General features: G+C 75.1%; 325 protein-coding genes, 22 pseudogenes and 3 riboswitches (2 of these 350 running past the window's edge). Of the genes and pseudogenes, 128 read left to right on the forward strand and 219 right to left on the reverse strand.

The window, feature by feature from the left end; all coding sequences use genetic code 11:
- Together ABUL08_RS10665 and ABUL08_RS10670 are read right to left on the reverse strand one after the other, a co-directional pair.
- On the reverse strand, positions 1–1130 hold the 5' portion of the coding sequence (locus tag ABUL08_RS10665) for a DUF4012 domain-containing protein (RefSeq protein ID WP_350936990.1). It extends 598 nt beyond the left edge of the window; 1130 of the gene's 1728 nt are visible here — the first part of the coding sequence; the start codon lies at positions 1128–1130; its stop codon lies beyond the left edge, outside the window.
- Between the two features lie 158 nt (positions 1131–1288).
- Complete coding sequence (locus ABUL08_RS10670) at positions 1289–2542, reverse strand: glycosyltransferase family 4 protein (protein ID WP_350936992.1); 1254 nt, start codon at positions 2540–2542, stop codon at positions 1289–1291.
- A 144-nt stretch (positions 2543–2686) separates the two neighbouring features.
- On the opposite strand from ABUL08_RS10670, the gene ABUL08_RS10675 reads away from it, so the two are divergent.
- Positions 2687–3241: an arsenate reductase/protein-tyrosine-phosphatase family protein gene (locus ABUL08_RS10675; protein ID WP_350936993.1), complete on the forward strand. Its 555-nt coding sequence runs from the start codon at positions 2687–2689 to the stop codon at positions 3239–3241.
- On the opposite strand, the gene ABUL08_RS10680 is transcribed toward ABUL08_RS10675, so the two are convergent.
- Positions 3222–4679 carry a tyrosine-protein kinase domain-containing protein gene (locus tag ABUL08_RS10680; RefSeq protein WP_350936996.1) on the reverse strand — a complete coding sequence of 486 codons (1458 nt, stop codon included), beginning with the start codon at positions 4677–4679 and terminating at the stop codon, positions 3222–3224. The two genes, ABUL08_RS10675 and ABUL08_RS10680, sit on opposite strands and share 20 nt — an antisense overlap.
- 186 nt (positions 4680–4865) lie before the next feature.
- Here ABUL08_RS10680 and ABUL08_RS10685 point away from each other — a divergent pair, with 186 nt between their 5' ends.
- Both ABUL08_RS10685 and nhaA read left to right on the forward strand, forming a co-directional pair.
- Positions 4866–6713 carry a polysaccharide biosynthesis protein gene (locus ABUL08_RS10685; RefSeq protein ID WP_350936998.1) on the forward strand — a complete coding sequence of 616 codons (1848 nt, stop codon included), beginning with the start codon at positions 4866–4868 and terminating at the stop codon, positions 6711–6713.
- Between the two features lie 164 nt (positions 6714–6877).
- Positions 6878–8190, forward strand: a pseudogene (gene nhaA, locus ABUL08_RS10690) (Na+/H+ antiporter NhaA); the annotation flags it as partial.
- Between the two features lie 47 nt (positions 8191–8237).
- Here nhaA and ABUL08_RS10695 read toward each other — a convergent pair.
- From ABUL08_RS10695 to ABUL08_RS10740, 10 genes are all read right to left on the reverse strand, one after another.
- Positions 8238–8441, reverse strand: coding sequence for a hypothetical protein (locus tag ABUL08_RS10695; protein WP_350937001.1), 204 nt, complete (start codon positions 8439–8441; stop codon positions 8238–8240).
- On the reverse strand, positions 8438–8770 hold the full coding sequence (locus ABUL08_RS10700; protein WP_350937004.1) for a hypothetical protein: 333 nt from the start codon (positions 8768–8770) through the stop codon (positions 8438–8440). The genes ABUL08_RS10695 and ABUL08_RS10700 overlap by 4 nt, the downstream gene beginning before the upstream one ends.
- On the reverse strand, positions 8767–9135 hold the full coding sequence (locus ABUL08_RS10705; protein ID WP_350937006.1) for a DUF1622 domain-containing protein: 369 nt from the start codon (positions 9133–9135) through the stop codon (positions 8767–8769). Before ABUL08_RS10705 ends, ABUL08_RS10700 begins: the two co-directional genes overlap by 4 nt.
- Before the next feature lie 60 nt (positions 9136–9195).
- The gene (locus ABUL08_RS10710) at positions 9196–9783 is read right to left on the reverse strand and encodes a TMEM165/GDT1 family protein (RefSeq protein ID WP_350937008.1); all 588 of its coding nucleotides are present in this window, start codon (positions 9781–9783) and stop codon (positions 9196–9198) included.
- 241 nt (positions 9784–10024) lie between these two features.
- Complete coding sequence (egtD, locus tag ABUL08_RS10715) at positions 10025–10990, reverse strand: L-histidine N(alpha)-methyltransferase (protein WP_350937009.1); 966 nt, start codon at positions 10988–10990, stop codon at positions 10025–10027.
- Positions 10991–11036: 46 nt separating this feature from the next.
- The gene (gene egtC, locus ABUL08_RS10720) at positions 11037–11786 is read right to left on the reverse strand and encodes an ergothioneine biosynthesis protein EgtC (protein ID WP_350937011.1); all 750 of its coding nucleotides are present in this window, start codon (positions 11784–11786) and stop codon (positions 11037–11039) included.
- The gene (gene egtB / locus ABUL08_RS10725; RefSeq protein ID WP_350937014.1) at positions 11786–13132 is read right to left on the reverse strand and encodes an ergothioneine biosynthesis protein EgtB; all 1347 of its coding nucleotides are present in this window, start codon (positions 13130–13132) and stop codon (positions 11786–11788) included. The genes egtC and egtB overlap by 1 nt, the downstream gene beginning before the upstream one ends.
- A complete protein-coding gene (gene egtA / locus ABUL08_RS10730) occupies positions 13129–14364 on the reverse strand; it encodes an ergothioneine biosynthesis glutamate--cysteine ligase EgtA (protein ID WP_350937015.1) in 1236 nt (411 codons plus the stop codon). Before egtA ends, egtB begins: the two co-directional genes overlap by 4 nt.
- Before the next feature lie 153 nt (positions 14365–14517).
- Positions 14518–15306 carry a hypothetical protein gene (locus ABUL08_RS10735; protein WP_350937016.1) on the reverse strand — a complete coding sequence of 263 codons (789 nt, stop codon included), beginning with the start codon at positions 15304–15306 and terminating at the stop codon, positions 14518–14520.
- A gap of 16 nt (positions 15307–15322) precedes the next feature.
- Entirely contained in the window at positions 15323–15964 is a 642-nt protein-coding gene (locus tag ABUL08_RS10740) for an RNA polymerase sigma factor (protein WP_350937018.1), read from the reverse strand.
- Between the two features lie 522 nt (positions 15965–16486).
- Between ABUL08_RS10740 and ABUL08_RS10745 the strand changes: the two genes are divergently transcribed.
- A complete protein-coding gene (locus ABUL08_RS10745; protein WP_350937019.1) occupies positions 16487–17893 on the forward strand; it encodes a serine/threonine-protein kinase in 1407 nt (468 codons plus the stop codon).
- 129 nt (positions 17894–18022) lie between these two features.
- Here ABUL08_RS10745 and ABUL08_RS10750 read toward each other — a convergent pair whose 3' ends face one another.
- From ABUL08_RS10750 to ABUL08_RS10775, 6 genes are all read right to left on the reverse strand, one after another.
- The gene (locus tag ABUL08_RS10750) at positions 18023–18502 is read right to left on the reverse strand and encodes a DUF1203 domain-containing protein (RefSeq protein ID WP_350937021.1); all 480 of its coding nucleotides are present in this window, start codon (positions 18500–18502) and stop codon (positions 18023–18025) included.
- Positions 18503–18585: 83 nt separating this feature from the next.
- On the reverse strand, positions 18586–19410 hold the full coding sequence (locus tag ABUL08_RS10755; RefSeq protein ID WP_350937023.1) for a MerR family transcriptional regulator: 825 nt from the start codon (positions 19408–19410) through the stop codon (positions 18586–18588).
- Positions 19411–19474: 64 nt separating this feature from the next.
- The gene (locus ABUL08_RS10760) at positions 19475–21076 is read right to left on the reverse strand and encodes an asparagine synthetase B family protein (protein ID WP_350937025.1); all 1602 of its coding nucleotides are present in this window, start codon (positions 21074–21076) and stop codon (positions 19475–19477) included.
- Between the two features lie 2 nt (positions 21077–21078).
- The gene (locus tag ABUL08_RS10765; protein ID WP_350937026.1) at positions 21079–22035 is read right to left on the reverse strand and encodes a hypothetical protein; all 957 of its coding nucleotides are present in this window, start codon (positions 22033–22035) and stop codon (positions 21079–21081) included.
- A gap of 108 nt (positions 22036–22143) precedes the next feature.
- Positions 22144–22947 (reverse strand): isocitrate lyase/PEP mutase family protein, encoded by an 804-nt coding sequence (locus ABUL08_RS10770; RefSeq protein WP_350937027.1) that lies wholly within the window; start codon positions 22945–22947, stop codon positions 22144–22146.
- 195 nt (positions 22948–23142) lie between these two features.
- Positions 23143–23886 (reverse strand): ArsR/SmtB family transcription factor, encoded by a 744-nt coding sequence (locus ABUL08_RS10775; RefSeq protein ID WP_350937029.1) that lies wholly within the window; start codon positions 23884–23886, stop codon positions 23143–23145.
- 131 nt (positions 23887–24017) lie between these two features.
- Between ABUL08_RS10775 and ABUL08_RS10780 the strand changes: the two genes are divergently transcribed.
- Positions 24018–26237, forward strand: a complete 2220-nt coding sequence (locus ABUL08_RS10780; protein ID WP_350937031.1) for a family 43 glycosylhydrolase — start codon at positions 24018–24020, stop codon at positions 26235–26237.
- Here the strand turns inward: ABUL08_RS10780 and ABUL08_RS10785 are convergent.
- A complete protein-coding gene (locus tag ABUL08_RS10785) occupies positions 26228–26836 on the reverse strand; it encodes a 2'-5' RNA ligase family protein (protein WP_350937034.1) in 609 nt (202 codons plus the stop codon). The genes ABUL08_RS10780 and ABUL08_RS10785 overlap by 10 nt on opposite strands.
- A 165-nt stretch (positions 26837–27001) precedes the next feature.
- Between ABUL08_RS10785 and ABUL08_RS10790 the strand changes: the two genes are divergently transcribed.
- Complete coding sequence (locus ABUL08_RS10790) at positions 27002–28729, forward strand: DEAD/DEAH box helicase (RefSeq protein ID WP_350937036.1); 1728 nt, start codon at positions 27002–27004, stop codon at positions 28727–28729.
- 76 nt (positions 28730–28805) lie between these two features.
- On the opposite strand, the gene lon is transcribed toward ABUL08_RS10790, so the two are convergent.
- Positions 28806–31136, reverse strand: a complete 2331-nt coding sequence (lon, locus tag ABUL08_RS10795) for an endopeptidase La (protein ID WP_350937037.1) — start codon at positions 31134–31136, stop codon at positions 28806–28808.
- 234 nt (positions 31137–31370) lie between these two features.
- Here lon and ABUL08_RS10800 point away from each other — a divergent pair, with 234 nt between their 5' ends.
- A complete protein-coding gene (locus ABUL08_RS10800; protein WP_350937039.1) occupies positions 31371–31718 on the forward strand; it encodes a histone-like nucleoid-structuring protein Lsr2 in 348 nt (115 codons plus the stop codon).
- 213 nt (positions 31719–31931) lie between these two features.
- Here the strand turns inward: ABUL08_RS10800 and ABUL08_RS10805 are convergent, their stop codons facing one another.
- Together ABUL08_RS10805 and ABUL08_RS10810 are read right to left on the reverse strand one after the other, a co-directional pair.
- Positions 31932–33209, reverse strand: a complete 1278-nt coding sequence (locus ABUL08_RS10805; protein ID WP_350937041.1) for a hypothetical protein — start codon at positions 33207–33209, stop codon at positions 31932–31934.
- A 337-nt stretch (positions 33210–33546) separates the two neighbouring features.
- Complete coding sequence (locus ABUL08_RS10810) at positions 33547–34413, reverse strand: DUF2726 domain-containing protein (RefSeq protein WP_350937043.1); 867 nt, start codon at positions 34411–34413, stop codon at positions 33547–33549.
- A 158-nt stretch (positions 34414–34571) separates the two neighbouring features.
- On the opposite strand from ABUL08_RS10810, the gene ABUL08_RS10815 reads away from it, so the two are divergent.
- On the forward strand, positions 34572–35666 hold the full coding sequence (locus ABUL08_RS10815; protein WP_350937044.1) for a DICT sensory domain-containing protein: 1095 nt from the start codon (positions 34572–34574) through the stop codon (positions 35664–35666).
- On the opposite strand, the gene ABUL08_RS10820 is transcribed toward ABUL08_RS10815, so the two are convergent.
- Together ABUL08_RS10820 and ABUL08_RS10825 are read right to left on the reverse strand one after the other, a co-directional pair.
- Entirely contained in the window at positions 35667–36530 is an 864-nt protein-coding gene (locus tag ABUL08_RS10820) for a phytanoyl-CoA dioxygenase family protein (protein WP_350937046.1), read from the reverse strand. It lies immediately after the preceding gene.
- 79 nt (positions 36531–36609) lie between these two features.
- A complete protein-coding gene (locus ABUL08_RS10825; protein WP_377522126.1) occupies positions 36610–37269 on the reverse strand; it encodes a nitroreductase family protein in 660 nt (219 codons plus the stop codon).
- A 96-nt stretch (positions 37270–37365) separates the two neighbouring features.
- Between ABUL08_RS10825 and ABUL08_RS10830 the strand changes: the two genes are divergently transcribed.
- Together ABUL08_RS10830 and ABUL08_RS10835 are read left to right on the forward strand one after the other, a co-directional pair.
- Entirely contained in the window at positions 37366–38082 is a 717-nt protein-coding gene (locus ABUL08_RS10830; RefSeq protein ID WP_350937049.1) for a helical backbone metal receptor, read from the forward strand.
- Positions 38083–38185: 103 nt separating this feature from the next.
- Positions 38186–38662 (forward strand): universal stress protein, encoded by a 477-nt coding sequence (locus tag ABUL08_RS10835; protein ID WP_350937051.1) that lies wholly within the window; start codon positions 38186–38188, stop codon positions 38660–38662.
- 203 nt (positions 38663–38865) lie between these two features.
- On the opposite strand, the gene ABUL08_RS10840 is transcribed toward ABUL08_RS10835, so the two are convergent.
- Positions 38866–39564 (reverse strand): CBS domain-containing protein, encoded by a 699-nt coding sequence (locus tag ABUL08_RS10840; RefSeq protein ID WP_350937053.1) that lies wholly within the window; start codon positions 39562–39564, stop codon positions 38866–38868.
- Between the two features lie 218 nt (positions 39565–39782).
- On the opposite strand from ABUL08_RS10840, the gene ABUL08_RS10845 reads away from it, so the two are divergent.
- Together ABUL08_RS10845 and ABUL08_RS10850 are read left to right on the forward strand one after the other, a co-directional pair.
- Complete coding sequence (locus ABUL08_RS10845) at positions 39783–40358, forward strand: hypothetical protein (protein WP_377522124.1); 576 nt, start codon at positions 39783–39785, stop codon at positions 40356–40358.
- 172 nt (positions 40359–40530) lie between these two features.
- Positions 40531–40899 carry an FKBP-type peptidyl-prolyl cis-trans isomerase gene (locus tag ABUL08_RS10850; protein ID WP_242799405.1) on the forward strand — a complete coding sequence of 123 codons (369 nt, stop codon included), beginning with the start codon at positions 40531–40533 and terminating at the stop codon, positions 40897–40899.
- A gap of 57 nt (positions 40900–40956) precedes the next feature.
- Here ABUL08_RS10850 and ABUL08_RS10855 read toward each other — a convergent pair whose 3' ends face one another.
- The 3 genes from ABUL08_RS10855 to ABUL08_RS10865 all read right to left on the reverse strand — a co-directional run bounded on the left by ABUL08_RS10855 (position 40957) and on the right by ABUL08_RS10865 (position 43183).
- On the reverse strand, positions 40957–41313 hold the full coding sequence (locus tag ABUL08_RS10855; RefSeq protein ID WP_350937055.1) for an STAS domain-containing protein: 357 nt from the start codon (positions 41311–41313) through the stop codon (positions 40957–40959).
- 101 nt (positions 41314–41414) lie between these two features.
- Complete coding sequence (locus tag ABUL08_RS10860) at positions 41415–42071, reverse strand: response regulator transcription factor (RefSeq protein WP_350937058.1); 657 nt, start codon at positions 42069–42071, stop codon at positions 41415–41417.
- The gene (locus ABUL08_RS10865; RefSeq protein ID WP_350937060.1) at positions 42068–43183 is read right to left on the reverse strand and encodes a sensor histidine kinase; all 1116 of its coding nucleotides are present in this window, start codon (positions 43181–43183) and stop codon (positions 42068–42070) included. The genes ABUL08_RS10860 and ABUL08_RS10865 overlap by 4 nt, the downstream gene beginning before the upstream one ends.
- 117 nt (positions 43184–43300) lie before the next feature.
- On the opposite strand from ABUL08_RS10865, the gene ABUL08_RS10870 reads away from it, so the two are divergent.
- From ABUL08_RS10870 to ABUL08_RS10880, 3 genes are read left to right on the forward strand one after another with little or no spacing between them, the layout of a single operon-like run.
- On the forward strand, positions 43301–44206 hold the full coding sequence (locus tag ABUL08_RS10870; RefSeq protein ID WP_350937062.1) for an ABC transporter ATP-binding protein: 906 nt from the start codon (positions 43301–43303) through the stop codon (positions 44204–44206).
- Positions 44203–45216 carry an ABC transporter permease subunit gene (locus ABUL08_RS10875; RefSeq protein ID WP_350937064.1) on the forward strand — a complete coding sequence of 338 codons (1014 nt, stop codon included), beginning with the start codon at positions 44203–44205 and terminating at the stop codon, positions 45214–45216. The genes ABUL08_RS10870 and ABUL08_RS10875 overlap by 4 nt, the downstream gene beginning before the upstream one ends.
- Before the next feature lie 56 nt (positions 45217–45272).
- Positions 45273–46292: an SMP-30/gluconolactonase/LRE family protein gene (locus ABUL08_RS10880; protein WP_350937066.1), complete on the forward strand. Its 1020-nt coding sequence runs from the start codon at positions 45273–45275 to the stop codon at positions 46290–46292.
- A gap of 52 nt (positions 46293–46344) precedes the next feature.
- On the opposite strand, the gene ABUL08_RS10885 is transcribed toward ABUL08_RS10880, so the two are convergent.
- The 5 genes from ABUL08_RS10885 to pdhA form a co-directional block, all read right to left on the reverse strand.
- Positions 46345–47604, reverse strand: coding sequence for a L,D-transpeptidase (locus ABUL08_RS10885; RefSeq protein ID WP_377522122.1), 1260 nt, complete (start codon positions 47602–47604; stop codon positions 46345–46347).
- A gap of 224 nt (positions 47605–47828) precedes the next feature.
- Positions 47829–49493, reverse strand: coding sequence for a right-handed parallel beta-helix repeat-containing protein (locus tag ABUL08_RS10890; protein ID WP_350937070.1), 1665 nt, complete (start codon positions 49491–49493; stop codon positions 47829–47831).
- A 93-nt stretch (positions 49494–49586) separates the two neighbouring features.
- Positions 49587–50960, reverse strand: coding sequence for a dihydrolipoamide acetyltransferase family protein (locus ABUL08_RS10895; protein WP_350937072.1), 1374 nt, complete (start codon positions 50958–50960; stop codon positions 49587–49589).
- A gap of 76 nt (positions 50961–51036) precedes the next feature.
- Positions 51037–52041: an alpha-ketoacid dehydrogenase subunit beta gene (locus ABUL08_RS10900; protein WP_350937073.1), complete on the reverse strand. Its 1005-nt coding sequence runs from the start codon at positions 52039–52041 to the stop codon at positions 51037–51039.
- Entirely contained in the window at positions 52041–53246 is a 1206-nt protein-coding gene (gene pdhA, locus ABUL08_RS10905; protein ID WP_350938576.1) for a pyruvate dehydrogenase (acetyl-transferring) E1 component subunit alpha, read from the reverse strand. The genes ABUL08_RS10900 and pdhA overlap by 1 nt, the downstream gene beginning before the upstream one ends.
- 72 nt (positions 53247–53318) lie before the next feature.
- On the opposite strand from pdhA, the gene ABUL08_RS10910 reads away from it, so the two are divergent.
- Positions 53319–53825 carry an Lrp/AsnC family transcriptional regulator gene (locus ABUL08_RS10910; protein ID WP_350937075.1) on the forward strand — a complete coding sequence of 169 codons (507 nt, stop codon included), beginning with the start codon at positions 53319–53321 and terminating at the stop codon, positions 53823–53825.
- A gap of 4 nt (positions 53826–53829) precedes the next feature.
- Here ABUL08_RS10910 and ABUL08_RS10915 read toward each other — a convergent pair whose 3' ends face one another.
- Positions 53830–54813, reverse strand: coding sequence for a DNA polymerase domain-containing protein (locus ABUL08_RS10915; protein ID WP_350938578.1), 984 nt, complete (start codon positions 54811–54813; stop codon positions 53830–53832).
- A gap of 111 nt (positions 54814–54924) precedes the next feature.
- Between ABUL08_RS10915 and ABUL08_RS10920 the strand changes: the two genes are divergently transcribed.
- Both ABUL08_RS10920 and ABUL08_RS10925 read left to right on the forward strand, forming a co-directional pair.
- Positions 54925–55317 (forward strand): hypothetical protein, encoded by a 393-nt coding sequence (locus ABUL08_RS10920; RefSeq protein ID WP_350937078.1) that lies wholly within the window; start codon positions 54925–54927, stop codon positions 55315–55317.
- A complete protein-coding gene (locus tag ABUL08_RS10925) occupies positions 55314–57953 on the forward strand; it encodes a tetratricopeptide repeat protein (protein ID WP_350937079.1) in 2640 nt (879 codons plus the stop codon). Before ABUL08_RS10920 ends, ABUL08_RS10925 begins: the two co-directional genes overlap by 4 nt.
- A 66-nt stretch (positions 57954–58019) precedes the next feature.
- On the opposite strand, the gene ABUL08_RS10930 is transcribed toward ABUL08_RS10925, so the two are convergent.
- Complete coding sequence (locus ABUL08_RS10930; protein WP_350938579.1) at positions 58020–58247, reverse strand: hypothetical protein; 228 nt, start codon at positions 58245–58247, stop codon at positions 58020–58022.
- A gap of 127 nt (positions 58248–58374) precedes the next feature.
- Between ABUL08_RS10930 and ABUL08_RS10935 the strand changes: the two genes are divergently transcribed.
- The 4 genes from ABUL08_RS10935 to ABUL08_RS10950 all read left to right on the forward strand — a co-directional run bounded on the left by ABUL08_RS10935 (position 58375) and on the right by ABUL08_RS10950 (position 62204).
- On the forward strand, positions 58375–59106 hold the full coding sequence (locus ABUL08_RS10935) for a histidine phosphatase family protein (RefSeq protein ID WP_350937080.1): 732 nt from the start codon (positions 58375–58377) through the stop codon (positions 59104–59106).
- Positions 59090–59956 (forward strand): NAD(P)H-hydrate dehydratase, encoded by an 867-nt coding sequence (locus ABUL08_RS10940; RefSeq protein ID WP_350937082.1) that lies wholly within the window; start codon positions 59090–59092, stop codon positions 59954–59956. Before ABUL08_RS10935 ends, ABUL08_RS10940 begins: the two co-directional genes overlap by 17 nt.
- A 147-nt stretch (positions 59957–60103) precedes the next feature.
- The gene (locus tag ABUL08_RS10945; RefSeq protein ID WP_350937083.1) at positions 60104–61588 is read left to right on the forward strand and encodes a S8 family peptidase; all 1485 of its coding nucleotides are present in this window, start codon (positions 60104–60106) and stop codon (positions 61586–61588) included.
- Positions 61589–61703: 115 nt separating this feature from the next.
- Complete coding sequence (locus tag ABUL08_RS10950; RefSeq protein ID WP_350937086.1) at positions 61704–62204, forward strand: hemerythrin domain-containing protein; 501 nt, start codon at positions 61704–61706, stop codon at positions 62202–62204.
- 49 nt (positions 62205–62253) lie between these two features.
- Here the strand turns inward: ABUL08_RS10950 and ABUL08_RS10955 are convergent, their stop codons facing one another.
- Positions 62254–63120: a metallophosphoesterase family protein gene (locus ABUL08_RS10955; RefSeq protein ID WP_350937088.1), complete on the reverse strand. Its 867-nt coding sequence runs from the start codon at positions 63118–63120 to the stop codon at positions 62254–62256.
- Between the two features lie 84 nt (positions 63121–63204).
- Positions 63205–64011 (reverse strand): SDR family NAD(P)-dependent oxidoreductase, encoded by an 807-nt coding sequence (locus ABUL08_RS10960; protein ID WP_350937089.1) that lies wholly within the window; start codon positions 64009–64011, stop codon positions 63205–63207.
- A gap of 160 nt (positions 64012–64171) precedes the next feature.
- A riboswitch (ZMP/ZTP riboswitch) is annotated at positions 64172–64261 on the forward strand.
- A gap of 22 nt (positions 64262–64283) precedes the next feature.
- On the opposite strand from ABUL08_RS10960, the gene ABUL08_RS10965 reads away from it, so the two are divergent.
- Positions 64284–65705: a glycine hydroxymethyltransferase gene (locus ABUL08_RS10965; protein ID WP_350937091.1), complete on the forward strand. Its 1422-nt coding sequence runs from the start codon at positions 64284–64286 to the stop codon at positions 65703–65705.
- A 174-nt stretch (positions 65706–65879) separates the two neighbouring features.
- On the opposite strand, the gene ABUL08_RS10970 is transcribed toward ABUL08_RS10965, so the two are convergent.
- The 7 genes from ABUL08_RS10970 to ABUL08_RS11000 all read right to left on the reverse strand — a co-directional run bounded on the left by ABUL08_RS10970 (position 65880) and on the right by ABUL08_RS11000 (position 73869).
- Entirely contained in the window at positions 65880–67526 is a 1647-nt protein-coding gene (locus ABUL08_RS10970; protein ID WP_350937093.1) for a ribulokinase, read from the reverse strand.
- Between the two features lie 55 nt (positions 67527–67581).
- Positions 67582–67836 carry a hypothetical protein gene (locus ABUL08_RS10975; protein WP_350937096.1) on the reverse strand — a complete coding sequence of 85 codons (255 nt, stop codon included), beginning with the start codon at positions 67834–67836 and terminating at the stop codon, positions 67582–67584.
- A gap of 68 nt (positions 67837–67904) precedes the next feature.
- Positions 67905–69272 carry an aminotransferase-like domain-containing protein gene (locus ABUL08_RS10980; RefSeq protein ID WP_377522118.1) on the reverse strand — a complete coding sequence of 456 codons (1368 nt, stop codon included), beginning with the start codon at positions 69270–69272 and terminating at the stop codon, positions 67905–67907.
- Positions 69221–70324 carry an alpha-hydroxy acid oxidase gene (locus tag ABUL08_RS10985; protein ID WP_350937099.1) on the reverse strand — a complete coding sequence of 368 codons (1104 nt, stop codon included), beginning with the start codon at positions 70322–70324 and terminating at the stop codon, positions 69221–69223. The genes ABUL08_RS10980 and ABUL08_RS10985 overlap by 52 nt, the downstream gene beginning before the upstream one ends.
- Positions 70317–71294, reverse strand: coding sequence for an alpha/beta hydrolase (locus ABUL08_RS10990; RefSeq protein WP_350937101.1), 978 nt, complete (start codon positions 71292–71294; stop codon positions 70317–70319). Before ABUL08_RS10990 ends, ABUL08_RS10985 begins: the two co-directional genes overlap by 8 nt.
- A gap of 9 nt (positions 71295–71303) precedes the next feature.
- A complete protein-coding gene (locus tag ABUL08_RS10995) occupies positions 71304–72521 on the reverse strand; it encodes a cytochrome P450 (RefSeq protein WP_350937103.1) in 1218 nt (405 codons plus the stop codon).
- Positions 72522–72588: 67 nt separating this feature from the next.
- Positions 72589–73869, reverse strand: coding sequence for an SGNH/GDSL hydrolase family protein (locus ABUL08_RS11000; RefSeq protein ID WP_350938581.1), 1281 nt, complete (start codon positions 73867–73869; stop codon positions 72589–72591).
- A gap of 357 nt (positions 73870–74226) precedes the next feature.
- Here ABUL08_RS11000 and ABUL08_RS11005 point away from each other — a divergent pair, with 357 nt between their 5' ends.
- From ABUL08_RS11005 to ABUL08_RS11015, 3 genes are read left to right on the forward strand one after another with little or no spacing between them, the layout of a single operon-like run.
- Positions 74227–75816: an AMP-binding protein gene (locus ABUL08_RS11005; RefSeq protein ID WP_350937105.1), complete on the forward strand. Its 1590-nt coding sequence runs from the start codon at positions 74227–74229 to the stop codon at positions 75814–75816.
- Positions 75813–77036, forward strand: a complete 1224-nt coding sequence (locus ABUL08_RS11010; RefSeq protein WP_350937107.1) for an MFS transporter — start codon at positions 75813–75815, stop codon at positions 77034–77036. The genes ABUL08_RS11005 and ABUL08_RS11010 overlap by 4 nt, the downstream gene beginning before the upstream one ends.
- A gap of 33 nt (positions 77037–77069) precedes the next feature.
- Entirely contained in the window at positions 77070–77549 is a 480-nt protein-coding gene (locus ABUL08_RS11015) for a nucleotidyltransferase domain-containing protein (RefSeq protein ID WP_350937109.1), read from the forward strand.
- A 37-nt stretch (positions 77550–77586) separates the two neighbouring features.
- Here ABUL08_RS11015 and ABUL08_RS11020 read toward each other — a convergent pair whose 3' ends face one another.
- Positions 77587–78087 carry a TIGR00725 family protein gene (locus ABUL08_RS11020; RefSeq protein ID WP_350937110.1) on the reverse strand — a complete coding sequence of 167 codons (501 nt, stop codon included), beginning with the start codon at positions 78085–78087 and terminating at the stop codon, positions 77587–77589.
- Between the two features lie 114 nt (positions 78088–78201).
- On the opposite strand from ABUL08_RS11020, the gene ABUL08_RS11025 reads away from it, so the two are divergent.
- Positions 78202–78942: an SGNH/GDSL hydrolase family protein gene (locus ABUL08_RS11025; RefSeq protein ID WP_350937112.1), complete on the forward strand. Its 741-nt coding sequence runs from the start codon at positions 78202–78204 to the stop codon at positions 78940–78942.
- Positions 78943–79015: 73 nt separating this feature from the next.
- On the opposite strand, the gene ABUL08_RS11030 is transcribed toward ABUL08_RS11025, so the two are convergent.
- The 13 genes from ABUL08_RS11030 to ABUL08_RS11090 form a co-directional block, all read right to left on the reverse strand.
- On the reverse strand, positions 79016–79771 hold the full coding sequence (locus ABUL08_RS11030; protein WP_350937114.1) for an inositol monophosphatase family protein: 756 nt from the start codon (positions 79769–79771) through the stop codon (positions 79016–79018).
- 124 nt (positions 79772–79895) lie between these two features.
- The gene (locus ABUL08_RS11035; RefSeq protein ID WP_350937115.1) at positions 79896–81245 is read right to left on the reverse strand and encodes an ATP-grasp domain-containing protein; all 1350 of its coding nucleotides are present in this window, start codon (positions 81243–81245) and stop codon (positions 79896–79898) included.
- A gap of 3 nt (positions 81246–81248) precedes the next feature.
- Positions 81249–82214, reverse strand: a complete 966-nt coding sequence (locus ABUL08_RS11040) for an alpha-ketoacid dehydrogenase subunit beta (protein WP_350937116.1) — start codon at positions 82212–82214, stop codon at positions 81249–81251.
- Positions 82214–83182 (reverse strand): thiamine pyrophosphate-dependent dehydrogenase E1 component subunit alpha, encoded by a 969-nt coding sequence (locus ABUL08_RS11045; RefSeq protein ID WP_350937117.1) that lies wholly within the window; start codon positions 83180–83182, stop codon positions 82214–82216. Before ABUL08_RS11045 ends, ABUL08_RS11040 begins: the two co-directional genes overlap by 1 nt.
- Positions 83179–83976 (reverse strand): DUF3050 domain-containing protein, encoded by a 798-nt coding sequence (locus tag ABUL08_RS11050; protein ID WP_350937119.1) that lies wholly within the window; start codon positions 83974–83976, stop codon positions 83179–83181. The genes ABUL08_RS11045 and ABUL08_RS11050 overlap by 4 nt, the downstream gene beginning before the upstream one ends.
- A gap of 1 nt (position 83977) precedes the next feature.
- A complete protein-coding gene (locus ABUL08_RS11055) occupies positions 83978–84901 on the reverse strand; it encodes a phytanoyl-CoA dioxygenase family protein (protein WP_350937121.1) in 924 nt (307 codons plus the stop codon).
- On the reverse strand, positions 84898–86046 hold the full coding sequence (hppD, locus tag ABUL08_RS11060; RefSeq protein ID WP_350937123.1) for a 4-hydroxyphenylpyruvate dioxygenase: 1149 nt from the start codon (positions 86044–86046) through the stop codon (positions 84898–84900). The genes ABUL08_RS11055 and hppD overlap by 4 nt, the downstream gene beginning before the upstream one ends.
- A 61-nt stretch (positions 86047–86107) precedes the next feature.
- Complete coding sequence (locus ABUL08_RS11065; protein ID WP_350937125.1) at positions 86108–87421, reverse strand: beta-ketoacyl-[acyl-carrier-protein] synthase family protein; 1314 nt, start codon at positions 87419–87421, stop codon at positions 86108–86110.
- Positions 87418–89034 (reverse strand): class I adenylate-forming enzyme family protein, encoded by a 1617-nt coding sequence (locus tag ABUL08_RS11070; RefSeq protein WP_350937127.1) that lies wholly within the window; start codon positions 89032–89034, stop codon positions 87418–87420. Before ABUL08_RS11070 ends, ABUL08_RS11065 begins: the two co-directional genes overlap by 4 nt.
- Positions 89031–89546 carry a beta-ketoacyl synthase chain length factor gene (locus ABUL08_RS11075; RefSeq protein WP_350937129.1) on the reverse strand — a complete coding sequence of 172 codons (516 nt, stop codon included), beginning with the start codon at positions 89544–89546 and terminating at the stop codon, positions 89031–89033. The genes ABUL08_RS11070 and ABUL08_RS11075 overlap by 4 nt, the downstream gene beginning before the upstream one ends.
- Positions 89543–90658, reverse strand: a complete 1116-nt coding sequence (locus ABUL08_RS11080; RefSeq protein ID WP_350937131.1) for a beta-ketoacyl-[acyl-carrier-protein] synthase family protein — start codon at positions 90656–90658, stop codon at positions 89543–89545. Before ABUL08_RS11080 ends, ABUL08_RS11075 begins: the two co-directional genes overlap by 4 nt.
- A complete protein-coding gene (locus tag ABUL08_RS11085; RefSeq protein ID WP_350937133.1) occupies positions 90651–90896 on the reverse strand; it encodes an acyl carrier protein in 246 nt (81 codons plus the stop codon). Before ABUL08_RS11085 ends, ABUL08_RS11080 begins: the two co-directional genes overlap by 8 nt.
- The gene (locus tag ABUL08_RS11090; RefSeq protein ID WP_350937135.1) at positions 90896–91162 is read right to left on the reverse strand and encodes a phosphopantetheine-binding protein; all 267 of its coding nucleotides are present in this window, start codon (positions 91160–91162) and stop codon (positions 90896–90898) included. The genes ABUL08_RS11085 and ABUL08_RS11090 overlap by 1 nt, the downstream gene beginning before the upstream one ends.
- Before the next feature lie 17 nt (positions 91163–91179).
- On the opposite strand from ABUL08_RS11090, the gene ABUL08_RS11095 reads away from it, so the two are divergent.
- The gene (locus tag ABUL08_RS11095; protein WP_350937137.1) at positions 91180–91800 is read left to right on the forward strand and encodes a 4'-phosphopantetheinyl transferase family protein; all 621 of its coding nucleotides are present in this window, start codon (positions 91180–91182) and stop codon (positions 91798–91800) included.
- A gap of 41 nt (positions 91801–91841) precedes the next feature.
- Here the strand turns inward: ABUL08_RS11095 and ABUL08_RS11100 are convergent, their stop codons facing one another.
- From ABUL08_RS11100 to ABUL08_RS11140, 9 genes are all read right to left on the reverse strand, one after another.
- Positions 91842–93188: a class I adenylate-forming enzyme family protein gene (locus ABUL08_RS11100; protein WP_377522110.1), complete on the reverse strand. Its 1347-nt coding sequence runs from the start codon at positions 93186–93188 to the stop codon at positions 91842–91844.
- A 351-nt stretch (positions 93189–93539) separates the two neighbouring features.
- Positions 93540–94781 carry a beta-ketoacyl synthase N-terminal-like domain-containing protein gene (locus tag ABUL08_RS11105; RefSeq protein WP_350937141.1) on the reverse strand — a complete coding sequence of 414 codons (1242 nt, stop codon included), beginning with the start codon at positions 94779–94781 and terminating at the stop codon, positions 93540–93542.
- The gene (locus ABUL08_RS11110) at positions 94778–96046 is read right to left on the reverse strand and encodes a beta-ketoacyl-[acyl-carrier-protein] synthase family protein (protein WP_350937143.1); all 1269 of its coding nucleotides are present in this window, start codon (positions 96044–96046) and stop codon (positions 94778–94780) included. The genes ABUL08_RS11105 and ABUL08_RS11110 overlap by 4 nt, the downstream gene beginning before the upstream one ends.
- Entirely contained in the window at positions 96043–96447 is a 405-nt protein-coding gene (locus tag ABUL08_RS11115) for a cupin domain-containing protein (protein ID WP_350937145.1), read from the reverse strand. The genes ABUL08_RS11110 and ABUL08_RS11115 overlap by 4 nt, the downstream gene beginning before the upstream one ends.
- Positions 96444–97235: an SRPBCC family protein gene (locus ABUL08_RS11120; protein ID WP_350937147.1), complete on the reverse strand. Its 792-nt coding sequence runs from the start codon at positions 97233–97235 to the stop codon at positions 96444–96446. The genes ABUL08_RS11115 and ABUL08_RS11120 overlap by 4 nt, the downstream gene beginning before the upstream one ends.
- Entirely contained in the window at positions 97232–98719 is a 1488-nt protein-coding gene (locus ABUL08_RS11125) for an acetyl-CoA carboxylase biotin carboxylase subunit (RefSeq protein ID WP_350937149.1), read from the reverse strand. Before ABUL08_RS11125 ends, ABUL08_RS11120 begins: the two co-directional genes overlap by 4 nt.
- Before the next feature lie 4 nt (positions 98720–98723).
- Entirely contained in the window at positions 98724–99200 is a 477-nt protein-coding gene (accB, locus tag ABUL08_RS11130) for an acetyl-CoA carboxylase biotin carboxyl carrier protein (RefSeq protein ID WP_350937151.1), read from the reverse strand.
- Positions 99197–100912: an acetyl-CoA carboxylase carboxyltransferase subunit alpha gene (locus ABUL08_RS11135; protein WP_350937154.1), complete on the reverse strand. Its 1716-nt coding sequence runs from the start codon at positions 100910–100912 to the stop codon at positions 99197–99199. The genes accB and ABUL08_RS11135 overlap by 4 nt, the downstream gene beginning before the upstream one ends.
- Complete coding sequence (locus tag ABUL08_RS11140) at positions 100909–101241, reverse strand: TcmI family type II polyketide cyclase (protein ID WP_350937156.1); 333 nt, start codon at positions 101239–101241, stop codon at positions 100909–100911. Before ABUL08_RS11140 ends, ABUL08_RS11135 begins: the two co-directional genes overlap by 4 nt.
- A gap of 416 nt (positions 101242–101657) precedes the next feature.
- On the opposite strand from ABUL08_RS11140, the gene ABUL08_RS11145 reads away from it, so the two are divergent.
- From ABUL08_RS11145 to ABUL08_RS11165, 5 genes are all read left to right on the forward strand, one after another.
- Positions 101658–102479, forward strand: a complete 822-nt coding sequence (locus tag ABUL08_RS11145; RefSeq protein WP_350937157.1) for an AfsR/SARP family transcriptional regulator — start codon at positions 101658–101660, stop codon at positions 102477–102479.
- A gap of 93 nt (positions 102480–102572) precedes the next feature.
- On the forward strand, positions 102573–102920 hold the full coding sequence (locus ABUL08_RS11150) for a TcmI family type II polyketide cyclase (protein ID WP_350937159.1): 348 nt from the start codon (positions 102573–102575) through the stop codon (positions 102918–102920).
- A gap of 255 nt (positions 102921–103175) precedes the next feature.
- On the forward strand, positions 103176–104153 hold the full coding sequence (locus ABUL08_RS11155; RefSeq protein ID WP_350937161.1) for a hypothetical protein: 978 nt from the start codon (positions 103176–103178) through the stop codon (positions 104151–104153).
- Positions 104154–104410: 257 nt separating this feature from the next.
- Positions 104411–105610: a low temperature requirement protein A gene (locus tag ABUL08_RS11160; RefSeq protein WP_350937162.1), complete on the forward strand. Its 1200-nt coding sequence runs from the start codon at positions 104411–104413 to the stop codon at positions 105608–105610.
- A gap of 112 nt (positions 105611–105722) precedes the next feature.
- Positions 105723–105929 (forward strand): hypothetical protein, encoded by a 207-nt coding sequence (locus ABUL08_RS11165; RefSeq protein WP_350937163.1) that lies wholly within the window; start codon positions 105723–105725, stop codon positions 105927–105929.
- Between the two features lie 236 nt (positions 105930–106165).
- On the opposite strand, the gene ABUL08_RS11170 is transcribed toward ABUL08_RS11165, so the two are convergent.
- The 4 genes from ABUL08_RS11170 to ABUL08_RS11185 all read right to left on the reverse strand — a co-directional run bounded on the left by ABUL08_RS11170 (position 106166) and on the right by ABUL08_RS11185 (position 112794).
- On the reverse strand, positions 106166–108271 hold the full coding sequence (locus tag ABUL08_RS11170) for an APC family permease (RefSeq protein WP_350937166.1): 2106 nt from the start codon (positions 108269–108271) through the stop codon (positions 106166–106168).
- Between the two features lie 123 nt (positions 108272–108394).
- Entirely contained in the window at positions 108395–108823 is a 429-nt protein-coding gene (locus ABUL08_RS11175; RefSeq protein WP_350937168.1) for a hypothetical protein, read from the reverse strand.
- Positions 108824–108962: 139 nt separating this feature from the next.
- On the reverse strand, positions 108963–109733 hold the full coding sequence (locus ABUL08_RS11180; protein WP_350937170.1) for a DUF5995 family protein: 771 nt from the start codon (positions 109731–109733) through the stop codon (positions 108963–108965).
- 118 nt (positions 109734–109851) lie between these two features.
- On the reverse strand, positions 109852–112794 hold the full coding sequence (locus ABUL08_RS11185) for a helix-turn-helix transcriptional regulator (RefSeq protein WP_350937172.1): 2943 nt from the start codon (positions 112792–112794) through the stop codon (positions 109852–109854).
- A gap of 187 nt (positions 112795–112981) precedes the next feature.
- Between ABUL08_RS11185 and ABUL08_RS11190 the strand changes: the two genes are divergently transcribed.
- Positions 112982–115282, forward strand: a complete 2301-nt coding sequence (locus ABUL08_RS11190; RefSeq protein ID WP_350937175.1) for an adenylate/guanylate cyclase domain-containing protein — start codon at positions 112982–112984, stop codon at positions 115280–115282.
- A complete protein-coding gene (locus ABUL08_RS11195; protein ID WP_350937177.1) occupies positions 115279–115407 on the forward strand; it encodes a hypothetical protein in 129 nt (42 codons plus the stop codon). The genes ABUL08_RS11190 and ABUL08_RS11195 overlap by 4 nt, the downstream gene beginning before the upstream one ends.
- Positions 115408–115474: 67 nt before the next feature.
- On the opposite strand, the gene ABUL08_RS11200 is transcribed toward ABUL08_RS11195, so the two are convergent.
- From ABUL08_RS11200 to paaK, 3 genes are read right to left on the reverse strand one after another with little or no spacing between them, the layout of a single operon-like run.
- Positions 115475–116041: a dienelactone hydrolase family protein gene (locus tag ABUL08_RS11200; RefSeq protein ID WP_350937179.1), complete on the reverse strand. Its 567-nt coding sequence runs from the start codon at positions 116039–116041 to the stop codon at positions 115475–115477.
- A 54-nt stretch (positions 116042–116095) separates the two neighbouring features.
- Positions 116096–116509 carry a hydroxyphenylacetyl-CoA thioesterase PaaI gene (gene paaI, locus ABUL08_RS11205; protein ID WP_350937181.1) on the reverse strand — a complete coding sequence of 138 codons (414 nt, stop codon included), beginning with the start codon at positions 116507–116509 and terminating at the stop codon, positions 116096–116098.
- A 1-nt stretch (position 116510) separates the two neighbouring features.
- On the reverse strand, positions 116511–117818 hold the full coding sequence (gene paaK, locus ABUL08_RS11210) for a phenylacetate--CoA ligase PaaK (protein WP_350937183.1): 1308 nt from the start codon (positions 117816–117818) through the stop codon (positions 116511–116513).
- 180 nt (positions 117819–117998) lie between these two features.
- Between paaK and ABUL08_RS11215 the strand changes: the two genes are divergently transcribed.
- Positions 117999–119060, forward strand: coding sequence for a hypothetical protein (locus ABUL08_RS11215; RefSeq protein ID WP_350937184.1), 1062 nt, complete (start codon positions 117999–118001; stop codon positions 119058–119060).
- A gap of 27 nt (positions 119061–119087) precedes the next feature.
- On the opposite strand, the gene ABUL08_RS11220 is transcribed toward ABUL08_RS11215, so the two are convergent.
- Entirely contained in the window at positions 119088–119537 is a 450-nt protein-coding gene (locus ABUL08_RS11220; protein ID WP_350937186.1) for a MarR family winged helix-turn-helix transcriptional regulator, read from the reverse strand.
- 148 nt (positions 119538–119685) lie between these two features.
- On the opposite strand from ABUL08_RS11220, the gene ABUL08_RS11225 reads away from it, so the two are divergent.
- From ABUL08_RS11225 to crcB, 3 genes are all read left to right on the forward strand, one after another.
- Positions 119686–120912 carry an MFS transporter gene (locus ABUL08_RS11225; protein ID WP_350937189.1) on the forward strand — a complete coding sequence of 409 codons (1227 nt, stop codon included), beginning with the start codon at positions 119686–119688 and terminating at the stop codon, positions 120910–120912.
- 150 nt (positions 120913–121062) lie between these two features.
- The gene (locus ABUL08_RS11230; protein ID WP_350937191.1) at positions 121063–121563 is read left to right on the forward strand and encodes a FluC/FEX family fluoride channel; all 501 of its coding nucleotides are present in this window, start codon (positions 121063–121065) and stop codon (positions 121561–121563) included.
- Positions 121560–121922, forward strand: a complete 363-nt coding sequence (crcB, locus tag ABUL08_RS11235; protein ID WP_350937193.1) for a fluoride efflux transporter CrcB — start codon at positions 121560–121562, stop codon at positions 121920–121922. The genes ABUL08_RS11230 and crcB overlap by 4 nt, the downstream gene beginning before the upstream one ends.
- A gap of 1 nt (position 121923) precedes the next feature.
- On the opposite strand, the gene cobA is transcribed toward crcB, so the two are convergent.
- The 16 genes and pseudogenes from cobA to ABUL08_RS11315 all read right to left on the reverse strand — a co-directional run bounded on the left by cobA (position 121924) and on the right by ABUL08_RS11315 (position 142161).
- Positions 121924–123567, reverse strand: a complete 1644-nt coding sequence (cobA, locus tag ABUL08_RS11240; RefSeq protein ID WP_350937195.1) for a uroporphyrinogen-III C-methyltransferase — start codon at positions 123565–123567, stop codon at positions 121924–121926.
- The gene (locus ABUL08_RS11245) at positions 123564–124154 is read right to left on the reverse strand and encodes a precorrin-8X methylmutase (RefSeq protein ID WP_350937197.1); all 591 of its coding nucleotides are present in this window, start codon (positions 124152–124154) and stop codon (positions 123564–123566) included. The genes cobA and ABUL08_RS11245 overlap by 4 nt, the downstream gene beginning before the upstream one ends.
- Positions 124151–125233: a HoxN/HupN/NixA family nickel/cobalt transporter gene (locus tag ABUL08_RS11250; RefSeq protein WP_350937199.1), complete on the reverse strand. Its 1083-nt coding sequence runs from the start codon at positions 125231–125233 to the stop codon at positions 124151–124153. The genes ABUL08_RS11245 and ABUL08_RS11250 overlap by 4 nt, the downstream gene beginning before the upstream one ends.
- Before the next feature lie 17 nt (positions 125234–125250).
- Positions 125251–125418: pseudogene (locus tag ABUL08_RS11255) on the reverse strand (4Fe-4S binding protein); the annotation flags it as partial.
- Positions 125406–127142 carry a precorrin-3B C(17)-methyltransferase gene (cobJ, locus tag ABUL08_RS11260; RefSeq protein WP_350938583.1) on the reverse strand — a complete coding sequence of 579 codons (1737 nt, stop codon included), beginning with the start codon at positions 127140–127142 and terminating at the stop codon, positions 125406–125408. The pseudogene ABUL08_RS11255 and the gene cobJ, both read right to left, overlap by 13 nt.
- A gap of 104 nt (positions 127143–127246) precedes the next feature.
- Positions 127247–128662, reverse strand: coding sequence for a precorrin-6y C5,15-methyltransferase (decarboxylating) subunit CbiE (cbiE, locus tag ABUL08_RS11265; RefSeq protein WP_377522100.1), 1416 nt, complete (start codon positions 128660–128662; stop codon positions 127247–127249).
- 230 nt (positions 128663–128892) lie between these two features.
- The gene (locus ABUL08_RS11270) at positions 128893–130044 is read right to left on the reverse strand and encodes a cobalt-precorrin-5B (C(1))-methyltransferase (RefSeq protein WP_350937202.1); all 1152 of its coding nucleotides are present in this window, start codon (positions 130042–130044) and stop codon (positions 128893–128895) included.
- Positions 130041–130886 carry a precorrin-4 C(11)-methyltransferase gene (gene cobM / locus ABUL08_RS11275; RefSeq protein WP_350937204.1) on the reverse strand — a complete coding sequence of 282 codons (846 nt, stop codon included), beginning with the start codon at positions 130884–130886 and terminating at the stop codon, positions 130041–130043. The genes ABUL08_RS11270 and cobM overlap by 4 nt, the downstream gene beginning before the upstream one ends.
- Positions 130883–131671 (reverse strand): precorrin-2 C(20)-methyltransferase, encoded by a 789-nt coding sequence (gene cobI / locus ABUL08_RS11280; RefSeq protein WP_350937205.1) that lies wholly within the window; start codon positions 131669–131671, stop codon positions 130883–130885. The genes cobM and cobI overlap by 4 nt, the downstream gene beginning before the upstream one ends.
- Complete coding sequence (locus tag ABUL08_RS11285) at positions 131668–133053, reverse strand: cobyrinate a,c-diamide synthase (protein ID WP_350937207.1); 1386 nt, start codon at positions 133051–133053, stop codon at positions 131668–131670. Before ABUL08_RS11285 ends, cobI begins: the two co-directional genes overlap by 4 nt.
- On the reverse strand, positions 133050–133661 hold the full coding sequence (gene cobO, locus ABUL08_RS11290; RefSeq protein WP_350937210.1) for a cob(I)yrinic acid a,c-diamide adenosyltransferase: 612 nt from the start codon (positions 133659–133661) through the stop codon (positions 133050–133052). The genes ABUL08_RS11285 and cobO overlap by 4 nt, the downstream gene beginning before the upstream one ends.
- Positions 133661–135948: pseudogene (locus tag ABUL08_RS11295) on the reverse strand (putative cobaltochelatase). The gene cobO and the pseudogene ABUL08_RS11295 overlap by 1 nt, the downstream one beginning before the upstream one ends.
- Entirely contained in the window at positions 135945–139619 is a 3675-nt protein-coding gene (gene cobN, locus ABUL08_RS11300) for a cobaltochelatase subunit CobN (protein ID WP_350937211.1), read from the reverse strand. Before cobN ends, ABUL08_RS11295 begins: the two are co-directional and overlap by 4 nt.
- Positions 139620–139752: 133 nt before the next feature.
- Positions 139753–139926: a hypothetical protein gene (locus ABUL08_RS11305; protein WP_350937212.1), complete on the reverse strand. Its 174-nt coding sequence runs from the start codon at positions 139924–139926 to the stop codon at positions 139753–139755.
- Between the two features lie 26 nt (positions 139927–139952).
- Positions 139953–140129: riboswitch (cobalamin riboswitch) on the reverse strand.
- A gap of 375 nt (positions 140130–140504) precedes the next feature.
- Positions 140505–140837, reverse strand: a complete 333-nt coding sequence (locus tag ABUL08_RS11310; RefSeq protein ID WP_350937215.1) for a hypothetical protein — start codon at positions 140835–140837, stop codon at positions 140505–140507.
- 94 nt (positions 140838–140931) lie between these two features.
- Positions 140932–142161, reverse strand: coding sequence for an MFS transporter (locus ABUL08_RS11315; RefSeq protein WP_350937217.1), 1230 nt, complete (start codon positions 142159–142161; stop codon positions 140932–140934).
- A 169-nt stretch (positions 142162–142330) separates the two neighbouring features.
- Here ABUL08_RS11315 and ABUL08_RS11320 point away from each other — a divergent pair, with 169 nt between their 5' ends.
- Positions 142331–143041, forward strand: a complete 711-nt coding sequence (locus ABUL08_RS11320; RefSeq protein WP_350937219.1) for an alpha/beta hydrolase — start codon at positions 142331–142333, stop codon at positions 143039–143041.
- Here ABUL08_RS11320 and ABUL08_RS11325 read toward each other — a convergent pair.
- The 3 genes from ABUL08_RS11325 to ABUL08_RS11335 form a co-directional block, all read right to left on the reverse strand.
- Positions 143028–144146 carry an FUSC family protein gene (locus tag ABUL08_RS11325; protein WP_350937220.1) on the reverse strand — a complete coding sequence of 373 codons (1119 nt, stop codon included), beginning with the start codon at positions 144144–144146 and terminating at the stop codon, positions 143028–143030. The genes ABUL08_RS11320 and ABUL08_RS11325 overlap by 14 nt on opposite strands.
- Before the next feature lie 110 nt (positions 144147–144256).
- Positions 144257–144397, reverse strand: a complete 141-nt coding sequence (locus ABUL08_RS11330) for a hypothetical protein (protein WP_350937222.1) — start codon at positions 144395–144397, stop codon at positions 144257–144259.
- 135 nt (positions 144398–144532) lie between these two features.
- Entirely contained in the window at positions 144533–144955 is a 423-nt protein-coding gene (locus ABUL08_RS11335; protein ID WP_350937224.1) for an NUDIX domain-containing protein, read from the reverse strand.
- On the opposite strand from ABUL08_RS11335, the gene ABUL08_RS11340 reads away from it, so the two are divergent.
- Positions 144950–145108 (forward strand): hypothetical protein, encoded by a 159-nt coding sequence (locus ABUL08_RS11340; protein ID WP_350937226.1) that lies wholly within the window; start codon positions 144950–144952, stop codon positions 145106–145108. The two genes, ABUL08_RS11335 and ABUL08_RS11340, sit on opposite strands and share 6 nt — an antisense overlap.
- A gap of 9 nt (positions 145109–145117) precedes the next feature.
- Here ABUL08_RS11340 and ABUL08_RS11345 read toward each other — a convergent pair whose 3' ends face one another.
- Positions 145118–146110: an adenosine deaminase family protein gene (locus tag ABUL08_RS11345; protein WP_350937228.1), complete on the reverse strand. Its 993-nt coding sequence runs from the start codon at positions 146108–146110 to the stop codon at positions 145118–145120.
- 253 nt (positions 146111–146363) lie between these two features.
- Here ABUL08_RS11345 and ABUL08_RS11350 point away from each other — a divergent pair, with 253 nt between their 5' ends.
- From ABUL08_RS11350 to ABUL08_RS11425, 16 genes are all read left to right on the forward strand, one after another.
- On the forward strand, positions 146364–147158 hold the full coding sequence (locus ABUL08_RS11350; protein ID WP_350937230.1) for an LppM family (lipo)protein: 795 nt from the start codon (positions 146364–146366) through the stop codon (positions 147156–147158).
- Between the two features lie 85 nt (positions 147159–147243).
- Positions 147244–147588 carry a hypothetical protein gene (locus tag ABUL08_RS11355; protein WP_350937232.1) on the forward strand — a complete coding sequence of 115 codons (345 nt, stop codon included), beginning with the start codon at positions 147244–147246 and terminating at the stop codon, positions 147586–147588.
- Between the two features lie 11 nt (positions 147589–147599).
- Positions 147600–148208, forward strand: a complete 609-nt coding sequence (locus tag ABUL08_RS11360) for a glycine zipper family protein (protein ID WP_350937234.1) — start codon at positions 147600–147602, stop codon at positions 148206–148208.
- Positions 148205–148891 carry a carboxypeptidase regulatory-like domain-containing protein gene (locus tag ABUL08_RS11365; protein WP_350937236.1) on the forward strand — a complete coding sequence of 229 codons (687 nt, stop codon included), beginning with the start codon at positions 148205–148207 and terminating at the stop codon, positions 148889–148891. The genes ABUL08_RS11360 and ABUL08_RS11365 overlap by 4 nt, the downstream gene beginning before the upstream one ends.
- 34 nt (positions 148892–148925) lie before the next feature.
- Positions 148926–150161, forward strand: a complete 1236-nt coding sequence (locus ABUL08_RS11370; RefSeq protein WP_350937238.1) for a phage tail sheath family protein — start codon at positions 148926–148928, stop codon at positions 150159–150161.
- Between the two features lies 1 nt (position 150162).
- Positions 150163–150645, forward strand: coding sequence for a phage tail protein (locus ABUL08_RS11375; RefSeq protein WP_350937240.1), 483 nt, complete (start codon positions 150163–150165; stop codon positions 150643–150645).
- 1186 nt (positions 150646–151831) lie between these two features.
- Entirely contained in the window at positions 151832–152116 is a 285-nt protein-coding gene (locus ABUL08_RS11380; RefSeq protein WP_350937242.1) for a hypothetical protein, read from the forward strand.
- Positions 152116–152859: a CIS tube protein gene (locus tag ABUL08_RS11385; RefSeq protein WP_350937243.1), complete on the forward strand. Its 744-nt coding sequence runs from the start codon at positions 152116–152118 to the stop codon at positions 152857–152859. The genes ABUL08_RS11380 and ABUL08_RS11385 overlap by 1 nt, the downstream gene beginning before the upstream one ends.
- The gene (locus ABUL08_RS11390) at positions 152856–154439 is read left to right on the forward strand and encodes a contractile injection system protein, VgrG/Pvc8 family (RefSeq protein WP_350937245.1); all 1584 of its coding nucleotides are present in this window, start codon (positions 152856–152858) and stop codon (positions 154437–154439) included. Before ABUL08_RS11385 ends, ABUL08_RS11390 begins: the two co-directional genes overlap by 4 nt.
- Positions 154439–154777: a hypothetical protein gene (locus ABUL08_RS11395; protein WP_350937247.1), complete on the forward strand. Its 339-nt coding sequence runs from the start codon at positions 154439–154441 to the stop codon at positions 154775–154777. Before ABUL08_RS11390 ends, ABUL08_RS11395 begins: the two co-directional genes overlap by 1 nt.
- On the forward strand, positions 154774–155205 hold the full coding sequence (locus ABUL08_RS11400; RefSeq protein ID WP_350937249.1) for a GPW/gp25 family protein: 432 nt from the start codon (positions 154774–154776) through the stop codon (positions 155203–155205). Before ABUL08_RS11395 ends, ABUL08_RS11400 begins: the two co-directional genes overlap by 4 nt.
- A complete protein-coding gene (locus tag ABUL08_RS11405; protein WP_350937251.1) occupies positions 155202–157808 on the forward strand; it encodes a putative baseplate assembly protein in 2607 nt (868 codons plus the stop codon). Before ABUL08_RS11400 ends, ABUL08_RS11405 begins: the two co-directional genes overlap by 4 nt.
- Complete coding sequence (locus ABUL08_RS11410) at positions 157789–158418, forward strand: phage tail protein (protein ID WP_350937253.1); 630 nt, start codon at positions 157789–157791, stop codon at positions 158416–158418. Before ABUL08_RS11405 ends, ABUL08_RS11410 begins: the two co-directional genes overlap by 20 nt.
- Positions 158415–159338, forward strand: coding sequence for a carbohydrate-binding protein (locus tag ABUL08_RS11415; protein ID WP_350937255.1), 924 nt, complete (start codon positions 158415–158417; stop codon positions 159336–159338). Before ABUL08_RS11410 ends, ABUL08_RS11415 begins: the two co-directional genes overlap by 4 nt.
- Complete coding sequence (locus ABUL08_RS11420) at positions 159335–159802, forward strand: hypothetical protein (RefSeq protein ID WP_350937257.1); 468 nt, start codon at positions 159335–159337, stop codon at positions 159800–159802. Before ABUL08_RS11415 ends, ABUL08_RS11420 begins: the two co-directional genes overlap by 4 nt.
- 21 nt (positions 159803–159823) lie before the next feature.
- Positions 159824–160579 (forward strand): hypothetical protein, encoded by a 756-nt coding sequence (locus ABUL08_RS11425; protein ID WP_350937259.1) that lies wholly within the window; start codon positions 159824–159826, stop codon positions 160577–160579.
- A gap of 155 nt (positions 160580–160734) precedes the next feature.
- Here the strand turns inward: ABUL08_RS11425 and ABUL08_RS11430 are convergent, their stop codons facing one another.
- Positions 160735–161373 (reverse strand): DedA family protein, encoded by a 639-nt coding sequence (locus tag ABUL08_RS11430; RefSeq protein WP_350937261.1) that lies wholly within the window; start codon positions 161371–161373, stop codon positions 160735–160737.
- Positions 161374–161504: 131 nt separating this feature from the next.
- Between ABUL08_RS11430 and ABUL08_RS11435 the strand changes: the two genes are divergently transcribed.
- Together ABUL08_RS11435 and ABUL08_RS11440 are read left to right on the forward strand one after the other, a co-directional pair.
- Positions 161505–165668, forward strand: coding sequence for a SpoIIE family protein phosphatase (locus tag ABUL08_RS11435; RefSeq protein WP_350937263.1), 4164 nt, complete (start codon positions 161505–161507; stop codon positions 165666–165668).
- Positions 165669–165755: 87 nt separating this feature from the next.
- Complete coding sequence (locus ABUL08_RS11440; RefSeq protein ID WP_350937266.1) at positions 165756–166475, forward strand: HD domain-containing protein; 720 nt, start codon at positions 165756–165758, stop codon at positions 166473–166475.
- Here ABUL08_RS11440 and ABUL08_RS11445 read toward each other — a convergent pair.
- The 3 genes from ABUL08_RS11445 to ABUL08_RS11455 all read right to left on the reverse strand — a co-directional run bounded on the left by ABUL08_RS11445 (position 166447) and on the right by ABUL08_RS11455 (position 168842).
- A complete protein-coding gene (locus tag ABUL08_RS11445) occupies positions 166447–166902 on the reverse strand; it encodes a barstar family protein (protein ID WP_350937268.1) in 456 nt (151 codons plus the stop codon). The two genes, ABUL08_RS11440 and ABUL08_RS11445, sit on opposite strands and share 29 nt — an antisense overlap.
- 56 nt (positions 166903–166958) lie before the next feature.
- Positions 166959–167330, reverse strand: a complete 372-nt coding sequence (locus ABUL08_RS11450; RefSeq protein ID WP_350938584.1) for a ribonuclease domain-containing protein — start codon at positions 167328–167330, stop codon at positions 166959–166961.
- 267 nt (positions 167331–167597) lie between these two features.
- Entirely contained in the window at positions 167598–168842 is a 1245-nt protein-coding gene (locus tag ABUL08_RS11455) for a cellulose-binding domain-containing protein (RefSeq protein WP_350937270.1), read from the reverse strand.
- A gap of 331 nt (positions 168843–169173) precedes the next feature.
- Between ABUL08_RS11455 and ABUL08_RS11460 the strand changes: the two genes are divergently transcribed.
- A complete protein-coding gene (locus ABUL08_RS11460; protein WP_350937272.1) occupies positions 169174–169950 on the forward strand; it encodes a hypothetical protein in 777 nt (258 codons plus the stop codon).
- A gap of 85 nt (positions 169951–170035) precedes the next feature.
- The gene (locus ABUL08_RS11465) at positions 170036–172792 is read left to right on the forward strand and encodes an AAA domain-containing protein (RefSeq protein WP_350937274.1); all 2757 of its coding nucleotides are present in this window, start codon (positions 170036–170038) and stop codon (positions 172790–172792) included.
- Positions 172793–172797: 5 nt separating this feature from the next.
- Here ABUL08_RS11465 and ABUL08_RS11470 read toward each other — a convergent pair whose 3' ends face one another.
- From ABUL08_RS11470 to ABUL08_RS11480, 3 genes are all read right to left on the reverse strand, one after another.
- Positions 172798–174021 (reverse strand): LCP family protein, encoded by a 1224-nt coding sequence (locus ABUL08_RS11470; protein ID WP_350937276.1) that lies wholly within the window; start codon positions 174019–174021, stop codon positions 172798–172800.
- A 186-nt stretch (positions 174022–174207) separates the two neighbouring features.
- A complete protein-coding gene (gene acpA, locus ABUL08_RS11475; protein WP_350937278.1) occupies positions 174208–176040 on the reverse strand; it encodes an acid phosphatase in 1833 nt (610 codons plus the stop codon).
- A gap of 154 nt (positions 176041–176194) precedes the next feature.
- Positions 176195–176434, reverse strand: a complete 240-nt coding sequence (locus ABUL08_RS11480; RefSeq protein ID WP_350937279.1) for a winged helix-turn-helix domain-containing protein — start codon at positions 176432–176434, stop codon at positions 176195–176197.
- Between the two features lie 306 nt (positions 176435–176740).
- Here ABUL08_RS11480 and ABUL08_RS11485 point away from each other — a divergent pair, with 306 nt between their 5' ends.
- The 3 genes from ABUL08_RS11485 to ABUL08_RS11495 all read left to right on the forward strand — a co-directional run bounded on the left by ABUL08_RS11485 (position 176741) and on the right by ABUL08_RS11495 (position 178005).
- Positions 176741–177013: a DivIVA domain-containing protein gene (locus tag ABUL08_RS11485; RefSeq protein ID WP_350937282.1), complete on the forward strand. Its 273-nt coding sequence runs from the start codon at positions 176741–176743 to the stop codon at positions 177011–177013.
- A 2-nt stretch (positions 177014–177015) separates the two neighbouring features.
- On the forward strand, positions 177016–177285 hold the full coding sequence (locus ABUL08_RS11490; RefSeq protein WP_350937284.1) for a hypothetical protein: 270 nt from the start codon (positions 177016–177018) through the stop codon (positions 177283–177285).
- A gap of 96 nt (positions 177286–177381) precedes the next feature.
- Complete coding sequence (locus tag ABUL08_RS11495) at positions 177382–178005, forward strand: dihydrofolate reductase family protein (RefSeq protein ID WP_350937285.1); 624 nt, start codon at positions 177382–177384, stop codon at positions 178003–178005.
- A 43-nt stretch (positions 178006–178048) separates the two neighbouring features.
- On the opposite strand, the gene ABUL08_RS11500 is transcribed toward ABUL08_RS11495, so the two are convergent.
- The 3 genes from ABUL08_RS11500 to ABUL08_RS11510 all read right to left on the reverse strand — a co-directional run bounded on the left by ABUL08_RS11500 (position 178049) and on the right by ABUL08_RS11510 (position 181915).
- On the reverse strand, positions 178049–179311 hold the full coding sequence (locus ABUL08_RS11500) for a PP2C family protein-serine/threonine phosphatase (protein ID WP_350937287.1): 1263 nt from the start codon (positions 179309–179311) through the stop codon (positions 178049–178051).
- Between the two features lie 73 nt (positions 179312–179384).
- Entirely contained in the window at positions 179385–180068 is a 684-nt protein-coding gene (locus tag ABUL08_RS11505) for a VOC family protein (RefSeq protein WP_350937289.1), read from the reverse strand.
- 53 nt (positions 180069–180121) lie between these two features.
- On the reverse strand, positions 180122–181915 hold the full coding sequence (locus tag ABUL08_RS11510; protein WP_350937290.1) for an ABC transporter ATP-binding protein: 1794 nt from the start codon (positions 181913–181915) through the stop codon (positions 180122–180124).
- Between the two features lie 81 nt (positions 181916–181996).
- Here ABUL08_RS11510 and ABUL08_RS11515 point away from each other — a divergent pair, with 81 nt between their 5' ends.
- Positions 181997–182413, forward strand: a complete 417-nt coding sequence (locus tag ABUL08_RS11515) for a MarR family winged helix-turn-helix transcriptional regulator (RefSeq protein WP_350937292.1) — start codon at positions 181997–181999, stop codon at positions 182411–182413.
- 78 nt (positions 182414–182491) lie between these two features.
- Here ABUL08_RS11515 and ABUL08_RS11520 read toward each other — a convergent pair whose 3' ends face one another.
- The 3 genes from ABUL08_RS11520 to ABUL08_RS11530 form a co-directional block, all read right to left on the reverse strand.
- Positions 182492–183553 (reverse strand): endonuclease domain-containing protein, encoded by a 1062-nt coding sequence (locus ABUL08_RS11520; RefSeq protein WP_350937294.1) that lies wholly within the window; start codon positions 183551–183553, stop codon positions 182492–182494.
- Positions 183554–183769: 216 nt separating this feature from the next.
- Positions 183770–185293, reverse strand: coding sequence for a long-chain-fatty-acid--CoA ligase (locus tag ABUL08_RS11525; RefSeq protein WP_350937296.1), 1524 nt, complete (start codon positions 185291–185293; stop codon positions 183770–183772).
- Between the two features lie 43 nt (positions 185294–185336).
- Entirely contained in the window at positions 185337–186089 is a 753-nt protein-coding gene (locus tag ABUL08_RS11530) for an SDR family NAD(P)-dependent oxidoreductase (protein WP_350938586.1), read from the reverse strand.
- A 120-nt stretch (positions 186090–186209) separates the two neighbouring features.
- On the opposite strand from ABUL08_RS11530, the gene ABUL08_RS11535 reads away from it, so the two are divergent.
- Both ABUL08_RS11535 and ABUL08_RS11540 read left to right on the forward strand, forming a co-directional pair.
- Positions 186210–187424 carry an acyl-CoA dehydrogenase family protein gene (locus tag ABUL08_RS11535; RefSeq protein ID WP_350937298.1) on the forward strand — a complete coding sequence of 405 codons (1215 nt, stop codon included), beginning with the start codon at positions 186210–186212 and terminating at the stop codon, positions 187422–187424.
- A complete protein-coding gene (locus ABUL08_RS11540; protein ID WP_350937301.1) occupies positions 187421–188044 on the forward strand; it encodes a TetR/AcrR family transcriptional regulator in 624 nt (207 codons plus the stop codon). Before ABUL08_RS11535 ends, ABUL08_RS11540 begins: the two co-directional genes overlap by 4 nt.
- A 6-nt stretch (positions 188045–188050) precedes the next feature.
- Here the strand turns inward: ABUL08_RS11540 and ABUL08_RS11545 are convergent, their stop codons facing one another.
- A complete protein-coding gene (locus ABUL08_RS11545) occupies positions 188051–189283 on the reverse strand; it encodes an RNA polymerase sigma factor (protein WP_350937303.1) in 1233 nt (410 codons plus the stop codon).
- Between the two features lie 4 nt (positions 189284–189287).
- The gene (locus ABUL08_RS11550; RefSeq protein WP_350937305.1) at positions 189288–189638 is read right to left on the reverse strand and encodes a YciI family protein; all 351 of its coding nucleotides are present in this window, start codon (positions 189636–189638) and stop codon (positions 189288–189290) included.
- A gap of 217 nt (positions 189639–189855) precedes the next feature.
- Between ABUL08_RS11550 and ABUL08_RS11555 the strand changes: the two genes are divergently transcribed.
- The 4 genes from ABUL08_RS11555 to ABUL08_RS11570 all read left to right on the forward strand — a co-directional run bounded on the left by ABUL08_RS11555 (position 189856) and on the right by ABUL08_RS11570 (position 192587).
- Complete coding sequence (locus ABUL08_RS11555; protein ID WP_350937308.1) at positions 189856–190602, forward strand: lysozyme; 747 nt, start codon at positions 189856–189858, stop codon at positions 190600–190602.
- A 59-nt stretch (positions 190603–190661) separates the two neighbouring features.
- The gene (locus tag ABUL08_RS11560; protein ID WP_350937310.1) at positions 190662–191333 is read left to right on the forward strand and encodes a peptidoglycan recognition protein family protein; all 672 of its coding nucleotides are present in this window, start codon (positions 190662–190664) and stop codon (positions 191331–191333) included.
- Positions 191334–191583: 250 nt separating this feature from the next.
- A complete protein-coding gene (locus ABUL08_RS11565; RefSeq protein ID WP_350937311.1) occupies positions 191584–191949 on the forward strand; it encodes an ArsR/SmtB family transcription factor in 366 nt (121 codons plus the stop codon).
- Positions 191946–192587: an SRPBCC family protein gene (locus ABUL08_RS11570; protein WP_350937313.1), complete on the forward strand. Its 642-nt coding sequence runs from the start codon at positions 191946–191948 to the stop codon at positions 192585–192587. The genes ABUL08_RS11565 and ABUL08_RS11570 overlap by 4 nt, the downstream gene beginning before the upstream one ends.
- Positions 192588–192689: 102 nt before the next feature.
- Here ABUL08_RS11570 and ABUL08_RS11575 read toward each other — a convergent pair whose 3' ends face one another.
- Entirely contained in the window at positions 192690–193577 is an 888-nt protein-coding gene (locus tag ABUL08_RS11575) for an acetyltransferase (protein ID WP_350937315.1), read from the reverse strand.
- A 200-nt stretch (positions 193578–193777) separates the two neighbouring features.
- Between ABUL08_RS11575 and ABUL08_RS11580 the strand changes: the two genes are divergently transcribed.
- Positions 193778–194107, forward strand: coding sequence for an NUDIX hydrolase (locus tag ABUL08_RS11580; protein ID WP_350937317.1), 330 nt, complete (start codon positions 193778–193780; stop codon positions 194105–194107).
- A 6-nt stretch (positions 194108–194113) separates the two neighbouring features.
- Here ABUL08_RS11580 and ABUL08_RS11585 read toward each other — a convergent pair.
- A pseudogene (locus ABUL08_RS11585) lies at positions 194114–194509 on the reverse strand (LLM class flavin-dependent oxidoreductase); the annotation flags it as partial.
- Positions 194510–194783: 274 nt separating this feature from the next.
- On the opposite strand from ABUL08_RS11585, the gene ABUL08_RS11590 reads away from it, so the two are divergent.
- The 6 genes from ABUL08_RS11590 (at position 194784) to ABUL08_RS11615 (ending at position 200728) form a co-directional block, all read left to right on the forward strand.
- A complete protein-coding gene (locus tag ABUL08_RS11590) occupies positions 194784–195767 on the forward strand; it encodes an aliphatic sulfonate ABC transporter substrate-binding protein (protein ID WP_350937319.1) in 984 nt (327 codons plus the stop codon).
- Positions 195764–196597 carry an ABC transporter permease gene (locus ABUL08_RS11595; RefSeq protein ID WP_350937321.1) on the forward strand — a complete coding sequence of 278 codons (834 nt, stop codon included), beginning with the start codon at positions 195764–195766 and terminating at the stop codon, positions 196595–196597. The genes ABUL08_RS11590 and ABUL08_RS11595 overlap by 4 nt, the downstream gene beginning before the upstream one ends.
- The gene (locus ABUL08_RS11600; protein ID WP_350937322.1) at positions 196570–197292 is read left to right on the forward strand and encodes an ABC transporter ATP-binding protein; all 723 of its coding nucleotides are present in this window, start codon (positions 196570–196572) and stop codon (positions 197290–197292) included. The genes ABUL08_RS11595 and ABUL08_RS11600 overlap by 28 nt, the downstream gene beginning before the upstream one ends.
- Positions 197293–197307: 15 nt before the next feature.
- Positions 197308–198714, forward strand: coding sequence for a selenium-binding family protein (locus ABUL08_RS11605; RefSeq protein WP_350937325.1), 1407 nt, complete (start codon positions 197308–197310; stop codon positions 198712–198714).
- Positions 198711–199349 carry a hypothetical protein gene (locus tag ABUL08_RS11610; RefSeq protein WP_350937327.1) on the forward strand — a complete coding sequence of 213 codons (639 nt, stop codon included), beginning with the start codon at positions 198711–198713 and terminating at the stop codon, positions 199347–199349. The genes ABUL08_RS11605 and ABUL08_RS11610 overlap by 4 nt, the downstream gene beginning before the upstream one ends.
- A gap of 68 nt (positions 199350–199417) precedes the next feature.
- Positions 199418–200728 (forward strand): molybdopterin-dependent oxidoreductase, encoded by a 1311-nt coding sequence (locus ABUL08_RS11615; RefSeq protein ID WP_350937329.1) that lies wholly within the window; start codon positions 199418–199420, stop codon positions 200726–200728.
- Between the two features lie 6 nt (positions 200729–200734).
- Here ABUL08_RS11615 and ABUL08_RS11620 read toward each other — a convergent pair whose 3' ends face one another.
- Both ABUL08_RS11620 and ABUL08_RS11625 read right to left on the reverse strand, forming a co-directional pair.
- The gene (locus ABUL08_RS11620) at positions 200735–201274 is read right to left on the reverse strand and encodes an RNA 2'-phosphotransferase (protein ID WP_350937331.1); all 540 of its coding nucleotides are present in this window, start codon (positions 201272–201274) and stop codon (positions 200735–200737) included.
- 63 nt (positions 201275–201337) lie between these two features.
- Positions 201338–202426, reverse strand: coding sequence for an aldo/keto reductase (locus tag ABUL08_RS11625; RefSeq protein ID WP_350937333.1), 1089 nt, complete (start codon positions 202424–202426; stop codon positions 201338–201340).
- A gap of 119 nt (positions 202427–202545) precedes the next feature.
- Between ABUL08_RS11625 and ABUL08_RS11630 the strand changes: the two genes are divergently transcribed.
- Positions 202546–203727, forward strand: coding sequence for an MFS transporter (locus ABUL08_RS11630; protein ID WP_350937334.1), 1182 nt, complete (start codon positions 202546–202548; stop codon positions 203725–203727).
- Positions 203728–203746: 19 nt separating this feature from the next.
- Here the strand turns inward: ABUL08_RS11630 and ABUL08_RS11635 are convergent, their stop codons facing one another.
- Entirely contained in the window at positions 203747–205708 is a 1962-nt protein-coding gene (locus ABUL08_RS11635; RefSeq protein WP_350937336.1) for an ABC transporter ATP-binding protein, read from the reverse strand.
- A 241-nt stretch (positions 205709–205949) separates the two neighbouring features.
- Here ABUL08_RS11635 and pgi point away from each other — a divergent pair, with 241 nt between their 5' ends.
- Positions 205950–207584, forward strand: coding sequence for a glucose-6-phosphate isomerase (pgi, locus tag ABUL08_RS11640; protein WP_350938587.1), 1635 nt, complete (start codon positions 205950–205952; stop codon positions 207582–207584).
- A gap of 70 nt (positions 207585–207654) precedes the next feature.
- Here pgi and ABUL08_RS11645 read toward each other — a convergent pair whose 3' ends face one another.
- The 8 genes from ABUL08_RS11645 to ABUL08_RS11680 all read right to left on the reverse strand — a co-directional run bounded on the left by ABUL08_RS11645 (position 207655) and on the right by ABUL08_RS11680 (position 215350).
- Complete coding sequence (locus ABUL08_RS11645; RefSeq protein ID WP_350937338.1) at positions 207655–208707, reverse strand: hypothetical protein; 1053 nt, start codon at positions 208705–208707, stop codon at positions 207655–207657.
- Complete coding sequence (locus ABUL08_RS11650; RefSeq protein WP_350937340.1) at positions 208614–209729, reverse strand: transporter substrate-binding domain-containing protein; 1116 nt, start codon at positions 209727–209729, stop codon at positions 208614–208616. Before ABUL08_RS11650 ends, ABUL08_RS11645 begins: the two co-directional genes overlap by 94 nt.
- Positions 209730–209822: 93 nt before the next feature.
- Positions 209823–210233 carry a type II toxin-antitoxin system Phd/YefM family antitoxin gene (locus tag ABUL08_RS11655; protein ID WP_350937342.1) on the reverse strand — a complete coding sequence of 137 codons (411 nt, stop codon included), beginning with the start codon at positions 210231–210233 and terminating at the stop codon, positions 209823–209825.
- A 57-nt stretch (positions 210234–210290) separates the two neighbouring features.
- The gene (locus ABUL08_RS11660; protein WP_350937345.1) at positions 210291–210833 is read right to left on the reverse strand and encodes a GNAT family N-acetyltransferase; all 543 of its coding nucleotides are present in this window, start codon (positions 210831–210833) and stop codon (positions 210291–210293) included.
- 326 nt (positions 210834–211159) lie between these two features.
- Positions 211160–212881 carry an acyl-CoA dehydrogenase family protein gene (locus ABUL08_RS11665; RefSeq protein ID WP_350937347.1) on the reverse strand — a complete coding sequence of 574 codons (1722 nt, stop codon included), beginning with the start codon at positions 212879–212881 and terminating at the stop codon, positions 211160–211162.
- Positions 212878–213453, reverse strand: a complete 576-nt coding sequence (locus ABUL08_RS11670; RefSeq protein WP_350937348.1) for a PadR family transcriptional regulator — start codon at positions 213451–213453, stop codon at positions 212878–212880. Before ABUL08_RS11670 ends, ABUL08_RS11665 begins: the two co-directional genes overlap by 4 nt.
- A gap of 105 nt (positions 213454–213558) precedes the next feature.
- A complete protein-coding gene (locus tag ABUL08_RS11675) occupies positions 213559–214014 on the reverse strand; it encodes a DUF4383 domain-containing protein (RefSeq protein WP_350937349.1) in 456 nt (151 codons plus the stop codon).
- A gap of 127 nt (positions 214015–214141) precedes the next feature.
- A complete protein-coding gene (locus ABUL08_RS11680) occupies positions 214142–215350 on the reverse strand; it encodes a hypothetical protein (RefSeq protein ID WP_350937351.1) in 1209 nt (402 codons plus the stop codon).
- 270 nt (positions 215351–215620) lie between these two features.
- On the opposite strand from ABUL08_RS11680, the gene ABUL08_RS11685 reads away from it, so the two are divergent.
- The 6 genes from ABUL08_RS11685 (at position 215621) to ABUL08_RS11710 (ending at position 221300) form a co-directional block, all read left to right on the forward strand.
- On the forward strand, positions 215621–217174 hold the full coding sequence (locus ABUL08_RS11685) for an NAD(P)/FAD-dependent oxidoreductase (RefSeq protein WP_350937353.1): 1554 nt from the start codon (positions 215621–215623) through the stop codon (positions 217172–217174).
- A gap of 82 nt (positions 217175–217256) precedes the next feature.
- Positions 217257–217368: riboswitch (SAM riboswitch) on the forward strand.
- A 32-nt stretch (positions 217369–217400) separates the two neighbouring features.
- On the forward strand, positions 217401–217526 hold the full coding sequence (locus ABUL08_RS11690; RefSeq protein WP_350937354.1) for a putative leader peptide: 126 nt from the start codon (positions 217401–217403) through the stop codon (positions 217524–217526).
- Positions 217527–217634: 108 nt separating this feature from the next.
- A complete protein-coding gene (locus ABUL08_RS11695; protein WP_350937356.1) occupies positions 217635–218498 on the forward strand; it encodes an ABC transporter substrate-binding protein in 864 nt (287 codons plus the stop codon).
- 46 nt (positions 218499–218544) lie between these two features.
- Positions 218545–219315 (forward strand): amino acid ABC transporter permease, encoded by a 771-nt coding sequence (locus ABUL08_RS11700; protein WP_350937358.1) that lies wholly within the window; start codon positions 218545–218547, stop codon positions 219313–219315.
- Positions 219312–220052: an amino acid ABC transporter ATP-binding protein gene (locus tag ABUL08_RS11705; RefSeq protein ID WP_350937360.1), complete on the forward strand. Its 741-nt coding sequence runs from the start codon at positions 219312–219314 to the stop codon at positions 220050–220052. Before ABUL08_RS11700 ends, ABUL08_RS11705 begins: the two co-directional genes overlap by 4 nt.
- Before the next feature lie 141 nt (positions 220053–220193).
- On the forward strand, positions 220194–221300 hold the full coding sequence (locus ABUL08_RS11710; protein ID WP_350937363.1) for an FUSC family protein: 1107 nt from the start codon (positions 220194–220196) through the stop codon (positions 221298–221300).
- A gap of 6 nt (positions 221301–221306) precedes the next feature.
- On the opposite strand, the gene ABUL08_RS11715 is transcribed toward ABUL08_RS11710, so the two are convergent.
- The 7 genes from ABUL08_RS11715 to ABUL08_RS11745 form a co-directional block, all read right to left on the reverse strand.
- The gene (locus ABUL08_RS11715; protein WP_350937365.1) at positions 221307–222023 is read right to left on the reverse strand and encodes a RibD family protein; all 717 of its coding nucleotides are present in this window, start codon (positions 222021–222023) and stop codon (positions 221307–221309) included.
- Positions 222020–222667 carry a GTP cyclohydrolase II gene (locus ABUL08_RS11720; RefSeq protein WP_350937367.1) on the reverse strand — a complete coding sequence of 216 codons (648 nt, stop codon included), beginning with the start codon at positions 222665–222667 and terminating at the stop codon, positions 222020–222022. The genes ABUL08_RS11715 and ABUL08_RS11720 overlap by 4 nt, the downstream gene beginning before the upstream one ends.
- A 69-nt stretch (positions 222668–222736) precedes the next feature.
- On the reverse strand, positions 222737–223645 hold the full coding sequence (locus ABUL08_RS11725; protein WP_350938589.1) for a lysylphosphatidylglycerol synthase transmembrane domain-containing protein: 909 nt from the start codon (positions 223643–223645) through the stop codon (positions 222737–222739).
- A 131-nt stretch (positions 223646–223776) separates the two neighbouring features.
- A complete protein-coding gene (locus ABUL08_RS11730) occupies positions 223777–224589 on the reverse strand; it encodes a class I SAM-dependent methyltransferase (RefSeq protein ID WP_350937370.1) in 813 nt (270 codons plus the stop codon).
- Positions 224586–225623: a glycosyltransferase family 4 protein gene (locus tag ABUL08_RS11735; RefSeq protein ID WP_350937372.1), complete on the reverse strand. Its 1038-nt coding sequence runs from the start codon at positions 225621–225623 to the stop codon at positions 224586–224588. The genes ABUL08_RS11730 and ABUL08_RS11735 overlap by 4 nt, the downstream gene beginning before the upstream one ends.
- Before the next feature lie 3 nt (positions 225624–225626).
- The gene (locus tag ABUL08_RS11740) at positions 225627–226025 is read right to left on the reverse strand and encodes a 6-pyruvoyl trahydropterin synthase family protein (RefSeq protein WP_350937374.1); all 399 of its coding nucleotides are present in this window, start codon (positions 226023–226025) and stop codon (positions 225627–225629) included.
- Between the two features lie 3 nt (positions 226026–226028).
- On the reverse strand, positions 226029–227006 hold the full coding sequence (locus tag ABUL08_RS11745; RefSeq protein WP_350937375.1) for a zinc-dependent alcohol dehydrogenase: 978 nt from the start codon (positions 227004–227006) through the stop codon (positions 226029–226031).
- 92 nt (positions 227007–227098) lie between these two features.
- Between ABUL08_RS11745 and ABUL08_RS30610 the strand changes: the two are divergent.
- Both ABUL08_RS30610 and ABUL08_RS11750 read left to right on the forward strand, forming a co-directional pair.
- Positions 227099–227809: pseudogene (locus ABUL08_RS30610) on the forward strand (CDP-alcohol phosphatidyltransferase family protein); the annotation flags it as partial.
- 210 nt (positions 227810–228019) lie between these two features.
- A pseudogene (locus ABUL08_RS11750) lies at positions 228020–229705 on the forward strand (sulfatase-like hydrolase/transferase); the annotation flags it as partial.
- 25 nt (positions 229706–229730) lie between these two features.
- Here the strand turns inward: ABUL08_RS11750 and ABUL08_RS11755 are convergent.
- The 7 genes from ABUL08_RS11755 to ABUL08_RS11785 form a co-directional block, all read right to left on the reverse strand.
- Positions 229731–230021 carry a hypothetical protein gene (locus ABUL08_RS11755; RefSeq protein WP_350937376.1) on the reverse strand — a complete coding sequence of 97 codons (291 nt, stop codon included), beginning with the start codon at positions 230019–230021 and terminating at the stop codon, positions 229731–229733.
- A 97-nt stretch (positions 230022–230118) separates the two neighbouring features.
- Positions 230119–231225, reverse strand: coding sequence for an ABC transporter ATP-binding protein (locus ABUL08_RS11760; RefSeq protein WP_350938591.1), 1107 nt, complete (start codon positions 231223–231225; stop codon positions 230119–230121).
- Positions 231207–232028, reverse strand: coding sequence for an ABC transporter permease (locus ABUL08_RS11765; RefSeq protein WP_350937379.1), 822 nt, complete (start codon positions 232026–232028; stop codon positions 231207–231209). Before ABUL08_RS11765 ends, ABUL08_RS11760 begins: the two co-directional genes overlap by 19 nt.
- The gene (gene modA / locus ABUL08_RS11770; protein WP_350937381.1) at positions 232029–232808 is read right to left on the reverse strand and encodes a molybdate ABC transporter substrate-binding protein; all 780 of its coding nucleotides are present in this window, start codon (positions 232806–232808) and stop codon (positions 232029–232031) included.
- Complete coding sequence (locus ABUL08_RS11775; RefSeq protein ID WP_350937384.1) at positions 232805–233209, reverse strand: TOBE domain-containing protein; 405 nt, start codon at positions 233207–233209, stop codon at positions 232805–232807. The genes modA and ABUL08_RS11775 overlap by 4 nt, the downstream gene beginning before the upstream one ends.
- A gap of 86 nt (positions 233210–233295) precedes the next feature.
- Positions 233296–233682 (reverse strand): (2Fe-2S) ferredoxin domain-containing protein, encoded by a 387-nt coding sequence (locus ABUL08_RS11780; protein WP_377522079.1) that lies wholly within the window; start codon positions 233680–233682, stop codon positions 233296–233298.
- The gene (locus tag ABUL08_RS11785) at positions 233679–235652 is read right to left on the reverse strand and encodes a heavy metal translocating P-type ATPase (RefSeq protein ID WP_377522077.1); all 1974 of its coding nucleotides are present in this window, start codon (positions 235650–235652) and stop codon (positions 233679–233681) included. The genes ABUL08_RS11780 and ABUL08_RS11785 overlap by 4 nt, the downstream gene beginning before the upstream one ends.
- An 82-nt stretch (positions 235653–235734) precedes the next feature.
- Between ABUL08_RS11785 and ABUL08_RS11790 the strand changes: the two genes are divergently transcribed.
- The gene (locus ABUL08_RS11790) at positions 235735–236121 is read left to right on the forward strand and encodes an ArsR/SmtB family transcription factor (RefSeq protein WP_350937385.1); all 387 of its coding nucleotides are present in this window, start codon (positions 235735–235737) and stop codon (positions 236119–236121) included.
- Positions 236122–236242: 121 nt separating this feature from the next.
- Positions 236243–237748, forward strand: a complete 1506-nt coding sequence (locus ABUL08_RS11795; protein ID WP_350937386.1) for a multicopper oxidase family protein — start codon at positions 236243–236245, stop codon at positions 237746–237748.
- Between the two features lie 69 nt (positions 237749–237817).
- On the opposite strand, the gene ABUL08_RS11800 is transcribed toward ABUL08_RS11795, so the two are convergent.
- The 13 genes from ABUL08_RS11800 to ABUL08_RS11860 form a co-directional block, all read right to left on the reverse strand.
- Complete coding sequence (locus ABUL08_RS11800; RefSeq protein ID WP_350937388.1) at positions 237818–238567, reverse strand: glycosyltransferase family 2 protein; 750 nt, start codon at positions 238565–238567, stop codon at positions 237818–237820.
- A 119-nt stretch (positions 238568–238686) separates the two neighbouring features.
- Positions 238687–239415, reverse strand: a complete 729-nt coding sequence (locus tag ABUL08_RS11805; RefSeq protein WP_350937390.1) for a YdcF family protein — start codon at positions 239413–239415, stop codon at positions 238687–238689.
- A gap of 104 nt (positions 239416–239519) precedes the next feature.
- Complete coding sequence (locus ABUL08_RS11810) at positions 239520–240020, reverse strand: hypothetical protein (RefSeq protein ID WP_350937392.1); 501 nt, start codon at positions 240018–240020, stop codon at positions 239520–239522.
- Positions 240021–240034: 14 nt separating this feature from the next.
- On the reverse strand, positions 240035–240901 hold the full coding sequence (locus ABUL08_RS11815) for a hypothetical protein (protein WP_350937393.1): 867 nt from the start codon (positions 240899–240901) through the stop codon (positions 240035–240037).
- Positions 240898–242154, reverse strand: coding sequence for an MCE family protein (locus tag ABUL08_RS11820; protein ID WP_350937395.1), 1257 nt, complete (start codon positions 242152–242154; stop codon positions 240898–240900). Before ABUL08_RS11820 ends, ABUL08_RS11815 begins: the two co-directional genes overlap by 4 nt.
- Complete coding sequence (locus ABUL08_RS11825; protein ID WP_350937397.1) at positions 242151–243563, reverse strand: MCE family protein; 1413 nt, start codon at positions 243561–243563, stop codon at positions 242151–242153. The genes ABUL08_RS11820 and ABUL08_RS11825 overlap by 4 nt, the downstream gene beginning before the upstream one ends.
- A complete protein-coding gene (locus ABUL08_RS11830) occupies positions 243560–244801 on the reverse strand; it encodes an MCE family protein (RefSeq protein WP_350937398.1) in 1242 nt (413 codons plus the stop codon). The genes ABUL08_RS11825 and ABUL08_RS11830 overlap by 4 nt, the downstream gene beginning before the upstream one ends.
- A complete protein-coding gene (locus ABUL08_RS11835) occupies positions 244801–245784 on the reverse strand; it encodes an MCE family protein (protein ID WP_350937401.1) in 984 nt (327 codons plus the stop codon). Before ABUL08_RS11835 ends, ABUL08_RS11830 begins: the two co-directional genes overlap by 1 nt.
- Entirely contained in the window at positions 245781–246818 is a 1038-nt protein-coding gene (locus tag ABUL08_RS11840; RefSeq protein ID WP_350937403.1) for an MCE family protein, read from the reverse strand. Before ABUL08_RS11840 ends, ABUL08_RS11835 begins: the two co-directional genes overlap by 4 nt.
- On the reverse strand, positions 246815–248098 hold the full coding sequence (locus ABUL08_RS11845) for an MCE family protein (protein WP_350937404.1): 1284 nt from the start codon (positions 248096–248098) through the stop codon (positions 246815–246817). The genes ABUL08_RS11840 and ABUL08_RS11845 overlap by 4 nt, the downstream gene beginning before the upstream one ends.
- 2 nt (positions 248099–248100) lie before the next feature.
- Positions 248101–248904 (reverse strand): MlaE family ABC transporter permease, encoded by an 804-nt coding sequence (locus ABUL08_RS11850; protein WP_350937406.1) that lies wholly within the window; start codon positions 248902–248904, stop codon positions 248101–248103.
- A gap of 1 nt (position 248905) precedes the next feature.
- Positions 248906–249676, reverse strand: a complete 771-nt coding sequence (locus ABUL08_RS11855; protein ID WP_350937408.1) for an MlaE family ABC transporter permease — start codon at positions 249674–249676, stop codon at positions 248906–248908.
- On the reverse strand, positions 249673–250698 hold the full coding sequence (locus tag ABUL08_RS11860) for an ABC transporter ATP-binding protein (protein WP_350937409.1): 1026 nt from the start codon (positions 250696–250698) through the stop codon (positions 249673–249675). Before ABUL08_RS11860 ends, ABUL08_RS11855 begins: the two co-directional genes overlap by 4 nt.
- A 161-nt stretch (positions 250699–250859) precedes the next feature.
- On the opposite strand from ABUL08_RS11860, the gene shbA reads away from it, so the two are divergent.
- From shbA to ABUL08_RS11895, 7 genes are all read left to right on the forward strand, one after another.
- Positions 250860–251438, forward strand: coding sequence for an RNA polymerase sigma factor ShbA (gene shbA, locus ABUL08_RS11865; RefSeq protein WP_350937412.1), 579 nt, complete (start codon positions 250860–250862; stop codon positions 251436–251438).
- Positions 251435–252436 (forward strand): anti-sigma-D factor RsdA, encoded by a 1002-nt coding sequence (locus ABUL08_RS11870; RefSeq protein WP_350937414.1) that lies wholly within the window; start codon positions 251435–251437, stop codon positions 252434–252436. Before shbA ends, ABUL08_RS11870 begins: the two co-directional genes overlap by 4 nt.
- Before the next feature lie 311 nt (positions 252437–252747).
- Entirely contained in the window at positions 252748–253962 is a 1215-nt protein-coding gene (locus ABUL08_RS11875; protein WP_350937416.1) for a sensor histidine kinase, read from the forward strand.
- Complete coding sequence (locus ABUL08_RS11880) at positions 253959–254423, forward strand: roadblock/LC7 domain-containing protein (RefSeq protein WP_350937418.1); 465 nt, start codon at positions 253959–253961, stop codon at positions 254421–254423. Before ABUL08_RS11875 ends, ABUL08_RS11880 begins: the two co-directional genes overlap by 4 nt.
- A 29-nt stretch (positions 254424–254452) precedes the next feature.
- On the forward strand, positions 254453–254797 hold the full coding sequence (locus ABUL08_RS11885) for a DUF742 domain-containing protein (RefSeq protein ID WP_350937421.1): 345 nt from the start codon (positions 254453–254455) through the stop codon (positions 254795–254797).
- A complete protein-coding gene (locus ABUL08_RS11890; RefSeq protein ID WP_350937422.1) occupies positions 254775–255386 on the forward strand; it encodes a GTP-binding protein in 612 nt (203 codons plus the stop codon). Before ABUL08_RS11885 ends, ABUL08_RS11890 begins: the two co-directional genes overlap by 23 nt.
- A 13-nt stretch (positions 255387–255399) precedes the next feature.
- Positions 255400–256641 carry a styrene monooxygenase/indole monooxygenase family protein gene (locus tag ABUL08_RS11895; RefSeq protein ID WP_350937424.1) on the forward strand — a complete coding sequence of 414 codons (1242 nt, stop codon included), beginning with the start codon at positions 255400–255402 and terminating at the stop codon, positions 256639–256641.
- Positions 256642–256709: 68 nt separating this feature from the next.
- On the opposite strand, the gene ABUL08_RS11900 is transcribed toward ABUL08_RS11895, so the two are convergent.
- Complete coding sequence (locus ABUL08_RS11900; protein WP_350937425.1) at positions 256710–257417, reverse strand: VOC family protein; 708 nt, start codon at positions 257415–257417, stop codon at positions 256710–256712.
- Positions 257418–257442: 25 nt separating this feature from the next.
- Positions 257443–259446 carry a putative bifunctional diguanylate cyclase/phosphodiesterase gene (locus tag ABUL08_RS11905; RefSeq protein ID WP_350937428.1) on the reverse strand — a complete coding sequence of 668 codons (2004 nt, stop codon included), beginning with the start codon at positions 259444–259446 and terminating at the stop codon, positions 257443–257445.
- Positions 259447–259688: 242 nt separating this feature from the next.
- Here ABUL08_RS11905 and ABUL08_RS11910 point away from each other — a divergent pair, with 242 nt between their 5' ends.
- Together ABUL08_RS11910 and ABUL08_RS11915 are read left to right on the forward strand one after the other, a co-directional pair.
- Positions 259689–260705: an SPFH domain-containing protein gene (locus ABUL08_RS11910; RefSeq protein WP_350937430.1), complete on the forward strand. Its 1017-nt coding sequence runs from the start codon at positions 259689–259691 to the stop codon at positions 260703–260705.
- A gap of 13 nt (positions 260706–260718) precedes the next feature.
- Entirely contained in the window at positions 260719–261045 is a 327-nt protein-coding gene (locus ABUL08_RS11915; RefSeq protein ID WP_350937432.1) for a hypothetical protein, read from the forward strand.
- Between the two features lie 48 nt (positions 261046–261093).
- Here ABUL08_RS11915 and ABUL08_RS11920 read toward each other — a convergent pair whose 3' ends face one another.
- The 4 genes from ABUL08_RS11920 to ABUL08_RS11935 are packed head-to-tail and all read right to left on the reverse strand — an operon-like array spanning position 261094 to position 265658.
- Entirely contained in the window at positions 261094–261768 is a 675-nt protein-coding gene (locus ABUL08_RS11920) for a TcmI family type II polyketide cyclase (protein ID WP_350937434.1), read from the reverse strand.
- Positions 261769–261817: 49 nt separating this feature from the next.
- A complete protein-coding gene (locus ABUL08_RS11925) occupies positions 261818–263044 on the reverse strand; it encodes a cytochrome P450 family protein (protein ID WP_350937437.1) in 1227 nt (408 codons plus the stop codon).
- The gene (locus tag ABUL08_RS11930; protein ID WP_350937439.1) at positions 263041–263361 is read right to left on the reverse strand and encodes a putative quinol monooxygenase; all 321 of its coding nucleotides are present in this window, start codon (positions 263359–263361) and stop codon (positions 263041–263043) included. The genes ABUL08_RS11925 and ABUL08_RS11930 overlap by 4 nt, the downstream gene beginning before the upstream one ends.
- Positions 263358–265658, reverse strand: coding sequence for an FAD-dependent oxidoreductase (locus ABUL08_RS11935; RefSeq protein ID WP_350937441.1), 2301 nt, complete (start codon positions 265656–265658; stop codon positions 263358–263360). Before ABUL08_RS11935 ends, ABUL08_RS11930 begins: the two co-directional genes overlap by 4 nt.
- A gap of 152 nt (positions 265659–265810) precedes the next feature.
- Here ABUL08_RS11935 and ABUL08_RS11940 point away from each other — a divergent pair, with 152 nt between their 5' ends.
- Complete coding sequence (locus tag ABUL08_RS11940; RefSeq protein WP_350937443.1) at positions 265811–266290, forward strand: hypothetical protein; 480 nt, start codon at positions 265811–265813, stop codon at positions 266288–266290.
- Positions 266291–266347: 57 nt separating this feature from the next.
- On the opposite strand, the gene ABUL08_RS11945 is transcribed toward ABUL08_RS11940, so the two are convergent.
- The 4 genes from ABUL08_RS11945 to ABUL08_RS11960 are packed head-to-tail and all read right to left on the reverse strand — an operon-like array spanning position 266348 to position 281415.
- The gene (locus ABUL08_RS11945) at positions 266348–268030 is read right to left on the reverse strand and encodes a fatty acyl-AMP ligase (RefSeq protein WP_350937445.1); all 1683 of its coding nucleotides are present in this window, start codon (positions 268028–268030) and stop codon (positions 266348–266350) included.
- Entirely contained in the window at positions 268027–268236 is a 210-nt protein-coding gene (locus ABUL08_RS11950; protein WP_350937447.1) for an MbtH family protein, read from the reverse strand. Before ABUL08_RS11950 ends, ABUL08_RS11945 begins: the two co-directional genes overlap by 4 nt.
- A 2-nt stretch (positions 268237–268238) precedes the next feature.
- Positions 268239–268982: a thioesterase II family protein gene (locus tag ABUL08_RS11955; RefSeq protein ID WP_350937450.1), complete on the reverse strand. Its 744-nt coding sequence runs from the start codon at positions 268980–268982 to the stop codon at positions 268239–268241.
- Positions 268975–281415, reverse strand: a complete 12441-nt coding sequence (locus ABUL08_RS11960) for a non-ribosomal peptide synthetase/type I polyketide synthase (RefSeq protein ID WP_350937452.1) — start codon at positions 281413–281415, stop codon at positions 268975–268977. Before ABUL08_RS11960 ends, ABUL08_RS11955 begins: the two co-directional genes overlap by 8 nt.
- Positions 281416–281597: 182 nt before the next feature.
- Between ABUL08_RS11960 and ABUL08_RS11965 the strand changes: the two genes are divergently transcribed.
- The 4 genes from ABUL08_RS11965 to ABUL08_RS11980 are packed head-to-tail and all read left to right on the forward strand — an operon-like array spanning position 281598 to position 293721.
- Positions 281598–284078 (forward strand): non-ribosomal peptide synthetase, encoded by a 2481-nt coding sequence (locus tag ABUL08_RS11965; protein ID WP_350937454.1) that lies wholly within the window; start codon positions 281598–281600, stop codon positions 284076–284078.
- Entirely contained in the window at positions 284068–291678 is a 7611-nt protein-coding gene (locus ABUL08_RS11970) for an amino acid adenylation domain-containing protein (RefSeq protein ID WP_350937456.1), read from the forward strand. Before ABUL08_RS11965 ends, ABUL08_RS11970 begins: the two co-directional genes overlap by 11 nt.
- A gap of 1 nt (position 291679) precedes the next feature.
- Positions 291680–293002: an MFS transporter gene (locus ABUL08_RS11975; RefSeq protein WP_350937459.1), complete on the forward strand. Its 1323-nt coding sequence runs from the start codon at positions 291680–291682 to the stop codon at positions 293000–293002.
- Positions 293003–293007: 5 nt separating this feature from the next.
- Entirely contained in the window at positions 293008–293721 is a 714-nt protein-coding gene (locus tag ABUL08_RS11980) for an aspartate/glutamate racemase family protein (RefSeq protein ID WP_350937460.1), read from the forward strand.
- A 46-nt stretch (positions 293722–293767) separates the two neighbouring features.
- Here ABUL08_RS11980 and ABUL08_RS11985 read toward each other — a convergent pair whose 3' ends face one another.
- Together ABUL08_RS11985 and ABUL08_RS11990 are read right to left on the reverse strand one after the other, a co-directional pair.
- Entirely contained in the window at positions 293768–294424 is a 657-nt protein-coding gene (locus tag ABUL08_RS11985) for a 4'-phosphopantetheinyl transferase family protein (RefSeq protein WP_350937462.1), read from the reverse strand.
- Positions 294421–295275: a metallophosphoesterase family protein gene (locus ABUL08_RS11990; protein ID WP_350937465.1), complete on the reverse strand. Its 855-nt coding sequence runs from the start codon at positions 295273–295275 to the stop codon at positions 294421–294423. Before ABUL08_RS11990 ends, ABUL08_RS11985 begins: the two co-directional genes overlap by 4 nt.
- Positions 295276–295454: 179 nt before the next feature.
- Between ABUL08_RS11990 and ABUL08_RS11995 the strand changes: the two genes are divergently transcribed.
- Positions 295455–295868, forward strand: a complete 414-nt coding sequence (locus tag ABUL08_RS11995; protein ID WP_350937467.1) for a cold-shock protein — start codon at positions 295455–295457, stop codon at positions 295866–295868.
- A gap of 58 nt (positions 295869–295926) precedes the next feature.
- Here the strand turns inward: ABUL08_RS11995 and ABUL08_RS12000 are convergent, their stop codons facing one another.
- A complete protein-coding gene (locus tag ABUL08_RS12000) occupies positions 295927–297129 on the reverse strand; it encodes a macrolide family glycosyltransferase (RefSeq protein ID WP_350937469.1) in 1203 nt (400 codons plus the stop codon).
- Between the two features lie 183 nt (positions 297130–297312).
- On the opposite strand from ABUL08_RS12000, the gene ABUL08_RS12005 reads away from it, so the two are divergent.
- Genes ABUL08_RS12005 through ABUL08_RS12020 form a run of 4 tightly spaced genes read left to right on the forward strand, consistent with a single transcriptional unit; the run spans position 297313 to position 301130 of the window.
- A complete protein-coding gene (locus ABUL08_RS12005) occupies positions 297313–297984 on the forward strand; it encodes a hypothetical protein (RefSeq protein ID WP_350937470.1) in 672 nt (223 codons plus the stop codon).
- Positions 297981–298856: a 1,4-dihydroxy-6-naphthoate synthase gene (locus ABUL08_RS12010; RefSeq protein ID WP_350937472.1), complete on the forward strand. Its 876-nt coding sequence runs from the start codon at positions 297981–297983 to the stop codon at positions 298854–298856. The genes ABUL08_RS12005 and ABUL08_RS12010 overlap by 4 nt, the downstream gene beginning before the upstream one ends.
- A gap of 46 nt (positions 298857–298902) precedes the next feature.
- Positions 298903–300216, forward strand: a complete 1314-nt coding sequence (locus ABUL08_RS12015) for a PIG-L deacetylase family protein (RefSeq protein WP_350937474.1) — start codon at positions 298903–298905, stop codon at positions 300214–300216.
- On the forward strand, positions 300213–301130 hold the full coding sequence (locus ABUL08_RS12020; RefSeq protein WP_350937476.1) for a methionyl-tRNA formyltransferase: 918 nt from the start codon (positions 300213–300215) through the stop codon (positions 301128–301130). Before ABUL08_RS12015 ends, ABUL08_RS12020 begins: the two co-directional genes overlap by 4 nt.
- Positions 301131–301309: 179 nt before the next feature.
- Here ABUL08_RS12020 and ABUL08_RS12025 read toward each other — a convergent pair whose 3' ends face one another.
- The 5 genes from ABUL08_RS12025 to ABUL08_RS12045 are packed head-to-tail and all read right to left on the reverse strand — an operon-like array spanning position 301310 to position 306128.
- Entirely contained in the window at positions 301310–301492 is a 183-nt protein-coding gene (locus ABUL08_RS12025; RefSeq protein ID WP_350937477.1) for a hypothetical protein, read from the reverse strand.
- Positions 301493–301532: 40 nt separating this feature from the next.
- Positions 301533–302789 carry a macrolide family glycosyltransferase gene (locus tag ABUL08_RS12030; RefSeq protein ID WP_350937479.1) on the reverse strand — a complete coding sequence of 419 codons (1257 nt, stop codon included), beginning with the start codon at positions 302787–302789 and terminating at the stop codon, positions 301533–301535.
- Positions 302776–303807 carry a Gfo/Idh/MocA family protein gene (locus ABUL08_RS12035; protein WP_350937481.1) on the reverse strand — a complete coding sequence of 344 codons (1032 nt, stop codon included), beginning with the start codon at positions 303805–303807 and terminating at the stop codon, positions 302776–302778. Before ABUL08_RS12035 ends, ABUL08_RS12030 begins: the two co-directional genes overlap by 14 nt.
- A complete protein-coding gene (gene rfbH, locus ABUL08_RS12040) occupies positions 303800–305113 on the reverse strand; it encodes a lipopolysaccharide biosynthesis protein RfbH (protein ID WP_350937483.1) in 1314 nt (437 codons plus the stop codon). Before rfbH ends, ABUL08_RS12035 begins: the two co-directional genes overlap by 8 nt.
- Positions 305106–306128 (reverse strand): NAD-dependent epimerase/dehydratase family protein, encoded by a 1023-nt coding sequence (locus ABUL08_RS12045; RefSeq protein ID WP_350937484.1) that lies wholly within the window; start codon positions 306126–306128, stop codon positions 305106–305108. The genes rfbH and ABUL08_RS12045 overlap by 8 nt, the downstream gene beginning before the upstream one ends.
- A 222-nt stretch (positions 306129–306350) precedes the next feature.
- Here ABUL08_RS12045 and ABUL08_RS12050 point away from each other — a divergent pair, with 222 nt between their 5' ends.
- A complete protein-coding gene (locus ABUL08_RS12050; RefSeq protein ID WP_350937486.1) occupies positions 306351–307616 on the forward strand; it encodes an activator-dependent family glycosyltransferase in 1266 nt (421 codons plus the stop codon).
- A 4-nt stretch (positions 307617–307620) separates the two neighbouring features.
- Here the strand turns inward: ABUL08_RS12050 and ABUL08_RS12055 are convergent, their stop codons facing one another.
- The gene (locus ABUL08_RS12055) at positions 307621–308271 is read right to left on the reverse strand and encodes a response regulator transcription factor (RefSeq protein WP_350937488.1); all 651 of its coding nucleotides are present in this window, start codon (positions 308269–308271) and stop codon (positions 307621–307623) included.
- A complete protein-coding gene (locus ABUL08_RS12060; protein ID WP_350937490.1) occupies positions 308268–309470 on the reverse strand; it encodes a sensor histidine kinase in 1203 nt (400 codons plus the stop codon). The genes ABUL08_RS12055 and ABUL08_RS12060 overlap by 4 nt, the downstream gene beginning before the upstream one ends.
- A 167-nt stretch (positions 309471–309637) precedes the next feature.
- Between ABUL08_RS12060 and ABUL08_RS12065 the strand changes: the two genes are divergently transcribed.
- From ABUL08_RS12065 to ABUL08_RS12075, 3 genes are read left to right on the forward strand one after another with little or no spacing between them, the layout of a single operon-like run.
- Complete coding sequence (locus tag ABUL08_RS12065; protein WP_350937491.1) at positions 309638–310153, forward strand: YceI family protein; 516 nt, start codon at positions 309638–309640, stop codon at positions 310151–310153.
- A 27-nt stretch (positions 310154–310180) separates the two neighbouring features.
- On the forward strand, positions 310181–311119 hold the full coding sequence (locus ABUL08_RS12070) for an ABC transporter ATP-binding protein (RefSeq protein WP_350937493.1): 939 nt from the start codon (positions 310181–310183) through the stop codon (positions 311117–311119).
- Positions 311116–311910 (forward strand): ABC transporter permease, encoded by a 795-nt coding sequence (locus tag ABUL08_RS12075; protein ID WP_350937495.1) that lies wholly within the window; start codon positions 311116–311118, stop codon positions 311908–311910. The genes ABUL08_RS12070 and ABUL08_RS12075 overlap by 4 nt, the downstream gene beginning before the upstream one ends.
- Before the next feature lie 54 nt (positions 311911–311964).
- On the opposite strand, the gene ABUL08_RS30615 is transcribed toward ABUL08_RS12075, so the two are convergent.
- The 23 genes and pseudogenes from ABUL08_RS30615 to ABUL08_RS12115 all read right to left on the reverse strand — a co-directional run bounded on the left by ABUL08_RS30615 (position 311965) and on the right by ABUL08_RS12115 (position 409289).
- Positions 311965–312861 carry an alpha/beta fold hydrolase gene (locus ABUL08_RS30615; RefSeq protein ID WP_458329396.1) on the reverse strand — a complete coding sequence of 299 codons (897 nt, stop codon included), beginning with the start codon at positions 312859–312861 and terminating at the stop codon, positions 311965–311967.
- Positions 312859–313338 (reverse strand): annotated as a pseudogene (locus tag ABUL08_RS30620) (beta-ketoacyl reductase); the annotation flags it as partial. The pseudogene ABUL08_RS30620 and the gene ABUL08_RS30615, both read right to left, overlap by 3 nt.
- An 18-nt stretch (positions 313339–313356) precedes the next feature.
- Positions 313357–313962, reverse strand: a pseudogene (locus ABUL08_RS30625) (SDR family NAD(P)-dependent oxidoreductase); the annotation flags it as partial.
- A pseudogene (locus ABUL08_RS30630) lies at positions 313945–314460 on the reverse strand (SpnB-like Rossmann fold domain-containing protein); the annotation flags it as partial. The pseudogenes ABUL08_RS30630 and ABUL08_RS30625, both read right to left, overlap by 18 nt.
- Before the next feature lie 42 nt (positions 314461–314502).
- A pseudogene (locus ABUL08_RS30635) lies at positions 314503–315021 on the reverse strand (polyketide synthase dehydratase domain-containing protein); the annotation flags it as partial.
- A pseudogene (locus tag ABUL08_RS30640) lies at positions 315022–320319 on the reverse strand (type I polyketide synthase); the annotation flags it as partial.
- Positions 320314–323466, reverse strand: a pseudogene (locus tag ABUL08_RS30645) (type I polyketide synthase); the annotation flags it as partial. The pseudogenes ABUL08_RS30640 and ABUL08_RS30645, both read right to left, overlap by 6 nt.
- Positions 323432–333139: a type I polyketide synthase gene (locus tag ABUL08_RS12085; RefSeq protein ID WP_350937500.1), complete on the reverse strand. Its 9708-nt coding sequence runs from the start codon at positions 333137–333139 to the stop codon at positions 323432–323434. The pseudogene ABUL08_RS30645 and the gene ABUL08_RS12085, both read right to left, overlap by 35 nt.
- Positions 333136–357129, reverse strand: coding sequence for a type I polyketide synthase (locus ABUL08_RS12090; protein WP_350937502.1), 23994 nt, complete (start codon positions 357127–357129; stop codon positions 333136–333138). Before ABUL08_RS12090 ends, ABUL08_RS12085 begins: the two co-directional genes overlap by 4 nt.
- Before the next feature lie 57 nt (positions 357130–357186).
- A complete protein-coding gene (locus ABUL08_RS12095; RefSeq protein ID WP_377522141.1) occupies positions 357187–371013 on the reverse strand; it encodes a type I polyketide synthase in 13827 nt (4608 codons plus the stop codon).
- Positions 371010–380921 (reverse strand): type I polyketide synthase, encoded by a 9912-nt coding sequence (locus ABUL08_RS12100; RefSeq protein WP_350937506.1) that lies wholly within the window; start codon positions 380919–380921, stop codon positions 371010–371012. The genes ABUL08_RS12095 and ABUL08_RS12100 overlap by 4 nt, the downstream gene beginning before the upstream one ends.
- 62 nt (positions 380922–380983) lie before the next feature.
- Entirely contained in the window at positions 380984–381748 is a 765-nt protein-coding gene (locus ABUL08_RS30650; protein WP_458329397.1) for a phosphopantetheine-binding protein, read from the reverse strand.
- A gap of 24 nt (positions 381749–381772) precedes the next feature.
- Positions 381773–382876, reverse strand: a pseudogene (locus tag ABUL08_RS30655) (beta-ketoacyl reductase); the annotation flags it as partial.
- Positions 382877–382933: 57 nt separating this feature from the next.
- Positions 382934–383443 (reverse strand): annotated as a pseudogene (locus ABUL08_RS30660) (polyketide synthase dehydratase domain-containing protein); the annotation flags it as partial.
- Positions 383444–383911: pseudogene (locus ABUL08_RS30665) on the reverse strand (polyketide synthase dehydratase domain-containing protein); the annotation flags it as partial.
- A pseudogene (locus ABUL08_RS30670) lies at positions 383897–384916 on the reverse strand (acyltransferase domain-containing protein); the annotation flags it as partial. The pseudogenes ABUL08_RS30670 and ABUL08_RS30665, both read right to left, overlap by 15 nt.
- Positions 384914–385318: pseudogene (locus ABUL08_RS30675) on the reverse strand (ketoacyl-synthetase C-terminal extension domain-containing protein); the annotation flags it as partial. The pseudogenes ABUL08_RS30675 and ABUL08_RS30670, both read right to left, overlap by 3 nt.
- Positions 385310–385708 (reverse strand): annotated as a pseudogene (locus ABUL08_RS30680) (beta-ketoacyl [acyl carrier protein] synthase domain-containing protein); the annotation flags it as partial. The pseudogenes ABUL08_RS30675 and ABUL08_RS30680, both read right to left, overlap by 9 nt.
- Positions 385685–386419: pseudogene (locus ABUL08_RS30685) on the reverse strand (beta-ketoacyl synthase N-terminal-like domain-containing protein); the annotation flags it as partial. The pseudogenes ABUL08_RS30680 and ABUL08_RS30685, both read right to left, overlap by 24 nt.
- 75 nt (positions 386420–386494) lie before the next feature.
- Positions 386495–391045 (reverse strand): annotated as a pseudogene (locus ABUL08_RS30690) (type I polyketide synthase); the annotation flags it as partial.
- A pseudogene (locus tag ABUL08_RS30695) lies at positions 391043–395683 on the reverse strand (type I polyketide synthase); the annotation flags it as partial. The pseudogenes ABUL08_RS30695 and ABUL08_RS30690, both read right to left, overlap by 3 nt.
- 38 nt (positions 395684–395721) lie before the next feature.
- Entirely contained in the window at positions 395722–407856 is a 12135-nt protein-coding gene (locus ABUL08_RS12110) for a type I polyketide synthase (RefSeq protein ID WP_350937509.1), read from the reverse strand.
- 56 nt (positions 407857–407912) lie between these two features.
- Positions 407913–409289 carry an NDP-hexose 2,3-dehydratase family protein gene (locus ABUL08_RS12115; RefSeq protein ID WP_350937511.1) on the reverse strand — a complete coding sequence of 459 codons (1377 nt, stop codon included), beginning with the start codon at positions 409287–409289 and terminating at the stop codon, positions 407913–407915.
- A gap of 256 nt (positions 409290–409545) precedes the next feature.
- On the opposite strand from ABUL08_RS12115, the gene ABUL08_RS12120 reads away from it, so the two are divergent.
- The 6 genes from ABUL08_RS12120 (at position 409546) to ABUL08_RS12145 (ending at position 415212) form a co-directional block, all read left to right on the forward strand.
- A complete protein-coding gene (locus ABUL08_RS12120; RefSeq protein ID WP_350937514.1) occupies positions 409546–410301 on the forward strand; it encodes a thioesterase II family protein in 756 nt (251 codons plus the stop codon).
- 70 nt (positions 410302–410371) lie between these two features.
- The gene (locus ABUL08_RS12125; protein ID WP_350937516.1) at positions 410372–411598 is read left to right on the forward strand and encodes a macrolide family glycosyltransferase; all 1227 of its coding nucleotides are present in this window, start codon (positions 410372–410374) and stop codon (positions 411596–411598) included.
- Positions 411598–412596 (forward strand): ATP-binding cassette domain-containing protein, encoded by a 999-nt coding sequence (locus ABUL08_RS12130; RefSeq protein WP_350937518.1) that lies wholly within the window; start codon positions 411598–411600, stop codon positions 412594–412596. Before ABUL08_RS12125 ends, ABUL08_RS12130 begins: the two co-directional genes overlap by 1 nt.
- The gene (locus ABUL08_RS12135; RefSeq protein WP_350937520.1) at positions 412593–413396 is read left to right on the forward strand and encodes an ABC transporter permease; all 804 of its coding nucleotides are present in this window, start codon (positions 412593–412595) and stop codon (positions 413394–413396) included. The genes ABUL08_RS12130 and ABUL08_RS12135 overlap by 4 nt, the downstream gene beginning before the upstream one ends.
- A gap of 98 nt (positions 413397–413494) precedes the next feature.
- Positions 413495–414715 (forward strand): aminotransferase class I/II-fold pyridoxal phosphate-dependent enzyme, encoded by a 1221-nt coding sequence (locus ABUL08_RS12140; protein ID WP_350937522.1) that lies wholly within the window; start codon positions 413495–413497, stop codon positions 414713–414715.
- 65 nt (positions 414716–414780) lie between these two features.
- Complete coding sequence (locus ABUL08_RS12145; protein WP_350937524.1) at positions 414781–415212, forward strand: sugar 3,4-ketoisomerase; 432 nt, start codon at positions 414781–414783, stop codon at positions 415210–415212.
- On the opposite strand, the gene ABUL08_RS12150 is transcribed toward ABUL08_RS12145, so the two are convergent.
- A complete protein-coding gene (locus ABUL08_RS12150) occupies positions 415185–416408 on the reverse strand; it encodes an alpha/beta hydrolase (RefSeq protein ID WP_350937526.1) in 1224 nt (407 codons plus the stop codon). The two genes, ABUL08_RS12145 and ABUL08_RS12150, sit on opposite strands and share 28 nt — an antisense overlap.
- Positions 416409–416566: 158 nt before the next feature.
- Between ABUL08_RS12150 and ABUL08_RS12155 the strand changes: the two genes are divergently transcribed.
- Positions 416567–417514 carry an acyltransferase domain-containing protein gene (locus tag ABUL08_RS12155; protein WP_350937528.1) on the forward strand — a complete coding sequence of 316 codons (948 nt, stop codon included), beginning with the start codon at positions 416567–416569 and terminating at the stop codon, positions 417512–417514.
- A gap of 110 nt (positions 417515–417624) precedes the next feature.
- Here ABUL08_RS12155 and ABUL08_RS12160 read toward each other — a convergent pair.
- Together ABUL08_RS12160 and ABUL08_RS12165 are read right to left on the reverse strand one after the other, a co-directional pair.
- Positions 417625–426651, reverse strand: a pseudogene (locus ABUL08_RS12160) (SDR family NAD(P)-dependent oxidoreductase); the annotation flags it as partial.
- A gap of 97 nt (positions 426652–426748) precedes the next feature.
- Positions 426749–427834 carry a hypothetical protein gene (locus ABUL08_RS12165; RefSeq protein ID WP_350937533.1) on the reverse strand — a complete coding sequence of 362 codons (1086 nt, stop codon included), beginning with the start codon at positions 427832–427834 and terminating at the stop codon, positions 426749–426751.
- A gap of 136 nt (positions 427835–427970) precedes the next feature.
- Between ABUL08_RS12165 and ABUL08_RS12170 the strand changes: the two genes are divergently transcribed.
- The 5 genes from ABUL08_RS12170 to ABUL08_RS12190 all read left to right on the forward strand — a co-directional run bounded on the left by ABUL08_RS12170 (position 427971) and on the right by ABUL08_RS12190 (position 433494).
- The gene (locus ABUL08_RS12170; RefSeq protein ID WP_350937536.1) at positions 427971–429236 is read left to right on the forward strand and encodes a macrolide family glycosyltransferase; all 1266 of its coding nucleotides are present in this window, start codon (positions 427971–427973) and stop codon (positions 429234–429236) included.
- On the forward strand, positions 429233–430450 hold the full coding sequence (locus ABUL08_RS12175) for a macrolide family glycosyltransferase (protein ID WP_350937537.1): 1218 nt from the start codon (positions 429233–429235) through the stop codon (positions 430448–430450). The genes ABUL08_RS12170 and ABUL08_RS12175 overlap by 4 nt, the downstream gene beginning before the upstream one ends.
- Positions 430447–431652: a macrolide family glycosyltransferase gene (locus ABUL08_RS12180; RefSeq protein WP_350937539.1), complete on the forward strand. Its 1206-nt coding sequence runs from the start codon at positions 430447–430449 to the stop codon at positions 431650–431652. The genes ABUL08_RS12175 and ABUL08_RS12180 overlap by 4 nt, the downstream gene beginning before the upstream one ends.
- The gene (locus ABUL08_RS12185) at positions 431649–432962 is read left to right on the forward strand and encodes a cytochrome P450 (RefSeq protein WP_350937541.1); all 1314 of its coding nucleotides are present in this window, start codon (positions 431649–431651) and stop codon (positions 432960–432962) included. Before ABUL08_RS12180 ends, ABUL08_RS12185 begins: the two co-directional genes overlap by 4 nt.
- A 73-nt stretch (positions 432963–433035) precedes the next feature.
- On the forward strand, positions 433036–433494 hold the full coding sequence (locus ABUL08_RS12190; RefSeq protein WP_350937543.1) for a hypothetical protein: 459 nt from the start codon (positions 433036–433038) through the stop codon (positions 433492–433494).
- A gap of 51 nt (positions 433495–433545) precedes the next feature.
- Here the strand turns inward: ABUL08_RS12190 and ABUL08_RS12195 are convergent, their stop codons facing one another.
- The 5 genes from ABUL08_RS12195 to ABUL08_RS12215 all read right to left on the reverse strand — a co-directional run bounded on the left by ABUL08_RS12195 (position 433546) and on the right by ABUL08_RS12215 (position 440048).
- A complete protein-coding gene (locus ABUL08_RS12195) occupies positions 433546–434895 on the reverse strand; it encodes an aminotransferase family protein (RefSeq protein WP_350937545.1) in 1350 nt (449 codons plus the stop codon).
- Positions 434896–434968: 73 nt separating this feature from the next.
- Positions 434969–435964: a 3-oxoacyl-ACP synthase III family protein gene (locus tag ABUL08_RS12200; RefSeq protein WP_350937546.1), complete on the reverse strand. Its 996-nt coding sequence runs from the start codon at positions 435962–435964 to the stop codon at positions 434969–434971.
- Positions 435961–436614 (reverse strand): SRPBCC family protein, encoded by a 654-nt coding sequence (locus ABUL08_RS12205; RefSeq protein ID WP_350937548.1) that lies wholly within the window; start codon positions 436612–436614, stop codon positions 435961–435963. The genes ABUL08_RS12200 and ABUL08_RS12205 overlap by 4 nt, the downstream gene beginning before the upstream one ends.
- Positions 436586–438328: a thiamine pyrophosphate-binding protein gene (locus ABUL08_RS12210; protein WP_350937550.1), complete on the reverse strand. Its 1743-nt coding sequence runs from the start codon at positions 438326–438328 to the stop codon at positions 436586–436588. The genes ABUL08_RS12205 and ABUL08_RS12210 overlap by 29 nt, the downstream gene beginning before the upstream one ends.
- 79 nt (positions 438329–438407) lie before the next feature.
- Complete coding sequence (locus ABUL08_RS12215; protein ID WP_350937552.1) at positions 438408–440048, reverse strand: beta-N-acetylhexosaminidase; 1641 nt, start codon at positions 440046–440048, stop codon at positions 438408–438410.
- A 232-nt stretch (positions 440049–440280) separates the two neighbouring features.
- Here ABUL08_RS12215 and rfbA point away from each other — a divergent pair, with 232 nt between their 5' ends.
- Positions 440281–441162 (forward strand): glucose-1-phosphate thymidylyltransferase RfbA, encoded by an 882-nt coding sequence (gene rfbA, locus ABUL08_RS12220; RefSeq protein WP_350937554.1) that lies wholly within the window; start codon positions 440281–440283, stop codon positions 441160–441162.
- A 184-nt stretch (positions 441163–441346) separates the two neighbouring features.
- Here the strand turns inward: rfbA and rfbB are convergent, their stop codons facing one another.
- The 6 genes from rfbB to ABUL08_RS12250 all read right to left on the reverse strand — a co-directional run bounded on the left by rfbB (position 441347) and on the right by ABUL08_RS12250 (position 447132).
- Entirely contained in the window at positions 441347–442300 is a 954-nt protein-coding gene (rfbB, locus tag ABUL08_RS12225) for a dTDP-glucose 4,6-dehydratase (protein ID WP_350937556.1), read from the reverse strand.
- Entirely contained in the window at positions 442297–443511 is a 1215-nt protein-coding gene (gene mqnC / locus ABUL08_RS12230) for a cyclic dehypoxanthinyl futalosine synthase (RefSeq protein ID WP_350937557.1), read from the reverse strand. Before mqnC ends, rfbB begins: the two co-directional genes overlap by 4 nt.
- Before the next feature lie 18 nt (positions 443512–443529).
- Positions 443530–444420 (reverse strand): menaquinone biosynthetic enzyme MqnA/MqnD family protein, encoded by an 891-nt coding sequence (locus ABUL08_RS12235; protein ID WP_377522138.1) that lies wholly within the window; start codon positions 444418–444420, stop codon positions 443530–443532.
- A gap of 50 nt (positions 444421–444470) precedes the next feature.
- Entirely contained in the window at positions 444471–444764 is a 294-nt protein-coding gene (locus ABUL08_RS12240; protein WP_350937560.1) for a ferredoxin, read from the reverse strand.
- Positions 444765–444808: 44 nt separating this feature from the next.
- Positions 444809–445975: an aminofutalosine synthase MqnE gene (gene mqnE, locus ABUL08_RS12245; protein WP_350937562.1), complete on the reverse strand. Its 1167-nt coding sequence runs from the start codon at positions 445973–445975 to the stop codon at positions 444809–444811.
- Positions 445976–446061: 86 nt separating this feature from the next.
- Positions 446062–447132, reverse strand: coding sequence for a hypothetical protein (locus ABUL08_RS12250; protein ID WP_350937564.1), 1071 nt, complete (start codon positions 447130–447132; stop codon positions 446062–446064).
- Between the two features lie 224 nt (positions 447133–447356).
- Here ABUL08_RS12250 and ABUL08_RS12255 point away from each other — a divergent pair, with 224 nt between their 5' ends.
- Positions 447357–447779 carry a DUF6069 family protein gene (locus ABUL08_RS12255; protein ID WP_350937566.1) on the forward strand — a complete coding sequence of 141 codons (423 nt, stop codon included), beginning with the start codon at positions 447357–447359 and terminating at the stop codon, positions 447777–447779.
- Between the two features lie 117 nt (positions 447780–447896).
- Positions 447897–448379: a hypothetical protein gene (locus ABUL08_RS12260; protein WP_350937568.1), complete on the forward strand. Its 483-nt coding sequence runs from the start codon at positions 447897–447899 to the stop codon at positions 448377–448379.
- 53 nt (positions 448380–448432) lie between these two features.
- On the opposite strand, the gene ABUL08_RS12265 is transcribed toward ABUL08_RS12260, so the two are convergent.
- From ABUL08_RS12265 to ABUL08_RS12315, 11 genes are all read right to left on the reverse strand, one after another.
- Complete coding sequence (locus ABUL08_RS12265) at positions 448433–449839, reverse strand: acyl-CoA carboxylase subunit beta (RefSeq protein ID WP_350937570.1); 1407 nt, start codon at positions 449837–449839, stop codon at positions 448433–448435.
- Between the two features lie 209 nt (positions 449840–450048).
- Positions 450049–450483, reverse strand: a complete 435-nt coding sequence (locus ABUL08_RS12270) for an SRPBCC domain-containing protein (RefSeq protein WP_350937572.1) — start codon at positions 450481–450483, stop codon at positions 450049–450051.
- Between the two features lie 73 nt (positions 450484–450556).
- On the reverse strand, positions 450557–451807 hold the full coding sequence (locus ABUL08_RS12275; RefSeq protein ID WP_350937574.1) for an FAD-dependent oxidoreductase: 1251 nt from the start codon (positions 451805–451807) through the stop codon (positions 450557–450559).
- Positions 451804–452568, reverse strand: a complete 765-nt coding sequence (locus ABUL08_RS12280; RefSeq protein WP_350937576.1) for a 4'-phosphopantetheinyl transferase family protein — start codon at positions 452566–452568, stop codon at positions 451804–451806. Before ABUL08_RS12280 ends, ABUL08_RS12275 begins: the two co-directional genes overlap by 4 nt.
- Positions 452543–453352 carry a 2-oxo acid dehydrogenase subunit E2 gene (locus tag ABUL08_RS12285; RefSeq protein ID WP_350937578.1) on the reverse strand — a complete coding sequence of 270 codons (810 nt, stop codon included), beginning with the start codon at positions 453350–453352 and terminating at the stop codon, positions 452543–452545. Before ABUL08_RS12285 ends, ABUL08_RS12280 begins: the two co-directional genes overlap by 26 nt.
- On the reverse strand, positions 453345–453575 hold the full coding sequence (locus ABUL08_RS12290) for an acyl carrier protein (RefSeq protein WP_350937579.1): 231 nt from the start codon (positions 453573–453575) through the stop codon (positions 453345–453347). Before ABUL08_RS12290 ends, ABUL08_RS12285 begins: the two co-directional genes overlap by 8 nt.
- Positions 453572–455476, reverse strand: a complete 1905-nt coding sequence (locus ABUL08_RS12295) for an HAD-IIIC family phosphatase (protein WP_350937582.1) — start codon at positions 455474–455476, stop codon at positions 453572–453574. The genes ABUL08_RS12290 and ABUL08_RS12295 overlap by 4 nt, the downstream gene beginning before the upstream one ends.
- Positions 455473–456495 carry a 3-oxoacyl-ACP synthase III family protein gene (locus ABUL08_RS12300; protein WP_350937584.1) on the reverse strand — a complete coding sequence of 341 codons (1023 nt, stop codon included), beginning with the start codon at positions 456493–456495 and terminating at the stop codon, positions 455473–455475. The genes ABUL08_RS12295 and ABUL08_RS12300 overlap by 4 nt, the downstream gene beginning before the upstream one ends.
- On the reverse strand, positions 456488–459445 hold the full coding sequence (locus tag ABUL08_RS12305; protein ID WP_350937587.1) for a type I polyketide synthase: 2958 nt from the start codon (positions 459443–459445) through the stop codon (positions 456488–456490). The genes ABUL08_RS12300 and ABUL08_RS12305 overlap by 8 nt, the downstream gene beginning before the upstream one ends.
- On the reverse strand, positions 459442–459714 hold the full coding sequence (locus ABUL08_RS12310) for an acyl carrier protein (protein WP_350937589.1): 273 nt from the start codon (positions 459712–459714) through the stop codon (positions 459442–459444). Before ABUL08_RS12310 ends, ABUL08_RS12305 begins: the two co-directional genes overlap by 4 nt.
- A 44-nt stretch (positions 459715–459758) precedes the next feature.
- Positions 459759–461373, reverse strand: partial view of an acyl-CoA dehydrogenase gene (locus tag ABUL08_RS12315; protein WP_350937591.1) — the 3' portion only. 83 nt of this gene lie beyond the right edge of the window; 1615 of the gene's 1698 nt are visible here — the last part of the coding sequence; its start codon lies beyond the right edge, outside the window; the stop codon is at positions 459759–459761.

Genomic DNA, 461373 nt, shown 5'->3' on the forward strand with positions numbered 1-461373 from the left:
AGAACCCGCGCGTCCACCCGTTTGGTGAGGAAGGCGTCGAAGACGGCAGAGGCAGCGGAGGCGAAGTAGCCGTCCTGGGCGGACTGGTCCAGGTCCCGGTAGGCATCGCTGAGCAGGGTGCGGACCACCGTCTCGGCGGTCAACGGCGCACCACCCGCGACGGGCACCGGTCCGGTCGCCCTGAGCAGGTACGACAGCACCACCGGATCCACCGCCAGCACCCCGTCCGCGGCGACGCCGGTCCGCCGCCGGACCATCTCCCGGTAGAGGGCGGCGGCCGTCGGGAACTGCGGGCCGAGGTTGACGTCGGCGGGATACATGCCGGGCAGGTCCGTCCAGAGCCGCCGGAGCTCCGGCTCGACCCGCAACGGCGGGTCGGCCCGGTGCAACGAGGCGCTGCTGCCCTGCTCACCGAGGCTGACCCGGCCGTTCTCGGCGCGGATCACCGCATAGGCACCGAACATGCCGCCGGTCGCGCGCAGCTCGGCGGGATTCTGCGACACCAGCAGGTAGCGCCGGGGTCCGTCGGCGCCGAGCAGCGGCGGCATCACCCGGGCGGCCTGGGCGGCGGCACCGGTCAGGTCGGCGAGCCGGTCGATCTCCGCGCGCAGGGCGGAGAGCGCGTCGCGGATCTGGGCGACGAGGTTCCCGGTGGGCACCGCCGCCAACCTGCTCCGCGTGTCGCGTACGGCGCGGTCGGCCCCGGCGAGTTCGCCGGAGGCGGTACGCAGCCGGCCCAGGTCGAGCCGCCCCTGCCGGGGCACCAGGGTGGACAGGTCGACCCGCAGGAGGGCCGGGAACGCCTGCCGCGACAGGTCGTCGATGGCGCTGGCGATCAGGTGCACGGTCGCCAGGTCGTCACCGGCGTACGGGGTCCGCTGGCCGAGCCACCAGCCCGGGTCGGTGGTCGCGTCCCGGGCGGAGCGGGCCTGCTCCTGCAGCGCCGCCAGGGTCCGCTGGGCCCGGGCGGTGTCACCTCCGACGACGTCGGCGCTGAGCTGCTGGGCCAGGCCGGCCGCGTTGAGCAGGTGGGCCCGGGCCTGCCAGCCGCGGAACGCGACCCAGCCGCCGCCGAGCAGCAGCAGCGAGACGACGACCAGGCCGGACAGCAGCGCACGGCGAACCCGCACTCTGCTGCGGCGCCGCGACCGCCTCCGTCGACGTCGCGACTCACCGCTCTCGGTCACCGCACTCCTCACTCCGGAAAAACGGACAAAAATGCCCATTGACCGTTTTCTAGCATGAAATCTCGACCAGATGCGTCGTTTCACGTTATTCAGGCGTGGAATCACTTTTGCGAACTCCGCGCCACCGGTCCCCCGGTCCGGGCGGCGCCGGCCGCGACCTCGTAGAGCATCTGTTCGATCTGGTCGACGCCGGCCCGCAGGGACATCTCCCGCAGGTAGGCGTCGCGCCCCCGCTGTCCCATCTCCGCCCGGGCCGCCGCCGGGATCGCCGAGGCCAGCCACAGCCGATCGGCCAACGCGGCCCAGTCCTCCGGAGGGCAGGACAGCCCGGCCCGGGCGCGCTCGACCAGCGCCACCGTGTCACCGGCGGCGGACGCGACCACCGGCGAGGCGCAGGCCAGGGCGGCCTGGAGCTTGCCGGGCACCGTGCCCCGCAGCTCCGGCAGGTCCCGGAGCATCACCAGCTGATAGTCGGCCGCCGCGTAGAGCTGCGGCATGTCGGCCGGCGACCGCCGTTCCACGAAGCGCACGTTCTCCGCCCGCAGCTCGGCGGCGAGCCCCCGCACCCGCCGCTCCTGCGCGCCCGAGCCGACCAGCACGAGGTCCAGTCGGTCCTCCAGCGCCGCCGCCGCGCGGACCGCGGTCTCCAGCCCCTGCCGCATCCCGATCGTCCCGGCGTGCATCACCACGCACCGGCCGTCCCGGCGGACCAGCCGGCGGGCGGCGGCACCCGGCCGCGCCGGGTGGAAGATCCGCTCGTCGGTCCAGTTCAGCACCACCCGCACCCGGCGCGGGTCGGCGCCGCCGTCGACCACCAGCCCGCGCATCGACGGTGCGCTGACCGCGATGCCGTCGACCTCCCGGTAGAGCCGGCGCAGGGTCGCGCCCAGCCGGCCCGACCAGCCGCGCGGATCGCCGTCGCCGACCGCGCTCTCCTCCGACCAGACGTCCTGCACGTGCAGCACCGTCGGCACCCGACCGAGCAGCCGCAGCAGGCCCGCACTGGCGAAGGTGAGCGGCGGCAGCTGGAAGACGTACAGCGCGTCGACGTCGCGCAGATAGCGGCGGCCGGCCAGCGCCACGCTGCCGGCGAAGGAGAGCCAGCTCGCCATCCGGGCACCGGTCGAGCCGTCACCTCCCGCGTAGCGGGGCACCCGGCGGACGGTCAGCCGCTCGCTGCGCGTCTGGTGTCGCCAGCGCTGCCGCCAACCCGGATAGACCTGGCCGCCCGGATAGTCCGGGAAGCCGGTGAGGACGCGTACCTCGTGGCCCCGGGCGGCCAGCTCCTCGGCCAGGCTGCCGGGGATGAAGGCCGGCTCCGGCGGGAAGTGGTAGGAGAGAATCCCGATCTTCATGACCGGCCTCCCGGCGCGGCATGCGGCCGGCCGGGCCCGGCCGCCCCGTACGATGCCGGCACCCCCTCCGCGTCCGGCCGCGACCGCCGGCATGCCGCCGCCACGGGCGTCCGTCCCGCGGTCGCGCCGACGAGAGGGATCCAGATGGACGCCGGGGTGCTCTTCGTGTGCCACGCCAACATGTGCCGGTCGCCGATGGCCGAGTTCATCGCCCGCCGGCTCCTCGCCGACCATTCGGTCCCCGTGGCCAGCGCCGGCACCAACGCGCTCGACGGTCGGCCGATGCACCCGTACGCGGCGGAGGTGGCGGCCGGGACGGGCGCCGACCCGACCGGCTTCCGCACCCGCGAGCTGCGGCCGGAGCACCTGACCGGCGCGACCCTGGTGCTCACCGCGACCCGGCGGCAGCGGTCGCACTGCACGGCGTTGGCCCCGACCGTGCTGCACCGGACCTTCACCGTGCGCCAGTTCGGCCGGCTCGCCGCGGCGGCCGAGGCCCCGAAGGACCACGACGGCGCCGTGCTGCGCGCCGCGGTCGAGGCGGCGGCCCGGGCCCGGGGGCGGCTGCAACCCGCCCCCGGGGAGGCGGACGACCTGCGCGACCCGATCGGCGGTTCGCCGGCGGACTTCCGGCGCTGCGCCGAGGAGATCGAGCGGTCGATCGGAGCCCTGGTCGCGCTCATCGCGGCAGCCGGCTGAGTTCCCGGGTCCGGTCGTCGCCGTCGTTCGCGGCGGCGCCGTGCCGGGCCGCACGGGCCCGATCGGCGGGTACGGCGGCCGGCGCCGCCGGCACCGTGACGCGGTAGCTCTCGTACTGGTAGGCGTCCGCCTTCGGCACCTTGGCCATGTTCAGCACGCAGCCGAGCAGCCGCACCGAGACCGAGTGCAGCGACCGGGCCGCCGCGGCCACCTGGCTGCGCGAGGTACGACCCTGCTGGGTGACCAGGAGCGCACCGTCGGCCTGCACGGCGACCACCACCCCGTCGGTGACGGCCAGCAGCGGCGCGGTGTCGATGATGACGATGTCCGCGGACTCCCGCAGGGCGAGCAGCAGGTCCGCCATGGCCTTGGAGCCCAGCAGCTCGCTCGGGTTGGGCGGGGCCGCGCCGCTGGGCAGCACCAGCAGGGACTTGTCCCCCCACCGCTGCACCACGTCACCGACCTGGACGTCGCCGACCAGCACGTCGGTGAGGCCGACGCCACCGTCGAGGCCGAGGTATTCGGCGACCTTGGGACGGCGCAGGTCGGCGTCGATGAGCAGCACCCGCCAGCCCGCCTCGGCCAGCGCGATGGCCACGTTGCAGGAGAGCGTCGTCTTCCCCTCGCCCTGCAGGGCGCTGGTGACGGCGATGACCCGGGCCGGCTCGTGCACGTCCACGAAGCGCAGGTTGGTGCGCAGCTTGCGGACCGCCTCGGCGCGTACCGAGTTGGCCGCCTCGCCGACGATGAGCGGGGCGGACCGGGCGCCGGACTCGAAGGGGATCTCGCCGAGCAGCGGACTGCCGGTGACCCGTTGCAGGGCGGCGGCGTCGCGCATCCGGACGTCGGCCAGCCCGCGCAGCACCGCCAGGGCCATGCCGAGCAGCAGGCCGAGCAGGCCACCGACGACGAGGTTCCGCGCCGGCTGCGGGGACACCGGGCTGGAGCTGACCCTGGGTCCGCTGACCACCTCCAGCTTGATCGGCGCGGACTTGGCGTCCGGCGGGGTCTCCACCTTCTGCACGAGTTCCACGAACTTCGCCGAGAGCGTCTCGGTGGTCTTCAGTGCCCGGTTCTGGTCGGTGTCGGTGAACGTCGCCCGCAGCAGGACCGTGCCGGCCTCGGTGGAGGTGCTGACCCGGCCCTGGACCTGGTCGGCGGTGAGGCCGAGCGGGCTCTCGGCCACCACGCTCTGCGCCAGCCGATCGCTGGTCAGCAGGTCGGCGTAGGACTTCACCCGCTGCTGGAGGAAGAGGCCGCCCTGGTAGGCGTCGGTGACGCCCTGGCTGGGGGTGGTCACGAAGAAGGTCACCGAGGCGACGTAGCGGGGTGGCGTGCGCACCGTGACGAGCGCCGCCGTACCGAGCCCGGCCATGAGGGTGATCAGCACGATCCACCAGTGGCGGCGGATCAGGCGTAGGTAGCCGCGAACATCCATCACATCCCCCGTCCCGCCAGGTCAGCTAGCCGGTGAAACTGCACGAAATCCCCCTATGGGCACAAACGACGTGTAAGTATCTAAACCGCTCAAACATCGCGGGGAGCGACTCACAGAATGTAGACCATCCAAACTGTGCATACAGTGCCAATCCTCCCATTACCGGATCGGATGCAGGGGACAACCATGGACCGCACTGTCACCGCCGCCAGACCCGTCCGCGACCGGATCGCCCGCCGAGCGGCCGTCCTGTCTCTGTTAACGCTGGACAGCGCCGCGTGGTGCGGCGGATTTCTCACCGCGGCGTGGACCCGCTACGAATTCGACCTCACCGCCGCCCAGGTCGGGCGCGTTCTGGTCGGCGCGCTGGCCTGCGCGGCCCTTCACACCGCCGTCTTCGTGCTGCGCTCCCGGGTGCACGGGCGACACGCCGTCGGCAGCGCCGGAGAACTTCGCGAGGTGGCCGGCAGCGCCGCGGTGGTCACCCTCGCCGCCCTGGTCGTTCTCCTGCCGATGCCGCAGCGACCGGTGCCGGCCAGCACGCCGGTGGTCGGCACCGCGGTCGCCCTGGTCCTGATGGCCACCGCCCGGGCCACCTGGCGGTGGCGGCGGGAGCGGCACCGCCGACCGGTTCCGACCGCCGAGCGGACCCTCGTGTACGGCGTGGACGCCGCCAGCGAACGGCTCGTCCGGGCGCTGCTCGGGGACCCGACCAGCCGCTACCTTCCGGTGGGACTGCTCGACGACAACCCCGACAACCGCCGGCTGCGCGTCGAGGGGGTCCGCGTGCTGGGCGGCCGGGACCGGATCGACGAGGCGCTGCGGCGCACCCAGGCCCGTACGGTCATCTTCTCGATGAGCGGCTCGGACGCCGAGCTGATGCGCGACGTGCGGGGCCGCACGCTCCAGGCCGGCGCCACCTTCAAGGTCCTCCCGCCGGTACGCGAGCTGCTGGACCGCCCGGTCACCGTGACCGACGTCCGGGACGTGCAGATCACCGACCTGCTCGGCCGGGCGCAGCGGGTGGCCGAGCTGGCCATGGAGCGCAACAAGCTCGCCGGCCGCCGGGTCCTGGTCACCGGGGCGGGCGGTTCGATCGGCTCGGAGCTGTGCCGGCAGATCGCCCGCTGCGAGCCGGGCGAGCTGATGATGCTGGACCGGGACGAGTCGGCGCTGCACTCCCTGCAGATGTCACTGCACGGTCGGGCGCTGCTGGACGGACCGGACCTGATCCTGGCCGACATCCGCGACGCCGAGGCGATCGCCCGGATCGTCGCCGACCGGCAGCCGGACATCGTCTTCCACGCCGCCGCGCTCAAGCACCTGACCATGCTCCAACGGCACCCCGGCGAGGCGATCAAGACCAACATCTGGGGCACCCTGAACGTCCTGGAGGCGTGCGGGGACGTGACGGAGTTCGTCAACATCTCCACCGACAAGGCCGCCAACCCGATCAGTGTGCTCGGCTACTCGAAGCGGATCACCGAACGGCTGACCGCCCACCACGCCGCGCAGCACGGCGGGGCGTACCTCAGCGTCCGCTTCGGCAACGTGCTCAGCAGCCGTGGCTCGGTGCTGACCGCGTTCCAGGCGCAGCTCGAGGCCGGCGTGCCGATCACGGTCACCCACCCCGACGTCACCCGGTACTTCATGACCGTCCAGGAGGCGGTGCACCTGGTGCTCCAGGCGGCGACGATCGGCCGCGGCGGCGAGGCCCTGGTGCTCGACATGGGCGAGCCGGTCCGGATCGCGGACGTCGCCCGCCGGCTCGCCGCCGACGCCGCCACCCCGGCCGAGATCGTCTTCACCGGCCTGCGCCCCGGCGAGAAGCTGCACGAACACCTCTTCGGCGCCGACGAGACCGACAGCCGGCCGCTGCACCCGCTCATCTCGCACGTCCGGGTGCCCGAACTCGACCCGCGTGAGGTGCGGGGACTCGACCCGTACGCCGACCCGGACGAGCTGGTCAAGCGCATGGCGGCCCTCTGCACCAGCACCACCGCCCCGCTCACCCCGGTGCCGGCGCCCCGCTGAGCTGCGGCGGTGGGCCGGGCCGGGTCACCCGGCCCGGCCCACCGCCACCGGTGCCCGACGGCCGCGGGCCGGATAGGGTCGGAGACGGTGTGCCGGGAAGTCTGGTCGGCGGTTGGCTCCCCCCTGCCCCGACCCCGAGGTGAACCGCGTGACCCTTCCCACCCCGAACCCCGACCAGCGGCACCGCACGGACCGGCTCTTCTCCCGCCGGTCCTGGCCCGAGGCGCGGTTCCTGGCCGACGTGCTGCGGACCGAGACGGTGGGCGGTGGACTGCTGCTGTTCGGCGCCGTCGTGGCCCTGCTCTGGGCCAACTCGCCGTGGCGGTCCTCGTACGCCGAACTGGGCCGCTGGGTGCCGTGGCCCGGCGGGTCCGCGCTGCACCTCGACCTCAGCCTGGCCGCGTGGGCCGCCGACGGCCTGCTGGCGATCTTCTTCTTCGTGGTCGGGCTGGAACTCAAACGCGAGTTCGTCGCCGGCGACCTGCGCGACCCGCGTCGCGCGGCGCTGCCGGTGGTGGCCGCGCTGGGCGGCATGCTGCTGCCCGCCCTCTGCTACGTCGCGGTCGTCATGGCGACCGGCGGGACGGGACTGCGCGGCTGGGCCATCCCCACCGCCACCGACATCGCCTTCGCCCTGGCGGTGCTGGCGGTCGTCGGCTCCCACCTGCCGGCCGGAATGCGGGCCTTCCTGCTCACCCTGGCCGTGGTCGACGACCTCTTCGCGATCACCATCATCGCGGTCTTCTACACCGCGGAGTTCCACCCGCTGCCGCTGCTCGGCGCCCTCGTGCCGATCGGGCTGTTCGCCCTGCTGGTGCAGCGGCGGCTCCTCTGGTCGTGGGCGCTCATCCCGCTCGGCGTCGCCGCGTGGGCGCTGGTGCACGCGTCCGGCGTGCACGCCACGGTGGCCGGGGTGCTGCTCGGCTTCACCGTGCCGGTGCTGCCGTCCCGGGGCGGCGGGCCGGGCCTGGCGGAGCGGCTGGAGCACCGGTGGCGGCCCCTGTCGGCCGGCTTCGCGGTGCCCGTCTTCGCGTTCTTCGCCGCCGGTGTGTCGCTGGTCGGCACCGACCTGGCCGAGGTGCTCACCGACCCGCTGGTGCTCGCCGTGGTGGCCGGGCTGGTGCTCGGCAAGACCATCGGGGTCTTCGGGTCGACCTTCCTGCTGGCCCGGTTCACCCGCGCCGAACTGGACGAGGAGATCGGCTGGGCCGACCTGTTCGGGGTGGCGCTGCTGGCCGGCATCGGCTTCACCGTGTCGCTGCTGATCGGCGAGCTGGCCTTCGGCGCCGGCAGTACGGCCGACGAGCGGGTCAAGGCGGCGGTGCTGCTCGGCTCGGTGACCGCCGCCGTCCTCGCCTCGGTGGTGCTGCGCCGGCGCAACGCGGTCTACCGGCGGATCGCCGAACGGGAGAGCCGCGACGCCGACGGGGACGGCGTGCCCGACGTCTACCAGGAGCGTCCCGCGCCCGAGGCCTGATCCGGACGGACGGACCGTCCGGGCCGACCCGGACGGTCCCTCCCCGTTCACCGCCGACGGTCGGCCGCCCGCTCCTCGTCGGTCTCCTCGGTCTCCTCCAGCGCGTCGGCGAACGGCTCGGTCAGGTCGTCGCCCGGCACCGCGACCTCCTCGGCGAGATCCTGCTCGTCGGGGCGCCCGCCGGGCGGCGGCTCGGGCGCGGTGGCGCCACCGGCGAAGCCGTACTCGTTGGGCTCGTCGTGCCTGCTCATGAGCATGTCCTCCGGTCGTGGTCAGGTTCGCCTCTCGTCGCCCACGCTAAGCGGTGATCGTCTCCCCCGCAGCGCGGCGGGGATCTTCGCACCGGGGCGGGCAACCCGGCGGCCAGCGTCGCCCAGAGGACCTGCCGCAGGGCGACCACGGCCGCCGCCGCGCCCAGCGCCGACCAGCTGCGGGCCAGGGAGAGATGCAGCAGGCCGGCGGCGACCAGCAGGTCCAGCAGCACCCGCAGCGCGACCCGCCAGGCACCGGTGGTGGCCAGCGTGCTGAGGCCGGCGAGGAAGGCCAGCGCGGTGGTCAGGTCCACCAGCGCGGTGGTCACCGCGGTGGCCGGTCGGTGGTCTCGACCCGACGTTCCCCCTGGACCTGCTGCTGCTCCTGGACGATCTCCCGGCGGAGGAAGAAGTTGAGCGCGGTCCGGATGGTGGCGATCGCGGCGAGCTGACCGATCTGGGCGAAGGTCGGCGACACCGCGGTACGCAGGATGTCCGCGGCGAGCTGGAACTCCAGACCGAGGGTGAGGAACCGGCCGAGGGAGAGCCGGATCGGCGTGAACAGGGCGGCGCTGCGCTGCCGCAGTCCGACGACCACGAAGCGCAGCGCCGCCCAGACCGCGCCGACGAAGATGACCAGCGCGCCGGCGACCTCCACCACGGCGACCAGGATCTGGTCGCCGTGGCGAAGCACCTCCGACCACCGCACCCCGGGGCGTTACCCGTCCTCGGCGGCGGTAGTCGGCGGGCCGGCTCAGCGCAGCTGACCGACCGCCTCGAAGATCAGCCAGAGGCCGCAGATGGCGAAGAGCACGGCGGCGCCGTAGCGGATCGTCTTCTCCGGCAGGTGCCGGCCGAGCAGCCGGCCGACCAGGATCGCCAGCGCGTCGGCGGCGACCATGCCGAGCGTCGAGCCGAGCCAGGTGCCGAACCAGCCGTACTTGGTGGCCAGGGTGATGGTGGCGAGCATCGTCTTGTCACCCAGCTCGGCGAGGAAGAACGCGACGCCGACCGCGACGATCGCCGACTTGCCGGTCTTCTCGGCCTTGCGCTTCTCCTCCTCGGTGAGCTTGTCCCCGCGCAGGGTCCAGGCGCCGAAGACGAGGAACGCCAGACCGGCGATCAGCGAGATCCAGCCGGTGGGCAGGGTGGCGCCGAGGCCGTAGCCGATGCCCACCGAGACCAGGTGCACGATCGCGGTGGCCACGGTGATGCCGATCAGCACCGGCACGGGCTTGAAGCGCGTGGCGAACGTCAGCGCCATGAGCTGGGACTTGTCGCCCAGCTCGGCGACGAAGATGACGCCGAAGCTGATCACCAGCGCGACGAGGAAACCGTCCATGAGAACCTTCCCGATCAAGCCGGGAGGAGGTACGGGGGCGCCCTCGACCCGGCTGCGACAGCCTGAGTCGAAGGTCTCGCCCGCCCCGGGGACCGGGGCCGCGTGGCCGGGTGCGGAACGCACCAGTATGTCGACCACGACATTGGGGGCTACTCCCCTTCGCGCCACCCAGCCTAGTCGACCGCCGGGTGCGGGGCCGCCGCGGGTGCACAGGCTCACCCGCGGCGGGCCCCCGGGTGGCTCAGTCGGCCCGGGCCAGCGTCACGCCGAAGAGACCGTCGGGATCCGTCCAGAACTCCTCGGTGGTGAACCCGGCGGCGGCCAACTCGGCGGCGATCCCCGCCGGCCGGAACTTCGCCGAGATCTCCGTCCGCAGCTCCTCCCCGGCGGCGAAGTCGACGGTCAGGTCCAGCACGCGTACCCGCATCGGCCGCTCGGCGCGCAGCCGCATCTCGATCCACTCGTGCGCCGGGTCCCAGAGCGCCACGTGGCGGAAGGACTCCGGGTCGAAGTCCGCGTCCAGCTCGCGGTTGATCACCCGCAGCACGTTCCGGTTGAACTCGGCGGTCACCCCGGCCGCGTCGTCGTACGCCGGGACCGTCACCGCCGGGTCCTTGACCAGGTCGGTGCCGATCAGCAGCCAGTCCCCCGCCTCCAGGGCCGCGCGCATGGCGGTGAGGAAGTCGGCCCGCTCGGCCGGCGGCAGGTTGCCGATCGTGCCGCCGAGGAACACCACCAGCCGCCGACCGCCGGTCGGCAGCCGGTCGAGCTGCCGGGTGAAGTCGCCGACGATGCCGCGGACCCGCAGACCGGGATAGTCGCCTGCGATCTGCTCGGTGGACTGGCGCAGCGCGCTGACCGACACGTCCAACGGTACGAAGGTGCCCAGCCCGCCGCGCCGGGTGAAGGCGTCCAGCAGCAGCCGGGTCTTCTCCGACGAGCCGGACCCCAGCTCGATCAGCGTCTTCGCCCCGGTCAGCTCGGCGATCCGGTCGGCCCGGTCGGCCAGCACCGCCCGCTCGGCGCGGGTCGGGTAGTACTCCGGCAGCCGGGTGATCTCCTCGAACAGCTCGCTGCCCCGGGCGTCGTAGAACCACTTCGGTGGCAGCCACTTCGGCTCGGCGGTCAGCCCGACCCGTACGTCCTCCCGCAGGCCGCGGTCGAGGTCCTGCTCCTCCAGGTAGATCTCCAGAGGCTCCGCGCTCATCAGGTGTCCCTTCTCTAGCCGACCATCCCTGTCCACCTGCCCGGTGTCACCCGGCCGGGAGGGCGCGGGTGCGCACCCCGGCGGCGGTGGCCACCACCAGCTGCCCGTCCGGCACCGCGTGCCAGCCGGGGTCGTCGTCGAGAGGTTCCGAGGCGAGGGTCACCGACTCCCCCGTGGTGCGTACCGACAGCGCGTGCCCGGCGACCGTCGCCACCACCTGCCGCCCGTCGGTCAGCAGCAGGTTCAGCCGGGAACCGGGTGCGGCCGCCGCCACCGCCGAGACGGTCGCCGCGAGGGCCTCGACCGGATCCTCGCCGGCCCGCAGCCGGTGCCGCACCAGCGCCCAGAGCAGCGCCGCGTCGGTCGGCGCGTCCAGCGTGAGCAGGTCCCGTACCGGCAGGTCGGCGGCGAGCGGCACCACCGCGTCGGGCCAGCCCCGGACCACCCCGTTGTGGCTGAACAGCCAGCGCCCCTCGGCGAACGGGGCGGCGGCGCTCTCCTGCACCGGCATCCCGACGGTGGCCGAGCGGACCGCCGCCAGCACCGCGCCCGCCACGGTCACCGCCGCCAGCTCCGGCAGGGTGGTGTCGCCCCACATCGGCTGCGCCCGCCGGTAGCGGACCGGGTCGGCGTCGGCGGCCGGATACCAGCCGACACCGAAGCCGTCCGCGTTGATCGTGCCGCCGCCGCGCATGTCGCGCGGGGCCCACGACTGCCGCAGCAGCGCGTGCGGCGGGTCGTAGAGCAGGGTCCGCAGCCCGACCGGCGGGCCGAGGTACGCCAGGTGCCGACACATCAGGCGGCACGCCCCGCGTGGCGTTCGTCGGTGGTGGCGTCCCGGGCGCAGCGGAAGCCGCTGAAGATCTGCCGCCGGATCGGGTAGTCCCAGTTACGGAAGGTGCCCCGGCAGGCGGCGCGGTCGGTGCCGAACGAGCCGCCGCGCAGCACCCGGTAGTCGTCGCCGAAGAAGACCTCGGAGTATTCGCGGTAGGGGAAGGCGGCGAAGCCCGGGTGACCACGGAAGGTCGTCGACGTCCACTCCCAGACGTCGCCGATCAGCTGGTGCACGCCGAGCGGCGAGGCCCCCGCCGGATACGCCCCGACCGGCGCCGGCCACAGGTGCCGCTGCCCCAGGTTGGCGTGCTCCGGGGTCGGGTCCTCGTCCCCCCACGGCCAGCGGCGGGACCGGCCGGTCGCCGGGTCCCAGCGGGCCGCCTTCTCCCACTCCGCCTCGGTGGGCAGCCGCCTGCCGGCCCACGCCGCGTACGCCGCCGCCTCGTGGAAGCAGACGTGCACCACCGGCTCGTCGTCACGGACCGGGGACCACCGGCCGAACCGCTGGTACGCCCAGCCGTCGCCGTCCCGACGCCAGTGCATCGGCGCGGTCAGGCCGGCGTCGAGGCGGTGCCGCCACCCCGCCTCGCTCCACCAGCGCGGCTCGTCGTAACCGCCCTCGGCGATGAACCGCCGGTACGCCCCGTTGGTCACGGGTGCGGCGTCGATGACGTACGCGGGCAGGTCGACGGTGTGCGCGGGACGCTCGTTGTCCAGCGCCCACGGGTCGGTGGAGGTGCCCATGGTGAACGGGCCCGCCGGCACCAGCACCTCGTCGGCGACCCGGGCACGCGGCTCCGGCGGTGGCGGCGCGTGCAGGACGGGCGCGCCGGAGCGCAGCTGGTGGGTGGCGAGCATGGTCTCGTCGTGCTGCTGCTCGTGCTGCACGATCATGCCGAAGGCGAACCCGTCGGCGACCAGGTCACGGTCGGTGAAGCGGATGCCGTCCAGCAGGTCGTACACCTTGTCCCGGACGCAGGCGACGTAGGCGCGTGCCTCGGCGGGCGGCAGCAGCGGCAGCGACGGGCGGTCCTTGCGGGGCTGCTTGAACGCGTCGTACAGGTCGTCGATGTCGCGGCGGACCGGGTCGCGCCCACCCACGTCCCGGACCAGCCACAGCTCCTCCTGGTTGCCGACGTGGGCGAGGTCCCAGACCAGCGGGGACATCAGCGGCGAGTGCTGCCGCACCAGGTCGGCGTCGTCGACGGCCTCGGTGAGCAGGGCCGTGCGGTCCCGGGTCCGGGTCAGCTCCGCCGCGATGCGGTCGCGCAGCTGCGCCTCCGTGCCGGGCTCCTCGATGGTGGTCACCGTTGTCCCCTTCCCGCGGCGGCCCGGGACCGCCGGATTCCTCGGCTCGTCTCGTCGTGGATGCCGGGCGGCAGCTCCAGCCGCGGCAGGGCCCCCAGGGCCAGGTCGAGCAGGTCGGACGCCGCCGCGGCGAGCGGCCGGTCACCGAGGCCGTACCGGGCGGCCGTGTGCCAGCGGTCGGCCACCGGTGCGGCGACGGTCAGCGCGTCCCGGGTGACGCCCGGGTCGGCGAGCAGCGCGGAGAGCACCGCCAGCGGCACCGTCCACTCCCCGTCGGGCTGGGTGTCCAGGTAACGGAGTTCCAGGTAGCCCCGGGGCCGCACCGGCGGGAAGAGCGTGCTGACGTGGTATTCCAGGTCGTCGGTGGTGGGTGGTCGGGGCAGCGCGCCGGCGATCCAGTCGGCGAAGGTGATCCCCGGCGGCGGTGTCCAGTCGGCACCGTCACCGCGCAGGCAGAGCAGGGGCGCGGCCAGGACGTACGCCGTCCAGGCGGCGACCGGGTCCGCGTCGGGCCGGGTCGGCGACCAGACCGGCCGGGTGCGGGCGGGGTCGATGGCCAGCCAGGCCGCCATCCGCGCCGACGCCCATCCGGTACGGCGGCCGGCGTGCCGGTCGGCGGTGGCGAACGCTGCGAGCAGCGGCGGCCCCACCGCGTGCACCGCGGCCCAGCGCTCGGCGAGCCGGTCGGGCTCACCGGCGTCCAGGCAGACCTGGAGGCCGGCGGTGCTGTACATCATGGTCCGGCCGGCCGGTCCGCGTCGGTCGAAGACGCAGCGCATGGCCTGGTAACGCGGGGTCTGGACGACCGGGGCCGGAGGCCGCCACGGGTCGATGCCGGTGCGGCCGAGGATCAGGCCGGCTGCCGCCAGGACGGCGCTCAGCTCGGCGATGTCGGCCTGCGTGGCCTGGATCAGCGCGCCGACCGAGGTGCGTGGCGCGGTGGAGATCTCCACCTGTCCGCCCGGCTCGACGGTGACGCTGCCGCCGTGCCGCAGCCGCCGGGCGGGGCTCGTGCTGTCGATGGTGCGGGGGCTGTACGGCCCCAGCGCGGCCCGCAGCCGCTCCCGGTCGACCGGGCGGGCGGGGTCCGTCGCGTCGTGTACGGTCCATTCCAGCTCGACGCCGGTGTGCGTCGGTGGGCCGGTCTTGAAGCAGATCCGCGCGATGTGCCCCGCCGCGGCGGCCTCCTCACGCAGGACGGCAGCCCGGTCCAGCTCCGGCGACATCACCACCAGACGGCTCCCTTCCCCGCGCGGTTCCCCACCGCTGGGCCGTCCGCGCCGCCACCCACCGTCCGTGGCCGGGGCGTCCGCGGTCCCACCATCTTCTGTCTAGCAGATGAAATCCGCGCGCCTTCACATTTGAAACTTTGTCCCGGTCGGGGGTCAGCCCGTCCGCCCGGTGCCGGTCCGGTGGGTCGGGGCGGCCGGGCTCGGCACGGCCGTCGGCCCGGGCGACCGGGTGTTCCTGGCGTCGGGTGAGGGCTTGGGCGAGGCCGCCGGCACCAGCCGCAGGCAGTACGCCTCGATCCGGTCGGCGCCGCCGGCGGCGGTCACCAGGTCGGCGTAGGCCGGCGTCTTCAGCGCCTTCGCGCGCTGCGCGGCCGGCTTGGCCTGGTACGACCGGCACAGCCCGGTCAGCTGGGTGACGCCGGCCGGCCGGTCGGGACGACCGGTGGCGCCGCCGGGAGCGTCGCCGGGCGTGGCGCCGGTCGGGGTGGGCGCCACGGAAGGAGTCGCGCCGCCCTCGGTGGGGGTGCCACTCCCGCTGTGCGACGGCGAACCGTCGACACCGGGGCCGGAGCTGGCCGGGGTCGCCGGTGCCGGCGGGGTGGCCGGTTGTTCCGGCCGGTCGAGGCTGACCGTGGCGAAGGCGATGCCGGCGGTGGCGGTGGCGGCGAGCCCGGCCACCCAGGCGACGGCGCCGATCCGTACCCCGTGCCGGCGGGGCGCGCGGGCCGGTGCGGGTGCCGGGTGCGCCCGGGCCGCCCGGAACGCGGCGAGGGCCTGCTCCTCCCCGGAGAGTTCACCCGGGTTGGCGGGGGCGGCGGCAGCGGCGAGCAGCCGGACGAGCGGGTCGGCGTCCCGGGTGGGGGGACGGCCGTCCCGGATCCCGTCCAGCAGACGCTCGGACTCCGCCCGGTCGGCGGACCCGGCGGACCGGCGAAACCTCATCCAGATTCCCCTCACGTCATCCGTCCGCCGGCTCGGCGTGCGGCGCGTTCGGCGCCGAGGTGCCCCGACCGGTACGGGGGCGCGGTGGGGTGGCGCCCCCGGCCCGGCCCGACGGTTGGCTGATGTCGGAACGTTCCAGCATGGCGGCGAGCCGACGCAGCCCCCGGTGCGCGGCGGTGCGCACGGCTCCGGGCCGCTTGCCGAGCACCCGCCCGGCGGTCTCCGCGTCGAGCCCGATGACCGCGCGCAGCAGGACCGCCTCGGCCTCGCGGGGCGGCAGGGTGGCGATCAGCGCCAGCGCCGACTCGGTGCCGATCGTCTCGCCGGCCCGCTCGGCGGTGTCCGCGTCCCCGGCCAGTTCGCTGAGCGCCTGGACGGGCACCGGCAGGGACGGACGGCGACGCTGCCGGCGCAGGTGGTCCATCGCCCGGTTCCGCGCGATCGTCACCGTCCAGGCCCGGAACTCGCCGCCGGTGAAGCTGGGCAGGTCACGGGAGATCTGCAACCAGGTCTCCGAGGCGACGTCCTCGGCGTCCGCCCCGACCAGGGCGGTGAGATAACGCAGCAGGCCCGGCTGGAGGCTGCGGTAGAGGACACGGAAGGCCTGCTCGTCGCCGGCCTGCGCCGCGGCGACGAGCTCGCTCAGCTCACCGGTCATGGACCCGCCGTTCCCGCCGTCGAAGGTTCTGCGGCCCGGCCCACGCCGGGGCCGGCACACCGGACCTCCACCCGCACCATCAGCCCCCCGCTGACCCGATCACGCCCGACGCCGGGGCGCATCAGGCGCTCGGACACCTGCCGCGAAGTACGGCCGTCGGCGGACATACCGTACCGGCGCCATGGGCTGGGCCGGAGCCGGGCTAACGCTAGGAGTGGTCCGGGGGGGTGGGCAAGACGCCGTTCGGACCGGCAAGAGTGAGAAATGTCTAACACCGGACACGGCGCGCCGGCGTAACGCGGCCGGGGGGTCTGGCGCTGCGTGGCCCGTCGGGGACCGGGAGGGACCGGACGGACGAAGCGTTCCACGCTCATACCTGGCTCATCGTACCCGGGCCGTCACCCTCAGCCGTTCGGCGGCGAGCCGGGTGACCGTTCGGCCGGACGGGGCAGAGCCGACCGCCGTCCGGGTGGAGGGAGATCGCCGGAAATACTTCGCGGCCGCACTGGGTACGGTATTGGGGTGTTGTCATCGGAGGTCCTCCTCAGCGGTCGGTACCGCCTGGACGAACGTGTCGCCACCGGCGGCATGGGCGACGTCTGGCGTGCCACGGACCAGGTCCTCGGCCGTCAGGTCGCGGTGAAGGTCCTGCTGCCGGCGCTGGTGTCCGACCCTGACTTCATCGCCCGGTTCCGCGCCGAGGCGCGGATCATGGCGTCCCTGCGGAACCCGGGCATCGTCCAGGTGTTCGACAGCGGCGAGGACGAGCTGCCCGACGGCAGCCACGCCGACTACCTGGTGATGGAGTTCGTCGAGGGTGAGCCGCTCTCCCGGCGGATCGAGGCCGCGGGCCAGCTCGACGTCGCCGAGACCATGTCAGTCGTGGCACAGGTGGCCCAGGCCCTGCACGCGGCGCACGCCCGGGGCATCGTCCACCGCGACGTCAAGCCGAGCAACCTGCTGGTGCAGGAGGACGGCACCGTGGTGCTGGTCGACTTCGGGGTGGCTCGGTCGACCAATGTGACGAGCATCACCAGCGCGAACGCGGTGCCCGGCACCGCCCTCTACATGGCCCCCGAGCAGGCGGCCGGTCGTCCCGTCTCCGGGGCGACCGACATTTACGCCCTCGGCGCGGTCGCCTACTGCTGCCTCACCGGCGGGCCGCCCTTCACCGGCGACAACCCGCTCCAGGTCGCCGTGCGGCACCTGGACGACGAACCGCCGGAGCTGCCGCACGACATCCCCGAGCCGGTCCGCGCCCTGGTCGCCCGCGCCCTCGCCAAGGACCCGGCCGACCGCTTCGCCACCGGCGCGGCGATGGCCGACGCGGCCCGGGCCACCGTCGGCGAGTCGCCGACGGCGATGGTGCCGATGAGCCTGCGCCGCCCGAACGGCGGCGCCGCCATGGCGGGCACCACCCGCGACGACCTGGCCGTCGCACCGGCGGCGACGGTCGCGCCGGCCAGCCGGCGCGGACGCCGCGGCACCCTGGTCGGCGCGCTCGCGGCGGTGCTGGTGGCGCTGACCGCGCTCGGCGCCGCGCTCGCCACCACCGGTGCCGCCGAGGCCCCGGCGACCACCGTCGAGACCACCAGGCCCGCGGTGGCACCGAGCAACAAGCCCGGCGAGGCGCCGGCCGCGACCGAGGCCGCGCCCCCCACCGACCAGAACGGGCGCACCTACCGGCCGAGCCAGCCGGGCAACCGACCCTCCGCGTCCGCCTCCGTGACGCCGAGCCCGGTCCCGAGCGCGACGGCCGCCGACCCGGTGCCGTCGAGCAGCCCGTCCACGACGACGCCCGCCAACCCGGTGCCGACCACCCAGAGCACCCCGCCGGACCCGGTGCCGACCACCCAGAGCACCCCGCCCGACCCGCCGCCGACGACGGAGAGCACCCCGCCGAATCCGCCGCCGGCCGGCACCACCTGAGTCGAACGGCACTGCGCTCCGGTCCCCCCGCGGGGGACCGGAGCGCAGTCGTCCTCCCGGCATTCCACCGGAACGCGCAGACCTGAGCCGGTGACCGGACCCGTGACGGGACCGGGCCGCCGGAAGGGTTCAGCCGGTGGGCCGCTCGACGGTGAACATGAAGCAGCCGTACACCACGTTGCGGCTGTGCAGCCGCCACACGGCCGGGTCCGCGAAGAGTTCGGCGATGACCGCCTCCGGGTCGGTCCCGTCGTGCAGCCGGCCGCCGTGGATGCGGCCCCGCCGGTCGTACGCCCGCAGCACCTGGGGCCGTCCCCGCCAGCCGGTCGGACAACGGTCCGTACGGTCCGGACCGGGACAGTCGGCGTCGTGCGCGAAGATCGGCCCGACCTCCCGGTACGGCCCGGCCGGCAGCGGTGGGGCGTAGCCGAAGAGCAGCAGCGGCTCGCCCGGCACGGCGTCCCGCAGGCAGCAGCGCAGCGGCTCCCCGCCCTCGGCGGTCGTGCGTTCGACCGGTTGGCCGGCGACGTCGTGGCCGGTGCGCCGCACCTCGGCCAGCACGTCGGACGGCAGCGCACCGATCCGGTACGTGGGATGTGTGGTCGTCATCGGCCCAGCCTGGCCGGTGGTGGCCCCGGATGCTGGCGGCGATCGGACGTGGCGCTGCCGGCGAGGCGGCCGACCGGCGCGGGTCAGCGGCGGGAGACCGCGATCTGGAGTTCGGTCACGCCCTTCTCCGGCTCGTCGGGGCAGTAGTCGAGATAGACCTCGCGGGCGTAGCCGTCGGCGCGGTACCCGTTCTCCTCGATCCACCGGGCGAGGACCTGCATGCTCCGGTCCACCTCGTCCATCGACCCGTGATGCACGACGGTCGCCGCGGCCGGGACCGCCGGCAGGTCGACGACGGCGACGTCGCGCGCCGCCGACGGGTCCACGGCGACGGTGACCCCGGCGTGCACGACCACCGCGTCCCCGTCGCCCGTCGGCTCGTACCGGGCAATGGTCGGCCCGGCGGGCGGAACGTGGGCGTTCGCCAGCCGGCGGAACAGCTCCGGGTAGAGCGGCTGGATCACCGGGCTGATGTCCGGTGCGTCGTAACCGGCGGCCACGGCCGTCAGCTCCGCGACCCGGACCGGTGCGATCTCCTTGAGTACGACATCCTCGGTGGTCATCCGACCCTCCGTCTCGATCATGCGGAGTCTCGCCTCGATCCCGGCCAGCCGGGCGGTGTCCGCCGCGACCCGCGCGGCCAACTCGGCGCGGCGCAGTCGCAGCATGCCGCGCAGCTCGCCGACGTCGACCGCGTCGTCGACGACGGCCCGCACCTGCTCCAGGGTGAGCCCCAGCTCCTTGAGGGCGATCACCCGGTTGAGCCGGCGCAGCTGGTCGGCCCGGTAGTACCGGTAGCCGGTGAACGGGTCGACGGCGGCCGGGGGCAGCAGCCCGATGCCGTCGTAGTGACGCAGCATCCGGACCGACACCCGGCCGAGCCTGGCGAATTCTCCGATGGTGAACATGGCCCCCTCACGCTCGCCCCTGACACGGTGTCAGAGTCAAGCGGCCGGAACCACACCCCGCCCCTCAGCGCGCCGGGGCGCGTCGGCCGGCCCGCGGCCCGACCAGCCGGCGGACGACCGGAGCGGCGTTCCACCGGGCCGCGCCGACCAGGTCCCGGGCGTGCTCCAGCACGGTGTAGTCGGGGCGGGCCAGCCCGTCGGCGATCGCCCGGTCCAGGTCGTTGCCGCAGCGGGTGAGCACGCTGTCGAAGTCCCGGCGGACCGGTTCCAGCAGGTCGTAGCCGAAGGAGCGGTGGATCCGGGCGAAGAGCGGCTTGTAGAGCCGGGCCCGCTCGTGCAACCCCGAGGAGTACGACATCGGGTTCTTCGGCCGGCGCAGGACGTAGTCGGGCAGCACGTCGGCGAAGGCCCGTCGGACGATCCACTTCTCCTGCCCGTCGCGCATCTTCAACGCCAGCGGCAGCCGCATGGCCAGCTCCACCACGCTCAGGTCGAGGAACGGCACCCGGGCCTCCACCCCGTGGTCCATGCTGGCCCGGTCCACCCGCTGCAACTCCGTACGACAGAGGTTGCGGATCTTGTGGAGGAAGAGCCGGCGGGACCGCTCGGGCCCGACCTCGTGGTACATCGGGTAGCCGCCGAAGAGCTCGTCCGAGCCGTCGCCGGTGAGGACGACCTTGACCCCCAGCTCGCGCAGCCGCCGGAAGATCGGCACGGAGACCACGGCGTTGATGATGTCGCCGTACTCGGTCAGCTCGGAGATCCGGATCGCCTCCCGCACGTCGGCCAGCCGGACGTCGCGCGGGCGCAGCTCCACCACCTCGTGCGGCACCCCGAGGTCGGCGGCGAGCCGCCGCGCGTACGCCACGTCCGGGCTCTCCGGCACGCCGACGGTGATCGCCACGCAGTCCGGGTGCATCTGCTGCACGTGCAGCAGGGCGAGCGAGCTGTCCAGCCCGCCGGAGAGCACCACCCCCACCGGCAGGTCGGTGTCCACCCGCATCCGGATGCTGTCGGTGAGGGCGGCGCGGACGAGCAGGGCGGCCTCGTCCGGGTCGTCGATGACCGGCAGCCCCGCGCCGAGCGTGAGCAGGTCGACGTGCGGGCGCAGCCGGACCGGGCCGTCCGGATCGGCCCAGCCGTGGTGCCCGGGCGGCACCTCGCTGATCGGCGCCCCGTGCCCGACCAGCGCCTTCACCTCGGAGGCGAGGTGCAGGCAGCCGGGGCTGCGGGACCAGTAGAGCGGCTTGACCCCGAGCGGGTCACGGGCCAGGTAGGCCCGGCCGGTGGCCCGCTCGACCACGGCGAAGGCGTACTCGCCGCGCAGCCGGCGCACCGCGTCCTCACCCCAGATCAGGTACGCGGCGAGCACCACCTCGGTGTCGCTGGTGCTGCGGAAGGCGTACCCGAGCCGCGTCAGCTCCGCGCGCAGCTCATGGTGGTTGAAGACCTCGCCGTTGTAGCAGAGCAGGTGCCGCTCGTCGGCCGACACCCACGGCTGCACCGCCCGGTCCCGGTCCACGATCCGCAGCCGCCGCACCCCGGCGAGCAGGCCGTTCTCCTGCCGGGTCTCGGTCACCTCACCCCGGGGGGCGAGCACGGCCAGCATCCGGCGGAAGGTGGCCGGGTCCGCCTCCGGGCCGATGCTCAACGCGATCCCGCACATTCTCAGATCCCCATCTCGGCCTCGTACGCCCGGCGCAGGCGGCGCCGCGCGGCGGGGGCCAGGCAGATGTGCCACGCCTGCCCCTCGTCCACCACGTTGATCTCACCGGCGGCCTGCCGGTCGAGCAGCAGCCGGGCCAGCGTCTCCCGGGCCCCGAAGCGGGCGAACCAGGCCATCTCCAGGTCGGCCGCCCAGCCGAGGCAGTGTCCGCTGGGCACCATGGCGGCGTAGCCGAGGCGGCGCAGCCGGTACTGGTGCTCGGCGCTGCGGACCAGGCTGGTCACCCAGAGCGGCGGCGTGCCGCGCGGGGCGGCCAGGGCGAACTCGCGGCCGAGGTCGTTGAGGAGCGCGACGACCTCCCGGCGGGCCCGGCGGAACATCAGCCCGGCGGTGCGCGGCGTGGCGTCCGGCAGGACCCGGCGACGCACCGCGCGCCAGCCCCGGTGCAGGACGCCGGTCGGCTGCTCCAGATAGCGGAAGCGGAGCAGGTCACGGCGGCGCAGCCACTCCAGGTCGACCAGGTCGGTGCTGCCGTTGACCTGCGCATCGGTGGCGAAGGTGGGGACGTCCCGCCACCACATCACGTCGATCCGGGAGAGCAGGTAGATCCGGACCAGGGCGGTCAGGTCGGCGGCCGAGCTGCGCGCGTTGGGCTGGTAGCGGGCCACCTCCAGCAGCAGCGTCTCCCGGGCACCGACGAAACCCTGCGGGGTGGCGTCCAGGACGGCGGCGATCGCCGGTTCCCGCAGCCGCTGGTCCAGCAGCACCTGCCGGGCCCGGGTGGACGGCGCGTCGGCCAGCGCACCGACCTCGACCAGCAGCTCGGTCACCGCCGCCCGGTACGCCGCCGGGTCGGGTTCCGGCGGCCGACTGCCGGCGGTGGGCAGGCGGCGGGCGGGGGCGGCGGGCGCGACCGCGGGCCCCGGCTGCTGGCCTGGGCTTCGGCTGGGTACTCGCATGGTCGGCCCCCTCTCCGGGCAGGACACGGCGTGCTGAACCTGAAACACACCGTAAGCACCAGGACGGGCTGATCCCTGAACAATCCTCCTATCTCCCTCGAAGGAGCCTCAACGGGCGCGGCTGACCCCGAACCACCCGCTCCACTCCTGCACCCGCGCGTACGACGGCACGGTCACCGGGCCGGCGTCCCGGCCGCTCCGGAGGGCGTCGGCGACGTCGAGCGCCGCGCCGAGAGCGGCCCGGAACAGCAGGGATCCCGTACTTACCCGGGCCACCCCGAGGCGACCCAGTTCGCGCAGCCCCGGCCCGCCCGACCGGTGGAGCACGTTCAGCGGCACACCGGCCTCGGCGACCAGCAGCCCGAGCGTGTCGTCCGGGGCGGCGGGCACGAAGACGCCGTCCGCCCCCGCCGCCCGGTACGCCCGCACCCGGCCCACCGCCTCCGCCAGCGGCTCGGGCACCCCCAGCCACCAGGCATCCGTGCGCGCGTTGACGAAGAGCCCCGGCACGGCCGCCCGGACGGCGGCGATCTTCGCGACGGTCCGCCCGACCGGCTCCAGGGTGCCGTCGGGCCGGCCGTCCTCCAGGTTGATCCCGACCACGCCGAGCGCGGCCAGCTCGGCGACGTACTCCGCCACGGCGGACGGCTCGTCGGCGAAGCCGCCCTCCACGTCCACGGTGAGCAGCACCGGCAGCGGCCGGAGCCGGTGCGCCAGGGCCAGGTTCTCCGCCCGGGTGGCCGCCGCGCCGTCCGGCTTGCCGGCACTCGCGGCCACCCCGAGGCTGGTGGTGCCGATCGCCGGGTGGCCCTGCCCGGCCAGCGCGGCGGCGGAGGCGTCCCACGCGTTGGGCAGCAGCAGTGGGACGTCGGCGTGGTGCAGGGCGTGGAACGCGGCGTACCGGTCGCTCATCGGGTGCCCGTCCCGGTCGGCGTGGGGACGTGCGGTCCCGGGGCGGGCGGGGCGAGCATCGGCCGACTCATGACCCGACGCTATGTCGCCGACCCTTCGGCCCCCGCCGAACCGTCCCGAGGGGGTGCCGCCCCACCGGGTCGGCACCGCCACGTCGCGGACCCGAAGTGATCACGCAAAGGCCCCGGCGGCGGGTCAGGCGCGGGCCGGACCGGTGTCGCGGGTCGGGGTGGGGGCGAGGACGGCCGGGTCGAGCGCCAGGGCGGCGGCGAGGGCGGGGCCGCCCGCCGGGCTCAGGCGGACGGCGCGGCCGGTGCCCCGGACCGTCCAGCCGAGGTCGAGGAAGCGACGGCAGAGCGCCGCCCCGAGCGCGCCGGCCAGGTGGGGGCGGCGCTCGGTCCAGTCGAGACAGTCGCGGACCAGTGGTCGCCGGGCCGCGCGCAGCGGTGCGACGGGAACGCCGATGCCGGCCAGCCACTCCACGCCGGCCGGGGTGAGCGCGAGGCCACCCGCCCGGTCCAGCAGCCCCCGGTCGAGCAGCGCGTCGTGCAGCAGCACGCCGAGCCGCCCGGCCAGGTGGTCGTAGCAGGTGCGGGCGTACGCGAGGGCGGCGCCGGCCGACACGGCGCGCAACGTGGCCGGTGGCGTCGGCGGGGCGGGGGCGTGCCCGGCGAGGTCCTCGATGAGCTGGGCCACGGCGGGACCGGCCAGGCGGACGTAGCGGTGCCGGCCCTGGCGTTGTTCGACCAGCAGCCCGCCGTGGACCAGCCGGGTGAGGTGGTCGCTCGCGGTGGACGGGGCCACCCCGGCGGCGCGGGCCAGCTCGCCGGCCGTCCAGGCCCGACCGTCGAGCAGGGCCAGGCAGAAGCTGGCCCGGGTGCCGTCGGCCAGCAGGGCGGCGAGGCTCGCCAGGGCGGGGCCGTCGGCACTCGTGGTCATGGCCCCATGCTGGCACGGGAACGGTTCGGCGTGGACCGACTGGTGCCGCTGCTCTTTACAACGTTGTATCCAACGTTGTAGAACGATGGGCACCGCAGTGACCTCTGTCGACACCACCTGAGGCAGGTCTGATGGGACATCTCCACCGCGGCGGCGTGCTCGCCGCCGTACTCGGCCTGGCGCTGGCCACGACGGCGTCCGCGCCGGCCGTCGCCGGCTCCGGCCCCGACCGCTACCGCAATCCGATCTCCGCCGACTTCGCCGACACCTTCGCCGACCCCGTCGTGGTGCGCGGCGACGACGGCCTCTGGTACGCCTACGGCACCTCCGACCCGCTCCGCGAGGGCGAGAAGCAGGCCCACCGCGTCCCCACCGCCCGCTCGACCGACCTGGTCCACTGGACGTACGTCGGTGACGCCTTCACCGCCGACCAGCGTCCCAGCTGGGCCGCCCCCGGCGCGGCCTTCTGGGCGCCCGACGTGCGCCGGGTCGGCGACCACTGGGTCATGTACGTGACCGTCACCGACACGAACGTCTCCGCCGACACCTTCGACACCGCCATCGGGGCGGCCACCGCGCCCTCCCCCACCGGCCCCTGGACCTTCGCGGACCAGCCCGTCGTCGCCCCCCGACCCGGTGGCGGTGGCGGCTACCTGTGGACCATCGACCCGAGTCAGTTCACCGACGTCGACGGCCGCAACTACCTCTACTTCGGCAGCTACTACGGCGGCATCTCGGTCACCGAGCTCTCCGCCGACGGGCTGCACGCGGTCGGCACGCCGAACCTGGTCGCCGTCGACAACAAGTTCGAGGGCAGCTACGTGCTGCGCCACGACGGCTGGTACTACCTCTTCGCCTCCACCGCGAACTGCTGCGCCGGCCCGGCCACCGGATATTCCGTCCACGTCGGACGGTCCCGCAGCCCGCGCGGCCCGTTCGTGGACCGGGACGGGCTGCGTCTGAACGCCTCCCGGGCCGGCGGCACCCCGGTGCTCACCCAGAACGGGAACCGCTGGATCGGCACCGGCCACAACGGCTTCCTGACCGACCTGTCGGGCCAGGACTGGATCGTCTACCACGCGATCGACCGGGCCGACCCGTACCTCGACGAGCCGTTCGGGATCAACGAGCGGCCGATGCTGATCGACCGGCTGGACTGGATCGGCGGCTGGCCGACCGTGAACGCCGGCGCCGGCCCCTCCGAGGGGTCCCGGCCGGCGCCGGTGACCACCGCCCGACTCGACGAACGCTTCACCGGCACGGCTCTGGCCGGCTGGCGGACCGGCGGCGGGACCTGGCAGGTCACCGACGGCGCGCTGACCGGCACCGGCGCGCTGACCAGTCGTACCTCCGTCGGCGGGGACGTGCGCGCGGAGGCCGACCTGCGGCTGACCGGGGCGGACGCGGCCGGGCTGCGGCTCGGCCGGGTGGACGTCCGGGTCGAGGGCCACCGGCTGGTGGCCCGCGAGGCCGGCGGGGCGACGGCTTCCGTCGCGCTGCCCGCCGGGGTCGACCTGGCCGACCGGCACAACCTGGCCGTGGAGGTCCGCGGCCGGCAGCTCGTCGCCGAGCTGAGCCCGGCCCGCCTCGGCGACCAGCTCGCCGTGGTGACGCTGCGGCTGACCCACCCGACCGCCGGCCCGCTGACCCTGCTCGCCGCGGGTGGCCCGGCCACCTTCGACAACGTCAGCGCGACCCGGCTCTACCGGCCGGCCCGGCAGGCGGTGGCGGCACCGCGCGTCGGCCCGCTGCTGTCCGGCTGGTCCGACGAGTTCGACGACGGGCTCGACCCGGCGTGGCGGTGGGTCCGGCAGAACCCGGACGCCACGGTGCGCGACGGCGCGCTGCGCTGGCCGGTGGAGGGCAGCGACCTGACCGGCACCGGGAACACCGCCGGGGTGCTGCTGCGCGACGCCCCGACCGGCGACTACGTGGCGGAGACCAAGGTGACCCTCGACCTGGGTGAGGAGACCGTCCGCAACTTCCAGCAGGCCGGCATGATCGCGTACGTGGACGACGACCGGTTCGCCCGGCTGACCCAGGTGGCGATCTGGAACACCCGGCAGGTCGAGTACGGCTACGAGCTGCCCTTCGCCGGCCAGCCGGTGTACGGCGGGAACATCGTCGGCACCCCCGCCACCACCACCTGGCTGCGGCTGGCCCACCACGTCGACCCGGCCACCGGGGAGCACGAGTTCCGGGCGGGTTCGAGCCGGGACGGCACGCACTGGACGTGGGGCGGGGTGTGGACCTTCCCGGCCGACACCACGCCCCGGATCGGGCTGGTCGCGCACGGCGGCGCCAACCCGCCGGTCACCGCCGAGTTCGACTACCTGCGGTTCTACCGCTGACCCCGCACGCCGGGGCCGTCCACCTCCTGGTGGGCGGCCCCGGTGCCGTTGGTGACCGGGTCCGCTCCCCCGCCGGGTCCCACCGGCACGCGGGTGAGGGCGTCGACCGCGCGACGGTCACCGTCATAGCTGCGGGCGGCCACGAAGACACCGGTGGGCCGCTCCGTGCCGGCCACCGCCCGGGCCCGCCGCCGGTCCGCGTCCCGGAACCGCAGCGCCAGGCTCAGGTGCGGGACCCAGCGGCCCGGCAGGTGCCACGGGTGCTGCCCCGGCGCGTCGGCCAGCACGTCCCAGACCGCGGCGTGCAGCGCGATCAGCTCCGGTACGGGACGCACCAGCCAGACGAGCGGGGCGCTGCCGTCGAGCACCTCGATCCGGTCGAGGCGGGCCGGCACGGGCAGCGCGGCGTCACAGAGGTCGGCGAGGCGCTCCTGCGCGCCGGGCGGGAACTCGTCGACCGCCGCGAGGGTCAGGTGCGGCCGGTTGGTGGGGTGCGTGTTGCGGGCGAGGCTGGGCAGCCCGGCGTCGGCCAACCGCGACCACGCCGCCCGTACGGTGTCCTCCAGCGGCGGCGAGCAGAGCAGTTCGACCGTACGCACGCCCGTCAGGCTAGTCGCCGGTCGACGGGCCGGTCGCCCGGCGCGGGAAATCGGGCGACGTCACGACCGGGATGCGGGGCCCGCCGTCGTCGGCGGAGCGTGTCCTGGCCGACGGTTGTGCCGGTCGCCGCGACGGGCCGTGGGGGGTGATGGAAAGCTTGCCGCATGAGTTCCGCACCAACACCGACCGATCCCACCCCCGCCACCGACCTCGACGAGGCGACCGCCTTCGCCGATCTCGGGCTGCGCGCCGAGTTGCTCGGCGCGCTCTCCGCCCTCGGTTACGAGGAGCCGACCCCGATCCAGCGGGAGGCGATCCCGCTGCTGCTGGCCGGCCGGGACCTGTTGGGGCAGGCGGCCACCGGTACGGGCAAGACCGCCGCGTTCGCCCTGCCGCTGCTGCAGCGGATGCCGGACCAGCGCAGCGGCGGCGACCCGGTGTCGCTGGTGCTGGTGCCCACCCGCGAGCTGGCCGTGCAGGTCTCCGAGGCGTTCCACCGCTACGGCAAGGACCTGGGCACCCGGGTCCTGCCGATCTACGGCGGTCAGCCGATCGGCCGGCAGCTGCGCGCCCTGGACCTGGGTGTGGACGTGGTGGTGGCCACCCCGGGCCGCGCCCTGGACCACATCGCCCGGGGCACCCTGCGGCTGGGTTCGGTGGCGACGGTGGTGCTGGACGAGGCCGACGAGATGCTCGACATGGGCTTCGCCGAGGACATCGAGGCGATCCTGGAGCACGCCCCGCAGGACCGTCAGACGGTGCTCTTCTCGGCGACCATGCCGTCGCGGATCGACGGGCTGGCCCGCAAGCACCTGACCGACCCGCAGCGGATCCAGATCGAGCGCGAGCAGACGGTGGCCGGTGAGGCGCCCCGGGTGCGGCAGAGCGCGTACATCGTGGCGCGGGCGCACAAGCCGGCGGCGCTGGGCCGGGTGCTGGACGTCGAGTCCCCCACCGCGGCGATCGTCTTCTGCCGCAGCCGGGAGGAGGTCGACCGGCTCACCGAGACGATGAACGGCCGCGGCTACCGGGCCGAGGCGCTGCACGGCGGGATGAGCCAGGAGCAGCGGGACCGGGTGATGGGCCGGCTGCGCTCGGGCACCGCCGACCTGCTGGTGGCGACCGACGTGGCGGCCCGGGGGCTGGACGTCGAGCAGCTCAGCCACGTCGTCAACTACGACGTGCCGTCGGCGCCGGAGTCGTACGTGCACCGGATCGGTCGGGTGGGCCGGGCTGGTCGGGAGGGCGTGGCGATCACCCTCGCCGAGCCGCGCGAGCACCGGATGCTCAAGACCATCGAGCGGGTCACCGGGCAGCGGATCGCCATCGACAAGATCCCGACGGTGGCCGACCTGCGGACCCGGCGGCTGGAGCTGACCCAGGCCGCGCTGCGGGAGAGCCTGCTGGAGGACGACCTCGACCCGTTCCGGGTGATCGTGGAGTCGCTCTCGGACGAGTTCGACATGATGGAGGTGGCGCTCGCCGCGGTGAAGCTGGCCCACGAGGCCGCGCTGCCGGGCTCCGCCGACGAGCAGGAGGAGGAGATCCCGCAGGTCGCGGTCCGTCCGCAGCGGGAGACCCGCCCCGGGTACGACAGCCGTGGCGGCGACCGCCGGGGCGGTGGCCGGCCCCGGGTGGGCGGCAACACCACCCAGGTGTTCATCGGGCTGGGCCGGCGGGCCGGGGTGCGCCCGCAGGACCTGGTCGGGGCGATCACCGGGGAGACCGGCATCAACGGCCGGGACATCGGCTCGATCGAGATCGCGGACCGGTTCTCGCTGGTGGAGGTGCCCGTGGGCGTCGCCGACGAGGTGATCCAGGGGCTGCGCGGCAGCACCATCAAGGGCCGCAAGGCCACCGTCCGCCGGGACCGCGGCGGCGAGGGCCGCTGACGCCCCGCCGGCCCGCGCGCCCGTCTCCGGGTACGCGGGCCGGCGGCAGGCCCTTGTTCAGCGGCCCTTCCTCGCCTCAGGCGGCGGTGAGGGTCGGGCCGGTGAGGGTGTCGGCGTCGGCCGGGCGCAGCGCCAGGGCGAGCACGTCGGCGACGTCGGCGAGGGTGTGGATGGTCAGCGCCTCGCGTACCTCGGTGGGCAGGTCGTCCAGGTCCGGCTCGTTGCGGGCCGGGATGATCACCTCGGTGAGGCCGGCCCGGTGCGCGGCGAGCAGCTTCTGCTTCACCCCGCCGATGGGCAGCACCCGACCGGAGAGGGTCACCTCGCCGGTCATCCCGAACTCGGGACGGACCGGTCGGCCGGTCACCAGCGACGCCAGCGCGGTGACCATGGTGATGCCGGCGCTGGGGCCGTCCTTGGGCACCGCGCCCGCCGGGAAGTGCACGTGGATCCGGCGTCCGGCGAGGGCGTTCGGGTCGATGCCGAGGCGCCGCCCGTTCGACCGCAGGTACGACAGCGCGATCTGCGCGGACTCCTTCATCACGTCGCCGAGCTGGCCGGTGAGGGTCAGCCCCGGCTCGCCCTCCATGCTGGTCGCCTCGATGAAGAGCACGTCCCCGCCGGCGCCGGTGACCGCCAGGCCGGTGGCCACGCCGGGCACCGCCGTCCGCTCGGCCGACTCCGGGGTGAACTTCGGCCGACCCAGGTAGCGGGCCAGGGTGTCGGTGTCGACCCGGACCGGTGCCGGGTCGGACGCCAGCGCCACGGCGACCTTGCGCAGGATCTTCGCCAGGGCGCGTTCGAGCTGCCGGACACCGGCCTCCCGGGTGTACTCCCCCGCGATCCGCGCCAGCGCCCCGTCGGTGACGGTGACCTCGTCGGCGGTCAGCCCGGCCCGCTCCCGCTGCCGGGGCAGCAGGTGGTCGCGGGCGATGGCCACCTTCTCGTCCTCGGTGTAGCCGTCCAGGGTGACCAGCTCCATCCGGTCCAGCAGCGGGCCGGGGATGGTCTCCACCACGTTGGCGGTGGCCAGGAAGAGCACGTCGGACAGGTCGAGGTCGACCTCCAGGTAGTGGTCCCGGAAGGTGTGGTTCTGCGCCGGGTCGAGCACCTCGAGCAGGGCGGCGGCCGGGTCACCGGCGTAGCCGACGCCGAGCTTGTCGACCTCGTCGAGGAGCACGACCGGGTTCATCGAGCCGGCCTCGCGCAGGGCGCGGACGATCCGGCCGGGCAGCGCGCCGACGTAGGTGCGCCGGTGGCCCCGGATCTCGGCCTCGTCCCGGACGCCGCCGAGGGAGACCCGGACGAAGGTGCGGCCCAGCGCCCGGGCGACGGACTCGCCGAGGCTGGTCTTGCCGACGCCGGGGGGCCCGGCGAGGGCGAGCACGGCGCCGGAGCCGCGACCGCCGACCACGCCGAGGTTGCGCTCGGCGCGCCGGTTGCGTACCGCCAGGTATTCCAGGATGCGGTCCTTCACGTCGGACAGACCGGCGTGGTCGGCGTCGAGCACCGCGCGGGCCGCGCCGAGGTCGGTGTTGTCCTCGGTACGCGTGCTCCACGGCATCTCCAGCACCGTGTCGAGCCAGGTCCGGATCCAGCCGGCCTCCGGGGAGGCGTCGCTGGCCCGTTCGAGCTTGCCGACCTCGCGCAGGGCGGCCTCGCGGACCTTCTCCGGCAGGTCGGCGCCCTCAACCCGGCTGCGGTAGTCGGCGGAGCCGTCCGGCTCGTCCTCGCCGAGCTCCTTGCGGATGGCGGCGAGCTGCTGACGGAGCAGGAACTCCCGCTGGGACTTCTCCAGTCCCTCGCGGACATCGGTGTTGATCCGCTCGGTGACCTCCTGCTCGGCGAGGTGGTCCTTCACCCAGCCGACGAGGAGTTCCAGCCGGGCGGTGACGTCCGGCGCGGTGAGCAGTTCGGTCTTCTGCGCCAGGCTGAGCCAGGGCGCGTAGCCGGCCGCGTCGGCCAGCTCGGAGAGGTCGGTCATCCGCTCCATGGCGTCGATGACCTGCCAGGCGCCGCGCTGCTGGAGGACCGAGGTCATCAGCGCGCGGTACTCGCGGGCGAGTTCCCGGGCCCGACCGGCCGGGGCGGGCTCGTCGAGTTCGGTCGCCTCGACCCAGAGGGCGGCGCCGGGCCCGGGGACGCCGGAGCCGATCCGGGCCCGGGACAGGCCACGGACCACGGCGGCCGGCTCGCCGTCGGGCAGCCGGCCGACCTTCTCGATGGTGGCGACCGTGCCGACGGAGCCGTACTCGCCGTCGATGCGGGGGACGGCGAGAAGCTGCTTGTCGCCGGTGGCGCGGGCCGCGTCTACCGCGGCCTGCGTGGTCGGGTCGAGGGTCACCGGGATGACCATCCCGGGCAGCAGGACGGCGTCGGTCAGCGGAAGTACCGGAAGAGTTGCCATCGAACACCTGCCATCACGTTGAGTTGAGCGTGTCAGGCTCAAGTTCCGGCGCGCTCCGCTTGTTCCACGGTGTGACCCAGGCAACATCATGGGCCGGAACCGATGCGTGACGACGATTCGCGGGAGGCGATAAAGACGACCCGCCGAATGGCGAACGGCCGGTATTCTTGCGATTCGGTCGCGGCATACGTCAAACTCTTGGTCACACCCCGCCCGACACAGGGAGTAATGGCGATGGCAAGGAAAGTAATCACCGTCCTGACCGACGACCTCGACGGCGGAAAGGCTGATCGGACCGTCGAGTTCAGCCTGGACGGCGTGGCGTACACCATCGACGTCTCCGACGAGAACGCGGGGGTTCTGCGCAAGGCCCTGGATCCGTACATCAGCGCTGGCAGGCGGATCGGCCGTGGGCCGGTCGAGCCGACCCGCGCGACCCGCCGGCCCGGGCGTCCGGCCTCCCCCGGAATGGACCGGGAGCAGAACCGGGCCATCCGCGAATGGGCCACCAAGAACGGGTACGAGATTTCCGAGCGGGGCCGCATCCCGGTCTCCGTGGTGGAGGCGTACAAGAACCGCTGAGACCGTCGACATCACGATCGGACACACCGGGGTCACGCTGAGAAATCGGCGGGGCCCCGGTCCCTATTTCCGTCGTTCACCATTTCCGGCCGCCCCGGGTGGCGTCCGGCGCGACGCCCGTCAGCCGGCCGTCCCACCGGTGGGCCGTACGCGAACGGCCGGAGCCGCCCGGGACGATTCCCCGGGCGGCTCCGGCCGTCGGTCGCTCGTGCGTCAGTTCACCCGGATGCGCACCACGTCGAAGGCGGGGGTCTGGTTCGCCCGCTCCATCATCGGGATGCGGTGCGAGCCGTCACCGGCCCAGACCGCGCACTGCGCGAGCCCGGACTCCGGCAGGCCGGGGATCTGGATGGTCACGTCGTCCGGCTGGGCACCGCCCCGACCGTCCTCGGTGGCCACGAAGAACGCCGGCACGTCCTGCGGGTTCGGGGGCTGCCGCGTGCTGCCCAGCATCCGGCAGGCCGTGTGGAAGTGTCCGCGTACCAGGCCCTGGTCGTTGAGCAGGGAGCTCTCCAGGTAGTAGCCGCCCTGACCGGCGGCGAGGAAGCGGTCCCGGACCAGGTTCCGCGTGGTCACCCGCAGGTTGAACGGCTGGTTGCGCCCCACCTGGTCGGGGAACTGCGTGATCAGCAGCGACGGGTTGTTCGCCGCCGCGCCGACCTCACCGAAAGCGGTGCTCACACAACGGTTGCCGGCCTGGAAACCGTCGTGCGGCTGGAGCTTGCTGTTGCCGCAGTCCTTGGCGAGCACACCCAGCCCGTTGCCGTTGTTCTGACCACCGTTGTTCTGGCCGCCGTTGTTCCCACCGTTGTTGTTGCCGCCGTTCTGGCCGCCGTTCTGGCCGCCGTTGTTGTTGCCGCCGGCATTCTGACCGGCGTCGGCGAGGGCGCACGCGGCGAACTGGTCGAGGCCCTGCGGCTTCTGCGCCACCCGGCCGATCGCGGTGGCGATCCGGTTCAGCGTCGCGGTCCGCTTGTCGGCCAGCGGACGGAGGATCGCGTTGTTGATGAAGTCCTGCCCGTTACGGCTGCCGTCGGCGGCGAGCCGCCGGTTCGCCTCGGCGATCTGACTGTCCAGCAGGGCCAGGTTGCGGTCGACCTCGTTGCGGGCCTGGTCCGGGATCTGCGGCAGCTTGCCCTTGACGTCCGGGCAGGCCACGGTGGGTGCGGCGGCGTTCGCGCCACCCCCGCCCGCCTTGACCGCCTGGCACTCGGCGACGGACATCTGGCCGTCCCCCCAGTGGTTGCGCACCCAGCGGCCGTTCTGCCAGGTCCGGGTGGTGCTGCCCCGGCCGCTCGGCGAGGTCGCGCCGGGGCTGGGCGCCAGGCACGAGGCCGAGGCGGTGCGGGTGTACGTCCGCCGGTCCTGAGCCGACGAGATCTGGGTCACGGCGACGATTCCGCCGAAGACGGCGAGCGTGCCGACAACGGCCAGCAGTCGCTTGCTCCGCGCGTTACCGGATGACCGGCGCGCCCGTGTGGACCTGCGCATCGAATTGCTCTCCTTCTCGATCCGGTAGTTGACTCGTGACCCGGGCGAACCGACGGAATTCTCCGGTGAGGATCACTGCGACGTTCCGGTTGCACGTCGATGGTCGGCGATGCCCTTTCCGCACCGTCGCCCGCGCCTGCGGGCGCGGTAGGGAAGATCTCGTCCATTCCCGCTTAGGTACGGAACCGCGACGACGAAGGTTCAACCCCGGACCGGGGCAATTCGAGAAGGATTCGGCCGACCCGCCGGCCGGCCGTCGCCGGGCCGCTCAGCCGGGCCTGGCCGGGCCGCTCAGCCGGCCGTCCCGGCGCCGCTCAGCGGGCCGTGATCCGGCGGCTTAGTCGGCGCAGAGGTGCGCAAAGCCGAAGCCCTGCGCCAACTCGTCGGCGCGGGCCGCGAGCAGTCGGATGTCGCGGCGGAGCTGATCGCGGTCCACCAGGTCGGGCGCGGCGGCGTCGAGGTCGCGCAGCCGCTCCCCGACCGCCACGGCGGCCAGGTCCTCGGCGAGCCGGGCCGGGTCGACCCCGCAGGAGAAGCCCTGCTCCCGGAGCCGGACCCGCTCCACCAGGCAGCGTCCCGGCCGCACCTCGACCCAGCTCCAGCCCTCGGCCGGGCCGTCCGTCCAGCGCACGTGCAGGCCCCGGACGATCGGGTCGGCGAGCCGCCGCTCCACGTACGCCTCGACGGCGGCGGTGCGGGACAGCGCCCCGAGGTCGTTGACGTGGCCGCTGCGCCCGTCGGGCAGCCGGCCGAGGATGTCCCGGAAGTCCACCGAGTCGTCGCCGTCCGGGCCGCCCCCGGCGGCGTAGTGGCGCGCGTCGATGACGTACTCGACGAGGCGGCGACCGTGGTCGGCGGCCCGCAGCGTCGGCGACTCGACGCGCAGCACCGGCAGACCGACCGCGGCGCAGACGGCGCTGGTCATCCGGTCGGCGCGCTGCTGGGCGGAGCCGGCCACGGTCGGCGGGGCGAACTCGACGGCGAAGGACGGCCGGCCGCTGTCGGCGGCGCAGACCACCTGGTCGAAGCCCTGCCGCAGGGCGGTGCTCCACTGGTTGCCGGTGATGCCCGGCGGACGGCCCTGCACCAGGTCGCCGAGCCGTCGGGCGGCGTGCACGGCCTGGCCACGCCGGTGCAGCAGCGGCGCGCCCCCGGCCGTGATCGGCCGCAGCCAGGAGACGTCCGTGCTGCCGGTGCTCGTCATCTTCGCCAGATCCATCCGTCGGTCGACCGGCCCGAGTCTAGGACGCGGATCTGCGGGGACGGCTCGCCGGTCCGGCCGGACGACGGTTACCGGTGGGACACCGGAACGCCACCCCGGGACCGGTGCGGCCGGGCGACGGGACCTCTAGGCTCGACCGGGTGCACAGCGGACCGACTCCGGAACGGTTGACCAAGCGCAGTCTCGTCGCCGTCTCCCACGCCATCGAACGGGCCGCCCTGGCCACCGCGGAGGACGGCCCACTGGTGGTGATCGCCCTCTTTCAGCGGATGCCCTACTTCACCCGGGAACGCGCCGTCTACGAGCGGATCGCGGCGAGCGGTGCGATGAGCGTGGTGGGGGTGGTCGGCCCGACACCGCCGGAGCTGCCCGCCGGGTCGTACGGGGTCGTCCTGGACGAGTCGGAGGAGCTGGCCCGGGAGTGGAGCGTCATCGCGCTGACCCCACGGTTCGGCGCGACGCTGGTGGCGTACGACCGGGGTGAGGTGGCGCCCGCGGTCACCCTGGAGGCCGGGCGGCTCTTCGACGGCCGGTGGGGCTTCCGGCGCGACGAGGCGCTGCACGAGGTGCTCCGGTTGCGCGGGCAGCTCGCCGACCGGCTCCCCCCGGCCGCGCACGCGACGCTGGACGAGGTGGTCGCCCGGGTCCGGGACCTCCCGTCCACGCCCGGCGAGTCCCGCGCCGAGGCGGCGATCCGGATGATGGCCGACCGCGCCGAGCGGGCGGCCCGCCGTGCCGCGCCCCGACCGGAGCCGGCCGACGGGCTGCTGGACGAGCCGGCGCTGGGCCGCTGGACCGGCGCGGTGACCGCCTCGGGCACCCTGCCGGTGGCCCTGGTCGGCATCCGGGTGGGCGAGCCGGCCGGCGCGCCGGAGCGGTTCGGCCGGCGCAGCGCCGCCCGGGAGAACCAGGCGGTGCTGGGGGCGATCACCGGCGTGCTGCGCCCGGTCGACCGCGCGGTACGCCTGGCCGAGGACGAATTCCTGCTGAACCTGCCGGCGCTGACCGAGCCGGAGGCGCTGGAGGTGGCGGGCCGGGTGCACGCCGCGCTGGCGGGGCTGGCCCAGTCGTACCCGTTCGTCAGCTACCGGGTGCACGCGGCGGTCACGGTGACGACCCGCCGGCCGTTGCCGGTGGCCGAGGTGCGGCACGCGGTGGAGTGGGCGGCGCGGGAGGGCGTCCCGATGGCCACCCTCGCCCCGGAGACCGCCGCCGCCCCGGTCGGCGCGGGCTGATCACTCCGCGCCCATCACCAGCCCCTCGATGGTGTGCTTCTGCGTGATCGGCACGAGGGTGTCGACCACCGGGCAGCGCAGGTGCGCCCGGACCAGCTCCGGCAGGCGCTCCCAGTAGCCCCGGGTCACCGCCATGTCGTGGTGGGCGGCGTTGCCGGCGCCGGGTGCGTCGACGCCGAGGACCAGCACCGGCCGGGCCTGGGTGGAGACGTTCGGGGTGCCCCGGTGGACGGTGAGCGCCGAGCGCGCCGAGATGTCGCCGCGTCGCGGGTACTTCTTCACGGCCCGGGACTGGAAGCGGGGGTAGCGGTCCTTCGGCGGGAACATCTCGTGGTCGAAGTCGCGCCCGTCGTCCCACTGGGTGCCGGGGGCGATCTCGAAGGGGCCCATCTCCTCGACGGTGTCCACGGTGGTCAGGTTGAACGCCAGCGAGGTGAGCCGGCGTTCCCGGCGGGTCTGCTCCGGCATCGGGAAGTCGCGGTGCCACGGCTGCATGGCCGCGCCGGGGAAGGGGATGTCGAAGCCCAGCTCGACGATCTCATAGTCGGGGCCGAGGACCGCGCGGCACACCGACACCACCCAGGGGTGGGTGACCAGGTCGACGAAGCCGCGCAGCTGTTCGGGGTGGATCTCCACGTACCAGCGTTGCGGGCCACGTCCGACCGCGCCGTCGGGCCGGGAGCGGGCCTCGTGGAACGCGACGTCGACGTCCTCGGCGACCCGTCGCACCCAGTCCACGTCGAACGCGCCCCGGCAGGCGGTGATGCCGTCGCGGTAGAGGTCGCCGAGGGCCTCGACCGGGGTCTCGTCCTCCGGGCCGGAGGCGGTGGGGTGGTCGGTGGCCGGAACGGCGGGCGGGGTCATCGGGCCTCCTCGTCAGGCGGACGAGCCGAGTATTACAACGTTGTAGACCCCTCGCAAGGGTCACCGCGTCCCGCGCCGCTCAGCGCCAGACGACCACCTCGGAGAGGGGCTTGCGGCTGATCGCCGGCACCGTCGCCCCCTCGGCCGGGTAGCCGACCGGGATGATCAGGTTGCCGCGCTCCTCGGCCGGCCGGTCCAGCAGCTCGTTGAGGAAGCGCATCGGGCTGGGCGTGTGGGTCAGGGTGGCCAGTCCGGCCCGGTGCAGCGCGGCCAGCAGGAAGCCCACCGAGATGCCGACCGACTCCTTCACGTAGTAGGGGCGCGGCGTGCGGGGGCCCCGGTGCACCTCGAAGACGACGATCACCGCGGGCGCCTCCTCCAGGGAGGGCTTGCTGGCGTCCGTGCCGAGCGGCGCCAACGCGGCCAGCCACTCCTCCGGCGCCCGGCGCTCGTAGAAGACCCGCTCCTCGGCCTCGGCGGCGGCCCGCAGCCGCCGCTTGAGCGTCGGATCGGTGACCACCACGAACCGCCACGGCTGGACGTTCGCGCCGCTGGGCGCGGCCCCGGCCGCCCGCAGTGCCTCCTCCAGCACGCCCGGCGGGACCGGACGGTCACTGAACTCCCGTACGGTCCGCCGCGACGCCAGGCAGTCGGCGAAGTCGCGGACCCGGCTCAGCGCCTCGTCCGGCGGCACGCCGTAGTCGGGTACGGGCAGGGCGGGGGCGGGTTCGGCAGACACCCTGCCCATTCTGGGACCGGCGGGCGGTCCCGGCCACCGGACTTACCCCGGTCGATGCGGCATGATCGGCCGGGACCGGGACGAAGGAGGTACGCCGTGCGGGTGGTGTCGCTGGTGCCGTCGCTGACCGAGGCGGTCGCGCTGACCCGGCCCGAGGTGCTGGTCGGGGCCACCGACTGGTGCACCCATCCCGACGGGCTCGACGTCGACCGGGTGGGCGGCACCAAGTACCCGGACCTGGACCGGGTGCTCGCCCTCCGGCCCGACCTGGTGCTGCTCAACGAGGAGGAGAACCGCCGCGCCGACGCCGACGCGCTGGTCGCGGCCGGGGTGCCGGTCCGGGTCACCTTCCCGCGTACGGTGCCCGGCGCCCTGACCGAGCTGGGCGACCTGGTGACCGCGCTCGGTGTCACCACCGCACCGGACTGGCTGGTGGCCGCCCGTCGCGCCTGGGCGGACCCGCCCCGCCCGGCGACGCCCCGACGGGCGGTGGTGCCGGTGTGGCGCCGCCCCTGGGTGGTGCTCGGCGGGAACACCTTCGCCGGCGACGTGCTGCGCCGGCTCGGCGTGGTCAACGCGTACGCCGACGACGCCGAGCGCTATCCCCGCCCCACCCTGGACGAGGTGCGCGCCCGCGACCCGGAGCTGGTGGTGCTGCCGGACGAGCCGTACCGGTTCACCGCCGACGACGGGCCGGAGTCCTTCCCCGGCGTGCCGTACGCGCTGGTCTCCGGCCGCCACCTGACCTGGTACGGCCCCAGCCTCGCCGAGGCCGCCGCGCTCCTCACCGACCAGCTCGCCGGGGCACGCTGACCCCACCGGACAGGGCTTACGGCCCGGCCGTGGCGGGCCCTTCGCGCCTGCCCTCCCCCGCCGACGTCGGCTGGACTACGGGGAGGAGGAGAGGAGAGCGGCGATGGAGACCAATCGACTGATCGTGGTGGGTGTGGACGGCTCCGACGGTGGCCGGCGGGCGCTGGACTGGGCGGTCGACGAGGCGGTGTCCCGGGGCGGCGCGGTCCAGGTCGTGGTGGCCTGGCGGTGGGACCGGATCGAGGTCGGCCCGATGACCCAGGCGACCGGCCCGGTGGACGAACAGGAGCGCGCCCGGACGCTGCTCGACGACGAGATCCGCGGGGTGCTGCTGCGCAGGGGACCGGGCTGCTCGGTGGCCGGCGAGATCGCCGAGGGCCCGGCGGCGGACGTGCTCACCGCCGCCGCCCGGACCGCCGACCTCCTGGTCCTCGGCAGTCACGGGCACAACCGGCTGCGGCACACCGTGCTCGGCTCGGTCAGCGAGGAGTGCGTTCGCAAGGCGAGCTGCCCGGTGGTGGTGATCCCGGTCCCGGCTCCCACCACCAGTGCCGTGCACGAGCCGGCGCTGCGCGGCTGACGACCCCCGTCGAGGGGCGGCCACCCGGAAAGAACCGGGGACCGCCCCTCGACGGCGTCCGGGACCCTACGACCCCGGATCCGATCCGGACGGGCCTGGCGAGACCGACGGTCAGGGAGACGACGGCCATGTGACACGCGGCGGGACAGGCGGCGGCGGGCCCCGCCGCGCAGCCGCGTGGCGGGGCCCGTCGGGACCGGTGATCAGGCGACCGGGGTGACCCGGCCCGGGTCCACCTCGACCAGGGTGGTGTCGTCCACGTCGTACCCGATGGTGCTGTGCACCTGGACCACGCCGCTGACCTGCGCGGCGAGCTTCCCGGCCAGCTCGACGGCGGTCCGCCGGTCGAGTCGGCCGTCCAGGGTGACCGCGCCGTCGCGGACCTGGACGGTGACCAGGCCGTCCCGGACGGCGAGCACCCGGCGCAGCACCTCCTGCACCACGTCCTCGCGGATCTCGGCGTCGCTGCGCAGGTGCACCCGGAGCAGGTCGCTGCGGGTGACGATGCCGACCAGCCGGCCGAGGTCGTCCAGCACGGGCAGCCGCTTGACGTCCTCACGGTCCATCATCCGGGCCGCCGCCGGCAGCGACGCCTCCGGGTACGTGGTCACCGCCGGGGCGGTCATCAGGTCCCCGGCCAGCAGCGCGTCCGCCTTCTCCCGCGCGGTACGCCGACGCCGCCCCTCGAACACCCGCCGCTCCTCCGGGTGACCGGCGCGTTCGATCTTGTGCAGGAGATCCGCCTCGGACACCACGCCCAGCACCCGGCGGAAGCCGTCGATCACCGGCACGGCGCTGATGCCCCGCCGGATCAGCACGTCGACGATCTGCCGGTACGGGGTCTCCTCCCCCACCGTCGCGACGTCCCTGGTCATCACGTCGCCCACCTGCCACGTCCTCATCACGGCCTCCTCGTCGGGTGTTCCCCCACCGCGACCGTAGGTCCGGGCCGGCGCCGCCGGTCAGAGCCGGTCGGCAGGCCCGGGAAGGCCCTCCGGACCGGGCCGGAAGGGGTCCAAGGTCCCGGCCTCCAGCGGCCCGGTCGGCCCTGTCCGCGACGCCGCCGTGGAGGTGGAATGAATGTGCCACCGGAAAGCGCGGTGCGAGGACAGGAAGGGACGTGGACACCATGACCGCGACAGTCGAGCGGATCACCGCCAACACCAACGCTCCGGCGGCCGGCGTCACCCGCGACGTCGAGACCACCGGCCAGCAGGCCACCCGGTACGTCTTCGCCGGACTCCGGATCGCGCTGGGCTGGACGTTCCTCTGGGCCTTCCTGGACAAGATGTTCGGCCTCGGCCACGAGACCGCCGCGAAGAACGCCTGGATCAACGGGGGCAGCCCCACCAAGGGCTTCCTCACCTTCGGCGCCGCCGGCCCGTTCAAGGGCTTCTACAACGGCATCGCCGGAGCGGCCTGGGCGGACTGGCTGTTCATGATCGGCCTCCTGGCCATCGGCACCGCCCTGATCCTGGGCATCGGCCTCCGGGTCGCCGCGGTCGCCGGCGGGCTGCTGCTGGTCATGATGTGGACGGTCGTGCTGCCCCCCGCGAACAACCCCTTCATGGACGACCACCTGATCTACGCGGGTCTGCTGGCCGCACTGGCCCTGGTCGGCGCCGGCAACACCCTCGGCCTCGGCCGGGTCTGGGCGAAGCTCCCCCTCGTCCAGCGGCTCACCTGGCTCAGGTGATGGATCAGGCACCACCCACCGGGCGGGCGTCACCTCGGGTGACGCCCGCCGCTTCGTACGCCCACCGTCCCCGCCGGCTCGCCCGGTGGGGACTGACGCGGATAGGTCGACCACTATCGGGCAGGATCGACGGGGAACGGATCCATCACCGACCGAGTCAGGAGACCTCCGCATGGACAAGCCCGAGGTAGGCCCGATCGAGGGCGCACCCCCCGCCGACCTCGTCATCGAGGACATCACCGTCGGCGCGGGCCCCGAGGCGCAGCCGGGCCAGCTGGCCAGCGTGCACTACGTCGGGGTGGCCCACTCGACCGGCCGCGAGTTCGACGCGTCGTGGAACCGGGGCGAGAGCTTCGAGTTCCCGCTCGGCGGCGGCCAGGTCATCGCCGGCTGGGACCAGGGCGTGGTCGGCATGAAGGTCGGCGGTCGCCGTCGGCTCACCATCCCGCCGCACCTGGGCTACGGCAGCCGGGGCGCCGGCGGCGTGATCAAGCCGAACGAGACGCTGGTCTTCGTCGTGGACCTGCTCGGCGTCCGCTGACCGGCACGATCCTCGCGGGGCCGTCGGCGCTCGCCGGCGGCCCCGCGCCGGGCCCGGTCAGACCGCCACCAGGACCGGCTTGCCCGCCGAGGCGCTCTGCCGGACCGGCAGCACCCGGTGCAGGCCGGTGGCGCGCAACACCCGCTCCACCACCGGGTCCGGGTCGACCAGGACCAGCTCGCCGCCCCGGGCGCGGACCCGCAGGTGCGCCGCGACCAGCGCCCGCACCCCGGCCGCGGAGAGCACCTGCACGCCGGAGAGATCCAGCCGCAGCGTCGGCCGCGCCGGGGCCGCCCAGAGCGCGGCGCGCAACGACCCGACCGTGGCGATGTCGATCTCACCGAACGCCCGGACGTCCACCACGTGGTCGTCGATGGTGATCTCCACGCGAAACCGGTCACTGCGCTGTCCCATGCCGACGAACCTATCCGTCGGCACCGACAGTTCCGTCCCGCCGGGACACCGGATCCGGGAAGGTCCCGGGTCCGACCCCGACGCGCTCGGGGTTCACCCTCTCAGGCACCGTCGACGACCCGGTTCTCCCAGGCCCACGCGGCGATCTCCACCCGGTTGCGGAGACCGAGCTTGGTCTGGATGCCGGAGAGGTGACTCTTCACCGTGCTGAGCGAGATGAACAGCTCGGCGGCGATCTCCTGGTTGGTGCGGCCCCGGGCGAGGGCCCGGACCACCTCGGTCTCCCGGCGGGACAACGCCTCGACGAGCCGGTGGCCGGGCGGCGTACCGGCGGGGGTCAGGTGGCGCAGCAGCCGCAGGGTGATCGACGGCGACACCAGCGCGTCGCCGTTGTCGGCCGCCCGGACCGCCTCCACCAGCAGGGCCGGGCCGGCGTCCTTGAGGATGAAGCCGACCGCCCCGCCGCGCAGCGCGCCGTAGACGTACTCGTCGAGGTCGAAGGTGGTCACCACGATCACCCGCAGCGGGTCGACCACGCCCGGACCGGCGAGCGCCCGGGTGACCTGGAGGCCGTCCAGCCGGGGCATCCGGATGTCCACCAGGCAGACGTCCGGGCGCAGCCGCCGGGCCTGGGCGACCGCGTCGACGCCGTCGGACGCCTCCGCCACCACCGTGATGTCCGGCTGGTCCTCCAGGATCAGCCGCAGGCCACCCCGCACCATGGCCTGGTCGTCGGCGAGCAGCACCCGGATCGTCACCGGCGCTCCCCGCACGGCACGCTCGCCAGCACCGACCAGCCGCCGTCCGGTCCCGGACCGGCCGACAGCGTGCCACCCAGGGTCTCGACCCGCTCCCGCATCCCGACCAGACCGTAGCCGGCGCGGCGGGGGTGGCGGGCCGGTGCGGGCGGCGCGTCGTCCCGCACCTCGACGGTGACCGTACCGGCCCGCTCGGCGACGACGACGTCGACGGCGGTGGCGTGCGGGGCGTGCCGGGCCACGTTGGTCAGCGCCTCCCGCACGACCCGGTGCACCGTGCCGGACACCTCCGGCGGCCACGACGCGGTCCGCCCGGGCGCGCTGAGCCGTACCGTCACGCCGGGGCGGTGGAAGCGCGCCACCAGCGTCGCGAGTTCTTCGCCGCCGACCGGGACCGGGGCGGCGTCGTCGGTGTCGCGGAGCAGGCCGACCACCCGGCGCATCGCGGTGAGCGCGTCGGAGCCGGCGGCCTCGATGCCGGCCAGGGACTGCCGCACCTGCTCGGGCCGCCGGTCGGCGACCAGCCCGGCGCCCTGCGCCTGCACCACGATGCCGGTGACGTGGTGGGCCACCACGTCGTGCAGCTCCCGGGCCAGCTCCAGCCGCTCGTCCCGGCGGACCCGGTCGGTGGTGGCCCGGCGCCGCGCGTCGAGGGTCCGACGGGCGCCGCCGGCCGTGACGGCGGCCAGCCAGGTCGTGGCGTTCAGCTCGGTCACCGCCGTCAGCCCGGCCGACAGCCCGGCGCCGACGACGACGGCGAGGCCGCCCAGGGCCACCGCGCCGGCCCAGCGCACCGGCAGCCGACCGACCGCCGCGCCCACCAGGACGGCCAGGCCCAGCGCCGCGGCGGGGCCCGGCTCGTGCGGCAGCCCGGCGACCTCGGCGACCGGCACGGCGGCCCCCGCGACCGCCAGGCCGGCCACCGCCGTCCACCCCCGGTGCCGCCGCCGGGCCAGCGCCAGCAGGCAGACCACCGCGCCGACCGCGCCACCGAACCACCAGTACGTCCCACCCCAGCTCGCCGCGATCGCGGCGGACTGCACGGCGAGCGTGCCGGCGAACGCCGCACCGAGCGCCACGTCGGCGGCCAGCCGCCCGTCCGGAGTCCTCATGCCGCCCAGGCTAGGGAATCCCGGCGCGGCGCGAACCGGTCAAAAGTACGGTCGCGGCGGCCGGGAACCGTTCCCCGGACCGATGGCCCGGACGCCGAGGCAGCCGAGGCTCGGACCATGACTCAGGAATCCTCCCCACCGGCGCTGCACGCCGAGGGACTCACCAGGCGGTACGGCAGCCGGCTCGCCCTGGCGGACTGCGACCTGCGCATCCCCCGGGGCCGGGTGGTCGGCCTGGTCGGCCCGAACGGCGCCGGCAAGTCCACCCTGCTGCAACTGGCCTGCGGGCTGATCACCCCCACCGCCGGCACCCTGCGGGTGCTCGGCGACCGGCCCGGCGCGGACGCCGCCCACCTGGCCCGGGTCGGGTTCGTCGCCCAGGACACCCCGGTGTACGCGGCGCTGACCGTGGCCGACCACCTGCGGATGGGTGCCCGGCTCAACCCGTCCTGGGACCCGGACCTGGCGCGGCGACGGGTGGCCCAGGTGGGGCTGCCCCCGGCGCAGCGCGCGGGCCGGCTCTCCGGCGGGCAACGCGCCCAGCTCGCCCTGACGATCGCCGCCGCGAAACGCCCGGAGCTGCTGATCCTCGACGAGCCGGCCGCCGCGCTCGACCCGCTGGCCCGGGACGGGTTCCTGCGCAACCTGATGGAGTTCGTCGACGAGCTGGGCGCCACCGCCGTGCTCTCCTCCCACCTGCTCGGCGACGTGGAACGGGTCTGCGACCACCTGGTCGTGCTCGCCGCCGGCCGGGTCCAGCTCGCCGGGGACGTCGCCGACCTGCTGGCCCGCCACCGTCGGCTGGTCGCCCCGCGCGGCGCGCTCGACCGGCTCGGCGTCACCCCCGTCCACGTCGCGTCCGCCGACGGGTACGACCACGCGGTGGTCCGCACCGCGGACGGCCCACCGCCGCCGGAGTGGACCGTCGAGCCGGTACGCCTCGAGGAGCTGGTGCTGGCGTACCTGGGTCGTGCGACGGACGGGTCCGCCGGGGCGGTCGAGCGGGCGGAGGCGCACCGGTGACCTGGTTGAGCTGGCGACAGTTCCGCGCCCAGGCCCTCGTCGGCGTCGCCGCGCTGGCCGTCCTCGCGGGATACCTGCTGCACCTGGGTGTCGGCATCCGCGACGCCGAGCAGACGTACCGGGCGCGGTGCCGGGCCGGCGGCGACTGCGCCCGAGCCCTCGCCGAGTTCCAGGCCGGGCACCAGAACACCCTGCTGCTGCTCGCCGCGCTGCTCGCGCTCGTCCCCGCCCTGATCGGCGTGTTCTGGGGCGCGCCGCTGGTGGCCCGCGAGCTGGAGGCCGGCACCCACCGGCTGGTGTGGAACCAGAGCGTCACGCGTCGGCGGTGGCTCACCGTCAAGCTGCTGGTCGTCGGGGTGGCCGGCGCGGCGGCCACCGGGCTGGCCAGCCTCCTGCTCACCTGGGCCGCCGGGCCGGTCGACCGGGTCGCCGACGACCGGTTCAGCACCCTGGTCTTCGGCGCGCGGAACGTCGCGCCGGTCGCGTACGGGGTCCTCGCGGTCACCCTCGGCGTGGTCGTCGGGCTGCTGGTACGCCGTACCGTGCCGGCGATGGCGCTGACCGTGCTCGCGTTCGCCGTGGTGCAGTTCGTGCTGCCGAACCTGGTCCGGCCGCACCTGATGCCGCCGGTCACCGTCGACCGCCCGATGACCGCCGAGGCGATCAACGAGGCGCGCGGGCTGGGCGACATCACCGGCGCTCCGGTGGTGAAGGGCCTGACCGTGCCGCACGCCTGGGTCAGCGACGTCAGCGAGCTGCGCACCGCCGACGGTCGGCCGCTCGCCACGGACCGCTTCGACCACTGCTTCCTCGATCCGCCGAGGACCGGTGCCACCGGCACGTTCGGCGACACCGCGCAGTGCCTGGGCGCGCTCGACCTGCACGTACGGATGTCGTACCAGCCGAACGAGCGGTACTGGGCGTTCCAGTGGCGGGAGTCGGCGCTCTGTCTGGCGATCAGCGCGCTGCTCGCGGCGTTCGGGCTGTGGCGGATCCGCCGGGTCACCTGAGGCCCGACACGCCCTCGGGTGGTGCCCGGGGAGCTGCCGGGGGCGAGAATGGGCGGATGGTCGTCCCCCGGCAGCGCCCGCCCCGCCTCATCCGCCCCGTCCGCGAGCCCGCCACCGTCCCACCGCCGCTGGACGGGGTGTGGGCGGCCACCGACGTCCGGCTCGACCGGGCCGACGTGCTGCCGCTGCCCGACGGGGCGCACGGCCCCGAGGACGTGCTCATCGACCCGGACGGCCGGGTGGTCACCGGCGACGAGGACGGCCGGCTGTGGTGGTGGCCGGCGGACGCCCCGGCGGGCACCCGACCCACCCTGCTCGCCGAGACCGGCGGCCGGCCGCTCGGCATCGAGCTGGATCCGGTCGACGGCGCGCTGGTGGTCTGCGACGCGTACCGGGGGTTGCTGCGGGTCACCCCGGACGGGGCGGTGCGGGAGCTGACCGGCAGCGCCCCGCCGGTGCACTTCGCCGACAACGCCGCGGTGGCCCGGGACGGCACGATCTATTTCACCGACTCGTCCGACCGGTTCCCGCTGTCGCACTGGAAGCGGGACCTGCTGGAGCACCGGCCCAACGGCCGGGTGCTGGCGTACGACCGGCGCAGTGGGCGGACCGAGGTGGTGGTGAGCGGGCTCTACTTCCCCAACGGGGTGGCGCTGACCCCGGACGAGTCGGCGCTGATGCTGGTGGAGACGGCCACCCACCGGCTGCTGCGGGTCGGGCTGCCGGACGCCGAGGTGACCGTGCTGACGGACCTGCCGGCGTACCCGGACAACGTGGCGCCGGTGGGCGACGGGACGTACTGGATCGCGCTGCCGAGCCCGCGGCTGCCGATCGTGGAGAAGCTGCTGCCGCACCCCCGGGTGCGGCAGCTGGTGGCCCTGCTGCCCGACGCGGTGCAGCCGCAGCCCCGCCGGTACGGCCTGGTCGCGCTGGTCGACGGCGACGGGCGGGTGCTGCGCACACTGCACGGGCCGGGTGGCGCGTACTCGATGATCACCGGGGTCCGGCAGCACGGTGACCAGCTCTGGTTGGGCAGCCTCACCGCGACCGGGGTGGCCCGGGTGGGCCTGAACTGAGCGACCGGCCCGCCGGATCGGCGGGCCGGTCGGTCGTTCCTCCCCTGGTTGCTCAGCCGCCGCTGGCCGACGGTGCCGGTGCCGGCGAGGAGCCGCCGGCCACCGCGCCGGGATGCGGCGTGGCGCTGTGCGTGGGCTGGAGCCCCGCCGGGACGGGCAGCGCGCTGCCCTTGACGAACTCGTCCCAGCTGGTGTTCCAGGCGGTCCAGCCGTTGCCCGGCGTCAGCGGCACCTCGGTGCCGCGGACGGTCACCAGGTCGCCGACCTTGGTGATGCCCATCAGCCAGTCCGCCGCGGTGGCGGAGACGTTGGCGCAGCCGTGCGAGGTGTTGGTGTAGCCCTGCTCCCCCTCGGACCACGGCGCCGAGTGGATGAACTCGCCACCCCAGGTGAGCCGCTGGGCGTCGTCCACGTCGACCACGTAACCGCCGTTCGGGTCGTTCCGGGTGTCGAAGGTGGTCCGGTCGAACTTCTCCATGATCACCATCTTGCCGCTGGAGCTGGGCGTGCTCGGCTTGCCGAGACTGACCGGGATCTTCTTGAGCAGCTTGCCGTCCTGGAAGACCGACATCTGCTTGGTGGCGTTGTCGATGTCGATGCTGACCTGCCGGCCGATCCTCGACACGGCGGTCCGGTCGGCGTCACCGACGGCGTCCTTGCCGATCGGCAGCCCCTCCAGTCCGGCCCGTACGCTGATCTTCGTGCCCGGCTTCCAGAAGTCGGGCGCCCGGTAGTAGACCTGACTGCCGTCCTCCAGCCACGACCAGGTCCCCGGCTGCGGCGGATCCGTCTTCACGAACAATCGTCGCTGCACGTCCGCCCTGGCCTCTTTCGGAATTGCCGGGTCGAACGCGACGGTCACCGGCATCGCCGTCCCGAACGTCTGATTGTCGGTGAAATAGAGGACGCTCGTGACGGCCGGTTTGGTGGATTTCGCCATCGTGGTGAACGTCGTCTTCTGCGTGCTGGTCCGCCCGGAATCGCCGGCGACGGTCACCTCCGCCGTGTACGTCCGCGAATTCTGCAACGGCCGGTTCGGCACCCAGCCGGACCCGTCCGGGCGTGGCTCGGCCGGCACCGGCACGCCCTTGTCGTCGGTGAGCCGGACGGCCGTTACCTTCCCGCCGGTCACCCTGGTCCCCACCTCGGCGCTGACCGGCACGTCGCGGGACCGGTCGGCCGGTGTCAGGGCGACCGAGGGCGCCGCGGCCGCCTTCGCGTGACCCGACGTCGCCGCGCCCGACTTCTGGTCGGCGGTGCATCCGCCGAGGGCCAATGGTGTGGCTGCGATGGTTACCGCCAATAGCGTCAATCGCCGCCTCAGGTCCATATTGCGCACCCCATTTCCTTCCCCGTTGGTTCATATTCTGTCCGGCGGCGACGAAGGCGTTGCTTATTCGGAAAAATTGGCCGGACCGCGCGGCAGCGTTTTCGGCGGGGACGTACAGGAATGGCATTCCCGGGGGCCGGACGGGTATCGCGTCACGGCTGACACCCCCTGCGCCGGACGCACCGGACCGGCCCCCGACGCCCGGTTCAGTCGCCGTGGTTGCGGTCCCACCGGCCGCCGATCGGCGGGGTGTCCAGCCGGACCGCCGCGACGGCGTTGCCGGCGAGGTCGTTGTCCTCGATCCGGCAGTCCGCGCAGCTGCCCCGGCCGGTGATCCAGAGGCCGTGGGTCTGGGTGGGCGGATCCTGGCTGTCCCAGACCCGGTTCCCCCGGATGCTCGCCGAGTCGATCGGGGCGTCGACGGTGATGCCGGCCCGGGTACGCGGCGCGTCGGGCAACTCGTACGGCGTGCCCGGCGGCGGCACGTCGCCGCTCCACGCGGTGACCGCGCCGGGCCGCACCGGCGCGAGGGTCAGCTCGTCGGCGTCGTTCGCCGCCACCACCGCGATCCGGTGCCCGACCCGGAGCACCTTGCCCCGGTGCTCGTCGTGCCCCCAGTCCGCCTGCCGGTCGACCACCCGCCGCTCGCTGTACCGCACCGACTCCCCACCGCCCGCGGCGGCCGGCGCGCACTGCCGACCGTTGCCCCGGATCCGGTTGTTCACCACCATGGCGTCGACCATCGGCCGGTCGATCCGGATCGCGTCCAGGCTGTTGCCGTAGAAGTCGTTGCTCTCGATGACGATCTCCCGGGCGACCTCCGTCTCGTCGCCGCCGAGGCTGCGCTGGTGGTAGCCGTGCCGGCCGTTGCCGCTGATCCGGTTGCCCCGGATGGTGTACGGGCCGGGCGTGTTGCCGATGCTGACGCCGTCGCGCACGTTGCCGTCGATGACGCAGTCGGCGAGCAGGCCACCGCGGCCGGCCGTGCCGGTGGTGCCCTTCGCCGAGACGTGGAAGCCCGCCTCCAGGTTGCCGGTCATCGTGCAGGCGGAGACGATCAGCCCGTTGGCGCCCCAGTCGGAGATGCCGAACCGGTTGCCCTGGGCGTGGCAGCCGATCACCCGGATGCCCCTGGGGCGCAGCGCGCCCTCCCGCTGCAGCTCGAAGAAGATGCCGTTGGTGGCGTTGCCGACGGCCGAACAGTTGATCACGTTGAGGCGCTCGACGCTCCCCCAGCCGCCGATCCCGACGCCGATCCCGGCCCCGCCCAGCTCGGTGCCGTTGTCCAGCCGTCCGCAGCCGGCCACCAGCACCCCGTCGATCAGGCTGTCCTGGAGGAAGTCGCAGCCCAGGCCGGTGGCGGCGGTGTGGTGGATGTAGAGGTTGCGGAACACGCCCCGCACCACGTACTGCAGGCCCAGCCCCTTGGCGAGCGGGTTGTAGTCGACCGAGGCGACCCCGGAGCCGTCGATCTCGAAGTCGGCGAAAGTGCAGTACTCCAGGAAGCGGTCGGGGCCCGCGCCGTGCAGCGCCTCGGTGTAGAAGGCCAACGGGGTCGGGTCGGCCCGGTTGCCGGCGTTGCTGAGCAGGAACCGGGTGGCCCCGGGACCGGCGCCGACCAGCGAGACCCCGGTCCGCCACACCGTGCCGGCGTCCCGGATCGAGTAGACGCCGGGCGGGCAGTAGATCACCCGGGCCCGGCCGTCGGCCGCGTACGCGTCCCCGAGCCGGTCCACCAGCGCGGCGAAGGCGGGCTGGTCGTTGGTGGTCCCGTCGCCGGTCAGACCGTGGTCCCGGGCGTCGCAGAGCAGCGGGGCACCGGCGACGGGCTCCTCCCGTATCCCGGCGGTGGGCAGCTGCGGGTAGACCATCCGTACCTCCCCCTCGGCGGCCCGGGTGCATTCCCGGTCGGCGCGGGGAGAAACGGGGAGCGGCCCGACCCCGGGTGGGGCCGGGCCGCCCGGTCAGACGTTCGCGATCAGCAGCGCGGGCTGCTCGACGCAGTCGGCGACGTGGCGCAGGAAGCCGCCGGCCACCCCGCCGTCGCAGACCCGGTGGTCGAAGGTGAGGCTGAGCTGGGTGACCTTGCGGACGGCGAGCTGCCCGTCCACCACCCACGGCTTGTCCACGATCCGCCCCACCCCGAGCAGCGCCGCCTCGGGGTGGTTGATGATCGGGGTGGAGCCGTCCACCCCGAAGACGCCGTAGTTGTTGAGGGTGAAGGTGCCGCCGGTCAGCCGCGCCGGCGGCAGGGTGCCGCCCCGCGCGGCGGCGGTCGTCTCCGCGAGGGCCGCGGCCAGCTCCCGGGTGGTGAGCCGCTGGGCGTCGCGCAGCACCGGGACGACCAGGCCCCGGTCGGTCTGCGCGGCGATGCCCAGGTGCACCCCGGCGGACTGGACGATCCGCTGCCCCTCAGTGTCGACCCGGGCGTTGAGCTGCGGATATCTCCGCAGCCCGCTGAGGCAGATCCGGGCCAGCAGGGCCAGGATGCTCACCGGGGCGTCGGGGGTGGCGGCGTTGATCGCGGCCCGGGTCGCCAGCAGCCCGGTGGCGTCCACGTCGACCCAGATGGTCACCTCGGGGATCTCCCGCCGGCTGCGGGAGAGCTTGTCGGCGATGGCCTTGCGGATGCCGGTGAGCGGGATGACGACGTCACCGTCGGCGGCGAGGCCGACGTGCGCGGCCGGGGCGTCCGGCACGGCCGCGAGCGCGGGTGCGGAGGTGGCCTGGGCGGCCTCCACGTCGGCCCGGCGGATCACGCCACCGGGTCCGGTACCGCGCAGGGCGGCGAGGTCGACGCCGTGTTCCTTCGCCAACCGGCGGACGATCGGCGAGATGACCAGCGGGGCCGACCGACCGGCGTCGACCGGCTCGGCCGCGGCCTGCTCGGCGACGGGGGCCGGGGCAGGGGGCGCCGCCGGGGTCGACGGCGCCGCCGGGGGCTCCGGGGCGAGGGCGAGGCGCGGCCTGCGCCGCCGCCGACCGCCGCCGCCGTGGCCGGTGCCGTACCCGATGAGGACGTTGCCGGAGCCGGCCCGCTCCTCCTCGCGGTAGGTGGCGTGCGGGTCGTCGCCCGTCCCGCCGTCCAGCGGCGCGATGGTGATCAGTGGCTGGCCGACCGGGCGCACCTCACCGGCCGCGCCGTGCAGCGCGACGACCCGACCGGCGTACGGGCAGGGCACGTCGACGACGGCCTTGGCGGTCTCCACCTCGACGACCGACTGGTCCACGGTGACCACGTCGCCGACGGCGACCCGCCACTCGACGATCTCCGCCTCGCTCAGCCCCTCCCCCAGGTCCGGCAGGAGGAAGACCCGGGTGCCCGTCGTGGTGGTCACGCCGATCCCTCCCTTCGGTCGGCACCGGCATGAGCCGTCAGCGGGCTGTGCCTGATGATTCGCTCGCTACGCTCGCTCATGCCGCCACCCACCGGGTGTCGGGCTGGTCGTCCCACTGGAGCCGGGCCACGGTGTCCAGCACCCGGTCCACCGAGGGCAGGTGGGTGTGCTCCAGCATCGGCGCCGGGTAGGGGATGTCCAGGCCGGCGACCCGCAGCACCGGGGCGTGCAGGGCGTGGAAGCAGCGCTCCTGCACCCGGGCGGCGATCTCCGCGCCGACGCCGGCGAAGCCCTGCGCCTCCTGGATCACCACGCACCGGCCGGTCTTGCGTACCGAGGCGGTGACGGTGGCGTCGTCGAACGGCACGATGGTCCGCACGTCCACCACCTCCAGGTCCCAGCCCTCCTCGCGGGCGGCCTCGGCGGCCTCCAGCGCGACCGGCACCGCCGGCCCGTACGCGACCAGGGTGGCGTCGGTGCCGGCCCGGCGCACGACGGCCTTCCCGAACGGCGCGGTCCGCGCCGGCAGCTCCGCCTCGCCGCTGGCGAAGTAGAGCTTCTTCGGCTCCATGAACACGACCGGGTCCGGGTCGTCGATCGCCTCCCGCAGCAGCGAGTACGCGTCCTGCACGGTCGCCGGCGTGACCACCTTCAGGCCCGGGGTGTGCGCGTAGTACGCCTCGGACGAGTCGCAGTGGTGCTCGACGCCGCCGATGCCGCCCGCATAGGGCACCCGGATGACGATCGGCACGCTGAGCGCGCCCCGGGTGCGGTTGCGCAGCTTCGCCACGTGCGAGGCGATCTGCTCGAACGCCGGGTACGCGAACGCGTCGAACTGCATCTCCACCACCGGGCGCAGCCCGGACATGGCGAGCCCGACGGCGAAACCGACGATGCCGGCCTCGGCGAGCGGGGTGTCGAAGCAGCGCTTGTCGCCGAAGCGGGCCTGGAGGCCATCGGTGATCCGGAAGACGCCGCCGAGCTGCCCGACGTCCTCGCCGAAGACGAGCACCCGCTCGTCGTCGAGCATCGCGTCGGCGAGCGCGGCGTTGAGCGCCTTCGCCATGGTCATGGTGGCCATCAGGCGTCCCCTTCCTCGTCGTGCCCGGCGGCCAGCTCGGCCCGGACCTGGTCCCGCTGTTCGACCAGCTGCGGGGTCGGCTTGGCGTACACGTGGTCGAAGAGGCTGAGCGGGTCGACCGTGGGCTGGGCGTTCATCCGCTCGCGCAGGTCCGCCGCGTACGCCTCGGCCTCCTCGGCGATGGCGGCGACGGCGGCGTCGTCGAGCTCGCCCCGCGCCCGCAGGTAGGTCTCCAGCCGGGCGATCGGGTCACGGTCGCGCCACGCCTCGACCTCCTCGGCGTCCCGGTAGCGACTCTGGTCGTCGGCGTTGGTGTGCGCCTCCATCCGGTAGGTGTGCGCCTCCACCAGGTACGGGCCCTTGCCGGCGCGGGCGTGCGCGACGGCGCGGGTGAGCACCGCCAGGACGGCGACCGGGTCGTTGCCGTCGACCTGCTCGCTGGGCACGCCGTAGCCGACGCCCTTGTAGGCCAGGCTCGGCGCGGCGGTCTGCCGGGACAGCGGGACGCTGATCGCGTACTTGTTGTTCTGCACGAAGTAGACGACGGGGGCCTTGAAGACGGCGGCGAAGTTGACGCCCTCGTGGAAGTCGCCCTCGCTGGTGGCGCCGTCGCCGATGAAGGCCAGCGCCACGGTGTCCCGCCCCTGGTGGGACTCGCCGTACGCGAGCCCCGCGGCGTGCACGCACTGGGTCGCCAGCGGGGTGCACTGCGGTGCGGTGTGCACCCGGGCCGCGTCGTACCCGCAGTGCCAGTCGCCGCGCAGCAGGGTGAGCACCTCGACCGGGTCGATGCCCCGGGCGGTCAGCGCCATCGACTCGCGGTAGGTGGGGAAGACCCAGTCGGTGTCGCGCACGGCGAGCACCCCGCCGACCTGGCAGGCCTCCTGGCCGCGGGAGGACGGATAGACGGCGAGCCGGCCCTGCTTGGTCAACGCGGTGGCCTGGACGTCGAAGCGGCGGCCGACGACCATCCGCCGGTACATCTCGCGCAGCGCCTCGACGGGCGGCTCGGGGTAGTCGTCGCGGGGCGGCAGCGGGGTGCCGTCGGGGTCGAGCAGTCGGACCGGTTCGGTCGTCGGCAGCAGGCCGGCCGTCGGGTCGGGGGCGGCCGGGGTGGCCGGCGGGCGGGTGCGCGGGGATGCCCTGCGGACCGCCTGGGGTGTGGTCGTCACGGCGGGGACCTCCTGGACGTGTGGTGGCCCTATGCTCCTGCTGTTGGATGATTGACTCAAGATCCACGATGAACGTGGGACGAATGGCATCCGGAGGGGCGACTCATGAGCCAGGAGACCGGCACCACACCGGGCCCGGCGGACGGGACGGGACGTTCGGCCGGCCCCCTGGACGAGGTGGACCGGCGGATCCTCGACGAACTGGTCCGCGACGGCCGGCTCTCCATCCGTACCCTCGCCGAACGGGTCCACGTATCCCGGACCAACGCGTACGCCCGGGTGGAGCGGCTGCTGCGGGACGGGGTGGTCACCGGGTTCCGCGCCCAGGTCGCGCCGGAGCAGGCCGGGCTGGGCACGTCGGCGTACATCGCCCTGACCATCCAGCAGAACACCTGGCGGGAGGTCTCGGCGGAGCTGGCCCGGGTGCGCTACATCGAACACGTGGCGCTGCTCAGCGGCGAGCACGACGTGCTCGCCCTGGTCCGGGCGCCCGACAACGCCACCCTGCGGGACGTCGTGCTGGACCGGGTGCAGGGCATCGCCGGGGTGCTCTCCACCCGCAGCTGGCTGGTCTTCGAGGAGTTCGACGGCACCCGGAGCCCCTGGCAGTGACGCGTCACCGCTCCGGCGGGGCCTCCAGGCCCTCCCGGTCGGCCAGCTCCAGCAGCGGCTCCAGCGAGAAGCGGCGCTCGTCGAGGCCGGCGTGCGGGTCGCCGTGCGCGGCGAACCGGGCCGGCATGCTCACCACGTCGAAGTCCTCCGGCCGGGCGTCGTCCAGCTCCGCCCAGGTCAGCGGCGCGGAGACCAGCGCGCGAGGCGTGGGGCGGATCGAGTACGCCGAGGTCATCGTGTGGTCCCGGGCCATCTGGTTGTAGTCCACGAACACCGGCCGGTCCCGCTGCTCCCGCCACCAGGTGGTGGTGACCAGCTCCGGCAGCCGGCGCTCCATCTCACGGCCCAGCGCCAGCACCGCCCGCCGGCACTCCCCGAAGCTCCACCGCGGCTCGATGGAGAGATAGACGTGGATGCCCCGGCCACCGGTGGTCTTCGGGTGACCGACCATCCCCAGCTCCGCCAGGAACGCCCGCACCTCCCGGGCGACCGGCACCACCTGGGCGAAGTCGACGCCGGGCATCGGGTCGAGGTCGATGCGGAGCTGGTCGGGGTGCTCGACGTCGGTCTTGGACACCGGCCACGGGTGAAAGCGCAACGTGCCGAGGTTGGCCGCCCAGGCCACCACCGCCAGCTCGCTGGGGGCCACCTCGTCGGCGGTCCGGCCGCTGGGGAAGGTGAGGTGCGCCGTCTGCACCCAGTCGGGCGCGCCGGCGGGGAGGCGCTTCTGATAGAAGGCGTCGCCGCGGTTGGTCTGCCGGGTGGCGATCTTCGCGCCCTCGAAGACGCCACGCGGCCAGCGTTCCAGCATCGTCGGGCGGTCCCGCAGGGCGCGCAGGATGCCGTCGCCGACCGAGAGGAAATAGCTGACCACGTCCAGCTTGGTCAGGCCCAGCTCGGGAAAGTAGGGCTTGTCGGGGCTGGAGACGCGGACCAGCCGCTCCCCCACCCGGATCTCCTCGGCCGCCGTGGTCGCCACGCCCCACACCGTACGACGACGACCGCCGTCCCGGCCTCGGGAATCGCTGGACACCCGCGCCCGTCACGCCGCCGCCCCTGGAGGTGTCCACCGATGGCGGTCACCGTCAATAATGGAGCGATGACCAAGAGTCGCGCACGGATCGCCGGACCGGTGACCACCGTCGCGGGTGCGCTGGCGTTGGCCGCCACCAGCGCCTTCTTCATCGTGATCGGCCTGGACGAAGCCGCCAGGTGGGCCGGCCCGCTCGGCGTCCTCATCGGTGTGGCGGCGCTCGCCCTCGCCGGCTACAGCGCGGTCCTGACCCGCAGATCCGTTCCCGCCGCGGGCACCGGCGATCCCCCCACCGCTGACGGCACGACCCACTCCGGCGACGGCACCGTGACCAACACCATCAGTGGCGGCACCTTCCTCGGCGGGGGACCGATCCAGGGGCGGGACATCACCATCGCCCCCTCCGCCGGACGGCACAAGGGTGGCGAGGGAACGCCGGGGCGGGGTGAGCCGGCATGACCGACACGCCGGGCGTGGTGAACACGATCGAGAACGGCATCTTCTTCGGCTACGTGGTCCAGGGCCGGGACGTCACGGTGGTCCTGCCACCGACCGTCGAGCCGGCTCTGCAAGGGCTGCCGGGCGCCGACTCGGCCTTCACCGGCCGCGACGACGACGTCGACGAGCTACTGCGGAGCCTGGCCCCCGGCGGAAACGGCAGCGCCGCGGTCGCCGGGCTGGCCGGGGTCGGCAAGACCGAACTGGCCGTGCAGACCGCCCACCGGGCAGTGGCCGCCGGCTGGTTCCCCGGCGGGGTGCTCTTCATCGACATGTTCGGCTACGACCCGCAGCGACGCCGAACCGCCGGTGCTGCCCTGACCCACCTGCTGGGCGCCCTCGGACTGCCCGGCGAGCACATTCCCGCCGACGACGAGGACCGTAGCCGACTGTTCCGCAGCGTGCTGGCCGCCTTCGGCGCGCAGCGCCGGCGGATCCTGCTGATCATCGACAACGCCGCCACCGAGGAACAGGTACGCCCACTCCTGCCCGGCGACGGGATCACCGCCACGCTGGTCACCTCCCGGCACACCCTGAACGTCGATGCCCGGCTGCACGATCTGGACGTCCTGGACATCGACACGTCGGTGCGACTGCTGGCCGGCGTCCTGCGCACCCGCCGCGCCGACGACCCCCGCGCCTCGGCCGCCCTGGACCGGGAGCACGGGTGCCGCGCGGACGCGGAGGCGATCGCCGAGTGGTGCGGAGGGCTGCCACTGGCCCTCCAGATCGCCGCGGCCCTGCTCGCGGAGTTCCCGAGCCGACCCCTGTCGTCCCTGGCCGACGACCTCCGGGACGCGCACACCCGGCTGGACCGGCTGACCCGCGCCGACAGCGTCCGTGCCGTGTTCGACCTGTCGTACCGGCAACTGACCGACGAGCAGGCGCGCATGCTCCGGTTGCTCTCGGTCAACCCCGGCCCGGACGTGAGCACCGACGCGGCCGCCTGCCTGGCCGACACCGATCGGTACCGGGCCGGGACGCTGCTGCAGGACCTGGCCCGGGCCCACCTCGTCGACACCGGGCCGGTCTGGGGACGATGGCGACTGCACGACCTGGTCCGCCTCTACGCCGAGGGGCAGGCGGACGCCGACAAAGCCGTCGACACGGCCCGCGCTCGCCTGTTCACCCACTACGTCATGACCACCCACGTCGCCGTCGGGCACCTGCAGCCGCCCTCCGCCGTGGCGGCCTACCGGTTCCCGCTGCCCGCAGGCGCCGCGGCCTGGATCGAGACCGCCTACGCCGCCCGCGGGCAGGTGCAGCCGCTGCCCGTCACCGTCCGGTTCGCCACCCGCACGGAGGCCCTGGCCTGGTTGGAGGCCGAGCGGCCCAACCTGGTCGCGGCCTGCACCAGCGCGGCCCGGCACGGACAGGACCTGTCCGGCGTCGCACTGGCCTCCCTCCTGCCGGATTACCTGATCTTCCGGCGGCACCTCGCCGACCTGATCACGGTCACCACCGCCGCCCGGGCCATCTCCCAGCGGGTCGGCGACCGGCACGGCGAAGGCATGGCGCTGAGCCACCTCGGCGTCGCCCTGAACGAGGCGGGGCGGTCAGCGGAGGCGGTCGTCGCCCACACCCGGGCCGTGGAGCTGATCAGGGCGACCGGTGGCCCACTCGACGAGGGCATCGCGCTGAACAACCTCGGCCTGGCCCTGCGCGGGGCGGGACGCGTGGACGAGGCGATCACCGCCCACGAGCGGTCAGTCGCGATCCACCGCGGGACCGGCAACCGGCACGACGAGGGCACCGCACAGAGCAACCTCGGCCTGGCCCTGCTGCTCGCGGGACGGTCCGACGAGGCCGTCACCGCCCACACCCGCGCCGTCGATCTCCTCCGGGAGACCGACGACCGGCACAGCGAAGGCGTGGCCCTGGACAATCTCGGCGCGGCCCTGCGCGCCGCGGGCCGGACCGAGGAGGCCGTCACCGCCCACACCAGAGCCATCGACCTCCTCCGCGAGACCGACGACCAGCACAGCGAGGGCCGAGCGCTCCACCGCCTCGGCGTGGCCCTGTGCGCCGCCGGGCGGACCGAGGAGGGCATCACCGCCCACTCCCGGGCCGCCGACATCTTCAGGGAGCACGACGACCCGCACGACGAGGGCACCGCGCTGACGGCTCTCGGCACGGCCCTGCGCGCGGCGGGACGGGCCGACGAGGCCGTCACCGCCCACACCCGGGCCGTCGCCGTCTATCGCCGGGCCGGTGAACGCCACGACGAGGGCCGGGCGACGCACAACCTCGGCGTGGCGTTGCACGCGGCGCAACGGTTCGAGGAGGCGATCGACGCCCACACCCGGGCCGGCGAGATCTACCGGGAGACCGGTGACCGGTACCGCGAAGGGAGGGCGCTGATCAATCTCTCGTCGACCCTGATCGAGGAGGGTCGCCACGACGAGGCCCGGCGCCGCTGCGGAGCGGCGCTCGAGGCGTTCGGCGCGCCCGCGCCGGTGGCACAGCGACTCCTCGACGATCTCCCCCTGCACGCGATCCTGTTTCCGCCCGTGCCGCCGGAGATGCGCGAGGTGGTCGGTTTCGTCCTCCTGCGCCTCAAGATGGCCGGCACCGGGGCCGACAGCGGCGGGGAGTGAGCGCTCCCTCGACGGGACGGGCGTGGGCCGGGTGGGCGTGCCGCCCACCCGGCCCGCGCGTACGGCTCAGCCCTGGCGCTGCATGCGCTCCATGAGCATCTTTTTGCCCTGGTCACCGGCCTTGCGGTTGTTCTCCTGGATCTTGCGGAACCAGGTGGCCAGCTCACTGTCGCCGTTGCGCTCGGCGTCGGCGATGTAGGTGTCCATCCGGTAGATGTGTTCCAGCGAGAGCTGGATCGCGTGGATCAGGTCGTAGTCCTTGTCCTTGACCGGGCTCACCTGCTCCTTGACCATCGTGGCCACGGCACACCTCCCCATGTGTCGGTGGAGCACCGCGCTTACCCGCCTGCGTCCGGGTCACGCCCGGATGGGCCCGGCGGGGCACGGTTACCCGAGGGACACCCCGGGTACCGAGGGGCGCATGGCGGAACTGGCGACCCTGTGGATCGTGCGACACGGCGAGAGCACGGCGAACGTGGCGGCGAGCGCGGCGGAGGCGTCCGGCGCCGAGCTGATCGAGCTGAGCCACCGGGACGCCGACGTGCCGCTCTCGACCACCGGGCAGGAGCAGGCCCGGGCCACCGGCCGCTGGCTGGCCGGCCTGCCGCCGCAGCGCCGCCCGGACGTGGCGGTGGTGTCGCCGTACCTGCGGGCGGTGCAGACGGCCGAGCTGGCCCTGGCCGGCACCGACATCCCGGTCAGCCGGGACGAGCGGCTGCGCGACCGGGAACTGGGCATCCTCGACGGCCTGACCGGCCACGGGGTACGCCACCGCTTCCCCGCCGAGGCGGACCGCCGGGACCGGCTGGGCAAGTTCTACTACCGGCCGCCGGGCGGCGAGTCGTGGACCGACGTGGCGCTGCGGCTGCGTACCCTCCTCGGCGACCTGCGCCGCGACCACGCCGACCGGCGGGTGCTGCTGTTCGGCCACGACGCCCTGGTCTTCCTGCTCCGCTACCTGGTGGAAGGGCTCACCGAGGCGGAGCTGATGGCGCTGACCCGGCAGCAGGTGATCGCCAACTGTTCGGTCACCTGCTGGTCGGCGGACGCCGACGGCCGGCTGCGCCCGGACGGGTTCAACGACGTGGCCCACCTGCACCAGCAGGGCGCGCGGCCCACCAGGGAGGACGAGGTCCATGCCGAACCGGTCTGACACCCGGGTCATCACCCCGGCCCTGCTGCGGGACTGGGCACTGCCGGTGCCCACCGGCGGCAAGGAGAACCGGGGCACCGTGCTGGTCGTCGGCGGCTCCCGGTTCACCCCGGGGGCGGTCCTGCTGGCCGGGGTCGCCGCGCTGCGCGCCGGCGCGGGCGTGCTGCAACTGGCCGCCGCCGAGTCGACCGCCGCCGCGCTGAGCATCCAGGTGCCCGAGGCGTTGGTGGTGGGCCTGCCGGAGACCCGCGACGGCGCGGTGCGCGGGTCGGGTGAGCTGCTCACCGGCCTGGTGGCCGACGCGGACGTGGTCACCGTCGGCCCCGGCCTCAACGACATCGACACCACCCGGGAGCTGCTGGACCTGGTGCTGGACGCGGCCGGGCCGGAGACGTCGCTGGTGCTCGACGCGTACGCCCTGGGCGCCCTGAGCCACGCCCCGGACCTGCTGGTCGGCTCGGGTCGGCCGGTGGTGCTGACCCCCAACCTGACCGAGGCGCGTCACCTGCTCGACCGCGACCTCGGCGACGACCTGGACGCCGAGGCCGCCGAGCTGGCCCGCCGCTACGACGCGGTGGTCTCGCTGTACGGCCACATCGCCACCTCGGACGGGCAGGGCTGGCGGGAGGAGAGCGGCGACGCCGGGCTCGGCACCTCCGGCAGCGGTGACGTCCGCGCCGGGCTGCTGGCCGGGCTGCTCTCCCGGGGCGCCGAGCCGGCGCAGGCGGCGTGCTGGGCCGCGTTCGCCCACGCGGTCAGCGGGCAACGCCTGGTCCCGCAGTACGGCCGGATCGGCTTCCTGGCCCGTGAGCTGCTCGACGAGATACCCCATACGTTGGCCACCGTCTGACGGTTGTTGTTCATCCGTTCGGGTGTGTGTAACACCACACCACCTCCCTACGCTGAACCATCGGAAGCGGGCAGCCTGCCCGTTTCCCGCCGGACCGCTCCCCGCCAGGGAGTGCGACCCGGCTGGAACGGCCCCCTGGGAGTCTGTGTGAAGAACCTCCGTCGCAAGACACTGGCCGCCGCGTCCGCCGTGACGCTCGGCGTCGGTCTCGCCGTCACCGGCGGGCTGGCACCGGCGGTGGCCGCCGGACCGGACACCACGTTCCTGGTCCTCGCCCCGCAGGGCGCCAACACCGACAAGGCGGTGGCCCGCGTGGCGGCCGCCAAGGGCACCGTGGTGGCCAGCTACGACCAGATCGGCGTGCTCGTCGTCCGGTCGACCAACCCGGACTTCGCCACGCAGGTGGCGGGCGCGGGCGTCGACTCGGTCGCGTCCACCGCCGGCCTGGGCACCGCCCTCGACGAGGGCGAGACGCTCGAGGTCTCCGCGGCCGACGTCGCCAACGCCACCGGCGACCCGACCAAGGAACCGCTCTACGGCCAGCAGTGGGACATGAACATGATCCACGTCCCGCAGGCCCACGCGGTGACCACCGGCAGCTCCAACGTCGTCGTCGGCGTGCTGGACAGCGGCATCTCCAGCAGCCACCCCGACCTGGCGACCCAGATCGCCAAGGACAAGTCCACGTCCTGCATCGGCGGTGTCACCGACACCACCGAGGCGGCGTGGAACCCGACCACCAGCGACCACGGCACCCACGTGGCCGGCACCATCGCCGCCGCCATCAACGGCGTCGGCGTGACCGGCATCGCGCCGGGCGTCAAGGTCGCCGCCGTCAAGGTGGTCAACGACGACGGCTACATCTACCCGGAGGCCGCGGTCTGCGGGTTCATGTGGGCCGCCACGCACGGCATGCAGGTGACCAACAACAGCTACTACATCGACCCGTGGGAGCTGAACTGCCGCAACGACGCCCGCCAGCGTCCGGTGTGGCAGGCCGTGCAGCGCGCCATCCGTTACTCGAACAGCCGGGGCGTGCTCAACGTGGCGTCCGCCGGCAACTCGAACTACGACCTGGCGCACAAGATCACCGACACCGGCAGCCCGGACAACGGGACTCCGGAGACGCGGGAGAACCTCACCAACGCCTGCATGGACCTCCCCGCGGAGGCTCCGGGCGTGGTGACCGTCTCGGCGGTCGGCCCGACCGGCGCGAAGAGCTACTACTCCTCGTACGGCCAGGGCGTCATCGACGTGACGGCGCCGGGTGGCGACACCCGGTTCCGGACGCAGGGCGTCAAGTCGACGCTCACCGACGGCATCCTGTCGACGACCTTCAACACCACCACCCGGACCAACGGGTGGGGCTACAAGCAGGGCACCTCGATGTCCGGCCCGCACGCCACCGGCGTCGCGGCGCTGGCGTTGTCGGCGCACCCGGGGCTGACCCCGGGCCAGCTGGCGTCGTTCCTGGAGCGTACGTCGGTGGCGCAGTCCTGCCCGGAGGGCGTCTACAACCCGGTGCCGCTGAGCCCGGCCGGCCCGACGGCCTACAACGCGACCTGCTCCGGCGGCGAGCGTAACGGCTTCTACGGCGCCGGCATCGTCGACGCGTACAACGTGGTGAAGTAGCAGGACCGTACGACCAGTGGTGGGGCCCGGCGCGTCTGTCGCCGGGTCCCACCCGTTTTTCCAGCTCACGCGCGGGGTAGGGGGAGACCGACCAGCCACGTTCTAGGAGGTACCGGTGTCCACCGACGCGATCGTCCTGCTCAAAGAGGACCACAAGGAGATGCGCCGCCTGTTCCGCGAGTTCCAGCAGGCGCAGGAGGGCCCGGCGCAGCGGAAGCAGGAGCTGGTGACGCAGATCCTGGCGGCCCTGACGGTGCACACCTACCTCGAGAACGAGGTGATGTACCCGGAGATCCGCAAGCTCCTGCCCGACCTGGAGGACGACATCCTCGAGTCGTACGAGGAGCACCACGTGGCCGACCTGCTCTGCGCCGAACTGGCCGCCATGGACGCCTCCGACGAACGCTTCGTCGCCAAGACCACGGTGCTGATCGAGAACGTCGAGCACCACGTCGAGGAGGAGGAGCAGGAGTGGTTCCCCAAGGTGCGGGAGGCGCTCGGCCGCAACCAGCTCCAGGAGATCGGCCAGAAGATGATCGAGCTGCGCCCGAGCGCGCCGCGTACGGTCGACGACCCGAAGGCCCGCAAGAGCCAGCTCGACGCCGCCACCGCCTGACCGGCGCGACCGTTCCGGGGCCCGACCGCCGGTCGGGCCCCGTTCGCCGTCACCAGGCCGTCGGCGGGATCCCCTCCGGCTCGGGCAGGATCCGCCGCAGGATGCCCGGCGGCCTGGACCGCTGCTTCCACTCGCGCGGGTAGCCCACCGACACCTCCTCGAAGCGGACCCCGTCGTGCCAGGTGGTGCGCGGCACGTGCAGGTGCCCGTAGACCATCGCGACGGCGTCGAACCGGCGGTGCCAGTCCGCGGTGGCCTCCGTGCCGCACCACTGCGCGAAGATCGGATAGCGCAGGATCCGGGTCGGCTCGCGGACCAACGGATAGTGGTTGACCAGCACCGTCGGCAGCGCCGGGTCGCGGGCGGCGAGCCGGGCCGCCGTCGTCGCCACCCGGTCCGCGCACCACGCGGTCCGACTGGGGTACGGATCGGGGTGCAGCAGCGCCTCGTCGGTGCAGACGATCCCGGTCCGGTACGCCTCGGCCAGCGCCTCCTCCGGAGTGTCCAGCCCCTCCGGGCGCCAACTGTGGTCGTAGAGCAGGAACAGCGGCGCCACCAGTGCCGGACCGCCCGGTCCCCGCCACACCGGGTACGGGTCCTCCGGCGTCACCACCCCCAGCCGGCGGCACACCTCGACCAGGTGCTGGTAGCGCGCGACGCCGCGCAGCTGCACCGGGTCGGCGGTCGGCGTCCACAGCTCATGGTTGCCGGGCGCCCAGACCACCCGGGCGAACCGGGCGGCCAGCAGGCCGAGGGCCCACTCGACGTGGGCCACCGTCTCGCCGACGTCGCCGGCCACCAGCAGCCAGTCGCGGGGCGACCGTGGTCGCAGCCCCTCGACGACCGCGCGGTTCTCGGCGTGCCCGACGTGCAGGTCGCTGATGGCGAGCAGTTCCCCGTCGTCCCCCTGGTCCATTCAGAAGATCCTATGGCAGCGGCCCCCGTCGCGGCCACGCGCGACGGGGGCCGGAGCACTCCCAGAGTGCGGCGTCGGGGCGGCTCAGTCGCCGGAGCCCGGCTCGGCCATCCTGCGGTGCTGCTCCGCCTTGAGCTTGTCCGGCACGAGCTTCCCGGCGACGGTCTGCACCTTGTTGAGGAAGGAGCCGGCGGTGACCGTCTGGTCGCCCTTCATCAGCGCCGCGAAGCCCTGCTCGGCGACCGTCCGCGGGTCGTCCTTCTTCCCGGCGCCGACCCGGGTGTCGGTCATCTCGGCCCGGTCGAAGAACCCGGTGTCGGTCGGGCCGGGCATCAGCGCGGTCACCGTGACCCCGGTGTCCTTGAGCTCGTTGCGCAGCGCCTCCGCGAAGGACTGCACGAAGGACTTCGACGCGTTGTAGACCGCCTGGAACGGGCCCGGCATGGTGGAGGCGATGGACGAGGTGAACAGCACCCGCCCCTCGCCCCGCGCCACCATCGGCGGCAGCAGCCGCTTGGCCAGGTGCACCGTCGAGCGCACGTTCAGGTCGACGATGTTCAGCTCGTCGCGCAGGTCGGTGCCGCCGACGAACTCCCCGCCGGCGCCCCGGCCCGCGTTGAGCGCCAGCGCGTCGACCGGGCGGCCGGTCGCCAGCACCGCCGCCGCGAACTCCTCCACGCCGTCGGGCGTGGCCAGGTCGGCGCGGACCGGACGCACCTCGGGGCCGTTGTCCCGGCGCAGGTTGTCGGCCGCCGCGGTGATGCCCTCGTCCTCGGCGGTGATCACCAGGTCGTACCCGTGTTCGGCGAACTGCCCGGCCAGCTCGTACCCGATGCCGCTGGACGCGCCGGTCACCACCGCGAGCGGTCGGCCCGTGGAAGCTGTGCTCATCGTCGTGTCTCCTCTCCCCGGGGCCGGCGTTCGCCGTTGTGGTGGGTGCGACGGCCCCTGCGGGTGGTTTGCCCAGCCCGGACCGGCCCAACCACCGATCCGCGACCCGCCGGACGGGGTGGAGGTGCGCCGGGCCGTCCCCGGCGGACCCGGTAGGATCGGCGCGGGCCGTGACTGGCGCGTGAAGATGGACAACCATCGGGAAGCGGTCCCGTCATGAGGACGCACGCCGAGCGCCTGGGCCTTCCGTACGTCACCAGGAGGTCGCACGCATGTCGTCGCTGAACGCCGAATCCACCGCCTTCCGCAGCGCGCTGGAGGTGATCCGCGCCGTCGAGCCGCGGGTGGCCGACGCCATCGGCGCGGAGCTGGCCGACCAGCGCGAGTCGCTGAAGCTCATCGCCAGCGAGAACTACGCCTCCCCCGCCACCCTGCTGGCGATGGGCAACTGGTTCAGCGACAAGTACGCCGAGGGCACCGTGGGCCGCCGCTTCTACGCCGGCTGCCAGAACGTGGACACCGTCGAGGCGCTCGCCGCCGAGCACGCCCGGGAACTCTTCGGCGCCTCGCACGCGTACGTGCAGCCGCACTCCGGCATCGACGCCAACCTGGTCGCGTTCTGGGCGATCCTGGCCGACCGGGTCGAGGCCCCGGCGCTGAAGAAGGCGCAGGCCCGCCAGGTCAACGACCTCACCGAGGCGGACTGGTTCGCGCTGCGCCGGGAGCTGGGCGACCAGCGGATGCTCGGCATGTCGCTGGACGCCGGCGGCCACCTCACCCACGGCTTTCGGCCGAACATCTCCGGCAAGATGTTCGACCAGCGCAGTTACGGCACCGACCCGACCACCGGCCTGATCGACTACGACAAGGTCGCCGCGGCGGCGCGCGAGTTCAAGCCGCTGATCCTGGTCGCCGGCTACTCGGCGTACCCCCGGAAGGTGAACTTCCGGATCATGCGGGAGATCGCCGATGAGGTCGGCGCGACCTTCATGGTCGACATGGCGCACTTCGCCGGCCTGGTCGCGGGCAAGGTCTTCACCGGCGACTTCGACCCGGTGCCGCACGCGCACATCGTCACCACCACCACCCACAAGTCGCTGCGCGGCCCGCGCGGCGGCATGGTGCTCTGCGGCCCGGAGCTGGCCGACCAGGTCGACCGGGGCTGCCCGATGGTGCTCGGCGGCCCGCTGCCGCACGTGATGGCCGCCAAGGCCGTCGCGCTGGCCGAGGCGCGCCGCCCCGACTTCGCCGACTACGCCCAGCGGATCGTCGACAACGCCCAGGCGCTCGCCGAGGGGCTGACCCGGCGGGGCGCGAAGCTGGTCACCGGCGGCACCGACAACCACCTGGTGCTCATCGACGTCTCCGGCTACGGCCTCACCGGCCGGCAGGCCGAGCAGGCGCTGCTGGACTCCGGCATCGTCACCAACCGCAACGCGGTCCCGCAGGACCCGAACGGCGCCTGGTACACCTCGGGCGTCCGGATCGGCACCCCGGCGCTGACCAGCCGTGGTCTCGGCACCGCCGAGATGGACCAGACCGCCGAGCTGATCCACACCGTGCTCAGCCAGACCACCGCCGGCGAGTCCAAGGCGAAGTACGTCCTCGACCCGGCCCTGGCCGAGACGGTGAGCAAGCAGGCCAGCGACCTGCTGACCGGCTTCCCCCTCTACCCGGCCGTCGACCTCGGCTGACCCATCCCGTCCCACCCGACGCCCCGCCCGGCCCCGGCCCGGCGGGGCGTCGGCGTCCGCCCGCTCCTCCCCCGCCCCATGATCGCGCTCGAACCAGGAAGTAGTGGGGTCGGACGGGCTCGGATGCCACTCGATCCGGGATCGAGCGCGATCTTGAGGCCGGAGAGGGGCGGGTCAGGGGGTGACGCGGGCGCGCAGGGCGTGCAGGCGGTGCAGGACGTCGGTGCCGCCGCGGCCGAAGTGGTCGTGCAGGGCGCGGTATTCGGCGTACAGGTCGTCGTAGGCCGCGGCGCGGGCCGGATCGGGGTACCAGGTCTCGCGGTGCGGGGCACCCATCACGTCGGACGCCGACTCCACGTCCGGGTACGCCCCGGCGGCCACCGCCGCGTGGATGGCCGCGCCCCGCGCCGCCGGGTGGTCGGTGTCGAGCACGTGCAGCGGCCGGCGCAGCACGTCGGCGTAGCAGCGCAGCAGCAGCCGGTTGCCGGTCAGTCCCCCGGCGGCGGTCAGCTCGTCGACCGGCACCCCGGCCGCGGTGAACGCCTCGACGACGGTCCGCGCGCCGAACGCGGTCGCCTCCAGCAGCGCGCGCCAGATCTCCTCGGGGCGGGTGGCCAGGGTGAGGCCGACCAGCACCCCGCTCAGTTCGTGGTCCATCAGCACCGACCGGTTGCCGCTGTGCCAGTCCAGCGCGAGCAGTCCGTGCCCGCCCACCGGCTGGTCGGCGGCGAGCGCGTCGAGCAGCTCGTACGCGGACACGCCCCGACGGTGGGCCTCCTGCGCGTACGAGGCGGGCAGGACCCGGTCGACGTACCAGGCGAAGATGTCGCCGACGCCGCTCTGCCCGGCCTCGTAGCCCCAGCGGCCGGCGGTGACGCCGTCCCGGACCACCCCGCAGATGCCCGGCACCTCGTGGCAGTCGTCGGAGTTCATGATCAGGCAGGTGGAGGTGCCGAGCACGGCGAGCATCCGGCCGGGGCGTACCGCCCGGGCGGCCGCCGCGGTGACGTGCGCGTCGATGGCGCCGACGGCGACCGCGGTGCCCACGGGCAGACCCGTCCACCGGGCGGCGGCGTCGGTCAGGCCGCCGGACCGGGCGGCGGGTGCCGCGACCGGTCCGTCGACCTTCGCCAGCAGCTCGGGCAGCCGGGGGTGCAGCGCGGCGAGGAAGTCGGGGGCCGGATGGCGGCCGTCCTGCCGGAGTCCCTTGAACCCGGCGGCGGAGGCGTTGCGGGTCTCCCGGCCGCAGAGCTGCCACACCAGCCAGTCCGCGGTCTCGATCCACCGGTCGGCGCGGTCGAACACCTCCGGGTCCTCGGTCAGCACGGCGAGGGCCTTGGCGAGCTGCCACTCGGCGGAGACCCGGCCGCCGTACCGGGCGAGCCAGGGTTCGCCGCGGTCCCGGGCGAGGGCGTTGATCCGGTCGGCGTGCGCCTGGTCGGCGTGGTGCTTCCAGAGCTTCGGCCAGGCGTGCGGTCGGCCCCGCAGCGCGGGCAGCTCGGCCAGCGGGGTGCCGTCGGCGAGGGTGGGCAGCACGGTGCACGAGGTGGCGTCGAGTCCGATGCCGATCACGTCGGCCGGATCGATCCCGGCGGCCCGGACGGCGGCGGGCACGGCGCTGCGCAGCACCTCGCGATGGTCGGCCGGGTCCTGCAACGCCCACTGCGGGGGCAGCGGCGGCCCGTCCGGCAACCGCTGCGTGAGCACCCCGTGCCGGTACGGGTGGACCGCCGCGCCGCGCTCGGTGCCGTCGGCGACGTCGACCACCACGGCGCGGCCGGAGAGGGTGCCGAGGTCCACCCCGACGACGTACCGGCTCACGGGCCCTCCCCTGGTCGGCCGGCCATTCGCCGGCGCTGGGAGGAACGCTAGCCGGTCAGGCCTTGAGCGGACGCTTGAGGTGGTAGCGGTGCACCTCGGTGCTGCCCTGCACGTTGTTCACGTCCTCGGCGGCGGAGACGAGTTCCCAGCCGTCCCGACCGGCCCGGTTGAGGTGGGCGATCGCGGTGTCGGCGTACGCGGTGATGTCGGTGCGCGACCCGTCCGGGCCGTACCAGACGAACGACACGTGGAAATTGCGGCCCTGCCCCTGATAACGACGGACCAGCAACGCGTACTCCCAGGCAACCATCGGTCCATTATCTACGGTCCGATGCGGAGCGGGAACACGGGTGGTGGCGGAACGGCGACACTACGGTGTCAGGCCGGTGCGGCCCGGGCGGCGAGTTCGGCGGTGAGCAGCGCGGCGAGCCGGTCCAGTCCGAGATCGATCTGCGCCGGGGTGACCGCGCTGACCGAGAGCCGCAGCGCGGGGACCGGCGCCCCGTCGGCATAGAAGTGCGCCATCGGGGTCCAGAGCACGCCGTGTTCGCGGGCCGACCGGTGCAGCAGCGCGTCGTCGACGCCGAACGGCACGGTGACCACCACGAAGAACCCGCCGGCCGGCACGTTCCAGCGCACCGGGCCGCCGGCCGGGAAGCGCCGGGCCAGCCCGTCGACCAGGTGCCGCAGGTTGCGGGCGTACGCGGCCCGTTCCCGTCGGTTGGCCGCGACCAGGGAGCAGTCGTGCGCCAGCAGCGCGCCACCGATCACGGCCTGCGCGATCGGCGAGGTGTTCACCGTGACCATGCTCTTGATCTTCGCGAGCTGGTCGGCGAGCGGGCCGACACCGCCGTCGGAGCCGGCCACCCGCTGGTCGGCGACCACATAGCCGACCCGGGCCCCGGGGAGCACCGTCTTGGCGAACGAGCCGAGATAGATCACCCGCCGTCGGGTGTCCAGGGCCTTCAGGGTGGGCAGCCGGTCGGCGTCCCCGGCCGGGAAGAGCCCGTACGGATTGTCCTCGATCAGCAGCAACTCCTCCTCGGCGGCGAGGTCGAGCAGCCGCCGGCGCCGGTCGAGGTCCATGCTGACGCCGGACGGGTTCGCGAAGTCGGGCATCAGGTAGCAGGCGCGGGGGCGCAGCCCCTCGGCGCGGGCCCGACGCAGCTGGTCGCGCAGGTCGGTCAGGTCGATCCCGGCCGGGCCGTCGGTCACGGGCCACACCGGAAGGTCGACCAGGCGGGCCGCGCCGGTGAGACCGACGTACGTGGGGGTGACCGCGAGGAGCACGTCCCGTGGCCCGGCGCGCAGCGCCCGCAGCACCAGGAACATCGCCTCCTGGCAGCCGACGGTGACCACGATGCTCTCCGGGTCGACCGTGAGCCGCTCGTCGACGACGAGGTGGCGGGCGATCAGGTGGTGCACGATGCCCTTGGTGCGGCCGTACTGGAGCAGGGTCCGCCGGATCTGGTCCGGGCTCTGCCCGAGGTCGTCGGCGAGGTGCCGGCGGAACGTCTCCAGGTGGCGGTGCACCGCGTCGACGGAGAAGAACTCCTCGTACGGCCGGCCGGCGGCGAACGACACCGCGTCCGGGTACTGCTGCGCCACCTCGTTGAGGAAGTTCATCGAGTTCAGCGCCGGATCGTCGACGGCCGGGTGCAGGGCCGCCACGTCCAGGTCCACCGCTGCCACGCTCACCCTCCGATCCGGGTGCGCAGCTCGCGGGCGGCGGCCGGGTCGACGCAACCGGCCAGCGTGAGCGCGTCGCGCAGTTCGGCGGCGAGCAACGCCAGCGCGGCGTCGGCCCCGGCCCGGCCACCGACGGCGAGCGCCCAGAGCATCGGCCGGCCGACCAGCACGCCGCTCGCGCCGAGCGCCAGCGCGCGCAGCACGTCCAGGCCGCCGCGCACCCCGCTGTCCAGCAGCACCTCGCACCGATCCCCCACCGCGGCCACCACCTCGGGCAGCATGTCGGCGCTGCCCGGGGCGCCGTCGAGCTGCCGGCCGCCGTGGTTGGAGACGATCACACCGGCCGCCCCGACCTCGGCCGCCAGGACCGCGTCGCGCGGGTCGAGGATGCCCTTGACCAGCAGCGGCAGTCGGGTACGCCCGCGCAGCCACTCCAGGTCGGCCCAGCTCAGCGTCGGCGTGAACACCGCACCGATGTGCGCGGCGACGGCGGACACCCCGGGGACGCCCTGGTGGGCGAGGTCGTCCCGCCCGCCGGGCAGGTTGGCCGCGGTGACGTGCGGCGGCAGGGCGAAGCCGTTGCGCAGGTCGCGCCAGCGCCGGGCGAGCACCGGCACGTCGACGGTGACCACCAGCGCGGTGCAGCCAGCCGCCTCGGCGCGGTCCACCAGCTCGGTCACCATCCCCCGGTCGCGCAGCCAGTAGAGCTGGAACCACAGCTCTGCGCCGACCGCGGCGACCTCCTCGATCGGGGTGCTGCTCAGGGTGCTCGACACGTACGGCACGCCCGCCGCGCGGGCCGCCGCCGCCAGCTCCCGCTCGCCGTCCGGGTGGACCAGCTTCTGGTACGCCATCGGCGCGACCGCCACCGGCATGGCCTGCGTCCGGCCGAGCAGCGGCGCGTCGGTGCGGGGCGCCTCGACGCCGGTCAGCACCCGGGGCAGCACGGCGATCCGGTCGAGGGCGGCCCGGTTGGCGGCCAGCGTGGTCTCGGTCCCGCTGCCGCCCTCGACCCAGTCCCACACCTGCGGCGGCACCACCGCCCGCGCCGCCTCGGCGAAGTCGGTCAGGCTCACCGGCACGAAGGAGCAGTTCGTCCGGTCAGCCATCGGAGGCACCGGTCGCCCCGGCCGGGGACGGCACCGGGGCCGGCCCGAACCGGTCGTGCAGGAAGGCCGCCACCTGCTCCTGGGCGCGGCGGCCGGCGTCGAAGACCCCCGGCATGGCGAAGAAGCCGTGGATCATGCCGGGGTAGCGGGTGAGCGCGGTGGGCACGCCCGCGTCGCGCAGCCGGTCGGCGTACCGCTCGCCCTCGTCGCGCAGCGGATCGTGCTCGGCGGTGATCACCAGGGCGGGCGGCAGCCCGGAGAGGTCCTCGGCGAGCAGCGGCGAGGCCAGCGGGTGGGCGGCGTCCCCGGCGTCGGCCAGGTAGTGCGCCCGGTACCAGGCGACCGAGTGCCGGTTGAACAGCGCCGGGTCCTCGTCGTCGGCCGGGGCCGGACCGGGCCGCTGGTCGGTGTTCGGATAGACCAGCACCTGGGCGGCGAGCCGGGGCCCGCCGTCGGCGCGGGCCAGCAGGGTGACCGCCGCGGCCAGGTTGCCGCCCGCGCTGTCGCCGGCCACCGCCAGCCGGTCCGGGTCGGCACCGACCTCGTCGGCGTGCGCCGCGACCCACCGCAGGGCCGCGTGGCAGTCCTGGACGGCGGCCGGGAAGGGGTGCTCCGGGGCCAGCCGGTAGCCGACGGTGACCACCTGGCAGGGCGTCGCGTTGGCCAGCCGGCGGCAGATCCCGTCGGCCGTCTCCACGCTGCCGAGCGTCCAGCCACCGCCGAAGAAGTAGAGCAGGGTGGGCAGCGGTCCGTCGCCCGCCGGCCGGTGCACCCGCACCGGCAGCGGCCCGCCCGGGCCGGGGACGTGCGTGTCGCGTACCTCGTGCACCGGCTCGGGATCGCCGCCGCCGGCGCGGATCGCGGCGAGGTCCGCGGCGCGGGCCTCGGCCAGGGTCTGCCGGTAGAGCGGTAGGGTGCCGGCGGCCGCGCGCGCGGCCCGGTACGCGACCACCTGCGGGTCGAGGGCCATGCCGGTCTCCTAACTGCCGGTGGCGACGAAGAGCTTGTCGATGCCGCGCAGGAAGAGGCTGCCGCTGTAGGTCGGCTCCTGGGTCACGGCGAGGCCGGGGAACCGGGCGAAGAGCCGCGGCAGGGCCAGCCGGCCCTCCAGCCGGGACACCGCCGAGCCGAGGCAGAAGTGCAGTCCCACCCCGAACGCGAGCGACGGCGGCCCGTCCCGGCGCGGGTCGAAGCGGTCCGGGTCGGGGAACCGGGCCGGGTCGCGGTTCGCCCCGCCGATCAGCAGCAGCACGTTCTCGTCCCGGGCGACCGGCACGCCGGCCAGCTCGGTGTCCCGGGGCGCGGACCGGGCCAGGAAGTGCACCGGGCTGGCCATCCGCAGCACCTCGTCCACGCAGCCGCGGGCCAGCGCGTCGTCGCCGGGCAGCGCCGCGACGGTGTCCGGGTGGGCGAGCAGCAGCGGCAGGCCGTTGCTGAACATGTAGACGGTGGTCACGAAGCTCGCGTTGAACAGCACGATCAGGTTGCTGATCAGCTCGTCCTCGGTCAGCTCGACACCGCCGCCGTCCAGCGCCTCCACCAGCCCGCTGATCAGGTCCTCGCCGGGCCGGCGACGCCGCTGGGCGATCAGGTCGCGGTAGTAGTCGCGCAGCTCCTCGGCGGCCCGGTTGGCCCGGGCCAGCCGCTCCGGGGTCTTGCCGGCGACGTCCATGTACTCGTCGATCCAGTCGACCCGCTGCCGGTACCAGGCCAGGTCCGCCTCCGGCAGGCCGATGAACTCGGCCATCACCAGCGCCGGGACGGGGTACGCGAAGTCCGCCACGAAGTCGACCTCCGCGCCGCCGGCACCCGCGTCGGCCATCCGGTCCAGCATCGCGTCGACCACCCGCACGATCACCGGCTCCAGGGCGCTGAGCCGGCGCGGCGTGAAGGTCCTGGCGAACACCGCCCGCATCCGGGTGTGGTCCGGCGGGTTGACGAACATCATCGAGGTGAGGAAGGTGCGCAGGATCTCCTGCTCCTGCCAGCCCGGTGGCATCCCCTTGTACCAGCCGGGGTCGCGCAGCACCTGGTCGACCAGGTCGTACCCGACGGCGACGGCGGAGACGGTGGAGTGCTCGGCGCGGGCCGGTACGGCGCTGACCGGCCCGTGCCGGTGCAGCGCCGCGTACCAGGGATAGGGGTCCTGCCGACCGGCCTCGCTGTACAGCCCGGTCAGGATCTCGTCGACGTCCACGGCGGTCGTACCTCCCCAGGAATTCGGCGGTGGGGGCGGCGGGGATCACCCGCCGCCCCCACCGGTGTCACAGACCGAGCAGGCGCAGGGGTACGGCGTCCGCCATCGCCTGGTTGCCGGTGTCGTTCGGGTGGATGTGGTCACCCGAGTCGTACGCCGGGAGCAGCCGGCTGGGCTGCGCCGGGTCGCGCAGCACCGCGTCGAAGTCGAGCACGCCGTCGAACTCCTGCCCGCCCGGACCGCGCAGCCAGGTGTTGACCGCCTGCCGGGTGGCGTCCTTCTCCGGCGTCCACACCCCGGGACCGCCGTTGCCCTCGTACGGGGTGATGGTGCCGACCAGGCTGGTCAGGCCGCGCTCCTTCGCCTGCTGGTTGAGCTGCCGCAGGGCGGCGATGATGCTCTCCGCGGAGTCACCGTTCATCCAGATGTCGTTGATGCCGAGGTGGGTGATCAGGGTCCGCACGCCGGTCTGCGGGAAGACGTCCTCGTTGAGCCGGGCGAGGGCGTTCGGGCCCAGCTCGTTGTAGCCGGGGAAGCCACCCGCGCCGGGCTCCGGGCCCTCGTGGTTGAGCCGGTTGCCGGCGAGGCTCATGTTCAGCACGCCGGGGGTGCGGACCTCGGGGCGGGCGTCGGCGAGCCGGGCGGCGAGCAGGTCCGGCCAGCGCTTGTTGGCGTTGACGGTGCTGCCGTTGCCGTCGGCGATCGAGTCGCCGTAGACGACGACCGCGCCGGGGCTGAGCCGGCGTTCCACGTCGATGCCGGAGAGGAACATCCAGCAGCAGTTCGGCTTGATGGTGAAGCCGGCGCCGTCCGCCGCGGTGGTCAGGTCGTTGGCGCCGATGAAGGTGGTGGCCCGGGACTGGCCGTGGAAGGAGACCGGGCCGGTCAGCACCGGGAAGTGCAGGGTGACCAGCAGGTCCTCCTGCTCGTTGACGGGCAGGTCCAGCGGGTCGCTCAGCAGCTCGGCGCCCTTGTTGATGGTGGCCGAGGTGGCGCCGCCGAAGGTCAGCTCGCGCAGGGAGGCCGGGTCGATGTCCGAGCGGTCGTCGGGGGTGGCGGTGTTCGGTCGGGCGATGGTGGCGTGGCCGACCTTGACGGCCTGCTCGCCGTAGAGGTTGGTCAGCCGGACCCGGAGCCGGTCGCCGCCGACGGAGGTGTGCACGGTCATCCGGATGCTCTGGTTGTTGAGGCCGGTGTTGGTGAGGCCGACGGTGTTGCCGCGAGTCACCGCCGCCGCCCAGCTGCCCGCCCACTCGCTCCGCCCGTGCCGGGCGCTGTCGCTGTCGGTGTCGGCGCTCGCCACGACCGCCGGCGTACCGACGATCAGCAGGGTGGCGGCGGAAGCTATGACGTGCCATCTCTTCGGGGTCGACATTGAACCTCCATCGTTGGCAGCCCGGGGTGCGGTCCACTGCCTGCACCGGCCGGGCGATGGTCCGAAAGCTAGCGGCCGCTGCTGACAGGCGTCAATCAACCTGATCGACATGGTCAAATGTCCACGGGGCGCGGCCGGACGCCGTTCGGCTCTGTCGGCCGCCGGGCGGCCCCGCCTAGGCTCGCAGTCGGCGGCGGTGCGGTCGCCGACCCGCGCACCGGCCGTCGCGTCCTGGCCGTGACCTGCCCGGACGCCGCTCGCGGCCGGTCGGCGCGGCACGCCCCACCGGGCCCGCGCGAACGGCCGCCGACCCGCGATGGGGGCTGTGCGATGAGCGAGGAGTCCGCCCGACCGACGTCCTACGTGCACGAGGCGCTGGAGCTGTTCGCCGGGTTCGGCGAGCGCGAGGCGCTGGTCGGCGACGGCCGACGGTTGACCTACGCCGACGTCGCCGCCGAGGTGCGCGCCCTGGCCGCCGCGCTCACCCGGCGCGGCGTCCGCCCCGGCGCCGCCGTGCTGGTGATGCTCGGCAACACCGTCGAGGGGCCGCTGCTGCAACTCGCCACGCACCTGCTGGGCTGCCGGACGATGTGGATCGCGCCGGTCACCTCCCGCCGTGAGATCGACGAGTTCGTCGCGCTCGCCCGCCCCGACGTCTTCGTCCACGACGCGCGGGCCGCCGACGGGCTCGGCGCGCAACTCGCCGCCGGGCTGCCCGGCGTACCGGTCCTCTGCCTGGGCGCGGGCGGGGCCGGCCCGGACCTGACCGCGCCGGCCGGGGATCCGGTGGCGCTGCCGACCGGGGTGCCCGCGCCGGAGTCGTTCCTGCAGACCAGCGGCACCACCGGCACGCCGAAGCTGGTGCACCACCGGGAGAGCTTCTACCGCCAGGTGCTGGCTTTGGCGGCCGACTTCCGCGGTGCCGGCCTGCCGCTGCTGCGGCACCTGTCGCACTCGCCGATGTGGCTGGCCAGCGGGCAGATCACCACCCTGTTCAACCTCTTCACCGGCGGGGTGCTCTTCCTGCGCGACCGGTGGGATCCGGCGGCGTTCATCGCCACCGTCGACGCCGAACGGCTCACCTCCACCTTCGTCACCCCGCCGATGCTCTACGAGGTCCTCGACCATCCGGACCTGCCCGGCGCGGACTTCTCCGCGATGTTCATGTTCAACGTGGGCGCCGGGCCCGCCGCGCCCGCCCGGCTGCGCCAGGCGATCGCCCGCTTCGGCCCGGTCCTGCGGATCGTGTACGGCCTCAGCGAGGCGGTGGTGATCTGCGCCCTGCCGGGGCTGACCGAGGACCCGGCGCATCCGGAGCGGCTGCGCTCCTGCGGCCGGCCGTACGGGGACGTGGCGGTGCAGATCCGCGACGCCGACCGGCGGGTGCTGCCACCCGGCGTCGACGGCGAGGTCTGGGTCCGCACGAAACTCAGCTTCGCCGGCTACCACGGCCGACCCGAGCTGACCGCCGAGACGCTGGTCGACGGCTGGGTCCGCACCCGCGACATCGGCCACCTCGACGCCGACGGCTACCTCTACCTCGTCGACCGCCTGCAGGACCGGATCCTCACCCGGCAGAAGAGCTGGCCGATCTATTCGCGCCCGATCGAGGACGCGCTCGCCACCCACCCCGAGGTCCGGGCGGCGGCGGTGATCGGCGTGCCGGACCCGGTCGCCGGTGAGCTGCCGCACGCGTACGTGGTGCGGGCGCCGGGGGCGACGGTGACCGGCGACGACCTGATCGGGCTGGTCGTCCGGGAGCTGAGCGACACCTGGGCACCCGGCGCGGTGGAGTTCGTCGACGCGCTGCCGCTGAACCGTTCGGCCAAGGTGGACAAGCGCGCCCTGCGCGCCCGGTACGCGGCCGACCATCCACAGGACGCCGACACCGTCCCCACGGCCAGCGGCGGCCGGGTGTGACCGCGCGCCGGGAGCTGTACACCCTGGTCGGCGCGGACCTGATCTCCAACCTGGGCACCCGCATCTCGGTGGTGGCGATCCCCTGGCTGGTGCTGGAGACCACCGGCAGCCCCACCCGGATGGGCCTCGTCGCGGCGGCGGAGACGCTGCCGTACATGCTCTCCTCCGCCCTGGCCACGCCGTGGGCGGACCGGTTCGGGGTGCGCCGCACCTCGGTCGTGGCGGACGCGGCGAGCGCGGCGGCGATGGCGCTGGTGGCGCTGGCACCCTGGCTCGGCTTCGGGACGTTGCTGGCGCTGGTCGCCGTCGCGGGCGGGCTGCGCGGCATCGGCGACCGGGTCAAGCACGTGCTGTTCAAGCCAGCCGCCGAGCGGGCCGGGGTGCCGCTGATCCGGCTCACCTCCGCCTACGACGGACTGACCCGGGGCATGACGCTGTTCGGGGCGGTGCTGGGCGGTCTGCTCATCGACTGGGTGGGGGTGACCCGGGCGATCTGGATCGACGCGGGCACCTTCGCGGTCTGCGCGCTGCTGGTCGGCGTACTCGTGCGTCCGCCGGCCCCGGCGGTGCCGGCGGCCCGGGAGGGTTACCTGCGCGCCCTGCGCGGCGGCTTCGCCCACCTGCGCACCGACCGGCCGCTGCTGACCATGCTGGTGGTGGTGTCGGCGTCCAACATGTTCGCCAACGCCAGCGTGGCGGTGTGGATCCCGCTCTGGGTGGCCCGGGTCCTCGGCGACCCGGCGGGGTTCGGCCTGCTGCTCGGGGTCTTCGCCGGTGGGGCCCTCGCGGGCAACCTGGTCTTCACGGTGGCCGGTACGCGGCTGCCCCGCCGGCTCACCTTCGCGCTGGGGGTGGCGCTCAGCGGCACGCCCCGGCTGCTCGCCCTCGCCCTCAGCGACCGGTTGGTGGTGGTGCTCACCGTGACGTTCCTGTCCGGGGTGGCGATCTCGGTGGTGAACCCGCTGCTCGGCGCGGCGCTCTACGAGCGGGTGCCGGAGGCGTTGCAGACCCGGGTGCTCGGCATCGCCGGCTCGGTGGCGTTCCTCGGCCTGCCGGTGGGGGCGCTGCTCGGCGGCTGGTCGGTGGCCCTGCTCGGGCTGACCCCGGCGCTGCTGGTGATGTCGGTGGCCTGCCTGGTGCTCACCGTGGCGCCGCTGCTGGCCGCCCGCTCGCGGGTCGACCGACCGGCGCCCGGACCCGCGGTCTCCTCACCCGTGTGACGGGTCGACCGGCCGGTCTGTCACGATCGCCGGATGAACGCGGATCAGGTGACCGCGCTGCTGGCCGAGTTCGACGGGCTGCCGGTCTGGGTGGCCGGCGGTTGGGCGGTGGACGCGATCGTGGGGCGGCAGACCCGCCCGCACGGTGACCTCGACCTCGCCGTCGACGCCGTCGGCCTGCCGGAGTTGCTCGCGCTGCTCGACCGGCTGGGCTTCGTGACCACCGTCGACTGGCTGCCGGTCCGCGCCGAACTGACCGCGCCGGACGGGCGCAAGGTCGACATCCACCCGGTGGAGTTCCGCCCCGACGGCAGCGGGGTCCAGTCCGGGCTGGACGGGGTCACCTTCGCGTACGCGGCGGACGGCTTCGCCGAGGGGATGATCGACGGCCACCCGGTGCCCTGTCTGGCGGTGCCCCAGCAACTGCGCTTCCGGGAGGGCTACCCGCCGCGCGACGTCGACCACCACGACATCGCCCTGCTGCGCGCGGTTCCCGGAGCCGACTCCGCCTGACAACGGTTCGCCGTCGGCGCCCGATACCCGGAGACGATCACCGGTCGTCGGCCGGGCTCTGGGTGTCGTCGCCCGGCGGTGCCAGCGCGGCGCGGACCGCCTCGTCCGGATCGGCGACGTGCCGCAGGCCCGGTACGGGACGGCCGGCGTCGTCGAGGATCCGCCAGCCGCCGAGCACCACCACCGGGATGTCGCCCCGGCGCATGGCGAGGGCCAGCTCGCTGAGCGTCCCCCAGGAGCCGCCCACGGCGATCACCGCGTCGGCGCTCCACACCAGGATCGCGTTGCGCGCCTGGCCCATGTTCGTCACCACCGACGCGGAGACCTCGGCCGGTCCGGGCTCGGTGCCGTCGTCGGGGCGTACCGCGATCACCAGGCCGCCCCGGGACCGCGCACCGGCCGCCACGGCGGCCATCACCCCACCCCCACCTCCGCACAGCACGGTCACCCCCCGCTCGGCCAGCAACTCCCCCACCCGCCGCCCGAACGCCAGCTCCCTCTCCCCGGCCTCCCCCGGCCCACACACGGCAACCTGCATCCCCCCATTCCCTCCGTCGATCATGGAGTTGGCGGCGCGACACGCCGGGCGGGGTGCCGCCAACTCCATGATCGACGCGGAAAGGAGGCGGGGAGGGTGGGGTAGCGTGCGGGGGTGGGATCGACGTTGACCGAAGCGACGGATCCGTACTGCCTGCGGGACGGGGAGAGCGGTGAGCTGCTGCGGGGGCACCCGTGGCGGCGTTTCGTGGTGCTGGGCGACAGCGTGGCCGAGGGGATGTGCGAGCCGGTCGACGGCTATCCCGACGTGCAGTGGGCCGACCGGATCGCCGCCGAGCTGACGGCGGTACGGCCCGGACTGGCGTACCTGAACCTGGGGGTGCGGGGGCTGCGGGCGCACGAGGTGCGGGCGACGCAGCTGGCGCCCGCGCTGGCGTTCGGGCCGGACCTGGCGCTGGTGGTCTGCGGCGGCAACGACGCCTTCCGCCCCGGCTTCGACCCCGACGCGGTCGACGCCGAGCTGACCGCGATCATCACTCCGCTCCAGGCGGCCGGTGCGGACGTCGTCACCGTCGGCATGTTCGACGTGTCGCGGAGCCCCGCCGTGCCGGCCCCGCTGCGGGCCGCCCTCGGCGAACGGATGCGTACCCTCTCGGCGCACACGGCCCGGCTCGCGGCGCGACTCGGCACCCTGCACGTGCACCTCACCGACCACCCGGTGGGCGCCGATCCGTCGCTGTACAGCAGCGACGGGCGGCACGGCAGCGCCCGCAGCGACGCCATCGCCACCGCCGAGACCCTCCGCCGCCTGGCCACCCACGGTCGTCCCCGCCCCACCCCCGCGCCGCGCGTCGCCGACCCCGAGGAGCAGGACTCCCCGACGCCAACTCCTTGACCGACGCCGCCCGGAGCCGGTGGCCAGCTCCGCGCGACCGGCGTCCCGGAGCAGCGCGGCCCGGCTTCCGCAGTCAGGTGTGGAGCGGGTACCCCAGCGCCGCGAGCAGCTCACCGTGCAGGTGGGCGTTGGAGTAGAGACCACCGCCCTGGTCGCCGGAGCGTCCGCCGGTCGGGTCGGTGAAGCGGCCGCCGGCCTCCTCGACCAGCAGGATCCAGGGCGCGTGATCCCAGACGTGGTAGCGCTCGACCAGGAACGCATCGATCTCGCCCCGGACCAGCTCGACCAGCGGGAGCGGGGTCGCCGGTGCGCGGCCCACACCCGGCGGCAGGCAGCCCCTGCGGGCGTCGCCCAGGACGTCGACCCGGGCGTCGGCCACGGTGGACGTGGTGCTGACCGCCAGGCGCCGTGACTCGGCCCCCACGCCCGGCCAGGGCGACTCGAAGGATCCGCCACCCAGGGTCGCCCACCAGCGGCGGCCCAGTGCGGGAGCGGTGACGACCGCGAGTTCGGTGCGCCCGGCGACCTCCAGCGCGACGTGGACCCGCCAGTTCGGGTCGCCCCGGCTGAAGAACTTAGTGCCGTCGACCGGGTCGATGATCCAGACCCGGTCGGACGTACCGAGCCGACCGAACTCCTCGCCGAGAAGGGCATCCTCCGGCCTCGCCGCGGACAACCGCTCGCGGAGCAGCCGCTCGACCGCCCGATCGGCCTCGGTGACCGGCGTCCCGTCGGCCTTCAACGTCACCGACACACCCGCCGTGAAGTGGGCGAGCGCCAACTCCGCCGCCAGATCCGACACCTCGAACGCCAGCCCCAGCTCCCCCACCCACCCACGCTACCAACCCCCACCCCCGCCCCGATGATCAAGAGGTTCTGGTCGGCCGACCGGCGTGTCCCTGACGCAAACCTCTTGATCACGGGAGCGGGGGGCGGGGGCGGGGGCGGGGGGGTCAGGGGGTGAGGAGGATGCCGGTGAGGAGGACGCCGCGGGCGAGGTTGAGGACCTCGTCGCAGCCGGGGTAGCCGACCCGGGCGAGGGCGCCGGAGCCGGTCCGGTCGAACAGGTACGGGGCCAGGCTGTACGGCACCTCGGCGGTGACGGTCTCCCCCGTCTCGATCCGGACGAAGTCCATCGGCACCCGGTCGGCGTGGTGGTAGCGCTGGAGGATGTTGCCGCCCGCGTCGATGGCGGCGCGGACGCCGTCCTCCCAGGCGACCGCGCTCAGCTCCCGGCCGATCAGCACCCCGTGCCCGGCGGAGCCACCGGCCGGCTTCGCCACCAGGTCCGCCTGGTCGGCGAGCGCCCGGTCGAGCTGGTCGGCGGTGAGCGCGACGGTGTGCGGGACGTACCGGCGGACCAGCGTCCGGTCGGCCTCGGAGAGCTGGTCGAGGTCGGCCCAGAGCCAGGCGTAGTTGAGCTTGTTGCCGAGCAGCCAGGCGGCGGCGCTGACGAACATCGGCAGGGTGCCCGCGGCCAGGGCGGCGGCCACCGCGTCCAGGCCGGCGCTGGGGGTGACCCGGTTGGGCACGAAGAGCCGGAACAGCGCGTCGACGGGTGCCCCGCGGACCACGAGGCGCTGCCCGGCGTCCACGCCTGCGTCGGCGATGCCGGCGATGACCAGGTCGATGCCGAAGTGCTTGGCCCGGTCGGCGAGCGGGTCGAGGATCCGGAGGAACGTCTCCGGGTCCTCCAGGCCGGGATAGTCGGCGTCGAGGTCCATCAGCAGCGCCACCCGGGCGCCGTCGGCCAGGCCCAGGGTGTCCCGGATCGCCACGAACCGCTGGTCCAGCAGGGACGGCGCGGGCCGGACCCGGTCCAGCAGGCCCTGCTCGCGGTAGAGGTCGGCGTAGCGGTGGATCACCGTGTCGGCGTCGAACGCGCCGCCGAGGCTGCTGTCGATGTTGTACTCGACGATGCACGGCACCCCGTCCGACAGCAGCACGTCCGGCCGGAACGCGGCGAGCAGCCCGTCGTGCAGCGGCTCGTCCTCGTCGAGCAGCCGGGTCTCCCCCTCCGGCACGTCCAGCAGCCGGCGCAGCTGCCCGGCCGTGGCGGCCCGCCGTCGGCACGCCTCCAGGATCAGCTGGGCGATCCGGTCGCAGACCTCGTTGAGTTCACGGAACGCGTCGGCGCCGACCACCGGGGGCCGGGCCAGCCGCCACTGCCGGTTGTACGTCGCCCGGCCGTGGAAGATCTGCTCCCAGGCCGCGGCGCCGCTGGCCACCATCGCCGTACGGGTCGATTCGGGCAGGTCGCTCCACGGCTGTCCGGCGGGCGGCCACGCGTAGTTCGGGTCCATCGGTCATCCGTCCTTCATGGTCAGTTGGATGGCGGCGCGCAGCTGCTCCCGGCCGGGTTGCACGGCCCGGTCGAGGGCGGGCGCGAAGGGCAGCACGGCCCCGTCGGGGCGGGTGACCCGGCGCGGCGGCGCGGCCAGCCGGACCCGCTCCACCACGCACGCGATGATCTCGGCGGCGATGCCGCAGGACCGGTTGGAGTCGTCCACCACCACCAGTCGGCCGGTCCGGGACACCGACCCGACCAGCCCGTCCCGGTCGAGCGGATAGAGGGTGCGCGGGTCGAACACCTCCACGGAGACCTGGTCGGCCAGCTCGTCGGCGACGGCGAGCGCGTCGTGCACCAGGTGCCCGACGGCGACCACCGTCACGTCCGCGCCGGGGCGGCGCACCACACCCCGGCCCAGCGGCACCGGGTCGAGGTCGGACACGTCGGCGCGCAGGTCCAGCGCGCCGGCCGGTGCGAAGACCACCACCGGGTCGTCGCAGCGGATCGCCGACACCAGCAGCCCGTACGCGTCGGCGACGGTGGCCGGCACCACGGTGGTCACCCCGACGTGCGCGAAGAGGCTGTACGGGTGGTCGGAGTGCTGCCCCGCCCACCCCGTACGCGAGCCGGAGCCGGGCACCAGGTAGGTGACCGGCACGGCGCACTGCCCGCCCGTCATCAGCGGGAACTTGTGCGCGTGGTTGACGATCTGCTCGAAGACCAGGAAGAGCAGCGACGGGATCTGGAACTCGATGACCGGCCGCAGCCCGGCCAGGGCCGCCCCGGTGGCGAAGCTGGTGAACGCCTGCTCCGACAGCGGGGTGTCGATCACCCGGTCCGGCCCGAACCGCTTCAGCAGGCCGGAGGTGACGTTCGAGGCGGCCACCCGGATGTCCTCACCGAGCAGGAAGACCGCGTCGTCGCGGGTCAGCTCGTCGGCGAGCGCGCGGGTGAGCGCCCGACGGTAGGAGAGCCGGGGCATCAGCCACCTCCGGTCCGGGCGACCAGCCCGCTGGCGTACAGGTGGTCCAGCGCGCCGGCCGGATCGGGGTCGGGGCTGGCCAGGGCGAACTCGACGGCCGCGGCGAGGGTGGCCTCGACCTCCGCGTCCACGGCCGCCCGGTCGGCCGTCGACAGCCGGGCGCCCTGGATCTCCACCGGGTCGCGGGCCCGACCGGCGGCCACCTCGTCGGGCGGCCGGTAGTCGAGGCGTACGACGTGTTCGAAGGTGTGGTGGGCGTCGAAGCGGTAGGTGCGGGCCTCGACCAGCTCGGGGCCGCCGCCGGCGCGCATCCGCGCGACGGCGGCGGCGGTGGCCGCGCGTACGGTCTCCGGGTCCTGCCCGTCCACGACGGTGGCCGGCATGCCGAACGCCTCGGCGCGGCCGGTGATGGTGCCGGCGACCGCGCCCGCGACGGGCATGGTGGTGGCGTAGCCGTTGTTCTCGCAGACGAACAGCACCGGCACCCGCCAGAGCGCGGCCAGGTTGAACGCCTCCAGCAGCATGCCCTCGTTGACCGCGCCGTCGCCGAAGAAGCTCGCCCCCACCACGTCGTCGCCGCGGCGGCGGCGCGCCCACACCGCCCCGGTGAGGATCGCGCCGCCGGCCCCGACGATGGCGTTCGCGCCGAGCACCCCGACACCGAGGTCGGCGGCGTGCATCGACCCGCCCCGACCCCGGTTCAGGCCGGTGGACCGACCGCAGAGTTCGGCGAGCATCCGGGCCGGGTCGGCGCCCTTGGCCAGCACGTGCCCGTGCCCGCGGTGGGTGCCGGTGACCAGGTCGTCGGCGCGCAGCGCCGCGCAGACCCCGGCCGCGATCCCCTCCTGACCGAGGTACGGGTGGATGCCGCCGACGATCGTCCCGGCGTGCACCAGGTCGATGGCCCGCTCCTCGAACCGGCGGATCAGCCGTACCGTGCGGTAGAGCCCGACCGGGTCGGCGCTCACGCCGGTCGGCCCTCCTTGATCGCGGCGAGGATGTCGTCCCAGAGCTTCGCCCGGGCGGTGAGCGCCTCGTTGACCGTGTCGGCGCACTCCTGCCACCTGGCGTCGTCGTCGCCGCAGAGGTCGGCGAGCATCTGCATGGCCATCGGGGTGTGCTGCTCGCCGTCCACCTCGATGTGCCGCTCCAGGTAGTCGACGAAGGTGTTCAGCCGGCGGCTGCGGTCGTTGACGGCGACGACCTGGGTGAACATCTCGGGGATCAGGTCCTCCCGGCCGAACGCGAAGGCCGCCGCCTGGCAGTGCACCGGGGTCTGCTCGATGATCCGCCAGGTGGTGCCGGCGAACGCCGCCGACGGGGCGGGCACGCCCGCCTCGGTCAGCGCCTCGCTGACCGGCCGTCCGGCCCGCAGCAGCTCCACCAGCCGGTCGACGGCGGTGGTGTCCGCGCCGGCCTCCCGCATGCCCCGCACGTACAGCTCGAAGTGGCTGATGTAGCCGTCGCCCAGCTCGTCGCTCTCCTCCACCATGACGATGTCGTTGATCAGGCGGCGGCTGCCGGTCGGGCCGGTCGGGATCCACGGCACCGTGACGCAGGTGAGCTGGCGTTGCAGCGACGTCAGCAGCGACATGAAGTCCCAGACCGCGAAGACGTGGTGCTCCATGAAGGTGACCAGCGCCTCGTGGGTGTCGAGGTGGGCGTAGAGGGGGTGCCGGACGACGGCGTCGCGGCGCGCGGTGACCGCCTGCTCCAGCCGTTCGATGCCCGGGTGCGTGCCGCCCCAGTCGTACCGTGACATGTCAGCCTCCCTGCTGGGCGCGGTCGCGCCAGATGACCGGGCAGAATTCGGGGTCCGCGTAGTCCGGCCGCCCGTCGGGGGTGCGGCGGACCAGCACGTCGTGGTTGTACGCGGCGAGCGTGCCGTCGGAGAGCGGATACTCCCGCCAGGCGTTGCCGCCGTCCTGCAGGTGCAGCGAGATCGCCTGCCGGGGGCGGTCACTGAGGTTCGGGCCGCTGCCGTGGTAGGTGCGGCAGTGGTGGAAGCTGACGTGTCCCTTGGGGATCACGACGGGCACCTTGCGGATCACCGCGCCGTTGTACGCGGCGTTCTCGGCGAGCATCTCCTCGAGCTGGTCGCGGTCGCGCTCGGCGAAGTGCCGCACCACGGTGTCGTCCGCGCCGATCTCCTGCCACCGGTGCGAGCCGTCGACCATGGTGATGGTGCCCATCTCCTCGCCGCAGTCGTGGAACGGGATGAACGCGGTGAGCATCCGTTCCGACGACGACGACGCCCAGTAGTGCTTGTCGAAGTGCCACGGCACGATGTTCGACGGCTCACCGGAGATCGGCGGTTTGTAGATCAGAGTGGACTGGAAGATCCGGATCTCGTCGGCCTGCGCCAGCCGGGCGGCGACCGCGCCGAGCAGCGGTTTGCGCAGGATCAGGCCGAGCCCGTCGTGCTCGTGGTGCACGTAGTCGTTGTGCCGCTGCACCGGGCCCTTCGACGGGTCCCAGTAGGCCAGCTTCGGCGGCCGGACCGGCAGCGTCCGGTCCCGCTCCCCGGCGTAGTAGCGGTCGGCCGCGGCGGTCAGCGCGTCGATCTCGTCGTCGGTGAAGAGCTTCTCCGACAGGTACCAGCCGTGCTCGGCGTAGTGCCGCACGTCGGCCGCGGAGGGCAGCAGGGCCTCCTCCTCGGCGGTCAGGGCGGGTTCGGTCGTGGTCATGCCGCCACCTCTCGGCTCGTCGCCGCCACGGCGGGTCGCGCCGCGACGGGGGGTGTGGTGGTGCCCGCCGCGACGCGGGAGGTCGTCCCCGTCGCGGTCAGCTCGCGTTCCTTGGCCTCGTAGAGCGCCTTGATGTTGCCGTTGCCGAAGCTGCGCGCCCCGCGCCGCTCGATGAGTTCGAGGAAGAGGGTGCGGCGCACGTGCATCGACTCGGTGAAGATCTGCAGCAGCTGCCCGCCGTGGTCGGAGTCGACCAGGACGCCCAGCTCCCGCAGCCGGGCGAGCGGCGCGTCGACCGGCCCGACCCGCTGCTCCAGGTCGTCGTAGTAGCTGCCCGGGGTGCCGGCGAAGCGGACGCCCCGGGCGGCGAGCGCGCCGACGGCGGTGATGATGTCGTCGGTGCGCAGCGCCAGGTGCTGCACCCCGGCCCCGGCGTGCCACCGCAGGAAGTCCTCGATGTGGCCGGGCTGCCGGCTGGTGTCCGGCTCCAGCAGCACCAGGGTGACCCGCCCCGACGGGCTCTGCACCGCCGTGGACGTCATCGCCTGCCCGGCCACCTCGATGTGCTCGGTGAAGATCTGCGCGAAGCCGAAGACCCGTTCGTAGTGCGCGACCGTCCCGGCCAGCTGCCCGGGTGGCACGCAGACCGCGAGGTGGTCGATCTCGGCGAGCAGGCCGTCGTCCGGCCCGGCCGGCAGCGTCTCGATCGCCCCGGGCAGGAAGTCGGCCCGGTCACCGTGCCGCTCGACGAGCCGGTGCCGCACGTCGCCGACGCCGCCGACCTCGGCGGTCACCACCTCGGCGTCCGCACCGGTCCAGGTGCGCGGCGGGCTCAGCGCGGTCGCGCCCCGGGCGACGAGCTCGGCGTACGCCCCGGCGGCGTCGTCGACCTCCAGCGCCACCACCGCGATGCCGTCGCCGTGCCGTTGCACGTACGTCGACGCCGGGTGGTCGGCGGTCAGCCCGGAGGTGAGCAGCATCCGGATGTCGGCCCGGGCCAGCAGCAGCGACCGCTGGTCGGCCAGCCCGGTCTCGGGTCCCCCCTGGCCGCGCAGCGGGAAACCGACGGCGGTGCCGAAGTAGAAGGCCGCCTGCCGGGCGTCCCCCACGTGCAGTTCGAGGTGGTCTATACCGGTGATCTCCATTGATCCAGCCCTTCCCGTTCCCCCCGTGATCGATGTCCGGGCGCGCGGCGCCCGGGTGGAATCACTCCGGCTGCCCGGTGGCCGGTCGGCGCGGTGACGACCGCTCCGGCTCGGCGCGTCCGTCGCCGCGCCGCGACCCGGGGCGGTCGCCGGCGACCCGGCGCAGCAGCAGGCTGACGTTCTGGCCGCCGAAGCCGAACGAGTTGCTCAGCGCGTGCTCGGCGGCGGTGACCCGGGGCGTCGTCCGGACGTGGTCGGCCGGGCAGTCCGGGTCGGGGTCGTCGAGGTGGTACGTCGGCGGCAGCACCCCCCGGCCGAGCGCGAGCGCGGTGACGGCGGCCTCCAGCACCCCCGACGCGCCCAGCAGGTGCCCGGTGAGCGCCTTGGTCGAGCTGACCGGCACCCCGCCCACCCCGAAGACCTGCCCGAGGGCGGTGGTCTCGGCGATGTCGCCGAGCCGGGTGCCGGTGCCGTGCGCGTTGACGTAGCCGACGTCCCCCGCCGTCACTCCCCCGCCCGCCAGGGCCCGGCGCATGCTCTCGGCCGCTCCCGTCCCGTCCGGCCGGGGCGCCGTCGGGTGGTACGCGTCGGTGGTCACCCCGTAGCCGGCGACCTCGGCGTAGCCGGTGACCCCCCGGGCGGCGGCGTGCCCGGCCCGCTCCAGCACCAGCAGCGCCGCCCCCTCGGCGAGCACGAAACCGTTGCGCCGCTTGTCGAACGGGCGGCTCGCCTGCGTCGGGTCGGCCCAGCCCCGGGCGAGCGCGCGGGCGTTGCCGAACGTGTCGGCGAAGGTCGGGAAGAGCGGCGCCTCGCTCGCCCCGCAGACCACCACGTCGGCCTCGCCGGTCCGGATCAGGCGTACCGCGTCGGCGACCGACTGCGCGCCGGACGCGCACGCCGTGCCCACCGCCGAGCTGTAGCCACGGATGCCGTGGGCGATCGCGATCCGCGCCGACGGCATGTTCGGCAGGATCCCGGTGAGCAGGTAGGGGCTGACCGCGGCGCGTCCCCGGGCGGCCCGGGCAAGCACCTGCGTCTCCAGGGTGGACATGCCGCCGACCCCGCCGACGATCACCCCGATCCGGCCGGGGTCGACGTCCCGCCCCACCTCGATGCCCGCGTCGGCGAGCGCCTCGGCGGCGGTGAGCAGGGCCAGCAGCACCACCCGGTCGAGCACCTTCGTCTCCGGGCCGGACGCGACCTGGCGCGGGTCGATCTCCGGCAGCACCCCGGCCACCTCCAGCGCCTCCCGCGCGGGGTGCCCCTCCGGTGGCCGGGCCAGCCCGGACCGGCCACCGGTCAGCGCGGCGAAGGTCGCCTCCACCCCCCGTCCCGCCGGGGTGAACAGGCCCATCCCGGTGATGACGGCGGTCACGACGACCGCTCGCTCAGGTGGCGCTCGCGCAGCGCCACCTTGCGGACCTTGCCGGTCACGGTGACCGGGATGTCGTCCGCCCGGACCGGCACCACCCGGCGCAGGGTCGCCCCGACGTCCGGGCCGAGCGCGGCCCGGACCGGTTCGGTCCGGTCGACGGCCGGGTCCGCCCCGGCGGCGAGTTCCAGCAGCACGTCGGTGACCACCCCGGCGGCTTCCTTGACGATCACCACGGTGCAGTCGGTGACCTCGGGGCAGGCGGCCAGGATCCGCTCCTCGGACAGGGCGGTGAAGAAGCGTTTCCCGTCGCCCGCGTCGACGGAGTCCACCGCCCGGTCCAGGTGGTAGAAGCGGCCGTCGTCGTCGGTGCGGACCAGGTCGCCGGTGAGGTACCAGCCGCGCAGCCGGGACCGCCAGGTGGTCACCGAGTCGTTCCAGTAGCCCCGGAACAGCGACGGGGAGTCGACGCCGAGCCAGCCGACCCGGCCGGGCGGCAGCTCGTCGCCGTGCTCGTCGAGCACCGCCACCTTCGCGAACCGGTAGGGGCGGCCGACGCAGCGGCCGTACCGGTCGGTGTCGACGGTGTGGGTGAGGTGGAACATCGAGTGCCCCATCTCGCTGGACCCCAGCCCGTCGATGAAGACCGAGCCGGGCACCCGGGTCACCCCGTCGCGGGTCACCACGTCGCGGGAGCCGACCCGCACCAGGCGGCGGATGTGCGGCTCGTGCGAGGCGTCCCCGGTGTTGAACCACAGCCGCACCGACCCCAGGTCGTACGCGGACAGGTCGAACCGGGCCAGTTCCGCCCAGGTCACCGAGAAGCCGAACACCCCGTCGGGCCGCCAGCGCTGGATCGCGTCGAGCACCCGCTCGCCGCCCTGGTCGGACAGGAGGAACATCTCGGCCCGGTTGCCCAGCGCCTGGTTGACCATCAGCACGGTGGCGGTGTGCGGGGCGGGCAGCGCGTTGAGGATCCGGTGGGTGCCCTGCGCCTGCGGCATGGTGAGCAGGTGCCGGGTGGCGGCGAAGAGGCTGGCGTGCGAGTGCAGCACCGCCTTCGGCACCCCGGTGGTGCCGGAGGTGTGGGTGATGACGATCGGGTCCTCGTCGTGGTGCCGGTGGTGGGCGGGGGCGGCGGCCGGGTCCCCGGTGCCCGCGTCGGCGGGCCGGCCCAGCAGCGGGGCGCCCAGGTCATGCCCGGCCAGCAGCTCGGTGTGCGCGGCGTCGGCGAGCACCCCGGCGGGGCGCAGCCGACGGATGTACTCGGCGGCGATCTCCGGACGCAGCCTGCCGTTCATCAGCGCCGGGATCGCGCCCAGCCGGGCCAGCGCCAGGAAGGACAGCACCATGTCGGCGGCGGCGGTGGCCCAGACCGCCACCGGGTCGCGCGGCCGTACGCCCCGGTCGTGCAGCCAGGCGGCCCGGGCGGCGACCCGCTCGTCGAGCTGCCCCAGGGTCAGTGGCTGCTCGGCCGGGTGGCCGTCGACCGCCGTGTCGAAGGTGAGCCCCGGTCCGTCCGGGTCGGCGCCGTGCGCCAGCACCCGGGCCAGCACGTTGCCGGCGCCCAGTTCGGTGTCGGCGGCGAGCGCGCCGCGCAGTCCCTTCGTCCTCATTGACGGGTTCCTCCCCCCAGCAGCACCGCGACCGCCCCGGTGGGCGTGCCGTCGGGTGCCTCCTCGACGTGCACCAGCAACACCTCGTCGGCGTCGCCGTCGTAGCGCAGCAGTTCCGCCTCGGCCACGCCGTCGGCCCACGGGTCGCCCGTCGGGCTGAGGCAGACCACCGGACCGTCCAGTCCCCAGCGCGCCGCGACGTGCCCGGCCACGCTGTTCGGCACCGACTGGAAGAAGAACAGCGGCCCGACCCGCCCCCCGGCGGCCACCGTGGACCGGACGTGCGCCGCGCTGACCCGGTCCCCGCCGGCGCTGACCAGCACCACCGCCGTCCGGGCCGGTTCCCCGTGGCGCTGCCCCAGGCAGCGATCGGCGACCGCCACGACCAGGGGCGCGAACGCCGAGTGCACGAAGCCCGGCACCCCCGGCGGTACGCCGTCGCCCTCCTGCGGCCACCGCGCCTCGGCGAGCACCCGCAGCCCGACCGCCGTCCGGCCGGGGTCGGCGGTCATCGGGCACCGACCAGCAGCGCGGTGTTCGCGCCACCGAAGGCGGCGTTCAGGCTGAGGGCGTACGGGGTGGCGGCGGGGCGGGGCGCGTCGGTGATCACGTCGAGCCGGCAGGTCTCGTCGGGGCCCAGGAAGCCGGCGTTGACGGGCAGTTTCCCGTGCCGCAGCGCCTGCACGGTGACCACCAGTTCGAGCAGGCCGGAGGCCTCCAGCGCATGCCCGTGCAGCGCCTTGGTGGAGCTGACCGGGACGCGGTCGGCGAGGTCGCCGAGGGCCAGCCGCAGGGCTGCCGCCTCCGACGCGTCGCTGAACGGCGTACCGGTGGCGTTGGCGTTGACGTAGCCGACCGCCTCGCCCGGCAGGCCGGCCCGGCCCAGCGCGGCCCGCACCGCCCGGGCCAGCCCCCGCCCCTGCGGGTCGGGCTGACACGGGTGGTACGCGTCCCCGGCCCGCCCCCAGCCGTGCACCGCGGCCAGGGGCTCGGCACCCCGGCGACGGGCCGCGTCGGCGGACTCCAGCACCACCGCGGCCACCCCGTCGCCGAGCAGCAGGCCCCGCCGTCCGACGCTGAACGGGCGGACCGCGCCGTCGGTGGCGAGCGCCCGCCCGGCGTCGAAGAGCGCGTACTGGTCCGGCTCGACCAGGTAGCCGGCGGCCACCACGACCCGGGTGAGGTCGCCGCGCCCGATCAGGGCGGCCGCGTCGGCCACCGCCGTGCTCGCCGAGACGCAGGCGGTGGTGTAGACCCGGGTCGGTCCGCCGATCCCGCAGCGGCGGGCCAGGTGACCGGCGAGCGCCGGCACCTCCGGCCCACCGTCGCAGGTGGGACCGCCGTGGGCGGCCAGCAGCAGCGCCGACTCCGCCCGCCGGGCCGGGTCCAGACCGGCCGCCCGGCAGACCCGGTCGACCGCGTCGGTCAGCTCGTCGGCGAGGGTGCCGACCGCCGGCAGGGTGGCCGCCACCGTCACCCGGCGGCCGGTGGTGTCGAAGCGCCGTACCGGCCCGAACGCCGGGGTGCCGGCGAGCACCCCGGCGAGCTGCGCGTCGGCGCCCCTGCCGAGGGCGCTGAGCGCGTGGATGCCGGTGACCGGTACGGGCTGCCCCCGCTCAACCATCTGCGGGGGCGGTCAGCGCCGCGTGGAACACCGCGAGCGCGTCGTCGACGGTGCGGATGCCGGCCAGCTGGTCGTCGGTGAGGTCCAGCTGCCGGTCGTGGCGTTGCTCGACCAGGTGCACCAGCCAGGCCAGCTCCATCGAGCCGATCCGGTCGGGCACCTGGTCGACGGGTTTCGCGGTCAGTTCGGCGAGCATGCTCACCAGGTCAGCTCGCCCCAGGCCGGGCCGACCGTCCATCAGGGCTGGTCGCTCGTGGCCCCGGTGACCCGGTCGGCCACCATGGTGGTGAACTCGCCGACCGTCATCAGCGCCAGCTTCTCCGACTCGTCGTCGGCGAACTTCAGGCCGTACCGGTCCTCGACGCGGACCGAGAGGTCGGCGAGGGCGAGTGACTCCAGGTCGACGCCGGAGGGGCCGAGGGTGGTGTCGTCGTCGATGTCGTCGACGTCGTAGTTCATGTCGGCGAGTTGCGCTATGACGAAGGTGCGGACCTCGTCTCGCATGGCGTTAACCTCTTTCCGTGGTCCAGCTGGCGGTGCCCGGTCGGGACACCGTGTACGTGTGGGTGGGCCGTACCGCCGGTGACCAGCGGGTGCTGGTGGGGCGGCTGCTGCAGCGCGCGGGTGGCACCCTGCTCGGCCGGACGGAAACGCGGATCGACGTGAGCCGGGAGCCCGGCGGGCGCCCGGTGGTGCGGGCCGACGACGGCCGGGCACTGCCGGTCAGCGTCAGCCATGTCGACGGGGTGGTCGTGGTGGCCGCCCGGACGGGCGGCCCGGTCGGGGTGGACGTCGAGCCGCGTCGGTCGCTGCCCGCGTTGGCGCTGGCCCGCCGCTGGTACCACCCGGACGAGGTGGCCTGGCTGGGCGACCGCCCGCCGCGCGGGCGGGACGAGGACTTCCTGCGGCTGTGGACCGCCAAGGAGGCGGTCGGGAAGGCGCTCGGGTCGGGGCTGCGCGGGCAGGGGCTGCGCCGCCCGATGCCCCGGCCGGAGGTCGGGCCGCTGCGCCCGGTGCCCGGCTGCCCCGGTGTGCGGGTCGGCCATCCACCGCTCGGCGGCGAGCTGGATCCCGGGCGCGGGCTGGTGCTGGCGGTGGCGGTCGTCGGGGCGGCCGGACCGGTCCGGGTCGTCCTCGCCTAGCGGGCCGGTCGCCGTCGGTACGGCGTGCCGCAGCGGGCCGGTCACGACGCCGCGTCCCGCAGCGCCGTGGCGGAGCGGACCAGCTTGCCGGTGGTGGTGCGCGGCAGCCGGTCGAGCAGGCGCAGCGTACGCGGCCGCTTGTAGCCGGCCAGCCGCTCGGCGAGCAGGGCGTCCAGCGCCTCCTCGGTGAGCGGCCCGTCGGGCTGCACGTACGCGGTGATGCCGTCGTCCCAGACCACCACCGCGGCGCCCACCCCGGGCAGCTCGGCGACGGTGGTCTCCACCTCGGTCAGGTCGACCTTCAGGCCGCCCACCGACACCTGCGAGTCGAGCCGGCCGGCGACGGTGACCAGGCCGGTCTCCGGGTCGACGGAGCCGGCGTCGCGGGTGTGCAGCCAGCCGTCGGCCCAGCGGGTCGGGTCGCTGAGCCCGACGTACGGCGACGCGGGACAGCTCACGAGCAGCTCGCCGCCGGACGCCCGGACCTCGATGCCGGGGGCCGGGGCGATGGCCGGGCGGTGCCGCCCCGACAGGTCGGTGCCGATGACGCCGACCTCGGTCATCCCGTACATGTTGCCGAGCGGGACGCCGTAGCGGTCGGTGAAGGCGCGGGCCACCGCGGCCGGAACCAGCTCGCCGCCGGTCGTCATCCGGCGCAGCTGCGGCAGCGGGCCGGCGGGGCGGGTGGAGGTGAGCAGACCGATGTGGAACGGCACGCCGAGCACGGTGGCCGGGGTGTCCTGGGCGGCGATCGCGGCGAGGATCGCGTCGCCGCCGAGCCGCTGCGGCGGCACCAGCTCGACGCCGGCGTGCAGGCCGTAGAGCAGGCCGCCGACCAGGCCGAGCACGTGCACCATCGACGGCAGCAGGATGATCCGCTCGCCGGGTCGGGCCACCCCGTCGATGCGGGTGTAGCGGTGCACCTCGGCGACCAGGTCCGCGGCGGTCCGACCGATCACCTTGGACGGGCCGGTGGAGCCGGAGCTGAGCTGGATCACCGCGTGTCCGCTGACGGCGGGCCGGTCGGCGTACGGGGTGACGCCGTCGGTGACGTCCACGAAGATCCGGAGCGCGCCACCGCCGGTGCGGACCGGGGCGACCACCACCTGCGGGGTCAGCCGACGCAGCGCCCGGTCCACCTCGTGGTCGGTGAGCCGGTGGTCGAGCAGGATCGCCTGCGCCCCGATCCGCCAGGTGGCGAGCAGGTTCACCACGTACGCCAGCGACGGCGGCAGCCGCAGCGCGGCGGCTCCCCCGGGCCGCAGCCCGGCCGCGGCGAGCCGGTCCTGCGCCGCGTCGACGAGCCGGCGCAGGGTGCCCCGGTCGACCGGTTCGGGCAGCCGCAGACACACGTCGGCCGGTCGGCCGGCCAGCAGGATGTCGTTCACCCAGCCCACGTCTGTCGCCGCAGGATCTTCCGTCGTTGGTTGACTGCTCACCACGCCCACCGCCCAGGCTGAAAGTGGGCGAAATACGCCCAACAGGTGCGCTCTCCGGGGTGCTGCGGGAACAGTACGACAGCCCTTCCAGCCATTGCTAGATGCAAATGGCTAGATCAAAAAGAGCGCCCGGACGGATTGCCGACCCTCGATCGGCCAGGCAGTATCAGACCCGCGTACGCCCGCCGCCCGCCACCCCGCCCGTGCTGCGCACTTTCACGGAAAGAGTGGCCATTCCGCGGGGAATGGCCACTCTTTCCGTGAAACAGGGCGCTTTTCTGGGGTCGGCGGCGGGCGGGGTCAGGGGGTGGGTGGGGGGGCGGCGCCGCGCAGGACGAGGGCGCTGTTGAAGCCGTCGAAACCGCGGGCGCCGATGAGGACGACGCGGGTGCGGGGGCGGCGGGGTTCGCGCAGGAAGTCCAGTTCGCAGCCCTCGGCGGGCTGCTCCGGGCCGGCCGAGGCGGGCAGCAGGTCGTGCCGGAAGGCGAGCAGCGCCGTCGCCACGTCCACCGCCGAGCCGCCCTGGTGCGCACGCCCGGTCAGCGGCTTCTGCGTGGTCACCGGCGGCGGCCGGTGACCGAACACCGACCGCAGCGCCGCCGCTTCGGCGCGGTCGTGCGCCGGCACCCCCAGCGCGTCGGGGAAGACCACGTCCACGTCGTGCGGTCGCACGCCCGCCCGGTCCAGGGCCAGCCGCAGCGCCCGCGCGTAGTGCGTCGGGTCCGGCTCCACGTCCGGCTCGGTGGGTGCGGCGTCGTGGGTGGCCGCCCAACCGGTCACCTCGCCGTAGATGCGCGCCCCCCGGGCCAGCGCGTGCCCCAACTCCTCCACCACGAAGACCGCGCCGCCCTCCGCCGGGACGTACCCGGCGGCCGCGACATCGAACGGCCGGTAGGCCCGCTCCGGGTCGGCCACGTCACTGAGCAGCCCGGAGCGGAGCTGACAGGCCAACGCGTACGGGCTGAGCGGGCACTCGGTCGCGCCGGCGATCACCACCGGGGTGCCCCGGCGGATCGTCCGTACCGCGTGCGCCAGGCTGTCCAGCCCACCGGCCGACTCGGCGTCCAGCACCCCGCACGGCCCCTTGAACTGGTGGCGGATGGAGAGCTGCCCGACGCTGGCCGCATAGAACCAGGCGATCGACTGGTACGCCCCGACGGTCCGGGTCGCCCCGCCCCAGAGCCGTTGCAGCTCCCGCTGCCCGAACAGGTTCCCCCCCGACGAGCTGGCCAGGGTGACCGCCCAGTCGTACGGGTCGGGGGCCTGCTCGGGCAGGCCGGCGTCGGCCAGCGCCATCCGGGTGGCGGCGAAGCCGAGGTGCGTCCACCGGTCGGTCTGCACGAGCTGCCGGGAGTCGGCGTACCGGGTGGGGTCGAAGTCCGGGACCTCGCCGCCGATCCGGGTCGGGTAGCCGGCCGGGTCGAACAGGGTGATCGGCCCGGTGCGCCGGGTGCCGGCGAGGACCGTCGCCCAGTGCGCGTCGGCGCCGACGCCGCTCGGCGCCACCACCCCCACCCCGGTCACCACCGCCCGCGCGGTCATGCGACAGCCGCCAGTCGACGGAAGATCATCGCGGACTGGAAACCGCCGAAGCCGCTGCCCACCGAGAGGGCCACGTCCACCGGCACCTCGCGCGCCTCGTTGGGCACGTAGTCCAGGTCGCACTCGGGGTCGCGGGTGCTCCAGTTGGCGGTCGGCGGGACCACGCCGTACTCGATGGCGAGCGCGCAGGCGGCCATCTCGATCGACCCGATGGCGCCCAGCGAGTGGCCGACCATCGACTTGATCGAGCTGATCGGCACCCGGTACGCGGCCGGCCCGAGCGCCCGCTTGAACGCCGCCGTCTCGTGCCGGTCGTTCTGCCGGGTGCCGGAGCCGTGCGCGCTGATGTACGACACGTCGCCCGGCGCGATCCGCGCCTGCCGCATCGCGTCGGAGATGGCCAGCGCCATCTCCACCCCGTCGGGGCGCAGCCCGGTCATGTGGAACCCGTTGCTGCGGCTGGCGTAGCCGGCCAGCTCGCAGTAGACGTGGGCGCCGCGCCGGCGGGCGTGCTCGGCCTCCTCCAGCACCAGCACCGCCGCCCCCTCGGCGAGGACGAACCCGTGCCGGTCGGCGTCGAACGGCCGGGAGGCGTGCTCCGGGTCGTCGTTGTCCGGGCTGGTCGCCTGGATCGCGTCGAAGGAGGCGACGGTGACCGGCGAGATCGGCGAGTCGGCGGCCCCGGCGAGCAGCACGTCCGCCTCGCCGTCGGCGATGAGCTGGTGGGCGTACCCGATGGCGTCGATGCCGGAGGTGCAGCCGGTGGAGACCACCTGGGCCGGGCCGTGCAGGCCGTGCCGGCGGGCCACCTCCGCGGCCAGGCTGCTCGGCACGAGCGCCTGGTACAGGAACGGCCCACCGCGGGTGTGGTCGACCAGCCAGCGGCTGCCCGCGTCGCTGACCCGCACGTACTCCTGCTCCAGGGCCATGGTGCCGCCGACGGCGGTGCCGAGCACCACCCCGGCGCGGTCCCGCGCGGCGTCGGTGAGGGTCAGTCCACTGTCGGCGAGCGCCTCGGTCGAGCAGGCGAGGGCGAACTGCACGTACCGGTCGGCGCGCTGCCGTTCCGCGAGGGTGATGCCGGCGGCGTCCGGGTCGAAGTCGCACTCGGCGGCGATCCGGGACCGGAACGGCGACGGGTCGAAGAAGCTGATCCGCCGGGTGGCCGTCCGCCCCTCGGTGATGGTCTTCCAGAACCGGTCCCGGGTGGCGCCGCCGGGCGCGACGACGCCGATGCCGGTGACCACGGTCCGTCGGCCGGTCACGACGGTCCCCGCTGCTGCGCCACCTCGGTGTCGACGTGGCCGAGTTCCGGGCGGGGCGCGAGCGGACCCAGGTGGAACACCACCTCGGCCGGCTCGTCGCCGGTGTTGCGCAGCCGGTGCCGGACGTCCTTCGGCACGAAGAGCGCCTGGCCGGCGGCCAGCGGCACCGGCTCGTCGTCGAGGTCCACGGTGATCGCGCCCCGGGCGACGTAGAGGAACTCCTCGCTGTACGGGTGGTAGTGCTCGGCGATCCGCTCCCCGGGCGCCAGCGCGGCCACCCCCATGAAGCCGGAGGTGCTGCCGACGGTGCGGGGGCCGAGCAGCACCCGCAGCTCGCCGCCGCGCCGCCGGTCGGCGGGTACGTCCCGGACGGCCACCGGCGCGGTGGTGGTCTCGCTCATTCCTGGCCTCCGGTGGGCTCGTCGGCGGACCGGCGCGGGGTGGGCGCGGCCGACGCGGTGGGGGTCGACGTGGTGGCGGCCGGTTCGCCGGCCTCGCGGGCGCGCCGTTCGACGCGTTCCTTGATCACGGCGAGCTGCACCTTGCTGTTGGTGTTGATCCGCGCGGTCATCCCGGCGTTGTCGACCGGGGCGTCGGGCTTCATCGCGAAGTCCTGCACCCAGCTCATCCGGGTCCCGCCGGGCACCTCGTCGTAGCGCCAGTAGATCTTCATGTACGCGAACGGCCCGGTCTCCACCCGGTGCGCGCGCACCTCGCGGGTGGCGGGGTCGGCGGTGCGTTCGCTGACCCAGCTCCAGGCCGTCCCGTTCTCGTCGGGGTGCATGGTGAGCCGGAACCGCACGGTGTCGCCGGTGCGCTCCAGGATCTCCACGACGGCGTACTCGGTGAACAGGTCGGGCCACCGGGCGACGTCGTTGGTGACGTCCCAGACGAACGCCAGCGGGGCGTCGATGACGATCTCGTTCTCGGTGTGCCCGGGCGGGTCGGCGCGGCGGGCCACCAGGTCGGCGACGCCGGCGATGCTGAGCTGCCCGGACTGCTCGGGGATCGTGACCCGCCACCGGTCGGCGACCACCGCGGAGAGTTCCAGCAGAGCCAGCGAGTCCATGCCCAGCTCCTCCAGGCTGGCGGCCGGGGTGCGGGCGGCGGCGTCGGGGTCCAGGCCGCAGTGCGCCACCAGGATGTCGGTGATCTCCGCGGTGAGCGGTCGGTCGTGCGTGACGGTCATCGGGTCCTCCTTGCGGGTGGGCCGGGCGGGTCGGCGGTGACGGGTTCCTGGTCGGTCGCGCCGCGCGCCGCGGGCACCCCGTCGACGGAGGCCGGGCCGTCGGCGCCGGCCGGGCCGTCGACGGACGTCGGGGTACGGGCGGCGAGCAGCCGGTCGACCAGGGCGGTGGTGTGGCGGGCCTTGCGGAAGGCGGGGTCGTCGAGCACCCGCCGGACGAACGGGATGGTGGTCCGCATGCCGGGGCCGGCGATCTCGAACTCGCCGAGCGCCCGGTCCAGCCGGTGCAGGGCCGAGTCCCGGTCCGGCGCCCAGACCGCCACCTTGGCCAGCAGCGAGTCGTAGTGCGGGCTGACCAGGTAGCCGGGGTGGCCGTGGGTGTCCACCCGGGTGAAGGGGCCGCCGGGCGGCCGGAACCGCTCCAGCCGACCGGGGGTGGGGACGAAGTCCCGCTCCGGGTCCTCGACGTTGACCCGGCACTCCACCGACACCCCGCGCGGTCGGATCTCCTCCTGCCGCATCCGCAGCGGCACCCCGGCGGCGACGTGCAGCTGCTCGTGCACCAGGTCGATCCCGGTGATCATCTCGGTGACCGGGTGCTCCACCTGGATCCGGCAGTTGATCTCCAGGAAGTGGCAGCGTTCCGCCTCGTCGACCAGGAACTCCACCGTGCCGGCGCCGGTGAAGCCGACCGACAGGGCGCCGCGCAGCGCGGACTGCGCCAGGTTGTCCAGGGTGGCCGCGGAGAGGCCGGGCGCCGGCGCCTCCTCGATCAGCTTCTGGTGGCGGCGCTGCACCGAACAGTCCCGGGTGCCCAGGTGCACCCCGTTGCCGTGGTTGTCGCAGAGCACCTGCACCTCGACGTGCCGGGCGTCGGTCAGGTAGCGCTCCACGTACACCCGGTCGTCGCCGAAGGCGATCTGGGCGGCGGCCCGGGTCCGGGTGTACGCCCGCGGCAGCTCCGCGGCGGAGCGGACCACGGTCATCCCGCGCCCGCCCCCACCCGCGGCGGCCTTCACGATCACCGGGTAGCCGACCTCGGTGGCGACCGCCAGCGCCTCGGCGACCGTCGGCAGGGTCCGTACGCTGCCCGGCGGCAGCGGCAGCCCGGCCCGGCTCAGCAGCGCCCGGGCGGTGGACTTGTCGGCCAGCGCCGACATCACCTGCGGCGGCGGCCCGACGAAGACCAGCCCGTTCTCCGCGCAGATCTCCGCGAAGTCGGCGTCCTCGGAGAGGAAGCCGTAGCCGGGGTGGACCGCCTCCGCCCCGGTCTGCCGGGCCGCCTCGACGATCGCCGCCGCGTTGAGGTAGCTCTGTCGGCTGGCCGCCGGTCCGATCCGGACGGTCTCGTCCGCCAGCCGCACCGGCAGCGAGTTCGCGTCGGCGCTGGAGTGCACCACCACCGTACGGATGCCCAGCTCCCGGCAGGCCCGCAGCACGCGCAGCGCGATCTCGCCCCGGTTGGCGATGAGCAGCTTGCCGAACATCGGCTCACCGCCCGCCGTCGGTGGCCGGCGCCAGGGCCAGCAGCGGCTGGTCGTACTCGACGGGCTTGCCGTCCTCGACCAGGATCTCCAGCACCCGGCCGGCCCGGTCGGCGATCACCTCGTTCATCAGCTTCATCGCCTCGACGATGCCGATCACCTGACCGGCGCGGACCAGGTCACCGACGGCGACGAACGGCGTCGCGCCCGGCTCCGGGCAGCGGTAGAAGGTGCCGACCACCGGCGACCGCACCGCCAGCCGGTCCGCCTCGACGGTCGGCTCCTCGACCGCCACCGGCTCCGGGTCGGTCAGCGGCGCCGGGGCGGGAGCGGTCTGCTCCGGACCGTGCCACTCCACCTCCAGGACGGTCTCGCCACTGCGCAACCGGACCCGGCGGACCGGGCCGGCCAGCTCGTCGACCAGCTTGCGGGCCTGCCGGCGCAGCCCCTCCAGAACCGCTTCGGGCCCCTGCGCGGCGCTCATCGGGAGACCACCTGAGCCGGTCGGGCCGCACCGTAGCGGCGGAACCGTTGCCGGCGACGGCGGACCAGGGTGGCCGGCGGCACGTCCAGCAGCGGAGCCAGGTTCGCGCTCAGCGCGGCGCGCAGCAGGTCGGCCGCGGTCGACGGGTCGTGGTGCGCGGCGGGCGCCGGTTCCGGCACCACCTCGTCGACCACCCCCAGCCGGCACAGGTCCGGCGCGGTGAGCCGCAACGCGCGGGCCGCCTGCGGCGCGGCCGAGCTGTCCGGCCAGAGGATCGCCGCGCACCCCTCCGGGCTGATCACCGAATAGACGGCGTGCTCCAGCATCAGCACCCGGTCGGCGACGGCCATGGCCAGCGCGCCGCCGCTGCCGCCCTCGCCGGTGACCACCGCGACGACCGGCGTGGGCAGCACGCTCAGCGCGAGGATGTTCTCCGCGATGGCCGCCGCCTGCCCCTGCTCCTCGGCGTCCACCCCCGGGTCCGCCCCCGGCGTGTCCACCAGGGTCACCACCGGCAGGCCCAGCCGGGCGGCCAGCCGCATCAGCCGCAGCGCCTTGCGGTGCCCGGCCGGACTGGCCATGCCGAAGTTGCGGGCCACCAGCTCGGCGGTGGTGTGCCCCTTCTGGTGGCCGATCACCATGACCGGCCGGCCGTCGAGGCGGGCCACGCCGCCGACCACCGCCGGGCAGTCCGCGCCCAGCCGGTCGCCGTGCAGCTCCACGAAGCCGTCGAAGGCGGTGTCCAGGTAGTCCAGGGTGGTCGGCCGGCCCGGGTGCCGGGCCGTGCGTACCGTCTGCCAGGCGTCCCGGTCGGGCGCGGCCTGCGCCGCGGGCGGCGTGGCGCGCGGCGGCTCCGGCCGCGGTGGCGGCTCCTGCCGGGGTACGGGTGCCCGCCGGGCCACCGGACGACCGGCCCCGGCGGCGGCCAGCAGCGCCGTCAACCGGCCGCGCAGGGCGTGCCGGGGCACCACCAGGTCGACCTGCCCGTGCCGCAGCAGGAACTCGGCGGTCTGGAAGCCCTCCGGCAACGTGGCGCCGGTGACCTGCCGGATCACCCGGGGGCCGGCGAAGCCCAGCCGGGCGCCGCTCTCGGCGAGCACCACGTCGGTGTTGGTGGCGAAGGACGCGGCCACCCCGCCGTACGTCGGGTCGGTGATCACGCTGACCGTGAGCAGGCCCGCCTCGCGCAGCCCGGCGACGGCCTGGCTCACCGTGGCCATCTGCATCAGCGACAGCGCCCCCTCCTGCATCCGGGCGCCGCCGGAGGCGGTGACCAGCACCAGCGGGATCTCCTCGGCGAGGGCCCGCTCCGCGGTACGGGTGATCAGCTCACCGACCACCGAGCCGAGGCTGCCGCCGAGGAAGCGGAAGTCCATCACCGCCAGCGCGACCGGGTGCCCGCCGATCCGGGCGGTGCCGCAGAGCACCGCCTCCGCCAGACCGGTCGCCGCCCGCGCCGCGGTGAGCCGCCGCGGGTACGGCAGGGCGTCCACGAAGCCGATCGGGTCCACCTCGACCGGATGGTCCGGCAGGGCGGTGAACGAGTCCGGGTCGACCAGCTGCGCCACCCGTTCCGGCGCGTCGAGCCGGGCGTGCGAGCCGCACTCGGGGCAGACGTCCAGGTTGCGCCGCAGGCGCTTGCGGTACAGCAGCGACGCGCAGCCGGCGCACCGCGACCAGAGTTGCTCCTCGCGGGGCGCGGTGGTGGTCACGACCGCCGCCCGGGCGCGTCGAAGCGGTAGAAGCAGTGCGCCATCGCGTCCCGCGGGGAGCGCCACTCCGGCAGGTACGGCGTGATGTACGGCCGCAGCCGCGCGCTGACCCGCTCGAACTCGGGATGCCGGCGGACGTTCTCCACCGCGCCCTCCCCCGGCAGCTCCGTCTCCAACAGGTGGACGTACAGATCCCCGAGCCGGTAGAGCGAGCGGTGCCGGACGCCGGCGAGGCGCGGCAGTTCCGTCGCGTCGGACTCGGCGAAGATCTCGGCCACCTGGTCCTCGGCGGTCGGCACCACCTTCGCGACGATGAGCGAACGGTCCATGAACGAGCCTCCCCTGTGACGGCGGTGTGCACCCGGTCCGGCCGGACGACTGGGCACACGGTGCTCGCGCGGGCGTCACCGGGGCGTCACCCGGGACCGCCGAACCCGACCGGAATCTGGTGACGGTGTGTTGACGCAACCTGTGCCGCAGCTATGCGGCACCTGTCCGCGACCGTCGCTTGTCGACACTTTCTCGCAGTTCAGCGCGCTGATCGGTGAGCACTGCGGAAGGTCACAATGTCGACGCGGCCGTTGACTGAGCGTAACCGGGATTGATAATCTCGGCCCACTGAGCCCGGTGGCCGGGCCGGACGACGGCACCGCGGCGGAACGACCGGAGACACTGGCGTCACGGGCAGTCGCGCCGGGCAACGAGGGACAGTCGGGACGAGGGTTCCGGCGCAGGGGGTGCGCCCGTGACCGGTCATTCGAGGACACCGACGGCGGGGCGGCCGTCCGCACCGCAGGTGTCGCTGCACCTGCTGGGCGGTTTCCGGCTGACGCACGACGAGACCCCGGTGGTGGTGCCCCGGGGACTGCAACGCGTCATCGCGCTGATCGGCCTGCGGCCGGGCGCCACCCGCAGCCACCTGGCCGGCCTGCTCTGGCCCGAGACCTCCGAGGACCGGGCGCTGTCGTCGCTGCGGACCGCGCTGTGGCGGCTGCGCCAGGACCCGTACTGCCCGCTGGTCACCGACGGCGACACCGTACGGCTGGGCCCCCGCGTCACGGTCGACGTCGACGAGCTGGTGCACACCGCCGCCCGGGTGCGCACCGGAGACGTCCCCGACACCGCCGGTGTCGCCCTCGCCGCCGGCCGCCACGACCTCCTCCCCGGCTGGTACGACGACTGGGTGCTGCTGGAACGCGAACGGCTGCGGCAGCTGCGGCTGCACATGCTGGAACAGCTCGCCGGCAACCACCTCGCCGCCGGCCGGCACGGGGAGGCCCTGGAGGCGGCGCTGGAGGCGATGGCCGCCGAACCGCTGCGCGAGACCCCGCACCGGCTGGTGGTGCGGATCCACCTCGCCGAGGGCAACGCCTTCGAGGCCGTGCACGCCTTCTACGTCTATCGGGACCTGCTGCTGCGGGAGCTACGCCTGGAGCCCTCCCCGGCGATGTGCGCGCTGCTCGACGAGACCCTCGCCCCGATCCGGCACGCCACCCGACCGACCGCGGCCCCCCGACGGCCGGCGCAGACGCCTCCGGCGGCGTCACGGGCCCGACCGCAGGCGTGACGGGGAGATGACAGCGCCGCCCGCATCGTGGTCCCACACGGTGTCCGACACCCCTCGGTGGGTCCCGCGGCACCACCGGCGAGAGGGGTCCCGATGAGTCGTCTGTTGATCGTCAGCCGGATCGTGCCAGGCGCGGAGGGGCGGGTGGCGCAGATCTTCGCCGAGTCCGACGCCACCGAGCTGCCCGGTCTGACCGGCATCCGGCACCGGTCGCTGTACTGCCTGCACGACCTGTGCGTCCACCTGATGGAGACCACGGACGTCGACCCCGACGCGGTGGCCGGGGCACGCAACCACCCGCTGTACCGCCAGGTCAACGAACGCCTCTCGGCGCACACCTCGCCGTACCTGCCGACCTGGCACTCCCCCCGGGACGCCGTCGCCGGCTGCTTCTACACGTGGGACGCGGCGAACGTGTCCTCGCCCGGCGCGATCCGCTGACGGCGGCGGCCGGCAACCCGACCGGCGTCCCGGGCCCCGGCGGCACCGGGCCCGGGACGCCCCCTTCGTCCGGTACGGACACCCGGCCGCCCGCCGTCGTCGCACGCTCGGTCATCCCACCACCACCCCCCGGCACCGGCCCGTCCCAGCAGCGGCGCGAGCTGCCGACCTCCCTGTCGTCCCCGGCGTACGTGTGGCAAGCTGCGGCGAGTTTTCTCGCGACTTCTGTTCACGTACATACAAGGGAGGTTTGCCGTGCCGTCGACTTTCGGACAATGGCTGATCGTGATCCTGGCCCTGCTGGTGGGTCTGCTGGGCGGGTGGCTGCTGGCCTCCCGCCGGCCGGCCGCCCGCCCCGAGCCCATCGTGGAGGGTGACCCCGTCGCCGGCGTCGAGGACCTGCCCACGCCGGCCACCGCCGTCGTCGACCAGGCGCACCCGGTCGCCGTCGTGGACGAGACGCCCGCGCCGGCCGCCGTCACCGACGAGTCGACCCCCGTCGGGTACGACGCTCCCCCGGCCGCCGCCACCCTCGCCGCCAACGCCACCCCGCTCCCCACCGCCGACGAGCCGGCCGCCGCCGAGCCGGTCCACGCCGCCGAGCCCGTCGCCGCCGAGCCCGTCCACGCCGAGGAGCCCGTCGCCGCCGAGCCCGTCCACGTCGACCAGCCGGTCGCCGCCGAGCCCGTTCACGCCGCCGAGCCGGCCGCCGCCGAACCGGTCCACGTCGAGGAGCCGGCCGCGCCCGTCCACGTCGAGGAGCCCGTCGCCGCCGAGCCGGTCCACGCCGCCGAGCCGGCCGCCGCCGAGCCCCTCCACGTCGAGGAGCCGGTCGTGGCGGCCGCGTCGGAGGTCGAGGAGACCGGCACGCCGGCCGTCGTCCCGGCACCCCGGGCCGCCGTGGAGGACACCCTCACGCCGGTCGCGCCGGAGCCCACCGCTCCCGCCGCGCCCAACGGCGCGGTCACCGTGAACGGCAGCGAGGCCGCCGACGACTTCCGGCGCATCCAGGGCATCGGGCCGAAGCTGGCCGCCGCGCTCCAGGCCGCCGGCATCCGCACGTACCGCCAGCTCGGCGACCTGGACGAGGGGGCGCTGCGGGAGACCGTCCGCGCCGCCGGCCTGCGCGCCGCCGCCAGCCTCGCCACCTGGCCGCAGCAGGCCCGGGTGCTCGCCGGCGCCCGCGCCGAGGCCGACCAGATCCTCCCGGCCGGGGTCAGCGAGGACGCCTGAGTCGGTGCCGCCACGACGTGGCGGCACCGACTCGCACGATCATGCTCGATCAGTGACGTAGTGGCCTCCCGAATGCGGGGAGGCCACTACTTCCTGGATCGAGCGTGATCGTGCCCCCAGCGGGCGCACGCGGCGGACCGGCGGCGGGGATTTGGACTTATAGTCCGGAACCGGACACGAGGCCCGACGGTGATCGCTACCGTCGGTGAGGGGCCGCACGGGCCCGCCGCGTCGATCCGCCACCGCAGGAGCAGCTCGTGCCCTTCGCAACGCCGGAGCCGCCCGCCGGTCGGCCACCCGTGCGTGACCCGGAGTCACCCCGGCGGGTGACCCTGCTCGAGCTCTTCTTCGACCTGGTCTACGTGGTCGCGCTCGCCCTCATCTCCCGGGGGCTGGTCACCGAGGTGACCTGGGACCGGGCCTTCCAGTCGCTGCTCATGCTGATGGCGATCTGGTGGACCTGGGCGATCACCACCGTGGTCACCGACATGTACGACCCGCAGCGCCCCGAGATCAAGCTGCTGATCGCCCTGGTGATGTTCGGCGCGCTGCTGATGACCACCGCCATCCCGGAGGCGTTCGGCAACCGGGGGCTGGTCTTCGCCGGCACGTACGTGGCGATCCACCTGGGGCGTGGCCTGTTCCTCATCCCGACGGTGCGCCACCACCCGCAGGCCCAGCGGCGCGCGGCGCGGGTCTTCGCCTGGTTCGCGGTCTCGGCGGTGCCCTGGCTGGTCGGCGGGGTCGTGCACGGTTCCGCCCGGGAGTGGCTCTGGGCGTCGGCGCTGGCCATCGACTACCTCGGCTTCCGGCTCGCCTATCCGGTGCCCGGCCTCGGCGTGGTGCCGGCGCAGCAGCGGGACGTGACCGCCGAGCACCTCTCCGAGCGCTACCAGCAGTTCTTCATCATCGCCCTGGGCGACGCCATCCTGGTCACCGGCACCATGTTCAGCCTCAGCCACTCGGAGCTGGAGAACATCGTCGCCTTCGCCACCGCGTTCGTCAGCACCCTGCTGCTGTGGCGCATCTACGTGCACAAGTCCGGGGAGCTGCTGCCGCACGCCATCTCCCGGTCGCGGCAGCCGAGCCGGTTCCTGCTCACCGCCCCGTACACCCATCTGCTGATGGTGGCCGGGGTGGTCACCACCGCCGCCGGCTTCGACCTGGTGCTGCACGAGCCGGCCGGGCGGACCCCGCCGGCCTGGGCGGCGGTCATCCTGGGTGGGCCGGCACTCTTCCTGGTCGGCCGGTGCTGCTTCGAGTACGAGGTGTTCAGCCGGGTCTCGGTGTCCCGCCCCGGCGGCCTGCTGGCCCTGCTCACCATCGCTCCCGGCGCACTCTTCCTGCCGCCGCTGTTCGCGGCGCTCGGGACGATGCTGGTGCTGGCGGGCGTGGCGGTCGCGGATCATCTGCGCAGCCGGGGCCGGCCGCCGGAGGACCCGTCCCCGCCGCACTGAGCCAGTCGTGCCGGGAAGGGTCCGACTGACCGGTACCGATCATCGTTAGCCGTTCATCGCGATTGGGTACATGGCCTCCACCTCGATCCACCACGACCCCCGGAGGCACATCATGCGCGGCACCTCGATTCTCGGCGTCATCGTCGTCATCTGGCTGATCATCGGCGCCATCGCCGCCGGCCAGCGGGGCTACTACGGCAACGACCAGACCAACTGCGCCGAGGCCGGCACGATTCTGGTCACGATCGTCGCCGGACCGCTGAACTACATCGGCGCCAACCCGAAGATCGACTGCAAGCTCCCGGAGCCCTCGAAGTAGGACCGGTTCTGCTCCGCCCGGCCCGCGCCCCGCTCCCCCGCGGCGCGGGCCTTCTGCTGTCCTCGCGACCCCCCTCACCACCTGCAGGCCGTCCTAGGAGGCTGGGTTACAGGGAACGGCCCACGGGCCGCACGATCGTGCTCGATCCAGGAAGTAGTGGGGTCGGAGGGCGTCCGAGGCCACTCGATCCGGGATCGAGCACGATCATGGCGGTCGGCGGACAGCGAGGGGGACCGTCAGCCGCCGACGTGGATGCCGGGGCGGCGGGAGGGGTCGGGCTCGGACTTGCGGATGATCTCGCGGACCACCGGCGGGGTGTCGCCCCGGCCGAGGATCAGATAGCGCAGCAGGTGGGCGATCGGGTTGCCCTCGGACCACTCGAAGTGGGCGTGCGGGCGTACCCCGGTGGCGTCGCGGAGGGCGAGCAGGATCGCGGCGATGGCGTTCGGGGCGGCCGGGCTGCTGGCCCGCAGGATGCGGTAGCCGCCCACCTCCACGCCGTGCACCCGCAGCACCTGGCTGAACTGCGACGGGTCCGTCACGTCGATCTCCAGGAAGAGCACGTCGGCGGCGCCCGGCACCGGGTTCATCCCCCGCTGCGCCCGCTCCTTGACCCGGTACTCCTTGACCGAGCCGCTCTGCCGCTTGTTGGCGATCAGGTGCAGCCGGCCGTCGTGGGCCAGCGAGTCGGCGATGAAGCGCCGGGCCGCCTCGTCGAACTCGATCCGCTCGGCCCGCAGCTCGGTGGTCCGGGTGACCCGGGAGATCAGCGAGACGGCGATGATGCCGGCGATGAAGAGCGCGGAGATGGCGATGCCGTCCGGCTTCTCGATCACGTTCTCGGCGAGGGCGTAGAGCAGCACGGCGGTCAGCACCGTGAAGCCGATCCCGGCGAACACGTGCTGGGCCCGGTACGCCGCGATGGTCACCGCGATCGCCCCGGAGACCATCATCGCCAGGATCCCGGTGGCGTACGCGCCGGCCTGGGCGTTGACGTCGGCGCGGAAGGCCACGGTGATGGCGATGCTGATCACCGTGTAGACGAGGACCACCGGGCGGACCGCCCGGCCCCACTCCGGCGCCATGCCGTACGACGGCAGGTAGCGGGGCACGATGTTGATCAGGCCGGCCATCGCCGAGGCACCGGCGAACCAGAGGATCAGCACGCTGCTGATGTCGTAGACGGTGCCGAACGCCTCGCCCAGGTGCTCGTGCGCCAGCCAGGCCAACGCCCGCCCGCTGGCCGCGCCGCCCGGCGCGAACTCCTTCGGCGGGATCAGCACGGTGGTGACGAAGGTCGTGGCGATCAGGTACACCGACATGATCAGCGCGGCGGCGGTCAGCAGCCGGCGGGTGTTGCGGATCCGGGCGTCCAGCCGGGCCTGCGGGTCGGCGCCCTCCCCCTTGACCAGCGGCATCATGCTCACCCCGGTCTCGAAGCCGGAGAGCCCCAGGACCAGCAGCGGGAACGCCAGCACGGCCGGACCGGCCAGGTCGGTGAAGCCCGTCCCCGACGCGGTCAGCCGGGACGTCCAGTCCGCCAGCACGCCCGGGTCGGCGGCGATCTCGGCCAGCCCGACGACCACGATGACCGCGTTGAGCAGGAGGAAGACCACCACCAGCGGGATGGCGACCTGGACCGCCTCGCTGAACCCCAGCAGGAAGACGCCACCGAGGATGAGCAGCAGCACCACCGTCACGACCACCGCCGCCGTGGTGCCGTGCGGGAACGAGGACGGCAGGTAGGGGTTCTCCAGCAGGTGGACGGTGGCGTCGGCGGCGGAGAGGGTGATCGTGATGATCCACGAGGTGGCCACGAAGCCGAGCAGGACCAGCACGAAGAGCTTGCCGCGCCAGAACGGCAGCAGCCGCTCCAGCATCGCCACCGAGCCCTGCCCGTGCGGGCTCTCCCGGGCCACCCGCCGGTACATGGGCAGCATGCCGAAGAGCGTCAGCGCCACGATGAGCAGGGTGGCCAGCGGCGAGAGTGCCCCGGCCGCGACCGCCGCGATGGCCGGCAGGTAGGACAGCGTGGAGAAGTAGTCCACCCCGGTCAGGCACATCACCTGCCACCAGGGGTGGGACCTGGCCTCGGTCTCGCGGGTCTCCGGGCCGACCGGCTGCACCCGGTGCTGGAACAGCCACCGGGTCAGCCCGCTGGCGGGCTCGGGCGGCCGGACCGGGCTCTCCACGCACTCGGGGACGCCGGCCGGGCCGCCCCGGGAGCGCCCGGCCCGTTCCGGGTCCCGCGCCGCCCGCAGTGCCCGACCGGGACCGGACGGGGCGTGGTTGCGCCGCCCCTGGGTCCGTCGCGGTGGTGTCCCGTCCTGCCCGTCCGCCATCTGCATCCTTCCGGTTCTGCCCCGACCGTAGGCGGTACCCACGGCGTCGCCCGTCGGAACCGGTCAAGCCGGAAAGATCATCGGAGCGCGTGGGGAGCGTAACTCCGCGGGCCGCGACCGGGGTCAGCCGGCCGGCGGGAGGCGCAGCGCCCGGAGCAGACCGTCCGGGTCGGCGACGGTCACCGTGGCCGCGGGGTGGCGCAGCCACCGCCCGGGGGCCAGGGCGGGCACCGGGTCGGCGAAGCGCAGGCAGACGCCGGCCGTGGTGCCGGTGCCGAAGGTGACCCCGCCGTCGGCCAGGGAGAGGTGCGGACCGACCGCACGCCACCAGCGGTACGGTCCACCGGCCTGCGCCCCGATGAGGTTGTCGCGTGCGGTGCGCAGCCGCCACGGGCCGAACCGGATGGTCAGCGTGTCGGCGTCCAACTCGACCCCGGTCGTCTCCGGTCGGACCCCGAGCAGCGCCAGCGGCAGCCGGAACGGCGGGTCGAAGCGGAAGCCGAACCGGCCCGACGGGTGGGCCGGCACCCGGCCCGCAGCGCTGCTCGCCATGCCGGGGCGTACCCGGTGGGGGCCGGCCGACACACCGCTGAGGCGCTCCGACCGGTCGGGCCGGTCGGGCCGGAGGTGCCGGACGACGACGTCCCCGCGTCCCGCCGGGTCGGCGGAACGCGGGGACCCCCCGTCCCGGCTACTGCAGGAAGGCCCCGAGGGGCGAGAGCAGCAGCCGACCGAGCCGCGCGGCGTTCTCGTCCAGCCGCGTCCGCTCACACTCGCGGGCCTCCGGGTCGTGCCGGCAGCGCCAGATCTTCTGCGCGTTGCGCCAGGCCACGTTCCGGGTGTACTCGACCAGTTCGCCCTGGTACCAGTCGTCGATGTCGCCGTTCACCATGTCGATCATGAGCTGCCAGTGATCCAGGTAGCCCCGGCGCAGCTCGGGGATCCGCTCGGCGAAGATCTTGTTGATCTCCAGGTAGTCGCGGTGCTGGTCGCTGTCGTCGACCGGCTCGGACTCCAGGCTGTCGAACGTGGTGACCAGCGCGAACGGCAGGTCGAAGTTGATGTGCGCGTTGACCCCGGCGGCGGCCGAGGGCAGCGGCCGGGCGTCCGGGCCACGCAGCCGGTGGAAGAGGCAGGACCACGCCTTCGGGGTGCTCGGGCTCGACTCGGTCCAGAACCGCATCGCGTCGAAGTAGCGGGCGGCGAACTCCACGTCGAGCCGGGCCAGGAAGACCGGGTCGGCGAACCGGTCGTCGTACAGGCCGTCCAGGACGGTGCTGGTGATGACCAGATAGAGCTTGTTGAAGTCCGCGAGGGGACAGCTCGCCTCCAGCGGAGGGATCCGGACCAGCAGGTCCTGGAGCTTGGTGAGGTGGTCCACCACCGCCGGCACGTCCGCCGGGTGGTCGGCGAGCAGCCCGACGATGTCCTGGTGCACGGGACCCCAGACAGGTTCGGTCATCGCTCCTCCACTGTGTCCGGGGTGGACGGCACACCACCGGTGACGCAGGAGAGCCTGCCATCCAGCCACCGGCCGCCGGATCAGTAGAACGACGTATTCGGAACCGTCCGACGTACGTCTAGTCCGGCCGGTTGCGCAGGAAGATCGCGCTGGCCTGCACCCGGGTGCGGACCTGGAGCTTGTCGAAGATGTGCGACACGTGCACGCCGATGGTCCGTTCGCTGATGAACAGCCGCTGACCGATCTCCTTGTTGGTCAGCCCCTCGGCCACCGCGGCGAGCACCTCCCGTTCCCGGGCGGTGAGCACGGCCAGCTCGTCGACGGTCGGCTCCACCACCGCCGCCGCGGCCCGCGTCCGCACCGGCGCCGGGTCGCCCGGCCGCTCCTGCAACGCCACCCGGGCCCGGCCCGCCAGGGTACGGATCTCGCTGCTCAGGGGCGCCGCGCCCAGCCCCTGCGCCATCTCGTGCGCCTGCCGCAGCAGCTTTCCCGCCGTCGCCACCCGGCTGCGCCGGGCCAGCAGCGCCTCGGCCTGCCGCAGCCGCGAGTACGCCGCCGGGTACGGGTGCTGACGCCGGTCCCACTCCGCCGCCGAACGGGCCCACAGCTCCGGGTCACCCCGACCGTCGAGCCGGCTCACCTCGGCCTCGCAGAGCACCAGGAAGCCGTCCACGATGTACCGCACCGGCCGGGCCGCGTGCTCACTCTTGCGGCGCACCCGGTCGACCACCTCGCGCAGTCGGCGTACCGCCTGCTCGTCCACGGCGACGGTGCGGCTGGCGTGCGCCTCCGCCTCGGCGCGCAGCCCGTGCCAGGCCAGGGTGGCCAGCACGATGACGTCGTCGGAGCGGCTCTCGGTAAGCCCCCGCTGGACGGCCTGCCGGGCCACGTCGTGCCGCCCCTCCCACATGGCCAGGCCGGCCCGCAGGATCAGCATCGGCAGCACGTGCCGGGCACCCCCGCCGGCCAGCATCGTGGCCACCGCCTCCAGGTCCCGGTCGGAGGCCTCGATGTCGCCGTACCCGACGGAGAGCCGGCAGCGGGCCAGCAGCAGCTCCACCGCGTCCGCCCCGGACGGGCGGTGCCGCAGCGCCGCCGCGACCACCTTCTCCGCCTCGGCCCACTGCCCCACCCGGAACAGCCCGTTGGTGGCGATCGCCAGCAGCCGGGTCTCCCAGGTGCGGCCCAGCCCCAGCTCGGCGACCCGCTCCGCGCCCCGGCGGGCGACCACCACCCCCTCCTCCAGGATGTTCAGCGGCCCGGTCAGCAGCTCCGCCAGGTGCAGGTACGCGCACGCCACGTCCTCCGGCCGGCCGGAGCGCTCGGCGGTCTCCAGGGCCTGCCGCATCACCGCCAGCCCGGCCTCCGGATCCTCCAGGTACGCCTCGCTGAACCCGAGCGCGGCGCTGGCCAGCACCACCTCCGAGGTGGAGCCCTCGACCTCGGCGGCCAGCTCCAGCGCCTCCCGGGCACGCCGGCCGGCGTCGGCGTACCGGCCGAGGTGCAGCAGCAGTTCGGCCAGGTGCGCGGCGGCGGTGGCCCGCTCCCGGGGCGTGCAGTCGGCGGCCTCCAGCGCGCGCCGGTACTCCGCCTCGGCGGGGGCTGACCGGCCGGCGGCGGCGAGATAGCGGGCCCGCCGGATGTGCAGGGCGCAGGGCGGCGGACCGGCCGCGTCCCCGGCCAGCTCCTCCAGCAGGGCCAGCGCCCGGGCGTGCTCACCGCAGTGGTGTGCCGCCTCGGCGGCGTGCTCCAGCAACTCGGCACGGTCCACCGCACGGTCGGGCCGGTCGGCGTCCGGCGGGCCGCCCGTCGGCGCGGCGACCAGCTGCAACGCGGCCGACCAGTGCCGGTGCGCCTCGGCGTACCCGTGCAGTCGCTCGGCCTCGCGCGCGGCGGCCATGGCGGCCGGCAGCGCCCGGGCCGGCTCCCCCGCCAACCGCCAGTGGTGGGCCAGCCGGGCCTGGTGCAGCTCCGCCGGGGCCGTGGTCAGCGCCTCGGCGTAGCGCCGGTGCAGGGCCGCGCGCTCGGCCGGCAGCAGCTCGTACGGGAGCACCTCGGCGACCAGCCGGTGCCGCAGCCGGTAACCGTCGTCGGCGCCGACCAGCAGGCGGTGCGCCACCGCCGCCCGGACCGCCTCGATCAGCTCGTCCTCGGGCAGCCGGACCACCTGCCCGAGCAGCCAGTGCCCGACCGGCTCGACGCCGGCCGCGACGGCGTGCACCACGGCGTGCGCGTGCTCCGGCAGCGCGTCCACCCGGGCCAGGAAGATCTCCCGCAGCGTGTCGGAGAGGCCGTCGCGCCCGTCGCGCAGGTCCCGGGCCAGCTCCTCCACCACGAACGGGTTGCCGCCGCTGCGCTGCCACACCTGGTCCGCCGCCTCCGCCGACAGCGGCGCGCCGACGATCGCGGCGGCGAGCCGGTCGGTGCCGGCGCGGTCCAGCGGCGTCAGGTCGAGCACCTGGACCGACCGCAGCCGGCGCAGCTCGGTGAGCACCCGGCGCAGCGGGTGGGCGCCCTGCAACGACTCGGCGCGGATCGCCGCCAGCACGGAGACGTGCAGGTCGCCCAGGCCCGCCAGGAGATAGAGCAGCAGTTGGCGGGTGCTCCGGTCGACCCACTGCAGGTCGTCCAGGACGAGCACCAGGGGCCGCCCGCCGGCGATCACGTGCAGCCCGCGGGAGACCCGTTCCAGCAGCGCGCCCGCGCCGTCCGGGCCGGGGGTCCCCTCGGTGAACACCTGCAACAGACCGCGGACCGCCGAGGAGGTGCGGGCCTGCGCGGCGGTCAGCTCGGCGTCGAAGCGGCGCAGCGCCTGCAGCAGCGGGTGCAGCGGGGAGGCGTCGCCGATGTCGAGGCAGGAACCGGTGAGCACCAGGGCGCCCGCGCCGCGCAGCTCGACGGCGACCTCCCGCAGCAGCCGGGTCTTGCCCACGCCGCTCTCGCCGGTGAGGAAGACCGCCGCGGTGTGCCCGGGCCCGAGGTCGTCCAGCAGCGCCGAACGGAGCTTCGTGAGCTGGTCGGCGCGGCCGACGAGCGGCGTGCTGTCCACATCGCTGGCCATGGCACGCAGCCTAATCACAGGTTCCCCGGGTGTTCTACGGGCTCAGGGCCCCTGTGGTACTCCTCGCGTCGACTTTGCGACTAAAGGTTGCGGCTGCTCGACATACGTCGTCCTACCGATCCCCCGACGACCCGGTGGTGAAAGTCTCCGGAGGTCGTCAGGCGTACGGGGGAAAGGGGCGGGGCCAATGTCCACGATCGTCACCGGGGCGGAACTCGTCACCTCGGCCCACTGGCCGGTACCGGAGGAGCGGCGCACCGTCACCGTGCTCTTCGCCGACATCGTCGGCTCCACCGGACTGGTGGAGCGGCTCGACCCCGAGGACGTCCGGGCGTTGCAGCGGGCGTACTTCGGCGCGGTGGCGGGGGTGCTGCGCCGGTGGAACGGGGTGGTGGAGAAGTACATCGGCGACGCGGTGGTGGCCCTGTTCGGGGCGGGCGGCTCGGACGGCTTCGACGCGTACCGGGCGGTGCGGGCGGGGCTGGAGATCCAGCGGGCCGTCGACCGGCGGATGCCCACCGGCACCCGGCTGCGGGTGCGGGTCGGCGTCGCCACCGGAGAGGCGCTGGTGGACGTCGCCGGCATCCGCGACGGTGGGCACGGCGCGGCCAGCGGCGCGGTGCTCACCACCGCCGCCCGCCTCCAGGAGTACGCCCCGCCCGGCGCCGTGGTGGTCTGCCCGGCCACCCGCCGGGCCACCGCCGGCCTGGTGGAACAGCGCCCCCTCGCCTCGATGACGCTGACCGGCAAGGCCCAGCCGCTGGACGTCTGGCGGGTCACCGGCGCGGCCCGGCCACGCCCCGCCCGGCACCACGGCCCGCTGGTCGGCCGCCGCCGCGAGCTCTCCACCGCCGGCGACGAGATCCTCCGGGCCGTGCGCGAGCGGCTGCCCCGCTGGGTGTCGCTGGTCGGGCCGGCCGGCAGCGGCCGCAGCCGCCTGCTGCACGAACTGGTCCGGGCGGTGCCGACGGTGGACGGCAGTCCGGTCCGCTGGTGCGTCACGCACTGCCCGCCGTACCCGGAGGGGCAGCTGGCGCCGCTGGCGGAGATGGTCCGCGGTTTCGCCGGCCTGCGCGCCACCGACCCGGCCGCGACCGTCCGCGGGCGGCTCGCCGCGGCGCTGGACGGGCTGGTCCCGGCGCAGCGGGCGGCGGCGGTGTCGGCGCTGGCCAACCTGCTCGCCGCCCCGGACGACGACACCGCCGCCCGGCTCGGCGCGCAGGTGTGGCGCCGGGTCCTGCTGGAGCTGGCCGCCACGCAGCCGGTGGTGGTCGCGGTGGACGACCTGGACCGGGCGACGCCCGCGCTGAACCGCTTCCTGCACGGTCTCTTCGCGGCGGCCGGCGAGCGACGGTTGCCGCTGGCGGTCGTCGCCACCCACGGACCGGGTCGGGCGGACGTGCTGCCCGGCGCCGCCGGCCGGTCCCGGCGGGTGCCGCTGCCGCCGCTGCGGGCCGTCGACACCGGACGGCTGCTGCGCCACCTGCTGGAGCGGGCCGGTCGCCCCGCCGCGCTGGCCGCGACGCTGCTGCCGCTGGTCGGCGGGAACCCCGGCGTGGCGGCGGCGTACGTCGCCGCCCGGGACGGGCACCGCCCGACCGACGCGGTGCCCGAGCCGGTACGCCGGGCCGTCGACGCCCGGTTGGACCGGCTCGACGGGGTGTCGCGGGCGGTGCTGATGGCTGCCGCCAGCCTCGACGGGGACGTCACCGCCGCGACGGTCGAGCGGCTGCTCGGGTGGGCTCCCGGCCGGGCCGGCGCGGTCCTGCGCGGGCTGGTCGCCGAGGGGCTGCTGCGGCCCACCCCGGCCGGTGGTCACCGGATCGCCGAGCCGACGGTGGCCCGGGTGGCCCGCGACCGGCTCCCCCGCGCGGTGCGCGACGAGTACGCCCGCCGATCCGCGTCGACCGACACCCGTCCGGGCGTCGCGGGCGGGGAGATCGGGCCCGGCCCGGCGACGGGACCGATGCCGCGCGGCGTCGACACCACCGGCTCGGCTGTTCCGGGCGGGCCGGTGTCCGGACCCGTCGGTCGGGGTGCGGCGCGACCGGCGACGGTCACCACACCGACCGGCCGGACGACCCACCACCGCCGGCCGGCGCGGCACGTCGCCGTACCCGGCGGCGGCATCCGGGCGCGTTCACTGACCGGCCCGGTCGGTGCGGGACGAACAGGTACCGCCACCGGCCACGACGACAGCCGCCGACCGGACGGCTCCGACGACACGCTCCGCGTCGTCGGCCCCGGCGACCTCCCGCGCACCCCGCCCGCACCCGGATTCGTCCTGTCACCCGTGCCGACCGACCCGGGCGGCAGCCTCCGACCGCTCCCGGCGACCCGCTCCGCCGGCCCGCGGGGACGGCCGCCGGCACCACCCGGGCCACCCGGTCGGGACCGGTCACGGCCACCGGCAGGTTCCCGGCGGCGTCCGGGTCCGGGTCAGGTGACGGCACTCCACACCGGACGGCGGACGCCCTCCGGCCGGTGACCACCGGGACGGGGTCCACCCACCGGTCGACCTCGCGAACAGCCGGCGGCCCCACCGACCGGTGGGGAGGCGGGCACACCGCCGCCGACGACCGCCGGTCCGGCCTGCTGCGCGCCGCCGCCTGAACCCGGGAGCCGGGCGGGCCCGAGGTCGGCGACGACCCGCCGGGTGCGCCGGACGGCCGGCCGGACCTCAGCGGCCGGCGAGGAAGGCCCGCACCCGTTCCCAGGCCAGCTCGGCGGACGCCCGGTCGTGGTCGGGCAGATCGGGATCGGTGAAGAGGTGACCGGGCCCCGGATAGCGGAACACCGACAGCTCGGCGCCGGCCCCGGACATCGCCCGCTGCCACTCGTCGACCTCGTGCGGCGGCTCGTACTCGTCGGGGTCGGCGAGGTGCAGCTGCACCGGCAGCCCCGGCCGCACCGCCTCCGGCGCGCCACCGGTGCCGTGCAGGAGCAGCAGCGCCGCCGCCTCGGGCCGCTCGGCGAGCAGCGCCCCGGCCACCCCGGCGCCGAGCGAGAACCCGGCCAGGACGGTGTCGGCCGGCAGGTCCCGCACCGCGGTCCGGGCCCGGTCGAGGACGGCGTCCCGGCCCACCTCGGCGAGCAGGGAGAAACCCTCCTCGACGGTGTCGACCGGCGGCAGCCCGTACAGGTCGGGGGTGACCACCTGGTGGCCGGCGGCCCGCAGCCGGTCGGCGGCGGCCCACACGGCGGGACGCAGCCCGTAGACCGAGTGGAAGAGCACGATCTGTCCCATCGGGACATCGTGCCGCAGACCGGCCGCGGACCGGGGCCGCCGGGCCGCAGCGGTTCAGTCGGCGCGGGACGCCAGGGTCCGGCTGCGGCCCCGGAACTCGGCGACCACCTCGTCGTCCCGCCACACCGTGACGTCGTAGATGCCGCTGCGGCCGTAGCGGGTGCGTTCGGTGGCGCGGGCCTCCAGCAGGTCACCCTCGCGTACCGGGCGGAGGAAGCTGATCTCGCCGCCGGCGGCCACCGTCGCCGGGCCGTGGCTGTTGCAGGCCAGCGCGAAGGCGGTGTCGGCCAGCAGGAAGACGAACCCGCCGTGCCCGATGGCGTGGCCGTTGAGCATCGCCGGGGTGACCCGCATCCGGGCCACCGCCGCCCCGTCGCCGGCCGAGACCAGCTCGATGCCGAGGCCCTTCGACGCCACGTCGGCGTCGAACATGTCGTACGCCGCGTTGCGGCCGCCCTGCTGCGTCATGTCAGCGGCCCCGCCGCTGGTCGACGATCCGGCGCATCTTGCCCATCGACCGCTCCACCCCGTCCGGCTCGATCACCCGCACCGCGACACTGACGCCGATGGTGTTCTTCACCTGCTCCACCAGCGTCGCGCCGGCCCGCTCGGCCTCGTCGGCGGCCACCCCGGCGCGGCGCTCCACGTTGACCGTGAGGGTGTCCAGCCGGCCCTGCCGGTCCAGTACGCACTGGAAGTGCGGCGACAGCGCGGGCAGCCGCAGGATCAGCTCCTCGATCTGGGTCGGGAAGACGTTCACCCCCCGTACGATCATCATGTCGTCGGTCCGGCCGGTGATCTTCTCGATCCGGCGCATCGGGCGGGCGGTGCCCGGCAGCAGCCGGGTCAGGTCCCGGGTGCGGTAGCGGACCACCGGCATCGCCTCCCGGGTCAGCGAGGTCAGCACCAGCTCGCCCCGCTCGCCGTCCGGCAGCACCGCGCCGGTGACCGGGTCGATGATCTCCGGGAAGAAGTGGTCCTCCCACAGGTGCGGACCGTCCTTGGTCTCGACGCACTCGACGGCCACCCCGGGACCCATCAGCTCCGACAGGCCGTAGATGTCCACCGCGTGGATGTCGAGGCGCTGCTCGATCTCGCGGCGCATGTCCTCGGTCCACGGCTCGGCGCCGAAGATGCCCACCTTCAGGCTGGTGCGCCGCGGGTCGACGCCCTGGCGTTCCAGCTCGTCCACGATGGCCAGCAGATAGCTCGGGGTCACCATGACGACGTCCGGCTCGAAGTCGCGGATCAGCAGCGCCTGCCGTTCGGTCATGCCACCGGAGACCGGGATGACCGTGCAGCCCAGCTCCTCGGCGCCGTAGTGCGCGCCGAGCCCGCCGGTGAAGAGACCGTAGCCGTACGCCACGTGCACCCGGTCGCCCGGACGACCACCGGCGGCACGGATCGACCGGGCCATCAGCCGCGCCCAGGTGTCCAGGTCGTTCCGGGTGTAGCCGACCACGGTGGGCCGGCCGGTGGTGCCGGACGAGGCGTGCAGCCGGGCGACCCGCTCCCGCGGCACGGCGAGCATGCCGAACGGGTAGTTCTCGCGCAGGTCGGCCTTGCCGGTGAACGGGAAGCGGGCCAGGTCGGCCAGCTCCCGACAGTCGTCCGGGTGCACCCCGGCGGCGGCGAAGGCCTGCCGGTAGTGCGGCACGTTGTCGTACGCGTGCCGCAGCGACCGGCGCAGCCGGTCCAGTTGCAGCGCCCGCAGCTCGTCGACGCCGGCCCGTTCGACGGGTTCCAGCTCCTCCGGACGAGGGGTGCGGTCCTGCACGGTGACCTCCTGCGTGACGCGTCCGGCGACGCGGCCACGGCGCCGGGAGATGCTGCGTACCGTACGCGCTGCACCGGTCGTCCGGCCAGGTCACGGGCCTGGGCAGAGGCCGCCGTCGATGCTCACGCAGCGGCACGGCAGAATGCCGGAGAGTTGCCGAGGCACGGGAGGCTGCGGAGCATGACGCGTACCGGGACCACGCGGACGGTGCCGGCCGACGGGCGGGCGGAACGGGCGGCGGTGCCCCCGGCGAGCCGGCGGGACGACCTGATCGCCGTGCTGCTGGGAGCCTGCCTGATCGGTGGCGCCCTCTCCGACGGCTGGGCGCACACCAACATCCTGGACACCATCGAGGGCTTCTTCACCCCGTGGCACGGGCTGCTCTACGCCGGCTTCACCGCCACCGCGGCCTGGACATTCTGGCTGGCGTACCAGCGCCGGGACAGGGCACCGCACTGGTGGCGGGACGGCTGGCCGGCCGGCTACCGGGTGGGTGCGCTCGGCGTCGTGGTCTTCTTCGCCGGCGGGCTGGCGGACCTGGTCTGGCACGAGACGCTCGGCGTCGAGGTGGGGCTGAACGCCGGATTCAGCCCCAGCCACCTGCTGATCGACACCGGCGCGGTGCTCCTGCTGACCAGCCCGCTGCGCTCCTGGTGGGCCAGCGGCGAGGGCGGGCTCCGGTCGGTGACCGGGGTGGCGTCGATGACGCTCGGGGCGATGGCGACGACGATCCTGCTCAGCCACTCGACGGCGTTCCTGACCGCCGCGCCGACCCACCCGATCGGCGCCGCCGGCGCCCAGCAGCCGGCGATCCTCGGCGTCGACGCGTACCTCGTCACCACGGTGGCCCTCGGCGCGCCGTTCCTGCTGCTGCACCGGCGGCGGGCGACCCTCGGCGCCGCCGCCGCGATCGTCGCCGGGCCCGCGCTGTTCATCATGGTGATGTACGAGTTCCCCGGCGCGCAGCCGGTCGCCGCGCTGACCGCCGTCCTCGGCGCGTTCGTCGCGGACCTGGTGCTGACCCGGCTCGACGCGGTACGCGGCGCCGACGCCCCACTGCGGCTGCCGCTGGCCGGCGCGGTCTTCGCCGCCTGCGTCTGGGGCGGTCACCTGCTCGGCCTGGCGCTGACCGACGGGATCCGGTGGACGCCGGAGGTGTGGACCGGGATCATCACGCTCACCGCGTTCGAGGGCGCGCTGCTCGGCGGCCTGGCCGCCCGCCCGACCCCGACCGCCGGCTAGGCCCCCGCCGGTGCCCGCCGACCGAGGTCAACGGCCGGCGGGCAGGCGGTGCAGGGCGTCCACCAGCGGTGCCAGCTCGGGGGTGCGTTCGGCCTCGGCGAGCGCGTCGGCGAGCACCCTGTCGTGGGTCGGCCGGGCCCGGGCCAACAGCTCGGAGCCGGCTGGGGTGAGCTCGGTGTAGATGCCGCGCCGGTCGTCCGCGCAGAGGATCCGGGTGAGCAGTCCGCGTTCCTCCAGCCGGGTGACGAGCCGGGTGGTGGCGCTGCCGGAGAGCGCGGCGGCGCGGGCCAGCTGGCGCATCCGCATGTGCCAGCCGTCCTGCCGGGACAGGGCGTCGAGCACCGTGTATTCCACGACGGAGAGCTGGTGCTCGGCCTGAAGGGCACGCTCCAGGGACGTCTCGATCAGCCCGTGCATCGCGGCGAGCGTGCGCCAACCCTGGGCGCGGATCTCCACCGCGTCGTCCCCGATGCCCATCTCCGCCCGCCTTCCGCTGTGACCTGCGTCCCCCAGGCTAGCACGCTTGCGCCGATAGAAAGCGCGTGCAACTATTTTGGTTGTCTACGCGGGTAGTTGCACACGCCTCTCATCGCCGCACCTCTCCCGACCCCACGAAGGAAACGTCATGTCCCAGCGCACCAGCGCCCTGCCCGGCGGCCTGCTCGCCCTCGCGATCGGGGCGTTCGGCATCGGCCTCACCGAATTCGTGATCATGGGACTGCTCCCCCAGGTCGCGGCGGACTTCGCGGTCAGCGAGCCGGTCGCCGGGTGGCTCATCTCCGGCTATGCGCTCAGCGTCGCCGTCGGCGGGGTCGCACTCACCGCCGCGGTGACCCGGCTGCGCCGCAAACACGTCCTGCTGGCCCTGATGGTGCTCTTCGTCATCGGCAACCTCCTCTCCGCCGTCGCCGGGACGTACGCGGTGATGCTGGCCGGACGGATCGTCGCCGCCCTCTGCCACGGGGCCTTCTTCGGCATCGGCGCGGTGGTGGCCGCCGGTCTGGTCGCTCCCGCCCGACGGGCCGGCGCGATCGCGATGATGTTCGCCGGCCTGACCACCGCCAACGTGCTCGGCGTGCCCTTCGGCACCTTCCTCGGCCAGCACTTCGGCTGGCGCTCCACCTTCTGGGCGATCACCGGCATCGGCGTGCTCGCCCTGGCCGGCCTGGCCCTGCTGGTGCCCGGCCGTGGACCGGCCACCGACGTCCCGCCGGCCGGCGGACTCCGCCGGGAGCTGCGCGCCTTCACCCACCCGCAGGTCTGGTTCTCCCTGCTCGTGACGGTCCTCGGCTTCGGCGGCATGTTCGGCGCGTTCACCTACATCGCGTACACCCTCACCGAGGTGAGCGGCTTCGCGACCGCGACCGTGCCGTGGCTGCTGGTCCTCTTCGGGGTGGGGCTCTTCGTCGGCAACCTGGCCGGCGGACGGGCCGCCGACGCCGCGCTGTCGCGCACGCTGGTCACCGTGCTCGCGGTGCTCACCATGGTCCTGGTCGGCTTCGCGCTGACCGCCGGGAATCCGGCCCTGACCGTCGGGTCGCTGCTGCTGATGGGGGCCTTCGGCTTCGCCACCGTGCCGCCGCTGCAGATGCGGATCATGAAGTACGCCCACGAGGCGCCCACCCTGGCCTCCGGCGCCAACATCGCCGCCTTCAACCTGGGCAACGCCCTGGGCGCCTGGATCGGTGGGCTCACCATCAGCGCGGGTCTCGGCTTCACCGCACCCATCTGGGCCGGGGCCGCCCTCACCCTGGCCGGCCTCGGTGTGCTCCTGGTGGCCGAGCGGCGGGCGAGGCGGGCCGTTCCCCGCCGCCCGCTGGCCACCGCCGACCTGGTCGACGCCGCGGCCTGAGGCCCCGGCCGGTCAGCCGGCCCGGGCGTCACCGCGTTCCGGCGTCGTCCGGCCCCGGAGATATGATCGTCCGGAAACCGGCGGTGGGGCCCGCCGTCCCGGCCCACGCCGGGAGAACCGCGACAGCGTCGCCAACGGTCCCTGCCAGTGATGCCCGTCCTGGTGGGAGGCACCGTGTCCCCAGAGCCCCGGATCGACCCCGACGTCGACCTGCGGGTACCCGCCGACCGGGGTGAGCTGACCGCCCACCCCGCGGCGGTGCTCGGCGCGATCGCCGCCGGCGGGGTGCTCGGCGCGCTGGCCCGGGCCGGCGCGCAGACCGCGTACCCGCACCCGCCGGGCGGCTTCGCCTGGGCCACCTTCGGGGTCAACCTCACCGGCTGTCTGCTGATCGGCGTGCTGATGGCGGTGATCAGCGCCCGGCCCACCGGCCCGCTGGTCCGGCCCTTCCTCGGCGTCGGGGTGCTGGGCGGCTTCACCACCTTCTCCACGTACGTGGTGGACGTGCAGAAGGCGGTGGCGGCCGGGGCGGCGGGCACCGCGCTGGCCTACCTGGCGGCCACCCTGGTCGGCGCGCTGGTCGCGGTCTGGGTCGGCGACGCCGCGACGACCCGGCTGCTGGCCCGGCGCAGCGGTGGGCAGGCCCGGTGACCGTCCTGCTGGTCGCGCTCGGGGCGGCGCTCGGCGCGCCGCTGCGCTACCTCACCGACCGGGCCGTCCAGGCCCGGCACGACTCGCCCTTCCCGTGGGGCACGCTCACCGTCAACGTGGTCGGGTCGATGCTGCTCGGCGCGGTCGTCGCGCTTCCGGCCGCCCCCGCGGTGACCGCGCTGGTCGGCACCGGCTTCTGCGGGGCGCTGACCACCTGGTCCACGCTCAGCTACGAGACGCTGCGGCTGACCCGGCAGGGCGCCCGCTTCCACGCCCTGGCCAACGCGCTGGCCAGCGTGGTGGCCGGGCTGGGCGCGGCCTCGCTCGGTTTCGCCGTCGCCCACGCCCTGACCGGCTGATTCACCCGGCGGGGGCGCGCAGCGCCACCACCGGCCCGAGCACGAAGACGGCCGGTGGGCGTACCCGCTCCCGGGCGGTCAGCGCGCCGACCTCGTCGAGCCGACCGGTCAGGGTCCGCTGACCGGCGTGGCCGGCGTCCTGCACCACCAGCACCGGGGACCCCGGGTCACGGCCGTGCGCGACCAGCACCGCCGCGATCTGGTCGATGGTGTCGACCGCCATCAGCAGCACCACGGTCCCCCGGGCGCGGGCCAGCGCCGGCCAGTCCACCAGCGAGTCGGGGTGGTCCGGCGGCAGGTGACCGGAGACCACCGTGACGTCGTGGGCGACGCCCCGGTGGGTGACCGGCACGCCGGCCATCCCCGGCGCGGCGACCGCGCTGCTCACCCCGGGCACCAGCACCGTCGGCACCCCGGCCGCCGCGCAGGCCTGCACCTCCTCGTGGCCACGACCGAAGACGTACGGGTCGCCGCCCTTGAGCCGGACCACCCGGCGGCCGGCGCGGGCGTGGGTCACCAGGGCGTCGTTGATGGTGTCCTGCCCGACCGACGGGCCGCGCGGCACCTTCGCCGCGTCCACCACCAGCACGTCGGGGCGCAGCCCGGCGAGCAGGCCGGCCGGGGCGAGCCGGTCGGCCACCACCACGTCCGCGGCGTCCAGCAGCGCCTTCCCGCGTACGGTGATCAGGTCGTCGGGGCCGGGCCCGCCGCCGACGATGGCGACCTGACCGGGACGCAGCGCCGGCTCGTGGTGATGGTCGTGATGGTGATGGCCGTGGCCGTGCGCGGGGTCGTCGGGGTGGTGGTGCGGGGTCTGCGGCCGCCCCACCTTGTCGGCGAACCCGGGCAGCGCCACCCGGTAGGCGCAGGTGTCGCAGTTCATCCGGATGTCCCCGCGCAGCGCCTCGGCGTGCCGCTGGAGCACCAGGTCGGCGAGGGCGTCGCAGTCGCCGATCAGGTCGGCCACCCGCACGTCCAGCTCCGGGTGCTCCCCCGCGTACGTCGTGGTCTGCGCGACGATCCGGTCCGGCAGCACCCCGGCGAAGAGGAAGTACGGGGCGACGACGATCCGGCGGGCGCCGAGCCGGCGCAGCCGCTCCAGCACGGCCGGCACGGACGGCTCGGCGAGGGAGATGAACCCGGGCTCGACGCCCGCGTAGCCGCGTCCCTCCCACAGCAGCCGGGCCACCTTCGCCACCTCGGCGTTGGCGTCCGGGTCGGTGGAGCCCCGACCGATCAGCGCGACCCAGGTGCCGGCCCGGTCGTCACCGTCGAGGACCGTGTCGATCCGTGCGGCGAGGACGTCGTGCAGCAGCGGGTGCGGACCGAGCGGCCGGCCGTAGGCGTAGCGCAGGCCCGGGTGGCGCTGCTTCTCCCGGGCGAGGGCGGCCGGGATGTCGCCCTTGCCGTGCCCGGCCGCGGCGAGCACCAGCGGCAGCGCGACCAGGTTCCGGCTGCCCCGCCCGACCAACGCGCCGACCGCGTCGGTCAGCGGCGGGCGGGACAACTCGATGAAGCCACCCTCGACGTCGTCGACGACGTTCCGGCGGCGGATCCGGTCGACCAGGGCGGCGAACTGGGCCACGCCGGGTGCGCTGCGGGTGCCGTGCCCGACGATCAGCAGCGGGGTGCGGTCCGGGGTCATGGCGTCTCCTCCAGATAGAGCAGGGCGTTGAGGGCGGCGGCGGCGACCGCGGAGCCGCCCTTCTCGCCCACGTTGGACACCGCGGGCAGGCCGGCGGCCCGCAGCGCGGCCTTGGACTCGGCAGCGCCGACGAAGCCGACCGGCAGTCCGACGACCAGCGCGGGCGCGACGTCGAGGGTGATCAGTTCGACCAGCGCGGTCGGCGCGCAGCCGACCACCCAGACCGCGCCGGGGCCGACCCGCTCGTACGCGATCCGTACCGCCGCCGCCGAGCGGGTCAGCCCGGCCGCCCGGGCCAGCTCGGCGGCGGCCGGCTCGGCGACCGGGCAGACGGCCTCCCGGCCGGTGATGCCGGCGGCCACCATCCAGACGTCGGTGACGACCGGGGCGCCGGCGCGCAGCGCAGCCAGCCCACCGGCCAGGGCGGTCTCGTCGCAGACCAGGTCGGCGACGTAGTCGAGGTCGGCGCTGGCGTGCACCACCCGCTCGGTGACCGCCCGGGTCAGCGGCGGCAGGTGCGACAGGTCGACCCGGGAGCGCAGGATCCGGTAGGACTCGACCTCGATCGGATGCACCGCCCGGCTCATCCGTCCACCCGCCCGTGGCGGCGGTCGAGGCCGGCCAGCCGCCAGGTCAGCACCGCACCGGCCCAGGCCAGCACGAAGAGCGCCACCACGGCGTAGCCGAGCTGCTCGAAGTGGTCGGCGATCGAGGCGTACCCGGCCAGGGCGGTGACGCCGAACCGGTCGGTGAGCAGCCCGGCCAGGTAGACGCTGGCCACCAGGCCACCCACCAGCACGGTCATCCCGGTGGTGGCCAGGTTGTACCAGAGCCGCCGGGCCGGCTGCCGGTACGCCCACGAGTAGGCGCGGCTCATCAGCAGGCTGTCGGCGGTGTCCATGGCGGACATCCCGGCGGCGAAGAGCAGCGGCAGGGTGAGCAGGGCCAGCACGGGCAGGCCGCCGGCCGCGGCGGTGCTGGCCGACAGGGCCAGCAGGGTCACCTCGCTGGCCGTCTCCAGGCCGAGGCCGAAGAGGAACCCGACCGGGGCCATGTGCCACGAGGAGCGGACCAGCGTACGGGCGCGGGCGCCCAGCACCCGGTGCAGCAGGCCCCGGTTGAGCAGCAGCAGGTCCAGCTCGGACTCGTCGAGCACGCCGGCCCGCAGCCGCCGCCACAGCCGGGCCAGCCCGGTCAGCACCACCGCGTTGAGGACGGCGACCAGCGCCAGAAAGAGCGTCGCGGTGACCGCGGCGACGGTGGCGCCGACCTCGCGGACCCGGGCCATGCCGGTGCCGCTGAAGTGGGCGGAGGCCAGACCGATCACCAGGGCCAGCAGCAGCACCACCGCGCTGTGCCCGAGGGCGAAGAAGAAGCCGACGCCGACCGGTCGCCGGCCGCGCAGCAGCATCAGCCGGGTGGTGTCGTCGATGGCGGCGATGTGGTCGGCGTCGAAGGCGTGCCGCACCCCCAGCAGGTACGCGAGGGTGCCCGCCCCGGCGAGGCCGCCGGCCGCCACCGGCTGGTCGTTCCAGTACAGGTAGAGGCTGACACCGGCGACGTGCAGGGCGGCGACGGCGCAGATGATGCCGCCGAGGCGTACCCGCTCGGCGCGGCTCCACCGGCCGGTGGGTGGGCCGGCGGTGGTGGGGGTGGTGGCGGTCATCGCTCTCCTCGGGCTTCTCCGGTGGCGCGGATGGCGTCCACGGGGCAGATCTCCAGGCATTCCAGGCAGCCGGTGCACCGGTCGATGACCCGTAGGCCGCCGGGGGTGGGGCGGATCGCGTGCACCGGGCAGGTGAGCAGGCAGGCGCCGCAGCCCTGGCAGGCGTCGATGGTCACCGCCGCCACGTGTAGCCCCGGGGCGTCACCATCCGGCCGGCGACCACGCGGGTCTGCGAGCTGCCGACGACGACCACGCTGTACATGTCGACCAGCGCCGGGTCGAGGGTGGCGAGGGTGGCCAGGTGCACCCGCTCGCCGGGGCGGCTGGCGTTGCGGACCACGCCGACCGGGGTCTCCGGCGGCCGGTGCGCGGCGAAGCTGGCCAGCGCCGCGCCGAGCTGCCAGTCCCGGGCCCGGCTGCGCGGGTTGTACAGCAGCGCCACGAAGTCGCCCTCGGCGGCGGCGGCCACCCGCCGGGCGATCACCTCCCACGGGGTGTGCAGGTCCGACAGGCTCAGGTAGGCGTGGTCGTGCCCGAGCGGCGCGCCGAGCAGCGCGGACGCGGCGAGGGCGGCGGTCACCCCGGGCACGCCGACCACGTCGATCCGGTCGTCGGCGTGGTCGAGGGCGGGGCTGGCCATCGCGTACACCCCGGCGTCGCCGGAGCCGACCAGCGCCACGGCGTGCCCGGCGGTGGCCTCGGCGACGGCGGCGCGGGCCCGTTCCTCCTCGGCGCCGAGCCCGCTGGCGAGGATCCGGGTGCCGGGCCGCAGCAGGTCGCGCACCTGGTCGACGTACTGGTCGAGGCCGACGACCACGGCGGCCCGGCGCAGCTCGGCGACCGCGCGCGGGGTGCGCAGGTCGGCCGCGCCGGGGCCGAGCCCGACGATCGCCAGCCGGCCGCGCGGGGCGTGCCGGGCGACCGCGACGGTCGCCATCGCCGAGGCGGTCTTCGGCACCAGCAGGGTGCCGCCGCCGCGCAGCGCGGCGGCCTCGGCGACGCTGGGCGTGCCGACTGCCGCCCGGACCACCTCGCTGGGGTGCGGCACGTCGACCCCCGCCAGCTCCGCGACGGTCGCCGTCTCCAGGGGTACGCCGAGCGCGTCGGCGGTCGCCACGATGCCCGCCTCGTCGGCCTTGAGGTCGACGCTGGCCAGGCAGCGCAGGCTGGCCGCGCTCAGGCCGGCCTCGGCGAGCGCCCGGTGCAGCAGGCCGGTCACCTCGGCGGCGGTCACGCCACGGCTGGAGCCGACGCCGGCGACCAGGGACGGCGGCCGCAGCACGACGGTCCAGTCGTCGACCGGTACGACCCGGTCGGTGACCAGGATCCGGTGGCCGTGCTCGCGGCCCGTTCCGCTGCCGGTCGGCGGCGGACCGTCGGGGGCGGGCGCGGGCCGCACGTTCGGCGGCAGCGCGGGCAGCGGCCAGGTCGCGTCGGCGATCAGCGCGACCGGCTCGCCGTCGAGGATCGCCCGGGTCACGGCGGCCACCGCGCCCTCGACCGGCCAGCCGAGGGTGTCCAGCCCGGGCAGCCCGGCGGCGTCGGTGGCGGTGCTGACCACGGGTCGGGCGTCCAGCAGCGCGCCGACCTCGACGGCGAGCGCGTTGGCCCCACCGGCGTGACCGCCGAGCAGCGCGATCGCGTGCCGGGCCACCTCGTCGACCACCACCACGGCCGGGTCGGTGCGCTTGTCGGCGAGCAGCGGCCCGAGGATGCGGACCACCGCCCCGGTGGCCAGGAAGGCGACCACCGCGTCGCAGTCGGCCCAGGCGGCGCGCAGCGCGTCGGCCACGCTCTCCCCGTCGACGAGTCGGGCGTGCGGCCAGGCGGCGGCGAGGACCCGCGCGTGCCGCCGGCCGGCGGCGGTGGCGGCGACGAGTCCGATGGTGGGACCACCGCTCGGGGCGATCCCGGTCGGTGGCGGGGTGGCGGGCAGGACGGCGGGCGGCGGGGCGGCGGGCGGCGCGCTCACGGCGCTGCCCCGGTCGGCATCGGGTCGGGGGGTCGGGGCGGTCACGGGCGCTCTCCGGTGAGGACGACGACGGGGTTGGTGGCGGCGAGCCGGAGCGACCCGCCGGGCAGGTCGGCCAGGCGCGCGGCGGCCAGTTGGCTCCCCTCGACCGGATAGCCGGCCGAGCGGAGCAGGTGCACGGCCGGCGCGACCCGGTCCAGCGCGGCGAGGGCCACCACCACCCGCTGCGGGCGGCGGGCCACCACGGCGGCGAGCACGTCGACGCCGCCTCCGCCGACGAAGACGGCGTCCGGGTCGGGCAGTCCGGCCAGCGCCGCCGGGGCGCTGCCGACCACCAGCCGGACGTCGACGCCGTGCCGGGCCGCGTTGGCCCGGACCGGTGCGGTGGGGTCCCGCTCGACGGCGATCACCGCCGCGCCGAGCAGGGCGCACTCGATGCCGACCGACCCGCTGCCGGCCCCGACGTCCCAGACGAGACGGCCGAGGCGGGGCCGGAGCCGGGCGACGACGAGGGCGCGCACCTCGGCCTTGGTGATCATGGAGTCGCGGTGCGCGTACGCGGACTCGGGCAGCGCCCAGCCACCGGGCGGGGCCGCGGCGGGTTGGTTGTCCGCCCGCATCGGGCCGACCCCGGGCCGGTCGCACCCCGGTCCGGGGTCGGGCCCGGTGCCCTCCGGCACAGCGACGCGGGCCGGGTCGGCCGGAGCCGGGTCGGCGGGGGACGCGGTCGGTGCGAGGCTGAGCAGCACGTGCGGGTCGTCCCACTGCCGGCCGGCGGCCTCCTCGGGCGTCGTCCAGGTGACCCGTTCGGCGTCGGTGCCGAGGTGTTCGGCGACCAGCAGGCGGCGGGGCCAACCCACCAGGCCCGCCCCCAGTTCGGCGGCGCCGGCACCGGGCGCGGTGAGGACGGCGACGGCGGGCAGCGCCCGGCAGGCGTTGAGCGCCGGACGCGGGTCGCGGCCGTGCGCGGTGACCACGGCGGCGCCGTCCCAGGGCAGGCCGGCGCGGGCGAAGGCGGCGGCGACGCTGGACACCGCCGGCAGCACCCGCACCGGCAGGCCGGCCGCCCGCAGCCGCCGGACGATGCCGAAGCACCCGGGGTCCCCGCTGGCCAGCACGACGGCCGGGACACCGGCGGCGACGGCAGCGCGGAGGCGGTCCAGCGCCGGGGCGAGCGGGCCGAGGGTGACGGTGGCGCAGCCGATCGGCATCGGTGAGGCGGCGAGGTGCCGAGCCGCACCCACCACCAGGCCGGCGTCGGCGAGCGCGGGGCCCAGCCCGGGGTGCGCCGGCCGCCCGGCGGCGTCCACGCCGACCACCGTGACCAGCGCGCCTGCCACCGGCCCCGCAGCAGCCGACGGGACAGCAGCGGCCGAGCGGGTGGCGGACGAGCGGGTAGCGGACGCGGCAGGGGCTGGAGCGTCGGGCGCGGGGCGGGCAGTCGCACCAGAAGGCATGTGCCCGGGTAGCGATATGCCTGTGTGGCATGAATATGCCGGAGAGTCATATCGGTCGCGGCGGATCCGCGGGGAGCCGCCGTCACGCACAGTGAAAGAAGTGTCGGGAACAGCGCAGCCCGGAACCGGATCCGCCAGGGAGACCGGTCCGCTGGCCGGGACGCCTGAAGGGACCGGACCGGCGGACGAGACGGGAGCGGCGGGGGCGCCGACGTCGGGCGGCGGGGCGGTCACGCGGCCCACCGGCCGGAGGAGGCGACAACCCGGTCGCCGGCGAAGTCCACCATGGCCACGTCGACCGTGACGGCGTGCGCGGCGAAGCGGAGCAGCACCTGGCGTACCCGGCGGCAGAGCAGGTCCCCGGCGGGGCCGAGCAGACCGGCGGCGGCCCACAGCTCGTACGCGTGCCGTCCGGTGTTGGCGGCGGTGACGGCCGCGACCAGCTCGGGGTCGCCGCCGGCCTCGGCGGTCACCGCGCCGAGCAGCGACAGGTCCACCTTCGACCGGGTGTAGTGGGTCATCAGGATGCCGGCGGCGAGCTTCGCCAGCTTGCCGGCCATGCCGACGAAGACCACCCCGGTCATGCCGTCGTCGACGGCGGCGGTGACCGCCGCGCCGGTGAAGTCGCCGACCTCGACGAAGCAGACCTCGGGCAGCTCCGGCAGGAGCGCCCGGGCGGCCCGCTCGGTACGCCCCCCGGTGCACAGCACGACGGTCCGCTCCCCCTGGGCGGCCATCACGTGCACCGCCTGCACCACGCTGGCCCGCCAGGAGGCGGTCGAGAAGGGCCGGACGATCCCGGTGGTGCCGAGGATGGAGATGCCGCCGAGGATGCCGAGCCGCCGGTTGGTGGTCTTGCGCGCCATCCGCTCCCCGTCCGGCACGCTGACCACCACCCGGACGCCCACCTCGGTCAGGTCGACCACCTCGGCCACCGCCTGCCCGATCATGCGGCGCGGCGTCTCGTTGATGGCCGGTCCGCCGACGGGCAGGCCGAGGCCGGGCTTCGTCACCGTGCCGACCCCGGGACCACCGTCGAGGTCCAGCCCGGTCGTCGTACGCCAGCCGACGGTGGCGGTGAGGCGGGCGCCGTGGGTGACGTCCGGGTCGTCCCCGGCGTCCTTCACCACGACCGCCTCGGCGTGGGGGTCGGGCGGGGCGGTGACGTCGCACCGGTCGACCGGGAAGCGCACCCGCCGGCCGTCGGGCAGGCCGATCTCCACCTCCCGCTGCGGCACCCCGGTGACCAGGGCGGTGACGGCCGCCTTGGCCGCGGCGGTGGCGCAGGCGCCGGTGGTCCAGCCGGTACGCAGTGCGGTGGGCCGGACCTTCGCCGTACGCGGCAGGTCCGGTTCGCGCAGCGGCGGCTCGGCGTACGTCATCGGGGTGGCCCGTCCCCGGCGGCGTCGGCGGCCCGGGTGGCGCGGGTCCGGCGCAGCTCGGCGCGGGCAGTGGGCTCGGCCCGGCGGAAGGTGTGGAAGTGCCCGGGGTGATAGAGGTGCGAGCGGGTGCCGCTGGCGGCGAGCGCCGGGCCGACCAGGAAGAGGGTGTGCTTCCAGAGCCGGTGTTCCTTGACGGTGGCCGCCAGCTCGCCGAGCGTGCAGCGGACCACCAGTTCGTCGGGCCAGGTCGCCTGGTACGCCACCACGACCGGGGTGTCGGGCGGGTAGCCACCGGCGAGCAGCTCGGCCTGCGCCTGCCCGGAGCGGGCGGCGGAGAGGAAGAGCGCCATGGTGGTGCCGTGCCGGGCGAACTCACGGACCCGCTCCCCCGGCGGCATCGGCGTCTTCCCGCCCTCCAGGCGGGTGAGGATCACCGACTGAGCCACCTCGGGAATGGTCAGTTCCCGGCCGACGATGGCGGCGACGGCGGTGAACGACGACACCCCGGGCACGATCTCCACCGCCAGGCCGAGGGCCCGGCACAGGTCGAGCTGCTCCTGCACCGCACCCCAGAGCGCCGGGTCGCCGGAGTGGATCCGGGCCACGGTCAGCCCCTGCGCGGCGGCCCGCCGGTAGAGCGGCAGCACCCCCTCGACGGGCAGTTGGGAGGAGTCGACGATCTCGGCGTCCGGGCGGGCGTGGGCGAGCACGTCGGCGTGGACCAGGCTGGCCGCCCAGATCACCACGTCGGCGTCCGCGATCACCCGGGCGGCGCGCAGGGTGAGCAGGTCGGCGGCGCCGGGTCCCGCCCCGACGAACCAGACCTTTCCGGTGGTGGTCACAGTTTTCCTCCCCGGCGGTCCCGGTGGGCCGGGACCAGCAGCGTCGACAGGTACGGCAGGTCGTCGGCGGCGGCGTCGACCGGCCCGATCCGCTCGTCGGGCAGGCCGAGGGCCCGGCCGAGCACGGCGTCGTCGAGCCGGCCGCGTCGGCGCAGCTCGTCGACCAGCGCCGGGTGGCGGCGCCAGCCCTTGTAGATCACGACCGTGCCGGGTCCGGCGAGGGCGTCGGCGACCGGCGCGAGTCCGGCCGTCGCCGGCAGCAGGGTCAGCGGCTCGCGTCCCTCACAGAGCGGGACGCCGCTGCGGGCGGCCAGTTCCTGCATGGCGGTCACCCCGGGGACGGTGCGCACCTCGACCGCCGGGCGGCGGGCGCGCACGCCGTGCGCCAGGTAGCCGAAGGTGGAGTAGACGTTGGGGTCGCCGATGGTGGCGAAGGCGACCGCGCGGGCGCCCGCGTCGAGCGCGTCGACCACCGCGTCGGCGGCGGCGTCCCAGGCCCGTCGGCGGCGGGCGGTCACCCCGCCGGTGTCGTCGAGGGCGAACGGCAGCCGGCGGAGCCGGTCCGCGGCGACGTACGCGGACACGGTGGCCTCGGCGCGGCCGGGGGGCGCGGCACCGTCGGCGGTCGGCCGCTCCATCACCGGTACGAAGACCACCTCCGCCTCGCCCAGCACCCGGACCGCCTTGAGGGTCAGCAGTTCCGGGTCGCCGGGGCCGACCCCGACCCCGGTCAGGGTGGCCGGGTGGGAGCCGCCACAGGGCCGGCCCGGGTCCGGCGCGGTCACCGGCTCGCCGCCTCGACCAGCCGACGGGCCGCGAGGGGCTGGCCCGCCCAGTGGGTGTGCAGGTAGGAGGCGTGCACGTCGCCGGCGACGAAGCCGTGCGCGTCGCCGTCCCAGCGCCAGGCGGGTCGCTCGCCGTGGCCCGGGTCGGTGACGGTGCGGTGGAACTCGTGGCCGCGTACCGGGTCGCCGGCGGGGTGGACCGGGGAGGCGGTGGCGGCGACGGCGTCCCGGTAGCCGAGGGTGAGCCGACCGGTCATCCGGGCGGCGTGGTCGAGCCGCCCGCACATCGGCACCCCGTCCAGGGACCGGCCGAGATAGAGCAGGCCGGCGCACTCGGCGACGACCGGGCCGGCGAACCCGGCCAGGTCGGCGCGGAGCCCGGCGTTGGCGGCGAGCGCCTCGGCGTGCACCTCGGGGAAGCCGCCCCCGACGACCACGGCCCGGGTGCCGTCCGGCAGCGCCGGGTCGCGCAGCGGGTCGACCACGACGACCTCCGCGCCGGCCGCGGTGAGCAGTTCGGTGGTCTCCGCGTACGAGAAGGTGAAGGCCGGACCACCGGCGACCGCGACGACCGGGCGGGTCGTGCCGACGGGCCCACCGACGGCCGCGACCGGGTCCCAGGGCGCGACGGTCAACGGCGGCGCGGTCCGGGCCAGCTCCAGCACCCCGTCGAGGTCCACGGTGGACTCGACCAGCTCACCGAGGGCGGCGACGACGGCGAGCGACTCGGGGGCCCGCTCGGCGACCGGCACCAGCCCGAGGTGCCGGGCCGGCGCGGCGACCTCGGCGGCCCGGGTGACCGCCCCCAGCACCGGTACGCCCACCTCGGCGAGCGCGTCGCGCAGCAGGGTCTCGTGCCGAGGCGAGCCGACCCGGTTGAGGATCACCCCGCCGATCCGTACGCCCGGGTCGAAGACCTGCATGCCGAGCGCGAGGGCGGCGGCGGAGCGCCCCTGGGCGGTGGTGTCGAGCACCAGCAGCACGGGCGCGTCGATGAGCCGGGCGACGTGCGCGGTGGAGGCGTACCCGCGTCGGCCGACCGCGCCGTCGTGCAGCCCCATCACCCCTTCGACCACCGCGACGTCGGCGGGGGTGGGCACGCTCGCGCCGTGCCGCAGCAGCGGTGCGATCCGCTCCTCGCCGACCAGCCACGGGTCGAGGTTGCGGCCGGGCCGGCCCGCGGCGAGCGCGTGGTAGCCGGGGTCGATGTAGTCGGGGCCGACCTTGTGCGGGCTGACGGTGAGGCCACGGCGGCGCAGCGCGGCGAGCAGCCCGGTGGCGACGGTGGTCTTGCCGTGCCCGCTGGCCGGCGCCGCCACGACCACCCGGGGCAGCGCCCACGCACCGGCCGGTGCCGTCGTCGCCGGTCGGGTCCGGCTCACCACTCGATCCCCTTCTGGCCCTTCTGGCCGGCGTCCATCGGGTGCTTGATCTTGGTCAGCTCGGCGACCAGGTCGGCGGCGGCGACCAGGCGCGGGTCGGCGTCCCGGCCGGTGATGACGACGTGCTGGAAACCGGGGCGGCCGGCGAGGGTGTCGACCACCTCGTCCACGTCCACCCAGCCCCACTTCATCGGGTAGGTGAACTCGTCGAGCACGTAGAGGCCGTGGCGCTGTGCGGCCAGGTCGCGCTGGATCTGCCGCCAGCCCTCCAGGGCGTCGGCGGCGTGGTCGGCCTCGCCGCCGCGCTGGATCCAGGACCAGCCCTCGCCCATCTTGTGCCAGGCGACCGGGGCGCCCTCGCCGGTGCGCTCGTGCACCTCGCCGAGGGCCCGGAAGGCGTTCTCCTCCCCCACCCGCCACTTGGCGCTCTTGACGAACTGGAAGACGCCGATCGACAGCCCGGCCGTCCAGGCTCGCAGCGCCAACCCGAACGCGGCGGTCGACTTCCCCTTCATCTGACCGGTGTGGACGATGGTCAGCGGCCGGTTCCGCCGCTGCCGGGTGGTCAACCCGTCGACGGGCACGTGGCTGGGCTTCCCCTGCGGCATCAGACGGCACTCCTGTTCGGGACGGCGGCCGGGATCGGGGCGGACAGCGGCCCCGCGGGGGTCCGTGTCCTGCCGCTGCCTCCGGCGGTGGTGAGGGTGGTGAGCGGGCGGAGCGGGGCGGACAGTTGGGTGGCCAGGCGGTGGGCGAGGTGCAGGCGGACGGGGCCGGACTCGCAGTCGACGACCACGCAGGGCGCCCCGGTGGCGGCGAGCACCGCCGCCGCGCGGGCGGCCCGGTCGAGTGGGCGCGGGCCGGCGGTGGCCCGGCCGTCGGTGACGACCAGCACCAGCGGGCGGCGCTTCGGGTCGCGCAGCCGCTCCACCCGCAGCAGCTCGGCCGCCGCGAGGAGCCCTTCGGCGAGCGGGGTGCGGCCCCCGGTCGGCAGGTCGGCCAGCCGGGTGGCGGCGGCCAGGACCGAGGAGGTGGCCGGCAGCAGGGTCTGCGCGCCGCCGCCCCGGAAGGCCACCACCGCGACCTTGTCCCGGCGCTGGTAGGCGTCGGTGAGCAGGGCGAGCACGGCCCCCTTGACGGTGGCCATCCGGGACCGCGCGCCCATCGACCCGCTGGCGTCGACCACGAAGAGCACCAGGTTCCCCTCGCGTCCCTCCCGGACCGCCGCGCGCAGGTCGTGCGGGCGCAGCCGCAACGGTCCGGTGGTCCGGCCGCGCGCGGTCTGGTGCGGGGCGGCGGCGCGCAGGGTGGCCGGCAGGTGCAGCGCGCCGGGCCGGCCGGCCGGGACCCGCGCCCCGGTGGTCCGGCCCCGCCCGGTCCGCGCCCGGGACCGCCGCCCGGGCACGCCCTCGCCGACCCCGGGCGCGGTGAGCAGCCGTGCCGTCAACCCCGATTCGGGTACGGCCACCGCCCGCCCCCGCTCGTCCCCGGTCCCCCGGTGCGCCCCACCGCGACCGTCGCCGTCGGACGGTCGCGCGTCGATCGGGGTGTCGCCGTCGGACGGCCGCGCGTCGTCCGGGGTGTCGCCGCCGGTGGGCCGCGCGTCGTCCGGGGTGTCGCCGCCGGTGGGCCGCGCGTCGTCCGGGGTGTCGCCGCCGGTGGGCCGCGCGTCGTCCGGGGTGTCGCCGCCGGTGGGCTGCGGACCGGAGGCGCCGCCGGTGGGACCGCTGCCGGCCCGGCCGCCACCGGTCGGACCGCCGTCGGTCGGGTCGTCCGGTGTGCCACCGGCACCACCGGAGCCCGGTCCGTCGTCGTCCGGGTCGTCGTCGGCGGCCCGGTGCAGCGCCTCGTCGAGGCGCTGCTCGTCCAGTCCCGGGGTGTCGAACGGGTCGCGGCGGCGGCGGTGCGGCAGCGCCAGCCGGGCGGCGACCCGGACGTCCTCGGCGGTCACCTCGGTGCGCTCCTGCCAGGCGGCGTGCGCGAGCGCGGCCCGGGCGGTGACGATGTCGGCGCGCATCCCGTCCACGTCGAAGGCGGCGCAGACCTCGGCGATCTGCCGCAGCGCGCGGTCCGGCAGGGACACCCGGGGCAGTCGGGCCCGGGCGGCGGCCACCCGCCGGGCCACCCGGGCGTCGTCGTCGGCCCAGCGGGCGGCGAAACCGGCCGGGTCGGCGTCGGCGGCGAGCCGGCGCCGGACCACCTCGACCCGGACGGCGGGGTCGCGGCTGGCGGCGACCTCCACGGTGAGCCCGAACCGGTCGAGCAGCTGCGGGCGCAGCTCCCCCTCCTCCGGGTTCATGGTGCCGACCAGCAGGAACCGGGCGGCGTGCCGGACGGAGACGCCCTCCCGTTCGACGTGGCAGCGGCCCATCGCGGCGGCGTCCAGCAGCAGGTCGACCAGGTGGTCGTGGAGCAGGTTCACCTCGTCGACATAGAGCACGCCGCGGTGGGCGGCGGCGAGCAGGCCGGGTTCGAAGGCGCGTACCCCCTCGGTGAGGGCCTGTTCCAGGTCGAGCGCGCCGACCACCCGGTCCTCGGCGGCGCCCACCGGGAGTTCGACCAGCCGGGCCGGGCGGCGCTCGGCCACGGCGGCGGCCGGGTGGGGGCCGTCCGGGCAGTCCGGGTCGGGGGCGGCGGGGTCGCAGGCGAACCGGCAGCCGGCGATCCGGTCGACTGGCGGCAGCAGGGCGGCGAGGGCGCGGACGGCGGTGGACTTCGCGGTGCCCTTCTCACCTCGGACGAGGACCCCGCCGATCGCCGGGTTGACGGCGTTGAGCAGCAGCGCCAGCCGCATGTCGTCCATGCCGAGCACCGCCGAGAACGGGTACGTGGTCACTGGGCCTCCTTCGGTGGCGACTGCGGGGCTCGCAGACCCGGCTCACTCCTCGCGCTCACTGCCGGTCCTCCAGGTCGCCTTCGCTGGCCAGGTACGTCTCGCGGAGCCCGTCGAGGGTCGCCGGCTCGGGTGCGGCCCACAGGCCCCGGTCGGCGGCCTCCAGCAGCCGTTCGGTGATGCCGCGCAGCGCCCACGGGTTGGACCGCTCCAGGAACTCCCGGGTCTCGGCGTCGAAGACGTACGCGGCGGCCAGGTGCTCGTACATCCAGTCGTCGACGACGCCGGCGGTGGCGTCGTAGCCGAAGAGGTAGTCCACGGTGGCGGCCAGCTCGAAGGCGCCCTTGTAGCCGTGCCGGCGCATCGCGGCGATCCACTTCGGGTTGACCACCCGGGCCCGGAACACCCGTCGGGTCTCCTCGCCGAGGGTGCGGGTGCGCACGTCGTGCGGCATCGCCGAGTCCCCCACGTACGCGGCCGGGGAGGTGCCGGTGAGGTGGCGGACCATCGCCACCATCCCGCCGTGGTACTGGAAGTAGTCGTCGGAGTCGACGATGTCGTGCTCGCGGGTGTCCTGGTTCTTGACGGCGATCGCGATCCGGGCGAAGGAGCGTTCCATGTCGGCGCGGGCGGCCCGCCCGTCGAGGTCGCGGCCGTACGCGTAGCCGCCCCAGACGGCGTACACCTCGGCCAGGTCGGCGTCGGTACGCCAGTTCCGGGCGTCGATCAGGGGCAGCAGCCCCGCCCCGTACGCCCCGGGTTTCGAGCCGAAGATCCGGGCGGTGGCCCGGCGTTCGTCGCCGTGCTCGGCGAGGTCGGCGGTGACGTGCGCGCGGACGTGGTTGTCGGCGGGCGGCTCGTCGAGGGCGGCGACCAGCCGGACCGCGTCGTCGAGGAGCGCCACCACGTGCGGGAAGGCGTCCCGGAAGAAGCCGGAGATGCGCACGGTGACGTCGATCCGGGGCCGGCCGAGTTCGGCCGCGGGGATCACCTCGATGCCGGTGACCCGGCGGGACCGGTCGTCCCAGGTGGGCCGGACCCCGAGCAGCGCCAGGACCTCGGCGATGTCGTCGCCCTGGGTGCGCATGGCGCTGGTGCCCCAGACGGTCAGCCCCACCGACGCCGGGTACGCCCCGGTGTCGGCGAGGTGCCGGGCCAGCAGCGAGTCGGCGAGCGCCACGCCGACGTCCCAGGCGTTGCGCGACGGGATGGCCTTCGGGTCGACGGAGTAGAAGTTCCGGCCGGTGGGCAGCACGTTGACCAGGCCCCGGGTGGGCGAGCCGGACGGGCCGGGCGGGACGAACCGGCCGTCGAGCGCGCCGAGCACCCGGTCGATCTCTTCGGTGGTGCGGTCCAGTCGGGGCACCACCTCGCGGGCGGCGAAGCGGAGCACCTCGGCGGCGTCGGGGACGGGCCGGCCGACGACCTCGGCGACGACGGCGTCCACCTTGGTGTCGTCCCAGCCGAGGGTCTCCATGCCGACGACGAGCCGGCGCGCGAGGGCCTCGATCAGGTCGACGGCGTCGGCGGCGGTCGCGGCGGGACCGTCCACCGCCTCGGTCAGCTCCGCCGGCACGGCGAGCCGTGCGCCGGGCGTGGCGAGCAGCGCCTGCTCGTCCAGGCCGTACCCGGCGGCGAGGGCCTGGCGCAGGCCGGGCAGGGCGCGGACGCCGCCCCAGACCTGCGGGGCGCGCAGCACGGCGAGGACCAGGTTGACCCGCGCCTCCCCGGTCGGCGCGGCGGCGAGGACGTGCAGCCCGTCGCGGATCTGCACGTCCTTGACCTCGCAGAGGTAGCCGTCGAGGTGCAGCACGAAGTCGTCGAAGTCGTCGGTACCGGGCATCTGCTCGGTGTGCAGGTCGTGGTGCAGCTCGGCGGCGCGGACGAGGTCCCAGATCTGCGCCCGGACGGTGGGCGCCTTGGCCGGGTCGAGGGCCTGCACGGTGGCGTACTCGTCGAGGAGCTGTTCGAGTTTCGCCAGGTCGCCGTACGTCTCGGCGCGGGCCATCGGCGGCACCAGGTGGTCCACGACGACGGCGTGCGCGCGACGCTTGGCCTGGGTGCCCTCGCCCGGGTCGTTGACGATGAACGGGTAGACCAGCGGCAGGTCGCCGAGGACGGCGTCGGGGGCGCAGTCGGCGGCCAGCCCGAGACCCTTGCCGGGCAGCCATTCCAGGGTGCCGTGCTTGCCGAGGTGGACGACCGCGTCGGCGCCGAAGCCGCCGTCGGCGACGGGCGCGGCCAGCCACCGGTACGCCGCCAGGTAGTGGTGGCTGGGCGGCAGGTCGGGGTCGTGGTAGATGGCGATCGGGTTCTCCCCGAAGCCGCGCGGCGGCTGGATGATCAGCACCACGTTGCCGAGGCGCAGCCCGGCGAGGACGACGTCACCGCCGTCGGTGTAGAGCCGGCCGGGCGGCTCGCCCCAGTGATCGCGGATCCGTTCCCGCAGGCCGACGGGCACGGCGTCGTACCAGCGGCGGTAGGTGTGCGCCGGCACGCGGGCCTCGGCGGCGGCGAGCTGTTCCGGGGTGAGCCACTCGACGTCGTGCCCACCGGCGGCGATGAGCGCGTGGATCAGCGCGTCGCCGTCGTCGGGGACCGGTCCGTCGCCGAGGTGCCAACCGGCGTCGGCGAGGGCGGCGAGCAGCCGGACCGCCGACGCCGGGGTGTCCAGGCCGACCGCGTTGCCGACCCGGGAGTGCTTGGTCGGATAGGAGCTGAGCACGATCGCGAGTCGCTTCTCGGCGTTCGGCACGTGCCGCAGTCGGGCCTGGCGGACCGCGATGCCGGCGATCCTGGCCGCCCGCTCCGGGTCGGGGGCATAGACCGAGAGCCCGTCGGCGTCGATCCGCTTGAACGAGAACGGGACGGTGACGATCCGCCCGTCGAACTCGGGGATGGCGACCTGCATCGCCGCGTCCAGCGGGGAGAGCCCGGCGTCGCTGCCGGCCCACTGCTCGCGGGTGCTGGTGAGGCAGAGCGCCTGGACGATCGGCACGTCCAGGGCGGCGAGCGCGCCGACGTCCCAGGCGTCCTCGTCGCCCCCGCCGGCCGCGTCGGCGGCGACGGTCCCGCCGGCGGCGAGCACCGTCACGACGAGGGTGTCGCAGCGGGCGAAGAGGTCGAGCGGTCCGGCGCCGGGGGTGAGTCCGCGCAGCGAGCCGCAGAAGATCGGCAGCGGGTGCCCGCCGGCCGTCCGTACCGCGTCGGCCAGGGCCTCGACGAAGGCGGTGTTCCCGGCCAGGGCGTGCGCCCGGTAGAAGACGATCCCGACGGTGGGCCGCCCGTCGGCGCCGGTCGCGGGCGGGTCGCCGAGGATGCCGTACGGCGGGGTGGGGGCGGGCGGGGCGAAGCCCTCACCGGTGAGCAGGACCGTGTCGGAGAGGAACCGGGCCAGCTGGGCAAGGTTGTCGGGGCCCCCCTCGACCAGGTACGCCAGCGCCTGGGTGGCCACCCCGGCGGGCACCGTGGAGGCGGCCATCAGCTCCGCGTCGGGCAGCGCCTCGCCGCCGAGCACCACCGTCGGCATCCCGGCGGCGAGCACCGCGGCGAGGCCGTCCGGCCACGCCTGTCGGCCGCCGAGCAGGCGTACGACGGCCAGGTCGACGCCGTCGAGCAGCGCGGGTACGGCGTCGGCGGCGACCCGGGCGGGGTTGGCGAGCCGGTAGTCGGCGCCGCTGGCGCGGGCGGCGAGCAGGTCGGTGTCGGCGGTGGAGAGCAGCAGTACGCGCACGGACAGCTCCGGAGAGTGACGCCCGGACCGTCGTGGAGGCCGGTCGGGCGGGGCGAGGGTGGGCGCGGTTCAGCCGGTACGGCGAATCGCCGGCCGGGACACCGGCGGCGGGCCGGTGGGTGCGGCGGCGGAACTAGCGGTGAACGGCGACGCCGCCCGAGGCGGCGGCGGAGGCGTCGAGCGCGGGCGACGCGGGGCGGCCGGGTCGCGGGGCGACCGGGGCGGCGGTACGGCTGAGCACGGGCACACTGCCGTGCGCGGTGCGGCGACGACGGATCTCGTCGACGGTGGAGACGCTGCGCGTCATCGGGTCCTCCTCGGGTGTCCACGCCCTGGGATCACTGCCCGACGGCCGAAGTATCCTGGCTCCCGGATCGACGCTCACCCCCGGCCTTCCAACCGCGCACGCACGGCCGTGACTCACGAGGGGGGATCGCTCCCCGGTGACAGTGGCGGGACCGCGCCGGAATCGCACCGGCTTCCTTCACTGCCGTCAGGCCGCGAATGCTGCCACACCCGCCCGCCGCCGGTCAACGGCCCCCAACCGCACCCACACCCGCCGCCGACATGATCGACGCGACTCGATGCGAAATCGCTGCCGACAACGGCGCTGGTGAATGAGATCAGCAGTTCCGGAAAGGTTCCTCCGACGGCATTCTCCGGGCCGGGAAACCCTCGCCGAGGCGGCCTGTCGGGGCTGCTCCGGCAGCCCGTCGTCGCGAACCGGAAACGCCGGTGCCGAGGATGCGGGGAATGCTCCCGCACGGGCGAGGCGGAGCGGCGACACGGGCCCGGGAATGGCGGCGCGTCGACGCGTCCGGAGTCGTCACCGGGGCTCGATCGGGCGGCGGGACGCGCCGGGGCGGGTGTGACGCAGGACCCAGCTCAGCGGGCGCGGCGCTCCGGATGGGCCCGGTTCCAGGCACGCATCCGCTCCGGATAGCCGGTGCGGGCCGCCTCGTAGAGCGGGATCGCGTGCTTCTGCGCGATCTTCGCGGCAGCCCGTGGCGTGCCGGTACGCCGCCGGATCCACTCGCCGTCGTGCGCGATCGCGACCACCGTGGTGTCGGTGGCCGTGGTCTCCGGCTCCAGATAGAACTCCACGCCCCGCCGACTGGTGGCGAACGCGGTCAGCGCGGCGAGGTCGTCGGCGGTCGCCTCCCGGTCCAGCTTCGTCGGCGTGGTCGGGTCGGCAGCCCGGCGGGTGAACCACCCCATGTCCGCCTCCTCGTCTCGGCTGCCCTCCAGTTCACCACCGGCACCTGACAACCGGCTGCGAGCGAGGTGGGAGAAGCCTGACCCGCCCGCCCGGTCACGCCCGGTGGGCGGGTGGGCGCAGGGCCGGCACCAGGGCCAGGGTGGGCAGCAGCAGGAGCGGGACGACGAGCAGGGCGTGGAGCGTACCGACGTGGTCGCCGAGCAGCCCGAGCAGCGGTGGGCCGCCCAGGAAGGCGGTGTAGCCGATCACGGCGACCACGCTGACCCGGGCCGGGGCCCGCTCCTCGTCGTCGGCGGCGGCGCTCATCCCGACCGGGAAGCCGAGCGACGCGCCGAGCCCCCAGAGCGCCACCCCGGCGATCGCGACGGGACCGGAGCCGGCCAGCACGGCGAGGGTGGCGCCGGTGGCCGCCAGGCCGAGGGTGCCGAAGAGCACCGGCACCCGCCCCCACCGGTCGATGGCGACGGTGCCGGCGGTGCGGCCGAGGGTCATGCCGACCACGAAGACCCCGAAGACGGCGGCGCCGGCGGCCTCGCTGACGCCGTACCCGTCGACGAAGGCGACCGCCAGCCAGTCGTTGGCGCTGCCCTCGGTGAACGCCATCGCCAGCACCAGGAGGCCGATCAGCAGGGTGCGCGGCTCCCGCCAGGCGGCCAGCAGCGCCCGCCGCCGGTCGCCCGCCGCGCTCGGGCCGGCGTCCCGGGCGGGTGCCGGCAGGAAGGACCGGGCCCCGAGCAGGGTGCCGCCGAGCACCACCGCCGCGACCACCCCCAGGTGTACGCCGATCGGCACCCCGACCCGGGCGGCACCCGCGCCGAGGCCCGCCCCGGCCACCGAGCCCAGGCTCCAGGCCGCGTGGAACCGGGGCAGGACGGTACGACCGAGCCGCTTCTCCACGGCCGCGCCCTCGATGTTCATCGCCACGTCGCAGGTGCCCGAGCCGAAGCCGACGCCGAAGAGGCCGACGGCCACCCCGACCGTCGACCCGGCGAGGCCGGCGCTGAGCCCGGCGACGGTGATGCCGAGCGCCAGCACCAGGGTCGACGCCAGCACCGTCCGGGCCGGGCCGAGCCGCTGGGCGACCAACCCGGCGGTCGGCATGGCCAGCAGCGCGCCGACGGACAGGGCGAGCAGCAGCAGCCCGAGCCGCCCGGCGCTGAGGTCGAGCGCCTCCCGGACCGCCGGCACCCGGGAGAACCAGGTCGCCACGGCGAGGCCGTTGAGGGTGAAGACGACGGCGACGCCGGTGCGGGCCGCCAGCACGGTGCGGGACGGGGACGGCTCGGCGACGGGGTCGGCGACCGGCGCGCCGGTGGGGTTCACGATGGGTCCTCTCGTCCTGCGGGTGTCCTGCGACGATCACACACCCGCGCCGGTACCGCCACAAGCCGGTTCCACCCCTTACCGGCGAGGTCTCCGCCACAGCGGGGTTGACCGACGCACCCCCGGGTAAGCGCCCGGACGTCCGCCGACGCAGAGGGGGCGACACCCGGTGACCGAGCCCGCGCCGCCGCACCGACGGCCCGAGGAGAACGCCCGGCACGGCCGGCTCGCGGCCCGGCCGGCCACCCCGACCGCCCCGGGCCCGACCGGCCTGGTGCCGGTGCCCGGCCCGGACCGGGAGCCACCGGCCCTGGTGTACGCCCCGGCGGGCGGGGACGGGCCGTACCGGCTGGTGGTGCTGCTGCACGGGGCCGGCGGGTCGGCCCGACAGGGGCTGGACCTGCTGCTGCCGCTCGCCGACGCGCACCGACTGCTGCTGCTCGCCCCGCAGGCCACCGCGAGCAGCTGGGACCTGATCGTCGAGGGGTTCGGCCGGGACGTGCGGCGGATCGACGGGCTCCTCGACACGCTCTTCGCGGCGTACCCGGTCGAGGGCGTGGCGCTGGGCGGTTTCTCCGACGGCGCGTCGTACGCCCTCTCCCTGGGCCTGACCAACGGCGACCTGGTGGACGCGGTGCTGGCCTTCTCCCCCGGCTTCGCCGCGCCGCTGGTCACCCACGGCCGGCCGCGGATCTTCGTGTCGCACGGCACCGACGACCGGGTGCTGCCGGTGGACCCGTGCAGCCGACGGCTGGTGCCCCGGCTGCGCTCCCTCGGCCACCCGGTGGAGTACGCCGAGTTCACCGGCGGCCACGAGGTGCCGACACCGGTCCGGCAGCGGGCGGTGGAGTGGCTGACCGGCCCGGTCAGGGGCCGCTGACCGCCGCGTCGACCCGGCCGAGCACCGTGGCGTCGTCGTCCACGCCGACCCCGCGCAGCAGGTCGATGGCGGTGGCCCGGACCTGCCCGATGATCATCGCGAGGGGCAGGGTCTGGCCGGGGGTGAAGAGCCGTCCCGCCGCGCGCACGGCCGCCAGCGCGGCGACGTCGGTCCGCTCGGCGTGCCGGTCGGCGACCTGCTCCTGGCCGGTCAGGTCGGCGGCGAGCGCGTCCCCGGCGGAGCGGACCGCGTCGGCCAGGGTGCGGATCGCCGCGCCCAGGTCGGCGGGGACCGGCGCGTCGCCCCGGGTGAGGGTGACCGCGGCCCGGGCGAGGACGCGGACGTTGCGTACCGCGTAGTCGATCTGCCGGATGGAGCCCGCCACCGACCGGAGTCGGCCGATGTGCCGGCGGCGGCGGACGTTGAGCCGTAGCGCCTCGCCGGCCGCGAGCACCGCGTCGCGCAGCCGCTCCACGGTGGTGTCGGCGTGCCGGGCCCGGTCCAGCGCGGCGAGCGCCGCCTCGTCGTCGCCCCGGTCCAGGGCGGTGGCGATCTCGTCGAGCAGCCCGGCCAGTTCCTCGAAGGTGTGCCGGAACTCGGCGACCAGCGGGGCGAGCGGCCGGCGCGCGTCGATCAGCTGGCTGGCGGCGAGCGCCACCCCGCCGCCGATCAGCGCGTCGACGAACCGGAACGGCACCAGCGACTCGGTGGGCGGCGAGACCACCACCAGATAGAGCGCGGAGACGGCGGCCTGCACCACCGACACGGTGCTGGCGCCGATCGCCACCGCCAGGGCGGTGGTGAGCAGGATGACGGTGAAGACGGTGCTGGTGGTGCGCGGTCCGAGGGCCTGGACGACCAGGTCGGCGACGAGCACCCCGGCGGCGACGCCGAGCACCACCTCGACGGCCCGGCGCATCCGCTGGCCGCGGGCCTGGCCGAGGACGATCAGCGCGGCGGCCGGGGCGAAGAACGGCTGCGGGTGCCCGACCAGCCGGGTGGCCAGCACCCAGGAGACGGTCGCCGCCAGGGTCGCCTCGACCACCGGCAGCCAGCCCCGCCACAGCCGCCCCGCGGCGTCCCGGAACCAGCTCCACCGCGCCATCGCCGCCTCCTCCACGCCCCGGACCGCCCCATCGTGCGCCGCCGCCCGGCGCGGCGCACCCGAGGGTGGTGGCGCTCACCCGCACGACGCGTTCTCCGGCGCCGGGCGCGTCAGCAGGCGCCGCCGGTCTCCCAGTTCAGCTCGCCGCCGCCGAACGGCACGACGCCCGGTCTGAGGGTCTGCGGGATGCCGGCGTTGCCGGCCACCACGTACCAGGAGTCGCCGCCGGAGCCGGGGAGGCCGAGCGTCATGGTCCACCTGGGCCGCGCGCGGTCCAACCAGCGGACCGGGGAGCGGTGGAGGGTGGCGCCGACCGGTGCGGGCGACCGGCGGATCGTCCCGCTGGGCGACCCGTCCCGGGCCCGTCGGCCGGGTCGCTGACCGGCTCAGGCGGCAGCCGTCAGACGGGCGTACTCCGGGGAGGCCAGGAAGCGGGCCAGGATCTCGGCGGTGCCCGGGGTGTAGGGGCGTCCGTCGAACAGCTCGTCGGCGGGGACGAAGACGATCGCCGCTCCCTCACCGAGCACCACGTCCTCCTGGCGGGCCCGGGTGACGCCCCAGAAGTGGTGCATCACCCGGTCGATCTCGGGGATCTCCCGGGTGGCGAAGTGCCGCAGCGCGTTGTCGGGGCGCAGCCCGGTCTCCTCCCACAGCTCACGCAGCGCGGTCTCCTCGATCGTCTCGCCCGGCTCCCAGTGCCCACCGGGCAGCCCCCAGACGTCCGGGTGGTACGGCGCGTGCGGGTCGCGGAGCTGGAGCAGCAGCCGTCCGGCGGGGTCGACCAGCAGGACGCAGGCGATGGGGTGCATCCGGCGAACCTAGCCCGTACCACCGACGGTCGGGGGTCGACGCTGCGGCACGGCGGGCGGGAGGTGGACCGGCGGGCGCCGCTGGCGGACTTCGCCCGGATCGCCGCCGACCTCCCGGTCTTCCGGATCACGGCCGAACCGCCGGCGGGCTGACCGGGGCGGTCAGGCGGAGACGGCCGGCGCCCGGCCGTACGCCCGGTCGCCGAGCGCGGCCAGCCGGGTCCGGGTGGCGTCGTCGCAGAGCGCCCCGGCCAGTCCGGCCGCCCAGGCGGCGGCGGGGTCGACGCCGAGCCGGCCCGCGAGGGCGTACTCGTCGGCGAGGGTGACGTCGAAGATCGCCGGGTCGTCGGTGGAGACCGAGCAGCGCACGCCGGCCTCGGCGAGCCGGGTCACCGGGTGCGGCCGGTCCGGCCGGGCCACCCCGAGCCGCAGGTTCGACGTCGGCGTCACGTCCAGCACCACGCCCCGGCCGACCAGCTCGGTGACCAGGTCCGGGTCGTCGACCGCGCGGACGCCGTGCCGGATCCGGGCCGCGCCCATGGCGAGGACCTCGCGGACCGCGTCGGGGCCGGCCGCCTCTCCGGCGTGCGGCACGAAGGGCAGGCCACCGCCGCGGGCGATGCCGACCGCCCGGGCGTACGGCTCGGTCGGGTGGCGCCCCTCGGCACCGGAGAGGCCGAAGCCGACCACGCCCCGACCGGCGAACCGGACCGCCACCCGGGCGGCCTCCTCGGCCACGTCGACGTCCTGTCCCCGGAACACCTGCGGGGTCAGTCCGATCTCGACGGCGTACCGCTCGCGGGCCTCGGCGGCGGCGTCGCAGCAGGCGGCGAGGACGTCCGCCCAGCCGTCCGGGCCGCCGAACCGCTCCTCCGCGTCGAGGATCGGCTCCAGATAGACCGCGCCGTGCCCGGCCGCCTCGGCGGCGTACGCGAGCAGCGCCCGCCGGTAGTCGGCCGGGGTGCGCAGGTAGCCGCTGACGGTGTTCCACCGGTCGATGAAGTCGTGGAGGTCGGTGAAGGAGTCCGGGGGCCGCCCGGCGGGCGGGGTCAGCCCGTGGTCGCGGGCGATCGCGGCGAGCAGCCCGGGGCGGACCGTCCCCTCCAGATGGACGTGCAGTTCGATCTTGGGCTGCTGGAGTTGGGCGGGGGTCACGGGGTCCTCCTCTTCGCCCGCGGCGGCGCGGCGGCGTGGACCGTTCCAGGGTGCCCGGCACGGGACCGGTCGCACCTCCCCCAGACGAGGGATGATCTCCGCCGGAAAATCCGGACTGGACAATCTTTCAGAATATCGATTTCCCGCGTTTTCCGGCCTCCGCCGAATGGGAGCAGGCGCCGGTAAGATCGGCGACAGGCATGTGACTGATCGCTGACTGCTGAACGTGATGGCGATCACACACACTGTGCCCATGAATACGAGACCCTGGCGTGGTCGGGCCCTCCGTCTCACGGCGTGTCTCGCCCTGGTGGCGGCACTCGCCGGGTGCATGCAACTCAACCTCGGCCTCACCGTCGCCGCCGACGACACGGTCAGCGGGCAACTCCTGCTCACCGCCGAGAAGTCCCTGCTCAGGTCGCGCAACGGCGACGTCTCGGCGGCGTTCACCGAACTGCGGCAGAACATTCCCACGCTGCCCGCCGGCACCGAGACCCGCTACGAGGACTCCCGTTACTACGGCATTCTGATCGCCTACCGGCAGAAACCGTTGCGCGAATTCACCAGCGAGAGCGTGAACCTGGTCCGCGACGGTGATCTCTACCGCTTCACCCTCCCGCTCGACCCGAAGAAATACGGCGGGAAGGTGGCCGAACAGGATCCGCGCAACCAGCAGGCGTTCATGACGTTGATGTCGTTCGAGATCTCGGTGACCTTTCCCGGCCGGGTCCTCGACACCAACGGCACGGTCACCGGCCGCTCGGTGAGCTGGAAGGTGGTCGCCAACCAGCCGAAGCCCGCGGAGCTGCGGGCGGTGGCCGAGGCGCCGCCGCAGCCGTCCACCTCCGGCCCGGGGGCCGCCGCCCCCACCGGCGACGACGGCGGTTCGTTCCCCTGGCTGCTGGTGGGCGCCGGCGTGGTCATCGCGCTGCTGGTCGCCGTGGTCGTCGTACTCCTGCTCCGTCGCCCGCGCGGCCCGGGACCCGCCGCCCCGGCCGCGCCCACGCCCGGCGTCACGCCCCCGGCGAACCAGCCGGGGCCGGTCTGACCGGCACCTCACCCCGGGCGGCCCCGGGCCGCCGCACCACCCACCCTCCCTCGCACCACCCGGCACCATCCGAAGGGAGATCGCCGTGAACGATCTCTTCACCTGGGCCGCCCTCGGCAGCCTGACCGGCGCGAGCGCCGCCACCCTGCTGGCCGCCAACGTCATCGGCGGACTGCTCGGCCCGAGCGGCGACAAGGCCCGCAAGTGGATCGCGCTGGGCATCGCCCTCGCGCTGTCCTACCTCACCGCGGCATTCGCCGCCGACGCCGGCACCCAGAAGTGGATCATCGCCTTCTTCAACGGGCTGGTCATCTTCTCCGCCGCGCTCGGCGTCAACCAGCTGCCGCCGGGCAACCGGCAGGCGACAAGTGCGTCGCCGACCCAGCTCGCGCAGGGTCGCGAGCCCCGCTACATCCGCTCCTGGGTCTGAGAGGTGACCCCATGGTCCTCGGAATCATCAGCGCCGTCGTCCACCTGGTCCTCGGCGCGCTGCTCGGCCAGGCCGCCGGCGGCACCCTCGGACTGCTGATCGGCGCCGTCGTCGGCGTGCTCGTCGGCGCGGCCTTCGGCTGGGCGGTCGCCTCCGCCGGCACGTACGCCGCCGACGCGAAGGGGATCTTCCTCTTCGTCGTCGACCACACCTGGAGCCTGCTCAACACCGTGGCCGGAGCCATCTACCTGATCGGTCACCTGATCGTCGGCCACCAGCTCGACCGGGCCGCCTCGGCGGGCAGCGGGCGGGTCAACGTGGTCGAGGGTGTCTCACCCCGGTACGCCACCACCATCGGCACGGTCTGCGCCGGCTCCAGCCCCGGCATCCAGCGGCACGAGGACGTGCACGTCTTCCAGGCCCGGCTGCTCGGGCCGCTCTACCTGCCCCTGGTGGCGCTGAACTACGCGCTGTTCACCATCGCCCCGGTCTGGCTGCTCTGGCACGACCACACCAACGCGCCGATCAACCGCTTCACCCGCTACTTCGAGATCGGCGTCTACCCGCACGTCTGGAACGAGGCCATCGCGTACCGGATCCAGGGGACGCCGCCGCGATGACCGGAGCGATCGAGGCGGCCACCGCCGACCTGGCGGCGTGGCTGACCGGGGCGGCGGGCGAACCCGTCCCGGTCGGCCCGCCCCGGGACGACCCGGACGGCGGGCTCACCGTCTGGCCGTTGGAGCTGCGGCCGGCCCGGCAGACCCGGGGCAGCGGCGGGGCGCGCGAGCCGTACCGGTTCGTGCTCCGGCTGCTGGTCTGCGGCACCGGGCCGGCCGCGCTGCCCCGGCTGGACCGGGTCCTGGCCGCCGCCGCGACGGCCGGCGAACCGGAGCTGGTCCTCGACGCCGGTGACCCGGCGCTGTGGCGGGCCTTCGGCGTGCCGCCCCGGCCGGCGCTGCTGGTCGACGTGCCCGCCCAGATCGCCCGGCCGGTCCCGCCCGCCCCGCCGGTGCTGCGGCCGCTGCGGCTGCGCCAGCTGGAGCTGCGCACCCTGGACGGCTGGGTGGTCGGCCCGCAGCAGCAGCCCCTCGCCGCGATGCGGGTCGAGCTGGTCGGCACCGGCACCGCCACGCACACCGACAGCGCCGGCCGCTTCCGGCTGGTCGGGGTGCCGCACGACCCCGACGCGCCGGGCCGGCCGCTGCACCTGCGGCTGGTCGGCCGGGGCCGTACGCACCTCGCCGAACTCGACCCGGCCGATCCCGACCCCGTGATCGTCTGCGCGCCGCCGGCCGACTGAGCCGGTCACCGACCGCACCCGCACAGGAGGACCGATGCCCACCTACTTCTCCCCCGGCATCTATGTCGAGGAGGTGCCCAGCGGCGCCCGCCCGATCGGACCGGTCGGCACCAGCACGGCCGCCTTCGTCGGCGTCGCCCCGGACCGCGGCGCGCTCGTCGACCGGGCCGTCGCGGTGAACAGCTGGTCGGAGTTCCTCCGGCTCTATGCCAGCGGGGAGCACCCGGAGAGCACCCCCCTCGCGCGGGCGGTCTTCGGCTTCCTCGACAACGGCGGCACCCGCTGCTGGGTGGTCAACGTCGGCGAGGGCGGCCAGCTCACCGGCACCGGCGGACGCCGGGGCGGGCTGCAACTGCTGGAGGCGGTCGACGAGATCTCCATCCTGGCCGCGCCCGGCTTCCACGACCCGGTCGCGCACGAGGCGCTGCTCAGCATGGCCGAGCGGCTGCGCACCATGGTGGCGATCTGCGACCCCGCGCCGGACATCGAGGACATCTCCGGCCTCACCCGGGTCGCCACGCCGCCGAGACCGAAGGCCGCCGCCGACGGCAAACCCGCAGAGGGTACGCCCAGACCCCCCGCCGACGACGGCGACGGACAGCCCGCGTACCGGCCCCGGCAGTCGGACTTCGGCACCTGCTACTTCCCGTGGATCCGGGTCCGGGACCCGCTCAGCGGCGAGTTGGTGCTCACCCCGCCCAGCGGGCACATCGCCGGCATCTGGGCCCGCACCGACGCGCTGCGCGGCGTGCACAAGGCCCCCGCCAACGAGCCGGTACGCGGCGCGGTCGACCTCGGCTACCTGGTCACCCGCCCCGAACACGACGTGCTCAACCCCAAGGGCGTCAACGTGATCCGCTACTTCGCCGGGGAGGGCATCCGGCTCTGGGGCGCCCGTACGCTCGCCGCCGAGGCCAGCGAGTGGCGCTACCTCAACGTCCGCCGGCTCTCCATCGCCATCGAGCAGGCCATCGCCGGCGGCACCCGGTGGATGGTGTTCGAGCCGAACGACTTCTCCCTGTGGCGGTCGATCCGCCGCGACATCGGCGCGTTCCTCACCCGGGTGTGGCGCGACGGCGCACTGCTCGGGCGCACGCCGGAGGAGGCGTTCTTCGTCAAGTGCGACGAGGAGACCAACCCGGCCGACGTGCGCGACGCCGGCATGGTGGTCGCCCACATCGGCATCGCGGTGGTGAAGCCCGCGGAGTTCGTGGTGTTCAAGCTGAGCCAGTGGGCCGGCGGCACCGAGACCGAGACGATCGGAGGCTGACATGGCGACCACGGCCACCCCGCAACCCGGCGCCCCCGTCGACCCGTACCGGGCGTACAACTTCAAGCTGCTCATCAACGGCATCACCAACGGGCACTTCACCGAGGTCAGCGGGCTGGAGGTGAACATCGCGCCGCTGGCGTACCGGGAGGCCGGCAACGACCGGGTGCGCTCGGTGCCGGGCCAGGTCGAGTACGCCCCGGTCACCCTCCACTTCGGCCTCACCTCCTCCCGCGAGCTGTGGGACTGGGTGAACGCGGCGGCCCGGGGCACGGTGAGCCGGCGCAACGTCTCCGTGGTGCTGCTCGACCCGGCCGGCACCAGCGAGGTGCTGCGCTGGAACATGATCAACGCATGGCCCACCCGGTGGCGGGGCGCCCACCTGAACACCCTGGCCCAGGAGATCGCCATCGAGGCGCTGACCCTGGCGTACGAGGGACTGGACCTGGAGGCCGGCGGTGCGACCGCCCCGACGCCCGCGTGACTGGCTGGCCCGGCGGCTGCGGGCCACCGCCGACGCCGCCGACCGCCTGGCCCACGCCCTCACCCCGACCACCGCGCTCCCCGACCCACCCACCACCCCCCACCCCACCCCCGCCCTCACCACGGACCCCACTCCCGCCGATCCCCCCGCACCCCGCCTCCCCGGCCAACCCCCCGACCACTGGCTCCGCCTGGTGGCCGCCCACGCCCCCACCCTCCTCACCGACCCCTCCCCCTTCCCCCCACCACCCACCCCGACCCCACCCACCACGCCCACCGCGCCCATCGCGCCCACCGCGCCCACCGCGCCGGTTGATCATGAAGTTCTGGTCGGATCGAGGGCTGATCCTGACGCAAACCTCATGATCAACGCGGCGGACCGCGAGGGTCGGTGGAGTGGTGGTTGGCGGGGAGGCGTGGGGGGTTGGGGTTGGTGGGTTGGGCGGGTCGGGGTGGGTGGCGGGCCGGGGGGTGGCGGGCCGGGGGGTGCGGGGCGTGGGGGTTCGGCGGAGGCGGGCGGTACGGGCCGGTCGGGCGGGGGCGAGGCGGCGAGGTCGCGCCGGGCGCCCGGGTCGCCGGGTGACGCGGCGGGCGACCAGGGGGTGCGGGGCCCCGGACTCGACGGGGCAGCGGAGGACGGGCCGGGCCCGCTCGACGCGCGCGGACGCGGTGTCCCACGGCTGCGCCGGGCGTCGACCCCGCCGCAGCCCGGCCCGGACCAGCGAACAGGCGGGTCGCGGTGGCGGCAGGGCCGCCAGTACCAGCCGCCGGGCGGGCCGGACCGGTTTCAGCGCGGCACGGACCCGCAGCTGGCCGGGTCCGACCCCCACCGGCGCGGCGCGGACCAGCAGCAGCTCGGCTCCGCTGAGCACGGAAGCAGCGCGGACCAGCAGCAGCGCGGCTCCGCTGAGCACGGAAGCAGCGCGGACCAGCGACGACAGCGGGTGGACCAGCGACGACGCGGGCCGGACGGGCAGCGACGCGGGTGGGACCGGCCGCCGGCCGGGGCACCTCGACCGGCTGCGGAGGCGATGCGGCCGGCGGCCGAGCCGGTGCGGAGAATGCCCGACGGGTTCCCCACGAGTGCCTGGTCGGAGCAGCCCGCGACAACCGAGTCGCGCTCGGCAGGACCGGGTCGGTGGCGGCACGAACAGCCTGGTCACACGGCACCGGTCCGCCCTGAGCGGGTGCCCGGCTCCGACCGTGGGAACGACCCGCACGGCGTCGACCACGACCGGCGGGTGACCGGCATCCCGGACCGGCACCGTCGGCACGTCGAGCCGGTCGGGGCGTACGCGGAACTCTGGCCGGCGCTGCCCGACGGCGGTGGCGCGACGGACGGGTCGGCGGCGCGCTGGGCCGGTGACCCGTGGCCGGCGCTGCCCGACGACCGGGAGGTGTGGACGCCGCCGGCACCCGCCCGCGACGCGGCCCACCTGCGCCGGCTGGCCCGGGAACAGGACGGTGGCTGATGGAACGGGTCGCCTTCCTGGTGGACGAGTCCGGCACCCGGGTCGACTGCCTGCTCAACCCGGAGACCGTCCGGGTCACCCGGTTGGCCGGGGTACGCCCCCGGCACGCCGCCGACGGCCGGCTCACCGGCGCCGGCCTCGCCGACGACCCGCTCGTCTTCACCGGCGGCGGGCGGACCGAACTGGTGCTGGACCTGCTCTTCGACGTCGACTTCGTGGAGGCCCAGGTACGCCCCGACGACGTCCGCACGTTGACCGCGCCGCTGTGGCTGCTGGCGGAGAACTCCGCCACCGAGCACGGCTGGCTCCGCCCGCCGCTGGTCCGGCTGGTCTGGGGCAAGACGTGGAACGTGCCCGGCGTGATCGTCGCGGTGGCGGAACGCTTCGACGCGTTCACCCTCACCGGCAGCCCGCGCCGGTCCTGGCTGCGGCTCAAGCTGGTCCGGGTCGCCGAGAACGCCGAGGCGGCCCAGGAGGGCTTCGCGGACGAGCTGGCCACGGCGAGCACGCCGACCGTGCCGCCCGGCTCGGCGGTGGTGGCGACCGCCGACGGCGCCGCGGAACCCGGCTGGTCCGGCGTCCGGTTCGACCTGCTGGCGCACGACGCGCTCGGTTCGCCGCTGCGCTGGCGGCTGCTGGCCGAGCACAACCGGATCAGCGACCCGCTGAGCGTGCCCGCCGGCACCGCCCTGGCCGTGCCTCCGGCCGTCGCACCGGCCCCGACGGGAGGTCAGCCCTCGTGACCGTGCCCCGCACCCCGACCGTCGCGGTCGACGGCGTCCCGCTGGCGGACGCGGTGACCCGCCGGCTGCGCGGCATCCGGGTGGCCGCCCGGCTGGGCCGACCCACCCAGTGCGAGCTGACCCTGGCCACCGCCCCGGGCACGGCCGCCCTCGACCCGGCGGTACGCCCCGGCGCCAGCCTCGACGTGCGCCTCGACGGCCACCCCGATCCGCTCTTCACCGGCGAGGTGACCTGCGTCGAGCTGGCGTACGCGGCGGACGGGCCGGCGCTGCTGCGGCTGCGGGCGTACGACCCGCTGCACCGGCTGCGCAAGCGCCAGGAGCTGCGGGTGTTCGAGTCGGTGACCGCCGCCGACCTGGCCCGGGAACTCTGCGCCGACCTGGGCCTGACGGTCGACGCGGAGACCGACGGGCCCCGCCTGGAGCGGCTGCTCCAGCACCGGCACACCGACCTGGAGCTGCTGACCGAGGTGACCGGCCGGGCCGGGCTGCACCCGGTGGTCGACGGCGACCGGCTGCGGCTGCTCACCCTCGACGGGTACGGCGAACCGGTCCCGCTGGCCCTCGGCCGCACCGTGCACGGCCTGCGGGTCGCGGAGAACCTGGACCGGGCCGGTGGGGAGAGCACCGCCCTCGGCTGGCACCCGCAGCGCGCCGAACCGCTGCGGCAGCAGGCCACCGAGGCGCGCTCCGGTCGGCGTACCGCGCTGCGGCCCGAGCCGGGTGACGTGGGGGCGGCCGGTGGCCGGACCGCGGTGGACCAGCCGGGCCGCAGCGACGACGAGCTGGCGGCGCTGGCCCAGGCCGCGCTGGACGCCCGGGTCGCCACCCTGGTCACCGCCGAGGGGGTGGCCGAGGGCGACCCGGCGCTGCGCCCCGGCCGGCGGATCGCCCTCACCGGTGTGCCGGAGCCCGTCGCGGGGGTGTACGTGCTCACCGAGGTGGTGCACACCGTCGACGCCGACGGCCACCTGACCGCGTTCTCCACCGTCCCGCCCGACCCGCCACCCGGCCCGGCGCCGGCCCCGGCGACGGTCACCCTCGGCACGGTCACCGACGTCGACGACCCCGACCGGCTCGGCCGGGTCCGGCTGACCCTGCCCGCGTACGGGGGGCTGGACGCCGGCTGGCTGGCGGTGGTCTGCCCGGGCGCGGGGCGGGGCAAGGGCATCGTCGCGCTGCCCGACCCGGAGGACACCGTGCTGGTGCTGCTGCCCGGCGGCGAGCCGACCGCCGGGATCGTGCTCGGTTCGCTCTTCGGCGCGGTCGAGCCGTACGACGCGGGGATCGTCGACGGGCGCGCCGGACGCTGGTCGATGCGGACCGGCACCGGCCAGTCGATCGTCATCGACGACGACGGGCGCACGCTGCGGCTGGCCACCGACGCGGGCAGCTTCGTGGAGCTGCGCCCGGAGCTGACCACCGTGCACGCCGCCGGTGACCTGGTGCTCTCCGCGCCCGGCCGGGCGCTGGTGGTGCGCGCCCGGACGGTCGACTTCCTGCGCGCCGAGTCCGGCGAGGACGCCGAGACCGCCGCCGCCCAGGCCCGTACCCTCGCCCGCGCCCACGGAGGTGGCTGATGCGCTGGATCCACCGGGACTCCCTGATCGCCTGCGACCACGACGGCCGGGTCACCAACCGCGCCTCGCAGCAGTGGGTGACCGTGCGGGGCGTGCCCGTGCTGGTCGACGCCGACCCGGAGGGGCGGGACATCACCGCCTGCCCGAACTACGGGCCGACCATCAAGCCGTGCGTGAAGACGCTGCGGGTGACCGTCGGCTACAGCACCTGGCTGCGGGTGGACGGGCACCGGGTGGTGCTGGACAACCTGGACGGGCTGACCGACGGCACCCCGCCGGGGCTGGTCCACCACAAGGTCCGCGCCGCGCGGCAGGACTTCCTGGGGGCGGACGGATGAGGGCGTTCCGCTTCGTCGGCGCCGGCTTCGACGCCGGGCGCACCGGCGGGCTGGCGTTGACCGCGGCCGGCGGGCTCGCGATGACCGACGGCGACGAGACCGTACGCCAGGCGTTGTTCCTGCTGCTGTCCACCACGCCCGGCGAGCGGCTGATGCGGCCCGGGTACGGCTCCCGGCTGCACCGGCTGGTCTTCGCGCCCAACGACGACACCACCGCCGGGCTGGCCATCCACTACGTCCGGCAGGCGATCCGGCGGTGGGAGCCGCGGGTCGAGGTGATCGACGTGGACGCCGGGGCCGACCCGGACGACCCGTGGCGGCTGGTGATCCGGCTCGACTACCGGGTCCGGGCCAGCCTGTCGCCCGGGCAGCTGGTCTTCTCCGTCGACCTGCACGGCGACGACGAACCCGAGGGGGACCCGACATGACGCTGCCGGTGCCGCACCTGGACGACCGCGCCTTCCTCGACCTGGTCACCGAGGCGCGGGAGCGGATCCGCCAGTCCTGCCCCGACTGGACGGACCTCTCCGCGCACGACCCGGGGATGGCGCTGCTGGAGGCGTTCGCGTACCTCACCGAGGTGATGATCTACCGGCTGAACCAGTTGCCGGAGAAGGCGTACGTCGCGTTCCTGAACCTGCTCGGGGTGACCCGGCACCCACCCTCGGCGGCCTGGGCGGACGTCCGGTTCACCCGGACCGGGCCGGACCGCGCCGCGGTCCGGATCCCGGCCGGCACCCGGGTCGCCGCGGCCCGCGGCGCCGACCCCCGGCCAGTCGTCTTCGTCACCACCGAGCCGGCGGTGCTGCCCGCCGGGGAGACCGAGGTGACGGTACGCCTGCACCACTGCGAGCCGGTCGAGGCGGAGCTGCTCGGGGTCGGCACCGGCCAGCCCGGTCAGGTGCTGCGGGCGGCGAAGGCCCCGCTGACCCGGACCGCCGAGGCGCTGGACCTGCTGCTCGGGGTGGAGGTGCCGGCCGGCTCGGTGGAGCTGGGCGCCGCCGCCCGGGAGCACGACGGGCGGACGTACGAGATCTGGCGGCCGGTGGACAGCTTCGCCGGCCTCGGCCCGGCCGACCGGGTCTATCTGGTCGACCGCGCGTCCGGGGTGGTCACCTTCGCCCCCGCCCTCGACCTGCGCCCCGCCGGGGACGACGCCGGAGCGCCCACCGCGCCGGTGACGGTGGCGGCGGTGCCGCCGGCGGGTCGGCAGGTGCGGCTCTGGTACCGCAGCGGCGGCGGACCGGCCGGCAACGTGGCCGCCGGGACGCTGACCAGCCTGCGCGACCCGCTGCCCGGGCTGCGGGTGGACAATCCCGAGCCGGCCGGCGGCGGCCGGGACCTGGAGCCGCTGGAGTCGGCGCTGACCCGGGGGCCGTACGAGTTCTTCGCCCAGCAGCGCGCGGTGACCGCCCGGGACTACGAGATCCTGGCCGCCGGCTCCGGCGCGGTGGCCCGGGCGCGGGCCTTCACCCGGGCCGCCGTCTACAGCTTCGCCCGCCCCGGCGAGGTCGAGGTGGTGCTGGTGCCGTACGTGCCGGAGCAGGCCCGTCCGGGTGGCCGGCTGCCGGTGGACGTGCTGCGCGAGCACGAGGTGCCGGAGGCCCGCCGCCGGGTGGAGGCGGACCTGGAGGGCCGCCGCGCCCTCGGCACCGCCGTCCGGGTCGGCTGGGCCCGCTACAAGGCGGTGTCGATCCGGGCCCGGGTGGTGGTCCGCCGCGAGGAGGACGTCGACGCGGTCCGTCGGCGCATCCACGACCGGCTGCACCAGACGCTCAGCCCGCTGCCCACCCCGCTCAACCCCACCGGTTGGGCGTTCGGCGAGCCGCTGCGGGCGTCCAATGTGTACCGGATGCTGGAGCACGCCGAGCCGGGCGTGCGGTACGTCGAGTCGGTCCGGTTCGTCGTCGACGAGGCGCCGGACGCGCAGGTGCGCACCCTCGCCGTCGACCAGTACCAGCCCGGCACCTGGTACGCCGGGCGTGGCCCGGTGCTGTTCCGCTCCACCAACGCCGGGGCGGGCTGGGAGCCGGCCGGCCGGTTCGACGGCGAGACCGTGGTCCGGGTCGCCCCCGCCCCCGCGCCGGTGCGCCCGGGGATCGTGCCCCGCGCCGGCTCGGTGGCCGTGGTCACCGCCCGCGACGCCGGGGGTTCCCGGGTGCACCTGAGCACCGACCTGGGCGAGACCTTCACGCTCCTGACCGACCTGGACTCCCGCATCCAGGACCTGGCCTGGATCGACCGGGACGGCACCGGGGCCCTGCTGCTGGCCACCGACACCGGCCTCTACGAGGTGTCCCTGCTGCCCGGCTCGGTGCCGTTGCAGATCCTCGTCGACGCGGGCGACGCCGACCGCGGCTTCTACGCCGTCCGGGCGTTCGTCTCCGAGCGCGGCGCGCCGGGGGTGGCGGTGGCCGCGCAGGCCGGCTTCGGGGTCTATCTCTCCACCGCCGCCGGTCGCCCCGGCAGCTTCGCCCACGTCGGGCTGGCCAACGTGGACAACCGCGTCCTCGCCGTGCAGTACGACGGCCCGGCCACCCTGCTGTGGAGCGGCGCCGGGGAACCGGACCCGAAGAAACCCGGCCAGGGCTGCCACCGCACCCGGCTCTTCGAGTCGGACGTGCAGTGGCAGGGCGTGCAGACCGGCTGGATCGGTGGCACCTGCCGCGACCTGGCGTTCAGCGGATCGCTCGCGGTCGCCGCCACGCAGAGCGGCGGAGTGGTCCGGCTCGACACCCTGGCCGCCCAGCCGCAGTGGCAGCCGGTGATGGTCAACTGCGGGCTGCCGCTGCGGGACCGGACCCGGTTCGTCCCGGTGGACGCGCTCGCCGCCACCTCCGGCGCCGGCGGTGGCCGGCTGGTGCTGGCCGGCGGCGAACGCGGGGTGTACCGCAGTGGCGACGCCGTCGACTGGACGGCCAGCGCCAACCAGGCCACCGCCGACGTGGTGACCGTCCCCGGTACCTGGCTGCTCTGCTCCGGCGAGCACGACATCGAGGTGGTGCGGCAGGATGCGCCGGACGGCGATTGAGCGGCTGCTGCCCGCGGCGTACCAGCGGGCGGCGGGGCCGGGCAGCGTGCTCGGCGCACTGCTGGACGTGATGGAGACACTGCACGCCCCGGACGAGGCGGTGCTCGCCGACGTCGACGCGCTCTTCGCGCCGTACCGGGCGCCGGACGGGTTCGTGGCGTACCTGACCCGGTGGGTGGCGCTGGACCACGTGGTGGCCGCCCCCGGGGGTGGCGCGCCGGTGCCGTTGCCGCCGGGCCGGCTGCGGGACCTGGTGGCGCACGGCGCGCTGCTGGCCCGCTGGCGGGGCACCCCGTACGGGATGCGCACCGCGTTGGAGCTGGCCACCGGGGTGACCGGGTTCGTCCTCGACGAACCGGCGGAGCGCCCCTTCCACGTGGTGGTCCGGGTGCCACCGGCCGCCGCCGACCAGCTCGCCGTGATCACCCGCGTCGTCGAGGGGGAGAAACCGGCCGCCGTCACCGTCGAGATCACCCTGCCCGACGACGCCGCTCCCCCGCCACCCACCGACCCGGGCCCGGCCGAGGCCGAGGCCGAGGACACCCCGGACCGCGCGGTCGGGCGGGCCCGCGTCGCGTACCCCGCATCAGCACCAGAGGAGCCGTCATGACCACCGAATGGGCCGTCGTCGCCGCCGCCGGGGCGTTCACGCTGACCGAGCGGAACACCGGCGAGCTGACCTTCACCGTCTCCAACCCCGGCGAGGCGCCGGACACCGTGGTGTTCGACGTGGCCCCGGGCGAGGGCACCCAGCGTTCCTGGTTCACGGTCGCCGAACCGCAGCGGGTGGTGCCCGGGCAGGGCTCGGTCTCCTTCCTGGTCCGGCTGGCCGTGCCGCCGGGTACGCCGCCGCGCCGCTACGACATGACCGGCTTCGCCTACTCGGCGAACACCGCGCCGGAGGAGAGTTCCCGCTCCAGCGGCCGGGTGACGTACGACGTGCGGGCGGTCGTACCCCCGAAGCGGGTGCCCTGGCCGTGGCTCGCGGCCGCCGCGGCGCTGGTGCTGGTCGTCGCCGGGGTGGTGGTGTGGCTGGTCGGCCGCGGCGAGGGCGACGCGCCGACGCCGGCCGCGCCGAAGGTGGTGACGCTGGAGGCGGAGAGCCTGGTGGACGGCGCGGTGGTCCGCTCGCCGTCGGGGGCGGGCGCGAAGGTGGTGGAGCAGAAGAACTGCTGCGGGGTGGTCTGGTCCGGTGACGCGCAGCTGTTCTTCCTCGGGCTGGCCGTCGGCGACCAGGTCACCGTCACCGTGGACCTGCCGGTCGACGGCACCTGGCGGCTGTCGACGGTCCGCACCACCTCGTTCGACTACGCCAACACCATCTTCACCGTGGACGGCCGGCAGGTCGGCGACACGTTCTTCGGCTTCAGCCCGACCGTGGTGCGGACCGACTTCGTCGACGTCGGCACGGTGCAGCTCAGCAAGGGCCCGCACCAGCTGACCCTGGTGGCGGTGAGCAAGACCCAGGGCTTCGACCGCTACTTCGCCGGGATCGACCAGATCCGCTTCACCCAGCTCGTCCAGCCGTGAGCGGCCGGCAGAAGGTGCTGCTGGCGGCCCTGGCGGTGCTGCTGGTGGTGCTCTACCTGGTGGCGGTGGGCGGGGGCCGGCACGACCGGGGCGACCCCGCCGCCCGGCCCGGCTGGCTGTCCCGGCTGGGCCGGTCGACCGCCACCGTCGACCCGGTGACCGTCACCGCCGACTGCGCGGCCGGACCGGCCACCGCCGACGGGGCGCGGGTGCTCACCTTCACCGGTTCCTGCCGGCTCGGGGTGCCCGCGCCGGACGGGCTGCGCAGCCTGATCCTGCGCAGCGCGGAACCGTTCACGGTCTCCGCCCCCGCACCCGGCGGCGCGGACGTCACCGTCTCCGACGAGGTGACCCCCGCCGACGGCGGGGACGCCGTCGCGAAGGTCGCCGTCGACCGGGCCACCACGGTCACCCTGGGCTGCCCGGGAGGTGTGGGGTGCGCGGTCACCGTCGCCCGGTCCTGACCCACGCCGAGGAGGCCCGTCATGGGTGAGCTGCGCAAACCGTTCCTGCTGCTGGCGCTGCTCGCGGTGGCGCTGGTGGTGGCGCTGGAGCTGGGCGCCGCGCTGCTCACCGGCGGCGGCGACGCGGGCGGTGCGCTGCGGGACAGCGCCGGCCAGCTCGGCGTGGACGTCGGTGACGTCGGCGGCGTCACCGAGCCCGCCGGGCGGGGCACCGGCGCGCTGGCGCTGATCGACGTGGTCGCCCTCTGGACGACCGGGCTGTTCTGCCTGAGCCTGGTGCTGCCGGACCGGGTCCAGGGCCGGATCCAGGGCGTCGCCACGCTGATCTTCTCGGTCCTGCTGCTGCTCGGGTCGGTGGTGCTGCTGGTGGTGGCCTTCGTGGAGCTGACCGTGATGGTGTCGCTCTTCCTGGCCGCCCCGTTCGGCACGCTCGCCTACCTCGCGGTGTGGGGGTTCTTCCCGGTCGGCGACGCGGCCGTGCTGCTCGGCCTGATCCTGCTGCTCAAGCTGGTCTGGGCCGGCCTGCTGATCCTCGCGCAGCCCCGCTTCCTGCAGAACAAGGGCCTGGTGCTGCTGATGCTCACCACGCTGCTCTGCACGGTGGTGCTGGAGTTCCTGCACCGCCTGGTCCCCACCATCCTGGTCAGCATCACCGACGACCTCGGCGCGGTGCTCTTCGCCGTCGTCGCGATCGTCTGGGGACTGATCCTCCTGATCGGCTCCATCCCCGCCATCGTCAAGGCCGTCCGGGCCACCGCCACCACCTCCCAGCCCTGACCATGCGTCCCGCCCCGTCGTCGACGTCGCGACCCGGCCGCCGACCGGGACCGGGCGGAAACCGTCGGTGCGGAGCCGGTCCGCCGCGAGAGCGTCGGCCCCGCCCCCGCCGCCCGACGCGCCGGCGCCGGGCTGGGCTTCCTGGCCGGCGTGCCTCAGCGCGGCCCGGTGTCCGCGGTGCGCCGCTCGCGGCGGGCGGCGCGCCGGGCCCGCCCGATCCGCACCAGGACCAGGAGCACCACCAGCGCCAGCAGCGCCTCCCCGCCCCAGCCGAGCCGCCGCTCCAGCAACCGGTAGGACGCGCCGGCGAGATAGCCGAGCAGCGCCACGGTGACCGCCCAGAGGGCGCCCCCCGTCACGTTCGCCAGGGTGAAGGTGCGCTGCGGGATGCCGCTCAGTCCGGCCAGCCCCGGCACCAGCGCCCGCAACGCCGCCGCCCACCGGCCGAGCACCACCGCCATCGCGCCGCGCCGACGGACCAGGTCGAGGGCGCGCTCCAGCTCGCCGGAGCGGACGAAGCGGCGCGGCGTACGGGCCAGCAGCCGCCGGCCGTGCCGCCGCCCCACCCGGTAGCCGACCTGGTCGCCGAGGGCCGCACCGGCCAGCGCGGCGACCATCACCGCCCAGAGCGGCAGCCGGCCCTCGTGCGCCACGACCCCACCCACCAGTACGGCGATCTCGCCGGGCACGAGCAGGCCGAGGAAGGTCGACGCCTCCAGCGCCGGCAGCAGGAAGACCAGCGCCAGGACCAGGGCGGGCGGCAGCGCCACCAGCAGGTTCAGCACCCGGTCCACCCGCTGATTGTCACCCCCCGGCACCGATCGCGCTCCCGCTGACCGCACCCCGCCCCGGTCGGGGACAATGGCACGGGACGAGGTCGGCATCGCGGCTGCTCAGCCCTGACAGCGGGGGGAAGGAGCCGGACGTGGGGGAGGAAACCGCCATCGGGGATCCAACGGCGCACCTCCGGGCGGCCGACGAGTTGTTCCCGGGCGACGACCTGACCAGCACCGCGCTGCGCGCGAAGGACTGGTCCGCGACGCCGCTCGGGCCGGTCGAGACCTGGTCGGCCGAGCTGCGCTCGGCGGTCCGTACGGTGCTGCCCTCCCGGATCCCGATGCTGCTGTGGTGGGGTCCTGAGCTGGTGCAGATCTTCAACCACGCGTACACCGGGATCATCGGCGAGAAGTTCCCCACCGCGGTCGGGCAGCGCGGCGCCGAGTGCTGGGCGGAGGCGTGGGACACCCTGGGCCCGCTCACCGAGCAGGTGCTCTCCGGCGCGGGAGCCACCTACGGCCAGAACCTGCTGCTCTTCCTGGAGCGCTACGGCTACTCGGAGGAGACCTACTGGACCTTCTCCTACAGCCCGGTGGAGGACCAGGACGGCCGGGTCATCGGGATCTTCGTCGCCACCAGCGACGTGACCGGCCGGGTGGTCGGCGACCGGCGGCTGGCCCTGCTGCGTGAACTCGGCGCGCTCTCCGTCGCCGAGGCGGACAGCGCCGGGGACGCGGCCCGGGCCGCCGCCCGGGTGCTCTCCGCCGGCCGTGCCGACCTGCCGCTGGGCATGATCTATCTGCGCGACGGCGAACTGCTGACCGACCCGGCGGCCGAGGGCGTGGCGGGGGCGGACCAGGTCAGCCTGGTGGCCTCCTTCGGAGTGGACGGCGACGCGGGGGCGTCGACCCCGCCGCCCGAGGTGGCGGAGATGCTGCGCACCGGGCGGCCCGCCCGGATCACCGGTCTGAGCCGCTACCACGCCCACCTGGCCCGCCCGGACGACACCGTCGCCGGGGCGCCGGTGAACGAGGCGATCGTGCTGCCGCTGCTGGCCACCGGGCGGGCCCGGCCGGTCGGGGTGCTGGTCCTGGGGATCAGCCCGTTCCGGCAGCTCGACGACCCGTACCGCGACTTCCTGCACCTGATCGCCAGCCAGGTCTCCACCGCGCTGACCGACGTGCTCGCCTACGAGGCGCAGCGTCGGCGGGCCGCCGCGCTCACCGAGCTGGACGCGGCCAAGACGGAGTTCTTCACCGACGTCAGCCACGAGCTGCGTACCCCGCTGACGCTGATCGCCGGCCCCGTCCAGGAGAGCCTCGCCGACGAGCGGGAGCCGTTGCCGCCGGCCCAGCGGGAGCGGCTGGAGCTGGTCCACCGCAACGCCGGCCGGCTGCGCAAACTGGTCAACGACATGCTCGACTTCGCGCGGATCGAGGGCGGCCGGCTGGAGGCGGAACGGCTGCCCACCGACCTGGCCGCCCTGACCCGGGGCGTCGCCGAGTCCTTCGCGTACGCCATGCAGCAGGGTGGGCTGGCCTTCGACGTCGACACCCGGCCGCTGGCCCGCACCGCGTACGTGGACCGCGACATGTGGGAGAAGGTCGTGGTCAACCTGCTCTCCAACGCCCTGAAGTACACGCTCACCGGCACAGTCCGGCTCGCGTTGCGCGGCGACGACGAGCACGTCACGCTCACGGTCAGCGACACCGGGGTGGGCGTACCGGCCGACCAGTTGCCGCTGCTGTTCCGCCGCTTCCACCGGGTGCGGGGCGGCGGCGGCCGGTCGAACGAGGGCACGGGCATCGGCCTGGCGCTCGTGCAGGAGCTGGTCAAGCTGCACGACGGCGAGGTCGGCGTCCGGTCGGTGGAGGGTGAGGGCACCACGTTCACCGTCCGGCTGCCGTACGGGCGGCCCAGCGACGGTGCCGGGTCCCGGCGGGCGGTGCCGCAGCTGGCCGGCTGGTCGTACCCGGACGAGGCGGCGCGGTGGCTCTCGACGGATCGGCCCGGCGGGGAGGTGACGGAGCCCGGCGCTGCCCCGCTGTCGGCCGGCGCGGCGACGGTGCTCGTCGTCGAGGACAACGCCGACCTGCGCACCTTCCTGAGTGGGCTGTTGGCGCCGCACTACCGGGTGGTCCTCGCCGTGGACGGGCAGGAGGCGCTGGAGCGGATCGCCGTGCAGCCGCCCGACCTGGTGCTCACCGACGTGATGATGCCCCGGCTCGACGGCTTCGGGCTGCTGCGGGCCCTGCGCGCCGACCCCCGTACGGCCGGGATGCCGGTCATCGTGCTCTCCGCCCGCGCCGGTGCGGAGGCCGCGGTGGAGGGCCTGCACGCCGGCGCGGACGACTACCTGCCCAAGCCGTTCTCCTCCCTCGAACTGCTCGCCCGGATCGGCGCGCACCTGGAGCTGGCCCGGCTGCGCAACCGGGAGGCCACCTGGCGCACCGCGCTGATCGACTCGCTCCAGGACGCCTTCGCCGTCTACGACGCCGGCACCACGCTGCTGGAGGCGAACCAGGCGTTCTGCCGGCTGGTCGGCATCGACCGGCTGGAGCTGCCGGCCGAGGCGCCGCACCCGTGGTGGCCGGACCCGGAGACCGAGCCGGTGGCGTGGGAGCGCCTCCAGGCGGCGCTGACCCAGATCCGGCAGACCGACAGCGGTCGGGTCACCATCCCGATGCGGCACGCCGACGGTCACCGGCTCTGGGTGGAGGCGGTCTACAACGCGCTGCGCGAGCCCCGGACCGACCAGCGGCTGCACGTGGCCACCCTGCGGGACGTCACCGAGGAGATGCGCGCGGCGGCCCGGCAGGCCGCGATGACCTCGCTGGCCACCCGGCTCGCGGGTGCCAGCGACATCACCGAGGTGCTCGACGTGGCCCTCGCCGAGCTGGGCGGGCTGCTGGGCGGGGCGCGGGGCGTCGCGGTCTGCCCGGACCCGGCCGGCGCGCCGGTGACGGTCGAGGCCGGCGGCACGCTGACCCCCGAGATCCGGCGGACCCTCGACGAGTTGACCGACGACCCCTGTCTGGTGCGGGACGAGGCGGGCCGGGTGACCGCCGTGGGGGCACGGATCGAGGCGGGGGTCGGCACCGGTGGCATCTGGCTGGAGCTGGACGAGGCCCGGCCGGCGACGGTGGTGGACCCGCCGCTGGTCCGGCAGCTCTGCGCCGCCCTGGCGCAGGCGCTGGTCCGGGCCCGGGCGTACGAGACGCAGCGGGCGGTGGCGCTGGCCATGCAGCGCGCGATGCTCGGCCCGACGCAGCTGCCGGTGGGCTTCGCGGTCCGCTACGAGCCGGCCGTACGCCCGCTGGAGGTGGGCGGCGACTGGTACGACGTGGTGCCGCTCCCCGGCGACCTGGTCGGCGTGGTCGTGGGCGACTGTGTGGGCCGGGGGCTGCCGGCGGCGACGGTGATGGGCCAGTTGCGCAGCGCCTGCCGGGCGTTGTTGTTGCAGGCCAAGAGCCCGGCCGAGGTGCTGGTCGCGCTGGACGGCTTCGCCCGGATGATCCCCGGCGGCAGCTGCACCACGGTGTTCTGCGCGATCATCGACGCGGCCCGGGGCGAGCTGCGCTATTCCTCGGCGGGGCATCCGCCGGGCGTCCTGATGCATCCGGACGGCGCGGTGGAGATGCTGGACCGGGCCGGTGCGGTGCCGCTGGCCAGCGTGCCGGTGCAGCGCCGCCCGGAGGCCGAGGCGCGGCTGCGGGTCGGCTCGACGCTGCTGCTCTACACCGACGGGCTGGTGGAGCGGCGGCGGGAACTGATCGACGCGGGCATCGCCCGGGCGGTGGCGGCGCTCACCGCCGGCCGGTCGCTGCCCGAGGGTGAGCTGGTCGACGGGCTGGTCCGCGACCTGCTGCCGCCGTCGGGCAGTGACGACGTCGCGGTGCTGGTCTATCGGCACCGGGTGCCGACGGTGCTGACCGTCTCGGTGCCGGCCGACCCGGCCCGGCTCGCCCCGATGCGGGAGCGGCTGCGTGGCTGGCTGGACGCGCTGGGGTTGGACGAGTGGGACGCGGAGGCGGTGCTGATCGCCACCGGCGAGGCGTGCGCCAACGCGATCGAGCACGGTTACCGGTTCGCGCCCGACGCGGTGACCACCCTGCGCGCCGAGCTGCACGACGGACGCCTGGAGATCGTGGTCCGCGACGGGGGCGGCTGGCGGGAGGGCGCCACGGGGGACGGCGGGGCCGACCGGGGCCGGGGTCGGATGATCATGGCGCGGGTGATGGACGAGGCGACCATCGTCGGTACGCCGGAGGGCACCACGGTCCGCCTGGTCAAGCGGCTCGGCGGGGGCTGAGCGGGCCGGGGTGGGCAGGGGCCGGCCGCTGTCGGTCATCCGACCCCGACCGCTCCCGGGGAGTCGAAGATCAGCTATAAGTGACGGATGGACTTCCCGCCGTACCTGGCCAGCATGCCGATGCACGCGATCACCGAGATCCACGGTGAGCCGGGGCTGCTGGAGCGGTTCCGGTTGGAGATCCGGGCGTTCGACGAGGCGGCGCGGGACCGGCTGACCGAGGCCCTGGACCTCGCCGCCGAGCTGCACCGCGACGACCGGCGGGTGCGCGAGCCGTACCTGAACCACCTGCTGCGGGTGGCGATCCGGATGATGCACCACTACCAGGTGCGCGACGTGGACGTGATCGTCGCGGGGCTGCTGCACGACGCGGTGGAGGACCACCCGGTCGAGCTGGCCGGCCCGGACACCGTCGGGGACCCGACCCGGGCCGCGCTCGCCGCGCTGGCCGCGCGCTTCGGACCGCGCGTCGCGCGCCTGGTCGGTGCGGTCACCAACCCGGCGTACGACCCGGCGCGCGACCGGCACACGCAGTACCGGGAGCACGTCGCGGCGAGCCTGGACGCCGAGCCCTGGGCCCGGGTGATCAAGATGTCCGACTTCACCGACAACGGGGTGGGCGTGATCCACACGGTGGGCCCGAAGGTGGCCCGGTCGGCGGCGAAGTACCGGCCGCTGGTGCCGCTCTTCCGGGACCTGATCGCCCGGCCCGACACGCCGCTCTCCGCCCCGGTGAAGCGGCACATCTTCGCTCAGCTCGACCTGGCCGAGGAGCGGTTCAGCGCGATCCTGGACCAGCCGAACTGACGTCCCCGCCGCCCGCGGTGCTCCCGTGCAGGGTGGCGGCGAGGCGGGCGCGCAGGGCGGGCAGCCGGGCCGGGGTGTCGTGCAGGACCACCCGCAGCGACCGGTGCGCGCCGGCCGCGACGCCGCCGAACACGTCGAGCAGGGTGCCGAACTGGGCGGGCGGCTCATCGGCCAGCAGCTCTCCGGCGTCGGCGACGACCAGCGTGAGCGGCCCGGCGTCGAGCCGGTCGGCGAGGACGTCGGCGAGGGCGTCCCAGTTGCGGCCGAAGTGCCCGGGCAGGTCCAGCGCGCGGTCCAGCGCGTCATAGAGCGCGGTGCGGGTGCGGGCGGTGGAGCCGCCGAGCACGACGCGCGCGGTCTCCGTCGGCTCCGGGGCGGGCGGCTCCAGCCGCAGCCAGCTCGGCAGGGGCGGGTACGCGTCGGCCATCGGGTCCTCGCGGGTTCGGGCGGGTCGGGCCGCCGGGCGGCCCGACCCGGCACGGGTCAGAGCAGGTAGAAGTTCCCGTAGTGGTCCGGCGAGAACCAGGTCGCGCCGGTGCTGCGGTTCACCACGATCCGGTACGCGTCGCGGGAGGCGCCGTAGGCGCGCGGATAGACGTCGTACTCGTAGTAGGTGGCGTTGGTGGGGAGCTGGCCCTCGTAGTTGTAGAACCGGCCGCCGGCGAAGTTGTAGAGCCCGCCGCTCCAGGAGTACCAGCCCCGGCTGGTCGGGAAGCCCTTCGCGGACCAGCCGGAGCGGGCGGCGCGGGCGTCCGTGCAGCGGGTCATCGTGCAGGAGCTGTAGACGGCGGCCTGGGCCGGTTCGGCGAGCCGCGGGGAGACCACCGACGGACCGACGAGCGCGGTGGCGACCATGGCGGTCAGCAGGGCGAGCGCGCCGAGGATGCGGCGCGGACGGAAGCCTCGGGTGCGGGGCTGGGTCGCGGGCGTGGTCAAGGGGATCCTCCCTCTCCGGAAGCGACAGATATCGACCCGGATCACTTTCCGGATCGCGCTCCAGTCTGCTGGTGATCGTCGCCGACGTACAGCCCCGGGGACGGAAACTGATCCACAATGCCCGGTGAACGCTCGATGATCACGCTGCGGGCCGGGCGGTCCCGCGGACCGCCCGGCCCGTTCGGGTCAGCAGCCGATCCGAGTGGCGCCCAGCGCGACGTCGTCGAACCAGAGGGTGTCGGTCGCCCCGCCGTAGCTCTCCCAGCCGAGCTTGAGGTCGGTGAGCCGGGGTCGCCAGGTGCGGTTGTACCACTGGCCGTCGATGTCGTGGGTGGGCACGCCGTCGGCGGTCAACCCGGCCACCGCGACCCCGTCCAGCCAGGTCCGCAGCTCGCCCCGGTCGCCGTCGACCAGGAACTCCACGCAGGCCCACCGGCCGGTGGGCAGCGGCACGCTCAGCGCCACCCCGGCGGGGCTCTGCTCGGGCAGCGTGGCGTCGTCGGAGGCCCGGTTCCACTGCACGGCCGCGTTCTGGCCGCCCATCCGCAGGTCCCGGCCGCCGTCGGCGGCGTCGGCCATGGCCAGCAGGGTCACATGGTCGGCGGGGAGGGCGCTGCGGTGCCGGACCCAGAACCGGCCGTACCGGACCGGGCCCACCGTGGACAGGTCGCGGTCGGCGCGGACGAAGACGTGGTTGCAGTAGCCGCCTCCCCCGTCGACCCGGATCGCGCGGGCGCCGGAGTGCGTGGTGGCGGTGTCCACCACGGCGGCCCCGGTGCCGGCGCAGTCCGGGTGGACCACGCTCCAGTCACCGGCGGGCGCCGGGCCGGCCTGCCCCTCGAAGCCGTCGCAGAGCACCGCACCCGCGCAGCCGGCCGGCGGTGCCGTCGGCGGCGCACTGGTCGGCGGCGGGCTGGTCGGGGTAACGGTCGGGCTGGCCGAGGTCGGCGGCGGGCTGCTCGGCGGCACCGGGGTGGACGACGTGGTCGGCGGGTCGCTGGTCGGGCTGGGCGCGGCGCCGTTGCACGGCACCCCGTTGAGCGCGAAGCCGGTCGGGGCGGGGGCGGTCGCGCCGACCGTGCCCTGGATGCCGAACTCGGTCGACCCACCGGCCGGCACCTGGCCGTTCCAAGCCGCGTTCCGGGCGGTGACGGTGGCACCGGACTGGCTGACCACCGCGTTCCAGCCACCGGTGATCCGCTGGTCACCGGGGAAGGTCCAGGTGACCGTCCAGGCGCTCAGCGCGGTGTCGCCCGGGGCCACCCGGACGGTGGCGGTGAACCCGCCGGGCCACTGGTTCGGTTGATAGTCGACCCGGCAGCCGGTGGCGGCGGCGGCCGGGGCGGTGAGCAGGGGCGTGACGGCGACGGCGGCGGCCAGGGTGGCGGCTGCCGCGACGATCGGGGCGAGACGGGCGCGGGTGATCCTCATCGAGGGTCCTCTCGGCGGACCGCCGGACGGCGGCGCGGGAGCTGCGGGGACCTCGCGTGCGTGCGCAGACACTGCCCGGCTCGGGCGGACCTTCAGCCGCCGGCCGGAGGACCGACGGCGCCCGACCGCCAATGTAGTGACGTTCGCCGATGTATGGCAAGCCCGGACGGCCGCCGGGGTGGCGTCGACACGCCACCGCGCCGGGGCCGCGCTGCCCGACAAATCGGACGAGGCCTGGATACGGTGAGGCACGGCCGGACCGCGTCGCCGACGAGGACCGGCCGGCCGCCGACACCGTCGACCCGGCCTGCCCAGGCGAGACAGGAGCGCCATGACCGATGCCGCCGATCCCCGACCCGGCGGGACGGAGCGCAGTCGAGCGCCGGGCAACCGGGCACCGGCGCTGCGTGACCGGGCGGACGCCTTCCGCCAACGGCTGGTCGGTTTCTGGGAACGCGCGGCCACCCCGTCGCCGCCGGACGGCACGTCCCCGTTCCCGGCCGTCCCGCTGACCGAGCAGCTGGACACCGCAGCGCCGATCCGGGTCTCCGGGCGGGGTCGGGCGTTCAACTTCCAGGTCCAGGCCCGCTGCGTCTGGTCCTCGTCCGAGCTGAGCCGGGAGGCGCTGCGCGGCCACGCGCACTACTGGATGCCGGAAGCCGTCCGGCGGCTCACCGCGCTCGCGGCGGTGCACGCCCGCCACGTACCGCCGCACCGGGTGGCGGAGCTGGAGGTGGAGTTGCAGCAGGCGCTCTCCGACGCGGACCCGTGGCGCTTCGAGACGGGCCGTGCCGTGGTCACCTGCCGGGCGCACGTCTGGGTGCACCTGGACGAGCGGGCCCGCCGGCTCGCCCTGCCGTACTGGGAGAAGCTGATCGCGCTCGACTGCGAGTGCGACGTGGACATGAAGCGCGCCGAGTACGCGGAGCGGCTCGGTCGGGAGTGGTCCCGGATCATCCGGAACCTCGCCGACGCGGCGGGCCCGGGCGGCACGGCCGGCGACGACCCGGCCACCGTGGCGCGGCAGGTGGTGGCGGAGCACCGCGCCGCCGTGCACCGGCTCGACGACCTGCTCGGTGAGGTGCTGCGCGAGGGTCGGCTCATCTGACGACGAGACCCCACCGCCGCCTCCCGGGCGGTCACCCGCCGCCGGTCCGGCGGGCGGCTCCGGCGTACGGCAGAATCGGCGGGCGATGCGGGCGGCAACCATCCTCGCCGCGCTCGCCGACCTGGCCCCGGCCGGCGCCGAGCGGGTCTTCGACGTGTCCGGAACCGGCCGGCCGCTGATCTGGCTGCCCGAACCGGAGCAGGCGCCGCGCGGCGCCAGACTCGACCGGCTGGCGGCGCTGGACGCGCTGCACCGGGACGAGCGGATCCTGCGCCGCGGCCTGGCCTTCCTGGTCGGCACCGCCGACGTGGACGGTGGCCGGCGCCGGATCCGGCTCCCCCTGCTCGCCCAGCCGGTACGCCTCGACCGCACCCGCCGCGGCTACCGGGTCGTCCCCGCCGGGGACCTGGAACTGACCGCGCTGATCGAGGACCGGCAGCTCGCCGCCCGGCTGGAGGCCGCCCCGGGGCTCGCCGGGCCGGGCTGGCTCGCCGCCGCCGGCAGTGCGGCGTGGATCAGCGCCGCCGCCGAGGCCGCCGGGCTGAAACCGGACCAGGTGGTGGCGGCCCCGCCCCGCAGCATCGACGACACCGCTCTCACCGCGGTGGCCGCCGCCGCACTCTTCGTGACCCGCGACGTGCTCGCCGGCCGGCTGCGCGACACGCTGTTGAGCTGGGCGAGCCGGCCCGGCCTGCCGACGACCGCCCTGGCCCGGCTCTACGCCGCCGACGCGTCCACCGACGAGGCCGGCCCGGCCGACGAGGAGGAGGTGCTGTCGCCGTTGCCGTTGAGCGCGGCGCAGCGGGACGTGGTCCGGCGTACCCGCACCGAGCCGGTCGTGGTGGTCTCCGGGGCACCCGGCAACGGCAAGAGCCACACCCTCGTCGCCGCCGCCCTGGACGCCGTGGACCGGGGCGGATCGGTGCTGGTGGCGACCCAGTCGGTGCACGCCGCGCAGGTGCTGGGTGAGCTGCTGCGCCGCCATCCGGGGCCGGCCCCGGTGCTCTTCGGGGACGCCGAGCGGCGGGAGGCGATCGCCGCCGACCTCGCCGGCGGCGCGGCGGCCGGCCCCGACGACCGGGTGCTGCGCGCCGACGCCGCCGCCGTGGACGCCGCCCGGGACCGGCTCGACGCCGTCCGGGCCGGGATCGTCGCCGCCCTCGACGCGGAGCGGCTGGCCGGCACGCTGCCCGAGTGGCAACCGCTGCTGCCCGCCCTCGGCCATGACGCGCCGGGCGTCTTCGCGCCGGACGCCGACCTGACCGCGGTGCACCGGGCACTGGCGGACGCCACCCGGGCCGGTGCCGGCTGGTGGCACCGGTGGCGCCGGGGCCGCGCCGAGGGACGCCTCCGCCGGCTGACGGGCGCCGGTGCGGACGTACCCGTGGCGGGGTTGCGGGCGGCCCTGACGGCGGCGGACGCGGTGCGGGCGGCGGCCCGGCTCGCCGCGACCGGTGGCACCGACCTGACGGCCGCCTGGCGGGCCCTGACCGAGGCGGACGACGCGCTCGCCGCCGCCGTCGGTACGGCGATGCGGCACCGGGCGACCAGCGCCCGCCGCTGGACCCCCGACGCGCGGCGCGCCGCCGGTGGGCTGGGCGCGGCGCTGCGGGCCGGTCGCAACCGGCGGCGGGAACTGCTCGCCGGCCTGGACGCCGGGGCGCTGGTCCGGGCGCTGCCGCTCTGGGTGGGCACGGTCGCCGACGTGGAGGACCTGCTGCCGCCGGTGGCCGGGATGTTCGACCTGGTGGTGCTGGACGAGGCGGCGCACATCGACCAGGTACGCGCCGCGCCGGTGCTGGCCCGGGCCCGGCACGCGCTGGTCGCCGGGGACCCCCGGCAGCTGCGGTTCGTCTCGTTCGTCGCCGACGTGGACGTGACCGCCACGCTGCGCCGGCACGGCCTGGAGCACTGCGCCGACCGGCTCGACGTGCGCCGCTCCAGCGCGTTCGACGTCGCGGCCGGCGCGGCACCGGTGAGCTGGCTCGGTGAGCACCACCGTTCGGTGCCGCACCTGATCGGTTTCTCCGCCCGCCGCTTCTATGACGACCGCCTGGAACTGGTGACCCGGCACCCCCGCAACGAACGCGCCGACGTCATCGACGTGGTGACCGTCGCCGACGCCGCGATCGTCGACGGCGTCAACACCGCCGAGGTGGCCGCCGCGCTCGACGTGGTCCGGGCGCTCGCCGCCGACGCCCCGCCGGGCGGGATCGCGGTGGTCAGCCCGTTCCGGGCCCAGGCCGACGCGCTGGAGGCGGCGCTGCTGGCCGCGTACGACGTGGACGAGATCGAGCGGCTGGGGCTGCGGTCCGGCACCGTGCACGCGTTCCAGGGCAGCGAGGCGGACGTGGTGGTGGCGTCACTGGGGCTGGTCGACGCCGACCCGCCGGCACGGCACCGGTTCGTCGCCGAGCCGGCCCTGTTCAACGTGCTGGTCACCCGGGCCCGGCGCCGGCTGACCGTGGTCACCTCGCTGCGGTCCGCCGGGGGTCTGGTCGGTGACTACCTCGCGTACGCGGGACAGCCGCCCACCGCGCCGGACCCGGCACCGGCCGACGGGTGGACCGCCGCGGTCGCCGAGGAGCTGCGCCGGCTGGGCGTCCCGGTCCGGCCGGGCTACCCGGTCGGGCGGTGGCGGATCGACCTCTGCGTCGGCGTCGGCGCGGACGCGGTCGGCGCGATCTGCGCGGTGCACCCCGAGGGGGTGGCCGCGCACCTGGAGCGGCAGCGGACGCTGCTGCGGGCCGGCTGGCGGCTGGTGGACGTCTTCGCCAGCCGCTGGTCGGACGACCCGATCCGGGCGGCCCTCGACCTCGCCGCCCGAATCGGCCGACCGTGAGGTGATCAGTGCGCCGGTACGCTCGGCGCGGAGGCGGCCACCCAGCTCGGGTGGGCCTGGACGAAGGACCCGACGGTGTCGGTCCGCACCGCGCGGAGCAGTTCCAGGCTGGTCGGGCTGAGGATCTCCGCGCTCCCGACCCCCGGGACGGATCGACTGTTGAAGGTGCCGTCGTTCGTCTTGATCGTGGTGATCGCGTCGGAGTCGATGCCGCGCAGCGCGAAGGCCCAGTCCTCCAGCGGGATGCCGCCGTCGTCCACGGTCATGGTCCGGCCGACCGCCGAGAGCAGCCCGGGCAGCTTGGTCGGCGAGTTCAGGCCCCCGGTCATCACCTGGTGCAGCACCGCCTTGAGGAACTGCTGCTGGTGGCGCTGCCGGCCGTAGTCGTAGTCGTGGTCGGCCAGCAGGTCCCGCTGCCGGACGAAGTCGAGCGCCTGCGCCGGGTCCAGGCAGTGGTTGCCCTTGGTGTAGACGTTCGGGGTGACCCCGGGGATGCGGTGGTTCACCGTGCCGTCGGGATTGATCTTGTACGGCGCGGCCGGCTTACCGGTCGAGTCGTCCCGCCCGACGTGGATCGAGGTGGTGGTCTCGTCGACGTACATGCAGACCTGACCGAGCACCTGGACGATCTTCTTGAACCCCTGGAAGTCGATGATCGCGCCCGCGTCCGGGGTGATCCCGGTGAGGTCGCGCACGGTGAGGGCGAGCAGCTCGAAGCCGTGCGACAGCGCGGGCGCGCCGGTGAGCCCCCGGCTGCCGAACGCGAAGGCAGCGTTGATCTTGTTCTGTCCGCCCGGGTACGACGTCGCGCCGTTGCGGTAGGCCGGGATGCTGACCAGCGAGTCCCGCGGCAACGACACCAGGTACGCCTGGGAGTGGTCGGCCGGGATGTGCACCAGGATGATCGAGTCCGAGCGGATGAGCTGACCCGGATCCTGGTGGGCACGGGTGTCGACCCCGACGAGCAGGATGTTCTTCGCGCCCGTGATCGTCCGGTGCTGCTGCTGCGGGGCCGCGGCGGCACCGAGCAGGTTCTGCTGGGTGACCTTGCTGGTCGCGGTGTGCAGCAGATACTGCGCGCCGCCCAGGGCCACCCCGCTGAGCACCATCAACGTCGCGCCGAGGGCGACGCTCCAGCGTGCCCAGCGTGGCCAGGGCCGGCGGCCGGGTCGGGCCGGGTCGGCCGATCGGCTGCGGCGCTCGGGGTGCGTGGTGACGGCGTGAGGCACGTGTCTTCCTGGGTCGGGGGCCGGGGGTCAAGCCGCTCCAGGCTATGCCGATGACCGGCAGCCGCCCAGGTCAGCGGGCTGTGAACTGACTGAGAGGCGGGGTGGTGGCGCTCCCCCGCGCGGGAGGTCTTCCCGCTCGGGGCGGGCCGGGAGCAGCGTCCCGGCCCGCCCCGCGTACGAAACGGGTCAGTCGACCCGTCGACGGCGCGAAACCGTCAGGGCGACCGCGCCCGCGACCACCAGCGCAAGCCCGGCGGCCGCGATGCCGACGGCGTCGGGGCCGGTGATCGGCAGACCGCCGCCACTGCCGCCCGGGGCGGCCTGGCCGCCACCGCTGCCGCCACCGCCGGAGGCCCCGCCGCCCGGGCTGTCGTCACCCTGGTCGTCGCCGCCGGTGAAGACCGAGCCGAGGCCGGCGACCCGGGCGTCCCGGGGGCCCAGCGGCGCCAGGTGGAACTTCTGCTCGATGGTGGCGAGCACCGAGGTGGTGTCGTGCGGGGTGCGGTCGACGCTGAACGGCTTCGCCAGGCGCGGGGAGATCACCAGCGCGGGGATCCGGGTGCCGGGACCCCAGACGTCGCCCTTCGGCGGCGAGACGTGGTCCCACTGCCCGCCGAACTCGTCGTAGGTCACGACGACCATGGTGTTTTTGGCCTGCTTGCCGCCCTCGATCGCCTTGAGCAGTTCGACCAGGTGGTCGCTGCCGGTGGCCTCGGAGGCGTAGCCGGGGTGCTCGTTCTCCTCGCCGACCGGCTTGACGAAGCTGACCGGCTTGAGCTTCCCCGCCTTCGCCGCCGCGATGAACTCCACCTCGTCGCGCAGGTGCTTGGCCCGGGCGTCGGTGCCGGGGGCGTACGCCGCGAAGTAGTTCAACGGCTGGTGGTGGAACTGGAAGGTGGCGTCCGGACAGTTCGGATAGACCGCCCCGGTCATGGTGCGCGGGTCGGCGCAGGTCCGGCCGTCGGTGCCGTTGGTCCAGCCGGCACCGCCGGCGTTCCCGCTGGCGTTGTCCCAGCCGCCGGCGTACCAGGCCCAGTCGACGTGCCGGGCGGACAGCCGGTCACCGATGGTGGGGTAGGTCAGCGCCGGCATCCGCTTGGCGTCGACCGTCCCCGGGCTGTACGGCTGGTACCAGGGCTGCACGGTGTTGATCGCGTAGTCGCCGCAGACCGCCACCTTGCAGGAGCCGTCCGCCTCGGGGGCCTGGGTGAGCGGACCGTCGGTCACCGGGCCGGTCGCCTGGTAGAGCGGGTAGGACCTCGGCATGCCGTTCGCGTCGACGATCGAGTTCTTGCCCGCCGCGGTGGTCTTGTCGGTCCACTCCGGCGTCCGGGCGGCGACCAGCCACTGGTGGTTGAGGAACGAGCCACCGAACGCGGCCTGGAAGAAGTTGTCGGCGATCGCGTAGCGGGGCGCACCGGCGCCGTGCAGGTAGCGGTAGATCGGCAGCGACCTGGTGTCGTAGTGGCCCATGGTCAGCCCGATGGCGTCGCTGCCGGTGACGTACCGGTTCTGCCGGCCGCCGTTGATCTGGTACTGCTCCTGGTAGAAGCGGTGTACCAGGTCCTCGGTGCAGCCACCGGGGGTGCCGGTGCCGTTGCGCCAGCCGTTCGGCTGGTACGGCCCGTTCAGCACCGGGCAGGTGGTGTCGGCGGGCTTGATGTGCTCCTCGATGCCGAACGGCGTGTTCGGGAAGACGCCGCCGGTGCAGTCGGTGGTGATCGGCGGCAGGTTCACGTCGTTCTGCGGCAGGCAGGCCAGCGGCGAGCCGTCCGCCCGCACCTGGGTGGTGTGCTCGGGCGCTGCCGAGCGCAGGCCGTCGACGCCCTCCCACCCGCCGAAGAGGTTGTCGAAGCTGTGGTTCTCCTCGTAGATGACCACGATGTTCGTGATGCCGCCGAGGGCGGATCGGTCACCGGCGGCGAGGGCCGCGGACGGGGCGGGCAGCGCGACGGCCGAGACGACGGCCAGCGCGGCGCAGCCGGCGAACACCCGGCGCGCGTGGGAACGGATGGACACGAAGCCTCCCATTGGCGGGGATCGACACCCGGAGCCTGGGGGCGCCTGCCGATCGGCAGGCGTCGACCGATCGAACTCTATCGACCGTCGCATCCGGACGGAACAGCGGCCTCGGCCCGCCCGCGCGGACCCGCTTCCGTCGCCCGGTCGCGTCCTACGGCTCCCGCATCCAGGTCTTCGGGTCGGTGACGAAGACACCCTTGCCCTGCTGCCGTCGGATCACCCGCAGCGCCTCCAGCCGCGCGTAGGCCATCTGGACCGTTCCGTGGCTGACTCCGTAGGTCTCACGCAGCTCGGCAATCGAGGGCAGCCTGTCCCCCGGCTTGAGCTTCGTGGACCTGACGTCGGCGATCACATCGTCGGCGATGCGCCAGTAATCCGGCACTTCTCGCATGGCACTCCTCGCGTGGCAACCCGATTCGATCACACCGCGACGCGCCTAACAAGCAGCGTTGACTCATCTGACATGTCTAGCTATGTTGATTCCGAGCCGGTCCTCGCGTGGCAACGAGTTCGGCTCATCCCCCTGGTCGGGGCGAGTGCGCGTGCCCGTCCCGACCCACCGGACTGCTCCGCTGACGTACCGCTGATGTGAGCTGCGGCGGCGGGGCGGGCGGGCCGCCCGCGGCCGGCATGCGGACGGCCCGCCCTTCCACCCACCGACCCTCCGCGCTCCCGCCTGCCCGAGGAAAGGACCGACGTGGCCCAGGTGTATCGATCCGGCCGGCTCTCCGGGAGCCCGGCCCGGATGACCCCGCACGAGGTGCGGACCCGTGCCTTCGACCCGCGCCGGTGCGGCGTCGACCCCGATCAGGTACGCGAGTTCCAGGAGCAGGTCGCCGACGAGCTGACCGACCTCCACCAGCGGGTACGCCTGCTCAGCGAGGAGAACGACCGGCTCAGGCGGGCGCTGCGCGACTGGCAGACCATGCACGCCCGCGAGTGCCGCCCGCCGAACGAGGGTCCCTGGTAGCGGTGCTACCGGCACCGGGCGACCTGCTCCGGATAGACGGCCGCGCGTCGGTGCAGTTCGCCGGCGACCGCGCCCTGACCTTCCGCGTCGTGGCCGTCAGTGACCGCCCGACCTATGCCGGCTGGGCCTGGCTCACCGGCTACGTCCTCAACCGCGCCGGCAACGCGACCGTCCGACGCGAGATCTACGTCCAGCTCGTCGGCCTGCGCGGCACCACCGTCCGCCCACCGAGGCAGCGCAACACCGCCGGAGCAGGTCAGCGGTCGGTCTGACCTCCACGTCGCCGGCCGTGTCCCGCCGTCATGTCGGCATCTCCTGCTACGGTCCGCTCGACCGTTCACCCGTCGCAGTCGCCCAGGAGGTTCGCGGTGTCGGACACCACCTGCCACATGTCGATCTCGCTGGACGGCTTCGTCGCCGGGCCGGACCAGAGCCGCGAGCACCCCCTGGGCAAGCGGGGGCAGGAGCTGCACGGCTGGCACATCGGCGACCCGCGCGCCACCGACGCCGACCGGGTCGCGAACGAGTGGCTGATGCGCCCGCGGGGCGCGTACGTGATGGGTCGGAACATGTTCGGCCCGATCCGCGGGGACTGGGACGAGGACTGGACCGGGTGGTGGGGCCCCGAACCGCCGTACCACGCGCCGGTGTTCGTACTGACCCATCACGCCCATGATCCGATCGAGCTGGACGGCGGGACGACCTTCCACTTCGTCACCGACGGCTTCGACGCGGCCTACTCCGCGGCGTGCCGGGCCGCCGGCGACAAGGGCGTGGACATCGCCGGCGGAGCCTCGACCGTCCGACAGGCGCTGGTCGCCGGCGTGATCGACGAGCTCACCCTCGACATCGCACCGGTCCTGCTCGGTTCGGGCGAGCGCCTCTTCGACGGGGTCGAGTCCTTCGACTTCGCACCCGTCGAGGTGCTGCACTCCCCGCTGACCACCCACATCCGCTACCGCCGCGTCAGCCAGCGCCCACCCGGGCCGTGATCGTCCACGGGCTGTCCTCGTCGACGTGCGGAAGAGCGTCCGGTCAGGTGTACGGGAGGGCACTCGCCCGGTGTGGGTCGGCGCCGGCCGTGGTGGAGCGGTCGTCGCCGTGGTCGCCGTGCCAGTCGAGGACGAGCAGGCAGGCGTCGTCGGGCAGGACGGGGCCGGCGAGGTCGAGGACGGCGTCGCCGAGGACGCGGACGACCTCCCTGGGGTGCAGCGCCGCGAGGCCCGGCAGCCGGGTGGACAGGTCGAGGCGGGCGGCACCGCGTTCCAGCATGCCGTCGGTGACCAGGATGAGCCGATCGCCGGGGCGCAGCGGGACGTCGGTCGTGCGGTAGCTGCCCTGCCGCAGCACGCCGAAGGGCGCATCGGCCGGCAGCGCGACGGGGTGGACGGCTCCCTCGCGGACCAGGATGGGGGTGGGGTGACCGGCGTTGATCATGGCCAGCACGCCGGTGCGCAGATCGAGCCGGCCGAGAAGTCCGGTGGCGAAGCTGAACCCGCCCGGCGCGTTCTCGATCAGGGCCGAGTTCGCGGCAAGGGCCTGGTCCAGCAACGTGTGACCGCGGCGACGGGTGTGCCGCAAGCTTCCGACGCAGAGGGTCGCGGTCAGTGCGCTGTGCACGCCGTGCCCCACGGCGTCGGTCAGGCTCAGATGCAGCAGGTTCCGCGCGAGGCTGTAGTCGAAGGTGTCCCCGCCGATGCTGGCCGCCGGCTCGAGCCACGCCGCGAGGGTGAACGAGCCGGCCTCGCAGGTGAACGACGAGGGCAGGAGCCGGCGCTGGATCTCGGCTGCCAGGTTGAACGGGGTGGTCCGCTGGCCCCACTCGAACAGGTCGGTGTGCCGGCGGGCGGCGATCACCACGAACGCCAGCGCGTGCGCGGCCTGAGAGATCTCGGCCAGCGCGGCGTCGTCCGGCTCGACCGGCAGGGAGATCTCCAGCAGCCCGATCGCCTCGCCTCGCTGGGTGACCGGCGCCAGCACGAGATGGTCATCGCTGCGCGGGCAGACCTGTACGCGCTGGGAGCGCAGTGCCTGTTCCTGTGGTCCGCCGTCGAAGGGCAGCACGGTGGCGACGTCCTCGTCCTGTCGGCGCCGTCCCCTCGCTCCGCCGAGGGGAACATGGGCCAGCCGAACGAGAGCCCGGCCGCTCATGTCCGCGATGAGGAACGACACCGACAGGGCATCGAGGTCGACGCCGATCCCTCGGGTGACCGCCTCGACCGCCTCGACGGGAGCGGCGTCCTCGACGGCACGCAACACCTTGCCCAGGTCCACGCCGCTCCGCCGCTTCTGATTCACGTGGCAGAGCATAGGCCCGGCGACCTGACCTGCCGTTGAGGATGGATCCGGTCGACCCGGCCGACGGTCGTGCTCAGCTCAGGGTGGGCTCCGGTCGGGGGTGCCGGGCGGCGAGGAACTGGGCCAGCCCCTGGCCGTCCTCGGCCGCGAGGAAGGCGCCCCGGGCGTTGAGCAGCGCCTCGTCGGCGTGGGCCATGCAGCCCCAGACCGTGTCGCCCCACGAGTCGGCGAGCTTCACCTCGGCCGGCTCGGGGCAGGTCTCGCCGCGCGGGCTGCCGATCTGACAGTGGGCGGGCGCACCGCCCCGCTGGCTGACCGCCTCGGCCGCCTGGCGGATCAGCGAGAAGCGCGCCTCGGCGCCGTCGGGCGCGACCCGGGCCTGTTCGGGCACGGCACGCCGCTGCCCGAACAGGACGACGTTGCCATCCGGGTCGGTGGTGCGGCACTCGCCGCCGGGTGCGTGCTCGGGATAGCCGGCCCGCTCGACCGCGTGGCCGGCTGCGGTGAGGCGGGCGATGGTGGCCTCGATGTCGTCGACGTACAGGTAGATCAGCAGCGGCAGCTCGACGGTGACCAGGCGCGGTTTCACCGCCGCCAGCAGCAGGGTCAGCTCCCTGCACTGCAGGTACGACCAGCGGGACTCGCCGTCGCCGCCGGTGCGCAGCTCGGAGTAGCCGAAGAGCGCGTAGAACCGTCGCGCGGCGTCGGCGTCCGCGACGTACAGCACCGGCACCTGAGCCTGCACTCCGTTATGCACCGCGTCACTCTACCCATGGTGGAGTCACGAATCACGTGATGCAGATCGGGTTTTCAGGCGGCGAGGGCCGCGTACCGGCCGGCGCGGCCGAGCAGGCTGCGGTGGGTGCCGGACTCGACGATCCGGCCGTGGTCGAGCACCGCGATCTGGTCGGCGTCCCGCACGGTGGAGAGCCGGTGCGCGATGGTCACCACGGTCCGGCCCTTCGACAGCTCGTCGAAGGCGCGCTGCACGGCGCGTTCGGTCTCGGTGTCCAGCGCGCTGGTCGCCTCGTCCAGCACCAGGATCCGCGGGTCGCGCAGCAGCGTACGCGCGATGGCCAGCCGCTGCTTCTCGCCGCCGGAGAAGCGGTGGCCGCGGGAGCCGACGACCGTGTCGTACCCGTCGGGGAGCGCGGCGATGAGGTCGTGGATCTGCGCGGCGCGCGCCGCGGCCTCGATCTCGGCGTCGGTGGCGTCCGGCCGCGCGTACCGCAGGTTTTCCCGCACGGTGGTGTGCAGCAGGTAGGTCTCCTGGCTGACCACGCCCACGACGGCGGCCAGGTCGGCCAGGCGCAGGTCACGCAGGTCGACGCCGTCGATGGTGACCCGGCCGGCGGCCGGGTCGTGGAAGCGGGTGATCAGGCCGGCGAGGGTGCTCTTGCCGGAGCCGGTCTCCCCCACCAGGGCCAGGCTGGTGCCGGCGGGCACGTCCAGGCTGACGCCGGCGACGGCGGCGGTGTCGCTGCCCGGATAGCTGAAGGTGACTTCCTCGAAGCGCAGGTGCCCGCGCACCCGGGCCGGGTCGACGACGACCGGGCGGGCCGGGTCGTCCACCTCGACGGGCAGGTCCAGGTATTCGAAGATCCGGGCGAAGAGCGCCAGCGAGGCGGTCAGCGAGACGCCCACGTTGAGCAGCCCCATCAGCGGCCGGAACAGGCCGCCCTGGAGGGCGGTGAAGGCGACCAGGGTGCCGATGCTGAGCGTGCCGGCGGTGGCCGGCAGGCCGGCGCTCAGATAGATCACCGCCGGGATGGCGGCGAAGATGACGCTCATCGAGGCCATCCGCCAGCGCCCGGCCAGCTCGGAGCGGAGTTCCAGGTCGACCAGGCGGGCCGAGGAGGCGGTGAACCGGTCGACCAGGGTCGGGCCGGCACCGAGGGTCTTGGCGAGCTGCACGCCGCTGATCGACAGCCCCTCCTCGATGGTGACGTTGAGGTCGGCCAGTTCGCGCTGCCGGCGGGCGGTGATCTCGCGGCGCATCCGGGCCACCCGGCGGGTCAGCCAGATCGCCGGGGGCAGCACCACCAGCGACACCAGGGAGAGCCGCCAGGACAGCGCCGCCATCGCGACGGCGGTGGCGACCACGGTGGTGAGGTTGGCCGCGATCGAGGTCGCGGTGGAGGTGACGACGGTCTGCATGCCGCCGATGTCGTTGGTGATCCGGGACTGCACCTCGCCGGTGCGGGTGCGGGTGAAGAAGGCGATCGACTGGCGTTGCAGGTGCGCGAAGACGTCGGTGCGCAGCCGGTGCATGACCTCCTGGCCGACCCGGGTGGAGATCCAGGTCTGCACCACGCCGAGCACGGAGGTCACGGCCGCGACCGCGACCATGCCGAGGACCAGCCAGACCAGCAGGGTCAGGTCACGCTCCGGGAGGGCCCGGTCGATCACGGTACGCAGGAGGAACGGCGACGCCATCGCGAGGACGGACGACGCCACGATGATCGCCACCACCACGGCGAGCTGCGCGCGGTGGGCGACGAAGAGCCGGCCGATGCGGCGCAGGGACACCTGTCGGGCCTGCGCCTTCTCGGTGGCGGTGACGGTACGGTGGCCGCCGCCGCGGCCTTCTCGGGGTGCTTCCAAGGGGACGCCCACTTCCTGTCGAGTTTTACTGAGGTTACCTCATCATGAGGCAACAACAGCAAGTGCTGCTACCGTATTCCCGTGACGGGAGACGACGAGGAGAGCCTGGCCGAGGTGTTCTGGGCGGTGGCCCGGCGACTGCGCCACCAGTCCCGCCGCACCCTCGAACCGTGGGAGATCAACCCCGGCCACGCGCGGGCGCTCGCCGTGCTGATGCGCCACGGCGCGCTGCGGCTCAGCGCCCTCGCCGACCACCTGCACATCGCCCCGCGCTCCACCACCGAGGTGGTGGACGGGCTCGAGGAACGCGGCCTGGTCGAACGCCGAGCCGACCCCGACGACCGACGGGCCACCCTCGTCGCGCCCACCGCCGAGGGGACCCGCGTCGGCACCGCCATCCGGGCCGCCCGGGACGCCGAGGCGGCCCGCGTCTTCGGCGACCTCAGCCCGGCCGACCGCGCCGACCTCGCGCGCATCCTGCGTACGCTGCGCGACTGACCGCTCAGGGAACGACAGCAGCGTCGACCCGGGCGCCTGGGCGCCGCCCGTTCAGGCAGCGCCGGCTCGACGCCCGCATCAGGTGGCACGGCGGCGGTCGGCGAGGATGGCGTGGATCTCCCGGCGCACCTCGGCGGTCTCGTGCACCAGGCGGCGGTGGGAGAAGCGGACCACCAGGATGCCGAGGGTGGCCAGCAGCGCGTCGCGTCGCAGGTCGACCTCGCGCTGCCGGGGATCGCCGTGCGTGGTGGCCCCGTCCAGCTCGAAGTCCACCCGCTCGCGTTCGGCGTATACGTCGAGGTAGACGCTGCGCCCCCGCGCTTGGACGCGGACCTGACGTTGGAATACCGGCATCTCCGGGCCGGCGAAGAGGTGATCGTGGCCCCAGATCTCCAGCGGGCTGCGGCAGCCGGCGGCGAGCCGGGCGAGCAGCGCCCGTAGGTCTGCTCGGCCGGCCAGCCTCGGCGCGTCGGCGAGCGCCAGCGACACCCGCTCGGGCGTGGTGAGTCGGCCGTTGACCGCCTTGATCAGCGAAGCCGGACGGTCCGCCGCGGGAAGCAGCGGCCACGCGTCGACCAGGGCACGTTCCAGACGTACGACGGGGAGGCCGGCGCGGATGATCACCTGGGGCGGCTCGACGGCGAAGCCCTCGCGGTGGTGCACCCGCAGGTGCGGGCGACTGCGGAGGCCGGTCCCGGCGGGCACGTCGAGGTGCACCGGTTCCTCGGGGTGCGGGGCGCGCAGGCCCCACACGTCGAGGGCCGTGACGCTGCCCAAGGCCGCTCGCCCGTCGGCATGGGCCAACGCGGCACGACGCGCCAATTCGGGGTCCAGACACCCGAGAAGCGGAAGCCAGCCGGCCGGTCCTGACCGGGTCGGGGCGGCCATCGTGTGCGGCGGCCTCGCCCGGCGGTCCACCCCGGACTCCACCACCCGGCGGTCCACCCCGATCGCCGTCGGGCGGGCTTCGGGCCCGGTCCGCACCAGTGTGGCGTCGACGTAGACCTCCGGGAGCACCCGGAGCAGGCGGCCGGAGTGGCGGGCGGCCCGTAACGCCGACTCCGGCACGACCTGCCCGGCCAACGCCCGGGTCACCAGCCCGCCACCCTGGTCCACCAACGCCTTCAGCACCCCGTTCACCCGACAGACGCTGCCTCGCCCCGGGCCCGTGGAGCAACCTCAGCCGCCGCTGCCTGTGGACAACCGACTCGCTGTGGACAGCCCCCGCCGACCAGCTCGATCTGCTAACAGCGGCCATGATCCTTTGACGGTGGCGGCACTTCGGCCCGGCGTGTCACGACCTTGAACTGCAAACGATCATGAGAACGGCGGGGTGGCAGGGGGGCCCGGGGGGGGTCAGTGGCGTTTGAGTTCGCGTTTGAGGAGTTTGCCGGTGGGGCCCTTGGGGAGTTCCTCGACGATGCGGATCTGGCGCGGGTACTTGTACGCGGCCAGCCGCTCCCGGCAGTAGGCGATCAGGTCGTCGGCGGTCACCTCGGCGCCCGGCCGGACGCTCAGCACCGCCACGACCTCCTCCCCCAGCTTGTCGTCGGGGCGGCCGATGACCGCCGCCTCGACCACCGCCGGGTGGGCGTACAGGACCTCCTCGACCTCGCGGGGATAGACGTTGAAGCCGCCCCGGATGATCATGTCCTTCTTCCGGTCGACGATGAACAGATAGCCGTCCTCGTCGGCGTACGCCAGGTCCCCGGTGTGGAACCAGCCGCCGCGGAACGACTCCGCCGTCGCCTCCGGGTTCTTGTAGTAGCCCTTCATCACGTTGTGGCCGCGCACCACGATCTCGCCGACGTGCTCCGGGCCGGGCGGCAGCGGCCGGTCGGCGTCGTCCACGATCCGGGTCTCCACGCCCCAGATCGGCTTGCCGATCGAGAGCACCTTGCGCTGCTCGGCACTGATGTTGAAGGTGGTCGTGCTGGCCGTCTCGGAGAGCCCGTAGCCCTCCAGGATCACCACCCCGGGGAACCTCTCCTCGAAGGCGCGGATCACCTCGCCGGGGATCGCCGCGCCGCCGGAGACACCGACCCGCAGACAGGACAGGTCCCGACCGGCGAGGTCGGCCTGGTTCAGCGCGAAGTACATGGTCGGCACGCCGGAGAAGATCGTGCAGCGGTGCCGCTCGATGGCGTCGAGCACCGGCCCCACCTCGAAGCGCGGCACCAGTACGACGCTGCCGCCGTAGCGGACCGCGACGTTGAGCACGCTGGAGAGCCCGAAGACGTGGAACAGCGGCAGCACCGCCAGCCCGATGTCGTCGCCCCGGAACCCGAACAGGTCACCGCCGACGGTGCAGTTCATGTAGAGCTGGAAGTGCGTCAGCTCGGCGCCCTTGGGCCGGCCGGTGGTGCCGCTGGTGTAGAGCAGCACGGCGGTGTCGTCGGCGTCGGTGGGCGCGATGTCGCCGCTGTCCGCCGCCGCGTACAGCTCGTCGAACGACCGGCTGCCCGCCGGCCGCCGGTCGCTGCCCGGCAGGTTCACCACGTACGTGGTGACGCCGTCGACCTGCGCGGCGCCCTGAACCGCCTCGTCGGCGAAGAGTTCGAAGGTGACGAAGACCTTAGTGTCGGAGTCCGCCAGGTGGTAGGCCACCTCGCCGGCCCGCAGCAGCGGGTTGAGCGGGACCATGACCAGGCCGGCCTTGAGGATGGCGAAGTAGCTGAACAGGAACTGCGGCAGGTTGGGCAGTTGCACCGCCACCTTGTCGCCGCGCCGCAGACCCAGCGCCAGCAGGGCTGCCGCGACCCGCCCGGAGAGTTCGTCCACCTGGGCGTAGCTGAACGCCAGGTCACCCAGGTGGCAGAGCGGCTTGTCCGGGTGCGCCCGGCGCGGCTCCCGGAGGATCGTGGCGAGGTTGAAGCTCATCGGTGCTCCTCCTGGGGACGGGTCCGGACAGCCGGTCGGTGGGTCAGGGCATGACGAGGCCGCCGTCGACCGGCACGGTCACCCCGGTCACGTACGACGAGGCGTCACTGGCCAGCCAGACGAGGGTGGCGGCGAGTTCCTCGTGCTCGCCGAGGCGGCCGGCCGGCGCCAGCGCCTTGATCATCTCGAAGGTGGCCGGCTCCAACTGGTCGCTCATCTCCGAGGCGAAGAAGCCGGGGGCGATGCAGTTGACCCGGATGCCCTTGCGCCCGGTCCACTGCGCGGCCAGGTCGCGGGTCAGCCCGATCACGCCGGCCTTGCTGGACGCGTACGCGGCCTGCGGGATGCCGCCGGGGCGCAGGCCGATCACGCTGGAGATATTGACGATGGCGCCACCGTTCTTCGCGGCGCGGGCGAAGGCCTGCGCCATCCAGTAGCTGCCCATCAGGTTGACGTCGACGACCGAGCGGAACTGCTCGGGGGTCTCCCGGGTGGCGGGGACGGCGGTGCCCACACCGGCGTTGTTGACCAGCACGTCGACCCGACCGAAGGTCTCGACCGCGGTGGCGATCAGCGCCTCGCAGTCCTCGGGCCGGCTGACGTCGGTCGCGCGGGCCGCGTACCGCCGGCCGGCCTTCTCGACCAGCGCGCCGGTCTCCGGCAGCCGCTCGACGCGGCGGGCGCCGAGCACCACGTCGGCGCCGGCCTCGGCGAGCGCGCGGGCGAACGAGACGCCCAGACCGGAGGAGGCGCCGGTCACCACGGCGACCTTTCCGTCGAGGCGGAACCGGTCCATCACGCTCACCCTGGTGCTCCTCACGCTCACTGTGCTCTGGACGCCATACCGACCAGCCGGTATGTTCGGCGTCCGGCGACGGTAGCGAGCCGCCGACTTGCCCGTCAATGGGAGGCAGCCATGGACTTCGAACCGACCGCCCGGGCCGCGGAGCACCTGAAGCGACTCCAGGAGTTCATGGACGAGCACGTCTACCCGGCCGAGCCGGTCTACGCCGCCCAGCGCGCCGAACTCGCGGCGGCCGGCACGCCGCACCACCTCCCCGCCGTGGTCGAGGACCTCAAGGCCGAGGCCCGCCGCCGGGGGCTGTGGAACCTCTTCCTGCCCGACGTCTCCGGCCTCACCAACGTCGAGTACGCCCCGCTCGCCGAGCTGACCGGCCGCTCCATCGAACTGGCCCCGGAGGCGATCAACTGCGCGGCGCCGGACACCGGCAACATGGAGATCCTGCACATGTTCGGCACCGCCGAGCAGAAGGAGCGCTGGCTGCGGCCGCTGCTCGACGGCGAGATCCGCTCGGCGTTCGCGATGACCGAGCCGGACGTGGCCTCCAGCGACGCCACCAACATCTCCACCCGGATCGAGCGCGACGGCGACTCGTACGTCATCAACGGCCGCAAGTGGTGGACCACCGGCATCGCCGACCCGCGCTGCCGGATCATGATCCTGATGGGCAAGACCGACCCGTCGGCCGACACCCACCGGCAGCAGTCGATGATCCTCGTGCCGGTGGACACCCCCGGCGTCGAGGTGGTCCGCTCGCTGCCCGTCTTCGGCTACCACGACCAGCACGGCCACGGCGAGGTCGTCTTCACCGACGTCCGGGTGCCGGTGGGCAACCTGCTCGGCGAGGCCGGCGGCGGCTTCGCCCTCGCCCAGGCCCGCCTCGGCCCCGGTCGCATCCACCACTGCATGCGCGCCATCGGCCTGGCCGAGCGGGCGCTGAGCCTGATGGTGCGGCGGGCCGCCAGCCGGGTCGCCTTCGGCCGGACCCTCGCCGAACAGGGTGTGGTGCAGCAGCAGATCGCCGAGTCCCGGATGGCGATCGAGCAGGCCCGACTGCTCACCCTCAAGGCGGCCTGGATGATCGACCGGTACGGCGCGAAGGCGGCCCGTACCGAGATCGCCGCCATCAAGGTGGTGGCGCCCCGGGTCGCCCTCGACGTGCTCGACCGGGCGATCCAGGTGCACGGCGGCGCCGGGGTCTCCGACGACCTCCCGCTCGCCTCGATGTACGCCGGCGCCCGTACCCTGCGCATCGCCGACGGCCCCGACGAGGTGCACGTCCGCGACGTGGCCCGGCGGGAGATCCGGCGGCAGCTGGAGTCGCGGTGACCGTGGCGGCGACCGAACCGCGGGTCGTGGCCGCCCGGCGGCGGGTCCCCCGCGGTTCGGCCCGGCGCCACATCATCGCCGCCGCCACCGAACTGTTCGCCCGGCGCGGCTACGAGGCCACCAGCGTCCAGGAGATCGTGGCGGCGGCGGAGGTCACCAAGGGCGCCCTGTACCACTGGTTCGGGTCGAAGTCCGAGCTGCTCACCAGCATCTACCGGGAGCTGCTCGCCGAGCAGACCGCCCGGCTGCGGGACATCGCCGAGGGCCCCGGGCCGGTGCAGGAGCGGCTGCGCGCCGCCGCGCTCGACGTGGTCGCGCACACCGCCGACCACGTCGACGAGCTGACCGTCTGGGCCCGGTCGGCGCACCTGCTCGACGACGAGCAGGCCGAGGCCACCCGCCGGGAGCGGCGCGCCTATCACGACCTGTTCCGGGACCTGGTCCGCGAGGGTCAGGACGCCGGGGTGGTCCGCACCGACGTCTCCGCCACGGTGATCACGCACATGTTCCTCAGCGCGTTGGGCAACACGCACACCTGGTTCCGGCCGGACGGCCCGCTGACCTTCGCGGAGGTCGGCGAGCAGCTCGTCGCGCTCTTCGTCGGCGGCCTGCGCCCCTGACGCCGGTCAGTCCCGGCCACCGCCGGTCCGGCACCCGTCCCGGGCGCGGCGCAGGAAGTCCCGTTCGGCGGCGTTCGCGGTGCGGGCGATCGCCGCGTCGTACGCCCCAACGGCCTCGGCGTGCCGGCCGAGCCGTCGCAGCAGGTCGGCCCGGACCACGTGGAACACGTGATAGCCGGCCAGGTCGAGGTCGTCGACGAGGGCGAGCGCGGCGGCCGGGCCGGTCACCTCGGCCACCGCGACCGCCCGGTTGAGGGCCACCACCGGGCTCGGGGCGTACGCCATGAGCTGGTCGTACAGGGCGAGGATCTGGGCCCAGTCGGTGTCGGCGGCGGTCCGCGCGTCGGCGTGCACGGCGTTGATCGCCGCCTGGATCTGGTACGGGCCGGGCCGGTCCCGCCGCAGGCAGCGCCGGACCAGCGCCTGCCCCTCAGCGACCAGCTCACGGTCCCAACGGTCCCGGTCCTGCTCGCCCAGCGGGACCAGCCCCCCGTCCGGGCCGGTACGCGCCGGTCGACGCGCCTCGGTGAGCAGCATCAGCGCGAGCAGCCCGAGCGCCTCCGGCTCGTCCGGCATCAGCTCGACGAGCAGCCGGCCGAGCCGGATCGCCTCGGCGCACAGCTCGGTGCGGACCAGCCGCTCCCCCGCGCTGGCGGTGTGCCCCTCGGTGAAGATCAGATAGAGCACCGCCAGCACCGCGCGGAGCCGGTCGGGCAGGTCCGCGTCACGGGGCACCCGGTACGGGATCCCGGCGTCCCGGATCTTCGCCTTGGCCCGGACCAGCCGCTGGGCCATCGTCGACTCCGGCACCAGGAAGGCGCGGGCGATCTCGGTGGTGCTCAGCCCGCCGAGCAGGCGCAGGGTCAGCGCGACCCGGGCGCCGGTGCCGAGTGCCGGATGACAGCAGGTGAAGATCAGGCGGAGCCGGTCGTCGCGCACGGGTCCCTCCTCGGCCGGTACGTCGGGGGCGTGCAGCAGGGCGGCCTGGGCGTGCCGGTCGGCGCGGGTGGCCTCGCGGCGCAGCCGGTCGACGGCCCGGTTGCGGGCGGTGGTGATGATCCAGCCGGCCGGGCTCGGCGGCAGGCCCCGGGTGGGCCAGTGGTCCACGGCGGTGGTGAAGGCGTCCTGGACCGCCTCCTCGGCGAGGTCGATGTCGCCGAGGAGGCGGACCAGGACGGCGACCGCGCGGCCGTACTCCGCGCGGAACACCCGTTCGACGTCGGTGGGTTCGGGTGGCACGGGTTCAGGCGTCGCCGCGGAACGGGCGGACCTCGATCGGCAGGGTGGTGGCGAGGGCGTAGCGGCGGCCCCACTCCAGGGCGGCGTCGAGGTCGGGGGCGGTGATGACGGTGACGCCGCCGAGATACTCCTTGCCCTCGGCGAAGGGCCCGTCGGTGACCAGCACCTCGTCGCCCTGCGGTCGCAGCACGGTCGCCGTCTCGGGGGCGTGCAGGCCGTTGCCGAAGACCCACGAGCCGGCCGCCACCAGGTCGTCGTGGATGACGCCGACCTTGCGCATCACCTCGGCCAGGAAGTCCGGGTCGGGCCGGTCCCGCCCGGCGGGCTGGTACATGCTGATCAGGTACTGCTTCATGCGGTCCTCCTCGAAGCCGGCGGGCTGCCGACCTTCCACCCTCCACACGAACGGGCCGGGCCCGGATCGACACGCCGCACGAGATCGGGTCGGCACGGACCGGAGGGCAAAGAAAATCTTCGATACATCTATTGAAGTTTATCTTCACCTTGTGACCTAATGTTGACAGTTCCTTTCGCCACTCCCGCCGCCCAGCGGCACCCCCCAGGGAGGAAAGATGCACCGTCCCCTGCGTCAGGCGTTGCGCACCGCCGCCGCCGCGCTCGTCGCCACGGTCACCGTGGCCGCCTCGGCCACCCTCGGCGCGACTCCCGCCAGCGCCGCGCCGGCCGGCCTGCCCGGCATGGACGTCTCCGGCTACCAGGGCAACGTCAACTGGTCCGCCGCGTGGAGCAACGGCGCCCGCTTCGCGTACGTCAAGGCCACCGAGGGCACCGGCTACACCAACCCGTACTTCGCCCAGCAGTACAACGGCTCCTACAACGTCGGCATGATCCGGGGCTCCTACCACTTCGCCCTGCCCGACCGCTCCAGCGGTGCCACCCAGGCGAACTACTTCGTCGACCACGGCGGCGGCTGGTCCCGGGACGGCAAGACGCTGCCCGGCGCGCTCGACATCGAGTACAACCCGTACGGCTCGACCTGCTACGGACTGAGCCAGTCCTCGATGCGCAGCTGGATCGCCTCGTTCGTCAACCAGTACTACTCGCGTACCGGGCGGTGGGCCACCATCTACACCACCACCGACTGGTGGAGCACCTGCACCGGCAACACCTCGCAGTTCTCCGCCAACAACCCGCTCTGGATCGCCCGGTACTCCAGCAGCGTGGGCACCCTGCCGGCCGGCTGGGGCACGTACTCCTTCTGGCAGTGGTCCTCCTCCGGTGTCTTCCCCGGCGACCAGAACGTCTGGAACGGCACCCTGGACCGGCTCCGGGTGCTGGCCTGCAACGGCACCTGCTGACCCGCGCCGGTGGCGGGCCGCCCGGCCCGCCACCGGCACCATCCCGTGAGGAGGTACCGATGTCCGCTCCCCTGCCCCGGCGGGCCGTGCTGCGCGGCGCCGTCCTGCTCGGCGCCGCCGCCGGCGTCACCGCCCTCGGTCAGCTCACCGGCGACCGGAGCGCGCGGGCCGTCACCACGCGGGTCGACCAGCCGACGATCGCCAACTGCGCCACCTGGGGCGCCCGGCCGCCGTCGTCGGCGGTGACCGTGCTGCAGAACCGCCCCAACAAGATCATCATCCACCACACCGCGTTCCCGAACTCGACCGACTACAGCCTGGCCCACGCCTACCAGAACTCCCGGGACATCCAGGACCTGCACATGGACACCAACGGCTGGCTCGACTCGGGGCAGCACTTCACCAACAGCCGTGGCGGCTTCCTCACCGAGGGGCGGCACGGCAGCCTCTACGGGCTGCTGCACGGGCAGACCATGGTGCAGGGCGCGCACTGCGTCGGGCAGAACAGCCAGGCCATCGGCATCGAGAACGAGGGCACCTATCTCGACGTGCAGCCCCCGCAGGCGCTCTGGGACAGCCTCGTGCTCTTCTGCGCGTTCACCTGCCAGCAGTACGCGATCCCGGCCACCGAGATCTACGGGCACAAGGACTTCAACTCCACGCAGTGCCCGGGCCTGCTGCACGACCGGCTGCCCGAACTGCGCAGCGCGGTGGCCGCCCGGATCGGCTGACCCGGCACCCACCCGCCCGCGATCGTGCCGACGGCCGCAGGTGCTCCTCAGGACGCCACGAACGTGATGGCAAGGATGAATCAGGCCACGACCGCGATTCATCGTTGCCGTCACGTTCGTGGCGCGTCCGGACCCCATCCGCTCCCGCCGGGCTCCACGGCGGCGAGACCGTCGCGGACGACCCGGACTCGGACGCGCCGGCCCGGCGTCGATGCTGCTTATATAAGCGCGGTCTGATATAAAAGGTCTCGTGCACGCCTTCGACGTCCTCGGGGATCCGGTCCGCCGCCGGATCCTCGAACTGCTGGCCGAAGGTGAGCAGACCGCCGGCGCCATCGGCGCGACGGTCCAGCAGGAGTTCGGCATCTCCCAGCCCGCCGTGTCGCAGCACCTCAAGGTGCTGCGGGACAACGGCTTCGCGACCGTACGCCCCGAGGGCACCCGCCGCCTCTACGCGGTGGACCCGGGGCCGCTGCACCAGATCGACGCCTGGCTGGAGCACTTCCGCCGGTTCTGGACGCCACCGTTGGAGGCGCTCGCCACCGAGCTGGCCCGGGGGCGACGGGAGCGACGGCTGCGGGGCGAGGGCACCGACGACACGAGGAGCAACCCATGATCAACGTGATCGGGCAGATCAGCGACGTGGACCGCACCGTCGGCAGCCGTACGCTGCCCGCCGGGCAGGCCCGGGTCAGCACCGTCAGCCAGACGTACGACACGTCCCTGGACGATCTCTGGGACGCCTGCACGAGCGCCGAGCGGATCCCGCGCTGGTTCCTGCCGATCTCCGGCGACCTGACGCTGCACGGCCGCTACCAGCTCGAAGGGAACGCGGGCGGCACGGTGGAACGCTGCGACCCGCCGCACAGCTTCACCGCCACCTGGGAGTACGGCGACGAGGTGAGCTGGATCGAGGTCCGGCTCACCCCGGCCGGCGACGGGCGCAGCCGGTTCACCCTGGACCACGTCGCGCACGTCGACGACCAGCGCTGGCTCGAGTTCGGGCCGGGCGCGGTCGGCGTCGGCTGGGACATGGGCCTGCTCGGCCTGGCCTCCCACCTGGCGGCGGACGGCAGCGGGGTCCTGCCGTCGCAGGCCGCGGCGTGGCTGGGCACCGACGAGGCCCGCCGGTTCATCACCCTCAGCAGCGAGCGGTGGGCCGAGGCGAGCATCGCGGCCGGCACGCCGGTCGACGAGGCGCGCGCGGCGCAGGCCCGCACCACCGCCGCGTACACCGGGGTGCCGGCCTCCTGACCACGGCCCGGGCGGCCGCTGCCCGATGGCCCGGGGGCACGGGGGCCCGGGGCATCGGGCGGCGGGGTCGCGCCCCGGGTGACCGGGGCGCGACCCGCCGTCTCAGCCGGCGGGCTCGAAGATCACCCGGGCCCGCACCTGCCGGAAGCCGGTCCGTTCCAGGTCCGCCAGCACCGCCACCCGGTGGCCGTCCACGTCGGCCACCACCTCCCGGGCACCGCCCTCGGCGAGCACCCGGACCGCCGCCACCAGCAGCTCGTCCCGGGCGTCCCCGTCGAGCAGCCCGAGGTAGGCCAGCAGCGGATAGCACGCGTCCCCGGCCGTGCCGGCCAGGCCGACCGGCCGCCCCGCGTCCAAGGCGATCCGCCAGTCCGTCGGCGGGCCGGTCAGCCAGGCCAGCGGATCCGTGGCGAGGTCCACCCCGGCCACCGCCCGCGCCGTCTCCCGGCCGGTCAGCACGTCCGGCTCGGCGATCCGGGCGACCAGGGCGTCGATCTCCTCCCGGTCGGCGGCCGGGCGGACGGCGTACCGACCGGAGGTCGCCGGCAGGGGCGCGCCGGCCCAGGTGCAGCGCAGTCGCTCGCCCCGCTCGACCAGCCCGGCCAGCCGCGCCGCGGCCATCGGCGCCTCGACCACGGCCAGCACCTCCGGCCGGCGACGCCAGTACGCGGGCAGTGCGGCGTAGTAGGCGCGGGGACCGCCGAACGCCTCGTGGGCGGCCCGCAGCAGCGCGGCGCCCACCGCCGGCTCGGCGGCCAGGTCGAACCGTTCCAGCCAGGGGTCACCGACGGCGCCCGGCAGGTGGAGCCAGGCGGCCCGGCCGACCACCCGACCGGCGCGCAGGGCGACCCAGGTGTTCTCGGGGCGGTAGCCGCGCCCGGCGACGCCGTCGGCATAGGCGACCTGGCGGAGCTGGGGCAGCGGATCGGGCATGGAGTCGAAGAGCGCTTCCTCGCCCGCGACGAGCGGGCGGATGACCACGTCGGTCACAGATTGATCCTCCGGAGAGCGGACGCCCCGGCTCAGACCCGCGTGGACGCCGGAACGCGGAGGGGGCGCAGAACATCGGACATCGTTCTGACCTCCTTCCGGCTCGACGGCGTCCCTCGAACCTAGTCGACGCACCCGCGGGCCGCAACGACGTGCCGGGCCGGTGGCGGCCGGTGGCCGGGCGGGTAACGTGCTTCGGCGTGACCGGCGCACCGTACTCGCACTGCTCGTACTGCGGCGCGGCCTATCCGGCGGAGGCCGGCTGGCCGCGGGTCTGCGCCGCCTGCGAGGAGACCGGCCTGCTGGCCGAGGCCGGGCAGGCGCGGCTCTTCGCGGTGCACGGCGCGCCGGCCGGCGGCACCATGATGGTCTTCGGGGTGCTGCCGGAACGGGCGGCCGAGGACCTGCCGCCCTCCGCGCCGACCGAGGAGGCGACCGAGTGGCTGGTCGTCACCGAGCCGGTCGAGCTGGCCTTCTCCACCCACACCCGGGTGCTGGCCGACTTCCTCGCCGGCCGGCCCCCGGTCTGATCCCGCTCACCCCCGTGCCGGGGCCGGCACCGCTGCCGGCTGCGGGGTGAACGGAATGCCGGTGGGCTCGTCCTGCGCCGGCTCGCCGGCCGGGTGCCGCCACCGGCCGCGGCGGCGCAGGATCGGCAGCACCTCCTCACCGAACCAGTACGCCTCCTCCCGGTGCGGATGCCCGGAGAGGATGAACTCGTCGATACCGAGCGCGTGGTGTTCCGCGATCCGGTCGGCGACCTCGGTGTGGCTGCCGACCAGTGCGGTGCCGGCGCCACCCCGGACCGGACCGACCCCGGCCCACAGGTTCGGCGACACCTCCAGCCCGTCGCGGGAGCCGCCGTGCAGCTCCCGCATCCGGCGCTGCCCCTCGGACTCGCTGCGCCGCAACCCCTCCTGCACCGCCTCGACGACGGTGGCCGGCGGGCGCCACCGGCGGCGCCGACCGGGACGCCGTGTCCGCCGCCGACGATGTCCCGACTGTCGCCGTAGGTGGGCAGGAACCAGTGGAAGGTGAGCGACATCGGGGGCGCCCGCCGGACGACGAGGGGTGGGACGCGCCTCCTGCTGGATGGGAAACGTCGACCCGGACCCTACCCATAAATCCTATCGGGTTGGTAGGTTGCTGTCGCTCGCCGATCCCCGCCGACGCCGTCGGGTCCCCCCTCCCTCCCGAGGAGCTGACATGCGTACCCCTCGATCGAGTGCACCCGCTCGCCCACGCCGGCTGCTGACCGCGTTGCTGACCGCCGTGGCGCTGTTGGCCACCGGCACCGTCGCGGCCTGCGCCGACGACCCGGCCGACGCCACCGGCCACGCCGGCCCGCTGCGCATCGGCTACCAGCGCTTCGGCGGCCTCAGCCTGGTCAAGGCGCGCGGCGCGGCCCCCGACGCCCAGTGGTCGCTCTTCGACAGCGGACCCGCGCTCACCGAGGCGCTCAAGGCCGGCTCCATCGACATCGGCCAGGTCGGCGAGGCCCCGCCGGTCTTCGCCGCCGCCGGGAAGATCCCGTTCTCGGTGATCGGCACCTCGCAGCCCATCCCGCAGGGCGAGGCGGTGCTGGTCAAGGCGGGCAGCCCCTACCGCACCTTCGCCGACCTCAAGGGACGCACCGTCGCGCTGAACAAGGGCTCCAACGTGCACTGGCTGCTGGTGAAGCTGCTGGAGGCCAACCGGATGACCCTCAAGGACCTGAACGTCAAGTACCTCAAACCCGCCGAGGGACGGCCCGCCTTCGACAACGGCCAGGTCGACGCCTGGATCATCTGGGACCCCTACTTCGCCCTCGCCGAGCGGCCCGACGTGCGCGTCCTCGCCGACGCCACCGGCCTGGCGAGCAACCGGGAGTACGTGCTCGCCTCGCCCGAGGTGGTGAAGAACCGGCCGGACGACGTCCGGGCGTTCCTGACGGCGTACCGGACCACCACCGACTGGGGCATCGCCCACCCGCAGGAACGGGCCGCCGTGCTGGCCCCGGAGCTGAAGATCCCGCTCGACGTCACCACCCGGGCGCTGGACCGCAGCGCCAAACCGCTCGCCCCGGTCACCCCGGCCATCGGCGCGGAACTCCAGGCCATCGCCGACAGCTTCACCAAGCTGGAGCTGGTGCCCGGGCCGGTGGACATCGCCTCCCGGGTGGACGGACGGTTCAGCGAGGTGTTCCAGTGAGCAGCTCCACGCTGGCCGAGGCGGCGGTGGCACCACCCCCGACCGCCGTCGCGCGCCCTCGGCGTACCCCCGGCGGCCGGCGCTGGCGGCGGGCGCTGAGCCCGCTCGTGCTCGTGCTCGGGTGGGAGGCCGCCGCCCGCGCCGGCCTGCTCTCCGCCGAGAAGCTGCCCGCGCCCAGCGCCGTGCTCGCCACCGGCGCCCGCCTGGCCCGCGACGGCACGCTCACCGCGCACCTGGTCGACTCGCTCACCCGGGCCGGCCTCGGGCTGCTGATCGGCGGGGCGCTCGCCCTGGTCCTCGGCGCCGCCGCCGGCCTGCTCCGGCTCGGCGACGACCTGGTCGACCCGCCGGTGCAAATGGCCCGGATGCTGCCCCACCTCGGGCTGGTGCCGCTGCTGATCATCTGGGTCGGCATCGGCGAGTCGCTGAAGGTGACCCTGGTCGCGCTCGGCGCCTTCTTCCCGATCTACTTCAACACCTACGCCGGCATCCGCGACATCGACGAACGCCTCGTCGAGGCGGCCCGCACCTGCGGGCTCGGCCCGGCCGCCCGGCTGTGGCACGTGGTGCTGCCCGGCGCGCTGCCCGCGCTCTTCCTCGGGCTGCGACTGGCCATCGGCGCGGCCTGGCTGAGCCTCGTCGTCGGCGAACAGGTCAACGCCCAGAGCGGCGTCGGCTTCCTGATGATGGAGGCCCGCGAGTTCAGCCAGACCGACGTGGTGCTGCTCGGCCTGCTGATCTACGCCCTGCTCGGTCTGGTTTCCGACCTCGCCCTGCGCATCGCGGAGAGGAGAATGCTGACATGGCGGCGCGGACTGCGAGCGACCTGAACCCGGTGCTCACCGCGCTGGGGATCCGCCGGTCCTTCGGGGACACCACCGTCCTGGCCGGCGTCACACTCACCGTCGCCGCCGGGGAGACCGTCGCGCTGCTCGGCGGCAGCGGCTCGGGCAAGAGCACCCTGCTGCGGATCCTCGCCGGACTCGACGACGAGGCCACCGGCGGCACCACCCTGCGCGGCACCGCAGCCGTCGTCTTCCAGGAACACCGGCTGCTGCCCTGGAAGCGGGTCGCCGCGAACGTCGGCCTCGGCCTCACCGGTCCGGACGTCGCCGGGCGCGTCGACCGGGCCCTGGCCGAGGTGGGGCTCGCCGACCGGGCAGCCGCCTGGCCCACCGAACTCTCCGGCGGGCAGGCGCAACGGGTCGCGGTGGCCCGGGCCCTGGTCCGCGAGCCCGACCTGCTGCTGCTCGACGAGCCGTTCGGCGCGCTGGACGCGCTGACCCGACTACGGATGCAGGGCCTGCTGCGCCGGCTACGCGCCGAGCACGGCTTCGCCGCCCTGCTGGTCACCCACGACGTGGAGGAGGCGCTGCTGCTGGCCGACCGCGTCCTGCTCCTCGACGGCGGGGTCATCGCCGAGGAGATCCCGGTCCACCTCGGACCCGCTCCCGCCGTCGACGACCCCGCGTTCGGTGCGCTGCGCCGACATCTGCTCGACCGCCTCGGCGTACCCGCGCCCTGACCCCCCGGAGACCCGATGAGCCGCTGGACCCCCGACCCGAGCTTTTATCCGTCGCCCCGCGAGGCGGCCACCGCGCCGGCCGAGAAGCTGGCGTACGTCGCCGCCTTCGACCGCACCGCGCAGCGCCCCGACGCCATCGCGGTGCTCGACACCGACCCCGACTCCGGCTCGTACGGGCAGGTGGTGGGCTGGACCGAGCTGCCCCACACCGGGGACGAGCTGCACCACTTCGGCTGGAACGCGTGCAGCAGCGCGCTCTGCCCGACCGCACCGCACCCGCACGTGGAGCGCCGCTACCTGATCGTCCCCGGGCTGCGCTCGTCCCGCGTCCACGTCATCGACACCCAGCCGGACCCGCGGCAGCCGCGGGTGGTCAAGGTCATCGCACCGGAGGAGCTGGCGAAGCGGGCCGGCTACTCCCGACCGCACACCGTCCACTGCGGGCCGGACGGGATCTATCTCTCGGCGCTGGGCGGCGTCGACGGCGAGGAGGGGCCGGGCGGCATCGCCGTGCTGGACCACGCCACCTTCGAGGTGCGCGGCGCGTGGGAGGCCGACCGGGGGCCGCAGTTCCTCGCGTACGACTTCTGGTGGCACTACAACCACGACGTGCTGGTCACCAGCGAGTGGGGCACCCCGTCGATGATCGAGGACGGCATCGTCGGCGAGCTGCTGCTCGGCCGTCGCTACGGTCACGCGATCCACTTCTGGGACCTGGCGAAGCGCCGGCACGTGCAGCGGGTCGACCTGGGCGACCAGTACCAGATGCCGCTGGAGCTGCGTCCCGCGCACGACCCGACGAAGACGTACGGCTTCGTCGGGGTGGTGATCAGCGTCGAGGACCTGTCGGCCTCGATCTGGCTCTGGCACCGCGACGGCGACGCCTGGGCGGTGACCAAGGTGATCGACATCCCCGCCGAGCCGGCCGACCCGGCCGACCTGCCCGACCTGCTCAAGCCGTTCGGCGCGGTGCCGCCGCTGGTCACCGACATCGACCTGTCGGTGGACGACCGCTTCCTCCACGTCTCCTGCTGGGGCACCGGCGAGCTGCTCCGGTACGACGTCACCGACCCGTTCCACCCGGTCAGGGTCGGCTCGGTGCGGCTCGGCGGCATCGTGGCGCGGACCCCCCACCCCGGGTTCCCCGACGAGCCGCTCTCCGGCGGCCCGCAGATGGTCGAGGTCAGCCGGGACGGCCGCCGGGTCTACGTCAGCAACTCGCTCTACGGCTCCTGGGACGACCAGTTCTATCCCGACGGGGTCGGCGCGTGGCTGGCCAAGCTGGACGTGGACCCGGAGACCGGCGGTCTCACCCCCGATCCGCGGTTCTTCCCGCGCGGGGAGGACTTCCGGGGGCTGCGGGTGCACCAGACCCGGTTGCAGGGCGGCGACGCCTCCTCCGACTCGTACTGCTTCCCGTGACCGGTGCGACCTGGGCGACGCTGGTCGCCCTCGGCGCGTTCCACGGCCTGAACCCGGCGATGGGCTGGCTCTTCGCGGTGGCCCGGGGGTTGCAGGAACGCGACCGGTGGGCGCTGCTGCGGGCGCTCCCACCGATCGCCGCCGGCCACCTCGCCTCGGTGGCGGTGGTCGCCGCACTGGTCAGCGCCACCCGGTCGGTGGCGACCGGCACCGCCGTCGCGGTCGGCGGCGGCGTGCTGCTGGTCGGTTTCGGGCTGTGGCGGCTGCTCTCCGAGCGGCACTTCCGCTGGGCCGGGATGCGACTGTCGGCGGCGCAGCTCACCGGCTGGTCGTTCCTGATGTCCTCGGCGCACGGCGCGGGACTGATGCTGCTGCCGGTGCTGCTGGCCGAGCCGGCGGTGACCGCCGGCCCGCACGCCGGGCACCTGGCCGCCGCGCCGGCCGGCGCGCTGACCGGCCTGGCCGCCGCCGGGGTGCACACGGTGGCCATGCTGGGCGTCGCGCTGGCCGTCGCGCTGGTGGTCTACGAGGTGCTCGGGGTGGGCGTGCTGCGCCGGGCCTGGTTCAACGTGGACCGGCTCTGGGCAGGGGTACTGGTGGCGGCGGGGCTGGTGACGCTGATCGGCGCGACCTGACCGGACTCCCCGGCCGCAAGTCCTACTGATTCAATAGGAAAGCAGCGTCGCCGAGCCGGAGGTCCGCCATGTCCCGTTCCCCGTCCCCCCAGGAAGCCGGGCACGACGACCGGCGGGCCCGGCAGTGGCTGGCCGGCCAGGCCCGCTGCACCGGCACCGACCGGGAGGAGCTGCTGCACCTCGGCGCGGCCATGGCGGCGCTGACCGCCGCGGCGCAGGAGCGCGAACCGGTCGCGGTGACCACCGCCCCGGTCGGCGTCGACCCCGGCCCGGCCGGGCCGGACGCCGACGCCCGGCCGATCGCGAAGCCGCTGCCCGCGGCGCTGTTCCGCCCGCTCGACAGCAACGCCGAGATGCGCTGGGAGGCGATGGCCGGTCAGGGGTACGTGGTCCCCACCGACCGCTTCTTCGTCCGCAACCACACCGTCACCCCGCACCTGGACGCCGAGACCTGGCGGCTGCGCCTCTTCGGCACCGGCCTGCGGGGCGCGCCGACCCGCGACGCCCCGGTCGAGTTCGGCTACCACGACCTGCGACGCCTGCCGGCCGAGGAGACCACCGCGCTGGTCGAGTGCGCCGGCAACGGCCGCCGGTTCTTCGCCGAACAGCAGGACGACCCGGCGCCCGGCGTCGCCTGGGGGCTCGGCGGGGTGGGCGTGGCGCGCTGGCGGGGCGTCCGCCTGGCGACCGTGCTCCGCCTCGCCGGCCTCACCGACGCCGCGGTCGACGTGCAGCCCGAGGGCCTCGACCCGGAGTACGTGACCGGGGGCGTGAACCTCGGCCGGGTACGCCGACCGCTGCCGGTCGCCAAGGCCCTCGACGACGTGCTGCTGGCGTACGAGATGAACGGCGAGCCGCTGAGCGCCGACCACGGCCACCCGGTCCGCCTGGTGGTGCCCGGCTGGATCGGCATCTCCTCGATCAAGTGGGTCGGCCCGGTCGAGGTCTCCGCCACCGCCCTGTTCTCGCCGTGGAACACCCGGTTCTACCGGCTCTTCGGCCCCGACCACCCGGCCGGCGGGGCGACGCTCGCCGCCCAGTCGGTGAAGAGCGCGTTCGAGCTGGCCTGGGACGCCCGGCTCCCGGCCGGCGGCGAGGTGCTGCTGCGCGGCCGGTCCTGGTCCGGCGCCGGGCCGATCGACCGGGTGGAGGTGAGCACCGGGGACGACGACTGGCGGCCGGCGGAGCTGGTCGCCGCCGACCGGGGCGGGCCCTGGCAGCGCTGGACGGCGCGCTGGCGACCCCCGGCGCCGGGCCGCTGGACGCTGCGCGCCCGGGCCACCGACGTCACCGGCGCCGGCCAACCCGACCGGGCCGTCCACAACGACCTCGGCTACCGCTTCGACGGCGTGGTCCGCCACCCGGTCACCGTGATCTGACGCCGGTCAGCCCCGCAGATAGGCGGCGGGCACGGCGTCGGCGAGCCAGACGCCGTTCGCGCTGCGGAAGAAGAGGTGGCCGTCGCGGGCCATCGCCGCCGCGTCCACCGTCAGGATCGCCACCGCGCCACCCCGGCGCGCGCCGACCCGCCGGGCCGTCTCCGTGTCCGCCGACAGGTGTACGTGGTGCCGGCCGCCCCGCCGGAGGCCCTCGGTCATGATGGCCGGCACCACGGCGGCGCTGGTGCCGTGATAGAGCCGGTCGGGCGGCGGGATGGGCGTCAGCCCCAGGTCGACCTCGATGGAGTGGCCCTGGTTGGCCCGGATCCGGTCGACGCCGTCCGGCCCCGGCTCGACCGCGAAGCGCTGCTTGTCGTTGTCGGCCACCACCTCGTCGAGCTGGGCCCGGTCGATCCGCAGCGCGGCCAGCAGCGCCGCGACCGGCACCCAGCCCGCCCGGTCCGGGGTCAGGCCGAACCGCTCCGGCCGGTGCCGCAGGGCCAGGGACATCTGCTTGCTCACCCTGACCAGGTTCCGATGATCCACCCGGACAGTGTCCCCGCTGGCGGTCCCCGACTCCACCGGTTACCGGTCCCGACGCACCGCCGGTCAGGACCGGCCGGTCGGGGCGCCCCGGCCGGCCGGTCCTGACGCCGCCGCCCGGTCGGCGAGCGGGCGGCGTCGGCGGGTCGGATCGGTGAGCGCCGGCGGTGACCAGACCCCGTCCGGCTGGTAGAGGTTGGTGCCGGGCGGCACGATCTCGTCGATCCGGTCGAGGACGGCGTCGTCGAGTTGCCGCGACGCCCCCTTGAGCAGCGCGTCCAGCTGCTCCATCGTGCGCGGACCGATGATCGCGGAGCTGACCGCCGGGTGCGCCACGGTGAACGCCACGGCCAGCTCGGGCAGGCTGCACCCCAGCTCGTCGGCGAGCGCGGCGAGCTCCTCGACCGCGGCGTACTTGGCGGCGTTGCCGGGGATCGCCGGGTCGAAACGGGCCGGCGTGTGCGCGGGCCGGCCGGTGGTGAGGTCGACGGGTCGGCCGTGCCGGTAGCGGCCGGAGAGGAAGCCGGAGGCGAGCGGGCTCCACACCAGCACCCCCATGCCGTACCGCTGGCAGACCGGCAGCACCGCGGCCTCGATCCCCCGGGCGATCATCGAGTACGGCGGCTGCTCGCTGCGGAACCGGCCGAGTGCCCGCCGCTCGGCGACGTGGTGCGACTCGACGATCTCCTCGGCCGGGAAGGTGGAGCAGCCGAACGCCCGGATCTTGCCGGCCCGGACCAGGTCGGTGAGCGCGCCCAGGGTCTCTTCGATGTCGGTGGTGTGGTCGGGGCGGTGCACCTGGTAGAGGTCGATCCAGTCGGTGTCCAGCCGGCGCAGGCTCTCGTCGACCGCCCGGACGATCCAGCGCCGGGAGTTGCCGCCGCGATGGGGGCCCGCACCCATCGGGAAGTGCACCTTCGTCGCCAGCACCACGTCGTCGCGCCGGCCTCGCAGCGCCTTGCCCACGATCACCTCGGACTCGCCGGCGGAGTACATGTCGGCGGTGTCCACGGTGGTGATGCCCGCGTCGAGGGCGGCGTGGACGATCCGCACGCAGTCGTCGTGGTCCGGGTTGCCGACCGCCCCGAACATCATGGTGCCGAGACTCTGGACGCTCACCTTGATGCCGGTGCCGCCGAGGACGCGGTGTCGCATGGTCACTCCCTGGGATGTTCCGCGCACGCCGACGGGGCGGCGGGCCGGTCCCCGGCAACCTAGGATTTCGAGTGGACTCGAGGTCAAGCCAGAGGGCGTACGCCCGGGAAGGACGGTCCGTGTCCACCTCTGCCACCGCCCGCCGGATCAGCGTCCTGCTGGCGCTCGCGCTCTCCGCGTTCGCCTTCAACACCACCGAGAACCTGCCCATCGGGCTGCTGCCGCTGCTCGCCCGCGACCTCGACGTCTCGCTGCCCGCGGCCGGTCACCTGGTCACCGGGTACGGGCTGGCCGTCGCGCTGGCCTCGCTGCCGCTGGCCCAGGTGACCCGTGGCGTGCCCCGCCGGTGGCTGCTCGCCGGGGTGCTGGCGGTGCTGGCGCTCGCCACCCTGGTCGCCGTCGGCACGACCAGCTACCCGGTGCTGCTCGCCGCCCGGATCGTGACCGCCTTCGCCCAGGCCGTCTTCTGGGCGGTCACCGCCCCGGTGGCGGTGAGTCTCTTCTCCCCCGCCGTCCGGGGCCGGGTCGTCGCGGTGATGTCCGTCGGTGGGTCGCTGGCCACCGTGCTGGGCGTACCGGCCGGCACCTGGCTCGGGCAGCGGGACGGCTGGCGGCTGCCGTTCCTGCTGGTCGCCCTCGCCGCCGGGGTCGCGCTGGTCGTGGTCGTCGCGCTGCTGCCGACCAGCCGACCCGACGCCGGCCACGGCGCGTACGCCGCCGAACCGCACCCGGGGCGGTTCGCCGTGGTGCTGGTCGTCACGGCGGTCTCGGTCACCGGCATGTTCGCCGGCTTCACGTACGTCGCCCGGTTCCTCACCGGGCCCGCCGGCTTCCCCGAGCCCTCGGTCGGCGGGCTGCTGCTCGCCTTCGGGGCGGCCGGGATCGCCGGGGTGGTCGTCGTCGGGCGGCTGCTGGACCGGTTCCCCCGGGGCACACTGGTGGCGACCGTCGGTGGGCAGGCGGTCGCCCTGCTCGGCCTGGGGCTGCTCGCGGCGCAGCCGGCTGCCGTGGTGGGGCTGCTGGCCCTGCTGGGCGCCACGGCGGCACCGGTCTTCACCGTCACCCAGGCGCGCATCCTCCAGGTCACGCCGGGGCGCACGGAGCTGGGTTTCGCGGCCAACTCGGTGGCCTTCAACGTCGGCATCGCGCTCGGCGCGCTGCTGGGCGGGTTGGCCCTGCCGGCGTACGGGGAGCGCGGGGCCTTCGTCCTGGGTGGCCTGGTGACGCTGGCGGCGCTGGCGGCCGCCCTCGCCGAACCCCTGCTGGCGCGGCGGCCCGCGCCCGTCCCCGCGACCGGTTGACCGGTCGGCCCGCCGCCGGTCAGGACCGGCTGGCCGCCCCGCCATGGTCGGGGTCCCGGGCCAGATAGCCGCTGGCCTGCAACTCGAACAGCTCCCGATAGAGCCCGTCGACCGCCATCAGCTCGTCGTGGCTGCCGTGCTGCACCAGCTGGCCGCGGTCCATCACGAAGATCTGGTCGGCGTGCCGCACGTTCGCCAGCCGGTGGGTGATCAGCACGACCGCCCGGTCGGGGCGGCGGCGCAGGTGCTGGAAGAGCGCGTGCTCCGCCCGGGCGTCCAGGGCCGCCGACGGTTCGTCGCAGATCAGCAGGCGGGCGTCCCGATAGAGGCCCCGGGCGGCGACCAGCCGCTGCCACTGGCCGCCGGAGAGGTCGTGGCCGTCCTTGAACTCCCGGTCCAGCAGCGTGTCGTACCCGAAGGGCAGGTCGACGATCATGTCGTGCGCGGCGGCGGCGCGGGCGGCGTCCTCGACGCCCGGGCCGGGCCCGCCCGGCGCCCGGTCGTGGCGGCCGATCCGGATGTTCTGCCCCGCCGTGAACGGGAACTTCCACCAGTCCTGCGTCATCACCGCTACCTGGGCGGCGGTCGCCGCCGGGTCCAGCTCGGCGGTGTCCACGCCGTCCCACCGGATCACCCCCGTGCTGGGTCGGTAGAGACCGGCGATCAGCTTCGCCAGGGTGGTCTTGCCGGAGCCGTTCTCGCCGACCAGGGCGATCACCTGGCCGCGCCGGACCGTCAGGCTGACCTCGTCGACCGCCGGGATGTCGGTGTCCGGATAGCGGAGGGTCACCCGGTCCAGCTCGATGGTGTCGAAGCCGGTGACGGGCCGGCCCTGCCCACCGGTGACCCGGTCCCGCGCCCGGTCCAGGAAGTCCCGGTAGTCCTGGTAGTAGAGGGCGTCCTCGTAGAGCGAGTTGGTGGCGAAGACCGCGACGCCGAGGCTGGAGCGGGCCGACTGGAGCGCCAGCAGCGCGGTCGCCGCGGCGGCGAGGGCCACCACGCCACTCAGCAGCAGACCGCCCAGGACCGCGTAGACCGCGAAGGCGGCGACGCCGGTGGCCGACATGCCGAGCCCCCGGGTGACGCTCTGCGCCCGGGCCAGCCGCAGCTGGGCGCCGGTCTCCACGGTCATCATCCGGCGGAACTCGGTGAGCAGGAAGTCGCGCATCTGGTAGGACCGGACCTCGGCGGCCGTGTGCCGGTCGGCCATCAGCCGGGCGAGCATCCACATCCGTCGCCGCCGGGTGATCCGGGCCAGCATGGCGAGGTACTGCCGGCGGGCCATCCGTACCGCCGTGGCCGCCTCGGGCACCGCCGCGAGCAGCAGGCAGGGCAGCAGCACCGGCTGGATCACGGTCACCGCGGCGGCGGTGGCCAGCACGCCGACCACGCCGGTGACCAGGTTGACGGTGTGGTCCACGATCGACGCCGCCTCGGCCATCCCCCGGTCCCGGGCCCGGTCCATCTCCTCGGCGAAGCCGGCGTCGTCGAAGGCGGCCAGCTCCACCGCCGTGGTGGTCTCGAAGAGCCGCAGCTCCACCTGGTAGTTGATCTGCGGGATGAGCCGCGCCTGCGCCCAGCCGGCGGCCACCGTCAACGCGCCCCGGACGGTCACCGCGAGCGCGGCGACGGCGAGGGCCGGCAGGGCGGCGCGGATCCGGTCCGGGGTGGGGCCGGCGGCGAAGAGCTGGCGCAGCACCCCGGTGGTGGCGAGCAGGCCGAGGGTGGTCATCACGCCGGCCGCCACGTTCAGCCCGATCGAGGCGACCGTGTCGCGGCGGCTGGTCGACCAGGCCAGCCCGACCGCCTCGCGGACCAGGGCGGGCAGCCGGCGGGCCACCGCGCCGAAGCTGGTGTGCGCGAACTCGGTCGCCCGGTGCATCCAGTGGCCGTCCTCCAGCTCCGGCAGGACCGGACCGTCGCCCTCCCCGGCCGGATCGTCCGCCTCGGACGGGTGACGTGGACCGATCACCGTCGCCATGGTTGCCTCCTCGCCTCGCCGCCCCTGCGGAGCGTACGGCGAGTGACCGGACGATGTCTCCCCGTGGTCGGCGTGTCGAACAGGTGTCCCAGGGACGTGTCGCGGCACACCGTCCACACCGTGGGCGATGTCGGGTCGCGTCGCGCCGGACCCGGCCGGGTGGCAGGCTGAGGGAGTCGCCGCCAGCGGGGCGACGACGGCCCGCTGACAGACCCCCGTCGTGAAGGAGAAGATCGACCCGATGGCTGTGGACGTCACCACCACCGACGAATGGCAGGCCCTGCGCAAGCACGCCGAGGCGGTGCGCGGCACCCACCTGCGGGAGCTGTTCGCCGCCGACGGGCAGCGGGGTGACCGGCTCACCGGCGAGGTCGCCGACCTGCACGTCGACTACAGCAAGAACCTGGTAACCGACGAGACCCTGCGGCTGCTCACCGCCCTCGCCGAGCGGGTCCGGCTGACCGACCGGATCGCCGCGATGTTCGCCGGTGAGCACATCAACTCCACCGAGGACCGGGCCGTCCTGCACACCGCACTGCGGCTGCCCCGCGACGCCGAACTGGTGGTCGACGGGCAGGACGTCGTCGCCGACGTGCACGCCGTGCTGGACCGGATGGCGGCCTTCGCCGAGCGGGTCCGGTCCGGGGCGTGGCGCGGCCACACCGGCGAGCGGATCACATGCGTGGTCAACATCGGCATCGGCGGGTCCGACCTCGGTCCGGTGATGGCGTACGAGGCGCTCAAGGCGTACCGGGACGCGGGGATCAGCTGCCGCTTCGTCTCCAACATCGACCCCACCGACATCCACGACAAGACCACCGACCTGGACCCGGCGACCACGCTCTTCGTCGTGGTGTCGAAGACCTTCTCCACCCAGGAGACCCTCGCCAACGCCGACCAGGCGCGGCGCTGGCTGCTCGCCGGGCTGGACGCCGACGACTCGGCGGTGGCCCGGCACTTCGTCGCGGTCAGCACCAACGCCCAGCGGGTCGCCGACTTCGGCATCGACCCGGAGAACATGTTCGGCTTCTGGGACTGGGTGGGCGGTCGCTACTCGCTCCCGTCCGCCGTGGGGTTGTCGGTGATGCTGGCGATCGGGCCGGAGCGGTTCCGCGAACTGCTGGCCGGCTACCACGCCGTCGACGAGCACTTCCGCACCACCCCGGTGGAGCGGAACGTGCCGGCGCTGCTGGGGCTGCTCAACGTCTGGTACACGGACTTCCTCGACGCCCAGACCCACGCGGTGCTGCCCTACTCGCAGTACCTGCACCGGTTCCCGGCCTACCTGCAGCAGCTCACCATGGAGAGCAACGGCAAGTCGGTGACCGTCGACGGCCGACCGGTGACGTACCCGACCGGAGAGATCTTCTGGGGCGAGCCCGGCACCAACGGCCAGCACGCCTTCTATCAGCTCATCCACCAGGGGACCCGGCTGATTCCGGCCGACTTCATCGCGTTCAGCCGGCCCAACCACGACCTGGGCGACATGCACGACCTGTTCATGTCGAACTTCTTCGCGCAGACCGCGGCGCTGGCCTTCGGCCGGACGAAGGAGCAGGTGGAGGCGGAGGGCACCCCGGCGAATGTGGTGCCGCACCGGGTGATGCCGGGCAACCACCCGACCACCTCGATCATCGCGCCGAAGCTCACCCCGTCGACGCTGGGCCAGCTGATCGCCCTCTACGAGCACATCGTCTTCACCGAGGGCACCGTCTGGGACATCAACCCGTTCGACCAGTGGGGCGTGGAGCTGGGCAAGGTGATGGCCAACCAGCTCGCGCCGAAGCTCACCGGCAGCAACCCGGACCTCGGTGACGTCGACTCCTCCACCGCCGCCCTGATCCGCCGCTACCGCAGCGAGCGCGGCCGGGACTGACCCGTACGCCGGTGGCGGCGACCCGGTCCCGGGCCGCCGCCACCGGTGCCCGGCCGCACCGGCGGCCCGGTCAGCGCGCCTCCAGGCGGCCGGAGCAGCGACTGTCCGGCGCCACCGGCCGGTGGCGGGGCATCATCCAGTCCAGGGCGGTCCGCTCCACCGGCCAGCCGCGCACGGTGACCGCGCTGACCGGCACCCGCTCCGCGCCGGGGCAGAGGAACTGGGCGCGGACCCGCTCGTTGGGCAGGAACCGGACCCGACCCCGCCGGTCCAGCACGATGGTCATCCGATCGGTGACGGTGATCGCCTGCCCCGGCACGACCTCCACCGCCGCCGCGGGCGGCGGCGGCCCCACCTCCACGGCCACCGACGGCAGCAGCGGCACCCGCAGGAAGACGCTCCCCATCACCAGCGGGGCCACCGCCGCCAGCAGGTAGGACAGCACCTGGGTGAGCAGCGGCGCCGCGCTGCGCGGCAGCGGCCCGGTGAGCACCACGGCGGCGGCCGGCGGCAGCCCCAGCAGCGCCGCGGTGGCCCACTCCCCGTGGGTCACCGCGGACCCGATCGCCGGGGCCAGCCAGCCGTACGCCACCAGCGCGGCCAGCAGCGGCAGCACGAGCCCCAAGGCGAGCAGCAGGTCAGGCCGGTCCGGGTAGCGGTGCCGCACCCGCAGGCCGATCAACCAGCCGACGAGCATCAGCAGCGCCGGCAGGAAGCGCATCTGCCAGGTCAGTGCCGCCAGCGCCGTCGCCGCCGCCTGCACCCAGCCGGGGGTACGCACGGTGGCGTACGCCAGCAGGGAGCGCTCCGGGTCGAACCGGTCCGGGGCGCTGACCCGCAGCACCAGGCCGAGCACGCAGGTCACCAGCACCACCAGCGGGAACGCCCACACCAGCGCGATGAGCAGCGCGCTGAGCAGGCCGAGCGGGCTGACGTACTGCACCAGCAGCAGCATGGTGGGCATGTCCTGCCGGCTGAGCTGCCACAGCCGCAGCACCAGCAGCAGGACCGGGAACGCCGGCAGCAGCGTCAGCAGCCACTGCTGCCCCTGCCGCGCCCCCTTCGGCCGCGCCGGGCCGACCGGCGGGCGGGCTCCGAAGGGGCCAGGACCATCGACTGCCACGGCCACTGCCGCACCTTCACCTTCCGACACTCCGGTTGCTGCCCCACCGCCACCTGCTGCGGCCCGTTGGCGGGCTGTTCCCGGGCGAGATTGGTCTCGAACGCCACGTCCCACCCGTCCCGGCCGGGACGGGTGGCCGCCTCGTAGAGGGCGTGGTCGACCAGGTCCCGCATCGCCGGGTTGGGGCCGGTGTTGATGCCCCACCTCTCCTCGAGATCCTCGCCGATGTCCCAGTGCCGCAGCGGCTTGACCCCGTGCAGCGGGTGCTTCGGTCGGGCGTCGGCGGCCGGCGGCGCGACGAAGCCGGCGAGGATCGCGGCGTCGGTGGTCACCGCGTCGACCCGGCCGTCGTAGAGGTCCTGGACGCACTCGCTGATCCGGTTCCGGCCGCTGGCCACCGCACCGTACGCGTGCAGCCGCTGCTCCGAGGTGGAGGTCGCCAGGGTGCAGACCCGGCGGCCCCGCAGGTCACCGAGGCCGTCGACCCGGCGCCGGTCGCTGCGCAGCGTCACCACCGACTGCTCGGTCCGCAGGTACGGCTCGGAGAAGACGACGCCCTGCTCCCGCCGCTGCGCGGTGATGCTGTAGGAGGCGACCACCAGGTCCACGGTGACGAACTTCGACCCGTCGTACGCCTGCCGCCGCGCCCGGTCCTCACTCTCGATGGGCAGGAACCGCACCTGCCGGCGCTTGAACCCGAGCTCCTCCGCGACCAGGTAGGCGATGTCGATGTCGAAGCCGCGGTAGCTGCCGTCCTCCATCACCTGGGAGATGCCCGGCTGGTCGTCCTTGACCCCGATCAGCAGCTCCTGCCGACCGTCCAGGCCGGCCTCGGCGCGCAGGTCGTCCAGCGTGGGCGGACCGGTGGCGGTGGCCACGCCGACGACCGCGAGGGCGAGCACCACCAGCACGACGAGCAGGACCGCCAGCCGCAGCTCGCGGAAGCGGGAGAAGCCGGTCGGGGCGATGTCGACGTCGTCCACGACCGGGACGGCCGGGTCCGCTTCGCTGACCTGACTCACGTCGACCCTCCCGCCCCCGTCGCCAATGGCGGCTCCATTGTGGCGGACCGTCAACAGGGCCCCCGACCCGAGCCGGCCGTCGGCCGGGACGGATCAGTCGCGGAGCAGGTCGGCGTGCGCGGCGCGGAGCCGGGCCAGTGCCGGGTCGCCGGCCGGCGACCGCCGGTCCAGCTCGGCCCAGACCTCGGCGAGGGCGTCGGTCACCGCGCGCAGCTCGGCCGCGTGCCGTCGGCTGCTCTGCCGGTGCAGCTCCTCCAGCCGCCGGGACCAGCCCGCGGTGACCGCGGCGACCCGTTCGGCGTCGGCGCGGGCCTGGGCGGCGGTGCGGGCGGCGGAGGCGGGCACGATCGCGGCGATCGGGCGGGGATCACCGTCGCGGGTGACCATGGTGACCGTGTCGGTCAGCTCGGCCAGCGCGACGAGCTGGGTGAGTCGGGTGCGGACCTCCCGCAGGGGCAGGGCGCGTGGCGGGTCGGTCCGGTGGGCCAGAGCGGGGACAGCCATGGACACATGTTGACGTCCGGGTGTGACAGAACCTCGCGTGTCGGGCCCGGACGGGCGTCAGACCGGCCACTCCGGGGCCAGCACCGACCAGACCGCGAGGTCGATCCGTCCGTCGGGTCCGGGGTACAGCGCGCGAAGGGTGCCGTCGTGGCGCATGCCGAGGCGACGCGCCACCGCGATGCTGCGGGCGTTGGCGGGGTTGGTGCGCCACTCCACGCGCTGGATGCCGCGCTCCCGGATCGCCCAGTCGACGATGCGGCGTACCGCGGCCGTCACCAGACCCCGGCCCTCGGCGGCCGGCTCCAGCCAGCAGCCGGCCTCGCAGACCCCGCGCGCGGCGTCGAAGGCGACCAGCATCACCCCACCGACCAGGGTGCCGTCGAGCCAGATCCCCCAGATGCCACCGGCGTCCCGCGCCCAGAGGTCGGCGTAGCGCTGGAGCACCGCGCGGGCCGACACCGGATCGGTGGCGACGAAGGACGGCGACACCCAGGGGACGATGTGCGCGCGGGCCCGGTCGAGATGGGCGAGGAACTCCTCGGCCCGCCAGGGCTCCAGCGGGCGCAGCTCGGCGTCGGGGGCCAGGGCGATCGCGAACATCCGAGCAACCTAGCAGCCGCCCCGCTCCCCCGACCCATGTCGACCCCGCCGGCCCCGCCCGCGCCGCCGGACCCGCCCGCGCCGCCGGACCCGCCTGCGCCGCTGGACTCGCTCGCGCCGCCGCCAGCTACCGGCCCCCGCCGGCCCGCAGGGTCGTGCCGCTGCGCCGCGCGGGCAGCCCACCGAACGCGATGATCGTGCCCGATCCAGGATCGAGTCGCATCGCCGCGCTTCGGAGGCCACTACATCCAGGATCGAGCACGATCATCCGAGTCCGCGGATGACAAAGCGGGCGGGGTGGCGGGGCGGGGCGGGGCGGGGGTGGGTCAGGGGCGCATCTCGTAGGTGCCGGCGAGGGCGGCGACGCGCGCCCAGATCCGGGCGGTCCGCTCGGGGTCCTGGACGGGGCGGCGGACGTGCGCGAGGGCCCAGGCGGCCTGCGCGTCGCTGGTGGCCGCCTTGCCGTGCAGTTCGGTGGCGTGCGCGGAGAAGTCCCGCACCAGCAGGTCGAAGATCTCGTCGAGCAGGTCGGCGTCCAGCCCGGTCAGCTCCGCCTGCTCCAGGATCAGGTGGCCGTAGACCACCAGCGCGAAGAGCTGCCCGAGGGCGAGCAGGAAGTCCAGGTCACGCTGCTGGGCCTCGTCGGGGGCGTGCGCGGCGAGCAGGGCGCAGAGCCCGTCGGCCTGCTCCCGGAACCGGGCCACGTTCGGCACCTGCGCGTGGGCGTCGTACGCGGCACGCCAGTCGTGGAAGCGGATCGCGCCGAGGCCCCGGGCCGGACCCTGCCGGAACAGGAACTCGTCGTCGGCGGCGTCGTGCCGGGTGGGCACCGGCGGGTGCTCGGCCGGCTGGAACAGGTAGTTGCCCATGAACTTCAGGATCAGCGCCAGGTTGACGTGCACCGTCCCCTCCAGCTTCGGCAGGCCCCGGATGTCCTTGGCGGCCTTGTCGAAGTAGGTGTCGGCCTCGAAGCCCTTGGCGGCGATGACGTCCCAGAGCAGGTCGACGACCTTCTCACCCTCGGTGGTGACCTTCATCTTCGTCATCGGGTTGAACAGCAGGTAGCGCCGGTCGTCCGGGCCGGCCGTGCGGAAGTAGTCGACCGCGCGGTCGCTGAACAGCTTCATGGCCACCAGCCGGGCGTACGCGTCGGTGAGCTCCCGGCGCACGTGCGGGAAGTCGGTGACCCGCTTGCCGTAGAGGATCCGCTGGTGGGCGTGGGTGACGGCCTCGTACATGGCGTGCTCGCAGATGCCGATGGAGGCGGTGCAGAGGTTGAACTTGCCGACGTTGACGGTGTTCAGCGCGGCGTCGAAGGCGGCCCGCCCGGTGTGCAGCACGTCCTCGGCGCGCACCGGGTAGTCCTCGAGGCGGAACTCGCTGACGTACATCTGCCCGTTCACCACGTTGCGGACCAGGTGGTACGCCGGGTGGCGGCTGTCGGCGGCGAAGAAGACGTACCCCTCGGGGCCCTCGACGTCGGCGCGGCGGCCGAAGACGGAGACCAGCCCGGCGACGTTGCCGTTGCCGATGTAGTACTTGCCGCCGGTGGCCCGGAAGCCGCCCTCGCCGTCGGGGGTGAGCAGCATGTCGGTGGAGTAGATGTCGGCGCCGTGCGGGCGCTCGGAGAGGCCGAACGCCATCACGTGGCCCTCGTCGAGCAGCGCGGCGGCGCGGGCCCGGGCGGCGGCGTTGTCGCTCTGCCAGACCGGGCCGAGGCCGAGCACGGTGACCTGCCAGGTGTACCAGTAGCCGAGGCCGTAGAAGCCGAGGATCTCGCTGAGCGCGGCGTTGCGCGCGGTGTCCCAACGCTTGTCCGGGTCGCCGTCGCCGTCGGCCGCCGGGGTGAGGAAGGTGGCGAAGAGCCCCTCCTTGGCGGCGAAGTCGAGGAAGTCGCCGTACCACTCGCGGCGGTTGTAGCTGTCGACCAGCGCCTGCTTGCCCCGGGACTCGAACCACTCGACGGTGGCGCGCAGCAGCCGGCGGGAGGTGTCGTCCAGGTGGGTGGGGTCGTAGTCGCGCGGGTTGAACAGCAGCGGGTCGGTCACGGCGTTGCCTTCCGGTCGGGGGTGGGGTCGAGGCCGCGGAGGGTGGCGAGCACGTCGTCGAGCCAGTCGAGCACCATCCGCTCGTACGCGATGCCGCCGCGCAGCACGACGTGCTGGAGCGACCCGCGGGCGTCGCGCGGGTCGGGGTCCGGGAAGTCCCGGCGCTCGCCGGCCAGGTAGCCGGCGAGGGTGGCCCGGTGGTCGTCGCGGTAGCGCTCCACCTCGGCGACCAGGGCGGCGCGGCCGACCTCGTCGTCGAACGCGGCACCGCGGATCTTGACGGCCAGCTCGTGCCGGACCGCCTCGGGCTGCACCGGGGCACGCAGCCAGCTGATCAGCGCGGCCCGGCCGGCGGGGGCGGCCGACCAGACCTTCTTGTCCGGCAGGCCGTCCTGGCCGACCTCCTGCGCGGTGATCCAGGCGTCGGTCTCCATCCGCTTGAGCACCCGGTAGATCTGCTGGTGGGTGGCGGTCCAGAAGCGGCCGATCGAGCGGTCGAAGCGCCGGGCCAGCTCGTAGCCGGACGCCGGCCGCTCCAGCAGCGAGACCAGAATGGCGTGCTCCAGCGACATGCCGAGCATCTTGCTATGCAACGAGTTGCATAGCAAGCCCCGCGCACACGACGGCGCCGCGACCGGACGGGTCGCGGCGCCGGATACGCGGTGGACGCGGACGGGTCAGCGGCGGTCCGCCGGCCGGCGGGTGAGCGCCAGGCCCAGCGCGATCATGCCGATGCCGAGCAGCAGGTGCAGCCAGTTGTCCGCCCCGTTGACCGGGATGAAGTTGGCCCCGCTGTTGTGGCCGACGATCAGGCCGTAGAGCCAGAGCACCAGGTAGATCGCCCCGCCGCCGACCAGGAACGTCCGCGCGCCGGACACCGTCCGGGCCATCAGCACCCCGGCGACGCCGAAGAGCAGGTGCACGATGTTGTGCAGGACCGACACCTGGAACAGGCCCAGCAGCTTCGCGTCCGAGGTGTGCCCGGCGAACTGCATGGTGCCGTAGTTGCTGGTGATGCCCGGGATGAAGCCGAGGACGCCGATCACCAGGAAGACGATGCCGACCGCCTGGGCGGCACGTCGTACGGGGGACGCGGCGCCCCCCGGCGCGCCAGGACGAGTTCTGTTCACCATGCGAGCCACCTCCGTCGGAAGACGTGCGTGGGTGGGACTCCCCCACCCCGGCGGCCTGAAACCCCGACGCCGGTGTTCAGCCCGCCGGCAGGTGCTCGCGCAGCGCGGCGAACTGCGCCACCGGCGCTCAGATGATGAAGTGCGTCCAGTAGGTCAGCCAGACCACGAAGAGCGCGCCCTGCAGCAGCGCCAGCCCCGCGGTCAGCCAACTGTCGAGGGCGGCCCGCCCGGCCCAGCGGGCCAGCACCAGACCGACCGGGAACGCCGCGAGCAGATAGCGCAGCAGGCTCTTGTGGACCGGCGGCCCCATCGACAGCGGCACCAGCACCACGATCACCGTGTAGACCAGGTAGGGCAGCTCGGCCCGGCGCAGGCCGACCAGGGCGACCAGCAGCACCGCGACCGCGCACCACACCCGCAGCGCGTTGGCGCTGTTCGGCCCGGTCAGCGCCCCCCACGCCACGCCGAGCGGGTTCTGCACGGTGATCCCCCAGCCCTTCTCCTGGGCGTGCTTGTAGGCGTACCAGTCGCCACTGCGCCAGCGACAGAACGCCATGAAGGTCCACCAGCCGGCCGGGACGAGCAGCAGCGGCCAGCCGGTACGCACACAGCGCAGCAGCGTCCGCGGGTCGAGCCGCCAGCCGTGCTGGCGCAGCAGCACCAGGGCGAGCGGGACGACCACCACGAAGCCGACCGAGCGACTCAACGCCAGGAAGTAGCCGACGATCCCGACCAGCAGCCAGCGGCGCTGCTCGGCGTACCAGAAGGCGGCCAGCGCCAGGCAGAGGAAGAGCGACTCGGTCAGCGCCGCCTGGAACAGGAACGCGGTCGGCAGCAGCACCAGGTAGCGGACGAACCGCCGACCCGCCACCGGGTCGTCACCCTGGCCCGCAGCCGGGTCGGCGCCGAGCAGCCGGGCGCCGAGCCGGTGGGCGTAGTAGAGCTGGAACAGGAACGCGACGTTGGCGACCACCAGCAGGGCCCACGCGGTGTGCCCGCCGAGCAGCAGCGCGACCGGCCGGGCCAGGAACGGGTAGAGCAGCGGGAAGCCGAAGTCCCGCCACGGCTGGTCCAGCGGCAGCCGGGCCAGGTGGTCGTAGAGGAACGAGTCCCAGGCGAACCAGAGCGAGACCCACCGGTGCGACGAGACGGCGTGCTGCTGGGTGCGCATCATCGCGTCGTCCGCCGGGGGCGCCCCGGGCACCTGGTCCCAGGCGCTCAACGCGAGCACCCCGACCAGGCTCAGCACCAGCTTCGTGCCGACGAAGACGGCCAGCACGAACCCCCACGGCTCGGGCACCCGGTCGGCCAGCCGGGACCACGCCCGCCGGCCCACGGCCGGCCACCCGCCCGGTCCGGTGCGCCGCGGTGCGGTGGCGGGGCCCGCCCGCCGCCCGTCCGTCATCCGATCCCCCACCGGTCGCCCCCGCGCGGCGCCGGGCCGCGAACCGGACCGGCATCCCCGTTGGTGCCGGGTTGACACCTCGGGACGGCGGGCGGTTCGGCGACCGGCGACAATCCCCCGGCACGGGTACGTGAGTTCGGGCGCAGGCCGGGTAAGGGCGCTGCCGCAACGAACAGCCGGCTGGCGGGGGGCTCGGGGAGCATGAGCGAGAAGAACGGCACCGTGGTCATCGGGGCGGGGCCGGCGGGCCTGACCGCTGCCTACGAACTGCTCCGGCACGGCGAGCCGGTCCGGGTGTTCGAGTCCGACGACGTGGTGGGCGGGATCAGCCGCACGGTGGTACGCGACGGCTGGCGGTTCGACATCGGCGGGCACCGGTTCTTCACCAAGGTGTCCCGGGTCGAGGCGTTCTGGCACGAGATCCTGCCCGACGAGGACTTCCTGCTGCGGCCCCGGATGAGCCGGATCTACTACCAGGGCGCGCTCTACGACTACCCGCTCAACGCCGGCAACGCGCTGCGCAACCTGGGCGTCGTGGAGGCGCTGCGCTGCGTCGGCTCGTACGGGCGGGCCCGGCTGCGCCCGCCGAAGGACCAGTCGCACTTCGAGGGCTGGGTGTCGGCCCGGTTCGGCTGGCGGCTGTACTCGAAGTTCTTCAAGACCTACACCGAGAAGGTCTGGGGGATGCCGGCCGACCAGTTGCAGGCCGACTGGGCCGCCCAGCGGATCAAGAACCTGTCGCTGTCGAAGGCGGTGCTCGGCGCCCTGCTCCCCCGCCGCAACCGCAAGGACGTGACCAGCCTGATCGAGGAGTTCCAGTACCCGAAGTTCGGTCCCGGGATGATGTGGGAGCGCTGCACCGAGCAGGTGGAGAAGCGCGGCGGGTCGGTGCGTACCGGCGCGTGGGTGACCGCCGTGCACCGGGACCCGGCGACGCGGCGGGCCACCGGCGTGACGGTGGTCGACGCGGACGGCGAGCGCACCGAGCCGGCCGACCACGTGATCTCCTCGATGCCGATCTCCGCCCTGGTCCACGCGATGCGCCCGGCCGCGCCGGAGCGGGTGCGGGCCGCCGCCGACGACCTGCGCTACCGGGACTTCCTCACCGTCGCGCTGGTCGTCCCCGAGGAGTTCTCCTTCCCCGACAACTGGATCTACGTGCACGACCCGGCGGCGAAGGTGGGGCGGATCCAGAACTTCGGCTCCTGGTCGCCGTACCTGGTCAAGGACGGGCGCACCTGCCTGGGGCTGGAGTACTTCGTCTTCGAGGACGACGAGATGTGGCGTACGCCGGACGCGGACCTGATCGCCCTCGGCACCGCGGAGCTGGAGCGGCTCGGCCTGGTCCGGCCCGGCTGCGTGGAGGCCGGCCACGTCGTGCGGATGCCCAAGGCCTACCCGGTGTACGACGAGCGCTACCAGCACAACGTGGACGTGATCCGGGACTGGCTGGCCCGTGAGGTACCGAACGTGCACCCGGTGGGGCGCAACGGCATGCACCGCTACAACAACCAGGACCACTCGATGCTCACCGCGATGCTGACCGCGGAGAACATCGCGCACGCCGCCGGGCACGACGTGTGGACGGTCAACGTCGAGCAGGACTACCACGAGCAGAAGTCGACCACCGGCGGACGGGCCGACGGGCGGCACGGCACCGGCCGGGACGCGCCGATCATGCCGGCCCGCCCCGACGGGCACCGCCCGGTACGCGAGCTGAGCGAGGCCACCCCGACGGCGGTCCGCCGGCCCTGAGCCGGGGCGGTAAGGGGCCGTACGTGAGGGTGGTCATAACGACTGGACGCCCCGGGCGGCCCTGCTGCTAGCCTTCTCGGCAGGTCATGAGCGCCAGCGCCAAGCCCCGGCTCGCTGGCCGGCAACCCTCCTCCGCGGTGGGGTGCCCCGGGTGAGGACCAGGCACCGACGGGACGTCGGTGCAAGCGTGGCCTGGAACCCAGGTCATCACCGACCCGAGGGAACCATGTCTGCTCACCATCGCACCCCGCCCGGCGACCACGTCGCGCACCCGACCGGCTTCGCGCTGGTCAAGCGCCGGCACGTCGACCTGATGCGGGTGTGCAGCGCCGGCTGTCGCCGCACCCGCTGAGCGCCGCACCACCCCTTCCTTCCTCGATCCACCCATCGGCACGCCCGGCGTTCGGGCGGTGCCGTCGGTGGCGTGTGCCCACGCCACCGCTCGACCCTGGAGAACCTCGTGCGATTCCTGCCTGCCCTGACCCGCGTCGCCGCGCTCGGCGCCGCCGCCGTACTCGCCGCGACCGGCCTCACCGCCTGCGGCGACGACGGCGCCACCAGCGAGGCCGCCAACCCGTACGGGCTGCTGCGGCCCGGCGTGCTGCGCGCCGGCACGCTCACCGACGCCCCGCCGAACGTGTACCTGAAGGACGGGAAGTTCACCGGCTTCGACAACGACCTGCTCGTCGCGGTCGCCGCCAAGGCGGGCCTGAAGGTCGAGTTCGTCGGCACCGACTTCTCCGCGCTGCTGTCCCAGGTCAACAACCACAAGTTCGACGTGGGCAGCTCCTCGATCACCATCACCGAGGCGCGGAAGAAGACCGTCGACTTCGGCAACGGCTACGACTTCGGCTACTTCGGCCTGGACGTGCCGGCCGGCTCGCCGATCACCGGCTTCGACCAGCTCGCCGGCAAGCGGGTGGTGGTCGTGCAGGGCACCGTGCAGGACGACTACGCCACCGGCAAGGGCCTCGACCCGGTGCGGGTGCCGGACTACAACGGCGCCCTGAACCAGCTCAAGGCCGGCACCGCCGACGCCTGGATCGCCCCCGCCGAGATCGGCGAGAAGTCCGCCGCGGACAGCGCCGGCAAGATCACCGTGGCGGCGAAGCAGCTCAGTCCCGCCCCGACCGCGTACGCGGTGGCCAAGGGGAACGACAAGCTGCGCGCGGCGCTCGACAAGGGCCTCGACGAGGTCATCGCCGACGGCACCTGGACGCGGCTGCAGGCGCAGTACTACCCCGGCCGGCCGATCCCGGCGGACTTCACGCCCGGCAGCGGCACGGTGACCACCCCGGCGCCGTCGGCGTCGGCCACCTCCTGACGGTACGGACACCACGAGCGGACGCAGGGCGGCGGGAGACGAGCGGATGGATCCACTGAGCACCCTCTGGGAGACCTTCTTCGACGGGGACTCCATGCGGCAGGCACTGCCGGAGATGCTGACGGTCGGCCTACCCAACACGCTGATCCTGGCGGTCTCCGCCGCCCTGCTCGGCTCCGTGGCGGGCCTGCTGCTGGCGGTCGCCGGCATCTCCCGTACCCGATGGTTGCGGTGGCCGGCCCGGGTCTACACCGACGTCTTCCGCGGCCTGCCGGCGGCGGCGACGATCCTGCTCATCGGGGTCGGTCTGGCGCCGCTCGGCATGCGGATCTGGGGACCGGACCCCTACCCGCTGGGCGTCCTGGCGCTCTCGCTGATCGCCGCCGCCTACCTCGGCGAGATCTTCCGCGCCGGTATCCAGAGCGTGGAGGCCACCCAGTTGGAGGCCGCCCGCGCCCTCGGCTTCTCCTGGGGACGGGCGATGCTGCTGGTCGTCGTCCCGCAGGGCGTACGCCGGGTCCTGCCGGCCTGGGTGAACCAGCTGATCGCCCTGATCAAGGACTCCAGCCTGGTCTACTTCCTCGGCCTGGTGGCCAGCCAGCGGGAGCTGTTCCGGATCGGCCAGGATCACGCCGCCACCACCGGCAACGAGTCGGCGCTGCTGCTGGCCGGGCTCTTCTATCTCGCGCTGACCATCCCGCTGACCCACCTGGTGAACGCGATCGACCGGCGGCTGCGCCAGGGCCGGGCCGTGGCGCCGCCGGACGACGACGACCTCGAACCGCTGCCGGTCACCGGACGGAAGGACACCCGATGAGCACCGTCACCGCCCCGGTCGGCCTGGCCGTCCGCGACGTGCACCTGGCCTTCGGCGCCCACCGGGTGCTGCGCGGCGTCGACCTCGACGTGCCCCGGGGCGGTACGACCTGCGTGATCGGTCCGTCCGGCTCCGGCAAGTCCACCCTGCTGCGCACGGTGAACCGGCTGATCGAACCCGACCGCGGGGACGTGCTGCTGGACGGTCGCAGCGTGCTGCGCGACGACCCGGACGCGCTGCGGCAGCGGATCGGCATGGTCTTCCAGCAGTTCAACCTCTTCCCGCACATGACCGTGCTGCGCAACGTCACCCTCGCCCTGCGCCGGCTGAGGAAGCTCCCCGAGGAGGAGGCCGTCCGCGTCGCACGGGAGCAGCTGGAGCTGGTCGGGCTGGCCGGCAAGGCCGACGCCCGGCCGGCGCAGCTCTCCGGCGGCCAGCAGCAGCGGGTGGCGATCGCCCGGGCGCTGGCGCTGCGCCCACAGGTGATGCTCTTCGACGAGCCCACCTCGGCGCTCGACCCGGAGCTGGTCAAGGGGGTCCTCGGGGTGCTGACCGAGCTGGCCGCCGGAGGCATGACGATGGTGGTGGTGACGCACGAGATGGGCTTCGCCCGCCAGGTCGCCGACACGGTGGCCTTCATGGACCACGGGGTGGTGCTGGAGGCGGGCGAGCCGGCGGCGGTCTTCGGGTCGCCCGAGCACCCGCGGCTGCGCCGCTTCCTCGACCAGGTGCTCTGACCCGCCCCCGCCCGGTGTGACCGCCGGCTCGCCAGCTACGCGAAGAGTCCGGTTACGGTGATCATCCCCGCGGGTAGGAACCGGTCCGGCCGGAAACGTCGGTCCGGTGGTGCGCCGGTCCGCCTGGGAGGGGTGCGGACAGTGCAGGGGTGGGTGAAGGCCGCCGTCGGGCGGCTGCGACAGGCGTGGGTGCCGGTCCTCGAGGCGGCCCTGGCGGCGACGGTCGCCTGGCTGGTGGCGGCGAAGCTGATCGGCCACCCCGATCCGTTCTTCGCGCCCAGCGCCGCGCTGATCGTCCTCGGGGAGTCCCGTGGGCGGCGACTGCGGCAGACCGTCGAGCTGATCCTCGGGGTGGCCGCCGGGGTGCTCACCGCGGAACTGATGATCGAGGCGCTCGGCCCGGGCGTCGGGACCATGCTGGTCGTGCTGCTGCTGACCCTCGGCGTCACGGTCGCGGCCGGGGCGAGCAGCACGCTGGTCATGCAGACCACCGTCTCCGCGCTCTATCTGGTGGTGGTCGCGCCGAAGGCCGAGTTCATGCCGTTCCGGTTCGTCGACGCGCTGATCGGCGGCGCGGTGGCGCTGGCCGCCAGCCAGCTCGTCACGGCCCGCGACCCGATCGCCCCGCTGGTCGCCGAGGCCCGGCAGACCTTCGCGGACCTCGCCGACCTGATCGACTGCGTGAACGACGCGCTCGGCCACTGCGACGAGAAGCAGGCCCGCGCCGCGTTGGACCGGGCCCGGCAGGTCGACGGCTGCGTGGAGCGGCTCCAGAAGGCCGTGCAGGCGTGCGGGGAGACGCTGCGGCTGCGGGTCCGCCGCCGGCGGCACCTCGGGCAGGTCGAGGACGTCGAGGCGACCGCCCGGCAGCTCGACTACGCGGCCCGCAACATCCGCGTCCTGGCCCGCAACGGGGTGACCCTGGCCCGGCTGCACACCGCCACCCCGCCGCAGCTCGACGACGCGCTGCGCGCCCTCGCCGAGGCGGTCCGGGCCGCCGGCGCGGCGCTGGCCACCGACCTGACCGGCCGGGACGACGCCGACCGGCACGTCGGCCGCGCCGACGAGGCCGCCCTGGCGGCGGTACGCATCGGCGCCGACCTGCTCGCCACCGACCCGCCGCTGCCGGTCGTCATGATCGTGGGGCAGATCCGGGCGACCGCCATCGACCTGCTGCGCGGCGTGGGCGGCGACGACGTCGCGGTACTGGACCGGGTCGACGCGGCGCTCGGCCTACCGGCCGTCTGACCGGCCCTACCCCGGCCCGTCCTCGTCGGGGCTGTCCCCGTCGCAGCGGTCGGAGAGGGCGTACCGGGTGAGCACGACGTCGGCGATCCGGCGCACCTCCAGCACCCGTGCCGGACGGGCCGGATGCCACGGGAACCGGCCGTCGACCACGAACCGGGGCGCCCGGCCGTCACCGACGAAGAACGGCGCGACCACCAGGTGCAGCTCGTCGGCGAGGCCGGCGGTGAGGAACTGGACGTGGACGGCGCCGCCGCCCTCCACCATCAGCCGGCGGACCCCCCGGGCGGCCAGGTCGGCCAGGACCGTCGCCGGGGTCACCGGCTCACCGCCGTCGACCACGGTGGCCGCGTCACCGAGGCGTTCCCGGGTCTTCTCCACCGCCCCGCTCGGGGAGTAGACGAGCTTCTCCCCGTCGCCCATGGTGAAGAACCGGGCGGTCGGGTCCAGGTCGCCGGTGCCGGTGACGGTCACCTTCACCGGGGACGGCGGCAGGCCCCGGGCCACCCGGTCGGCGCGGCGCCGCGCGGAGCGCACCAGCAGGCGGGGGTCGTCCCGGCGTACGGTGCCGGCGCCGACCAGGATCGCGTCGCAGCCGGCGCGGACCGCGTCGACCCGGTCCAGGTCGTCGTCGTTGGAGAGCAGCAGCCGCTCCGCCGAGGCGTCGTCGATGTAGCCGTCGATCGACATCGCGCAGCTCAGCAGCACGTACGGGCGGTCGGTCACGGAACGAAGGGCAGGTCGAGGGCGTGGTCGCCGCGGGTGGCCTTGGTCGCCAGGTAGCCGGCGTTGGCCGGGGAGAGGTGCACCCCGGTGGGCACCCGGTCGGCCACCGTCACCCCGAGCCGGCCCAACTGGGCGGCCTTGTCCGGGTTGTTGCTGAGCAGGGCCACCCGCGCGACGCCCAGGGCGGCCAGCATCTGCGCGGCCACCGTGTAGTCCCGCTCGTCGGCGCCCCGGCCCAGCGCCTGGTTCGCCGCGTAGGTGTCCAGCCCCGAGTCCTGCAGGGCGTACGCGTCGATCTTGGCGTACAGGCCGATGCCGCGGCCCTCCTGCCGCAGATAGAGCAGGAACCCGCCGGCCTCGGTGATCCGCTCCACCGCCTCCCGCAGCTGCGGCCCGCAGTCGCACCGCTGGCTGCCGAACACGTCACCGGTGAGGCACTCGCTGTGCGGGCGGACCAGCGGGGCGTCGGCGGCCTGCCGCTCGACCGTCCCGGCCCAGTCCCCGAGCCCCAACGCGAGGTGTTCGCGGCCGTCGGCGAGGCCCTCGAACGAGAACACCCGGGCGCTGGTGGCGTAGCCGTCGGGGAACCGCAGCGGGACCGTGACCTGGGTCCGGACCGTCGCCTCCGGCAGCGTGTCGTCCATCGTTCTCCTCTGTCCGGCGTCGCCCGGACCGGCCGGCGACGCACCCCCCACGACCCACCGTAGGCGGGCTCACGCCGTGGCGCTCGACCTCGCCGAACGCCTGCGCCCCAACAGCAGCACCACCGCGCCGGGCAGGCTGGAGACGAGCACCAGCGCGCCGTACACCATGGCGGCGGCGACGCCCTGCGCGGCGGTGAGGCCCGCCGCGGCGAACGACCACGCGGCCACCCCCTCGCGCGGACCGAAACCACCGACGTTGGCCGGCAGTCCCATCGCCAGCAGGGCCAGCAGCGTCAGCGGGACCAGCCGGTGCAGCGGCGCGTCCGCGCCGGCGGTGCGCGCCGCCACCACGAAGGTGGCCAGGTGCCCGGCCACCACCACCGCCGAGGCGACGACCACGCCGCACCAGGTGCGCCGGGCGAGCAGCCCGGCGCGCACGTCGGCCAGCGCGGTACGCGCCCCGCGCGCCCACCGGGACGCGCCCGAGGTGGGCACCACCCGGGCCAGCAGGACCAGCGCCACCCCGACGGCCACCAGCACCGCCACCACCGCCGGCAGGTACGGCCGGACCGGGGACGGCAGCGCGAGCAGGACGACCAGCGCGATGCCGAGCTGGACGACCTGACCGGCGGTACGCTCCCAGACCACCGCGCGGATGCCCCGGCTGACGTCACCGGCGTCCCGGCCGTGCCGCACCGCGCGGTGCACGTCGCCGAGCACCCCACCGGGGAGCGTCGAGTTGAGGAACACCGCCCGGTAGCAGTGCGCCACCGCGGTGCCCAGCGGCAGCCGCACGCCGAGACCGTCGGCCACCAGCGCCCAGCGCCAGGCACTGCAGACCGTGGTGACCAGGCCGATGCCGAGCGCGGCGGCCAGCGCGGGCCCGTCGATCAGCCGCAGCCCGGCCAGGAACGGGCCGGCCCCGACCCACCAGACGAGGGCGACGAGCACACCGAGCCCGCCGAGGGTGCGCAGCACCGCCCAGCCGGAGCGGGCCGCCGGTGCAACGGGTGCGGCGGGTGCGGCGGGTGCGGCGAGCGTCGCCTGTGCCACGCGGTCCTCCCTGGCTGTGGGTCCATCTGATCTCACGTGCCGCACCGCCGAGCGGTTCACCCGCCGGCGAGCAGGTCGGTGTGGTCCAGCACCACCCGCAGCCGTCCCCCGGTCGCCTCCGCCAGCCGGCGCCGACGGTACGCCCCGGCCGGCCCGACCAGCTCCGGCCGCTGCTCGCCGGCCGCGTCCAGCCAGCCGGTCAGCCACTCGGCGGTCAGCGCGGCCTGCTCCGGGCCGAGCCGCCACGGGCTGGACCGGAGCGTCACGTCCACCCCGCGCCGGCGGAACGCGGTGACCGTGGCGTCGACGGCGTCGGGGCCGAGCAGGCTCCGGCCGGCCACGGTACGGCGCTGGTGCGCGTTGAACGCCTCGGCCAGCTCGGCGTCGAGCGGGTCGGCGGGGTCGAACACCACCCGCCCGACGACGGTCAGCACGAAGAGCGTGGGCCGCCCGGCGCAGGCCGCCGCCACCCGGTCGACCTCCTCGGCGGTGAGCATGTCGAGCAGTGCCGACGCGGTGACCAGGTCGGCGTCGGCGAGGTCGGCGGCGGTCAGCCGGGTGATGTCCGAGCCCCGCGTCTGCACGGTCACCTTCCCGCCGTCGGCGTCGTGCGGCGGGTCGGCCAGCGCCCGGTCCAGCAGGTCGGTGGCCCGGTCGTGCAGCACCCAGCGCTGCGGGCCGGGCAGTCGGGGGGCCAGCCAGCGGGCCATCGAGCCGGTGCCGCTGCCCAGGTCGTGCACGACCAGCGGCCGGCCGGTGGGCAGCCGGCGCCGGACCGCCTCGACCAGCTCGGTGGAGCGGGCCGCCGCGTCGGCCGGCTCTCGCAGCGCCAGCCAGTCGGCGAAGTCGGGCGGGAGTTCGCTGCTCATGTCGCCGTGGTCTCCTTCACTGCGGCCGCCAGGCGGGTCGTGGTGACCGCCCAGTCGGTGAGGGTGTCCCGTCGGGCCCGGGCCGCCGCGCGCAGCCGGCTCCGCAGGTCGGGTTCGGTGAGCCAGCGGCGCAGCGCCCCGGCCAGCGCGGTCGGGTCGCCGGGCGGGACCAGCAGCCCGGGACGCCTGCCGTCCGGCGCGTGTCCGAGCGCCTCGGGCAGCCCACCCGCGTCGGTGCCGAGCACCGGTACGCCCCGGGCCAGCGCCTCCGTCACCACCATGCCGTACGTCTCGCCCCGGGACGGCAGGACCAGCAGGTCCGCCCCGGCGTAGGCGGCGTCGAGGGCGGCACCGGTCCGCGGCCCGCGCAGCCGGACCCGGGCGGCGAGTCCCGCGTCGGCGAGCTGCCGGCGGAGCCGGTCGACGTACGCCGGGTCCCGGGTGAGCGCGCCGACGAGGTCGCAGGTCCAGGGCAGCGCCGCCAGCTCCGCCAGGGCGGTGGCCAGCACGTCGTGCCCCTTGTGCGGGGTGAGCGCGGCGACGCAGAGCAGGCTCGTGCCGGTCGCCGAGCCGGCCGCCCGGGGTGCCGGATCCGTGCCGGGGGCGGCCACCCGGACCCGGTCGGCGGGGAGCGGGTAGCGCTCCAGCAGGCGACGCCGGGTCCATTCGCTGGTGGTCACCACGCCCGCGACGGCGGCCAGCGCCCGGGCCTCCGCCTCGGTCTCCAGCGGCAGGTGCACCAGCACCACCGGGCGCAGCCGGCCGGCCCGGGGCGCCAGCACCTCCGGCACGGCCGAGGCGACCAGGCCGTCCAGCAGCACCAACGCGGCGTCGGGCAGGGCGTCCAGCAGCGCGGCCAGCGCCGCCCGATCCCCGTGGCCGGGCGCCGGCCAGCCGCCGGGCACGGGATGCTCCCGGACGTCCCAGCCGGCCGCCCGGAGACCGTCGCAGACCCGGCGGTCGTAGCGGTTGCCCCCGCTGGGTGTGGCCGGGTCGTCGACGTCGCCGGGGAGCACCACGTGCAGCACGGTCATCCGCTACAGCGACCGCTCGTAGCTGGCCCAGGCGACGTGCGACTCGTGCAGGGTCACCGTGATCCCGGCCAGGCCCCGGGCCCCCTCGCCCAGCGCACCGGCGTGCACCCGGTCGGCCAGCCGGTCCGCGACCGTGCGGGCCAGCACCTCGGTGGTGGTGTTCGTCCCGGCGAAGGCCGGCTCGTCGTCGAGGTTGCGGTAGGTCAGCTCGCCGAGCACCTCCTTGAGCTGGGTGGTGGCCAGGCCGATGTCGACGACGATCCCGTCGGCGTCCAGGTCGAACCGGCGGAAGGTGGCGTCGACGACGAAGGTGGCGCCGTGCAGCCGCTGCGCGGGGCCGAAGACCTCGCCGGTGAAGCTGTGGGCGACCATCATGTGGTCCCGGACCGTCACGCTGAACACGGATCACTCCCCGTCGTAGGTGATGAGATGGCACAGCGCGGGCAGCCGGCCCGAGCTGAGTCGGTCGAGCACGTCCGGCAGCTCCGCGAAGCGGGACCGGCCGGTGATGAGGGCGTCGAACGCCGGGTCGGCGAGCAGCTCCAGGGCCAGCGCCAGCCGGTCGGCATAGCTGCGGTCGGCGCGGCGCGGCGAGACGGTGCCGACCTGGCTGCTGCGCACGGTCAGCCGGCGGGAGTGGAACGCCCCGCCCAGGGCGAGCGTCACCGGGCGGTCGCCGTACCAGCTCAGCTCCAGCACGGTGCCCTCCGGGCGGAGCAGCTCCAGCGACCGTTGCAGGCCGTCGCCGGTGGCGCTGGCGTGCACCACCAGGTCGCGGTCGCCGGTGGCGTCTGCCGGCAGGGCGAAGTCGACGCCGAGCGCGGCGGCCACCCCGGCGCGGGCCGGGTCGGCGTCGACGAGCTGCACCCGGACGCCCGGGAACCGGGCCAGCAGGGCGGCCACGCAGCAGCCGACCATGCCGCCGCCGACCACGGTCACCCGGTCGCCGACCAGGGGCGCGGCGTCCCAGAGCGCGTTCACCGCCGTCTCCACGGTGCCGGCCAGCACCGCCCGGGCCGCCGGCACGCAGTCGGGTACGGGGAGCACGGCATCGGCCGGGACGACGTACGCGCTCTGGTGCGGGTGCAGGCAGAACACGGTCCGCCCGCACAACTCGGCCGGTCCGGCCTCGACCTCGCCGACGGAGAGGTAGCCGTACTTGACCGGGGCCGGGAAGTCACCCTCCTGGAACGGGGCGCGCATCCCCGCGTACTGGTCGGTGGGGACCCGGCCGGTGAAGACCAGCGTCTCGGTGCCCCGGCTGACCCCGGAGTACCGGGCCCGGACCAGCACCTCGTCGGGGCCGGGCGCGGGCAGCCGCACCGGCCGGATCTCGCCCTCGCCGGGGGCGCGGAGCCAGAAGGCGCGGGCGTCGCGGGTCACGAATTCTCCTCTGTTCCGCATCCGGACCGAACCGGACGGCCGTATTTCCCGTGTTGAGTGGCAGGGTTGTCGATCATAGACACGGAGGCGGAGTGTTCAGGGTGCGAACGGGTCCGCTGCTCGGGCTGGCCGTACAGATCGTCCTTCTCGCCGGTCTCACCTGCACCGTCGGGCTCGGCGCCGCCGGGTGGTCGGCCGCGCTCGCGTACGCCGGGATGCTCTGCGCCCTGCTCCGGCGCGGCCTGCGCCGGGTCGGCGCGGACGCGCTCGGCCCGGCCGACCGGGTGACGCTGGCCCGGGCGCTGCTGGTCGGCGGCGTGCTGGCCCTGGTGGTGGACGCCGGCTCCGGTCCCGCGCCGCTCGGGGTGCTGGTGCCGCTCACCGCCGTGGCCCTGGCGCTCGACGCGGTCGACGGCCGGGTGGCCCGGCGCACCGGCACCGCCAGCGCGTTCGGTGCCCGCTTCGACATGGAGATCGACGCCTTCCTGATCCTGGTGCTCAGCGCCCACCTGGCCCCGGCGCTGGGCGGCTGGGTGCTGGCCATCGGCGCGATGCGGTACGCCTTCGTCGCGGCGAGCGCGGCCCTGCCCTGGCTGCGCGGCACGCTGCCGGCCCGGTACTGGCGCAAGGTCGTCGCCGCCGCCCAGGGTGTCGTGCTCGCGGTCGCCGCCGCCGGGGTGCTGCCGCCGACGGCGGCCACCGTGCTGGTGGCGGGGGCGCTGGCGCTGCTGGTCGAGTCCTTCGGCCACGACGTGGCCTGGCTGTGGCGGCACCGCCCGGCACCCGCCCGCACCCGCGACGTCCCGGTCGCCCACGCCGAACGGATCTCGGTCGTCCGCACCGGGTCGGTGGCCGTGGTCCGCGCCGAGGAGGTCGTGGTCGCCCGCACCGGGCCGGCGGCCGGCGGCGCCGAACCGCTGGTCCGGCTCGGGCCCGCTGCCCGGCTGGCCACCCACCAGCCGGTCTGACCCTCCACCCGCCCGGCACCGCAGGAAGGACCACCCGTGTCACCCGTCATCCGCTTCCGCCGGTCGGCCAGGGAAACGACGACCGAGCCGGTCCGGCGTCCGCCGTCCCGGGGGCGTCGGCTGCTGGCCGGTGCGCTGACCGGGCTCGCCGGGCTGCTGGTGCTCGCCGCGCTCGTCCTGCCCGACCAGCTCAGCCGGCTCACCCCGGCGGCGTTCCTGCGCATCCCGGTGGAGGGGCTGGTCGCCGCCGGGCTGCTGCTGGCCCTGCCCGGCCGGGCCCGCCGGCCCGTCGCGGTGCTGCTCGGCCTGCTGCTGGGGCTGCTGGCCGTGCTGAAGCTGCTGGACATGGGCTTCTTCGTGGCCCGGGACCGGCCGTTCGACGTGCTCCTGGACTGGGGGCTCCTCGACGACGGCTTCGGCTTCGCGCGCGACGCGATCGGCCGGGGCGGCGCGGTCGCCGCCGCGGTCGGCGTCGGGCTGCTGGTCGCCGCGCTGCCGGTGCTGGTCACCCTCGCGCTGCTGCGGCTGACCCGGCTCGCGGCGGCACACCACCGGGTCACCGTCCGCGCGGTCGCCGCGCTGGCGGTGCTCTGGCTGGGCTGCGCGGTCTTCGGCGTACGGGTCTCCCCGGGTCTCCCGGTCGCCGACCGGACCGCGTCCGCCCTGGTCGCCGACCACGCCCACCAGGTACGCGACGGACTGCGGGACCGGCGGTCGTTCGTCGGCGAACAGTCCACCGACGCGTTCCGCGACGTGCCGGGCGACCGGCTGCTGACCGGGCTGCGCGGCAAGGACGTGGTGGTCGCCTTCGTGGAGAGCTACGGCCGGGACGCCGTCGAGGACCCCGAGTTCGCCCCGCAGGTCGACGCGGTGCTCGACCGCGGCTACCGGCAGCTGCGGGACGCCGGCTTCGACGCCCGCAGCGGCTTCCTCACCTCCCCCACGTTCGGCGGGGGAAGCTGGCTGGCCCACGCCACCCTGCTCTCCGGGCTGTGGATCGACAACGACCAGCGCCACCACGACCTGCTCGCCGGCGACCGGATGACGCTCGGTGGCGCCTTCCACCGGGCCGGCTGGCAGACCGTCGGCGTGTTTCCCGCCGCCACCCAGCCGTGGCCGGAGGGGAAGTTCTTCGGCTACGACCGCTACTACGACGCGGAGAAGCTCGCCTACCGGGGGCCGAAGTTCAGCTACGCCCCGATGCCCGACCAGTACACGCTGGCCACCTTCCAGCGGCTGGAGCGGTCGAAGCCGCATCCGCCGCTGATGGCGGAGATCCCGCTGGTCTCCAGCCACTCCCCCTGGTCGGCCATCCCCGAGCCGGTCGACTGGAACGCGGTCGGCGACGGGTCGATCTTCAACCGGGCGTCCACCAGCACCGGTGGCGCACGGGACGTGGTGCAACGCAGCACCACCCAGGTACGCGCCGACTACCGCCGCTCGATCGAGTACACCCTCGACACCCTGGTCTCCTACGTCCGCACGTACGGCGGGGACGACTTGGTGCTGGTCTTCCTCGGCGACCACCAGCCGACGGCGGCGGTCACCGGGGAGGGGGCCAGCCGGGACGTGCCGATCACCGTCGTGGCGCACGACCCGGCGGTGTTCGACCGGATCGCCGACTGGGGCTGGCAGGACGGGCTGCGCCCCGGCCCGCAGGCCCCGGTGTGGCGGATGGACACCTTCCGGGACCGCTTCCTCACCGCGTTCGGCCCGACGCCGTCGCGCTGACCGGGACGGGTTGCACCGTCGACGGTCAGGCGGCGCGACGTCGGCGCTGAGGCTGGGCCGGGGCCGACGCCTCGCGGGCGGCGGAGCGGCGGGCGACCGGGGCACCGCCGCCGGCCAGGCGCATCGCCCGGCTGGCGGTGCGCAGCGGCTCGCACGGCGCGTTCTGCCCGGCGCAGAGCAGACTCGGGCAGTGGCCCCGCTCGTCCGGCCGGTGCGCGGCGGCCACGTCGTACGCCGCCCGCCACAGCAGTGGATCGGTCACGCCGTCCGGCAGGACGGCGTCGCGACTGGACCGGACGGATGTCTGCTCCGACACGGCGGTTCCCCTCTCGTCGTGGCTCCCCTTGGTGCTTGACCTGACGGCCCCTGGTCAAACCTCCCTCGCCCCGGCCGCCACCGCCACGAGGGAAGGATCACGTCCGGTGCGGAGGGTCGTCGACCGGCCCCGCCGGATAGGCGCGGGTCTCGGCGGCCTTGACGGCGGCCCAGACGCCTCGGCCGGGCACCAGGCGCAGCTGCGCGGCGGCGGCGGGGGTGACGTCGGCGGCGACCACGATCGGGCCGTCGAGCTGGACCCGCAGGTTGTCGCCGTGCCGCTGCACCATGGTCACGGTGGCCGGCCAGGTGTTGCGGGGGCTGCCGTGGGGACGGCCGGGGTGCAGCGCCACGGCGGCGGGCGGGAAGGCGACGAAGGCGTCCCCGTCGACCCGGTCGGCGGCGGTGAGGGCGAGGTCGCCGACCCGGACGGTGTGCCCGTCGGCGCGGCCCCGGTGCAGGTTGAGCCCGACCAGCCGGGCCACGTAGTCGGTGCGCGGCCGGGCGGTGACGCTCGCCGCGTCACCGGACTGCACCACGCGTCCCTCCTCGACGATGACCAGCCGGTCGGCCAGCACCAGGGCGTCCAGCGGGTCGTGGGTGACCAGCAGGGTCGCCCCGGGGTGGTCGGCGAGGTGCCGGTGCAGTTCGGCCCGGGTGTCCAGCCGGGTCCGCGCGTCGAGCGCCGCCAGGGGTTCGTCCAGCAGCAGCAGGGCCGGATCGACGGCCAGGGCGCGGGCCAGCGCGACCCGCTGCGCCTGCCCGCCGGAGAGCTGCCGGGGCCGGCGGCCGGCCTGCGCGGCCAGGCCGACCCGGTCCAGCCAGGACTCGGCCAGGGCCCGGGCGGCCCGCCGGTCGGCACCGTGCCGGCGCGGCCCGAAGGCGACGTTGTCCCGGGCGGTGAGGTGCGGGAAGAGCAGGTAGTCCTGGAACACCACGCCGACCGGTCGCCGCTCCGGTGGCACCCAGCGGCGTCGGGCGGGACGGTCCAGGTCGACGCCGTCGAGGGTGAGGTGCCCGGCGGTGAGCGGGTGCAGCCCGGCCAGGGCCCGCAGGGCGGTGGTCTTCCCCGCGCCGTTCGGGCCGAGCAGCGCCACCACCTCCCCCGCCGCGATCTCCAACCGGACGTCGAGGTGGAAGGCGCCCCGGTCGGCGACCAGGTGCGCGTCCAGCGACGGTCGGGCCGTCACGGCGTGCCGACCCAGCGGTCGCGCAGGCCGGCGAGGATGGCGACGGAGACGGTGAGCAGGACGAGGCTGAGCACGATCGCGGCCTGCACGTCGGTCTCCAGCGCCAGATAGACGGCGAGCGGCATGGTCTGGGTGCGGCCCGGATAGTTGCCGGCGAAGGTGATGGTGGCACCGAACTCGCCGAGCGCCCGCGCCCAGCCCAGCACCGCCCCGGCGGCGATGCCCGGGGCCACCAGGGGCAGCGTGACGTGGGTGAAGGTGACCCAGCGGCCGGCGCCGAGGGTGGCGGCGGCCTCCTCGTACCGGGGGTCGGCGGCGCGCAGCGCGCCCTCCACGGCGAGCACCAGGAACGGCATGGCGACGAACGCCTCGGCGAGCACCACCCCGGCGGTGGTGAACGGCAGGGTCACCCCGAAGGTGCTGTCCAGCCACGACCCGAGCAGTCCCCGGCGGCCGAAGACCAGCAGCAGGGCCACCCCGCCGACCACCGGCGGCAGCACCAGCGGCACGGTCACCAGCGCCCGGACGACCCGCCGGCCGGGGAACTCGACCCGGGCGAGCAGCCAGGCCAGCGGTACGCCGAGGGCGAGGCAGAGCAGGGTGGCGGCGGTGGCGGTCTCCAGCGACAGCCGCAGCGCGGTGAGCACGCCGGGCTGGGCCAGCCGCTGCGGCAGGCTCGCCCAGGGCGTCCGGGCGAGCAGCCCCACCACGGGCAGGACGAGGAAGGCCAGCCCCAGCCCGGCGGGGAGGAAGAGGGCGGCGGGCATCCGGTGCGCCACCCGCCTGCGCCGGGCGGGGGCGGTGTCGGTGCCGCCCATCTAGGCCTGCGGGGCCTGGAAGCCGGCGGCGGTGAGCACCGCCCGACCGGCCTCAGAGCGGACGTGGTCGACGAAGGCGCGGGCGTCGGCCGGGTCGCCGGCCCGTCTCAGCACCACGATCGGGTAGTCGTTGACGGCGTCGGCCGACTCGGGGAACTCGACGGCGTCCACGGTGGTCGCGGCGGCGCGGGCGTCGGTGCGGTAGACCAGCGCGGCGTCCACCTCCCCGAGCTTCACCTTCGCCAGCGCCCCCTTGACGTCCTGTTCGAGGGTGACCGGGGTGAGCCGCACCCGCCCGGTGTCCAGGGCCGTCCGCGCCGCCGCCCCGCACGGGACCTGGGGGGCGCAGAGCGCCACCTTCAGCCCGGGGCGGGCCAGGTCGGCCAGGCCGGTGACGCGGCGCGGGTTCCCCTTCGGCACGGCGATGACGAGCTGGTTTCGGGCCAGGACGGTGGGCGGGCCGGCCGCGTCGCCCGCGTCGGTGACGGTCCGCATGGTGGTCGGGGAGGCGGCGGCGAAGACGTCGGCCGGCGCGCCCTGGGTGATCTGGGTGGCCAGTGCCGCGCTGCCGGCGAAGTTGAAGGTGACCGTCACGCCGGGGTGAGCGGCCTCGAAGTCCGCGCCGAGCCGGGTGAAGGTCTCGGTGAGCGACGCCGCGGCGAAGACGGTGATCCGTCGACCGTCGGACCCGTCGGCGGATCGGCCGCCGCCGCAGCCGGTGAGGGCGAGGGTCGCCACCGCCAGGCCGGCGAGGGCGACGCGGAGCCGGCGTACGGTCATGGGTTGGTCCTTCCCCGGGGCGCGGCGGCGGCCCGCTCCACCACGACGGTGGTCGACTTGATCACGGCGACGGCGACGGACCCGACCTGGAGATCGAGGTCGTCGACGGCCTCGCGGCTCATCAGCGACACGATCCGGAACGGCCCGGCCTGGATGTCGACCTGGGCCATCACGGTGTCCTTGACGACGGCGGTGACGATCCCGCGCAGTCGGTTACGTGCCGAGGAGAGCTCGGGGTGGCCGGGGGCGCGGACGAAGGCCGCCAGGTCGACGCCGTCGACCACCCGGTGGCCGTGCTCGTCGCGGGTCGCGGCGAGCCGGCCGGCGTCGATCCAGCGGCGGACGGTGTCCGCACTGACGCCGAGCAGTTCGGCGGCCTCGCCGATCCGGAACACGGTCACCGGGCCACCCTAGCGTCCCGCATGCGCGGGGGTGAAGAGGCGGTGGGGCTCGCAGATGAGAGGCGGGGTGTGGCCCGCGGGTCGATTCAGCGGTCGAAGGCCTGCCGGAGCCGGCGCGGCGGGGTGATCAGGTACAGGTCGAGGGCGGCGGGCGGGTCGGCCACGCCGGGGCCGCCGGCGCGTACCCAGGTGACCAGGTCGTCGGTGGCGCCCGGGTCGGTGACCAGGCCGAGCCAGACGGGCCGGGCGCCGGCGGCGCGGCCGGCGTCCGACGGGCTGACCACGACCACGTTGGCCTGGGCGCAGAGGTCCAGGCAGTCGCTCACCCGGACCACGGCCTCCCCCGCGAGCGCGGTGCGGAGGGTGGCGAGCTGCCCGGCGTGGTCGACGTCCGGGGCGAGCGCGGTGTTGCCGCAGCAGCAGCCCCGACAGACGGTCACCGTGCAGGGTGCCGGCGCGCGGCGGCGGCTCACCGCTGGGCTCCGGCCCGATGCCAGGCCCGCGAGCCGAGCAGTCGCAGGCCGTTGAGGCCGACGATGACGGTGGAGCCCTCGTGACCGGCGACGCCGAGCGGCAGCGGCAGGTGCCCCACCAGGTCCCAGGTGACCAGCACGGCGATGAAGCTGCCGGCGATCACCAGGTTCGCCACCACGAGCCGCCGGGCCCGCCGGGCCAGCGAGACCAGCGCCGGCAGGGCGGCCAGGTCGTCGCGGACCAGGACCGCGTCGGCGGTGCGCAGCGCCAGGTCGGAGCCGTGCCGCCCCATCGCCACCCCGGTGTCCGCGGCGGCCAGGGCGGGGGCGTCGTTGACGCCGTCGCCGACCAGCAGCACCCGGCGGCCGGCGTGCTGGTGGGCGCGGACCCGGTCGACCTTGTCGGCGGGGAGCAGGCCGGCGTGCGCCTCGCCGATGCCGGTCTCGGCGGCGAGCCGGCCGGCCGCCCCGGCGTTGTCGCCGGTGAGCAGCGCGGGCCGCGTCCCGGTCAGGGCGGTCAGGGCGGCGACGGCGGTCGCCGCGGCGGGCCGGGCCCGGTCCGCCAGGGCCAGGACCCCGGCTGTCCGGTCGTCCACCACGACCACCACCGCGGTACGCCCCTGCGCCTGCACCCGGTCCACCACGTCGCGTACGCCCGCCTCGTCGGCGGTGGGCCCGTCCAGCAGCGCCGGGCTGCCGACCCGCACCCGGTGGCCGGCCACGGTGGCCTCGACGCCCCGGCCCGGCGTGGCGACGAAGTCGTGTGCCGGGGGCAGGTCGAGCCCGCGTTCCTGGGCGGCGGCCAGCAGCGCCCCGGCGAGCGGGTGCTCGCTGGGGTGCTCGGCGGCGGCGGCGAGCCGCAGCAGGCTCCCGACGTCGTGCCGTCCGCCCGGCGTCGGGTGGATCTCGGCCACCCGTGGGGTGCCCTCGGTGAGGGTGCCGGTCTTGTCGAAGACCACCAGGTCGGTGTCGGCCAGCCGCTCCATGACGACGGCCGACTTGACCAGCACGCCGTGCCGGCCGGCGAGGGCGATGGCGGAGAGCAGCGGGGGCATGGTGGCGAGCACGACCGCGCACGGGGAGGCGACGATCATGAAGGTCATCGCACGCAGCAGGGTGGGCTGCAGCGCCGCGCCGAACGCCAGTGGCCCGGCGAAGAGCGCGAGGGTCGCGACCACCACGCCGACGGAGTAGCGCTGCTCGACCTTCTCGATGAGGAGCTGGGTGCGGGCCTTGGTCGCCGACGCCTCCTCGACGAGGGCGACGATCCGGGCGACGACCGATTCGGCAGCCGGCCGGCTCACCCGGGCCAGCAGGGTGCCCGCGCCGTTGACCGTGCCGGCGAAGACCTCGTCGCCGGGGTGCTTCGGGGCGGGCAGCGGCTCGCCGGTGATGCCGGCCTGGTCGACGTCGCTGGCCCCGTCGACGACCTCGGCGTCGGCGCCGATCCGCTCCCCCGGGCGTACCCGGATCACGTCGCCGACCAGCAGGTCGGCGGTGTCCACCACGTGTTCGGTGCCGTCGGCGCCGACCCGGCTGGCCCGCTCGGGGGCGAGGTCGAGCAGCGCGCGGACGGAGTCGGCCGTCCGGGCGGTGGCGAACGCCTCCAACGCGCCGCTGGTGGCGAAGATGACGATCAGCAGGGCGCCGTCGAAGACCTGCCCGATCCCGGCCGCGCCGAGAGCCGCCACGATCATCAGCAGGTCGACGTCGAGGGTGCGCTCGCGCAGGGCCCGCAGGCCGGCGAGCGCCGGTTCCCAGCCGCCGGTGACGTAGCAGGCGAGGTAGAGGGTCCACCAGACCGGGGCGGGGGCGTCGGCGAGCTGGGCGAGGCCGCCGAGGACGAAGAGCCCGGTGGCGACCGCCGCCCAGCGGACCTCGGCCAGCGCCCAGAGTCGGCGGGCGAGCCGGCGGCGTACGGCGGGACCGCCGGGCCGGGACAGGGGCGGACGATCGGTCGTCAGGGTCACGCCGACGAACACTACCTGCGTCTGTTCGCAGGTATTCAGTCAGCTGAGCAGTCGACCGGCCGGATACGGCTAGGCTGGGCCCGTGCACACCTCCCTGCCGGGCTTCCGGATGCCCGACGACGAGCAGGTCCACCTGGCCGCCGAAGGCTTCCGGATGCTCGCCGACCCGACCCGGATCAAGATCCTCTGGGCGCTGCTCCAGGGTGAGTCCTCCGTCGCGTGCCTGGCCGAGCTGGTCGGCGCCTCGCCCACCGCGGTGAGCCAGCACCTGGCGAAGCTGCGCCTGGCCGGCCTGGTCCGCGGTCGCCGGGAGGGCACCTTCGTCCACTACTCGGCGACCGACGTGCACGTGCGGGCACTGCTCGCCGAAGCGCTCTTCCACGCCGACCACACCGACCGGGACCTGCCCGACCACGCCAGCGGCGACCTGACCGCACACGTCCCGGCCGGCGGGGCAGCCGGCTCCTGAGGCGCCGGTCGGGACCTTCGTCCCCTGGTCAGGGGCCCTGCTGCCGTGGTCCGGCGGGTTCGGTCGGAGCAGCGTCGGTGGTGAGATCGCGGACCGGCCGCGGCGCGGGACAGGAGCAGCGATGCCGCCGACCATCAGCCGTCGGCGCCTGCTCGCCGGCATCGCCGGGACGGTCGGCCTGGCCGGCGCCGCCGGAGCCGCCGCCTGGGCGGGCGGGGCCTTCGATCCACGTCTCGTCGGACCGCACGACCCCCTGGTCGCGCGGACCGAGGCGGCCCGCCGCCGGCCCGGCGCGACCACCGTCACCGCCCGGCTGCACCCCCGGCCGGTCCGGCACGACCTCGGCGGCCCGGTCGTCACCACCTGGGGGTACGCCGACAGCGGTCCCGGTCCGCTGCTGCGCGCCCGCCCCGGCGACCTGCTGCGCGTCGAGGTGACCAACGACCTGCCCGTGTCGACCAGCGTGCACTGGCACGGCGTCGCCCTGCGCAACGACATGGACGGGGTGCCCGGGGTGACCCAGCGCCCGATCGCCGCCGGTGGTCGGTACACCTACGAGTTCACCGTCCCCGACCCGGGCACCTACTTCTATCACCCGCACTCCGGGGTCCAGCTCGACCGCGCCCTGTACGGGGTCCTCGTCGTCGACGACCCCGCCGAGGCCGGCGACCACGACCAGGAGTGGGTGGTGGTGCTCGACGACTGGGTGGACGGCACCGGCCGCACCCCGGACGACGTGCTCGCCGCGCTCACCTCGATGGGCGGGCACGGCAGCATGGGCGGGATGGCGGGGATGCCCGGCATGTCGGGCGGCATGGAGCTGATGACCTCGCCGCTGCTCGGCGGCGCCGGGGACGTGGCGTACCCGCACCAGCTGGTCAACGGGCGGGTGCCGGCCGCCCCGGTCACGCTGACCGGGCGTCCGGGCCAGCGGGTGCGGATCCGACTGGTCAACGCCGCCTCGGACACCGCCTACCGGGTGGCGCTCAGCGGTCACCGGCTCACCGTCACCCACACCGACGGCTTCCCGGTGGTGCCGACCGACACCGACTCGCTGCTGCTCGGCATGGGTGAGCGCGTCGACCTGCTGGTCCGCCTCGGCGACGGCGTCTTCGGGCTGGTCGCCGCCGCCGAGGGCAAGACCGGGCAGGGGCTGGCGGTGGTACGCACCGGCGCGGGCGATCCGCCCCCACCCGCCGTCCGCCCCGCCGAACTGGACCGCCAGGTGCGCAACACCGGCACGCTGCGCGCGGCGGCGCAGGTGGCGCTGCCGCGGCGGCGGCCGGACCGGACGCACCGGCTGGTGCTGGGTGGCGGCATGATGCCGTACCGCTGGACGGTCAACGGGGCGACCTGGGACGACGCCGATCCGCTGGTGGTCGGCCACGGCGAGCGGGTACGGCTGGAGTTCGTCAACACCACGACGATGTTCCACCCGATGCACGTGCACGGGCACACCTTCGCGGTGGCCGGCGGCGGCGCCCGCAAGGACACCGTCATCGTCACGCCGGGTCGGACCGTCGCCGTGGAGCTGGACGCCGTCAACCCCGGCCGGTGGATGACCCACTGCCACAACGTCTACCACGCCGAGACCGGCATGATGGTCGACCTCGCCTACCGGGCCTGAGCGCCGGCCGACGCCGCCGCGCACGGCTGAGCCCCGCCCCGGGCCGGCACACCCGGGGCGGGATGCGGCTCAGACCTGCGGGGAGCGGGCCGCGGTGGCGGAGGTGGACGCCCACCGGGACCGGGACGGGTCGACGAGGCGGGAGACCGCGAAGCCCAGCAGCGGCCGGTAGACGCGGGCCGAGTCGGCGAGCGAGCTGAAGTGCGACGAGGCGTTGCCCTGCACGTAGTGGGTGTCGATGGTGGTCTGCTCGATCCGCTGACCGACCCGGGTCGCCTCCAGCAGGACGGCCATCTCGTACTCGAAACGGTCGCCGGGGATGGTCAGCAGCCAGTCGAGCAGCGCCGCCGGGTAGGCCCGCAGCCCGGTCTGGGTGTCCCGCACCGGGCAGCCGGTGACGGCGCGGAACAGCAGCCGGGTGGCGGCGTTGCCGACCCGGCTGCGCAGCGGCACCTGCCCGTCCAGGCGGCGCACCCCGAGCACCATCGCGCCGGTCGCCGGGACCAGGTCGGCCACCCGCAGGATGTCGGTGACGGTGTGCTGGCCGTCGGCGTCGGCGCAGACCACGTCCTGCCCGGGATGCGTCTCGGCGACGTACCGGAAGCCGGTCCGCAACGCGACCCCCTTGCCGAGGTTGGTCCGGTGCCGCAGGACGGTGCAGCCGAGGTCGCGGGCCGCGTCGAGGGCCCGGTCCGGCCCCGGGCCGCTGCTGCCGTCGTCGACGACCACGACCCGGATCCCGGGCGCGGCGGCCCGGAGGTCGGAGACCAGCTCGGGCAGGCGGTCGCCTGGCTGGTACACCGGCGCGAGGAGGATCATCGGTTCCCTTCCTGTCCTGTTCGGACCTGGGCGAGGGCCGGGTCGGCGGCACGGCGGGTGGCCGCGTACCGGAAGCCGGCTCGACCGTGGTCGACGGGTGCCTTACGGGTGGCGCCCGCCTACATACCCCGTCGGGCACCTCGTCGCGCATCGGTGCGGGCACCGGGTCCCGTCGACGGCGTGCCGCGCCGCCGACCACGGCGCAGCCACCGTTCCGCCCGCCGCAGGGCGGCCACCATGGTCCGCTCGCGACGCAGCAGGACCCGCAGGTCACCGACGCCGAGGAAGGCCAGCCGGACCACCAGCCGGGCAGCCCGCTCGGCGCGTCCACGGTGGAGCGGTCCACTGTCGAGCGCCGGCACGTCGAGCAGGGCCGCGCCGGGCAGGCCGAGCACCTTCCCGGCGAGGAACCGGACCCGGGGCAGGTGCCAGGCGTGCGAGACGAGGCCCAACGGGCGACCCGCGGTGAAGTCCCGACCCGACAGCAGTCCGTCCTCGACGGCGTTGACCAGGTTCTCCAGGGTGCTCCGGGACCGGGTCTCGGCGCGCAGGTCCGCGTACCGGTCGAGGCCGGCCGCCCGGGCCGCGCGGAGCATCAGGTCGCCCTCGCGGCTGCCGACCGGCGGTGGCGGCGCGCCCTCGCACGCCTCGGCCCAGCCGCCGGTGAAGACGATCCGGGGCCGGCGGCCCCGGGCCGCCGCGCAGAGGAAGCCCGCCTCGTGGGCGCGGACGTAGTCGACGGCGGCCCGCACCCGGGCGAGGCTGGCCGGGGTGAGCGCATAGCTGCCGTCGACGCAGCGGACGCCGCGCCCGAAGACGACGAGCGCCTGGGCGGTCGGTGGTGTCATGCGCTCCCCCGGGCGGTTGCTGCCCCGAGCGTACCCAGCCGCCGGAGACGGACCCGCCGTGGTCCCGACCGGGTGGGCCCACCGCCCGGCCCGACACCGCCGGATCAGATCGCGGTGGCCTCGGCGACCTTCCACTCCCCGTCGACCGGGATCAGGGTGAGCACCACCCGGTTCTGGTCGACCTTCTCCCCCGCCGTGTTCACGTTGCGCCGGTACTGGTTGAGGTAGACCAGCAACTCGACCCGGTCGGCGGTCGCGCTCACCACGCCCGTCGCGGACACCTCCGCCGCCACGACCGCCTGCTGCGTGGTGGCGGTCGGCTTCAACGCCGCCGTGGTCTGCGCGTACTCCTTTCCGAAAGCGCCGGTGGCGAAGGTGCGGCCGTTGGCGACGCTGTCGTCGAAGGTGCGGTAGTCGTAGGAGAAGATGGCCTTGGCGGCGGCGGGCGCGGTGGCCAGCGCCTGTCGTACGGCGGCGTCCCGCCGCCCGGCCTGGTGGTCGCCCCACCAGGCGAGGCCGGCGACGACCGCCGCCAGCAGGATCGCGACGGCCAGCACCGGGACCGGCCCGCTGCGGGGCCGCGAGATTCCGACCAGGGTACGCACGGGTCCTCCCTCTCTCATCCGACGAACTGCAGGCGGGACACGAGCCAGCGGCCGGAATCCCCGTCGTGGACCAGGTCCAGCTGGATCCGGTAGTGCGACGGCCGCCCCTGCGGCGCCTTGACGTTCTTGACGGTCGCGTCGACGGCGACCAGCACCACCGCCCGGCGGCGGTCCCCGGAGACCAGGCCGGCCCGCAGCACCGTGCCGTGCGAGTCGACCTTGTTCTCGACGACGGCGGCGCGGACCTGGGACTGCCCCCGGGTGAACTCGTCGCGGAAGTCACCGGTCGCCTCGGCCGTGATCCGTTGGATGTCCCGGTCCACGCTGGCCGCGCTGATCGAGACGAAGTTGACGCTGGCCTGCTTGGCGGCGGCGAGAGCCGCCTGTCGCGCCTGGTCCGTCGCCCGGTCCACGTACCACCGGTGGCCGGTCACCCCGGCGGCCGCGACAGCGGCGACGAGCACGGCCACGAGCAGGACGACCAGCGACCGTCGGCGGCGCAGCGGCGCGGTGGTGGCCGACGTGGCGGGGGTCGGCTTGGCGGTGGTTGGCTTGGCGGTGGTCGACTTGGTGGCGGCCGACCTGGTGGCGGCCGGTGCGGCGGTGCGGGGGGTGGCCGCGGTGTCCTCCTCCGGCGGGCCGTCCGGGTCCGCCGGGTCGTCGTCGCCGGCCGGGTCCGCGAACTCCGCCGGATCCTCGACCGGTTCCTCGTCGAGCCGCTTCAGCAGCTCCTCGATCGGCTCCACGGGTCGGGGAAGCTGCCGGGGGACCATCCGGCGCTGGGCCGCCCGGCCGGCCACTCCGGGCTTGGCGCCCTTGATCACTTTCAGCGTGTGGTTCCTGCGGGCCTGCATCGCCACCTCCTTCTTCGCGCCGGTCACGGGGTCACTCCGGCGAGCAGCAACTGCTTCCACGACTGGGCCCCGGCCGTCCGGGACTGGCCGCCGGTGCCGCCGAACTGCAGCGGCCGGCCGTCGGGGCCGAGCACCAGGCCGGTCGCCGGGTCGTACCCGGCGGTTCCGGTCCCGCCGGGGGGCGGGGTCCCGGACCGGGCCGGGCCGCCGGCCGGCTCCCGGCCACCCGGCCGGGGCGCGTTGCCGGCGCCGCGCACGCTGGCGCCGGCCGCCCGCTCCCCCGCACCGCAGGTCGTCCCGCCGCCCCGGTACACGCAGGACGGTGGATCGGCGGCGTTGACGACCAGGCCGAGGTGGGCGGTGCCGTCGCCCGGGGTCACCGTGAACCCGCCGGCGACGGCGACCGGGTACACCACCAGCAACTGCTCGATGCCGGGCAGCCGCCGGGCGGCGATGCCGTTGACGGTCACCAGATTGCCGAGCAGGGTGCCGACCGTCGGATCCAACCCGCGCAGCAGCGCGACCAGTTCGCGCCCGGCGGGAGGACCGGCGGCGAGCAGCCGCCGCAGATCGGGGTCGGCGGCCCGGAGCGTGGCCGCCAGCTGGGCCAGACCGGCCGCCCAGCGGCGCAGCGCCGCCGCCGACTCCGCCTGGGTGGTGAGCACCGTACGTCCGTCGCGGATCAGGGTCAGCGTCTCCGGCAGCCGGGCGGTCGCCTCCGTCAGCAGCCCGTCGCCCGCGTCGAGGATCCGGGGCAACGCCTGCTCGTTGCCCTCGAACGCGGTGCCGAGTTCGGTGATCAGCACGCGGAGGTCGTCGGGGTCGAGGGAGCGCACCAGCGCGTCGAGGTTGGTCAGCAGCGTCTCCGGGGCGAGCGGGACACCGGTCCGGTCGGCCGGGATCACCGCCCCGTCGGCGAGGTACGGCCCGCTGTCGCGTTCCGGGCGCAGGTCGACGTACTGCTCGCCGACGGCGGAGCGCTGGGCCACCACGGCGCGCAGGTCGTCGGGCACCCGGACGTCGCGCCGCAGGCGCAGGTCGGCGCGGACCCCGTCGCCGCGCAGGGCGACCGCGGTGACCCGGCCGACGGGCACGCCACGGTAGGTGACCGGGGCGTTGGCGAAGATCCCGCCGGCCCGGGCGAGGTCCAGGTGCACGACGTAGCTGCCGCCGAAGAGCCGCTCACCGAGGCCGACGTAGCGGACGCCGACGTAGCCGATGCCGAGGACGCTCACCAGCACGAACGCCAGGACCTGAAGTTTCGCGGTACGTCCGGTCACGGCAGCAGGCCCCCTCCGAGGACGTCCGGCAGGTCGCCGATCTGTCCGGTCACCGCGCCGGTCACCGGCAGCACGCACTGCGCCGACAGGACGGTGCCGGCCGGCAGTTCGGTCCCGGCGGGAAAGGCGGTCCCCGGCGGTACGACGCCCTTCGGCAGGATCAGCCCGCCGACGGGCACCGCCGAACCGGGTCGGAGCAGCACGCAGCCCTGCGGCAGCAGGCAGTCCTTCGGCGGCGTCCAGGTCGTCGGGAAGTGCTTCGGGTCGGGCAGGCACGTCACCAGCGGCAGGCCGGGAACCGGAGCCGGGCCGGTGCCGGGCCGCGGGACGGTCGGGGACGCCCCGCCGGTCCGGGGTGGCCCGGCCGGGGCGGCGGGCGTCGGTGCCGTCCGGCGGGCCGGGGCGGGGGCCGCGGCGAGCAGGTTCGCCAGGATCGACGCCGAGTCGAGGTCGGCGGTGACGGAGAGATTGACGAAGTCGCCGACGATCGCGCCGGTGACGTTCGGCGGGAACGGGTACGACAGCATGAAGTCCAGCGACTTCGGCAGGTCGTCCCCGGCGCGCACCAGCTGCTCCAGGATGGGTTGCAGCGCCCGGACGTCGGCCAGGGTGTCCTCGCGACTGCGGTCGACGACCCGGGTGCCGACGGCGCCGAGCCGGTCGAGGGCGGTCAGCGCCCTGGTCAGTTGGGCCCGCTGGCCGGCCAGCACGGTCAGGCCGGGGCCGAGGGAGTCGACCGCGTCGCCGAGCACCTGTTTCTGCCGGTCGAGCCGGCCGGTCAGCCGGTCGAGCGCGTCGAGGGCGCGTACCAGGTCGGCCTTCTGCCGGTCCAGCCCGCCGATGAAGGTGTCGAGCTGGTGCAGTGCGTCCCGGACGGCGGGTTCCCGGCCGGCGAGGGCGTTGCCCAGCTCCTCGTTGATGGTCCGCAGTTGCGCCAGCCCGCCGCCGTTGAGCAGCAACCCGAGGGCGGCGAGGACCTCCTCGACCTCGGCGCCGCGGTTGGTGCGCGACAGCGGGATGACGTCGCCGGCGGCGAGGCGGCGGGTCGCCGCCCCGGTGGGTGGCGGCGCGACCGTCACGTACTTCTCGCCCAGCAGGCTGCTCTGCCGGACCGCGGCGGTGGCGTTGGCCGGCAGGCGGACGTCACGACCGAGCCGCAGGGTCACCCGGGCGGTCCAGCCGGCCAGGGAGATCTTCTCCACGGTGCCGACGGTCACGTCGTCGACCTTGACGGCGGCCTGCGGCACCAGGTCGAGCACGTCCGCGAACTCGGCGACGACCTGGTATCCGTCGCCCTTCGGCGCGCCGCCGGGCAGCGGCAGGGCGGTGACGTCGGGCAGGCCGCAGCCGGCCGGGAGCAGCGCCACCAGGACGGCCCAGGCCAGGGTCCGCAGCACCCGGGCGGTCATGCCGTCCCCCGCAGGATGCCGCCGAGGGTGGGGTCGCCGGTGCTGGTGGAGCCGCCCGGCGCCGGGCCGGGGGTGGGCGCACCCTGGGAGCTGCTTCCCGGTGCGGGCCCGCCGGTCGCCGGGGCGCCGGGCGGCAGCTTGAGCAGCTTGCGCAGCTGGTCGGTCATGGGCAGTCCGCGCGCGTGCAGGGTCTGCGCGAGGGCCAGGCACTTCGCGGGCACCTGGGCCACGGGGAGCTGGTCGGCCATGAGCGAGCAGGCGAAGCCGGCCGGGTCGTACGGACCCAGGGCGTTGTCCCGGGTGTCCAGGGTGCCGGAGCGCGGGTTGTAGGCGAGGTTGAGGTTGTCCAGCGCGAGCGGGGCGACGTCGAGGATCTGGATGACCGCCTGCTGCTGGCGGACCAGCACGCCGGTGATGTCGGTCAGCGCGGCGACGTTGGAGGTGAGCGCGGCCCGGTTCTGCCGGACGAAGGTGGTCACGTCGGTCAGCGCGGTGGCGAGGTTGCGCAGCGCGGCGGCGAGTTCGTCGCGTTCCCCGGCCAGCTGTCCGGCGACGTCGGCGAGCTGCTGGTTGAAGCCGCGTACCTGCTGGTCGCTGCGGGCCAGCGCGGTGGTGAAGCGTTGCAGGTTGGCGACGGAGCCGAAGAGGTCCTGCCGGCCGTCGGAGAGGGTGGTCAGGGCGCGGGACAGGCCGTCGAGGGTGTCGTGCAGGTTCTGTCCGTTGCCGGCCAGGTTGGCGCGGCCGGTGGCGACCAGGTCGGACAGGGCGCCGTCGCGGTTGGCGCCCTGCGGGCCGAGGGTGCGGTTGAACTCGTCGAGTGCCTGGTAGATGTCGTCGATCTCCATGGGCGCGACGGTGCGCGACAGCGGGATCTCGGTGCCGTCGCCGAGTGTGGGGCCACCGGCGTAGGCCGGGGTGAGCTGCACGTACCGGTCGCTGACCACGCTGGGCGGGACGATCAGCGCCTGCGCGTCGGCGGGGATCTCGACCTCGGGGTCGTACGTCATCGTCACCTTGACCGCGCGGCCCTGCGGTGTCACCGCGAACACCTCACCGACGCGGACGCCCAGCACCCGCACGTCCGAGCCGGGATAGACCCCGACGGCGCGGGTGAACCAGGCGACGACCCGCCGGTCGGGGGTGCCGCCGCGCAGCGCGACCGCACCGCCGGCGACGGCGACGAGCAGGGCGGTGGCGACGGCGAGCGGTCGTCGCCACCGCTGGAGGGAACCGGGCATCAGCGGCCTCCCGTCGTGGGTTGGTACGGCTGGAGCAGACCGGAGACGTACGAGTCGAACCAGCGGCCGTTGCCGACCACGTTGGCGAACGCGGTCACGAAGGGACCCATCCGCCGGATGGTCTGTTCCAGCTCGTCCCGGTTGCGTTGCAGGATGGCGACCACGTCACGCAGCTTGGCCAGCGCGGGACCGAGCCGGGCGCGGTTGTCGGTGACCAGGCCGGAGAGCTGGGTGGCGAGTTCGTCGGTGCCGACGAGGAGCTTGTGGATGGCGTCGCGACGCCGGCTCACCTCGGTCAGCAGCGCCTCGCCGTCGGTGACGAGTTTGCGGAACTCCTCGTCGCGGGTGGCGAGCACGGCGGTCACCTCGCGGGCCCGGCCGAGCAGGGTCCGCAGTTCCGCGTCGCGCCCGGCGACGGACCGGGACAGCCGGGAGAGCCCGACCAGGGAGGCGTTGACGCTGCCGGGGGTGTCGGCGAAGGTGCGCGACAGGGTGGTGAAGGCGGCGGCGAGCTGGTCGGTGTCGACCTTGTCGAGGGTGTCGGCGAGTCCGCTGACCGCCTGCACCACGTCGAACGGCGCGGCGGTGCGGGCGAGCGGGATCTGCCCGCCCTCGGGCAGTCGACCAGGGCCGGCCGGCGCGAGGGCCAGGTACTTCTGACCGAGCACGGTCTTGATCCTGATCGTGGCGCCGGTCCGGTCACCGAGCCGGACGCTGTCGTCGTCCACCCGGAACCGGACCCGGACGTAGGACGTCGTGTCGCGGGCCAGCTCCACCGCGGTCACCTTGCCCACCCGCACGCCGGCGACGCGGACCTCGTTGCCGACCGTGAGGCCGCTGGCGTCGTGGAACGCCGCCCGGTAGGCGCGTCCGGTGAGGTCGGCCAGCCGGTCGAGCTGGAAGGCGCCCAGCAGCGCGGCGACGATCAGTGTCAGCCCGACCGCGCCGACGACGACGGGGTTGCGGTCCCGGAACGGGGTCATCGGCTGCCTCCGGTGGCGCATCGGGCGGCCGGGGCGCTGAAGGTGGGCACGTCGAGCGGGGCCCGGCCGGCCACCGCCACGGTGCCGTCGAAGTCGCAGAGATAGAAGTTGAACCAGGAGCCGTACGAGGCGACCCGGGTCAGGGACTGGTAGCGCTCGGGCAGCCGGCCGAGGGTGCCGTCGATGACGGCGGCGTTGCGGTTGAGGTTGCCGCTGAGCTGGTCCAGGGCGCGGATGTCCGCGGCGAGCGGTGGCCGGGCCTGGCGCAACAGCGACGACGTGGTGGTGGTCAGTTCACCGATGCTGACCAGCGACTCACCGATCGCCTTGCGGTCGCCGGAGAGCCCGGAGACGAACTGCTGGAGCTGGCTGATGCTCTGGTCGAGGTTGCGGTCCCGGGCCGCGAGGGTGCCGAGGACGTTGTTGAGGTTGGTGATGACCCGGCCGATGACGGCGTCCCGGTCGGCGAGGGTGTTGGTCAGCGACGCGGTGCGGCGCAGCAGGCTGCCCACCGTGCCGCCCTCCCCCTGGAGCACCTGGATGATCTCGTAGGCGAGCTTGTTGACGTCGTCCGGGTCGAGGGCGGTGAACAGCGGCCGGAAGCCGTTGAACAGCACCGTGAGGTCCAGCGCCGGGGTGGTCTGCCCCAGCGGGATGAGACCGTCGGGCCGCAGCGGCCGACCCTCCCCCGGTCCTTCGCTCAACGCCACGTACCGCTGCCCGACCAGGTTGCGGTAGCGGATCCGGGCGCGGACGCTGGTCGCCAGCGGAACGTCGGCGGTGACGGTGAAGGCCACCTCGGCGACCGTGCTGTCGACCACGGTGATCCGGCTGACCCGGCCGACCTTGACCCCGGCGACCCGGACGTCGTCGCCCGGGAGGAGCCCGGTGACGTCGGTGAACCGGGCGCGGTAGGTGACGCCGCCCGGCGGGAACGCGCCCAGGGTCTGCGCCAGCAACGCGGTCAGCAGCAGGGTCACCGCGGCGAAGACCACCAGCTTCAGCAGCGGCGCGGCCGTCGTCCGGGCGCTCATCGGGCGTTCACCACCCCGCCGCGCAGCAGCGGCCCCCAGAGCAGGACCGCGATGTCGGGGACCTCCGCCGGTGGGGTGCCGGTGACGGCGCCGACGAGGGGCTTGACCAGCGCACGCTCCTCGCCGGTGCCGGCCCGGCCCATGTCCGGGGCGGCGCCGCCGGGCGCGCCGGCCGACAGGCCGACCGGCAGTGGCGTACGCGGGCGGGCGCCCCGGTGGTCGTACCCGTCGGCGACCGCCACCTCGGGCGCCGGTTGTGCCGGGTGGGGCAGGCCGCGGCAGTTCGGGCCGTCGTGCGCGGCGTAGACCGGCTCGTCCCGGCCCTGCTGGTACTTCCCGCCGTCCCGGGTGACCTCCAGGGTGATGTGCATCCGGCCGTCGGCGAAGACCTGTTCCACGCGGGGCTGCAGGGCGACCAGGCCGCTCATCAGGCAGGGGTACTCCGGTGAGTAGGTGGCGAGCAGTTCCAGCACGGGGCGGCTGACCCGGCCGAGGGAGATGAGCTGGTCGCCGTGCCGGTCGAGGAAGCCCCGGGTGGCGTCGGCGGTGTCGGTGGCGTCGACGAGGAACGCCGCGAGCTGGCTGCGCTGGTCGGTGACGGTGCGGGCGGTGACGGTGACGTCGCGCAGCAGGGCGAGCAGGTCGGGCAGTGCCGCGTCGTAGCCGTCCAGCACGACGGCGAGTTTCCGGACGTCCTCGGCGATGGTGGGCATCGCCGGGTTGAGCTGCCGCAGGTACGCGTCGAGCCGGACCACGTTCGCGCCGAGCCGGTCGCCGCGTCCTTCGAGGGCGGCGGCCAGCGCCCCCAGCGTCGCGGCGAGCTGGTCGGGCCGGATCGCCTGGAGCAGGGGGAGCGCCTGGTCGAGGACCCGTTCCAGCTCGACGGCGGTACGACTGCGGTCCTGGGTGATGACCGCGCCGTCCCGGATCGGCGCGGCGGTGCCGCCGGCCGGCGGGACGAGTTCGACGTACCGCTCGCCGAAGAGGGTCTTGGGCAGCAGCCGCGCGGTGACGTCGGCGGGGATCCGGGGCGTGGTGGCCGGGTCCAGGGCCAGCCGCAGGGTGGCGCCGGTGCCGTCGCTGCCGACCGAGCGGACCTCGCCGACGACGACCCCGCGTACCTTGACGTCGGCGCCCGGGGTGAGCTGCAGCCCGGACCGGCCGGCGTGCAGGGTGACCCAGGCGACCGGGGTGAAGGCCTTGCGGTACTGCAGCACCGAGGCGGTCAGCGCGGTGGCCAGCACGGCGATGAAGACGATGCCGAGGATGCGATGTCTCATGGTCACCCCGCGATCCGGACGGTGGTGGTCGCGCCCCAGATGGCCAGCGACAGGAAGAAGTCGACGATGTTGACCGCGACGATCGCGAGCCGCACGGCCCGACCGACCGCGACGCCGACGGCGGCCGGCCCGCCCTTGGCGGTGTAGCCGTAGTAGCAGTGCACCAGCACCACGATCACGCTGAAGACCAGCACCTTGCCGAACGACCAGAGCACGTCCTGGGGCGGCAGGAACAGGTGGAAGTAGTAGTCGTAGGTGCCCGCCGACTGCCCGAAGTAGAAGACTGCGATGGTGCGGGTGGCCAGGTAGCTGGCGAGCAGCCCCACCACGTACAGCGGGACGACCGCGACGAAGCCGGCGATCATGCGGGTGGTGACCAGGAACGGCAGCGACGGCACGCCCATCACCTCCAGGGCGTCCACCTCCTCGGCGATCCGCATCGCCCCGAGCTGCGCGGTGAACCCGCACCCGACGGTGGCCGACAGTGCCAGCGCGGCGACCAGCGGCGAGATCTCCCGGGTGTTGAAGTACGCCGAGACGAAGCCGGTGAAGGCGCTGCTGCCGATCTGGTTGAGCGCCTGGTAGCCCTGCAGGCCGACCTCGGTGCCGGTGAAGAAGGTCAGGAAGCAGATGACCCCGACCGTGCCGCCGAGCACGGCGAGCGCGCCGGAGCCGAAGCTCACCTCGGCCAGCAGCCGGACCACCTCGCGCTTGTAGCGGCGTACGGTGCGCGGCGTCCACGCGAACGCGCGCAGATAGAAGGCCAACTGCCCACCGAGGTCGTCGAGCTGTCGCAGCACCGGCATGTCAGCTTCCCTTCTGCGGTACGACCTGGAAGTACACGGCCGTGACGAGGAAGTTCAGCGCGAACAGCAGCATGAAGGTGATGACGACGCTCTGGTTGACCGCGTCGCCGACCCCCTTCGGGCCACCCTTGGCGGTCATCCCCCGGTAGGAGGCGACCAGCGCGGCGGCAGCGCCGAACAGCAGTGCCTTGAACTCACCCACCAGCAGGTCGGGCAGCTGGCCCAGGGCCTGGAAGCTGGCCAGGTAGGCGCCGGGCGTGCCGCCCTGCAGGACCACGTTGAACAGGTAGCCGCCGGTCACCCCGACCACGCTGACCAGGCCGTTGAGCAGCACGGCGACCAGCATCGAGGCGAGCACCCGGGGCACCACCAGACGGTGGATCGGGTCGATGCCGAGCACCTGCATGGCGTCGAGCTCCTCGCGGATCTTCCGGGAGCCGAGGTCGGCGCAGATCGCCGAGCCGCCCGCGCCGGCGATGACCAGCGCGGTGACGATCGGCCCGGCCTCGCGGACCACCGCGAGCACCGACGCGGCGCCGGTGAACGACTGCGCGCCGAGCTGCCGCACCAGCGAGCCGAGCTGCAACGCGATGACCGCGCCGAAGGGGATGGAGACCAGCGCGGCGGGCAGGATCGACACCGAGCTGATGAACCAGGCCTGCTGGACGAACTCGCGGACCTGGACCGGTCGCCGGCCGAGGCCGCGCAGGGTGTCCAGGCAGAACGCGAAGAACTCGCCGGTGTGGCGGACGGCGGCGACGGGCGCGCTCATCCGGCCACCTCCCGGTGGTGTCGCCCGTCGGCGGTCGGATCGAGTTCGACGGTGGGGTGCCCGCGGTCGGGGTGCCCGCCGTCGGGATGCCCCGCGAAGGAGCCGGGGGGTGGGGTGACGTTGTGCTCCCGGCACCACTGGCCCGGTGGCCGCTCGGCTGCCCGGGGCAGTCCGTCCGACGGCGGCAGTTGCGGCGGGATGGGCGGCAGTGGGGGCAGTTCGACGCCCGCGTCCGCCTCGGCCTGCAACTCCTCGGCGTCCTTCTCCTCGGCCATCCCGATCGGGCCGATCCGTTGGGCGTTGAGGAACTGCCGCACCACCGGCTCGGTGCTGGACAGCAGCATCTCCCGCGGCCCGAACATGGCCAGGTGCCCGTGGTAGATGAGCCCGATGTTGTCCGGCACCGTGCGGGCGGTGTTGATGTCGTGCGTGACGATCAGGAAGGTCGCCCCGGTCCGCTGGTTGAGGTCGATGATGAGCTGGTTCAGATAGGCGGTGCGGACCGGGTCCAGGCCGGAGTCCGGCTCGTCGAAGAGGACGATGCGGGGTTCGAGCACGAGCGCCCGGGCCAGGCCGGCCCGTTTGCGCATGCCGCCGGAGATCTCGCCGGGCAGCTTCTTCTCGGCGCCGACCAGACCGACCATGTCGAGCTTCTCGGTGACCACGTCGCGGATCTGCGCCTCGGACTTGCGGGTGTGCTCCCGCAGCGGGAAGGCCACGTTGTCGTAGATGGTCATCGAGCCGAAGAGCGCGCCGTCCTGGAACAGCACGCCGAACAGCTTGCGCACCTCGTACAGCGCCCGCTCGGAGAGCCGGGGCAGGTCCTTGCCCTCGATCCAGATCGAGCCGGCGTCGGGCCGCAGCAGCCCCACCAGGGTCTTGAGGAACACCGACTTGCCGGTGCCGGACGGACCCAGCAGCACGGAGATCTCACCGGCCGGCAGGGTCAGGCTGATGTCCGACCAGACCGGCTGACCACCGAAGGACTTCGTCAGTCCCTGCACGGCCACTTCGACACCCATGCACCCTCCCCTCGTCGCTACCTGACACATCGCGCCGGCCGGACCGAACGCAACAACTTCTTTCCGATACCGAATGTTGACGGAGAGTGAACTAGGCAAAGTGGCCGGTGTCTCGATACGGTGCCGGTTGACCCGCCGGTAACGAAGGTGTCTCGCATCCCATGACCACAGCGATCGAGCCGGAGCTCGTCCGTCTGGCCGCCGACGGCGACCGGGCGGCGACTGCGGCCCTGCTCGCCGACGTGCGGCCCCGGCTCGTCCGCTACTGCCGGGCCCGGCTGGGCCGGATCGGCGGGGCGTACACCACCGCCGACGACGTCGCCCAGGAGGTCTGCCTGGCGGTGCTGAAGGCGCTCCCCCGCTACCGTGACCAGGGCCGGCCGTTCGCGGCGTTCGTCTTCGCCGTCGCGGCGAACAAGGTCGCCGACGCGCAGCGGGCGGCCGTCCGGGACTCCGCCGTGGCGGTCACCGACACGCCGCTGGAACACCCGGACACCGCCCCCGGCCCGGAGCAGCAGGCCGTCGCCACGGACCTGGCCCGGCGACTGTCCGTGCTGCTGCACCGCCTGCCCGACGCGCAGCGGGAGATCATCACCCTGCGGGTGGCGGTGGGCCTCACCGCCGACGAGGTCGGCACCATTCTCGGCATGTCGGCCGCGGCCGTACGGGTGGCCCAGTCCCGCGCCCTGGCCCGCCTCCGTACGCTGGCCGGCGACGGACTCGACGAGGTGGCGGCATGAGTGAGCGTTGGCCGGACGGCGGTGGCGAGGAGCTGGATCCCGGCGTGATCGCCCACGACGACCTGCTCCTCGACGCCCTCGGCCGGGGCGGGCCGGTGGTCGAGCCGGACGACGTCACCGCGCTGCTGGCCGCCTGGCACGCCGACGTCACCGCCGGCGACGACACCGTCACCCCACTCTCCGACACCGTCACCCGGCCCTCCGACGGCGTGGACGACACCGCCACCTGGGTCGGCGCCGCAGCGCCGCACACACTCGATCCCGCGCCCCGGGCCCTCGGCGTGGACGCCCGTCCGGGGGTCGCCCACGTCCGGGCCGGCACCCCGGACAGACCCGCCCGTCTCAGGCCCGCCCGGGGCGGGGCGGGCCGTGGCGGGCCCGGCCGGCGACCGTTCGGACGGCGGGCCGCCCGGCTCGCCGCCACGGCGCTCGCCGCCCTCGTGCTGGTCGCGGGGCTGGGGGTCGGCACCCGCAACGCCGGACCGGCCAGTCCGCTCTGGGCACTGACCAAGGTGCTGCACCCGGAGCGGGCCGAGGTGCTCGCGATCGAACACACCATCGGCGAGGCGCGTGCCGCCGTCGCGGCGGGCCGGTTCGACGACGCCCGACAGCTCATCGACCGGGCGGCGCGGGATCTGGCCCGGGTCACCGACCCCACCGACGTCGCCCGGCTGCGCGCCGAGATCGACGGCGTACGGCGTGACCTGGCCGCGGTGGACGGCTGCCCCACCTGGCCCCGGTGCGCGTCCACCTCCCCCGTGCCGACGCGGCCGTCGCCCGCCACCTCGGCGGCCGGCACCCCGGCCGTCACCCACCCCCCGAGGCCCCGGACGACCGCGCCGAGACCCGTGCCGGCGGCACCGGCACCGGCGCCCTCACCCACCTCGTCGTCCGGCTCCGGTCCGCTGCCACCGTTGCCGCTGCCGTCCGTGCTGGGGCCGTCGGTGCTGCCGTCGCTGCCCGGGCTGCCGCTGCCCACCGGAGACCTGCTCGGCTGACCGGCCGCCGTCCCGACCGGTCCGTCCGCCACCCGGGACGCGCCCCGGGTCGCACCGACGCGCCGGGTACGCACCGGCGCGGGCGGTGGCCTCCGCCCGGCCCGCCGACGACACCCCGGCCCGCCCGGCACCCGCCCGACGCCCGTGGGCTGCCGTGACGTACGGCACTGGTTGTTGCGTTCCGGCGGCCACCCGCGATGCACCAACGTGGCCTTCACAAAGTTGACCTTGCACCGTTGCGATCGGCACCGGACGGTGGTTGACTGCTCCACCGTGCCAGAAGGGACGATTGACGATAGGTCGGTTAATTCGTGAAACACACTGAGTTGTCGCCACGACAGTCCGGCAGCAGACACCGTCCGACGTGGCGGCAGCGGGCGGCCCGCTGGCTGGACCCGACGGTGGCGCAGTGGGCCGTCACGTCGGACGGGAGCCCGGCCGCGCCGCCCCCGCCCGAGGACCGGGCCGACACCCTCTGGCCGGCCATCTGCGAGCAGTTCGCGCTGCGCATCCTCGCCTCGGCGTACCAGATGGGCAGCCACCTGGAGGCCGTCGAGACCGACGAGCAGGACCCGGAGCGGCTGGAGCGGCTCTACCGCATCGACCACGCGAACACCCGGATCCGCCGCCACGCGGAGAACCTGCAGGTGCTGCTCGGTCGCCGGGTCGAGGACGCCGACCCGCAGACCGTCACCCTCGTGGACGTGATCCGGGCGGCCACCTCCGCCGTCGAGCACTACCCCCGGGTCCAGGTCGGACACGTCGTGGACCTCGGGGTCGTGGACTTCGCCGCGGACGACGTCATCCGGGTGCTCACCGAACTGCTGGACAACGCGACCCGCTTCTCACCGCCCTCGTCGTCGGTGATCGTCTCCGCCTACGTCACCGAGGACGGTGCCGTCCTGATCCGCGTCGAGGACGCCGGTGTCGGCGTCCACCCCGACCAGGTGGCGGCGCTCAACGCCCGGTTGGCCGGCACCGCGCCGACGTCGACCACGGCGGATCCCGCAGCCCACCTGGGCCTCGTCGTCGTGGCACACCTGGCCCGCGCCAACCAGCTGCGGGTCAGGCTCACCAACCGGCCCTCCGGCGGCACGACCGCGACGGTGCTCGTACCCGGGTCGCTGCTGTGCGAGGTGATGCCCGGCGCTACGCCGGCACCCGCCGCCGCGCCGACGGCGCCGGCCGGCGGGCCGCCCGACCGGGTCGGCACCCGGCAGCGGGACACGCCGCCGGGCCCGCCCCCCGACGGCACCGAGAGCCCCACGCTGCGCCTCGCCACCCTCGGTGCCCCGCCGGCCGGGAACCACCCGCCGCAGAGCCGGCCCGGCGGCGGCGAGCTACCCCGCCGGGTCCGCGAGAGCATCCGCGCCGACGCCGTCCCCGGCGAGCTGTCCCGGCCCGGACCGGCACCGCGGCAGCATCTCCCGTCGTCCCCCGAGGCCTGGCCCGACGAGACGGCCGCCTTCGCGGCCGGCGTCACCCATGCCCGGTCCACCCCGCTTCCCGAAGGGCCCCTGCGATGACCCCGACCCCGCACGACGGCGGCACCCGGCCGGCGAACGGACCGGGCCGGCCGGACTGCGCCTGGCTGATCCGCCAGTTCGCCGACGACGTCCCCGGCGTCACCCACGCGGTGCTCGTCTCCCTCGACGGGCTGCAACTGGCCGCCTCCCGGCAGGTGCCCCGTGACCTGGGCGACCAGCTCGCCGCGCTGACCTCGGGACTGCTCAGCATGGCCGACCGCAGCGCCGACCTGCTCGACCTCGGCCCGTCGGAATACCTGACGGTCCGGCTGCCCCGCGGGCACCTGCTGTTCATGCGGGTCGGCGACTCCGCCGGCTTGGCCGTGGCCGCCGCGGCGGGCTGCGACCTGCGGATCGTGTCGTACCGGATGACGCAGTTCGTCGGCTCCGTCTGGCACGTACTGACCCCGCAGGTACGCAGCGAGTTGCACCGCCTCACCGCCAGCCAGTCGGCCCGTTGACGGCCGGAAGCCGAGGGAGCGTCTCCACCGTGCCCAACCCGTACTGGAAGGTGCGACCCTACGTCCTCACCGGAGGGCGGGCCCGCACCCGGCGCCACCTGCTGGTGCACACCCTGGTGTCGGTGCCCCACTACGACGCCGTGTTCGCCTCGGGCCTGCTGCCGGAGCCCCGGTCCCTCTACGAGCACGCCCGCTGGACCAGGTCGGTCGCGGAACTCTCGGCGGCCTGCGGCATGTCGCTGGGCGTGACCCGGGTGGTCGTCGACGACCTCGCGGCCACCGACCGGCTGCGCGTCCACGGCGACAGCTCCGCCTCCCCGTTCGACTACCGCCTCCTGGAGAGACTCCGCGATGGCCTCCGCCAGCTCGCCTGACCGCCTCCTGCCGACCTCCGCGAAGATCGTCGTCGCCGGTGGCTTCGGGGTCGGCAAGACGACGTGCGTCCGGTCCATCTCGGAGATCCCGCCGATCAACACCGAGGCGTGGATGACGGCGGCGAGCGAGACCGTGGACCGGCTCGACCCCGGCACCGACAAGACCACCACCACCGTGGCGATGGACTTCGGCCGGCTGACGATCGGCGCCGACCTGGTGCTGTACCTCTTCGGCACCCCCGGTCAGCCGCGGTTCTGGCCGATGTGGGACGACCTGTGCCGAGGGGCGGTCGGCGCGCTGGTGCTCGCCGACACCCGGCACCTGGCGGCCTCGTTCCCCGCGGTCAACTACTTCGAGCAGGACACCGACCTGCCGTTCGTGGTCTGCGTCAACCTCTTCGACGGGGTGCTGACCCACCGCCTGGACGCCGTCCGGGACGCCCTCGAACTGCCGGCCGAGGTCCCCGTGATCGCCTGCGACGTCCGGGACCGGGCGGCGGTCGCCCGGGCACTGCTGGCGGTCGTCGACCACACGATCGACCACACCACCGGCGCCTCCCCGAGCCGCCTCGTCCGACAGCCCACCTGACCCGGAGGTCTCCATGCGCAGAATCCTGATCGTCGGGGCCGGTCAGTCCGGCCTCCAGCTCGGGCTGAGCCTGCTCGCCGAGGGCTACGACGTGACCGTCATGTCGGCCCGTACGCCGGACGAGATCCGGCGCGGCTGGGTGATGAGCACCCAGGCCATGTTCGCCCCCGCCCTCGACACCGAGCGGCGGTACGGACTGGACCTCTGGTCGGCCGAGGCACCGCCCATCGGGGGGCTGCACGTGTCGCTCTCCGCGCCGCCCGGTGAGCGGGCGCTGCGCATCCCCTGTGTCCTGGAGGAGCCGGCGCAGAGCACCGACCAGCGGCTGAAGATGGCCGCCTGGCTGGACCTGTTCGAGCAGCGCGGCGGCACGGTGCACTACCAGGGCGTGACCACCGCCGACCTGGACGGACTGACCCGGCTCGGCCGTTACGACCTGACCGTCGTGGCCGCCGGAAAGAGCGAACTGGTGGGCGTCTTCGACCGCGACCCGCACCGGTCGGCGTACGCGGCACCGCAGCGGGGACTGGCCGTCGCATACGTGCACGGCATGGCGCCGGACCCGCTCTGGCCGGCGCCGCACGTCAGCTTCAACGCGGTGCCCGGGCTCGGCGAACTCTTCGTCATTCCCGCGCTGACCCTCTCCGGGCCGTGCGACATCCTGTTCTGGGAGGCGGTGCCGGACGGGCCGCTCGACCTGTGGCAGGAACGCCGTGATCCCGCCGAGCACCTCAAGCTCACCCTGGAGCTGGCCCGGCGGTACACGCCGTGGATCCACCAGCGGTGCGCCGCGGTCGAGCTGACCGACGGGCGGGCCACCCTCTCCGGCCGGTACACCCCGACGGTGCGCCGGCCGGTGGCGGAGCTTCCCTCGGGCGGGGTGGTCCTCGGCATGGCCGACGTGGTCGTCGCCAACGACCCGATCACCGGCCAGGGCAGCAACACGGCGGCGAAGTGCGCCTACTCGTACCTCGCGTCCATCGTGGAGCGGGGCGACCAGCCCTTCGACCGGGAGTGGATGGAGCGGACCTTCGAGCGGTTCTGGACGGACACCGGGCAGGCGGTCACCGAGTGGACCAACGCCATGCTCCAGCCGCTCCCGCCGCACGTCCAGCAGCTCCTCGGCGCCGCGTCGGCCAACCCGGTGATCGCCCGTCGCTTCGCCGGCGGCTTCTGCGACCCGAACGACCTCCAGCACTGGTTCCTGTCCCCGGACCGCGCGCAGGAGTACCTGGCCTCCGTCGCCGCCGACTGATCCGGCCCGTCCGGCCGGGGACGGCGGGTCGGGCCGCGCCGGGTCGACCGACCCGGCGCGGTGGGTGGTCAGGCCGGAGCGGGGGCCGGTCGGATGACGGTGAACACCGCGCCCGCCGGATCGGCGAGGGCGGCGACCCGGCCCGTCGGGACGTCGCGCGGCGGCACCAGCAGTCGCCCACCCCGCCCCTCGACCCGCTCGGCGGCGGCGTCCGGGTCGGCCACCGCGACGTAGACCATCCAGCCGGTGGGCAGCAGCCCGTGCAGCGGCGGGGGCAGCGTCAGCCGACCGGCGACCGGCCGACCGCCGGCCACCAGCAGGGCGTACGAGTCGTCGGGCGCGCCGGGCGGCACGGTGGCGTGCAGCCCCAGGACCTCGGCGTGGAACCGGTCGGCCTCCGCCGGGGCGGTCGTCATGTACTCGTACCAGCAGGGGCGCCCGGGGCCGGGAGCCACCACCTCCCCGCCGGTACGCACCCGGAAGGCGCCGCCGGCCGGGTCGTACACCTGCTCGCCGTCGCCGCGGGCGCCGGCCCGGCCCGCCGCGGCCCGGACCGCCTCGGCGTCCTCCGCCGCGAAGACGGTCCACCAGCGCGCGGGGGCGTCACCGGTGCGCAGGTGCGCGGCGGGCAACCCGTCGGCGAGCGCCGTGGTCCCGGCGGCCGACTCCGTGTACGTCCAGCCGAGCAGGTCGGTGTAGAAGGCGCGGGCGACGTCGAGGTCGGGAGTGACGAGCTCGACACCGCCGGGAACCGCCGGCGCGGGGGAAGCGTTCACCTGGGTCTCCAGAGGGGACGGCGGATCAGTGGTCAGGATGTCTTACCACGGTGTCGGCCGTCGCGCCGGAGCGCTCGTCGCGAACCCGACCGAGCAGGAAGTCCAGCGGGACCGGCCGGCCCAGGTGATAGCCCTGCCCGGCGTCGACGCCCAGCCGGCGCAGCGCCGGCACCAGCGCCTCCCGCTCGACCGACTCGGCGACCGTACGCATGCCCAAGCCGTGCGCGGCGCGGACCACCGCGTCGATGAGCACCGGGTCGGCACCCCGCCGGTCGGCCTGCCGGACGAAGTCCCCGGCGATCTTGACGGTGCTGAACGGCAGGTGCTTGAGATAGGCGAACGACCCGAAGCCGGCGCCGAAGTCGTCCAGGCTCAGCCGGCAGCCGGCGTCCCGCAGCGTGTCGGCCAGGTTGCGGACCGCCGCCACGTTGGTGATCGCCGCGGTCTCGGTGACCTCCAGACCGAGCCGGCTGGCGTCCACCCCGGCCCCGCGCAGCCGGTCGACCACCCAGTCGCCGAAGCCCGGCGACTCCATCGACCGCGCGGAGATGTTGACGTCGAACCGCATCCGGGCCGCCACGACCGACGGCTGCGCCAGGGCCGCCGTGGCGGTGGCCACCACCCACCGGTCGAGTTCGCCGATCAGGTCGTCGCGCTCCACGGTGGGCAGGAAGTCGCCCGGCGACAACGGGGGCTGCCGGCCGTCGCGCAGCCGGATGAGCAGCTCATGGCTGACCACCTCGCCGGTCAGCAGGTCGACGATCGGCTGGGCGTCCAGGTGCATCCGGTGCTCGTCCAGCGCGCTGCGGACCCGGGTCACCACGTTGACCCGCTGCACCGCGTGCCGGTACTGCTCGGGCAGGTAGAGCCGGGCCCGGTTGCGGCCGGCGTTCTTCGCCTCATAGAGCGCCAGGTCGGCGTGGGCCAGCACCACGTCCCGGGTGTCCCCGGGTTCCAGCGAGGCGGCCCCGATGCTCAGGCTGACCCGCAGCCCGGCGTCGGCCAGCGGCACCGGCGTGTGCACCGCGACGTTGCACAGGTTCTCGGCGACGGCGAGGGCGTCGGTCGCCGAGGCCCCCGGCAGCACCACCGCGAACTCGTCGCCGCCCAGCCGGCCCAGCACGGTGCCGGGTGGCAGGTGGCGGACGAGCAGCCGGGCCAGCAGCCGCAGCACGTCGTCCCCGACGGCGTGCCCGTGCACGTCGTTGATGTCCTTGAAGTTGTCGATGTCGATCAGCAGCAGCGCGCCGGTCCGCTGACCGTCGGGCGCGAGCAGGTCGTCCAGGCGGCCGAGCAGGGCACGCCGGTTCGGCAGGTCGGTCAGCGGGTCACGCTCGGCGAGCCGGGTCAGCTCCTCCTGGATCCGCCGGGCCGTGGTGATGTCGTGGGCGGTGCCCAGGACCCGCACCGGTGCGCCGGACGCGTCGGTGAAGACCTCGCCGTAGCACTCGAAGACCCGCATCGTGCTGCGGTCGGCGAGATACATGCGGTGGGTGTAGGAGAACGGCGCGGGTTTGCGCAGCGCCGCCTCCAGGGTCCGCTCGATCAGGCCGACGTCCTCGGGGTGCAGCAGCTCCCGGTACGCCGGGTAGTCCAGCGCGGTGCCCGGCGGGAGGCCGAACATCTCCAGCAGCACGTCCGACCAGATGACCGTGTCGGTGGAGATGTCCCACTCCCAGGTGCCCACCTTGGCCAGCTTCTCGATGTGGGCCAGGCGCCACCGGTAGTTGCGCCCCCACTCGCGCTCCCGGCGCTCGTCGGTGACGTCCCGCACCTCGTACAGGCGCAGGGTCCGGCCGTCGTGGTCGACCCCGTGGCAGCGCACCTCCAGCCAGCGGGCGGTGCCGTCGGGGCCGGGCCACCGCAGGTCGACGGCGGGTCCGTCGGGTTCGGCGCCGGTACGCGGCAGCTCCTCCGGCGGGACGCCCAGCCGGCGCGCCGCCGCGTTCGACCAGAGGCACCCGCCGTCGGGGGTGAGCACCGTCATCGCGGTGGCGGCGATGTCGGCCGCGGCCGCCGGCAGAGTCATCACCTGGCCACCCCACTCCTGTCGCCGGACACGGCAGCCCCGAACAGCCCCGACAGACGGTCATCCGGTGGCGACGCGGAGTCTACCCAGGACGGTGCCGGTGGCGCTCGTCGCGAGCGCCGGAAAGAGCGAGGTGTGCTGATCTTTCCAGTCCGTCCCCTCGGCGCCGGGCGCTCTTGACACCGACTGCCAACCTGATCGCGCCGGGCAGATCGCCTGGCGGAGACGAGGGAGTGTGCACCATGGCCACACGTCGTGTCGGACCGGCGGTGGGATTCCCGCCACGGCGCATCGTTCCGGTCGTCGGGTCCGTCCTGGCCGGGGCGATCGTGCTGATCGTCGCCCTCACCGCGGTCGTCGGCGGCTTCGACAAGACGGCCGGCGGTGAGGTCGGGGTGGTCCGCAACGGCGGCTGGCTCGACAACAACCGGGTACGTCAGGTGATCCCGCCGGCGTCCAGCCTGACCTGGACGGGCATGTACTCGACCATCCACCGCTACCCCGCACAGCAGCGCTTCTACACGATCACCTCCGACAACAGGCGCGGTGACCGGACCGGCGTCGACGTGGTGAACACGCCGTCCAGCGACGGCGTCGAGATGGGCATCGAGGGCACCATCTACTTCACCCTCAACCTCGACCCGAAGATCCTGAAGGCGTTCGACACGAAGTTCGGCACCCGGCAGTTCCGCGGCGTGGACGGCCAGCTGCGCTACGCCTACGAGGGGGACGAGGGCTGGAGCACCTTCCTCGACGCGATCGTCCGCCCGGTGATCGACAACGACCTGCGCATCCAGATCAACAGTTTCCGCTGCGCGGAGCTGGTCTCCAGTTGCGCGCTGGTCCAGAACGGCGCCCAGCGGACCGGGACGTCCGCGCCCGCCAACCCGGACGGCGGAGGTCAGACCAACAACACCAACATCGCCAAGGTGCAGGAGGCCGTGAACAGCAGCCTCCCCAAGGACCTGGCCGAGATGCTGGGCGGGAACTTCTTCGAGGGCATCAAGTTCAACCTGGCCCGGGTCACCCTGCCGCAGACGGTGCAGGACGCGGTCAGCAAGGCCCAGGCGGCGTACGCGCAGGTCAGTGAGGCCCAGGCGCGGGTGGCGCAGGCGAAGGCGGAGGCGGAGGCCAACAAGACCCGACAGCAGGGGTACGACGCCTGCTCCGCGTGCGCCCAGATCGACATCATCAAGGCGCTCCCGCCGGGCGTGACGACGTACGCCCCCGGGGCCGGCGCCACCGTCCCCCTCCAGTGAGGCGGAGCTCGTCGTGCGGGCCGTCGCCCTGCTGCTCGCCGTCGGTGTCACGGTCGTCGTCGCCCTCGGCTGCCACCTGCTGCTGACAGCCCTGGCCGGGCGGCGCGACCGACGGGCGGTCCGGGCGGCGCGCTGGCAGGTGCTGCACTACGGGCGGGACGGGCGGACGGTGGTCGCGGTGGGGCTGGTGCCGCCGCGGGGACCGGTCCTCGACGAACACGTCGTCGACCGCATCCCCGACACCGACCCCGGGTGGAACGACCGGTTCCTGCGGGCCCGGCTCAGTGCGGAGGAACGGGCGTACCACCTCAACGGCGGTGGCCCGCCGCTGCCCGGCTAGGGCCGGTCGGCGTGGGGGCGGTCGGGTCGACCGCCCCCACGCCGCGCCTCAGTCCTCGGCCTGCCAGCGGTAGAACTCCCGGGCCACCGCGTCGTCCGGGCCCCGCCAGCTCTCCGGGTCGTACGGGCTGACGAACGGGGTGAGCTCCGCCATGATCCGGGCGAAGGCCGGCTGCTCGTGGTCGCCGCCCAGGCCCTCGCTGAACGCCGCGTCGGTGCGTTCCAACAGGTGCACGAAGACGTCGTCGATCGAGTACAGCCACCGTCCGGTGACCCCCAACCGGGTCGGCAGCGGCCCGGCGTCGGACTCGGCGAAGATGCGGGCGATGTCGGCCTCGGCGCCGGGCTTCAGGCGCTGCACGATCACCGTGAGGTTCCGGCCGGCCTCCTCGGGCGGCGCGCCGGTCTCCGGCTCCCACCGGTAGAACTCCTTGGCGACCGAGTCGGACGGGTTCTGCCAGTTCCTCGGGTACGGCGTCACGTACGGGCCGATCTCCTCGGCGATCTTCTGGAACGCGGGCAGCCCACGCGTCTGCCCGGAGATCTTCGGGTCCTGCCGGCGCTCGATGACGTGGATGTAGAGGTCGTGCAGCGTCAGCAGGCGACGGCCGATGACGCCGAGGTCCTGCGGTCGGGTGGCCCGGTCGTAGTGGGCGAAGACGTCGCCCACGATGCCGTCACTGCCGGGGACCATGTGACAGACGATGACGTTTCGGAAGACCATGACTGCTCCTTGCGGGTGAGTGGTTGGCGAGGGCGGGTGGGCGTACGGGTCACGCCGCGAACCGGACCGGAAGCTCCAGCAGGCCGCGGAACGGCGACGCCGCCGGCAGCCGGCGCAGCTGCGCGACCGGCGTGCCGAGCCGCAGCCCCGGTAGCCGGCGCAGCAGCGCCCCGATGCCGAGCTGGGCCTCCATCCGGGCGAGCGAGACCCCCAGGCAGTAGTGGACGCCGTAGCCGAACCCGACGTGCGGGCCGCGTTCGCGGCACAGGTCCAGCCGGTCCGGCTCGGTGAAGTGCGCCGGGTCGTGGTTCGCCGCGTTGATCACCACGCCGACGATCGACCCGCTCGGGATGTGGACCCCCCGGTAGTCGACGTCCTCGGTGGCGATCCGGGGACTGGCCACCGGCAGCGGACCGTCGAACCGGAGCAGCTCCTCGATCGCCGAGGGCAGCAGCTCCGGCCGGGCGCGCAGCAGGTCGAGCTGGTCGGGGTGGGTCAGCAGGGCCACCACGGCGTTGCCGATGAAGTCCGCGGTGGTCTGGTGACCGGCGAAGAGCAGCAGGAACGAGGTGGTCACGAGTTCCGACTCGGAGAGCTTCCCGTCCTGGTCGCAGGCGGAGATCAGGGCGCTGATCAGGTCGTCGGCGGGGTCCGCGCGTTTGGCCTTCACCAGGTCGACGAAGTAGTGGTGCAGCCGCAACTGGGCGTCCTGCACCGCGGCCCGGTCCTCCTGCGGGGTACGCCCCGACGACCCGGACGTCCGGATCACCTGGGTCCAGTCGAGCACCGGGTCGTGGTCGGCCACCGGGATGCCGAGCAGCTCGCTGATCACCCGCATGGGCAGCGGGATGGCGAAGTCGTGCATCAGCTCGGCCTGCCCCTGCGGGACGATCTTGTCGAGCAGGTCGTCCACGATCTGCGCCACCCGGGGCCGCAGCGCCTCGATGCGGCGGGGCGCGAACGCCTGCGAGACGATCCGGCGCAGCCGGGTGTGCTCCGGCGGGTCCGAGTTGAGCATGTTCCGGTTCAGGCCCTCCGAGTTCGGCCCGAAGATCCGCAGGTAGTGCTGGCCCGGCCCGTACAGGTCCTTGGAGAGCCGGGGGTCGGTCAGCGCCGCCCGGGCGTCGTCCATCCTGGTGATCAGGTAGGAGTCGAACCGGGGCGAACCGACCGGGCAGACCGGGGCCTCGTCCCGCAGCCGGGCGAAGGTGGGATAGGGGTCGGCGGCGAACTCGTCGGTGTACAGCTCCGAAGCGGGCACCACGTGCTCGGTCATCTCGCCCCCTCCGACGCGCTGCGCACGCTGTGCAGCACCTGGTAGGTGTGCCGCTGCGCGGACTCGCGCAGCTCCCGGACCACGCGCAGCAGCTCGTCCCGCTGCTCGCTGCGGCCGAAGGCGTCCAGCCGGTCGCGGTCCGCCCAGTCGCTGATGATGAGATAGCTGCGCGGGTCGTCGGCGTCGCGGACGAGGTCCTGGTGCAGGCAGCCGTCCAGGGTGCGGATCTTCTCGGCCGCCGACAGCCACTCCGCCTCGAACTGCTCCTCGCAGCCGGGCCGGGTACGCATCGCCAGCACGGTCCGTACGGTCGTCATCGCGCACCCCGGAACACCAGCTGGAGGTTCTTGCCGAGCGCGTCGGCGTCGACGGGCTGGCTGCGGAACCCGACGTGCCCGTCGGGGCGGATCAGGTACAGGGCGCTCCCGGCGACGCCGTACGCGGCCCGGAACTCACCCCCGGCGTCCTGCACCACCGGCGGGTCGAGCGGCGCGGGCGCCGGGGCGTCCGGGTGCAGCAGCAGATAGACGTCGACCTGTCCGGCGGTCTGCCGGCGCACGTCGGCGCAGAGCGTCCGCACCCCGGCGAGGGTGGCGGCGTCGGCCGACGCGTCGGCGTAGAGCAGCAGGGTGTGCCGGGTGCCGCCGATCAGGTCGTACAGCCGCAGCGGGTGTCCGACGCCCCGGCGGCGCAGGCCACCGACGTCGGGGGCGCGGTCGCCGGGCGCGGGGCCGGACCGCAGCGCGTCCGGCGCGGCGAGCGACTCGCCGACGAGCGGGCTGTCCGCGTAGCTCAGCAGCATCGACATCTCCTGGAGGAACTGCCGCTTCAGGTCCTCGCGGTCCAGCTCGTCGGTGAACGCCATCCGCACCGCCCGGCCGACGATCTCCTCGCCCTCCGGGCGCCGCTCGGTCTCGTAGCTGTCCAGCAGCCCGGGCGCGGCGACCCCCCGGACCGCCAGGGCCAGCTTCCACGCCAGGTTCCAGGCGTCCTGGATGCCGGTGTTCATGCCCTGCCCACCGGCCGGCGGGTGCAGGTGCGCGGCGTCACCGGCCACGAAGACCCGGCGGTCGCCGTACCGGTCGACGATGCCGTGACTGATCCGGAACACCGACGACCAGCGCAGGTTCGACACGCGGGTGCCGGGCGGGGCCAGCCGGTCGACCGCGGCCTGGACGTCGTCGAGGGTGGGCTCGGCCAGCTCCTCGCTGAACCCGGGTGGGGCGTCCTGCCCGCCGGTCTGGGCGAAGAACCGGGGCGGCGCCAGGGTCGCGATCCGGTAGCGCGACTCGCCGCGCAGCGGGACGCAGACCAGCATGCCGTCCATCCGGCCGTCGGTCTCGTGCATGAACCGCAGCAGGTGCCCCGCCGGCATGTCCCAGTCCACGTCGACGTCGCCGAGCATGAACAGCTGCGGGAACCGGCCCAGCCCGCCGGAGAACGTCAACCCGAGCAGCTCCCGGACCCGGCTGTGCGCGCCGTCGCAGCCGACCAGGTACCGGGCGCGTACCGTCTCCTCGCCCGTCTGGGTGGCGAGGGTGGCCGTCACACCGTCGTCGTCCTGGGTGAACGCGACCAGCTCGGCCCCGCGCTGCGGGCGTACGCCGAGGGTGGCGAGTCGTTCGGTGAGGAGGCGCTCGGTCTCGTACTGCGGCAGGCCGAGGTGCGCGTAGGGCAGTTCCGGCAGCTCCCAGCTCATCCGGTGGGTCTCGTGCCCGTTGACGAACACCATGTTGCCGGTCAGCCAGATGCCGGCGTCCATGGCCTCCCGCACGATGCCCTGGCGCTCCCAGATCTCCATCGTGCGGCAGTGCACGCCGATCGCCTTGTCGGCCTGCCCGGGCGGGGTGGCCCGCTTCTCGACCAGCCGGCAGTCGACGCCGCGCCGGGCCAGCTCGACGGCGGTGGTCAGCCCGGTCGGTCCCGCTCCGACGATGAGTACGTCCGTTGTCGTGTGCACGTCGGTCTCCTTGCCCCTGCTCGGTTCTCGCCTGCTGTCGGGTTGGTCCACGCGCCCGCTGTCGGGATGGTCCACGCGGTGGAAGAGGCGGCGCCGGATGTCGAGGAGGAACGGCGCGATCGGGCCGGCCTCCTCCTGCGCGTGGGCCGGATTGCGGATCCAGTGGAAGAACTCGGCCTCCCCGCGCCACTCGGCGAAGATGTGGAAGAGATCCGAGCCGGGCTCACGCAGCAGGTCCTCGCGCAGGTAACCCGGCACCCGGCCCATCCGCGCGGTGACCTCGGGATAGCCCCGTTCGAACTCGGGCAGCCGGTCGGCCGGCACGGTGAGCTCGACGTCCACGAAGATCGTGGACCCGGCACCGGGGGTGTCCCGCATGACCAGGACGTCGTCCGCCCCGGACGGCTCGGTCAACGGCCGGAGCGCGGCGACGAGAGCCGCGGCGACCGGCCCGCGTTCGTGCTCGCGCCACGCGGACTCGTCGACCCACTCGGTGACGACGACGAACGCGCGGGTGTCGTGGGCGTCCCGCAGCAGGTCCCGCCCGAGGTTGCCGGGCACCGCGCCGAGCTGTCCGGCCACCGTCCGCCAGGCGGCCTCCACGTCGGGTTCGGCACCGGGGCGCGCACGGATCCGCAGCATCGTCCTGATCATGAAAATCTCCTCTGCCGGCCGGTCCCGGCCGGGGCGCCCGGACCACGACGACGTCGCCGTCCGACCCTGTCCGGCCGGGCGTCACCCGGCCGTCACCGGCGACCGGAGAGGAGTCCACGCCCGGTGACGCCCCGGGTACGGTGCTGTCCGTCGTGGAGGAGGATCGGGTGCGGTGTGACTGCTGTGGTGACGTGCTGGACGACCAGCGGCTCCGCTGGGAGTACGACCTCCCGGACGAGCTGGTGGACGCTCCGGAGGAGATCAGCTACCGCAGCCGCGCGGTCGTCCTCTCCGAGGTGGGCAGCTTCCTGCGGTGCATCGCGCCGATCCACCTCGACACCGGGGCGGTCGCCCGGATCGGCGCGTGGGTCGCGATCCTCGGCGACGCCCGCGCGGTGATGGCTGCCGGCCGCGCCGGCGGCGACGCCTGGGAGTCCCTGCGCTTCACCGGCGTCCTGGCCAACACGCTCGGTCCCTGGCCCGAGATCCACCGTCCGGTGGTGTCGGTCGCCGTCTCCGGGCCCGAGCTGGTGCCGCTGCTCGTCAGCAGCCGGGACCCTCGGATGCGCGACGTGCTGACCCGCAGCTGGCCCCACCCGGACGTGGTCCCGCCGCGCGGGCGGCACCGCTGAACCCGGGAGGGCGGGGGCCGCGCCCCGGGACACGTCGCCCCGGGGCGCGGCGGGAGATCACCAGGTCTTGAGGGTCCCGTCGAGGTGACGGGCGCGGGTGGCCCGGCGCTGCACCTTCCCGCTGGTCGTACGCGGCAGCCCGCCCGGCCGCAGCAGGACCACCGCGCCCACCGGGGCCTGGTGTTCCTCGGCCACGCCCCGGCGCACCGCGGCGACCATCTCCGCGCGGGCGCGCCGTTCCGTCTCGCTTCCCGCCGCGCCGCCGCGGGCCGTCTCCACCGCGATCCCCAGCACCGTCTCGCCGGAGCGCTCCAGCGCGAACGCCGCCGAGCGGCCCGCGGCCAGGCCGGGATGGCAGCCGTCCACCGTGCGCTCGACGTCCTGCGGGAAGATGTTCCGCCCGTCGATGATGATCAGGTCGTCGGCCCGGCCCAGCACGTACAGCTCACCGTCGCGGAAGAACCCCAGGTCGCCGGTGCGCAGGTGGGCCGCGTCGACACCGTGGCCGAAGCGGGCGGCGGTGGCCTCGGGCTGCTGCCAGTAGCCGGCCGCCACACTGGGGCCGGCGACGCGGATCTCGCCGATCTCGTCGGCGTCGAGGACGGCCCCGGTCTCCGGGTCGCAGACCACCACGTCGAGGTTCCGGGCGGGTGCGCCACACGAGACGATCCGCCGGGCGGGGGCGTCGCCGGCCGGGGTGAGCGTGCCGCGTTCCAGCGCCTCGGCGTCGAGGTCGACGTAGCGCAGCGGGCCCGGGTCCCGCCGGCCGCTCACGTACAGGGTCGCCTCGGCCAGGCCGTAGGACGGCATGAACCCCGCCGGGGAGAAGCCGGCCGGGGCGAACGCGGCGGCGAACCGGGTGAAGGTGTCGTGGCGCACCGGTTCGGCGCCGTTGAGCAACCACTTCCAGCTCGACAGGTCCAGCTCGGCGATCGTCGCCGCGGGCGTCCGGGCGGCGCACAGGTCGTACGCGAAGTTCGGCGCGCTGCTGACGTAGCCGCGGTACCGGCTGACCGCCTCGGGCCAGACCGCCGGGCGCATCAGGAACGCGGCGGGCGGGATGAGCACCACGGTGCCCGCCGCCCGGATCGCGGTGAGCACCTGGCCGAGGCCCATGTCGTGATAGAGCGGCAGCCAGCTCACCACGGTGAAGTCGACGTGGTGCGCGTCGAGGACGTCGGCGACCTCGGTGAAGTTCGCGACGACGTTGCCGTGGGTGATCACCGCGCCCTTCGGCGCGCTGGTCGAGCCCGAGGTGTACTGGAGGAACAGCGGGGTGTCCGGGCCGACCGGCACCGGTTCCCACCCCGGCGGCGCGGTGGCGGCGGGGTCCAGCACGGTGACCTCGCCCGGCAGGTCGTACCGCTGCGCGGCGAAGTCGGCGTCGGTGAGGATGAGCGCGGGGTCGGCGTCCTTGGCGATGCCGGCCAGCCGCTCCACCCCGCCGGTGGCGGCGTGCGGGTAGGGCACCGGCACCCCGATCAGACCGGCGTAGGCGCAGGCGAAGAAGCCGACGAAGAAGTCGACCCCGGTCGGGTGGACCAGCAGCGCCCGGCTCCCGGGCACGGTGCGCGCGGCGAGACCGGCCGCGGCGGCCCGGACCCGGGCCTCCAGTTCGGCGTACGTGACGGACTCGACCTCGGCCCCGGTGCGGTCCAGGACGATCAGGGCCCGGCTGTCGGGCCGGCGGCGTGCCGCGTCGCGGAGCATCGCGGCGGCGTCGGCGGGCGTCCCGGTCACGCCGACACCCCGGCCTGCTCGTGCCGTTGCCGCAGGCTGCGGGGGCGCATGTCGGTCCAGACCGCGCTGATGTGGTCGAGGCACTCCTGCTTCGTCCCGGCGACACCGGCGTCGGTCCAGCCGTCCGGGTTCTCCCGCCCGTCCGGCCAGATCGAGTACTGCTCCTCGTGGTTGAGTACCACCTTGTAGCGAAGGTCGTCCGACATGGTCATCCTCTCGTGGTCGATACGGCCGCGAGGACGCGGTCGCGGTGGTGCAGCAGGGCGAAGTGGTCCCCGGTCAGCTCGTGCGCGACGAACGCGCCGGTGGAGACCGCCCGCCAGCCCTGGAGGTCGGCGAGGTCCACGGTGGTGTCCCGGTCCCCGACGAAGGCGGTCAGCGGGCAGCCGAGCACCGGTGCGGCGGCCGGCCGACAGCTCTCGACCAGGGTCATGTCGGCCCGCAGCGGCGTGACGATGAACTGCGCGAACGCCGGGTCCGCGGCGAGGTCCACCGGGATGCCGCCGTGCCGGTCGTGGATCGCGGCGATCAGCGCTGCGTCGGGCAGCCCGGCGACCGGTGCCAGGTCGCGGCGGACGTCCGGCGGGGCGGCGGCCACCACCAGGTGCGCCGGCGCGGGGGCGTCGCGCCGAGCCAGCTCCCGGGCCAGCTCGGTGGCGACCAACGCGCCCAGGCTGTTGCCCACCAGCGCGTACGGCACGCAGAGGTGGGCGGCGAGGGCGTCGGCCAGCTCGTCGACCAGGGTGGCGAGGTCGGTGTGCGGGGTCTCCGCCAGCCGGTTCTCCCGGCCGGGCAGTTGCACGGGCAGGATCTCCACCCCGTCGGGCACGTCGCGCAGCCACCGCCGGTACGCCGACGCCGCGCCACCGGCGTGCGGGAAGCAGAACAGCCGCAGCCGCGGCAGGGCCGCACCGGCGCGGATCGGCAGGTACGGCCGCGTCAGCTCAGGCATGTGCGGCGGCCCCCGCGGCGAGCGCCCCGCGCAGGGGCATGTCGGGCGTGGCGGTGGCGGTGTCGAGCAGGTCGGTGATCCGCCCGGCGAGGGCGGCGACGGTGTCGTGGTCGAACAGGTCGGTGGCGTACTCCAGGCTGGCGTGGATGCCGGCGGCCGACCCGTCCGGGTGGTAGCGCTCGCGCAGGTGCAGGTTGAGGTCGAACTTGGCGGTGGTGGAGGTGTGCGGTTCCTCGGTGAGCACCAGTCCGGGCAGCTCGACCTCGACCTCCTCGCGGTCCTGAGCGACGATCATGACCTGGAAGACGGGGTGCCGGTTCAGCGCGCGGGGCGGGTTCACCACCCGCACCACGTCCTCGAAGGGCAGGTCCTGGTGGTCGTAGGCGGCCAGGTCGACGTCCCGCACCCGGGCCACGAGTTCCGTCAGGCTCGGGTCACCCGACAGGTCGGTACGCAGCACCACCGTGTTCACGAAGAACCCGACCAGCTCCTCCAGCACCTCGTCCGGGCGCCCCGCCACCGGCGTGCCCAGCACCACGTCGTCACCCGCGCCCCAGGCCGACAGGACCGCCGCGAAGACCGCCTGCACCACCATGAAGACACTGGCCCGACCGGTCCGGGCGACGTCCATCGCCCGCTGGTGCACCTCCGCGTCGATGTGGAACCCGACGGCCGCGCCGCGCTGGGTGGGCATCACCGGGCGCGGCCGGTCGAACGGCAGCGGCAGCTCGGCCGGCGCACCGGCCAGCGCCCGACGCCAGAACTCCTCCTGCCCGGCCGCCACCCGCTTCAGCAGGCTCTCCTGCCAGACCACGAAGTCCGCGTACTGCACCGGCAGCGGTGACCAGCCCGGCTCGGCACCGGCCAGTCGGGCCGCGTACGCCACCGACACGTCGCGGGCCAGCGACGCCATCGAGCCCGCGTCGCCGGCCACGTGGTGCACGACCACCGCCAGCAGCCAGGTGTCCCCGTCCCGCGCGATCCCCACCCGCAGCGGCAGCTCGGCGGCCAGGTCGAACCCGTCACCCACCAGGCCCGCCACCCAGCCGTCGGCGTCCACCCCGGCCGGCGCCACCCGGAAGTCGACCGTCACCTCGTCGACCGGCCGCACCTTCCCCACCGGCACGCCGCCGGACTCCACGACCACCGTCCGCAGCACCTCGTGCCGGCGTACCACGTCGTCGACGGCGGACCGCAGCGCCGCCGGCTCCACCGCGCCCGACACCCGCAGCACCATCGGGATGTTGTAGACCCCGGACACCCCGGACAGCCGGGTCAGGAACCACAGCCGACGCTGGGCGTACGACAATCCCACCTCGTCACCCGTGCGCGGCACCGCCACCACCCGGGACCCGCCACCGGCCACGGCGGCGGAGGCCAGGTAGCGCGCCACCTCGGCCACGGTCGGACGCTCGAACAGCACCCGGACCGGCAGCTCCAGACCGGACACCGCCCGCACCCGCGTGACCAGCCGCGCGGCCACCAGCGAGTGTCCACCGAGGGCGAAGAAGTCGTCGGCCACGCCGATCCCGGTCCGCCCCAACGCCTCGCTCCAGAGGCCCACCAACTGCTCCTCCAGCGCCGTCCGGGGCGCGACGTAGGACGACGCGGTGGGCCGCTCCAGCGGCCGGTCGGCGAGCGCCCGCCGATCGGTCTTCCCGTTGGCCAGTTGCGGCAGGGCGGGCAGGGCGACGAGCTGGCTCGGCACCAGGGCCGCGGGCAGCCGGTCGCGCAGCCGACGCCGCACCGCCGCCAGGTTCCGCGCGTCGGCACCGGTCAGGTACGCCACGAGCTGGTCGTCCCGGACCACAACCGCCGCGCCGGTGATCCCCGGCAACGCGCGCAGCGCCGCCTCGACCTCGCCGGGCTCGACCCGGACACCCCGGACCTTGAGCTGGTCGTCGCGGCGACGCAGGTACTCCAGGCGCCCGTCGGCGCTCCACCGGACCAGGTCACCGGTGGCGTACATCCGGGCCCCGCCGCCCGCGTACGGGTCGGGCAGGAACACCGCGGCGGTCGGGCCGGGCGCGCCCAGATAGCCCCGCGCGACGCCGGGACCCGACACGTACAGCTCCCCCGGCGTGCCGGGGGGCACCCGTCGCAGGTGCCGGTCGAGCACGTGCACGACGGTGTTCCAGATCGGCCGGCCGAGCGGCACGATCGCGGTGCCGCCGTCCGGGTCGGCCGGGCCGGCGGCGGTCTCGATGGCGGCCTCGGTCGGGCCGTAGAGGTTGTGCAGCGGCACGCCGAGCGTCGCGTGGCAGGCGGTGGCCAGGTCGGCGGGGAGCGGCTCGCCGCCGCAGAACACCTGGCGCAGCGCCGTCGCCTCGCGCAGCCGCGGCTGCGCGAGGACCTCCCGCAGGACCGTCGGCACGAACTTGGCGACGGTGACGCGCGCGGCGCCGAGCAGCCGGGCCAGGGCGGCCGGGTCGCGGTGCCCGTCGGGGTCGCCGATCACCAGGGTCGCCCCGTGGGCGAGGGTGCCGAAGAGCTCCACCATGGACGGGTCGAAGGTGAGCGGCGTGTTGAACAGCACCCGGTCCGCGTCGGTCAGCGCCGCCACGGACTGCCACCAGCACACCGTGTTGACCACCCCGCGGTGCGGCACGACGACGCCCTTCGGCTCGCCCGTCGAGCCGGAGGTGAACATGACGTACGCGGCGTCGTCGGCGGCCGGGCGGCGGTCCGCGACGGCGACGGGGGCGGTGACGTCGGCCGTGACGGGCACCGCGTCGACGTGCGCGGGGAGCGTCGGCGCGAGGTCCCCGGTGGTGGCGACCAGCCGTACGCCGGCCCGGTCGAGCAGCCGCTCGACGTGCCCGGCGGGGTGCTCGGGGTCCAGCGGCAGGAACGCCGCGCCGGTGCGGGTGACCGCCAGCACCGCGGCCACCTGCGCCGGGGTGCGCGGGACCAGCACACCGACCAGCACGCCCGGCCCGGCGCCCCGGTCGGCCAACCGCGCCGCGAGCGCCGCCGACCAGGCGTCCAGCTCGGCGTACGTCCAGGTGTCCGGGCCGGCGACGAGCGCGGTCGCCGCCGGGGTACGGGCGACCTGCGCGGCGATCAGCTCCGGCAGGGTCTCGACGGGCAGCGCGCACGCCTCGCCGCCCCAGCCCCGCATCGCCGCGCGCTCGGCCGGCCGGCGCAGGTCGTGCCGGGACAGCGGCGTGTCGGGCGTGCCGGTGGCGGCGTCGAGCAGGTCGGTGATCCGCCCGGCGAGGGCGACGACGGTGTCGTGGTCGAACAGGTCGGTGGCGTACTCCAGGCTGGCGTGGATGCCGGCGGCCGACCCGTCCGGGTGGTAGCGCTCGTGGAGCTGGAGGTTCAGGTCGAACTTCGCGGTCGTCACCGGCACCGGCTGCTCGGTGACGGTGTGCCCGGGCAGCTCGACGGCGACCCGTCCCCGATCCTGCACCGAGATCATCACCTGGAAGACGGGATGCCGACCGGTCACCCGGACCGGGTTGAGGATCTCGACGAGCTGCTCGAAGGGGAGGTCCTGGTGGTCGTACGCGGCCAGGGCGACGTCGCGCACCCGGCCGACCAGCTCGGTCAGGCTCGGGTCACCGGACAGGTCGGTGCGCAGCACCACCGTGTTCACGAAGAACCCGACCAGCTCCTCCAGCACCTCGTCCGGGCGCCCCGCCACCGGCGTGCCCAGCACCACGTCGTCACCCGCGCCGCAGGCCGACAGGACCGCCGCGAAGACCGCCTGCACCACCATGAACACACTGGCCCGACCGGCCCGGGCCACCTCGGTCACCCGCTGGTGCACCGCCGCGTCCACCTCGAACCGGACCGCCGCGCCCCGCTGCGACGGCACCGGCGGGCGGGGCCGGTCGAACGGCAGCGCCAGCTCCGCCGGGGCACCCGCGAGCCGCCCCCGCCAGAACTCCTCCTGCTCCGCCGCCACCTGGGCGAGCACCGTCTCCTGCCAGGCCACGAAGTCCGCGTACCGCACCGGCAGCGGCGACCAGTCCGGCTCGGCACCGGCCAGTCGGGCCGCGTACGCCACCGACACGTCCCGCGCCAGCGGCGCCATCGACCAGGCGTCCCCCGCCACGTGGTGCACCACCACCGCCACCAGCCACGAGTCCCCGTCCCGCACCAGGCCCACCCGCAGCGGCAGCTCCGCGGCCAGGTCGAACCCGTCGGCCACCAGGGCCGCCACCCAGCCGTCGGCGTCCACCCCCGCCGGGGCCACCCGGACGTCGAGCACCGCCGCGGCCGGCTCGACCACCCGGCCGACCACCGTCTCCCCGGACTCCACCAGCAGCGTCCGCAGCGCCTCGTGCCGACGCAGCACGTCACCGAACGCGAACCGCAGCGCCGCCGGGTCCACCTCGCCCGACACCCGCAGCAGCATCGGGATGTTGTAGACCCCCGACTCCCCCGACAGTCGGCTCAGGAACCACAGTCGGCGCTGCGCGTACGACACCCCCACCCGGTCGCCGTCCCGCGGCACCGGCACCACCCGGGACCGGCCCGAGGCGGACCCACCGGCCAGGAAGCGTGCGACCTGGGCCACCGTCGGCTGCTCGAAGAGCACCCGTACGGGCAGCTCTCGGCCCGTGGCCGCGCGCACCCGGGCGACCAGCCGCGCCGCCACCAGCGAGTGCCCGCCCAGCGCGAAGAAGTCGTCCTCGACCCCGACCGCCGGGACGCCGAGCACCTCGGCCCAGAGCGCCGCGAGCTGCGCCTCCGCCTCGTCGCGCGGCGCCACGTGACCGCTCGTGCTGGCGGCCGGCACCGGCAGGGCCCGCAGCGCGGCGGTGTCCACCTTGCCGTTCGGGGTCAGCGGCAGCGCGTCCACCGGCACGAACCCGTCCGGCACCAGGTAGTGCGGCAGGCGCCGACGCAGCTCCGCCCGCCAGCCGGTGACGTCCGGCGCGGCGGTGGTGGCGACGTAGGCGACGAGGCGTACCTCGCCGGCCTGGTCGACGGTGTCCAGCACGGTCACCTCCGCCGCGCCGGTCACCGCCCGGACGGCGGCCTCGACCTCGGCCGGCTCGACCCGGTAGCCGCGCACCTTCACCTGGCTGTCGACCCGCCCGAGCAGCTCGATCACCAGCTCGCCGTCGACCACGCGGTGCCGGGCCCGGTCCCCCGTGCGGTAGAGCCGCGCGCCGGGCGGCCCGTACGGGTCGGGCACGAAGGCCGCCGCGGTGCGGGCCGGCTGGCCCAGGTAGCCGAGGGCGACGCCCGCCCCGCCGACGTAGAGGCCGCCGGGGGTGCCCGGGGGCACCGGGCGCAGCGCGTCGTCGAGCAAGTGGACCACGCAGTTCGGGTACGGCACGCCGATCAGCGACCCGCCGCCGCTGCCCGGCCGGTGCCGCTGCCAGGTCGAGTCGATGGTCGCCTCGGTCACCCCGTACGAGTTGACCAGCTCGCCGCCGGCCAGCACCGCGTGCAGCTCGTCCAGCTCGGCGGTGCTGATCCGGTCCGAGCCGACGATCAGCAGGCGCAGCTGGCCCAGGTCCTCGCCGACCGCCCGGACGTGCCGGGCCAGCGCCGTGGCGACGACCGGCACGAACTCGGCGCAGTCGATGCCCTCGGCGCGGATCAGGGCGAGCAGGTCGGCCGGGGCGAGCAGCGCCTCCCGTGGGCAGAGCACCAGCTTCGCGCCGTTGGTCAGCGCGCGCACCACGTCGCCGACGAAGACGTCGAAGCCGAAGTTCGCCATCTGCAGCACGGCGCTCACCCGCTCCAGCCGGTACGCCGCCCGCCAGCCCGCCCCGATCGCGGCGAGGCCCCGGTGCCCGACCAGCACGCCCTTCGGCGTACCGGTGCTGCCGGAGGTGTAGATGACGTAGGCGAGGTCGTCCGGGGTGCTCCGCGACGCGAAGGCGGAACCCTCGGCCGGGACGTCCGGGTCCACCACGGTGACGGGCAGCCCGGCGAGTTCGGCGGCGGCCGGGCCGGCGCTCACCACGTGCCGGACGCCCGCGTCGGCGAGGATCGCGGCGCGGCGGGCCGGCGGGGCGCTCCGGTCGAGGGCGACGAACCCGGTCCCCGCCTTCCAGGCGGCGAGCACCGCGACGGGCAGGCGCTCGTCCCGGTCGAGCAGGATGCCGACGGGGGTGCCGGGCCGGGCGCCCGCGGCGTGCAGCCGGGCGGCGAGCCGGTCGGCCCGGCCGATCAGGTCGCGGTAGCTGAGCCGGACCGGACCGGCGACCACGGCCACCGCGTCGGGCGTGGCGGCGGCCTGCCGCTCGATCAGGTCGACGACGGTGACCTCCGGGTCGCCGGCCCGTGCGCCCCGGGCCGCGGTCAGCAGCGCCGCACGGTCGGCGGCCGGCAGCGGGTCGAGCGAGTCGAGGGGGGCGTCGCCGGCCACGAAGAGTTCCACGGCGCGCGCGAACACCGCCAGGAGGCGGTCGACGGTGGCCGGGTCGAAGAGGTCGGCGTCGTACTCGGCGAAGCCGCGCAGCGCGGTGCCGACCGAGATGAGGTCGACGAAGAGGTCCACCTTGGCGTTGGCGACCGGACCGCGGCCGACGTCCGTGGTCAGCCCCGTCGCGGTCGGCATCGCGGCGGCCCGTTGCAGGTTGAACAGGGTACGCAGCAACTCCGCGGCGTCGTCGTGGCCGAGCCGGTCGCGCAGCAGCTCCACCCCGAACCCCGGATGGGTGTACGCCTCGACCACCGCGTGCGCCACGCCCGCCACGTACCGGTCCAGCGTGTCGCCCGGGGTGAGCCGGCTGCGGATCGGCAGCACGGTGCTGCAGTGTCCGACCAGCAGGTCGGCACCCTCGTAGTCACGCCGGGCCACCGGCACGCCCACCACGAGGTCGTCCTGGCCGGTCAGCCGGTGCAGCGTCCAGCAGTAGGCGGCGAGCAGCAAGCCGAACGGGGTGACCCGCAGCGCCCGGCAGCGCGCCGCCAGCGCGGCGTCCGGCACGGCGATCTCCACCTCGGACAGGCGACCGGGGCGCGCCGACCCGGCCCGGCGGGGGCGGTCCGTCGGCAGGTCCAGCACGGGTACGCCGTCGGCGAACCGGGCCCGCCAGTAGGCCGCCGTCCGCTCCCCCTCCGGGCCGGCGGCGAGGGCGTGTTCGCGGGCCACGTGGTCGGCGTACCGGGGCGGGTCGGGCAGCACCGGCCGGTGACCGGCCCGGGCCTGCTCGTACGCGGTCATGACCTCCTGGAACAGCACCACGAAGGACCAGCCGTCGGTGACCAGGTGGTGGGCGAGCAGGTGCAGCTGGTGGTGCCGGGGGGTCAGGCGCAGCACCGCGCAGGTCACCAGCGGGCCGGTGGTCGGGTCGAACCGCCAGGTGGACCGCTCCCGCAGCCAGGCGTCCCGCGCGGCCGGGTCGGGCAGGTCGACCAGGGGCACCTCGACGGTGACCCGCGGGCCGACCACCTGCGCCGTGCCGTCGGCGGTGATCGTGCTGCGCAGCGCCTCGTGGCGGCCGAGTGCGGCGTCCACCGCGACCCGGAGGGCGGGCAGGTCCAGGTCACCGTGGAGGTCGAGCAGCGCGGTCTCGTTGAAGGCCCGGTCCGCGCCGAGCTGGTGCAGGAACCACACCTCCCGCTGGGCGTGGCTGAGCGGGTAGCTCGCCGCACCGGTGGCGGGGGTCGGCGCGGCGGTGTCGGGTCGGGCCGGGTCGACGGCGGTCGGGTGGGCGGTGGGCAGCAGCCCGGTCGAGGTCAGTTCGGCGACGGCGGCGGTGACGGCGGCGACGACCACGTCCACGTCGCGGTCGTCGTGCGCCACCGAGAGGAAGCAGTTGCGCCCCTCCCAGACGTACAGGCCGTGCAGGCCGAGCAGGAGGAAGAACAGCTCGACGACCTCGGACCGCGCGGGTCGGCCGGGGAAGGTGAAGCGGAACAGCGAGCCGAAGTGGACCACCTCGATCGGCACCCCGGCGGTGGCGAAGAGCGCGTTGCAGCGCTCCGCGAGCCGGCGTACCCGGGCGGTGAGCGCCTCCTGGAGCCCCGGTCCCCGGGCGAGCAGCTCGGCCAGCACCGCCCGGCTGGCGGCCAGCGCTAGGGGGTGCTTGCAGAACGTGCCGGTGTAGAAGGTACGGACCGTGGCGGGTGCGGGCCGGTCGAGCGTCCACGCGCCCCCGTCGACGGTGTCCAGGAAGCGGGCGTCTCCGGCGACCATGCCGATCGGCAGTCCCCCGCCGAGCACCTTGCCGTAGGTGGCGAGGTCCGCCTCGATGCCGAAGACCCCCTGCGCGCCGGCCGGGTGCATCCGGAAGCCGCAGATCACCTCGTCGAAGATCAGCGCCACGCCCGTGCTCAGGGTCAGCTCGCGCAGCTCCTTGAGGAACTGCACGGGTTGCAGGTCGGGCCGGCGGCTCTGCACCGGCTCGACCAGGACGGCGGCGAGTTCGCCGGCCCGTTCGCGCAGCACGGCGAGCGCGCTCTCGTCCCCGTACGGCAGCACGATCACGTCGTCGCTGATCCCGGTCGGCACGCCCGGGGCCATCGGCACCGAGGAGCCGTCGGCCGCGGCGACGTCCTGCTGGGCGAGGACCGGGTCGGCGATGCCGTGGTACGCCCCACCGAAGATCGCGATCTTGTCGCGGCCGGTGACCGCGCGGGCCATCCGGATCGCCAGCATCACCGCCTCGGAGCCGGTGTTGCAGAACGTCACCCGCTCCTTGCCGGTCAACCGGCGGGCCAGCTCGGCGACCTCGGCCGCCAGGTCGGGCTGCGGGCCGAGCTGCATGCCCCGGTCGAGCTGGGCGCGGACGGCGTCGGTGATGAACGGCTCGTTGTGGCCGAAGAGGTTCACACCGAAGCCCATGGTCACGTCGACGTACTCGTGGCCGTCGAGGTCCCACACCCGGGAGCCCGCCGACCGGTCGACGACCAGCGGATAGCGGACCGGCCGGAACAGCGGCTGCGGCTCGTTGACGTGCCGGATGTCGGCGTGCACCGGGCGCTCGCGGGCGGCCCGCTCCCCGGAGGCGGCGGTACGCGCCCGGTACCGCTCGACGATCGCCGCCGCGGCGGCCCGCTGCGCCGCGTCGAGCTGGCTGGCCAGCGCCGACTGGTCCGGACGGAACGGCTTGTAGACGTCCGCCGACACCCGGGCCACGGTGCGCGACGGCGCGGCCACGGCCACCGCCGGCGGGGCGGCCATGGGCGGCGGCGCGGGCGCGGTCCCGCCGCCGCGCAGCAGGTCGTACGCCTGACGCATGACCCGCTCGTGCACCTCCAGGTAGCGGGCGACGTCCCCGGCCGGCGCGGCGGCGACCACCGGCGGCGGACCGACCGGATCTGCCGGCTGCGGCTGCGGGATGAGGCCGGCCAGCACGGCCGGCGGCGCCTCGGCGGCGAGGTGGGCGGCCAGCCGGCGCGGCGTGGAGAGCTCCTCGAAGAGCCGGGCGATCGCCACCGGCACCTGGTAGGTCTTCTGCACCGACTGGAGGGTCTGGAACAGCACGATCGAGTCCGCGCCCAACTCCAGGAAGGACGCGTCCGGCTCGACCGGCGCGGGCGCGTCGAGGGCCCGGGTGACCAGGTCGGTGAGGGAGGCGAGGATCGCGTCCTCGGGGTCGGCGGTGGCCACGGCGACGGGCTCCTTCGCGGCGTCGGGCCCGGCGGCGGTCGCCCCCGGGGTGAACCAGTGCCGGGTGCGCTGGAACGGGTAGCCGGGCAGCGCGACGCGGCGGCCGGCGGTCCCGCCGCCCACCCGGTGCCCGGCCGCGACGAGCCGGGCGGTCGCGGTGGTCAGGGCGACCTCGTCGTCGACGTCGGGCCGCAGCGACGGCACCCACAGTCCGCCCCCGGCGGCCCGGCGGCCCAACCCGGTCAGCGTCGGGCGGGGCCCCGCCTCCACCACGGTCGTGCAGCCCAGCTCGACCAGCCGGGTGACCGCGTCGGCGAAGCGCACCGGCGCGACGCAGTGCCGCAGCCAGTGCTCGTCGTCGGGGGCGGCGTCGCACACCCCGCCGCCGAGGTCGTCGACCAGGGTGATCGTCGGGGCGTGGCGGGTCACCGTCCGCAGGGACGTGGCGAACGGTGCCTGCGCCGGCGCCATCATCGGCGAGTGGAACGCGTGGGCCGCCCGCATCGCGCGGGTCGGCACGCCCCGCGCGTCGAGGGTCGCGGCGAACGCGGTGACGGCCTCCGGCGGGCCGGAGACCACGGTGTGCGCGGGGCCGTTCACCGCCGCGACGGTCAGCCCGGTGCCGTCGAGCAGCGCCACCACCTCGGCCTCCGGCGCCAGCACCGCGAGCATCGCGCCGGGCGGGCAGTGCGCGGCCATCGCCTCGCCCCGCGCCGCCGCCAGCCGCAGCGCGTCGGCCAGGTCGAACACCCCGGCGACGCAGGCCGCGGCGAGCTGCCCGAGGCTGTGCCCCACCACCACGTCGGGGCGCAGGCCCCGGGCCGCCCACATCCGGGCCAGGGCCACCTCGACCGCGACCAGCGCGGGCTGCGCCCAGCGGGTGTCGTCGAGGTGGTCGGTGCCGCCCCACAGCAGGTCGGGCAGGGGTCGGGGCAGCGTGTCGCGGAGCAGGTCGGTGGCCTCGTCGAGGGCGGCGGCGAAGTCCGGCTCGGTGCGGTACGCGCCGGCCGCCATGCCGGCGTACTGGGCGCCCTGGCCGGTGAAGACCATCGCGACCCGTCCCGGTCCCGCCACGGGCACGCTCGCCCGGTGCACCGTCGGGTGTGGCGTACCGGCCGCCACCGCGTCGAGCGCGGCGAGCGCGGCGTCCCGGCCGTCGACCACGGCCACCGCCCGCTCGCGGTGCGCGGCCCGGCCGACCCGGCAGGTGTGCGCCAGGTCGGCGACCGACAGCTCCGGCCGGGCGCGCAGGTGGTCGGCGTACCGGCCGGCGAGGGCGCGCAGCGCGGCGGCGTCGACGGCGGTCAGCGGGAGCAGGTGGGCGGCGCGCGGCGGGGCGGGCGGGACGGCCCGGGGTGCGGGGGCCGCCTCCACGACCACGTGCGCGTTGGTGCCGCCGAAGCCGAACGAGCTGACCCCGGCCCGCGACGGCCGGTCCCGCCGCGGCCACGGCCCCCGCGCGGTGGGTACCCGGTAGGGGCCGGCGACCAGGCCCGGGTTGGGGCGCCGCAGGTGCAGGTGCGGCACCACCGTCTCGTGGTGCAGCATCAGCGCGACCTTGATCAGGCCGGCGATGCCGGCGGCGGCCTCGGCGTGCCCGATGTTCGTCTTCACCGAACCGACCAGGAACGCCTCGTCGGGCGCACGGCCGGCGCCGAGCACCTCGCAGAGCGCGGCGACCTCGATCGGGTCGCCGAGCGGGGTGCCGGTGCCGTGCGCCTCGACGTAGTCGACCTCGGTGGCGGGGACGCCCGCGTCGGCCAGCGCGGCGCGGACGACGGCGGCCTGGGCCGTACCGTTCGGCGCGGTCAGCCCGTTGCTGCGGCCGTCGGAGTTGATCGCGGTGCCGCGGATCACCGCGTACACCGTGTCGCCGTCCCGCAGCGCGGCGGTGAGCGGCTTGAGCAGCACCGCGCCGCAGCCCTCGGCGCGGACGTAGCCGTCGGCGGCGGCGTCGAAGGTTTTGCACCGGCCGTCGGCGGCCATCATCCCGGCGTCGGCGAGGACGTCGGTGACGGCGCCGTCGAGGATCAGGTTGACCCCGGCGGCGAGCGCCGCGTCCGCGTCGCCCGCGCGCAGCGCCCGCACCGCCAGGTGTACGGCGACCAGCGACGACGAACAGGCCGTGTCGACCGCCACGCTCGGCCCGCGCAGGTCCAGGGCGTACGAGACGCGGTTCGCGGTGATCGACGGGGCGATGCCGGTGGCGGTGTGCGGCCCGGCGGGCGCGGCCGTGGCGGCCTGGAGCCGGGCGTAGTCACCGGCGCCGACGCCGACGAAGACGCCGGTCCGGGTGCCGGCGAGGGTACGCGGGTCGATGGCCGCGTGCTCCACCGCCGACCAGGCGGCCTCCAGCAGCAGCCGCTGCGCGGGGTCGAGGTGCGGCGCCTCCCGGGCGGACACCCCGAAGAACGGGGCGTCGAAGCCGTCGACCTGGTCGAGCAGCCCGTGCGGGCGGGGGCTGCCGATCCGGGCGGAACCACCCCGGGCGACCGCGTCGACGCCGCCGCTCAGCAACTCCCAGTACGCGTCGAGGTCGGCGGCGCCGGGCATCCGGGCGGCCATCCCCACCACGGCGATCGGCGCGGCCGTCCCCGGGTCGGTCGAGGGTTCGGCGGCGGCGGGCGGCGGCGGGGTCGACGTGCCCGCGTCGCCCGGCGCGGCGGCGCGGAGCGCGTGGACGTGGGCGGCCAGCGTCCGTGCCGTCGGGTGCTCCCAGAACACGGTCGGTTCGAGGTCGACGCCGTACTCCTCGGCGAGCCCACCGACCAGGGTCACCGCCTGCCGGGAGGAGAGCCCGAAGTCGGCCAGGGGCGCGTCCGGGTCCACCTCGACCCCCGGATCACCCAGCGCCTCGACGACCCGCGCCACGATCCATGCCTCGACCTCGGTCGCGCTCGACACGTCCGCACCCCCCGCTCGGTGACCAGCCCAAGGATTGGTGGATCCGGCTGGTGATTCCCCTACACGTGGGCGTGCTGCGGGCGGGTGCGGGGCAGGTGTAGGGAGATTGCCAGCGCCGGCGGTGTTCCATCGGACCCAAACGGGCGCTCCGCGTCCACCGGGGGTTCGGGGAGGCAGGCGGCGTGGACACCGGCTACTGGGAACGACTGCTCGACGGCGCGGAGCCGACCAGACTCGACGTGGTGCGCCCCGCGCCGCCCGGCGCGACGCCGGCTCCGGTGGCGGTGCCCGGGCCGCCCGGCGCGCCGGGTCCGGCGGAGCTGGTGGCCGCCGTGGCGCTGGTGCTCGCCGCGCACGCCGGCACCGAGGAGGTCTGCTGCGCGGTCCGACCGGCCGGCGGCTCCGCCGTACCGGTCCGGGTGCGTCCGGCGTACGCGCAGACCGTGATGGGGTTCGTCGCCGGGGTGCAGGCCCAGCTCGCCGCGGCCCAGGCGCAGGCGCCCGCGCTGGCCGGCGTCGACCTGTCGGCGTGGTGCGACGTGGTGGTGGACCTCGACGGCGGCCCGGTCGACGGCACGGCGGCCCTGGCGTGGGACGCCCACGGGACCCTGCGGTACGACCCGGCCCGGGTGGACGCCGACGCCGGTCACCGCCTCGACGGCGGCGTACGACGGATGCTGGAGCTGCTCGGCGACCTGCCCGGCCGGACGCCACTGTGGACCCTCGACGTGCTGACCGCCGAGGAACGCCGGCGGATCCTGCACGACTGGAACGACACGGCGACCGGGACGGGCCCGGCGGAGACCATCCACGGGCTGGTCGAACGGCAGGTCGCCGCGACGCCGGACGCGCTGGCCGTGGTGGCCGGCGCCACCCGGCTGAGCTACGCCGAGCTGGACCGCCGGGCCGGGCTCCTCGCGGCGAACCTGGCCGCCGCGGGGGCGGGACCGGGCCGCTCGGTGGCGCTGCACCTGGACCGGACCGCGCACCTGGTCGTCGCGATGCTCGGCGTGCTCAAGGCCGGCGCGGCCTACCTTCCGCTGGACCCGGGGCTGCCCCCGGCCCGCGCCCGCACCCTGCTGGACTCCCTCGACGTAGCGGTGGTCGTCACCGACGCGGCAGCCGTGCCGGTGGTGTGCGAGCTGGCCGCCGAAGCACCGTCGGTGCGGGACGTGGTCTACCTCGCCGACGAGGCCACCACCGCGCCACCGGTGGCCGGGCCGCGCCTGCGGTACGGGTACGCGGCCGTGCCACCCGGGTCGCCGCCGCCGGCCCCCGCCGCGCCGGACGACGTGGCGTACACCATCTTCACCTCCGGCTCGACGGGCACCCCGAAGGGCGTGACGCTGACCCACGCGCCGGTGGTCAACCTGATCCGCTGGGTGAACACCACCCACGGCGTGGGACCGGACGACCAGGTCCTCTTCGTCACCTCCCCCGGCTTCGACCTGTCGGTCTACGACGTCTTCGGCCTGCTCGCCGCGGGCGGCTCGGTCCGGGTCGCGGCGAGCGACGAGCTGCGCGACCCGCACCGCCTGCTGACCGTGCTCGACTCAGAGCCGATCACCTTCTGGGACTCGGCGCCCGCGGCGCTGCAACAGATCGAGCCGCTCCTCGCGGCCCGGGCGGCGGTGACCGGTTCGACGCTGCGGCTGGTCTTCCTCAGCGGCGACTGGGTGCCGCTGACCCTGCCCGGCGCGGTGCGGGCCGCGTTCCCCCGGGCGACGGTGGTGGCGCTGGGCGGTGCCACCGAGGCGGCGATCTGGTCGAACAGCTTCCCCGTCGACACCGTGCAGCCGGACTGGCCGTCGGTGCCGTACGGGCGGCCCATCGCCAACGCCCGCTACCACGTGCTGGACGGCTGGCTGCGCCCGGTGCCGGTCGGCGCGCCCGGCGACCTCTACATCGCCGGTGACTGCCTGGCGCTGGGCTACCACGGCGACGGGGCGCTGACCGCGGCGAAGTTCCTGCCCGACCCGTTCGGGCCGGTGCCCGGCGCGCGGATGTACGCCACCGGTGACCGGGCCCGCTACTGGCCGGACGGGGTGCTGGAGTTCCTGGGCCGCCGGGACCAGCAGGTCAAGGTGCGCGGCTACCGGATCGAGCTGGGCGAGATCTCGTCGGCGCTGGCGGAGCGGCCGGAGGTGAGCACCGCCGTCGCGGTGGTGCACGGCGCGGGCCCGGCCGCCCGGATCGTCGCGTACGCGGTGCCCCGGCCGGGCGCGGTGCTGGACCCGGCGGCGCTGCGCCGGGAGCTGGCCGCCCGGCTGCCCGAGTACATGGTGCCCGGCCAGGTGGTGCCCATCGACACCGTGCCGACGACCGCGAACGGCAAGCTGGACCGGGCGGCGCTGCCGGTGCCCGACCCGGCCGCCGAGCGCGCCGACTTCGCCGCCCCGGACAGCCCGGCGGAGAAGGCCGTCGCCGAGATCTGGAGCCAGGTCCTCGGGGTGGAGCGGATCGGTCTGCACGACAACTTCTTCGACCTGGGCGGGCACTCCCTGCTCATCGCCCAGCTCATCGCCACCGTGCAGAGCAGCCTGGACGTGACGGTGCCGATGACCGCGCTGCTGCAGCACCAGACGTTGGGCGCGTTCGCCGCCGCCGTGGAGCAGGCGGTCATCGACGACGAGCTGGGCGAGGAGGAGTCCGGTGGCCGGTGAGCCGGGCGGGCGACCGTCCGCCGACGTCCGGTCCCGGGTCGCCGACCGGTTCGCCCGGGTGGTCGCGGCGTCCGCCGCTCCCGCCGCCCGGGTGACCGCCGAGCCGGGTCCCGCCCCCGCCTCGTCGGCGCAGGCCCGGATGCTCTTCCTGGAGGAGTTCGCGCCGGGCACCACCACCTACCACATCCAGTTCACCCTGCGGCTCGACGGCCCGCTCGACCCGGACCTGCTGGTGGCGGCGCTGCAGGGAGTCCAGCAGCGGCACGAGATCCTGCGCACCCGCTACGAGCGCCGCGACGGCGTGGAGACCCAGGTGGTCACCGCGTCCGGCCTGCGGCTGCGCCGGCTCACCGCCCCGGACACCGCCGAGGCGCTGGCCGAGCTGCAACGCGCCGAGTACGCCCCGCCGTTCGACCTGCGCGGCGGCCAGGTGTGGCGGGCCGCGCTGGCCGCCGTCGCGCCGGACCGGCACCACCTGGTGCTCACCCTGCACCACATCGCCTTCGACGGCTGGTCGGCCGGGGTGCTGCGGCAGGAGCTGCGGGCCGGCTACGCGGCCCTGGTCGCCGGCCGGCCCGCGCCACGCCCCCCGGCGGTCCAGTACCGGGACTTCGCCCGGTGGCAGCGGCGGCACCTCGCCGACGGCGGGTACCGGGCCCAGGCGGCGTACTGGCGGGAGCGGCTGGCCGACCTGCCGGACCCGTTGGACCTGCCGACCGACGCGCCGCGCCGGCCGGGTCGACCGCCGCGCGGCGCGAAGGCGTACGCCAGCACGGGCGGCGCGCTCGCCGACGCGGTGACCGCGCTGGCCCGCCGGTCCGCGGCCACCCCGACGATGGTGCTGCTCGCCGCCTTCCACGCGCTCCTGCACCGGCACAGCGGGCAGCGGGACGTCGTGATCGGCATGCCGGTCGCCGCCCGTACGCCGGTCGAGGTGTCCCCGCTGATCGGGCTCTTCGTCAACACCGTCGCGGTCCGGGCGTCGGTGGCACCGACCGCCGGCTTCGGCGCGCTGCTCGCCGAGGTGCGCAACGCGACCACCGGCGCCCTGGACCATCAGGAGCTGCCGTTCGACCGGGTGGTGGCGGAGCTGCCCGTCGAGCCGGGCGGCGCGGCCACGCCGGTGTTCCGGGTGCTGTTCGACCACACCCGGTTCAGCGGGCGCACCGACACGCTCGGCGACGTGACCCTCACCTACCTGGACGGCGCGGCGACGGGGGCCGCGAAGTTCGACCTGAGCCTGTCGGTGACCGATCCGGGCGACACCGACGCCGGCACCGAGGGCTACGGCCTGGAGCTGGAGTACGACGCGGACCTGTGGCGGCCCGAGTCCGCACAACGGCTGCTGACGCACTACGTCACGCTGCTGGCCGCCGCGACGGCCGACCCGGAGCGGGCGCTGGGTGCGCTGCCGCTCGCCCCGGCGGCGGAACTCGCCCGGGTGCGCGGCTTCTCGTCCGGCCCGCGGCGCCCGTTGGCCGGCCCGGTCGACCTGGCCGGACTGGTCTTCGCCGCCGCCTCCGCGGCCCCGGACGCCGTCGCGCTGCAGGCCGGCGCGGTGACCGTCGACTATGCCGGGTTGTGCGCCCGCGCCGAGCGACTCGGTGCCGCGCTGCGCGCCGCCGGGGCCGGGCCGCAGCGGCCGGTGGCGGTGCTGCTGGACCGGAGTCCGGAGCTGATCGTGGCGGTCCTGGGCATCCTGCGGGCCGGTGCGGCGTACCTGCCGCTGGACCCGGAACACCCGGCCGAGCGGGTCGCCGCGGTGGCCGCCGACGCCGGTGCGGTGCTCGCCGTCACCGACGACCGGTACGCCGGCCGGCTGCCCGCCGGGCTGACCCCGGTGCCGGTGGCGACCGCCGACACCGGGCCGGTGCCGGCGCCGCCGCCCGCCCCGCACCCCGACGACCTCGCCTACGTGCTCTACACCAGCGGCTCCACCGGACGACCCAAGGGCGTCATGGTCAGCCACGCGGCGGCGCACAACCAGATCCGCTTCCAACTCGCCGCCGACGGCGTCGGCGCGGCCGACCGGGTGCTGCTCAAGACCAACATCACCTTCGACGTCTCGGTGCTGGAGGTCTTCGCCACCCTCGCCGCCGGGGCGCGGCTGGTCATCGCCCCGCCCGGTGCGCACCGCGACCCGGCGGCGCTGCGTACCCTGATGGCGTCGGCCGGGGTGACCATGGTCCGCTTCGTGCCGACGATGCTCGCCGCGGTGCTCGCCGAGCCGGGCCCGCCGGTGCCGACGCTGCGGCAGGTGGAATCCGGCGGCGAACCGCTCTCCACCGAGCTGCGCGACCGGTTCCTCGCCGGTGACCTGGGCCACGCGCGGCTGGTCAACCGGTACGGCCCGACCGAGACCACCGTCTTCACCCACTCCCGCGACGCGGCCGGCCCGGTCACCTCGGCCGTGGTGCCGATCGGGCCGCCCGATGTGAACGTCACCTGCCACGTGGTCGACGCCGAGCTGCGCGCGCAACCGGTCGGCGTGCCCGGCGAACTCGCCATCGGCGGCGTCCAGCTGGCCCGCGGCTACCTCGGCCGGCCGGACCTGACCGCCGAGCGCTTCCGCCCCGACCCGTACGGGCCGCCCGGCTCGCGGCTGTACCTCAGCGGCGACCGGTGCCGGTGGCTCGACGACGGCACGCTGGACTTCCTCGGCCGCGACGACGGCCAGGTCAAGGTGCGCGGCATCCGCCTCGAACTGGGCGAGGTGGAGGCGGTGCTGGCCGGCGCGCCCGGCGTCCGCGAGGCGGCCGTGGTGGTCCGCGACGACGTGCCGGGCGGCCCACGCCTGGTCGGTTACGTGACCGCCGCGCCCGACGCCGCACCCGACCCGGCGGCGCTGCGCGAGCACGCCGCCCGCCGGCTGCCGGCCGCCGCGGTGCCGGCGGCGGTGCTGGTCCTCGCCGAACTGCCGGTCACCACCAGCGGCAAGCTGGACCGCAGGCGGCTGCCGGTGCCGCCGGCCACGGTGGGCACGGGCGGCGGGGAGCCGCCCCGCACCCCGACCGAGGTCGCGCTGGCCACCGCCTGGGCCGGTCTGCTGGGCGTGGACCGGGTCAGCCGCGACGACGACTTCTTCGCCCTCGGCGGCCACTCGCTGCTGGCGATCGAGGCGTGCACCCGGGCCGCCGCCGCGCTCGGCCGCCCGGTGCCGGTACGCCTGCTCTTCGAGGCGGGCACCCTCGCCACGCTGGCCGACCGGCTGGACGACGCCGACCCGACCGCCGCCGAGCTGCCCGAGGTACGCCCGACCGGCCACCCGGTCAGCGAGGTGTCGGCGGCGGAGGCCCGCCTCTGGTTCGCCGACCAGCTCTGTCCCGGCGACCCGGCGTACACGGTGCCCGTGGTGTGCCGCATCCACGGACGGCTCGACGTGGCCGCCCTCCGCGCCGGACTGCACGAGCTGGTCGGCCGGCACGAGGCGTTGCGCACCACCTTCCCGGCACCGGACGGGATCCCCGTCCGGGTGGTCTCGACGGAGCCGGTGGTGCCGTGGGAGCACCACCGCACCGACGACCCCGGCATGGTCGCCGCTCTGGTCGACGCGGCCGCCGGGCGGGGCTTCGCCCTGGACTCCGGCCCGCTGCTGCACGCCACCCTGATCGCCTCCGCCCCGGACGACCACGTGCTGGTGCTCGCGTTCCACCACGCCGTGGTGGACGCCGGCTCGGTCCGGGTGCTCCTCGACGAGCTGCGCGACGCGTACGCCCGGGCGGTCGACGGGCGGGCGGCGCCGCCGGCGCCGGTGCTCCAGGCCGGGGACTACGCGCGCTGGCAGCGCGGCGTCGCCGACCGGGCGACCGCGAGCGGGCTGGCGCACTGGCGGGAGGTCCTCGCCGACCTGGCCGCCTGGGAACTGCCGCCGGACCGGGCCGACCCGACCGGCGGCAACGCGGGCGCCGTCCACGTCGAGCCGCTGCCCACCGCCCTGGTCGCCGGGATCGCCCGGCTCGCCGCCGCCGAGCAGGCCACCGGCTTCGAGGTGCTGCTCGCCGCGTACGGGTACGTGCTGGGCCGGCACGCGGGCACCGACGACCTGGTGGTCAGCGTCCCGGTCTCCGATCGGGAGCGACCCGAGCTGGCCGGGGTCGTCGGGCTGCTGCTCGGGACGGTGGCGGTACGGCTGCGGCCGGCCGGCGGTTTCCGGGCGACGCTGCGCCGGACCCGGGACGCGCTGCGCGACGCGTACGCGCACCGGCACGTGCCGTTCGACCGGGTGGTCGCCGCGTTGGGTCCGGGCGCCCCGGACCTCACCCGGTACACCGTCAACCACGACGCCGACGCGATCGTCCCGGTGACCCTGACCGACGGGACGACCGTCACGCCGGTGTCGCCGACGCCCGCGTACGCCAAGGCGGAGCTGGGGGTGCTCTTCGAGGAGCACGCCGACGGGCACGTGGCGTCGTTCCTCTACCGCACCGGCCGGTACACGCCGGAGCGGATCGCCGCGCTCGCCGCCGACCTGGTGGCGTTCCTGGAAGCCGTGGTCGCCGACCCGGACGCGCCCGCGCCGCCCGCGACCCGGCCCACCGGGGAGCCGGACGCACCGTCCGGCCCGGACGGTCGGCGCACGCTGAGCGGGCTGGTGGCGGCGTCGGCCGCCGCCACCCCGGACGCCCCCGCGGTGGCCGACGCCACCGGGCGGGTCCGGCTGACGTACCGGGAACTGGTCGAGGCCGCCGAGGAGCTGGCCGGGCGGCTCGCCGCGGCCGGGGTGGGCCGGGGCGACCGGGTCGCGGTGCGCGTCCCGCGCGGACCGGCGCTCGCGGTGGCGCTGCTCGGCGTGCTGCGCGCCGGCGCGGCGTACGTGGCGCTCGACCCGGACCAGCCGGCGGCCCGGCACGACGCCCTGCGGGCCGACAGCGGCTGCGTCGCGCTGCTCGCCGGCACCGACCTCGCGGTCACCACCGACCCTCGGCCGGCGCGGCCCCGGCACGACCCGACCCCGGACGACCTCGCCTACGTCGCCTACACCTCGGGCTCCACCGGCCGGCCGAAGGGGGTGCTCACCCCGCACCACGCCGCGGCGAGCTACCTGACGGACTACCTGCTCGCCGAAGGCGCCGTCGGCCCCGGCGACACCGTGCTGCAACTGGCCTCGGCGTCGTTCGACGCGTCGACCCGCGACCTGTTCGGCCCGCTCGCCGCTGGGGCCACCGTGGTCTTCCTCGACCCGGAGCACCGCGGCGACCCGGAGGCGATGCGCGACGCGGTGGACCGCGCCGGGGTCACCTGCGTGCTCGCCGCCGTCCCGACGGTGCTGCGGGCGCTCACCGCCGCCGCCCGCGCGCGGCCCGGGACCGGACGGACGCTGCGGCTCGTGCTGGTCTCCGGCGAGCCGCTGGACCTGGCCGACGCGGCGGCGGCCACCGCCGCGTTCGCCGGCCGCCCCCGGGTGGTCAACCAGTACGGCCCGACCGAGACCACCATGACCGCGACCCGCCACCGGATCGCGGAGACCGACCCGAGCGCCGGCCCGGCCCCGCTGGGCGCGCCGATCACCGGCACCCGGGTGTACGTCGTCGACGCGCACGGCGCAGCCGTGCCGCCCGGGGTGACCGGGGAGATCTGGCTGGGCGGTGACCGGCTGGCGTACGGCTACCACGGGCAGCCGGCCCTGACCGCGCAGCGCTTCGTGCCCGACCCGTGGTCGGACCGGCCCGGCGCCCGGCTCTACCGCACCGGTGACCTCGGTGTCCGGCACGCCGACGGCCGGCTGGAGTTCCGGGGCCGGCTCGACGACCAGGTGAAGATCCGTGGCCAGCGGGTCGAGCCGGGCGAGGTCGAACACGCCCTGCGGGCCCTGCCCGGCGTGACCGCCGCCGCCGTGGTGGCCGCCGGCACGGCCGGTGAGCTGCGGCTCGTCGGGTTCGTGACGCCGGCCGGCCTGGCCACCGACCCGCTGCTCGACGCGCTGCGCGGCCGACTGCCGGCGGCGCTGGTCCCGGCGGCGCTCGTCGCGCGGGACGCCCTGCCGGTCACCCCGAACGGCAAGGTGGACCGGCGGGCGCTCGTCGCGCTCGCCGACGTGCCGACGGCCGGGCGGCCCTGCCGTACCGAGGCCGAACGCCGGGTCGCCGCCGCCTTCGCCGAGGTGCTCGCCGACGACCTGGTCGGCACCGGGCCGGTCGGCGCGGACGACGACTTCTTCGCCCGGGGCGGGCACTCGCTGCTCGCCGCCCGGCTGGTCGCCCGGCTCGCCGCCGCGACGGGCCACCGCATTCCGCTGCGGGACCTGCTCGCCGCGCCCCGGGTCGCCGACATCGCGGCCTGGCTGGACCGGCAGGTGCCGTCGGCCCCGGCCCCGGCCGCCGTCCCCGTCGTCGTACCGGAGGAGACGCTGAGCCCGGTGGAGGGGCACCTGCTCGCCGAGGCCCGGCATCCGCGGGGGTACGCGTACCACCTGCCGATGACCGTCCACATCAGCGGGCCGCTCGACCCGGTGGCGGCGATCCGGGCGGTCGACGCGCTCGTCGCCCGGCACCCCGGGCTGCGCACCCGCTACCCCACCGTCGCGGGCCGCCCGGTCCGGGTGGTGGAGGAGCCGGGCGGCGGCACCCCGGTGCCCGTGGTGCGGCACACCTGCACCGGTCCCGACCCGCTCGCCGAGGCGGTGGCGCTGGCCGCGGCGGAGCTGCGCCGACCGTTCGACCCGGCGACCGGGCCGCTGCTGCGCTGCCTGCTGGTCTCCTGCGGGCCGCGGGAGCACCTGCTCAGCCTCGTCGTGCACCACCTGGTCGCCGACGGCTGGTCGCTGTCCGTGCTGCGCCGCGACCTCGCCGCGCTCTACGCCGCGATCGTCGCCGGCCGGCCGCCGGAGCTGCCCCGGGTCACCGGCTTCGCGGATTACGCCCGAGCCCGGGCGCGGACGGTCGCCGCCGACGGGTTCCGGGCCGGCCTGGCGTTCTGGGCGGACCGGCTGCGCGACGTCGACCCGCACCTCGACCTCGCCGCCGACCGACCCGACGACGGGTCGATGGCCGGCGCGCGGCTCGACTTCACGGTCACCGGCGCGACGGCGGCCGGGCTGCGCCGGCTGCGCGACGAGACCGGCGCCACCGACTTCATGGTGCTCTTCGCCGCCGTCCAGGCGTGGCTCGGCGCGGCGGGCGGCCAGCAGCGGTTCGTGGTGGCGGTGCCCGTCGGCAACCGCTCCGACCCGGCCGCCGAGGACGTCGTCGGCGACTTCGCCAACGTGCTGCCCGTCCCGGTGGACCTGACCGGTACGCCGTCGGCGCGGGAGCTGGTCGGCCGGGTCCGGGACACCGTGACAGCGGTGTGGGAGCACCAGGACGTCCCGTATCCGCTGCTGCCGGCGGCGGTACGGGCGCGGGCGATGTTCGCGGTGCAGAACCTGCCCGCCGCGCCGGACCGGGCCGGACCGTTGACGTTCCGCGAGGTGACCGTGGAACGTGGAACGAGCCGCTACGACCTGCACGTGCGGATGACCCCGACGGCCGACGGCTTCACCGGCTGGCTGGAGTACGCCACCGCCCGGTTCGACGCGGCGACCGCGGCGGCCCGGCTGGCGGCGCTGCGTGCCGTGCTGGACCGGGCCGCCACGGTCCCGGACACTCCCCTGCTGGAGGGCTGACGTGCGCGTCTTCACCATCATCTGGTCCGGGCAGGCGCTGTCCCTGCTCGGCTCCACCATGACCACCTTCGGCGTCGGCATCTACGTCTATCTCCAGACCGGGTCGGCGGCGTCGTTCACCACGCTGGTGCTGGCCGGCACGCTGCCGGGCATCGTCCTGCTGCCGGTCGCCGGCGCGCTCGTCGACCGGTGGGACCGCCGGTGGGCGATGATGGTCAGCGACGCCGGGAGCGCCCTCGCCCCGCTGATCGCGGTCCTCCTGCTGGCCACCGGTCACCTACGCCTGTGGCACCTGTACGCGCTCGCGGTGCTGCTGTCGGTCTTCAAGGCGGTGCAGTGGCCGGCGTTCTCCGCCCTGGTGCCGCAGATCGTCACCCGCGAGCAGCTCTCGGTGGCCAACGGTCGGATCGGCGTCGCCGAGGCGGTCGGCGCGGTCGGCGGCGCCCTGCTCGGTGGCGCGCTCTATCCGGTGCTCGGCCTGGTCGGGCTGCTCACCGTCGACGTGGTCACGTTCACCGTCGCGGTCCTCACCGTGCTCGTCACCACGCGGATGGTCCCGCCGGCCCCCGCGCGGGCCGGCACGTCGGTGTCGGCCGGGCTCACCGAGGGCTGGCGGTTCATCCGCGCCCGGCCCGGCCTGTTCGGGCTGCTGCTCTTCTTCGCGGCCAACAACTTCGGCATGCAGACCGTGATCGTGCTGGTGCCGCCGCTGGTGCTGACCCTCGCCTCGCCGGCCGTGTACGGCGTCGTCGAGGCGGTCGGCTGGGCCGGCATGGCGATCGGCAGCGTGGTGGTGAGTGCCGCCCGGGAGCCCCGGCGGAAGGTCGCCACCATCATGGTGGTGGGACTGGTGCACGCGGTGCTGGTGCTGGCGATGGGGCTGACGCACAGCGTCTGGGTGGTGATGACCGGCATGTTCGGCATCCTCGGCGGCTACTCGGTGATCAACGCGGTCACCGCCACGCTGTGGCAGCTCAAGACGCCGACGCAGGTGCAGGGTCGGGTCTTCGCGGTCCGCCGGATGATCTCCTGGTCGTCGCAGCCCTTCGCGTACGCCTGCGCGGGCCTGCTCGCCCAGTACGTGGCCGCGCCCCTGGTCACCGGGGACGGTCCGCTCACCGGCACGGTGGGGCGGGTGACCGGCGCCGGTCAGGTCGGCGGCATCGCCCTGGTGTTCCTGGTCTCGGCGGCGCTGCTGCTCGGCACGCAGCTGCTGTTGTGGCTGCGCCCGGCGGTACGGAACGTGGAGACCGACCTGCCGGACCTGGTGGTGACGGCGCCGGAGCCGGCCGCCGACCGCGACCCGGCGTTGCAGGCGGGTTAGGCGGCGTGCCCGAGCAGCAGATCCTCGGTGTGCTGGGCGGGATGGGGCCGCTGGCCTCGGCCGCGTTCGTGCAGACCGTCTACCGGCTCAACCCGGCGCCGTGCGAGCAGGACCTGCCCCGGGTGCTGCTCGACTCGACGCCGGCGTTCCCCGACCGGACCGAGGCGATCCGCACCGGGCGGGACGCCGAGCTGGTCCGGCGGCTGGACGTGCACCTGCGCCGGCTGGTGGACGCGGGCGCGGAGGCGGTGGTGGTGGCCTGCTTCACCGCCCACCACTTCCTGCCCCGCCTCACGCCGGAGCTGCTGCCCCGGGTCCGGTCGCTGATCGACCAGACGGTGCACGGGTTGGCCCACCGCGACGGCCGCTACCTGCTGCTCTGCACCGACGGCACCCGGCAGGCCCGGGTCTTCCCCCGCCACCCGTCCTGGCCGGACGTGGCCGGCCGGGTGGTGTGGCCGGACGAGGGGGACCAGCGGGGCGTGCACCGGACGCTGTACCGGATGAAGCGGGGCGGCGCGCTCGCCGAGGCGGCCGACCTGGTCTCGACGCTGCGCTCCCGCTACCGCTGCACCGGGGTGATCCTGGGCTGCACCGAGCTGCACCTGGTCGGCGACCGGCTGGTGGACCGGCTGGGCGGGCCGCAGGTGCTGGACCCGTTGCGCGAGATCGCGTTGTCGCTCTGGACGCGGGCTCCGCAGCCGCTGCTGCCGGTGTGACCGTCCGGCAGGACCAGCCGGCCGGGTCGGTGACCGGCCCGGACGGTCAGCCGGCGGATTCGGCGACCGGCACCGCGATCGCGGTGGCGACCAGGCCGTCCGCCACCCGCCACCGGCCGGGGAACCCGTCCGGGACGCCCGGTTCGGGTGTACGGAGCCGAGCCGAGAAGGTGCCGTCGGCACGCAGCTCGACCTCGGCCTCGTCGAAGTCCAGCAGCCGGCGGCCGAGCGGGAACCACGCCTTGTAGAACGCCTCCTTGGCGCTCCACAGCAGCCGGTCCGCGGCCACGTCGGGCCGGGCCACGAAGAGCGCGCCGAGCCGCGCCCGCTCGGCGGGCAGCGCGATGGCGGCGAGCACGCCGGCCGGGAGCCGCTCGTTCGGCTCGGCGTCGATGCCGACGGTACGCACCGTGGCGGCCGGGGCCAGCGCGGCGGCCCGGTACCCGGCGCAGTGCGTCATGCTGCCGACCACTCCCGCCGGCCAGCACGGCGCGCCCCGCTCGCCCGGCAGCACCGGCGCCGGGGCCACCCCGAGCGCCACCATCGCCGTACGCGCGCACCAGCGCACCGTGGTGAACTCCCGGCGGCGCCGCTCGACGGCCCGGGTGATGTGCGTGTCCTCCGGCGACAGCAGACTCGCCTCCGGCGGGTCGCCGTACGCGTGCGCGGTGACCACCGGCGCCGGCAGCAGGTCCCCGATCACCGCTGCACCAGCCGGTCCCCGGCGCCCAGCGGCACCTCGGTCACGTCGACGGGGCGACCCCGCCGCCGCCACTCGCGGGGATAGCCCACGGAGACCTCGACGAAGGGCACCCCGTCGACCGTCATGGTGCGCGGGATGTGCAGGTGGCCGTAGACGACGGCGTCGGCGCGGAACCGGCGGTGCCAGTCGGCGGTGCGGTCGGTGCCGCACCAGATCGCGAACTCCTGGTGCCACAGCGCCCGGGTCGGCTCCCGGACCAGCGGGAAGTGGTTCACCAGCACGGTGCGGCGGTCCGGCTCGATCGCCGCCAGCCGGGCCTCGGTCAGCTCCACCCGCGCCGCACACCACGCCGCCCGGTCCGGGTACGGGTCGGGGTGCAGCAGGAACTCGTCGGTGCAGACCACCCCGGCGGCGTACGCCCGCTCCAGCGCCGCCGCGGTGGTGGCCGCCCCGGCGGGCCGGAACGAGTAGTCGTAGAGCACGAACAGGGGCGCCACGGTGACCGGCCCGCCGGGCCCTTCCCACGTCGCGTACGGGTCCTCGGGGGTGAGCACGCCGTGCCGGCGGCACATCTCGACCAGCATCCGGTAGCGGGCCTCCCCGCGCAGCTGGACCGGGTCGGCGGTGGGCGTCCACAGCTCGTGGTTGCCGGGGGCCCAGATCACCCTGGCGAAGCGGCCGGCCAGCAGGCTCAACGCCCACTCGACCTCGGCGGCGACCTCCCCGACGTCCCCCGCGACGAGCAGCCAGTCGTCGTCGGACCGGGGCCGCAGCCGCGCCACGATCTCCCGGTTCTCCGCGTGGTGCACGTGCAGGTCGCTGATGGCCAGCAGCCGGCCGACGGAGGTCATGGCGACCACGATGGCACGGCCGGGCTGGGGCAAGACCTAGTCCTGCGGCCCTCCGTCGTGGAGCCGCTGCGGGGCCCCCGGGCCGGGATACAGTGACCGGGCGTGGCGGCGACCCGGGCTCTCGGCGGGCACCGCCCGCGGGGTGTGTGCGCCAGGTTGACGGTGAGGTGAAGGTGACGATGGCCAGCGGGAAGATCATCCGGTACAACGAGACCAAGGGTTACGGGTTCATCGCCCCGGACGACGGCGGCGAGGACCTTTTCATCCACGTCAACGACGTGGGTTTCCCGCTCACCGACCGCTGCGTCGGTCAGCGGGTGAGCTATGAGGTGATGGAGGGCCAGAAGGGCCTGAAGGCGGCCCGGATCCAGCTGCTGGACCCGCCTGCGGCGCCCCGGCGGGCCGCCCCGACGACCCGGCTCGACGACGAGGACGACGAGGACTGCGAGGTCCTCTCGGCCGAGGAGTACAGCAGCGAGATCACCGAGGCGCTGATGGAGACCGCGCCGAGCCTGACCGGCGCCCAGATCATGAAGATCCGGGAGCGGCTGATCGCCGCCGGGTACGCCCGCGGCTGGGTGGTCAAGGGCTGACCGCCGGTCGGCGGGCGCGGGCGGTGCGGCGTCGGCACGTACCGCCCGACGGCCGACCTCAGCGGCGGGCCCGCGCCTCGATGTAGTCGGCCGCCCGGGGTGGCCCGTCGGTCGACCGCAGCGCGTCCCGGATCGTGCCGACGGCGGCGCGCACCGCGTCGTCGGCGGCCACCGCGTCGACCGCGGCGCGCAGCCCGTCGGCGGTGACCGGCTGTCCCGACAGGTCCACGCCGAGGCCCAGCTCCGCCAGGCGCGCGGCGATGATCCGCTGCTCCGGCATGTGCGGCAGCGCGACCACCGGGGTCCCGAAGTACATGGCCTCCATCGCGCTGTTCATGCCGGCGTGCGAGACGAACACGTCGGCCCGCTCCAGCACGGCCAGCTGCGGCACCCAGGTCATCAGCTCCACGTTCTCCGGCACCGCGCCGAGGGCGTCGCGGTCGACGCCCTCGCCCACCGCGACCACCGCGTGCCAGCGGGTCCCGGCGAACGCGTCCACGCAGGTGCGCAGCAGGTCGCCGTGGTTGTCGTAGTTGAAGCTGCCCATCGAGACCAGCACCACCGGCCGGTCCGGGGCGGGTGGTGTCCACTGCTGGGCGGGCCGGTTGCCGATGCAGGCGCCGACGAAGGCGAACCGGTCGTCGAACGTCTCGTGCGCCGGCTGGAAGCGCCGGGGCAGGAAGACCAGGTTCGCGTCGTCGGCGGGCGCGGTGAACTCCTCCAGCGTCACGTCGGCCAGGCCGTGCTCGTGCAGCAGCGCGCCCATCTTGACGAAGAAGTCGATGATCGCCGGGTGGGTCCCGTCGATCTCACCGGCGAACATCGCGCCGATCTGCTGGGTCAGCGAGTAGTGCTCGTTGGAGGCGAAGGTCACGAACATCTCGATCGCCGGCCGCTTCCACTTGCGGGCCAGCACCCGCCCCGCCGCGAACGTGCTCACGTCGTAGAGCAGCACGTCCGGCACGTCGTCACCGAAGCCGGCCTCGTAGACCGGCACGGTGGCGATCGCCTCGTCGATCGAGCGGACCGGCTCGTGCGCCATGTACTCGGCGTCGATCCGGTGCAGCAGCTTGCGGGAGGCCAGCGGTGACTCGTACGGCAGCAGCGTCGCCCCGGCGGCGGTGACCAGCGGCGCGAAACGGCTGTTCGTCGCGTACGTCACCCGGTGCCCGCGGCGCACCAGTTCCGCGACGACGGGGAGCGTCGGATTGATGTGTCCGAACGCGGGCAACGGCAGGAACGCCACGTGCAACCTCGACATGACCGGGAGCCTCGCACTCCGGCGTCCCGCCGGACGCCGGGACGCCGGCAAGTCTGGGGAACTTCCCAGCCAATTCCTGCCGTGCTCTCCAGACTCGCGGGAAACCACTTGTCTTTGTGGAGAGCCGGGCCGTCGGCGTGCTGAGTTGATCCGACAACTCCCTCCGATGGAGAGCGAGACGCCGTGAGCCAATCAGCAGAACCGATCGCCGGACAGGAGTCCCGCAGACCACTGACGCCCGGTCTGGAGGTCTTCTCCCGGGGCTGGCCCGACCAGGCGCCCGACACGGTCTGCGGCTGGGGATCCAGCGAGCCGCACACCCAGCTCGTCCGCAAGGGGCTGAGCGGCATCCTGCAGACGTACGGGGTCCGCACGCTGACCGACGCCGGCTGCGGCGACCTCGCGTGGATGAGCACGCTCGACCTGACCGGCGTGGACTACGTCGGGCACGACGTGCACGAACGGGAGTCCTGGCCGGAGCTGCGCCGCCGCGGCTACCGGTTGCAGGTCCTCGACATCACCACCGAGGACGTCCGCCCGGCCGACCTGCTGATCTGCCGGGACGTCTTCATCCACCTGCCCAACGACATGGTGCTGGCCGCCCTGGAGCGGTTCCGCGCCTCGTGCCGGCTGCTGCTCACCACCAGCTACACCAGCGACGCGTCGCTGCCGGGCGGGGAGTTCTCCAACCTGGAGCGGATGGCGGCGCCCAGCCTGCGGCACGCGAAGCTCGACCTCACCCGCTTCCCGTTCGGCCTCGGTGAGCCGCTGGAGCGGATCCCCGAGGACTGCCCGAACAAGTACCTGTGCCTGTGGGACATGACCGCCGTCCCGTCGGGTGGGAGCGCCCGATGAGCGAGCGGCTGCGCCTGGCCCACTCCCCCTGCCCGAACGACACGTTCGTCTTCCACGCCTGGACGGCCGGTCTGCTGCCCGGCTCCACCCCGCCGGTGGTGACGCTGGCCGACATCGACGTCACCAACGGCATGGCCGAGCGGGGCGAGCTGGACGTACTGAAGATCTCCTACGCGGCCCTGCCGTACGTGCTGGACCGGTACGCGCTGCTGCCCACCGGGGGCGCGCTCGGGCACGGCTGCGGACCGCTGGTGCTCACCCGGCAGGAGTGCGCCCCGACCGACCTCGCCGGCCGGGTGGTGGCCATCCCGACCGAGCGCTCCACGGCGTACCTGCTGTTCCGGTTCTGGGCGCAGCAGGCGTGCCCGACGGCGGACATCCGGACGGTGGTGATGCCGTTCCACGAGATCATGCCCGCGGTCCGCGACGGGGTGGTCGACGCCGGTCTGGTCATTCACGAGGCCCGGTTCACCTATCCTTCGTACGGCCTGCACCGGCTGGTCGACCTCGGCCAGGCCTGGGAGGGGCGGACCGGACTGCCGATCCCGCTCGGCGCGATCGTCGCCCGGCGCAGCCTCGGGGCCCGGCGGCTGGCGGAGATCACCGCCGCGATCCGCGCCTCCGTCCGGTACGCCTGGGCCGACCCGGAGGCCTCTCGGGCGTACGTGCGTGAGCACGCCCAGGAGCTGGCGCCGGAGGTGCTGGAGGGGCACATCGGGCTCTACGTCAACCGGTACACCGAGGACCTGGGCGGGTGCGGTCTCGCCGCCGTCCGGACGATGCTCGACCTGGCCGCGACGGCCGGCCTGGTGCCGCCGGTGGCGGAGGACGCCCTCGACCTGCCGGCGCCGGCCGACCCGGTCCCGGCCTGAGCACGGTCCCGGGCAGCGACGGGGAATGTCACGGATAGGAGGCGTTGTGCCCCTCGATCTTCAGCATCCGACCGCGCGAGCCGCCCTGCGGGTGCTCGCCGTCGGGGCGCACCCCGACGACGTCGAGATCGGTGCGGCGGCGCTCGTCACGAAACTGCGCGACCAGGGCCACGAGGTGCACGTCCTCGTCCTCACCGACGATCCGGCGCAGTGCGGGACGCGACGCGCCGAGGCCACCAACGCGGCGGCGGAGATGGGTGTGCCGGCGGAGCGGGTCCACTTCGGCGGCATCGAGCAGGGCTACCTGCGGGGTGACATCGACGACGTGCGGCTGGTCCGGGAGCTGATGGGGCGGCTCGACCTGCGGCCGGACCTGGTGGTGACGCACACCGGGGCGGACAGCCACAACGACCACGGCGCGGCGAACCGGATCGCGCACGCCGCCTTCCGGGACTGCGTCTTCCTGCACTACTCCACCCACGTCTCGTCCGAGATCAGCCACTTCCGGCCGACCGTCTTCGTGGACGTGACCCCGGACCGGCTGCTGGTCAAGGACCGGGCGCTGAAGTGCTACCACTCCCAGGCGGCGCGGATCGGCCGGCACGACCTGACCGCGTACGAGGAGATGCTGGGCCGGCGCGCGCGGCTGGACCGGGCCGAGGCCTTCGAGGTCGGCCTCCAGTACGGGGCGACGGACGCCGCCCGGAAGACGCTGGCCCTCAGCGACTCCCCGTTCCACCGCTTCTGGCTGCCGACGGTGCGGGACGGCACCCTCACGCTCCTCTACCCGCCGCCCGGCCACGACGACACCCCGGCGGCGGTCCGGCACGGCAACGTCGCCCGGGACACGCTCCGGCAGGCCTTCGTCGACCTGTGGTCGCCCTTCCCGCTGCGGGAACGGTGCGCCGACGCGGACGAGGCGTCGGCCCTGGCCGGTGCGGGCGGCGTCGTCACCATCGGCGGCCCGGACACGAACCCGGTCGCGCGGGCGTGCCAGCGCCTCGACGCCCCGGTCTGGACGCTGGAGGGCGGTGCCGGCGGGCCGTCGCCGCGCCGGCTGCGGCACCGCGACTCCGGGGTCGCGCCGACCACCGCCGGCGCACCGGAGTTCGGGTACGTCATCCGCTCCGCGAACCCCTTCGCCGCCGACGCGTACCTGGTCGGAGTGGCCGGGGTCAGCGCCGCCGCGACCCGGGCCGGGGTGGAGTTCCTGGCGGATCCGGGCCGGTCGCCGGAGCTGGCCCGGGCCTTCGACGAGCACCCCGCGGCGCAGGTCGTCTACGCGGTGCGGGGCGGCGAGCTGAGTGTGGTGGAGGTGCAGCCGATGACGTCGGCAGCGGACGGAGGCGGGTACCGATGACGGAGCAGACCCGGCTGGCCCTGGTGACGACGCACGTCTTCGGGATCCGCGCGTACGAGGGGATCTTCGCCTCCGACGCGTACCTGGAGGGGCGGATCGAGGTGCCGCTGATGATCGGCATCCCGCCCGAGCGCGGCGCGTCCGCTGTCGGGTACGCCTCGGTCGCCGACCTGGCCCGCGAGCAGGGCACCGAGTGCGTGCTGACCGAGGACGGCAGTCTGACCTCCCTGGCGGACCGGCTGACCGACTGCCGTCCGCACTATCTGCTCGTGGTGGGCTGGTCCCGGCTCATCCACCCGGACGTGCTGGCGCTGCCGGCGACCGTCCACGGCGCGGCGGGCGAGCCGGCCGGCCGGTACGGCTGCATCGGCATGCACCCGACGAAGCTGCCGACGGGTCGCGGGCAGGCGCCCATCCCGTGGACGATCATCAAGGGGCTGCGCTCCACCGCGCTGAGCGTGTTCTTCCTGGAGCCGGAGGCGGACACCGGCCCGATCATCGCCCAGTACGACCTGCCGGTACGCCCTCGGGAGTCGGCCGCGTCCCTCTTCTACCGGATGGCCTCGACCCACTTCGACGCCGGTACGGAGCTGGCCGGCCACCTCGCCCGCCGTGCGGTGCCGGCGCGGGCGCAGCTGTCGGAGCAGGCGACGCGGTGGCCGAAGCGGCGCCCGGCCGACGGCCGGATCAGCCACGACATGACCTTCGCCGAGATCGAGGCACTGGTGCGGGGCCTGCTCGGCCCCTATCCGCGGGCGTTCGTGCCGATCGGCGGCGTCGACCACCCGGTGGACGACGCACGGCGCGCGGAGACGCCCGCGGCCACCGACCCGGCGACCCTGGAGGAGGTCACCGCCGACACCGTCCGCTTCGGGTGCCGCGACGGCGTCGCCGTCCTCCGCCGCCACCGCTGACCCCGCACCGCGCGGGGTCGCGCTCGACGCAGAGCCCGCTCGACGCGAGATCGCGCTCGAACATGGAAGTAGTGGCCTCCCCCGTCGGGTGAGGCCACTACTTCCTGGATCGAGCACGATCTTGCCCCGGCGGACGCGGCGACGCGGTCCGGCGACGCGGTGCGGGGGCGGGAGTGGGGTCAGCGGTTGGTGAGGGTACGTCCGAGGCCGATGCTGCCCACGCCGATGCCCAGGGCCAGGACGATGAGCGCCACCGTGTGCGCTCCCTCGGACAGGTCGCCGACCAGCAACGCGATGATCGCCACGGCGGCCAGGCCGAATCCGACGAGCACCTGGACGAGGGACCCCTTGCGCCGTGCCATGTTGTTCTCCTTCTGGGTGAGGGTGAAACCGGCCGGCGGGTCAGCCGACCGGAGTGATCGTGGCGCCGTCGGGCACCCGGTGCTCCGCCATGAGCCGCTCCAGCCGGTCCGCGACCGCGACGGCCCCACCGGCGTTCCGGACCGAGCGGCTCAGCTCCTGCGCCCGACGTCGGACGCCCGCGTCGCCGGCCACCGCCTCGACGGCGGTCCGCAGCGTGTCGGGGTCGAGCTCCTCCGGCCGGATGGCGCGGCCCACGCCCAGGTCGACGACCTGCCGGGCGGTCGGGTACTGGTCGGTCTGCTGGGGGACCACCACCACCGGCACGCCCTCCTCCAGCGCCTCCATCAGGCTGCCCGTCCCGCCCTGGCAGACGAACGCGGCGGCGTGCCGCAGCACGGCCAGGTGCGGCACCCACCGGTGCGCCTCCACGTTGGGCGGCAGCGGCCCCAGCTGCGCCGGGTCGGCCGAGCGGCCGAGGGTCATCACCACGTGCCAGGGCGTCCCGGCGAAGGTGTGGGCGCAGGTGCGGAAGAAGTCGGGCCGCTGGTTGACGGTGGTGCCGAGCGACACCAGCAGCACCGGCCCGGCACCCTCCGGCGGGGCCCAGTGACCGGCCCGGTCCACCGCCCGGAGGCAGGGGCCGGCGAAGAGGTAGTCGTCGCCGAAGGTGTCCCCGCGTATCTGGAACTCCCGGGTGACGAAGGAGATGTTCAGCGCCGCGTCGTCGCCGCTGGCCGGGGCGCCGTCGAACAGCTCGGTCGCGCCGGCCGCCGCGATCCGGGCGGTCAGCTCCGCGCCCAGCGCGGCCAGGCGTGGGTCGGTGGGGTCGACCGGTTCGGCCGGCGCCGGGTCCGGCTGGGTGCCGTTGAGCGGCACCTGGTCGTTGGTGCCGAAGCCGGCGTAGGTGCGCACGGTCGGCACGCCGTACCGGCGGCTCAGCGCGACGGCGACGTCCGAGGCGAGCGCGTCGTGCACGACCAGGTCGGGTGGGTCCGCCGCGGCGCAGGCCAGCGCGGCCTCCAGCGGCGCGAAGCTCTCCCGGAGGAACTCGACCAGCATCGTGGTCGGGCTCGGCGGCGGCGACATCGACTCGGGGAACACCGAGCGGTACGGCACGACCCGCGCGCCGGTCGGGGTGACCGCGTCGACGAGCCGGTCGGCGACCAGATAACTGACCCGGTGGCCACGCCGCAGCAGTTCCTCCACCATGGCCAGGGTGGCCCGCAGGTGGCTGAACGCCGGGAAGGTCAGCCAGAGCACGTGCCGGGAGTCCCCGGCGGGGTCAGGCGATGCCACGGTCACCTCCGGTCCGTCCCGCCCCGGCGGCGACCGACCGGCCTGGGTCGGCCTGCCGGACGATCGCCTCGAGCAGCGTCGCCTGGCCGACGACGGCACTGCGGTGGGCGGGCCGGCGGGTCGGGTCGGCGCACGCCTCGGCGAAGCCGGTCACCATCCGCTGGAACTGGTCGACGGCGGGCAGCCGGTGCTCGGTGACGGTGTCCGCCCGGTGCACCCGGACCACCGGGCGGGTGCCCGGCGGCGGGGTGAAGGCCCAGTCCACCTCGATCCGGCCGGTGCTGCCCCAGACCGCGTACGTGTTGCGGTAGGCGTGCGCGAGGCCGAAGTCGCACTGCGCGGTGACCCCGGCGGAGTCGGCCAGCAGCGCGGCCCCGGAGATGTCCACCCCGGTCTCCGGGTCCTCGTGCAGCCGGGCGCCGACCACCTCGACGTCCGGTCCGAGCAGCGCGGCGGCCAGGCGTACGGGATAGCAGCCGGTCTCCCGCAGGGCGCCACCGGCGAGTTCCCGGTTGTAGCGGATGAGCGTCGGGTCGGCCTGCGGCACGCCGAAGGAGGCGCTGACGTTCCGCACGTCGCCGATCGCGCCCTCGGCGATCCGGTCCCGCACCCAGGCGTGCTGGGGGTGGTCGAGGAAGGCGAAGTTCTCCACGAGCGCCAGGCCGGCGTCCCGGGCCGTGTCGGCCAGCCGGGCGGCGACGGTCGCGTCGACGGTCAGCGACTTCTCCACCAGCACGTGCTTGCCGGCCCGCAGCGCCGCGTCCGTCCACTCCTCGTGCAGCGCGTTCGGCAGCGCGACGTAGACCGCCTGGACGTCGTCGCGCGCCAGCAGCCGCTGGTAGCCGGTCACCGCCGCGCCGCCGAAGCGCTCGGCGAACGCGCCGGCCTTCTCCGGCGTACGACTGGCGACGGCGGCCAGGCGCAGCCGGTCGCAGGCCACGATCGCCGGCACGGTACGCCGCCAGGCGATGTCGGCGGCGCCGAGCACCCCGACGCCGATCGGCGTGACGTCAGCCATGGTGCCCGGTGACGAACTCGCGGATCGAGGCGACCATGTAGTCGGCCATCTCGATGGTGATGCCCGGGTACACGCCGATCCAGAAGGTGCGGTCGGTGATGATGTCGCTGTTGGTCAGGTCCCCGCTGATCCGGTAGTCCACGTCCCGGTAGGCGGGGTGCCGGACCAGGTTCCCGGCGAAGAGCAACCGGGTGCCGATCTTGCGGGCGTTGAGGAAGTCCACCAGTTCGGCGCGGCTGAAGCCGGCGTCCTCGGTGAGCGTGATGACGAACCCGAACCAGCTCGGGTCGCTGCCCGGCGTCGGCTCGGGCAGCAGCAGGCAGGGCAGGCCGTCGAGACCGTCGCGCAGCCGCCGCCAGTTGCGCTTGCGGGCGGCCACGAAGTCCTCGATCCGGGTGAGCTGGCTCAGCCCCAGCGCCGCCTGGATGTCGGTGGCCTTCAGGTTGTATCCGACGTGGCTGAAGATGTACTTGTGGTCGTAGCCGTACGGCAGGTCACCCAGCTGGTACGAGTAGCGCTTCAGGCACTTGTTGTCCTCCCCCGGCTCGCACCAGCAGTCCCGGCCCCAGTCCCGCATCGACTCGACGATGCGGGCCAGTTCCAGGCTGTTGGAGAGCACGCAGCCGCCCTCACCGGTGGTCAGGTGGTGCGCCGGATAGAAGCTCACCGTGGAGAAGTCGCCGAACGTGCCGGCGTTGCGCCCCTGGTAGGTGGAGAGCACCGCGTCGCAGGTGTCCTCGATGAGGAAGAGCCCGTGCGCGCGGGCCAGCTCCGCCACCTCGGCCACCGGGAACGGGTTGCCCAGCGTGTGCGCCATCATGATGGCCCGGGTCCGGGGCGACAGCGCCGCCTCGATCCGGTCCAGAGTGGTGTTGTAGGTGGTGAGGTCCACGTCGACGAAGACCGGCACCAGTCCGCACTGCACGATCGGGTTCACCGTGGTCGGGAAGCCCGCGGCCACGGTGATCACCTCGTCGCCCGGCCGCAGCCGGCGGTCGCCCAGCTCCGGCGCGGCCAGCGAGGCGAGCGCCAGTAGGTTCGCCGACGAGCCGGAGTTGGTCAGGTGGGCCTTGCGTACGCCCATCGTCCGGGCGAAGAGCCGCTCGAAGCGCAGCGCCGCCGCCCCGGAGGCGATCTTCAGCCGCAGCGCCTGCTCCACCAGCGCCACCCGGTCGTCCTCGTCGAGCACCGCGCCCGACGGCAGGATCGGTGTCACCCCCGGCACGAACTCCTGTTGCGTCGACTCCTGATCGCGGTGCAGTTTGCGCACCTGCTCCAGGATCGCGCGCACGTCCGTCTCAGCCATGGGTCTCTCCGTCCAGTACGAGGTTCGAGGTGGATGTGGCGCCGGCCGGACCGGGCAGCCGGGTGGCCAGGCCCTCCGGCGGCGCGGCGGTGTCCCAGACGGCGCGCAGCGCGTCGGTCAGGGTGCGCCGCGGCGACCAGCCGAGGGCCCGTCGGGCCAGTCCGATGTCCAGCGGCAGGTCCCCGCCGTCGCCGTGCCGGCGGCCCGGTGGCGGCGGGACCCGGACGACCGTGGCGGTCGACCCGGCGATGCGGATCAGCTCGTCCACCGCGTCGGTCAGCCGCACCCCGACGCCGCCGCCGACGTTGACCACCGGCGGCACGGTCGGCGCGTGCGCGGCGCGGAGCACCGCGTCGGCGACGTCCCGGACGTCGACGATGTCGCGGGTCCCGGCGACCGGGGGCAGGCGCAGCTGCGCGGGGTGGCCGGCGAGCTGGTGGGCCAGCCCGCCGAGCAGCCCGTGCCGGGGCGCGTAGGGGCCCAGCGCCAGGCTGAGCCGGAGCACGACCGCGTCGAGGCGGCCCTGCGCGACGGCCCGGGTCACCAGCCGGGTGCCGGCCAGCTTCGCCCGGCCGTACGGGCTGGTGGGGTGGGCCGGCAACTGCTCGGACAGGGTGCGGCGGCCGGGCTGGTCGCCGTACTCGTAGGCGGAGCCGAGGTGCACCAGGCGGGCCGGTCCGGGCAGCGCGGCGACCGCCGCGACGACCCGCCCGAGCAGCGTCACGTTGCCCACCACCAGGTCGTCGTCGGTGGCGGCCCAGAGCGCCCCGGCCGCGTTGACCACCAGGGTGGGGGCCGGCTCGGCCAGCGTGGCGAGGAGGTCGCCGCCGGTGGCGCCGACCAGGTCCAGGCGCCGGGTCGGCCACGGCGTGGCGTCGGCGGGCCGCCGGACCACGCCGGTCACGGACCAGCCGGCGGCGTGCAGCGTCGCGCAGACGGTACGGCCGATGAAGCCGCCCGCGCCGAGCACCACCGCGGTCGACGGCCCGGAGTGACCGGGACCTGCTGCGCGCATGGGGGCCCTTCCGGCTTCCGGGACGGGGGATCGTCGCAGGCGGGCACCGGGTCGTCGGCGGCCACGCCTGCCGCCACTATCCACGCCGGCCTCGCGGGCCGGACCGGTCGAGGGTGGAACTCTGGGGGTTTTCCCCGACTCCGGCGGCACCCGTCGGTGAACCCGGTCCGGGCCGACCACCCTGAACCCGGACCGGATCGCCCGCCCGTCAGGAGACCAACCGTGCGCGTGCTGTTCGCCACCGTTCCCGAGAAGTCCCACCTGTTCTGCCTGACCCCGGTCGCCTGGGCGATGCGGGCGGCCGGGCACGAGGTCCGGGTGGCCAGTTGCGTCGAGTTCGTCGACGTCATCGCCCGCACCGGGATGACGGCGGTGGCCGTCGGCAGCAACGACGGGATCAGCGCGGCGATGAGCGCCAACCGGGAGACCCAGCAGTGGGACACGGTGAACTGGAGCGACATCTCGCCGGAACGGCCCGACCACCGGCAGGAGGTCGACCGGGCGCAGCTCGGCGCGTACGGGTGCGCCATGTACAACGAGCCGATGTTCGCCGACCTGGTGGCGTTCGCCCGGTCGTGGCAGCCGGACCTGGTGGTCTGGGACCCGCTGACCTACGCCGGGCCGATCGCCGCCGGGGCGGTGGGTGCGGCGCACGTGCGGTCGCTCTGCTTCGCCGACGTGTGGGTGAAGAAGCGCCAGCTGCTGCGGGAGCTGAACGCGCAGCTGCCGCCCGAGCAGCGGGCCGACCCGCTGGCCTCCTGGCTGACCGCCCGGGCGGCGGAGCACGGCGGCACCTTCACCGAGGAGCTGACCACCGGCCAGCTCACCCTCGACCCGCTGCCGGCGAGCCTCGCCATCGACACCGGCGTACCGGCCACGCCGATCCGGTTCGTGCCGTACAACGGTCCCGCGGTGGTGCCGCAGTGGCTGCGCACGCCGGCCGACCGGCCCCGGGTCTGCCTGAGCCTCGGCGCCTCGAACACCGAGCGGTACGGCGGTGACTACGTCTCCAAGGCCGACATCCTGGAGTCGCTGGCCGAACTCGACGCCGAGGTGGTCGCCGCGCTGCTGCCCGCGCAGGTCGCCGAGCTGGGGCCGCTGCCGGGCAACGTGCGGGTGGTGGAGTCGGTGCCGCTGCACGCGCTGCTGCCCACCTGCGCGGCGCTGATCCACCACGGCGGCTTCGGCAGCTACGCCAACGCGCTGGTGTACGGCGTACCGCAGCTGACCGTGACCACCCCGGTGGCCGACCAGCTCTATCGCGGCGCCGGCCTGCGCGAGCAGGGCGCCGGGCTGCTGCTGGACAGCGGCAGCGCGGGCGCGGACGACGTCCGCCGGGCCACGGCGCGGCTGCTGGACGAGCCGGGCTTCGCGCAGCACGCCCGCCGGCTGCGGGCCGAGGCGGTGTCCCGACCGTCCCCGGCCGAGGTGGTGCCGGTGCTGGAGAAGCTGGTAGCGGAGCGCCGCACGGCACCCTGGCCGCACTGACCCGTCAGCGCTGCCCGACGCCCGCCTCGTGCGCGATCAGGCCGGCCTGGGTCCGGTTGGCACAGCCGAGCTTCTCCAGCACCCGCGACACGTACCCCTTGATGGTCGCCTCGGACAGGTGCAGCCGGGCCGCGATCCGCGCGTTGGACAACCCCTCACCGAGGCAGCCCAGCACCTCGACCTCCCGCTCGGTCAGCGTGCTGATCTGCTGCCGGGCCCGGTCCCGGGCGGAGCCGCTGTCGGTGGAGGCGGTGACCAGCCGGCGGGCGGCGGCCGGCGACAGCACGGTGTGCCCCTCGGCGGCGACCCGGACCAGCCCGATCAGGCTCTCCGGCGGGGTGGACTTGACCAGGAACCCGGCCGCGCCCAGGCGCAGCGCCCGCAGCACGTACTGGTCGGCGTCGAAGGTGGTCAGCACCACGATCGGCGGCGCGTCGGGGCGGGCGTTGATCCGCTCGATGGCGGTCAGCCCGTCCACGCCCGGCATCCGCAGGTCCATCAGGACCAGGTCGGGCCGGCTGCGGGCCACCGCCTCGACCGCCGCCGCCCCGTCGTGCGCCTGGTCGACGACCTCGATGTCGTCCGCCGAGCCGAGGATCCGGCTGAGGAAGACGCAGACCATCGGCTCGTCGTCGACGACCAGCACCCGGATCACGCGCCCACCGCCGATTCGGCCGTCGGCACGTACGCGGGCAGGACCGCCTCCAGGCGGAACCCGCCGTCCGGCGCGGGCCCGGCGCGCAGCGTGCCGTGCACCAGCTCGATGCGTTGCCGCAGGGTGACGATGCCCAGGCCGGAACCGCTGCCCACCAGGGCCGCGCTGGGCCGGCCGGTGGGCGGGGTGTTGTGCACGTCGATCCGCAGGTGCGCCTCGGAGTAGCGCAGCCGCACGGTCACCCGCGCGCCCGGCGCGTGCTTGCGCACGTTGGTCAGCGCCTCCCGCACGATCCGGTACGCGGTGCGCCCCACCACCGGCGACGCCAGCGACCGGTCGCCGGACTCCACCAGGTCGACCGGTACGCCGACCGCGGTCGACTCGGCGACCAGCGTGGCGAGCCCGTCCGCCGTCGGGGTGGTGTCCTCCTCCGGGGCCCGGCGCAGGATGCCCACCAGGTCACGCAGCTCGTCGAGGGCCTGGCAGCCGGCGGCGCGCAGGTCCTCGGCGGCCTGCCGGGTCGCCTCGTCGGTCGCGGTCATCCGCAGCGCGCCGGCCTGGAGCACCATCAGGCTCACCCGGTGGGTGACCACGTCGTGCATCTCCCCCGCCAGCCGCGCCCGCTCCTCGTCGCGGGCCTGCTCGGCGAGGAGGTGCCGTTCCCGTTCGGCCCGTTCGGCCCGCTCGGTCAGCGCCAGCACCAGCCGGCGGCGGGCGTCGAGATAGAGCGCCAGCAGCGGCCCGACGGCGGTCCGCAGCACCGCCAGCGTGATGATCGTGGCCGACGGCTCCCACGGCCGGGCCACGACGAAGGTCAGCAGCCCCAACGCGACGTACGCGACCCGTCGGTCCCGGCTGTGGAACGGCGGCCCGTACGCCGCGACCACCGTCGCGAAGGGCGCCCACACGTTGCCCGCCGAGGCCGGGGTCAGCGCGTGCGCCGGCGCGATCAGCAGCGTGACCACGAGGGTGAAGAGGCCGAGCACGACGACCACGGTCAGCGGCGCCCGGCGGCGCAGCACCAGCGAGGAGCAGGCCAACGCCTGCACGCCGAGCAGCACCCAGGCCAGCGGGCCCGGCCGCTGCGGCCACCAGCTCCCGCCGGCCAGGGTGGTGCCGGTGTCCAGCAGCACGAAGACCACCGCGATGACCACGTCGAGGGCGACCCGGTGCCGGTGGTGCCACGGTGCCTCGGTCATGCCTAGACGGTAGGGCATGACCCGGGACGGCGACCCGGCCCGCACACCTGCGTCGGTGCCGCAACCGACGAAAGTCGTACGCCCGGGTCGGCGGCCCTACCTTCGTCGGGGCGGAACCCGACCGCACGCCCTGCCGCCGCACCGGCGCGCACGGTGCAATGGACGGCATGGAAACCAGCCCTGAGCGCACCACCACGATCCCCCAGTTGGGACGTTACGACGTCGACCCGGCCCGGTCGACGGTCCGGTTCCGCACCACCCACCTGTTCGGACTGGGGAAGGTGGACGGCACCTTCGCCGTCCGCTCCGGCACGGTGGAGGTCGCCGAGCCGCTCTCCGCGTCGCGGGTGCAGGCGGAGGTCGACGCCGCCAGCTTCCACACCGGCAGCGCCCAGCGCGACCGTACGGTCCGCTCCGCCACCTTCCTCGACACCGACCGCCACCCGGTGCTCGCCTTCGTCTCCGAGCGGATCGACGAGACCTCGGTCAGCGGTCAGCTGACCGTCAAGGGGGTGACCGGGCCGGTGACCCTGACCGTGCGGGAGTCGGCCGTCACCGCCGACGGTTTCCGGGTCGTCGCCACCACCCGGGTGGACCGGCTGGAGTTCGGGGTGACCGGGTCCCGCGGGATGACCGGCCGCTATCTCGACCTGACCGTGGAGGCCGTGTGCGTACGCCGCTGAGCCCGGCCGTGACCGAGGGGGTGACCGGTGACTGACGCGGTGATCGTGGAGGACCTGCGCCGCAGCTACGGCGCGGTGCAGGCGGTACGCGACGTGAGCTTCACCGTCGCGCACGGCGAGATCTTCGCGCTGCTGGGGCGCAACGGCGCCGGCAAGAGCACCACGCTGGAGATCCTGGAGGGCTTCCGGAGCCGGGACGGGGGCCGCGCCGAGGTGCTCGGCCTCGACCCCGGTGACCGGGCCACCGCCCGGAAGCTGCGGGAGCGGATCGGGGTGGTGCTCCAGGACATCGCGGTGGAGCCCTACCTGACGGTCCGCGAGACGATCGCCCGTAACGCCGGCTACTACCCGACGCCGCGCAACGTGGACGAGGTGGTCGAGCTGGTCGACCTCGGCGGGCAGGCACGGCGGAAGGTCCGCGACCTCTCCGGCGGCCAGAAGCGCCGACTGGACCTGGCGCTGGGCATCGTCGGCAACCCGGCGCTGCTCTTCCTGGACGAGCCCACCACGGGCTTCGACCCGAACGCCCGGCGCGGCGCGTGGCAGCTCGTCCGCGACCTGCGCGACGCCGGGATGACCATCGTGCTCACCACGCACTACATGGAGGAGGCGCAGGAGCTGGCCGACCGGGTGGCGGTGATGTCGGCCGGCACGATCGTGGCGGCCGGCCCCACGGCCAGCCTCGGCGGGCGGGACGCGGCGCTGACCCGGATCACCTTCGCGCTCCCCGACGGGTGCGCGGTGGCCGACCTGCCGGTGCCCGCCGCGCTGGTCGACGGGCGGGTCAGCGTCGAGTCGACGGAGCCGACCGCGACCCTGCACCAGCTCACCGGCTGGGCGCTGGAGCGCGGCACCGTCCTGGCCGGACTCACCGTCGACCGGCCGAGCCTGGAGGACGTCTATCTGCGCCTCACCGACCAGGCGACCCCGGCCCCCGTCCGGGACCTCGAAGGGAGCAGCCGATGAGCACCGTCACCGAGCCCCGGGCGTCCCGGGGCGGCGACCTGGCCCTGCTGTGGCACCAGATCCGCTACGAGCAGCTCAGCTTCTGGCGCAACCCGCAGAGCGCGTTCTTCACGTTCCTCTTCCCGGTCGTGGTGATCGCCATCTTCGGGGCCCTCTTCGGGGACGTCGGCAGCAGCGACTACTTCTACGGCCGGTCGGCGTTGCAGTACTACGTCTCCACCATCGCCGCGGTGTCCGTGCTGGGCGCCTGCTACAGCCAGCTGGCGATCGTGCTGTCGACCCGCCGGCAGAACGGGATCCTCAAACGGGTCCGCGCGACGCCGCTGCCGACGTACATGTACTTCCTCGGGCTGCTCGCCCACTGCGTGGTGGTGAGCGTGGTGGACGTCCTGCTCATCGTCCTCGTCGGCCGGCTGTACGGGGTGCGGTTCCCCGCCGTCGGCCAGTGGCCGGTGATCGCGGCGGCCCTGGTCCTCGGTGCGGCCAGCTTCTGCGCCCTGGGGGTGGCGGTGGCGTCCCTGATCCGCAACGCGGAGGCCGCCCCGTCGGTGGTGCAGCTGGTGCTCTTCCCGCTGGTCTTCATCTCCGGCACGTACATGCCGATCCACTCGGAGGTGTTGACCACGGTGACCGGCGCGTTGCCGGTGCAGCCGTTCAACGAGGCCCTGCTGGGGGCGTTCACCGCGCACTCCGGGGTGCCCTGGCGGGGTTTCGCGGTGCTGCTGGCCTGGGGCGCGCTCGGCGCGGTCGTCGCGATCCGCCGCTTCCGCTGGGATCCCCGGCCGGAGTGACGCCGGCCGGGACGTGGCGGGGCCCCCGTGGTGCGAACGGGGGCCCCGCCGCTGTCAGATCCGCCGCAGCCAGTCGTCGACCACCCCGGCGGTGGAGGCCGCCAGGTCTTCCATCATGGTGAAGTGGTTGCCGGGCACGTCGACGATCTCGTCGGCCTCGGTCCACCCGGTCTGCCACTGCTGCGGCGACAGCTCCTCGCCGCCCGGCATCGGCCGGCTCGCCCGCACCAGCAGCACCGGTGCGGTCAGCTTCGGCGGGGTCCAGTCGCCCAGCAGGTTGAAGTACCAGCTCATCGCCGACAGCCGCGCCGAGTCCATCCGGGCGAAGCTGGCCTCCCGGGCGAACATCCCGCCGAGCAGCTGGTCCTCGAACTGGCCGAGCGAGTCGTCGCCCGGCACGTACGTGTCGAGCAGCGCGACCCCGGTGACGCTGGGCCCGTCCCGGTCCAGCCGGGCCGCGGTGGCGTGCGCCAGCACCCCGCCGGAGGAGGAGCCGAGCAGGGCGAACGGCTCGTCGCCGACCTGTTCGCGGACCATCCGGGCGAGCAGGTCCACCAGGGCGTCGGGGGTGGCCGGCAGCGCCTCCCCCTCGGCGAAGCCGGGCACCGCCAGCGCGACGACGTCCCGCACGTCGCGGAACGCCGAGGCGAAGCGCGCGTACTGGTGCACGCCGGCCAGCGCGACCTGGGAGCTGAAGCAGACCAACCGGACCGGTTCGGGGCCCTTGGCGAGCCGGACGGCGGTCGGCAGCTCGCGTACCTCGGCCGCGTCGGCGAAGGTCGGCCGCAACCGGGCGACGCTCTGCAGCAGCTCGAATCCCTCCTTGAGGCGATGCTGCTCGCAGGCCTGCCGGAAGAGCACGCCGATGACGTCCTGGGCCGGCCGGGCGACGTCGGCGTCGGGTCCCGCCGGTGCGGCGGCGCCCAGCTCGGTGTCGAGGAAGGCGGCCACCGCGCGCGGTGAGGCGTGGTCGAAGGTCAGCGTGACCGGCAGGGTGAGACCGGTCGCGGCGGCCAGCGCGTTGCGCAGTTCCACGGCGGTCAGCGAGTCCAGGCCGAGTTCGAGGAAGGGCTGTTCCGGGGCGACCGCCTCGGGCGAGGGGTGCCCGAGCACGCCGGCGGTGGCGGCGCGGACCACGTCGAGCAGCGCGGCCTCCCGGGCCGCGCCGGCCAGCTCCCGCAGTCGCCCGGCCACCGACGGGCCGGTCCCCGCGCCGGCGGCGCGTCGCCGGGTGGGGCGGGCCAGTCCACGCAGCAGCGGGGCGGGCTCCGCGCCGAGGGCGGCGGTGTCGAGCCGGACCGGCACCAGCGCGGCGGCGTCGACGCGCAGCGCCGCCTCCAGCAGCGCCAGCCCCTGCTCGTCGGTGAGGGCGAGCACCCCGCCGCGCTGCATCCGCTCCCGGTCGACCTGACCGAGCCGGGCCGCCATGCCCTGTTCCCAGGCGCCCCAGGCCAGCGACGTGGCCGGCAGGCCGTCGGCCCGCCGCTGGTCGGCGAGGGCGTCGAGGACCGCGTTCGCGGCGGCGTAGTTGGCCTGCCCCGGGGTGCCGAAGGTGGCCGCCGACGAGGCGAAGAGCACGAAGTCGGCCAGCGGCGCGCCGCGGGTCAGCTCGTGCAGGTGCAGCGCCGGGTCCACCTTGGCCCGGAACACCGGGTCGAACCGGGCCGGGGTCAGCGCGGTGAGCACCCCGTCGTCGAGGACACCGGCCAGGTGGAACACCGCGGTCAGCGGGTGGCTCGGCGGCACCGCCGCGAGCAGGGCGGCCAGGGCGTCCCGGTCGGCCGCGTCGCAGGCCGCCACGGTGACCTCCGCGCCGAGCGCGGTCAGCTCCGCGTGCAGCGCCGCCGCGCCGGGGGCGTCCGGTCCGCGCCGACTGAGCAGCAGCAACCGGCGTACGCCCCGGGCGGTGACCAGGTGGCGCAGCAGCGGCCCGCCCAGGGCGCCCGTCGCGCCGGTGACCAGGACCGTGCCGTCCGGGTCCCAGGCGACCTCCGGTCGGTCGGGTCCGGTGACCCGGGCCAGCCGACCGGCGAGGATCCGTCCGGCGCGCACCGCGAGCTGTGGTTCGCCGGCTCCCACGGCCGCCGGCAGGGCGTGCACGCTCTCCGGGGCGGCGTCGACGTCGACCAGGACGAACCGGCCCGGGTTCTCCGACTGGGCGGTCCGCACCAGGCCCCACACGGCCGCGGCGGCCAGGTCGTCGGGCCGGTCGTTGCCGGTGCCGAGGGCGCCCCGGGTGACGACGGCCAGCCGGGCCCCGGCGAACCGGTCGTCGGCCAGCCAGGACCGCACGGTCTCCAGGGCGGCGGCGGTGACCTCCCGTACCGCCCGGGTCGGGTCGGGGTCGGTGCGGCCGGTGACGCAGACCAGGACCAGCTCCGGCAGGGTCATGCCGGTGGCGACGGCGCCGGTCAGCGCCGCCAGGTCGGCGAAGGACTCGACGGGGACGCCCGCGCCGGTGAGCGGCGCGGCGATCCCCAGCACGTCCGAGCCGACCAGCACGCACCGGCCGGGCACGCTCTCCTCGACCGGCACCGGCACCCAGTCCACCCGGTACAGCGAGTCGACGCCCGCGCGGCGGACCGGTGCGGCCGCGAGGGGCCGCAGGGTGAGCGCGTCGACCGAGGCCACCGGGCGGCCGGCCGGGTCGACGGCGCTGATCGCGACCTCGTCGGCGCCGGTGGCGGTGAGCCGGACCCGCAGCGCGGTGGCACCCTGGGCGGCCAGCTCGACGCCCCGGAACGCGAACGGCACGAGCCGCCCGGCCGCGTCGGGCAGCAGGTACGCCAGCCCGTGCAGCGCGGCGTCGGCGAGGGCCGGGTGCAGGGCGTACCGGTCGGCGTCGGCGCGACCGGCGTCGGGGAGGACGACCTCGGCGTACAGGTCGCCGTCGCGTCGCCAGGCCGCGCGCAGGCCGTGGAAGGCGGGGCCGTAGCCGATCCCGTCGCCGTCGGGCGCGTCGTAGGCGGCCTCGACGTCCACCTCGACGGCCCCCGGCGGCGGCCACGGTGTCGCGTCGAACGTCTCGGGCGCGTCCGCGCCGCTCAGGGCACCGGTGGCGTGCAGGGTCCACGGCTCGTCGGCGGCGGCGTCGACGGTCCGGGAGAAGATGCGTACCCGATGGCCGCCCGCCTCGTCGGCGGGGTCGGTGACCACCTGGAGCTGCCGGTCCCCGGCGGCGTCCAGCGGCAGCGGCGCGGCGAGGACGAGTTCGTCCACCCGGCCGAGGCCGGCGTGCTCCCCGGCGTGCAACGCCAGCTCCAGCAGCGCGGTGCCCGGCACCACCGGGGTCCCGGCCACCCGGTGGTCGGCCAGCCACGGCGCGGCGGTGGCGGTGAGCCGCCCGGTGCAGACGGCGCCGCCGTCGGGCAGCGGCACGCACGCGCCGAGCAACGGATGACCGGCGTCGGCGAGGCCCGCGGCGGCGAGGTCGGCGGGCGCCGCGCCGGCGTCCGCCCAGAACCGCTGCCGCTGGAACGGGTACGTGGGCAGGTCCACCCGGCGGGCACCGGTGCCGGTCCAGCACGCCGACCGGTCCGGCTCGCCGTCGGCGAGCAGACCGCCCAGCGCGGTGCCGAACGTCGCCAGCTCCGGGCGGCCCCGGCGCAGCGGGGCGGCGGTGGTCAGCTCCGGTTCCCGGTCGCGCAGCGCGTCCTGCACGGCGGTGGTCAGCACGGGGTCCGGGCCCAGCTCCACGAAGCGGGTGACGCCGGCGGCGTGCAGCCGGCCGACCGCGTCGTGGAAGCGGACCGCGTCCCGGACCTGCCGCACCCAGTAGTCCGGGTCGTCCATCCGCGCGTCGACGTCCACGGTGGAGGTCAGCGGAATCCGCGCCGGGTGGTACGTGACGGACCCGGCGACGGCCCGGAACCCGTCCAGCATCGGCGCCATCCGGGCCGAGTGGAACGCGTGGCTGACCCGCAGCCGCCTGCTCGGCCGGTCGGCGAAGTGACCGGCCACCGCGAGGACGGGGCCCTCCTCGCCGGAGAGCACGACCGCGTCGGGTCCGTTGACCGCCGCGACGCTCACCCCGTCGACCAGCAGGGGCAGCACCTCCGCCTCGGTCGCCCGGACCGCCACCATCGCGCCGCCGGGCGGCAGCGCCTGCATCAGCCGACCCCGGGCGGCGACCAGCCGGCACGCGTCGGCGAGGCTGAGCACCCCGGCGACGTGCGCGGCGGCGAGTTCACCGACGGAGTGGCCGACGAGGTGGTCGGGGCGCAGCCCGTACGACTCCAGCAGCCGGAACAGCGCCACCTGGAGGGCGAAGAGCGCGGGCTGGGCGTACCCGGTGCGGTCCAGCGGGCGGTCGTCGTCGGTCGGCTCGGTGTCGTCCCACAGCACGTCCCGCAGCGGCCGGTCGAGGTCGGTGTCCAGGTGGGCGCAGACCGCGTCGAACGCCTCGGCGAAGACCGGCGCGGCGGCGTACAGCTCGCGCCCCATGCCGGGGCGCTGGCTGCCCTGCCCGGTGAACAGGTACGCCACCGCCCGCGCGCCGGCGTGGCCCCGCCCGACGAGCGGGGCGGGCTCGTCGGCGGCGACGGCGGCCAGGCCGGCGAGCAGCTCGTCCCGGTCGGCGCCGAGCACGACGGCCCGGTGGTCGAAGACGGTCCGCGCGGTGGCCAGCGAGAACCCGACGTCGAGCGGGTCGAGGTCCGGGTGCCGGTCCAGGTGGCCCCGGAGGGCCGCCGCCTGGGCCCGCACCGCGTCCCCGGTACGCCCCGACACCAGCAGCGGGACCAGCGGGAGCCGGACGGCCGGCGGGGTCGCCGTGGCGGGAGCCGACGTGGGCTCCTCCAGGATGACGTGGGCGTTGGTGCCGCTGATGCCGAAGGACGAGACGCCGGCCCGGCGGGGTCGGCCGGTCGGCCGCCAGGGCTGCGCCTCGGTGAGCAGCCGCACCTGCCCGGCCGACCAGTCGACCTGCTCGCTGGGCGTGTCGACGTGCAGCGTCGGGGGCAGCACGCCGTGCCGCATCGCCTGCACCATCTTGATGACCCCGCCGACCCCGGCCGCGGCCTGGGCGTGCCCGATGTTCGACTTGATCGACCCCAACCAGAGCGGCTGGTCCGCCGGCCGGTCCTGCCCGTACGTGGCGAGCAGCGCCTGCGCCTCGATCGGGTCGCCGAGGACCGTGCCGGTGCCGTGGCCCTCGACGGCGTCCACCTCGGCGGTGCGCAGCCCGGCCCGCTCCAGGGCCTGCCGGATCACCCGCTGCTGGGCGGGGCCGTTCGGGGCGGTCAGCCCGTTGGAGGCGCCGTCCTGGTTCACCGCGCTGCCCCGGACCACCGCCAGCACCGGGTGGCCGTTGCGGCGGGCGTCACTGAGGCGCTCCACCAGCAGCATGCCGACGCCCTCGGCCCAGCCGGTGCCGTCGGCGGCCGACGCGTACGACTTGCACCGGCCGTCGGCGGCGAGACCGCGCTGCCGGCTGAAGTCGACGAAGGTGCCGGGGGTGGCCATCACGGTCACCCCGCCGGCCAGCGCCAGGTCGCACTCGTCGGCGCGCAGCGCCTGCGCGGCGAGGTGCAGCGCGACCAGCGACGAGGAGCAGGCGGTGTCCACGGTGACCGCCGGCCCCTCCAGTCCGAGCAGGTACGCGACCCGGCCGGTGGCGACGCTGCCGGCCGACCCGGTGCCGAGGAAGCCCTCCGCGCCCTTCGGCACGGTGTGCAGCCGGGCGAGGTAGTCGTGGTACATCACCCCGGCGAAGACCCCGGTACGCCGGCCGCGCAGCGTGGCCGGGACGATGCCGGCGGACTCGACCGCCTCCCACGAGGTCTCCAGCAGCAGCCGCTGCTGCGGGTCCATCACCAGCGCCTCGCGGGGCGAGATGCCGAAGAAGGCGGCGTCGAAGTCGGCGGCGTCGTGCAGGAACCCGCCGTGCCGCACATAGCTCGCGCCACCGGCGTCCGGGTCGGCGTCGTACAGCCGGTCCAGGTCCCAGCCCCGGTCGGTGGGGAACGGGGTGACCCCGTCGGCGCCGGAGGCCACCAGCTGCCACAGGTCGTCGGGGGTGCGGACGCCACCGGGGAAGCGGCAGGCCATGCCGACGATGACGACCGGGTCGTCGTCGCGGCGGGTGGTCCGCCGCGCGGCCGGGCGGGGCACGTCGGCGCCGAGCAGCCGTTCCAGCAGGTGCTCGGCGACGGCGACGCCGGTCGGGTGGTCGAAGACCAGGGTGGCGGGCAGCCGCAGCCCCGTCGCCGCGTTGAGCCGGTTGCGCAGCTCCACGGCGGTCAGCGAGTCGATGCCCAGGTCGCGGAACGGTCGGTCCACCGGCACGTCCCGGGCCGTGTCGTGGCCGAGCACGGTGGCGGCCTGCTCGCGGACCAGGTCGCGCAGTGCCGCCCGGCGGTCGTCCGGGGTCAGCGCGGCGAGCCGGTCGACCAGGGAGGCCGCCGCGACGGAGCCGGCCTCGGCGGCGCGCCGCCGGGGCCGGCGGACCAGGCCGTGGAACACCGGCGGCAGGTGGTCACCGGCGTCGCGCAGGGTGGCCAGGTCCAGCCGCATCGGCAGCACCGCCGCCCGGCCGGCCCGCGCGGCCAGGTCGAACAGGGCGACCCCGTCGGCGGTGGTCAACGGGACGACCCCGCCGCGCGCCATCCGCCGCAGGTCGGCCTGGTCGAGCTGGCCGGTCATCCCGCTCGCCTGCGCCCAGAGGCTCCAGCCGAGGGAGAGCGCGGGGAGGCCGGCGTGCCGGCGGTGGGCGGCGAAGGCGTCCAGGAACGCGTTCGCGGCGGCGTAGTTGCCCTGGCCGGGCGCGCCGAACGCGGCCGAGACGGAGGAAAAGAGCACGAACGCGGTCAGCGGGGCGGTACGGGTCAGCTCGTGCAGGTTGACCACGGCGTCGACCTTGGCGCGCAGCACCTGCCGTACCTGGTCGGGGCGGAGCGAGGTCACGGTGGCGTCGGCGAGCACCCCGGCGGCGTGCACCACGCCGGTCAGCGGCCGGTCGGCGGGCAGCGCGTCCAGCACGGCGGCGAGCGCCGCCCGGTCGGCCACGTCGCAGGCGACGACCGCCGGCTGCGCGCCGAGCGCGGTCAGCTCGGCGACGAGGTCGGCCGCGCCGGGGGCCGCCGGGCCGCGCCGGCTCAGCAGCAGCAGGTGGCGTACCCCGTGGGTGGTGACCAGGTGCCGGCAGATCACCGCGCCGAGTTCGCCGGTCGCGCCGGTCACCAGCACCGTGCCGCCTGCGTCCCAGGCCGGGGCCGGTGCGTCGGCGGGGACCGGCGTGGCGGCGAGGCGGCAGCCGAGCAGCCGGCCGTCGCGGACCGCGAGCTGCGGCTCGTCCGAGCCGAGCGCGGCGGCGGCCGGGCCGTCGACGAGCTGGAACCGGCCGGGATGCTCGGACTGCGCCGACCGGACCAGACCCCCGACGGCCGCGCCGGGCAGGTCGGTCACGGCCTCCCCGTCGGTGGCGGCGACCGCGCCGTCGCTCACGAAGACCAGCCGGCTCGCGGCGAACCGTTCGTCGGCCAGCCACTGCCGGATCAGCTCCACGGCCCGCAGCACGGCGTCGTGGGTGGTCCGGGTGAGGTCGGACCCGGGCGGCGCCGCCCGGGTCAGCACCACCTCGGGTACGGGGACACCGGCGTCGAGCGCCGCCCGCAACGCGTCGAGGTCGGCGTACCGGCGACCGGGCAGCGGTCCACCGCTCCCGGTGCCGCCCCCGCTGGTGTCGTCGGGGCGGGCGGGGTCGGTGGTGTCGTCGGTCCGGGTGTCGGGCTCCGGGGCGAGGAGGGCCACGTCGGTGGGCTCGCGGTCCGGGGTGGGTACGGGCGTCCAGTCCAGGTGGTGGAGGGCGTCGCGCGGGGTGTCGGGTCCGGACGGGGTGCCGGTGGCGTCGGTGGCCATCGGGCGCAGGGTCAGGGACGCCACCTCGGCCACGGGCCGTCCGGAGACGTCGGCGGCCTGCACGGTGACGGTCTCCGGCCCGGTGGGGCGCAGCCGGGCCCGCAGGGCGGTGGCGCCGACGGCGTGCAGGGCCACCCCGCTCCAGGAGAACGGCAGCCGGCCCGGCTCGGCGTCCGGCGGGGCGTCCGGCGGCGTGGCGCCGGTGGTGGGGCCGGCGACACCGATCGCCAGGGAGTGCAGCACCGAGTCGAGGGCGGCCGGATGCAGGCAGAGCGCGTCGGGTCCGGTCGCGGTGTCGGGGAGCGCCACCTCGACGAAGACGTCGTCGTCGCGCCGCCAGGCGCGCCGGAGTCCCCGGAACACCGGCCCGTAGCCGAGGCCCACGCCGGCCAGCGCGTCGTAGAGGCCGGTCACGTCGAGCGGTTCGGCGGCGGGCGGCGGCCACTCGGCCAGGTCGTACGTGGCGACGGGCCCGGTCGGGGCGAGCAGGCCGGTGGCGTGGTGCGTCCACTCGGCGTCGGGGTCGCCGTCGGGTCGGGACGACACCTGCACCGACCGGCAGCCGGTGTGGTCGGGCGCGCCGACCAGGAGTTGCAGGTGCGCCATACCGGTCGCGGGGATCACCAGCGGGCTGGTGATGGTCAGCTCCTCGACCCGCTCGCAGCCGACCCGTTCACCGGCGGAGAGGACGAGTTCCAGGTGTCCGGTGCCGGGGAAGACGATCCGGTCGGCCACCCGGTGGTCGGCCAGCCAGGGCTGGACCTGGACCGACAGCCCACCCAGGAGCAGGACGTCACCGGTGCCGGCGAGGGTGATCATGGCGGGCAGCAGCGGGTGCCCGGTACGGGCGGCGCCGAGCGTCTGCGGCCCGGCGGCGAGCCGGACCTTCGGCCAGTAGCGCTGGCGCTGGAAGGCGTAGGTGGGGAGGTCGACGACGCGGGCGCCGGCCGGGGCTAGGAGGGCCGCCCAGTCGGCGGTGCCGCCGTCGGCCCAGAGCCGGGCGAGGGCGGTGACGGCGGTGGTCGGTTCGTCCTGCCTGCGGTGCAGCACCGGTACGGCCAGCACCCCGTCGCGGGTTTCCTCGACCGCGCCCACCAGGCTGGCGTCGGGTCCGACCTCCACGAACCGGGTCACGCCCAGCTCGCCGGCCTTCGCGACGGCCGCCCCGAAGGCGACGGTGCCGCGCACCTGGTCGGCCCAGTAACCGGCGGTGAACTCCTCCACCGGCTGCCCGGTGAGGGTGGAGATGATCGGGATCTGCGGCGTCCGCATCCGCACGGTGGCGGCGACCCGGGTGAACTCGGCCAGCATCGGGTCCATCAACGCCGAGTGGAACGCGTGGCTCACGGTCAACCAGCGGCCCTGCCGGTCCGACAGACCGGCCGCGACCTGCTCGACGGCCTCCCGGGAGCCGGAGACGACGACCTGGCCGGGTGCGTTGACGGCGGCGATGGACGCACCCTCGACCAGCAGCGGGGTGACCTCGTCCACGGTGGCGCGGACCGCCCACATCGCACCGCCGGCCGGGAGCGCCTGCATGAGCGAGGCTCGCGCGGCGACGAGCCGACACGCGTCCGGCAGGTCCAGGACGCCCGCGACGTGCGCGGCGGCGAGTTCACCGATCGAGTGGCCGATCAGGTAGTCGGGGGTGACGCCCCAGGACTCCAGGAGCCGGAACAGCGCCACCTCGACGGCGAACAGGGCCGGCTGCGCCCACCCCGTCTGCGCCAGATCCTGCGCGCCCGAGCGGTCCCGGTCGCCTGCCGCGCCGGCTGAACCCGACCCGGCCAGCTCGTCCGCCGTGCCCGCCGAATTCGACCGGGCCAGCTCGCTTGGTGCGCCCGCCGGGTCCAGGTCCAGAGCGGAGCCATTGATCACGTCGCGCAGCGGACGGGCCAGCAGCGGATCGAAGTGGGCGCACACCTCGGTCAGGGCGGCGTCGAAGACCGGGAACGCCGCGGCGAGGTCGCGGCCCATGCCGAGCCGCTGGCTGCCCTGGCCGGAGAAGACGACGGCGGTGAGGCCACTGCGGACGGCCCCGGCGACGACGGTCGGTGACGGTTCGCCCTGGGCCAGCGCGGTCAGGCCGGTGCGCAGCTCGTCGGCGGCGACGCCGAGCACCACCGCGCGGTGTTCTAGGCCGGAGCGGGTGGTCGCCAGCGAGAGGGCGACGTCGGCTTCGCGGGCGGCACCGACGCGGGTGAGCAGGCGGTCGGCCTGCGCGGCGAGGGCGGCGGGGGTCTTCGCCGAGAGGGGCCAGGGCAGGACCGGCAGCGCGGGTCCCCCGCCGTCGGTCGCCGGCGGGGCGGGTTCGGCGGGTGCCTCCTCGACGATGATGTGCGCGTTGGTGCCGCTGATGCCGAACGAGGAGACGCCCGCGCGGCGGGGCTGGTCGTGGCGCGGCCAGTGTCGCTGCTCCGTCAGCAGTTCCACGGCGCCGGCGGTCCAGTCGACGTGCGTCGACGGCGTACCCACGTGCAGGGTGCGTGGCAGCACCTGATGCTGCAACGCCAGGATCATCTTCATCACCCCGGCCACGCCCGCGGCGGCCTGCGTGTGCCCGATGTTCGACTTGACCGACCCGAGATACACCGGCCGATCGGCGGGCCGACCTTGCCCGTACGTGGCCAGGAGAGCCTGCGCCTCGATGGGGTCACCCAAGGAGGTGCCGGTGCCGTGCGCCTCGATCGCGTCCACGTCCACCGGGCTCAGGCCGGCGCTGGCCAGGGCCTGCCGGATCACCCGCTGCTGCGACGGACCGTTCGGCGCGGTCAGGCCGTTCGACGCACCATCCTGGTTCACCGCACTGCCCCGCACCACGGCGAGAACCCGATGACCGTTGCGGTGCGCGTCGGACAGCCGCTCCAACACCAGAACCCCGGCGCCCTCGCCCCAGCCGGTGCCGTCCGCGTCGTCCGAGAACGCCTTGCAGCGGCCGTCGGAGGCGAGACCGCCCTGACGGGCGAACTCCACGAACGCCCCCGGCGTCGACATCACCGTCACACCACCGGCCAGCGCCAGGGAACACTCCCCCGACCGCAGCGACTGAGCAGCCAGGTGCATCGCCACCAACGACGACGAGCAGGCCGTGTCGATCGTGACGGCAGGCCCCTCCAGGCCGAGGGCGTACGACACCCGGCCGGAGAGGACGCTGCCGGAGGAGCCGGTGGAGGCGTACCCGTCGGTGGGTTCCCCGGAGAGGGCGAGCAGCGCCGGATAGTCCTGGCCGTTGGTGCCCGCGAAGACCCCGACCGGGGCGCCGCGCAACGACAGCGGACCGACCCCGGCGCGTTCCAGGGCCTCCCAGGTCACCTCCAGCAGCAGCCGCTGCTGCGGGTCCATCACCGTCGCCTCACGGGGCGAGATGCCGAAGAGGCCGGCGTCGAAGTCGGCGACCCGCTCCACGAAGCCGCCGACGCCGCTGCCGGCGTCGTCCCAGTTCCGGTCCGGCGGGTACGGGCCGAGGGCGTCGACGCCCTCGGTGAGCAGCTGCCACAGCTCGTCGGGGGACGTCACGCCGCCCGGGAACCGGCAGCCCATGCCGACGACGGCGATCGGCTCGTCGTCGGCCGCTTCGACGTCGCGGAGCCGCTGCTTCGTCTCGTGCAGTTCGAGCGTGACCTTCTTCAGGTAACCGAGAAGCTTGGCCTCGTCGCTCATCAGCTCACCGCGTCCCGATCTCGTTGTCGATAAGGGCAAAGATGTCGTCGGATGTGGCGGCCTCGATCCTGGCCGAGATGTCGGCGTCGGCGTGAGCCGCGGGCGCGGATTCCAGGCGTTTCATGAGCTGCTGGAGGCGGGTGGTCACCCGCAGCCGGGTGAGTTCCCGGGTGGGCAGGGCCAGCAGGGTGGCTTCCAGCCGGTCCAGTTCGGTGTCGGCGTCGCGTTCCTCGTCGGCGGCTCCGTCGGTGAGTTCACGCTGGAGGAAGTCGACGAGGGCGGTGGTCGTCGGGTGGTCGAAGACGAGCGTGGAGGGAAGCTTCAGTCCGGTCTGCGCGGCGAGCACGTTCCGCAGTTCCACGGCGGTCAGCGAGTCGAAGCCGAGGTCCTTGAAGGCGGTGGTGACCTCCACCGCCGTGGGGTCCGGGAAGCCGAGGACGGCGGCGACCTGGGCGCGTACCTCCTCGGTCAGCCTGGCGCGGCGCGCCGCGGCCGGCAGTGCGGCCAGCCGCTGCCGGAGGCCGTCGGTGGTGCCGGTCTCCGGCGGGGTCGCGGCGGCGGCCTGCGGTGCCACCTGGTCCCAGAACGGGTTCGCCCGCAGGGCGGTGGCGGCGGGTACGAAGCGGTCCCAGTCGACGTCGGCGACGGTGACGCAGCCCTCGCCGGCGGATTCCAGCGCGCGCAGCGCACGGTCGGGGTCCAGGGGCGTGACGCCACCCCGGTTGGCCCGGGAGAGGACGAGCTGGTCGTCGGCCATGCCGCCGTCGGCCCACGGCCCCCACGCCACCGACGTCCCCGCCAGACCCCGCGCCCGACGCGACGCCACCAGGCCGTCCAACGCCGCGTTCGCCGCCGCGTACGCCCCCTGACCCGCACCACCCCACACCCCCGCCGCCGACGAAAACACGACGAACGCATCCAACTCCCGATCCCCCAACACCCGGTCCAGATGCCACGCCGCACCCGCCTTACCGGCCCACACCCCCGCCAACCCCGCCACCGTCAACCCCTCGACCACCCCATCACCCAACACACCCGCCACATGCACCACCGCCGACACCTCACGCGCCAACAACTCCCCCACCGCCCCGGCATCGGCGACGTCCGCGGCCACCACCTCCACCTGGGCACCCATGGCCGTCAGCTCGTCCCGCAACTCCACCGCACCCGGCGCCGCCAACCCCCGACGCGACACCAACACCACACCCTCAGCACCCCGCGACACCACCCACCGCGCCACCCGCGCACCCAAAGCCCCCGTCCCACCGGTAATCAACACCGTGCCGCGCGGCACCCACCCCCCACCCGACGGCGACGCCGACGCCGACACCAGACGACGACCGAACACCACCGAACCCCGCACCGCCACCTGATCCTCACCGACGACACCGCCCGGACCGGACCTGCCGGCACCGCCCCAGACACCGCCGGCCTGGCCACCAGACGCACCGGAGCCACCGGCGGCGATGACATCCACGACACCCCGCGCCGCCACCGCATCAATGGCCACCGGCACGTCCACCAGACCACCCCAGCGGCCCGGCTCCTCCAGCGCCACCACCCGCCCCAGACCCCACACACCCGCCGACGACGGCTCCACCACCGCGTCGCCGACACCCACCGACACGGCACCCGACGTCACCGTCCACAACGGGCCGTCGACTCCGGCATCACCCGACGCCTGCACCAGCGCCACCGTCGCGACCAGACCGACCGGCACACCGAACTCCGAATGCGCCGTCTCACTCCGGCCCAGCACCGACACCACCCGGTCCACCTCGGCGAACTGCGCCAGACGACCGGCCAGCACCGCCCGATCCAGCTCGTCCACACCCACCCGCAGGCGACTCACCGTCACCCCACGGGTCGACAGCTCAGCCGCCAGCGCCTCGGCCCACTCGTCACCGGCGTACTCGACGAGCAGCCAGTGGCCGGAGACGGGCCGGTCGGTGGGGACGGCGACGGGGAGCCAGGATTCCCGGTAGCAGAGCCGTTCGAGCTCGGCCTGTTCCCGTTGCTGCCGCTGCCAGGCTGACAGGGCGGGCAGCGTCTTGCGCAGCGGTAGTTCCACGTCCACGCCGAGCCGAGCGGCGAGCAGGTCGGCGTCCTCGCGTTCCACGGCTTCCCAGAAGGCGGCGTCGACCGTGCCGGCGGTGGAGACCGGCGTCGGAGGCTTCGGCTTCGGCCAGTAGCGCTGGTGCTGGAAGGCGTAGGTGGGGAGGTCCACGACGCGCGCCCCGGTCGGGGCGAGGTACGCCGCCCAGTCGACCGGGCAGCCGTCGGCCCAGAGCCGGGCGAGGGCGGTGACCGCGGTGACGACTTCCGCCCGGTCCCGCCGCAGCATCGGTACGGCGAGCACGCCCTCGGCGGTGTCGCCGACCGCGCCCACCAGGCTCGCGTCGGGACCGACCTCCACGAAGCGGGTCACGCCCAGCTCGCCGGCCTTCGCGACGGCCGCGCCGAACGCGACGGTCCCGCGCACCTGGTCGGCCCAGTAGCCGGCGGTGAACTCGTCCACCGGCTCGCCGGTCAGCGTCGAGATGATCGGGATCTGCGGTCGGCGCAGCGCGACGGTCTCGGCGATCCGGGTGAACTCGGCCAGCATCGGGTCCATCAGCGCCGAGTGGAACGCGTGGCTCACCGTCAACCAGCGGCCCTGCCGGTCAGCGAGACCCGCTGCCACCTGCTCGACGGCCTCCCGGGTGCCGGACACGACGACCTGGCCGGGCGCGTTGACCGCGGCGATGGACGCACCCTCGACCAGCAGCGGGGTGACCTCGTCCACGGCCGCGCGGACCGCCCACATCGCACCGCCGGACGGCAGGGCCTGCATCAGCGACGCCCGCGCCGCGACCAGGCGGCACGCGTCCGGCAGGTCCAGGACGCCCGCGACGTGCGCGGCGGTCAGTTCACCGATCGAGTGACCGATCAGGTAGTCGGGGGTGACACCCCACGATTCGAGGAGCCGGAACAGGGCCACCTCGACGGCGAACAGGGCCGGCTGCGCCCAGCCGGTCTGCCCCAGATCCTGTCCGCCCGATCGGTCCCGGTCGCCTGTCGCGCCGGTTGAACCCGACCCGGCCAGCTCGTCCGCCGTGCCCGCCGAATTCGACGGGTCCAGCTCGCTTGGTGCGCCCGCCGGGTCCAGGTCCGGCGCGGAGCCATTGATCACGTCGCGCAGCGGACGGGCCAGCAGCGGATCGAAGTGGGCGCACACCTCCGACAGGGCGGCGTCGAAGACCGGGAACGCCGCCGCGAGATCCCGGCCCATGCCGAGCCGCTGGCTGCCCTGGCCGGAGAAGACGACGCCGGTGAGGCCGTCGCGCGCCACACCCGACACCACCCCGGCGGCCGGGGATCCGGCCGCGACCGGCAGCACCCCCGTGCCGCCCGTCGCCGGGTCGCCGGCCAGCAGCGTGAGTCCGGCGCGGAGGTCGTCCCCGTCGGCGCCGAGCAGCACGGCACGGTGGTCCAGGCCGGAGCGGGTGGTGGCGAGCGAGAGCGCCACGTCGGCCGGGGCCGGGTCGCCGGGTACGCCGGTCAGGAGCCGTCGCGCCTGCGCGGCCACCGCGTCGCGGGTCTTCGCCGAGACGAGCCAGGGCACGACGGGCAGCGCCGCTCCCCCGTCGGTCCCGACTGCCGCCGCGTCGACGCGTGTCACCTCGTCGGCCGGTGCCGCTTGGATCGTGGGTGTGGCTCCGGCGGTGGGCGCCGCTCGGACGGCGGGCGCGGCCTCGACGGCGTCGGGTGCTTCTTCGAGGATCAGGTGGGCGTTGGTGCCACTGAGGCCGAACGCGGACACGGCAGCCCGACGCGGCCGGTCGGCGGCGCACCACTCACGCTGCTCGGCCAGCACCTCCACCGCACCAGCGGTCCAGTCCACATGCGTCGACGGCGTACCCACGTGCAGCGTGCGCGGCAGCACCCCATGCTGCAACGCCAGGATCATCTTCATCACCCCGGCCACACCCGCCGCCGCCTGCGTGTGCCCGATGTTCGACTTCACCGACCCCAGAAACACCGGCCGATCGGCAGGCCGACCCTGGCCATAGGTGGCCAACAGAGCTTGGGCCTCGATCGGATCACCCAGCGAGGTGCCGGTGCCGTGCGCCTCCACCGCGTCCACGTCGGCCGGGGTCAACCCCGCACTCGTCAGCGCCTGCCGGATCACCCGCTGCTGCGACGGACCATTCGGCGCGGTCAGGCCGTTCGACGCACCATCCTGGTTCACCGCACTGCCCCGGAGCACGGCGAGAACCCGGTGACCGTTGCGGTGGGCATCCGACAGCCGCTCCAACACCAGCACGCCCGCGCCCTCACCCCAACCGGTGCCGTCCGCATCATCCGAGAACGCCTTACAGCGGCCATCGGAGGCGAGACCACCCTGACGGGCGAACTCCACGAACGCCCCCGGCGTCGACATCACCGTCACACCACCCGCCAACGCCAGGGAACACTCCCCCGACCGCAACGACTGAGCAGCCAGGTGCACCGCCACCAACGACGACGAACACGCCGTGTCGACCGTCACCGCCGGGCCCTCCAGGCCCAGGGCGTACGACACCCGACCGGAGAGGACGCTGCCGGAGGAGCCGGTCGCCCCGTACCCGTCGGTCGACTCGCCGCAGAGGGCGAGCAGCGCCGGATAGTCCTGGCCGTTCGTGCCCGCGAAGACCCCGACGGGGGCGCCGCGCAACGACAGCGGACCGACCCCGGCACGTTCCAGGGCCTCCCAGGTCACCTCCAGCAGCAACCGCTGCTGCGGGTCCATGCTCAACGCCTCACGGGGCGAGATGCCGAAGAGGGTCGCGTCGAAGTCGGCGGCACCGGCGACGAAGCCGCCGACGGCGGCGAAGCCCTCCTCCAGCTGCCAGCCCCGGTCGGCCGGGAAACCGCCCATGGCGTCGACGCCGTCCGACAGCAGCGTCCACAGGCTCTCGGGGGACACCACACCGCCGGGGAATCGACACCCCATCCCCACCACCACGATCGGGTCACCGTCGACCGCGGTCGGCGACACCGCCGGGGCGGTCGGGCTCTCCGCACCGCCGGAGAGTTCGTCCGCCAGGTGACCGGCGAGCGCGGTGACCGACGGATAGTCGAAGACGAGGGTCGACGGAAGCTTCAGCCCGCTGGCGGCCGAGAGGGCGTTGCGGAGTTCGACGGCGGTGAGGGAGTCGAAGCCGAGGTCCTTGAAGGGCGCCGACACGTCGACCGCGGCGGGGTCGGCGAAGCCGAGGACGGTGGCGACCCTGGTGCGTACCAGGTCGGTGAGGAAGACCCGGCGGGCCGGGCCGGAGAGGTCCGCGAGCCGGCCACGGGTGCCGGTGGCCGTGGTGCTGTCGGTCGTGGTCGGGCCGGTCGGTCGGGGTGCGATCCGGTCGAAGAGGCGGCTGGGCCGGGCCGCGGTGATGGCGGGTACGAGGCGGTCCCAGTCGACGTCGGCGACGGTGACGCAGCCGGTGACGGTGCCGAGCAGGGTGACGGCCGGGTCGGGGTCGAGCGGGGTCATGCCGCCTCGGTCGAGCCGGGCGCGTACGAGGTCGTCGTCGGCCATGCCGCCGTCGGCCCACGGCCCCCACGCCACCGACGTCCCGACCAACCCTCGCGCCCGACGCGCCGCCACCAGGCCGTCCAACGCCGCGTTCGCCGCCGCGTACGCCCCCTGACCCGCACCACCCCACACCCCCGCCGCCGACGAAAACACGACGAACGCATCCAACTCCCGATCCCCCAACACCCGGTCCAGATGCCACGCCGCACCCGCCTTACCGGCCCACACCCCCGCCAACCCCGCCACCGTCAACCCCTCGACCACCCCATCACCCAACACACCCGCCACATGCACCACCGCCGACACCTCACGCGCCAACAACTCCCCCACCGCCCCGGCATCGGCGACGTCCGCGGCCACCACCTCCACCTGGGCACCCATGGCCGTCAGCTCGTCCCGCAACTCCACCGCACCCGGCGCCGCCAACCCCCGACGCGACACCAACACCACACCCTCAGCACCCCGCGACACCACCCACCGCGCCACCCGCGCACCCAAAGCCCCCGTCCCACCGGTAATCAACACCGTGCCGCGCGGCACCCACCCCCCACCCGACGGCGACGCCGACGCCGACACCAGACGACGACCGAACACCACCGAACCCCGCACCGCCACCTGATCCTCACCGACGACACCGCCCGGACCGGACCTGCCGGCACCGCCCCAGACACCGCCGGCCTGGCCACCAGACGCACCGGAGCCACCGGCGGCGATGACATCCACGACACCCCGCGCCGCCACCGCATCAATGGCCACCGGCACGTCCACCAGACCACCCCAGCGGCCCGGCTCCTCCAGCGCCACCACCCGCCCCAGACCCCACACACCCGCCGCGAGGGGCGAGGTCACCGCCTCACCCGGCCCCACCGACACCGCACCCGACGTCACCGTCCACAACGGACCGTCGACCCCGGCATCACCCAACGCCTGCACCAGCACCACCGTCGCGACCAGACCGACCGGCACACCCGCGGACTCCGGATGCGCAGCCTCGCTCCGGCCCAGCACCGACACCACCCGGTCCACCTCGGCGAACTGCGCCAGACGACCCGCCAGCACCGCCCGATCCAGCTCGTCCACACCCACCCGCAGGCGACTCACCGTCACCCCACGGGTCGACAGCTCAACCGCCAGCGCCTCGGCCCACTCGTCACCGGCGAACTCGACCAACAGCCAGTGACCCGCGGCGGGCCGGTCCGCGGGGACCACGATCGGGTCCCACGACTCCTGGTGGCAGAGCCGCTCCAGGGCCGCCCGCTCGCGGCGTTCCCGCTGCCGGGCCGCCAGCGCCGGCAGGGTCTCCCGCAGGGGCCGTTCGGCGTCCACGCCGAGTTCGGCGGCGAAGAGTTCCACGTCGCCGCGTTCCAGGGCGTCCCAGAGCTGGGCGTCCACCGGGTCGACGGCGGTGGGCGTACGGGCGGTCTCCGGGTTCTCCATCCAGTAGCGGTCCCGGGCGAAGGGGTGCCCGGGCAGGTCCACGAGGGTCCCCCCGAGGGGGGCGAAGAACGCCGACCAGTCCACCGCGTGGCCGTCGGTCCAGAGCCGGGCGAGTGCCGTCACGGCGCTGGTCGCTTCGGGCTGCTTGCGGTGCAGCACCGGCACGACCAGCGCGTCGGGGCAGGTCTCCTCGATCGCGGTGACGAGGCTGGCGTCGGGGCCGAGTTCCAGGAACCGGGTGGCGCCCAGTTCGGTGGCCCGAGCGACGGCCGCACCGAAGGCGACGGTGCCGCGCACCTGGTCGGCCCAGTAACCGGCGGTGAACTCCTCCACCGGCTCGCCGGTCAGCGTCGAGATGATCGGGATCTGCGGCCGGCGCAGCGCGACGGTCTCGGCGACCCGCGTGAAGTCGGCGAGCATCGGCTCCATCAACGCCGAGTGGAACGCGTGGCTGACGGTCAACCAGCGGCCCCGCCGGTCGGCGAGACCGGCCGCGACCTGCTCGACGGCCTCCCGGGTGCCGGAGACCACCACCTGACCGGGGGCGTTGACCGCCGCGATCGACGCGCCGTCGACCAGCAGCGGGGTCACCTCGTCCACGCTCGCGCGGACCGCCCACATCGCCCCACCGGACGGCAGGGCCTGCATCAACGACGCCCGCGCCGCGACCAGACGACACGCCTCCGGCAGGTCCAGGACCCCGGCGACGTGCGCGGCGGCCAACTCACCGACCGAGTGACCGATCAGGTAGTCCGGGGTGACACCCCAGGATTCGAGGAGCCGGAACAGCGCCACCTCGACCGCGAACAGGGCCGGCTGCGCCCACCCCGTCTGCGCCAGATCGTCGGCCGAGCCGTTGATCACGTCGCGGAGCGGGCGGTCCAGCAGCGGGTCGAGCTGGGCGCAGACCTCGGCCAGGGCGGCGTCGAAGACCGGGAAGGCCGCCGCCAGGTCGCGGCCCATGCCGACACGGTGACTGCCCTGCCCGGAGAAGACGAACGCCAGCCGGTCCCGGGAGCGGCCGGTACGGGTGGCGGTGCCGCGTACCACCGCGGCGGAGTCCGTGCCGGTGGCGACGTGGTCCAGCCCGTCGAGGGTGGACGCGGGGTCACCGGCGACGACGACGGCCCGGTGCTCGAACGCGGCCCGGCCGGTGGCGAGCGTACGCCCGATGTCGTGCGGGTCGAGGTCGGGCCGGGCGGCCAGCGCGGACCGCAACCGGGCGGCCAGCCCGGGCAGGGTCTGCTCCTGTCGGGTCGACAGCGGCAGCGGTACGACGGGCGGCCGGACCGGGACGGCGCTCTCCTCGTCGGCCGGCGCCTCCTCCAGCACCACGTGCGCGTTGGTGCCGCTGATGCCGAACGACGACACCCCGGCCCGCCGTGGCCGGTCGCCGCGCGGCCACGGCTGCGCCTCGGTGAGCAGCCGCACCTGACCCGCCGACCAGTCGACGTGCGTGGACGGCGTGCCGACGTGCAGGGTCCGGGGCAGCGTCCCGTGGCGCAGCGCGAGGACCATCTTCAGCACCCCGGCGACCCCGGCGGCGGCCTGGGTGTGGCCGAGGTTCGACTTCACCGAGCCCAGCCAGAGCGGCCGGTCGGCGGCCCGGTCCTGCCCGTACGTGGCGAGCAGCGCCTGCGCCTCGATCGGGTCGCCGAGGGTCGTACCCGTGCCGTGGGCCTCGACCGCGTCGACCTCGGCGGCCGACAGGCCGGCGTTGGCCAGCGCGGTCCGGATGACCTGCTGCTGCGACGGGCCGTTCGGGACGGTCAGGCCGTTCGACGCGCCGTCGGAGTTCACCGCGGTGCCGCGCACCACGGCGAGGATGCGGTGCCCGGCGCGCCGGGCGTCGGAGAGGCGGCCGAGGACGACCAGGCCGACACCCTCGGACCAGCCGGTGCCGTCGGCGTCGTCGGAGAACGCCTTGCAGCGCCCGTCGGCGGCGAGGCCCTGCTGGCGGCTGAACTCCAGGAACATGCCGGGCGTCGACATCACGGTGACGCCGCCGACCAGGGCCAGCGAGCACTCCCCGGAACGCAGCGACTGCACGGCCAGGTGCATCGCGACCAGCGACGACGAGCAGGCCGTGTCGACCGTCACGGCCGGACCCTTCAACCCCAGGGTGTACGCGATGCGGCCCGACGCGACGGCCATCGAGTTGCCGGTGAGCAGGTAGCCCTCGACGCCCTCGGGCAGCGCGGTGAGGTGCGAGCCGTAGCCGGTGGAGGCGGCGCCGACGAAGACTCCGGTGCTGCTGTTGCGCAGCGAGGACGGGTCGACGCCGGCGTTCTCGAACGCCGCCCAGGCGCTCTGCAGCAGCAGCCGCTGCTGCGGGTCCATGGCCAGGGCCTCGCGGGGGCTCATGCCGAAGAACGCCGGGTCGAACTCGGACGCGCCGTGGACGAAGCCGCCCCGGCTGGCGTACGTGGTGCCGGCCTTCGTGGGGTCGGCGCTGTAGAGGCGCTCCAGGTCCCAGCCCCGGTCGACGGGGAAGCCGGACATGGCGTCGCCCTCGGCGTCGAGCAGCCGCCACAGCTCCTCCGGCGTGTCCACCCCGCCGGGCAGCCGGCAGCTCATCCCGATGATCGCGATGGGTTCGCTGCTGGCCGCCTCGAGGTCGCGCAGCCGTCGGTGGGCCTGCCGCAGGTCACCGGTGACCTTCTTCAGGTAGCCGAGCAGCTTCTCGTCGCCGCCGCCGCGCAGATCCCGGTTCTCGCTCACGATGCTCCACCAAACTCGCTGTCGATCAGGTCGAAGAGCTCGTCGGCCGTGGCCGAGGAGAAGTCGTCGTCGGGTCCGTCGGCGACGTCCTGGTCCGCCGGGGCGCCCGCGCCGGCCCACTTCGCGGCCAGGGCCTGGAGGCGTCGGCTGACCACCGCGTCCACCGCGCCACCGGCGGCGAGCCGGTCCAGTTCGCGTTCCAGCCGCTCGACCTCCCCCAGCGCGGAGGTGTCCGGCCCGGTCGGCTGGTCGGGGGCGGTGGCCGGGGCGAGGGCGGTCCAGAGGTGCTCGGCGAGCGCGACCGGCGTCGGGTAGTCGAAGACCAGCGTGGCGGGCAGCCGGGTGCCGGTCGCCGCGGTGAGCCGGTTGCGCAGCTCGATGGCGGTGAGGGAGTCGAAGCCGAGGGCGTTGAACGCCTGCTCCGCCTCGATCTCCGCCGCCGAGGAGTGCCCGAGCACCGCCGCCGCCTGCCCGCAGACCAGCTCGACCAGGTGGTCGACGCCGTCGGCGCGGGACAGGCCGCGCAGCTCGGCGGCCAGCCCACCCGTGCTGGACCCGGCGGCCGGCGCGGCGGCGGCGGTCCGGCGGGCCGGGCCGGCGAGCGCCCGCAGCAGCGGCGGGACCGGGCCGGTGCCGAGCGCGGCGGTGTCCAGCCGCATCGGCAGCAGGGCCGCGTGGTCGACGGTGAGCGCCGCGTCGAACAGGGCCATGCCCTGCTGTTCGCTGAGCGGCCGCAGGCCGGCCTGTGCCATCCGGGCGAAGTCCGTCTCGGTGAGGTGCCCGGTCATGCCCCGGTCGGCGACCCACGGCCCCCAGGCCAGCGCGACCGCCGGCACTCCCCGCTGCCGGGCCCAGCGGGCGAACTCGTCGACGAAGGCGTTCGCGGCGGCGTAGTTCGCCTGCCCGGCACCGCCGAAGGTGCCGGCGGCCCCGGAGAAGAGGACGAAGGCGGCCAGGTCGGCGTCGCGGGTCAGCTCGTACAGGTTCAGGGCGGCGTCCATCTTGGGCCGCAGGGTGGTGTCGAGGCGGGCGGGCGTGAGCGCCGGGATGACGCCGTCGTCGACGACCCCGGCGACGTGCACCACGGCGGTGAGCGGGTGGTCGGCCGGGACGGTGGCCAGGGTGCGGGCCAGGGCGTCCCGGTCGGCGGCGTCGCACGCCTCGACGCGCACCTGCGCACCCAGCCCGGTCAGTTCGGCGACCAGCTCGGCGGCGCCGTCGGCGGTGGCGCCGCGCCGGCTGGTGAGCAGCAGGTGCCGGACGCCGTGCCGGGTGACCAGGTGCCGGGCCACGTACCGGCCGAGGCCGCCGGTGCCGCCGGTGACCAGCACCGTCCCGGCCGGGTCGAGCGGCACGGGCATGGTGAGCACCACCTTGCCGACGTGCCGGGCCTGGCTGACGTGCCGGTACGCCTCGGGCGCCCGACGGACGTCCCAGCTCGCCGTCGGCAGCGGTCGCAGCGCCCCCGACTCGACCAGCCGCAGCACCTCGCCGAGCATCTCGCCAATGTGTTCCGCGCCGGCCTCGATCAGGTCGAACGCGTGGTAGCCGACGCCGGGGTGCCGGTCGCGCAGCTGCTCCGGGGTGCGCACGTCGGTCTTGCCCATCTCGAGGAACCGGCCGCCGACGCCGAGCAGGCGCAGCGAGGCGTCGACGTACTCACCGGCCAGGGAGTTGAGCACCACGTCGATTCGGCCGCTCTCGGCGGTGGCGCGGAACCGCGCCTCGAAGTCGAGGTTCCGGGAGGAGGCGAGGTGGCCGTCGGGGATGCCGAGGGCGCGCAGGGTGTCGTGCTTGCCTTCGCTGGCGGTGGCGTACACCTCGGCGCCGAGGTGGCGGGCGAGCTGCACGGCGGCCATGCCGACCCCACCGGCGGCGGCGTGGATCAGCACCGCTTCGCCGGTGCCGAGCTTGGCCAGGTCGACCAGGCCGTACCAGGCGGTGAGGAAGGCGATCGGCACCGACGCGGCCTGCCGGAACGACCAGTCGGCGGGCAGGTGGGCGATCATCCGGTGGTCGGCGACGGAGACCGGGCCGAACGCCTTGCCGAACATGCCGAGGACGCGGTCGCCGGGGGCGAAGCGGGTCACGCCGGGTCCGACCTCGGTGACGATGCCGGCGCCTTCGACGCCCATCGGGCCGGGGTCGCCCGGGTACATGTCGAGGGCGTTGAGCACGTCGCGGAAGTTGAGGCCGGCGGCGCGGACCGCGACCCGGACCAGGCCGGGTCCGAGCGGGGCGAGCAGCTCCGGGTCGGCGGCGAGGGTGAGGTTGGCCAGCGAGCCGCGGCCGGTGGTGTCGAGCCGCCAGGCCGGCTCCGCCGGGGGCAGCAGCGCGCCGTCACCGGCGAGGCGGGTCAGCCGGGCGGCGCGGGCGGTGCCGGCGCGGACGACGACCTGCGGTTCGTCGGCGCCGACGACGGCCGGCAGCAGGGCGGCGGCGGAGGTGGCGTCGTCGAGGTCGACGAGGTGGAACCGGCCGGGTTCCTCGGACTGGGCGGAGCGCACCAGCCCCCACACCGTGGCGGCGGCGGGGTCGCTGATCCCGGCCGCGTCGTCGCCGGCGACCGCGCCGCGGGTGACGAAGACCAGGCGGGAGCGGGCGTACCGGTCGTCGGCGAGCCACCGCTGCAGCAGCGTGAGGGCGTCGGTGCTCAGGGCCCGGGCCGCCGCGGCCATGCCGGTGGCGTCGGTGGCGGTGCCGACGCACGGGACCAGCACGACGTCCGGGACCTCCGCGTCGTCGAGCGCGGCGAGGTCGGCGACCGGGCGGGCCCCGAGCGCGCCGGCCAGGTCGAGGTCGTCGGCGCCGAGCACCGCCCAGGATCCACCGGTCGGGGTCGCGGCGGCGGTCGCCGTCTCGACCCAGTCCAGGCGGAACAGCGAGTCCGGGTACGCCGGGCGCGGCGCCGCCAGCTGCGCCGCGGTGACCGGGCGCATGGCGAGCGCGCCGATGGTGGCGACGGGCCGGCCGGTGGCGTCGGCGATGTCGAGGGTCAGCGCGTCCGGTCCGGCCTGCGACAGGCGTACCCGGAAGGCGGCCGCGCCGGAGGCGTGCAGCGTGACGTCGGTCCAGGAGAACGGCAGGCGGCTCTGCCCGGTGCCGTCGAGCGCGACGAAGGTGAGCGCCTGCACGGCGGCGTCGAGCAGCGGCGGGTGCAGCCCGTACGCGGCGGCGTCGGCGGCGTGCTCCGGCGGCAGGGCGACCTCGACGAAGACGTCGCCGTCGACCCGCCACGCCTGGCGCAGCCCCTGGAACGACGGGCCGTAGTGGAACCCGCCGGCCCGGTACATGTCGTAGAAGGTGGAGACGTCGAGGGTCTCCACGCCGGCCGGCGGCCAGGCGGTCAGGTCGACGGGTGCGGCGGGAGCGCCGGTGCCGAGGGTGCCGGTGGCGTGCAGCGTCCACGGCGTGTCGCCGGGGGCGTCGTCGGGGCGGGAGTGGATGCGGATGCTCCGCGTACCGGTCTCGTCGGGGCGACCGACCAGGAGCTGGAGGTGGGTTCCGCCGTCGCGGGGCAGGGGAAGCGGGGCGGCGAGGGTGAGTTCGTCGACCCGGTCGCAGCCGACCTCGTCGGCGGCCCGGACGGCGAGTTCCAGGAAGCCGGTGCCGGGGAAGAGGATCGTGCCCAGCACGTCGTGGTCGGCGAGCCAGGCGTGGTCGCGGAGGCTGATCCGGCCGGTGAAGAGGTGTCCCTCGTCGCCGGCGAGGGCGACGGCGGCGCCGAGCAGCGGGTGCCCGGCGGCGGTGAGGCCGGCGGCGGTCACGTCCCCCGCCCGGTGCGTCATCGGCTGCGGCCAGTACGACTTCCGCTGGAAGGCGTACGTCGGCAGGTCGACGACGCGCGCGCCGGTGGGGGCGAAGAACGCCGCCCAGTCGACGGGGCAGCCGTCGGCCCAGAGCCGGGCGAGGGCGGTCACGGCGGTGGTCGCTTCGGCCTGCCGGCGGTGCAGCGTCGGCACGGCCAGCACCCCGTCGCGGGTCTCCTCGACCGCGCCGACCAGGCTCGCGTCTGGTCCGAGTTCCACGAACCGGGTCACGCCCAGCTCGGCGGCCCGGCCCACGGCGTCGGCGAACGCGACCGTGCCGCGCAGCTGGTCGGCCCAGTAGGTCGGGGTGAACTCCTCCACCACGTCACCGGTCAGCGTGGAGACGATCGGGAGCTGCGGCCGGCGCAGCGGCACGGTCTCGGCGACCCGGGTGAAGTCGGCCAGCATCGGGTCCATCAGCGCCGAGTGGAACGCGTGGCTGACGGTCAACCAGCGGCCCTGCCGGTCACCGAGACCGGCGGCGACCTGCTCGACGGCCTCGCGGGAGCCGGAGACCACCACCTGGCCGGGGGCGTTGACCGCCGCGATGGACGCACCGTCGACCAGCAGCGGGGTGACCTCGTCGAGGGTCGCGCGGACCGCCCACATCGCCCCACCGGACGGCAGGGCCTGCATCAGCGACGCCCGCGCCGCGACCAGACGGCACGCGTCCGGCAGGTCCAGGACGCCCGCGGCGTGCGCGGCGGCCAGCTCACCGACCGAGTGACCGATCAGGTAGTCGGGCGTGACGCCCCACGATTCGAGGAGCCGGAACAGCGCCACCTCGACCGCGAAGAGGGCCGGCTGCGCCCAGCCGGTCTGGCCCAGCTCCTCCGCCGCGCCGTCGACGACCTCGCGCAGCGGACGGTCCAGCAGGGTGTCGAACTGGGCGTACACCTGCGACAGGGCGGCGTCGAAGACCGGGAAGGCCGCCGCCAGGTCGCGGCCCATGCCGAGGCGCTGGCCGCCCTGACCGGAGAAGACGAAGCCGGTCAGGCCGTTGCGGGCGGTCCCGGTGACGGCACCGGGGGTGGGCGTACCGGCCGTCAGGGCGGTGAGGCCGGCGCGCAGCTCGTCGCGGTCCGCGCCGAGCACCACCGCGCGGCGCTCGAGCGCCGACCGGGTCGTGGCGAGGGAGAACCCGACGTCCGCCGACTCGTGCTCCGCTGCGGCCAGCAGCCGTTCCGCCTGCGCCGCCACCCCGTCGGCGGTACGTGCCGACACCGGCCACGGCACCACCGGCAGCTCCCGCCGTGGCGACACCGGGGCGGGGTCCTCGTCGGGGGCCTCCTCGATGATGACGTGCGCGTTGGTGCCGCTGATGCCGAAGGACGACACCCCGGCCCGGCGCGGTCGGCCGTCGCGCGGCCAGGCGCGTTCCTCGGTGAGGAGCGCGACCGCGCCGGCCGACCAGTCCACGTGGGACGACGGCGTGCCGACGTGCAGGGTGCGGGGCAGCACCTCGTGCCGCAGCGCCAGGATCATCTTGATCACCCCGGCGACGCCGGCCGCCGCCTGGGTGTGGCCGAGGTTCGACTTCACCGAGCCGAGCAGCACCGGCCGGTCGGCGGGGCGGTCCTGCCCGTACGTGGCGAGCAGGGCCTGCGCCTCGATCGGGTCACCGAGGGAGGTGCCGGTGCCGTGCGCCTCGACGGCGTCGACCTCGCCGGCCGACAGGCCCGCGCCGGCCAGGGCGGCCCGGATCACCCGCTGCTGGGAGGGGCCGTTCGGGGCGGTGAGCCCGTTGGACGCGCCGTCCTGGTTGACGGCGCTGCCGCGCACCACGGCGAGGATCCGGTGGCCGTTGCGGCGGGCGGCGCTGAGCCGCTCCAGCACCAGCACGCCGACGCCCTCGGCCCAGCCGGTGCCGTCGGCGTCGTCGGAGAACGCCTTGCACCGGCCGTCCACGGCGAGGCCGTGCTGCCGGCTGAACGAGACGAACGGGGCGGGCGTGGAGATCAGCGTGACGCCGCTGGCCAGCGCGAGGTCGCACTCGTCGTTGCGCAGCGCCTGGGTGGCCAGGTGCAGGGCGACCAGCGACGACGAGCAGGCGGTGTCGACGGTGACCGCCGGCCCCTCCAGGCCCAGCGCGTACGCCACCCGGCCGGAGAGCACGCTCGCCGCGTTGCCGGTCATGAAGTAGCCGTCGGCGCCCTGCGGGCTGGCGATGAGCAGACCGCCGTAGTCGGAGCCGTTGCTGCCGGCGAACATCCCGGTGCGGCTGCCGGCCAGCGACAGCGGGTCGATGCCGGCGCGTTCGGCGGCCTCCCAGACCGCCTCCAGCAGGAGCCGCTGCTGCGGGTCCATGGAGAGCGCCTCGCGGGGGTTGATGCCGAAGAGGGTGGCGTCGAACTCGCTGACCCCGGTGACGAACCCGCCGTGCCGGGTGTACGTGGTGCCGGCCCGGTCGGGGTCCGGGTCGTAGACCGCGTCGACGTCCCAGTTCCGGTCGGTGGGGAACTCGGTGATCGCGTCCCCGCCGTCGGCCAGCAGTCGCCAGAACTCCTCGGGGCTGCTGATCCCGCCGGGCAGCCGGCAGCTCATCCCGACCACGACGATCGGGTCGTCGACGCGCTCCGCGACCCGTTCGGCCGCCACGACGGGGGCGGGGGCGGCGTCGCCGACGAGTTCCCGGCGCAGGTGCCGCACCAGCGCGTACGGGGTCGGATAGTCGAAGATCATCGTGGCCGGCAGGCGGAGGCCGGTGGCCAGGCCGAGCCGGTTGCGCAGCTCGATCGCGGTGAGCGAGTCGAAGCCGATGGCGGAGAAGACGTGCGTCGGTTCCACCTCGGCGGGCGAGGCGAAGCCGAGCACCCCGGCGACGTGCCGGCGTACCAGGTCGAGCAGTTCCCGCTCGCCCTCGGCGGCGGTGAGCTGCGCCAGCCGCCCGGTGAGGCCGTCGGGGTCGCCGCCGGTGTCGCCGTCGGCGGCGTCGAGGGCGGCCCGCGCCTCGGGGATGGCGTCGAGCAGCGGGCTGCGCCGGCTCGCGGTGAACGCCGGGGCGTACCGCTGCCAGTCGACGCCGGCGACGGTCAGCGTCGCCTCGCCGTCGCCGACGGCCTGGTGCAGCACGGTGACCGCCGACTCGGGCGGCAGCGGATGGATGCCGCCCTTGCGCTGGCGGGCCTCGACGGCGGCGCTGTCGGCCATGCCGGCGTCGGCCCACGGCCCCCAGGCGATGGAGGTGGCGGCGTGGCCGGCGGCGCGGCGGTGCTCGGCGAGCGCGTCGAGCACCGCGTTGGCCGCGGCGTAGTTCGCCTGGCCCGGTCCGCCCCAGATGCCGGCGGTGGAGGCGAAGAGCACGAACGCGTCGAGGTCGAGGGGTCGGGTGAGTTCGTCCAGGAGCAGCGCGGCGGTGGCCTTCGGGGCGAGCACCCCGCCGATCCGCTCGGGGGTGAGCGAGTCGAGGATGCCGTCGTCGAGCACACCGGCGGCGTGCACGACGGCGGTGAGCGGCTGCGCGGCGGGGATGCCGTCGAGCAGCGCGGTGAGCTGGGCGCGGTCGGTGGTGTCGCAGGCGGCGACGGTGACGGTGGCGCCCTGCGACTCCAGCTCCCGGCGCAGGTCGGCGGCGCCGGGGGCGTCCGGGCCGCGCCGGCTGGCCAGCAGCACGTGGGCGGCGCCGTGCGCGACGACCCAGCGGGCCATCCGCGCGCCGAGCGCACCGGTGCCGCCGGTGATCAGCACCGTGCCGGAGGGCCGCCAGGTGGCGTCGGCGCCGGCCGGGCGGGGCGCCCGGACGAGCCGGCGGGCGAACACCCCGGAGTCGCGGACGGCGAGCTGGTCCTCGCCGTCGGCGCCGATGGCGTCGACCACGCGCCGCGCGGTCCGCGCGTCGGCGTCGGCGGGTACGTCGATCAGGCCACCCCAGCGGTCGGGGTGTTCCAGCGCGGCCACCCGGCCGAGGCCCCACAGGGCGGCCTGGGCGGGGTGCGCCACGGCGTCCCAGCGGGCGACGGAGACGGCGGCGCTGGTCAGCGCCCAGAGCGGGGCGGTCGACCCGGCGTCGCCGAGGGCCTGGAGCAGGGTGGCGGTCAGGCCGAGCCCGGCGGTGAGGCCGGGGATGCCGGGTACGGGTCGCTCGTCGGAGCCGAGCAGGGAGAGCACCCCGGCGGGCTGGTCGCCGTCGTCGAGGAGGTCGCCGAGCGCGACGCGGTCGAGGTGGGCGTCGGTGAGCCGCAGCGGCCGGCAGGTGGCGCCGCGCGCGGCCAGTTCGCCGCTGACCGTGTCGGCCCAGCGCTGCCCGGCGGGGTCGGCGGCGGAGGTGACCACGAGCCAGGTGCCGGTGAGCGGCGACGGCTCGGTGGCGGGGCTCAGCGGGGTCCAGGAGACCCGGTACCGCCAGGCGTCGGTGGTGTGCTGTTCACGCTGCTGGCGACGCCAGCTGACCAGCGCGGGCAGCAGCGGGTCGAGCACGGCGGGGTCGGTGCCGAGCGTGCTGGCGAGGGCGGTGGTGTCGTGGCGTTCCACGGCGGCCCAGAACTCGCCGTCGGCGGTGTCGACGGTGTCGGCGTCGGCCGCGCGGCCGAGGGTGACGGTCGGCCAGTAGCGCTGGCGTTGGAAGGCGTACGTGGGCAGGTCGACGATGCTCGGGCGGGGGTCGCCGAAGGCGGCGGTCCAGTCCACGTCGACGCCGTGCGTCCAGAGGGTGCCGGCGCTGAGCAGGAACCGGTCGAGGTCCCCGTCGTCGCGGCGCAGCGTGCCGGTGACTGTGGCGGGCTGGTCACCGGCCTGGTCGACGGTCTCCTCGACGGCGGCGGCCAGCACCGGGTGCGGTGAGACCTCGACGAAGACCGCGTGGCCCTCGTCGGTCAGCCGGGCGACGGCGTCGGCGAACCGCACGGGTTCCCGCAGGTTCCGGAACCAGTAGCCGGGATCGAGCGCGTCGACCCATTCGCCGGTCACCGTGGACAGCCACGGCACCTCGGGCGTCCGGGCGGTGACGTCGGCCAGCTCGGCAGCCAGGCGGTCGGCCAGGGCGTCCATCGCCGGCGAGTGGGAGGCGTAGTCCACCGCGATCCGCCGGGCTCGCACCCCGGTCCGCTCACACTCGGCCAGCACCTCCTCCACGGCCGCGACCTCACCCGAGATCACCACCTGGGAGGGGCTGTTCACCGCCGCGACACCGACCCGACCGGCTCGGCCCGCGTCGTCCGCGCGATCCGCCAGGTCCGCCAGCAGGGCTTCCGCCTGGTCGACCGGCATCCGCAGGGAGGCCATCGCACCGCTGCCGGCGCTCAACTCGGCGACCGCCCGGGACCGGGCCACGACGATCCGCAGCGCGTCAGACAGCGACAGGACTCCGGCCACGCAGGCGGCGGCGACCTCACCCTGCGAGTGCCCCACCACCGCCGCCGGACGCACCCCGTAGGAGCGCCACACCGCCGCCAAGCCGACCATCACCACGAACGACGCCGGCTGCACCACATCCACCCGGTCCAGCGACACCGCGTCCGGGCTGCCACGCAGCACGTCGACGACCGACCAGTCAACCAGGCCGGACAGCACCGCCGCACATTCGGTCACCGTCTCGGCGAACACCGGCGACGAGTCCAGCAACGCGCCACCCATGCCGACCCACTGCGCACCCTGACCGGGGAAGACGAAGACGGTCCGACCGACACCACCGGCCACCCCGGACACCACGTTGCCCGCCGGCTCACCGGCGGCCAGGGCTGCCAGAGCGGCGGCGTGGTCACCGACCACCACCGCACGCTGCTCGAACCGCGCCCGCGTCGACAGCAGCGACCACGCCACGTCCAGCGCATCGGCCGCACCGACCAGGGGGCGCAGCGCGGCGGCCTGGCCGTGCAGGGCGGCGGTGGAGCGGGCGGAGAGCAGCCACGGTACGACGGCCGGGGCCGGACGGTCCGGGGACGCCGGCTCGGGAGCCTGCTCCGGGGCCTCCTCCACGATGACGTGGGCGTTGGTGCCGCTCATGCCGAACGCCGACACGGCGGCGCGGCGGGGCTGTCCCGCCGCCGGCCAGTCCCGGGCGTCGGCGAGGAGTCGTACGGCGCCTGCGGACCAGTCGACGTGCGGGGTGGGGGTCTCAGCGTGCAGCGAGCGGGGCAGCACGCCGTGCCGCAGCGCGGCCACCATCTTGATCAGTCCGGCGACGCCGGCCGCGGCCTGGGCGTGGCCGATGTTGGACTTCACCGACCCCAGCCAGAGCGGCCGGTCGGCGGGCCGGTCCTGCCCGTACGTGGCGATCACCGCCTGCGCCTCGATCGGGTCACCCAACGACGTGCCCGTCCCGTGCGCCTCCACCACGTCCACGTCCGACGCCGACAGACCCGCGTTCGCGAGGGCCTGCCGGATCACCCGCTGCTGCGACGGCCCGTTCGGCGCCGTCAACCCGTTCGACGCACCGTCCTGGTTGACGGCGCTGCCCCGGATCACGGCGAGGACCCGGTGGCCGTTGCGGCGGGCGTCGCTGAGGCGCTCCAGCAGCACCACACCGGCGCCCTCGGCCCAGCTCGCCCCGTCGGCGTCGGCGGAGAACGGCTTGGAGCGGCCGTCGGGGGCGAGGGCCCGCTGCCGGCTGAACTCGACCAGGGAGATCGGGGTGGACATCACGGTGACGCCGCCCGCGAGGGCCATGGTGCAGTCGCCCTCACGCAGCGCCTGGCAGGCCGAGTGGAGCGCGACCAGCGACGACGAGCAGGCGGTGTCGATGGTCAGCGCCGGCCCTTCCAGCCCGAACGAGTACGCGACCCGCCCGGAGAGCACACTCGGCGAGTTGCCGGTGCCGAGGAAGCCCTCGAAGTCGTCCTCGGCGACGGCGAGCAGGCCGCCGTAGTCCTGGTAGGTGACGCCGGCGAAGACGCCGGTGCGGCTGCCGCGCAGGGTGTGCGCGTCGAGGCCGGCCTGTTCCATCGCCTCCCAGGAGATCTCCAGCAGCAGCCGCTGCTGCGGGTCCATGGCGACGGCCTCGCGGGGGCTGATGCCGAAGAAGGTGGCGTCGAACTGGCTGGCGTCGTGCAGGAAGCCGCCCTCGTGGACATAGCAGGTGCCGGGGTTGTCCGGGTCCGGGTCGTAGAGCGCGTCGAGGTCCCAGCCCCGGTCGGTGGGGAAGCCGGAGATCGCGTCGGTGCCCTCGGCGACCAGCCGCCACAGGTCGTCGGCGCTGCGTACCCCGCCCGGGTAGCGGCAGCTCATGCCGATGATCGCGATCGGCTCGTCGAGCGGGGTGGTGGCGCGGGTGGCGGGGGCGTCGGCCGCCGCGGGCGCGCCGACCAGCTCGCGGCGCAGGTGCTCGACGAGGGTACGGGGGGTCGGGTAGTCGAAGACGAGGGTGGCGGGCAGCCGCAGCCCGGTCTCCTCGGCCAGCGCCTCGCGCAGCTCCACGGCGGTCAGCGAGGTGAAGCCGAGGTCCCGGAAGGCGAGGTCCGCGTCGAGGGTCTGCAGGCGGGGCTGGTCGAGCACGATGGCGGCGCGGCGGCCCACGATGGCGGTCAGCTCGGTGCGCTGCTCGTCCTCGGGCAGTGCCGCGAGCCGCGTACGCAGGGTGTTGCCGCCGCCGGAGACCGCGGCGGCCGCGCGGCGCCGGGTGGGCGCGGCGCCGGTCGCGGGCCGATCGGTGCGGGCCGCGACGGCCTGCCGACCGGTGTACGGCCGCAGCGTCAGCGCGTCGGCGGTGAGCACGGGCTGGCCGGCGGTGTCGGCGAGGGTGACGGTCCAGCTGCCGGCCGGGCCGGCCGGGCGGATCGCGACGCGCAGCACGGACGCGCCGGTGGCGTGCAGGGTGACGCCGGTCCAGCAGAACGGCATCGACGGCGTGTCACCGGTGCCGACGTCGTAGGAGAGGGCCTGGAGGGCGGCGTCGAGGACGGCCGGGTGCAGGCCGAAGCGGTCCACCTCGCCCCGGTGCGTGTCGGCGAGGGCGACCTCGGCCCAGAGCGCCCCGTCGCCGCGCCAGACGGCGGTCAGGCCCTGGAAGACGTCGGCGTAGTCGAAGCCCTGCGCCGCCCGGTTCCGGTAGTGGTCGGTGACGTCGACGGGGCTGGCCCCGGGGGGTGGCCAGGCGGTGAGGTCGGGGTGCTGCCGGGCCGGGCCGGTGCCGAGGACGCCGGTCGCGTTCCGGGTCCAGGCCGACTCGTGCTCGGGGCGGGAGCTGATGGTGAAGCGGCGGCTGCCGGTGTGGTCGGCCGCCTCCACCGCGACCTGCACCCGGACGGCGTGGTCGTCGGCCAGGACGAGGGGCGCTTCGAGGACGAGTTCGTCGACCCGGTCGCAGCCGAGGTGGTCGCCGGCGCGGACGGCCAGTTCGAGGTGCCCGGTGCCGGGGAAGACGAGGTCCCCGTCCACCCGGTGCCCGGCCAGCCACGGAGCCGTACGGGTGGAGAGCCGGCCGGTGAAGACGTGCCCGCCGCCGTCGGCGAGTTCCACCACGGCGCTGAGCAGCGGGTGCGACACCGGGTCCGCGCCGATGGCGCCGACGTGCCGGGGTCCGTTCCCGCCCTCCAGCCAGTAGCGTTCCCGCTGGAAGGCGTAGGTGGGCAGGTCGACGACGCGCGCGCCGGTGGGGGCGAAGAAGGCCGCCCAGTCGACGGCGCCGCCGTGCGTCCAGAGCCGCGCCAGGGCGGCGACGGCGGTGACCGGTTCGGCGCGGTCCCGCCGCAGCACCGGTACGGCCAGCACGTCGGTGCGGGTCTCCTCGACGGCGGCGACGAGCGCGGCGTCGGGGCCGAGTTCCACGAACCGGGTAACCCCCAGCTCGGCGGCCCTGTCGACGGCCGCAGCGAACGCGACGGTCCCGCGCACCTGGTCGGCCCAGTAGCCGGCGGTGAACTCCTCGACCGGCTCGCCGGTCAGGGTGGAGACGATGGGAATCTGCGGTTTCCGCAGCGCGACGCCCTCGGCGGCGCGGGTGAACTCGGCCAGCATCGGGTCCATCAGCGCCGAGTGGAACGCGTGACTGACCGTCAACCACCGGCCCTGCCGATCGGCGAGACCGGCGGCGACCTGCTCCACGGCTTCCCGGGTGCCGGAGACGACGACCTGGCCGGGTGCGTTGACGGCGGCGATCGACGCGCCGTCGACCAGCAGCGGGGTGACCTCGTCCACGGTGGCGCGGACCGCCCACATGGCACCGCCGGCCGGGAGGGCCTGCATGAGCGAGGCTCGCGCGGCGACGAGCCGGCACGCGTCCGGCAGGTCGAGCACGCCCGCGACGTGCGCGGCGGCCAGCTCACCGATCGAGTGACCGATCAGGTAGTCGGGGGTGACACCCCACGATTCGAGGAGCCGGAACAGCGCCACCTCGACCGCGAACAGGGCGGGCTGCGCCCACCCGGTTCGACCCAGGTCGTCGGCGGCGGAGTCGATCACGTCGCGTAGCGGGCGGGCCAGCAGCGGGTCGAGGTGCGCGCACACCTCGGCCAGGGCCGCGTCGAAGACCGGGAAGGCGGCAGCGAGGTCGCGGCCCATGCCGAGCCGCTGGCCACCCTGACCGGAGAAGACGAAGCCGGTGAGGCCGCCCCGGGTGGCGACGCCGGTGACGAGGTCGGCGTGCGGTCGGCCGTCGGCCAGGACGGCCAGGCCGGCCCGGAGGGCGTCGTCGTCCGCGCCGAGCACCACGGCGCGGCGCTCCAGCGCCGACCGGGTGGTGGCGAGGGAGAACCCGACGTCGACCGGTTCCCGTCCGGACCCCGGCTCGGCCAGCAGCCGCGCGGCCTGCGCGGAGAGGCCCTCGGGGGAGCGCGCCGACACCGGCCACGGCACCACCGGCAGGGTGCTGCCGGCGGCGGGGGTGACCGTCGGGTGCTCCGGGGCCTCCTCGATGACGACGTGGGCGTTGGTGCCGCTGATGCCGAACGCCGACACCCCGGCCCGGCGGGGCGCGTCGCCGCGCGGCCACGGTCGGGCCTCGGTCAGCAGCTCCACGGCACCGGTCGACCAGTCCACGTGCGACGACGGGGTGTCGGCGTGCAGGGTGCGGGGCAGGGTCTCGTGCCGCAGCGCCAGCACCATCTTGATCATGCCGGCGACACCGGCCGCGGCCTGGGTGTGACCGATGTTCGACTTGATCGACCCCAGCCGGAGCGGACGGTCGGCCGACCGGTCCCGCCCGTACGTGGCGAGCAGCGCCTGCGCCTCGATCGGGTCACCGAGCGACGTGCCGGTGCCGTGCGCCTCGACGGCGTCCACGTCGGCGGTGGTGAGGCCGGCGTCGGTGAGCGCCTGCCGGATCACCCGCTGCTGGGAGGGGCCGTTCGGGGCGGTCAGCCCGTTGGAGGCGCCGTCGGAGTTGACGGCGCTGCCGCGTACCACCGCCAGGACGGGGTGGCCGTGGCGGCGGGCGTCCGAGAGGCGCTCCACCAGCAGCAGGCCGACGCCCTCGCTCCAGCCGGTGCCGTCGGCGTCGTCGGAGAACGCCTTGCAGCGGCCGTCGACCGCCAGCCCGCCCTGCTGGGCGAAGTCGATGAAGGCGTCCGGGCTGGCGATGACGGTGACGCCACCGGCCAGCGCGAGGGTGCACTCCCCGGACCGGAGCGACTGGACGGCCAGGTGGAGCGCCACCAGCGACGACGAGCAGGCCGTGTCGACGGTGACCGCCGGCCCCTCCAGGCCGAGGGCGTACGCCACCCGGCCGGAGAGCACGCTGCCGGAGTTGCCGGTGATCAGGTGTCCACCGACGCCGTCGGGGACCTCGTGGACGCCGCTGAGATAGCCGGAGCTGCCGGCGCCGACGAAGACGCCGACGCGCTGGCCCTTCAGGGACAGCGGCGCGATGCCGGCCCGTTCCAGGGACTCCCAGGCGGTCTCCAGCAGCAGCCGCTGCTGCGGGTCCATGGCGAGCGCCTCGCGGGGCGAGATGCCGAAGAACGCGGCGTCGAAGGCACCGGCGTCGGGCAGGAATCCCCCGACCCGGGCGTACGCGCCGGCCGTGCTGTCGGCGAGGCCGTCGAGTTCCCAGCCCCGGTCGGTGGGGAACGGTGAGACGGCGTCGGTGCCGTCGGCGAGCAGCCGCCACAGCCCCTCGGGGTCGGCGACCCCACCGGGCAGGCGGCAGCTCATCGCCACGATGGCGACCGGTTCGTCGGTGGCCGGGCGGACGAGCTGCGCCGGCTCGGGTTGCCGGTCGGTGCCCAGCACCTCGTCGACGAGGTGGTCGGTGAGCACGGTCGCGGTGGGGTGGTCGAAGACCAGCGTGGACGGCAGCGACAGGCCGGTGACCGTGGCGAGGCGGTCCCGGAAGTCGACGGCGGTGAGCGAGTCGAAGCCGAGGTCGCGGAAGGCGCGGTCGGGGTCGACGGCGCTGCCGTCGGGGTGGCCGAGGGCTGCGGCGGCGGCGCCGCGTACCAGGTCCAGGACGTGGCGGCGGCGGTCCCGGTCGGTGAGCGGCCGGAGCCGGGCCCGCAGCGCGCCGTCGGACGCCGCCTCGGGGGCCGGCGGCGCGACGGTCAGGTCGGTGAAGAGGGTGCTGGGCCGGCGCACGGTGAAGGTCGCGACGAAGCGGTCCCAGTCGACGTCGGCGACGGTAACGCAGGGCTGGTCGCCGGTCAGCGCCAGGCCCAGCGCGGCCAGCGCCTCGTCGGGGGCCAGCGGCGGCAGGCCACGACGGCGCAGGTCCTCCTCGGCGCCCTCGGCGGCGGCCATGCCGCCACCGCCCCACGGGCCCCAGGCGACGGCGGTGGCGACCCCGCCCCGGGCGCGGCGGCGGACGGCGAGGGCGTCGAGGACGGCGTTGGCCGCCGCGTAGCCGCTCTGGGTGCCGCTGCCCCAGGTGCCGGCGATGGACGAGTAGAGGACGAAGGCGTCCAGCTCCCGCTCGCCGAGCAGGGCGTCGAGGTGGAACGCGCCGGCCACCTTCGCCGCCGCCGGGTCGGCCAGGTCGGTGCGGGTGGACTCGCGCAGCGCGGTGGCCCGGGTGGTCCCGGCGGTGTGGAACACCGACCGGATCGGCGGGGCGTCCGCCTCGATCCGGGCGATCGCGTCGGCGAGGGCGGCCCGGTCGGTGAGGTCGCAGCCGGCGATGGTGACGGTCGCACCGGCGGCGACGAGGTCGTCGCGCAGCGCGGCGGCGCCCGGCGCGTCGGGGCCGCGTCGGCTCAGCAGCGCGACGTGCGTGGCGCCACGGGCCACCGCCCAGCGGGCGACCCGGGCGCCGAGGGCACCCGTGCCGCCGGTGACGAGGACGGTGCCGGTGGGGGTCCACGGGGCGCGTACGCCGGTCGCGGTGTCGGCGGGGGTGAGCCGCCGGCCGAGGAGGGCGGTGCCGCGCAGCGCCACCTGGTCCTCGGTGCCGGCCCCGCCGGCCAGCATGTCGACCAGCCGGGCCACGGCCGTCGTCGTCGGCGTGGCGGGTACGTCGACCAGCCCGCCCCAGCGGTCCGGGTCCTCCAGGGCGACGACCCGGCCGAGGCCCCACACGGCGGCCCGGGTGGGGTGGGTCAGCGGGTCGCCGGGGCCGGTGGAGACCGCGCCGGAGGTGACCGCCCAGATCCGGCCGGCCAGGTCGGCGTCCTGCGCGGCCTGCGCCAGCAGGGTGGTGGCGGCCAGGCCTCGGGTGAGTCCCGGGTGTCCGTCGAGTTCGGTGTCGTCGCGGTCGAGGAGGGAGATCAGCCGGTGGTGGCCGGTGAGCCGGCCGGCCAGTGTCGCCCGGTCGGTCTTCGTCGGGTCGAGTTCCAGCCGGTCGACGTCGACGTGTCGGGCGGTGAGCGCCGCGGTGAGCGCGTCGGCCCACGGGTCGGTGCCGCCGGTGGGGGTCACGATCAGCCAGCGGCCGGGCAGGGTGGGTTCGGCGACCGGGCCGACCGGCGTCCAGGTCTCCCGGTAGCAGAGCCGACCGGCGGTGCCGAGCTGCTGGCGGTGGCGCTGCCAGGCGTCGATCGCGGCGAGCACGTCGGGGAGGCCGGCGTCGGCGGCCAGCCCCAGGGTGGCGGTGAAGGCGTCGAGGTCGCCGTGCGAGACGACGTCCCAGAACGCCGCGTCGAGCGCGGCGCCGGGGGCGGTGTCGGGCTGCGGTGAGACGCGCGGCCAGTAGCGCTGCTGCTGGAAGGCGTAGGTGGGCAGGTCGACGACGCGCGCGCCGGTGGGGGCGAAGAGCGCCGCCCAGTCGACGGTGCCGCCGTCGGCCCAGAGCCGGGCGAGGGCGGTCAGCGTGGTGGTGGGCTCGGGCTGCTTGCGGTGCAGCAGCGGCACCGCCAGCAGGTCGGCGCGGGTCTCGCCGACCGCGCCGACGAGGCTGGCGTCGGGTCCGACCTCCACGTACCGGGTCACGCCCAGCTCGGCGGCCTTGTCGACCGCTGCGCCGAAGGCGACGGTCCCGCGTACCTGGTCGGCCCAGTAGCCGGCGGTGAACTCCTCCACCGGCTCGCCGGTCAGCGTCGAGATGATCGGGATCTGCGGCCGGCGCAGCGCGACGGTCTCGGCGGCGCGGGTGAACTCGGCCAGCATCGGGTCCATCAACGCCGAGTGGAACGCGTGGCTGACCGTCAACCAGCGGCCCTGCCGGTCCGACAGACCGGCCGCGACCTGCTCGACGGCTGCCCGGGTGCCGGACACGACGACCTGGCCGGGTGCGTTGACGGCGGCGATGGACGCACCCTCGACCAGCAGCGGGGTGACCTCGTCCACCGTCGCGCGGACCGCCCACATGGCACCGCCGGACGGGAGGGCCTGCATCAGCGACGCCCGCGCCGCGACCAGGCGGCACGCGTCCGGCAGGTCCAGGACGCCCGCGACGTGCGCGGCGGTCAGTTCACCGATCGAGTGCCCGATCAGGTAGTCGGGGACGACACCCCAGGATTCGAGGAGTCGGAACAGGGCCACCTCGACGGCGAACAGGGCCGGCTGGGCCCAGCCGGTCTGCGCCAGGTCCGCCGCCGTGTCCGGCCGGTCCGGCTCGTCCGTCGCGCCGTCGATGACCTCGCGGAGCGGGCGGTCCAGCAGCGGGTCGAGCTGGGCGCAGACCTCGGTCAGGGCGGCGTCGAAGACCGGGAAGGCGGCGGCGAGGTCGCGGCCCATGCCGAGGCGCTGGCTGCCCTGGCCGGAGAAGACGAAGCCGGTGAGGCCGCTGCGGGCGGTTCCGGTGACCGTACCGGCGGAGGGGGTGCCGGCGGCCAGCGCGGCCAGGGCATTGCGCAGGTCGCCGGTGTCGCCGCCGAGGACGACGGCGCGGTGTTCGAGGGCGGAGCGGGTGGTGGCCAGGGAGAACGCCACGTCGACCGGTACGGCGTCGGCGGGGACGCCGGTCAGTAGGCGGCGGGCCTGCGCGGCGACCGCGTCGGCGGTCTTCGCCGAGACGACCCACGGGAGTACGGGCAGCGCCGCTCCCCCGTCGGTCCCGACCGCCGCCGCGTCGGCCGGTGTCACCTCGACGGCGGGCGCGGCCTCGACGGCGTCGGGTGCTTCTTCCAGGATCAGGTGGGCGTTGGTGCCGCTCAGGCCGAACGCGGACACGGCAGCCCGACGCGGCCGGTCGTCGGCGGACCACTCCCGCTGCTCGGCCAGCACCTCCACCGCACCAGCGGCCCAGTCCACATGCGTCGACGGCGTACCCACATGCAGCGTGCGCGGCAGCACCCCATGCTGCAACGCCAGAATCATCTTCATCACCCCGGCCACACCCGCCGCCGCCTGGGTGTGCCCGATGTTCGACTTGACCGACCCGAGATACACCGGCCGATCGGCGGGTCGACCCTGCCCGTACGTCGCCAGGAGAGCCTGCGCCTCGATCGGGTCACCCAGCGAGGTGCCGGTGCCGTGCGCCTCCACCGCGTCCACGTCGGCCGGGGTCAACCCCGCACTCGTCAAGGCCTGGCGGATCACCCGCTGCTGCGACGGACCATTCGGCGCGGTCAGGCCGTTCGACGCACCATCCTGGTTCACCGCACTACCCCGCACCACGGCGAGAACCCGATGACCGTTCCGGTGCGCGTCCGACAACCGCTCCAACACCAGCACGCCCGCGCCCTCGCCCCAGCCGGTGCCGTCCGCGTCGTCCGAGAACGCCTTGCAGCGGCCATCACCAGCGAGACCACCCTGACGGGCGAACTCCACGAACGCACCCGGCGTCGACATCACCGTCACACCACCGGCCAGCGCCAGGGAACACTCCCCCGAGCGCAAGGATTGAGCAGCCAGGTGCACGGCCACCAACGACGACGAGCAGGCCGTGTCGACCGTCACCGCCGGGCCCTCCAGGCCCAGGGCGTACGACACCCGACCGGAGAGCACACTGCCGGAGGAGCCGGTGGAGGCGTACCCGTCGGTGGCCTCGTCGGAGACGGCCAGCAGCATCGGGTAGTCCTGGCCGTTCGTGCCCGCGAAGACCCCGACCGGGGCGCCGCGCAACGACAGCGGACCGACCCCGGCGCGTTCCAGGGCCTCCCAGGTCACCTCCAGCAGCAGCCGCTGCTGCGGGTCCATGCTCAACGCCTCACGCGGCGAGATGCCGAACAGGGCCGCGTCGAAGTCCGTCACCCCGGCGACGAAGCCGCCGACCGGGGTGAAGCCCTCCTCGACCCACCAGCCGCGGTCCACCGGGAAGTCACCGACGGCGTCGACGCCGTCCGACAGCAGCGTCCACATGGTGTCGGGAGAGACCACACCGCCGGGGAACCGACACCCCATCCCCACCACGACGATCGGGTCGGTGTCGACCGCGCCGACGGGTGCGGGGATGTCGGCGGGTGCGGCGGCGTCGGCGAAGAGGGTGATGTCGAGGAGGTCGGCCAGGGCCTGCGCGGACGGGTGGTCGAAGACCACGGTCGACGGCAGGCTGAGACCGGCCGCGGCGTTCAGCGCGTTGCGCAGTTCGAGGGCCATCAGTGAGTCCACGCCCAGGTCACGGAAGGGCACGTCCGGGCCGATCGCGGTGCGGTCGGCGAAGCCGAGCACGGCGGCGGCCCGGTCGCGGACCAGGTCGCGGAGCTGGGCGCGGCGCGGGCCGGCGGGCAGGCCGGCCAGCCGCTCCCGCAGCCCGCCGGTGGTCGCGGACTCCGCGACGGTGGGCGCGGGGGTGAAGAGGTCGTCCCACAGGTGGTTCGGGCGCAGCGCGGTCATCGCGGGCACGAACCGGTCCCACCGGACATCGGCGACGGTGACGCCGCCGGAGACCACGCCGAGCAGGCTCACCGCCCGGTCGGGATCCAGCGGGACGACGCCGCCGCGCTCGGCGCGGGCCAGCACGAGGGCGTCGTCGGCCATGCCGCCGTCCGCCCAGGGGCCCCACGCGATCGACGTCGCGGTCAGGCCCCGGGCCCGACGCGCCGCGACCAGGCCGTCCAGCGCGGCGTTCGCCGCCGCGTACGCGCCCTGACCGGCACCGCCCCAGGCACCGGCCGCCGACGAGAAGACGACGAACGCGTCCAGCTCCCGGTCGCCGCAGGCCCGGTCCAGGTGCCACGCCGCGCCGGCCTTGCCCGCCCAGACGGTCGACAGGTCCGCCACGGAGATGCCGTCGAGCACGCCGTCGTCCACCACACCGGCGGCGTGCACGACGGCCGACACCTCGTACCGGCGCAGCAGGTCCTCGACGTCACCGGGGACCGCCACGTCCGCCGCGACCACCTCGACCCGGGCGCCCGCGGCCGTCAGTTCGGCGCGCAGCGCCTCCGCGCCGTCGGCGGCGGGCCCACGGCGGGACACCAGCACCACGCCCTCCGCACCCCGGGACACCACCCAGCGGGCCACCCGCGCGCCCAGCGCCCCGGTACCGCCCGTGATCAGGACCGTGCCGCGGGGCGTCCAGCCCGGACCGGCGGGCGCGCCCGGCACCAGCCGTCGGCCGAACGCCACCGAACCCCGTACGGCCACCTGGTCCTCGGCGCCGGTACCGGCGATGACGTCCACCAGGCTCCGTGCCGAGGCCTCGTCCATCGTGGACGGCACGTCGACCAGACCGCCCCAGCGGCCCGGTTCCTCGAGGGCCACCACCCGGCCGAGACCCCAGACGGCCGTCGCGTGGGGTGCGGTGACCGGGTCACCCGCGCCCACCGACACCGCGCCCGACGTGACCGCCCACCAGGGGCCGGTGACGCGGGCCCGGCCCAGCGCCTGCACCAGCAGCAGCGTCGCCGCGAGCCCCAGCGGCAGCTCCGGGGAGCCCGGCAGGTCGCCGGTGGCCCGACCGAGGAAGGACACCACCCGGTCCACGTCGGCGTACGACGCCAGCCGCTCGGCCAGGCGGTCCCGGTCCAGGTCGTCCGCCGTCACCCGCAGCCGGGAGACCCGCACCCCGCGCGCGGTCAGCTCCGCCGCCAGCGCCGTGGCCCCGTCGTCGTCCTGCGCGACCAGCAGCCAGTGACCGGCCTCCGGCCGGACGGCGGGGACGGGGAACGGGACCCAGGACTCCTCGTAGCAGAGCCCCTCGACGGTGCTCCGTTCGTCGGCCCGCCGCCGCCAGGCGGAGAGGGCGGGCAGCGCCGCGTCGAGCGGGGTGTCCGGGCCGACGCCGAGTTCGGCGGCGAAGCCGACGACGTCGCCGCGGTCCAGCGCCGCCCAGAGGGCACCGTCGACGGTGCCGCCGACGGGGCGTCGGCGGGGGGCGCGCGGCCAGTAGCGTTCCCGCTGGAAGGCGTAGCTGGGCAGGGCCACGACCCGGGCGCCGGTCGGCGCGAGGTAGGCCGCCCAGTCGACCGGGCCGCCGTCGGTCCAGAGCTGCGCGACGGCGCGGACGGCGACGGCCGGCTCGGGCCGGTCGCGGCGCAGCACCGGCACGGCGAGGACCGCGTCGTCGCCGGTCTCGGTGACGGCGCCGACGAGGCCGGCGTCCGGTCCCACCTCCAGGAACCGGCAGACACCGAGGTCCCGGGCCCGGCGTACGGCGTCCGCGAACGCCACGGTGCCGCGCACCTGGTCGGCCCAGTAGTCGGCGGTGAACTCGTCGACCAGCTGCCCGGTGAGCGTGGAGATGATCGGGAGCTGCGGGGTGCGCGGCGCGACGGTGCCGGCGACCCGGGTGAACTCGGCCAGCATCGGGTCCATCAACGCCGAGTGGAACGCGTGACTGACGGTCAACCAGCGGCCCTGCCGATCCGACAGACCAGCCGCGACCTGCTCGACGGCTGCACGAGTGCCGGAGACCACCACCTGGCCGGGCGCGTTGACCGCGGCGATGGACGCACCCTCGACCAGCAGCGGGGTGACCTCGTCCACGCTCGCGCGGACCGCCCACATCGCCCCACCGGACGGCAGGGCCTGCATCAGCGACGCCCGTGCCGCCACCAGACGACACGCCTCCGGCAGGTCGAAGACGCCCGCCACGTGCGCGGCGGCCAACTCACCGACCGAGTGGCCGATCAGGTAGTCCGGGATGACACCCCACGACTCCAGGAGCCGGAACAGCGCCACCTCGACCGCGAACAGCGCCGGCTGCGCCCACCCCGTCTGCGCCAGCTCCTCCGGCGAGCCGTCGATCACGTCGCGAAGCGGGCGGTCCAGCAGCGGATCGAACTGGGCGCAGACCTGGGCCAGGGCGGCATCGAAGACCGGGAACGCCGCCGCCAGCTCGCGGCCCATGCCGAGCCGCTGGCCACCCTGACCGGAGAAGACGAACGCGGTCCGGCCGGCGCGGACGGCGCCCGACACCACGTCGGCGACGGGCGTGGACCGGGCCAGCGCCGCCAGGCCGGTACGCAGCGCGTCGGCGTCCGCGCCGAGCACCACCGCCCGGTGCTCCAGGCCGGAACGGGTGGTGGCCAGGGAGAACGCGACGTCGGCGGCGGGCAGGTCACCGACGGCGCTCGACAGTCGCGCCGCCTGCGCCGGCAGCCCGTCGGCGGTCTTCGCCGACACCGTCCAGGGCAGCACCGGCAGCGCGACGCCACCGGCGACGGCGGGGCCGGTGTCGTCGGCGGGTGAGGCGTCGTCGGCGGGGGTTTCCTCGATGATGACGTGGGCGTTGGTGCCGCTCACGCCGAACGCGGAGACGCCGGCCCGGCGGGGCGACTCGCCCCGGGGCCAGGGGCGCGCCTCGGTCAGCAGCTCCACCGCCCCCGCCGACCAGTCGACGTGCGACGAGGGGGCGCCGACGTGCAGGGTGCGGGGCAGCGCCTCGTGCCGCAGCGCCAGCACCATCTTGATCACGCCGGCCACGCCGGCGGCGGCCTGGGTGTGCCCGATGTTCGACTTGACCGACCCCAGCCGGAGCGGCCGGTCCGCGGGCCGGTCCTGCCCGTACGTGGCGAGCAGGGCCTGCGCCTCGATCGGGTCGCCGAGGGAGGTGCCGGTGCCGTGCGCCTCGACCGCGTCGACGTCGGCGGCCGAGAGCCGGGCGCTGGTCAGCGCCGCCCGGATGACGCGCTGCTGGGAGGGGCCGTTCGGGGCGGTCAGCCCGTTGGAGGCGCCGTCGGAGTTGACGGCGCTGCCGCGTACCACCGCCAGGACGGGGTGGCCGTGGCGGCGGGCGTCGCTGAGCCGCTCCAGGACGAGCAGGCCGACGCCCTCGCCCCAGCCGGTGCCGTCGGCGTCGTCGGAGAACGCCTTGCACCGGCCGTCGGTGGCCAGCCCGCCCTGCCGGGCGAACTCGACGAACGCCGTCGGGGTGGACATCACGGTGACGCCGCCGGCCAGCGCGAGCGCGCACTCCCCCGACCTGAGCGACTGGACGGCCAGGTGCAGCGCCACCAGCGACGACGAGCAGGCCGTGTCGACGGTGACCGCCGGCCCCTCCAGGCCCAGGGCGTACGCCAGCCGACCGGACAGGACGCTGCCGGAGCTGCCGGTCAGCACGTAGCCGTCGACGCCGTCCTCGGCGGTCAGGTAGGTGTCGTAGCCGGACGGGGAGCCGCCGACGAAGACGCCGACGCGGGCGCCCCGCATCGACAGCGGGCCGATGCCGGCGCGTTCCAGGGCCTCCCAGGAGCATTCGAGCAGCAGCCGCTGCTGCGGGTCCATGGCGAGGGCCTCGCGCGGCGCGATGCCGAAGAGGCCGGCGTCGAAGTCGGCGATCCCGTCGACGAACCCGCCCTGGATCGAGGAGTCGAGCCCGGGCAGGGCGGTCAGGTCCCATCCCCGGTCGAGCGGTACGTCACCCAGGGCGTCGACGCCGCCGTCGACAACCTTCCACAGGTCGTCCGCGGAGCGCACGCCGCCCGGGAACCGGCAGTGCATCGCCACGATGGCGATCGGTTCCCGGGCGGCGTCCTCGACCGCCCGGAGTCGCTGGCGCGTCTCGTGGAGATCAGCCGTCGTCCACTTGAGATAGTCGCGGAGCTTGTTTTCGTTCACTGACGGACCGTCTCCTGTCGGCGTGGCCCAGGGAGTCGGTAGCCGTGGCCTGCGCCGTCAAGAGGACTTACCGAACTCCCTGTGGATGAATTCGAACAGCTCGTCGTCGGAGGCCGTCTCCAGTTGCCGGGACACCGGCTCAGCGGCTCCCGCAGACTGCCTGTCACCCAGCGTCGAGATTAGGCTCCGCAACCTGGCCTGCACCTCGTCGAGCTGGTGGTCTGGGGAAAGAGCTGAAATTCCGGCTTCGAGCTTGTCGAGGGCGGCCTGCACCGCCTGTTCGGGGGACGCGGCCTGCTGCTCACCGGCGTACCGGCCGCGCAGCAGGGCCACCAGGTCCAGCGGCGTGGGGTGGTCGAAGACCAGGGTGGCCGGCAGGGTGAGCCCGGTCGCCGAGGTGAGCCGGTTGCGCAGTTCGACCGAGGTGAGCGAGTCGAAGCCGAGGTCCTTGAAGGCCCGGCCGGCGTCGACGGCCTGGGGGTCGTCGTGGCCGAGGACGGTGGCCACCGCCGAGCGCACCAGGTCGTGCAGGGCGGCGTCCCGCTCGACGGGCGACATCGCCCGCAGCTGCTCGCCCCGACCGCCGCCGGCACCGGGGGCGGCGTCGGGTTCGGCCGCCGGTCGGAGCGCCCGCTGGGCGGCCGGCAGCTCGGCGAGCAGGGGCCGGGACCGGGCGGCGGCGAAGCTGGGCGCGAAGCGGTCCCAGTCGACGTCGGCCACGGTCAGCACGGTCTCGTCGTGGTCGAGGGCCTGGTGCAGCGCCGCCAGCGCGCGCTCGGGCGGCATCACCAGCACCCCCCGTCGGCGCAGGTGCTCCTCGGCGGCCGGGTCGGCGGCCATGCCGCCCCCGCCCCAGGCGCCCCAGGCGACCGAGGTGGCGGTGCGGCCCCGCTCGCGCCGGGACTGGGCGAGGGCGTCGAGGTGGGCGTTGGCGGCGGCGTACGCGCCCTGCCCGCCGCTGCCCCACACCCCCGCGTTGGAGGAGAAGAGCACGAACGCGTCCAGCGGCCGGTCGCCGAGGAGGTCGTCGAGGTGGGTGGCGCCGAGGGTCTTGGCGGCGAGCACCTCGGCGCACTCGCCGAGGGTCATCTCGGTCAGGGCGGTCGCCTGGACCACGCCCGCGGCGTGCACGACGGTCCGGATCTCGTCGCCGGCGTCGCGCAGCCCGTCGAGGAGCCCGGCCAGGGCGGCCCGGTCGGCGACGTCGCAGGCGGCGATGGTGACCCGGGCACCGAGCGCGGTGAGTTCGGCATCGAGGTCGCCCGCGCCCGGCGCGTCGCTGCCCCGTCGGCTGGTGAGCACCAGGTGTTCGGCGCCGGCGGCGGCCAGCCAGCGGGCCACCCGGGCGCCGATGCCGCCGGTGCCGCCGGTGATCAGCGCCGTGCCGCGGGGCCGCCAGGTGACGGTGGGCGGGGCGTCGCCCAGCGGGGCGGGCACCAGGCGGCGGCCGTACACCCCGCGGGCGCGGACCGCGACCTGGTCCTCGTCGCCGGTGCCCGCGAGCACCTGGCGCAGCCGCCGGGCGACCGGCTCGTCGACGGTGGCCGGCAGGTCGACCAGGCCGCCCCAGCGGTCGGCGTGTTCCAGGCCGACGACCCGGCCGAGACCCCAGACCTGTGGCTGCGCGGTGCCGGCGAGGCGGTCGTCGGGCGCGGCGGTGACCGCCGCGCGGGTGGCGAGCCAGAGCGGCGCGGCGCGGGCCGTGTCGGCCGCCGCCTGGGCGAGCAGCAGCGTGGCGGCCAGCCCGGCGGGCACCGCCGGGTACGCCGGGTGGGGTCGTTCGTCGACGGCGAGCAGGGAGAGCACGCCGTGGACCGGGCCCGGCTGGTCGTCCAGCAGCGCGGCGAGGGCCTCGCGGGTGAGGGTGCCCGCGTCGACGGCGACGGTCCGCGCGTCGGGCAGGGCGTCGGTCACCGCGGCGCACCACGGCGCGTCGACGCCCTCGGGGGCGAGCACCAGCCACGTCCCGGTGGGGTGGCCGGGCCGCTCGGCCAGCGTCCGCCAGGTGATCCGGTAGCGCCACGAGTCCAGGGCGGCCGCCTCGTGCCGGCTGCGCCGCCAGTCGGCCAGGGCCGGCAGGACGCCGGCCAGGGCGGTCGGGTCGACGCCGAGGGTGGTGGCGAGGCCGTCGACGTCGCGCTGGTCCACCTCGGCCCAGAACGCGTCGTCGACCGCGTCCCCGGTGCGGGCCGCCGGGTCCACGGTGGCCGGTCGGGGCCAGAACATCCGCCGCTGGAACGGATAGGTGGGCAGGGCCACCAGGTCACCGTCGACCACGGTGGTCCAGTCCACGTCCACCCCGGAGACGTACGCCTCGGCGAGCGAGGTGACGAAGCGGCGCGGACCGCCGTCGTCGCGGCGCAGGGAGCCGCCGACGTACACCCGGCCGGCGGTGACGGCGAGGTCGTCGAGGGTGTCCCGGAGCGGGACGGTGAGCACCGGGTGCGGGCTGAGTTCGACGTAGGTGCGGTGGCCGGCGGCGGCGAGGGTCCGCACGGCCGGGTCGAGCAGGACGGGCTGCCGCAGGTTGCGGAACCAGTAGTCGCCGTCCAGCTCGTCCGCGCCGACCCAGTCCCCGGTGACGGTGGAGAGCATCGGGACCTGCGGCGGGCGGGGCGCGGTCGGGGCGAGCAGGGTGTGCAGCTCGTCGCGGATCCGGTCGACGTGCGGGCCGTGCGAGGCGTAGTCGACGGGGATCCGGCGGGTCCGGATCTGCCGGTCCTCGGCGCGTCGCAGCACCTCGTCGAGGGTGGCCGGGTCGCCGGAGACGACGACCGAGGCGGGGCCGTTGACCGCGGCGACCGTGGCCCGGCCGTCGAGGTCGGCGAGCAGGTCGCCGGCCGCGTCGGCGGGCAGCGCCAGCGAGACCATCCCGCCGTGGCCGGCGAGCGCGGTCAGCGCCTGGCTGCGCAGGGCGACGATCCGGGCGGCGTCACGCAGGGTGAGCGCACCCGCGACGCAGGCGGCGGCGATCTCGCCCTGCGAGTGGCCGATCACCGCGTGCGGGCGTACGCCGTGGTGCTGCCAGAGGGCGGCGAGCGAGACCATCACCGCCCACAGGGCCGGCTGCACCACGTCGACGCGGTCCAGGCCGGGGGCGTCGGGCGCGCCGCGCAGCACGTCGGTGAGGGTCCAGTCGACGAACTCGGCGAGGGCCCGCTCGCACTCGGCGAGCCGGTCGGCGAAGACGGGTGCGGCGGCGGCCAGCTCGGTGGCCATGCCGATCCACTGGGCGCCCTGGCCGGGGAAGACGAAGACGGTCCGGCCGGGGGCGCCGGCGGTGCCGGTGACGACGTGCGGAGCGTCCCGGCCGGCGGCGAGGGCGGCCAGCCCGGCGGCCAGCTCGTCGCGGGTGCCGCCGACGACGACCGCGCGGTGCTCCAGCGCCGCCCGGGACACCGCGAGCGTCCACGCCACGTCGCGGACGGCCGGCGCGTCGGGGCCGGTCACGGCGGGCAGCAGCCGGTCGGCCTGGTCGGTCAGCGCGGCCTCGGTCCGTCCGGCCAGCAGCCACGGTACGACCGGCAGCGCCACCCGGTCGGGCTCCGGCGCGGTCGACCCGTCCGGGTCCGGCGCCTGTTCCAGGATGGCGTGGGCATTGGTGCCGCTGACGCCGAACGCGGACACCCCGGCCCGGCGTGGCCGCTCCCCCGCCGGCCACGAGCGCGCCTCGGTGAGCAGGCGTACGCCGCCGTCGCCCCAGTCGACGTGCCGGGAGGGGGCGCTGACGTGCAGGGTGGCGGGGAGCGTGCCGTGGCGCAGCGCGAGCACCATCTTCAGCACCCCGGCGAGACCGGCGGCGGCCTGGGTGTGGCCGATGTTGGACTTGACCGAGCCGAGCCAGAGCGGCCGGTCGGCGGGGCGGTCCTGCCCGTACGTGGCGAGCAGGGCGTGCGCCTCGATCGGGTCGCCGAGCGAGGTGCCGGTGCCGTGCGCCTCCACCGCGTCGACGTCTCCGGTGACGAGTCCGGCGTTGGCGAGGGCCTGCCGGATCACCCGCTGCTGGGCGGCGCCGTTCGGGGCGGTGAGCCCGTTGCTCGCGCCGTCGGAGTTGACGGCGCTGCCCCGCAGCACGGCCAGCACGGGGTGACCGTGGCGGCGGGCCTCGCTCAGGCGTTCCAGCAGGACGACGGCGGCGCCCTCGCCCCAACCGGTGCCGTCGGCGTCGTCGGAGAACGCCTTGCACCGGCCGTCCGGGGAGAGCGCCCGCTGCCGACTGAACTCGACGAACACCCCGGGGGTGGTCATCACCGTCGCCCCGGCGACCAGCGCCGCGCTGCACTCCCCGGCCCGTAGCGCCTGGCTGGCCAGGTGCAGCGCGACCAGCGAGGCGGAGCAGGCGGTGTCCACGGTCAGCGCCGGCCCCTCCAGCCCGAACGCGTACGCCAGCCGGCCGGAGAAGACGCTGGCGGCGCTGCCGGTGGCGACGTAGCCGGCGAGGTTCTCGGCCGAGTGGTGCAGCGCGGCCGGGTAGTCCTGACCGTTGGTGCCGGCGAAGACGCCGATCCGGCTGCCGCGTACCGCGCGGGGGTCGATGCCGGCCCGTTCGAACGCCTCCCAGGAGCACTCCAGCAGCAGCCGCTGCTGCGGGTCCATGGCGAGCGCCTCACGCGGGTTGATGCCGAACAGGTCGGCGTCGAACCCGCCGACGCCGGGCAGGAAGCCGCCTTCGCGGGCGTAGCTGGTGCCCTCGTGGTCGGGGTCGGGGTGGTAGAGGGAGGCGGTGTCCCAGCCCCGGTCGGTGGGGAACGCGGACATCGCGTCGGCGCCGTCGGAGAGCAGCCGCCACAGCTCTTCGGGGGTGTCGACGCCACCAGCGAAGCGGCAGCTCATGCTCACCACGACGATCGGGTCGTCGGTGGAGTCGCCGCCGGTGGCCGCGACGGCCTCCGTGGACCGGGTGCCGGTGATCTCCGCGAGCAGGTGCCGGGCGAGCGCGTCGGCGGTGGGGTGGTCGAAGACCAGGGTGGCCGGCAGCGCCAGGCCGGTCAGCGTGTTGAGCCGGCCGCGCAGGTCGAGGGCGAGCAGCGAGGTGAAGCCGAGCGTCGACAGGGGCGCCTCCGGCTCGACCGGTGCGATGGACGCGTGACCGAGCACGTCGGCGATCTGGGTGCGGACCGCCTCCAGCACGGCGGTGTGCCGGGTGCCCGGGTGCAGGGCCAGCACCTCGCGGCGCAGGGCGGCGTCCTCGTCGGCCGGTGCGGTGCGGTCGGCGGGGTCGGTCAGCTCGGCCAGCAGCGGCCGGGTGCCGGTGGCGGCCAGCCGGTTCCAGTCCGCGTCGGAGACCACCACGCAGGGGGCGTCACCGGCGAGGTGGCGTTCCAGGGCGGCGAGGGCGGGGGCCGCGTCCATCGGGTCCAGGCCGCCGCGCCGGAGCTGGTCGGTGAGGTGCCCGGTGGCGGCCATGCCGGTGCCGGCCCACGGTCCCCACGCGACGGAGAGGGCCGGGCGACCGGCGGCGCGCCGGGTCTCGGCGAGCGCGTCCAGGGCGGCGTTGGCGGCCGCGTACCCGGCCTGGCCGACGCTGCCGAGCGTGCCGGCGAGGGAGGAGAAGAGGACGAACGCGGTGAGGTCCCGGTCGGCGAACAGCTCGTGCAGGTGGAGCGCGGCGGTCGCCTTCGCCGCCCACACCTCGGCCAGCTGCGCCCGGTCCATGGTGTGCAGCAGCGCGTCGTGCAGGACACCGGCGGCGTGCACCACGGCGTCGACGCGTACCCCGTCGGTGTCCAGGCGGTCCAGCAGCGCGGCGAGGGCGGCGCGGTCGGCGGCGTCGCAGGCGGCGACGGTGACCCGGACGCCGGCGGCGGTGAGTTCGTCGCGCAGCTCAGTGGCGCCGGGGGCGTCGGGCCCGCGTCGGCTGGTCAGCACGAGGTGGTGGGCGCCGTGGGCGGCGAGCCAGCGGGCGACGTGTCCGCCGAGCGCGCCGGTGCCCCCGGTGACCAGGACGGTGTCGCCGAGCGGCCGGTCCTGCGGCGCGGCGGCCGGCGGGGTGTGCCGGAGCAGCCGCCGGGCGTACGTGCCGCCCGCGCGGACGGCGAGCTGGTCCTCGCCGGTGGCCCCGGTGAGCAGGGCGGTGAGGCGGGCGACGTCGCGGGGCGTGGGCGACGCGGGCAGGTCGACCAGGCCACCCCAGCGGTCGGGGTGTTCGAGGGCGGCGACCCGGCCGAGTCCCCAGGCCGCCGCGAGGTCGGTGCGGGGTGCCGGGTCGGCGTCGGCGACCCGCACGGCGCCGGTGGTGACGCACCACAGGGGCGCGGTGACGGCGGCGTCGCCGAGCGCCTGCACCACCTCGGCGAGCGTCCCGGCCGCCGCCGGTCCGGCGTCGGCCGACGCGGCGGCCAGGTGGAGTACGCCGGTCGCGTCGGTGTGCCCGGCGAGCAGGGCGGCGAGGGCGGCCCGGTCGGCGTCGGGGTCGACGGTGAGCGCTGCCGTGGTGGCGCCGGCGGCGCGCAGCCCGTCGGTGACCGTGGTGACCAGGTCGGGGTCGGCGTCGGCGGGGGCGAGCAGCAGCCAGCGGCCGGTGAGCGGACCGGCGGTCGGGTCGGCCACGGGTCGCCAGTCGACGCGGTAGCTCCACCGGTCGGTGGGGTCCGCCTGCTCGGTCGCCCAGCCCTGCAACCAGTAGCGCTGGTGCTGGAACGGATAGGTGGGCAGGTCGACGACGCGCGCGCCGGTGGGGGCGTGGAACGCCGCCCAGTCGACCGGCCCGCCGTGCGCCCAGAGCCGCGCGAGGGCGGTGACGGCGCTGCCCGCTTCGGCCCGGTCCCGCCGCAGCACCGGTACGGCGAGCGCCTCCGGCCGGGTCTCCTCGACCGCGGCCACCAGGCTCGCGTCGGGTCCGACCTCCACGTACCGGGTCACGCCCAGCTCGGCGGCCTTGTCGACGGCCGCCCCGAAGGCGACGGTCCCGCGTACCTGGTCGGCCCAGTAGGTCGGGGTGAACTCGTCCACCACCTCGCCGGTCAGCGTCGAGATGATCGGGATCTGCGGCCGGCGCAGCGCGACGGTCCCGGCGACCCGGGTGAACTCGGCGAGCATCGGGTCCATCAACGCCGAGTGGAACGCGTGGCTGACGGTCAACCAGCGGCCCCGCCGGTCGGTGAGACCCCCCGCGACCTGCTCCACGGCCTCCCGGGTCCCGGAGACGACGACCTGGCCGGGTGCATTCACCGCCGCGATCGACGCACCCTCGACCAGCAGCGGGGTCACCTCGTCCACGCTCGCGCGGACCGCCCACATGGCACCGCCGGACGGCAGGGCCTGCATCAACGACGCCCGCGCCGCGACCAGACGACACGCGTCCGGCAGGTCCAGGACGCCGGCCACGTGCGCGGCGGCCAGCTCACCGACCGAGTGACCGATCAGGTAGTCGGGCGTGACACCCCACGATTCGAGGAGCCGGAACAGCGCCACCTCGACCGCGAACAGGGCCGGCTGCGCCCACCCCGTCTGCGCCAGGTCCGCCGCCGTGTCCGGCCGGTCCGGCTCGTCCGTCGCGCCGTCGACGACCTCGCGGAGCGGGCGGTCCAGCAGCGTGTCGAACTGGGCGCAGACCTCCGACAGGGCGGCCTCGAAGACCGGGAACACGGCCGCCAGCTCGCGGCCCATGCCGAGCCGCTGACCACCCTGACCGGAGAAGACGAATCCCGTCAGGCCCTCCCGGGCCACCCCGGAGACCACGCCCGCGCTGGGCACACCCTCGACCACCGACGCCAGGCCGGCCCGCAGCTGGTCGGTGTCCGTCCCCAGCACCACCACCCGACGGTCCAGCGCCGAACGGGTCGTGGCCAGGGAGAACGCGACGTCGACCGCCGAGCCCGGCACCTCCGAGGCCAACCGGGCCGCCTGCGCGGCCAGGGCCGTCGGCGACTTCGCCGACAACACCCACGGCACCACCGGCAGCACCACCTCGGCGACGGCAGGGGCCGGGGCGGAGTCCGGGGCCTCCTCGATGATCACGTGGGCGTTGGTGCCGCTGATACCGAACGCCGACACCCCGGCCCGCCGGGGCGCGTCGCCGCGCGGCCACGGTCGCTCCTCCGTCAGCAGCTCCACCGCGCCGGCCGACCAGTCCACGTGCGACGACGGGGTGTCGACGTGCAGGGTGCGGGGCAGCGCCTCGTGCCGCAGCGCCAGGACCATCTTGATCACGCCGGCCACACCGGCCGCGGCCTGGGTGTGGCCCAGGTTCGACTTGACCGAGCCGAGCAGCACCGGCCGGTCGGCGGGACGGTCCTGGCCGTACGTGGCGAGCAGGGCGTGCGCCTCGATCGGGTCACCGAGCCGGGTGCCGGTGCCGTGCGCCTCCACCGCGTCGACGTCGGCGGTGGAGAGGCCGGCGTTGGCGAGGGCCTGGCGGATCACCCGCTGCTGGGCGGGGCCGCTCGGGGCGCTCAGGCCGTTGGACGCGCCGTCGGAGTTGGTGGCGCTGCCGCGTACCACGGCGAGGACCCGGTGGCCGTTGCGGCGGGCGTCGCTGAGGCGCTCCAGGACGAGCACGCCGACGCCCTCGCCCCAGCCGGTGCCGTCCGCGTCGTCGGAGAACGCCTTGCACCGGCCGTCGGCGGCGAGGCCGCCCTGCCGGCTGAACTCGGTGAAGCTGTCCGGGGTGACCAGCACGGCCACGCCGCCGGCCAGGGCCAGCGCCGACTCGCCGGAGCGCAGCGACTGGCTGGCCCAGTGCAGCGCCACCAGCGACGACGAGCAGGCCGTGTCCAGGGTGACGGCCGGCCCCTCCAGACCGAGGGTGTACGCGACGCGCCCGGAGACGACGCTGGTGGCGTTGCCGACCAGCAGGTGTCCGCGTACCTCCTCGGGGATCTCCGGGCCGACGCCGTACCCCATGTTGTTGCCGCCGATGAAGACGCCGGTGCGGGTGCCGCGCAGCGCGCCCGGGTCGATGCCGGCGCGTTCGACGGCCTCCCAGGCGGTCTCCAGCAGCAGCCGCTGCTGCGGGTCGGTGGCCAGCGCCTCGCGGGGGCTCATCTCGAAGAACGCGGCGTCGAAGCCGGTGGCGTCGGGGACGAAGCCGCCCTCGGCCACCCCGGCGACGAAGGCCGGCCAGCCCCGGTCGACCGGCAGCGGCGACAGCGCGTCGGTGCCCGCCGCCAGCAGCCGCCACAGGTCCTCGGGTGACCGCACGTCGCCCGGGTAGCGGCAGGCCATGCCGATGATCGCGATGGGTTCGTCGGTGGCCGCGCCGCCGAGGTCGGCCGGGTCGGGGCCGTCCTGGCCGCCGAAGAGTTCGCTGCGCAGGTGGGCGGCGAGCCGGCGCGGCTGGGCGTGGTCGAAGACCAGGGTGGCGGGCAGCCGCAGCCCGGTCACCGCGCCGAGGCGGTTGCGCAGCTCGATCGCGGTCAGCGAGTCGAAGCCGAGGTCGCGGAACGCGCGGCCCGGGTCGATGCCGTCGGCGCCGTCGTGGCCGAGCACGGCGGCGGCGTGGGTGCGGACCAGGTCGAGCAGTTCCCGGGTCTGCTCGGCGGCGGGGCGGTCGGCGAGCCGTCGGCGCAGGCCGTCGTCGCCGGGGTCGGTGTCGCCGGCCGGGCGGCCGCTGTCCAGGGCCCGCCGGGCCTCGGGCAGGTCGTCCAGCAGCGGTCGGGGCCGGGCGGCGGCGAAGGTCGGCGCGAACCGGTCCCAGTCCAGGTCGGCGACGACGGCGGTGGCCTCGTCGCGCTCGACGGCGCCGCGCAGCGCGGTGAGGGCGAGGGCCGGGGGCATCGCCCGGACGCCCCGGCCGGTCAGGTGCCGGGCCATGCCCGCGTCGGTGGCCATTCCGGCGTCGGCCCAGGCGCCCCACGCCACCGAGGTGGCGGTACGCCCCCGGGAGCGCCGGTCCTCGGCGAGCGCGTCGAGCCAGGCGTTGGCGGCGGCGTAGCCGGACTGGCCGCCGCTGCCCCACACGCCGGCGCTGGAGGAGAAGAGCACGAACGCGTCCAGCGGCCGGTCGCCGAGCAGGTCGTCGAGGTGGGCCGCGCCGAGCACCTTCGCGGCGAGCACGTCCGCGAGGTCGGCGACGCCGGTGTCGGTCAGCGGCTGGTACTGGCCCACGCCGGCCGCGTGCACGACGGCGGTGAGCGGGTGCCGTTCCCCGATCGCGTCGAGCACCCGGGCGAGGGCGTCCCGGTCGGTGACGTCGCAGGCGGTCACGGTGACGTCCACGCCGAGGGCGGTCAGCTCGGCCCGCAGCTCCGCCACGCCGGGCGCGTCGGCGCCGCGCCGGCCGGTCAGCACGAGGTGCTGGGCGCCCTCGGCGGCGAGCCAGCGGGCCAGGGCGGCGCCGATGCCGCCGGTGCCGCCCGTGACGAGGACGGTGCCGCGGGGCTGCCAGCGGCGGGCCGGGCGGTCACCGGCCGGGGCGTGGGTGAGCCGCCGCACGAAGGTGCCGGAGCCGCGCAGGGCGAGCTGGTCCTCGCTGCCGTCGGCGAGGGCGGCGGCGAGGCGTTCCCGGCCCCGGGCGTCGAGGCGGGCGGGCAGGTCGACCAGGCCGCCCCAGCGGTCCGGGTGTTCCAGGCCGACGACCCGGCCGAGGCCCCAGGCGGCGGCCTGCGGGAGGCGGCGGGCACGGTCGGCGGGCCCGATGGCGACGGCGTCCCGGGTGGCGATCCACACCCGGGCGGTGGGGTGGGTGTCGCCGAGGGCCTGCACCAGCGCGACCGTCGCGGCCAGCCCGACCGGCACGGCCGGGTGGGCCGGGTGCGGCCGTTCGTCGAGGGCGGCGAGGCTGAGCACGCCGACGGGTGCCGGGTCGAGCGCGGCCAGCGCGTCGGTGAGGGCGCGCCGCAGGTCGGCGTCGTCGTCCGGCAGGGTCAGCGGGTGTACGTCCGCCCCGTGCGCGGTGAGGGCGTCGAGGACGTCGGCGGCCAGGTCCTCGTCCACGCCGGTGGCGGGGCGGGCCAGCAGCCACCGGCCGGTGAGCGCGGGCCGGGTGCGGTCCCCGGGGCGCGGACGCCAGGTCACCTGGTAGCGCCAGGCGTCGGCGGTGTGTTCCGCGCGCCGCCGGCGGTGCCAGCGGGCCAGGGCGGGCAGCACCGGGTCGAGCACGGTAATGTCGGTGTGCAGGGTGGCGGCCAACGCGGTGGTGTCGGCGCGGTCGACGGCGGCCCAGAAGTCGTGGTCGCCGGTGTCGGTGGCGGCGGGGGTGGGCTCGTCGGTGTCGAACTCGGGCCAGTAGCTCTGTCGCTGGAAGGGGTAGGTGGGCAGGTCGACGAGCCGGCCGCCACCGGCGGGGAAGGCCGCCGTCCAGTCCACGTCGACGCCGCGGGCCCACGCCTCGCCGGCCGAGAGCAGGAACCGGCGCGGGCCGCCGTCGTCGCGGCGCAGCGAGCCGACCACGCACGGGTCGTCGCCGCCCCCGGTGGCCTCCCGTACGGTCTCCTCGACGGCGGTGGTCAGCACGGGGTGCGGGGACGCCTCCACGAAGGTGCCGTACCCGTCGGCGGCGAGGGTGCGGATCGCGTCGGCGAAGCGCACCGGCTCCCGCAGGTTGCGGAACCAGTAGTCGGCGTCCAACGTCGACGGGTCGACCACGGCACCGGTGACGGTGGACACCAGCGGCACCCGACCGGCGAGGGGGCGTACGGGGGCGAGGTCGCGGAGCAGGTCGTCGCGCAGGCCCGCCACGGCCGGGGAGTGCGACGCGTAGTCCACCGGGACGAGGCGGAACCGCACCTCCCGCCGTTCACACTCGACGCCGACCCGGTCGAGGGCGGCCCGGTCGCCGGAGAGCACCACCGAGGCGGGGCCGTTCACCGCCGCGACGTGCACCCCGGCGAAGCCGTCGAGCAGCTCCTCGGCGGCGGCCACCGGCAGGCCCACCACGGCCATGCCGCCGCCGGTGGGGAGGCTCGCCACGGCGCGGCTGCGCAGGCAGACCACCCGGGCCCCGTCGGTGAGGGTGAGCGCACCGGCCACGCAGGCCGCCGCGATCTCACCCTGCGAGTGCCCCACCACCGCCGCCGGCCGCACCCCGTACGACTCCCAGAGCGCGGCCAGGGACACCATCACCGCCCACGACGCCGGCTGCACCACATCCACCCGCTCCAACGACGGCGCATCCGGCACCTGGCGGAGCACATCCGTCAACGACCAGTCCACGAACCCGGACAGCGCCGCCTCACACTCCGCCAACCGCGCCGCGAACACCGGCGACGCCTCCGCCAGCTCCACACCCATCCCGGCCCACTGCGCCCCCTGACCCGGGAACACCAGCACCACCCGGCCCGCCGCACCCGACACCACGCCGGAGACGACACCGTCGGCCGGTACCCCTCCGGCCACCGCCGCCAGCCCGGCCGGGTCACCGTCCACCACCACGGCCCGGTGCTCGAACGACGACCGCGACGCCAGCAACGACCAGCCGACGTCCACCGGATCGGCCGACAGCGCGGCCAGCCCCGTGGCCTGACCGCGCAGCGCCGCCGGAGACCGGCCGGACAGCAGCCACGGCACCGGCCCCGCCACCACGTCACCGGGCTGACCCGGCTCCTCGGCCGGGGCCTCCTCCACGATCACGTGCGCGTTGGTGCCGCTCATACCGAACGCCGAGACGCCGGCCCGGCGCGGCCGGGCCGGGACGGCCGGCCACTCGTGGTCCTCGGTCAGCAGGCGTACGTCGCCAGCCGACCAGTCCACGTGCGAGGTGGGGGTGGTCACGTGCAGCGTGCGGGGCAGCAGCCCGTGCCGCATCGCGAGGACCATCTTCATCACCCCGGCGACGCCCGCCGCGCCCTGGGTGTGGCCGAGGTTGGACTTCACCGAGCCCAGCCAGAGCGGCCGACCCGCGGCGCGTTCCTGGCCGTACGTGGCCAGCAGCGCCCGCGCCTCGATCGGGTCGCCGAGGGTGGTGCCGGTGCCGTGCGCCTCCACGACGTCGACGTCGGCCCCGGTGACGCCCGCGTTGGCCAGCGCCTGCCGGATCACCCGCTGCTGCGCCTTGCCGTTCGGGGCGGTCAGCCCGTTCGACGCGCCGTCCTGGTTGGCGGCGGTGCCCTTCACGACGGCGAGCACCCGGTGGCCGTTGCGGCGCGCGTCGGCCAGCCGCTCCACCAGCAGCAGCCCCACGCCCTCGCTCCAGCTGGTGCCGTCGGCGTCGTCGGAGAACGCCTTGACCCGGCCGTCCGGCGCCAGCCCCCGCTGCCGGCTGAACTCCTGGAAGGTGGAGGGGCTGGCCATCAGCGTGGCGCCGCCGGCCAGCGCCAGGGAGCACTCCCCGGAGCGCAGCGACTGCACGGCCAGGTGGAGCGCCACCAGCGACGACGAGCAGGCGGTGTCCACGGTGACGGCGGGACCCTCCAGGCCCAGCACGTACGCGATCCGGCCGGACGCGACGCTGGCGGCGCTGCCGGTCGCCAGGTAGCCGTCGGTGTCGATGCCGGACTGCGCCATCAACGGGCCGTAGTCGGCGCCGGTGGCACCGGTGAAGACACCGGTGGCGGTGCCGCGCAGCGACGTCGGGGCGATCCGGGCCTGTTCCAGGGTCTCCCAGGCGACCTCCAGCAGCAGCCGCTGCTGCGGGTCCATGGCGAGCGCCTCGCGGGGCGAGATGCCGAAGAAGCCGGCGTCGAACCGGTCGGCGTCGTGCAGGAAGCCGCCCTGGGCGACGTACGTGGTGCCCCGGCTGTCCGGGTCGGGGTCGAGCAGCGTGTCGAGTTCCCAGCCGGGCCGGGCCGGGAACTCGGAGACCGCGTCCACGCCACCGGTCAGCACCTGCCAGAGCTGGTCGGGGTTGGCGACCCCGCCGGGGAACCGGCAGCCCATGCCGATGATCGCGATCGGCTCGTGCGCGACCTGCTCCAGCCGCTGGTTGCGCTGCTTGAGCCGTTCGTTGTCGCGCAGCGCGGCCCGCAGGGCCTCGACCAGCTTGTCGGGAGCGGTGGGCATGGTCAGTTCTCCCGTACGTCGGTGCCGGCACCGAGCGCCAGCTCGATGAGGTCGGCCACGTTCATGTCGTCGATGCGGTCGGTGTCGGGCGCGGCGGTGGTCGGCTGCTCGGCGGCGGTGGCCAGTTCGAGCAGGGCGTCGAGGAGGCCGGTCTCGCGCAGCCGGCTCAGCGGGATGCTCCGCAGCGTCGCCCAGGTGGCGGCCTCCTCCGCGTTCTGCGGGGCGGTTTCCGTGCCGGCGCCGAAGAGCCGGGTCACCAGATAGCGGGTGAGTTCGGGGAACGTCGGGTGGTCGAAGACCAGCGTGGTGGGCAGTTTCAGGCCGGTCACCGCGGAGAGCCGGTTACGCAGCGCCACCACGGTCAGCGAGTCGAAGCCCAGCTCGCGGAACGGGCGGTCGGCGTGCATCTCCGCGACCGAGGCGTGCCCGAGGGCCACGGCGGCCTCCCGGCGGACCCGGTCGAGCAGCACCCGCTGCCGTTCCGCGTCGTCCAGCCCGGCGAGTTCCCGCACCAGGTCCGGCTCGCCCACCTCCTCGGCCTCGACCGCCTCGGCGTCGGCGAGCGCCTGCCGGGCGTCGGCGACGCCGAGGATCAGCGGCCGGTGCCGGGCGGCGGCGTACGCGGGCGCGAAGCTCTTCCAGCCGATGTCGGCGATGATCAGCTCGCCGTCGCCCCGGGCGACCGCGTCGGCGAGGGCGCCGACGGCCAGCTCGGGGTCCATCGGTCGGTTGCCGAGCCGGCGCAGCCGTGCGGCGGTGCCCTCGTCGACCATGCCGCCGCCGCCCCAGGCGCCCCAGGCCAGGGAGACCACCGGCACCCCGGCGGCCCGCCGTTCGGCGGCGTACGCGTCGAGGTAGGCGTTGGCCGCGCCGTAGCCGACCCGGCCGCTGTCGCCCCAGGTGCCAGCGCCGGAGGAGAAGAGCACGAACGCGTCCAGCTCCAGCCCGGCCACGTGCTCGGTGAGGTGCCGGGCGCCGGCCACCTTCGGGCCGAGGACGCCCGCCAGCTCCGCTGCGGTCAGCTCGCCGATCGGCAGCTCCCGGCCGCTGACCCCGGCGGCGTGCAGCACCGCGCGGATGGGCGGACCGTCGACGGCGACCTTCGCGAAGAGCGTCGCGACCGCCTCGGGGTCGGTGAGGTCGCAGGCCACCACGTTGACCTCGGCGCCGAGACCGATCAGCTCGTCCTGCAGGTCGGTCATGCCGTCGGCGGCGACGCCGCGGCGGCTGACCAGCACGACCCGCTCGGCGCCGGCGCGTACCGCCCAGCGGGCCAGGTGCCCGCCGAGCGCGCCGGTGCCGCCGGTGACCAGCACCGTGTCCCGGGGCTGCCAGGGCACCGCCGGACCCCGGCCGGGGGCGCGGACCAGCCGGCGGGCCAGCACGTCGCCGTCGCGTACCGCGAGGTGTTCCTCGCCGGTGACGCCGGTGAGCAGGGTGCAGAGCCGCGCGGCGGCGTCCCGGTCGAGGACGGCGGGCAGGTCGACCAGGCCGCCCCAGCGGCGGGGCAGTTCCAGGCCGAGCGCGGTGCCGGCGCCCCAGAGCAGCGCCTGCGTGGGGCGGCGCGGCGGGTCGTCGGGGCCGGTGCCGACGGCGCCGCAGGTCGCCACCCAGACCGGGGCGTCGACCTCCAGCGTGGTCAGGGCGCGGATCACCGCGAGGGTCCGGTCGAGTCCGACCGGGACCACCGGGTGTCGACGGTCGGGGGTCTCGTCGAGGCCGGTGAGGCAGAGCAGCCCGTCGAGCGGCTGCCCGGCGGTCGCGGCGCGGACGGCGGCGAGCAGGGTGTCGTCGGGGTCGGTGGCGGCGACGGGCAGGTCGACCACCTCGGCGCCGGCGGCGGCCAGCGCGTGGGTCACCGCGTCGACCAGCTCGGGTACGCCGGTCGGGGCGGTGTCGGCGGGCCGGGCCACCAGCCAGCGTCCGGTGAGGGTGGCCGGGTCGGCGAGCCGTACCGGCACCCAGTCGGTGCGGTAGCGCCAGCTGTCCAGCACCGAGCGGGTACGGCGGCCGGTGTGCCAGCGGGACAGCGCCGGTAGCACCGTCTGCACCGCGTGCCGGTCCAGGCCGATCCGCTCGGCGACGGCGTCGCTGTCCTGCCGCTGCACCGCCTGCCAGAACTCGGCCTCCTGCGGGTCGGTGGCCGCCTCGGGCGCGGGGTCGTCGAACTCGGGCCAGAACCGGCGACGGTCGAAGGCGTACGAGGGCAGCGGCACCGGCCGCGCGCCGACGCCGTCGAAGGCGCGGGCCAGGTCCACCGGCGCCCCGGCGACGTACGCCTCACCGAGCGAGCGGAGGAAGCGGGGCAGCCCGCCGTCGCCCCGGCGCAGCGAGCCGACGGCCGCCACGGGGTGGTCGGTGTCGGCGAGGGTCTCCTCGATCGCGCCGGTGAGCACCGGGTGGGCGCTGACCTCGATCAGCGGCCCGAAGCCCTGCCCGGCCAGCGCCCGGACGGAGTCGGCGAACCGCACCGGGCGGCGCAGGTTCTCGAACCAGTACCCGGCGTCCAGTGGCGTGTCGTCGATCCAGTCGGCGGTGACGGTGGAGAAGAACGGCACCCGCGGCGGGGTGGGGTCGATCGGCCCGAGCACCCGGGCGAGCGGTTCGCGCAGCTCGTCCACGTGCGCCGAGTGCGACGCGTAGTTGATCGGCACCCACTTGGTGCGCACGCCCCGGGCCCGGCAGTCGGCGATGAGCGCCTCGAGCGCGTCCCGGTCGCCGGAGGCGACGACGGCGCGGGGGCTGTTCACCGCCCCCACCACCACCCGTCCCGCGTACGGCGTCAGCAGTTCCCCGATCCGCTCGGGCGAGACCTCGACCGACACCAGTCCCCCGCGCCCGGCCAGCGCCGTGACCTCCCGCCCGCGCAGGCAGACGACGCGGGCGGCGTCGCGCAGGGAGAGCGCCCCGGCGAAGCAGGCGGCGGCCATCTCGCCCTGCGAGTGCCCGACGACGGCGGCCGGTTCGACGCCGTACGAGCGCCACAGCTCGGCCAGCGAGACGGTGACCGCGAGGGTGGCCGGCTGCACCACGTCGTCGCCGGCCAGGTCGGGTGCCCCGGGGACGCGGCGCAGCACGTCGGTCAGCGACCAGTCGACGAACTCGGCCAGCGCGGTCTCGAAGCGGGCGATGGAGGCGGCGAAGACCGGCGAGCTGTCGATCAGGTCGGCGGCCATGCCGGCCCACTGGGAGCCCTGGCCGGGGAAGACGAAGACGGGTCGGCTGGCCGGCCGGGCGACGCCCTCGACGAGGTTGCCGGCCGGTTCGCCGTCGACCAGGGCGCGCAGCCCGGCGTGCAGCTCGTCGGCGTCGGCGCCGACCACCACCGCGCGGTGGTCGAACGCGGACCGGGTGGCGACCAGCGAGTAGCCGACGTCGACCGGGTCCAGGGTGGCCGCGGCGGACAGCAGCCGGGCCGCCTGGGCGCGCAGCGCGGGCAGGCCGGTCGCGGAGAGCGGCCAGGCCACCGCCGTGGGGCGCGCCGGGCGTTCCGGCCTGGTCGGGGTCTCCGTGGCCTGCTCCAGCACCAGGTGGGCGTTGGTGCCGCTGATGCCGAACGAGGAGACGGCGGCGCGGCGGGGCCGCCCGGTCTCCGGCCACTCCTGGTTGTCGGCGAGCAGCCGCACCGCGCCGGCGTCCCAGTCCACCCGGGACGAGGGTGCGTCGAGGTGCAGGATGCGGGGCAGCACGCCGTGCCGCATCGCCAGCACGGTCTTGATGACGCCGGCCACGCCGGCCGCGGCCTGGGTGTGCCCGAGGTTGGCCTTGAGCGCGCCGACCAGCAGCGGCGCGTCGGCCGGCCGGTCCTGCCCGTACGTGGCGATCAGGGCCTGCGCCTCGATCGGGTCGCCGAGCGGGGTGCCGGTGCCGTGCGCCTCGACGGCGTCGACGTCGGCCCCGGTGAGGCCGGCGTTCGCCAGCGCCTGGCGGATCACCCGCTGCTGGGAGGGGCCGTTCGGTGCGGTGAGGCCGTTGGACGCGCCGTCGGAGTTGACCGCGCTGCCCCGGATGACGCCGAGCACGGGGTGGCCGTGCCGGCGGGCGTCGCTGAGCCGTTCCAGCAGGAGCAGCCCGACGCCCTCGCCCCAGCCGGTGCCGTCGCCGCCCTCGGCGAACGGCTTGCAGCGGCCGTCGGCGGCCAGCCCTCGCTGGCGGCTGAACTCCAGGAAGACGGTCGGGGTGGACATCACGGTGGCGCCGCCGGCCACGGCGAGGCTGCACTCCCCCGAGCGCAGCGCGTTGACCGCCCAGTGCATCGCCACCAGGGACGACGAGCAGGCGGTGTCGACGGTGACGGCGGGGCCCTCCAGCCCGTACGTGTAGGCGATCCGGCCGGAGGCGACGCTGCCGGCGCTGCCGTTGCCGAGGTGTCCCTCCAGGTCGTGCCGGCGGCCGTGCAGCAGGACCGGATAGTCGGTGTACATGAGACCGACGAAGACGCCGGTGGGGCTGCCCTTGAGCGAGCGCGGCGGGATGCCGGCCCGTTCGAACAGCTCCCAGGAGGACTCCAGCAGCAGCCGCTGCTGCGGGTCCATGGCGAGCGCCTCGCGCGGTGAGATGCCGAAGACGGTGGGGTCGAACCGGTCGGCGGCGGTGAGGAAGCCGCCCTCGCGGACGTAGCTGGTGCCGGGGCGGTCCGGGTCGGGGTCGTAGAGGGCGTCGACGTCCCAGCCGCGGTCGTCGGGCATCGGCACCACCGCGTCGTCGCCGCGCAGCACCAGCTCCCAGAGCTGTTCCGGGGTCTCGACGCCGCCGGGCAGCCGGCAGGCCATGCTGACGATGGCGATCGGTTCGTCGGTCGCGCCGGCCGGGGCGGGCGCGGCGGCGGGGCGCTCGTCGGCGGTGTCGCCGCCGGAGCGGGACTCCAGGTGTCGGGCCAGCGCGGCCGGGGTCGGCTGGTCGAAGATCAGCGAGGCGGGCAGTCGGATGCCGGTGGCCTGGCCGAGTTCGTTGCGCAGCTCCACCGCCATCAGCGAGTCGAAGCCCAGCTCGGAGAAGGCGCGGTCGGGGTCGATCCCGGCCGGCGAGGGGTGCCGCAGCACGGCGGCCACCCGGGCCCGGACCAGGTCGATCATGCGGGTCGGCCGGGCGGTCCGGGCCTTCGCCCGGGTGTCGCCGCCGGTGCCGTCGGCGCGGGCGGCCGGTGTCCGGACCAGGCCGCGCAGCAGGGCGGGCAGCGCCTGCCGGCCGAGCTGCCCGCGCAGCCGGCTGAGGTCGAGGGCGAGCGGCACCAGGGCCGGCCCGTCGTGGCGCAGCGCGAGGTCGAACAGGGCCAGCCCGTCGGGCCCGGTGAGGCTGAGCACGCCGATGTTGCGGGCCCGGGCCAGGTCGACCTCGGTCAGGCCGCCGACCATGCCGTCGTCGCCCTCCCACAGGCCCCAGGCGAGCGAGATGGCCGGCCGTCCCTGCCGGCGGCGCCGGTCGGCGAGGGCGTCCAGGCAGGCGTTGGCGGCGGCGTAGTTGCCCTGCCCGGGGCCGCCGAAGGTGCCTGCGGCCGAGGCGAAGAGCACGAACGCGGCGAGGTCCCGGTCCCGGGTCAGCTCGTCCAGGTGCAGCGCGCCGGCCACCTTCGGGGCGAGCACGGTGTCGATCCGCTCGGGGGTGAGCGACTCGACGATCGCGTCGTCGAGGGCGCCGGCGAGGTGGACGACGGCGGTGAGCGGGTGCGCGGCGGGCACGGTGGCGAGCACCCGCGCGAGGGCGTCCCGGTCGGCCACGTCGCAGGCGACCAGGGTGACCTCGGCGTCCAGCGCGGCGAGTTCCGCCGCGCCGGCCGACCCGGGGCCGGAGCGGCTGGTCAGCAGCAGCCGGCGGACGCCGTGGGCGGTGACCAGGTGCTGGCAGAGCGCCCGGCCGAGCCGGCCGGTGGCCCCGGTGACCAGCACCGTGCCGTTCGGGTCCAGGGGCGTGCCGGGCTCGGCGGCCGGGGCGGACAGCCGGGTCAGGCGGGGGACGTACCAGCGGCCGTCGCGGAGCGCCAGCTGTGGTTCGTCGGTGGTCCGCAGCCAGCCGGGCAGCTCCGCGTCGTCGACGGTGTCGACCAGCACGAACCGGTCCGGGTTCTCCGACTGGGCGGAGCGGACCAGACCGGCCACGGCGGCGGCGACCGGATCGACGTCGCCGGTGTCGTCGGGCAGCCGGGCCGCGTGGCGGGTCCGCAGCACCAGCCGGGTGTCGCCGGCCGGTGCGGCGAGCAGCTCCTGGAGGGTGGCGAGGGTGCGGTGCAGGGCCACCCGGACGGCCTCGTACGGCTCGTCCGGCAGCGTGCCGCCGCCGGGCAGGTCACGCGCCTCGGGCGGGGCGGTGACGTCGGTCCCGGCCCGGTGCTCCTGCCAGCGGACCTCGAACACCATGTCGCGGTGGCCGGCCGGACCGTCGGCGAGCGGGCGCAGCAGCAGCGACTCCACCGAGATCACCGGCGTGCCCGTGCCGTCGGTGGCGGTGAGTTCCAGGGTCCGGTCCGCCAGGCGGCGCAGCGTGACCCGCAGCGCGGTGGCGCCCGGGGTGGGCAGCGACACCCCGGACCAGGCGAACGGCACCGCCGCCGCACCGACCGGGTCGGCCAGCGCGGCGGCGTGCAGGGCGCTGTCCAGCAGCGCCGGGTGCAGCGCGAAGCGTTCGGCCTCGACCTGCGCGGTCTCGGGGAGCGCGACCTCGGCGTGGATGTCGTCGCCGCGTCGCCAGGCGGCGCGCAGCCCGCGGAACAGCGGCCCGTAGGCGAGGCCGGCGTCGGCCAGCTCCGGATAGACGTGGTCGACGTCGACCGGTTCCGCCCCGGCGGGCGGCCACTCGGCGTCGGCGGGGTGTCCGGTCTCGACCTCGGGGGCGAGGGTGCCGGTGACGTGGCGGGTCCAGTCGCCGTCCTCGGCGGCGGGGCGGGCGTAGCCGGTGACCGGGCGCCGGCCGGCGGCGTCGGCGGGGCCGACCACCAGCTGGAGGCGGACCCGGTCGGTGTCGGCGAGGGCCAGCGGCTCGGCCAGCACGAGTTCGTCGACGCGCGGGCAGCCGAGCTGCGCGCCGGCCCGCAGCGCGAGGTCCAGGAAGGCCGTACCGGGGACCAGGATCCGGCCGGCGACCCGGTGGTCGGCCAGCCACGGATGGGTACGCACGGAGAGCTGACCGCCGAGGACCACCTCGTCGGTGTCGGCCCGGTCCAGCCGGACGTCGAGGACGGGGTGGTCGGCGGCCGGGTCCGGGCGGGACAGCGGCACGTCGAGCCAGAACCGGCGGCGCTGGAAGGCGTAGGTGGGCAGGTCGACGGGGGCCGCGCCGGTGTCGGCGAAGAACCCGGCCCAGTCGGTGGGCACCCCGGCGGTCCAGAGCCGGGCCACCGCCGAGGTCAGCGCCGCGACCTCCGGTACGTCCCGCCGCAGCAGCGGCTGGACCAGGCAGTCCGGCGGCACGTCGTCGGCGACGGCGGCGCAGAGCGGCGCGTCCGGGCCCAGCTCGACGAAGCGGGCGGTGCCGAGGGTACGCAGGGTGCGGACCCCGTCGGCGAAGCGGACCGCCTCGCGGACGTGCCGCACCCAGTGCTCGGCGGTGAACTCGTCGACCACCTGCCCGGTCAGGTTGGACACCACCGGGATGCGGGGCCGCCGGTACTTCACCGACTCGGCCACCGCGCGGAAATCGTCCAGCATCGGGTCCATCAGGTGCGAGTGGAACGCGTGGCTGACGGTCAGCCGGCGGGTGCCCCGGGCGGCGAACGGCGCGACGGCGCGCAGCACCGCGTCCTCGTCGCCGGAGAGCACCACCGCACCGGTGGCGTTGACGGCGGCGAGGCAGACGCCGTCGCCGAGCAGCGGGGTCACCTCGTCCTCGGTCGCCCGGACGGCCACCATCGCGCCACCGGCGGGCAGGGCCTGCATCAGCCGGCCCCGGGCGGCGACCAGCCGGGCGGCGTCGGGCAGCGACAGCACGCCGGCCACGTACGCGGCCGCCAGCTCGCCGATGGAGTGGCCGATCACGTGGTCGGGGCGGATCCCCCACGACTCCAGCAGCCGGAACAGCGCCACCTCGAAGGCGAAGAGCGCGGGCTGGGTGTGGGCGGTGCGGTCCAGCAGGTCCCCGTCGGTGAACATCACCTCGCGTACGTCCGACCCGGCGGGCAGCGCCGCGCAGACCTCGTCCAGCGCGGCGGCGAAGACGGGGAACGCCGCCGACAGTTCCCGGCCCATGCCGACCCGCTGGGCACCCTGGCCGCTGAAGAGGAACGCGACCGGGCCGCCGAGGACGTGTCCGCGTACCAGATCGGGGTGGTCGGTGTGGTCGGCGGCGGCCGCCAGCGCGGCCGCCAGGTTGTCCCGGTCGGCGCCGAGCGCGACGGCGCGCTGCTCCAGCGGCGCGCGCCCGGTGGCGAGCGTGAAGCCGACGTCGACGGGGCGGGCCTGCTCCGGCAGGCCGGCGCGCAGCCGGTGGGCCTGCGCGGCGAGCCCGGCCGGGGTGCGCGCCGACAGCGGCCACGGCACCACCGGCAGCGATCGGGGCGAGGTGGCCGGCGCCGGCTCGACGGGTTCGGTGTGGTCGGCCGGCGCCGGCGGCTCCTCGACGATCAGGTGCGCGTTGGTGCCGCTGACGCCGAACGCGGAGACCGCCGCGCGGCGCGGCCGGTCCCGTTCCGGCCAGGGGCGGGCCTCGGTGAGCAGCCGGACGCCACCGGCGGACCAGTCGACGTGCCGGGACGGCCGGTCGACGTGCAGGGTCCGGGGCAGCGTGCCGTGCCGCAGCGCGAGCACCATCTTGATCACGCCGGCCACGCCGGCGGCGGCCTGGGTGTGGCCCAGGTTGGACTTGAGCGAGCCGAGCCAGAGCGGCTGGTCGGCCGGCCGGTCCCGGCCGTACGTGGCGAGCAGCGCCTGCGCCTCGATCGGGTCACCGAGCCGGGTGCCGGTGCCGTGCGCCTCGACGGCGTCCACGTCGGACGGGCCGAGGCCGGCGTTGGTCAGCGCCTGCCGGATGACCCGCTGCTGCGAGGGTCCGTTGGGGGCGGTCAGGCCGCTGCTGGCGCCGTCCTGGTTGATCGCGGTGCCCCGGATCACGGCGAGCACCCGGTGCCCGTGGCGGCGGGCCTCGGAGAGCCGTTCCAGGGCGAGCAGCCCGACGCCCTCGCCCCAGCCGGTGCCGTCCGCGCCGTCGGCGAAGGACTTGCAGCGGCCGTCGGGGGCGAGGCCGCGGTGCCGGGCGAACTGCACGAACGTCACCGGGGTGGACATCACCGTCACGCCACCGGCCAGCGCCAGGGTGCACTCCCCCGACCGCAGCGCCTGGCAGGCCAGGTGGATGGAGACCAGCGACGACGAGCAGGCGGTGTCGACGGTGACCGCCGGCCCCTCCAACCCGAGGGTGTACGCGACCCGCCCGGAGGCGATGCTCGGCGAGCTGCCGTTGCCGAGGTGCCCTTCGAGGCCCTTCGGTGGCTGCCGGACCCGGGTGGCGTAGTCGTTGTACATCACGCCGACGTAGACACCGGTGCGGCTGCCGCGCAGCGAGGTGGGGCTGATCCCGGCCCGTTCCAGCGCCTCCCAGGACGCCTCCAGCAGCAGCCGCTGCTGCGGGTCGGTGGTGAGCGCCTCACGGGGGCTGAGCCCGAACAGCTCCGGGTCGAAGTCGGCGGCGTCGTGCAGGAACCCGCCCTCGGTGGCGTACGTGGTGCCCGGCTGGTCGGGGTCCGGGTCGTAGAGCGACTCCAGGTCCCAGCCCCGGTCGGTGGGGAACCCGCCGACCGCGTCGGTGCCGTCGGCCAGCAGCCGCCACAGCTCCTCCGGCGACGTGACGTCCCCGGGGAGGCGGCAGCTCATGCCGACGATCGCGATCGGCTCGGTGTCGCGGGCCTGGAGGTCGGTCAGCCGCTGCCGCGTCTGCTGGAGGTCGGCGCTGGCCCGCTTCAGGTACTCGCGGAGTCGCTGCTCGCTCATCGGTCCGCCAATCGTCCGGGCCGGGGCGCCTCTGGCAGGGCGGTGCTGTCCATCCGCCGTCCTCAGCTGCCCAGCTCGTTGTCGAGGAACTGGAAGATCTCGTCGTCGGTCGCCTCGTCGAACCCCACGGTGGTCGGCGCGGTCCCGGCCGCCGCCCCGCCCGCACCGCCGACCCGGGCCAGCAGCTCGCGCAGCCGGTTCGCCACCCGGTCGCGCAGCGGGTCGTCGTCGGCCGGGGCGTCGGGCAGGTGCGCGCCGAGCCGGTCCAGCTCGGCGAGGATCGGGTCGAGCAGGCGTTCGGCGTCGGACGGGAAGGACTCCGCGAGGTGCGCGGCGAGCGCCGCCGGGGTGGGGTGGTCGAAGAGCAGCGTGGCCGGCAGGGTCAGCCCGGTCCGCCGGCCGAGCCGGTTGCGCAGCTCGACGGCGCTGAGCGAGTCGAAGCCCAGCTCCAGGAAGCCCCGGTCGGTGTTCACCTGTTCCGGTCCCGGATACGCCAGCACCAGCGCCGCCTCGGCCCGGACGAGTTCCCGCAGCGCCCGTTCCCGCTCGGCGGCGGGCAGTGAGGCGTAGTGGTCGGCCGGGTCGGTCGACGCGGTGGTGGGGACGGTGGCGGTGGGCCGGGCGGGCGGGCGGACCAGGCCGCGCAGCAGCGGCGGCACCGGACCGGCGGCGGCGAGCGCGGCGACGTCGAGGCGGACCGGCACCAGCACCGCCTCGTCCCGGGCGCAGGCCAGGTCGAACAGGTCGAGCCCTTCGGCGGAGGCGAGCGGCACGACGCCGCCCCGGGCGAAGCGGGCGTGGTCGGCGGCGGTCAGCTTGCCGGTCATCGCGCTCTCCTGCGCCCACGGTCCCCAGCAGAGCGAGACGGCCGGCAGTCCCCGGGCCCGCCGGTGGCTGGCGAGCGCGTCGAGGAACGCGTTGCCGGCGGCGTAGCCGGCCTGCCCGGCCCCGCCGAACGTCGAGGCGAGCGAGGAGAAGAGCACGAACGCGCCCAGCTCCGCCGAGGCGGTCGCCTCGTGCAGGTGCAGTGCGGCGTCCACCTTGGGCGCGAGCACCCGGTCGATCCGCTCCGGGGTCAGCGCGGTGACCACCCCGTCGTCGACCACCCCGGCGGCGTGCACCACGGCGGTCAGCGGGTGCCCGGCCGGGATCGTGTCGACCAGCCGGCGCACGGCTGCCCGGTCGGCCACGTCGCAGGCCGCCACGGTGACCTGCGCGCCCAGCGCGGTGAGTTCGTCGCGCAGCTCGTCCGCGCCGTCGGCGGCGGGGCCCCGGCGGCTGACCAGCAGCAGCCGGCGGACGCCGTGCGCGGTGACCAGGTGCCGGGCGACCAGCCGGCCGAGGGTGCCGGTGGCGCCGGTGACCAGGGTGGTGCCGTCGGGGTCCCAGGCCGGTGCCGCGTCGGGTCGCGCCGGGGCCCGGAGCAGCCGGGCGGCGCGGACCACGCCGTCGCGGATCACCGTCTGCGGTTCGTCGCCGTCCACTGCGGCGGGCAGCGCGGCGGCGGAGGCGTCGCTCGCGTCCAGGTCGACCAGCCCGAACCGGCCGGGGTGCTCGCTGGTGGCGGTCCGGACCAGGCCGTGCAGGGTGGCGGCGGGCAGGTCGGTCAGCTCGGTGTCGGCGTCGACCGCCACCGCGCCGTGGGTGACGACGACCAGCCGGGAGGCGGCCAGCCGCTCGTCGGCCAGCCAGGACCGGACCAGCTCCAGCGCCCGGTGGGCGGCGGTACGGGCGGCCGTGGCGAGGTCACCGTCGGGCGCGCCGGCCGCGACGACCACCACGCGGTCCGGCACCGGCGTGCCCGCGGCGACCGCCTCGGTCAGCGCCGCGACGCTCGGGTACGACTCCAGCGCCGCCGCCCCGGCCAGCGCCTTGGCCAGCTCCGGCCGCAGTTCGGTGGTGGTGACCAGGGCCCAGCGGCGGCCGGTGGGCAGCGGCGCGGACGGCACCGGCACCCACTCGGTACGGAACAGCGCGTCGTGGCTCGTCCGCCGGACGCCCGCGCCGCCGCTGGGGCGGATGGCGAGCGAGTCGACGGTGGCGACCGGCTGGCCGGCGGTGTCCCAGACCCGCAGCGCCACGGTGTCCTCGGCGACGTCGGTCAGCCGCACCCGCAGCCGGGTCGCCCCGACGGTGTGCAGGACGGTGCCCCGCCAGGAGAACGGCATCACGCCCCGGCCCCGCTCACCGGCCGCGCCCAGTCCGACGGTCTGCACGGCCGCGTCCAGCAGCGCCGGGTGCAGGCCGTAGCCGGCGGCGTCGACGCCGTCGGGGAGCGCCACCTCGGCGAAGACGTCGTCGCCGCGTCGCCAGGCGGCGCGCAGCCCCTGGAACGCCGGCCCGTAGTCGGCGCTGGTCGCGGCGAGCCGGGCGTAGAAGTCGGTCAGGTCGACCGGGGTGGCGTCGGCCGGCGGCCAGGGCGCGGGCGCGACCTCGGCGGGGCCGTCGCCGGCCGTCAGCCGGCCCTCGGCGTGCCGCTGCCACGGCTCGTCGTCGGCGGCGTCGGCCGGGCGGGAGTGCACGGTCAGGGCCCGGTTCCCGGCCGCGTCGGGCGGGTCCAGCCGGACCTGCACGCGGACCGCGCCGCGCTCGGGCAGCACCAGCGGCGCGGCGAGGGTCAGCTCGTCGACCCGGGCGCAGCCGACCTGGTCACCGGCGCGGACGGCCAGTTCGAGGAAGGCGGTGCCGGGCAGCACCACGGTGCCGTCGATGACGTGGTCGCCGAGCCACGGGTGCCGCTGCCGGGACAGCAGCGCGGTGAACAGGTGACCGTCCCCGCCGGCGAGCGGCAGGGCCGCGCCGAGCAGCGGGTGGTCGGGCCGGTCCAGGCCGGCCGCCCGGACGTCCGGCTCGACGGCCGGCGCGTCCAGCCAGTAGCGCCGCCGCTCGAACGGGTAGGTGGGCAGGTCGACCAGGTGGCCGTGCGGGGCGGACGCGGCCCAGTCGGCGGCGCCGCCGTGCGCGTACACCTGGGCCGCCGCGGTCAGCACCCCTTCGACCTCGTCGCGGCCCCGGCGCAGGGCGGGCACCACGACGCCGGGGGCGTCGTCGGCGCGGCAGTCGACGGTCATCGCGGCGAGGACGGCGTCCGGGCCGAGTTCCAGGAAGCGGGTGACGCCGGCGCGGGTGAGGGCGGCGACGCCGTCGGCGAAGCGGACCGGCTGGCGCACCTGGGACACCCAGTAGTCGGGGTCGCAGAGCTGCGCGGCGGTGGCCGGCGCACCGGTCACGTCGGACACCACCGGCACGGCCGGCGGTGACATCGGGACAGCCCGGACCGTCTCCGCGTATCCGGCGAGCATGGCGTCCATATGAGGCGAGTGAAACGCATGGCTGACCCGCAAACGCCTAGTCTTGCGGCCGAGTTCGGCGAAGTGCGCCGCGACCCGCTCCACCTCGGCGACGTCACCGGAGACGACGGTGGCGGTCGGTCCGTTCACCGCGGCCAGGCCGATCCGGTCCTCCCGGCCGGTCAGCAGGGGCGTGACCTCGTCCTCGGTGGCGGCCAGGGCGACCATCGCGCCGCCGGCCGGCAGCCGCTGCATCAGCCGGCCCCGGGCGGCGACCAGCCGGCAGGCGTCGTCGAGCCCGAACACCCCGGCCAGGTGGGCGGCGGTGAGGCCGCCGACGGAGTGGCCGAGGAGGTGGTCGGGGGTGATCCCCCACGACGCGAAGAGCCGGAACAGCGCCACCTCGACGGCGAAGAGCGCCGGCTGGGTGTAGTCGGTCCGGTCCAGCAGGTCGGCGTCCGGGGTGCCGTCGGCGGCGAAGAGCACCGCGCGCAGCGGCCGGTCCAGTTCCAGGTCCATCCGCGCGCACACCTCGTCGAGCGCGTCGGCATAGACCGGGAACGTCCGGTACAGCTCGCGGCCGGCGCCGAGCCGCTGCGCCCCCTGCCCGGAGAAGAGGAAGGCGGTACGACCGGCGTCGGCGACCCCGACCGCGCCGGGGACGACCGGCCGGCCGGCGAGCCAGTCGGTGAGCTGCCGGCGCAGCGCGTCGGTGCCGGTGCCCCAGCAGACCAGGCGGTGCCCGAGGCGGGCCCGGGCGGCGAGGGTCCGGGCCACGTCGGCGGCGTCGGTGTCGGGACGCGCGTCGAGGGTGGTGAGCAGGTGACGCGCCTGGGCGGTCAGCGCGGTGGCGGTCCGGGCGGAGAGCGTCCACGGCAGCCAGCCCGCCCCGTCGGCGGGTCGGGGCGCGGCCGGGGCGGGGGCCTCCGGTGGCGCCTGCTCGACGATCACGTGGGCGTTGGTGCCGCTGACGCCGAAGGAGGAGATCCCGGCCCGGCGCGGCGCGTCCCCCGCCGGCCAGGGGCGGTCCTCGGTGAGCAGTCGTACCTGGCCGGCGGACCAGTCGACGTGCCGGGTCGGTTCGCCGACGTGCAGGGTGCGCGGCATGACGCCGTGCCGCAGCGCCAGCACCGCCTTGATCACCCCGGCGACGCCGGAGGCGGCCTGGGTGTGACCGATGTTCGACTTCACCGACCCGAGCCAGAGCGGCCGGTCGGCGGGCCGGTCCCGGCCGTACGTGGCCAGCAGCGCCTCCGCCTCGATCGGGTCGCCGAGGGTGGTGCCGGTGCCGTGCGCCTCGACCAGGTCCACGTCGGCGGCGGTGAGCCCGGCGCCGGTCAGGGCGGCCCGGATGACCCGCTGCTGGGCGGGGCCGCTGGGGGCGGTCAGCCCGTTCGACGCGCCGTCCTGGTTGACGGCCGCGCCGCGTACCACGCCGAGGACGGGGTGGCCGTGGTGGCGGGCGTCGCTGAGGCGTTCCAGCAGCAGCAGCCCCACCCCCTCGGCCCAGCCCGCCCCGTCGGCGTCGGCGGAGAACGCCTTGCACCGGCCGTCGGGCGAGAGCGCGCCCTGTCGGCTGAACTCGATGAAGGTGTCCGGGGTGGAGATGACGGTGACGCCGCCCGCGAGGGCCATCGCGCACTCGCCGGCGCGCAGCGACTGCACGGCCAGGTGGAGCGCGACCAGTGAGGACGAGCAGGCGGTGTCGACGGTGACGGCCGGCCCCTCCAGGCCGAACGTGTACGCCACCCGCCCGGACGCGACGCTGGCCGCGCTGCCGGTGGCGAGCTGCCCCTCGTACTCGCCGGGGGCGTGGCTCAGCCGCGAGCCGTAGTCGTTGTAGTTGGCGCCGACGAAGACGCCGACCGGGGTGCCCTTGACGGTCGCCGGGTCGATGCCGGCCCGTTCGAACGCCTCCCAGGAGGTCTCCAGCAGCAGCCGGTGCTGCGGGTCGATGGCCGGGGCGACGCGCGGGGAGATGCCGAAGAACGGCGGGTCGAAGTCGGCGACGTCGCGCAGGAAGCCGCCGCCCCGGGTGTAGAAGGTGCCGGGCCGGTCCGGGTCGGGGTCGTAGAGCCCGTCGACGTCCCAGCCGCGATCGGTCGGGAAGCCGGAGACAGCGTCCCCGCCGGTGGCCAGCAGCTCCCAGTACTGCTCGGGGGTGCTGATCCCGCCGGGCAGGCGGCAGCTCATCGCGACGATCACCACCGGGTCGTCGTCGTGGGCCGCGCGGGCCGGTCGCGGGTCGACCGGGACCTCGGCGGCGACGCCGAAGAGTTCGCCGGCCAGGTGCCGGGCCAGCCGGTTCGCGGTGGCGTGATCGAAGACCACGGTGACCGGCAGCCGCAGGCCGGTGGCGGCGTTCAGCCGGTTGCGCAGGTCCACCCCGGTGAGCGAGTCGAAGCCGAGGTCGCGCAGCGCCCGGTCGGGGTCCACCGCGTCGGGTTCGGGCAGGCCGAGCACCGCCGCCGCCTGGGTACGCACCAGCGTCAGCAGCGCCTGTTCCCGCTCGGCGGCGGTGAGGTCGGCGAGGGTGCCGGCGAACCCGGTCGGCTCGTCGGCGGCCGGGCGGAGCGCGGCGGACGCCTCGGGCAGCGCGTCGAGCACCCGGCCGGAGCGGCCCTCGGTGCAGGTGGCGGCGTACCGGGTCCAGTCGATGTCGGCGATCGCCAGGTAGCCGAGGTCCTGGTCGACCACCTGGCGCAGGGCGTCCAGCGCCGCCCGGGGCGGCAGCTGTCCCATCCCGGTACGGCGCAGCCGCTCCCCGAGTGCGCCGCTGGCCAGCCCGACGTCGCCCCACACGCCCCAGGCGATCGAGGTGGCGGGCAGCCCCTCGGCGCGGCGGGCGACGGCGAGCGCGTCCAGCCAGGCGTTGGCCGCCGCGTAGCTGGCCTGGCCGGGCCCGCCGAGGGTGCCGGCCAGCGAGGAGAAGAGCACGAACGCGTCGAGGTCGACGTCGCGGGTCAGCTCGTGCAGGTGCCGGGCCGCGTCGACCTTGGGGCGCAGCACGGTCGCGGTGCGCTCCTGGGTGAGCGCGTCGAGCAGGCAGTCGTCGAGAACGGCGGCGGCGTGCACCACGGCGGTGAGCGGGTGCGCGGCCGGGACCGCGGCGAGGACGGCGGCGAGGGCGTCCCGGTCGGCGGCGTCGCAGGCGGCGATGGTGACGGCCGCGCCGAGGGCGGTCAGCCGGGCGGTCAGCTCGGCCGCGCCGGGGGCCCGGTCGCCGCGTCGGCTGGTGAGCAGCAGGTGCTCGGCGCCGGCCTCGGCCAGCCAGGCGGCGATCTCCGCGCCGATGCCCCCGGTGCCGCCGGTGACCAGCACGGTGCCGTGCGGCTGCCAGTCCCGCACCGGCGGGGTGTCGACGACCGGCCGACGGACCAGGCGGCGGGCGTAGACCCCGGCGGGGCGTACCGCGAGCTGATCCTCGCCGTCGGCGGCGGTGACGGCCGCGACGAGCCGCTGCGCGGCGCGGTCGTCGGGGGTGGCCGGCAGGTCGACCAGGCCGCCGATCCGCTGCGGGTACTCCATCGCGGCGATCCGGCCCAGGCCCCAGAGCTGGGCCTGGTCGGGGTCGACGGTGGCGTCGGCGCGCCCGACGGTGACCGCGCCCCGGGTCAGGCACCACAGCGGCGCGGTGCTGCCCGCGTCGCCGAGGGCCTGGACGACGGCCACCGCCGGGTCGATCCGGGGCGGCCCGTCGAGCGCCAGCAGGGAGAGTACGCCGGCACAGCCGTCGACCTCGGCCCGCAGCCGCTCGGCGAGGGTGGCCCGGTCCCCGGCCACGGTCAGCTCCTGCACCCGCGCGCCGCGCGCTTCGAGCTGCCGACGCAGGTGGGTCGACCACTGGTCCGGACCGGGTTCGGTGGGCAGGAGCAGCAGCCAGCGGGTGCCGTCGAGGCGCGCCACGGTGCCCGGGGTGACGGGTCGCCAGGTGACGTCGTAGCGCCACGAGTCCACGGTGGACGCGTGGCGGCGGCGCTGCCGCCAGTCGGCGAGCACCGGCAGGAGCTGCGGCAGCGCCGAGCCGTCGGCGTCGATGCCGAGGGTGGCGGCGAGCGCGGCCGGGTCGTCCCGGTCGACGGCGGCCCAGAACTCGGCGTCGGCCGGGTCGCCGGGGCGGGCGTCGGCGGTGTCGGCGGGTGCGGTCAGCCAGTAGTGCTGGCGTTGGAACGGGTAGGTGGGCAGGTCGACGGTGCGGGCGCCGGCCGGGAAGGCGACCGTCCAGTCCACCGCCGTACCGCGTACCCACGCCTCGGCCAGGGAGAGCAGGAACCGTCGGGTGCCGCCGTCGTCGCGGCGCAGCGAGCCGACGACGGTGGCGTCGTGGCCGTCCAGGGTCTCCTCGACGGCCGCCGTCAGCACCGGGTGCGGCGACGCCTCCAGGTAGGTGCCGAAGCCCTCGGCGGCGAGGGTGCGCACCGCGTCGGCGAACCGCACCGGCCGGCGCAGGTTGGCGCACCAGTAGTCGGCGTCGAGGACGGCGTCGCGTACCCAGTCCCCGGTGACCGTGGAGAGCAGCGGCACCCGGGGGATCTGCGGCCGTACGTCGGCCACCTCCCGGCGCAGCCGGGTGAGCACCCCGTCGACGGCCGGGGAGTGCGACGCGTAGTCCACCGGGACGAGGCGGAACCGGGTCCCGCGTCGCGCGCACTCGGCGCCGACCCGGTCGAGGGCGGCCCGGTCGCCGGAGAGCACCACGGAGCGGGGCCCGTTCACGGCCGCCACGGAGACGCCGTCGAAGCCGGTCAGCAGCTCCTCGGCCTCGGCCGGGGGCAGTGCGAGCGCCGCCATGCCGCCACTGCCGGCCAGGTCGGCCAGCAGCCGGGACCGCAGGGCGATCACCCGCGCCCCGTCGGTGAGGGTGAGCGCACCGGCCACGCAGGCCGCCGCGATCTCACCCTGCGAGTGCCCCACCACCGCCGCCGGCCGCACCCCGTACGACTCCCAGAGCGCGGCCAGGGACACCATCACCGCCCACGACGCCGGCTGCACCACATCCACCCGCTCCAACGACGGCGCACCCGGCACCTGGCGGAGCACATCCGCCAACGACCAGTCCACGAACCCCGACAGGGCACTCTCACACTCGACCAACCGCGCCGCGAACACCGGCGACGCCTCCGCCAGCTCCACACCCATCCCGGCCCACTGCGCCCCCTGACCCGGGAACACCAGCACCACCCGGCCCGGGGAGCCGGACACCACGCCCGACATGACACCGTCGGCCGGTACACCCTCGGCGACCGCGGCCAGGCCGGCAGCGTCACCGTCGAGCACCACCGCCCGGTGCTCGAACGACGACCGGGACACCGCCAACGACCAGCCGACGTCCACGCGGTCGGCGGACAGCGCGGCCAGCCTCGTGGCCTGACCGCGCAACGCCGCCGGAGACCGGCCGGACAGCACCCACGGCACCGGCCCCGCCGACACCGCACCCGACTGCGCCGGCTCCTCGGCCGGGGCCTCCTCCACGATCACGTGCGCGTTGGTGCCGCTGACCCCGAACGAGGAGACGCCCGCCCGGCGCGGCCGGCCGGCCACCGCCGGCCACGAGTGCTCCTGGGCGAGGAGCCGTACCGCACCGGCCGACCAATCGATCCGGGACGACGGCCGATCGACGTGCAGGGTCCGGGGCAGCAGCTCGTGTCGCAGCGCGAGGACGATCTTCATCAGTCCGGCCGCCCCGGCGGCGATCTGGGTGTGCCCGATGTTGGACTTCACCGACCCCAGCCAGAGCGGTCGGTCGGCGTCCCGGTCCTGCCCGTACGTGGCCAGCAGCGCCTGCGCCTCGATCGGGTCGCCCAGCGGGGTGCCCGTGCCGTGCGCCTCCACGGCGTCCACGTCGGACGTCGCCAGCCCGGCGTCGGCCAGAGCGGCCCGGATGACCCGCTGCTGCGCGGGCCCGTTGGGGGCGGTCAGCCCGTTGGACGCACCGTCCTGGTTCACCGCGCTGCCCCGGATCACGGCGAGGACGCGGTGACCGTTGCGGCGGGCGTCAGTGAGGCGTTCCAACAGCAGCATGCCGGCGCCCTCGGCGAAGCCCATCCCGTCGGCGTCCTCGGCGAACGCCTTGCACCGGCCGTCGGCGGCCAGCCCGCGCTGCCGGCTGAAGCCGAGGAAGCCCAGCGGTGAGGAGACCACCGAGGCGGCGCCGGCCAGCGCGTACGCGCACTCGCCGGAGCGCAGCGCCCGCACGGCGAGGTGCAGCGCGACGAGCGCCGACGAGCAGCCGGTGTCGAGGGTGACGGCTGGCCCCTCCAGACCGAGGGTGTACGCGATCCGCCCGGAGGCGATGCTGGTGACGGTGCCGGTGACCAGGTGCCCCTCGGTGCCCTCGGGCAGGTGCCGCAGGTCGCTGCCGTAGCCGCTGTGGGCGGCGCCGACGAAGACGCCGCAGCTGCTGCCGCGCAGCCGGGCCGGGTCGATCCGGCCGTGTTCGATGGCCTCCCAGCTGGTCTCCAGCAGCAGCCGCTGCTGCGGGTCCATGGCGAGGGCCTCGCGGGGCGAGATGCCGAAGAAGGCGGGGTCGAAGTGGCCGGCGTCGCGGACGAAGCCGCCGGTCCGGACCGTCACCTTCCCCTCGTCGTCCGGGTCGGGGCTGTAGAGCTGGTCGAGGTGCCAGCCCCGCCCGTCGGGGAAGTCACCGACGGCGTCCTGGCCGGCGCTCAGCAGCCGCCACAGCTCCTCGGGGTCGGCGACGTCGCCGGGGAACCGGCAGCCCATGCCGACGATCGCGACGGCGTGGTCGTCGGGGTCGCCACCGGCCGGCGCGGCGGGGGTGGGGGCGGCGGGCTGCGTCGCACCGAAGAGGGTGGTGTGCAGGTGCTCGGCCAGCCGTCCGACGCTCGGATAGTCGAAGACGAGGGTGGTGGCGAGTTTCAGGCCGGTGGCCGCGCCGAGGGCGTTGCGCAGGCCGACGGCGAGCAGCGAGTCGAACCCGAGGTCCCGGAAGGGCCGGCTGTCGTCGATGCCGTCCGCGTCCCGTCGGCCGAGGACTGCCGCGACCTGCCGGCGGACCAGGTCCCGCAGGGCCGCGTCCCGGTCCGGCGCGGAGAGCGTACGGAGCCGGTCGGCGAGCGGATCGGCGGCGGCGGCCGACGCTTCCCGGTCGAGTACGGCGCGGACCTCCGGCACCTCGTCGAGCAGCGGGCGGGGGCGGGCGGCGGTGAAGACGGGGACGAAGCGCTCCCAGTCGACGTCGGCGACGGTGAGGAACTCCTCGTCGGCGGCGAGGGCCGCGCGCAGCCCGGCGACCGCCACCTCGGGGGCCATGAACGGCAGGCCCCGCCACTTGAGGTCGGCGGTGTCGACGTCCCGGCCCATGCCGCCGCCGGCCCAGATGCCCCAGGCGACGGTGGTGCCGGCGAGGCCGCGGGCCCGCCGGCTGCGGGTGACCGCGTCGAGGTAGGCGTTGCCGGCCGCGTACGCGGCGTGGTCGGCGGCGCCCCAGACGGCGGCGACGGACGAGTAGAGGACGAAGGCGTCGAGGTCGGCGCGGTCGAAGAGCCGGTCCAGGTTCGCCGTCCCGGCCAGCTTCACGTGTACGCCGGCCGCGAACCCGGCCAGGTCGGTGTCGGCGAGCGGGGCGAGCAGCCCGTCCCCGGCGCTGTGCACGACGGTACGGATCGCGGGGCCGTCCGCCTCGACCTCGGCGACGAGCCGGGCGAGGGCGTCGGGGTCGGTGACGTCGCACGCGGCGACGGTGACCCGGGGGCCGAGCGCGCTGAGCTCGGCGACCAGGTCCCGGGCGCCGGGGGCGTCCAGGCCGCGCCGGTTGGTCAGCACGAGGTGCTCGACGCCCGCCGTGGCGAGCCAGCGCGCGGTGTGCGCGCCCAGTCCCCCCGTGCCCCCGGTGATCAGCGCCGCCCCGCTCGTACGCCAAGCCCCGCCGTCCCGTCGGGAGGCCGGGTGCCGCCGGAGCCGGCGGACCAGGGTGTCGCCGGCCCGCACGGCGAGCTGGTCCTCGCCGTCGGTACGGGCCAGCGCGGCGGCGACCTGCCCGGCGGCGTCCGCGTCGACGGTCGGGGGCAGGTCGATCAGCCCGCCCCAGCGGTCGGGGTGTTCGAGGCTCATGCCGAGGCCGACGCCCCAGGTGGGGCTCTGTCCCGGGTGGGTGGGTCGGTCGTCGGCGCCGGTGGCGACGGCACCGCGGGTGCAGACCCAGAGCGGGACGGCCGGGTCGTGGTCGGTGACGGCCTGGGCCAGCAGGAGGGTGGCGGCGAGGCCGGTGGTGAGTGTGGGGTGGTGCGGGTGCGGGCGCTCGTCGAGGGCCAGCAGGGAGAGCAGGCCGACCGCGTCGGGATGCGCGGCGAGCAGGTCGGCGACGCCGGCCCGGTCCAGGTCGTCGGTGAGCGTGACCCGGGCGACGTCGGCGCCGGCGGCGGCGAGCGCGTCGGCGAGGGTTCCGCCGAGGTCGTGGTCGGCGGGCGCGACGGTTCCGGTGCCGTCCTCGTCGGTGTGGGCGACGGTTCCGGTGCGGTCGTGGTCCGGGGCGGCGGCGGTCACCAGCAGCCATCGTCCGGTGAGGCGGCGCGGGCCGGGGTCGGTGACCGGTGTCCAGTCGAGGCTGTAACGCCACGAGTCGAGGGTGGCCCGGGCGCGGCGCCGGTGACGCCACTCGCGCAGGGCCGGCACGACGGCGTGCAGCGGGGTGTCCTCGTCGACGTGGAGCGTGTCGGCGAGCACCGCCGGGTCGTTGGCGGCGGCCCAGAACTCGGCGTCGACCGGGTCGGTCCGGTCGGCTTCCGCCAGCCAGAACCGGTCCCGCTGGAACGGGTAGGTGGGCAGGTCGACGACGTGCGCGGCGGTGGGGGCGAAGAACGCCGCCCAGTCGACGGGGCAGCCGTCGGCCCAGAGCCGGGCGAGGGCGGTCACGGCGGTGGTCGGTTCGGCCTGCCGGCGGTGCAGCACCGGCACGGCCAGCACGCCGTCGCGGGTCTCCTCGACGGCGGCGACGAGGCCGGCGTCCGGGCCCAGCTCCACGAACCGGGTCACACCCAGCTCGTACGCCTTCTCGACCGCCGCGCCGAAGGCGACGGTTCCCCGCACCTGGTCGGCCCAGTAACCGGCGGTGAACTCCTCGACCACCTCACCGGTCAGCGTGGAGACGATCGGGACCTGCGGCTTCCGCATCGGCACGGTGGCGGCGACCCCGGTGAACGCGGTCAGCATCGGCTCCATCAACGCCGAGTGGAACGCGTGGCTCACCGTCAGCCAGCGGCCCTGCCGGTCCGGCAGACCGGCCGCGACCTGCTCGACGGCTTCCCGCGTCCCCGACACCACCACCTGGCCGGGGGCGTTGACGGCCGCGATGGACGCCCCCTCGACCAGCAGCGGCGTCACCTCGTCCACGGTCGCGCGGACCGCCCACATCGCCCCACCGGCGGGCAACGCCTGCATCAGCGACGCCCGCGCCGCGACGAGCCGGCACGCGTCCGGCAGCTCCAGGGCCCCCGCCACGTGCGCGGCGGCCAGCTCACCGACCGAGTGACCGATCAGGTAGTCGGGCGTGACGCCCCACGACTCCAGGAGCCGGAACAGCGCCACCTCCACCGCGAACAGCGCCGGCTGCGCCCACCCCGTCTGCGCCAGGTCCTCGGCCGCATCCGACCGGTCCGGCTCCCCCGCCGAGCCCGGCCGGTCCAGGTCGTCGCCCGCCCCGTCGATCACCTCGCGCAGCGGACGGCCCAGCAGCGGGTCGAACTGGGCACACACCTCGGCCAGGGCCGCGTCGAAGACCGGGAACGCCGCCGCCAGCTCCCGGCCCATGCCGAGCCGCTGGCCGCCCTGACCGGAGAAGACGAACCCGGTCAGGCCGTCCCGGGCGATCCCGGTGGCCACTCCCGCGCTCGGCACGCCCTCCACCAGCGAGGCCAGGCCCGACCGCAGCTCGTCGGGGTGGGCGCCCAGCACCACGGCCCGACGGTCCAGTCCGGACCGGGTGGTGGCCAGCGACAACGCCACGTCCACGGCCGACCCCGGCACCCCCGACGCCAACCGGGCGGCCTGGGCGGCCAGCGCGGCCGGCGACTTCGCCGACAGCACCCACGGCAGCACCGGCAGCACCACCTCGGCCACGGCCGGGGTGGCGGCGGGGGCCGGGTCGTCGGCGACCGGTTCCGGGGCCTGCTCCACGATGACGTGGGCGTTGGTGCCGCTGGCACCGAAGGCCGACACGCCCGCCCGGCGGGGCCGGTCCACGGACGGCCAGTCGCGGGTCGCGGCGAGCAGTTCCACCGCGCCGGCCGACCAGTCGACCAGTGTGGACGGTCGTTCGGCGTGCAGCGACCGGGGCAGCACCCCGTGCCGCATGGCGAGGATCATCTTCATGATGCCGGCGATGCCGGCGGCGGCCTGGGTGTGGCCGATGTTGGACTTCACCGACCCGAGCCACAGCGGCTCGCCGTCGCCCCGGCCCTGCCCGTACGTGGCCAGCAGCGCCTGCGCCTCGATCGGGTCGCCGAGGGCGGTGCCGGTGCCGTGCGCCTCGACGGCGTCGACGTCGGCGGTGGTGAGCCCGGCACCGGCCAGGGCGGCCCGGATGACGCGCTGCTGGGCGGGGCCGTTCGGGGCGGTCAGGCCGTTCGACGCGCCGTCCTGGTTCACGGCGCTGCCGCGGATCAGCGCGAGCACCTGGTGGCCGTTGCGCCGGGCGTCGCTGAGGCGTTCCAGCAGCAGGACGTTGACGCCCTCGCCCCAGCCGGTGCCGTCCGCGTCGTCGGAGAACGGCTTGCACCGGCCGTCGACCGCCAGGCCGCCCTGCCGGCTGAACTCGACGAAATTGCGCGGGGTGGCCATCACGGTGGCGCCGGCGGCCAGCGCGAGGGAGCACTCGTCGGCGCGCAGCGCCTGCACGGCCAGGTGCACCGCTACCAGCGCCGAGGAGCACATCGTGTCGACGGTGACCGCGGGCCCCTCCAGGCCGAGGGTGTACGCGATGCGCCCGGAGAGCACGGCGCCGGAGCCGCCGGTGAGCAGGTGTCCCTCGACGCCGTCGGGGGCGGTGCCGACCGCCGAGGCGTACCCCTGGTTGCTGGCGCCGACGAAGACGCCGGAGCGCGACCCGCGCAGCGTCTCGACGTCGATGCCGGCGCGTTCGAACGCCTCCCACGCGGTCTCCAGCAGCAGCCGCTGCTGCGGGTCCATGGCCAGGGCCTCGCGGGGTGAGATGCCGAAGAAGTCGGCGTCGAAGGCGGCGGCGTCGCGGAGGAACGCGCCGTGCCGGGTGTAGCTGGTGCCCGGGTGGTCGGGGTCGGGGTGGTAGAGCCCGTCGACGTCCCAGCCCCGGTCGGTGGGGAGGTCACCGACGAGGTCCGCGCCGGCGGCGATCCGCTCCCAGTACTCCTCGGGGGTGCGGACCCCGCCCGGGTAGCGGCAGCTCATCGAGACGACCGCGATGGGTTCGCGCGCCTGCTCCTCCAGCTCCCGGACCCGTCGTCGGGTGGTCCGCAGGTCCGCGGTGACCCGGTTCAGGTATTCCCGGAGCCGTTCCTCGTTCGCGCCGCCGCTCATCAGATGCCCAACTCCCGGTCGATCAGTTCGAAGATCTCGTCGTCGGTGGCCGTGCTGAGGTCGTCGTGCGGCTCCTCGACGGCGGTGGTCGGTTCGGCCCGCCGCAGCAGGTCGCGCAGGCGGGCCACCACGTCCACGCGGGTCGGGTCGCCCTCCGGCAGGGCCGACAGGTCCGCCTCGAACCGGTCCAGTTCGGCCAGCAGGGTCCGGGTGCCGCCGGTGAGTTCGCCGCGCAGGTGCCGGGCCAGGGTGGCCGGGGTGGGGTGGTCGAAGACCAGCGTGGCGGGCAGCCGCAGCCCGGTGGCGGTGGCCAGCCGGTTGCGGAACTCCAGCGCGGTGAGCGAGTCGAAGCCGAGTTCCTTGAACGCCCGCCGGGGCGGGACGTCCTCGGGCCGACCGGCCTTGAGCACCGCGGCGACCTCGCGCCGGATGACGGCGGTCAGCGCCGCCTCCTGCTCCTCGGCGGACTGGCCGGCCAGCCGCGCCGCGAGCGGGTTCTCCCCGGTCGCCGGCTCGGCTGCCGCCGCGCCGTCGGGTGCCGCCGGGTCCGCCCGGAGCTGGTCGACCAGCCGTCGGGGGCGGCTCATCGTGTAGAGCGGCAGGAAACGGGACAGGTCGAGGGAGGCCACCGCGACGGCGGCGTCTCCGGCGCCGACCGCGACCGCGAGTGCCCGCACCGCCGACTCCGGCCGCATCAGGCGTACGCCCCGACGGGTGAGCAGGTCGGCGACCTCGCCCTCCACCATGCCGCCCCCGCCCCAGGCGCCCCAGGCGACGGAGGTGGCGGTCCGGCCCCGGCTGCGCCGCTGGTGGGCGAGCGCGTCGAGGTGGGCGTTGGCGGCGGCGTACCCGCCCTTGCCGCTGTCGCCCCAGGTGCCGGCGCCGGAGGAGAAGAGGACGAACGCGTCGAGCGGAAGGTCGGCGGTGAGGGCGTCCAGGTGGCGGGCGCCGTCGACCTTGACCCGGAGGATCGGGGCGAGCACGTCGGGGGTGAGGTCGCCGACGGGGATCTCCGGTTGGGTGATCCCGGCGGCGTGCACCACGGCGGTCAGCGGCTCGTCGGCGGGGATCGCCGCGAGCACGGCGGCGAGGTCGTCGGCGTCGGCGACGTCGCAGGCGGCGATGGTGACCTGGGCGCCGAGTTCGGCGAGTTCCCGGTGCAGTTCCTTGGCACCGGGCGCGTCGGCGCCCCGGCGGCTGGTGAGCACCAGGTGGGCGGCGCCGTTGGCGGCGGCCCAGCGGGCCACGTGGGCGCCGAGCGCGCCGGTGCCGCCGGTGACCAGGACGGTGCCCCGGGGCTGCCAGGGGTCGACGGTGCCGGCGGGCGCCGGGACGAGCCGCCGGCCGAGCAGGGTGCCGTGGCGGACGGCCACCTCGTTCTCGCCGGTGGTGCCGGCCAGCGCGGCGGCGAGCCGGGCGACGGTGTCGTCGTCGACGACGGCGGGCAGGTCGACCTGGCCGACGTGCCGGTGCGGCTCGTCGATGCCGAGCACCACCCCGAGACCCCAGAGCTGGGCCTGGCCGGGGTGCGCGACGGGGTCGTCCGCGCCGACACCGACCGCCTGGCGGGTGACCGTCCACAAGGGCGCGTCCGCGCTCAGGGTGCCCAGCGCCTTCACCACGGCGACGGTGTCGACGAGGCCGGTGCTGACGGCCGGCTGGGTCGGGTGCGGGGACTCGTCGAGGCCGGTCAGGTTGAGCACACCGACGACGTCGGACGGCACCCCGGTGAGCTGCGCCGCCGTACGCCGGCGCACCGAGGCGCCGTGCGCGGTGAGGCCGGCGGTGACCGCGTCCACCAGGTCCGGGTGGACGTCGGCGCGCGGCGTGACCAGCAGCCACGTCCCGTCGAGGCGGCTCTCGCCGGTGGTCGGCACCGGCACCCAGTCGAGGCGGTAGCGCCAGCCGTCGAGCTGGGCGGCCTCCTGGCGGGCGGTGGCGGCGGCCGGTGCCTCGATCCAGTGCCGCGTCCGGCGGAACGGGTAGGTGGGCAGGTCGATCCGCGCCGGGCGGGGGTCGCCGAAGGCGGCGGTCCAGTCCACGTCGACGCCGTGCGTCCAGAGGGCGCCGGCACTGAGCAGGAACCGGTCGAGGTCCCCGTCGTCGCGGCGCAGCGTCCCGGTGACCACGGCCGGCTCGCCCGACTCCACCGTCTCCTCCACGGCCGCCGCCAGCACCGGATGGGAGGACACCTCCACGAACACCCCGTGCCCCTCCCCCGCCAACCGACTGACCGCGTCGGCGAACCGGACCGGCTCCCGCAGGTTCCGGAACCAGTAACCGGCATCCAACCCCTCGACGTACTCACCGGACACCGTGGACAGCCACGGCACCTGCGCCGGATGCGCCGTCACGTCCGCCAACTCCACGGCGAGACGATCAGCCAAGGCGTCCATGGCCGGCGAGTGGGAGGCGTAGTCCACGGCGATCCGGCGGGCCCGGACCCCGGTCTGCTCACACTCGGCCAGCACGTCCTCCACGGCCGCGACCTCACCCGAGACCACCACCTGGGACGGGCTGTTCACCGCCGCGACACCGACCCGACCGGCTCGGCCCGCGTCGTCCGCGCGATCCGCCGACTCCGCGCGAGCCGCCAGGTCCGCCAGCAGGGCCTCCGCCTGCTCCACCGGCATCCGCAGCGACGCCATCGCACCACTGCCCGCGCTCAACTCCGCGACCGCCCGGGACCGCGCCACCACGATCCGCAACGCGTCGGACAGCGACAGCACCCCGGCCACGCACGCGGCGGCGACCTCACCCTGAGAGTGCCCCACCACCGCCGCCGGGCGCACCCCGTAGGAGCGCCACACCGCCGCCAGGCCGACCATCACCACGAACGACGCCGGCTGCACCACATCGACCCGGTCCAGCGACACCGCGTCCGGGCTGCCACGCAGCACGTCGACGACCGACCAGTCGACCAGGCCGGACAGCACCGCCGCGCACTCCGCCACCGTCTCCGCGAACACCGGAGACGCATCCAGCAGCCCGCCACCCATGCCGACCCACTGCGCGCCCTGACCGGGGAAGACGAACACCGTCCGACCCACCGGACCAGCCACACCCGACACCACAGTCGCCGCCGGCTCACCGGCGGCCAGGGCCGCCAGACCCGCCGCGTGGTCACCGACCACCACGGCACGCTCCGCGAGCCGCGACCGGGTCGACGCCAGCGACCACGCCACCTCAAGGGGGTCGGCCGTGTCGGCCAGGGGACGCAGCGCGGACGCCTGGTCGGTCAGCGCGGCGGCCGAACGGGCGGAGAGCAGCCACGGCACCGTCGGGCCGACCGCCGGAGCCGGTTGCGGGCGGGCCGGCTCGGCCGGCGGCTCCTCGACGATCACGTGGGCGTTCGTGCCGCTGATCCCGAAGGCGGAGACCCCGGCGCGGCGCGGCCGCTGCCCGGTACGCGGCCACTGCCGTTCCTCCGTCAGCAGCCGTACGGTGCCGGCGGTCCAGTCGATCCGGGACGAGGGTCGCTCCGCGTGCAGGGTGCGGGGCAGCATCCCGTGCCGCAGGGCGAGGACCATCTTCAGCACCCCGACCAGTCCGGCGGCGGTCTGGGTGTGGCCGATGTTGGACTTGACCGACCCCAACCAGAGCGGCCGGTCGGCGGGCCGGTCCTGCCCGTACGTGGCGATCACCGCCTGCGCCTCGATCGGGTCACCCAACGACGTACCCGTCCCGTGCGCCTCCACCACGTCCACGTCCGACGCCGACAGACCCGCGTTCGCCAGGGCCTGCCGGATCACCCGCTGCTGCGACGGCCCGTTCGGCGCCGTCAACCCGTTCGACGCACCGTCCTGGTTCACCGCACTGCCCCGGACCACGGCGAGGACCCGGTGGCCGTTGCGGCGGGCGTCACTCAGCCGTTCCACGACGAGGACGGCGACGCCCTCGGCCATGCCGAACCCGTCGGCGTCGTCGGCGAAGGAGCGGCAGCGGCCGTCCGGGGAGAGGGCGCGCTGGCGACTGAAACTGATCATCGGGTCGGGGGTGGACATCACGGCGGCGCCGGCGACGAGCGCCCGGTCGCACTCCCCGGCGCGCAGCGCCCGCCCGGCGAGGTGGAGCGCCACCAGCGACGACGAGCAGGCGGTGTCGACGGTGAGCGCCGGCCCGGTGAAGCCGAAGGTGTACGCGAGCCGCCCGGAGGCGACGCTCGGGGCGGCGCCGGTCACCCGGTAGCCCTCCAGCTCGCCCGGCATGCCGTGCGGCTGCCCGTAGTCGGCGGCGAGGACCCCGGCGAAGACACCGGTGTCGCTGCCGGCGAGGTCGGCCGGGACGAGCCCGGCGTCCTCCAGTGCCTCCCAGGAGGCTTCCAGCAGCAGCCGCTGCTGCGGGTCCATGGCGAGCGCCTCGCGGGCGGAGATGCCGAAGAAGTCGTGGTCGAACTCGGCGGCCCGGGCCAGGAAACCGCCGGCCCGGGTGTAGCTGGTGCCGGGCCGGTCCGGGTCGGGGTCGAAGAGGGCGTCGGTGTCCCAGCCCCGGTCGGTGGGCAGCCCGCCGACGGCGTCGGCGCCGTCGCGCAGCAGCCGCCACAGGTCGTCGGGGCGGGCGACGTCGCCGGGGAGCCGGCAGGCCATGCCGACGATGGCGAGCGGCTCGTCGGCGTCGGCGGCCACCGTCCGGGTCGGCTCGGCCTGCGGCAGCCGGCCGTGCGCCTCCTGCCAGAGGTGCCGGGCGAGCCGGTCGGGGGTGGGGTGGTCGAAGACGAGCGTGGTGGGCAGCCGCAGGTCGGTGGCGGCGGCCAGCCGGTTGCGCAGCTCGACGGCGGTGAGCGAGCCGAACCCGAGGTCCTTGAAGGCCCGGTCGGCGGCGACCGCGCCGGGGTCGGCGTGCCCGAGCACCGTGGCGGTGTGCCGGCGTACCAGGTCGAGCAGCAGGTCCCGCTGGTCGGCCTCGGGCAGCGCGGCGAGCCGGGCGCCGAGCGCGCCGACGGGCGTGCCGGGGTCGGTGCCCGCCGGGGCGGCGGCCAGGTCGGCCAGCAGCGGGCTGGGGCGGGACGAGGAATAGACCGGGACGAACCGGTCCCAGTCGACGTCGGCGACGACCGGGGTGGTCTCGTCGTGGTCGAGCAGCACCTGGAGCGCGTCGAGGGCCCGGTCGGCGTCGAGGACGGGCAGGCCGGTGGCGGCGAGTTCCGCCCAGCGACCGGGATCGATCATCCCGCCGCCGCCCCACGGTCCCCAGGCGATCGAGGTGGCCGCGAGTCCCCGGTCGCGGCGGCGTTCGGCGAGGGCGTCCAGGCAGGCGTTGGCCGCGCCGTACGCGGCGTGCTCGGCGACGCCCCAGGTCGCCGAGATCGAGGAGAAGAGCACGAACGCGTCCAGCGGCGTGTCGGCGAGCAGCTCGTCGAGGTGGCGGGCCCCGTCGACCTTCGCGGCCAGCACCCGGCGGAGCTGGTCGGCGTCGGTGCGGGTCACCGGGTCCAGCTCGCAGACGCCGGCCGCGTGGAACACCGCGGTCGGCGGCCGGTCGAGGCCGGCGAGGACGTCCCGCAGCGCCGCCCGGTCGGTCACGTCGGTGGCGGTGACGTCGAGGACGACGCCGAGGTCAGCGAGGTCGGCCGCGAGCGGCGCCACCTCGGGGGCCTCGGCACCACGGCGGCTGAGCAGCACGATCCGTTCCGCGCCGCGACCGGCCAGCCAGCGGGCCAGCCGTACGCCGAGGGCGCCGGTGCCGCCGGTGACCAGCACGGTGCCGTGCGCCCGCCAGCTCCGCACGGCCGCGGCGGGGGTGGCCCGGCGCAGCCGGCGGGCGTACGCGCCGGAGGGCCGGACGGCGACCTGGTCCTCCCCGCCGGTGCCGGTGAGCACGGCGACGAGCCGCTGCCCGGTGCGCCGGTCCCAGCCGTCGGGCAGGTCGACCAGGCCGCCCCAGCCGCGCGGCTGTTCCACCGCCGCCGCCCGGCCCGCCGCCCAGAGCGCGGCGGGTGCCAGCTCGGGGGCGGGTTCACCGGCGGCGGTGCGGACCGCGTGTCGGGTGACGCACCACAGCGGGGCGGTGATCCCGGCGGCGGCCAGGTCCCGCAGCTGGGCGGCGAGGTCGGCGACCGCCGTCACCGGGTCGTCCGGCCCGTCCAGGGCGAGCAGTGAGAGCACCCCGGCGGGGGTGTGTCCGGCCAGCGCCGGGGCGAGCGCGGCGGGGCGGGACGCGTCGTCGGGCAGGGTCACCGGCAGCACGTCGGCACCGTGCTCGCGCAGGGCGGTGACGACGTCGGCGTACCGGGGGGTGGTGGCGGTGTGCGCGCCGGCCAGCACCAGCCACTCGCCGGCCAGCAGCGGACCGGTGACGTCGGCGACGGGCTGCCAGGCCACCTCGTAGCGCCAGTCGGGGGTGGCGGTGGTCGGGGTGGTGGCGGTCGGGGCGGGCGGGGTCCACCAGTAGCGCTGCCGTTGGAACGGGTAGGTGGGTAGGTCGACCCGGCGGGGGTGGTGGGCGGCGAGGGCGTCGGCCCAGTCGGGTTCGACGCCGTGCGCGTACACCTGGGCCAGGGACGCCCGGAAGCAGCCGGGGCCGGGGTCGCCGCGGCGCAGCGAGCCGACGGCGACGCCGTCGGGGGCGTCGGCGTGCTCCAACGTCTCGGCCACCGCGCTGGTGAGCGTGGGGTGCGGGCTGACCTCGACGAAGATCCGGTGTCCGGCCCCGGCGAGCAGCGTGGTGGTCTCGTCGAAGCGGACGGTGCCGCGCAGGTTGCGGTACCAGTAGTCGGCGTCGAGCGCGGTGCCGTCGAGCGGGCCCGCGGTGACGGTGGACCAGAAGGGCACCTCGGCCGGGCGGGGCCGGACCGGGGCGAGCAGGTCGGCCAGCTCGGCGCGGAGCGTCTCGACCTGCGCCGAGTGGGAGGCGTAGTCGACCGGTACGGCGCGGGCGTGCAGGTCGGCGGCGGCGCACTCGGCGAGCAGCCCGGCCACCGCGTCGGTGTCGCCGGAGACGACCACGGAGCGCGGTCCGTTGGTGGCCGCCACCGAGATCCGGCCGTCCCAGCGGGCGATCAGGGCGCGGACCGTGTCGACGGGGGCGAGGACGGAGGCCATCGTGCCGTGCCCGGCGAGCGTGCCGCGCAGCGCGCGGCTGCGCAGCGCCACCACCCGGGCGGCGTCGCGCAGGCTGAGCGCGCCGGCCACGCAGGCGGCGGCGATCTCGCCCTGCGAGTGCCCGACCACGGCGGCGGGCCGGACGCCGTGGGCCTGCCAGAGCGCCGCGAGGGAGACCATGACGGCGAAGAGCACGGGCTGCACCACGTCGACCCGCTCCAGCGTCGGCGCGCCGGGCGCACCGCGCAGCACGTCGGTCAGCGACCAGTCGACGAACTCGGCCAGCGCCCGTTCGCAGTCGGCGATCCGGTCGGCGAAGACGGGTTCGGTGTCGAGCAGGTCGGTGGCCATGCCGGGCCACTGTCCGCCCTGGCCGGGGAAGACGAGGACGACCCGGTCGTCCCCGGCCGGCCGCCCGTACGCCAGCCCCGGCGCCTCGCCGCCGTCGGCCAGCACGGCCAGGGCGCGGTCCAGCTCGTCCCGCCCGGCGGCGAGGAACGCGGCCCGCCGGTCGAAGCGGGCCCGGCCCACCCCGAGGGTGTACGCCAGGTCGACCGGCCGGACGTGCGCGTCGCGCAGCCGGGCGCGCAGCAGCCGGGCCTGCTCGGCCAGCGCCTGCGGGGTCCGCGCGGAGAGCAGGTACGGCAGCGGCCGGTCGTCGGCGCTCGTCGCGTCGACCTCCGGCTCGGCGGTCGTCGCGTCGGCCGGGCGGTCGGCGGGCGGCGGGGCGGTCCCGTCGCCGGTGGCCTCGGCGAGGATGACGTGGGCGTTGGTGCCGCTGACCCCGAACGCGGAGACCCCGGCCCGGCGGGGTCGCGCTCCGGCGGGCCAGGGGCGGGCCTCGGTGAGCAGCCGGACGGTGCCGGCCGACCAGTCCACGTGGGACGACGGCGGGTCGGCGTGCAGGCTGCGCGGCAGGACGCCACGGCGCAGCGATTCGACCATCTTGATGACGCCGGCCAGGCCGGCGGCGGCCTGGGTGTGACCGATGTTGGTCTTGAGGGAGCCGAGCCAGAGCGGCGCGTCGGGTTCTCGGTCGCGGCCGTACGTCTCGATCAGCGCACCCGCCTCGATCGGGTCGCCGAGGACGGTGCCGGTGCCGTGCGCCTCGACCGCGTCCACGTCGGCGGGGCGCAGCCCGGCGTCGGCCAGCGCCTGCCGGATCACCCGCTGCTGGGACAGTCCGTTGGGGGCGGTCAGGCCGTTGCTCGCGCCGTCGGAGTTGACGGCGGTGCCGGCGAGGACGGCGAGGACCGGGTGGCCGTTGCGGCGGGCGTCACTCAGGCGTTCCAGCACGAGGGTGCCGACGCCCTCGCCCCAGCCGGTGCCGTCGGCGTGGTCGGAGAAGGCCTTGACCCGCCCGTCCGGGGCGAGGCCGCGCTGCCGGCTGAACTCGACGAAGATGCCGGGGCGGGCCATCACGGTCGCCGCGCCGGCCAGGGCGAGCCCGCACTCCCCCGACCGCAGGGAGCGGACCGCCAGGTGGATCGCGACGAGCGCGGCGGAGCAGGCGGTGTCGACGGTCAGCGCCGGCCCCTCCAGCCCCAGCACGTACGCGATCCGGCCGGACATGGTGCTGCCGGTGGTGCCGGTGAGCAGGTAGCCCTCCAGCCCGTCGGACGCCTCGTGCATGCGCGGGCCGTACTCCTGCGCCATCGCGCCGACGAAGACCCCGGTACGGCTGCCGGCGAGCCGGGACGGGTCGATGCCGGCCCGTTCCAGGGCCTCCCAGGAGGTCTCCAGCAGCAGCCGCTGCTGCGGGTCCATGGCGAGTGCCTCGCGCGGGCTGATCCCGAAGAACTCCGGGTCGAAGTCGGCGGCGTCGTGCAGGAAACCGCCCAGGGCGACGGTCGAGCCGCCGGGGCGGTCCGGGTCGTGCCGCAGCCGCCGCAGGTCCCAGCCCCGGTCGGTGGGGAACGGCGAGACGGCGTCGGTGCCGGCGTCGAGCAGGTCCCAGAGCTGCTCGGGTGAGTGCACCCCGCCGGGAAGCCGGCAGCCCATCCCGACGATCGCGATCGGCTCGTCGGCGTTCCCGTCCCGGTGGGCGGGCGCGGGTCGGACCGGGGCGCCGTCGTGCGGGGCCCGCGCAACGGTCACCGGGGCGGCGTCGAGCAGGGCGGCCAAGTGGTCGGCGAGCCGGTCGGCGGTGGGGTGGTCGAAGAGGACGGTGGTCGGCAGGGTGACGCCGAGCGCCGCGCCGAGCCGGTGCCGCAGCCGCAGCGCGGACTGCGAGTCGACGCCGAGTTCCCGCAGCGCGGTGCGGGCCGGTACGGCGGTGGCGTCGTCGTGGCCGAGGATCGCCGCCGCGTGGGCCCGGACCAGGTCGAGCAGGCTCCGGCGCCGGTCGGCCGGGGCGGCGGCGGACAGCCGGGCGCGGAGACCGTCGGCGTCCGTCTCCTCGCCGGTGGGTTCCGCGGCGACGGTGTCGAGCCAGTGGCGCTGCCGCTGGAAGGCGTAGGTGGGCAGGTCGACGACGCCCGGGCGGGGGTCGTCGGGGAAGGCGGCGCTCCAGTCGACGTCGACACCGCGGACCCACGCCTCCGCGAGACCGGCGACCAGGCGGTCCGGGCCGCCGTCGTCGCGGCGCAGCGTCCCGGTCACCACGACGGGCTCACCGCCGACCAGTTCGGCGGTCTCCTCGACGGCCGCGACGAGTACGGGGTGCGAGGAGACCTCCACGAACACGCCGTGGCCCTCGCGGGCGAGCCGGGCGATCGCGTCGGCGAACCGGACGGGCTCCCGCAGGTTCCGGAACCAGTAACCGGTCTCCAGCGCCTCGACGTACTCGCCGGTCACGGTGGACAGCCACGGCACCTGCGCCGGGCGGGCGGTCACGTCGGCGAGTTCGGCGGCGAGACGGTCGGCCAGGGCGTCCATCGCCGGTGAGTGCGACGCGTAGTCCACCGCGATCCGGCGGGCTCGGACCCCGGTCCGCTCACACTCGGCCAGCACGTCCTCCACGGCCGCGACCTCACCGGAGATCACCACCTGCGAGGGGCTGTTCACCGCCGCGATGCCGACCCGACCGGCCCGGTCCGGCTCCCCCGCGCCGCTCGCGCGACCCGCCGACTCCGCCGACTCCGCGCGAGCCGCCAGGCCCGCCAGCAGGGCCTCCGCCTGCTCCACCGGCATCCGCAGCGACGCCATCGCACCACTACCGGCGCTCAACTCCGCGACCGCCCGGGACCGCGCCACCACGATCCGCAGCGCGTCGGACAGCGACAGGACTCCGGCCACGCAGGCGGCGGCGACCTCACCCTGCGAGTGGCCCACGACCGCCGCCGGACGCACCCCGTAGGAGCGCCACACCGCCGCGAGGCCGACCATCACCACGAACGACGCCGGCTGCACCACATCCACCCGGTCCAGCGACACCGCGTCGGGCGTACCGCGCAGCACGTCGACGATCGACCAGTCGACCAGGTCGGACAGCACCGTGGCGCCCTCCGCCACCGTCTCCGCGAACACCGGAGAGGAATCGAGCAGCGCACCACCCATGCCGACCCACTGCGCGCCCTGACCGGGAAAGACGAACACCGTCCGACCCACCGGGCCAGCCACACCCGACACCACGGTCGCCGCCGGCTCACCGGCCGCCAGAGCCGCCAGACCCGCCGCGTGGTCGCCGACCACCACGGCACGCTCCGCGAACCGGGCCCGGGTCGACGCCAGCGACCACGCCACGTCGAGGGGATCGGCCGTGTCGGCCAGGGGACGCAGCGCGGACGCCTGACCGCGCAGGGCGGCGGCGGTACGGCCGGACACCAGCCACGGCAGCACCGCCGGCGTTGGTGCCGGGGCGGGCGGGCCAACGTCGGTGGTGGGTGCCTCGGCGAGGACGAGGTGGCAGTTGGTGCCGCCCATGCCGAACGCGCTCACCCCCGCGACCCGGGGCCCGTCGGTGGTCGGCCACCCGGTCGGTTCGCACACCACCCGCAGGCCCAGCTCGGCCAGCGGGATGTCGGGGTGGGGTCGTTCGTGGTGCAGGGTCGCCGGGAGGTGCCGGTGGGTCAGCGACAGCACCGCCTTGAGCAGGCCGGTGATCCCGGCCGCGCCCTCCAGGTGGCCGACGTTCGTCTTGACCGAACCGACCAGCAGCGGGCGGGACGGTTCCCGGGCCGCCCCGAGCGCGGCGCCGAGCGCGGCGGCCTCGATCGGGTCGCCCACCGGGGTGCCGGTGCCGTGCAGTTCGACGTACTGGACGGCGTCCGGGGGCAGGGCGGCCGACGCGTACGCCTGCCGGAGCAGGTCCGTCTGCGCCTGCCGGCTGGGGACGGCGATGCCCTCGGTGGTGCCGTCGTGGTTCACCGCCCCGCCGAGGATCACCGCGTGCACCCGGTCACCGGCCGCCACCGCGTCGGACAGCAGCTTCAGCACCACCAGGGCGCCGCCCTCGCCCCGGACGAAGCCGTTGGCCCGGGCGTCGAAGGTGTGGCAGCGGCCGTCCGGGGAGAGCCCGCCGAACTCCTCGGCGACGACGCCGGTCTCCCGGGCCAGGTTGAGGTTGACGCCGCCCGCCAGGGCGAGACCGGTCTCGCCTCGGCGCAGGCTGTGCACGGCGTGGTGGACCGCGACGAGGGACGACGCCTGACCCGCGTCGATCACCAGGCTCGGGCCGTGCAGGTCGAGGACGTGCGACACCCGGTTCGCGATGACGCCCCGGCTCACGCCCGGCATCGCGTGGTGGTTGGCGGCAGTGGCCCCGCCCCGGTTCAGCAGGGCGGCGTAGTCGTCGCGCATCGCGCCGACGAAGACGCCGGTGGCGGTGTGCCGCAGGTCGTCGGGGACGATCCGGGCGTCCTCCAGCGCCTCCCAGGCCAGCTCCAGCACGAGCCGCTGCTGCGGGTCGAGGACGGCGGCGGCCCGCGGGGTGATGCCGAAGAACCCGGCGTCGAAGCGATCGACGTCGTCGAGGAAGCCGCCCCGGCGGCCACCGACCGGCTCCCGGCCGGCGGGCACCTCGGTGACGGCGTCGGTCCCGTCGCACAGCAGTCGCCAGAACGCCGTCGGGTCGGCCGCCCCGGGCAGCCGACACGAGAGCCCGACGATCGCGACCGGTTCCGGGTGGGAACCTGCTGCCACGTCCACGGTCATCGCTTGCCTCTCCCCTGCGCCACGAACGTCCCCTGCGCCACGTACGCGCCGGCCGGTCAGTCCACGCAGGCGCGCAGGCAGGCGATCAGGCTGCGCGCCTGCACGTTGAGGTAGTGACGGTGCTGGAGCAGCCAGGTGATCTGGGGCAGCGTCGCCCAGCGGAACCCGTCCGGCTCTTGGTCCGGGTGGTCGTCGCCGACCTCGATGATCATGTAGCGGCTGCGGGAGTGGTAGAACCGGCCGCCCTCCTCGGACATCTCCGCGTCGAAGAGCACCCGACCCCGGCTGCGCAGCCGGTCCAGGTCCCGCAGCTGGTCCCGGACGAGGCCGGGCAGGTGGGCGTGGTTCTCCGGGGTGCCCTGCACGGTCGGGGAGAGTTCGATGGCGTCGAGGTAGCCGGGTTCGACCCGGGCCCGCAGCAGCGCGTGCAGGACGCCGTCGATCCGCTTGACCAGCAGGGCGGCCACCCCGACGCCGTGCGGCTCGATCAGCGGCTGGGTCCAGCCGGCCACCTCCCGGCTGTTGGCCCGGACGTCGACCGCGCGGACGCTGAAGAAGCAGCCCCGCTCGTGCGAGATGGACCAGTCCGACCGACGCCAGCCGGGCAGGTCGGCCAGGCCGACGACGGTGGTGTCGACGTCGTGCAGGGCCTGGTTCGTGGTGATCCAGTGCAGCAGCTCGGTGCCGGTGTGCACGCCGCTGTCCAGCGCCGGGCCGGGCAGGCAGGACAGCACGGTCCGGGCGTCCATGTTGACCCGGTGGTCGATGCGCAGCTGCTGCTGCACCTGGCCGAGGGTCAGCCAGCAGAAGTCGTCGCCGGCCTCCACCTCCGGGCCGACCTCGATGACCATGTTCCGGTTGCGCTTGCGGTAGAACCAGGCGCCGTGTTCGGACTGGAGCACGTCGGCGATCACCCGGTGCGGTGCGACCTGCCGGAACAGGTCGACGTACGGGACGCCGCGGCCCCGGTGCACGCCGGTGTAGTTGCTCTTGGTGGCCTGCACGGTCGGCGAGAGCTGGACGCCGTTCGGGTTGCCCGGCTCGGTCTTCGCCTGCATCAGCAGGTGCAGGACCCCGTCGATCTCGCGGACCACGATGCCGAGCAGGCCGATCTCGGCCTGTCGGATGATCGGCTGCCACCACTCCCGGACCGGGCCGTCGTCGACCCGGACGTGCAGGCCGACCACGGAGAAGAAGCGGCCGGTGTCGTGCACCAGGTTTCCGGTGCCCTCGGCGAACGACCAGTTCCGCAGGTCACGGAAGGGAATCGGCACGACCTCGTGCACCTGGGCGGCGAGTCGGTCGGCGAACCACTTCTCGAACTGCTCGGTGCTGGTGGCCACCCCGTCGACCGCGCTCGCGGACCGGGCGAGCCGCTCCTGCAACTGCTGCTCCTCGTGGCGGGGAACGCCGATTCCGGTGGTGGGCGGCATGGGAACCCTCTCCGGTTCGTGAGTCGTCTTCCCCGGTCGAGGCGACCGGGTGCGACCCGGGGCGGTGTCCCAGATGACCATGTGCGCCGCGGCCGGCCTAGGGACGGCGGGCGCACTCTAGGGGTTCACTCAGACCCGCAGCCCGGGCCCGCGACGGCCGGACACTCGGCGAATTTCCCTAGACTGCCGGCCGGCGGAGCGCCCCCGGGGCGCCGCCGCCGACATGCTGGCCGTGCTCGCGACCAGAGAGGGCAGCATGATTGACACCGATTCGTGGATCCGCCGGTTCTTCCCGAGTCCCCGCGCGGAGTTCCAGCTGGTCTGCCTGCCGCACGCGGGAGGCTCGGCGCCGTTCTACCACCCGGTGGCGCAGGCGCTCAGCCCGCGCGTGGAGGTGCTCGCCGTCCAGTACCCGGGCCGCCAGGACCGTCGGCGGGAACCGATGATCGGCACCGTCGGCGAGCTGGCCGACCGGGTGGCCGAGGCGGTCCGGGCCACCGTCGACCGTCCCTTCGCGATCTTCGGGCACAGCCTGGGCGCCACCCTCGGCTACGAGGTGGGCGTGCGGCTGGAGGCCGGCGGGCTGCGCCCCGAGCGGCTCTTCGCCTCGGGTCGGCGCGCGCCGTCGGCGCACCGGGACGAGCGGGTGCACCTGCGCGACGACGCCGGTCTGATCGCCGAGCTGCGTACCCTCGCCGGCACCGACCAGCGGGTCTTCGGCGACGACGAGCTGCTGCGGATGGTGCTGCCGGCCATCCGCAACGACTACCGGGCGGCGGAGACGTACCGGCACGCCGGTGGGGCGCGGCTGCGCTGTCCGGTGGTCGCCCTGACCGGCGACCGCGACCCGAAGGCCACCCTCGACGAGGTCGCCGCCTGGGAGACGCACACCGACGGCGGGTTCGAGCTGAAGACGTACCCCGGCGGCCACTTCTATCTGGTGGAGCACGCGGCGGACGTGATCCGGGTGATCGACGAGCGGCTGGCCGGGCCGGTCGCCGCCCGGCGCTGACCACCCGTCCGCTGTCCGCATCCCGCGCGGTGGCCCGGCCACCCCGCCGTGAAGGTTAGGAGCCGTCCCGATGACGCACGTCGCGATCTTCATGTTCCCCGGCTACGGGCACGTGAACCCGACGCTGGAGCTGAGCCGGCACCTGGTCGCGGCGGGACACCGGGTGACGTACGTGGTGGAGGAGCGGCACACCGCGTCGGTGACGGCGGTCGGCGCGCGGGTGGTCGACTACGCCTGGCGGCGGGACGCCACCGGGCACGGCGCGGTGTCCGGCGAGGACATCGGGGCGCTGGGCCTGGCCTTCCTGCGCGAGTCGATCGAGGTGATCCTGCCGCGTGCGCTGGCCGCCTTCGCGGCCGACGTGCCGGACCTGGTCCTCTACGACCTGGAGAGCTTCTTCACCGCCCGCACCGCCGCCCGCCGGTGGGGCCGCCCGACCGGGCAGCTCTTCCCGTACGTGGCGAGCAACGAGCACTTCTCGCTGGCGCTGGAGGTCTTCGACGGCGCCGGTGAGCACGTCCAGCAGTGCATCGACCTGGTGACCGCGCAGCTGACCGCCGACGGGCGGGAGCCGGACGAGGTGTGGTCGTTTCTGGCCAACTTCGACCGGCGGAACCTGGCGCTGCTGCCGCGTGAGTTCCAGCCGCGGGGCGAGACGTTCGACGAGCGGTACACCTTCGTCGGGCACAGCTTCGCCACCGACCAGCCGGGCACCGGCTCGTGGCGCCACCCGTCCGGCACCGGGCCGGTCGCGCTGATCACGCTGGGCACCGAGGTGAACGACCGGCCGGAGTTCTTCCGTACCTGTGGCGCCGCGTTCGCCGACGGGCGCTGGCACGTGGTGATGACGGTCGGGCCGGGCAACCTGCCGGCCACCGGGTCCGGTCCCGCGCACCTGGAGGTGCACGAGTGGCTGCCGTTCCGCGCGGTGCTGCCGCACGCGGCGGTCGTGGTCTGCCACGGCGGCATGGGCAGCGTACTGGAGTCGCTCTTCTTCGGCCGGCCGCTGGTGATCGTGCCGCACACGCCGGAGCAGACGCTCAACGGCGCGCGGGTCGCCGAGCTGGGGCTCGGCCGGGTACTGCCGCGCGACGAGTTCGACGCGGAACGACTACGGGCGACGGTCGAGCAGGTCGCCGACGATCCGGGCATCCGGGACCGGGTGGCGCGGATGCGCGAGGCCATGCTGGCCGCGGGCGGCCCGGCCCGGGCCGCCGAGGTGGTCGAGGGCTGGTTGCGGGAACGACCGGACGCCGACTGGGCGCTGTCCGGCCACGCCGTCGAAGGGGTGCAGTGATGAGGTACGCGTTCGAGACCGAGGGGCTGGTCAAGCGCTACGGCAAGGTCACCGCCCTGGACGGGCTGGACCTGCGGGCGAGCCCCGGCACCGTGCTCGGCGTGCTCGGCCCGAACGGGGCCGGGAAGACCACGGCGGTCCGCATCCTGGCCTCGCTGATCCGGCCGGACGCCGGCACCGCCCGGGTGGGCGGCTACGACGTGCTGCGCCACCCGCACGAGGTCCGCCGGATCATCGGCCTGACCGGCCAGTACGCGTCGGTGGACGCGGAACTGACCGGCACCCAGAACCTGGTGATGGTGGGCTGCCTGCTGGGCATGTCCCGCGGCAGGGCGCGGCGGCGGGCCGCCGACCTGCTCGACCGGTTCGACCTCGCCGACGCCGGTGGCCGCAAGGCGAGCACCTACTCCGGTGGCATGCGCCGCCGGCTGGACCTGGCGGTCAGCCTGGTCGGCGACCCCGCGGTCCTCTTCCTCGACGAGCCGACCACCGGACTGGACCCGCAGAGCCGGTTCCAGCTCTGGGACATCGTGCGCGATCTCGTCGCGGGCGGGTCGACGGTGCTGCTCACCACGCAGTACCTCGACGAGGTGGACCGGCTCGCCGACGACATCGTGGTGATCGACCAGGGCGTGGCGATCGCCTCCGGCACCTCCGCCGAGCTGAAGTCGAAGATCGACCAGCAGACCCTGGAACTCGTCCCGGCCGACCCCGCGTCGCTGGAGCGTTCCGCGGCGATCGTCGGGGAACTCGCCGGGGCCCGGCCGGTCCGCGAGGGCGACCGGCTGGTGCTCCAGGTCAACGACACCGGCCTGCCGGCGGCCGTGCTGCGCCGGCTGGACGAGGCGGGCATCGCCCTGGCCTCGCTGGCGCTGCGCCAGCCGAGCCTCGACGAGGTCTTCCTCTCCCTGACCGGCGGTCGCCGCCCCGCGGCACCGGACTCCCCCGGCGCGGACGACACCCGCCCGGGACACGACTCGACGGAAGGTGCGGCATGAGCGCGATCGCGGAGGCGCCGGTACGGCACCCGCTCGGGCCGGCGGCGGTGGTCCGCAACTGTCTGACCCTGGCCTGGCGCAACCTGACGCACCTGCGCTCCAACCCGGTGGAGATCATCGGTTTCGCCGTGGTGCAGCCGGTGATGGTGATCGTGCTGCTGGTGTACGTCTTCGGCGGCGCGATCTCCGGCGACTCGCACACCTACCTCCAGTACGCGCTGCCCGGACTGATCGCGCAGTCCGCCGTCCTGACGGTGCTCAGCAGCGGCGCGGGCCTCAACCAGGACATCACCAACGGGGTCTTCGACCGGCTGCGCAGCCTGCCGATCGCCCGCTCCGCCCCGCTGGTGGGCCACCTGCTCGGTGACCTGGTGCGCTTCTTCGGCGGCCTGGTCATGCTGCTGACCTGCGGGGTGCTCCAGGGTTTCGAGATCCGTACCGACCCGCTGCGGACGCTCGGCGCGCTCGCCCTCGCCGGCGCGTTCGGGATGGGGCTGGCCTGGATGTCCATGCTGATCGGCCTGCTCGCCAAGTCCGCCACCACGGTGCACCTGTTCAGCAGTGTGCTGCTCTTCCCGCTCACGTTCGGCAGCAACGTCTTCGTCAAGACCGACACCATGCCCGGCTGGCTCGCGGCATGGGCCGACGTCAACCCCATCTCCCACGAGGCCAGCGCGATGCGGGCGCTGATGTCCGGGGGTCGGGTCGGCAACTCCGTGTACTGGACGCTCGGGTGGGCGCTCGGCCTCACCCTGGTGTTCGCGCCGCTGGCGATCCGGGCGTACCGACGCCGGATCTGACCACGCGGCGGCGCGTCGCGGGTCCGCAACACCGCGCGCCGCGCCGACTTCGCTGACGAGCTCACGTGCGATATCCCGCTCGCAGAAAGAGCGTTCGGATGACATCTGACACACAGCGGCTCGCCCTGTTCGGCGCGGCCCCCGCCTTCGCGGCGGGCCGGGTCGTCGGGCGGCCCAACCCGGTCGACCGGGACCGGTTCCTGGCCCGGATGAACCGTGCCCTGGACAGCGAGTGGCTGTCCAACATGGGCCCCCTGATGTACGAGTTCGAGGCGCGGATCGCCGAGCTGGCCGGGGTGCGGCACTGCGTCTCGGTGTGCAACGCCACGGTCGGCCTGCAACTGCTGGTCGGCGACCCGGCGACCGGCGGCGGCCCCGGCGACGAGGTCATCGTGCCCGCGCTTACCTTCGCCGCCACCGCCCACGCGGTGTCCTGGCGGGGTCTCACCCCGGTGTTCTGCGACGTCGACCCGGTGACCGGTCTGATCGACCCGGACCACGTCGAGCAGCTCATCACCCCGCGTACCCGGGCGATCATCGGGGTGCACCTGTGGGGCCAGGCCTGCGACGCGACCCGGCTCGGCAAGATCGCCGAGAGCAACGGGGTGCGGCTGTACTTCGACGCCGCGCCCGCGGTGGGCTGCTCCTACGGGGACACGCCGGTCGGCGGTCTGGGCGACGCCGAGGTGTTCAGCTTCCACGCCACCAAGATCGTGCACAGCTTCGAGGGCGGGGCGGTGGTCACCGACGACGACGCGCTGGCCGCCCGGCTGCGCGCCGCCCGTAACTTCGGCTTCGGCCCGGACGGCGCGGTGCACCTGGTCGGCACCAACGGCAAGCTGAGCGAGGCGTCGGCCGCGATGGGCCTCACGTCGCTGGAGACGCTCGACGAGCTGGTCGCCCGGAACCGGGCCACCTACGACGAGTACCGCCGGGCGCTGGCCGGCATCCCCGGGGTACGGGTGCTGGAGTTCGACGGTGCGAACCGCAACAACCACCACTACCTGATGGTCACCGTGGCGGCGCAGGAGAGCGGGCTGCACCGGGACGTGCTGCTCGACGTGCTGCGCGCCGAGAACGTGGGGGCGCGGCCGTACTTCGCGCAGCCGCTGCACCTGATGCAGCCGTACGTCGGCCCGGACACCCGGTCGCTGCCGCACGCCGAGTCGCTCTGCGGGCGGCTGCTCGCGCTGCCCACCGGGCCGCAGGTCGACGCCGCCGACGTGAAGGTGATCAGCGAGATCGTCCGGACCGCGGTACGGCACGCGCCGGCGGTGGTGGCGCGGCACGCGGACGTCACGGGAGCGGCCCGGGAGTAAGCGGGGGGGCACAGCGTCCCCGGCCCCGCAGGGGACGGGACGGTCCATTGACGAGAGAGGTGGCGATGGCGGCGAGCATCACCGGGACGGCGGTCGGCAGGACGAAACCCTGTCGACTCGTCGAGATCGAGCAGCACACCGACGACCGGGGGAAACTCTCGGTCGTCGAGGGCGGGTCGACCGTCGGTTTCCCCATCCGGCGGGTGTACTACCTGCACGACACGCGCAGCGGCACCGAGCGGGGCGGGCACGCGCACCGCGCGCTGGAGCAGCTGATCATCGCCGTCCACGGCAGCTTCACCGTCCGCCTCGACGACGGCCGCCAGCGGGCCGAGTACCACCTGGACGACCCGGGCACCGGGCTGTACGTCGGGCCGATGGTCTGGCGTGACCTGGTGGACTTCTCCGCGCACGGGGTCTGCCTGGTGCTGGCGTCCCAGCACTACGACGAGTCCGACTACTACCGGAACTACGACGACTTCCTGCGCGACGTCTGATCCGTGCCGGCGACCCGGGCCGGCGCTGCGCCCCGCGGCGTGGCCCGGGTCGCCAGCACCCAGGCGGTGAAGGCCTCGACGCCGTCCACCACCGCGTCGAAGCGCAGCGAGTGGAACAGGTCGAACGCGTGCTGCGCGCCGGGCAGCTCGACGTAGACCACCGGGTTGGCCGAGACGCCGCGCAGCCGCGCGACGAACTCGCGGACCCCCTCGACCGGCACCATGCCGTCCCGGTCGCCGTGGGCCACGAGGAACGGCGGGGCGCCCGGCCCGGCGTACGCCTCGGGTGCCGAGGGCAGCCGTGGGTCGGCGGTCAGCGGGCCGTAGTAGCCGTAGAGGCAGACCGCGGCGGTGACCGAGGTGTCGGCGTCGGCGAAGCCGGGCTGGAAGACGGGGTCGTTCGGGGTGAGGGCGGACATCGCGGCGAGGTGGGCGCCCGCGGAGCTGCCGGCGACGACGATGGTGTCCGGGTCGCCGCCGTACTCGTGGGCGTGCGCCCGGACCCAGGCGATCACCTTCTTGGCGTCGATCAGGTGCTCGGGGAAGCCGACCTGCGGGCGGAGGCGGTAGTTGGCGCTGACGCAGAGCCAACCCTGGCCGGCGAGCCGGTAGATCAGGGGGCGCGCCTCGCGGTTCTTGCGACCGCTGAAGAAGCCGCCCCGGTGCAGGTGGATCAGGATCGGTGCGCCGGTCGGCCGGGACCGGTGCCGGTAGACGTCGAGCAGGTTGCGGGTGCCGGCGTCGCCGTAGCGCAGGTCGGCGATCCGCTCGACGTCGGACCGCCGCACCGCGAACGGCGCGAGGAGGATCCGCAGGATCGGGCGGTGCCGGCGCAGGCGGCGCAGCGCCGGGGCGCCCACCCGGTCCCGCCAGCCGGCGCCGAGGGCGTCGGTGAGGGCGTCCCGGACCGGGCGGGTGGCACGGGCACCGCGTACGGCGACGACCGCCAACCCGACGGCGGTGAGCCCGGCCAGCGCGACCACCACCCAGCCGCCCGGCGGTGCGATGTCGCCCTCGGCGAAGGTGAACACGGTCGCGGCGAGCAGCCACCAGCCGGCCAGGAACGGCTGCTCGTTGACGGCCAGTCCGAACCAGAAGCTCATCCGCCCGAGCGGCCGCGGCCGGCGCGGTGCGACGGCGGCGAAGAAGGTGAGCCAGGCGACGAAGGCGACCGTCACGAGATAACCGATCGGCATGAGCGGGACAGTACCAACGCCGCCGCCGGGTCACCGGCAACCGCGCACCGGACCGCCGGAAACCGGCCGCGGGGCGGGCGAAGTCTGGGAGAGTCCCTCGATTCCCCTCCGTAGCCTGGTCGCCGATCGTGAACTCCTTCCCCAGTTGAGGTGGCGTCGTGGCCCTCGCGTCCCTGTTCGGCACGAACCTGTTCAAGTACGAGCCGGGCGGGGTGCTCGACTTCCACGCCGCGTACCCGGCGGTGCGCGAGTCGTTCGCCCAAGCCGCGGCGTGGACCGGCGTGGACGTGGACCTGCTGCTGCGGCAGGACGGCGACCACGTCGACCAGTCGGAGCAGATCCGGGTGGCCTCGATCGGGCTGGCCGCGGCGCAGCTCGGCATCCAGGACGTGCTCACCGCGCAGGGACTGCGCCCGGCGATGGTCGGCGGGTTGAGCCTGGGCGGCCTGGTCGGCGCGTGCGTCGCCGGCGCGGTCGGGCGGCGGGAGCTGATGGAGCTGCTGGCCCGGGGTGAGCACCGCCCCGAGCGGGACGACGCCGACCGGGCCGAGGGGATCGCCTCGGCGTACCTGCCGCCGGACGCCGACCCGGAGGCCGAGGTCGCCGGCCGCGACGGGGTGTACGTCAGCAGCGACTTCGGCACCGACACGGGCGGCCGGGTCCGGATCGTGATGCTCAGCGGCTACCGGGACGCGTTGGAGAAGTACGCCGCCGAACAGCCGGCGGGCATGGTCACCGTCACCGAGGGGGCCGACCTGGCGGTGCACAGCCCGCTGCGGGAGGCGGCCCGGCAGCAGAGCCGCGCGCACCTCGACGGGGTGACCTTCGCCGACCCGGTGCTGCCGGTCTGCTCCTGCCTGGAGCAGCGGACCCTGCGCACCGCCGACGAGATCCGCGAGATGTTCGTCGACAACGTGGTCAAGCCGATCAGCGTGGTCCACGTCAGCCGGGAGATGAAGCGGCACGGCGCGCAGCTCGCCCTGGTGGTGGGCCCGTCCCCGGTGATGAACGCCCTGCGGTACCCGTTCCCGGCCGTCTTCGTGGACTCCCCGGCGGCACTGCCCCGGGCCGTCGCCGCCGTCTTCGAGCACGGCGTGGTGCTCTGACCCCACCGGCGGGAGGTGCCGGGCCGGTGGGAGCGGGCGGACCGTTTCCCCCGACCGCCCGCTCCCGCCGGTGTCTACCGGCCGGGACGCGCGCCGATCCACTCCCGCACCGCCTGCGCGGTGGTGTCGGCGTGCGCCTCCAGCATGGTGAAGTGGTCCCCCGGCACGTCGACCGTGCTGTCGGCGTCCGGCCACCGGGTGCGCCACGGCGCGCCGGCCGCCACCGAGGGCAGCGGCGAGGCGGCCCGCACCAGCAGCGTGGGCACCGGTGACGGGTCGGCCCGCCACCCCTCGAACAGGTCGAAGTACCAGCTCATCGCGGTCAGCCGGGGAAAGTCCATCGGGGCCAGCGCGTCCTGGCGGGCGTACATGCCGCCGACCAGGGCGTCGCGGAACGGGTTGAGCGCCGACTCCACGGTGGTCGGTGGGTAGGTGTCGATCAGCACCAGCGCCGCCGGCGGGTGGCCGGCCGACGCCAGCCGGGCCGCCACGTCGTGCGCGAGCACCCCGCCGGAGGAGGCGCCGACCAGGACGTACGGCTCGTCGCCGACCACGTCGCCGACCAGCGCGGACTGCACGTCCACGACGGCCGACCGGTCCGCCGGCAGCGGGTCCGCCGCGGCGAACCCGGGGTTGGGCAGCGCCCACAGGGTGCGTTCGCCCCGGAACCGGGCGGCGAAGCGCACGTACTCGTGCACGCCGCCCCGCGCCACATAGGAGCTGAGGCAGACCAGCGGGGTGCCGTCGCCGGAGCTGAGCCGGACCGGGGTGAGCCCCCGGGTCAGCTCGGCGACCGAGTCGGACGTCGGCCGCAGCCGGGCGGCGCCGCGCAGGAACGCGAAGCCCGCCCCGGTACGCCCGGCCAGGCAGGCGTCGCGGAACAGCGCGCCGACCGTCCCGGTCGGGTCCGGGTCCGTCGCGCCGGTCGGGGTCGGCGCCCCGGTCGCCGGTGCGTCGGCGGCGAGCGCCGTGCGCAGGTGCCCGACGATCCGGCGCGGACTGGGCTGGTCGAAGACCAGCGTGGGCGGCAGCCGCAGCGCGGTGGCGGCACCGAGCCGGTTGCGCAGCTCCACCGCGGTGAGCGAGTCGAAGCCCGCGTCGCTGAGCAGCTGATCGGGGGTGACGCTGCCCGGTTCCGCGCCGAGCACGGTGGCCACCTCGCGGGTGACCAGGTCGAGCAGGAGGCTCTCCTGTTCGGCGTCGCTCCGGCCGGCCAGCCGCTGCCGCAGGTCCACCGATCGGGGTCCGTCCGCGTCGACGCTGCGACGGGCCGGCCGGCGCCGCAGGCCGCGCAGCGGCCCGGGCACCTGCGCCGGCAGCGCGGCCTGGTCGAGCGCCGCGGCCACCAGGACCGGCTCGGCCAGCTCCCGGGCCGCGTCGAAGAGCGCCACCCCGCGTCGTACGTCGAGCGGGCGCATCCCGTCGCGGGCCATCCGGGCGCGGTCGGTCGCGGCGAGCGTGCCGGCCATGCCGCCCTCGTCGGCTGTCGCCCAGAGCCCCCAGGCCAGGGCGGTCCCGGGCAGCCCCCGGGCCCGCCGGTGCCCCGCCAACGCGTCGAGGAACGCGTTCGCGGCGGCGTAGTTGGCCTGGCCCGGTCCGCCCAGCACACCGGCGACGGAGGAGAAGAGCACGAACTCGGCGAGGTCGGCGTCGCGGGTCAGCTCGTGCAGGTGCAGCGCCGCGTCGACCTTGGGGCGCAGCACCCGGTCGACCCGCTGCGGGGTCAGCGCGCCGAACACGCCGTCGTCCAGCACCCCGGCGGCGTGCACGACCGCGGTCAGCGGCCGGTCCAGGCCGGCCAGGAGGGCGGCGAGCGCGTCCCGGTCGGCGACGTCGCAGGCGGCGACGTCGACCCGTACGCCGACGTCGGCGAGGTCGGCCGCGAGTCGGGCACCCGCCCCGGTCGGGTCGCCGCCGCGGCCGAGCAGCAGCAGCCGGCGGGCGCCCCGATCCACCAGGTGCCGGGCGAAGACCCGGCCGAGCTGGCCGAGGCCGCCGGTGACCAGCACCACCCCGTCCGGGTCCAGCGGGGTCACCGGGCGGGTCGGCACGACGCCCACCGCCCGGGCCAGCCGGGGCACCCGTACCGCCCCGGCCCGCAGGGCGAACTGCTCCTCGCCGGACTCCACGGCGGCGGCCACGGCGCGCAGCACCGCCGGATCGGGGACCGGGTCGGCGGCCGGGTCGAGGTCGACCAGGACGATCCGACCGGGGTTCTCGGTCTGCGCGGAGCGGACCAGCCCCCACACCCCGGCGTGGGTCAGGTCCGGCAGGTCGGCGTCGGGCCCGACCCGGACCGCGCCCCGGGTGGCCACCACCAGCCGGGCGTCGGCCGGGTGCTCGTCGGCCAGCCACGCCTGGGTCAGCCGCAGCACCCGGTGCAGGGCGTCGTGCACCGCCTCCGCCGCCGGCACCTCCCCCGTCGCCGTGCCGACAGCCGGCAGCAGGACGAACTCCGCCGACCCGCCCCCCGGGTACGCGGGCAACCCGGTCACGCCGTCCGCGTCCGCCTCGGCGAGCATCGCCCAGCGCCGGTCCCGGACGTCAGCGGTCACCGGCAGGATCGGCCAGTCGAGGTGGAACAGCGCCTCGCGGACGGTGGCCGGGACCCCACCCGCCGGGCTGGTCGAGACGGCCCGGGTCCGCAACGCCCCGATCGTGACCACCGGCCGCCCACCCGCATCGGTGGCCCGTACGCCCACCCCGCCGTCGCCGGTGGGTCGCAGCCGCACCCGCAGCGCGGTGGCGCCGGTGGCGTGCAGCCGCACGTCGTGCCAGGAGAAGGGGAGGCGCGGGCCGCCCCCGTCGACCGGCGCACCGGTGACGATGTCGGCGTGCAGGGCGGCGTCGAGCAGGGCGGGGTGGAGCCCGTACCCGTCGGCGGCGACGGGGAGGGCGACCTCGGCGTACACCTCGTCGGCGCCCCGCCACACCGCCCGCAGCCCCTGGAAGGCCGGGCCGTAGCCGTGTCCCTGCTCCGCGAGCCGGTCGTAGGTGCCGTCCAGCGGCACCGCCTCGGCCCCGGCCGGGGGCCAGACGTCCACCGTGGATGGTGTCGCGGCGGGATCGGGCGGGGCGGCGGCCAGCACGCCGCTGGCGTGCCGGGTCCACACCGTGTCCACCTCGGCGCCGGCCTCCTCCGGGCAGGTGTGCACGGTGACCGGCCGGCGGCCCGCGTCGTCCGGCCCGCCCACCCGCACCTGAAGCCGGACGGCGCCCTGCTCAGGGATCACCAGCGGGGTCTCGACGACCAGTTCCTCCAGCACGTCGGCGCCGACCTCGTCGCCGGCCCGGACGGCCAGTTCCACGAAGCCGGTGCCCGGGAAGAGCACCGTGCCGGCCATCGCATGGTCGGCGAGCCACGGCTGGCTCCGGCCGCAGATCCGGCCGGTGAGCAGCACCCCGTCGGTGTCGGCGAGGCGGACGGCCGCACCGAGCAGGGCGTGCCCGGCCGGGCGCTGACCGAGCGCCGCCGGGTCGTCCGCCCCGGGCCGGGCGTGCAGCCAGTACGACCGCCGCTGGAAGGCGTACGTGGGCAGGTCGACGCGGCGTGCCCCGGTGCCGGCGAGGACGGCGGCCGGGTCGAGGTCCACCCCGGCCACGAAGAGCTCGCCGACGGCGCTGGCGAGGGCCTGCGGCTCGCTCAGGTCACGCCGCTGGGCGGCCACGAAGGCCACCTCGTCGTCGGTGACGTCCGGCAGGCAGTCGCGGGCCAGCGCGGTGAGTACGCCGGCCGGCCCGATCTCCAGGAAGGTGCGCGTCCCCGCGTCGTGCAGGGCCCGTACGCCGTCGGCGAACCGGACGGTGCGCCGGACGTGCCGCACCCAGTGCTCGGCCGTGCCCAGCTCGTCGGCCCCGACGAGCCGACCGGTCAGGTTCGACACGACCGGCAGGCGCGGCGGCGCGAAGGTGACGCTCTCGGCGACCTTGCGGAAGTCCTCCAGCATGGCGTCCATCAGCGGCGAGTGGAAGGCGTGCGAGACCCGCAGCCGACGGGTCGCCCGCCCGGCCGCGGCGAGCTGCTCGGCCAGTCGCAGCACGGCCGCCCGGTCACCGGCGACCACCACCGCCTGCGGGCCGTTCACCGCGGCCAGGTCGACGCCGTCGGTCAGCAGCGGACGGACCTCGTCCTCACCGGCCCGGACCGACACCATCGCCCCGTCGTCGGGCAGCGCCTGCATCAGCCGACCCCGCGCGGCCACCAGCGCCGCCGCGTCCTCCAGGGTGAGCACCCCGGCGACGTGGGCGGCGGTCAGTTCGCCGATCGAGTGCCCGCCGACCGCGTCCGGCCGTACGCCCCACGAGGTGAGCAGCCGGAAGAGCGCGACCTCGAACGCGAAGAGCGCGACCTGGGTCCAGCCGGTCTGGTCCAGCAGCTCCGGCTCGTCGCGGACCACCTCGCGCAGCGGCCGGTCCAGGTGCCGGTCCAGGGCGGCGCAGACCTCGTCGTACGCCTCGGCGAAGGCCGGGTGAGTCGCGGCCAGCGCCTCCCCCATGCCGGGGCGCTGCGCCCCCTGGCCGGTGAAGAGCACCGCCAGCCCGCCGTCGCGGACGCGACCGGTGCGGACCCGGGCGAAGTCGCCGCCCACCAGGGCGGCCCGGTGTTCCAGTCGGGCCCGCCCGGTGGCCAGGGTGAACGCCACGTCCCACGGGTCGAGCCCGGTGGTCGCGTCGGCCAGCCGGTCGAGCTGGGCATGCAGCGCGGCGTCGCTCTTCGCCGACACCAGCCACGGCGCGGCGGTCGGGTCGGCGACGGTGCCGGTCGGCGGGTCGCTCTCCGGCGCCTGTTCCAGGATCAGGTGGGCGTTGGTGCCGCTGACCCCGAACGACGAGACGCCGGCCCGGCGCGGTCGGCCGGTCTCCGGCCAGGGGCGGGCCCCGGTCAGCAGCCGGACCGCGCCGGCGGACCAGTCGACGTGCCCGCTGGGCTCGGTGACGTGCAGCGTGCGCGGCAGCAGGCCGTTCCGCAGCGCCATCACCATCTTGATCACGCCGCCGACCCCGGCGGCGGCCTGGGTGTGGCCGATGTTGGACTTCAGCGAGCCGAGCCAGAGCGGGGCGGTGGCGTCCCGGTCCCGGCCGTACGTGGCGAGCAGGGCCTGGGCCTCGATCGGGTCGCCGAGGGTGGTGCCGGTCCCGTGCGCCTCGACCGCGTCCACGTCGGCGGCGGTGAGCCCGGCCGCGGCGAGCGCCTGGCGGATCACCCGCTGCTGGGCGGGGCCGCTCGGCGCGGTCAACCCGTTGCTGGCACCGTCGGAGTTGACCGCGCTGCCCCGGATCACCGCCAGCACCGGGTGGCCGTGGCGGCGGGCGTCGCTCAGCCGTTCCAGCAGGAGCAGTCCGGCGCCCTCGGCGAAGGCGGTGCCGTCGGCGGTGGCGGAGAAGGCCCGGCACCGGCCGCCCGGCGAGAGGGCCCGCTGCCGGCTGAACTCCACGAACGGCGACGGGGTGGCCATCACGGTGACCCCACCGGCCAGCGCGAGGGTGCACTCCCCCGACCGCAGCGACCGGGCGGCCAGGTGCAGCGCCACCAGCGACGACGAGCAGGCGGTGTCCACGGTGATCGCCGGCCCCTCCAGGCCGAAGCTGTAGGCGATCCGACCGGAGGCGACGCTGCCGGCGCTGCCGTTGCCGAGGTAGCCCTCGACCCCGTCGGGCACCCGGTCGGCCAGCCGGGTGCCGTAGTCGCCGAACATCACCCCGGCGAAGACGCCGGTCCGGCTGCCCTTGACCGAGGTGGGATCGATGCCGGCCCGTTCGAACGCCTCCCAGGCGCACTCCAGCAGCAGCCGCTGCTGCGGGTCGGTGGCCAGCGCCTCGCGGGGGCTGATGCCGAAGTGGGCGGCGTCGAAGAGGTCCGCGTCGTACAGGAAGCCGCCCTCGGCGGCGTAGCTGCGGCCGGCGGCGTCCGGGTCGGTGTCGAAGAGGTTCCCCAGGTCCCAGCCCCGGTCGGTGGGGAACGGGCCCAGCGCGTCGGTCTCGTCGGCCACCAGCCGCCACAGCGCCTCGGCGGAGTCCACCCCGCCCGGGTAGCGGCAGCCGACCGCCACCACGGCGACCGGTTCGTCGGTGCTGTCGGGCGGCGCGGCGGCCGGCTCGTCGCTGCCCGACCCGAACAGTTCGGTCAGCAGGTGACCGACCACCGCGTCGGGGGTCGGGTGGTCGAAGGCGAGGGTGGCCGGCAGCCGCACCCCGACGGCGGCGGAGAGCCGGTCGCGCAGCCGGACGGCGCTCATCGAGTCGAAGCCGAGGTCCTTGAACGCGGTGTCGGTGCCGACCCGGTCGGTCCCGTCGAGGCCGAGCACGGCGGTGATCTCGGCGCGGACCAGGTCCACCAGGATCCGGGTCCGGCCGGTCGGGTCGGCGGCGGCCAGCCGGCGGGCCAGCAGCACGGCGTCGGGTCCGGCGGCGATCCCGGGTCCGACCAGCGCGCGCAGCAGCCCCGGCACCGGCCCGGGCAGCGGTGCGGTCAGCTCCGGCCGGGCCGCCACCAGGGCCTCCGGGTCACCGGCGACCGCCACGTCGAACAGGGCCGTCCCCTGCTGGCGGGAGAGGGTGCCCCGCCCGGCCCGGTCGGTCCACGGGGCCCACGCCACCGAGGTGGCGGGTCGGCCGGCGGCGCGGCGGTTGCGGGCCGCCGCGGCCAGCCAGGCGGTGATGGCGGCGTCGTCGCCGGTGCCGTCGACCCCGGGCACGTCCGCGGCCCGGGAGCAGGTCACCAGCAGCCGCAGCGGCTGCGCGGCGACCAGGTCGTGCAGCTGCGCGGCGGCGTCCAGCCGGGCCGGCAGCGGCGCCGTCGGGTCGTCCAGGGCCAGCACCCCGGTCAGCGGCCGGTCCAGGCCGTCGAGCAGCGCGGCGAGGGCGCCCGGGTCGGTCGGCGCGCAGTCGGGGACCGACAGTTCCACGCCGTGCCCGGCCAGCTCCGCGGCCAGGCGTACGACGGTGGGGTGCGCCGCGCCGCCGGGTACGGGCAGCAGCAGCCGCCGGACGGCGTACCGGGTGACGAGGTGCCGGACCAGGTCCGGGCCCGGGTCGGTGGTGACCCCGGTGACCAGGACGACGCCGTCCGGGTCCGGTTCGGGCGGTTGACCGCCGGTGGGCGTGGCCGGCACCCGGGTCAGCCGGGGGGCGAGGACGTCGTCGCCGCGCAGCGCCACCTGCGGCTCCCCCGCTCCGGCCGCCTCGACGACCCGGGCCGGGTCGAAACAGACCCGGGGGTCCAGGTCGACCATGACGAGGCGGTCCGGGTGCGCCGCCTGCACCGACCGCAGCAGCCCCCACGCGGGGGCGTGCGCCACGTCGCGGACCTCCTCGTCCGGCGTGGCGGCCACCGCCCCACGGGTCACCACCACCAGCCGGGTGCCGGCCGGTGGCTCCTCGGCGAGCCAGCGTTCCACCAGCTCCACCAGCCGCCGCAGGGCCGGGTACGGGTCACCGGCCGCGTCCGACAGGCAGGGCAGCAGGACGACGTCGTACGGGCCGCCGTCGTCGTCGCCGTAGCGGGTCCAGCGGGCGGGGGCGGCGTCCCGCACCGGCGGCACCGGCGTCCACTCGGTACGCAGCAGCGCGTCGTGGACGCTCGCCGCGCCGAGCCGGAGCCGGGCGGGCAGGTCGAACAGGGCCGGGCGCAGCACCTTGCCGATCGCGGTACGCGGGATCCGGTCCACCTCGTACACCTGCTCGGGGACCTTGAAGTAGGACAGCTCGCGGCGGCAGGTGGCGATCACCAGGTCCGGGTCGACGCCCTGCGGGCCGGGCACCACGAACGCCACCGGCACCTCGCCGAGCAGTTCGTGACGCTGCCCGGCGACGGCCGCCTCGACGACCCCGGGCACCCCGGCCACCACGTCCTCGACCTCGCGGGGGTGGATGTTCTCCCCACCCCGGATGATCAGCTCCTTGACCCGGCCGGTGATGGTGAGGAAGCCGGCCGCGTCGCGGCGGGCCAGGTCGCCGGTGCGGTACCAGCCGTCGGAGAGCACCTGCGCGGTCTCCTCGGGGCGGCCGTGGTAGCCGAGCATCACCGCCGGGCTGTCCACCCAGACCTCGCCCTCGCCGCCGGCCGGCACCTCGTCCCCGGTACGCGGGTCGGTCAGCCGCAGGGTCAGGCCGGGCACCGGCAGGCCGCAGGAGCCGGGGACCCGGGGGCCGGTGGGCGAGTTGGTGGTGATCGGGCCGCCGGTCTCGGTGCTGCCGTAGCTGTCGATCAGCCGGACCCCGAGGGTGTCCGCGAAGGACTCGTGCAGGGCGGCCGAGCAGCCCGAGCCGGCCACCATGCAGACCCGCAGCGCCGAGCTGCCCAGGCCGCCGTCGGCCCGGGCGGCCTCCAGCACGTGCTGGTAGAGCGTCGGGACGCCGCAGACGAAGGTGGTCCGGTCCTCGCGCAGCACGGTGACGATCTCGTCGACCGCCAGCCCGTCCATGATCCGGGCGGTGGCGCCGACCGCGATGACCCCGAGCACGCCGAGGTTGTGCGACACGGTGTGCGACAGCGGCAGCGGCCAGAGCACCCGGTCGTCGCCGTCGAGCCCGAGGATCGGCGCGTAGCAGGCCGCCACCCCCCACATCGACCGGCGGTGGGTGGAGAGCACGCCCTTGGGGCGGCCGGTGGTGCCGGAGGTGTAGAGCATCCAGGCGGGGGCGTCCAGGTCCGCGTCGTCGCGGGCCGGCGCCGGCGGCTCGCCGCCGGCCAGCTCCTCGAACCGGCGTACGCCCTCCGGGGCGGCGTCGTCGCCGGTGAGCACCACCCGCAGGTGCGGGTGGCGGGGCCGCAGCCGGGTGACCTGGTCGAGGTGGACCGGGTCGGTGACCAGCACCACCGCGCCGCTGTCGGTGAGCAGGTGGTCGAGTTCCGCGTCGGTGGCATGCGGGTTCAGCGGTACGCCCACCGCGCCGGCCCGGGCCACCGCGACGTAGCTCTCCACCGTCTCCACCCGGTTGCCCAGCAGCAGCGCGACCCGGTCACCCCGGTCCGCGCCGAGCGCGGCGAGGTGCCCGGCGAGCCGGCCGGTCCGCTGCCACAGCTGCCGCCAGGTGACGGCGCGCCGGCCGTCGGCGAAGGCGGTCCGCTCCCCGATCCGGTCGGCGTGCTCCGCGAGCAGTTCGTGCAGCGGCCTGATCAAGTCGGTGCGCAACATGCCGCCGCTCCTCGGGGGATGTCGAAGTGACGCGGACGCGCCGTCGGGCACCGCCGGACCAGGGGGTCGTTGGTCCGGCGGTGCCCGACGGGGTCGCTCAGTACAGGCCCTCGGGCTTGTCGGTGCTGATCTGCAGCGGCGCCACGTTGGCGACGCCGTCGCAGGGCCACTCGTCGGAGGTGCGGAACCGGATGGCCTGGTCGCGTTCCAGCACGTTCGGCAGGAAGAGGTCCTCGTGCAGCACCATCAGCCGCACCCGGCCCACCTCGCCGTACTCCACCACCCGGTCGGGGTTCTCCCGGTCCACCACGGTCATCGTGGTGTGCGGGAAGTTCGGCACGTACGGCAGCGTCTCGCCGCCGTCGGGCGAGGGCAGGCCGTTGGCGTTGCCGAAGGTGTTGCCGTAGGTGGCGCCGATGACGCCGTCCGGCATGGCGGCGGAGAACCGCTGCCAGGCGTCCGGGGTGAGCTGGGTGCCGCCGAGATAGACGCCGGAGAGCTTCGCGGTGAGTTCCGGACGCCGGTTGATCAGGGCCTGCACCACCGCGGGGGTGGTCCGCAGGTAGTCCACCGGCCGGCTCTCCAGGATGTCGGTGACCTGCTCGATGACGTGGTCGACGTACCGGTTCATCTCGGCGAGCTGGCCGCCCCGGATCAGCGTCTTGATCCAGCGGGGGTCGAGGTCGACGGAATAGACCATCGAGCCGTCGATGTCGGCGAGCTGGTCGGCCTCCTCACCGACCAGGTGCGGCCCGCTGGGGCAGGCGTCGATCCAGACGGCGCCGGGCCGGAAGCCGACCATCTGCCGCCCGCGCAGCCGCCAGGCCGCCCAGTGCACCGACATCGCCTCGGTGTAGTGGACCCGGCACGGCTTGCCGGTGGTGCCGGCGGACTCCCACACCCGGCCGGCCAGCGGCCGGGGCACGCTGCGCGGGACGAAGTCCGCCGGGTCCAGGTCGCGCAGGACGGCGAGGTCGAAGTTGCCGAACGCGGACAGCTCGTCGTACCGGGTGATCTCCAGGGGGTCGAAGTCGAGTTCGGCGCGACGCTTCAGCCAGTAGTCGGACCCGCCCTCCGGATCGAAGTGACGGCGCAGGACGTGGCGCGTCCACGCGTCGAGGTCCCGGGCCAGCCAGTCATCGGTCAGCCCCTGCAGCTCTTCCTTGCTCGCCTTCACCGACATGCCGGCAGTATCGGCGAGGTGGCAGTGAGGGATCCCCTAGAGCGTCCACCGCCACCGTTGGCACATCTAGCGAACGCCCTAGTGTTGCCGGCCACGCCCTGCCGCCGCCCGACGGAGCCGGTACATGATCCCCGGCGTGGACGCAGACCCGGACCGCCGCCCGACCGACCACGCACCGCGACACGTCGCCGTGTTCACCTTCCCGGCGTACGCGCACATCGCCCCGGCGGTGCCGATGCTGGCCGAGCTGGTCCGCCGCGGCCACCGGGTGACCTGTTTCGTGGTGGCCCGCTTCGCCGAGCTGGTCGCCGAAAGCGGCGCGGAGGTGGTCGAGTACGAGTCCGACTTCCCCTGGGCCGACGGCCCGACCGGGTCGCCGGTGGAGAACATCCTCGCCTTCTTCGCGGAGGCGGTCGCGCCGCTGCCGGCGGCGGTCGCCCGGCTCGCCGCCGACCGGCCCGACCTGATCGCGCACGACCTGGCCGCCTCCGAGGCCGGACGGATCCTGGCCCGCGCCTGGGACGTCCCGGTGGTGCAGCTCTGCCCCACCGTCGCCTCCAGCCCCGGCTTCTCCATGTCGGAGCGGCAGAGCCGCGAGGTCACCGGGCCGCCGCCGGAGCCGGTCGACCCGGCCGACCCGCGGTTCGCCGAGTTCATCGCCCGGCGGGAGAAGCTGCTCGCCGACCGGGGCCTGGCCGGGGTGTCGATCGACGGGTTCGGCGCCGAGCACGGGCCCAACATCGTCTTCCTGCCCCGCGAGTTCCAGCTCGCCCCGGAGACGTTCGACGAGAGGTTCACCTTCGTCGGCCCGTGCCTGACCGACGAGCCGACCGCCGGTGACTGGACCCCGCCGGCCGACGGGCGGGACGTGCTGCTGCTCTCGCTGGGCAGCTCGTACACTCCGGACCAGGCGGAGTTCCTGCGGTTCTGTGTGGACACCCTCGCCGACGGTCCGTGGCACGTCGTGCTGACCCTCGGCCACCGGGTGCGGCGGGAGGACTTCGGCCCGCTGCCCGACAACGTCGAGGCGCACCAGTGGCTGCGGCACCCGCAGGTGCTGCGGCACGCCGCCGGCTTCGTCACGCACGCCGGGATGGGCAGCGTGATGGAGTCCCTCTTCCACGGCGTGCCGATGGTGCTGGTGCCCTACCACGTCGACCAGCGGGTGATCGCCGGCCGGACGGCCGAACTGGACCTCGGCCGGGTCATGCGCCGCGAGGAGACCAGCCCGCAGAAGCTGCGCACGGCGGTCGAGGAGATCACCGGCGACCCGCGCATCCGGGCGGCCGTGGCGCGGATGCGCGACCACGTGCACTCCGCCGGTGGCGCGGCCCGGGCGGCGGACGCCGTCGAGTCGCTGATCGCCGCCCACGCCCACCACACCGACAGGGAGCGTTCATGACCGGCCGCCACATCGCGTTCTTCAACTATCCGGCCCACGGCCACGTCAACCCGACGCTGCCGGTGGTGGCGGAGCTGGTGCGGCGGGGCCACCGCGTGACGTACGTGGTCGCGTCGCACTTCGCGGACGTGGTCGCGGCGACCGGCGCGGAGGTGATCGGCTACGAGTCGGTGGTGCCGAAGTCGTGGGCGACCGTCGCCATCCCGTCGACCATCACCGGCGACGACATGGCCGAGGCGGCGGCGGTGCACCTGGCGGAGGTGTTCACCCCGCTGCCGGAGGTGAAGCGCCGCCTCGACGCCGACCGGCCGGACGTGATGGTCTACGACTCCTTCGGCTACGCCACCGGCCGGCTGCTGGCCCGGGCCTGGGACCTGCCGTCGGTGCTGACCGCCACCACCTTCGTCTCCAGCGACACCTTCTCCCCGTACGCCGCGCTCGCCGCGACCATGACCCCGCCGGACCCGGACCATCCGGCGCTGCGCCGGGAGCGGGAGCTGATGCGCCGCACCCTGGACGAGAACGGCCTCGGCCACCTGTCCAACGAGGACTTCGCCGGCGCCCCGGAGGCGAAGACGCTGGTCTTCGTGCCGCCGGAGTTCCAGCCCGGCATCGAGACCTTCGACGACCGGTTCGTCTTCGTCGGGCCGTGCATCGGCGACCGCGCCCACCAGGGCGCGTGGACCCCGCCGGGCGACGACCGGCCGGTGGTGCTGGTCGCGCTCGGCAGCTTCGGGTACGAGAACCAGCTCGCCTTCTACCGCGACGCCCTCGCCGCCCTGGTGGACCTGCCGTGGCACGTGGTGATGTCGCTGGGCGGCCTGGTCACCCCCGAGGACCTGGGCCCGTTGCCGGCGCACGTGGAGGCCCGCCCGTGGGTGCCGCAGCTGTCGGTGCTGGAGCACGCCTCCGCGTTCGTGTCGCACGCCGGCATGGGCAGCACGATGGAGTCGCTCTCCTTCGGCGTGCCGCCGGTGGTGGTGCCCCGCACCGGCGAGCAGGACCTGGTCGCCGCCCGGGTGGTCGAGCTGGGACTGGGCCGCTGCCTCACGCCCGCCGAGCTGACCGCCGACCGGCTGCGCGACGCGGTGCTCGGCCTGCGCGACGACACCGGCGTACGACGGCGGGTGGCGGACCTGGCGGGGGCCATCGCGGCCCGCAAGGGCCCGTCGCTCGCCGCGGACACCATCGAGGCCCGGCTGGTCGGGGCATGACCGGCCGGCACCTGCTCGTGCTGCCCTATCCGGCGTACGGGCACATGATGCCGGTGCTGCCCGTGCTGGCCGAGCTGGTCGCCCGAGGGCACCGGGTGACCTGCTTCGCCACCGACGACTTCGCCGACCGGGTCCGCGCCACGGGCGCGCAGGCGCACCCGTACGAGCCGCCGCCGCCGTCGGACCCGCCGCCGGACGTGATCGACGCCGACGAGTGCGCCCGGGCACCGCTGAAGCTGCTGAAGGCGAGCCTGGCGGTGCTGCCGACGATCGAGGCGCGCCTCGCCGGCCCCCCGGACGCCGTCGTCTACGACACCACGCTCTGGCTCACCGGACGGCTGCTCGCCGCCCGGTGGGGACGCCCGAGCATCCAGCTCTGCCCCACCTTCGTCTCGAACGACCACTTCAACCTCTCCGACCAGCACCAGGACTTCGCCGGGCAGATCGACCCGGCGCACCCGGCCCTGGCCGAGTTCGCCACCCGGCTGACCGAGGCGGTCACCGGCAGCGGGCTGCCCGCACAGCAGCAGGTGGAGCTCTTCCACGGCCGGGAGGAGTTCACCCTCGCCTTCCTGCCGCGCGAGTTCCAGTTCGCCGGCGACACCTTCGACGAGCGGCACGTCTTCGTCGGCCCGACCGGGCAGAGCGACGACGGGCCGGGCTGGCAGCCGCCCGCCGACGGCAACCCGGTGCTGCTGGTCTCGCTCGGCACCACGGTCAACAACCGGCCGGACTTCTTCCGCGACTGCGTCCGCGCCTTCGCCGGGCAGCCCTGGCACGTGGTGATCGCGCTCGGCGCCCGGGTCGACCCGGCGGAGCTGGGCGAGCTGCCGCCGAACGTGGAGGCGCACCGCTGGGTGCCGCTGCGCGCGGTGCTGGCGCACGCGTCGGTCTTCCTCTGCCAGTCCGGGATGGGCAGCATCATGGAGTCGCTGCACGCCGGGGTGCCGATGGTGGTGGTGCCGCACCACCCGGAGCAGCACGTCAACGCGCGCCGGCTGACCGAGCTGGGGCTGGCCCGGGTGGTCGGGCGGGACGAGGCGTCCGCCGAGGCGCTGCGCGACGCGGTGGACCGGGTCGCGGCCGACCCGGCCATCCGGGAGCGGGTGCAGCGGATGCGGGAACACGTCCTCGCGGCCGGCGGCGCGGTCCGCGCGGCCGACGCCGTCGAGCAGCGGCTGCGGACGGAGGTGGCGGCATGACCGACACCGCACCGCCGGTCACGGCGACCGCCGCCGACGAGCCGGTCACCCTGCCGGTGCGGCGGGGCTGCCCCTTCGACCCGCCCGACGGGTACGCCGCGCTGCGGGAGCACCGCCCGGTGGCGCCGCTGCGGCTCACCGTGGGGCCGGGGGACGGCGTCGGCTGGCTGGTGACCCGCCTCGCCGACGCCCGGCGGGTGCTCAGCGACAGCCGGTTCAGCCACCGCAACGAACTGATCGGCCTGCCGATCCCCCCACCGTTCCCGATCGACGACTACACGCCGCCACCGGCCGCGCCGGGCGCGTTCATCAAGATGGACCGGCCGGAACACACCCGCTACCGGCGGGTGCTCAACCGGCGGTTCACCGTACGCGGCGTCGCCGAGCTGACCCCGATGATCACCCGGATCACGCACGAGCACCTGGACCGGATGGCCGCCGCCACCGGCCCGGTGGACCTGGTCACCGCGTTCGCCGAGCCGGTGCCGGTGCGGGTGATGTGCGAGCTGGTCGGGGTGCCGACGCCGGCGCAGGAGACCCTCGCCGCCCAGTTCGCCGTGCTGTCCCGGATGTCGTACACCGTCGAGGAGCTGATCGCCGCCTGCACGGTGGTCGACGGGGTGCTCCGGGAGCTGGTCGCGGCGGCGCGCGTCGACCCGGGGGCGAACCTGCTCGGCGACCTCGCCCGCGACGACAGCCTGACCGACACCGAGCGGGTGAACCTGGCCTGGGCGCTGCTCGGCGGCGGGTTCGACACGACCGCCAGCATGATCGCGCTCGGCACGTACGCGCTGCTGCGCCACCCGGACCAGCTGGCGCTGCTGCGCGCCCGACCCGAGCTGGTGGACAGCGCGGTCGAGGAGCTGCTGCGTCACCTGACCATCTCGCACCTGGGGGCGAGCCGGGCCGCGCTGGAGGACGTCGAGCTGGGCGGCGTACGCATCCGCGCGGGCGACACGGTGGTGGTGGCGCTGCCGGCCGCGAACCGGGACCCCGCGCACTTCACCGACCCCGACCGGCTGGACATCACCGCGGACCGTCGGGGACACGTGGCGTTCGGCCACGGCGTGCACCAGTGCATCGGCCAGAACCTGGCCCGGGCCGTGCTGCGGGTGGCCTGCCCGGCGCTGTTCGACCGGTTCCCGTCGCTGCGGCTGGCCCGTCCGGCGGACGAGATCCCGATGCGGGACGACATGCTGCACTACGGCGTGCACGAGTTGCCGGTGACCTGGGACCGTCCGGCGGACCCCACGGTCGGGGCGGCGACACCGGCCGTGAGGGCCCCCGGGCCGTCCGCCGACGTGCCATAATTCCCGAATTGATCTATCTCGTATCCTGCGGCCGACCGGTCAGGACGGTCAGAGCCTGGCCGGGAGTCGCGCCATGACGCAGTACACGGTGACCATCGAGTCACAGCCGGGAGGGTCGACGACCATCCTGCGCATCGAGACCACGCCGGAGCCCCGGATCGTCGAGGTGAACGTCCGGGCCGGCACCGACGGCGGGATCTCCTCGACCAGCCTGCCCCCGGTCGACCTGACCGCGATCGCCGCCGCGTTCAACCTCTGTCCGCACCGGCCGGACGACGTGCCGGCGGTCGGGTCGACGGTGGAGGCCCGGCCGGTGCCCCGACCCCGGGCGGCCACACCACCGGAGCCGGCCGGCGCCGCCGACCGGGCCACCCGCAACTACCGGCGGATGCCGGACGTGGCCGAGCTGGTCGAGGCGTACCGGGAGGCGGCGAGCGTCACCGAGCTGGCCCGGCAGTACGGGGTGCCCCGGCACACTATGAACGCCTGGCTCGGCCGGTTGCGGCGCGAGGGCGTCATCGAACGGCGTTGAGGCGTCCCGGGTGGCCGGCGTGATCCCGCCCGTCGGCCACCCGGGGACGAATCACTGAGTGGGCGGTGCCGCGTCGGCGGCCAGCACCCCGGCGTACAGCGCGTCGACGATCCGGTCGACCTGCTCGGCGGTGACGACCAGCGGCGGCGCGACGGAGAGCACGGTGCCCTCGCAGCGCACGATCACTCCGGCGGCCCGGCACGCGCCGACCACCTGCGCGGCCCGCATGAACGAGTCGAACTCCACCGCGGCGAGCAGCCCGACGCCGCGTACCTCCCGCACCCCCGGCAGCCCGCCCAGCCGCTGCGCGAGCTGCCCGCAGAGCCGCTCCCCGGCCGCCGCCGCGTTGGCGACCACGCCGTCGGTGTCGAGCACGTCGAGCACGGTCAGCGCGACGGCCGCGCCGAGCGCGTGCCCGCTGGTGGTGTGGCCGTGACGCAGCCCGCCGAGCATCGGGTCACCGGCGAACGCCTCGGCCACCGTCGAGGTCATGGTGACCGCGGCGAACGGGACGTATCCGCTGGTGAGGCCCTTGGCGGTGGTGATCACGTCGGGACGGATCCCCTCCCGCTGGTGCGCGAACCACACGCCCGTACGCCCCAGCCCGGTGGTGATCTCGTCGAGGATCAGCAGCACCCCGTGCCGGTCGCAGATCTCCCGGACCGCCCGCAGGTAGCCCTCCGGCAGCGGCCGGATGCCGCCCACCCCGAGCACCGGCTCCACGATGAACGCCGCGACCCGCTCCGCGCCGTGGGCGAGGATCGCCTCCTCCAGGGCCTCCGGTCCCGGCACCACGCACCCGTCGTGCGCCGCACCCGTCGCGCAGGCCGCGCAGCGCGGGGTCGGGACGTGGGCGAATCCGCCGGGCAGCGGCCCGCAGCCGGCCCACAGCAGCGGGGACGCGGTCATCGCCGACATGGCGATGGTGGTGCCGTGATAGCCCTCGGCCAGCGAGAGGACGGTGGTGCGCTCGGGCTGACCCCGCATCGCGTGGTACATCCGCACGATCCGGACCGCCGCCTCGTTGGCCTCCGAGCCGGAGTTGCAGAACAGGCTGTGCGTCAGCGGCTCGCCGTACAACTCGGCCAGCTTCGCGGCGAGCAGCACGGCGGCCTCGTTCGAGGCGCCGAGCAGGGCGTACGTCATGAGCTTCTCGGACTGCTCACGCAGCGCGGCGAGCACCCGGGGGTGGCCGTAGCCGAGGGTGGCGTTGTACTGGCCGCTGCGCCCGTCGAGGTAGCTGCGGCCGTGCGAGTCGGTGACCTCGCAGCCCTGCCCGGAGACGATCACCAGCTGCTCGCTCACGCCGACCGGCGTGAACGGGTGCAGCAGGTGGCGGTGGTCCAGCTCGGCCAGCTCCTCGCCGGTGTGGACCCGTGGTGCGACGGACGTGCCGGTCATCGGTGACAACTCCTGATCTGGGGTGGACGGACGGTGGCGCGGCGGCCGGGCGCGGGGCGGCCGGTCGGGCCGGTCACCAGCGGACGGCCGCGGCGGCGGCGAAGTCGCCGGCGTGCGCGAACGCGGAGAGCACGACCAGGTCACCCTTGCGGATCAGCCCCTCGTCGCGGGCGTGGTCCAGGGTCACCGGGATGCCGGCGCCGAAGAGGTTGCCGTAGCGGTCGAAGGTGTCCAGGTGCCGCTCGGGCTTGACCTGCAACGCCTCCCGCCAGTTGCGCAGGAACATCCGGTTGGGCTGGTTGGTCACCAGCACGTCGATGTCCCGGGTCGGGGTGCCGATCCGGTCGCAGACGTCGGTGGCGACCTGGGGCACCAGCTTGTTGCCCCGAGCGATGATCTTCGCGACCTTGCTGTCGGTGAACCCGATGTCGATCTGTCCCTCACCCGGCTCCCAGTACCGCCGGGTGTCGACGTTGAGTTCCATGTCGTTGGCGTACTCGATGCCCTGGTAGGAGACGACGTCGAGGATCGGCGACTCGTCACCGGCACGCAGGAAGCCCACGCCGCAGCCGTCGCCGGGCACCGGGGCGTGCTTGCGGCGGCGCACGTCGGACTGGACGAAGAGGTTGCCGGCGGTGTTCTGCACCGCGCAGATCAGCGCGGTCTCGGCCGCGCCGCTGCCGATGAGCTGCCGGGCCAGCTTCATCATGTAGACGAACGACGCGCAGCCGCTGTTGTGCACGTCGATGATCCATTCCGGGGCCGGGTCGAGCCCGAGCCGACCGGCGATGTCGGCGCCCGCACCGGTGAAGATCCGGTCCGGCAGCGCCACGTTGGTCAGCAGCACGTCCACCCGGGTGTCGCCCGCCTCGGCCAGCCGCTCCAGCATCGGCCGGGCCGCCCGCTCCGCCATGCTCGCGGCGGTCTCCTCGGGGCTGACGTGCCGCCGCTCGGCGGGCGCCCGGAACATCAGGCTGTCGGAGACCTGCTCGTCGCCGAAGTAGTAGCGGGTGTCGACGGCGTGGTCCGGCAGGTAGCTGCCGACGTCGACCAGACTGACCGGCCTCACCGGGCGGCCTCGGGGTTCGGCATGACGGAGATCTGCTGACCGGTGCGGTGCCGGTGCTCCAGGATCCGCTTGAGGTTGGTCAGCTCGATCTTGTGGCCGGCGTAGAAGAGCGGCCAGAAGTCACCCACCCAGGGCCGGTCCGGGTCCGGGGCCAGCTCCGGGTACGGGTTCTTGTCGTAGTTCGGGTGGTGGCAGTTCGTCCACGTCACCACCGACCCCGGACGGCCGAGCACCCGCTCGGCCGGCACCACCCGGAACAGGTAGATCATCCACAGGTCGTCGCCCTGGTCCCACGCGCAGTGGTAGTCCAGGGTCAACGCCTCCCGGTTCGGGATCAGCCGCATGTAGATCCGGGTGTCGTCGGCGAGGGTGTCCCAGCCGACATAGAGCCCCGGGGTGTCCGTCGGCTCGAACGCCCGCGTGCTGTACGTGTACTCGTCCAGGTTGTGGACGTTGCACAGGTAGTCGAAGACCTCCTCGGGCGGGCAGTCGATGTAGTCCTGCACGGTGCAGAAGTCGCCGTACACCTCGTCGTGCGGGTAGACGGCGTGGGTCATCCCGGCGGCCTGCGCCAGCAGCGCGTCGCGGCTGGTGGTCTCCCAGCGGACGAGGTCGGGGATGTCAGCCAACGGGTGGGACGTGCTCGGCACGGTTGCCTCCTGGACGCAGGGGTGGGTCGCCGATCAGGCGGAGGAAGGGGACGAAGGGTGGGGTCTCCCCCGGGTCGGTCTCGACGCAGACCAGCGCCGGGCCCGGCCGGTCGTTCGTGGCCAGCAGGGCGTCGCGCAGCTCGTCGGCCGTACCGGCGCGGACTGCGGGCAGCGACGGGAACATGGCCGCCACACCGGCCGCGAGGTGCGCCGGCTTGAACGTGTTGTACGAGTAGTCGGCGTGCTGGAGCAGCTGCTCCCGGGTCACGCACATGGCGTGCGCGTTGTTGTTGAACACCACGAACGTCACCGGCACGTCGTACTCGACGGCGGTGTGCAGCTCCATGCCGTGGGCGTAGAAGCCGCCGTCGCCGGAGAGCACGTAGCTGCGCCGGCCGGTGGCGAACGCCGCCCCGATGCCGGCGCCGAAGCTGTGCCCCATCCCGCCCATGCCCAGCGCGATGACGAACCGGCCGCGGGGCGGGACGGGCAGGTGGTGCACGGCCGCGGCGCTGGCGTTGCCGGCGTCGGAGACCACGGTGGCGTCGGCGGGCACGGCCTCCCCGATCGCCCGGACCGCGTCCGGCAGCCGTACGCCGGGGGCGTCCAACGCCGGGGTGACCAGGTACTCGCGGTGCCCGGCCGGGTCACGCGGCACCGCCCGGGCCGGCGGCGCGCCGGCCAGCAACGCCACGGCGGCCCGCAGCTCCGCCCGCAGGTCACCGTCGACGTGCACCAGCGGCAGCCCGTCGGCCGGGGCCACGAAGGGCGGCTCCGGGTCGAAGCCGATCAGCGGGACGGTCGCCAGCGCCGCGTCGAGCCCGGCCCGGGCCATCACCGACAGCCGGGTCCCCACCAGCACGCAGAGCGCCGCGGCGTCGAGCCGGCGGCCCACGCTGGGGTGTCCGATCGCACCGGTCACACCGACGAACCGGGGGTCGTCGTTCGGGAAGGCGTCCTTGCCCTCCGGGGTCACCGCGACCCAGGCGTCCAGCCGCGCCACCAGCGCGGCCAGTTCGGCGCGGGCGTCGGCGTGGCCGACGCCGTCGCCGGCGACGACGAGGATCTCTCCCCCGTCGGCGACGGTCCGGGCCAGCAGGTCGGCGGCGGCCTGCCGGCCGGGGGCGGGCCCGCTCGCCGAGGTCGGCAGCTGCTCGACCGGCGCGAGACCGGCCACCGTGGCCTGCTGCACGTCCTTGGGCAGCAGCAGCACGGCCGGACCGCCGCGCGGGGACCGCGCGGCGTCGATCGCCGCGGCGAGCAGCTTGCCGGTGTCCGCCGGGTCGTCGACCCGCGCGCAGAACCGGGAGATGGTGCCGAAGAGTTCCGCCGCGTCGAACGCGCCGCCCCGCCCGCTGGAGTCCTGGAACGCGCCCCGGCCCTCCAGGTCGCGCGGCGGCTGGCCGACCAGCGCGAGCAGCGGCACCCGGGCGGCGTACGCCTCGGCGACGCCGGGCACCAGGTTCATCGCCCCGGCGCCCGAGGTGGCCATCACCACGCCGAGGCCACCGGAGGCGCGGACACTCCCCTCGGCCATGCAGGTGGCGGCGAACTCGTGCTTGGCGACCACGGCGCGGATCCGGCCGTCGGTGCGGTGCGCCGCGTCGTACAGGTCCTCGATGTTCGCGCCGCCGACGCCGAAGACGTGCGAGACGCCGGTCGCGGCGAGCGCGGACATGATGTGGTCGGCGACCCGCGGGCTGCCGTTGCTCATGGTGCCTCCCCTTTGCCGGGCCGCCCCGGCCGGGACCCGTCAGGATCCACCGGCCGGGGCGGCGTCAGCGACGGATGGTTCAGCTGCAACCGGCCCACGACACGCCGCCGGCGCGGGTGTAGTTCACCCGGGCCGTCCGCAGTCGGGGGCCCTGAGCGGCGAGCCGCTCGGCGAACGCGTCCCAGTTGTGGCTGCTCTTCGGTGACCAGCCGATCTCGGCGGTGGCCAGCAGTCGGGGGAAGGCGAGCGCCTCGATGTGCTCCAGGGCGAACACCGTCTCCGTCCACAGGGCCGCCTCGACCCCGGCGACGGCCGACTCGTCCACGCCGGGCAGCTCGGTGTCCGGCTGCCAGTTGTAGGCGTCGTCGACCTCGGTGGTGCCGGCCCAGACGTTGCCCAGCGGGTACGCCGGCTGCGCGTCGTTGTACTTCATGTCCAGGTACGCGTGGTCGGCCGGCGTCATGATGAACTTCGTGCCCTTCGCGGCGGCCGCCGCGACCTCGTCGTTGTTCACGCCGTTGATCCAGTACTGGCCGATCGCCTCGCCCGGCTGCGCGCTGACCATCTCCTGCCAGCCGATCAGCTTCTTGCCGTACTTGCGGACGATCGGGGTGACCTTGGAGATGTAGTAGGCGAAGTCCTCCGGCGCCATCGAGTGCGCCTCGTCCGAACCGATGTGCAGGTACGGGCCGGGGGTCAGCGCGGCGATCTCCCGGATGACGTCGTCGAGGAACTTGTAGGTGATGGCCTTGCGGACGCAGAGCAGACCGTCCGGGCTGGGCACGTAGCCGGTGTACAGCTCCTTGGCCTTGCCGTCGCAGTTCAGCTTCGCGTACGAGGCGAGGGCGGCCTGGGAGTGGCCCGGACCCTCGATCTCCGGCACCACGGTGATGCCGCGCGCGGCGGCGTACGCGACGATCTCGCGGAAGTCCGCCTTGCTGTAGTGGCCGGGCAGCTGACCGCCGACGCCGCTGCTGCCGCCGAAGGTGGCGAGCTTCGGCCAGGAGTCGATCGCGATCCGCCAGCCCGCGTCGTCGGTCAGGTGCAGGTGCAGATAGTTGACCTTGTAGCGGGCGACGTTGTCGATGTACGTCTTCACGGTCTCCACCGGGAAGAAGTGCCGCGCCACGTCGAGCAGCGCACCGCGGTACGCGTAGCGCGGGTAGTCCAGGATGTGGCCGGACTGCACCGTCCACGGGCCGCTCTGCCGGGTGGCGGACTCGATCCGCACCGGCAGCAGCTGGCGCAGCGTCTGCACGCCGCTGAAGAGACCGGCCGGCTCGTTGGCCCGGATGACCACGGACCGGCGGGTGACGTCCAGCTCGTAGCCCTGCGCCCCGACGCGGGGGTCGGCGCCGCCGAGCAGCAGCGAGATGCCGTCGCCCGGCCGGTCGGCCGTGGTCGACTTCACCGGCAGCCCGAAGCCGGTGGCCGGCTTGAGCAGGGTGGACAGATAGTTGCCGGCGTCCGTCGCGCCGGGCGCCCCGGCGGTGACCTGGATCTGGGCGCCGGAGCGCAGCTCGAACGCCGCCCCCTCGGCGGTCCGCACCTCGACCGGGACCGGGACGAGCTGGTTCAGCGACACCTCGGCCCGCCGCACCTCGGCGGCCGGCGCGGCGGCACCGATCGAGGCAACCGTGCCGACTGCCACCGTCGCCGCGACGACGACGGTGGTCAGTCCTTTCTTGCTACGAATCAGGGTGGTGGGAAGTACACGCATACTCAACCGCCATCTCGAGAGGATCCTGGGGTGACCCCCGGTTGCTGGATCAGGGTGGACGAATGCGCCGGGTGCGTGAACCTCTGACCGGTCAATCAGGCTCCGAATTAGCAAAGGCCCTAGTCTTCCGATCGCCGCCCTCCGGTATCCGCCGCACGCGGGCGAATACTGAGCCGGCCACCGAGACGATCGGGCGGTCACCGTCAGCGACGACAACGGGAGTGACGGTCACGTGAAGGGCATCATCCTGGCCGGCGGAGCCGGCACCCGACTGCATCCGGTGACGGTTGCCGTGTCCAAGCAACTGCTTCCGGTCTACGACAAACCGATGATCTACTACCCGCTCTCGGTGCTCATGCTGGCCGGGATCCGGGACATCCTGATCATCTCCACCCCCGAGGACCAGCCCCTGTTCCGCCGCCTCTTCGGCGACGGCAGCGAGCTGGGCCTGCAGATGAGCTACGCCGTGCAGCCCGAGCCGAACGGACTGCCCGAGGCGTTCATCATCGGCGCCGAGCACATCGGCGACGAGTCGGTGGCGCTGATCCTCGGCGACAACATCTTCCACGGCCCCGGCATGTCGGGCTTCCTCGACGAGAGCTCCAAGCTGCTGGACGGCTGTGTCCTCTTCGGCTACCAGGTCTCCGATCCGGAGCGGTACGGCGTCGGCGAGATCGACGAGCAGAACCGGCTGGTACGGATCGAGGAGAAGCCGGCGAACCCGCGGACCAACCGGGCCATCACCGGGCTCTACTTCTTCGACAACAAGGTCGTCGACATCGCCAAGAACCTGGTCCCGTCGGCGCGCGGGGAGCTGGAGATCACCGACGTGATCCGGCACTACCAGCGGCAGGGCAAGGCGCGGGTGGTGGACCTCGGCCGGGGCTTCGCCTGGTTGGACACCGGCACCCACGAGTCGCTGCTGGACGCCGGACAGTTCGTGCAGGTGCTGGAGCACCGCCAGGGCGTCCGGATCGCCTGCCTGGAGGAGATCGCGCTGCGCCGCGGCTTCATCGACGCGGAGACCTGCCTGCGGCGGGCCCAGGCCAGCGCCAAGTCCGGGTACGGCGGCTACGTCATGCAGCTCGCCCGCGCCGAGCTGGACCAGGGGTAGCGTCTCGTCCGTCCCGCCGTCGCCAGCGGCGGGACGGACGGGACGCCGTCGGCGGACGCGCTACGAGGGACGCCCGGCACCACCCGTAGGGCGTCCTAGGAGGCTAGGTGCTCGGGGTGTCCGGGAAAAACGGGAAGGGCCGCCGGTGCTGCACCGGCGGCCCTTCCCGTTGTCGCGTGTGGCGTCAGGACTTCCACCAGCCGGGGTTGTCCCGGTACCACTGGACCGTGTCGGCCAGGCCGGCGTCGAAGTCGACCGCCGGCCGGTAGCCCAGCTTCTCGATCTTCCCGGTGTCCACCGAGTAGCGCAGGTCGTGGCCCTTACGGTCGCCGACCTGCCGGACCAGGCCCGGATCGGCGGCGCACAGCTCGACCAGCCGGCGGGTGATCTCCGCGTTGCTGGCCTCGAAGCCACTGCCGATGTTGTAGATCCCGCCCGGCTCACCCCGGGTCAGCACCAGCTGGATCCCCGCGCAGTGGTCGTCCACGTGCAGCCACTCCCGGACGTTGCGGCCGTCGCCGTAGAGCGGGACCGGCAGGCCCTGGAGCAGATTGGTGACGAAGAGCGGGATCAGCTTCTCGATGTGCTGGTAGGGGCCGTAGTTGTTGCAGCACCGGGTGGTCCGTACGTCCAGCCCGTGGGTGCGGTGGTAGGCCCGGGCGATCAGGTCGCTGCCCGCCTTGGACGCCGCGTACGGCGAGTTCGGCAGCAGCGGCTCGTCCTCGTCCCAGGAGCCGGACTCGATCGAGCCGTACACCTCGTCCGTGGAGACGCAGAGGACGGTGCCGACCTCCGCCCGCAGGCAGCTGTCCAGCAGCTGCTGGGTGCCGACCACGTTGGTCGAGACGAAGGCGGTGGCACCGGTCAGCGACCGGTCCACGTGCGACTCGGCGGCGAAGTGCACCACCGCGTCGTGCCCCGGCAGCAGCCCGGCCAGCAGCTCCGCGTCGCGGATGTCGCCGTGGACGAAACGCAGCCGCTCGTGCTCCATCGGCAGGCTGGCGGTGTTACCCGCGTAGGTCAGGCTGTCGAGCACGGTCACGTCCGCGTCCTCGTAGCCGGGGTAGCGGCCGTCCAGCATGGACCGGACGTAGTGCGAGCCGATGAAGCCGGCCCCGCCGGTGACGAGGACCCTCATGCCTCGCCCCGCGCACCGGAGAGCACGGGCAGCTGCTTGCGGGCCCGCGGCGCGTCGTCGGCGATGGACGACAGGTGCGACACCACCCGCTCGTCGACCGGGTCGTCCGCCGGGTCGTCGTGCACCCGCAGGTGCTCATACGTGGTGCTGCGCTGCGCCGGCACCCGGTCCGCGCCCCGGATCAGGGTGATCAGCTCGCCCAGGTTGGAGCGGTGCTTGGCGCCGGCCGAGGAGACCACGTTCTCCTCCAGCATGATCGAGCCCAGGTCGTCCGCGCCGTAGTGCAGGGAGAGCTGACCCAGCTCCTTGCCGGTGGTCAGCCAGGAACCCTGGATGTGCGCGACGTTGTGCAGGAACAGCCGGGCGATGGCGATCAGCCGCAGGTACTCCAGCGGGGTGGCCTGGGTGCGGCCCTTGAGGTGGTTGTTGTTCGGCTGGTAGGTGTACGGGATGAACGCCCGGAACCCGCCGGTGCGGTCCTGCACGTCGCGCACCATCGCCAGGTGCTCGATCCGCTCCGCGTTGGTCTCGCCGGTGCCCATCAGCATGGTGCAGGTGGACTCCACGCCGAGGCCGTGGGCCACCTCCATGATCTCCAGCCAGCGCTCGCCCGACTCCTTCAGCGGGGCGATCACCGTACGCGGGCGGGCCGGCAGCAGCTCGGCGCCGGCACCGGCGAACGAGTCCAGGCCGGCGTCGCGGATCCGGACGATGGCCTCCTCGACCGACACCCCGGAGACCTTGGCCATGTGCGCGACCTCGGAGGCACCGAGCGAGTGGATGACCAGCTGCGGGAACGCCTCCTTCACCGTGGAGAAGAGCCGCTCGTAGTACTCCACCCCGAACTCGGGGTGGTGCCCGCCCTGGAACATGATCTGCGTACCGCCCAGCTCGACGGTCTCCGCGCAGCGGCGCAGCATGTCGTCCAGGTCCCGGGTCCAGCCGGCCTCGCTCTTCGGCGGCGCGTAGAACGCGCAGAACTTGCACGCCGTGACGCAGACGTTGGTGTAGTTGATGTTGCGCTCGATGATGTACGTGGCGATCTGCTCGGTGCCGGCGTACCGGCGGCGACGGGCCGCGTCGGCCGCCTGCCCGAGGGCGTGCAGGGGGGCGTACCGGTAGAGGTCCAGGGCCTCGGCCGGGGTGATCCGACCACCACCGGCGGCCCGATCGAGGACCTCGGCGATGTCGATACTGGTGGATGTCGGCACAGGTTGCTGCCTTTCCGGCTAAGGGGTGACGGCTGCGTCGGGCAGCCCGGGTCGGTGGGCGTCGAGCAGGTGCAGGCGTACGTCCGGCGGGAAGCCGGCGTCCGGTCCGCCGACCCGGCGCGCGAACTCGGCGATGCCGGCGAGCTGCCGCTCGCCGAGCCGGAAGTCCAACGCGGTCAGGTAGTACCGGCGCAGCGTGTCGGCGTCGAACGCCTCCCAGCGGGCGGCCTGCGCGCAGATGTCGTCCATCTCGGTGAGGAAGAGGTCCCGGGACGCCAGGAAGCTGGCGTGCACCTCCCGGACCAGCTCCGGCTCCCGCTCGACGAACTCGCGGCGGGCCGCGAAGACGGCGAAGACGAACGGCAACCCGGTCCAGTCCTGCCACATCTGCCCGAGGTCGTGCACCTGGAGACCCAGCGCCGGGGCCTCGTGCAGCGCCGCGCGCAGGGCGGTGTCGCCGATCACCACGGCGGCCGGCGCCTCGGCCAGCATGGTGGCCAGGTCCGGCGGCCGGACGAAGAACTCCGGCTTCACCCCGATCGACTCGTTGAGCAGCAGCTCGGCCAGGCGGACCGAGGTGCGGCTGGTCGAGCTGAGCGCGATCGGCGCGCCGTCCAGCTCGTCCAGCGGGCACCGGCTGACGATCAGGCAGGACATGATCGGCCCGTCGCTGCCGACCGCGATGTCCGGCAGCACCACCAGGTCGTCGGCGTGCCGGAGGAACTCCATCATGCTGATCGGCCCGATGTCGAGGTCACCGGCGACCAGCGCGTCACTGAGACCGTCCGGGGTGTCCCGGGTCAGGTCCAGGTCGAGCAGCCCACCGGTACGGGCCAGCCCCCAGAACAGCGGGAGGCAGTTGAGGAACTGGATGTGGCCCACCCGTGGGCGTGGCCTCGGGGTGCGCAGCGCGCTCCCCGCACCGGCGGGGCCGCGGCCGAGCGGTTCGGCGGGGCCCGTCATACCGGGTCCGCGTCGGGCCCGTACACCTCGACACCGTCACTGCGGCGGCGCACGTGGATGCACTCGCCCGGGCACTCGGCGGCGGAGTCGGTCACGTCCTTGAGGCTGATCGTCGGCACCAGCACCGCCGAGCCGTCGTCCTTGCGCAGCTCGCCGTCGGCGCCCTTGACGTAGGCGAGGCCGTCGATGTCCAGCTCGAAGACGTCCGGCGCGTACTGCGCGCAGATCCCGTCCCCGGTGCAGAGCCCCTGGTCGATCCAGACCTCGAGGGCCTCTTCGGTTGCGGTCATGTCATCACCTGCTGATCGTTGGTCGGATCCGGATGGGTGGCGGCTCAGACCCGCATCGGCTGCGGGCTCTCCCGGACGGCCGTGTCCGGACCGTCGAACTCGCGGACGATCTCGTAGCGGGTGTTCCGCTCCACCGGGCGGAACCCGGCGTCCCGGATGAGATCGAGGAGCCCGTCGCGGGACATCTTGTCCGGCGTGCCGTAGTTGTCGGCGTCGTGCGTGATCTTGTATTCGACGACCGAGCCGTCGATGTCGTCCGCGCCGTGGTTCAGGGCGAGGCCGGCGGTCTGCAGGCCGTGCATCACCCAGAACACCTTCACGTGCTGGACGTTGTCGAAGAGCAGCCGCGAGACGGCGAAGGTCTTCAGCGCCTCCGCCGGGCTGGCCATCGTGGTGCGCGCCTGGATCCGGTTACGGACCTTGCCGTCCGCCGAGTCGTGGAAGTCGTGCTGGTAGCGCAGCGGGATGAAGACCCGGAAGCCGCCGGTCTCGTCCTGCAGCTCCCGCAGCCGCAGCACGTGGTCGACCCGGTGCCGGGGCTCCTCGATGTGGCCGTAGAGCATCGTGCACGGCGTCTTGAGCCCCTTGCTGTGGGCCAGCCGGTGGATCCGCGACCAGTCCTCCCAGTGGGTCTGGTGGTCGACGATGTGCTGCCGGACCTCCCAGTCGAAGATCTCCGCGCCGCCGCCGGTCAGCGACTCCAGGCCGGCGTCGATCAGCTCGTCGAGGATCTCGTCGGCGCTCAGCCCGGAGATCCGCTCGAACCAGTGGATCTCGGTGGCGGTGAACGCCTTGACGGCGACGTTCGCCGGCAGCGCCTCCTTCAGTGCCCGGATCGAGCGCGGGTAGTAGCGCCAGGGCAGCGTCGGGTGCAGGCCGTTGACGATGTGCAGCTCGGTGAGCTGCTCGTTCTGCATCGCCTTGGCCAGCCGCACGGCCTCCTCGATCCGCATCGTGTAGGCGTCCTTCTCCCCCGGCTTGCGCTGGAACGAGCAGTACGCGCACGACGCGGTGCAGACGTTGGTCATGTTCAGGTGCCGGTTGATGTTGAAGTAGACGGCGTCGCCGTTCTTCTTCGTCCGCACCTGGTGGGCCAGGCCACCCAGCCAGGCCAGGTCGTCGCTCTCGTAGAGCGCGATGCCGTCCTCCCGGCTGAGCCGGTCGCCCGCGGCGACCTTCTGCTCGAGTTCCCGCTTGAGTCCTACGTCCATCCGTACCTTCTCCTCAGGTTGGTGCCGCCGGACAGCGGCCGGGGTCGGCCCGGGTGGCCGCTGCGATCGTCGTGGTCGGTGGGGGGTCAGTAGAGGCCGGTGGGCAGCGCCAACATCGCCTGCAACGGGGCCACGTTCGCCACCCCGTCGCACGGCCAGCCGGCCGATGTCCGGTACCGCAGCGCCTGGTCGCGGTGCAGCACGTTCGGCAGGAAGAGGTCCTCGTGCAGCACGGTCAGCCGGAGCCGGCCGAGTTCGCCGTACCCGACCACCCGCGCGGGGTCGGCGGGGTCGACCACGGCCATGGTGACCTGCGGGTACGCGGGCAGGTACGGCATCAGCGCGCCGTCGTCGTGCACCGGCAGGCCGATGGCGTGGCCGGCGGCACCGACCCAGCGGTGCCCCACCACACCCCCGTCGAGCGCCGCGACCACGTCCCGGTACGTCTGCGGGGTCAGGTGGGTGCCGACGAGGTCGACCCCGGCGAGCCGGCCGACCAGGTCGGGCCGGTGGGCCAGCAGCACGGCCAGCACCGCCGGGGCGGTCTCCAGGTAGTCCACCCGCTGCGTTTCGAGCAGGTCGACGACCTGCCCCACCACGTGGTCGACGTAGGCGTTGATACCGCCGACCCGGCCGTCGCGCAGCAGCCGCCGGATCCAGCGCTGGTCGATGCCGACCGTGTGCACGCGGGACCGGTGGTGCCGGGCGAGCTGGCCGCCGCCCCGGCCCAGGGCGTGCGGCCCACCGGGACAGACCCGCAGCCAGACCCGTCCCGGCACGAAACCGGCCGTCCGCAGGTGCCGGGCCCGCCAGTGCTCCCGGTGGTGGGTCATCGAGGCGGTGTGGACGAACCGGCAGGTCCCGCCGAGGGTGCCGGTGGACTCCCAGAGCCGCCCGGCCGGCGCCACCGGGCCGTCCTGCGGGAGCAGGTCCACCGGGTCGACGCCGCGCGGATCGGTGCCGCCGAGGGCCGCCAGTTCGTCGTACGCGGTGATGTCGCGGGGGTCGAAGGAGAGTTCGGTGGCGCGCTTGAGCCAGTACGGGCTGCCGGTCGCCGGGTCGAAGTGGCGCCGCACGACGTGCCGCGTCCAGGCGTCCAGGTCGACGGTTCGCCATCGATCGGGGACGCCCGCAACTGCGTCTGTGGTCGTCGTCATCGCCGATCCCTCGGTCCGCTGGGGGTGCCGCGCACCGAGCATCGGGTGCCGGCACCACCGGAAACAATGCCGGGCCCGGCAGAGCTAAGGGTTTCCCTCATACCTGCCCCGCCCGGCCCGTCGCCCCGAGTTGGAGGTCGACAGCCACCGATACGATCCAAACCGACCAATTTCCCCGCGTGCCCGACCGGACAACTCCCGGTCGGCGATTCGGAGGTGCACCGATGGCGAACACCAGGCAGGCTCCCCCCGCTCCGCCGCGACGAGGCGGCTCCGCCCGCACCCGGCTGCTCGCCGTCGTGGTGGCCACCGTGGCCACCGTCGCGGTGTGGCTGATCGCCCACGCGCTGGACGTGACGCTGGCCGTGAAGACCGGCGACACCCGGCAGGACGTCCCGGTCGGCGCCGTGATCGCGGCCACCGTGGTCGCCGGCCTGATCGGCTGGGCGCTGCTGGCCCTACTGGAGCGGGTGACCGCCGCCGGCCGGACGATCTGGACGGTCGTCGCGGTGCTCGTGCTGCTGGTCTCGCTGCTCGGGCCGCTGGGTGGCGTCTCGACGGGCGCCCGGATCACCCTCGCGCTCATGCACCTGGTGGCGGCGGCCGTCATCATCCCCGCCTTCCGCCGCTCCTCCCACCGGCGCTGACCCGCGACGCCGACCGTCCGCAGCCGGTCGGCCCACCGCGGGACCCCGCGGGTCGCACCGAGCCGACGGCGCACACCCCGTGGCCGTACGGCGTCCACCGCAAGGAAAGGAAGCCACGTGACTGTCTACACGGTCAGCAAGAGCGGCGGAGCCCACCGGCTCACCGACGCCGGCGGCAACCAGGTCGCCGCGCTGCGCGCCCACTGGAGCATGCGCGGTGGAGAGATCGAGACGGCCGAGGGCCGGTTCCCCATCTGGACCGACCGCGGCTACCAGTCGGTGACCGTCGGCCCGCGGGAGGCCCCGCTGGTCGTGCTCGACGGCCGCGGCGCCCGCATCGCGGGCCTGTCCGCGCCGGCCCGCTGGGAGCTGCGCGGCGACCGCCGCCGCTACGACGCGGTGCTCAGCGCGGGCGGCAGCCGGATCGAGGTGCACCAGTCGGCGCGGATGGGCGCCGACGTGCGGGCCGAGGTGACCGGGGCGTGGCCCCGGCCGGAACTCGTCGTGCTCGCCGCCTGCTTCGGGGTGATGAGCGTGCGCCGGGGCCACAACCTGCGCGCGCTGGCGGTGGTCGGGGCCATCTCGCACGGTCCCCGCTGACCACGCGCGGCGGCGCCGGATCCCCCGTCGGGTCCGGCGCCGCCGCCCGTCGGCTACAGGGGAATGTTGGTGTGCCGGCCCCGACGGTGCGGGGCCCGGGCGAGCGCCTCGGTGAGCCGGCGCCGGGTGTCCCGCGGCTCGATCACCTCGTCGACGACGCCGATCTCCATGGCCACGCCGACGCCGCCGGCCACCCGTTCGTGCTCGGTGACGAGGCTGGCGCGCAGCGCCTCCCGCTCCGCGTCCGGCGCGGCGGCCAGCGCCCGCCGGTGCAGCACGCCCACGGCCGCGGTCGCGCTCATCACCGCCACCTCCGCCTCGGGCCACGCGAAGACCGCCGTCGCGTGCAGCGACCGAGAGTTCATCGCGATGTACGCCCCGCCGTACGCCTTGCGGGTGATCAGGGTGACCCGGGGCACCACCGAGCCGGCGAAGGCGTGCAGCAGCTTCGCGCCGCGGCGGACCACGCCCTCCCACTCCTGGCCGGTGCCCGGCAGGTAACCGGGCACGTCGACGATGACGACCAGCGGCACCCCGAACGAGTCGCACATCCGCACGAACCGGGCCGCCTTCTCGGCGCTGAGCGAGTCCAGGCAGCCCGCCTTGCGCAGCGGGTTGTTGGCGACCACCCCGACCGTGCGCCCGGCCAGCCGGCCCCAGCCGACCACCAGGTTGGGCGCCCAGCGGGCCTGCAGCTCCTCGAACCCGGTGTCGGCGTCGAGCACGTCCCGCACCAGCGGGCGTACGTCGTAGGCGCGGCGGGCCCGGGTGGGCAGCAGGCGACGCGGGTCGGCGTCGGCGGTCACCCGCGTCGGGTCGAAGGTGCCCTGGCGGGCCAGGAGCGTGGTGATCGCCCGGGCCCGGGCCAGCGCCTCGTCCTCGGTGGCGGTCACCACGTGCACCACCCCGGAGCGGCTGTGCACGTCGGGGCCACCGAGCCCGGCCATGTCGATCCGTTCACCGGTGACGGACTGCACCACGTCCGGCCCGGTCACGAAGACCCGCCCGGCCGAGGACATCACGACGACGTCGGTCAGCGCCGGCCCGTACGCCGCCGCGCCGGCCGCGGGCCCGAGCACCACGGAGATCTGCGGGATCCGCCCGGAGGCCTCGGTGATGGCGGCGAAGACCCGCCCGACGCCGTCCATCGACCGGACCCCGTCGGCCAGTCGGGCGCCGCCGGAGTGCCAGAGGCCGATCACCGGGCAGTTCTCGGCCAGCGCCAGCTCGATCGCGTGGACGATCCGTCGGGAGTCCTCCGCGCCGATCGCCCCGGCCATGGTGGTCGCGTCGGTGCAGAAGGCCACCACCGGGATGTCGTCGACGCGGCCCCGGACCACCTCGACGCCGGGGCCGGTCCAGGTCCCGACCGGGACGCCTGAGCCGGGGTCGCAGAGCGCAGCGAGCCGCCGTACGGGCACCCGCTCGTCGACCACCTCGTCGACGAGCACGGAGGTCATCGGGTCACCGCCGGGCGGGGATCGCGGACCCGGGAACTGGACACAGCAGGCGCTCGGGACACGTCCCGCCTCCTTCGCTTGCGGGCGCTGGCGTCGCGGTCGCGACCAGCGCGGCGATCGGCCTCATTGTGCCGTCGCCCCCGGGCGGTGCCGCCGCCGTCGCCGTCCGCTCTATGGATTTCTCCACACCTGCCGACGGTCCTGTCCGGTCAGTCCACGGTGGCCTCGGCCCGCTCCTTCAGCGCCCGGTTGAGCTGGCCGAAACCGGTCTCGGTACGGTCCAGCGTGCGCTTGAGGAACGGCACCAGCAGGCCGGTGAACGTCTCGCGGTGCCGCAGCCGGGTGCCCTCGCCCGTCGGTTCGAGGACGAACTCGTGCCGGGCGCCGAAGAGTCCCGGCACGGCCACCTTGCCGAGCCACTGGAAGTGCCGCGCCGGCTCGGCGACCGTGACGGTGGGATGGTGGGTCATGCCCTTCTCGCCGGGCGGCTGGATGAAGAGGGCCAGCACCTCCCCCACCGCCGGTCGGCCCGCCGCCCTCCGGACGAACGGGTTCCACTCCTCGTAGCGGGGCAGGTCGGTGAGGATCTCCCAGACCCGCTCCGGCGTCGCCGAGATCATGATCGAGGTGTCGATGGTGCGCACCAGCTGTCCACTCCGTTCCGTTCGAGGGTGTTGCGGGCGGTCCCGCCCGCTGGCGATGGTGGCACGGCCCCGGTCAGCCGGCCGGGTGCGGCACCGCCGGCACGTCCTGGTGGTCGACCTCGCCGATCGGCGTCTGATAGAGCCCGGTCCAGATCCGGCGCTTCAGCGGCGGGGTGTGGTCGACGAGGCGGTAGACCGTGCGGCGCAGCGCCTGCGCGAGCGGGCTGGCGAGGGCGAAGAGCTTCTCCTGCCGCAGTTGCAGTCCCCGGGCCCGGGCGACCGACGGCTCGCGCATCCGCTGGAACTCGGCGGTCGCCTCGTCGAGCCGCTGGTCCACACCGGCGGCGGCGAGCGCGTGACCGACCATCGGGGCGAACGTCATCCCGTCGATGATGGCGTGGTTGATGCCCTGGGCCAGCACCGGCGTCAGGGTGTGGGCGGCGTCGCCGAGCAGCGCGAGACCCGGCCTGCCCCACCGCGGCACCACGCCGGTGAAGATCTCCAGCAGGGCGGTCTCCGACCAGCTCGGCACGGCCTCCCGGACCGCGTCGGACAGCTCCGGCGCCAGCTCGTCGATCCGGGCGTGCAGCGCGCCGATGCCCTGGGCGCGCAGCTCGCGCAGCCCGTTCTTGGGGATGTTGAAGCCGACCCGGACGAGGTCGGGATAGGTGGGGATGCACATGGCGTGCTGGCTGCCGCTGATCCGGATCCGGTAGGTGTCGTTGGTCCACTCCGGCGGGCAGGGCGCGACGAACCAGAGGAAGTCCCGACCCAGCGGGATCTTCCGGTACGGCAGGCCGGCCCACTCGCGGACCCGGCTGTACCGGCCGTCCGCGCCGACGGTGAGCCGGGCGCGGACCCGCAGCGGCCCCCGCTCGGTCGTCGCGTCGACCCCGCACACCCGACCGTCCTGTTCGACCAGCCCGGTGACGGCGGTCTGCCGCAGCAGGGTGAAGCCCGGGTGCCGCTCGGCGGCCTCGGTCAGCGTGCCGAGCAGCATCGGCTGCGGCACCTCGACCGGCAGCCGGGCCGGCTGCGCCAGGCTGTCGAAGTCCACCCGCAGCACCGGGCGGCCGGCGTCGCGCAGCTCCATCCGCCGCACGTCGAGGATCCGCTGGGCGCGCAGCGCGTCGAGCACGCCGAGCCGTTCCAGCAGCCACACCGAGTCCGGCGCGATCGACTCACCCCGGAACGACCGTTCGAAGGTGCGGCTCTTCTCCAGCACGACCACCCGGTGGCCCCGGGCGGCCAGGGCGAGGGCGAAGGTGAGGCCCGCCGGGCCGCCGCCCACGACGCAGACGTCCGTCGTGATGGTCTCGGTCATGAGGTGAGCCTTCCGTGTCGGGATGGGACCGCCCGCCGCCGCGGCGCGTCGGGTGGTGCGAGCCAGTGGGCGACGGCGGCGACGTGCGGCGCGCCCACCGGCAGCGGGGTGACCGACCAGTCGGCCGGGCCACCGGGCAGACCGGCGTACGCGGACCCGTCGGCGCCCGGTGCGAGGTCGAACGAGAGCGACCGCAGGTCGTGGGCGAGCCCGCCGCCCAGCGCCTTGGCGCACGCCTCCTTCAACGTCCACAGCCGGACGAGCCGGCGGTCGAGCGCCGCGCCGCGCAGGTCGGCGAGGGCGGCGTGTTCCCGTTCGGAGCAGAGCCGGCCGGCCGCCACGGGGCCGCCGAGCCACCGGTCGGCCCGCTCGATGTCGACGCCGATCCGGCCCCGGGTGCAGACCCCGGCGAGCAACACGTCAGCGGTGTGGCTGAGGTTGACGTCCACCGGCTGCCCCACCGGGTACGGGCGACGCGCGGCGTCGCGGGCCAGTCGGATCTCACCCGGTGCCCGGCCGGTCGCCGCCCCGACCAGGTGGGTGAGCAGCAGTCGGGACGCGGCGAGCCGGTGCCGGGCGGGCTCGTCGGGCAGCCGGTCCAGTCGATCCGCGTCGTCGCCGAGCAGCGCCGCCCAGTCGTACCCGTCCCCCGGCCGGGGCCGCCAGTCCGCCACCCGGGCGTGCACCACCACCGCGTCGGTACGGCGCAGCGCGGCGGTCAGCGTGCCGCCGTCGTCACGGCGGTGACGACGCAGCAGCACCGGACGCGACGACGGGCAACGGTGACGGGACATCGCCGTCCTCCAGGCTCTGCGTGATCTCGGTCAGCACGTCCGCCGCCTCGGCGCCGTCGACGACCCGGTGGTCGAAGGCCAGGTTCAGCCGCAGCACCGGCGCCACCACCACCGCGCCGTCGCGCACCACCGGGGTGGGGCGTACCCGGCCGAGGTTGAGGGTGCAGGTGGTGCCGCCGACGGCGTGGAAGCCGTCCACCGCGCGGTGGCCGAGGGAGGAGACCGCGACGGTGCCGAGCAGTCCGGGTCGGCGGGACAGCCGGGACACCGTGGCGCGGAACGCCGGCCAGCCGAGCGCGGCGGGCAGGCGGTGCAGCAGGAGGGTGCCCCGCAGCTCGGGCAGCTCCTCGGCGGGGGTGTCCCGGAGCCGGTCCAGCGCGTCCTGGATCTCGTCCAGGTCGGCGCCCCGCTGGTCGGGCAGCACCGCGGAGAGCACCACCCGCTGCCCGGCCACGGTACGGTCCATGGCGATCTTGGGGCGTACCTCGTCGACGTGGCGGATCCGCGGCACCAGGCCGCCGCCGACCACCGCGTTGCAGGCCGGGTGGCGGGCCAGCACCTCGGTGGCGGAGCGGACGACGTAGCTCAGCACGGAGATCCGCCGGCCGCGCGCGGCGGCCTGCTCGCGGTGCGCGAGCACCCGGGTCATGTCCACCTCGGTGTCGAGGAAGACCGGGGCGACGGCCCTGCTCCAGCGCAGGAAATAGAGCGTGTGCCGGCGCTGCGCGGCCAGCCGGCCGGACTCAGGCATCCGCCACCGCCAGTCGCCGCAGCCCTTCCAGGGTCCGGGTGGTCAGCAGCTCGTCGAAGGGCAGCGGCCGGCCGGTGCGCGTCTCCAGGACGGTGAGCAGCCGCCAGAGATAGACCGAGTCCCAGCCGGGCAGCTCGTCGACGTCCCGGTCGAGGTCCGCCGGGGCGTAGTCGAGCCCGAGTTCGTCGTCGAGCAGGACGAGGAACTCCGCTTGCGTGATCATGAGGCTCCCGCGAGGTTCGTGGCCGTCTCCAGGTGCGTGACCGGCTCCGGCAGCACCGTCAGGTCGTGGTGGAAGCGGGCGACGTCGCCGTCCGGCGCCACCGGGGTGAAGCCGTGCCGCCGGTAGAAGTCCGCGAAGCGGCCGTTGCGCGGGCTCGGCCGGTAGTGGCCCAGCACGCCGGGCAGCCCGCGCTCCCGGGCGTCGGCCAGCACCGCCCGCAGCGCCGCGCTCTCGATGCCCCGCCCGAAGACCCGGCAGCTGAGCAGCATGTTCTCCAGGACCAACGGGCCGGGCGGCCGGTGCCGCCCGAACACCGCGCCGACCAGGCCGGCGTCGCCGAACCGGTCCACCGCGCGGATCACCCAGAGCACGGCGTCCGGGTCGTGCCAGTGGTCGCGGACGGCGGCCTCGTCCATCCGCCGGGTGGTCAGGTGGAACTGGTTGGTCCGCTGGGTGAGCTGGGCGACCCGGCCCAGCTCCCGCTCGTGCGGGCGGGTCACCTCGATCCGCAGCTCCAGCTCGCGCAGGTAGTCCTCCAGCGTGGCCCGTCCGTCGCGCAGCTCCCGGCGGCGCGCCTCGGCCCGGTAGTGGTGGCGCCGGTCCTGGTCCTCGTCGGTCAGCCGCAGCGTGGCGAACCAGTCGTCGGCGAGCAGCCGGCCCGGGTGCCGGGCCGGCTCGGCGTCCAGCGGCACCACGGCCACCTCGGGCAGCGCGTGCCGGACCTGCCCGCACTCGAAGGCGCTGTCGTCGACGAGGACGAGGCTCTCGGTGCCGAGGTTCAGGGTGTGGGCCAGCTCCGCCAGCCCCTCGCTCTTGGGACCCCAGCCGGCCGTGACCGCGACCAGGTCGTCGGCGCGCAGGACCAGGTCCGGGTGGTCGCGCAGCACCGCCCGGACCTGCTCGGAATCGTTCTTGCTGCACACCGCCAGCAGCACGCCCTGTCTGCCGAGCTGGGCGACGACCTGCTGGAACCGGCGGAACGCGGCGCCCCGCCCGCTGCCGGCGACCTCGATGCCGTCCGGGCCGTCGTCGCCGAGGACCCCGCCCCAGAGGGTGCCGTCGAGGTCCAGCACCAGGCACTTGCGGCCGTGCCCGCGCAGCGCCTTGGCGACGTGCCCGACCTCGGCGGCGAGCCGGCCCAGCAGCGGTTCGGAGAAACCGACCCCGGCGTACGCGCGCAGCCGCGCGTCGTCCAGCGGGGTCGCGTCGGTGAGGCAGGTGTCCAGGTCCACCACCACGCAGCGGCGCAGCTCGACGGCGAGCCCGAGCAGGGCCGCGTTGAACTGCCGCCAGGCCACGCCGAGCCGGGCCCGGGACCGGTGGTCGACGAGTTGGCGGGCCAGCCAGGCCGGCAGCGGCACGGTGTGCAGGACCAGCGTGGCGGTGGTCCGCGCGTCGTGCTGCCGGGCCAGCCCGGTGACCCGCTCCAGGACGGTGTCCAGCACCCGGGCGCAGTCGTCGACGGTCCAGCCGACGTCCAACTCGTCGGCGACGACGGCCGCGTCGAGCAGGCAGAGCGTCACCTCGGGCCGGGCGGCGAGGAGTTCGCTGTCCGGGTCGGCCAGGTCGACGACGTACTGGCCGTGGGCGGCGCCGACGACGCGGGCGGCGAGGCGGTGCCGGGCGAACTCGGCCACCAGCGGCGCGACGATCGGCGCGCAGGTGCCGTTGCCGGTGACGGCCACGGTGACCGCCGGGATCCGCGGGTGCGCGGCGGCGATCTCCGCCGGGTCGCCACCGGCGAGCAGCCGTCCGGCCCGGGTGCGGTGGTCCTCGTCGAGGGCTCCGACCAGGGCACAGACCTCAGGGAAGTCCGCCACCAGCCGGCCGGCGTCGCGGATGCGGCGCAGCCGCGCCCAGGCGTCGGCGACCGGGGCGGGGACGGCGGGTGGCGCGGTCACCGTCCCTCCAGCGCGAACCCGCCCATGATCCATTTGCTGGCCTCGACGCAGACCGCGACCGCCCGTTCCCCGCCGGCGATCCGCTCCACCAGCCGCTCCAGTTGCAGGAACGGCAGGGCGTTGCCGTTGTTGCCGGTCGCCTCGACGCAGCTGACCTCCTCGGCGTCCGGTACGCCCATCCGCTGCCTGATCAGCCGGGTCATCCGCCCCGACAACTGCGGCGGCAGCAGGTACGCCAGCTCCTCCGGCCGCCAGCCGGTGGCGTCCAGCAGCTCCCACAGCGCCTGCTCGGCCAGCTCCGGCACGCGTTCCTCGATGGCCTTGTAGTCCTCCTCGAAGCCCCGGACGTCGGTGTCCCGGTCCGCCTCGCCGAACCAGCGGATGACCTGCCCGGGTGCCTGCCGCAGCCCGGTGACCCGGTGCCGCACCGCGCGCAGGGCCGGCGCGCCGGGCCGGTCGTCGGTGCTGAGCACGACCGCGCCGGCCCCGTCGCCGAAGAGCACGTAGTTGACCAGCTCGGCCGAGGGCGCCCGGTGGAAGTCCCGGTCCAGCCGCATATGCCGGGCGCACACGTCGCCGCCGATCACCAGCCCGGTCCGGTGCTCCGCCCCGCCGAGCAGCATCCGCCCCACGTCCAGTGCCTGCACGGCGCCCGCGCAGCCGGACTGGAGCTGGTACGTGGGCACCCGGTCCACCCCGAGCAGGTCGGCGACCCGGTTGACGGTGGCCGGCATCAGCTCGTCGGGCGACGCGGTGGCCAGCACCACGAAGTCGATCTCGCCGGCCACCACGTCGGCCCGGCGCATCGCCTCGGCGGCGGCCTCCTCGGCGAGGTCGGCGAGGGTGGCCAGCTGCTTGCCGCTGGGCAGGTCCACCGCGAAGTGCCGGGTCCGGGTGCCGATGAACGTGTCGATCCAGCGGGCGTCCAGGCCGAGCCGGGCGGCGAGGGTGGCGTTGTCCACCGGTGGCCCGGGCAACGCGGTGCCGACCCCGGCGACGCAGACGGTCGGCTCAGCCACGGTGTCCCTCCCCGTCGCTGACCACGACCCGGCTGCGCAGGTGGTCGACCAGCTGGCCCGGGGTGCCCACCTCGGTCAGCAGCGCCCGCACGTCGACCGGGATGCCCCAGCGCGCCTCGATCCGCTCCTTGAGCTGGACCACCATGATCGAGTCGTAGCCGAGCTGTTCGTGCAGCGAGGCGTCCCGCGCCACCTGGTGCCGGGGATAGCCGCAGACCTCGGCGACCAGGTCGAGCACCTCGTCGTCGAGGTGGTCGGCCGGCGGCGGGGCGGGCCGGGGCGCCGGCAGGGGCCGCAGGTGCGCCGGTTCCGGCATCGGGTGGCTCGGCTCCGGCGTCGCCGCGCCCGGTGCGCTGATCCAGAACCGGGCCGCGGTGGAGAAGGGGTACGGGCTCAGCCGCCGCAGCACCCGCTGCTGCGGCTCGTACAGCGCCGTCCAGTCGGGGTCGAGGCCGTCGCGGTGCAGCCGGGCGGTCAGCTCCCACAGCTCCGCGCCGGTGGCGTACGGGCCGGGGCAGGCGGTGAGCGTCGGCACGGTCCGGCCCGCCGGCATCGAGCGCAGCAGCGGCGACAGCACCCGCCGGGGCCCCACCTCCACCAGGTGGGTGGGCGTCGCGGCGAGCGCCGCCGCCGCCGCGTCGGCGAAGCGGACCGGCTCGCGCAGGTGCGCGGTCCAGTAGTCGGCGTCCATCAGCTCGTCCGGGCCGAGCAGTCGGCCCCGCAGGCCGGAGTAGACCGGTCGGCGGGCCGGGCGCACCTCCACCTCGGCCGCGCCCCGGGCGAACTCGTCCAGGACCGGGTCCATCAGCGGCGAGTGGAAGGCGTACGGCACGTCGAGCCGGCGGACGGCCACCCGCTGCCCGCGCAGCGCCTCGGCGACCCGGTCCAGCGCCGCCGCGTCGCCGGCGCAGACCACGTCCCGCGGCCCGTTCACCGCGGCGAGGTCGACCAGCGGCTCGGCGGCGAGCACCGGCGCGACGACCTCCACCGGGCAGCGCGCGGCCAGCATCCCGCCGCCGGCCGGCAGCCGGGCCATCAGCCGGGACCGGAGGGCGACCAGGTGGGCCGCGCCGGCCAGGGTCAGGGCCCCCGCGTGTACGGCGACCGCGAACTCGCCCAGGCTGTGGCCGAGCAGCCAGTCCGGGCGGACACCCAGGTCGTCCAGCACCCGGCCGAGGGCGTAGCCGACCGCGAAGAGCGCCGGTTGGGCCAGTTCCGCGGGGACGGTGGTCGCCGTCCGGTCGCGTACGGTGTCGAGCACCGACGCGCCGAGCAGCGGGGTGAGGGCGTCGTCGGCCTCGTGCAGCGCCCGGCGGTACGCGCCGCTGGCCGCGTAGAGGGCACCGGTCATCCCGGGGTGCTGGGCGCCCTGTCCGGTGACCAGCCAGCCGAGCGAGAGGGTGGACCGGGCGCGACCGGTGCCGGTGTCGTCCCCGTCGGCGGCGGCGCGCAGCCGGTCCACCGCGTCCCGGTGGTCGGTGGGGACGAACGCGAGCCGGTGCCGACCGCTGGACTTCACCGCGTTGCTCGTCCAGCAGAGCTGGCCCAGCAGCCGGGACGGGGCGCGCTCGACGTCCCGGGCGAGCAGGTCGGCGGCCCGCCGCAGCCCGTCCGGCCCGTTCGCCGACACGGTCAGCACCCCGGGAACGGTCCCGGCGGCCGGCGCGGCGGCGGTCGGCGCCGGGGCGGAGCCGAGGACCAGGTGGGCGTTGGTCCCACCGAGCCCGAAGCTGCTCACGCCGACGGTCGAGGTCCGGCCGCGCAGGCGCAGCGGCGCGGTGAGCAGCCGCAGTCCCTTCTCGGCCAGCCGCAGGTCCGGGTTCTCGGTACGGGCGTGCCGGCTCGCCGGGACGGTGCCGTGGTGCAGCGCGAGCACCATCTTCACCAGGGCGGCGACCCCGGCGGCCCCCTCGACGTGGCCGATGTTGGCCTTGACCGAGCCGATCGCGCAGGGCTCCGGCCGGGGTACGCCGTGCACCCCGCCCAGCGCGTTGGCCTCCACCAGGTCGCCGAGCACCGTGCCGGTGCCGTGCGCCTCCACCGCGACCACGTCGGCCGCCGCCACCCCGGCCCGCCGGTACGCCTCGGCGATGACCGCCTGCTGGGCCCAGCGGTTGGGGGCGGTGAGGCCGTTGCTGCGGCCGTCGGAGTTGACCGCGCTGCCCCGGATCACCGCGTACACGGGCAGGCCGGCGGCGACCGCGTCGTCCAGCCGGCGCAGCACCAGCGCGGCGACCGCCTCGCCCCGCACGATGCCCCGGGCGTCCCGGCTGAACGGGCGGCACTCGCCGTCGGCCGCGGAGAGCCCGGCCTGGCTGTAGAAGATGTTGAGCGCCGGGGTCAGCACCACGTTGACGCCGCCGACGAGGGCCTGATCGCACTCGCCGGCCCGCAGCGCGACGCAGGCCTGGTGGGCGGCGACCAGCGAGGACGAGCAGGCGCTGTCCACCGCCCAGCTCGGCCCACGCAGGTCCAGGTGGTACGAGACCCGGTTGGCGACCAGGCAGTAGCCGTTGCCGGTGCCCCGGTGCGGGGTGACCCGGTCGTAGTCGGTCATGGTGAGCTGCGCCCACTCGTTGCTCATCACGCCCACGAAGACGCCGGTGTTGGTGCCGGCCTGCCGACGCGGGTCGAGTCCGGCGTCCTCGAACGCCCGCCAGGCGGTCTGCAGCATCAGGCGCTGCTGCGGGTCCATCGCCGCCGCCTCGCGCGGCGAGATGCCGAAGAACTCGTGGTCGAACGCGTCGGCGTCGGTGAGGAACCCGCCAACCGTGGTGTTGGTGCGACCGGGCCCGCCGGCCGGGTCGTGGAAGTCGGCCCGGCGCCAGCGGTCCGCCGGCACGTCGGTGAGCGCGTGCCCAGCGCGCATCAGCAGGTCCCAGAAGGCCGCCGGGTCGGCCGCGCCGGGGAACCGGCCGTCGAGCCCGACGACGGCGATGTCGCCGGTCATGACGCCGCCGTCGGCCGGGCGGCCTCGACGATCCCACCGGCGAGCCGGTCGATCGTCGGGTAGTCCCAGGCCAGGGTCGGTTCGACGGGGATGCCGAAGGCGTCCTCGATGTCGCCGGAGAGCGCCAGGGCATAGACGGAGTCCAGGCCCAGCTCCGCCAGCGGCGCGTGCACGTCCAGCTCACCGGCCGGCACGCCGAGGTAGTCGGAGATCCTGCCGACCAGCCACTGCCGGACGTCCGCCGGGGTGGCCCCGGTGTTGGCGCTCATCTGTCCTCCGTGGGTGACGCTCGTCGGGTGGGTCGCCGGCCTGGTCAGCCGAAGATCGGGGTGGGTCGCAGGTCGCAGGAGAGCCGCCCGTCGACCCGGCGGGACAGCTCGGCGAAGAGCGGCTCGGCGACGGCCTCGGGCAGGTCGGGGTCGCCGTCGTGGCGGGCGGCCAGCCGGGCCAGCGCCGCCTCGATCCACTCGTCGCCGCCGAGCAGGCCGGCGGCGGGGTCACCGCGGTGCGCCCGCCACGTTCCGACGCAGGCCGCCGCCGCCAGCAGGAGGGCGTACCGGTGGGCCAGGTCGAACGTCGCCGGACCCGCGAGGGGGCCGCGTGCGGCCGGTGGCAGCGCGGCGCAGTCGCGGGCGAGCCGGTGCACCTCGTCGGCGAGGGCGCGGACCCGGTCGGTCACCCGGGACGCGCCGTCGACCGGGTCCTCGGCGGCGGCGAGCAGGGCGGAGATCAGCAGGTCACCGCCGGTGCCGGCGACGGAGAGCGCGGTGAGGTCCAGGTCGGGCAGGGTCGCCGTCGGGTCGAACAGCTCCCGGGGCGCGGGGACCGGCCGCCAGGCGCGGCGGGCGAGCACCGGCAGTTGCGGTGCGACGGTGAGCAGGCACGCGGTCGGTCCGGCGTGGCCGATGCTCACCGCGGGCAGGTCCCGGTGGAACTTCCCGAACGCGGCGTACGGCCCCTCGCGCAGATAGAAGCTGGCGCCGAGGATCACCGACAGCTCGTCCATCGCCTCGCCGAGCAGCAGCGGCACCAGGTACTTCGTCGCGGCGGCCGGGGCGGCGGCGTGCCGGGGCGCCAGGTGCAGCCCGCGGGCCACCGCGGTGACCAGGCAGTCGGCCACCAGCAGGTCGACGAAGGCCGCCGCCAGGGTGCCGCGGGCGTGCGGCAGCTCGCTGACCCGGTGGCCGTAGAGGCGGCGGCCGGTGGCGAAGCGGACGGTGGTGTGCAGGGCGGTGTCGAGCGCCCCGAGCGCCATCGAGGGCAGCAGCACCCGGGTCAGCTGGAACGCGCGCAGCGCGGTCTCCCCGCCGGTGCCCTCCGCGCCGACCAGGCTCCCCGCCGGGACGTGGCAGCCGGTCAGCTCGACGCCGCCCAGCCGGCAGCCGCGTACCCCGGAGGAGGGGTAGCGGGGCAGCTGGCGCACGGTGCCGGCGGGCAGCTGCGCGAGGTCGACCGCCAGGATGGAGTGGCTGCGTGGCCCGGCGTCGTCCCGGGTCCGCGCGAAGAGCACCACCGACCGGGCCCGACCGACGTTGTTGATCACTTCCTTGGTGCCGTCGAGCACCCACCCGTCCCCCGCCGGCCGGGCCCGCAGCTCGTTGCGGAGCAGGTCGTTGCCGTGCGCCAGCTCGTGGAAGGCCACCGCGAGGCGGTGCCCGGCCAGCAGGTCGTCGGCCGTCCGCCGGCGCTGACCGGGGTCCCCCGCCACCCAGACGGGGACGGCGGCCATCAGCGACGTCACGCCGTATCCCAGGCCGAGCGCGCCGTCGCGGCGGAAGACCGGCCGCAGCGCCCGGCCCACCGCGTCGGTGTCGGCCCACCGCCCACCGAGCGCGGCCGGGACGAACCACGCGTTGGCGCCCCACCGGTCCAGGGCGGACTCACCGGCGGCGAGCAGTTCGGCCCGCTCGTCGGCGGCGAGCAACGGG

This window comes from Micromonospora sp. CCTCC AA 2012012 (assembly GCF_040499845.1).
Lineage (GTDB): Bacteria > Actinomycetota > Actinomycetes > Mycobacteriales > Micromonosporaceae > Micromonospora > Micromonospora mangrovi.

Excerpts from the sequence above, each read along its gene's own strand:
- ABUL08_RS10670 (WP_350936992.1), bottom strand. The coding sequence starts at position 2,542 with ATGAAGATCGGGATTCTCTCCTACCACTTCCCGCCGGAGCCGGCCTTC.
- ABUL08_RS10675 (WP_350936993.1), top strand. The coding sequence starts at position 2,687 with ATGGACGCCGGGGTGCTCTTCGTGTGCCACGCCAACATGTGCCGGTCG.
- ABUL08_RS10680 (WP_350936996.1), bottom strand. The coding sequence starts at position 4,679 with ATGGATGTTCGCGGCTACCTACGCCTGATCCGCCGCCACTGGTGGATC.
- ABUL08_RS10685 (WP_350936998.1), top strand. The coding sequence starts at position 4,866 with ATGGACCGCACTGTCACCGCCGCCAGACCCGTCCGCGACCGGATCGCC.
- ABUL08_RS10695 (WP_350937001.1), bottom strand. The coding sequence starts at position 8,441 with ATGAGCAGGCACGACGAGCCCAACGAGTACGGCTTCGCCGGTGGCGCC.
- ABUL08_RS10710 (WP_350937008.1), bottom strand. The coding sequence starts at position 9,783 with ATGGACGGTTTCCTCGTCGCGCTGGTGATCAGCTTCGGCGTCATCTTC.
- egtD (WP_350937009.1), bottom strand. The coding sequence starts at position 10,990 with ATGAGCGCGGAGCCTCTGGAGATCTACCTGGAGGAGCAGGACCTCGAC.
- egtC (WP_350937011.1), bottom strand. The coding sequence starts at position 11,786 with ATGTGTCGGCACCTGGCGTACCTCGGCCCGCCGGTCGGGCTGCGGACC.
- ABUL08_RS10735 (WP_350937016.1), bottom strand. The coding sequence starts at position 15,306 with ATGAGGTTTCGCCGGTCCGCCGGGTCCGCCGACCGGGCGGAGTCCGAG.
- ABUL08_RS10740 (WP_350937018.1), bottom strand. The coding sequence starts at position 15,964 with ATGACCGGTGAGCTGAGCGAGCTCGTCGCCGCGGCGCAGGCCGGCGAC.
- ABUL08_RS10750 (WP_350937021.1), bottom strand. The coding sequence starts at position 18,502 with ATGACGACCACACATCCCACGTACCGGATCGGTGCGCTGCCGTCCGAC.
- ABUL08_RS10755 (WP_350937023.1), bottom strand. The coding sequence starts at position 19,410 with ATGTTCACCATCGGAGAATTCGCCAGGCTCGGCCGGGTGTCGGTCCGG.
- ABUL08_RS10760 (WP_350937025.1), bottom strand. The coding sequence starts at position 21,076 with ATGTGCGGGATCGCGTTGAGCATCGGCCCGGAGGCGGACCCGGCCACC.
- ABUL08_RS10765 (WP_350937026.1), bottom strand. The coding sequence starts at position 22,035 with ATGCGAGTACCCAGCCGAAGCCCAGGCCAGCAGCCGGGGCCCGCGGTC.
- ABUL08_RS10770 (WP_350937027.1), bottom strand. The coding sequence starts at position 22,947 with ATGAGCGACCGGTACGCCGCGTTCCACGCCCTGCACCACGCCGACGTC.
- ABUL08_RS10775 (WP_350937029.1), bottom strand. The coding sequence starts at position 23,886 with ATGACCACGAGTGCCGACGGCCCCGCCCTGGCGAGCCTCGCCGCCCTG.
- ABUL08_RS10780 (WP_350937031.1), top strand. The coding sequence starts at position 24,018 with ATGGGACATCTCCACCGCGGCGGCGTGCTCGCCGCCGTACTCGGCCTG.
- ABUL08_RS10790 (WP_350937036.1), top strand. The coding sequence starts at position 27,002 with ATGAGTTCCGCACCAACACCGACCGATCCCACCCCCGCCACCGACCTC.
- lon (WP_350937037.1), bottom strand. The coding sequence starts at position 31,136 with ATGGCAACTCTTCCGGTACTTCCGCTGACCGACGCCGTCCTGCTGCCC.
- ABUL08_RS10800 (WP_350937039.1), top strand. The coding sequence starts at position 31,371 with ATGGCAAGGAAAGTAATCACCGTCCTGACCGACGACCTCGACGGCGGA.
- ABUL08_RS10805 (WP_350937041.1), bottom strand. The coding sequence starts at position 33,209 with ATGCGCAGGTCCACACGGGCGCGCCGGTCATCCGGTAACGCGCGGAGC.
- ABUL08_RS10810 (WP_350937043.1), bottom strand. The coding sequence starts at position 34,413 with ATGACGAGCACCGGCAGCACGGACGTCTCCTGGCTGCGGCCGATCACG.
- ABUL08_RS10820 (WP_350937046.1), bottom strand. The coding sequence starts at position 36,530 with ATGACCCCGCCCGCCGTTCCGGCCACCGACCACCCCACCGCCTCCGGC.
- ABUL08_RS10835 (WP_350937051.1), top strand. The coding sequence starts at position 38,186 with ATGGAGACCAATCGACTGATCGTGGTGGGTGTGGACGGCTCCGACGGT.
- ABUL08_RS10840 (WP_350937053.1), bottom strand. The coding sequence starts at position 39,564 with ATGAGGACGTGGCAGGTGGGCGACGTGATGACCAGGGACGTCGCGACG.
- ABUL08_RS10850 (WP_242799405.1), top strand. The coding sequence starts at position 40,531 with ATGGACAAGCCCGAGGTAGGCCCGATCGAGGGCGCACCCCCCGCCGAC.
- ABUL08_RS10855 (WP_350937055.1), bottom strand. The coding sequence starts at position 41,313 with ATGGGACAGCGCAGTGACCGGTTTCGCGTGGAGATCACCATCGACGAC.
- ABUL08_RS10865 (WP_350937060.1), bottom strand. The coding sequence starts at position 43,183 with ATGAGGACTCCGGACGGGCGGCTGGCCGCCGACGTGGCGCTCGGTGCG.
- ABUL08_RS10870 (WP_350937062.1), top strand. The coding sequence starts at position 43,301 with ATGACTCAGGAATCCTCCCCACCGGCGCTGCACGCCGAGGGACTCACC.
- ABUL08_RS10880 (WP_350937066.1), top strand. The coding sequence starts at position 45,273 with ATGGTCGTCCCCCGGCAGCGCCCGCCCCGCCTCATCCGCCCCGTCCGC.
- ABUL08_RS10890 (WP_350937070.1), bottom strand. The coding sequence starts at position 49,493 with ATGGTCTACCCGCAGCTGCCCACCGCCGGGATACGGGAGGAGCCCGTC.
- ABUL08_RS10900 (WP_350937073.1), bottom strand. The coding sequence starts at position 52,041 with ATGGCCACCATGACCATGGCGAAGGCGCTCAACGCCGCGCTCGCCGAC.
- ABUL08_RS10910 (WP_350937075.1), top strand. The coding sequence starts at position 53,319 with ATGAGCCAGGAGACCGGCACCACACCGGGCCCGGCGGACGGGACGGGA.
- ABUL08_RS10920 (WP_350937078.1), top strand. The coding sequence starts at position 54,925 with ATGACCAAGAGTCGCGCACGGATCGCCGGACCGGTGACCACCGTCGCG.
- ABUL08_RS10925 (WP_350937079.1), top strand. The coding sequence starts at position 55,314 with ATGACCGACACGCCGGGCGTGGTGAACACGATCGAGAACGGCATCTTC.
- ABUL08_RS10930 (WP_350938579.1), bottom strand. The coding sequence starts at position 58,247 with ATGGTCAAGGAGCAGGTGAGCCCGGTCAAGGACAAGGACTACGACCTG.
- ABUL08_RS10935 (WP_350937080.1), top strand. The coding sequence starts at position 58,375 with ATGGCGGAACTGGCGACCCTGTGGATCGTGCGACACGGCGAGAGCACG.
- ABUL08_RS10940 (WP_350937082.1), top strand. The coding sequence starts at position 59,090 with ATGCCGAACCGGTCTGACACCCGGGTCATCACCCCGGCCCTGCTGCGG.
- ABUL08_RS10955 (WP_350937088.1), bottom strand. The coding sequence starts at position 63,120 with ATGGACCAGGGGGACGACGGGGAACTGCTCGCCATCAGCGACCTGCAC.
- ABUL08_RS10960 (WP_350937089.1), bottom strand. The coding sequence starts at position 64,011 with ATGAGCACAGCTTCCACGGGCCGACCGCTCGCGGTGGTGACCGGCGCG.
- ABUL08_RS10965 (WP_350937091.1), top strand. The coding sequence starts at position 64,284 with ATGTCGTCGCTGAACGCCGAATCCACCGCCTTCCGCAGCGCGCTGGAG.
- ABUL08_RS10975 (WP_350937096.1), bottom strand. The coding sequence starts at position 67,836 with ATGGTTGCCTGGGAGTACGCGTTGCTGGTCCGTCGTTATCAGGGGCAG.
- ABUL08_RS10985 (WP_350937099.1), bottom strand. The coding sequence starts at position 70,324 with ATGGCTGACCGGACGAACTGCTCCTTCGTGCCGGTGAGCCTGACCGAC.
- ABUL08_RS10990 (WP_350937101.1), bottom strand. The coding sequence starts at position 71,294 with ATGGCCCTCGACCCGCAGGTGGTCGCGTACCGGGCCGCGCGCGCGGCC.
- ABUL08_RS11005 (WP_350937105.1), top strand. The coding sequence starts at position 74,227 with ATGAGCGAGGAGTCCGCCCGACCGACGTCCTACGTGCACGAGGCGCTG.
- ABUL08_RS11015 (WP_350937109.1), top strand. The coding sequence starts at position 77,070 with ATGAACGCGGATCAGGTGACCGCGCTGCTGGCCGAGTTCGACGGGCTG.
- ABUL08_RS11020 (WP_350937110.1), bottom strand. The coding sequence starts at position 78,087 with ATGCAGGTTGCCGTGTGTGGGCCGGGGGAGGCCGGGGAGAGGGAGCTG.
- ABUL08_RS11035 (WP_350937115.1), bottom strand. The coding sequence starts at position 81,245 with ATGGACCCGAACTACGCGTGGCCGCCCGCCGGACAGCCGTGGAGCGAC.
- ABUL08_RS11040 (WP_350937116.1), bottom strand. The coding sequence starts at position 82,214 with ATGCCCCGGCTCTCCTACCGTCGGGCGCTCACCCGCGCGCTCGCCGAC.
- ABUL08_RS11050 (WP_350937119.1), bottom strand. The coding sequence starts at position 83,976 with ATGTCACGGTACGACTGGGGCGGCACGCACCCGGGCATCGAACGGCTG.
- ABUL08_RS11055 (WP_350937121.1), bottom strand. The coding sequence starts at position 84,901 with ATGACCACGACCGAACCCGCCCTGACCGCCGAGGAGGAGGCCCTGCTG.
- hppD (WP_350937123.1), bottom strand. The coding sequence starts at position 86,046 with ATGGAGATCACCGGTATAGACCACCTCGAACTGCACGTGGGGGACGCC.
- ABUL08_RS11070 (WP_350937127.1), bottom strand. The coding sequence starts at position 89,034 with ATGAGGACGAAGGGACTGCGCGGCGCGCTCGCCGCCGACACCGAACTG.
- ABUL08_RS11075 (WP_350937129.1), bottom strand. The coding sequence starts at position 89,546 with ATGACCGCCGACCCCGGCCGGACGGCGGTCGGGCTGCGGGTGCTCGCC.
- ABUL08_RS11080 (WP_350937131.1), bottom strand. The coding sequence starts at position 90,658 with ATGGTTGAGCGGGGGCAGCCCGTACCGGTCACCGGCATCCACGCGCTC.
- ABUL08_RS11085 (WP_350937133.1), bottom strand. The coding sequence starts at position 90,896 with ATGGACGGTCGGCCCGGCCTGGGGCGAGCTGACCTGGTGAGCATGCTC.
- ABUL08_RS11090 (WP_350937135.1), bottom strand. The coding sequence starts at position 91,162 with ATGCGAGACGAGGTCCGCACCTTCGTCATAGCGCAACTCGCCGACATG.
- ABUL08_RS11105 (WP_350937141.1), bottom strand. The coding sequence starts at position 94,781 with ATGACCGCGCGGGCGGTGGTGACCGGGGTGGGGGTGGTGGCGCCGAGC.
- ABUL08_RS11115 (WP_350937145.1), bottom strand. The coding sequence starts at position 96,447 with ATGAGCGAGACCACCACCGCGCCGGTGGCCGTCCGGGACGTACCCGCC.
- ABUL08_RS11120 (WP_350937147.1), bottom strand. The coding sequence starts at position 97,235 with ATGACCGTCACGCACGACCGACCGCTCACCGCGGAGATCACCGACATC.
- ABUL08_RS11125 (WP_350937149.1), bottom strand. The coding sequence starts at position 98,719 with ATGTTCGGCAAGCTGCTCATCGCCAACCGGGGCGAGATCGCGCTGCGC.
- accB (WP_350937151.1), bottom strand. The coding sequence starts at position 99,200 with ATGAGCGCCGCGCAGGGGCCCGAAGCGGTTCTGGAGGGGCTGCGCCGG.
- ABUL08_RS11140 (WP_350937156.1), bottom strand. The coding sequence starts at position 101,241 with ATGGACCGTTCGCTCATCGTCGCGAAGGTGGTGCCGACCGCCGAGGAC.
- ABUL08_RS11150 (WP_350937159.1), top strand. The coding sequence starts at position 102,573 with ATGAGTCGTCTGTTGATCGTCAGCCGGATCGTGCCAGGCGCGGAGGGG.
- ABUL08_RS11165 (WP_350937163.1), top strand. The coding sequence starts at position 105,723 with ATGCGCGGCACCTCGATTCTCGGCGTCATCGTCGTCATCTGGCTGATC.
- ABUL08_RS11170 (WP_350937166.1), bottom strand. The coding sequence starts at position 108,271 with ATGGCGGACGGGCAGGACGGGACACCACCGCGACGGACCCAGGGGCGG.
- ABUL08_RS11175 (WP_350937168.1), bottom strand. The coding sequence starts at position 108,823 with ATGGCGAGCAGCGCTGCGGGCCGGGTGCCGGCCCACCCGTCGGGCCGG.
- ABUL08_RS11180 (WP_350937170.1), bottom strand. The coding sequence starts at position 109,733 with ATGACCGAACCTGTCTGGGGTCCCGTGCACCAGGACATCGTCGGGCTG.
- ABUL08_RS11185 (WP_350937172.1), bottom strand. The coding sequence starts at position 112,794 with ATGGCCAGCGATGTGGACAGCACGCCGCTCGTCGGCCGCGCCGACCAG.
- ABUL08_RS11190 (WP_350937175.1), top strand. The coding sequence starts at position 112,982 with ATGTCCACGATCGTCACCGGGGCGGAACTCGTCACCTCGGCCCACTGG.
- ABUL08_RS11200 (WP_350937179.1), bottom strand. The coding sequence starts at position 116,041 with ATGGGACAGATCGTGCTCTTCCACTCGGTCTACGGGCTGCGTCCCGCC.
- paaI (WP_350937181.1), bottom strand. The coding sequence starts at position 116,509 with ATGACGCAGCAGGGCGGCCGCAACGCGGCGTACGACATGTTCGACGCC.
- ABUL08_RS11215 (WP_350937184.1), top strand. The coding sequence starts at position 117,999 with ATGACGCGTACCGGGACCACGCGGACGGTGCCGGCCGACGGGCGGGCG.
- ABUL08_RS11220 (WP_350937186.1), bottom strand. The coding sequence starts at position 119,537 with ATGGGCATCGGGGACGACGCGGTGGAGATCCGCGCCCAGGGTTGGCGC.
- ABUL08_RS11225 (WP_350937189.1), top strand. The coding sequence starts at position 119,686 with ATGTCCCAGCGCACCAGCGCCCTGCCCGGCGGCCTGCTCGCCCTCGCG.
- ABUL08_RS11230 (WP_350937191.1), top strand. The coding sequence starts at position 121,063 with ATGCCCGTCCTGGTGGGAGGCACCGTGTCCCCAGAGCCCCGGATCGAC.
- cobA (WP_350937195.1), bottom strand. The coding sequence starts at position 123,567 with ATGACCCCGGACCGCACCCCGCTGCTGATCGTCGGGCACGGCACCCGC.
- ABUL08_RS11245 (WP_350937197.1), bottom strand. The coding sequence starts at position 124,154 with ATGAGCCGGGCGGTGCATCCGATCGAGGTCGAGTCCTACCGGATCCTG.
- ABUL08_RS11250 (WP_350937199.1), bottom strand. The coding sequence starts at position 125,233 with ATGACCGCCACCACCCCCACCACCGCCGGCCCACCCACCGGCCGGTGG.
- cbiE (WP_377522100.1), bottom strand. The coding sequence starts at position 128,662 with ATGCCTTCTGGTGCGACTGCCCGCCCCGCGCCCGACGCTCCAGCCCCT.
- ABUL08_RS11270 (WP_350937202.1), bottom strand. The coding sequence starts at position 130,044 with ATGACGTACGCCGAGCCGCCGCTGCGCGAACCGGACCTGCCGCGTACG.
- cobO (WP_350937210.1), bottom strand. The coding sequence starts at position 133,661 with ATGCCGCAGGGGAAGCCCAGCCACGTGCCCGTCGACGGGTTGACCACC.
- ABUL08_RS11305 (WP_350937212.1), bottom strand. The coding sequence starts at position 139,926 with ATGACGCGCAGCGTCTCCACCGTCGACGAGATCCGTCGTCGCCGCACC.
- ABUL08_RS11310 (WP_350937215.1), bottom strand. The coding sequence starts at position 140,837 with ATGGGGTGGTTCACCCGCCGGGCTGCCGACCCGACCACGCCGACGAAG.
- ABUL08_RS11325 (WP_350937220.1), bottom strand. The coding sequence starts at position 144,146 with ATGGCGCGGTGGAGCTGGTTCCGGGACGCCGCGGGGCGGCTGTGGCGG.
- ABUL08_RS11330 (WP_350937222.1), bottom strand. The coding sequence starts at position 144,397 with ATGACGCTCGGCCTCCCCGGCTCCGGCGGCGACTCCTGGTACGTGGTG.
- ABUL08_RS11335 (WP_350937224.1), bottom strand. The coding sequence starts at position 144,955 with ATGCACCCCATCGCCTGCGTCCTGCTGGTCGACCCCGCCGGACGGCTG.
- ABUL08_RS11350 (WP_350937230.1), top strand. The coding sequence starts at position 146,364 with ATGAATACGAGACCCTGGCGTGGTCGGGCCCTCCGTCTCACGGCGTGT.
- ABUL08_RS11360 (WP_350937234.1), top strand. The coding sequence starts at position 147,600 with ATGGTCCTCGGAATCATCAGCGCCGTCGTCCACCTGGTCCTCGGCGCG.
- ABUL08_RS11365 (WP_350937236.1), top strand. The coding sequence starts at position 148,205 with ATGACCGGAGCGATCGAGGCGGCCACCGCCGACCTGGCGGCGTGGCTG.
- ABUL08_RS11370 (WP_350937238.1), top strand. The coding sequence starts at position 148,926 with ATGCCCACCTACTTCTCCCCCGGCATCTATGTCGAGGAGGTGCCCAGC.
- ABUL08_RS11375 (WP_350937240.1), top strand. The coding sequence starts at position 150,163 with ATGGCGACCACGGCCACCCCGCAACCCGGCGCCCCCGTCGACCCGTAC.
- ABUL08_RS11385 (WP_350937243.1), top strand. The coding sequence starts at position 152,116 with ATGGAACGGGTCGCCTTCCTGGTGGACGAGTCCGGCACCCGGGTCGAC.
- ABUL08_RS11395 (WP_350937247.1), top strand. The coding sequence starts at position 154,439 with ATGCGCTGGATCCACCGGGACTCCCTGATCGCCTGCGACCACGACGGC.
- ABUL08_RS11400 (WP_350937249.1), top strand. The coding sequence starts at position 154,774 with ATGAGGGCGTTCCGCTTCGTCGGCGCCGGCTTCGACGCCGGGCGCACC.
- ABUL08_RS11405 (WP_350937251.1), top strand. The coding sequence starts at position 155,202 with ATGACGCTGCCGGTGCCGCACCTGGACGACCGCGCCTTCCTCGACCTG.
- ABUL08_RS11410 (WP_350937253.1), top strand. The coding sequence starts at position 157,789 with ATGCGCCGGACGGCGATTGAGCGGCTGCTGCCCGCGGCGTACCAGCGG.
- ABUL08_RS11415 (WP_350937255.1), top strand. The coding sequence starts at position 158,415 with ATGACCACCGAATGGGCCGTCGTCGCCGCCGCCGGGGCGTTCACGCTG.
- ABUL08_RS11425 (WP_350937259.1), top strand. The coding sequence starts at position 159,824 with ATGGGTGAGCTGCGCAAACCGTTCCTGCTGCTGGCGCTGCTCGCGGTG.
- ABUL08_RS11440 (WP_350937266.1), top strand. The coding sequence starts at position 165,756 with ATGGACTTCCCGCCGTACCTGGCCAGCATGCCGATGCACGCGATCACC.
- ABUL08_RS11445 (WP_350937268.1), bottom strand. The coding sequence starts at position 166,902 with ATGGCCGACGCGTACCCGCCCCTGCCGAGCTGGCTGCGGCTGGAGCCG.
- ABUL08_RS11450 (WP_350938584.1), bottom strand. The coding sequence starts at position 167,330 with ATGGTCGCCACCGCGCTCGTCGGTCCGTCGGTGGTCTCCCCGCGGCTC.
- ABUL08_RS11455 (WP_350937270.1), bottom strand. The coding sequence starts at position 168,842 with ATGAGGATCACCCGCGCCCGTCTCGCCCCGATCGTCGCGGCAGCCGCC.
- ABUL08_RS11460 (WP_350937272.1), top strand. The coding sequence starts at position 169,174 with ATGACCGATGCCGCCGATCCCCGACCCGGCGGGACGGAGCGCAGTCGA.
- ABUL08_RS11465 (WP_350937274.1), top strand. The coding sequence starts at position 170,036 with ATGCGGGCGGCAACCATCCTCGCCGCGCTCGCCGACCTGGCCCCGGCC.
- ABUL08_RS11480 (WP_350937279.1), bottom strand. The coding sequence starts at position 176,434 with ATGCGAGAAGTGCCGGATTACTGGCGCATCGCCGACGATGTGATCGCC.
- ABUL08_RS11525 (WP_350937296.1), bottom strand. The coding sequence starts at position 185,293 with ATGAGCTTCAACCTCGCCACGATCCTCCGGGAGCCGCGCCGGGCGCAC.
- ABUL08_RS11530 (WP_350938586.1), bottom strand. The coding sequence starts at position 186,089 with ATGGACCGGTTCCGCCTCGACGGAAAGGTCGCCGTGGTGACCGGCGCC.
- ABUL08_RS11535 (WP_350937298.1), top strand. The coding sequence starts at position 186,210 with ATGGACTTCGAACCGACCGCCCGGGCCGCGGAGCACCTGAAGCGACTC.
- ABUL08_RS11550 (WP_350937305.1), bottom strand. The coding sequence starts at position 189,638 with ATGAAGCAGTACCTGATCAGCATGTACCAGCCCGCCGGGCGGGACCGG.
- ABUL08_RS11555 (WP_350937308.1), top strand. The coding sequence starts at position 189,856 with ATGCACCGTCCCCTGCGTCAGGCGTTGCGCACCGCCGCCGCCGCGCTC.
- ABUL08_RS11560 (WP_350937310.1), top strand. The coding sequence starts at position 190,662 with ATGTCCGCTCCCCTGCCCCGGCGGGCCGTGCTGCGCGGCGCCGTCCTG.
- ABUL08_RS11570 (WP_350937313.1), top strand. The coding sequence starts at position 191,946 with ATGATCAACGTGATCGGGCAGATCAGCGACGTGGACCGCACCGTCGGC.
- ABUL08_RS11590 (WP_350937319.1), top strand. The coding sequence starts at position 194,784 with ATGCGTACCCCTCGATCGAGTGCACCCGCTCGCCCACGCCGGCTGCTG.
- ABUL08_RS11600 (WP_350937322.1), top strand. The coding sequence starts at position 196,570 with ATGGCGGCGCGGACTGCGAGCGACCTGAACCCGGTGCTCACCGCGCTG.
- ABUL08_RS11605 (WP_350937325.1), top strand. The coding sequence starts at position 197,308 with ATGAGCCGCTGGACCCCCGACCCGAGCTTTTATCCGTCGCCCCGCGAG.
- ABUL08_RS11615 (WP_350937329.1), top strand. The coding sequence starts at position 199,418 with ATGTCCCGTTCCCCGTCCCCCCAGGAAGCCGGGCACGACGACCGGCGG.
- ABUL08_RS11625 (WP_350937333.1), bottom strand. The coding sequence starts at position 202,426 with ATGCGACACCGCGTCCTCGGCGGCACCGGCATCAAGGTGAGCGTCCAG.
- ABUL08_RS11635 (WP_350937336.1), bottom strand. The coding sequence starts at position 205,708 with ATGGCGACGGTGATCGGTCCACGTCACCCGTCCGAGGCGGACGATCCG.
- pgi (WP_350938587.1), top strand. The coding sequence starts at position 205,950 with ATGGCTGTGGACGTCACCACCACCGACGAATGGCAGGCCCTGCGCAAG.
- ABUL08_RS11655 (WP_350937342.1), bottom strand. The coding sequence starts at position 210,233 with ATGGCTGTCCCCGCTCTGGCCCACCGGACCGACCCGCCACGCGCCCTG.
- ABUL08_RS11660 (WP_350937345.1), bottom strand. The coding sequence starts at position 210,833 with ATGTTCGCGATCGCCCTGGCCCCCGACGCCGAGCTGCGCCCGCTGGAG.
- ABUL08_RS11670 (WP_350937348.1), bottom strand. The coding sequence starts at position 213,453 with ATGTCGCTGGAGCACGCCATTCTGGTCTCGCTGCTGGAGCGGCCGGCG.
- ABUL08_RS11675 (WP_350937349.1), bottom strand. The coding sequence starts at position 214,014 with ATGGTGAACAGAACTCGTCCTGGCGCGCCGGGGGGCGCCGCGTCCCCC.
- ABUL08_RS11685 (WP_350937353.1), top strand. The coding sequence starts at position 215,621 with ATGAGCGAGAAGAACGGCACCGTGGTCATCGGGGCGGGGCCGGCGGGC.
- ABUL08_RS11690 (WP_350937354.1), top strand. The coding sequence starts at position 217,401 with ATGTCTGCTCACCATCGCACCCCGCCCGGCGACCACGTCGCGCACCCG.
- ABUL08_RS11700 (WP_350937358.1), top strand. The coding sequence starts at position 218,545 with ATGGATCCACTGAGCACCCTCTGGGAGACCTTCTTCGACGGGGACTCC.
- ABUL08_RS11705 (WP_350937360.1), top strand. The coding sequence starts at position 219,312 with ATGAGCACCGTCACCGCCCCGGTCGGCCTGGCCGTCCGCGACGTGCAC.
- ABUL08_RS11720 (WP_350937367.1), bottom strand. The coding sequence starts at position 222,667 with ATGGACGACACGCTGCCGGAGGCGACGGTCCGGACCCAGGTCACGGTC.
- ABUL08_RS11730 (WP_350937370.1), bottom strand. The coding sequence starts at position 224,589 with ATGAGCAGCGAACTCCCGCCCGACTTCGCCGACTGGCTGGCGCTGCGA.
- ABUL08_RS11735 (WP_350937372.1), bottom strand. The coding sequence starts at position 225,623 with ATGACCGTGCTGCACGTGGTGCTCCCCGGCGACGTCGACGACCCGGCC.
- ABUL08_RS11765 (WP_350937379.1), bottom strand. The coding sequence starts at position 232,028 with ATGGGCGGCACCGACACCGCCCCCGCCCGGCGCAGGCGGGTGGCGCAC.
- modA (WP_350937381.1), bottom strand. The coding sequence starts at position 232,808 with ATGACCGTACGCCGGCTCCGCGTCGCCCTCGCCGGCCTGGCGGTGGCG.
- ABUL08_RS11795 (WP_350937386.1), top strand. The coding sequence starts at position 236,243 with ATGCCGCCGACCATCAGCCGTCGGCGCCTGCTCGCCGGCATCGCCGGG.
- ABUL08_RS11800 (WP_350937388.1), bottom strand. The coding sequence starts at position 238,567 with ATGATCCTCCTCGCGCCGGTGTACCAGCCAGGCGACCGCCTGCCCGAG.
- ABUL08_RS11805 (WP_350937390.1), bottom strand. The coding sequence starts at position 239,415 with ATGACACCACCGACCGCCCAGGCGCTCGTCGTCTTCGGGCGCGGCGTC.
- ABUL08_RS11825 (WP_350937397.1), bottom strand. The coding sequence starts at position 243,563 with ATGACCGCCCGGGTGCTGCGGACCCTGGCCTGGGCCGTCCTGGTGGCG.
- ABUL08_RS11830 (WP_350937398.1), bottom strand. The coding sequence starts at position 244,801 with ATGCCCGGTTCCCTCCAGCGGTGGCGACGACCGCTCGCCGTCGCCACC.
- ABUL08_RS11835 (WP_350937401.1), bottom strand. The coding sequence starts at position 245,784 with ATGACCCCGTTCCGGGACCGCAACCCCGTCGTCGTCGGCGCGGTCGGG.
- ABUL08_RS11840 (WP_350937403.1), bottom strand. The coding sequence starts at position 246,818 with ATGAGCGCCCGGACGACGGCCGCGCCGCTGCTGAAGCTGGTGGTCTTC.
- ABUL08_RS11845 (WP_350937404.1), bottom strand. The coding sequence starts at position 248,098 with ATGAGACATCGCATCCTCGGCATCGTCTTCATCGCCGTGCTGGCCACC.
- ABUL08_RS11850 (WP_350937406.1), bottom strand. The coding sequence starts at position 248,904 with ATGCCGGTGCTGCGACAGCTCGACGACCTCGGTGGGCAGTTGGCCTTC.
- ABUL08_RS11855 (WP_350937408.1), bottom strand. The coding sequence starts at position 249,676 with ATGAGCGCGCCCGTCGCCGCCGTCCGCCACACCGGCGAGTTCTTCGCG.
- ABUL08_RS11860 (WP_350937409.1), bottom strand. The coding sequence starts at position 250,698 with ATGGGTGTCGAAGTGGCCGTGCAGGGACTGACGAAGTCCTTCGGTGGT.
- shbA (WP_350937412.1), top strand. The coding sequence starts at position 250,860 with ATGACCACAGCGATCGAGCCGGAGCTCGTCCGTCTGGCCGCCGACGGC.
- ABUL08_RS11870 (WP_350937414.1), top strand. The coding sequence starts at position 251,435 with ATGAGTGAGCGTTGGCCGGACGGCGGTGGCGAGGAGCTGGATCCCGGC.
- ABUL08_RS11880 (WP_350937418.1), top strand. The coding sequence starts at position 253,959 with ATGACCCCGACCCCGCACGACGGCGGCACCCGGCCGGCGAACGGACCG.
- ABUL08_RS11890 (WP_350937422.1), top strand. The coding sequence starts at position 254,775 with ATGGCCTCCGCCAGCTCGCCTGACCGCCTCCTGCCGACCTCCGCGAAG.
- ABUL08_RS11895 (WP_350937424.1), top strand. The coding sequence starts at position 255,400 with ATGCGCAGAATCCTGATCGTCGGGGCCGGTCAGTCCGGCCTCCAGCTC.
- ABUL08_RS11905 (WP_350937428.1), bottom strand. The coding sequence starts at position 259,446 with ATGACTCTGCCGGCGGCCGCGGCCGACATCGCCGCCACCGCGATGACG.
- ABUL08_RS11910 (WP_350937430.1), top strand. The coding sequence starts at position 259,689 with ATGGCCACACGTCGTGTCGGACCGGCGGTGGGATTCCCGCCACGGCGC.
- ABUL08_RS11920 (WP_350937434.1), bottom strand. The coding sequence starts at position 261,768 with ATGGTCTTCCGAAACGTCATCGTCTGTCACATGGTCCCCGGCAGTGAC.
- ABUL08_RS11925 (WP_350937437.1), bottom strand. The coding sequence starts at position 263,044 with ATGACCGAGCACGTGGTGCCCGCTTCGGAGCTGTACACCGACGAGTTC.
- ABUL08_RS11930 (WP_350937439.1), bottom strand. The coding sequence starts at position 263,361 with ATGACGACCGTACGGACCGTGCTGGCGATGCGTACCCGGCCCGGCTGC.
- ABUL08_RS11935 (WP_350937441.1), bottom strand. The coding sequence starts at position 265,658 with ATGATCAGGACGATGCTGCGGATCCGTGCGCGCCCCGGTGCCGAACCC.
- ABUL08_RS11950 (WP_350937447.1), bottom strand. The coding sequence starts at position 268,236 with ATGTCGGACGACCTTCGCTACAAGGTGGTACTCAACCACGAGGAGCAG.
- ABUL08_RS11955 (WP_350937450.1), bottom strand. The coding sequence starts at position 268,982 with ATGCCTGAGCTGACGCGGCCGTACCTGCCGATCCGCGCCGGTGCGGCC.
- ABUL08_RS11990 (WP_350937465.1), bottom strand. The coding sequence starts at position 295,275 with ATGACCTCCGTCGGCCGGCTGCTGGCCATCAGCGACCTGCACGTGCAC.
- ABUL08_RS11995 (WP_350937467.1), top strand. The coding sequence starts at position 295,455 with ATGGCCAGCGGGAAGATCATCCGGTACAACGAGACCAAGGGTTACGGG.
- ABUL08_RS12000 (WP_350937469.1), bottom strand. The coding sequence starts at position 297,129 with ATGTCGAGGTTGCACGTGGCGTTCCTGCCGTTGCCCGCGTTCGGACAC.
- ABUL08_RS12010 (WP_350937472.1), top strand. The coding sequence starts at position 297,981 with ATGAGCGAGCGGCTGCGCCTGGCCCACTCCCCCTGCCCGAACGACACG.
- ABUL08_RS12020 (WP_350937476.1), top strand. The coding sequence starts at position 300,213 with ATGACGGAGCAGACCCGGCTGGCCCTGGTGACGACGCACGTCTTCGGG.
- ABUL08_RS12025 (WP_350937477.1), bottom strand. The coding sequence starts at position 301,492 with ATGGCACGGCGCAAGGGGTCCCTCGTCCAGGTGCTCGTCGGATTCGGC.
- ABUL08_RS12035 (WP_350937481.1), bottom strand. The coding sequence starts at position 303,807 with ATGGCTGACGTCACGCCGATCGGCGTCGGGGTGCTCGGCGCCGCCGAC.
- rfbH (WP_350937483.1), bottom strand. The coding sequence starts at position 305,113 with ATGGCTGAGACGGACGTGCGCGCGATCCTGGAGCAGGTGCGCAAACTG.
- ABUL08_RS12045 (WP_350937484.1), bottom strand. The coding sequence starts at position 306,128 with ATGCGCGCAGCAGGTCCCGGTCACTCCGGGCCGTCGACCGCGGTGGTG.
- ABUL08_RS12060 (WP_350937490.1), bottom strand. The coding sequence starts at position 309,470 with ATGACCGAGGCACCGTGGCACCACCGGCACCGGGTCGCCCTCGACGTG.
- ABUL08_RS12065 (WP_350937491.1), top strand. The coding sequence starts at position 309,638 with ATGGAAACCAGCCCTGAGCGCACCACCACGATCCCCCAGTTGGGACGT.
- ABUL08_RS12075 (WP_350937495.1), top strand. The coding sequence starts at position 311,116 with ATGAGCACCGTCACCGAGCCCCGGGCGTCCCGGGGCGGCGACCTGGCC.
- ABUL08_RS12100 (WP_350937506.1), bottom strand. The coding sequence starts at position 380,921 with ATGAGCGAGCAGCGACTCCGCGAGTACCTGAAGCGGGCCAGCGCCGAC.
- ABUL08_RS30650 (WP_458329397.1), bottom strand. The coding sequence starts at position 381,748 with ATGACCGGCAAGCTGACCGCCGCCGACCACGCCCGCTTCGCCCGGGGC.
- ABUL08_RS12110 (WP_350937509.1), bottom strand. The coding sequence starts at position 407,856 with ATGACCGTGGACGTGGCAGCAGGTTCCCACCCGGAACCGGTCGCGATC.
- ABUL08_RS12115 (WP_350937511.1), bottom strand. The coding sequence starts at position 409,289 with ATGCCGCCCACCACCGGAATCGGCGTTCCCCGCCACGAGGAGCAGCAG.
- ABUL08_RS12120 (WP_350937514.1), top strand. The coding sequence starts at position 409,546 with ATGATTGACACCGATTCGTGGATCCGCCGGTTCTTCCCGAGTCCCCGC.
- ABUL08_RS12125 (WP_350937516.1), top strand. The coding sequence starts at position 410,372 with ATGACGCACGTCGCGATCTTCATGTTCCCCGGCTACGGGCACGTGAAC.
- ABUL08_RS12130 (WP_350937518.1), top strand. The coding sequence starts at position 411,598 with ATGAGGTACGCGTTCGAGACCGAGGGGCTGGTCAAGCGCTACGGCAAG.
- ABUL08_RS12135 (WP_350937520.1), top strand. The coding sequence starts at position 412,593 with ATGAGCGCGATCGCGGAGGCGCCGGTACGGCACCCGCTCGGGCCGGCG.
- ABUL08_RS12140 (WP_350937522.1), top strand. The coding sequence starts at position 413,495 with ATGACATCTGACACACAGCGGCTCGCCCTGTTCGGCGCGGCCCCCGCC.
- ABUL08_RS12145 (WP_350937524.1), top strand. The coding sequence starts at position 414,781 with ATGGCGGCGAGCATCACCGGGACGGCGGTCGGCAGGACGAAACCCTGT.
- ABUL08_RS12150 (WP_350937526.1), bottom strand. The coding sequence starts at position 416,408 with ATGCCGATCGGTTATCTCGTGACGGTCGCCTTCGTCGCCTGGCTCACC.
- ABUL08_RS12165 (WP_350937533.1), bottom strand. The coding sequence starts at position 427,834 with ATGTCGGTGAAGGCGAGCAAGGAAGAGCTGCAGGGGCTGACCGATGAC.
- ABUL08_RS12175 (WP_350937537.1), top strand. The coding sequence starts at position 429,233 with ATGACCGGCCGCCACATCGCGTTCTTCAACTATCCGGCCCACGGCCAC.
- ABUL08_RS12180 (WP_350937539.1), top strand. The coding sequence starts at position 430,447 with ATGACCGGCCGGCACCTGCTCGTGCTGCCCTATCCGGCGTACGGGCAC.
- ABUL08_RS12185 (WP_350937541.1), top strand. The coding sequence starts at position 431,649 with ATGACCGACACCGCACCGCCGGTCACGGCGACCGCCGCCGACGAGCCG.
- ABUL08_RS12190 (WP_350937543.1), top strand. The coding sequence starts at position 433,036 with ATGACGCAGTACACGGTGACCATCGAGTCACAGCCGGGAGGGTCGACG.
- ABUL08_RS12195 (WP_350937545.1), bottom strand. The coding sequence starts at position 434,895 with ATGACCGGCACGTCCGTCGCACCACGGGTCCACACCGGCGAGGAGCTG.
- ABUL08_RS12210 (WP_350937550.1), bottom strand. The coding sequence starts at position 438,328 with ATGAGCAACGGCAGCCCGCGGGTCGCCGACCACATCATGTCCGCGCTC.
- ABUL08_RS12215 (WP_350937552.1), bottom strand. The coding sequence starts at position 440,048 with ATGCGTGTACTTCCCACCACCCTGATTCGTAGCAAGAAAGGACTGACC.
- rfbB (WP_350937556.1), bottom strand. The coding sequence starts at position 442,300 with ATGAGGGTCCTCGTCACCGGCGGGGCCGGCTTCATCGGCTCGCACTAC.
- ABUL08_RS12240 (WP_350937560.1), bottom strand. The coding sequence starts at position 444,764 with ATGACCGCAACCGAAGAGGCCCTCGAGGTCTGGATCGACCAGGGGCTC.
- mqnE (WP_350937562.1), bottom strand. The coding sequence starts at position 445,975 with ATGGACGTAGGACTCAAGCGGGAACTCGAGCAGAAGGTCGCCGCGGGC.
- ABUL08_RS12250 (WP_350937564.1), bottom strand. The coding sequence starts at position 447,132 with ATGACGACGACCACAGACGCAGTTGCGGGCGTCCCCGATCGATGGCGA.
- ABUL08_RS12255 (WP_350937566.1), top strand. The coding sequence starts at position 447,357 with ATGGCGAACACCAGGCAGGCTCCCCCCGCTCCGCCGCGACGAGGCGGC.
- ABUL08_RS12265 (WP_350937570.1), bottom strand. The coding sequence starts at position 449,839 with ATGACCTCCGTGCTCGTCGACGAGGTGGTCGACGAGCGGGTGCCCGTA.
- ABUL08_RS12275 (WP_350937574.1), bottom strand. The coding sequence starts at position 451,807 with ATGACCGAGACCATCACGACGGACGTCTGCGTCGTGGGCGGCGGCCCG.
- ABUL08_RS12285 (WP_350937578.1), bottom strand. The coding sequence starts at position 453,352 with ATGCCTGAGTCCGGCCGGCTGGCCGCGCAGCGCCGGCACACGCTCTAT.
- ABUL08_RS12290 (WP_350937579.1), bottom strand. The coding sequence starts at position 453,575 with ATGATCACGCAAGCGGAGTTCCTCGTCCTGCTCGACGACGAACTCGGG.
- ABUL08_RS12305 (WP_350937587.1), bottom strand. The coding sequence starts at position 459,445 with ATGACCGGCGACATCGCCGTCGTCGGGCTCGACGGCCGGTTCCCCGGC.
- ABUL08_RS12310 (WP_350937589.1), bottom strand. The coding sequence starts at position 459,714 with ATGAGCGCCAACACCGGGGCCACCCCGGCGGACGTCCGGCAGTGGCTG.